The organism is Nocardia vinacea (genome assembly GCF_035920345.1).
Lineage (GTDB): Bacteria > Actinomycetota > Actinomycetes > Mycobacteriales > Mycobacteriaceae > Nocardia > Nocardia vinacea_A.
Map to the genome: position 1 here is coordinate 286,588 of NZ_CP109149.1, position 451,969 is coordinate 738,556.

Annotated in this window: 449 protein-coding genes and 10 pseudogenes (1 of these 459 cut by a window edge); 250 read left to right on the forward strand and 209 right to left on the reverse strand. The window is 64.9% G+C overall.

From position 1 onward, the window contains the following. Positions 1-842, forward strand: partial view of a zinc-dependent alcohol dehydrogenase family protein gene (locus OIE68_RS01270; RefSeq protein ID WP_327097536.1) — the 3' portion only. Its footprint begins 142 nt before the window's first position; 842 of the gene's 984 nt are visible here — the last part of the coding sequence; its start codon lies off the left edge, out of view; its stop codon occupies positions 840-842. A gap of 69 nt (positions 843-911) precedes the next feature. On the opposite strand, the gene OIE68_RS01275 is transcribed toward OIE68_RS01270, so the two are convergent. Continuing rightward, positions 912-1,724, reverse strand: coding sequence for an oxidoreductase (locus tag OIE68_RS01275; protein ID WP_327097537.1), 813 nt, complete (start codon positions 1,722-1,724; stop codon positions 912-914). Positions 1,725-1,807: 83 nt separating this feature from the next. On the opposite strand from OIE68_RS01275, the gene OIE68_RS01280 reads away from it, so the two are divergent. Beyond that, positions 1,808-2,494, forward strand: coding sequence for a TetR/AcrR family transcriptional regulator (locus OIE68_RS01280; protein WP_327097538.1), 687 nt, complete (start codon positions 1,808-1,810; stop codon positions 2,492-2,494). A gap of 54 nt (positions 2,495-2,548) precedes the next feature. On the opposite strand, the gene OIE68_RS01285 is transcribed toward OIE68_RS01280, so the two are convergent. Further along, positions 2,549-2,956 (reverse strand): SCP2 sterol-binding domain-containing protein, encoded by a 408-nt coding sequence (locus OIE68_RS01285; protein WP_327097539.1) that lies wholly within the window; start codon positions 2,954-2,956, stop codon positions 2,549-2,551. 442 nt (positions 2,957-3,398) lie between these two features. Next, positions 3,399-4,511, reverse strand: a complete 1,113-nt coding sequence (locus OIE68_RS01290; RefSeq protein WP_327097540.1) for a glycosyltransferase — start codon at positions 4,509-4,511, stop codon at positions 3,399-3,401. A 1,533-nt stretch (positions 4,512-6,044) separates the two neighbouring features. Here OIE68_RS01290 and OIE68_RS01295 point away from each other — a divergent pair. Then, positions 6,045-6,314 (forward strand): S-4TM family putative pore-forming effector, encoded by a 270-nt coding sequence (locus OIE68_RS01295; protein WP_327097541.1) that lies wholly within the window; start codon positions 6,045-6,047, stop codon positions 6,312-6,314. A gap of 1 nt (position 6,315) precedes the next feature. After that, positions 6,316-6,378: pseudogene (locus OIE68_RS46915) on the forward strand (hypothetical protein); the annotation flags it as partial. Positions 6,379-6,936: 558 nt separating this feature from the next. Here OIE68_RS46915 and OIE68_RS01300 read toward each other — a convergent pair. The 7 genes from OIE68_RS01300 to OIE68_RS01330 form a co-directional block, all read right to left on the reverse strand. Next, the gene (locus OIE68_RS01300) at positions 6,937-7,227 is read right to left on the reverse strand and encodes a hypothetical protein (RefSeq protein ID WP_327097542.1); all 291 of its coding nucleotides are present in this window, start codon (positions 7,225-7,227) and stop codon (positions 6,937-6,939) included. A 417-nt stretch (positions 7,228-7,644) separates the two neighbouring features. After that, complete coding sequence (gene aspA, locus OIE68_RS01305) at positions 7,645-9,186, reverse strand: aspartate ammonia-lyase (RefSeq protein WP_327097543.1); 1,542 nt, start codon at positions 9,184-9,186, stop codon at positions 7,645-7,647. Between the two features lie 57 nt (positions 9,187-9,243). Then, positions 9,244-10,227 carry a D-2-hydroxyacid dehydrogenase gene (locus tag OIE68_RS01310; protein ID WP_327097544.1) on the reverse strand — a complete coding sequence of 328 codons (984 nt, stop codon included), beginning with the start codon at positions 10,225-10,227 and terminating at the stop codon, positions 9,244-9,246. Further along, complete coding sequence (locus tag OIE68_RS01315; RefSeq protein ID WP_327097545.1) at positions 10,224-11,321, reverse strand: tartrate dehydrogenase; 1,098 nt, start codon at positions 11,319-11,321, stop codon at positions 10,224-10,226. Before OIE68_RS01315 ends, OIE68_RS01310 begins: the two co-directional genes overlap by 4 nt. Then, on the reverse strand, positions 11,318-12,856 hold the full coding sequence (locus tag OIE68_RS01320; protein ID WP_327097546.1) for an aldehyde dehydrogenase family protein: 1,539 nt from the start codon (positions 12,854-12,856) through the stop codon (positions 11,318-11,320). Before OIE68_RS01320 ends, OIE68_RS01315 begins: the two co-directional genes overlap by 4 nt. Before the next feature lie 17 nt (positions 12,857-12,873). Continuing rightward, positions 12,874-14,151 carry an FAD-binding oxidoreductase gene (locus OIE68_RS01325; protein ID WP_327097547.1) on the reverse strand — a complete coding sequence of 426 codons (1,278 nt, stop codon included), beginning with the start codon at positions 14,149-14,151 and terminating at the stop codon, positions 12,874-12,876. 26 nt (positions 14,152-14,177) lie between these two features. Continuing rightward, a complete protein-coding gene (locus tag OIE68_RS01330; protein ID WP_327097548.1) occupies positions 14,178-14,948 on the reverse strand; it encodes a haloacid dehalogenase type II in 771 nt (256 codons plus the stop codon). Between the two features lie 292 nt (positions 14,949-15,240). Between OIE68_RS01330 and OIE68_RS01335 the strand changes: the two genes are divergently transcribed. The 9 genes from OIE68_RS01335 to OIE68_RS01375 all read left to right on the forward strand — a co-directional run bounded on the left by OIE68_RS01335 (position 15,241) and on the right by OIE68_RS01375 (position 23,806). After that, a complete protein-coding gene (locus OIE68_RS01335; RefSeq protein ID WP_327097549.1) occupies positions 15,241-16,158 on the forward strand; it encodes an ABC transporter substrate-binding protein in 918 nt (305 codons plus the stop codon). A 9-nt stretch (positions 16,159-16,167) separates the two neighbouring features. Continuing rightward, on the forward strand, positions 16,168-17,082 hold the full coding sequence (locus OIE68_RS01340; RefSeq protein ID WP_327097551.1) for an amino acid ABC transporter permease: 915 nt from the start codon (positions 16,168-16,170) through the stop codon (positions 17,080-17,082). Beyond that, positions 17,079-17,846, forward strand: coding sequence for an amino acid ABC transporter ATP-binding protein (locus OIE68_RS01345; RefSeq protein ID WP_327097552.1), 768 nt, complete (start codon positions 17,079-17,081; stop codon positions 17,844-17,846). The genes OIE68_RS01340 and OIE68_RS01345 overlap by 4 nt, the downstream gene beginning before the upstream one ends. A gap of 5 nt (positions 17,847-17,851) precedes the next feature. Further along, on the forward strand, positions 17,852-19,045 hold the full coding sequence (locus tag OIE68_RS01350; RefSeq protein ID WP_327097553.1) for an FAD-dependent oxidoreductase: 1,194 nt from the start codon (positions 17,852-17,854) through the stop codon (positions 19,043-19,045). A gap of 125 nt (positions 19,046-19,170) precedes the next feature. Beyond that, entirely contained in the window at positions 19,171-20,427 is a 1,257-nt protein-coding gene (locus OIE68_RS01355; RefSeq protein WP_327097554.1) for an aspartate aminotransferase family protein, read from the forward strand. Positions 20,428-20,465: 38 nt separating this feature from the next. Continuing rightward, complete coding sequence (locus tag OIE68_RS01360) at positions 20,466-21,920, forward strand: NAD-dependent succinate-semialdehyde dehydrogenase (protein WP_327097555.1); 1,455 nt, start codon at positions 20,466-20,468, stop codon at positions 21,918-21,920. Between the two features lie 37 nt (positions 21,921-21,957). Continuing rightward, complete coding sequence (locus OIE68_RS01365) at positions 21,958-22,638, forward strand: GntR family transcriptional regulator (protein WP_327097556.1); 681 nt, start codon at positions 21,958-21,960, stop codon at positions 22,636-22,638. 125 nt (positions 22,639-22,763) lie between these two features. After that, positions 22,764-23,462 carry a GntR family transcriptional regulator gene (locus tag OIE68_RS01370; RefSeq protein WP_327097557.1) on the forward strand — a complete coding sequence of 233 codons (699 nt, stop codon included), beginning with the start codon at positions 22,764-22,766 and terminating at the stop codon, positions 23,460-23,462. Between the two features lie 167 nt (positions 23,463-23,629). Beyond that, complete coding sequence (locus OIE68_RS01375; RefSeq protein WP_327097558.1) at positions 23,630-23,806, forward strand: hypothetical protein; 177 nt, start codon at positions 23,630-23,632, stop codon at positions 23,804-23,806. A 13-nt stretch (positions 23,807-23,819) separates the two neighbouring features. Here the strand turns inward: OIE68_RS01375 and OIE68_RS01380 are convergent, their stop codons facing one another. Both OIE68_RS01380 and OIE68_RS01385 read right to left on the reverse strand, forming a co-directional pair. Then, positions 23,820-23,951 carry a hypothetical protein gene (locus OIE68_RS01380; RefSeq protein WP_327097559.1) on the reverse strand — a complete coding sequence of 44 codons (132 nt, stop codon included), beginning with the start codon at positions 23,949-23,951 and terminating at the stop codon, positions 23,820-23,822. Positions 23,952-24,424: 473 nt separating this feature from the next. Continuing rightward, the gene (locus OIE68_RS01385; RefSeq protein ID WP_327097560.1) at positions 24,425-24,991 is read right to left on the reverse strand and encodes a PadR family transcriptional regulator; all 567 of its coding nucleotides are present in this window, start codon (positions 24,989-24,991) and stop codon (positions 24,425-24,427) included. Between the two features lie 121 nt (positions 24,992-25,112). On the opposite strand from OIE68_RS01385, the gene OIE68_RS01390 reads away from it, so the two are divergent. The 4 genes and pseudogenes from OIE68_RS01390 (at position 25,113) to OIE68_RS01405 (ending at position 29,336) form a co-directional block, all read left to right on the forward strand. After that, entirely contained in the window at positions 25,113-25,529 is a 417-nt protein-coding gene (locus OIE68_RS01390; protein WP_327097561.1) for a nuclear transport factor 2 family protein, read from the forward strand. 140 nt (positions 25,530-25,669) lie between these two features. After that, positions 25,670-27,505, forward strand: coding sequence for an acyl-CoA dehydrogenase (locus OIE68_RS01395; RefSeq protein WP_327097562.1), 1,836 nt, complete (start codon positions 25,670-25,672; stop codon positions 27,503-27,505). Positions 27,506-27,700: 195 nt separating this feature from the next. Further along, positions 27,701-27,883 (forward strand): annotated as a pseudogene (locus OIE68_RS01400) (hypothetical protein); the annotation flags it as partial. Positions 27,884-27,995: 112 nt separating this feature from the next. Then, entirely contained in the window at positions 27,996-29,336 is a 1,341-nt protein-coding gene (locus OIE68_RS01405; RefSeq protein ID WP_327097563.1) for a lipase family protein, read from the forward strand. Positions 29,337-29,580: 244 nt separating this feature from the next. On the opposite strand, the gene OIE68_RS01410 is transcribed toward OIE68_RS01405, so the two are convergent. Next, positions 29,581-30,678 (reverse strand): tartrate dehydrogenase, encoded by a 1,098-nt coding sequence (locus OIE68_RS01410; RefSeq protein ID WP_327097564.1) that lies wholly within the window; start codon positions 30,676-30,678, stop codon positions 29,581-29,583. A 97-nt stretch (positions 30,679-30,775) separates the two neighbouring features. Then, the gene (locus OIE68_RS01415) at positions 30,776-31,477 is read right to left on the reverse strand and encodes a GntR family transcriptional regulator (protein ID WP_327097565.1); all 702 of its coding nucleotides are present in this window, start codon (positions 31,475-31,477) and stop codon (positions 30,776-30,778) included. Between the two features lie 191 nt (positions 31,478-31,668). Between OIE68_RS01415 and OIE68_RS01420 the strand changes: the two genes are divergently transcribed. The 3 genes from OIE68_RS01420 (at position 31,669) to OIE68_RS01430 (ending at position 35,260) form a co-directional block, all read left to right on the forward strand. Continuing rightward, positions 31,669-32,835, forward strand: coding sequence for a mandelate racemase/muconate lactonizing enzyme family protein (locus tag OIE68_RS01420; RefSeq protein ID WP_419150662.1), 1,167 nt, complete (start codon positions 31,669-31,671; stop codon positions 32,833-32,835). A gap of 67 nt (positions 32,836-32,902) precedes the next feature. Further along, positions 32,903-34,213, forward strand: a complete 1,311-nt coding sequence (locus tag OIE68_RS01425) for a cation:dicarboxylate symporter family transporter (protein ID WP_327097567.1) — start codon at positions 32,903-32,905, stop codon at positions 34,211-34,213. A 93-nt stretch (positions 34,214-34,306) separates the two neighbouring features. After that, entirely contained in the window at positions 34,307-35,260 is a 954-nt protein-coding gene (locus OIE68_RS01430; RefSeq protein ID WP_327097568.1) for a phosphoglycerate dehydrogenase, read from the forward strand. Between the two features lie 91 nt (positions 35,261-35,351). On the opposite strand, the gene OIE68_RS01435 is transcribed toward OIE68_RS01430, so the two are convergent. Together OIE68_RS01435 and OIE68_RS01440 are read right to left on the reverse strand one after the other, a co-directional pair. Next, entirely contained in the window at positions 35,352-35,804 is a 453-nt protein-coding gene (locus OIE68_RS01435) for a transposase domain-containing protein (protein ID WP_327097569.1), read from the reverse strand. Positions 35,805-36,132: 328 nt separating this feature from the next. Then, positions 36,133-36,747 (reverse strand): TetR family transcriptional regulator, encoded by a 615-nt coding sequence (locus OIE68_RS01440; RefSeq protein ID WP_327097570.1) that lies wholly within the window; start codon positions 36,745-36,747, stop codon positions 36,133-36,135. Positions 36,748-36,845: 98 nt separating this feature from the next. Here OIE68_RS01440 and OIE68_RS01445 point away from each other — a divergent pair, with 98 nt between their 5' ends. The 3 genes from OIE68_RS01445 to OIE68_RS01455 all read left to right on the forward strand — a co-directional run bounded on the left by OIE68_RS01445 (position 36,846) and on the right by OIE68_RS01455 (position 40,647). After that, a complete protein-coding gene (locus OIE68_RS01445) occupies positions 36,846-37,667 on the forward strand; it encodes an SDR family NAD(P)-dependent oxidoreductase (protein ID WP_327097571.1) in 822 nt (273 codons plus the stop codon). Between the two features lie 282 nt (positions 37,668-37,949). Next, the gene (locus tag OIE68_RS01450) at positions 37,950-38,705 is read left to right on the forward strand and encodes an NADPH-dependent F420 reductase (RefSeq protein ID WP_327097572.1); all 756 of its coding nucleotides are present in this window, start codon (positions 37,950-37,952) and stop codon (positions 38,703-38,705) included. A gap of 118 nt (positions 38,706-38,823) precedes the next feature. Next, a complete protein-coding gene (locus tag OIE68_RS01455; protein WP_327097573.1) occupies positions 38,824-40,647 on the forward strand; it encodes a CocE/NonD family hydrolase in 1,824 nt (607 codons plus the stop codon). A gap of 286 nt (positions 40,648-40,933) precedes the next feature. On the opposite strand, the gene OIE68_RS01460 is transcribed toward OIE68_RS01455, so the two are convergent. Together OIE68_RS01460 and OIE68_RS01465 are read right to left on the reverse strand one after the other, a co-directional pair. Further along, entirely contained in the window at positions 40,934-41,101 is a 168-nt protein-coding gene (locus OIE68_RS01460; protein WP_327097574.1) for a hypothetical protein, read from the reverse strand. Then, positions 41,101-41,397: a hypothetical protein gene (locus tag OIE68_RS01465; protein WP_327097575.1), complete on the reverse strand. Its 297-nt coding sequence runs from the start codon at positions 41,395-41,397 to the stop codon at positions 41,101-41,103. The genes OIE68_RS01460 and OIE68_RS01465 overlap by 1 nt, the downstream gene beginning before the upstream one ends. A gap of 211 nt (positions 41,398-41,608) precedes the next feature. Between OIE68_RS01465 and OIE68_RS01470 the strand changes: the two genes are divergently transcribed. From OIE68_RS01470 to OIE68_RS01480, 3 genes are read left to right on the forward strand one after another with little or no spacing between them, the layout of a single operon-like run. Then, positions 41,609-41,941, forward strand: a complete 333-nt coding sequence (locus tag OIE68_RS01470) for a hypothetical protein (protein WP_327097576.1) — start codon at positions 41,609-41,611, stop codon at positions 41,939-41,941. After that, the gene (locus tag OIE68_RS01475; RefSeq protein WP_327097577.1) at positions 41,919-42,446 is read left to right on the forward strand and encodes a DUF6879 family protein; all 528 of its coding nucleotides are present in this window, start codon (positions 41,919-41,921) and stop codon (positions 42,444-42,446) included. The genes OIE68_RS01470 and OIE68_RS01475 overlap by 23 nt, the downstream gene beginning before the upstream one ends. Continuing rightward, positions 42,443-43,294, forward strand: coding sequence for a helix-turn-helix transcriptional regulator (locus OIE68_RS01480; protein ID WP_327097578.1), 852 nt, complete (start codon positions 42,443-42,445; stop codon positions 43,292-43,294). The genes OIE68_RS01475 and OIE68_RS01480 overlap by 4 nt, the downstream gene beginning before the upstream one ends. 49 nt (positions 43,295-43,343) lie before the next feature. Here OIE68_RS01480 and OIE68_RS01485 read toward each other — a convergent pair whose 3' ends face one another. From OIE68_RS01485 to OIE68_RS01500, 4 genes are all read right to left on the reverse strand, one after another. Next, positions 43,344-43,958 carry a hypothetical protein gene (locus OIE68_RS01485; RefSeq protein ID WP_327097579.1) on the reverse strand — a complete coding sequence of 205 codons (615 nt, stop codon included), beginning with the start codon at positions 43,956-43,958 and terminating at the stop codon, positions 43,344-43,346. Between the two features lie 768 nt (positions 43,959-44,726). After that, positions 44,727-45,488 (reverse strand): SDR family NAD(P)-dependent oxidoreductase, encoded by a 762-nt coding sequence (locus tag OIE68_RS01490; protein WP_327101549.1) that lies wholly within the window; start codon positions 45,486-45,488, stop codon positions 44,727-44,729. Positions 45,489-45,504: 16 nt separating this feature from the next. Next, entirely contained in the window at positions 45,505-46,695 is a 1,191-nt protein-coding gene (locus tag OIE68_RS01495) for a thiolase family protein (protein WP_327097580.1), read from the reverse strand. A gap of 117 nt (positions 46,696-46,812) precedes the next feature. Further along, on the reverse strand, positions 46,813-48,444 hold the full coding sequence (locus tag OIE68_RS01500) for an AMP-binding protein (protein WP_327097581.1): 1,632 nt from the start codon (positions 48,442-48,444) through the stop codon (positions 46,813-46,815). Between the two features lie 604 nt (positions 48,445-49,048). Between OIE68_RS01500 and OIE68_RS01505 the strand changes: the two genes are divergently transcribed. The 3 genes from OIE68_RS01505 to OIE68_RS01515 all read left to right on the forward strand — a co-directional run bounded on the left by OIE68_RS01505 (position 49,049) and on the right by OIE68_RS01515 (position 50,751). Then, positions 49,049-49,228, forward strand: a complete 180-nt coding sequence (locus tag OIE68_RS01505; protein WP_327097582.1) for an SDR family NAD(P)-dependent oxidoreductase — start codon at positions 49,049-49,051, stop codon at positions 49,226-49,228. Between the two features lie 23 nt (positions 49,229-49,251). Beyond that, on the forward strand, positions 49,252-50,091 hold the full coding sequence (locus OIE68_RS01510; RefSeq protein WP_327097583.1) for a mycofactocin-coupled SDR family oxidoreductase: 840 nt from the start codon (positions 49,252-49,254) through the stop codon (positions 50,089-50,091). A gap of 120 nt (positions 50,092-50,211) precedes the next feature. Then, positions 50,212-50,751, forward strand: a complete 540-nt coding sequence (locus tag OIE68_RS01515; RefSeq protein WP_327097584.1) for a nuclear transport factor 2 family protein — start codon at positions 50,212-50,214, stop codon at positions 50,749-50,751. 126 nt (positions 50,752-50,877) lie between these two features. On the opposite strand, the gene OIE68_RS01520 is transcribed toward OIE68_RS01515, so the two are convergent. The 7 genes from OIE68_RS01520 to OIE68_RS01550 form a co-directional block, all read right to left on the reverse strand. Then, complete coding sequence (locus OIE68_RS01520; protein WP_327097585.1) at positions 50,878-51,627, reverse strand: NADPH-dependent F420 reductase; 750 nt, start codon at positions 51,625-51,627, stop codon at positions 50,878-50,880. Positions 51,628-51,792: 165 nt separating this feature from the next. Continuing rightward, positions 51,793-53,304: an MFS transporter gene (locus OIE68_RS01525; RefSeq protein WP_327097586.1), complete on the reverse strand. Its 1,512-nt coding sequence runs from the start codon at positions 53,302-53,304 to the stop codon at positions 51,793-51,795. A gap of 227 nt (positions 53,305-53,531) precedes the next feature. Further along, entirely contained in the window at positions 53,532-53,804 is a 273-nt protein-coding gene (locus OIE68_RS01530) for a hypothetical protein (RefSeq protein WP_327097587.1), read from the reverse strand. Between the two features lie 98 nt (positions 53,805-53,902). Then, entirely contained in the window at positions 53,903-55,495 is a 1,593-nt protein-coding gene (locus tag OIE68_RS01535; RefSeq protein WP_327097588.1) for an NAD(P)/FAD-dependent oxidoreductase, read from the reverse strand. A gap of 54 nt (positions 55,496-55,549) precedes the next feature. Next, entirely contained in the window at positions 55,550-57,280 is a 1,731-nt protein-coding gene (locus OIE68_RS01540; protein WP_327097589.1) for a CocE/NonD family hydrolase, read from the reverse strand. Positions 57,281-57,335: 55 nt separating this feature from the next. Beyond that, positions 57,336-58,154 carry a mycofactocin-coupled SDR family oxidoreductase gene (locus OIE68_RS01545; protein WP_327097590.1) on the reverse strand — a complete coding sequence of 273 codons (819 nt, stop codon included), beginning with the start codon at positions 58,152-58,154 and terminating at the stop codon, positions 57,336-57,338. 706 nt (positions 58,155-58,860) lie between these two features. After that, positions 58,861-59,610, reverse strand: a complete 750-nt coding sequence (locus tag OIE68_RS01550; protein ID WP_327097591.1) for a hypothetical protein — start codon at positions 59,608-59,610, stop codon at positions 58,861-58,863. 843 nt (positions 59,611-60,453) lie between these two features. Here OIE68_RS01550 and OIE68_RS01555 point away from each other — a divergent pair. Beyond that, on the forward strand, positions 60,454-61,353 hold the full coding sequence (locus OIE68_RS01555; RefSeq protein WP_327097592.1) for an LLM class F420-dependent oxidoreductase: 900 nt from the start codon (positions 60,454-60,456) through the stop codon (positions 61,351-61,353). Between the two features lie 248 nt (positions 61,354-61,601). On the opposite strand, the gene OIE68_RS01560 is transcribed toward OIE68_RS01555, so the two are convergent. After that, positions 61,602-62,651, reverse strand: coding sequence for an AraC family transcriptional regulator (locus OIE68_RS01560; RefSeq protein ID WP_327097593.1), 1,050 nt, complete (start codon positions 62,649-62,651; stop codon positions 61,602-61,604). A gap of 522 nt (positions 62,652-63,173) precedes the next feature. Between OIE68_RS01560 and OIE68_RS01565 the strand changes: the two genes are divergently transcribed. The 12 genes from OIE68_RS01565 (at position 63,174) to OIE68_RS01620 (ending at position 75,181) form a co-directional block, all read left to right on the forward strand. Beyond that, positions 63,174-64,379 (forward strand): LLM class flavin-dependent oxidoreductase, encoded by a 1,206-nt coding sequence (locus OIE68_RS01565; RefSeq protein WP_327097594.1) that lies wholly within the window; start codon positions 63,174-63,176, stop codon positions 64,377-64,379. Between the two features lie 83 nt (positions 64,380-64,462). Then, positions 64,463-64,987: a cupin domain-containing protein gene (locus tag OIE68_RS01570; RefSeq protein WP_327097595.1), complete on the forward strand. Its 525-nt coding sequence runs from the start codon at positions 64,463-64,465 to the stop codon at positions 64,985-64,987. Between the two features lie 51 nt (positions 64,988-65,038). Then, positions 65,039-65,989, forward strand: a complete 951-nt coding sequence (locus OIE68_RS01575; protein ID WP_327097596.1) for an isocitrate lyase/PEP mutase family protein — start codon at positions 65,039-65,041, stop codon at positions 65,987-65,989. Positions 65,990-66,021: 32 nt separating this feature from the next. Then, positions 66,022-66,993 (forward strand): SDR family NAD(P)-dependent oxidoreductase, encoded by a 972-nt coding sequence (locus OIE68_RS01580; protein ID WP_327097597.1) that lies wholly within the window; start codon positions 66,022-66,024, stop codon positions 66,991-66,993. Between the two features lie 128 nt (positions 66,994-67,121). After that, positions 67,122-67,646, forward strand: a complete 525-nt coding sequence (locus tag OIE68_RS01585) for a flavin reductase family protein (protein ID WP_327097598.1) — start codon at positions 67,122-67,124, stop codon at positions 67,644-67,646. 51 nt (positions 67,647-67,697) lie between these two features. Further along, positions 67,698-69,074, forward strand: coding sequence for a bifunctional 3,4-dihydroxy-2-butanone-4-phosphate synthase/GTP cyclohydrolase II (locus OIE68_RS01590; protein ID WP_327097599.1), 1,377 nt, complete (start codon positions 67,698-67,700; stop codon positions 69,072-69,074). Between the two features lie 212 nt (positions 69,075-69,286). Continuing rightward, complete coding sequence (locus OIE68_RS01595; RefSeq protein ID WP_327097600.1) at positions 69,287-70,087, forward strand: enoyl-CoA hydratase/isomerase family protein; 801 nt, start codon at positions 69,287-69,289, stop codon at positions 70,085-70,087. Further along, positions 70,084-71,721, forward strand: a complete 1,638-nt coding sequence (locus tag OIE68_RS01600) for a long-chain-fatty-acid--CoA ligase (protein ID WP_327097601.1) — start codon at positions 70,084-70,086, stop codon at positions 71,719-71,721. The genes OIE68_RS01595 and OIE68_RS01600 overlap by 4 nt, the downstream gene beginning before the upstream one ends. A 61-nt stretch (positions 71,722-71,782) precedes the next feature. After that, a complete protein-coding gene (locus tag OIE68_RS01605; protein ID WP_327097602.1) occupies positions 71,783-72,568 on the forward strand; it encodes an enoyl-CoA hydratase/isomerase family protein in 786 nt (261 codons plus the stop codon). Between the two features lie 279 nt (positions 72,569-72,847). Next, positions 72,848-73,636, forward strand: coding sequence for a glucose 1-dehydrogenase (locus OIE68_RS01610; protein WP_327097603.1), 789 nt, complete (start codon positions 72,848-72,850; stop codon positions 73,634-73,636). A 26-nt stretch (positions 73,637-73,662) separates the two neighbouring features. Further along, entirely contained in the window at positions 73,663-74,496 is an 834-nt protein-coding gene (locus OIE68_RS01615) for a mycofactocin-coupled SDR family oxidoreductase (protein WP_327097604.1), read from the forward strand. A 256-nt stretch (positions 74,497-74,752) separates the two neighbouring features. Continuing rightward, positions 74,753-75,181, forward strand: coding sequence for a hypothetical protein (locus OIE68_RS01620; RefSeq protein ID WP_327097605.1), 429 nt, complete (start codon positions 74,753-74,755; stop codon positions 75,179-75,181). 160 nt (positions 75,182-75,341) lie between these two features. Here OIE68_RS01620 and OIE68_RS01625 read toward each other — a convergent pair whose 3' ends face one another. From OIE68_RS01625 to OIE68_RS01635, 3 genes are all read right to left on the reverse strand, one after another. Continuing rightward, complete coding sequence (locus OIE68_RS01625; protein WP_327097606.1) at positions 75,342-75,782, reverse strand: nuclear transport factor 2 family protein; 441 nt, start codon at positions 75,780-75,782, stop codon at positions 75,342-75,344. A gap of 127 nt (positions 75,783-75,909) precedes the next feature. Then, the gene (locus tag OIE68_RS01630; protein ID WP_327097607.1) at positions 75,910-76,665 is read right to left on the reverse strand and encodes an SDR family NAD(P)-dependent oxidoreductase; all 756 of its coding nucleotides are present in this window, start codon (positions 76,663-76,665) and stop codon (positions 75,910-75,912) included. Positions 76,666-77,064: 399 nt separating this feature from the next. Next, positions 77,065-77,694 carry a TetR/AcrR family transcriptional regulator gene (locus OIE68_RS01635; protein ID WP_327097608.1) on the reverse strand — a complete coding sequence of 210 codons (630 nt, stop codon included), beginning with the start codon at positions 77,692-77,694 and terminating at the stop codon, positions 77,065-77,067. Between the two features lie 177 nt (positions 77,695-77,871). Between OIE68_RS01635 and OIE68_RS01640 the strand changes: the two genes are divergently transcribed. The 4 genes from OIE68_RS01640 (at position 77,872) to OIE68_RS01655 (ending at position 81,357) form a co-directional block, all read left to right on the forward strand. Further along, a complete protein-coding gene (locus OIE68_RS01640) occupies positions 77,872-78,672 on the forward strand; it encodes an enoyl-CoA hydratase/isomerase family protein (RefSeq protein ID WP_327097609.1) in 801 nt (266 codons plus the stop codon). Positions 78,673-78,917: 245 nt separating this feature from the next. Next, positions 78,918-79,736: a crotonase/enoyl-CoA hydratase family protein gene (locus tag OIE68_RS01645; protein ID WP_327097610.1), complete on the forward strand. Its 819-nt coding sequence runs from the start codon at positions 78,918-78,920 to the stop codon at positions 79,734-79,736. Positions 79,737-79,783: 47 nt separating this feature from the next. Further along, positions 79,784-80,905: a thiolase family protein gene (locus OIE68_RS01650; RefSeq protein WP_327097611.1), complete on the forward strand. Its 1,122-nt coding sequence runs from the start codon at positions 79,784-79,786 to the stop codon at positions 80,903-80,905. 143 nt (positions 80,906-81,048) lie between these two features. Then, complete coding sequence (locus OIE68_RS01655; protein ID WP_327097612.1) at positions 81,049-81,357, forward strand: OB-fold domain-containing protein; 309 nt, start codon at positions 81,049-81,051, stop codon at positions 81,355-81,357. A 257-nt stretch (positions 81,358-81,614) separates the two neighbouring features. Here the strand turns inward: OIE68_RS01655 and OIE68_RS01660 are convergent, their stop codons facing one another. Beyond that, positions 81,615-82,241 carry a TetR/AcrR family transcriptional regulator gene (locus OIE68_RS01660; RefSeq protein ID WP_327097613.1) on the reverse strand — a complete coding sequence of 209 codons (627 nt, stop codon included), beginning with the start codon at positions 82,239-82,241 and terminating at the stop codon, positions 81,615-81,617. Positions 82,242-82,363: 122 nt separating this feature from the next. Here OIE68_RS01660 and OIE68_RS01665 point away from each other — a divergent pair, with 122 nt between their 5' ends. From OIE68_RS01665 to OIE68_RS01680, 4 genes are read left to right on the forward strand one after another with little or no spacing between them, the layout of a single operon-like run. After that, positions 82,364-83,983 (forward strand): AMP-binding protein, encoded by a 1,620-nt coding sequence (locus OIE68_RS01665; RefSeq protein WP_327097614.1) that lies wholly within the window; start codon positions 82,364-82,366, stop codon positions 83,981-83,983. Then, a complete protein-coding gene (locus tag OIE68_RS01670) occupies positions 83,980-84,753 on the forward strand; it encodes an enoyl-CoA hydratase/isomerase family protein (RefSeq protein WP_327097615.1) in 774 nt (257 codons plus the stop codon). The genes OIE68_RS01665 and OIE68_RS01670 overlap by 4 nt, the downstream gene beginning before the upstream one ends. 37 nt (positions 84,754-84,790) lie before the next feature. Further along, on the forward strand, positions 84,791-85,549 hold the full coding sequence (locus OIE68_RS01675) for an SDR family NAD(P)-dependent oxidoreductase (protein WP_327097616.1): 759 nt from the start codon (positions 84,791-84,793) through the stop codon (positions 85,547-85,549). Between the two features lie 48 nt (positions 85,550-85,597). After that, positions 85,598-85,789 carry a nitroreductase family protein gene (locus tag OIE68_RS01680; protein ID WP_327097617.1) on the forward strand — a complete coding sequence of 64 codons (192 nt, stop codon included), beginning with the start codon at positions 85,598-85,600 and terminating at the stop codon, positions 85,787-85,789. Here OIE68_RS01680 and OIE68_RS01685 read toward each other — a convergent pair. Further along, entirely contained in the window at positions 85,741-86,343 is a 603-nt protein-coding gene (locus OIE68_RS01685; protein WP_327097618.1) for a TetR/AcrR family transcriptional regulator, read from the reverse strand. The genes OIE68_RS01680 and OIE68_RS01685 overlap by 49 nt on opposite strands. A gap of 213 nt (positions 86,344-86,556) precedes the next feature. On the opposite strand from OIE68_RS01685, the gene OIE68_RS01690 reads away from it, so the two are divergent. Genes OIE68_RS01690 through OIE68_RS01700 form a run of 3 tightly spaced genes read left to right on the forward strand, consistent with a single transcriptional unit; the run spans position 86,557 to position 90,231 of the window. After that, entirely contained in the window at positions 86,557-87,729 is a 1,173-nt protein-coding gene (locus OIE68_RS01690; protein ID WP_327101550.1) for a spirocyclase AveC family protein, read from the forward strand. Position 87,730: 1 nt separating this feature from the next. Next, on the forward strand, positions 87,731-88,549 hold the full coding sequence (locus tag OIE68_RS01695; RefSeq protein ID WP_327097619.1) for a CbbQ/NirQ/NorQ/GpvN family protein: 819 nt from the start codon (positions 87,731-87,733) through the stop codon (positions 88,547-88,549). Then, positions 88,546-90,231 (forward strand): nitric oxide reductase activation protein NorD, encoded by a 1,686-nt coding sequence (locus OIE68_RS01700; RefSeq protein ID WP_327097620.1) that lies wholly within the window; start codon positions 88,546-88,548, stop codon positions 90,229-90,231. The genes OIE68_RS01695 and OIE68_RS01700 overlap by 4 nt, the downstream gene beginning before the upstream one ends. A gap of 89 nt (positions 90,232-90,320) precedes the next feature. On the opposite strand, the gene OIE68_RS01705 is transcribed toward OIE68_RS01700, so the two are convergent. Beyond that, a complete protein-coding gene (locus OIE68_RS01705; protein ID WP_327097621.1) occupies positions 90,321-90,923 on the reverse strand; it encodes a helix-turn-helix domain-containing protein in 603 nt (200 codons plus the stop codon). A gap of 606 nt (positions 90,924-91,529) precedes the next feature. Here OIE68_RS01705 and OIE68_RS01710 point away from each other — a divergent pair. From OIE68_RS01710 to OIE68_RS01755, 10 genes are all read left to right on the forward strand, one after another. Beyond that, positions 91,530-92,330: an SDR family NAD(P)-dependent oxidoreductase gene (locus tag OIE68_RS01710; RefSeq protein WP_327097622.1), complete on the forward strand. Its 801-nt coding sequence runs from the start codon at positions 91,530-91,532 to the stop codon at positions 92,328-92,330. Then, positions 92,327-92,947 (forward strand): carboxymuconolactone decarboxylase family protein, encoded by a 621-nt coding sequence (locus tag OIE68_RS01715; protein WP_327097623.1) that lies wholly within the window; start codon positions 92,327-92,329, stop codon positions 92,945-92,947. Before OIE68_RS01710 ends, OIE68_RS01715 begins: the two co-directional genes overlap by 4 nt. Positions 92,948-93,023: 76 nt before the next feature. Beyond that, entirely contained in the window at positions 93,024-94,331 is a 1,308-nt protein-coding gene (locus OIE68_RS01720) for an aromatic ring-hydroxylating dioxygenase subunit alpha (protein ID WP_327097624.1), read from the forward strand. Further along, positions 94,328-94,663 carry a hypothetical protein gene (locus OIE68_RS01725; RefSeq protein ID WP_327097625.1) on the forward strand — a complete coding sequence of 112 codons (336 nt, stop codon included), beginning with the start codon at positions 94,328-94,330 and terminating at the stop codon, positions 94,661-94,663. Before OIE68_RS01720 ends, OIE68_RS01725 begins: the two co-directional genes overlap by 4 nt. 62 nt (positions 94,664-94,725) lie before the next feature. Then, positions 94,726-95,565 (forward strand): TauD/TfdA family dioxygenase, encoded by an 840-nt coding sequence (locus OIE68_RS01730; RefSeq protein ID WP_327097626.1) that lies wholly within the window; start codon positions 94,726-94,728, stop codon positions 95,563-95,565. A gap of 33 nt (positions 95,566-95,598) precedes the next feature. After that, positions 95,599-96,870 carry an aromatic ring-hydroxylating dioxygenase subunit alpha gene (locus OIE68_RS01735; RefSeq protein WP_327097627.1) on the forward strand — a complete coding sequence of 424 codons (1,272 nt, stop codon included), beginning with the start codon at positions 95,599-95,601 and terminating at the stop codon, positions 96,868-96,870. After that, a complete protein-coding gene (locus tag OIE68_RS01740; protein ID WP_327097628.1) occupies positions 96,867-97,202 on the forward strand; it encodes a hypothetical protein in 336 nt (111 codons plus the stop codon). Before OIE68_RS01735 ends, OIE68_RS01740 begins: the two co-directional genes overlap by 4 nt. After that, the gene (locus tag OIE68_RS01745; protein WP_327097629.1) at positions 97,199-98,443 is read left to right on the forward strand and encodes an amidohydrolase family protein; all 1,245 of its coding nucleotides are present in this window, start codon (positions 97,199-97,201) and stop codon (positions 98,441-98,443) included. Before OIE68_RS01740 ends, OIE68_RS01745 begins: the two co-directional genes overlap by 4 nt. Positions 98,444-98,469: 26 nt before the next feature. Then, on the forward strand, positions 98,470-98,787 hold the full coding sequence (locus OIE68_RS01750) for a hypothetical protein (protein ID WP_327097630.1): 318 nt from the start codon (positions 98,470-98,472) through the stop codon (positions 98,785-98,787). A 32-nt stretch (positions 98,788-98,819) separates the two neighbouring features. Then, positions 98,820-100,265: an aldehyde dehydrogenase gene (locus OIE68_RS01755; RefSeq protein WP_419150663.1), complete on the forward strand. Its 1,446-nt coding sequence runs from the start codon at positions 98,820-98,822 to the stop codon at positions 100,263-100,265. A gap of 261 nt (positions 100,266-100,526) precedes the next feature. Here OIE68_RS01755 and OIE68_RS01760 read toward each other — a convergent pair whose 3' ends face one another. The 3 genes from OIE68_RS01760 to OIE68_RS01770 form a co-directional block, all read right to left on the reverse strand. Beyond that, positions 100,527-101,363, reverse strand: a complete 837-nt coding sequence (locus tag OIE68_RS01760) for an alpha/beta hydrolase (RefSeq protein WP_327097631.1) — start codon at positions 101,361-101,363, stop codon at positions 100,527-100,529. Between the two features lie 77 nt (positions 101,364-101,440). Then, positions 101,441-101,629 carry an SDR family NAD(P)-dependent oxidoreductase gene (locus OIE68_RS01765; RefSeq protein WP_419150664.1) on the reverse strand — a complete coding sequence of 63 codons (189 nt, stop codon included), beginning with the start codon at positions 101,627-101,629 and terminating at the stop codon, positions 101,441-101,443. A gap of 32 nt (positions 101,630-101,661) precedes the next feature. Continuing rightward, positions 101,662-102,906 carry an NADH:flavin oxidoreductase/NADH oxidase family protein gene (locus tag OIE68_RS01770; RefSeq protein ID WP_327097632.1) on the reverse strand — a complete coding sequence of 415 codons (1,245 nt, stop codon included), beginning with the start codon at positions 102,904-102,906 and terminating at the stop codon, positions 101,662-101,664. A 212-nt stretch (positions 102,907-103,118) separates the two neighbouring features. Between OIE68_RS01770 and OIE68_RS01775 the strand changes: the two genes are divergently transcribed. Next, the gene (locus OIE68_RS01775) at positions 103,119-103,697 is read left to right on the forward strand and encodes a TetR/AcrR family transcriptional regulator (RefSeq protein WP_327097633.1); all 579 of its coding nucleotides are present in this window, start codon (positions 103,119-103,121) and stop codon (positions 103,695-103,697) included. A 52-nt stretch (positions 103,698-103,749) separates the two neighbouring features. Here the strand turns inward: OIE68_RS01775 and OIE68_RS01780 are convergent, their stop codons facing one another. Genes OIE68_RS01780 through OIE68_RS01790 form a run of 3 tightly spaced genes read right to left on the reverse strand, consistent with a single transcriptional unit; the run spans position 103,750 to position 107,200 of the window. After that, positions 103,750-105,267, reverse strand: coding sequence for a class I adenylate-forming enzyme family protein (locus OIE68_RS01780; protein WP_327097634.1), 1,518 nt, complete (start codon positions 105,265-105,267; stop codon positions 103,750-103,752). Positions 105,268-105,278: 11 nt separating this feature from the next. Continuing rightward, the gene (locus OIE68_RS01785) at positions 105,279-106,226 is read right to left on the reverse strand and encodes an alpha/beta hydrolase (RefSeq protein ID WP_327097635.1); all 948 of its coding nucleotides are present in this window, start codon (positions 106,224-106,226) and stop codon (positions 105,279-105,281) included. A gap of 8 nt (positions 106,227-106,234) precedes the next feature. Next, positions 106,235-107,200 carry an enoyl-CoA hydratase/isomerase family protein gene (locus tag OIE68_RS01790; protein WP_327097636.1) on the reverse strand — a complete coding sequence of 322 codons (966 nt, stop codon included), beginning with the start codon at positions 107,198-107,200 and terminating at the stop codon, positions 106,235-106,237. Between the two features lie 165 nt (positions 107,201-107,365). Between OIE68_RS01790 and OIE68_RS01795 the strand changes: the two genes are divergently transcribed. Further along, positions 107,366-108,070: a TetR/AcrR family transcriptional regulator gene (locus OIE68_RS01795; protein ID WP_327097637.1), complete on the forward strand. Its 705-nt coding sequence runs from the start codon at positions 107,366-107,368 to the stop codon at positions 108,068-108,070. Positions 108,071-108,140: 70 nt separating this feature from the next. Here OIE68_RS01795 and OIE68_RS01800 read toward each other — a convergent pair whose 3' ends face one another. Both OIE68_RS01800 and OIE68_RS01805 read right to left on the reverse strand, forming a co-directional pair. Then, positions 108,141-109,034 (reverse strand): SDR family oxidoreductase, encoded by an 894-nt coding sequence (locus OIE68_RS01800; RefSeq protein WP_327097638.1) that lies wholly within the window; start codon positions 109,032-109,034, stop codon positions 108,141-108,143. A 111-nt stretch (positions 109,035-109,145) separates the two neighbouring features. Continuing rightward, complete coding sequence (locus tag OIE68_RS01805) at positions 109,146-109,847, reverse strand: TetR/AcrR family transcriptional regulator (protein WP_327097639.1); 702 nt, start codon at positions 109,845-109,847, stop codon at positions 109,146-109,148. 234 nt (positions 109,848-110,081) lie between these two features. Here OIE68_RS01805 and OIE68_RS01810 point away from each other — a divergent pair, with 234 nt between their 5' ends. The 17 genes from OIE68_RS01810 to OIE68_RS01890 all read left to right on the forward strand — a co-directional run bounded on the left by OIE68_RS01810 (position 110,082) and on the right by OIE68_RS01890 (position 126,684). After that, on the forward strand, positions 110,082-111,056 hold the full coding sequence (locus tag OIE68_RS01810; RefSeq protein WP_327097640.1) for an enoyl-CoA hydratase/isomerase family protein: 975 nt from the start codon (positions 110,082-110,084) through the stop codon (positions 111,054-111,056). A gap of 5 nt (positions 111,057-111,061) precedes the next feature. Next, complete coding sequence (locus OIE68_RS01815; RefSeq protein ID WP_327097641.1) at positions 111,062-112,000, forward strand: alpha/beta hydrolase; 939 nt, start codon at positions 111,062-111,064, stop codon at positions 111,998-112,000. Between the two features lie 3 nt (positions 112,001-112,003). Further along, entirely contained in the window at positions 112,004-112,570 is a 567-nt protein-coding gene (locus tag OIE68_RS01820; RefSeq protein WP_327097642.1) for a hypothetical protein, read from the forward strand. A 1-nt stretch (position 112,571) separates the two neighbouring features. Beyond that, positions 112,572-114,137, forward strand: a complete 1,566-nt coding sequence (locus OIE68_RS01825; RefSeq protein WP_327097643.1) for a hypothetical protein — start codon at positions 112,572-112,574, stop codon at positions 114,135-114,137. Positions 114,138-114,170: 33 nt separating this feature from the next. Further along, positions 114,171-114,848 (forward strand): DUF169 domain-containing protein, encoded by a 678-nt coding sequence (locus OIE68_RS01830; RefSeq protein ID WP_327097644.1) that lies wholly within the window; start codon positions 114,171-114,173, stop codon positions 114,846-114,848. Between the two features lie 97 nt (positions 114,849-114,945). After that, positions 114,946-115,698 carry an ABC transporter permease gene (locus OIE68_RS01835; protein WP_327101552.1) on the forward strand — a complete coding sequence of 251 codons (753 nt, stop codon included), beginning with the start codon at positions 114,946-114,948 and terminating at the stop codon, positions 115,696-115,698. 10 nt (positions 115,699-115,708) lie between these two features. Next, positions 115,709-116,596: an ABC transporter permease gene (locus OIE68_RS01840; protein WP_327097645.1), complete on the forward strand. Its 888-nt coding sequence runs from the start codon at positions 115,709-115,711 to the stop codon at positions 116,594-116,596. Then, entirely contained in the window at positions 116,593-117,759 is a 1,167-nt protein-coding gene (locus OIE68_RS01845; RefSeq protein WP_327097646.1) for an MCE family protein, read from the forward strand. The genes OIE68_RS01840 and OIE68_RS01845 overlap by 4 nt, the downstream gene beginning before the upstream one ends. Next, complete coding sequence (locus tag OIE68_RS01850) at positions 117,756-118,775, forward strand: MCE family protein (protein WP_327097647.1); 1,020 nt, start codon at positions 117,756-117,758, stop codon at positions 118,773-118,775. The genes OIE68_RS01845 and OIE68_RS01850 overlap by 4 nt, the downstream gene beginning before the upstream one ends. A gap of 7 nt (positions 118,776-118,782) precedes the next feature. Next, complete coding sequence (locus tag OIE68_RS01855; protein WP_327097648.1) at positions 118,783-119,772, forward strand: MCE family protein; 990 nt, start codon at positions 118,783-118,785, stop codon at positions 119,770-119,772. Beyond that, on the forward strand, positions 119,772-120,977 hold the full coding sequence (locus OIE68_RS01860) for an MCE family protein (RefSeq protein ID WP_327097649.1): 1,206 nt from the start codon (positions 119,772-119,774) through the stop codon (positions 120,975-120,977). The genes OIE68_RS01855 and OIE68_RS01860 overlap by 1 nt, the downstream gene beginning before the upstream one ends. Further along, the gene (locus OIE68_RS01865; protein WP_327097650.1) at positions 120,974-122,098 is read left to right on the forward strand and encodes an MCE family protein; all 1,125 of its coding nucleotides are present in this window, start codon (positions 120,974-120,976) and stop codon (positions 122,096-122,098) included. Before OIE68_RS01860 ends, OIE68_RS01865 begins: the two co-directional genes overlap by 4 nt. Further along, on the forward strand, positions 122,095-123,561 hold the full coding sequence (locus OIE68_RS01870; RefSeq protein WP_327097651.1) for an MlaD family protein: 1,467 nt from the start codon (positions 122,095-122,097) through the stop codon (positions 123,559-123,561). Before OIE68_RS01865 ends, OIE68_RS01870 begins: the two co-directional genes overlap by 4 nt. Next, positions 123,537-124,103, forward strand: a complete 567-nt coding sequence (locus OIE68_RS01875; protein ID WP_327097652.1) for a hypothetical protein — start codon at positions 123,537-123,539, stop codon at positions 124,101-124,103. The genes OIE68_RS01870 and OIE68_RS01875 overlap by 25 nt, the downstream gene beginning before the upstream one ends. Beyond that, positions 124,100-124,630 (forward strand): hypothetical protein, encoded by a 531-nt coding sequence (locus tag OIE68_RS01880; RefSeq protein WP_327097653.1) that lies wholly within the window; start codon positions 124,100-124,102, stop codon positions 124,628-124,630. The genes OIE68_RS01875 and OIE68_RS01880 overlap by 4 nt, the downstream gene beginning before the upstream one ends. A gap of 60 nt (positions 124,631-124,690) precedes the next feature. After that, a complete protein-coding gene (locus tag OIE68_RS01885; protein ID WP_327101553.1) occupies positions 124,691-126,205 on the forward strand; it encodes a long-chain fatty acid--CoA ligase in 1,515 nt (504 codons plus the stop codon). A gap of 50 nt (positions 126,206-126,255) precedes the next feature. Then, a complete protein-coding gene (locus OIE68_RS01890) occupies positions 126,256-126,684 on the forward strand; it encodes a tautomerase family protein (protein WP_327097654.1) in 429 nt (142 codons plus the stop codon). A 304-nt stretch (positions 126,685-126,988) separates the two neighbouring features. Here the strand turns inward: OIE68_RS01890 and OIE68_RS46920 are convergent, their stop codons facing one another. The 4 genes from OIE68_RS46920 to OIE68_RS01905 all read right to left on the reverse strand — a co-directional run bounded on the left by OIE68_RS46920 (position 126,989) and on the right by OIE68_RS01905 (position 130,246). After that, on the reverse strand, positions 126,989-127,084 hold the full coding sequence (locus OIE68_RS46920; RefSeq protein ID WP_419150665.1) for a zinc-binding dehydrogenase: 96 nt from the start codon (positions 127,082-127,084) through the stop codon (positions 126,989-126,991). 21 nt (positions 127,085-127,105) lie between these two features. Next, the gene (locus OIE68_RS01895; protein WP_327097655.1) at positions 127,106-128,089 is read right to left on the reverse strand and encodes an NADP-dependent oxidoreductase; all 984 of its coding nucleotides are present in this window, start codon (positions 128,087-128,089) and stop codon (positions 127,106-127,108) included. A gap of 277 nt (positions 128,090-128,366) precedes the next feature. After that, complete coding sequence (locus OIE68_RS01900; RefSeq protein ID WP_327097656.1) at positions 128,367-129,191, reverse strand: SDR family oxidoreductase; 825 nt, start codon at positions 129,189-129,191, stop codon at positions 128,367-128,369. 98 nt (positions 129,192-129,289) lie between these two features. Next, complete coding sequence (locus tag OIE68_RS01905; protein ID WP_419150666.1) at positions 129,290-130,246, reverse strand: alpha/beta fold hydrolase; 957 nt, start codon at positions 130,244-130,246, stop codon at positions 129,290-129,292. A gap of 35 nt (positions 130,247-130,281) precedes the next feature. Between OIE68_RS01905 and OIE68_RS01910 the strand changes: the two genes are divergently transcribed. Both OIE68_RS01910 and OIE68_RS01915 read left to right on the forward strand, forming a co-directional pair. Then, on the forward strand, positions 130,282-130,875 hold the full coding sequence (locus OIE68_RS01910) for a helix-turn-helix domain-containing protein (protein WP_327097657.1): 594 nt from the start codon (positions 130,282-130,284) through the stop codon (positions 130,873-130,875). A gap of 65 nt (positions 130,876-130,940) precedes the next feature. Then, entirely contained in the window at positions 130,941-131,177 is a 237-nt protein-coding gene (locus OIE68_RS01915; protein ID WP_327097658.1) for a hypothetical protein, read from the forward strand. Positions 131,178-131,199: 22 nt separating this feature from the next. Here OIE68_RS01915 and OIE68_RS01920 read toward each other — a convergent pair whose 3' ends face one another. Then, the gene (locus OIE68_RS01920; RefSeq protein ID WP_327097659.1) at positions 131,200-132,141 is read right to left on the reverse strand and encodes an alpha/beta hydrolase; all 942 of its coding nucleotides are present in this window, start codon (positions 132,139-132,141) and stop codon (positions 131,200-131,202) included. A 6-nt stretch (positions 132,142-132,147) separates the two neighbouring features. Further along, a complete protein-coding gene (locus OIE68_RS01925) occupies positions 132,148-133,677 on the reverse strand; it encodes an NAD(P)/FAD-dependent oxidoreductase (protein WP_327097660.1) in 1,530 nt (509 codons plus the stop codon). A gap of 139 nt (positions 133,678-133,816) precedes the next feature. On the opposite strand from OIE68_RS01925, the gene OIE68_RS01930 reads away from it, so the two are divergent. Continuing rightward, complete coding sequence (locus OIE68_RS01930) at positions 133,817-135,091, forward strand: PucR family transcriptional regulator (protein WP_327097661.1); 1,275 nt, start codon at positions 133,817-133,819, stop codon at positions 135,089-135,091. Positions 135,092-135,120: 29 nt separating this feature from the next. Here the strand turns inward: OIE68_RS01930 and OIE68_RS01935 are convergent, their stop codons facing one another. Then, positions 135,121-136,698: a GMC family oxidoreductase gene (locus OIE68_RS01935; RefSeq protein WP_327097662.1), complete on the reverse strand. Its 1,578-nt coding sequence runs from the start codon at positions 136,696-136,698 to the stop codon at positions 135,121-135,123. Between the two features lie 18 nt (positions 136,699-136,716). Continuing rightward, positions 136,717-138,426 carry an aldehyde dehydrogenase family protein gene (locus OIE68_RS01940; protein ID WP_327097663.1) on the reverse strand — a complete coding sequence of 570 codons (1,710 nt, stop codon included), beginning with the start codon at positions 138,424-138,426 and terminating at the stop codon, positions 136,717-136,719. A 129-nt stretch (positions 138,427-138,555) separates the two neighbouring features. Between OIE68_RS01940 and OIE68_RS01945 the strand changes: the two genes are divergently transcribed. From OIE68_RS01945 to OIE68_RS01965, 5 genes are all read left to right on the forward strand, one after another. Next, on the forward strand, positions 138,556-139,737 hold the full coding sequence (locus tag OIE68_RS01945) for a helix-turn-helix domain-containing protein (protein ID WP_327097664.1): 1,182 nt from the start codon (positions 138,556-138,558) through the stop codon (positions 139,735-139,737). Positions 139,738-140,109: 372 nt separating this feature from the next. Further along, positions 140,110-140,361: a hypothetical protein gene (locus OIE68_RS01950; protein WP_327097665.1), complete on the forward strand. Its 252-nt coding sequence runs from the start codon at positions 140,110-140,112 to the stop codon at positions 140,359-140,361. A 313-nt stretch (positions 140,362-140,674) separates the two neighbouring features. Further along, positions 140,675-141,550, forward strand: coding sequence for an SDR family NAD(P)-dependent oxidoreductase (locus tag OIE68_RS01955; RefSeq protein ID WP_327097666.1), 876 nt, complete (start codon positions 140,675-140,677; stop codon positions 141,548-141,550). Next, positions 141,540-143,018, forward strand: coding sequence for an amidase (locus OIE68_RS01960; protein WP_327097667.1), 1,479 nt, complete (start codon positions 141,540-141,542; stop codon positions 143,016-143,018). Before OIE68_RS01955 ends, OIE68_RS01960 begins: the two co-directional genes overlap by 11 nt. 70 nt (positions 143,019-143,088) lie before the next feature. After that, positions 143,089-143,745 (forward strand): helix-turn-helix domain-containing protein, encoded by a 657-nt coding sequence (locus OIE68_RS01965; protein ID WP_327097668.1) that lies wholly within the window; start codon positions 143,089-143,091, stop codon positions 143,743-143,745. A gap of 46 nt (positions 143,746-143,791) precedes the next feature. On the opposite strand, the gene OIE68_RS01970 is transcribed toward OIE68_RS01965, so the two are convergent. Continuing rightward, the gene (locus tag OIE68_RS01970; protein WP_327097669.1) at positions 143,792-144,499 is read right to left on the reverse strand and encodes an SDR family oxidoreductase; all 708 of its coding nucleotides are present in this window, start codon (positions 144,497-144,499) and stop codon (positions 143,792-143,794) included. A gap of 242 nt (positions 144,500-144,741) precedes the next feature. On the opposite strand from OIE68_RS01970, the gene OIE68_RS01975 reads away from it, so the two are divergent. The 9 genes from OIE68_RS01975 to OIE68_RS02015 all read left to right on the forward strand — a co-directional run bounded on the left by OIE68_RS01975 (position 144,742) and on the right by OIE68_RS02015 (position 154,305). Beyond that, positions 144,742-145,833, forward strand: coding sequence for an alkene reductase (locus OIE68_RS01975; protein ID WP_327097670.1), 1,092 nt, complete (start codon positions 144,742-144,744; stop codon positions 145,831-145,833). Positions 145,834-145,903: 70 nt separating this feature from the next. Then, positions 145,904-146,755: an alpha/beta hydrolase gene (locus tag OIE68_RS01980; RefSeq protein WP_327097671.1), complete on the forward strand. Its 852-nt coding sequence runs from the start codon at positions 145,904-145,906 to the stop codon at positions 146,753-146,755. 211 nt (positions 146,756-146,966) lie between these two features. Beyond that, a complete protein-coding gene (locus OIE68_RS01985) occupies positions 146,967-147,623 on the forward strand; it encodes a helix-turn-helix domain-containing protein (protein ID WP_327097672.1) in 657 nt (218 codons plus the stop codon). A gap of 290 nt (positions 147,624-147,913) precedes the next feature. Next, complete coding sequence (locus tag OIE68_RS01990) at positions 147,914-148,408, forward strand: helix-turn-helix domain-containing protein (protein WP_327097673.1); 495 nt, start codon at positions 147,914-147,916, stop codon at positions 148,406-148,408. Positions 148,409-148,527: 119 nt separating this feature from the next. Further along, complete coding sequence (locus OIE68_RS01995; protein WP_327097674.1) at positions 148,528-149,403, forward strand: alpha/beta hydrolase; 876 nt, start codon at positions 148,528-148,530, stop codon at positions 149,401-149,403. Between the two features lie 54 nt (positions 149,404-149,457). After that, complete coding sequence (locus OIE68_RS02000; RefSeq protein WP_327097675.1) at positions 149,458-151,353, forward strand: AMP-binding protein; 1,896 nt, start codon at positions 149,458-149,460, stop codon at positions 151,351-151,353. A gap of 120 nt (positions 151,354-151,473) precedes the next feature. Beyond that, positions 151,474-152,292 (forward strand): mycofactocin-coupled SDR family oxidoreductase, encoded by an 819-nt coding sequence (locus OIE68_RS02005; RefSeq protein WP_327097676.1) that lies wholly within the window; start codon positions 151,474-151,476, stop codon positions 152,290-152,292. Positions 152,293-152,303: 11 nt separating this feature from the next. Next, the gene (locus OIE68_RS02010; protein ID WP_327097677.1) at positions 152,304-153,137 is read left to right on the forward strand and encodes a mycofactocin-coupled SDR family oxidoreductase; all 834 of its coding nucleotides are present in this window, start codon (positions 152,304-152,306) and stop codon (positions 153,135-153,137) included. A gap of 181 nt (positions 153,138-153,318) precedes the next feature. Next, entirely contained in the window at positions 153,319-154,305 is a 987-nt protein-coding gene (locus OIE68_RS02015) for an MDR family oxidoreductase (protein ID WP_327097678.1), read from the forward strand. Positions 154,306-154,557: 252 nt separating this feature from the next. Here OIE68_RS02015 and OIE68_RS02020 read toward each other — a convergent pair whose 3' ends face one another. After that, positions 154,558-155,436, reverse strand: a complete 879-nt coding sequence (locus OIE68_RS02020; protein WP_327097679.1) for an alpha/beta hydrolase — start codon at positions 155,434-155,436, stop codon at positions 154,558-154,560. A 32-nt stretch (positions 155,437-155,468) separates the two neighbouring features. Continuing rightward, on the reverse strand, positions 155,469-156,317 hold the full coding sequence (locus OIE68_RS02025; protein WP_327097680.1) for an alpha/beta hydrolase: 849 nt from the start codon (positions 156,315-156,317) through the stop codon (positions 155,469-155,471). A 92-nt stretch (positions 156,318-156,409) separates the two neighbouring features. On the opposite strand from OIE68_RS02025, the gene OIE68_RS02030 reads away from it, so the two are divergent. Further along, complete coding sequence (locus OIE68_RS02030; RefSeq protein WP_327097681.1) at positions 156,410-157,015, forward strand: helix-turn-helix domain-containing protein; 606 nt, start codon at positions 156,410-156,412, stop codon at positions 157,013-157,015. Between the two features lie 197 nt (positions 157,016-157,212). On the opposite strand, the gene OIE68_RS02035 is transcribed toward OIE68_RS02030, so the two are convergent. After that, positions 157,213-157,482, reverse strand: coding sequence for a metal-sensitive transcriptional regulator (locus OIE68_RS02035; protein WP_327097682.1), 270 nt, complete (start codon positions 157,480-157,482; stop codon positions 157,213-157,215). 89 nt (positions 157,483-157,571) lie between these two features. Continuing rightward, complete coding sequence (locus tag OIE68_RS02040) at positions 157,572-159,731, reverse strand: MMPL family transporter (RefSeq protein WP_327097683.1); 2,160 nt, start codon at positions 159,729-159,731, stop codon at positions 157,572-157,574. A 122-nt stretch (positions 159,732-159,853) separates the two neighbouring features. Between OIE68_RS02040 and OIE68_RS02045 the strand changes: the two genes are divergently transcribed. Continuing rightward, complete coding sequence (locus OIE68_RS02045; protein ID WP_327097684.1) at positions 159,854-161,482, forward strand: FAD-dependent oxidoreductase; 1,629 nt, start codon at positions 159,854-159,856, stop codon at positions 161,480-161,482. Positions 161,483-161,643: 161 nt separating this feature from the next. Here OIE68_RS02045 and OIE68_RS02050 read toward each other — a convergent pair whose 3' ends face one another. The 3 genes from OIE68_RS02050 to OIE68_RS02060 form a co-directional block, all read right to left on the reverse strand. Beyond that, on the reverse strand, positions 161,644-161,784 hold the full coding sequence (locus tag OIE68_RS02050; protein WP_327097685.1) for a hypothetical protein: 141 nt from the start codon (positions 161,782-161,784) through the stop codon (positions 161,644-161,646). A gap of 20 nt (positions 161,785-161,804) precedes the next feature. Further along, positions 161,805-162,965 carry a chlorophyllase/cutinase-like alpha/beta fold protein gene (locus OIE68_RS02055; protein ID WP_327097686.1) on the reverse strand — a complete coding sequence of 387 codons (1,161 nt, stop codon included), beginning with the start codon at positions 162,963-162,965 and terminating at the stop codon, positions 161,805-161,807. A gap of 167 nt (positions 162,966-163,132) precedes the next feature. Next, positions 163,133-163,741: a TetR/AcrR family transcriptional regulator gene (locus OIE68_RS02060; protein WP_327097687.1), complete on the reverse strand. Its 609-nt coding sequence runs from the start codon at positions 163,739-163,741 to the stop codon at positions 163,133-163,135. 129 nt (positions 163,742-163,870) lie between these two features. Between OIE68_RS02060 and OIE68_RS02065 the strand changes: the two genes are divergently transcribed. The 6 genes from OIE68_RS02065 to OIE68_RS02090 all read left to right on the forward strand — a co-directional run bounded on the left by OIE68_RS02065 (position 163,871) and on the right by OIE68_RS02090 (position 171,360). Beyond that, entirely contained in the window at positions 163,871-164,986 is a 1,116-nt protein-coding gene (locus tag OIE68_RS02065; protein WP_327097688.1) for a hypothetical protein, read from the forward strand. Between the two features lie 2 nt (positions 164,987-164,988). Then, complete coding sequence (locus OIE68_RS02070) at positions 164,989-166,014, forward strand: phosphotransferase family protein (RefSeq protein ID WP_327097689.1); 1,026 nt, start codon at positions 164,989-164,991, stop codon at positions 166,012-166,014. 212 nt (positions 166,015-166,226) lie between these two features. Beyond that, positions 166,227-167,432 carry a helix-turn-helix domain-containing protein gene (locus OIE68_RS02075; RefSeq protein WP_327097690.1) on the forward strand — a complete coding sequence of 402 codons (1,206 nt, stop codon included), beginning with the start codon at positions 166,227-166,229 and terminating at the stop codon, positions 167,430-167,432. A 76-nt stretch (positions 167,433-167,508) separates the two neighbouring features. After that, complete coding sequence (locus OIE68_RS02080) at positions 167,509-168,831, forward strand: family 1 glycosylhydrolase (protein ID WP_419150667.1); 1,323 nt, start codon at positions 167,509-167,511, stop codon at positions 168,829-168,831. Positions 168,832-169,135: 304 nt separating this feature from the next. Beyond that, positions 169,136-170,704 carry a hypothetical protein gene (locus OIE68_RS02085; RefSeq protein ID WP_327097691.1) on the forward strand — a complete coding sequence of 523 codons (1,569 nt, stop codon included), beginning with the start codon at positions 169,136-169,138 and terminating at the stop codon, positions 170,702-170,704. Beyond that, positions 170,701-171,360: a DUF305 domain-containing protein gene (locus OIE68_RS02090; protein ID WP_327097692.1), complete on the forward strand. Its 660-nt coding sequence runs from the start codon at positions 170,701-170,703 to the stop codon at positions 171,358-171,360. The genes OIE68_RS02085 and OIE68_RS02090 overlap by 4 nt, the downstream gene beginning before the upstream one ends. A 106-nt stretch (positions 171,361-171,466) precedes the next feature. On the opposite strand, the gene OIE68_RS02095 is transcribed toward OIE68_RS02090, so the two are convergent. From OIE68_RS02095 to OIE68_RS02110, 4 genes are all read right to left on the reverse strand, one after another. After that, entirely contained in the window at positions 171,467-171,625 is a 159-nt protein-coding gene (locus tag OIE68_RS02095; protein WP_327097693.1) for a hypothetical protein, read from the reverse strand. A gap of 18 nt (positions 171,626-171,643) precedes the next feature. Then, positions 171,644-171,955, reverse strand: a complete 312-nt coding sequence (locus tag OIE68_RS02100; protein ID WP_327097694.1) for a DUF3467 domain-containing protein — start codon at positions 171,953-171,955, stop codon at positions 171,644-171,646. 90 nt (positions 171,956-172,045) lie between these two features. Then, positions 172,046-172,558: a hypothetical protein gene (locus OIE68_RS02105; RefSeq protein ID WP_327097695.1), complete on the reverse strand. Its 513-nt coding sequence runs from the start codon at positions 172,556-172,558 to the stop codon at positions 172,046-172,048. A 492-nt stretch (positions 172,559-173,050) separates the two neighbouring features. After that, positions 173,051-174,484 carry a gamma-aminobutyraldehyde dehydrogenase gene (locus tag OIE68_RS02110; RefSeq protein ID WP_327097696.1) on the reverse strand — a complete coding sequence of 478 codons (1,434 nt, stop codon included), beginning with the start codon at positions 174,482-174,484 and terminating at the stop codon, positions 173,051-173,053. 151 nt (positions 174,485-174,635) lie between these two features. Here OIE68_RS02110 and OIE68_RS02115 point away from each other — a divergent pair, with 151 nt between their 5' ends. Beyond that, positions 174,636-174,779 carry a hypothetical protein gene (locus tag OIE68_RS02115; protein ID WP_327097697.1) on the forward strand — a complete coding sequence of 48 codons (144 nt, stop codon included), beginning with the start codon at positions 174,636-174,638 and terminating at the stop codon, positions 174,777-174,779. A 298-nt stretch (positions 174,780-175,077) separates the two neighbouring features. Here OIE68_RS02115 and OIE68_RS02120 read toward each other — a convergent pair whose 3' ends face one another. Then, positions 175,078-175,959, reverse strand: a complete 882-nt coding sequence (locus tag OIE68_RS02120; protein ID WP_327097698.1) for an aldo/keto reductase — start codon at positions 175,957-175,959, stop codon at positions 175,078-175,080. Positions 175,960-176,137: 178 nt separating this feature from the next. Between OIE68_RS02120 and OIE68_RS02125 the strand changes: the two genes are divergently transcribed. From OIE68_RS02125 to OIE68_RS02140, 4 genes are all read left to right on the forward strand, one after another. After that, the gene (locus OIE68_RS02125) at positions 176,138-177,052 is read left to right on the forward strand and encodes a helix-turn-helix transcriptional regulator (RefSeq protein WP_327097699.1); all 915 of its coding nucleotides are present in this window, start codon (positions 176,138-176,140) and stop codon (positions 177,050-177,052) included. A 213-nt stretch (positions 177,053-177,265) separates the two neighbouring features. Further along, a complete protein-coding gene (locus OIE68_RS02130; RefSeq protein WP_327097700.1) occupies positions 177,266-177,718 on the forward strand; it encodes a hypothetical protein in 453 nt (150 codons plus the stop codon). After that, the gene (locus OIE68_RS02135) at positions 177,694-177,945 is read left to right on the forward strand and encodes a flavodoxin (protein WP_419150743.1); all 252 of its coding nucleotides are present in this window, start codon (positions 177,694-177,696) and stop codon (positions 177,943-177,945) included. The genes OIE68_RS02130 and OIE68_RS02135 overlap by 25 nt, the downstream gene beginning before the upstream one ends. A 202-nt stretch (positions 177,946-178,147) precedes the next feature. After that, the gene (locus OIE68_RS02140) at positions 178,148-178,879 is read left to right on the forward strand and encodes an SDR family oxidoreductase (RefSeq protein ID WP_327097702.1); all 732 of its coding nucleotides are present in this window, start codon (positions 178,148-178,150) and stop codon (positions 178,877-178,879) included. Positions 178,880-179,214: 335 nt separating this feature from the next. On the opposite strand, the gene OIE68_RS02145 is transcribed toward OIE68_RS02140, so the two are convergent. The 3 genes from OIE68_RS02145 to OIE68_RS02155 form a co-directional block, all read right to left on the reverse strand. Beyond that, entirely contained in the window at positions 179,215-180,042 is an 828-nt protein-coding gene (locus tag OIE68_RS02145) for an alpha/beta fold hydrolase (protein ID WP_327101556.1), read from the reverse strand. 41 nt (positions 180,043-180,083) lie between these two features. Beyond that, positions 180,084-181,775 carry a PHA/PHB synthase family protein gene (locus OIE68_RS02150; protein WP_327097703.1) on the reverse strand — a complete coding sequence of 564 codons (1,692 nt, stop codon included), beginning with the start codon at positions 181,773-181,775 and terminating at the stop codon, positions 180,084-180,086. Positions 181,776-182,028: 253 nt separating this feature from the next. Next, on the reverse strand, positions 182,029-183,246 hold the full coding sequence (locus OIE68_RS02155; protein ID WP_419150744.1) for a PucR family transcriptional regulator: 1,218 nt from the start codon (positions 183,244-183,246) through the stop codon (positions 182,029-182,031). 250 nt (positions 183,247-183,496) lie between these two features. Here OIE68_RS02155 and OIE68_RS02160 point away from each other — a divergent pair. Continuing rightward, positions 183,497-183,823, forward strand: a pseudogene (locus OIE68_RS02160) (DUF3556 domain-containing protein); the annotation flags it as partial. A gap of 81 nt (positions 183,824-183,904) precedes the next feature. Here the strand turns inward: OIE68_RS02160 and OIE68_RS02165 are convergent. Then, positions 183,905-184,846 (reverse strand): class I adenylate-forming enzyme family protein, encoded by a 942-nt coding sequence (locus OIE68_RS02165; protein WP_327097705.1) that lies wholly within the window; start codon positions 184,844-184,846, stop codon positions 183,905-183,907. 533 nt (positions 184,847-185,379) lie between these two features. On the opposite strand from OIE68_RS02165, the gene OIE68_RS02170 reads away from it, so the two are divergent. Beyond that, positions 185,380-185,919, forward strand: coding sequence for a hypothetical protein (locus OIE68_RS02170; RefSeq protein ID WP_327097706.1), 540 nt, complete (start codon positions 185,380-185,382; stop codon positions 185,917-185,919). Between the two features lie 475 nt (positions 185,920-186,394). Here the strand turns inward: OIE68_RS02170 and OIE68_RS02175 are convergent, their stop codons facing one another. Next, positions 186,395-187,306 carry a cutinase family protein gene (locus OIE68_RS02175; RefSeq protein WP_327097707.1) on the reverse strand — a complete coding sequence of 304 codons (912 nt, stop codon included), beginning with the start codon at positions 187,304-187,306 and terminating at the stop codon, positions 186,395-186,397. 754 nt (positions 187,307-188,060) lie between these two features. Here OIE68_RS02175 and OIE68_RS02180 point away from each other — a divergent pair. Next, on the forward strand, positions 188,061-191,339 hold the full coding sequence (locus OIE68_RS02180) for a protein kinase domain-containing protein (RefSeq protein ID WP_327097708.1): 3,279 nt from the start codon (positions 188,061-188,063) through the stop codon (positions 191,337-191,339). Between the two features lie 443 nt (positions 191,340-191,782). Further along, positions 191,783-193,231 carry an aldehyde dehydrogenase family protein gene (locus tag OIE68_RS02185; protein ID WP_327097710.1) on the forward strand — a complete coding sequence of 483 codons (1,449 nt, stop codon included), beginning with the start codon at positions 191,783-191,785 and terminating at the stop codon, positions 193,229-193,231. 30 nt (positions 193,232-193,261) lie between these two features. On the opposite strand, the gene OIE68_RS02190 is transcribed toward OIE68_RS02185, so the two are convergent. From OIE68_RS02190 to OIE68_RS02200, 3 genes are all read right to left on the reverse strand, one after another. Continuing rightward, positions 193,262-193,741, reverse strand: coding sequence for a hypothetical protein (locus tag OIE68_RS02190; RefSeq protein WP_327097711.1), 480 nt, complete (start codon positions 193,739-193,741; stop codon positions 193,262-193,264). A 1,056-nt stretch (positions 193,742-194,797) separates the two neighbouring features. Continuing rightward, positions 194,798-196,084: an SMI1/KNR4 family protein gene (locus tag OIE68_RS02195; RefSeq protein ID WP_327097712.1), complete on the reverse strand. Its 1,287-nt coding sequence runs from the start codon at positions 196,082-196,084 to the stop codon at positions 194,798-194,800. Between the two features lie 330 nt (positions 196,085-196,414). Then, a complete protein-coding gene (locus OIE68_RS02200) occupies positions 196,415-196,801 on the reverse strand; it encodes a helix-turn-helix domain-containing protein (RefSeq protein ID WP_327097713.1) in 387 nt (128 codons plus the stop codon). A 101-nt stretch (positions 196,802-196,902) separates the two neighbouring features. On the opposite strand from OIE68_RS02200, the gene OIE68_RS02205 reads away from it, so the two are divergent. After that, on the forward strand, positions 196,903-197,751 hold the full coding sequence (locus OIE68_RS02205; protein WP_327097714.1) for an alpha/beta hydrolase: 849 nt from the start codon (positions 196,903-196,905) through the stop codon (positions 197,749-197,751). Positions 197,752-197,863: 112 nt separating this feature from the next. Here OIE68_RS02205 and OIE68_RS02210 read toward each other — a convergent pair whose 3' ends face one another. Then, on the reverse strand, positions 197,864-199,096 hold the full coding sequence (locus tag OIE68_RS02210; protein ID WP_327097715.1) for an alpha/beta hydrolase fold domain-containing protein: 1,233 nt from the start codon (positions 199,094-199,096) through the stop codon (positions 197,864-197,866). A gap of 108 nt (positions 199,097-199,204) precedes the next feature. Between OIE68_RS02210 and OIE68_RS02215 the strand changes: the two genes are divergently transcribed. From OIE68_RS02215 to OIE68_RS02225, 3 genes are all read left to right on the forward strand, one after another. Then, positions 199,205-199,633: an alpha/beta hydrolase gene (locus OIE68_RS02215; RefSeq protein ID WP_327097716.1), complete on the forward strand. Its 429-nt coding sequence runs from the start codon at positions 199,205-199,207 to the stop codon at positions 199,631-199,633. Between the two features lie 18 nt (positions 199,634-199,651). Further along, positions 199,652-200,875, forward strand: coding sequence for an FAD-dependent monooxygenase (locus OIE68_RS02220; protein ID WP_327097717.1), 1,224 nt, complete (start codon positions 199,652-199,654; stop codon positions 200,873-200,875). Positions 200,876-201,128: 253 nt separating this feature from the next. Further along, positions 201,129-201,971 carry an alpha/beta hydrolase gene (locus OIE68_RS02225; protein ID WP_327097718.1) on the forward strand — a complete coding sequence of 281 codons (843 nt, stop codon included), beginning with the start codon at positions 201,129-201,131 and terminating at the stop codon, positions 201,969-201,971. Positions 201,972-202,240: 269 nt separating this feature from the next. Here the strand turns inward: OIE68_RS02225 and OIE68_RS02230 are convergent, their stop codons facing one another. Then, entirely contained in the window at positions 202,241-202,813 is a 573-nt protein-coding gene (locus OIE68_RS02230) for a DUF6461 domain-containing protein (protein WP_327097719.1), read from the reverse strand. A gap of 351 nt (positions 202,814-203,164) precedes the next feature. Next, a complete protein-coding gene (locus OIE68_RS02235) occupies positions 203,165-204,214 on the reverse strand; it encodes a hypothetical protein (RefSeq protein ID WP_327097720.1) in 1,050 nt (349 codons plus the stop codon). Between the two features lie 238 nt (positions 204,215-204,452). Between OIE68_RS02235 and OIE68_RS02240 the strand changes: the two genes are divergently transcribed. Then, on the forward strand, positions 204,453-204,617 hold the full coding sequence (locus OIE68_RS02240) for a hypothetical protein (protein WP_327097721.1): 165 nt from the start codon (positions 204,453-204,455) through the stop codon (positions 204,615-204,617). Here OIE68_RS02240 and OIE68_RS46925 read toward each other — a convergent pair whose 3' ends face one another. From OIE68_RS46925 to OIE68_RS02260, 5 genes are all read right to left on the reverse strand, one after another. After that, a complete protein-coding gene (locus OIE68_RS46925; RefSeq protein ID WP_419150745.1) occupies positions 204,618-205,148 on the reverse strand; it encodes a hypothetical protein in 531 nt (176 codons plus the stop codon). It abuts the gene before it with no gap. Between the two features lie 64 nt (positions 205,149-205,212). Further along, positions 205,213-205,380 (reverse strand): hypothetical protein, encoded by a 168-nt coding sequence (locus OIE68_RS02245; RefSeq protein WP_327097722.1) that lies wholly within the window; start codon positions 205,378-205,380, stop codon positions 205,213-205,215. Further along, positions 205,377-206,507: a reverse transcriptase/maturase family protein gene (locus OIE68_RS02250; RefSeq protein ID WP_327097723.1), complete on the reverse strand. Its 1,131-nt coding sequence runs from the start codon at positions 206,505-206,507 to the stop codon at positions 205,377-205,379. The genes OIE68_RS02245 and OIE68_RS02250 overlap by 4 nt, the downstream gene beginning before the upstream one ends. 619 nt (positions 206,508-207,126) lie before the next feature. Then, the gene (locus OIE68_RS02255) at positions 207,127-208,080 is read right to left on the reverse strand and encodes an NAD(P)-dependent alcohol dehydrogenase (protein WP_327097724.1); all 954 of its coding nucleotides are present in this window, start codon (positions 208,078-208,080) and stop codon (positions 207,127-207,129) included. 297 nt (positions 208,081-208,377) lie between these two features. Further along, on the reverse strand, positions 208,378-208,845 hold the full coding sequence (locus OIE68_RS02260; protein ID WP_419150668.1) for an FAD-dependent oxidoreductase: 468 nt from the start codon (positions 208,843-208,845) through the stop codon (positions 208,378-208,380). Between the two features lie 44 nt (positions 208,846-208,889). On the opposite strand from OIE68_RS02260, the gene OIE68_RS02265 reads away from it, so the two are divergent. Together OIE68_RS02265 and OIE68_RS02270 are read left to right on the forward strand one after the other, a co-directional pair. Continuing rightward, a complete protein-coding gene (locus OIE68_RS02265; RefSeq protein ID WP_327097726.1) occupies positions 208,890-209,621 on the forward strand; it encodes a hypothetical protein in 732 nt (243 codons plus the stop codon). A gap of 300 nt (positions 209,622-209,921) precedes the next feature. Then, positions 209,922-210,488, forward strand: coding sequence for a nicotinamidase (locus OIE68_RS02270; RefSeq protein ID WP_327097727.1), 567 nt, complete (start codon positions 209,922-209,924; stop codon positions 210,486-210,488). 320 nt (positions 210,489-210,808) lie between these two features. Here OIE68_RS02270 and OIE68_RS02275 read toward each other — a convergent pair whose 3' ends face one another. Next, complete coding sequence (locus OIE68_RS02275; protein ID WP_327097728.1) at positions 210,809-211,270, reverse strand: IS110 family transposase; 462 nt, start codon at positions 211,268-211,270, stop codon at positions 210,809-210,811. Continuing rightward, positions 211,267-211,833: an IS110 family transposase gene (locus tag OIE68_RS02280; RefSeq protein WP_327097729.1), complete on the reverse strand. Its 567-nt coding sequence runs from the start codon at positions 211,831-211,833 to the stop codon at positions 211,267-211,269. The genes OIE68_RS02275 and OIE68_RS02280 overlap by 4 nt, the downstream gene beginning before the upstream one ends. A 475-nt stretch (positions 211,834-212,308) precedes the next feature. On the opposite strand from OIE68_RS02280, the gene OIE68_RS02285 reads away from it, so the two are divergent. The 7 genes from OIE68_RS02285 (at position 212,309) to OIE68_RS02315 (ending at position 216,130) form a co-directional block, all read left to right on the forward strand. Beyond that, positions 212,309-212,479 (forward strand): hypothetical protein, encoded by a 171-nt coding sequence (locus OIE68_RS02285; RefSeq protein WP_327097730.1) that lies wholly within the window; start codon positions 212,309-212,311, stop codon positions 212,477-212,479. A 35-nt stretch (positions 212,480-212,514) separates the two neighbouring features. After that, complete coding sequence (locus tag OIE68_RS02290; protein WP_327097731.1) at positions 212,515-213,222, forward strand: tyrosine-type recombinase/integrase; 708 nt, start codon at positions 212,515-212,517, stop codon at positions 213,220-213,222. A 336-nt stretch (positions 213,223-213,558) separates the two neighbouring features. After that, positions 213,559-213,873 carry a WXG100 family type VII secretion target gene (locus tag OIE68_RS02295; protein ID WP_327097732.1) on the forward strand — a complete coding sequence of 105 codons (315 nt, stop codon included), beginning with the start codon at positions 213,559-213,561 and terminating at the stop codon, positions 213,871-213,873. Positions 213,874-213,877: 4 nt separating this feature from the next. Then, positions 213,878-214,177, forward strand: a complete 300-nt coding sequence (locus OIE68_RS02300) for a WXG100 family type VII secretion target (protein WP_327097733.1) — start codon at positions 213,878-213,880, stop codon at positions 214,175-214,177. 1 nt (position 214,178) lies between these two features. Then, positions 214,179-215,402 carry a polymorphic toxin type 33 domain-containing protein gene (locus OIE68_RS02305; protein ID WP_327097734.1) on the forward strand — a complete coding sequence of 408 codons (1,224 nt, stop codon included), beginning with the start codon at positions 214,179-214,181 and terminating at the stop codon, positions 215,400-215,402. After that, complete coding sequence (locus OIE68_RS02310) at positions 215,399-215,797, forward strand: DUF4279 domain-containing protein (RefSeq protein WP_327097735.1); 399 nt, start codon at positions 215,399-215,401, stop codon at positions 215,795-215,797. Before OIE68_RS02305 ends, OIE68_RS02310 begins: the two co-directional genes overlap by 4 nt. Before the next feature lie 9 nt (positions 215,798-215,806). Next, positions 215,807-216,130 (forward strand): hypothetical protein, encoded by a 324-nt coding sequence (locus tag OIE68_RS02315; RefSeq protein WP_327097736.1) that lies wholly within the window; start codon positions 215,807-215,809, stop codon positions 216,128-216,130. Between the two features lie 397 nt (positions 216,131-216,527). Here the strand turns inward: OIE68_RS02315 and OIE68_RS02320 are convergent, their stop codons facing one another. Next, positions 216,528-217,421: an NmrA/HSCARG family protein gene (locus OIE68_RS02320; RefSeq protein WP_327097737.1), complete on the reverse strand. Its 894-nt coding sequence runs from the start codon at positions 217,419-217,421 to the stop codon at positions 216,528-216,530. Positions 217,422-217,533: 112 nt separating this feature from the next. Between OIE68_RS02320 and OIE68_RS02325 the strand changes: the two genes are divergently transcribed. Then, on the forward strand, positions 217,534-218,103 hold the full coding sequence (locus tag OIE68_RS02325; protein ID WP_327097738.1) for a TetR/AcrR family transcriptional regulator: 570 nt from the start codon (positions 217,534-217,536) through the stop codon (positions 218,101-218,103). Positions 218,104-218,648: 545 nt separating this feature from the next. On the opposite strand, the gene arfB is transcribed toward OIE68_RS02325, so the two are convergent. Continuing rightward, entirely contained in the window at positions 218,649-219,077 is a 429-nt protein-coding gene (gene arfB, locus OIE68_RS02330; RefSeq protein ID WP_327097739.1) for an alternative ribosome rescue aminoacyl-tRNA hydrolase ArfB, read from the reverse strand. A gap of 63 nt (positions 219,078-219,140) precedes the next feature. Between arfB and OIE68_RS02335 the strand changes: the two genes are divergently transcribed. Together OIE68_RS02335 and OIE68_RS02340 are read left to right on the forward strand one after the other, a co-directional pair. Continuing rightward, positions 219,141-219,386 carry a tyrosine-type recombinase/integrase gene (locus OIE68_RS02335; RefSeq protein WP_327097740.1) on the forward strand — a complete coding sequence of 82 codons (246 nt, stop codon included), beginning with the start codon at positions 219,141-219,143 and terminating at the stop codon, positions 219,384-219,386. Positions 219,387-219,509: 123 nt separating this feature from the next. Continuing rightward, a complete protein-coding gene (locus OIE68_RS02340; protein WP_327097741.1) occupies positions 219,510-219,686 on the forward strand; it encodes a hypothetical protein in 177 nt (58 codons plus the stop codon). A gap of 11 nt (positions 219,687-219,697) precedes the next feature. Here the strand turns inward: OIE68_RS02340 and OIE68_RS02345 are convergent, their stop codons facing one another. Both OIE68_RS02345 and OIE68_RS02350 read right to left on the reverse strand, forming a co-directional pair. After that, positions 219,698-219,886, reverse strand: coding sequence for a hypothetical protein (locus OIE68_RS02345; protein WP_327097742.1), 189 nt, complete (start codon positions 219,884-219,886; stop codon positions 219,698-219,700). A 33-nt stretch (positions 219,887-219,919) separates the two neighbouring features. Further along, positions 219,920-220,822: a LysR family transcriptional regulator gene (locus OIE68_RS02350; RefSeq protein WP_327097743.1), complete on the reverse strand. Its 903-nt coding sequence runs from the start codon at positions 220,820-220,822 to the stop codon at positions 219,920-219,922. Between the two features lie 131 nt (positions 220,823-220,953). Here OIE68_RS02350 and OIE68_RS02355 point away from each other — a divergent pair, with 131 nt between their 5' ends. From OIE68_RS02355 to OIE68_RS02365, 3 genes are all read left to right on the forward strand, one after another. Then, positions 220,954-221,265, forward strand: a complete 312-nt coding sequence (locus OIE68_RS02355) for an EthD family reductase (RefSeq protein ID WP_327097744.1) — start codon at positions 220,954-220,956, stop codon at positions 221,263-221,265. A gap of 603 nt (positions 221,266-221,868) precedes the next feature. Continuing rightward, entirely contained in the window at positions 221,869-222,510 is a 642-nt protein-coding gene (locus OIE68_RS02360; protein WP_327097745.1) for a LysE family translocator, read from the forward strand. A gap of 154 nt (positions 222,511-222,664) precedes the next feature. Beyond that, the gene (locus OIE68_RS02365; RefSeq protein ID WP_327097746.1) at positions 222,665-223,468 is read left to right on the forward strand and encodes an LLM class flavin-dependent oxidoreductase; all 804 of its coding nucleotides are present in this window, start codon (positions 222,665-222,667) and stop codon (positions 223,466-223,468) included. A 144-nt stretch (positions 223,469-223,612) separates the two neighbouring features. Here the strand turns inward: OIE68_RS02365 and OIE68_RS02370 are convergent, their stop codons facing one another. Both OIE68_RS02370 and OIE68_RS02375 read right to left on the reverse strand, forming a co-directional pair. Next, positions 223,613-224,128, reverse strand: a complete 516-nt coding sequence (locus tag OIE68_RS02370) for an HAD domain-containing protein (protein ID WP_327097747.1) — start codon at positions 224,126-224,128, stop codon at positions 223,613-223,615. A gap of 5 nt (positions 224,129-224,133) precedes the next feature. Continuing rightward, on the reverse strand, positions 224,134-224,823 hold the full coding sequence (locus OIE68_RS02375) for a hypothetical protein (protein ID WP_327097748.1): 690 nt from the start codon (positions 224,821-224,823) through the stop codon (positions 224,134-224,136). Between the two features lie 227 nt (positions 224,824-225,050). On the opposite strand from OIE68_RS02375, the pseudogene OIE68_RS02380 reads away from it, so the two are divergent. The 5 genes and pseudogenes from OIE68_RS02380 to OIE68_RS02400 form a co-directional block, all read left to right on the forward strand. Next, positions 225,051-225,155 (forward strand): annotated as a pseudogene (locus OIE68_RS02380) (hydroxyisourate hydrolase); the annotation flags it as partial. A 761-nt stretch (positions 225,156-225,916) separates the two neighbouring features. Beyond that, the gene (locus tag OIE68_RS02385) at positions 225,917-227,140 is read left to right on the forward strand and encodes an FAD-dependent monooxygenase (protein ID WP_327097749.1); all 1,224 of its coding nucleotides are present in this window, start codon (positions 225,917-225,919) and stop codon (positions 227,138-227,140) included. Between the two features lie 150 nt (positions 227,141-227,290). Then, complete coding sequence (locus OIE68_RS02390) at positions 227,291-227,593, forward strand: hypothetical protein (protein WP_327097750.1); 303 nt, start codon at positions 227,291-227,293, stop codon at positions 227,591-227,593. A 267-nt stretch (positions 227,594-227,860) separates the two neighbouring features. Continuing rightward, positions 227,861-228,178: a DUF222 domain-containing protein gene (locus OIE68_RS02395; protein WP_274750416.1), complete on the forward strand. Its 318-nt coding sequence runs from the start codon at positions 227,861-227,863 to the stop codon at positions 228,176-228,178. 266 nt (positions 228,179-228,444) lie between these two features. Continuing rightward, the gene (locus OIE68_RS02400; protein ID WP_327097751.1) at positions 228,445-229,197 is read left to right on the forward strand and encodes a HEAT repeat domain-containing protein; all 753 of its coding nucleotides are present in this window, start codon (positions 228,445-228,447) and stop codon (positions 229,195-229,197) included. Positions 229,198-229,735: 538 nt separating this feature from the next. On the opposite strand, the gene OIE68_RS02405 is transcribed toward OIE68_RS02400, so the two are convergent. The 3 genes from OIE68_RS02405 to OIE68_RS02415 form a co-directional block, all read right to left on the reverse strand. Next, positions 229,736-230,698 carry an NADP-dependent oxidoreductase gene (locus OIE68_RS02405; RefSeq protein ID WP_327097752.1) on the reverse strand — a complete coding sequence of 321 codons (963 nt, stop codon included), beginning with the start codon at positions 230,696-230,698 and terminating at the stop codon, positions 229,736-229,738. Positions 230,699-230,949: 251 nt separating this feature from the next. Continuing rightward, the gene (locus OIE68_RS02410; protein WP_327097753.1) at positions 230,950-231,636 is read right to left on the reverse strand and encodes an alpha/beta hydrolase; all 687 of its coding nucleotides are present in this window, start codon (positions 231,634-231,636) and stop codon (positions 230,950-230,952) included. A 276-nt stretch (positions 231,637-231,912) separates the two neighbouring features. Further along, positions 231,913-233,403: a wax ester/triacylglycerol synthase family O-acyltransferase gene (locus tag OIE68_RS02415; protein ID WP_327097754.1), complete on the reverse strand. Its 1,491-nt coding sequence runs from the start codon at positions 233,401-233,403 to the stop codon at positions 231,913-231,915. 822 nt (positions 233,404-234,225) lie between these two features. Here OIE68_RS02415 and OIE68_RS02420 point away from each other — a divergent pair. Further along, the gene (locus OIE68_RS02420) at positions 234,226-234,459 is read left to right on the forward strand and encodes a hypothetical protein (RefSeq protein ID WP_327097755.1); all 234 of its coding nucleotides are present in this window, start codon (positions 234,226-234,228) and stop codon (positions 234,457-234,459) included. 289 nt (positions 234,460-234,748) lie between these two features. Here the strand turns inward: OIE68_RS02420 and OIE68_RS02425 are convergent, their stop codons facing one another. Next, the gene (locus tag OIE68_RS02425) at positions 234,749-235,351 is read right to left on the reverse strand and encodes a hypothetical protein (protein ID WP_327097756.1); all 603 of its coding nucleotides are present in this window, start codon (positions 235,349-235,351) and stop codon (positions 234,749-234,751) included. Positions 235,352-235,793: 442 nt separating this feature from the next. Here OIE68_RS02425 and OIE68_RS02430 point away from each other — a divergent pair, with 442 nt between their 5' ends. Continuing rightward, complete coding sequence (locus OIE68_RS02430) at positions 235,794-237,035, forward strand: lipase family protein (RefSeq protein WP_327097757.1); 1,242 nt, start codon at positions 235,794-235,796, stop codon at positions 237,033-237,035. Positions 237,036-237,291: 256 nt separating this feature from the next. Here the strand turns inward: OIE68_RS02430 and OIE68_RS02435 are convergent, their stop codons facing one another. Then, complete coding sequence (locus OIE68_RS02435) at positions 237,292-238,041, reverse strand: hypothetical protein (protein ID WP_327097758.1); 750 nt, start codon at positions 238,039-238,041, stop codon at positions 237,292-237,294. A gap of 379 nt (positions 238,042-238,420) precedes the next feature. Here OIE68_RS02435 and OIE68_RS02440 point away from each other — a divergent pair, with 379 nt between their 5' ends. The 7 genes from OIE68_RS02440 (at position 238,421) to OIE68_RS02470 (ending at position 246,620) form a co-directional block, all read left to right on the forward strand. Beyond that, positions 238,421-240,289: a peroxidase family protein gene (locus tag OIE68_RS02440; protein ID WP_327097759.1), complete on the forward strand. Its 1,869-nt coding sequence runs from the start codon at positions 238,421-238,423 to the stop codon at positions 240,287-240,289. After that, complete coding sequence (locus tag OIE68_RS02445) at positions 240,286-241,410, forward strand: catalase family protein (protein ID WP_327097760.1); 1,125 nt, start codon at positions 240,286-240,288, stop codon at positions 241,408-241,410. The genes OIE68_RS02440 and OIE68_RS02445 overlap by 4 nt, the downstream gene beginning before the upstream one ends. A 113-nt stretch (positions 241,411-241,523) precedes the next feature. Beyond that, the gene (locus OIE68_RS02450) at positions 241,524-244,124 is read left to right on the forward strand and encodes a helix-turn-helix transcriptional regulator (protein WP_327097761.1); all 2,601 of its coding nucleotides are present in this window, start codon (positions 241,524-241,526) and stop codon (positions 244,122-244,124) included. 359 nt (positions 244,125-244,483) lie between these two features. After that, positions 244,484-245,674 (forward strand): anion permease, encoded by a 1,191-nt coding sequence (locus OIE68_RS02455; protein WP_327097762.1) that lies wholly within the window; start codon positions 244,484-244,486, stop codon positions 245,672-245,674. A 13-nt stretch (positions 245,675-245,687) separates the two neighbouring features. Next, complete coding sequence (locus OIE68_RS02460; RefSeq protein ID WP_327097763.1) at positions 245,688-245,978, forward strand: hypothetical protein; 291 nt, start codon at positions 245,688-245,690, stop codon at positions 245,976-245,978. Positions 245,979-245,982: 4 nt separating this feature from the next. After that, a complete protein-coding gene (locus OIE68_RS02465) occupies positions 245,983-246,291 on the forward strand; it encodes a DUF3349 domain-containing protein (RefSeq protein ID WP_040700866.1) in 309 nt (102 codons plus the stop codon). A gap of 8 nt (positions 246,292-246,299) precedes the next feature. Beyond that, positions 246,300-246,620, forward strand: coding sequence for a DUF3349 domain-containing protein (locus OIE68_RS02470; protein ID WP_327097764.1), 321 nt, complete (start codon positions 246,300-246,302; stop codon positions 246,618-246,620). 21 nt (positions 246,621-246,641) lie between these two features. On the opposite strand, the gene OIE68_RS02475 is transcribed toward OIE68_RS02470, so the two are convergent. Next, the gene (locus OIE68_RS02475; protein WP_327097765.1) at positions 246,642-248,282 is read right to left on the reverse strand and encodes a GMC oxidoreductase; all 1,641 of its coding nucleotides are present in this window, start codon (positions 248,280-248,282) and stop codon (positions 246,642-246,644) included. Positions 248,283-248,525: 243 nt separating this feature from the next. Then, positions 248,526-249,002 carry a GNAT family N-acetyltransferase gene (locus OIE68_RS02480; protein WP_327097766.1) on the reverse strand — a complete coding sequence of 159 codons (477 nt, stop codon included), beginning with the start codon at positions 249,000-249,002 and terminating at the stop codon, positions 248,526-248,528. Between the two features lie 274 nt (positions 249,003-249,276). Between OIE68_RS02480 and OIE68_RS02485 the strand changes: the two genes are divergently transcribed. Next, positions 249,277-250,659 (forward strand): lipase family protein, encoded by a 1,383-nt coding sequence (locus OIE68_RS02485; protein ID WP_327097767.1) that lies wholly within the window; start codon positions 249,277-249,279, stop codon positions 250,657-250,659. Between the two features lie 227 nt (positions 250,660-250,886). Here OIE68_RS02485 and OIE68_RS02490 read toward each other — a convergent pair whose 3' ends face one another. Then, complete coding sequence (locus OIE68_RS02490) at positions 250,887-252,029, reverse strand: LLM class flavin-dependent oxidoreductase (protein WP_327097768.1); 1,143 nt, start codon at positions 252,027-252,029, stop codon at positions 250,887-250,889. Positions 252,030-252,208: 179 nt separating this feature from the next. Between OIE68_RS02490 and OIE68_RS02495 the strand changes: the two genes are divergently transcribed. Further along, entirely contained in the window at positions 252,209-253,432 is a 1,224-nt protein-coding gene (locus OIE68_RS02495) for an acyl-CoA dehydrogenase family protein (RefSeq protein ID WP_327097769.1), read from the forward strand. Further along, positions 253,429-254,859 carry an LLM class flavin-dependent oxidoreductase gene (locus tag OIE68_RS02500; RefSeq protein ID WP_327097770.1) on the forward strand — a complete coding sequence of 477 codons (1,431 nt, stop codon included), beginning with the start codon at positions 253,429-253,431 and terminating at the stop codon, positions 254,857-254,859. Before OIE68_RS02495 ends, OIE68_RS02500 begins: the two co-directional genes overlap by 4 nt. On the opposite strand, the gene OIE68_RS02505 is transcribed toward OIE68_RS02500, so the two are convergent. Beyond that, positions 254,856-255,341 carry a GAF domain-containing protein gene (locus OIE68_RS02505; RefSeq protein WP_327097771.1) on the reverse strand — a complete coding sequence of 162 codons (486 nt, stop codon included), beginning with the start codon at positions 255,339-255,341 and terminating at the stop codon, positions 254,856-254,858. The genes OIE68_RS02500 and OIE68_RS02505 overlap by 4 nt on opposite strands. Positions 255,342-255,465: 124 nt before the next feature. Here OIE68_RS02505 and OIE68_RS02510 point away from each other — a divergent pair, with 124 nt between their 5' ends. The 5 genes from OIE68_RS02510 (at position 255,466) to OIE68_RS02530 (ending at position 260,338) form a co-directional block, all read left to right on the forward strand. Next, positions 255,466-256,839 carry a styrene monooxygenase/indole monooxygenase family protein gene (locus OIE68_RS02510; protein WP_327097772.1) on the forward strand — a complete coding sequence of 458 codons (1,374 nt, stop codon included), beginning with the start codon at positions 255,466-255,468 and terminating at the stop codon, positions 256,837-256,839. A 128-nt stretch (positions 256,840-256,967) separates the two neighbouring features. After that, positions 256,968-258,083, forward strand: a complete 1,116-nt coding sequence (sfnG, locus tag OIE68_RS02515; protein ID WP_327097773.1) for a dimethylsulfone monooxygenase SfnG — start codon at positions 256,968-256,970, stop codon at positions 258,081-258,083. Next, the gene (locus tag OIE68_RS02520; RefSeq protein WP_327097774.1) at positions 258,083-259,291 is read left to right on the forward strand and encodes an SfnB family sulfur acquisition oxidoreductase; all 1,209 of its coding nucleotides are present in this window, start codon (positions 258,083-258,085) and stop codon (positions 259,289-259,291) included. The genes sfnG and OIE68_RS02520 overlap by 1 nt, the downstream gene beginning before the upstream one ends. A 23-nt stretch (positions 259,292-259,314) precedes the next feature. Next, positions 259,315-259,824, forward strand: coding sequence for an NAD(P)H-dependent oxidoreductase (locus OIE68_RS02525; protein ID WP_327097775.1), 510 nt, complete (start codon positions 259,315-259,317; stop codon positions 259,822-259,824). After that, on the forward strand, positions 259,817-260,338 hold the full coding sequence (locus OIE68_RS02530) for a flavin reductase family protein (protein WP_327097776.1): 522 nt from the start codon (positions 259,817-259,819) through the stop codon (positions 260,336-260,338). Before OIE68_RS02525 ends, OIE68_RS02530 begins: the two co-directional genes overlap by 8 nt. Positions 260,339-260,517: 179 nt before the next feature. On the opposite strand, the gene OIE68_RS02535 is transcribed toward OIE68_RS02530, so the two are convergent. Next, the gene (locus tag OIE68_RS02535; protein WP_327097777.1) at positions 260,518-261,210 is read right to left on the reverse strand and encodes an NAD(P)H oxidoreductase; all 693 of its coding nucleotides are present in this window, start codon (positions 261,208-261,210) and stop codon (positions 260,518-260,520) included. 131 nt (positions 261,211-261,341) lie between these two features. Here OIE68_RS02535 and OIE68_RS02540 point away from each other — a divergent pair, with 131 nt between their 5' ends. Continuing rightward, complete coding sequence (locus OIE68_RS02540) at positions 261,342-262,289, forward strand: AraC family transcriptional regulator (protein WP_327097778.1); 948 nt, start codon at positions 261,342-261,344, stop codon at positions 262,287-262,289. Positions 262,290-262,370: 81 nt separating this feature from the next. Here OIE68_RS02540 and OIE68_RS02545 read toward each other — a convergent pair whose 3' ends face one another. Further along, on the reverse strand, positions 262,371-262,751 hold the full coding sequence (locus tag OIE68_RS02545) for a helix-turn-helix domain-containing protein (RefSeq protein ID WP_327097779.1): 381 nt from the start codon (positions 262,749-262,751) through the stop codon (positions 262,371-262,373). Between the two features lie 136 nt (positions 262,752-262,887). Here OIE68_RS02545 and OIE68_RS02550 point away from each other — a divergent pair, with 136 nt between their 5' ends. Continuing rightward, complete coding sequence (locus OIE68_RS02550) at positions 262,888-263,295, forward strand: RidA family protein (RefSeq protein WP_327097780.1); 408 nt, start codon at positions 262,888-262,890, stop codon at positions 263,293-263,295. 111 nt (positions 263,296-263,406) lie between these two features. On the opposite strand, the gene OIE68_RS02555 is transcribed toward OIE68_RS02550, so the two are convergent. Together OIE68_RS02555 and OIE68_RS02560 are read right to left on the reverse strand one after the other, a co-directional pair. After that, positions 263,407-265,587 (reverse strand): hypothetical protein, encoded by a 2,181-nt coding sequence (locus OIE68_RS02555; RefSeq protein WP_327097781.1) that lies wholly within the window; start codon positions 265,585-265,587, stop codon positions 263,407-263,409. Between the two features lie 178 nt (positions 265,588-265,765). Beyond that, complete coding sequence (locus tag OIE68_RS02560; RefSeq protein WP_327097782.1) at positions 265,766-266,653, reverse strand: aromatic prenyltransferase; 888 nt, start codon at positions 266,651-266,653, stop codon at positions 265,766-265,768. A gap of 133 nt (positions 266,654-266,786) precedes the next feature. On the opposite strand from OIE68_RS02560, the gene OIE68_RS02565 reads away from it, so the two are divergent. After that, positions 266,787-267,239: a VOC family protein gene (locus OIE68_RS02565; protein WP_327097783.1), complete on the forward strand. Its 453-nt coding sequence runs from the start codon at positions 266,787-266,789 to the stop codon at positions 267,237-267,239. Positions 267,240-267,404: 165 nt separating this feature from the next. On the opposite strand, the gene OIE68_RS02570 is transcribed toward OIE68_RS02565, so the two are convergent. Continuing rightward, on the reverse strand, positions 267,405-268,151 hold the full coding sequence (locus OIE68_RS02570; protein WP_327097784.1) for a MerR family transcriptional regulator: 747 nt from the start codon (positions 268,149-268,151) through the stop codon (positions 267,405-267,407). A gap of 34 nt (positions 268,152-268,185) precedes the next feature. On the opposite strand from OIE68_RS02570, the gene OIE68_RS02575 reads away from it, so the two are divergent. Both OIE68_RS02575 and OIE68_RS02580 read left to right on the forward strand, forming a co-directional pair. Then, positions 268,186-268,686 (forward strand): DUF6194 family protein, encoded by a 501-nt coding sequence (locus OIE68_RS02575; protein ID WP_327097785.1) that lies wholly within the window; start codon positions 268,186-268,188, stop codon positions 268,684-268,686. Positions 268,687-269,341: 655 nt separating this feature from the next. Continuing rightward, positions 269,342-269,752: a hypothetical protein gene (locus OIE68_RS02580; protein ID WP_327097786.1), complete on the forward strand. Its 411-nt coding sequence runs from the start codon at positions 269,342-269,344 to the stop codon at positions 269,750-269,752. A gap of 28 nt (positions 269,753-269,780) precedes the next feature. On the opposite strand, the gene OIE68_RS02585 is transcribed toward OIE68_RS02580, so the two are convergent. The 5 genes from OIE68_RS02585 to OIE68_RS02605 all read right to left on the reverse strand — a co-directional run bounded on the left by OIE68_RS02585 (position 269,781) and on the right by OIE68_RS02605 (position 274,572). Next, positions 269,781-270,170, reverse strand: coding sequence for a hypothetical protein (locus OIE68_RS02585; RefSeq protein WP_327102062.1), 390 nt, complete (start codon positions 270,168-270,170; stop codon positions 269,781-269,783). A 61-nt stretch (positions 270,171-270,231) separates the two neighbouring features. Beyond that, entirely contained in the window at positions 270,232-270,489 is a 258-nt protein-coding gene (locus tag OIE68_RS02590) for an HPr family phosphocarrier protein (protein ID WP_327097788.1), read from the reverse strand. A 29-nt stretch (positions 270,490-270,518) separates the two neighbouring features. Beyond that, complete coding sequence (locus OIE68_RS02595) at positions 270,519-272,846, reverse strand: fructose-specific PTS transporter subunit EIIC (protein WP_327097789.1); 2,328 nt, start codon at positions 272,844-272,846, stop codon at positions 270,519-270,521. An 11-nt stretch (positions 272,847-272,857) separates the two neighbouring features. Next, on the reverse strand, positions 272,858-273,808 hold the full coding sequence (locus tag OIE68_RS02600; protein ID WP_327097790.1) for a 1-phosphofructokinase family hexose kinase: 951 nt from the start codon (positions 273,806-273,808) through the stop codon (positions 272,858-272,860). Continuing rightward, positions 273,805-274,572 carry a DeoR/GlpR family DNA-binding transcription regulator gene (locus OIE68_RS02605; protein WP_063038130.1) on the reverse strand — a complete coding sequence of 256 codons (768 nt, stop codon included), beginning with the start codon at positions 274,570-274,572 and terminating at the stop codon, positions 273,805-273,807. Before OIE68_RS02605 ends, OIE68_RS02600 begins: the two co-directional genes overlap by 4 nt. 146 nt (positions 274,573-274,718) lie before the next feature. On the opposite strand from OIE68_RS02605, the gene OIE68_RS02610 reads away from it, so the two are divergent. Together OIE68_RS02610 and OIE68_RS02615 are read left to right on the forward strand one after the other, a co-directional pair. After that, on the forward strand, positions 274,719-276,431 hold the full coding sequence (locus tag OIE68_RS02610) for a phosphoenolpyruvate--protein phosphotransferase (RefSeq protein WP_327097791.1): 1,713 nt from the start codon (positions 274,719-274,721) through the stop codon (positions 276,429-276,431). 92 nt (positions 276,432-276,523) lie between these two features. Beyond that, positions 276,524-276,727 carry a hypothetical protein gene (locus OIE68_RS02615; protein ID WP_327097792.1) on the forward strand — a complete coding sequence of 68 codons (204 nt, stop codon included), beginning with the start codon at positions 276,524-276,526 and terminating at the stop codon, positions 276,725-276,727. Positions 276,728-276,762: 35 nt separating this feature from the next. On the opposite strand, the gene OIE68_RS02620 is transcribed toward OIE68_RS02615, so the two are convergent. The 3 genes from OIE68_RS02620 to OIE68_RS02630 all read right to left on the reverse strand — a co-directional run bounded on the left by OIE68_RS02620 (position 276,763) and on the right by OIE68_RS02630 (position 280,211). Then, positions 276,763-277,305 (reverse strand): DUF779 domain-containing protein, encoded by a 543-nt coding sequence (locus OIE68_RS02620; protein WP_327097793.1) that lies wholly within the window; start codon positions 277,303-277,305, stop codon positions 276,763-276,765. After that, on the reverse strand, positions 277,305-278,828 hold the full coding sequence (gene adh, locus OIE68_RS02625; protein WP_327097794.1) for an aldehyde dehydrogenase: 1,524 nt from the start codon (positions 278,826-278,828) through the stop codon (positions 277,305-277,307). The genes OIE68_RS02620 and adh overlap by 1 nt, the downstream gene beginning before the upstream one ends. 90 nt (positions 278,829-278,918) lie before the next feature. After that, on the reverse strand, positions 278,919-280,211 hold the full coding sequence (locus OIE68_RS02630; RefSeq protein ID WP_327097795.1) for a transcriptional regulator: 1,293 nt from the start codon (positions 280,209-280,211) through the stop codon (positions 278,919-278,921). A gap of 190 nt (positions 280,212-280,401) precedes the next feature. On the opposite strand from OIE68_RS02630, the gene OIE68_RS02635 reads away from it, so the two are divergent. Then, a complete protein-coding gene (locus OIE68_RS02635) occupies positions 280,402-281,664 on the forward strand; it encodes a cytochrome P450 (protein ID WP_327097796.1) in 1,263 nt (420 codons plus the stop codon). Positions 281,665-282,062: 398 nt separating this feature from the next. Beyond that, entirely contained in the window at positions 282,063-283,484 is a 1,422-nt protein-coding gene (locus OIE68_RS02640; RefSeq protein ID WP_327097797.1) for an amidase, read from the forward strand. 9 nt (positions 283,485-283,493) lie between these two features. Here OIE68_RS02640 and OIE68_RS02645 read toward each other — a convergent pair whose 3' ends face one another. Beyond that, positions 283,494-284,558 (reverse strand): cobalamin-independent methionine synthase II family protein, encoded by a 1,065-nt coding sequence (locus tag OIE68_RS02645; protein ID WP_327097798.1) that lies wholly within the window; start codon positions 284,556-284,558, stop codon positions 283,494-283,496. A 110-nt stretch (positions 284,559-284,668) separates the two neighbouring features. On the opposite strand from OIE68_RS02645, the gene OIE68_RS02650 reads away from it, so the two are divergent. The 3 genes from OIE68_RS02650 to OIE68_RS02660 all read left to right on the forward strand — a co-directional run bounded on the left by OIE68_RS02650 (position 284,669) and on the right by OIE68_RS02660 (position 289,023). Further along, positions 284,669-285,124, forward strand: coding sequence for an SRPBCC family protein (locus OIE68_RS02650; protein ID WP_327097799.1), 456 nt, complete (start codon positions 284,669-284,671; stop codon positions 285,122-285,124). Between the two features lie 26 nt (positions 285,125-285,150). Next, complete coding sequence (locus tag OIE68_RS02655) at positions 285,151-285,369, forward strand: hypothetical protein (RefSeq protein WP_327097800.1); 219 nt, start codon at positions 285,151-285,153, stop codon at positions 285,367-285,369. 183 nt (positions 285,370-285,552) lie between these two features. Further along, complete coding sequence (locus tag OIE68_RS02660) at positions 285,553-289,023, forward strand: protein kinase domain-containing protein (RefSeq protein WP_327097801.1); 3,471 nt, start codon at positions 285,553-285,555, stop codon at positions 289,021-289,023. A 5-nt stretch (positions 289,024-289,028) separates the two neighbouring features. Here OIE68_RS02660 and OIE68_RS02665 read toward each other — a convergent pair whose 3' ends face one another. Beyond that, positions 289,029-290,669 carry a putative bifunctional diguanylate cyclase/phosphodiesterase gene (locus OIE68_RS02665; protein WP_327097802.1) on the reverse strand — a complete coding sequence of 547 codons (1,641 nt, stop codon included), beginning with the start codon at positions 290,667-290,669 and terminating at the stop codon, positions 289,029-289,031. 295 nt (positions 290,670-290,964) lie between these two features. Here OIE68_RS02665 and OIE68_RS02670 point away from each other — a divergent pair, with 295 nt between their 5' ends. Beyond that, the gene (locus OIE68_RS02670; protein ID WP_327097803.1) at positions 290,965-291,681 is read left to right on the forward strand and encodes a DUF3592 domain-containing protein; all 717 of its coding nucleotides are present in this window, start codon (positions 290,965-290,967) and stop codon (positions 291,679-291,681) included. A gap of 284 nt (positions 291,682-291,965) precedes the next feature. Here the strand turns inward: OIE68_RS02670 and OIE68_RS02675 are convergent, their stop codons facing one another. Then, positions 291,966-292,247, reverse strand: coding sequence for a YggT family protein (locus OIE68_RS02675; protein WP_327097804.1), 282 nt, complete (start codon positions 292,245-292,247; stop codon positions 291,966-291,968). 111 nt (positions 292,248-292,358) lie between these two features. Here OIE68_RS02675 and OIE68_RS02680 point away from each other — a divergent pair, with 111 nt between their 5' ends. Further along, the gene (locus tag OIE68_RS02680; protein ID WP_327097805.1) at positions 292,359-293,150 is read left to right on the forward strand and encodes a transporter substrate-binding domain-containing protein; all 792 of its coding nucleotides are present in this window, start codon (positions 292,359-292,361) and stop codon (positions 293,148-293,150) included. A gap of 5 nt (positions 293,151-293,155) precedes the next feature. Continuing rightward, positions 293,156-293,863 carry a 2'-5' RNA ligase family protein gene (locus OIE68_RS02685; protein WP_327097806.1) on the forward strand — a complete coding sequence of 236 codons (708 nt, stop codon included), beginning with the start codon at positions 293,156-293,158 and terminating at the stop codon, positions 293,861-293,863. Here the strand turns inward: OIE68_RS02685 and OIE68_RS02690 are convergent. Continuing rightward, on the reverse strand, positions 293,860-295,140 hold the full coding sequence (locus OIE68_RS02690; protein ID WP_327097807.1) for a helix-turn-helix transcriptional regulator: 1,281 nt from the start codon (positions 295,138-295,140) through the stop codon (positions 293,860-293,862). The two genes, OIE68_RS02685 and OIE68_RS02690, sit on opposite strands and share 4 nt — an antisense overlap. A 354-nt stretch (positions 295,141-295,494) precedes the next feature. Here OIE68_RS02690 and OIE68_RS02695 point away from each other — a divergent pair, with 354 nt between their 5' ends. Beyond that, positions 295,495-295,794 carry a hypothetical protein gene (locus tag OIE68_RS02695; RefSeq protein WP_327097808.1) on the forward strand — a complete coding sequence of 100 codons (300 nt, stop codon included), beginning with the start codon at positions 295,495-295,497 and terminating at the stop codon, positions 295,792-295,794. Between the two features lie 169 nt (positions 295,795-295,963). Here OIE68_RS02695 and OIE68_RS02700 read toward each other — a convergent pair whose 3' ends face one another. Then, positions 295,964-296,398 carry a heme-binding protein gene (locus OIE68_RS02700; RefSeq protein ID WP_327097809.1) on the reverse strand — a complete coding sequence of 145 codons (435 nt, stop codon included), beginning with the start codon at positions 296,396-296,398 and terminating at the stop codon, positions 295,964-295,966. 184 nt (positions 296,399-296,582) lie between these two features. On the opposite strand from OIE68_RS02700, the pseudogene OIE68_RS02705 reads away from it, so the two are divergent. After that, positions 296,583-296,804 (forward strand): annotated as a pseudogene (locus OIE68_RS02705) (DUF3556 domain-containing protein); the annotation flags it as partial. Between the two features lie 48 nt (positions 296,805-296,852). On the opposite strand, the gene OIE68_RS02710 reads toward OIE68_RS02705, so the two are convergent. Continuing rightward, positions 296,853-298,061: an RNA-guided endonuclease TnpB family protein gene (locus tag OIE68_RS02710; RefSeq protein WP_327097810.1), complete on the reverse strand. Its 1,209-nt coding sequence runs from the start codon at positions 298,059-298,061 to the stop codon at positions 296,853-296,855. Between the two features lie 230 nt (positions 298,062-298,291). On the opposite strand from OIE68_RS02710, the pseudogene OIE68_RS02715 reads away from it, so the two are divergent. Next, positions 298,292-298,417: pseudogene (locus tag OIE68_RS02715) on the forward strand (DUF3556 domain-containing protein); the annotation flags it as partial. A gap of 23 nt (positions 298,418-298,440) precedes the next feature. Here OIE68_RS02715 and OIE68_RS02720 read toward each other — a convergent pair. Next, positions 298,441-298,956 carry a hypothetical protein gene (locus OIE68_RS02720; protein ID WP_327097811.1) on the reverse strand — a complete coding sequence of 172 codons (516 nt, stop codon included), beginning with the start codon at positions 298,954-298,956 and terminating at the stop codon, positions 298,441-298,443. A gap of 150 nt (positions 298,957-299,106) precedes the next feature. On the opposite strand from OIE68_RS02720, the gene OIE68_RS02725 reads away from it, so the two are divergent. The 3 genes from OIE68_RS02725 to OIE68_RS02735 all read left to right on the forward strand — a co-directional run bounded on the left by OIE68_RS02725 (position 299,107) and on the right by OIE68_RS02735 (position 300,964). After that, positions 299,107-299,427 carry a hypothetical protein gene (locus OIE68_RS02725; RefSeq protein WP_327097812.1) on the forward strand — a complete coding sequence of 107 codons (321 nt, stop codon included), beginning with the start codon at positions 299,107-299,109 and terminating at the stop codon, positions 299,425-299,427. Positions 299,428-299,537: 110 nt separating this feature from the next. Then, entirely contained in the window at positions 299,538-300,329 is a 792-nt protein-coding gene (locus tag OIE68_RS02730; protein WP_327097813.1) for an alpha/beta hydrolase, read from the forward strand. A 206-nt stretch (positions 300,330-300,535) separates the two neighbouring features. Continuing rightward, positions 300,536-300,964, forward strand: coding sequence for a DUF6636 domain-containing protein (locus OIE68_RS02735; protein WP_327097814.1), 429 nt, complete (start codon positions 300,536-300,538; stop codon positions 300,962-300,964). Positions 300,965-301,006: 42 nt separating this feature from the next. Here the strand turns inward: OIE68_RS02735 and OIE68_RS02740 are convergent, their stop codons facing one another. Continuing rightward, positions 301,007-301,900, reverse strand: a complete 894-nt coding sequence (locus OIE68_RS02740; protein ID WP_327097815.1) for an oxidoreductase — start codon at positions 301,898-301,900, stop codon at positions 301,007-301,009. 75 nt (positions 301,901-301,975) lie between these two features. Here OIE68_RS02740 and OIE68_RS02745 point away from each other — a divergent pair, with 75 nt between their 5' ends. After that, complete coding sequence (locus tag OIE68_RS02745; protein ID WP_327097816.1) at positions 301,976-302,545, forward strand: TetR/AcrR family transcriptional regulator; 570 nt, start codon at positions 301,976-301,978, stop codon at positions 302,543-302,545. A 40-nt stretch (positions 302,546-302,585) separates the two neighbouring features. Further along, entirely contained in the window at positions 302,586-303,143 is a 558-nt protein-coding gene (locus OIE68_RS02750) for a hypothetical protein (RefSeq protein WP_327097817.1), read from the forward strand. 104 nt (positions 303,144-303,247) lie between these two features. Here OIE68_RS02750 and msrA read toward each other — a convergent pair whose 3' ends face one another. The 4 genes from msrA to OIE68_RS02770 form a co-directional block, all read right to left on the reverse strand. Continuing rightward, positions 303,248-303,760 (reverse strand): peptide-methionine (S)-S-oxide reductase MsrA, encoded by a 513-nt coding sequence (msrA, locus tag OIE68_RS02755; protein ID WP_327097818.1) that lies wholly within the window; start codon positions 303,758-303,760, stop codon positions 303,248-303,250. A gap of 76 nt (positions 303,761-303,836) precedes the next feature. After that, entirely contained in the window at positions 303,837-304,292 is a 456-nt protein-coding gene (gene msrB / locus OIE68_RS02760; RefSeq protein WP_327097819.1) for a peptide-methionine (R)-S-oxide reductase MsrB, read from the reverse strand. Positions 304,293-304,375: 83 nt separating this feature from the next. Then, complete coding sequence (locus OIE68_RS02765; protein WP_327097820.1) at positions 304,376-305,242, reverse strand: alpha/beta hydrolase; 867 nt, start codon at positions 305,240-305,242, stop codon at positions 304,376-304,378. A gap of 30 nt (positions 305,243-305,272) precedes the next feature. Next, positions 305,273-306,937, reverse strand: a complete 1,665-nt coding sequence (locus tag OIE68_RS02770; RefSeq protein WP_327097821.1) for a bifunctional phosphatase PAP2/diacylglycerol kinase family protein — start codon at positions 306,935-306,937, stop codon at positions 305,273-305,275. 11 nt (positions 306,938-306,948) lie between these two features. Here OIE68_RS02770 and OIE68_RS02775 point away from each other — a divergent pair, with 11 nt between their 5' ends. After that, the gene (locus tag OIE68_RS02775) at positions 306,949-308,973 is read left to right on the forward strand and encodes a M3 family metallopeptidase (protein ID WP_327097822.1); all 2,025 of its coding nucleotides are present in this window, start codon (positions 306,949-306,951) and stop codon (positions 308,971-308,973) included. Positions 308,974-309,023: 50 nt separating this feature from the next. Here OIE68_RS02775 and OIE68_RS02780 read toward each other — a convergent pair whose 3' ends face one another. Both OIE68_RS02780 and OIE68_RS02785 read right to left on the reverse strand, forming a co-directional pair. Beyond that, positions 309,024-310,421, reverse strand: a complete 1,398-nt coding sequence (locus OIE68_RS02780) for an AIM24 family protein (protein WP_327097823.1) — start codon at positions 310,419-310,421, stop codon at positions 309,024-309,026. Positions 310,422-310,469: 48 nt separating this feature from the next. Further along, complete coding sequence (locus OIE68_RS02785) at positions 310,470-310,796, reverse strand: hypothetical protein (protein ID WP_327097824.1); 327 nt, start codon at positions 310,794-310,796, stop codon at positions 310,470-310,472. 137 nt (positions 310,797-310,933) lie between these two features. Between OIE68_RS02785 and OIE68_RS02790 the strand changes: the two genes are divergently transcribed. Further along, the gene (locus OIE68_RS02790) at positions 310,934-312,418 is read left to right on the forward strand and encodes an alpha/beta fold hydrolase (protein ID WP_327097825.1); all 1,485 of its coding nucleotides are present in this window, start codon (positions 310,934-310,936) and stop codon (positions 312,416-312,418) included. A gap of 3 nt (positions 312,419-312,421) precedes the next feature. On the opposite strand, the gene OIE68_RS02795 is transcribed toward OIE68_RS02790, so the two are convergent. Next, a complete protein-coding gene (locus tag OIE68_RS02795; RefSeq protein WP_327097826.1) occupies positions 312,422-313,936 on the reverse strand; it encodes a putative glycoside hydrolase in 1,515 nt (504 codons plus the stop codon). A gap of 319 nt (positions 313,937-314,255) precedes the next feature. On the opposite strand from OIE68_RS02795, the gene OIE68_RS02800 reads away from it, so the two are divergent. Then, positions 314,256-315,140, forward strand: a complete 885-nt coding sequence (locus OIE68_RS02800) for a polysaccharide deacetylase family protein (protein WP_327097827.1) — start codon at positions 314,256-314,258, stop codon at positions 315,138-315,140. A 306-nt stretch (positions 315,141-315,446) separates the two neighbouring features. Next, positions 315,447-317,999 carry an MFS transporter gene (locus tag OIE68_RS02805; protein ID WP_327097828.1) on the forward strand — a complete coding sequence of 851 codons (2,553 nt, stop codon included), beginning with the start codon at positions 315,447-315,449 and terminating at the stop codon, positions 317,997-317,999. A gap of 85 nt (positions 318,000-318,084) precedes the next feature. Here the strand turns inward: OIE68_RS02805 and OIE68_RS02810 are convergent, their stop codons facing one another. Beyond that, on the reverse strand, positions 318,085-318,531 hold the full coding sequence (locus OIE68_RS02810; RefSeq protein WP_327097829.1) for a DM13 domain-containing protein: 447 nt from the start codon (positions 318,529-318,531) through the stop codon (positions 318,085-318,087). 114 nt (positions 318,532-318,645) lie between these two features. Next, positions 318,646-319,566, reverse strand: coding sequence for an LLM class flavin-dependent oxidoreductase (locus OIE68_RS02815; protein WP_327097830.1), 921 nt, complete (start codon positions 319,564-319,566; stop codon positions 318,646-318,648). Positions 319,567-319,724: 158 nt separating this feature from the next. Here OIE68_RS02815 and OIE68_RS02820 point away from each other — a divergent pair, with 158 nt between their 5' ends. Next, on the forward strand, positions 319,725-320,198 hold the full coding sequence (locus tag OIE68_RS02820) for a hypothetical protein (RefSeq protein ID WP_327097831.1): 474 nt from the start codon (positions 319,725-319,727) through the stop codon (positions 320,196-320,198). 118 nt (positions 320,199-320,316) lie between these two features. Here the strand turns inward: OIE68_RS02820 and OIE68_RS02825 are convergent, their stop codons facing one another. From OIE68_RS02825 to OIE68_RS02845, 5 genes are all read right to left on the reverse strand, one after another. After that, on the reverse strand, positions 320,317-320,541 hold the full coding sequence (locus tag OIE68_RS02825; RefSeq protein ID WP_040700490.1) for a hypothetical protein: 225 nt from the start codon (positions 320,539-320,541) through the stop codon (positions 320,317-320,319). Between the two features lie 46 nt (positions 320,542-320,587). Next, positions 320,588-321,814, reverse strand: a complete 1,227-nt coding sequence (locus OIE68_RS02830) for a cytochrome P450 (RefSeq protein WP_327097832.1) — start codon at positions 321,812-321,814, stop codon at positions 320,588-320,590. 82 nt (positions 321,815-321,896) lie between these two features. Then, a complete protein-coding gene (locus tag OIE68_RS02835; RefSeq protein ID WP_327097833.1) occupies positions 321,897-322,316 on the reverse strand; it encodes a MarR family winged helix-turn-helix transcriptional regulator in 420 nt (139 codons plus the stop codon). Further along, positions 322,306-323,682, reverse strand: coding sequence for an MFS transporter (locus tag OIE68_RS02840; protein WP_327097834.1), 1,377 nt, complete (start codon positions 323,680-323,682; stop codon positions 322,306-322,308). The genes OIE68_RS02835 and OIE68_RS02840 overlap by 11 nt, the downstream gene beginning before the upstream one ends. A 93-nt stretch (positions 323,683-323,775) precedes the next feature. Further along, positions 323,776-324,660, reverse strand: coding sequence for a LysR family transcriptional regulator (locus OIE68_RS02845; protein WP_327097835.1), 885 nt, complete (start codon positions 324,658-324,660; stop codon positions 323,776-323,778). Positions 324,661-324,739: 79 nt separating this feature from the next. On the opposite strand from OIE68_RS02845, the gene OIE68_RS02850 reads away from it, so the two are divergent. Genes OIE68_RS02850 through OIE68_RS02860 form a run of 3 tightly spaced genes read left to right on the forward strand, consistent with a single transcriptional unit; the run spans position 324,740 to position 327,310 of the window. Further along, on the forward strand, positions 324,740-325,651 hold the full coding sequence (locus OIE68_RS02850; protein WP_327097836.1) for an EamA family transporter: 912 nt from the start codon (positions 324,740-324,742) through the stop codon (positions 325,649-325,651). Then, positions 325,648-326,271, forward strand: coding sequence for an NAD(P)-dependent oxidoreductase (locus OIE68_RS02855; protein WP_327097837.1), 624 nt, complete (start codon positions 325,648-325,650; stop codon positions 326,269-326,271). Before OIE68_RS02850 ends, OIE68_RS02855 begins: the two co-directional genes overlap by 4 nt. 1 nt (position 326,272) lies before the next feature. After that, positions 326,273-327,310 carry a superoxide dismutase gene (locus OIE68_RS02860; RefSeq protein WP_327097838.1) on the forward strand — a complete coding sequence of 346 codons (1,038 nt, stop codon included), beginning with the start codon at positions 326,273-326,275 and terminating at the stop codon, positions 327,308-327,310. Here OIE68_RS02860 and OIE68_RS02865 read toward each other — a convergent pair. Further along, the gene (locus OIE68_RS02865) at positions 327,299-328,045 is read right to left on the reverse strand and encodes an alpha/beta hydrolase (protein ID WP_327097839.1); all 747 of its coding nucleotides are present in this window, start codon (positions 328,043-328,045) and stop codon (positions 327,299-327,301) included. The two genes, OIE68_RS02860 and OIE68_RS02865, sit on opposite strands and share 12 nt — an antisense overlap. Before the next feature lie 249 nt (positions 328,046-328,294). Here OIE68_RS02865 and OIE68_RS02870 point away from each other — a divergent pair, with 249 nt between their 5' ends. Further along, positions 328,295-328,540 (forward strand): nitroreductase family deazaflavin-dependent oxidoreductase, encoded by a 246-nt coding sequence (locus OIE68_RS02870; RefSeq protein ID WP_327101557.1) that lies wholly within the window; start codon positions 328,295-328,297, stop codon positions 328,538-328,540. Positions 328,541-328,545: 5 nt separating this feature from the next. Here OIE68_RS02870 and OIE68_RS02875 read toward each other — a convergent pair whose 3' ends face one another. Both OIE68_RS02875 and OIE68_RS02880 read right to left on the reverse strand, forming a co-directional pair. Further along, positions 328,546-329,502: an alpha/beta hydrolase gene (locus tag OIE68_RS02875; RefSeq protein WP_327097840.1), complete on the reverse strand. Its 957-nt coding sequence runs from the start codon at positions 329,500-329,502 to the stop codon at positions 328,546-328,548. A gap of 118 nt (positions 329,503-329,620) precedes the next feature. Then, positions 329,621-330,991, reverse strand: coding sequence for an AarF/ABC1/UbiB kinase family protein (locus OIE68_RS02880; protein ID WP_327101558.1), 1,371 nt, complete (start codon positions 330,989-330,991; stop codon positions 329,621-329,623). 150 nt (positions 330,992-331,141) lie between these two features. Between OIE68_RS02880 and OIE68_RS46930 the strand changes: the two are divergent. The 3 genes and pseudogenes from OIE68_RS46930 to OIE68_RS02890 all read left to right on the forward strand — a co-directional run. After that, positions 331,142-331,291, forward strand: a pseudogene (locus tag OIE68_RS46930) (TetR family transcriptional regulator); the annotation flags it as partial. Next, complete coding sequence (locus OIE68_RS02885; protein ID WP_419150863.1) at positions 331,292-331,771, forward strand: TetR/AcrR family transcriptional regulator; 480 nt, start codon at positions 331,292-331,294, stop codon at positions 331,769-331,771. Between the two features lie 261 nt (positions 331,772-332,032). Next, the gene (locus OIE68_RS02890; RefSeq protein WP_327097842.1) at positions 332,033-333,280 is read left to right on the forward strand and encodes a helix-turn-helix domain-containing protein; all 1,248 of its coding nucleotides are present in this window, start codon (positions 332,033-332,035) and stop codon (positions 333,278-333,280) included. 199 nt (positions 333,281-333,479) lie between these two features. Here the strand turns inward: OIE68_RS02890 and OIE68_RS02895 are convergent, their stop codons facing one another. After that, positions 333,480-335,039 (reverse strand): MFS transporter, encoded by a 1,560-nt coding sequence (locus OIE68_RS02895; RefSeq protein WP_327097843.1) that lies wholly within the window; start codon positions 335,037-335,039, stop codon positions 333,480-333,482. A 75-nt stretch (positions 335,040-335,114) separates the two neighbouring features. Here OIE68_RS02895 and OIE68_RS02900 point away from each other — a divergent pair, with 75 nt between their 5' ends. From OIE68_RS02900 to OIE68_RS02910, 3 genes are all read left to right on the forward strand, one after another. Continuing rightward, the gene (locus OIE68_RS02900; RefSeq protein ID WP_327097844.1) at positions 335,115-336,035 is read left to right on the forward strand and encodes a LysR family transcriptional regulator; all 921 of its coding nucleotides are present in this window, start codon (positions 335,115-335,117) and stop codon (positions 336,033-336,035) included. Positions 336,036-336,117: 82 nt separating this feature from the next. Further along, the gene (locus tag OIE68_RS02905; RefSeq protein WP_327097845.1) at positions 336,118-336,594 is read left to right on the forward strand and encodes a DUF1801 domain-containing protein; all 477 of its coding nucleotides are present in this window, start codon (positions 336,118-336,120) and stop codon (positions 336,592-336,594) included. A 59-nt stretch (positions 336,595-336,653) separates the two neighbouring features. Beyond that, a complete protein-coding gene (locus OIE68_RS02910; protein WP_327097846.1) occupies positions 336,654-337,625 on the forward strand; it encodes an alpha/beta hydrolase family protein in 972 nt (323 codons plus the stop codon). 2 nt (positions 337,626-337,627) lie between these two features. Here the strand turns inward: OIE68_RS02910 and OIE68_RS02915 are convergent, their stop codons facing one another. From OIE68_RS02915 to OIE68_RS02925, 3 genes are all read right to left on the reverse strand, one after another. Continuing rightward, positions 337,628-338,089 carry a hypothetical protein gene (locus OIE68_RS02915; protein ID WP_327097847.1) on the reverse strand — a complete coding sequence of 154 codons (462 nt, stop codon included), beginning with the start codon at positions 338,087-338,089 and terminating at the stop codon, positions 337,628-337,630. 254 nt (positions 338,090-338,343) lie between these two features. Continuing rightward, the gene (locus OIE68_RS02920; protein WP_327097848.1) at positions 338,344-338,949 is read right to left on the reverse strand and encodes a hypothetical protein; all 606 of its coding nucleotides are present in this window, start codon (positions 338,947-338,949) and stop codon (positions 338,344-338,346) included. A 559-nt stretch (positions 338,950-339,508) separates the two neighbouring features. After that, a complete protein-coding gene (locus tag OIE68_RS02925; RefSeq protein WP_327097849.1) occupies positions 339,509-340,177 on the reverse strand; it encodes a hypothetical protein in 669 nt (222 codons plus the stop codon). Between the two features lie 174 nt (positions 340,178-340,351). On the opposite strand from OIE68_RS02925, the gene OIE68_RS02930 reads away from it, so the two are divergent. After that, positions 340,352-341,224, forward strand: a complete 873-nt coding sequence (locus OIE68_RS02930; RefSeq protein WP_327097850.1) for an alpha/beta hydrolase — start codon at positions 340,352-340,354, stop codon at positions 341,222-341,224. Between the two features lie 146 nt (positions 341,225-341,370). Further along, positions 341,371-341,655 (forward strand): phosphotransferase-like protein, encoded by a 285-nt coding sequence (locus tag OIE68_RS02935; RefSeq protein WP_327097851.1) that lies wholly within the window; start codon positions 341,371-341,373, stop codon positions 341,653-341,655. On the opposite strand, the gene OIE68_RS02940 is transcribed toward OIE68_RS02935, so the two are convergent. The 4 genes from OIE68_RS02940 to OIE68_RS02955 form a co-directional block, all read right to left on the reverse strand. Beyond that, positions 341,605-342,198, reverse strand: a complete 594-nt coding sequence (locus OIE68_RS02940; RefSeq protein WP_327097852.1) for a YdcF family protein — start codon at positions 342,196-342,198, stop codon at positions 341,605-341,607. The genes OIE68_RS02935 and OIE68_RS02940 overlap by 51 nt on opposite strands. Before the next feature lie 82 nt (positions 342,199-342,280). Further along, a complete protein-coding gene (locus OIE68_RS02945; RefSeq protein ID WP_327097853.1) occupies positions 342,281-342,505 on the reverse strand; it encodes a hypothetical protein in 225 nt (74 codons plus the stop codon). 239 nt (positions 342,506-342,744) lie between these two features. Further along, positions 342,745-343,149, reverse strand: coding sequence for a peptidase inhibitor family I36 protein (locus OIE68_RS02950; protein WP_327097854.1), 405 nt, complete (start codon positions 343,147-343,149; stop codon positions 342,745-342,747). 146 nt (positions 343,150-343,295) lie between these two features. Next, positions 343,296-343,757, reverse strand: a complete 462-nt coding sequence (locus OIE68_RS02955; RefSeq protein WP_327097855.1) for a nuclear transport factor 2 family protein — start codon at positions 343,755-343,757, stop codon at positions 343,296-343,298. Between the two features lie 121 nt (positions 343,758-343,878). On the opposite strand from OIE68_RS02955, the gene OIE68_RS02960 reads away from it, so the two are divergent. After that, positions 343,879-344,445 carry a hypothetical protein gene (locus OIE68_RS02960; protein WP_327097856.1) on the forward strand — a complete coding sequence of 189 codons (567 nt, stop codon included), beginning with the start codon at positions 343,879-343,881 and terminating at the stop codon, positions 344,443-344,445. Positions 344,446-344,559: 114 nt separating this feature from the next. Here OIE68_RS02960 and OIE68_RS02965 read toward each other — a convergent pair whose 3' ends face one another. Beyond that, on the reverse strand, positions 344,560-345,228 hold the full coding sequence (locus OIE68_RS02965) for an LppP/LprE family lipoprotein (protein WP_327097857.1): 669 nt from the start codon (positions 345,226-345,228) through the stop codon (positions 344,560-344,562). A 365-nt stretch (positions 345,229-345,593) separates the two neighbouring features. On the opposite strand from OIE68_RS02965, the gene OIE68_RS02970 reads away from it, so the two are divergent. Next, on the forward strand, positions 345,594-346,340 hold the full coding sequence (locus OIE68_RS02970; protein ID WP_327097858.1) for a hypothetical protein: 747 nt from the start codon (positions 345,594-345,596) through the stop codon (positions 346,338-346,340). 384 nt (positions 346,341-346,724) lie between these two features. After that, positions 346,725-348,935 carry an RNA polymerase recycling motor ATPase HelR gene (gene helR, locus OIE68_RS02975; RefSeq protein WP_327101559.1) on the forward strand — a complete coding sequence of 737 codons (2,211 nt, stop codon included), beginning with the start codon at positions 346,725-346,727 and terminating at the stop codon, positions 348,933-348,935. A gap of 107 nt (positions 348,936-349,042) precedes the next feature. Here helR and OIE68_RS02980 read toward each other — a convergent pair whose 3' ends face one another. Then, positions 349,043-349,573 (reverse strand): DUF1772 domain-containing protein, encoded by a 531-nt coding sequence (locus OIE68_RS02980; protein ID WP_327097859.1) that lies wholly within the window; start codon positions 349,571-349,573, stop codon positions 349,043-349,045. A gap of 85 nt (positions 349,574-349,658) precedes the next feature. Here OIE68_RS02980 and OIE68_RS02985 point away from each other — a divergent pair, with 85 nt between their 5' ends. Beyond that, a complete protein-coding gene (locus tag OIE68_RS02985) occupies positions 349,659-350,228 on the forward strand; it encodes a TetR/AcrR family transcriptional regulator (protein ID WP_327097860.1) in 570 nt (189 codons plus the stop codon). A gap of 177 nt (positions 350,229-350,405) precedes the next feature. Here OIE68_RS02985 and OIE68_RS02990 read toward each other — a convergent pair whose 3' ends face one another. Both OIE68_RS02990 and OIE68_RS02995 read right to left on the reverse strand, forming a co-directional pair. Next, positions 350,406-350,888: a hypothetical protein gene (locus OIE68_RS02990; RefSeq protein WP_327097861.1), complete on the reverse strand. Its 483-nt coding sequence runs from the start codon at positions 350,886-350,888 to the stop codon at positions 350,406-350,408. 120 nt (positions 350,889-351,008) lie between these two features. Further along, positions 351,009-351,575 carry a hypothetical protein gene (locus OIE68_RS02995; protein WP_327097862.1) on the reverse strand — a complete coding sequence of 189 codons (567 nt, stop codon included), beginning with the start codon at positions 351,573-351,575 and terminating at the stop codon, positions 351,009-351,011. A gap of 214 nt (positions 351,576-351,789) precedes the next feature. Between OIE68_RS02995 and OIE68_RS03000 the strand changes: the two genes are divergently transcribed. After that, the gene (locus OIE68_RS03000) at positions 351,790-352,554 is read left to right on the forward strand and encodes a helix-turn-helix transcriptional regulator (protein ID WP_327097863.1); all 765 of its coding nucleotides are present in this window, start codon (positions 351,790-351,792) and stop codon (positions 352,552-352,554) included. On the opposite strand, the gene OIE68_RS03005 is transcribed toward OIE68_RS03000, so the two are convergent. Continuing rightward, on the reverse strand, positions 352,551-352,715 hold the full coding sequence (locus OIE68_RS03005) for a hypothetical protein (protein WP_327097864.1): 165 nt from the start codon (positions 352,713-352,715) through the stop codon (positions 352,551-352,553). The genes OIE68_RS03000 and OIE68_RS03005 overlap by 4 nt on opposite strands. Before the next feature lie 173 nt (positions 352,716-352,888). After that, positions 352,889-353,605 carry an MBL fold metallo-hydrolase gene (locus OIE68_RS03010; RefSeq protein ID WP_327097865.1) on the reverse strand — a complete coding sequence of 239 codons (717 nt, stop codon included), beginning with the start codon at positions 353,603-353,605 and terminating at the stop codon, positions 352,889-352,891. A gap of 325 nt (positions 353,606-353,930) precedes the next feature. Here OIE68_RS03010 and OIE68_RS03015 point away from each other — a divergent pair, with 325 nt between their 5' ends. From OIE68_RS03015 to OIE68_RS03030, 4 genes are all read left to right on the forward strand, one after another. Next, positions 353,931-354,413, forward strand: coding sequence for a GNAT family N-acetyltransferase (locus OIE68_RS03015; RefSeq protein ID WP_327097866.1), 483 nt, complete (start codon positions 353,931-353,933; stop codon positions 354,411-354,413). A 157-nt stretch (positions 354,414-354,570) separates the two neighbouring features. After that, positions 354,571-355,329: a GtrA family protein gene (locus OIE68_RS46935; RefSeq protein WP_419150669.1), complete on the forward strand. Its 759-nt coding sequence runs from the start codon at positions 354,571-354,573 to the stop codon at positions 355,327-355,329. Next, complete coding sequence (locus tag OIE68_RS03025; protein WP_327097867.1) at positions 355,326-356,228, forward strand: alpha/beta hydrolase; 903 nt, start codon at positions 355,326-355,328, stop codon at positions 356,226-356,228. Before OIE68_RS46935 ends, OIE68_RS03025 begins: the two co-directional genes overlap by 4 nt. 65 nt (positions 356,229-356,293) lie before the next feature. Then, positions 356,294-357,055 carry a MerR family transcriptional regulator gene (locus OIE68_RS03030; RefSeq protein ID WP_327097868.1) on the forward strand — a complete coding sequence of 254 codons (762 nt, stop codon included), beginning with the start codon at positions 356,294-356,296 and terminating at the stop codon, positions 357,053-357,055. Positions 357,056-357,075: 20 nt separating this feature from the next. Here OIE68_RS03030 and OIE68_RS03035 read toward each other — a convergent pair whose 3' ends face one another. Further along, positions 357,076-357,684, reverse strand: coding sequence for a TetR/AcrR family transcriptional regulator (locus OIE68_RS03035; RefSeq protein WP_327097869.1), 609 nt, complete (start codon positions 357,682-357,684; stop codon positions 357,076-357,078). A gap of 72 nt (positions 357,685-357,756) precedes the next feature. On the opposite strand from OIE68_RS03035, the gene OIE68_RS03040 reads away from it, so the two are divergent. Further along, positions 357,757-358,338 carry a maleylpyruvate isomerase family mycothiol-dependent enzyme gene (locus tag OIE68_RS03040; RefSeq protein ID WP_327097870.1) on the forward strand — a complete coding sequence of 194 codons (582 nt, stop codon included), beginning with the start codon at positions 357,757-357,759 and terminating at the stop codon, positions 358,336-358,338. A gap of 242 nt (positions 358,339-358,580) precedes the next feature. Further along, the gene (locus OIE68_RS03045) at positions 358,581-360,101 is read left to right on the forward strand and encodes a serine hydrolase domain-containing protein (RefSeq protein ID WP_327097871.1); all 1,521 of its coding nucleotides are present in this window, start codon (positions 358,581-358,583) and stop codon (positions 360,099-360,101) included. Between the two features lie 196 nt (positions 360,102-360,297). Here the strand turns inward: OIE68_RS03045 and OIE68_RS03050 are convergent, their stop codons facing one another. Together OIE68_RS03050 and OIE68_RS03055 are read right to left on the reverse strand one after the other, a co-directional pair. Next, on the reverse strand, positions 360,298-361,689 hold the full coding sequence (locus tag OIE68_RS03050; protein WP_327097872.1) for a PQQ-binding-like beta-propeller repeat protein: 1,392 nt from the start codon (positions 361,687-361,689) through the stop codon (positions 360,298-360,300). Beyond that, positions 361,686-363,026 carry a hypothetical protein gene (locus OIE68_RS03055; protein ID WP_327097873.1) on the reverse strand — a complete coding sequence of 447 codons (1,341 nt, stop codon included), beginning with the start codon at positions 363,024-363,026 and terminating at the stop codon, positions 361,686-361,688. The genes OIE68_RS03050 and OIE68_RS03055 overlap by 4 nt, the downstream gene beginning before the upstream one ends. A gap of 286 nt (positions 363,027-363,312) precedes the next feature. Here OIE68_RS03055 and OIE68_RS03060 point away from each other — a divergent pair, with 286 nt between their 5' ends. After that, complete coding sequence (locus tag OIE68_RS03060) at positions 363,313-363,816, forward strand: MerR family transcriptional regulator (RefSeq protein ID WP_327097875.1); 504 nt, start codon at positions 363,313-363,315, stop codon at positions 363,814-363,816. A 161-nt stretch (positions 363,817-363,977) separates the two neighbouring features. Here the strand turns inward: OIE68_RS03060 and OIE68_RS03065 are convergent, their stop codons facing one another. From OIE68_RS03065 to OIE68_RS03090, 6 genes are all read right to left on the reverse strand, one after another. Then, on the reverse strand, positions 363,978-364,286 hold the full coding sequence (locus OIE68_RS03065) for an antibiotic biosynthesis monooxygenase family protein (RefSeq protein WP_327097876.1): 309 nt from the start codon (positions 364,284-364,286) through the stop codon (positions 363,978-363,980). Positions 364,287-364,325: 39 nt separating this feature from the next. Next, the gene (locus OIE68_RS03070) at positions 364,326-364,970 is read right to left on the reverse strand and encodes an HD domain-containing protein (protein ID WP_327097877.1); all 645 of its coding nucleotides are present in this window, start codon (positions 364,968-364,970) and stop codon (positions 364,326-364,328) included. Positions 364,971-365,085: 115 nt separating this feature from the next. After that, on the reverse strand, positions 365,086-366,036 hold the full coding sequence (locus OIE68_RS03075) for a GlxA family transcriptional regulator (RefSeq protein WP_327097878.1): 951 nt from the start codon (positions 366,034-366,036) through the stop codon (positions 365,086-365,088). Between the two features lie 779 nt (positions 366,037-366,815). Then, on the reverse strand, positions 366,816-367,970 hold the full coding sequence (locus OIE68_RS03080) for a hypothetical protein (RefSeq protein WP_327097879.1): 1,155 nt from the start codon (positions 367,968-367,970) through the stop codon (positions 366,816-366,818). Between the two features lie 402 nt (positions 367,971-368,372). Continuing rightward, entirely contained in the window at positions 368,373-368,957 is a 585-nt protein-coding gene (locus OIE68_RS03085; RefSeq protein WP_327097880.1) for a GNAT family N-acetyltransferase, read from the reverse strand. After that, positions 368,954-370,243, reverse strand: coding sequence for a hypothetical protein (locus OIE68_RS03090; RefSeq protein WP_327097881.1), 1,290 nt, complete (start codon positions 370,241-370,243; stop codon positions 368,954-368,956). Before OIE68_RS03090 ends, OIE68_RS03085 begins: the two co-directional genes overlap by 4 nt. A 423-nt stretch (positions 370,244-370,666) precedes the next feature. Between OIE68_RS03090 and OIE68_RS03095 the strand changes: the two genes are divergently transcribed. Continuing rightward, positions 370,667-370,885, forward strand: a complete 219-nt coding sequence (locus OIE68_RS03095; protein WP_327097882.1) for a hypothetical protein — start codon at positions 370,667-370,669, stop codon at positions 370,883-370,885. Positions 370,886-370,890: 5 nt separating this feature from the next. After that, a complete protein-coding gene (locus OIE68_RS03100; RefSeq protein WP_327097883.1) occupies positions 370,891-371,115 on the forward strand; it encodes a hypothetical protein in 225 nt (74 codons plus the stop codon). Between the two features lie 58 nt (positions 371,116-371,173). Here the strand turns inward: OIE68_RS03100 and OIE68_RS03105 are convergent, their stop codons facing one another. Next, the gene (locus OIE68_RS03105) at positions 371,174-371,704 is read right to left on the reverse strand and encodes a GNAT family N-acetyltransferase (protein ID WP_327097884.1); all 531 of its coding nucleotides are present in this window, start codon (positions 371,702-371,704) and stop codon (positions 371,174-371,176) included. Positions 371,705-371,996: 292 nt separating this feature from the next. Then, positions 371,997-372,497, reverse strand: coding sequence for a GNAT family N-acetyltransferase (locus OIE68_RS03110; protein ID WP_327097885.1), 501 nt, complete (start codon positions 372,495-372,497; stop codon positions 371,997-371,999). 60 nt (positions 372,498-372,557) lie between these two features. Between OIE68_RS03110 and OIE68_RS03115 the strand changes: the two genes are divergently transcribed. Then, entirely contained in the window at positions 372,558-373,193 is a 636-nt protein-coding gene (locus OIE68_RS03115) for a class I SAM-dependent methyltransferase (protein ID WP_327097886.1), read from the forward strand. A 90-nt stretch (positions 373,194-373,283) separates the two neighbouring features. Then, positions 373,284-373,676, forward strand: coding sequence for a hemophore-related protein (locus OIE68_RS03120; protein ID WP_327097887.1), 393 nt, complete (start codon positions 373,284-373,286; stop codon positions 373,674-373,676). Positions 373,677-373,693: 17 nt separating this feature from the next. Here OIE68_RS03120 and OIE68_RS03125 read toward each other — a convergent pair whose 3' ends face one another. From OIE68_RS03125 to OIE68_RS46940, 3 genes are all read right to left on the reverse strand, one after another. Further along, the gene (locus OIE68_RS03125) at positions 373,694-374,878 is read right to left on the reverse strand and encodes a sensor histidine kinase (protein WP_327097888.1); all 1,185 of its coding nucleotides are present in this window, start codon (positions 374,876-374,878) and stop codon (positions 373,694-373,696) included. After that, on the reverse strand, positions 374,875-375,531 hold the full coding sequence (locus OIE68_RS03130; RefSeq protein ID WP_327097889.1) for a response regulator transcription factor: 657 nt from the start codon (positions 375,529-375,531) through the stop codon (positions 374,875-374,877). The genes OIE68_RS03125 and OIE68_RS03130 overlap by 4 nt, the downstream gene beginning before the upstream one ends. Positions 375,532-375,779: 248 nt before the next feature. Next, positions 375,780-375,896: a helix-turn-helix domain-containing protein gene (locus OIE68_RS46940; RefSeq protein ID WP_329407422.1), complete on the reverse strand. Its 117-nt coding sequence runs from the start codon at positions 375,894-375,896 to the stop codon at positions 375,780-375,782. 186 nt (positions 375,897-376,082) lie between these two features. Between OIE68_RS46940 and cqsA the strand changes: the two genes are divergently transcribed. Beyond that, a complete protein-coding gene (gene cqsA / locus OIE68_RS03135; RefSeq protein ID WP_327097890.1) occupies positions 376,083-377,315 on the forward strand; it encodes an alpha-hydroxyketone-type quorum-sensing autoinducer synthase in 1,233 nt (410 codons plus the stop codon). A gap of 1 nt (position 377,316) precedes the next feature. Here the strand turns inward: cqsA and OIE68_RS03140 are convergent, their stop codons facing one another. The 8 genes from OIE68_RS03140 to OIE68_RS03175 all read right to left on the reverse strand — a co-directional run bounded on the left by OIE68_RS03140 (position 377,317) and on the right by OIE68_RS03175 (position 385,898). Continuing rightward, entirely contained in the window at positions 377,317-378,813 is a 1,497-nt protein-coding gene (locus OIE68_RS03140; RefSeq protein WP_327097891.1) for a HAMP domain-containing sensor histidine kinase, read from the reverse strand. Beyond that, on the reverse strand, positions 378,810-379,526 hold the full coding sequence (locus OIE68_RS03145; protein ID WP_327097892.1) for a response regulator transcription factor: 717 nt from the start codon (positions 379,524-379,526) through the stop codon (positions 378,810-378,812). Before OIE68_RS03145 ends, OIE68_RS03140 begins: the two co-directional genes overlap by 4 nt. 70 nt (positions 379,527-379,596) lie before the next feature. Further along, positions 379,597-381,225, reverse strand: a complete 1,629-nt coding sequence (locus tag OIE68_RS03150) for an NTF2-like N-terminal transpeptidase domain-containing protein (RefSeq protein WP_327097893.1) — start codon at positions 381,223-381,225, stop codon at positions 379,597-379,599. 223 nt (positions 381,226-381,448) lie between these two features. Further along, the gene (locus OIE68_RS03155) at positions 381,449-381,826 is read right to left on the reverse strand and encodes a VOC family protein (RefSeq protein WP_327097894.1); all 378 of its coding nucleotides are present in this window, start codon (positions 381,824-381,826) and stop codon (positions 381,449-381,451) included. Positions 381,827-381,923: 97 nt separating this feature from the next. Next, positions 381,924-382,622 carry a helix-turn-helix transcriptional regulator gene (locus OIE68_RS03160; protein WP_327097895.1) on the reverse strand — a complete coding sequence of 233 codons (699 nt, stop codon included), beginning with the start codon at positions 382,620-382,622 and terminating at the stop codon, positions 381,924-381,926. A 207-nt stretch (positions 382,623-382,829) separates the two neighbouring features. Beyond that, positions 382,830-383,438, reverse strand: a complete 609-nt coding sequence (locus OIE68_RS03165; protein WP_327097896.1) for a hypothetical protein — start codon at positions 383,436-383,438, stop codon at positions 382,830-382,832. A gap of 153 nt (positions 383,439-383,591) precedes the next feature. Further along, on the reverse strand, positions 383,592-384,416 hold the full coding sequence (locus OIE68_RS03170) for an alpha/beta fold hydrolase (protein ID WP_327097897.1): 825 nt from the start codon (positions 384,414-384,416) through the stop codon (positions 383,592-383,594). A gap of 12 nt (positions 384,417-384,428) precedes the next feature. Continuing rightward, entirely contained in the window at positions 384,429-385,898 is a 1,470-nt protein-coding gene (locus OIE68_RS03175) for a PucR family transcriptional regulator (protein ID WP_327097898.1), read from the reverse strand. A gap of 194 nt (positions 385,899-386,092) precedes the next feature. Between OIE68_RS03175 and uraD the strand changes: the two genes are divergently transcribed. From uraD to OIE68_RS03265, 18 genes and pseudogenes are all read left to right on the forward strand, one after another. Next, entirely contained in the window at positions 386,093-386,605 is a 513-nt protein-coding gene (gene uraD / locus OIE68_RS03180) for a 2-oxo-4-hydroxy-4-carboxy-5-ureidoimidazoline decarboxylase (RefSeq protein WP_327097899.1), read from the forward strand. Then, on the forward strand, positions 386,602-386,901 hold the full coding sequence (gene uraH, locus OIE68_RS03185) for a hydroxyisourate hydrolase (protein WP_327097900.1): 300 nt from the start codon (positions 386,602-386,604) through the stop codon (positions 386,899-386,901). The genes uraD and uraH overlap by 4 nt, the downstream gene beginning before the upstream one ends. A 3-nt stretch (positions 386,902-386,904) precedes the next feature. Continuing rightward, positions 386,905-387,780 carry a factor-independent urate hydroxylase gene (gene pucL, locus OIE68_RS03190; protein ID WP_327097901.1) on the forward strand — a complete coding sequence of 292 codons (876 nt, stop codon included), beginning with the start codon at positions 386,905-386,907 and terminating at the stop codon, positions 387,778-387,780. A 2-nt stretch (positions 387,781-387,782) separates the two neighbouring features. Further along, on the forward strand, positions 387,783-388,658 hold the full coding sequence (locus tag OIE68_RS03195; RefSeq protein WP_327097902.1) for an FAD binding domain-containing protein: 876 nt from the start codon (positions 387,783-387,785) through the stop codon (positions 388,656-388,658). After that, positions 388,658-389,128 carry a (2Fe-2S)-binding protein gene (locus OIE68_RS03200; RefSeq protein WP_327097903.1) on the forward strand — a complete coding sequence of 157 codons (471 nt, stop codon included), beginning with the start codon at positions 388,658-388,660 and terminating at the stop codon, positions 389,126-389,128. Before OIE68_RS03195 ends, OIE68_RS03200 begins: the two co-directional genes overlap by 1 nt. Positions 389,129-389,259: 131 nt before the next feature. Then, complete coding sequence (locus OIE68_RS03205) at positions 389,260-390,621, forward strand: 8-oxoguanine deaminase (RefSeq protein ID WP_327097904.1); 1,362 nt, start codon at positions 389,260-389,262, stop codon at positions 390,619-390,621. Beyond that, the gene (locus tag OIE68_RS03210; RefSeq protein ID WP_327097905.1) at positions 390,621-392,954 is read left to right on the forward strand and encodes a xanthine dehydrogenase family protein molybdopterin-binding subunit; all 2,334 of its coding nucleotides are present in this window, start codon (positions 390,621-390,623) and stop codon (positions 392,952-392,954) included. The genes OIE68_RS03205 and OIE68_RS03210 overlap by 1 nt, the downstream gene beginning before the upstream one ends. Before the next feature lie 133 nt (positions 392,955-393,087). Further along, positions 393,088-394,530 (forward strand): NCS2 family permease, encoded by a 1,443-nt coding sequence (locus OIE68_RS03215; protein ID WP_327097906.1) that lies wholly within the window; start codon positions 393,088-393,090, stop codon positions 394,528-394,530. 4 nt (positions 394,531-394,534) lie between these two features. After that, positions 394,535-395,602, forward strand: a complete 1,068-nt coding sequence (locus OIE68_RS03220) for an XdhC family protein (protein ID WP_327097907.1) — start codon at positions 394,535-394,537, stop codon at positions 395,600-395,602. A gap of 188 nt (positions 395,603-395,790) precedes the next feature. Next, the gene (locus OIE68_RS03225; RefSeq protein WP_040699294.1) at positions 395,791-396,171 is read left to right on the forward strand and encodes a gamma-glutamylcyclotransferase; all 381 of its coding nucleotides are present in this window, start codon (positions 395,791-395,793) and stop codon (positions 396,169-396,171) included. Continuing rightward, positions 396,168-396,971, forward strand: a complete 804-nt coding sequence (locus tag OIE68_RS03230; RefSeq protein WP_327097908.1) for a hydroxypyruvate isomerase family protein — start codon at positions 396,168-396,170, stop codon at positions 396,969-396,971. The genes OIE68_RS03225 and OIE68_RS03230 overlap by 4 nt, the downstream gene beginning before the upstream one ends. After that, positions 396,968-397,894: an NAD(P)-dependent oxidoreductase gene (locus OIE68_RS03235; RefSeq protein ID WP_327097909.1), complete on the forward strand. Its 927-nt coding sequence runs from the start codon at positions 396,968-396,970 to the stop codon at positions 397,892-397,894. Before OIE68_RS03230 ends, OIE68_RS03235 begins: the two co-directional genes overlap by 4 nt. Positions 397,895-397,896: 2 nt before the next feature. Continuing rightward, positions 397,897-399,672, forward strand: a complete 1,776-nt coding sequence (gene gcl / locus OIE68_RS03240; protein WP_327097910.1) for a glyoxylate carboligase — start codon at positions 397,897-397,899, stop codon at positions 399,670-399,672. 6 nt (positions 399,673-399,678) lie between these two features. Then, positions 399,679-400,794: pseudogene (locus OIE68_RS03245) on the forward strand (glycerate kinase); the annotation flags it as partial. Positions 400,795-401,302: 508 nt separating this feature from the next. Further along, positions 401,303-402,682 (forward strand): allantoinase AllB, encoded by a 1,380-nt coding sequence (gene allB, locus OIE68_RS03250; RefSeq protein ID WP_327097912.1) that lies wholly within the window; start codon positions 401,303-401,305, stop codon positions 402,680-402,682. Further along, positions 402,679-403,845 (forward strand): allantoicase, encoded by a 1,167-nt coding sequence (gene alc / locus OIE68_RS03255; protein ID WP_327097913.1) that lies wholly within the window; start codon positions 402,679-402,681, stop codon positions 403,843-403,845. The genes allB and alc overlap by 4 nt, the downstream gene beginning before the upstream one ends. 110 nt (positions 403,846-403,955) lie before the next feature. Beyond that, a complete protein-coding gene (locus tag OIE68_RS03260; protein WP_327097914.1) occupies positions 403,956-404,882 on the forward strand; it encodes a DMT family transporter in 927 nt (308 codons plus the stop codon). A gap of 67 nt (positions 404,883-404,949) precedes the next feature. Further along, the gene (locus tag OIE68_RS03265) at positions 404,950-405,552 is read left to right on the forward strand and encodes a TIGR03086 family metal-binding protein (RefSeq protein ID WP_327097915.1); all 603 of its coding nucleotides are present in this window, start codon (positions 404,950-404,952) and stop codon (positions 405,550-405,552) included. A 24-nt stretch (positions 405,553-405,576) separates the two neighbouring features. On the opposite strand, the gene OIE68_RS03270 is transcribed toward OIE68_RS03265, so the two are convergent. Next, complete coding sequence (locus tag OIE68_RS03270) at positions 405,577-406,086, reverse strand: cytochrome P450 (protein WP_327097916.1); 510 nt, start codon at positions 406,084-406,086, stop codon at positions 405,577-405,579. A gap of 234 nt (positions 406,087-406,320) precedes the next feature. Between OIE68_RS03270 and OIE68_RS03275 the strand changes: the two genes are divergently transcribed. Continuing rightward, on the forward strand, positions 406,321-407,856 hold the full coding sequence (locus OIE68_RS03275) for a DHA2 family efflux MFS transporter permease subunit (RefSeq protein WP_327097917.1): 1,536 nt from the start codon (positions 406,321-406,323) through the stop codon (positions 407,854-407,856). On the opposite strand, the gene OIE68_RS03280 is transcribed toward OIE68_RS03275, so the two are convergent. Together OIE68_RS03280 and OIE68_RS03285 are read right to left on the reverse strand one after the other, a co-directional pair. Continuing rightward, the gene (locus OIE68_RS03280; protein ID WP_327097918.1) at positions 407,765-408,682 is read right to left on the reverse strand and encodes an alpha/beta fold hydrolase; all 918 of its coding nucleotides are present in this window, start codon (positions 408,680-408,682) and stop codon (positions 407,765-407,767) included. The genes OIE68_RS03275 and OIE68_RS03280 overlap by 92 nt on opposite strands. A gap of 12 nt (positions 408,683-408,694) precedes the next feature. Next, the gene (locus tag OIE68_RS03285; protein WP_040689525.1) at positions 408,695-409,126 is read right to left on the reverse strand and encodes an SRPBCC family protein; all 432 of its coding nucleotides are present in this window, start codon (positions 409,124-409,126) and stop codon (positions 408,695-408,697) included. A gap of 355 nt (positions 409,127-409,481) precedes the next feature. Here OIE68_RS03285 and OIE68_RS03290 point away from each other — a divergent pair, with 355 nt between their 5' ends. Genes OIE68_RS03290 through OIE68_RS03315 form a run of 6 tightly spaced genes read left to right on the forward strand, consistent with a single transcriptional unit; the run spans position 409,482 to position 414,750 of the window. Further along, positions 409,482-410,912: an ATP-binding protein gene (locus OIE68_RS03290; RefSeq protein ID WP_327097919.1), complete on the forward strand. Its 1,431-nt coding sequence runs from the start codon at positions 409,482-409,484 to the stop codon at positions 410,910-410,912. Then, positions 410,912-411,340, forward strand: coding sequence for a roadblock/LC7 domain-containing protein (locus OIE68_RS03295; RefSeq protein ID WP_327097920.1), 429 nt, complete (start codon positions 410,912-410,914; stop codon positions 411,338-411,340). The genes OIE68_RS03290 and OIE68_RS03295 overlap by 1 nt, the downstream gene beginning before the upstream one ends. Then, positions 411,337-411,687: a DUF742 domain-containing protein gene (locus OIE68_RS03300; protein WP_040689530.1), complete on the forward strand. Its 351-nt coding sequence runs from the start codon at positions 411,337-411,339 to the stop codon at positions 411,685-411,687. Before OIE68_RS03295 ends, OIE68_RS03300 begins: the two co-directional genes overlap by 4 nt. Next, complete coding sequence (locus tag OIE68_RS03305; protein ID WP_327097921.1) at positions 411,662-412,267, forward strand: GTP-binding protein; 606 nt, start codon at positions 411,662-411,664, stop codon at positions 412,265-412,267. Before OIE68_RS03300 ends, OIE68_RS03305 begins: the two co-directional genes overlap by 26 nt. A 43-nt stretch (positions 412,268-412,310) precedes the next feature. Next, on the forward strand, positions 412,311-413,519 hold the full coding sequence (locus OIE68_RS03310) for a cytochrome P450 (protein WP_327097922.1): 1,209 nt from the start codon (positions 412,311-412,313) through the stop codon (positions 413,517-413,519). 13 nt (positions 413,520-413,532) lie between these two features. After that, complete coding sequence (locus OIE68_RS03315) at positions 413,533-414,750, forward strand: cytochrome P450 family protein (RefSeq protein ID WP_419150670.1); 1,218 nt, start codon at positions 413,533-413,535, stop codon at positions 414,748-414,750. Positions 414,751-414,813: 63 nt separating this feature from the next. Here the strand turns inward: OIE68_RS03315 and OIE68_RS03320 are convergent, their stop codons facing one another. The 4 genes from OIE68_RS03320 to sigJ form a co-directional block, all read right to left on the reverse strand. Further along, positions 414,814-415,116: a hypothetical protein gene (locus OIE68_RS03320; protein WP_327097923.1), complete on the reverse strand. Its 303-nt coding sequence runs from the start codon at positions 415,114-415,116 to the stop codon at positions 414,814-414,816. A 23-nt stretch (positions 415,117-415,139) separates the two neighbouring features. Beyond that, positions 415,140-415,493, reverse strand: coding sequence for an LppU/SCO3897 family protein (locus tag OIE68_RS03325; RefSeq protein WP_327097924.1), 354 nt, complete (start codon positions 415,491-415,493; stop codon positions 415,140-415,142). 369 nt (positions 415,494-415,862) lie between these two features. Then, positions 415,863-416,000, reverse strand: a complete 138-nt coding sequence (locus OIE68_RS03330; RefSeq protein WP_327097925.1) for a hypothetical protein — start codon at positions 415,998-416,000, stop codon at positions 415,863-415,865. A 37-nt stretch (positions 416,001-416,037) separates the two neighbouring features. Then, on the reverse strand, positions 416,038-416,928 hold the full coding sequence (sigJ, locus tag OIE68_RS03335) for an RNA polymerase sigma factor SigJ (protein ID WP_327097926.1): 891 nt from the start codon (positions 416,926-416,928) through the stop codon (positions 416,038-416,040). Between the two features lie 141 nt (positions 416,929-417,069). Between sigJ and OIE68_RS03340 the strand changes: the two are divergent. Beyond that, positions 417,070-417,156: pseudogene (locus OIE68_RS03340) on the forward strand (DUF4440 domain-containing protein); the annotation flags it as partial. Positions 417,157-417,343: 187 nt separating this feature from the next. On the opposite strand, the gene OIE68_RS03345 reads toward OIE68_RS03340, so the two are convergent. Further along, positions 417,344-418,111: a TetR family transcriptional regulator gene (locus tag OIE68_RS03345; protein ID WP_327097927.1), complete on the reverse strand. Its 768-nt coding sequence runs from the start codon at positions 418,109-418,111 to the stop codon at positions 417,344-417,346. A gap of 95 nt (positions 418,112-418,206) precedes the next feature. On the opposite strand from OIE68_RS03345, the gene OIE68_RS03350 reads away from it, so the two are divergent. Then, positions 418,207-419,418: an FAD-dependent monooxygenase gene (locus OIE68_RS03350; protein WP_327097928.1), complete on the forward strand. Its 1,212-nt coding sequence runs from the start codon at positions 418,207-418,209 to the stop codon at positions 419,416-419,418. Between the two features lie 90 nt (positions 419,419-419,508). Here OIE68_RS03350 and OIE68_RS03355 read toward each other — a convergent pair whose 3' ends face one another. Next, positions 419,509-420,360, reverse strand: a complete 852-nt coding sequence (locus OIE68_RS03355) for an alpha/beta fold hydrolase (RefSeq protein ID WP_327097929.1) — start codon at positions 420,358-420,360, stop codon at positions 419,509-419,511. Between the two features lie 178 nt (positions 420,361-420,538). Here OIE68_RS03355 and OIE68_RS03360 point away from each other — a divergent pair, with 178 nt between their 5' ends. Continuing rightward, positions 420,539-420,937 carry a hypothetical protein gene (locus OIE68_RS03360; protein ID WP_327097930.1) on the forward strand — a complete coding sequence of 133 codons (399 nt, stop codon included), beginning with the start codon at positions 420,539-420,541 and terminating at the stop codon, positions 420,935-420,937. Positions 420,938-420,964: 27 nt separating this feature from the next. On the opposite strand, the gene OIE68_RS03365 is transcribed toward OIE68_RS03360, so the two are convergent. Then, positions 420,965-421,156, reverse strand: a complete 192-nt coding sequence (locus OIE68_RS03365) for a hypothetical protein (RefSeq protein WP_327097931.1) — start codon at positions 421,154-421,156, stop codon at positions 420,965-420,967. 81 nt (positions 421,157-421,237) lie between these two features. After that, complete coding sequence (locus OIE68_RS03370; protein WP_327097932.1) at positions 421,238-422,062, reverse strand: class I SAM-dependent methyltransferase; 825 nt, start codon at positions 422,060-422,062, stop codon at positions 421,238-421,240. 168 nt (positions 422,063-422,230) lie between these two features. Between OIE68_RS03370 and OIE68_RS03375 the strand changes: the two genes are divergently transcribed. After that, positions 422,231-422,971 carry a serine/threonine protein phosphatase gene (locus tag OIE68_RS03375; RefSeq protein WP_327097933.1) on the forward strand — a complete coding sequence of 247 codons (741 nt, stop codon included), beginning with the start codon at positions 422,231-422,233 and terminating at the stop codon, positions 422,969-422,971. A 53-nt stretch (positions 422,972-423,024) separates the two neighbouring features. Next, a complete protein-coding gene (locus tag OIE68_RS03380) occupies positions 423,025-424,002 on the forward strand; it encodes a quinone oxidoreductase family protein (RefSeq protein WP_327097934.1) in 978 nt (325 codons plus the stop codon). A 2-nt stretch (positions 424,003-424,004) separates the two neighbouring features. On the opposite strand, the gene OIE68_RS03385 is transcribed toward OIE68_RS03380, so the two are convergent. Then, entirely contained in the window at positions 424,005-424,256 is a 252-nt protein-coding gene (locus OIE68_RS03385) for a carotenoid oxygenase family protein (protein ID WP_327097935.1), read from the reverse strand. 208 nt (positions 424,257-424,464) lie between these two features. On the opposite strand from OIE68_RS03385, the gene ald reads away from it, so the two are divergent. Further along, positions 424,465-425,574: an alanine dehydrogenase gene (gene ald / locus OIE68_RS03390; protein WP_327097936.1), complete on the forward strand. Its 1,110-nt coding sequence runs from the start codon at positions 424,465-424,467 to the stop codon at positions 425,572-425,574. 27 nt (positions 425,575-425,601) lie between these two features. Here ald and OIE68_RS03395 read toward each other — a convergent pair whose 3' ends face one another. After that, positions 425,602-426,105 carry an Lrp/AsnC family transcriptional regulator gene (locus OIE68_RS03395; RefSeq protein WP_327101561.1) on the reverse strand — a complete coding sequence of 168 codons (504 nt, stop codon included), beginning with the start codon at positions 426,103-426,105 and terminating at the stop codon, positions 425,602-425,604. 320 nt (positions 426,106-426,425) lie between these two features. On the opposite strand from OIE68_RS03395, the gene OIE68_RS03400 reads away from it, so the two are divergent. Further along, positions 426,426-427,316 carry an EamA family transporter gene (locus OIE68_RS03400; protein WP_327097937.1) on the forward strand — a complete coding sequence of 297 codons (891 nt, stop codon included), beginning with the start codon at positions 426,426-426,428 and terminating at the stop codon, positions 427,314-427,316. A gap of 18 nt (positions 427,317-427,334) precedes the next feature. On the opposite strand, the gene OIE68_RS03405 is transcribed toward OIE68_RS03400, so the two are convergent. From OIE68_RS03405 to OIE68_RS03440, 8 genes are all read right to left on the reverse strand, one after another. Continuing rightward, positions 427,335-427,787, reverse strand: coding sequence for an SRPBCC family protein (locus OIE68_RS03405; RefSeq protein ID WP_327097938.1), 453 nt, complete (start codon positions 427,785-427,787; stop codon positions 427,335-427,337). A gap of 63 nt (positions 427,788-427,850) precedes the next feature. Then, the gene (locus OIE68_RS03410; RefSeq protein WP_327097939.1) at positions 427,851-428,420 is read right to left on the reverse strand and encodes a DJ-1/PfpI family protein; all 570 of its coding nucleotides are present in this window, start codon (positions 428,418-428,420) and stop codon (positions 427,851-427,853) included. Positions 428,421-428,480: 60 nt separating this feature from the next. After that, positions 428,481-429,869 carry an amidase gene (locus OIE68_RS03415; RefSeq protein ID WP_327097940.1) on the reverse strand — a complete coding sequence of 463 codons (1,389 nt, stop codon included), beginning with the start codon at positions 429,867-429,869 and terminating at the stop codon, positions 428,481-428,483. Between the two features lie 192 nt (positions 429,870-430,061). Then, positions 430,062-430,451, reverse strand: coding sequence for a D-ribose pyranase (gene rbsD, locus OIE68_RS03420; protein WP_327097941.1), 390 nt, complete (start codon positions 430,449-430,451; stop codon positions 430,062-430,064). A 27-nt stretch (positions 430,452-430,478) separates the two neighbouring features. After that, positions 430,479-431,423 carry a ribokinase gene (locus tag OIE68_RS03425; RefSeq protein WP_327097942.1) on the reverse strand — a complete coding sequence of 315 codons (945 nt, stop codon included), beginning with the start codon at positions 431,421-431,423 and terminating at the stop codon, positions 430,479-430,481. After that, complete coding sequence (locus OIE68_RS03430) at positions 431,420-432,190, reverse strand: ATP-binding cassette domain-containing protein (RefSeq protein ID WP_327097943.1); 771 nt, start codon at positions 432,188-432,190, stop codon at positions 431,420-431,422. The genes OIE68_RS03425 and OIE68_RS03430 overlap by 4 nt, the downstream gene beginning before the upstream one ends. A 9-nt stretch (positions 432,191-432,199) precedes the next feature. Continuing rightward, positions 432,200-433,168, reverse strand: coding sequence for an ABC transporter permease (locus OIE68_RS03435; protein WP_327097944.1), 969 nt, complete (start codon positions 433,166-433,168; stop codon positions 432,200-432,202). Then, positions 433,165-434,160, reverse strand: a complete 996-nt coding sequence (locus OIE68_RS03440) for a substrate-binding domain-containing protein (RefSeq protein WP_327097945.1) — start codon at positions 434,158-434,160, stop codon at positions 433,165-433,167. The genes OIE68_RS03435 and OIE68_RS03440 overlap by 4 nt, the downstream gene beginning before the upstream one ends. A 165-nt stretch (positions 434,161-434,325) precedes the next feature. Between OIE68_RS03440 and OIE68_RS03445 the strand changes: the two genes are divergently transcribed. Next, positions 434,326-435,330, forward strand: coding sequence for a LacI family DNA-binding transcriptional regulator (locus OIE68_RS03445; RefSeq protein WP_327097946.1), 1,005 nt, complete (start codon positions 434,326-434,328; stop codon positions 435,328-435,330). 3 nt (positions 435,331-435,333) lie between these two features. Here the strand turns inward: OIE68_RS03445 and OIE68_RS03450 are convergent, their stop codons facing one another. The 8 genes from OIE68_RS03450 to OIE68_RS03485 are packed head-to-tail and all read right to left on the reverse strand — an operon-like array spanning position 435,334 to position 443,063. Continuing rightward, positions 435,334-436,005 carry a 4-carboxy-4-hydroxy-2-oxoadipate aldolase/oxaloacetate decarboxylase gene (locus OIE68_RS03450; RefSeq protein ID WP_327097947.1) on the reverse strand — a complete coding sequence of 224 codons (672 nt, stop codon included), beginning with the start codon at positions 436,003-436,005 and terminating at the stop codon, positions 435,334-435,336. A gap of 29 nt (positions 436,006-436,034) precedes the next feature. After that, a complete protein-coding gene (locus OIE68_RS03455) occupies positions 436,035-437,243 on the reverse strand; it encodes an aspartate transaminase (RefSeq protein WP_327097948.1) in 1,209 nt (402 codons plus the stop codon). A gap of 30 nt (positions 437,244-437,273) precedes the next feature. Further along, positions 437,274-438,314, reverse strand: coding sequence for an L-idonate 5-dehydrogenase (locus OIE68_RS03460; protein WP_327097949.1), 1,041 nt, complete (start codon positions 438,312-438,314; stop codon positions 437,274-437,276). Further along, positions 438,311-439,084 carry an SDR family oxidoreductase gene (locus OIE68_RS03465; protein ID WP_327097950.1) on the reverse strand — a complete coding sequence of 258 codons (774 nt, stop codon included), beginning with the start codon at positions 439,082-439,084 and terminating at the stop codon, positions 438,311-438,313. Before OIE68_RS03465 ends, OIE68_RS03460 begins: the two co-directional genes overlap by 4 nt. Positions 439,085-439,122: 38 nt before the next feature. Then, complete coding sequence (locus OIE68_RS03470; protein WP_327097952.1) at positions 439,123-440,481, reverse strand: MFS transporter; 1,359 nt, start codon at positions 440,479-440,481, stop codon at positions 439,123-439,125. Beyond that, on the reverse strand, positions 440,478-441,566 hold the full coding sequence (locus OIE68_RS03475; protein ID WP_327097953.1) for an allophanate hydrolase: 1,089 nt from the start codon (positions 441,564-441,566) through the stop codon (positions 440,478-440,480). The genes OIE68_RS03470 and OIE68_RS03475 overlap by 4 nt, the downstream gene beginning before the upstream one ends. After that, the gene (locus OIE68_RS03480; protein WP_327097954.1) at positions 441,559-442,269 is read right to left on the reverse strand and encodes a 5-oxoprolinase subunit B family protein; all 711 of its coding nucleotides are present in this window, start codon (positions 442,267-442,269) and stop codon (positions 441,559-441,561) included. Before OIE68_RS03480 ends, OIE68_RS03475 begins: the two co-directional genes overlap by 8 nt. Continuing rightward, positions 442,257-443,063 carry a 5-oxoprolinase subunit PxpA gene (locus tag OIE68_RS03485; protein ID WP_327097955.1) on the reverse strand — a complete coding sequence of 269 codons (807 nt, stop codon included), beginning with the start codon at positions 443,061-443,063 and terminating at the stop codon, positions 442,257-442,259. The genes OIE68_RS03480 and OIE68_RS03485 overlap by 13 nt, the downstream gene beginning before the upstream one ends. 276 nt (positions 443,064-443,339) lie before the next feature. Here OIE68_RS03485 and nac point away from each other — a divergent pair, with 276 nt between their 5' ends. Then, positions 443,340-444,251 (forward strand): nitrogen assimilation transcriptional regulator NAC, encoded by a 912-nt coding sequence (gene nac, locus OIE68_RS03490; protein WP_327101562.1) that lies wholly within the window; start codon positions 443,340-443,342, stop codon positions 444,249-444,251. Here nac and OIE68_RS03495 read toward each other — a convergent pair. The 7 genes and pseudogenes from OIE68_RS03495 to OIE68_RS03525 form a co-directional block, all read right to left on the reverse strand. Next, a complete protein-coding gene (locus OIE68_RS03495; RefSeq protein ID WP_327097956.1) occupies positions 444,245-445,171 on the reverse strand; it encodes a D-isomer specific 2-hydroxyacid dehydrogenase family protein in 927 nt (308 codons plus the stop codon). The two genes, nac and OIE68_RS03495, sit on opposite strands and share 7 nt — an antisense overlap. Before the next feature lie 25 nt (positions 445,172-445,196). Beyond that, positions 445,197-445,970, reverse strand: a complete 774-nt coding sequence (locus OIE68_RS03500) for a glucose 1-dehydrogenase (RefSeq protein WP_327097957.1) — start codon at positions 445,968-445,970, stop codon at positions 445,197-445,199. Next, positions 445,967-446,482: a gluconokinase gene (locus tag OIE68_RS03505; protein WP_419150746.1), complete on the reverse strand. Its 516-nt coding sequence runs from the start codon at positions 446,480-446,482 to the stop codon at positions 445,967-445,969. Before OIE68_RS03505 ends, OIE68_RS03500 begins: the two co-directional genes overlap by 4 nt. Before the next feature lie 331 nt (positions 446,483-446,813). Next, complete coding sequence (locus tag OIE68_RS03510) at positions 446,814-447,155, reverse strand: helix-turn-helix transcriptional regulator (protein ID WP_327097959.1); 342 nt, start codon at positions 447,153-447,155, stop codon at positions 446,814-446,816. After that, positions 447,152-447,535 carry a type II toxin-antitoxin system RelE/ParE family toxin gene (locus tag OIE68_RS03515; protein ID WP_327097960.1) on the reverse strand — a complete coding sequence of 128 codons (384 nt, stop codon included), beginning with the start codon at positions 447,533-447,535 and terminating at the stop codon, positions 447,152-447,154. Before OIE68_RS03515 ends, OIE68_RS03510 begins: the two co-directional genes overlap by 4 nt. 131 nt (positions 447,536-447,666) lie before the next feature. After that, complete coding sequence (locus tag OIE68_RS03520) at positions 447,667-448,071, reverse strand: hypothetical protein (protein ID WP_327097961.1); 405 nt, start codon at positions 448,069-448,071, stop codon at positions 447,667-447,669. 202 nt (positions 448,072-448,273) lie between these two features. Beyond that, a pseudogene (locus tag OIE68_RS03525) lies at positions 448,274-449,717 on the reverse strand (MFS transporter). A 188-nt stretch (positions 449,718-449,905) separates the two neighbouring features. Between OIE68_RS03525 and OIE68_RS03530 the strand changes: the two are divergent. Then, on the forward strand, positions 449,906-450,352 hold the full coding sequence (locus OIE68_RS03530) for a MarR family winged helix-turn-helix transcriptional regulator (protein WP_327097962.1): 447 nt from the start codon (positions 449,906-449,908) through the stop codon (positions 450,350-450,352). A gap of 3 nt (positions 450,353-450,355) precedes the next feature. Here OIE68_RS03530 and OIE68_RS03535 read toward each other — a convergent pair whose 3' ends face one another. Beyond that, positions 450,356-451,951: a GMC oxidoreductase gene (locus OIE68_RS03535; RefSeq protein ID WP_327097963.1), complete on the reverse strand. Its 1,596-nt coding sequence runs from the start codon at positions 451,949-451,951 to the stop codon at positions 450,356-450,358. Positions 451,952-451,969: the final 18 nt, after the last annotated feature.

A 451,969-nucleotide genomic window follows, 5' to 3' on the forward strand; every position in this document is an offset into this window, starting at 1 on the left:
TCAGGGGGCACTACGGGCATCGCCCGGCCCTGCCCGCCACTCTGGGCAGCGAGGGCGTCGGCCGGATCGTCGCCGTCGGCGCTGGCGGAGATCCCGCCCGCATCGGCGAACGCGTCATGATCGTTCCCACCCTGAAGCACGCCACGTGGCAGGACCAGATCGCGATCGACGAGGACGACGCCATCGTGGTCGATCCGGCGGCCGACGTCCTCCAGCTGGCGATGCTCGGAGTCAACCCGATGACGGCCGACCTCCTGCTCCGTAGCTTCGTCGATCTCGCGCCGGGCGCGTGGGTCGCACAGACCGGCGGCAATTCGGCGGTGGGCCGCGCCGTCATCACCCTGGCCGGGCTGGCCGGCTACCGCACCCTCAACGTGGTGCGCCGGCCCGAGGTCGCGGCGGAGCTGCTGGAATTGGGCGCCGACGCGGTAGTCGTCAGTGGGCCGGATCTCGGTGAGCAAGTGCAGAAGGCGCTCGGCGACGAGCGGATCTCGCTGCTGCTCGACGCGACCGCCGGGGACGTGGTCGCGGAACTCGCTCCCCGGCTCGTCCACGGGGGCACCCTCGTCAGCTATGGCGGAATGAGCGGCGCCCCGGTCGTCGTCCGGCCCGGCGACCTCATCTTCCGCGATCTCCACGTCCGGGGCTTCTGGCAGAAGGGCTGGCTGGACACAGCTCCCCGTGAGGAGGTCATCGCCATCTATACCCGCCTCGCCGCGCTCGTCACCGAAGGTGTCCTACGGGTCCCCATCGCGGCTACCTATCCGCTGGAGAAGTACCAGGATGCCCTGGTCCACGCGACCCAGCCCGACCGCGTCGGGAAAGTGCTCTTCACCTGGTGATGATGATGCCGCTCCGGTTGCGGGGCGAGGAGGTGGCGCCGGATGGCTCCACCTCCTCTGTGGATGGCGTCAGGCGGGCAGTCGGTTCAGCTTGCGGAGCTGCTTGTCGAAAATCCCAGCGGGGGCCAGCCGGCGCATGGTGCTCACCCGGCTGCTTCGACCCACGGTGTAGCGCAGTTTCGGTTTGGTGTCGGTAGCTGCCGCCACGATCGCCTTGGCGACGAGGGCGGGGTCGTCACCGGTCTTGAACGACTCGGCCATGTATTCATCGAACACCCGCCGCGGCTGGGCGTAGGCGGGTACGGGTCGGTCGGGGAGCATGCTGTTGGCCTCGAATGCGGTACTGGTCCAAGCGGGTTCGACGAGCAGGACCCGCACGCCGCATTCGCGGACCTCATGGTCGAGCGATTCGGAATAACCCTCGACGGCGTGCTTGGAGGCGGCGTATACGGCCATGTACGGCTGCGGAATGAGCCCGAGGATGGAGGACAGGTTGATGATGCGCCCGCTGCCCTGCGCCCGCATATGCGGCAAAGCCGCATTCGTCATCCGGATGACGCCGAAGACGTTGATATCGAAGACATTCTGCGCTTGCGCGATCGAGGTTTCCTCGGCCGCACCCGCCGAACCGATACCGGCGTTGTTGACCAGCACATCGAGCCGCCCAGACTGCGCGATCACCGCCGCGACAGCGGCAGCCGCCGAGGCGTCGTCGGTGACGTCGAGGTCGAGGAACGTCACCCCTTCGATCGGGGCGAGATGCGCGGTGACGCGGCCGGTTCCGATCACTCGGAAACCCTTCTGCGCCAGCGCGATGGCAGCGGACTCACCGATGCCGGAGGAAGCACCCGTTACCAGGGCTACGGGCTGTGTTGTTGTCATCATGGGCTCCTGAAGTCGAGGGATCGGCGAATAGTCGGTCGGTGCAGCGATCCGGTTGCTCGGATCGCCTACCGTCGAGCCAATTGGGAATACAACGCGGCGGGGTCAGCGGCGAGACCCGCTTTGACCTGTCGTGTCAGGTCGTCCGCGAGGACTTCGAGCGCATCAGTCTCGATCCGTCCAAGGCTTGTACCGCGACGCTGGTGTGTAGCGCTCCTCCACCAGCGTTGCCGATTCCGCGGCTGCCGCCGGTGACGAGTACTACCGAATCTCTGATCCTGGTCATGGACAACTTCCCTTCGGAAACCGATCTGTTTCCAAAGGGAAGAGTTGTAGGTAAAGTTGTGACTATGACCGAGCCGACACCGCCCGTGGCAGCGACCGCGTCGACGCGCGACCGGCTGCTCGACGCCGCCGCGCAACTGTTCTACGAACACGGCGTCCACGTTGGCGTCGATACGCTTTGCCGCGCAGCCGGGGTGTCCAAGCGATCCATGTACAAACTGTTCGCGAACAAGGACGAGCTGGTGGCCGCCAGTTTGGAACGCGCCGCGCCGGACCATGAGCTGGCCCTGCTGCCAGCGGCTGATGACTGCCGGTCACCGCGGGCTCTGGCGGCGTCGGGTTCCCGGCGCCGGAGAGCTGTGCCGCCCCCGTGTGAGGAGTTGGCCATGAGCACCGCGAGCACCACCCGCGGCGTAGGCGCGCGCTACCGCAGAACAGTGGCAATCATTTCGATCTATCGATTACCGCCGTCCGCGCAGCCCTGACTCGTCGAGACCCAGTCGTCTTTCACGATGTTGCGTTCCATCGTTCGGGCGGCATCATTTAACGAGCAGGTCCGTCCGTCCATCGTTCTTCAGCAGCTCGATGTAAGTCGGGAACAGCTTCGTTTGCGCCGCAACGGCTCTGGCCATAATTGCCATTTTCCCTTCCATGCCAATGTGGCCCTTCATCACAGCCATGGTCAGATTGAGGTCGCCCTGCCAGAAGCGGTTCGCAAATTCGCCGGTCATCCGTAAGATGGCATCTGCCTCGTCGTCCGCTGCGCCGGGAACGGCGCTCAGGTTCGGTATGTCGATGATCATGCAGCCGTCGGGTTCGGTGGTGAGCACCTTGAAGACACCCGGGGTGTTCGAGAGCTTCTCGAAGAGGATCGGGTCGCTCTTAGCCTGTTCGAATGCCATGCCGATGTACTTGTACAGGTCCTCGGCGGTCGGTGTTGCGGGCATTTGTTGGTTGTTCCTCTCGTGACGGCCGTGGCACGACCGGGGCGGCAACAAAGTTGCCCCTCCTTTGAAGCGGGCACTGTGACGAACCAGGTTCGTGGCCTGTATCGCAACTTAGGTTACGAACGGAACGCGGTGCTAAATAGGACCAGGACGACCGGTGCCGGTACTCTCACGCCCTTCTAGCCAGTTGGTTTGGCGACAACTTTCCCGCAAAAGATCTCCAGGGTAATCGCACTCCATCTCTACAAACTGGCGTGTGAATAACCCTCCGTGATTGACTGTGGCAGCCGGCATTCGAAACTCAGGCCCCGTCCGCGGCACCATCGACTGGTGGGATCCGCAGCTGCTGGACCATCTGACGCGACACCGCGACAATCCTCAGATCCGCGCCTTCGTCTTGTCGTTGTCGATCTGAATCGCCTCGAGGTCCCCCGGTCGTCGGTCAGGAGTGTCGGAGGGGCGGCCGGTTGTTGCCCAATGCGAGGACCTGGGCTGCGACCTCGTTGATGGCAGGCATGGTGGCCACCTCGGCCGCGACGGCGCGGGCAGCGTCGGCGAGGCGCGCGTCGGTGATCAAGGTGTGCAGGTGCGCCGCGGTGATCGTTCTTCCCCGCTCCGCGATACCCGCTCCGCGGCGCTGCACCGATACCGCGTTCCACCTGCGGTCGCCGGGGGCGGGGGTCGCCAGCTGAGGGATTCCGGCGCGCAGAGCCGCATACACCGAGCCGGCGCCGCCGTGGTTGACCATCGCGGTGCAGGTCGGGAGTACGGCGTGCAGCGCGATCCACCCGACTGTTCGGACGTTGCCGGGAAGGTTGGTGGCGCGCATGACTGTTCGGTTCGGGCGGACGATAACGATATCGGCGTCGACGTCGGGCGCGGCCCGTAGCACCGATCGGAGCATCGCGTCGGGGCCGTCGCCGAGCATGGTGCTTCGGGTTACGACGATGCGTGGTCGGCGGGGGGAGTCGAGGAGGAATCGTGGCGTGGATGCGCCCGGTGTCGAATACGGGATGTATTGCAGGGGCCAACCCGGGACAGAGACGATGCTGGGCGGCGCGATCGATAGGGTGGCCGTGCTCGCGGGAATGTCGGCACCGCCGAGCAGCCGCAACAGTTCCCGTCGAATTACGGTGCCGTCGTCCAGCGCGATATTGTGCAGCACTGTGGGGACGCCGAGGTGGGCCGCGGCGATGGCCGCGGCAGACGCGAAGGGTTCGTGCACCACGATGTCGGGTGTGAACCGGGCCGCCACTCGAATGAGCTTGTCGATCATGGGTTTGTTGGTGACGGCGAACACGTGGGCGCCGCCGCGGGCGTCGGCCATTCCCGCCGCGGATCGCAGTGCGAGGACGGGGTGCAAGCCCAATCCCTGTGCGACGGCACGGATGTGGCCGATGCGCGGTGCGACGTCGACAACCGGGACATCGGCGGAAACCGCCGTCGCGGCATCGCCGCCGGTTGCTACCAGCACCCGGTGCCCCTCCGCACGCAGATGCATAGCAAGAGGCATCATCGGGAACAGATGCCCGATCAGCGGTGTCGCTACGAACATCACCCGCATCGCAGTGCCGCCACTCCGGGGCCGACCGTGCCGGCGTTTGCCGGCGACGCCGCAGCTGCGACAACGCGTTGAAGTCCTTGTAGAAACTCCATCCTGTCGGCGGCCGCGTGATCGATCACCGCGTGCATCGCCACCACGGCGACCTCCACATGATCATGGTGGTTGCCTATTCCCAGCAGCGCGAGAACCGGCACCGCCGGTGCGCCGCAGCAGTTCCGACATGAGGCGCTGCAGGGCGACGCGTTCGACCCGAGCCGCCGACAACACCGCGTCGTCGAAATGCCGGAAATTACCACCAGTGCGCACGTGAGCAACATTTCTCTCCGGGCGTCAGCCGTGCCGCAAACACCTCGTTCAACGTCAACACGTTATCAGGTGTGACCACAACAATATTCACACCCACTGCCTCAGTGGTCCGCCGCAACTCGATGCTGCAGAACGTGTATCTGACGACCGGAAACGGCTCCCATCAGATCAAGCGCTGGAAAGACATCCGTGATGTGACGGTCCATGATTCGCTGGCGCGACACGCTGGTTTCTTAGGATTCTCTCAGCTGAACCCGAATTGAAACCCCCACAAGCCCCTACCGGCGGTTTTGCGTCGATTTTGCCCGACACGTCACCCGCTCTACGTACATAACCGCAGGTAGATCGGGTGACGTGACGTACTGTCTGTGTCCGGAGGGGGACACATGCGCACCTGCGGAAATAGGTCGACTACATGCATTCGGTGGGATCCGAGAGGTCGGCTGACGCGGAGGGCTCAAGAGCCTCGTCGGGAACGCGAATCGGCCTGCCGAGTGGCACTACGCGATGGAGCATCGGTGGTCGTGGAGGCCAACACCTCTGGCTGATGGACGAGTTCGTCGGCTGCGGGAAGCGGCGCGTACTGGTCAACACGGAGAAGATTTCGCAGAACGGGATCCGATACCTGCTGCCGCTGATCACCGGTCGCACGAAATGCAGTCGAACAGACGGCATCGCGCTAGGGCGTACTCGCCACACCGCGCGTGCAGACGCAAGTACAGGCTCGGCAGCTGGATCCCTACATCCTCGCTTGGCGATAACGATTCAAATGGGATCAGGATCACGACGCACGCCGACCATCTGCCATTCTTGCTGTCGCATTGCGAGCGAGTCGGAATCGCAACGGGCGAACCGCAACTGACTCACGGCGAGACGTATGGAGCCCGATCTGGCTGCGATGAGCGGAAGCTGTTCGGGGTGTTCAGAGGTCCGGTGATCGCGTCTACGGATCGATTGCCTTCTCTAGTATGGATGTGAACTGGCGACGGGGGGTTCGTGGCATGGGTGAAGCGGTGGGGGAGCAGTCGATTCCGCGTGGTGTACCGGCTCGTCCGATTCGCGTACGGCAGTTGAACGATGATGCCGTACGGCTACAGCGGGCAGCGGTCGGGAGCCAGCGCCGTGGCCAGTCGATCGAAATGATCCGTATCGGTGTGGCGGCGCTGTTGGCCGTTGGTGGGGTAGTTGTGACGGCGTGGGGCCACGGCACGGTGGGGGATGCTGATCCTGGGCGCGTCGTGCTTCCTGGTATCTGTATCCCTGCTCGAGGCCGCCGCGCGCGGCGCGTCACGGGAGCGTGCGCTCCTGCAGGAAATGTTCGACACCTTGGTCTTTCATCTCCCCTGGCGCTCGACGGTGGCGGGCGAACCGGTCGCACAACACGACGTCGCGCGGTTGGCCCGCGGTGTCGTGCCCGGCAGCCGTGCGGATCAGTGGGATCACGGAGGGTTGGTACGACTCGGTGGAAGGCGTTCACCACCCTTATGACGTGCTGATCGCGCAGGAACAGAATCTCGGCTGGGATGCCCGGTTGCGTATGCGCTACGCCGTACTGATCCTCGCGGTCGTGATCGGCTGGACGATGTTGGGTCTCGTGCTCGGACTCGTGACACCTGACACGACGGTCGTGGCGTGGGCGAGGCGGCATCGGGTTCTGTCGGTTGGTTCGGTTTCGGTTTGTTGTCTGGTTCAAATGTGTTGTGGCCGACGTGGAATCGTTGGTCGAGGGCTGCTCTGGATGGTGCCGGTCGCGGACCAAGTGGCAGTACCTCCTGTAGGCGCGTGCGAACCGGCACAAAGTACACACGACACAGGAGACGACCACACCCCACGGGAGACACTGCCTTTCACCGCCCCTGACCAACGCCCCTGGGAGATCAGCGTACGGCGAAGCGTGCCAGCGCCCGTTGACGGCCGCGCCGGCGCGGCGGAGTTCGGCACTGACCCCTGCAGATCTCGATCCCCCTCAGTGCCTCATTCGGCTACTGGAGAAGGGAAGCAAAGAGCGCTGGCGACCGGTGACCCCGTCGCTCAATGGACGCACTGGTGCAGCAATATCCGAGACAACACGGCTCGACCTGCCCAACACTTCTCCGACTATCGATCGGGATCACGGCGGACAGCCCGGCAGCGGCTCACCGTCAGAAGTCGAGGGAAAGTCGGAGTCCGAACCCGTAACCGCCCCCGCAGCCGGCGGGAAGGCCTGCCGCAGTTGGTCCACTTCAGCTCTGTCGCAGGGCATCTCGCTGAGAATGTGCCAGAGTTTTTCGAGGAACCGCCATGGACGCATGCCGAATTTGATGAAGGTCTCGTCCTCGGGGACACCACCGAACGGTGCCCAGATGCGGGCGAAAGCGAGGATGTCCTCTACATCTCTTGCCTGTTTGCTGAGCTGTTTCACACGACGGCGTTCGATGTCCTGTCGTCGTTCGACACCGTCGACGGTAGCGGCGGATATCGGACTCCACCGGATCGAATCCGCTCGGTACCGTGTGGCCCGGTTGACCCGGGGTTCCTCCCCGGTATGCCCCCTTGTTGGATATAGCCATTGATTTCTCTGTCCGGGAGTGCGGGTTTGCGTTCGAGGCCTGACCGGCGAGGTTGATCGGCTCACTAGCAGGCCGCAGGGTTGTTGTGACCAGTGTGTCCGCGGACGACCCGCGCTGGGAGTCGTGCGAGTTGCACTGGCAGCGCAATCGTTCATGGAATGCGGGTGGAAGGGTCGGCGGTCGGGGGTAGGCACCCGCCCGCCTGGACTGTGTGCGTTCAGGATCGGTGCCGGTCCTGAACGGGTTCGGGGGCATGATTGTGAGTCTGTTCAGTGCCGTCCATCGGTATTCGGCGGCGAAGTCACAACGTGGGGGCGCGCTTGTTGCTCGGCTGGCAGAGAGTCAGGGCCTGGCACCGCAGTAGGCGGCGGATGCGTGGCGTGGGCTTGTGGATTGGCCAGGCGCTCGGGGCGCAGGATCTCGTCGAGTTCAGCGGCGGTGAGCAGTCCGCTCTCGAGCACCAGGGAGGTGACGCTCCGGCCTTCGGCCAGGGCATGGCGGGCGATGGATGTTGCTGCGTCGTACCCGATCAGGGGGTTGAGGACGGTGACAACTCCGATGCTCGCTTCGACCTGGGAGCGCAGGAATTCCTTGTTCGCGGTGATCCCGTCGATGCAGTGGTCGGCCAGGCTGGTGCATGCCGCGGTAAGAGAGGCCAGGCTGGCGAACAATGAGCGCGCAATGATCGGTTCGAAGGCGTTCAGCTGCAGTTGCCCGGCCTCGGCCGCCATGGTGACGGTGAGGTCGTAGCCGATGACTTCGAACGCCACCTGGTTGACCACTTCCGGGATGACCGGGTTGACCTTTCCGGGCATGATGCTCGATCCCGCCTGTCGTGGCGGGAGGTTGATCTCGGCGAAGCCCGCCCGGGGTCCGGAGGACAGCAGCCGCAGGTCGTTGCAGATCTTCGACAGCTTCACCGCGACTCGTTTGAGCATCCCCGAGAACAGCACGAAGACTCCGCAGTCCTGGGTGGCTTCCACCAGGTTGCCGGCCGTCACCAGCGGCAGCCCGGTGATTCGTTGCAGGTGGATGCACGCTTGGGCGGCGTAGTCGGGATGGGTGTTGAGGCCGGTGCCGATGGCGGTCGCGCCCAGATTGATCTCGTGCAGGTGCACCAGGGCTTCGCGGATCCGGCGTTCGTCTTCATCGACCATCACCGCGTAGGTGCTGAATTCCTGGCCGAGGGTCATGGGCACGGCATCCTGCAGCTGGGTTCTGCCGACCTTCACCACGTCGTCGAACTCGATTGCCTTGCGCGCCAGGGCCAGGCGAAGATGACCCATCGCGGCCAACAACTGTTGGGTGCCCTGGATGGTCGCGATCCGAATCGCGGTGGGATAGACGTCGTTGGTGGATTGGCCCATGTTCACGTCGCCGTTGGGGTGAATCCGGGAGTACTCGCCCTTGTCGAACCCGAGGAGCTCTAGCGCGCGGTTGGCGATAACCTCGTTGGCGTTCATGTTCGTCGAGGTGCCGGCGCCACCCTGGATGACATCGACGACGAACTGGTCCAGCAGGCGGCCCTGTTCGATGTCCTGGCAGGCCTTTCCGATGGCGTCCTTCTTCACCATGTCTATCAGGCCCAGATCGAAGTTGGTCAGTACTGCTGCGTGCTTGATCTGTGCGAGTGCCTTGACGAGCAGTGGATACGAGCAGATCTGCGTACCGGTGATCGCGAAGTTCTCTACCGCGCGCAGCGTCTGGATTCCCCAGTAGGCGGCGGCCGGGACTTCGCGGGTACCCATGAAGTCTGTCTCGATCCTGCCTTTATCGGCTTCCAGCAGGAACGGTGCGGTCATGTCTGCCATGGCTCTCGGTTCTCGCGATAGTGGTCTCGAGTGAGTGGGATCAGCAAAGTGCAAAATTCAGGAAGCGGTGACGAATCCGAGCGTCTTGTCCACGATATTTTCCAGTGGTTCGCCGCGGCAGAACCGCCGCAAATTGTCGACGAAGAGTCGGCCGAGATCATCCAGGTAGTCCTCGGTGTCTCCGCTCATGTGCGGGGTGATGATGACGTTGTCCATGCCCCACAGACCGTGTTCGTCGGGCAACGGCTCGGGATCCACGACGTCGAGGGCGGCACCGGCAATCGAGCCCGATGCCAAGGCTTCCGTCAGGGCGCAGGTATCGACGAGTTCCCCACGCCCGACGTTGATCAGGCGGGCGGTCGGTGACATCGCAGCCAGCACGTTTGCGCTGACCAAACCCCTGGTCTCGGCGGTCAGCGGCGCTGCTGAGACGAGGTAGTCGTAGTCACCGACAATCCGGGTCAGGTCTTTCGAGGAGTGGATTCGATGGAAATCGTCGTCACCGGCCCGGCTGGAGCGGCCTGCGCCATTGACTTCCATACCCACGGCACGAAAGAGACGGGCGATTTCGCGTCCGATGGAGCCGGTACCGACCACCAGCGCGGACTGACCCCGGATCTTGCGGGTGACCCGGTGTTGCCAGCGGTGTTGCTGCTGCAGCCGGAACGAGGTCTGCGCATCCTTGGCCATGTCCAGGACGAATCCGAGCGCGAACTCGGCGATGGCCCGGCTCAGAACGCCTCGGGAGTTGGTGTAGACGATGTCGCTGCGGATCAGTTCGTCGAACAGGAGTTGACTCACCCCCGCCGCCGAGACATGGACCCACTGCACGGACTTCGCGGCAACCCAGTTCTCGTGGAGCGCCGGTGAGAACGAGTGCCACTGGTACAGCACGTCCGCGCCGTCGAGAGCCTCGGCGAGACCGTCTGCTGTGGTCAGCCGAACGTTGGCGATCTCCTCGATCTCCGCCAACCGGGGCGGCAAAGCCTCCCGGTAGAGGACGGCGACGACCGGCCGGATGCCCTCCGTAGCCGTGGTCATGGAACCGGTGATGGCGTGGGGTCCGCCTGGCTCGCGGCGAGGGTATCGATGGCGGACAGGACCGCGGACGTGAACTCGGCCGTCGACGACGTTCCACCGATATCGCGGGTGCCGAAGCCCTCGCGCAGGGCTGACTCGAACGCGGCCTGCAGATGGTCGGCGGCCTCGGTGTGGCCGAGGTGCTCGAGCATCATCGCTCCCGACCAGATCTGTCCCACGGGGTTGGCCAGGCCCTTGCCGGCGATGTCTGGTGCCGACCCGTGCACCGGCTCGAACAGGGACGGGAAGTCGCCCTCGGGATTCAGGTTGGCGCTGGGCGCCAACCCGATCGAGCCGGTGACGGAACTTCCGAGATCCGAAAGGATGTCACCGAACAGGTTCGATGCGACGATGACGTCGAAGGTCCATGGCCTGAGCACAAGATGTGCCGCCAGAGCGTCCACGAGCTCGCTGGTCAGGTTCACCTCGGGGTAGAAGAGCCGGGCCGTTTCCTCAACGACTTCGTCCCAGAACGGCATGGTGTGCACGATGCCGTTGCTCTTGGTGGCGGACGTCAGGTGCCCCCGGCGGGAGGCCGCCAGACCGGCGGCGTAGCGGGTGATCCGGGTAACCCCGAGTCGGGTGAAGATGGTTTCCTGCACGGCGCTTTCATGCGGCAGCCCTCGGTACATTCGGCCGCCGACCTCCGAATATTCTCCTTCGTTGTTTTCTCGCACGATGAGCAGATCGACGGGGTGCTTGGCCGCCAGCGGTGAGGTGACACCGTCCAGGGTTTTTACCGGCCGAAGGTTGATGTACTGCTGGAATTCCCGGCGGATGGGGATCAACAAGCCCCACAGCGACTCGGCGTCCGACACCTCGGGTGAACCCACCGCTCCCAGGAAGATCGCGTGGTGCGCGGAGAGCTGATCGAGGCCGTCGACGGGCATCATCCGGCCGTGCTGGAGGTAGTAATCCGATCCCCAGTCGAAGTACGTGAACTCCAGGTCGAGCGAGTGCACCTCCGCGATCCGGTCGAGACAGGCGATGGCAGCCGGGACCACCTCTTTCCCGATGCCGTCTCCGGCGATGACCGCGATCTTGTGTGTGCTCATGGTGTGGTCCGCTCCGGCAGGCCGCCCAACAGTTGCCAGGATGCCCCCGATTCTCCGAGGTTGACAATGGTGTTCTTGGGTTCGGTCATCGCGTGGACGGCGTACCGCACCCCTTCGCGGCCGATGCCGGACTTCTTGAAGCCGCCGAAGGGCATCGAATCGATGCGAACATCGCTGGTCTCGTTGATGACCACGGCGCCGACGTGCAGGTTCTCGGCCATGGCCAGGGCCAGATCCATCGACTGGGTGAAGATGCCCGCTTGCAGTCCGTACTCGGAGTCGTTGGCGGCGTGGACGGCGTCGGAAACCTCGACGAACGGCAGGATGGTCACGACCGGACCGAACACCTCGTCGCGGAGCACCCGGCACGCCGCTGGCACACCGGTCAGGACTGTCGGTTCATAGAAGGCGCCCCGCCGTTGCCCTCCCACGTGGAGCGACGCCCCCGCAGCGACGGCCTCGTCCACCCACTCCTCGACACGCCGGGCCTCGGCCTCGGAAATGAGCGGACCGACATCGGTGCCGCGGTCGAACTTCGGACCGGTCCGCAGCGCCCGCGTGCCCCGGGTCACCTCCGCGACGACCCGCTCGAACAGCGAGGTGTGCACGTACACCCGTTGCACCGACAGGCAGTTCTGCCCGGCGACTCCGAAAGCCCCGGCGACGATCGCGTCAGCGGCGGAGACCGCATCGGCATCGGCGCAGACGATCGTGGCATTGTTGCCGCCGAGTTCGGAGAGGATCTTCTTGGCCCCGGCGGTAGCGGCGATCCGTTCGGCTGTCCGGGGTCCGCCGGTGAAGGAGATCAGGTCGATCTGCTCGTCGGTCACGAGCGCTTCGGCCACACCGGGACCGCTGACGATGGCCGCAATCCGGCCCGATGGGACTCCCGCCTCGAGCAGCAATTGAACCAGCGCCAGCCCGCTCAGCGGGGTCCGCTCGGAGGGCTTGAGGACCACACCGTTGCCGGCGATCAAGGCCGGACCCAGCTTGTGCGCGACCAGGTTCAGGGGATCGTTGAACGGTGTGATCGCCGCGACGATGCCCACCGGTTTGCGGCTATACCAGCCGATCTTGTTCCCGGTCGCGGTGCTGTCGTCGAAGTCCAGGGTCGATCCGGACAGTTCATTCGACGCGGCTGCCGAGAGTCGCAGGGTCTCGATGCAGCGGAGGACCTCACGTTCCGCCTCGGTGATGGTCTTGCTGCTTTCGGCGGCAATGATGGCGGCGAACCGCGCGGACTGCTCGCCGAGCAGCCGGGTTGCCTTCTCGAGCGCCTGCCGGCGCGAACGCAGCGGCCACGGCTCGGCCCGCAGGTGACGGTGGATGTGGGCGATCGCGCGCCGCACGTCCTGCGCTGTCGAGGAGCACACCCGGCCGACCAGAGTCCCATCCTCGGGATCGCGCACGTCCAGCGTCAGGTCGGCGGACTGCCATTGGCCTTCGACGAACGCACCTCCGGGCAGAACCGGGGTCTCCGACCGACGGGCATCTGGCTCCGGGCGCGCGTCAACGACAATTGTGGATGCGAGCATGAGTGTGCCTACCCTGCCTATTTGATGCGGTCGATGATCTTCGCAGCGCCGCCGATGATCGGCAGGAACCACGGGGGCCCGAAATGCCCGGGAACCGGGGGATTCTTCAGGTCTTCCCAGACGTTCGCGGTCTTGTCGCCGCCCATGTAGGCGACCATCTTCTTGCCCATATGGGCAGCCATCTGGACACCGTGGCCGCTGTAGCAGAGCGAATAGAACACACCGTCGTGAACGCCGGCGTGGACCATCTGGTCCATGGACAGATCGACCAGTCCTCCCCAGGTGTAGTCCACCTTGGCGTTGGACAGGTACGGGAACAGCTCGATCATCGCCTTGCGAAGAATTCTGCCGCTCTTGACGTCCGAATCCGGGCTGGAGAGCGCGAAGCGGGCCCGACCGCCGAACAGCAGCCGGTTGTCCGGGGTGATGCGGAAGTAGTAGGTCAGCATCTTGCTGTCCGAGGACTGTCGCCGGTTCGGCAGAATTCGATCGACCACCTCCTCCGGCAGCGGCTCGGTGACGATGATGAAACTCCCGACCGGAATCACGCGCCGCTGCAGCCACGACGTCACGGCGCCTGTGTAGCCACTGGTGGCGACCAGCACCTGCTTCGCTCGCACGACGCCGCGGGTGGTGTGCACATCGTGCACGGTTCCCGAGACCTTGTGCAGTTCGGTAACCGCGGCGTTTTCACAGACGACTGCGCCCGCGGCAACGGCCGCCCCGGCCAGGCCGTGCACGAATTTCCCGACGTGCAGCCCGGCACCGAGCGGATCGAGCATCGCTCCGTGATAGAAATCGGAGCCGATTTCGCTGTGAATTTCGGACTTCGGGATGGTGACGACGTCGTAGTCGGCCAGGGCGGCCAGCTGCTCCTGTGATTTCAGCATTCCCTCGTAGTGGGAGGGGTGAAAGGCCAGCGAGAGTTTCCCGGACCGCTGGAAGTCGCAGTCGATGCCATAGTTGTGCACCAATTTCTCGATGGTGTCGATGGCATCGTTGTACTCTCGGAACATTTCCACGGCCCGGGTGCCCCCGTACCGCTTCACAGCGGTGTCGAAGCTGATCGCCAATCCCGTGGTCGCCATCCCTCCGTTGCGGCCGGATGCGCCCCAACCGACCGTATGCCGTTCGAGGACAGCAACACTCGCTCCTTGGTTGGCGAACTCGACCGCCGCGGAGAGCCCGGTGAATCCGGCGCCGATGATGGCGACGTCGACCGCGGCGGGCACCGGTGTGCGGCGGTAGTCGCCGGAGGGGTCGGAAGTGTCCAGCCAGTAGGGGATGAGTTTCACGATTGACCTTTCGCCTTACCCGTGGCTCAGAGCCCGAGGAGTTTGTTGAGCTCGTCGAGCGAATCGACGGTGGTGTAGTCGTAGCCCGTGGTGATGGGGTCGTAGCCACGGTCCAGCAGCACCAGGTTCCGGAAGCCCATGTCGTGCATTGGCATCAAGTCGTAGCGGGTGTGCGAGGAGACGTGCAGGAAGTCCTCCGGCTTGGCGTTCAGGGTGTCGAGCATGTACTCGAACGCCTGGTAGCGCGGCTTGTAGGCCTGGGCCTGCTCGGCGGTGTATACGGCGTGGAAGTCGGCACCAAGCTTCGGAACGCTGATGTCCAGGAAGCTGGTGTCGGCGTTGGACAGAATCACCAGCTTGTAGTTGTCGCCCATGGTCTTCAGCGGAGCCGGCACGTCCTCGTGGGCAACCCAGCCGCGTACGGCCTCAGCGAACTGTGCGCCGGCGCCTTCGGTCGGCCCAATGCCCCACCGCTTACACACCCGGTCAAAGGAATCCTGAAGGATCTGCTCGTAAGGCTTGTAGTCGCCGCAGACCTCGTCGTACCGGTATCCGCGGAATACCTTCTTGAACGCGGGCCACTGCTCTTCAGGAAGACGGCCCGCGAGCAGCCGGCGGGTGGTGGGATCGATGTCGAAGTTGATCAGCGTGCCGTAGCAGTCGAAGGAGACGTACTTCGGCCGGAAAGTCGTGTCTGCCATGGTCTTCCGTTTCATTGAAGAGGGGCGGCGAGAGTTCGGGAACCACTGCCGTTCCCGGGAGGATGCGGAGTTGCGGGCGGTGGTGGCCACCCTCACGCAGGACTTCCGTTGCCTGCTGAAACGACCCTAAGCCGCTGAATTGTCAATTGTCAACAGTTTGCTATCCGCGTACTGTGATTCAGTACACCACCCGGTCTGAAGGTGAACTACATCGCTGTTAACTGTCGACAATTCAGGGTCGAAGTGGTTGGATAAGCGCTATCCGGGAGTGCAGACGCCCCGCACACATGCCCGCCACCTGCGGCGACGAATACCGACCGGCCGGGAATCTGAGAACCCGCGACCCGTTCAGCGAACCCTCCTTCGCTGAAATCATTGAAGGAAACCCATGAAGACACGAACAAAAGCCCAGGCCTTCGCGGCAGGTTTCGCTCTCCTGCTCGCACTGACCGCGTGCGGCACCGCCGACAGGGATGGGGCCACCGGCTCGACATCGAATACGGCCGACATCTCCGAGGGCGTGCAGCCGGACCCCGCCGCGGTCGCCCTACTGCCCGCTTCCTACAAGGACAAGGGCGAACTGGAGGTGGCGATGGACCTCCACTACCCGCCGACCACCTTCCTCGCCGATGACAACACCACGCCGATCGGCCTCAACCCGGACGTGGCCCGCCTTGTAGCCAAGAAGCTCGGACTTGGGCTGAAGTTCGTCAACACCAGTTTCGACACCATCATTCCCGGCATCGATGGAGGGCGATACGACTTCACCGCCACCTCCATGGCGCCCACGCCCGAACGGCTCAAGGTTCTGGACATGATCGACTACTTCAATAGCGGAGTCTCCGTGGCCGTGGCCCCCGGAAACCCGCTCGGCCTGAGCAACGACAATCTGTGCGGCAAGAACATTGCCGTGACGAAGGGCTCGAACGCGCAGCTCAAGCACCTGCCCAACGTCTCCGAATGGACGTGTGTGTCTCAGGGCAAGCCAGCGATCAACGGCATCACCCTGCCCAACGTCCAGGAAGCGCTGACCCAGCTGGCCTCTAAGCGGGTCGACGGCGTCTTCTACGACACCGTCGCCCTGGTATGGGCACAAAAGCAGCAGCCCAAAGCGCTCAACGTCCTCACCCCGCAGGTCGACACGCGCTCGGAGCACAATGTCACCATCGCCCTCAAAAAGGGATCACCGCTGACTCCCGCGCTGCAAGCGGCTGTTCAGTCCGTCCTGAACAGTCCCGAATACCAGAAGTCGCTCTCCAACTGGGGTATCAGCTCTGGGGCCGTTTCCGACGCCAAGCTCAACTAGGGAGCAACCATGGTGCAATTGACCACCCACGGAAGTAACCCGACGATGAACGGAATGGATTCCGCCCTCAAGCCGAGGCTCCGGCGGCGAAGTGTGTTCGAGTACGCGGCTTGGACGGTGTGCATCCTGCTCGGTGTGGGCCTGATCGTGTCCGTCACGACTAATCCCAACTTTCAGTGGGACGTGGTCGCCAAATACTTCACCTATGAATCAATCCTGCGCGGGCTGGTCCTGACCATCGTTTTGACGGTGGTCAGCATGGTTCTCGGCACACTCCTGGGCCTGATCCTGGCGATCATGCGGTCCTCGAGCATCACACCGATTGCCGCAACAGCAGGGGTGTACATCACCTTCTTTCGTGGCACACCGGTGCTGGTTCAGCTGATCTTCTGGTTCAACATCGCCGCGTTGTACCCGAACCTGTCCATCGGCGGCATGGCCATCGACGTCAACGCCCTGATCACCCCGATCATGGCCGCGGTCATCGGCCTGACGCTCAATGAAGCGGCGTACATGGCCGAGATCATTCGCGGCGGGTTCTCCTCGGTGGGTAAAGGACAGATCGAGGCCGCCGACTCACTGGGGATGAGCGGCGCGATGAAGATGCGCAAGGTCATCATTCCCCAGGCGATGCCCTCGATCATTCCGGCAACCGGAAACCAGGTCATCGGCATGTTCAAGGAGACATCCCTGGTCAGCGTGTTGGGCGTCGCGGAGCTGCTCCAGAGCGCCCAGCTGATCTACGCGCGCACCTACGAGACCATCCCGCTCCTGATCGTTGCGAGCCTGTGGTACCTCGCGATGACGCTCCTGCTGAGCTACCCGCAATCCCAGCTCGAAAAGAAATACTCCCGTTCAAGCTCCCGCCTTCCCCGGAAAGCGAAAAAGGTTGTGCTGACAGACCCGGAAGGTATTGCCCGATGACTTGCGACGGTACGATCCACGGCCGAGGAATCCGTAAATCCTTCGGCACCAAGACAGTTCTGCAGAACATCGATCTCGACATCGCCAGCGGTGAGATCTGCTGCATCATCGGCCCCAGCGGGTCCGGAAAATCGACCCTGCTGCGGTGCGTCAACGGCCTCGAGACGGTTGATCTCGGCGTGTTGAAGGTCAACGGTGAGCACTTCGGCTACTACGAGACGGACACCGCTTTCCACGCCCTGAGCCGCAAACGCCTGGCCGAACAGCGCACCAAGGTCGGCATCGTTTTCCAGCAGTTCAACCTGTTCCCCAACATGACCGCGCAGGACAACATCATGGCAGGCCCCGTGCTGGTCAAGGGCGGCGACAAGAAGCAGGCATCCCAGCAGGCGCAGAAACTGTTGGCGAGCGTCGGACTGAGCGGGTTCGGCGGTCACTATCCCGCCCAGCTGTCCGGAGGTCAGCAGCAGCGCGTGGCCATCGCGCGGGCGTTGGCCATGGATCCGCAGATCATGCTGTTCGACGAGCCGACCAGCGCCCTCGACCCCGAAAAAGTCGGTGAAGTCCTCGCCGTCATGAAGGACCTGGCCCAGAAGGGTATGACCATGGTCGTGGTCACCCACGAGATGGGTTTCGCCCGGGAGGTGGCGGACACCTTGCTGTTCATGGACGAGGGCTGCATCGTCGAACGTGGTGATGCCCGCGAGGTCCTTGCCCATCCGAAGGAACGCCGCACGCAGGCCTTCCTGGAAAAGGTGCTGTGAATACGATGGACGGACAGCTTGCCGTCATCGGTCTGGGCAGCATCGGCAGCATGGCTTTGTGGCAGGCTTCCCGCTTGTCCAACTCGGTGGTCGGTTTCGAGGCACAATCTCCGGGCCATGCCCGCAGCGCCGTCGGTGGGGACACCCGCCTGTTCCGCATGCTGTATCGAGGTACGCCAAGCTACTACCCCATCCTCGAACGCTCCCGGCACCTGTGGAGCGAACTCGAGGTCGAAACGAGTCAGCACATCCTCACGCGCTGCGGCGGATTGTCGATCGGAACGGTGGACGGCCCCTATCTTCCGCACCTGCTCGACACCACCCGGCTCAACGGGGCGGACCACGAGATACTCAGCCGCGGGGCGATGGCCGAGCGGTACCCGCAACACCACCTCCGCCCCGACGACCAAGCCGTGTTCGACCCCCATGCCGGTGCCCTGCGGACCGACCGCGCCGTCACTGCGGCGGTGGCCGCGGCGCAGGCGAACGGGGCAACAGTCCTCACCGACACCCCGATCGACGACATCCGGGAAACCGGCGACGGCGTGGTCGTCACCTCCGGCACCAATTCCTGGACGTTCGAGAACGTCATCGTCTCCTCGGGCGGCTGGTCCCGGCGCCTGATGCCCGACTATCTGAAGGCGGTCACCGAAACACGGCGGATCTTCCTGTCGTGGTTCGTGGCCCGCGACGCGTCCGAGTTCTCGCCGGACCGATTCCCCATCTTCATCCGCATCTCCGGAGATCGCTCCATGTACGGGGCGCCCAGCGTCGATGGGGTGACCGTCAAGGCAACCCTGGACGGTCGCGGGGTCTTTACACCACAGGCCGATGCCGTGCCCCGAGACCTCACGGCAGATGAAATCGCGGAGACCACCGAGACGGTCACCGAGTTCCTACCCGGCCTTTTCCCCAGCATCGTCCGCTCCGACGCCTTCCCGGACCTCTATACCGCGGACCAGCACTCCCTTCTCGGCCCCCTGCGGGAGAACAGCAGAATTTACTGCGCCACCGGATTCTCCGGCGCCGGCTTCAAGATGGCATCCGGCTTCGGTGAGATCGCCGCCTCCGAGGCGCTGGGCGCCAAGTCCTTCCCGGAGCTCGATTTCGTGCGGCCCCAACGGTTCCGGCCACACCGCCAGCTGGACGGCCACGGCACGACCACCGAGCCGCCCGGTAACCGTCAGAACGTTCGCTAAGGCTTTACGTAAGTCACGCGCCGCGTGGCGAGGCCGGTGCCGCCTCGCGACGCGTCCCCCGCCACACGCCGATCTCCAATTGTCGATTGTTGACAATTGACAGCCCATCAGGAAAGTATCAAGCCATGGCAACTCTCAGCCCCGCCCTCAAGCAGGCCACCCCCGTCGTCGTCGACTACGCCGCCGGCAGCTGGGTGTACGCGACAGACGGCAAGAAATACCTCGACTTCACCACCGGAATCGGTGTCACCAGCACCGGGCACTGCCACCCGGACGTCGTCGCCGCTGCCCGCGAACAGGTCGGCAAGGTCGTGCATGCCCAGTACACGACGGTGATGCACAAGCCGCTGCTCGAGCTCACCGAGAAACTGGGTGACTTCCTACCCGCGGGACTCGACAGCGTCTTCTACGCCACCTCCGGCTCCGAAGCGGTCGAGGCCTCGATCCGCCTGGCCCGGATGGCGACCGGACGACCCAACATCATCTCGTTCCACGGCGGCTTCCACGGCAGGACGGTGGGCGCGGCCTCGCTGACCACCGCCGGCACCAAGTTCCGTTCCGGATTCTCCCCAATCATGGGCGGGGTGCACATCGCCCCCTTCCCTCACGCCTACCGATACGGCTGGGACGAAGACACCGCTGTCGCCTTCGCCCTGAAGGAACTCGACCACCTCCTGCAGACCATCAGCACCCCCGCCGATACGGCCGGGTTCATCATCGAACCCGTCCTCGGCGACGGTGGCTACATTCCCACCCCTCCCGCCTTCCTGCAGGGGTTGCGCGAACGCGCCGACCGGCACGGCATCGTGTTCATTCTGGACGAAGTCCAGGCAGGTGTGGGTCGCACCGGCAAGTTCTGGGGACACGACTGGGCCGGAATCCGGCCCGACATCGTCATCACCGCAAAAGGCTTGGCCAGCGGCTTCCCCATCTCCGCGATTGCCGCATCCACCGAGCTCATGGCCAAAGCCTGGCCGGGCTCCCAGGGCGGCACGTACGGTGGCAACGCCGTCGCGGCGGCCGCCGGTGTCGCCACGCTGGGTGTCATCGAGCGCGAGAACCTGGTGTGGAACGCTCATGTTAGGGGCGAGGAGCTGCGTGCGGGCCTGGAAAGCCTGCGAACCGACTTCGCCGGAATCGGGAATGTCCGCGGCCGCGGCCTGATGCAGGGCATCGAGTTCACCACCGCCGACGAGACCCCCGACGCAGCGACGGCCCTGGCCGTGCAACAGGCCGCCGTCGCCGAAGAACTGCTGCTGCTGACCTGCGGTCCGTACGGCAACGTCATCCGCATCATTCCGGCGCTCAATGTCACCAGCGACGAAATCCAAAGCGGCCTGACCAAATTCACTCAGGCACTGAAGACAGCCACCACCGCTTAGGCACTCACTCCCGTCCCTCTATCACCGAAAGTGGACCCATGAGCCCTTCCTTTGACGCCACCACCCTCCACACGGACCTGTTCATCGACGGCGTCTGGCGGCAGGCCGCCGGCGCCGCCACCTTCACCGTGGAAAACCCGGCGACCCAGGAAGTCATCGCCGAGGTGGCCGACGGCGGGCCCGACGATGCCCTCGATGCCATCGCGGCCGCCGGTCGCGCGCAGCCGGTATGGAGCACCTCCACTCCGCGCGAGCGGGCGGACATCCTCCGCCGTGCCTTCGACCTCGTCATTGCCAACACCGACCGGTTGGCAGCCATCATGACCGCCGAGATGGGAAAGCCCCTCGCCGAAGCACGGGGCGAAGTCGCCTACGGCGCCGAGTTCCTGCGCTGGTTCTCCGAGGAGGCCATTCGTATCGGCGGAGACCACACCACCTCCGTCGACGGCAACACCCGAATCCTGATCAGTAAGGAACCGGTTGGGCCATGCGTACTGGTGACGCCGTGGAACTTCCCGCTAGCAATGGGTGCCCGTAAGATCGCCCCGGCGATCGCGGCCGGGTGCACGATGGTATTCAAACCCGCGGAACTGACACCACTGACCTCTCTGGCCTTGGTCGACATCTTCCAACAGGCCGGCCTGCCCGACGGCGTCCTCAACGTCGTCACCACCTCTGGCGCCGCCAGCGTGGTGGAGCCGTGGATGAACAGCGGAATCGCACGCAAGGTCAGCTTCACCGGGTCCACCGAAGTCGGCAAGATCCTGCTGCGCCAAGCTGCGGAGAACGTCATGCGCAGCTCCATGGAGTTGGGAGGCAACGCCCCCTTCATCGTCCTGGCGGACGCAGACATCGAGCGGGCCGTCGAGGGCGCCATGAAGGCCAAGATGCGAAATATGGGCGAAGCCTGCACAGCCGCGAACCGCTTCTTCGTACACCGCTCCCTCGCAGCGGAATTCGGGGACAAACTGGCCAAGCGAATGAGCGAACTGCAGGTAGGCAACGGCGCGCTGGAGGGCACCGAGGTCGGTCCCCTCATCGAACAGAAGGGCCTGGACAAAGTCGAAGACCTGGTTGCCGACGCCGTCGCCAAGGGCGCCTGCATCCTGACCGGCGGCACCCGCCCCGAGGGCCCCGGGTACTTCTACACACCAACCGTCCTGACCAACGTTCCCCTCGACGCGCAACTGATGACAACCGAGATTTTCGGGCCGGTCGCGGCAATCACACCCTTCGACAGCGAGGACGAAGCGGTGCGCCTGGCGAACGACACCGACTGGGGGCTTGTTGGATATGTATTCACAGAAAATGTCGACAAGGCCATGCGGTTCTCTTCCGCACTGGAAGTGGGGATGGTCGGACTGAATACCGGCCTCGTCTCGAACCCGGCGGCACCGTTCGGCGGCGTCAAGCAATCCGGATTGGGACGCGAAGGCGGCAAGATCGGAATCGACGAGTTCCTCGAGTCCAAGTACACCGCAATAGCACGTTAGACCGCTTTGCGCCTATGAGTGAGGTAGGGGAATTTCCATGGCAGCACCGGAGGGGTTGCTTGTACTCGAGGGACGGCCCACTGCACAACTAATTGCCGATCACCTGCGGGAACAAATCATCCAAGGGGTCTTCCGGCCTGGTCAGCAAATCAACGAATCCGTCCTCGCAAGTCAGCTGCACACGTCAAGGGGACCAGTCCGCGAAGCACTGCAGCGGCTGGTCCAGGAGGGTATCCTTGTCAGTTTGCGGAACCGCGGGGTCTTTGTACCGGAGCTGTCGATCAGCGACATCAGAGAGATCTATGCCGTCCGAGAGGCGGTGGAATCAGCCTCCGCAAATATGCTCCTGGCCGCCGGGGAAAAACAAATCAATCTGACCTGCCAGTTGCTGAAAATAACCCTGACGGACATGGCAGAACAGGTTGATCTGTCAGACTGGCAAGCTCTCACCCGACTGGATATGCAATTCCACACGTTATTTGTAGAAGGGGCAGGGAATTCGCGTTTGATTCGGATTTACGACACCCTCGTCGCCGAATCGAGAATGTGCATCCGCAACCTCCGGGTGTCCTATCCGCGAGTGGACGTTCTGGTCCAGGAACACCAGAATCTCCTGGACCTGCTGGAAGCCGGGGACAACGACGGACTCCAGCAGGCCATCAGTCGTCACATGCGCACAGCCGTTGACGACCTCACCGCCACAACGCTTCAGGAGTAGTTGGCCCGACAGCGTCGGTCATGCCCGGGCTAGGGCCGCTGGGTATTGAGGTGTAGTCTTGCCAACTGTCAACAGGTCGACAGCAATGCTGTCAGTTTACGGTGCATCGGAAAGGCAGCAGCAAGATGACCGGCATCGACAACATGGTTCCCATGCCTCTTCGGGTCACCTCTGCAGTGATCGCGGAGCAGCTGCGGGAGCGCATCGTGGACGGCAGCTTCGCACCGGGTGAGCAGATCAGCGAAGTACAGCTGGCCGCCCGCCTGAAGATGAGCCGTGGTCCCGTCCGAGAGGCCGTGCAGCGCCTCGCCCAAGAGGGGCTTCTGGTCAGCCACCGTAATCGAGGCGTGTTCGTCGTCGAACTCGAAATCGGCGATATCGAGGACATCTACCGTGGTCGGCGCGCCATCGAGAAGGAAGCGGCGAGCACCGTGTACGAACGCGGGATTCAGGCCGGACTCGCGGCTCGTCTCGAAGAGATTCTGCGAAACATCGCGCAATACATGGACGCCGGCGACTGGCCGAAACTGGCCCGCGAGGACCTCTATTTCCACGAAACAATGGTGAAGGCCGCGCAGAGCCCCCGGCTGAGCCGTATGTTCTCCACACTGGCTGCCGAGACCATGCTATGTATGTCGGCTTTCGATGAGCGGTACATCCGGCCGCCTACAGCGGTCGAGGAACACCAGAGGTTGCTCGACAGGCTGCTGGGGGGTGACCTCGCGGAGCTGCTCGCGGAGATCGATCGGCACCTGTCCGACGCCGTCAAGTCGCTGGCTAGTGCACGCCGGGAACGGGACGGCGACGGGTCAACGAACGTGTAGCCGAGCTCGCCATACTGCGCCGCTGGTGGCACGGCGGCTACGCGTCAGACCAATGAGCCCAACTTGCCGACTGTATCCCTACAGATCATGACGTCGACAGGATCCACACCACGACAGCGAACCCAACGAACCGCCCGCTACCCCGCGGCAGCGTGATACTGCTCGCGATGCTCGATCCACGGACGCTGCCGCTGCTCCTCACTCATCGCCAACACAACTCACTCAACTTCACCCACGCCACCTCATCGACCGGGGTATGGATCTGCATCCACGCATGCGGCATTGCGGGCAAGCTCATGCTCGTCAAGAACATCTCCACGACCAAATCTGAAAGCTGTGGCTGAAAAGGGGAGATCACTACGGTTGTTCGGCGGGAACGGCGTAGATCAGATCGGTCGGCCACGGGTAGGTTCCCGGCGTGTCGGCGACAGCTTCGGCGATGGCTTTGGTCGGGTCACCATCCACACCGATCTCGACGATGCGAAACACACTCACCCCTTCCGGGGCTACGTGGATCAGGGACCTACTTCGAACTGCACGAGTGCGAGAGTATCGGACGGCACCGACAGGTCGGTATTTTCTTGAGATACGCTGACAATCGTGTCTGTACCAGCGCCGATGCTGGCGACCGCAGGTCGGCCGCCAGCTGACACCGGCCGCTGGGCGGTAGAGATGAAGTGGGACGGGATGCTTCTCTGAACTTGGCAAGTCGAAGCGCGCAGGAGACTCCTCAGTGTGACGGAGATGCGGTGCTCCGGGAGCCTTTAGGGCTTCTGTCGATGTCCAATCACTGAGGGCGTCAACAAATTCCACGCGATCGAGGGATGTGCGCTGTAGGTCAATCTGCAGAGGGGCTCCAACCGTAAGCGCATCAGCGGCAAGCGCTCTACCCGCGCCCGCCGCTCATCCCGGTTGTCTCTGCGCTGCGGGATCCAGGTGGAACATCGGGCCGGAGCGTGACCTCACTCGGCGTGGGCGGTGGTATGCCGGTCGATGGCCGAGAGTGCGAATTCGCTCCAACGCAGATTTTCCTGTTCGAAGGCAATTCCGCGGACGAGGGTGAGATACGGGCCGATCCGGTCCGACTCGGCCAGATATGCCTGTTCGCTTCGCCCGTCCAGTAGTCGCGTGCGCAGGCGTTCGTAGCGGGCCAGTTTCGCCTTCGACCATTCCATGCGCTCGGTGATGGCTGCGCGGACGGCGGGGGAATCGTCGCCGCTCATCCCCTGCACCTTCACCAACATCTCGTCGCGGATGGCGGTCGGCTTGACCGGCTCGGCCATGAACTCGTGTAGAGCTGCTCGCCCTGCCGCGGTGATCGCGTGCAGGCGCTTGTTGGGGCGGCGCTCCTGTTCGACGATCCGGGTCTCGATGAGCCTGTCCGCGGCCATCTTCTCGAGTTCCTTGTACAGCTGCTGTGGCGTGGACATCCAGAAGTTTGCGACCGAGGCGTCGAAGCCTTTGGCCAGGTCGTATCCGGACGCCTCTCCCTCGAGAAGTGCGGCCAGCACCGCGTTGCGTAGCGACATCGGGTCACGCTATCACGAAATTTGTCTAATCAATTAGTTGTCTACTAATGGTCTGGACATGGAGTCACTGCGGGGCTACGGTTCCTCTCGATAATCAACTAATTGTCTATGGGAGGTGTTCATGCATCCGTTCCGTGAAGCGGTCGAGGCACGCGATATCGCGGCCATCGAGGCGCTGCTGGCCGACGACGTCGTGTTCACGAGCCCGGTGGCTCACAGGCCGTATCCGGGTAAGGCGCTCACGGCGGCGATTCTGCGCGCGGTGATCGAAGTCTTCGAGGATTTCGGCTACGTGCGTCAGATCGAGTCCGAAGACGGCCGCGAGCATGCCTTGATCTTCGAGGCCACCGTCGATGGCAAACAAATCACCGGTTGCGACTTCTTGCATTTCGATGACGACGGCAAGATCGATGACTTCATGGTGATGGTGCGTCCGCTCTCGGCGGCGCAGGCGCTGGCAATGCGCATGGGGCAAAAGTTCGAACGCATCAAAGCCGAGGCCACCGCATCGCTCCTGCAGGAGACGGCCGACGTATGAGTCGAGGGCGGGCGTCGATCTCGCTCACCTGATCGCAGCCGCTCGGCACGGCCGTCGAGCTGCCAGGCTTCTCCTTCGCTCGCCGTCGGCAAGCAGTTTCACAAAGTTATCGGTGCCGCAGTGCACCACGAAAGGTTCCCATGGGTCACTACAGAAGCAATGTCCGCGACCTCGAGTTCAATCTGTTCGAGGTGCTCGGCCTCGACGCGATCCTGCGATCCGGTGACTTCGCGGGCTTGGACTCCGACACTGTTCGCGCCATGCTCGCCGAAGCGGCGCGCCAGGCCGAAGGGCCGGTGGCCGAATCGTTCTCGGACGCGGACCGCCATCCTCCGGTCTTCGACCCGGTGACCCATACGGTCGCTATACCGGACAGCTTCAAGAAGTCGGTGCGGGTCTGGCGGGACTCGGAGTGGTTCCTGCTCGGGATGCACAAAGACCTCGGGGGTTCTGCGGCGCCGCGGCCGGTGACCTGGGCGCTCAACGAGCTTCTGCTCGGGGCCAATCCCGGCGTGTTCTTCTACATGCTGGGGCCGGTGATGGCCGATGTACTGTACCGCGTCGGCAACGACGAGCAGAAGCGGTGGGCGAAGCTCGCGGTCGACCGCCGGTGGGGCGGGACGATGGTGCTGACCGAGCCGGACGCGGGCTCCGATGTCGGCGCCGGCCGCACGACGGCGTATAAGCAGGACGACGGCAGCTGGCACATCGACGGTGTCAAGCGTTTCATCACCGGTGCCGAGTCGGACGACTTGGCGGAGAACATCTTTCATCTGGTCCTCGCGCGTCCCGAGGGAGCCGGGCCGGGCACCAAGGGATTGAGTTTGTTCTTCGTGCCGAAGTTCCATTTCGACCCGGCAACCGGAGAACTCGGCGACCGCAACGGGGTGTTCGTCACCAATGTCGAGCACAAGATGGGCCTGAAGGTTTCGGCGACCTGCGAGCTGACCTTCGGCGGTCACGGTATACCCGCCAAAGGCTGGCTGGTCGGTGACGTGCACAGTGGAATCGCCCAGATGTTCAAGGTGATCGAGAACGCGCGCATGTCTGTCGGCACGAAAGCGATCTCGACACTGTCCACCGGATACCTCAATGCCCTCGATTACGCGAAGTTCCGCGTGCAGGGCCCGGATCTGACCCGGATGACCGACAAGACAGCGCCACGAGTGGCGATCATTCGACACCCCGATGTGCGCCGCAGCCTGATGACGCAGAAGGCCTACGCCGAGGGACTGCGCGCGCTGTACATGTACACCGCCGCGCACCAGGATCCGGTCAGCGCGGCACAGGTTTCCGGTGCGGACCCGGATATCGCCCGGCGCGTGAATGATCTGCTGCTCCCGGTGGTGAAGGGGGTCGGCTCCGAGCGCGCCTACCAGTACCTGACCGAATCGTTGCAGACTTTCGGTGGTTCCGGGTTCCTACAGGATTACCCGATCGAACAGTACATTCGTGACTCGAAGATCGATTCCCTCTACGAGGGCACCACTGCGATCCAGGCCATGGACTTCTTCTTCCGCAAGATCGCCCGCGACCAGGGCGTCGCCTTGGCCCATCTGCAGGCCGCGATCTCGGACTTCCTCGAATCCGACAGCGCGGACCCACGCCTGGCAGGCCTGCGCATCAGCTTGGCGACGGCACTCGGACATGTCCAGGCGATGACCGAAAGCCTTTTCGCTTACCTGATGGCTGCCCAGGAACGACCGGAGGAGCTCTACAAAATCGGCCTCGGATCGGTGCGATTCCTGATGGCGTTCGGCGACCTGTTGATCGGGTGGCGGTTGCTCGAGCAAGCCGAAATAGCCCTCACGGCCCTGGACGGCCGACCCTCCGACCTTGATCGCGAATTCTATGAGGGCAAGGTCGCCGTGGCCGACTTCTTCGCGACAACCGTCCTTCCAGACCTCGCCGCGGCCAGACAAGTGGTGGCGTCGGTGCAATCCAATCTGATGGAGCTTTCCGACGGGGCGTTCTGAGGCTCACCGCAGAGCACCTGCACCTGCGTGCGAACCGCGGATTCCGCAGGCGGGCAGCGAGATTCGACCACGCATTCCACGACCGAGACAGCTCCCCAGGAGGAACACGTGGCTTCAACAACCACAGCACAACGCAGTGTCGTCTTCGTAGACGGTCTACGCATGCCGTTCGGCAAAGCCGGCCCGAAAGGCGTCATCGGCATGCCGGGGGCCCGGATCACCCTGCACCTCGCGCTCGAACTAGCCCGGCGCGGTGGCGGCACCGGTGCCGCCGCGCTGTGTGGGGGAGGAGGTCAAGGCGACGCCTTGATCCTGCACGCCCCTACCGATCCCCAAGCCACACATGCGCGCAGTGGAGTGGAGTGGAGTGTCCGGTAACTATGTTACTGTCCCGTAGCGCGCAGCTGTGGCGGGTCTCATTCCGTCGAGTGTTATGCGGCCTAGGGCACTCTGGCGATGGCGCCAGGGTGGGAGTTGAAGAGGGTTATTGATGCAGCAGCAGGGTTGGCGGCGTCCCGCGCCGGGATTGCCGATATTCACCGGACGGATGGCGCTGGTGGCGGCGGTGGTCTGCGGGACTGTGGTGGCAGGGGCGGAAACGAGCGCGCCGCAGGCGGCGGCGGCGCCGGTGAGCGCGTTCTACGCTCCACCCGAGCAGTTCTCGTCGGAGCCCGGCGCGGTGATCAAGACCGAGCCGATGGCCGTGTTCGCGGCCCCTCCCAGTGTTACCGGGTGGCCGGTTCGGGCCGAGCGCGTCATGTACACCACGCGATACCAGGATGGTTCCCCGGCCGCGGTGACCGGCACCTATGTGGAGCCGACCAACCCGTGGCGGGGCTCGGGTCCGCGCCCGACCGTGGTTATCGGTCCCGGGACCGCCGGTCAGGCCGATCACTGCGCGATGTCGGTGGCGTTCTCGACCGGCGTGACCATTACCGCCGATCCGTCGGTGTCGCTGTCGGCGAATCAGGAAGCGCCGTCGGCCGCGGTGTGGAGTTCTCTCGGCGCCCGTGTCCTGGTGACCGACTACATCGGACTCGGGACACCGGGTATGCACACGTTCGCCAACCGGATCGAAGGCGCCCACGCCATCCTCGACGGCGCCCGCGCGGCGCAGCACCTGGGCGGTGTCGGACCGGAAACCCCCGTGGTGTTTTGGGGTTACTCCCAGGGCGGGGGCGCGACAGCGGGGGCGGCGGAGATGCAACCGGACTATGCGCCGGAGTTGAACCTCAAGGGCACCTGGGCCGGTGGGCCGGTCGCCGACCTGGCCGCGATCCTGCAGCGCATCGACGGCGCACTTATCGGTGGCGCCATCGGCTTCGCGATCAACGGACTGCTCGCTCGCTATCCCGACCTGCACAAAGCGGTCGACCGAGTGACCAGCCCCGCTGGACGCGCCATGCTCGAGACGCTGAGCACCGAATGCATCGGGGATGTCATCACCGGTCAGCCCTTCCTGAAAACGAGCACGCTGACTATCGATGGCCGTTCGCTCACAGAGCATCTCGACGCGATTCCGGAAGCGGCGCCCGCGTTGGCCGACATGCATGTCGGCAGCCTGACCCCGAGGACGCCGGTTCTGATCACCAGCGGCCTCAATGACGACACGGTGCCGTACGGGCAGGCTCGTCGGCTGGCCGAGGAATGGTGCGCGAAGGGGGCGGCGGTCACCTTCCGCACCAACGATCTGCCGCCGATCTTCTCCGGCGCGACAATCCCCAACCATTTCGGACCCGAGATCATCGACGGATTCGGACCCGATAACGCGATCACGTACCTGCTCGATCGGCTCGCCGACAAACCGGTCGCCGGCTGCACTATCGACTGATCCGGCAACTCGGTGTGTGCGTGTGCTCTGACTCGGCGGAGGAAACACCAGCGCCACCACACAGAACGCCGCCACCATGCGAACCGCCCACAAACGATCTATCACGATCGCCAGCGACCCTCGCGCATCATGCTGCCGGTAATCCCGCACACAAAGGGTGCTTTCCCGCAATGGTTTTGCGGGAAGGGCGTCGGCTCAGCTCGGATTTAGAAGACCTGCTGAATGTCTGCGAGCCACTGCAGGCTCAGTGGTGCGTGATCGCGGCGGCATTTTGTAGTCGGATGGTGATGGCCTTGCCGAGGGATCGTGTGGTGGCGTTGCCGCCCATGTCAGGGGTCAGGCGCTCGGTGCCGGAGGCCAGGACGTCTTCGATGGCGGTCATGATGGCGGCGGCGGCGTCGGGTTCGCCGAGGTGGTCGAGCATCATTGCGGCGCACCAGATTTGACCGATCGGGTTGGCGATACCCTTGCCGGCGATGTCGGGCGCTGAGCCGTGTACAGGTTCGAACAGGCTGGGGTAGCTGCGTTCGGGGTTGATATTGCCGCTGGGGGCGACGCCGATAGTGCCGGTGCACGCCGGGCCCAGGTCGGAAAGGATGTCGCCGAACAGGTTGCTGGCGACCACGACGTCGAACCAGTCGGGGTGCAGCACGAAATTCGCGGTGAGGATGTCGATGTGGTACTTGTCCACCGCCACGTCGGGATACCGCTGGGCAACCTCGGCGACGCGTTCGTCCCAGTAGGGCATGGTGATGGAGATGCCGTTGCTCTTGGTGGCCGATGTCAGGTGCTTGCGCGGGCGCGATTGGGCCAGGGTGAAAGCGTAGTCGAGGATCCGGTCGACCCCGACTCGGGTCATGACAGTTTCCTGGACGACTGTTTCGCGGTCGGTGCCTTCGAAGATCTTGCCGCCGATGCTGGAGTACTCGCCCTCGGTGTTCTCCCGCACGACGTAGAAGTCGACGTCGCCGGGGACGCGCCCGGCCAGTGGGCTGGCGATTCCCGGTAGCAGCTTGACCGGGCGCAAGCTGACGTACTGGTCGAAGTGGCGGCGGAACTGCAGCAAGCTGCCCCACAACGAGATGTGGTCGGGCACGACCTCGGGCCAGCCGACAGCGCCGAAGAAGATGGCGTCGAACCGGTTGAGCTGATCGAACCAGCCCTCGGGCAGCATGGCGCCGGTGCGGGTGTAGTAGTCGGCACAGGCGTAGTCGAACTGCTCGTAGTCGAGGGTGAAGTCGAAGGCCTTGGCGGCGGCTTCGAGCACGCGCAGCCCTTCAGGGACGACTTCTGGGCCGATGCCGTCGCCGGGGATGACGGCGATGCGGTGGGTGGAGCCCATGGGAAACACTCCTTCGTGCAGGCGAGAACGAGCCACCGGGCAGCGGTTGCCCGGTGCCCGGTGGCGGACCGGGTTGTGCTGGGTGCGGTTTCGGTTCCTACGCGGGTTCGCGTGCGGAGTTCTGTTCGCGTTCTTCGAGTTCGCGGATGGCGGCGGCGGTCAAGCTTTCGGTGATGTGGCGGCGCATGAGGTCGGCGGCGGCGGGGCCGTCGCCGGCGACTACGAGGTCGAACAGCTGGTGGTGTTCGTTCAGGTCCCGGGTGCGGGGCTCGTCGCCGGGCGGCAGTTCCAGGCCCATGCGGCGGTAGCGGTCGGACTTGTCCCACACATCGTCGAGCAGGCGGATCAGCACGTCGTTGTGGGAGGCGATGTAAAGGGCGCGGTGGAAGTCGCGGTGTGCCAGCAGGCCCTCCTCGCCCCACTGCCGGGTCACCGGTACCAGTCGTTTCAGCGCCTCGCACATTAGGAAGATGTCCTGATCGGTGCGCCTTTTCGCGGCCAGTTCGGCCGCAGTCGGGTCCAGTGACAAGCGGACCTCGAACAGCTGCTGGGCTTCCTCTGCGCTCATCGGCGCCACCCGCACGTCTCGGTGGGACTCCACGGCCACCAGCCCTTCGCTGCTGAGGCGGCGGATCGCCTCCCGCAGTGGCGTGATGCTCATGCTGAGCCGGTCGGCCAGCTCGTATTGGGGCAGCCGTGATCCGGCGGGCAGTTCGCCGCTGAGGATCAGTCGCCGGATCTCGGCGTAGGCCACGTCTCCCTTGCTGGAAAAGACGTTCGTCACGCCCGTCGGCGTCATGCGCTCTCCTTCATCCGATCCGGTTCTGTGGCCACCGTCACAACGAGTGCTTGTGTTCGGCGCCACCCACAGTCTAGCATCGGTCTTGCATCTTATAAGACTTACATCTTATAAGTAATGTCTGGGTGGTCCCAGCGCTTCCCCGAATGCCGTGGGCCCGTCTGTCCACCGGCTGTCTACAGGAGAACCAGATGAAGATCATTTCTGTGCACGAGGGCGTCGTCCCGATCAGCTCCTCGATCCGCAACGCCTGGATCGACTTCAGCAGCATGGACTGTTCGATCGTGGCGATCGTCAGCGATGTCATGCGTGATGGCGAGCCGGTCATCGGGTACGGCTTCAACTCCAACGGCCGCTACAGCGCCGGGGAGATCCTGCGTCGCCGGATGATCCCGCGGTTGCTCGACGCAGATCCCGAGGCCCTGCTGGACGAGGCCGGGGAGCTGGATCCTGCCAGGGCGTGGGATCTGATGATGACCAACGAGAAGCCCGGTGGTCACGGTGAGCGGTCGGTGGCGGTGGGCGTGATGGACATGGCGCTGTTCGACTTGGCGGCCAAGATCGCCGACAAGCCGCTGTACCGATATCTCTCGGAAAAATACGGCGACGGACAGCCCGACGACTCGGTCTTCGTCTACGCCGCCGGCGGCTACTACGCGCCCGGTAAGACGCTGCGCGACCTGCAGGACGAGATGCGCGGGTTCCTCGACCTCGGCTACACCGTGGTCAAGATGAAGATCGGCGGCGCGAACCTGGCCGAGGACCTGCGGCGCATCGAGGCGGTGCTAGAAGTCCTCGACGGCGACGGCTCGCGGCTGGCCGTGGACGTCAACGGCCGCTTCGATCTGCCGACCGCTCTGGAATACGGCAAGGCGATCGAGCCCTACGGCCTGTTCTGGTACGAGGAGGTGGGCGACCCGCTGGACTACCAGCTCAACGCCGTGCTGTCAGAGCACTACTCCGGCCGCATCGCCACCGGCGAGAACCTCTTCTCGCTGCAGGACGCCCGCAACCTGATCCGCTACGGCGGCATGCGCCCGGACCGCGACATCATCCAGGTCGACCCCGCCCTGAGCTACGGGCTCACCGAATACCTGCGCGTGCAGCAGATGCTCACCCAGCACGGATGGTCCTCGCGTCAGTGCATCCCGCACGGCGGGCACCAGTTCTCCCTGCACATCGCCGCGGCGCTCGAGCTCGGCGGCAACGAGTCCTACCCCGGTGAATTCCAGCCCACCGGCGGCTTTGCCGACGGCGCCGTGGTGGAGAACAGCCGGGTCGGGCTGACCGAGATCCCCGGGATCGGCTTCGAAGCCAAATCCGCCTTCTACGAGGTGCTCCGGGCACTGCATCACTGATCCCGGCCCGCGCGGGTCGAGGCCGATGAGGGGCCGCTACCCGCTCCGATGTGCAAAGGAGCACACGATGACCACCACCACATCATCGGATCCCACCCGGGGGCGCCGTTCCCGGCTGGCCCGGCTGATGACCGAGCTTTGGTTCCAGGTCCTGCTAGGAGCGGTCCTGGGCATCGCGGTCGGCGTACTGTGGCCGCACGCCGGCGCGGCGCTCAGCCCGCTCAACGACTGGTTTATCGCCATCGTGAAGATGATCGTGATCCCGGTCGTGTTCTGTGTTGTCACCACCAGCATCGCCTCGATGGACAGCCTGCGTAAAGCCGGCCGGATCGGGGCCAAGGCATTGGGCTACTTCATGGTCCTGTCACTGCTGTCGATGCTGATCGGGCTGGTCGTGGCCAACATCTTCAAGCCCGGCGCGGGCATGAAGATCAACCTCTCCGAACTTGACGCGAAGTCGATCCCCGGTGGAAACCAGCACGCCGGCGGGGTGGTCGAGTTCATCGACCGCATCATCCCCAGCTCACTGTTCGGCGCCATCACCGGCAACGAGATCCTGGCCGCGCTGCTGGTCTCGATCGTGTTCGGCTGCGCGCTCAATGTCTCCGGTGAGCGAGCCGCCCCGATCACCGAGGGCATCGCCGCGTTGTCGACGGTGGTGTTCAAGATCGTGGGCTGGGTCATGCGCCTGGCACCGTTCGGCACCTTCGGCGCCTTGGCCATGGTGGTGGCGAAATATGGCGCGGAAAGCCTGCAGCAGCTGGGATATCTGATCCTGCTGTTCACCGGCACCTGCATCGTCTACGTCGTCGTGATCCTGGGCGCGATCGCCCGGGTATGCGGGCTGGGGCTGTTCGCGGTGATGCGCTACCTCAAGGCAGAACTCCTGGTCGCGCTCAGCACGTGCTCGAGCGAGGCGGTGCTGCCGGCGCTGGTCCGCAAGCTCGAAGAGCTCGGTGTCGGCAAACCCGTCGTCGGCATCGTGATCCCATCCGGGTTCTCGTTCAACCTCGACGGCTCAGCGGTCTACCTGACCATGGCCTCACTGTTCCTGGCCCAAGCAGTCGGCATCGACCTGACCTGGCAACAGCAGCTGGTCATGGTCGGGGTGATGATGCTGACCAGCAAAGGCACAGCAGGCATCGCCGGAGGCGCCTTCATCGTCCTGGCCAGCACCGTCACCGCGGTCGGGCACATCCCCCTGGCCGCGCTGGCACTGATCGTCGGGATCGACCGCATCCTCAACGAAGGCCGAGTGTTCATCAACGTCCTCGGCAACGCCATGGCCGCGATCGTGATCGGCAAGTGGGAAAACGACTTCGACACCGACAAGGCACAAGCCGTTCTCGCCGGCAAACACCCCCGGCCGGCGGACTGATCCCCACCACGCGCTGCTCCTAGGGGCGGGAGTGCCGGCTCCCGGCCGGCCCCAGGAGCACCCCCGACCCCATCCCCGCTCGAAAGGAACCGCATGTCAAAGGTATTGGTGACCACCGACTACCTCGCACCGGGCGACGAGGTCGACCAGCTGCTGACCAGCCACGGACATACGATCATCTACTCACCCGCCACGGGCGCCCGAAGCCGCGACGAAGCCCTGGCTCTGTTCGAGGGTGTCGACGCCGCCATCATTGCCAGCGAGCCGGTCACCGCCGAAATGCTCGAGGCCGCATTACGTTTGAAGGTCATCGCCCGCAGCGGCGTGGGCTACGAATCGGTCGATCTCACCGCCGCGGCCCGCCACGGCATCCGCGTCTGCAACACCCCCGGCGTCAATCATCACGCCGTCGCCGAAATGACCATGGCCCTGATCCTGATGACCGCCCGGCAACTTCCGATGGTGCTCGCCGGTGTCCGCGCCGGAGACTGGCCCCGCCAGGCCGGACGCGAACTACGCGGCGCCCGCCTCGGCATCATCGGCTACGGCCCTAGCGGACGCGCCGTGGCGCGCCTCGCCCACGCCTTCGGCATGACGGTGGCGGTCACCACCGCCCACCCCGACCCGAACGAACCGCACATCGAATTCCTCGGCCTCGACACCGTCTGCGCCACCGCGGACTACCTGAGCCTGCACTGCCGCGCCGACGAGACCACCCACCATCTCATCGACATCGGAAGGCTGAAAGCGATGAAACCGACAGCCGTGCTGGTCAACACCGCGCGCGGCAGCCTCATCGACGAGCAAGCCCTCATCCACGCCCTGACCACCGGCGAAATCGCCGCCGCGGCTCTCGACGTCCTCGACCGCGAACCCCTCCCCGCCCATAGCTCCCTGCGCGAACTCGACAACGTGATCATCACCTCGCACCTTGCTGGGCAGACCGCCGAAGCCCGGATCCGAGCCGGGATGTCGGCCGCACAAGCCGTCGTAGACGTCCTCGCCGGCCGCGAACCCGCCCACCCCATCGATCAGCTGGACCGATGACCGCCCGGCACACCTCACGGCGAGGCGACGCCGCCATCGCCCGCTCCTGGCTGCTGGTCGACGCCGCCGACCCTGGCGCCTTCTACCGCGCCTAACCCGCCGGCGCCGACCAGATCGTGCTCGACATCGAAGACGCCGTCGACCCCGCCCGCAAACCCGCTGGCGGCGCAGACGTCGCCCACTGGCTCGAGCAAAACTCGGCCTGGGGGCGATAGCGTTCGGTGCGGCGCGGCCCGCCGTGCGGTGCGACCTCGATGTCGGCGTCGATCACCCGCACGACCAGGGGCCTTTCACCGCGAGCCACGTCTCGTCGGGCAGCCGCTCGATCACACGCAGCCTGGGCCAGGGCCGAGGAACCCGGGCGGTCCACCGCGATACCTCGCAGGCCCGCGGTCATCCGTGCCCATACCTGCGTGTAGCCGATCTCCGCGAACAACGCCCCGGCCAGCAGCAGATACACCACCACCCGCGAGGGCAGATCCCGCACCTGCGCCTGCACCGCCCACGCCGATTCCAGTGCGGTGTCGACCATTTCGAACGGCACGATCTAGGTCAACTTGCCCAGATGACCCGGTGCGTACACCCCCGGTGCCTGGGGATCCCCGGTAACGGATCTCGGGGATCGCGTCCTGAGCCCGCCGTCTCGGACTGAAACCGCAGGAAAAGGCTGGGAATCCGCCTCGAAGATCGGCTCGAGCACCAGCTTGGAACGCGGCCTGCACGACTGCCTGTCGAATTCCAGATCTGGGAGCGTGCGGCGGCCAGGCCGTCGCGGGTGTGGTCTTGGCGATTCCGCGGAACAGCCCACAGCCGCCCCTGGATTAAGCGACAACGCGCGGCATGCGGTCGGTCAAGGGGGCCTCGCCCTTTGGCTATGCTGTCGGCTCGACCAGTACGCCCATGGCTTGGTCGAGGAGTTCGGACAACGGAGTGGTTCCGCCTTCGGCCCGCCAGGCGTCGGTGGCGGCGTCGAGGCAGGAAATCGCCGACGCCACGAGCGCGTTGGCGCGAAGGTCGTTCCTGGATTCCGGGTCACCGCTGAGCCGGCGGGAGATCTCCGGCACCAGCAGGCTATGCCAGCCCTGCGTCTTCTCCCACTGACGGGTCATCAGGGCGCAGGCGTTGTCGAGCAATTGCATCACGTTCAGAAATGGCTGAGGCTCGTCGGTATTCGACTCGGTGATCACGTCGAACGAGCGGCGCAATGCTTCCCACGACCGCTCGTCGGCGGGCCGGGCGGCGAGCGCGGCGGCCATCTTATGGCCGAACCCACCCATCCTGCCGAGGACGAGCTCCTCCTTGGTGCCGAAGTACCGGAAGAAGGTGGTGCGCGACAAGCCCGCCTCGGCGGCGATCTGTTCGACCGTCGTGTTGTCGAAGCCCTGCTCGGAGAACAGTCGGAACGCGACCTCGCTGACCTCATCGCGCATCGCGGCTCGTGTCCGCTCCCGCAGCGTGGAGGACATGGTCCTGGATGTTTCGGCCATGCAATGAGTGTAGTACACAGGCCCTATGTGGTACTCCATCCCATATTGGTATATGGTCTCTTATGTTGCCTTCGTATCCCTTTTGAGGAGTGCTTCCCATGAGCAAGATCTGGTTCATCACCGGTTCCTCGCGCGGCCTGGGCCGCCGGTTCACCGAGGCCGCGCTATCGCGCGGCGACAAGGTCGCGGCGACCGCCCGCAACACCGACGCATTGGCCGACCTGGTCGCCGCCCATGGCGATGCGATCCTGCCGCTGCCCCTGGACGTCACGGACAAAACCGCCGTGACGGAGTCCGTCCAGCGTGCCCACGAGCACTTCGGACGCCTGGACGTCGTCGTCAACAACGCCGGCTACGGCCTGTTCGGCATGGTCGAAGAGCTGACCGAAGACGACGTCCGCGCCCAGTTCGAGACGAATATGTTCGGCACCCTGTGGGTCATCCAGGCGGCACTGCCCTACCTCCGCGCTCAGGGCAGCGGCCACATCATCAACGTGTCCAGCCTGCTCGGCCTCGCCGCCTTCCCCACAACGGGCGGCTACACCGCCACCAAGGCAGCCGTCGAGGGACTCTCGGACTCCCTGGCCCAGGAAGTGGCGGCCTTCGGCATCAAGGTCACTGTCGTCGAGCCCGGCCCCTTCGGCACCGAGTTCAACACGTCCTCCGCCTATTCCGCACCGTTGTCCGCCTACGACAGCTTCCGGGAGACGGTCAACGCCAGCTTCGCCACCCTCCCGAATCCCGACCCGGCGGGCGTCGGCCCCGCGCTGCTGAAGGTCGTCGACGCCGACGCCCCACCGTCCCGGATCTTCTTCGGCACCTTTCCTCTCCAGGTCGTCCCGCAGATCTACGCCGACCGGCTCAAGGGCTGGCAGGAGTGGGCCGAGGTATCCGCCGCGGCCGAGGCCGGCCCAGCCTGACCGGCCCCCGTCCGGCGTTTCCGGCGCCGGGCGGGCCGTCCACCTCACGCACTGCCCGCCAGACCTGCAACTCGACCGGCAACTCGCTGGTCCTATCGCCATTCTCGAGTAGCCGACGAGCGGATGTCGGTGTCGGATTCTGACCTCCGATCAGTCATCGCGACTGGTCGTCAGGCGGTCGACGAGTTCGTCTGCCTTGACGCACCTCACGCGTCAACGACTTGCCCCTGACACTGATGTCACGTCTTAGCATCTGCCCGGTGGCCTATCCGCCCACGGCGTATGGCTCTGGGCGACCCGCAACAAGGAAGAGGAACTGCGATGCCGACACTGGGAATTATCGGAAGCGGAAACATTGGGTCCGCGGTCGCGCGGTTGGCGGTAGCGGCGGACATCGATGTCGTGATCGCCAACTCGCGTGGGCCGCAGAGCCTGGCCGATCTCGTCGAGAAACTGGGGTCGCGAGCAACGGCAGGCACCGTGGAGCAGGCTGCCAGCGCCGGGGAGACAATCCTGCTCAGCATCCCGCTGTCCGGGTACAGTTCTCTGCCTGCTCAGCTACTGCGGGGCCGGACCGTGCTGGATACCGGCAACTACTATCCTCACCGCGACGGTCGGATCGGCGAACTCGATGCCGAAAAGATGACCACGGCTGAATTGGCCCAGCAGCTCTTGCCGGGCGCCCTGCTGGTCAAGGCATTCAACAACATCCTGGCCCACCATATCCCGCAGCTCGCCCGCCCAGCCGGGGCGCCGGACCGCAGCGCTCTGCCCATCGCGGGTGCGGACCAAGGGGCGAAGACTCGGGCGGCAGAGCTGATCGACCGGCTCGGATTCGATACCGTCGACGCCGGAACACCCGGTGAGACTTGGCGTTTCGAGCCTGAGGCCGGTGCATACACCCGGATTTACCTTGCCGACCCCAGCGTGCCGGTCGAGCGCATGCTCGAAGCTCCGGCCGCGTCGCTGTCGGCCGACAAACTGCGCGCCGCGTTGGAGGCGAGCGAACGGGTGAAGGTAGCCGAGCGCACCTTCTGAAGTTCGCAACGAGCCCTCCGCCGGAGAACCCGACGGAGGAGGCCATGTCACCCGAAACGCGCGATGACCCTCATGCGGACCGGTAGCCGAACCCTCGCACTCGTAGGCTCACGGCGCAATGACCACCCCCGCTACTCATGATGAGTTGCGTAAGGGTTGTGTGTCTGGTCACGATGGGTACTATATCGAATACGCTGGTACCCAGTTAAGTTTTCTTTCGGGCTGTCGTGATGGAGTTGTCCGAGTGATCAGTGAGGATCCAATGAGTCAAGTGGCTATCGAGTTCGACGTGTCCGTACCCATGCGTGACGGGGTGATTCTGCGGGCCGACGTCTACCGGCCCGTCGGTGCGGGGCCGTGGCCGGTTCTCGTGCAGCGCACCCCCTACGACAAGGCTTCGCCGCTCGGGACCGCCCAGCTCGACACGCTCAAAGCTGTTCGGCGCGGTTACATCGTGGTGCAACAGGACACGCGAGGAAGGTTCACATCCGACGGCGAGTGGCTGCCGTGGGCCTATGAGCAGCAAGACGGTTACGACACCATCGAGTGGGCCGCTGCGCTGCCCGGTAGCAACGGCAATGTGGGAATGTTCGGTGCAAGCTACTCCGGCAATACCCAATGGGCCGCGGCCATCGCGGGGGCGCCGCACCTACGCGCCATCGCGCCGCAGATCACCTGGTGCGAGCCCGCCGACGGAATCTTCTTCCGTGGCGGAGCGATCGAACACGGATTGAATCTGTGGTGGTCGCTGATGGTCTCGGCGAGCCAGTATCCGAAGGTGGCGGCGGATACCGAGGAGCTGTTCGCCAAGCTGGGTACCACGATTCGCGACTTCGACGGGCTTGCCGAGGTGACATATTGGGAATTGCCCTCCGGCGCGTCGCCGGCATTGGTGCGCACGAACCTGCCGGATATCGGTGTGCAGCGTGGCTTGCGTGATCCCGCCTCGACGGCCGAGGCCCGGGTCGCGGGCCGGCACGGGGAGGTCACTGTCCCGTCCTTGAACGTCGCGGGCTGGTACGACGTGTTCTCGCAGGGCTCGATCGACAATTACCTCGCCGCACGCGAACAGGGCCACACGACTCGACTGATCGTCGGGCCATGGGAGCATCTGAGTTTCCTCAGCCCCAGGCCAGAGCAGGTCGGCGTGGTGAACTACGGGCTGGCCTCGGTGGCGCCGCCGAGCTGTGACGGGACCATGACCGGTATTCAGCTGGACTGGTTCGACCAGTTCCTGGCCAGCGAACCGGTCGACGCCGAACCGGACCCGGGCGTGGACATCTTCGTCATGGGCGTGAATCAGTGGCGACACGAGCCGCAATGGCCCCTCGAACGCGCCCGCGACACCGAGTTCTTCCTCCATCCCGGCGGTCATCTGTCGACTTCCACCCCGGCAGAGAACGAGGCGCCTTCGTCCTACGTCTATGATCCCGCCGACCCTGTGCCGACCACGGGCGGCGCGCTCATCATGGCGAGTGGCTTCCTCCCCGGCGCCCTCGACCAGCAGGCAGTGGAGTCCCGTGCGGATGTGCTGGTGTTCACCAGCGATCCGCTCCCCGAGGACCTCGAGATCACCGGCCGGGTCACCGCGACCCTGTTCGCCGCCACCGACGGGCCCTCCACGGACTGGGTCGTGCGGCTGTGCGAGGTCGACGAACGAGGAATCTCGTTCAACATCGTCGACGGCATCACCCGCGTCACCACCGAGCCCGGACGCATCGACGAGCACGAGATCGACCTGTGGTCGACCAGCATCGTGATCAAGGCCGGGCATCGGCTCCGGGTCCAGGTCACCTCCAGCAACTTCCCGCGCTGGGACCGCAACCTCAACACCGGAGAGGATCCGACCGTGGCCATCGAGCACCGTATCGCCCGCCAGAAGATCTTCCACGACCCCGCGCGGCCCTCCCGGCTGATCCTGCCGGTGATCCCCGCCACCTAGAATGCCGCCGCGAAGGTCTGCGGTCAGCCCCAGACCTTCGCGGCACACGGGTTTGTGCCATAAGGTGTACATAGCTGGACGGTAGCCCATGCAGTCGAGAGGGGGACACGTCGCCGGGACGCACCCGGTTCGCCCTGTCATGGCGCGGTCGGCGGATTGCTGTCCTCGTCCTCGATGCGTTTCCGAATCGCTGCCACGCTCCGGTCTTTCGGAATGCGCTCTGGCCAGCAGACCACGCCGATCAGCACGGCCAGCGGCACACCACCGCTAGCACCAACCCGAACCGTCATGGCGCGGTCGGCGGGTTGCTCTCCGCCTCCACCCGCCGCCGGATGGTCTCCACCGTGCAGTCCTTCGGGATGCGCTCGGGCCACAGGATCGCCGCGACGAGCACCGCCAGGGGCAGCGCGAAGACCAGCACCCACCCGAGCGTTATCCATATGCCGCCGCTCATCAAATCTCGTTGTCCTGCATCGAGATTGGCGCTATGTCGATCACCGGCGACATGGACAGGAGGCCGCGACGGACATCGGCCAGAAGGTCTGTGTCGATCGGCGCGTACGTCACGGCTGCGATTGCCGCCGTGGCATCGGCGTGGAGTTCGCGGAGTTCTTCGAGATCGACCGGCCACCCGTCGTCACCGACCAGAGCCCATGACCCGTCGTCGTGCTGGAGGTAGCGCACGCCGCCCTCCGGGGCGAGCGCCAGCTTCCGGGCGTCTTCGTCGTTGCGTCGCGCGGGTAGATCCACTCCCGCCTCCTTCCGTCGTCCGGTTGGCTTGCACCCGCCGCCGGGGTGAGAACACCCGGAGGCGGGGCATGAAAAGCACGCTAAGCGTGTGAAGTTCGCCGCCGACACAAAAGTGCGTGTGAGTGCGCGAAACGTTGGCGCATCCATCTCCAAGCAGTGAGAATCGCAATACGAGGTGCACTCAGCCCGGACACCACGAGAGGACAAAACCATGCGAGTTCGACTGATCGGCGGCGAATCCGGCGAACACGGGTCACCCCGTGTGTACGTCACCGAGACCGAGCCACTGCGCTACGCGGTGCAGGGCTGGAAGACCGACGACCCCGGCACCGTCGAAATCCCCCACAAGTTGCTGTGGTTCACCGAGCCGGGCACTTGCATTTCGGGGCTGCGCGATACCGGGCACGGTTCGTTCCTGCTGTCGGGTGAGCCCGTGACCGATGCGGAAGCGCTGGAGATCATGCGGATTCCGGCCCACGAGACGGCTGTGTTGGTGTCGGTCGGTCAGGAGGTGCGCCCGGATGCGTCTGTTGCTCGGTGGTGATGCGTTCGGGCCGGTGTTCGACTCCGCGCGGCACCGCCTGTTCCATCTCGAAACCCGCGACGACTACTCGGCCGAGAACGAAACCGCCGCGCTGACGCGGTGGAAGGCCGACGAGACCGCCGACCCGCGCGCCGAGTCGTTCCCCGCCTGGGCCGCAACGGTATCGGGGATCGTCGGCCGGGGCGTGGCGGTGCAGCGTGCCCGGATCGTCACCGAGCCGCACTCGACCTACACGCGGTATCTGCTCGCGCTGGCCCGGCACAACGCCGATGCGGGCGAGGGCATCCGGTATCTCGCCCGGCATGACGCCGAGGCGTCCGACTCGGAGGCCGAGGACTTCTGGCTGGTCGATGACGATGCGGCGGCTTACAGCCTGTTCGATGATCGCGGGTTCTGGGTCGGCGCGGCGCTGACCCACGATCCGGCGATCGTCGGCCCGGCGGTGGCGATCCGGGATCGGGTATGGGCGGCGGCGACTCCGTTCGAGGAGTACACGGGCAGGTGACCGGACCCGCACGGGCGAAGGCGGCTCTCGGGGCACGGCTCCGGGAGTTGCGAAAGGACGCCGGGCTAGACGGTCGGCAGCTCAGCACCGCCGCCGGTTGGCACTGGAGCAAGACATCCCGGATCGAGCTGGGCAAGCAGATGCCGAGCGAATCCGACCTGGCGGTGTGGTGCCGAGTCAGTGAAGCCCCGTTGGCGCTGCCCGATCTGGTCGCAGCGCTGCGTAATGTCCAAGCTCAGTGGGCAGAGTGGAAGCGCGTCACCGCCGCCGGGCACGAGCGCCGACAGCGCAAGTCGGTGGACCTGATGAGCCGAACCTGCTTGCTGCGCACGTACACCACGGAGTTGATCCCCGGACTACTCCAGACGCGGGACTACGCCCGTGAGGTGCTGCGGACCTGCATCGGGTTCGTCGGCACACACAACGATCTCGACGCGGCGGTATCGGCGCGCATGGCCCGCCAGCGTGTCCTACACGAGGACACCTTGCAGATATACGCGCTGGTCCACGAAGCAGCCTTGTGGACGACGCTCGGAAACGATGCCGTGATGGCCGCACAGCTGCGGTATCTACTCCGCACAGCCTTCGGAAACGTGCGGCTGGTCTTCGGCATCGTCCCGCTCGGCGCACCGTTCGTCTACTCCACGACATCGTTCGATCTGTGGGACGGCCGGGCCGCGACCGTGGAGACGATCAGCGCTGAACTCAGCATTGCCACGCCGAGCGAACTCCAGCTCTACGAGAAGGCATGGGACGGGCTGCGCGCCAACGCCGTCTACGGAGACGCCGCCCGCTCGCGGATCACCGCCGCGCTCGAACGGCGCACAGGCCGAGACCCGACCAGGTAGCGAGACAACGCATGGAATCCGTTGCTAGGCCGGTCTGTAATGGGGAACGCTAGATCCAGCCGCCGTGTTTCGAGTGGGTCCCGGTTCCGGGGTCCGGCAGTTCCAAGGTGTAACCGAGTTGGCTGCTGCGCGTCTGCAACGCCCGGCGAATCTCCCGCTTCGACACGCCGTGTAGACGCCATTTCTGGCCGAGTTCGATGGTGTCGGTAAGTACCCGGTTCAGCAGCGGTATCCCGGAGAGAAGGTCCACTCCAGCCGCTTCCACCTCAGGCGGAATGTTCACCGAGCCGTCTTTGCCAACGTACTTTGTCGTACCGGACCCTGCCATGAAGCCCATCTCCATTGTTCGGACCAGCACCTCCGACGCTGACTCCCTGGGAGTGGGTCGTACCATCGAAAGTTTGAGCAGGTCCATCCAGATCTTGTTGACTTCGGTCTCCGCTGCGGCCTTGTCCGTCTCCGCCAACTCGCCCGTGTCTAGTACGCGGCGAAGGACGGCGCTGAGTTCGTTGACCCAGAAGTCCAATTCGTTCGCGTTGCTGTCATTACGGGTCTTCCTGAGGGCCAACCACGCACCGAGCCATACGGTTCCGAAGGTAACCAGTCCGCTTCCGACGACCTGCCCCAGAGTCATCCACAGTCTGAACCATTGATCGGGCGCCATGAACCGGCAGGCTACTACGGGCATGACGTGTGGATGCAGATTGAGCGAGGAAATACGTGTTGCTACCGGGCGCTGCCACACTGGGACAGGCGACGACCCCGGAACCGTGTCAGTGTTCTCGGGTCGTGGTGTGGAAGGGTGCGCCTACCGAGTTGCCTTCGCCCAGTTCAAGCGGTGAATCCAGTGTGCCGACAGTGCCCAGCCCCACGGAAACCCCACGGTTTGCATTCTGGTTTGTATCGGATTCTTCGGATGGCCGGTGGGTGTGGTGATCCTGGGTATCCGAATGCGCACAGCCGAGTTTCGGTGCGCACGATGTGCGGCATAGCCGTGCGTTCCGTCCGGGGCGGGGCCGGGACCGTGCTGGTTGTCGATAAGCGAACAGACCGGGCGTCAGAAAGGTATCAGCCGCCACGTCTCCAACCCCTTTGCTAATGCTCGGTTTTCGCTTTCACCGCACGTCGCTGCCGAACAGCTGCCAATCTTGTTGCGCCGGTAGGCCTCATCGGCTGAGCAATCGGTGAGCGTGAACGCCTCCTTCGAACCCGCTTCACCGTAGAAGAGCGATGCGTAGCCGAGCCGCTCGATCTCGCGGGCTCGCGCAATCACGTCGGTGATCGGCCAGGTATCGCTGGTCCGCCATACACCGACACGACTTCCGAAATTTATCTTGGTCAACGCGAACTTCTCTTTCTCGGACCGGCCTTCCGCGAATTCGTGCGGTGCGTGCCGAGTGCATGTGCATCTGTCGGTCGTCAGTCGTTGCGGTTATCGCGGTGCCATCCGGATGGCACCGTCCAGCCGAATGACCTCGCCGTTGAGCATTGGGTTTTCGACAATATGACGTACCAGTGCACCGAACTCGGCAGGATCTCCAAGCCGAGAAGGATGCGGAACCTGTGCGCCGAGAGATTGCCTGATGTCCGCGGGAAGCATTTTCAGCAGCGGTGTGTCGAAGGTGCCGGGAGCTATTGTCGCGACCCGTATCTGGTGCCGTGCGAGTTCTCGCGCGATGGGGAGCGCCATGGACACGATGCCGCCTTTGGCTGCGGAGTACGCGGGCTGGCCGATCTGTCCGTCGAAGGCCGCCACCGAGGAGGTGTTGACGATTACACCCCGTTCGCCCTCGACGCTGTCTATCGCCGAGATTCTCTCCGCGGCGAGTCTGATGACGTTGAACGTGCCGGTCAGATTGATTCTGACAATGCGCTCGAAGTCGTCGAGGGGAAGCGGCCCGTTCTTACCGAGGACCTTTCCGGGTGGGCCGACACCTGCGCAGTTGACGACGATGCGGAGGGGGCCACGCTCGGCCAGGATGTCCAGTGCGCGAGTGACGTCGTCGGTGGAGGTGACGTCGCCAGGCACGAAAGTCATCGCCCCGCTGTGTTTTTCCTGAATTGCCGCGCCGGGCGATGACGGTAGGTCCAGCACGCCGACATGGACGCCGGCTTTGATCAACACCTCGGTGGTGGCAAGTCCGAGGCCGGATGCACCGCCTGTGACGAGTGCAATCGTATTGTCCAGCTTCATGATTGACGCTTCGCTTTCAGAGTCGTTCGATAATGGTGGCGTTGGCCATGCCGCCGCCCTCGCACATCGTTTGCAGCCCGTAGCGCCCACCGGTGGCTTCGAGGTAGGCCAGCATCGAGCCCAGGAGCCGGCCGCCGGAGGCGCCGAGCGGATGGCCGAGGGCGATCGCGCCGCCAGCGGGGTTGAGGCGTTCCGGGTCGGAGTCGAAATGGCTCTGCCACATCAGTGGAACCGGCGCGAAGGCCTCGTTGACCTCGTAGGTGTCGATGTCGGACAGGGGTATTCCGCTGCGGTCGAGGACCTTCTCGGTGGCCGCGAGCGGGCCGGTCAGCATCAGCAGGGGATCGCTACCCACGACCGCGAAGCTATGGAACCTGGCTCGCGGGGTGAGCCCGAGTGCCAATGCCTTCTCTTCGCTCATGATCAGTGCGGCCGTAGCGCCGTCGGTGAGTGGTGACGAGTTGCCCGCCGTGATCGACCACTTGATGTCGGGAAACCGGGCTGTCGTCTCGTCGCTCTCGAAAACCGGCCGCAACGTCGACAGCGACTCGGGAGTGGTTCCGGCACGGACTGTTTCGTCGAAGTCGATGACGATCGGTGCACCCGACGCGTCAGTGGTGGAAACGCCGATGATCTGGTCGGCCTGCTGACCGAGGCCGACCTTGACGGCCAGACGGTGGGATCGAGCCGCGTACTCGTCGAGCTGCTCGCGATCGAATTTCCATTGAGCGGCAACAAGTTCGGCGCCGATGCCCTGTGCGACGAGTCCGTCCGGGTATCGGGCGGAGAGCGGCCCGGCCGAGGGGTCCTTGCCGCCGGCATTGGAAAACATCGGTGCCCGGCTCATCGATTCGACGCCGCAGGCGATCACGACGTCGTACGCGCCCGCGGATACACCCTGTGCCGCGAAAGCGGCTGCCTGTTGACTGGATCCGCACTGACGGTCGATCGTCGTGGCCGGTACGGATACGGGGAAGCCTGCGGCCAGGACGGCGGTTCGCCCAATGTTCAAGGCTTGTTCGCCCGATTGCGTGACGCAGCCGGTGATGACGTCATCGACCAGTGCGGGATCGAGATCATGTTTGCCGACGAGCGTCCGCAGGAGACCCGCGAGGAGGGTGGCCGGGTGAACGACTGACAATGTGCCGCCGGGTTTCCCTTTTGCGGACGGAGTGCGTAAGACATCGACGATGACTGCTGTGCTCACGTGAGCTCCTTGAAAGTTCGGTTTGTATGCCTGTGCAACCGATGTGACTCGACAGCTCAGCAAGGCCTGCTGTTGTCGACTCCGATCACGCTCGGAGCAGCGTTTTCTCCGGTTCGCTCAGGACGCGCCGCCGTCGGTCGTCGGCTTGGCCGTCGGCCTGACACGTTCGGGTCGGGCCCAGGTGTTGGGCCCTCGACCACGCTCACGAAGCTCGCCCTTGCGGACCCGCTCGGTGGCCGTCTTCGGCAGTCGGTCGACCACCTCGATGAAGCGCGGTCGCATGAACTCGGCCAGCCGGCCGGACAGGAACTCGTCCAACGCAACTTCATCGATGCGCTGCGATTGTTTCGGAACGACGAAGGCCATCACCTCTTGCTCGCCCCACTCGGAGTCCACGCCCACCACCGCGCACTCCATCACGTCGGGATGCTGCAGCACAGCCGTTTCGACCTCGACCGAGGAGATGTTCTCCCCGCGGCGGCGCAACGAGTCCTTGAGACGATCCACGAGGTAGTAGTTGCCCTGCTGATCACGACGGAACGCGTCTCCGGTGTGGAACCACAGATTGCGCCATGCGGCAACGGTTGCCTCGGCGTTTCCCCAGTACCCGGACGCGAAATGCCACGGTTCCCGCGGACGCATTACCAGCTCGCCCACCTCACCGTCCGGCACCTCGTGATCGAACTCGTCGACGATCCTGGCCTCGAACCCGTCGCGTAAGCGACCACAGCTCTGCGGGATGCTGACGTCACAGTCGACCGCGGCGATCGGCGCGCAGACCTCGGTCATCCCCCACTGTGTGGTCACCAGGACATCGTGCCGCTTCTTGAAGTCCTCCACCTCCGGGATCACCGGAATCATCTGCACCAGCCGCAGCGGCGTCGACTCGGGCTGGACGTCGTGGCGGTAGACGAAATTCGCCATCGCTGCGAGCAGCAGCGTGAGGGTGCACCGGTACTTCTCGATGTCCGCCCAGAAGGCATCGGTGGAGAACCGCTCGCGAAGCACAGCTCGCCCACGTACCCGGGCCGCAGTGATCAAGTTGGCGCGATACGTGATGTGAGACGGCGGAAACGGGAGGTAGACAGCGTCCTCATGACTGAGGGTGGATGGCGGGAAGACCCCGAGAGACGCCTCCTTCAACTGGGCGAAGGGCACGACGACCCCTTTGGACAACCCCGTCGTGCCCGAGGTGTAGAGGATGCAAGCGGGAGCGTGCCCCGGTATCAGGTCGCCGGACCATGTCCCCGAGGATTCCCTCGTCGACCCGAGGATGGTGTCTGCGTGGACTACCGAAGTCGGGCCGTCGGTGTGGAGATCGATGTCGCGGCCGCCGATAACGAGGACGTGCTCGATATTGGGCGCTTGGATCAACCCTTCTCGGACCGACGAAAAGTATCGGGCGTCGACCACGGCGACCCGAGCCCGGGTGTCGGTGACGATGTGCTCGAGGAGTGCGCCCCGGTACGCCGGGTTGGCCGAAGCCTCGATCGCGCCGAGGTAGGCAATTCCGCACCACAACTCGACCGAGGCCACCGACGACGCCACGAAAGTCAGGACCGTGTCGCCCGCAGCCACTCCGAGTTCGTCCAAGGCCTGTCGCCAGTCCAGAGCGTTCGCGTGGACTTCACCGTAGGTTCGGACAGGGCCATCGACTTCCTCGAGGCAGATCGCGGCCGGTGACTCCGCTGCGATCTCGGCGATCATGTCGGGATACGCCTCGGCGGTCTGCGCTCTTTCGGGGCTCACTAGCTCTCCTGGTGAATGTTCTCGGTGACCGAACGCCGCGCTGTCATTCCTATGTCGGGGTATCTGCCTCAGTGATGTGGGGCACGGGCGGAAGGATGTGACGGCCACAATACTGACAGATCTTGTCCAAATCAAGACTCGCAACAAGTAGGACAGTCGCTGCGAGGCGATCCTCTGACCACTGTAAAAGTCAGAATATGCCCCTGTGTGCCGTGTGGAACGGCCGGAACGACCTGGCCTCCGGTCGGGACGCCGAGGCGATGGATGCGTGTGTTGCCGAGTTCGGGTGGGGAGTGTTGAGTGACCGAGCTGCGGCATTCAGGGCGCAGGAAGCATCGTCTTCAATGGCGGGTGTGGCTCTTGCTGGAGGCTGATGTGGGGGTGGTTCGCGGGCTGTCGGGTGGGGTGCGATCGCATCTTTCAAATCTGGACGATCTATGTCAGTATGGTGGCGGTCACATCATCTGGGCGACGCCCGGGGCCCGAGTGAGCTGTTCGCGTGTGAAATCCCGTCGCCGACGAGTAGCGGCTCGAGGCCGAGCGTTTCCACGAGGCGGAGCTCGCACCACGCCGCCCTGGTTCTATCCGAGAACGGAGCTTCGCATTGGCTGGACGCATCGACGGCAAGGTCGTCTTTATCACTGGCGCCGCACGTGGTCAGGGCCGCGCCCACGCGATCCGACTCGCCGAGGAGGGAGCGGACATCATCGCCGTGGCCTCGGACGAGGCCCGATTCATCACCGGCGCGGCGATTCCGGTCGACGCCGGCTGCAACCTTCTCTGAACCCGACCAAGGAGCACACAGTCATGGGAAAACTCGACGGCAAAGTAGCCTTCATTACCGGCGCAGCGCGCGGTCAGGGTCGCAGCCACGCGATCCGGCTCGCGCAGGAGGGCGCGGATATCATCGCAGTGGACATCTGCGAAGACATTCCGGGCAGTCCCTATGCGGGAGCGACCGAATCCGACCTCGCAGAGACGGTAAAGCAGGTCGAGGCCCTGGATCGCCGCATCGTGGCGAGGAAAGCAGACGTCCGCGATAACGCAGGTCTGAAGACGGTGGTCGACGAGGGCGTCGAGCAGCTCGGCAGGCTCGACATCGTATGCGGCAATGCCGGAATCGCTGGAATCACCACTCAACCGCAGTCGGTCTGGGAGTTCGACGCCACCGCGTGGCAGACGATGATCGACATCAATCTGACCGGGGTGTGGCATACGGCCAAAGTGGCAGTTCCGCACCTGCTGGAGAACAAGGGCGGCTCTATTATTCTCACCAGCTCGGCGGCGGGTCTGAAGGCGTACGCGAACATTGGGCACTACGTCGCGGCCAAGCACGGCGTGATCGGACTGATGCGGACGCTCGCGTTGGAACTTGCCCCGCACAGCATCCGGGCCAACGCCGTGAATCCCACCCAGGTCGATACGCCCATGATCCAGAACCAGGCGATGCGCCGTCTGTTCCGCCCTGATCTCGAAAACCCGACGAAGGATGATTTCGCGCCGGCTTCCCAAACGCTGCATGCTCTTCCCACTCCCTGGGTGGATTCGGAAGATGTCAGCAATGCCGTCCTGTTCTTGGCCTCCGACGAGTCCAGATACATCACCGGTGTAGCTCTCCCGGTCGACGCGGGTTCCCTCATCAAATAACTCGCACGGGTCGCCGCCGATGCTCGACATCTCTGCGAGCCGGCCCCGCACGGCCGCAGTCCGCACATCGCTGACCGCGGCCGCACGAGGTCGGCTGCCTGCAGGAAGAATGGAATATACATGTCACTGACAGATGCTCAGCTGACCGAGCTGTACGACAAGCAGGCTCTTCACGACAACCTGATGATGTACGTGCGCGGCGCGGACCGGCACGATCGCGAATTGATGAGGTCGACGTACTGGCCGGACTCCTTCGACGACCACGGCGGCTACGTCGGTGACGGCCAAGGATGGGCCGACGCGGCCATGACCTGGCACGACAAGATCCACAGTTGCAACCACCACGTCTCCAACGTCTTGTCCGAGATCGACGGCAATCGGGCAAAACGCGAGAGCATGTTCATCTGTGTGGTCCCGTTCAAGGAACCCGAAGTGACCATGTTCCAAGCCGGCCGCTACCGCGACCTGTGTGAGAAGCGAGACGGGGTGTGGAAGATCCTGCACCGCACGTGTGTCTGGGACTGGATCGACGTCAGGCCGATCAACTCGGACTGGGATGTCGTCAACGTTCCTCGCGTATCCCACTGGGGAGCCTGGTATCCCGAGGACCCGATCTATCTGGACTGGATCGAGAGCCCGCCCACCGAATTTCCCCGGTAGCTTTTCCCCGGGTAGCTCGGTTCGTGCCCCGTGCCCAGGTGAGTGGAAATCCGTTGCGAAATAGGGGTTTCCACTCACCTGGCCGATTTGTCCTTATGGCTGGGTTGTGTTCGCGGCCGAAGAAAACTACATGTACAGCGCGCGGTTCAGACGGACAAGGTAATCGGCACCCGGATCGCGCGCGCCGCTCCCGCTCATCCGTTCCAGGACCGCCGCGAATCCCAAATCCCGGCGCTTGGGCGAGCGCGCTGCATCAGCGGCCGCGAGGGCGGCCGGCATCTCGTCGCGGGACAGGTCCGTGCAATAACAAGGCGTGCCGGGTTGCTGCCGCCACGATTCATCCAGTCCGCCCGCGTCGACCCCGTCGAACCCGGTCTCCTCGACCAGCGCCAGGGCCACTGTGCGATCCCGCTCGACATCGGCGGCGACGGGAATGGCAATGCGGTCCGGGCTGCTCACAGGCTTCGCCTTGTTCGCGAACGAATCCGAACCGATCGCGTTCCATGCCTTGGCGATCGGCCGCCCCAGCCTTTCGACGACCCAAAGGCTCTCGGTGAGGCCGGCATCGATGGCATCGATCCGACCATCGCGCTGCGGGTAGTAGTTCGATGTGTCGATGACAACCGTTTCGGATGGCAGTCGGGCGGTGAGCGGCGCAACTTCCGGCAGACGACTCAGCGGAATGGAGAGGATCGCGATATCGATGTCGGTCATCGCATCCGCCGCGGAAACCGCCCGTCCACCACAGGCGAGGACGTCAGGCTCAATCGTTTCCGGGCCGCGCGAATTCGCAACTTTCACCTCGTGTCCGGCAGCGCTCAACCGCGTGGCCAAGGTTTTTCCGATGTGCCCGGTTCCCAAAATGCCGATCTTCATCCGTATCTCCTTTATCGCTACGATTCATACTCGACCAGGAGATACGCGACGATTCGGGGGAAGGTGAAAGGTCATCGATCGCCTGGTTTCGCCAGTGCGCATGCCCTACCCGTTCCTGTACCCGCAAATCCGGGAACAAATACGGGTAGGGCATGCGCTCGGCCGTCAACTGGTTGCTACTATTTCTGCCGCGACTTCTTCGCCGGCGCGCATCTCGAGTACGTCGTGGCGTCGGCCGTGCGGAAGCGTGAGGGTAGCGATCAGTCCGAGCGCGGCGATGACCGCGGTGGCTCCGAAGGCGACGGTGTAACCCTGGGATTCGAAAAAGGTGCCGTTGCTTCCAGGTATAACGTGCGCGGCCAAAACTACGAATGACACCTGCGTGACAATTCCGGTGCCCAGATTTCCGATGACTGTCACGAACGTCGCGGAGATGCCCTGGCTCTCGGGCGGCGATGCCTGCAATACCAGATTCGGATAGCCGCCGTAGGCCACGCCCATGGCCAGACCGTATAGCGAAAGCCACAGCACTATTTCCCACAGATTGCTGTGCCGGTAGGCCAGACCGCAGGTAGACAGTGCCAGCATCGCGAAGGCGATGAGCATGGGAGTCCGGATTCCCCAGCGGCGTGCGCCGGCTCCTACTGTCAAACCGCCGATCACCAGACCCGCGCCCATCGGACCCAAGAAATATGCCACGCTGGACGCGTCGAGGCCGAAACCGACCTCCCCGCCGATCGCGCGCGGTGTCTGCAGCATCGTGGGGACGATTGCGGGCAGCGACGAGAAAACGGAGAAGACGAAGAAGCTGGTCAGCACGGTGGTCCGCATCGGCTTGCTGCGCAATAGACTCGAGCTGATCAGGGGATCGCTGAAGCGGTTATCCCACCAGAGCCACGCTGCGAAGCAGGCCACGCCACCCACGAACAATCCGAGGATCTTCGATGAACCCCAACCCCATTGCGAGCCCTGACTGAGGCCGTACAGCAGAGCGACACCGCCGAGGCCGATCAGCAGAGCGGCCGGCCAATCGAGCCGTGAGTGGAGACGGAGAGGGGATTCGGGAACGGTCACAAGCAGGGCAACGGTGCAGACCGCCTGATAGATGGTCATGAACCAGAAGACGGACGACACACCGTAAGAGTCGACCAACCAACCGGCGAGCAACGGAGCCAATCCGAAACCTACGCCAACGCCCGCGAAGGTGATCGCCGTGGCGAAAGCGACGATCCGCTTCGGGAAAACGTCTCGAATGAGCGAGTACGCGAGCGCCGGGACACCGTAGAGCAGGCCGGCCAGTGCTCGACCGACCAGTAACAACCCGAAGGTCGGCGCCACTGCGGCCAGGACCGAACCTACGGTTGCTAGAACGATCACGGCGATCAGGACGAGCCGCTTGCCTCGCATGTCGGCCAATTTCCCGAGAAAGCAGAGAGCTACTACCGCTGCTATTGAGGGGACCGTCAGCACCCATGAAGTCTGGCTTGTTTGGTAGCGGGAGGCGATTCCGGGAAGCGCGGTCGATACGAGCAGGTATGAAGCTGCGGTCAACTCACTGATCAAGACCACGGCCGCCAGCCCTGCATATTGGCGCGCGGTCACAGACGTCTCCGGTGGCCCGTCGTCGCTGCCGAGATCTGTTGGGTTATTCTTCGAGAGAATGGGTTCCGTTGTCATGGTGGAGCCTTCGGGATAGTTGTTGTAGTAGGTGGCGTGGCGTGACCGTTGCGAATGCCCTGACCACATGTGCCCCGACCAGACAGAGCGGCAACCAGCAGTTCGAAGAATGCAGGCGTCACCGAGTAACTGCATGAGAGTGATGTGGGTTCGGGATATACGGCTCGCTCTCCGGGGATCCCGTTATGCGCGACGTAACGAAACCCTCGGTACAGAGCCGATATCTTCTAGCGTTGCCGCGCCATTCCTCGGATCGGATATGGCTGGCATATTCCTGTTGCGTTGAACCGCCTCTCAGTTGTCGTAGACGGCGCGCCCGACGACCCGCCTTCGCGGAGACGCTCCAGACCCTGCGGGATCTGTTCCGGCGTGATCCGGTGGATCGGCGGGTCGAGCTCGCCTCCGCGCATGAGCTCGTACAGCTCGGCAAGGTCTTGTTGCGTGCTGGATAGGGAGCCGAGGATCCGCATCTGCTCGAAGACGATCGCTTGGGTATCCACGGTGGACTCCGGGCGACCGAGGCCGACCTGCACATGAAATCGCCACGATTGCATGGTTCTCACGCGTCCTTTCTGGCCGGATGGGGCGGCCACGAGATTCAGGAGAAGGCGAAACCGACGAAGTCGTCGGCAGCAACCTTCTCGCATTCGGCGACGTATCGATCGAGTCCCGCCACGTACGGCATGAAGACCCGGGTACCGTCGTCGCGGTTGACATGCACCATGTAGTTCTCGACATTGAGGCGGAGCAAGCTGGATGCGGCTTCGGCCACGTGCGCGGTCCACTCGTCCTGAGCCTGCTGCTCGGGTTCGACCCTGGTGTGGTCCCGTTCGCCCATGTGGCGGAGCAAGTCGGCGACGAAGTCGACGTGCTGGACGTTGTCCAAGATCATGTTGGCCAGTACCGAGGGGCTTCCGGGGCCGGTCAGCACGAACAGATTCGGAAAGCCCCGCGTCATCAGTCCGAGCAGGGTGCGCGGGCCGCGCGCCCACAGGTCGGTAGGACGCTGCCCGAATTCGTTGCGAATATTCGCTTGATCGAGAGCGCCGGTGAAGGCGTTGAATCCCAGCGCGAACACGATCAGATCGAACTCGAGGTCGTGATCCCGGGTTCGTATACCTTTCTCGGTGATCCGCTCGATGGGGTCGGCGTTCACGTCGATCAGATCCACATTGCTCTGATTGAACGCCTCGTAGTAGCCGGTATCCACGCACAGGCGTCGAGAACCGATGGGATAAGCGCGTGGTGTCAATATTTCGGCTTTTGCCGGATCCCGCACGGTGTCGTGCACACGTTGCCGGACGAAGTCGGCGACGATGGTGTTCGCGTGGATGTCGGTGCCCTGATCGGTGAAGACAGCGTTCATCGTGTGCCCGCCACGAGCCCAGCGCTCCCGCAGCAGCGCCTGCTGCTCTTCCGGTGAGTAGCTGTTTGCCGGACCGGCACCGAGAGGTATGTCCGAGCCGGTCGGATGATGCAGGATCGCCTCCCTCATCTCGCCGACGCGGCCGGCGAGATCCGAGTACTTCTGCTGATCGAGCGGGCCGTTCTGGGCGGGCACCGAGTAGTTCGCAGTGCGTTGGAAGACTGTGACATTGTCGGCGACACGTGCCAGCGCGGGCACCGCCTGGACACCGGAGGAACCGGTTCCGATGACAGCGATACGTTTACCTGCCGTCTCCACGTGGTCGGTTGGCCAGTGTGAGGTTTGGACCCATCGACCGCGGTAGTCCTCGAGTCCGGGAAAGGCCGGTGTGCGAGCCTTCGAGAGCTGGCCGGACGCCATGATCAAATAGCGTCCGGTGACGGACTCGCCGCTACTCGTGCTCACCCGGTAGCGGTGCGCGCCCGGCTCCCACTGCGCGCCGGTGACCCACGTCGAAAACCGGATGTGCGGGCGAATTCCCCAGCTGTCGGCGGCGAAGTTCAGATAGGCGAGAATCTCGGGCTGAGCCGGGTAGCGCTCTTTCCAGGACCACCGTGGATACAGTTCCTCGTCCGGAAAGCAGTAGAAGTAGCTTTCGATGTCGACGCGCGCTCCCGGGTAGCGATTGTGATACCAGACCCCGCCCACATCAGGCGCACCCTCGAATGCGATGACCCGCAAGCCTTCCTGGGTCAGCTTGTGGACCGCGTAGATACCGCCCGCACCGGCACCGACCACAACGGCGTCGTAATCCACCGAATTCATAAAACGTACCTTTCTCAGGTCGAAATTCATCACTACTCGAGGGTTCGACGAGACTCACGCCGGCCGCCGGATCACCGGAAGGACGAGCCGCGACGGCCGGGTGCTGTCGTGCCACACGGTGTTGGTGGCGACCACCAGGTCGGCGTGGCCGGCATCGGCAACGGGAACGGCGGCATTCGGGTTACGGTCGAACTTCGGAAAATTGCTGCTGGACACATCCAGTCGCAGCCGGTGCCCGGCAGCGAATACGTACGCGGTGGCGACGAGGTCGACCTCGATCTCGTAGACCCTGCCGGGCACCAAGAACTCCGCCCGTGTCGTCGAATGCCGGTAACGGCAGCGCAGGATGCCGTCGCACACGAGCTCGGATCGGCCGTCCGGATGAACGTCGACCAGTGTCGCTGTGAAGTCGGTGTCGACTGCGCTCGACGAGATGTGCAGTCGCGCCCGGACCGGGCCGGTAACCTCCAGCGGCCGCTCCAGCGGCTCGCTGGTGTAGCACAGCACGTCATGACGCGCCTCGGTCCGTGCCTGGTCCCGGGGACCCGCGTTGGCTCCGATGAACAGGCCGGGCAAAAATGTCGCGCCGCCACAGGTCATGACCGGGTCGGCCGGGTCGTAGACGAAGAAGTCGGAAACCGTATCCGATCCCGGCGAGGTCGACAGTGTGCCGTCACCGTCGCTGGTTCGCGCATCGCTCCTGCTGCCCAGGAAGTAGTCGACGTATTCGGTATCCGGCAGCGGCCAGTCCGGTTCGTCGCGCCAGATGTTGGGGCCCATGACGAAGATCCGCACCGGGCTCGACGATGTCGTCGCTGGTGAGTCGGTCAGATGCTCCTTGAACCAGGCCAATTGCACGCCGGTGATATCGACCGCGTCGGCCCCGGCCTGTACCCCGAACGCCCGTTCTGGGAATACCCCGCTGGTCGCTCCGTGAGCCCATGGGCCGATGATCAACCGCTGCTGCCGCGCGTCCGGTTGTGCGGTGCGATCCCGCAGCGCGAGATAGTTGTCGATGGTCCCGCCGAGGAACAGGTCGTGCCAGCCGCCGATATTCAGCACCGGTATATCCGTGGCGGCGGCGCCGCGAGCCGAAAGGCGTGCCCAGCAATCATCGCGCTCCGGGTGGTCCAGCCACTCGGTGAGGTACGGCGCGATCGCCGTCAGTAAGGGGTGGTCGCGCACCGGCAGGGTGCGGAACACGTCGTCCATGGCGTCGAGCATTCGCCGCACCTCGGCGAGACGCTCCGCCTCGGTTGAAGCATTGCGGAGCAGTTCACCGAGCCCGAGTGTCGATGTGACCCACTGCAAGGCGAACCCCAGGCGAAACGCGCCGCCCTGGTACAGCCAGTTGTCGTAGTAGTCACTGGATGTGACCGCCGCCGATATGGTGGCGAGGGCGGGTGGTCTCTCCGCTGCGGCCAGCCACTGTGTGGCGCCGGTGTATGAGCTGCCGAACATGCCCACCGAACCCGTGGACCACGGCTGAGCGGCGGCCCAAGCGATGGTGTCCGCGCCGTCGGCGCCCTCGTCGGCGAACGGACGGAATGTTCCGGCGCTCTGGGACCGCCCTCGTGTGTCCTGGACGACGACCGCGAAGCCCGCTCCGGCCGCGCGTAACACATCCACCCAGCCGCTGGCCATCCCGTAGATTTCCTTGTTGTACGGAATGCGCTCGACCAGGGTGGGGAAGGGGCCGCCGACTGTCGGCCGATAGACATCGGTGGCGAGTTCGACGCCGTCACGCATCGGCACCCGGAGGTTCTTCTCGACGACTACGTCCATGGCGCTGGTCGCGCTCCTTTCCTTCTCGTTCGTCCGAGGCAGCTGCGGCTCGATCTCAGAACGCCGTGACCCCACCGTCGACAGCCATCGAAAGGGCTGATGTCCAGGTGGACTCGTCGGAGAGGAGATAGAGGACGGCATGCGAGATCTCCGTCGGATCCATCACGCTGTCCGGGTGGAAGTGGGCGTAAGTGCTCAGCAGCGCCTCATTGCCGGCGGCGATCTCGCCGAAGCGGGGAGCGATATGCCGAGACATCTCGGTGTCAACCGGCCCTGGGTGCACCGTGTTGACCCGGATTCGGTGCTTGCCGAGTTCGGCGGCGAGGGTTTTTCCCATGCCGTTCACGCCAAATTTCGAGGCGGTATACGCGAGATTGAACGGACCGCCCTTGAGTCCGTTGCCCGACGAGATGAGCACAATCGACCCGCCGTTGCCCGTGTCGACCAGCACAGGTGCGGTGGCCATCACCGTGTTCCACACCCCGATCAAATTGACGTCGATGACGTCCCGGAACTCTTGCTCGGTGAATTCGTCCCAGGGCTTGAAAATCTCGATTCCCGCATTCGCGACCACGCCATCGAGTCGGCCCAGTTCGGCTACACCGGTGCTGACAACCTGCCGAAGTCGCACGAGGTCCCGTACATCGGCCTGCTCGGCGACGATCCGCCTACCGAGCGCCTCGACGAGACTCACCGTTTCTGCGAGATCCGCCGCGGTCGCACCGTCGTATTGCACGACCGTGGGGATTGACGCGCAGATATCGACAGCGATGATGTCCGCGCCTTCCTCGGCGAGGCGGACGGCATGGGCGCGACCCTGACCACGTGCGGCGCCGGTGATGAAGACGACTTTGCCTTCCATGCGTCCCGCCATTGTTCGAGCTCCGATCTTGGGTAGATGCAGGGCCGTTTTCGGGCGCCCCGACTGGTAGTAGTGCGCGGCCTCGGGCCGCTGCAGGGGGACCGGTGGCGGGAGTGCACCCGCGGAACACGGTCATCCACCGATGTGATGCTCACCATACTGACATATATCGTCCAAATTTGGAAGGTCGAGTATTCGCCGTGAAGTCGCCTTCGTGGCAGGTGAGTTTCGGGCAGGTAATCTGCAGGACTGTAGTAATGAATTCGAATGTGCACCAGAGGTTTCGGTGCCAATGAGGATGGGTTCCACGCCACTGCTCTGCGGCTCGGCAGTGGAGAGCGGTGCCGCCTCGCAGTCGGCACCGCCGAAAGGCACTCAGCGGATGGCGAATTCGATTACCCGCGCCGCGTCCGGATCGACCGATAGCGCGGAGCGGAGAAAGCCCAATTGGCTCGAGGATGAACGGACCCAAATCGAGCCCATGCTCTCATTCGGGTTTGTTTCCTCCGCTGGCTACTGCGGCTGGTTCGATGACATCGAATGCCCGGCATGCCGTTAATAGTTGCGGTGTCGGATCTGTGGCTTCATGCGGTTTCCTGGAGAAAGCTGATTTGATTTTGGGGGTGCGGGACGTGTACGCGGCCCCGGCCGTTTCGGGGGCCGCTCACGAGGTGGTGCAACAGTTTTCGCCTGAGTTGTGCCAAGGGAATCTCGGTGATCATTGTCCGGACTGCGGTTGCGCGGGTGGCACGATGGGGGCGTTCATAGTCTGGAAATACTGGAACACCGCGGCAACCGCGATCGGGCCGCCGACCACTAACGTGCCTCCGATGGCGCCCAAGGATCCGAACAACACGGCACCACCGAGACACGCCGCGATCGGCCCCGCGCCGAGTAGCCACGCCACCGGAGCGGTGGCCGCGGCTCCGACTACGAGCCCGCCGACACATCCGATGCCGGCACCGACGACTGTTCCGAACATCGCGCTCAGCATGGTCGCCACCGAAACTTGTTGGGTCAACGTCGCCAAAGCATCGGCGGAACGCGCGTCTGCGCTCGGATACGTCGCTGCGACCTGCTGCAATCCGTCGGCAACCGGCATCACCTCCGCACGCGGGAGGTCAGCTGCCGGCGTGGCGGCGGCCGGAGTCGTATCGGGAGTCAGTAAGACCGTCCGGTCGGAGACCTCGGCGTTTATCGGGTGGTCGATATTGTCCATCCGATAGACCAACGGGATCGTGGCGACCTTGTTTCCCAGGGCGTCGAGTACATCGAGGTACTTGCCGCTGACCGCCAGAGAACCAGCGTCGGTGGCCAGCACTACGGACTTGCCTGCCACCTTGGCGGTGTAGTGGATCTCCGTCGTCTTCGCCCCGTCGGCGGGCGACTGCGCGAAAGCGGTGCCACTCCACAGGCCCGTCGCCGCGATGGCCGCCACCGTGGTCGTGGCAAGCTTCTTGTGCTTCATTTCGACTTCCTTCATTGGTGCGAGTGGGAGGACTTCGATCCGGACAATCTGCATCGGAAAACGCCGGCGTATCCCGTGGCGGATCGTCGCGAATCGAAATTCATTTGTTCCCGGCCCGCTTCGAATTTCGGTGCCGAGGCGATTTCGTCGTTCGGTTGTCCCCAGTGGAACAAGAGATAACCGATCGAGCCGAAGCGGGCCGAGGAGGCAGCGGGTTGATCAGTCGACTATTTGGATAATGCGAGCCGGCGTGGCCGCCCCGCTGGCTGCCCTGTACGCGGCACGATCGAATATCAGGAGTGAGTCGCCCTGTTGTGTGATGTGCCGCTATCACGTGATGTGATCTCGAACATACTGACATATCTTGTCCAAATAGGGAAGGGTGTATTTGTCGCCGAAACGAGCAGCCCGAGCCACTACGACGGTCGCGATCCCGGCTCCCGCCCGAGTCAAGGAATGCTCGCCGAGGCGTTGGAGCGGGTCGTGGAGGCGTGAGTGCGGTGCTGGCCATAGGCGGTCTACGAAGCCGAGCTCGGTTCCGAAGTGCTGCGCACCACGTTGACCGGAGGCTGGCTCTGTTTAGGCGGAGGCTGCATCCGTTTCGTATGGCCCTGAGGTCGTGAGGATAGGAGCGCGGATGAGTGTTGAGCCGCCGCGGAGCCGTAAGCCGCGCGTCGATGTTCAACGCAACCGAGAGGCTCTCCTCGATGCGGCGCGGCGGCAATTCGTACGCTTCGGGGTTGGCACGCGCGAAGGTGACGTGAGCGGCGACGCGCCATGTTCACATGCCGGCGAGGCCGCGCCGGCTCCTGCACAGAGAGATCAACGACAAGGAGCACGGAAGTGACGAATAAACCTGCCCAAGCGACGTTTCCGTCCAGGATCGGCGTCTGGTGGAACAGTGAACCGTGGCCGATCCGCGAGGCGCAGAACATCGCCCGCGACATCGAGGCGATGGGTTTCGGATCGTTGTTCATGCCCGAGGGCAATGGCAAAGACGCGCTCGTGGAGTCCGCGGCCTTCCTGGCTGCCACCGACCGGCTGGTCGTCGGCACCGGCATCGCCAACATTCACGTCCGGATACCCACGGCCGCAGAGTCCGGCGGCCGCCTCCTCAGCGCCCTGTACCCGGGACGGTTCGTCCTCGGTCTGGGCGTCAGTCACGCCCCATTCGTCGATCAGTTGATCGGCGGCGCCTACCGCAAGCCTCTTGCGACGATGCGCACCTACTTGGAGCGCATGGACGGCTTGCCCGCGGAGATCGAGGCCGGTTCCAAGGCTCTGCGGCTGTTGGCTGCGTTGGGCCCGAAGATGATCGAGTTGTCCGGCGAGCACGCCGACGGCGCACACCCGTATCTGGTGACACCCGAACACACGAAACTCGCCCGCTCGATTCTCGGCGAGGACCGATGGGTCGTGCCCGAACAGGCCGTGGCAATCGGTGGGGACACGGACGATCAACTCCGGCGTGCGCACTCGCATCTTGAGTCGTACTCGACGCTACCCAATTACCGGAACTCGTGGCTGCGGCTCGGTTTCGACGAGTCCGATGTGGTCGTCGGCGGGTCCGACCGGTTGGCCCGTGCGCTGGTTGGCACCGGCTCCGCCGGCGACGCCGCCTCGAGGATCACCGCGCACCTCGACGCCGGTGCAGACCACGTCGTGGTGCAGGTCCTGGGCGACACACCCTCGACCGATCCGCGCGCCGCCTTGCGCGAACTCGCAGCAGCGCTTCAGCTCTGACAGCCGGAGCGCACGGTTCCGACGGCGTGTGCCCCACTCGGTTTCCAGCCGGGTCAGGAGGGTGCGCGCCGTGCGCGGGGTCGAGGTGGCGCGCACCGCGGGGACTGTCTGGGCGAACGTCGGCCCACGGAGCGGCGCCGACGAGATCGGCCGGAGTGATGCCCATCTGGTCCGGGGAGCAGCCGTGCCGCGGCGAACTGCGGTGTCGGCCGTAGCCCACTTACGAAGCCCGGCTCGGTCGGATCGAGCTACTCCGGGGACCTGCTGTCCGGTCTGTAGTGAGAGGCCTCACGGTACGCAGACGGCGGTATCCCCCTCCACCGCTTGAAGGCGATGGTGAAGCTGGCTGCGTCTTTGTAGCCCAGCGTCCGGGATATCCGCGATACGGAATGATCGGAATTCGAGAGCAGATCGCAGGCAAGGTCGCACAAGATCTTGTCTCGCAGCTCGGCGAAGTCGTGGCCTGCGAGTTCGAGCTTGCGCTGCAGGGTGCGTGGCGAGACCTGCAGCGCGGCGGCCACATTCGCGAGTTTGCGGTTGAGCGCCGGCGCGGCCCTGATGGCTTTGGCGACGGTGTCGGGCCAGTCGCCGGTCGCCCTGAACGAGTCGAGAACTTCGGTGTCCGCTTTGACCCATGCCGCATGCTGGAATGCGTTCCCGAAAGGGAGTTCCTCTGTCGATATCACGGGATCCCACCACAGCCGCAGCGTCTCGGAGCCACAGACGACAATGTCGCTGGAGACGTAGGTCAACGCTTCGGGCGAGACTTCCGGCAACGGGAAATCGATACGCGTGAACGGGAATCGGCCGCCGTACAGCCACTCGAACGAACGGCTGACGACATAGAGGTCGCGATAAGCGCTGAAAGGGATCAGCTCTTTCGGGGTGTCGGGGTAGGCGAACTGGACGCCCGTCACCGTGCCTTCGGATGTTCGAAGTGGCCCGATCTCGAGAAGTCCGGGCGAGTAGTCGACCGCGCTAGCGGCCTCTACCCAAGCCGCAATGGTCGGCGCGGTCGCGAGAGCCATTCCGCGGGCGCCGACCGTGGCAGTGGTGTAGGCACGCGCGGCGCGTAGCCAAAGATCGACGCGATCTCTCGTCAGCGCGATGAACTCGAGTTGAAAGGCCAGCTCCTTCTTCGCGGGAATGGTGCCGCCTGGGCGGTGCACCGCGTCGGGGTCGATTTCAGCGTTGGCGAGTGCCGTTCGCCAGTCGAGACCCGCGTCTTCTAGAAGCCGGCGCAGCGCGTGGACACTGAAGTTCGCGACACGCAGGTTTTGATACGAGTTCAGCTTCACTGCTGCCTCCTCGAGCCGGCGAAGTACGACGGATCGGGATGCACCGTCCTGCGAGGCATCTCTCTCCTCTCCATCGAGGTGACGGGCGGCCGGATATGAGCGCTGTGGCGGCTGAAGCCCGGTAGCACCACAAGTCCCGCCAGTAGCTTTGCATCCTGCGCCATCAGGTCGCGGCGGGAGGCACTTGACGTACTTTCCGGCCTTGTTGGCGTCGAATGTCATGCCATACCGGTCCGCACCCCTCTTAACCTGGCCGTAGCGAATGTGAGCAAGGCCACCGGCGCACTGGTACCGAGGAACATAAGCGAGGATCCCAGGCTACGGGCCTGTGCGTCTGAACCACCATCGCATGATCGGCTACGACCGATAGGCGAAGGATGCGCCGCCACCGATGGAGCGAGGAGCAATCGGGGCACTTTGCTGACTTTCAGCCCACTATCGCGACTGTGAATGCGGCTCGCGCAAATTGACATAGCGCAGGTGCTTTTCCGCACCCAAACCACGAGGATCGGGAGAAATTCGATGAGTGCCCCTGAACTGGTCAAGAGCGACATTGCCCGGGAATTTGTCGCCGACCATACCGTTGAACGCGACGAACGGGCCATGGTCGACGGGCCGAACAAATTCAAATTCGCGATTTTCGGAGCAAATGTATCAACCGGCCAGGGCGGTCTGACGCTCGCCGAGAACACAATCAAGCTCGGCAATTGGGACGAGGTTCGTGGCCTTGCCGAAAAGGCGGACAGGTACGGCGTCGAGGGGTTCATCCCGATCGCTCGGTGGCAGGGATTGTCCGGTCCGGACCGGCCCTGGGGGAGGCAGCACGAGACTTTCACCTGGGCGGCAGGCTTGGCGGCGGCGACGCGCAACATTCAGATTTTCGCCACCTGTCACGTCCCGTTCGTGCATCCGCTCATGGCGGCAAAGATGAGCGCGACGATCGATCACATCAGCGGCGGCCGAATGGGTTTGAACGCCGTTGCTGGCTATCACCAGCCGGAGTACAAGATGTTCGGTCTCGAACTCCCGGAGCACGACAAGCGCTATGAGCTGGCCGAAGAGTGGATGACGATCGTCGAGCGACTCTGGTCCGATGAGGGTGACGAATACGAGTTCGACTTCAAGGGCGACTTCTTCACACTGGAGGGTGCGCAGGCATACCCCAAGCCCGTGCAATCGCCGGGCCCGATGGTGATGAGTGCGGGCGCAAGTCCAGCGGGACAGAAATTCGCGTTCAAACACGCCAACATTCTGTTCATCGCGATCGCCGACGTGGACAGTAGTAAAGCGGTCGCCCAGAAGGTTCGCGCCAACGCCGACGAGGCAGGTAGGCCGGATCTCGGCCTGTGGGCGGGTGTCCACATCATATGTAAGGACACCGAGAAAGAAGCGCAGGACTACGTGAAGTACATCGTTGATGAAAAAGGCGACTGGGAAAGCGCCGTGCGCTACCAGCAAATCATCGCATCGGGTGACGCCCGCAGTATGCGCTGGGACGACTACAAGCGGGATGAAGACTTCAAGAAGGACGAATCTGTCCGTACCTTCCTGAGGGCTGGCCTTGTTCCGCTGGTAGGTACGCCCGAGATGATTGTCGAGGGCCTCCAGAAGTTGTCGGACGCAGGCATCGCGGGCGTCTGCACCGGGCTGGTCGACTACGACGAAGGCCTGGATCGCCTGAACGAGCAGATCTTCCCGCTGATGCGCAGCGCCGGGCTTCGTGCCTGACACCGGACGCCATGCTGTGCAGCCGTCGTCGCGGTGATCGGAAGCACGGCCCGAACCGATCCTTTACAAAGGAGTGAAGGTACATGACTTTTCCGGACCCGAAAAAATTCCGCCTGGTCGTTGCGGGAACCACCGACTCGGGTGAGGCGGATTTTCTAGAGGCGGGCGGCCCAGCGATAATCAATATGCCGGGCATCGCCGACGGCGCATTTTACTGGGCGGTCGAGGGTGGCCACAGCAGAGAGAATATCGGCGGCCCTCCCAGCCGCGTCCAATTGGCGGGCCCGAATGGTTCCACTTTTGGCGTGAGCAGTTTCCCGGCGCGTTCGGCCGGAAATGAACTGGATCCTGAACAGCTCGATCCCAGTATGGCCGGCACCGGCGACGGCGGCGATCCCAATATGCACGCGAGCGACACCATCGATTACGAGGTCGTGATCTCCGGAAAAGTGGATCTCGAACTTCCTGGCGGGAAGGTGCGAACTCTTGTTCCGGGCGATCTGCTTGTTCTGGCCGGCGTTCCCCATGCCTGGAAAAACCCGTACGACGAGGACTGTGTCTACATCGTTGTGACTATCGGCTACAACCACGGACTGTCCGCGCCGTAGCTGCCTGAACTCGAGAATTCACACCGGACTATTGGAAATAAAGGAGTAATCATGGGTCTGAGTTCGCCCGGTGCAGCGCTGCGCGAAATATTCCAGCGCCCCGAAACCGTTGTCATACCGTTCGGTTCCCTGCCGATCCACGCTCAAATGTCCCAGCACGCCGGTTTCGAGGCGTTCGAGCTTTCGGGCGGGATGTCGGCGTGGTGGGCCGAGGGTGCTTCCGATGTCGGCTGGCTGACCTTGACCGAGGTGGTGGCGCATGCGAAGCGGGTCGCGCGCAGCGTCGACATCCCCGTGTACTGCGACGCCGATACCGGTTTCGGTGCCCCCATCAACGTCCAGCGCACGGTCGAGGAGTTCATCGATGCCGGTGTTGCCGGCATTCACATCGAGGATCAGCGCGAGCCCAAGAAGTCCGGTGGGACGACCGGAATCGAACTGGTATCGGACGCGGAGGCGATCGGACGGCTGAACGCGGCAGTCGACGCTCGTGACCGCTTGGATGCCGACTTCGTGATCGTCGCGCGCACGGACGGCTTCGGTGCCGCCGGTGGAAGTGTCGATGAGGCCATTCGCCGTGCCCAGCTCTACCGTGCCGAGACCGGTGTCGATGCCATCTTCTTCGAGGGATTCCACACGTGGGAGCAGGCGGAGCTGGCGCTGAAGGAGACGCCCGGGCCGAGCTACGTGATGGGTGCCGATCTCATCGGACGACGGCCACTCGCCGAGTTGACCGCAGTTGGTCAGGCGATCGAGGCCGTGCCGTTCGTGCTGCCCGGCGTCCACGAGGTGTGGCGCTTGCTTCTGGATATCAAGGAAGCGGGCGACGCCACTCCCTTCGCGGCATATGTGGAGAAGATGAACGAAGCGAAGGGAACTGCTTACGACTTCGGTTGGGGCGCTCGGCTCGGTCGGCCTTCGGCAGAGTATGTGCGCGGCACGGAGGAAAAGTACCTGCTGGCTGAAGCGCAACGCGATTACGTCAATACCCCCAATGCCTAGCGTCGCGTATCAGTACGCAAACGGCTGAGCAGTTGTCCGCAAATCGAAAAAAGGTACATAAAATGACTGGGCAGAGCGAACTCGACTTCGGTGGACGAGTTGCGATTGTAACCGGAGCAGGTCAAGGAATGGGCCGCGAGCACGCCATTATGCTCGCATCCCGTGGCGCGCGGGTCGTGGTCAACGACATCGCCACAACCCGGGCCGAGGAGACGGTAAATTCGATTATCGGAGCCGGCGGGACAGCGGTACGTGATAGCCACGACATTGTCACCGAGTCGGCGGATCTGGTGCAGACGGCGATCGAGAACTTCGGGCGCCTGGACATCGTCGTCAACAATGCCGGGATCAACGCTTACGGCCGTTTCTGGGAGATGGACAGTGACGTGTGGTGGCGCGTCTTCGATACCAGCTTCCGGGGTGTGGTCGAGGTCGCCCGCCACGCCATGCCACACCTCATCGAGTCGGGTAGCGGACGTCTGATCAATATCTCTTCGAACGGTTTGATGGGCCTGCCCAACGACACGTCCTACGGCGCTGCCAAAGCTGCGATTTGGGGCCTCGGCAATTCCCTGGTGGCAGAGGCCCGCGAGGTCGGTGTCCAAGTAACCACGCTGCTGCCCGTCGCTTGGACACCGATGACCGAAGATGCGTTCGGCAACAGCAACGAGGTCATTCAGAAGCTCATGCGCGAACAGTTTCCCGCGAATGCCGTCGCGGCATTTGTCACGTGGCTTGCCCATCAGGACACGACCGTTCACGGTGAGTCCTTCGAAGTGGGCGGCGTGGGGGCCGCCAGGACCGTCTTCACCGCCATGCCGCGGACCAAGGTCGCCGAGCCCGCGCCGGAAGCCTGGGCGGACAACGCCACAAACCTGATGCAGGACGGCGATCTCACTCCGCTGTTCAACGCAAGTGAATCGCTCCGAGCGCAAATGGTTTTCCTGGCGCCGGAGATGGCGAACGAGATCCCCGCGGACGCGGCGGATGTGTCCAGCAATTAGGTAGTCGGCGGGGCAATACCCCTGGTTCGAAGCACATCGGCGTGCTTCGAACCAGGGGCCTCGAGGCTCTGCGGAGCCACGGGGCAGACAGTGGGGCCGCTCCTTGCCTCGCGAAAGGAACAGAACTGATGACGCAGACCAAGGTGCGTGTATTCGGCGGCGATCCGGCGGTCGTGCGAAAAGCGTTTGCCCAATTCCCTTCGGGTGTGGCCGTTCTCGCGGCCGATATCGACGGCGGTAAGCACGCGCTGGTCGCATCGTCGTTCATGGTCGGAGTATCACTCGAACCGTGTCTCGGCGCGGTCGCGGTGCAGAAAACGTCGGAGACATGGCCGCTGATCAAGGATGCCGACTCGCTCGGAGTGTCGATCTTGGGCAAGGGCCAGAGCGATGTGACCCGCAAGCTGGCAAGTAAGGATCGCGCTGCGCGGTTCGAGCAGGTTGCGATCGAGGTAGGCGACCGAGGCGCCATTTTCATCGAGGGCGCGTCGTTGTGGTTGGAGTGCTCGATCCACGAGGTTTCCGAGGCAGGCGACCACTGGATGGCATTGCTCGAGGTGAACAAGCTCGGCGTCGGTGACAACGAGCCGCTCATTTGGCACGGCGCAAAGTTCCGTGAGCTCGTCGACGCTCGGTCTATCGACGTCGAGTAGGCGAGACCACCGGGCGGACCGGACGCGGAACGAGAGTATGGAGCAGATGACGTGACGAGATTCGACGGTATCGAGCGTGCGGTCGCCGATATCGCCGCGGGCAAACCCGTGGTGGTGGTCGATGACGAGGATCGTGAGAACGAGGGCGATCTGATCTTCGCCGCTGAGAAAGCGACACCCGAACTTGTGGCGTTCATGGTTCGCCACACATCCGGATATCTGTGTGTGCCGATGGCCGGCGATGACTGCGACCGCCTCGGCCTGCCCCCGATGTATGCCATCAACCAGGACAAACACGGTACCGCGTATACGGTCACGGTCGATGCGCGCGAGGGAATCGGAACCGGGATCTCCGCAACCGACCGAGCCGCGACCATGCGCCTGCTCGCCGACCCCACCACTGGCGCCGGCGACTTCACCCGGCCTGGCCACGTAGTGCCCGTGCGCGCTCGAGAAGGGGGTGTACTGCGCCGTCCTGGCCACACGGAAGCCGCTGTCGATCTGGCCCGGATGGCTGATCTGCGGCCGGCGGGCGTCATCTGCGAGATCGTGAGTCAGAAGGAGCCCGGCGCGATGGCCCGCACCGACGAGCTCCGGGCCTTCGCCGACGACCACGGACTTGCGCTCATCTCGATCGCCGACCTCATCGCATGGCGCCGCAAGCACGAGAAGCTCGTGGTGCGCGTCGCTGACGCGCGTATTCCGACTGCTCACGGCCCGTTCCGGGCGGTGGGTTACCGAAGTATGTACGACGACGTCGAGCATGTCGCCTTGGTCTGCGGAGACCTCGCCTGCCCGGACCGCGAAGTAAGTGACGTGCTTGTCCGAGTCCATTCGGAATGTCTCACGGGTGACGTGTTCGGGTCGTTGCGCTGCGACTGTGGTCCTCAACTCGACGCCGCACTCGAGATGGTCGCGCGGGAAGGCCGAGGGGTTGTGCTGTATATGCGCGGCCACGAGGGCCGCGGGATCGGACTACTGCACAAGTTGCAGGCCTACCAGCTGCAGGACGCAGGAGCCGATACCGTCGACGCGAACCTGCAACTCGGGTTGCCTGCCGATTCCCGCGACTACGGCATCGGTGCGCAGATTCTCGTCGACCTGGGAATTTCGTCTATGCGGTTGCTGACGAACAATCCGGACAAGCGCGCCGGGCTCGAGGGTTACGGCCTCCACGTCACCAAGCGTGTGCCGATGCCGTTACGCGCCAACGCCGAGAACCTTACCTACCTGCGGACCAAACGCGACCGCATGGGCCACGAGCTGATCGGCCTCGACGACTACGAATCCGCGCACCGCGCTCCCACACCGTTGCACCGTCATGCAGAACCCGTTCCCCCCGTCGGCCCGGCGAGCCATAACGGCCAACGTCCGACTTTATCGAAGCCATACAGCGCCGTGGCAACGACGACGGAGCGTATCTGGTGATTGCGCCGAAGGGACATCGAAGCGAGGGCGTTGCCTACTTCTTATTTTGGACAAATTATGTCAGTATGACTGGGGTCACGTCTCTGGGATGGCTCTGCTGGAATGGCCGGCTTTCGCCGGGATGGTCCCGTGGCGACGCATCGCGTTCGTGTGGTCCGGCGTGGCGCCCGGTCGAGGTCGTTGTTGTTCGACGTTGTAAGGAGTGACTGGCGATGTATGAGAAATATCGGACTATGGCGTTCGATCTGTCGAGCACTGGCGTGCTCACGGTGACGTTCCTGCTTGCCGAGAAGTTGAATGCGATCGACGCCGAGTTTCATCGTGAATTGTCGACCGTTTTCGCCGATATCGGCATGGACCGTCGGGTGCGGGCGGTGGTGTTGACCGGTTCGGGACGTGCGTTCTGCGCCGGTGGCGATTTGGACTGGATCGCGGGGGAGACACCGGTGACGAGGGAAACCACGTTTTTCGAGGCAAAAAAGATTGTTGATGATCTGTTGAATGTGCCTCAGCCGGTGATCGCGGCGGTCAATGGTGCCGCGGCGGGTTATGGCTTCACGATGGCGTTGATGAGCGATTTCAGCATCGTGGCCGAGGAGGCCCGGTTGTCGGATCCGCATGTGGCGATCGGTCTTGTCGCCGGCGACGGCGGGGCGATGATGTGGCCGATTCTGGTCGGCATGGCACGTGCCAAGCGGTATCTGCTCACCGGCGACCCGGTGGTGGGCCGGGTGGCCGCGGAATGGGGGCTGATCACCGAGGCGTGTCCGGTGGACGAGGTTGTGCCGCGGGCAATGGAGTTGGCCGAGCGGATGGCCGGCTCGCCGTATGTTGCGGTGCAAGGCACGAAGAAGGCGCTCAACGCGATCTTGCACATGCTGTCGAGCGTGACGCTGGATCTGGGTTTTCAGGCCGAGCGCGTGTCCGCGGTGTCGCCCGACCACCAGCGTTTGCTCAACGAGGCGCTCGAGGCTCGGGCCCGCCGACGCGCGGCAGCTTCGGTCAAGCAATGAACGCACCAGAGCAGTTGCCGCTGCCCGGACTCATGATGGACGTCGACCTGAACGTCGCGCTGCTGCTGCGGCGTATGCGCACCATCCATCACGGGTCGAGAGTGATCTCGAGGTCGGCGAGGTGCCCTGGCGGGCCTGCACAGTCGAGCACCTTCTGCGAGGTGCTGGATCGTTCGGAGCGACTCGCGGCGGCGTTGGTGCAGTTGGGCGTGAAGCCAGGGGATCGGGTCGGCAGTCTGGCGTGGAACACGCGGGAGCACCTCGAGATCTACTACGCGGTGATGGGTATGGGGGCGGTATTGCACACGGCCAACCCGCGCTTGCATGAGGACCAGCTGGTGTACACGATCAACCACGCGCACGACGCCGTGCTGATCGTCGAGTCCACTTTCCGAGCGCAGATTGATCGTCTGCGACACCGGATGCCGCACCTGCGGTACGTCGTGGTCATCGGTGCGGCCGCCGATGACCTCGCTCCCGGCGAGGCCGGTTTCGAGGACCTGATCGCGCAGGTGGGCATTCCGATGTCGCCGGTTGACGTCGATGAGCGGGCCGCTGCGGCTCTCTGCTACACCTCCGGTACGACGGGGAACCCGAAGGGCGTCCTGTACTCCCATCGGTCGATCGTGCTGCATGCCTTGTCCATGGCAGGCCGTGATGTCTTCCGGATCGGTAACGGGGACGTCGTCCTCGGCCTGGTCCCGCTCTTCCATGCGCTGGGATGGGGCCTGCCCTTCATCTGTGGCCTCACCGGCGCCGACATGGTCTTGCCCGGGCCGAACCTCGCCCCCGAGGCGGTCGCCGAGCTGATCTCCGAGCATCGCGTGACCTGGGCCGGCGGGGTCCCCACGGTGTGGATGGACCTGCTGCGGGTCGTCCAGGAGCGCGCATCGGCAGGTGCACCGGTCGACCTGTCGAGTCTGCAGACAATCGTCGGCGGCGGGACCGCGGTTCCGGAAGCACTCATGCGCGCCTACGGCGCCCTCGGGATCGGCTTCGTTCAGGGGTGGGGTATGACCGAGGTCTTCCCGGGAGCCACCATGGTCGCGCCGGCTGCCATGGTCGACACCGACGCGGGGTGGCGGGCGCGCGCATCGGCGGGACGCATCTCGCCCCTGTACGAGATGCGTGCGGTCGCCGACGACGGCACGGAGCTGCCCCGAGATGGAATCACCATGGGCGAGTTGGAGATTCGTGGACCCATGGTCGCCGGCTCGTATCTCGGCCCGGATGTCGGCGCGGACAAGTTTCATGACGGCTGGTTGCGGACCGGGGACGTCGGGACCATCGATGCGAACGGGTGGGTACGGATCACCGATCGGCTCAAGGACGCGATCAAGTCCGGCGGCGAGTGGATCAGTTCGTTGGACCTGGAGTCGGAGCTGATGGCTCACCCGTCGGTTTACGAGGCCGCCGTCGTCGGACGGCCGGATGACCGTTGGGGCGAGCGCCCTGCCGCGTTTGTCGTGACCGACGGAGCGGTCGGCGCCGACGAGCTACGCGACTACCTGACGGATCGCGTTGCGAAGTGGTGGATCCCGGAAGAATTCCGTCTTGTCGAAAGCATTCCGCGGAACAGCACAGGAAAATTCGACAAGAAGATTCTGCGAGAAACGCTCGAGAATTTGGCGTAGCCCGCTGAAAACAAGCCCGTAGAAGTTGAAAACTCGGGAAACCCCACAGGAGATGGCCGGAATGACAGTACTCGATGACTACCGCGACAAGTACAAGAACTTCAAGTTCTCGCGCGATGAGAATGGCATCCTCGAGATGCAACTCCAAACCGACGGCGACTCGTTGCAGCTGTTGGTTCCCGCGCACCGTGAATTGACCCAAGCTTTCCGGGAGATCGCGCTCGATCGCGGAAACCGCGTCGTGATCATCACTGGAACCGGAGAAGAGTTCATCGGTCCGCGGCCGACGGCCGACAGTGGCCAAATCATGACGGTGATCCCTGATTTTTCTCAGGAGTATTCCGTCTGGGAGCAGGATGCATGGACGGACCACCGGGAACTGGTCAGCGCCCTGCTGGACATTCAGGTCCCAGTGATCGCGGCAGTGAACGGCCCTGCACGCCGACACTGCGAGATCCCGTTGTTCTCCGACATCATCATCGCCTCGGACACCGCTTCGTTCGAAGACTCGGGACATTTCGAGTTCGAGGATATGGCACCGGGCGACGGCTCCCACATCTGGACGACCATGCTGCTCGGAATCAACCGCGCGCGCTCCTACATGCTCTCCGGTGAGGCCATCACGGCCGAGGAAGCTCTTCGCTGGGGCCTCGTCAAAGAGGTTGTTCCCCAGGATCAGGTGCTCGATCGCGCACGCGAGATTGCGCGGGGCGTTGCCGCGAAATCGGATACGACGCTTCGCTTCACCCGTGCCCTCATGGTCCAGCCCCTCAAGAAGCAGGTTCTCGAACTTTTGGGACTGGGGCTTGCCTACGAGGCCTTCGGCGCACTCGGCAAGCGCGCCTGACAGCAGTCGATCGCCGCGACCCCGATTTCGGACCGAACTCGCCTGCGGTGCGCTTCGCGAAGTGGGCCCAAGGAGTCGGTGATCCCGATTCCGGAAGGTGAGCAGGTCCGTCTTGCGATGAGCACCTCCTGATCCGGTGAGTCAGTCACAAGTCGAATCCATTATCAGGAGGTGCTCATCGTGCAACGCATTCGAGCCTTCGAGAACTCTGTCGCGAGCAACCGGGAATCCCGTCGGTCCACGGAATGCGCGACCGACAAATCCAGGAGATATTTGCCAATGGAAAATTCCACACCAATTGAGCCTCGAATCGCCGACCCCCTGTTCGACATCAGCGACAAAGTAGCGATTGTCACCGGGGCAAGCTCGGGGCTCGGTCGGCAATTCGCCACCGCGATGGCCGAACGCGGTGCATACGTCGTCGTCGTGGCTCGTCGTACCGAGCAACTCCTTGCCCTGGTCGACAAATATCCCGAGCGCATACGCGCCGTATCGGCGGACGTAACGAAGGAAGACCAGGTCCAGGATGTCCTCGACCGCACCCTCGAATGGCGCGGCGCGATCGACATCGTTGTCAACAACGCCGGCATAACCTCGATTCAGCCGGCTGAAGACGAGGATGTCGAAACGTTCAGCAAAGTACTGGACGTCAATCTGGTCGCGCTCTACCGCCTGTGTCACCTTGCTGGCAGACACATGCTGGAACAGGGGCGGGGAACCATTATCAACATCGCTTCTATCAACAGCTTCGTGGCCAGCTGGTCGATTCCGCAGGCGGGATACTGTGCCAGCAAGGGAGCGGTGACCAGTCTGACTCGCGAACTCGCTGCTCAGTGGGCCGATCGCGGCATCCGGGTCAATGCCCTGGCGCCGGGGTACTTTCCGAGCGAGCTCACCGAAGAACTGTTCGCCAGCAGCGCCGGCGAACGCCGGTTCCGTCGCATGCCGATGCGGCGCGGGGGACGCGAAGACGAACTCAACGGCGCCCTGGTGTTCCTTGCCAGCGACGCGTCGTCCTACATGACCGGGCAAACGCTCGTCATCGATGGCGGTTGGACAGTGGTATGACCGCAAATCCGAGCAAGGAATCAGACATGGGAAAGCACCGTGGCAAGGTTGCTTTGGTTACCGGTGCCGCACGAGGACAAGGGCGAAGCCACGCACTCGCCCTGGCGGCGGAAGGCGCCGATATCATCGCGGTCGATATCTGTTCGGATATCGCCGTGGTTCCGTACCCGCTGTCGACCGAATCGGAACTCGACGAAACCGCACAACAAATCCGGAAATTCGGCCGGCGCGTGGTTGCGCGAAAGGTCGACGTTCGCGACATGTCCGCCCAGCAGAACGTGATCGACGCCGCGGTAGCTGAGCTGGGTCGCCTGGATATCGTGGTAGCCAACGCGGGCATTCAGACGATGGGCCCGATCGAAGATATCTCCGAAGATGCCTGGAATCAGGTGATCGCGGTCAACCTCAGTGGAGTGTTCTTCACGGCGCGTGCGGTTGTCCCGCATTTGAAGCGCAACGAGGACGGCGGGGCGATCGTGATCACCAGTTCCATCGGGGGCGAGGTGGGCTTGGCCAACCTCGCGCATTACGTGGCGTCCAAGCACGGGGTCATCGGTCTGATGAAGAGTATGGCGAATGAGTTGGGGCCGTTCAACATTCGCGTCAACGCGGTGCTACCCACTTCGGTCAGAACGCCCATGATCGACAACCCGGCCACAATTGCGTTGTTCGATCCCGCGGGCGCCACCGATGGCACCTTGGACGCCGTCGCCGGCGCCTACGCGGAGATGCAATCACTGCCGTTCCCTTGGTTGGAGCCGGAAGACGTGACGGGAATGGTCATGTTCTTGGTCTCCGACGCGGCGGCGCGCATTACCGGAAGCTCGATGCGCGTCGACGGCGGCGCGATCACGAAATAGACATGGGCTCCGACACCGGGCTGGATTATTTCTCGCGGACGCCAGCCTGTACGTCTCCCGGCCGCGCGTACGTCGTATTGATCTTGATTTGGGCTACTTCGTCGCAAGCATTCTCGTCGTCTCTGCCCGACAGCGACCTTGTCGTGGATCCGGTGCGGCGGTAGTTGGGTGAGTCACTCACCCGTGAAAGGGCGGGATTTGATGACCGGGCAAACGCTCGTGCACTATCCGAAGATCGCCACTGATCCCGAGGAAATTGCTCGAGAAGCTGGGCGTCAGCGTCAATGATTTTGATCGCATCGCTGAAGCGACGTACTGGGAGTTGCCATCGGGCGCGTCGCCGGCTGTGGCCCGCACAGGCTTGCCCGACACCGGACTGGAGCGCAGGTTGCGTGAACCCGCGACGATCGCCGAGGCCCGAGTCGCCGACCGGCACGGGGAAGTCCTGGTTCCATCGCTGAACATCGCCAGCTGGTACGACGCTTTCCAGCAGGGCACGATCGATAATTACATCGCCGCACGCGAACAAAGGACTCACTGCGCGCTTGATTGTCGGGGAGCTGGTCGATCGGTTTCCCCGACCACCTCGACTTTGATCCCTACGGCCGACTCCGCGAAGAACTGTTTCGTGGCCGGCACCACCGACTGTTCCTTGGTCGCGACGGTTTCAGGCGGTGGGTTGTGACGACGGCTCGAAACTCACCTGTTCGACGATGGCTGACCGGGCACGCGAACGAGCCGGTTCGGCTGTTCGTTCCGCCCGGTCGGCCTTGGTTCAACGGGTCCGCTTTCCGCGAGCCGAGTCCTATGGATCCCGTGGATCCAGGACCCGCCGAGCCTTCGGACTAGGCCGCGGATTCCGAGACCGGCTCGACCTGCTCCGGTTCGAAGGTCTTGACGAGCACCCTTCTGGAAATCAGCCACGCGGAGTCGACTTTCCGGTACTCATCTTCGTAAATGACATTGAAACGCAGCCGCGGACCGCCACCGGCGTGCTGTGCCTCGCAGATGCAGAACGCAACCCCTGTGGCGTCAGTCTCCGAGTGGACGGTGATCACATGGTTGGTCATGTGGTGAACGACGTGTTCCGCCGTTGCCATCAGTTCGTTCCCGTAGGACGCGATTTGCTGGCGGCCCTCATGGAGACCGAAGCCGAACTGGCGCTCATCGAAAAAGCAATCCTCGGTGAACACTTCGGCCGCCCAGCGGGCGGGTTCGCCGGTGTCGATGAGATAGGCGTAGCGATGGTTCAGCTCGATTATGGCGAGTTTGTCTTCCGCGGACATGAGTACGGACCTTTCCTCGTTTGCACCGCCCCCTATATGGACAATAGTCGTCAGTATTGACTTTTACCTTCGTTTCGCAGATGTCCACGCAAAACTTGTGCGCTTGCCGCCCGGCGTCGGGCGTGGGTCAGTCGACCATGGTCAAGCCGCCGTTGACGCTGAGTACCTGACCGGTGATATAGCTGGCTTGATCGGAGACGAGAAACGTGACCGCCGTGGCGATTTCGTCGGTCCGGCCGACTCGTTTGAGGGGGATGGTGGACAACAGCATGGACTTGATGCGGTCGGATGTGTCGTCGACCCACAGAGGCGTGTCGGTGGCGCCGGGGGATACGCAGTTCGCCGTGATGCCGCGCTTGGCCCACTCTCGGGCCAAGGATTTGGTGAAGGCGATGACTCCGCCCTTCGTCGCGGCGTAGACGGCCTGTCCGCCACTGCCGACCCGGCCGGCGTCGCTGGCGATGTTGATGATTCGGCCGGCGCCACGTTCGATCATGGTTGCGCCGACTTCGTGGCAGACGAATATTGTCGACATCAGATTCACATCGACCAGATTGCGGATCTGCTCCACGCTCAGTGAGACGAACGGATCGTCGCCTGCCCATCCCACGTTGTTCACCACGATGTCGATAGGACCGAGTTCGGCGGTGACGCTGCGCGTCAGTGCCGACACCGCCTCTGGTGAAGTCACATCGCAGGTGAACCCGTGCGCACCCAGCCCCTGCTCCGACAGGTTCTGCGCCACGGCATCCGCGCGGTCACTCTCCAGGTCGCAGACGGCCACTTCGGCACCGGAATGTGCCAGCTGAGCGGCAATGGCGGCTCCGATACCCCGTCCCGATCCGGTCACCAGCGCAACCTTCCCCTCGAGAGACACCTGCATGTTCATACCTCCGTGCTTGTCGAGTGAGGTCCTGCCGGGCAACGGCTCACCGTGGCTGGATAGATCGCAATATGGACAATATTAGTCAGTATTGTGGATATCGCATTTTCCCACAAGTGGGCAACGTCGACGCGGCAGCTCTCGAGATCTTCGAGCTTTGCCGCAGCTGAACAGGCCGCTCCGTCTATGGGGCGAGCGTGAACTCTTGCGACAACGCCCGGCAGTCACCGTCGCGACGCGATCGTGAGACGAGTCCATCGGCCATGTCGAACGCGTCGGTGGCACGGCCCAACCAAAACATCGCCCGATCCGTGGTGAGTCCGCAGTAACGTACGCTGAGCGGGACGAACTCCACTCCCACGTCGACGAGATGACGACCCTTGCGCTCACCTCGCGGGGTCAAGACGACGGGGTGTCTTCGGGGGAGGGACTTCGATAGTCCACGCCTCGTAACACGGTGTCCACGAGTTGTGTCAAATAACTCTCTGTGTGGGCGATCTTGGCCAGTCCCGCAGGTGTGCTGCGGACGTGGGTGGTGATCGCACCTGCGACGAGATCGGCGATGAGGGTGGGGGTGATGCCGGGGTCGATCTCGCCACGCTCGACCGCGCGCCGGACCAGGGCTCGGGTCGCGCGAATGTAGTCCGGATAGTCGAGTTCACCGATGACCTCCGCCAGCTCCTTGTTGGACTGCCGGTCCATCAAAAGGCGGCTGGTCATCAATCCTTCGATGCTCTGCGCGAACGCCATCCACTGCCTGGCGAACTCCCGGAGGTCCAGCTCGAGGTTGCCGAGGTTGATGTTTCCGACCGATGGGGCGGCCGAGCGAACCGCGTCGACCAGCAACGCCGCCTTGTTGGGCCAGCGTAGGTAAAGTGAACCCTTACCCACACCGGCTCGTTTTGCGACTTCGTCCACGGTGAAACCGCTCCATCCGCGGTCGCCGTACACCGTCCGAGCGGCATCCAGGACTCGCTCGTCCAAATTGGGTACCCGTGGTCGTCCGACGGCGCGCGACGATGACGTCATAGCTTGCACCATACCGTGATTCGCGGTGATGGCGAAGCCGTCCGCTCAGCCCCATGCGGCGATCGCAGGCGCGCGGGGTATATTTCCGATAAGTTTCGTCCAGAATAGGCTGATGTCGGGTTTTGGCCCTCCAGCCCCACCGACTTATGCGAAAGCCACCTATCGAGAGGCAGTCTTATGGCCCAGCCGAACAGTCCGACGTCGAGCCAACTGGAAGTCGAGCAGGTCGACGGAGTCCTCACTCTGACCATGAACAGGCCCGCAGTGCGGAACGCGCTCGATGCCGAGCAGTGGCGTCGTCTTGCTTCCGCGCTCGGGGACGCGAAGCACGATACGAGCGTGCGTGCGGTGGTTCTGACAGGTGCTGGCGGGGTGTTCTCCTCCGGCGGTCAGTTGGGAGCTGACGGTCCGGCGCATCCGCTGGACCGCATGCGGATAATCTCCGCCACGGCGGTGGCACTGCACGACTTTCCGAAGCCGACGATCGCGAAGGTGTCGGGCCCGGCGATCGGGGGCGGATGGAACCTCGCGTTGTGCTGCGATTTCGTCATCTGCTCGAGTAACGCTACGTTCGCGCAGGTCTTTCCGCGGCGGGGGTTGTCCGTCGACGTTGGCGGTTCGTGGCTTCTGCCGCGTCTGATCGGGATGCAGAAGGCGAAGTTGTTGATGATGACCGGCGATCTTCTCGGCGCGGCCGAGGTGGAACGATTGGGGCTGGCCACCCAGGTGGTCGAGCCCGAAGAGCTCGATTCTGTCGTCGAGTCGCTCGCCGCGCGCCTGGCGGCCGGTCCGCCGGTCGCGCTGTCGTTGACCAAGTCTCTCCTGCACCAGGCGGCGGGCGCGGATTTCGCAAGCAGTCTCGAGGCGGAGGCGATCGCGCAAGCAGTGAACTTCGCCGGCGAGGACATCGAGATCGGCATGAAAGCCTTCAAAGCCAGAACGGCGCCGTCTTTCACGGGGCGTTGGTACTCGGAGTAGAGCGCCGGGTGGCGGATTCCCAGCAGATGAGCCAATCACTTCCTAATTTGGACTAAATATGTCAGTATTGTGGGTAGTCCCATTGCAGGGCTGCGTCGAGGTGGTGTCACTTTCCCGGGCGCGGTAGGCGGACGAAGGGTTCGGCGGGTACTGGGAACGAACGGGTCAAGGTGGTCCGTGGTCTCGAAGTGGTTGTCGTGAGGACGCCTTGAAGGAGTAAACCGGCGATGCATGAGGGGTATCGAATGAATGCGAGCGGAGGCGGCCACGAACCGCACACCGGTGATGTCCTGACTAAACAGCGTGGCAATGTCCTCTTGATCACGATCAATCGACCACAAGCCCGCAACAGCGTCAACCGGGTCGTCGCCGAGTCCATCGGCGAGGCGCTCGACACCGCCGAGACCGATCCAGCGGTGCGGGCAATTGTTTTGACCGGTGCGGGCGACCGCGCGTTCTGCGCCGGAGCAGATCTCAAGGCGCTGGCGGCGGGGGAAGACATTCATCCTCAGGGCCACCGCGCTCGCTGGGGTTTCGCCGGGTATGTCAATCACCCCGTCAGTAAGCCGACCATCGCAGCGGTCAACGGATTCGCTCTCGGCGGCGGAACAGAACTAGCCCTTGCCAGCGACTTGGTCGTGGCGGCGGACACCGCCGAGTTCGGTCTTCCCGAGGTGCGCCGCGGTCTGGTGGCGGCCGCCGGCGGTGCGTTCCGATTGGCGCAGCAGATTCCACGCAAAGTCGCCTTGGAGATGGCGTTCACCGGCGCGCAGATCTCGGCCTCGCGGGCCTTCGAGCTAGGGCTGATAACGCGGGTCGTACCACAGGCCGAGGTGCTTGCGGTGGCACTCGAGCTGGCCGAAGTCATCGCGGCGAATGCTCCGCTGGCCGTGCAGGCCACCAAACGGATTGCTGGCGGAATCACCGACGGGAGTGTAAAGCGTGACGAGGCCGATTGGGCGCGCAACCGCGCCGAGGCAGCCCGAGTGAGGCGCTCGCAGGACGCGCAGGAGGGACTTCGAGCCTTTGTCGAAAAGCGGACACCGAACTGGGCAGGACGATGAAACAACGATCCCGCGCCTCGCGGTCGCCGGCCATTGCCGGCCTCGGAATGACCGAACTGGGAAAGGTGTACGGCAAAAGCAGTAGTCAATTCGCCGCGGAGGCTGCACGGCTGGCGGTAGCCGATGCCGGTTTGCGTCTTTCGGATGTCGACGGCATCCTTGTTTCGGCGGGCGTGGCCAACGATGTCGGCCTCGGGCTGCAGGTCGATCTCAACCTGCGGGATCTCAAATTGCTGAGCCAGATGCAGGCATTCGGATCGACGGCCGGGGCAATGGTTCAGGTCGCGTCGATGGCCGTGGAGGCCGGGATGGCCGAGGTCATCGTGTGCGTCTTCGGTGACGCTCCACTTCAGGAAGGAGTGGGCTCCGGCCATGCCTATTCCGACGGCCACCGAACCCACTCAGGTTGGGCGGGGCTCCAGCGATCGACGGGCGCCGTGACCCCGAATGTGCTCTACTCCCTAGCCGCTCGGCGCCACATGCTCGAATATGGAACAACCTCCGAGCAGCTCGGTGCGATCGCCGTTGCCCAGCGTGATTGGGCGGTGCTCAATCCACTGGCGCAGATGCGTTCGCCCATCACCATCGAAGACCATCAGCATTCGCGGATCGTCAGCGATCCGTTCCATCTCTTCGATTGCTGCCTGGTATCGAATGGCGGGATTGCCGTGGTGGTGACCACTGTCGAACGCGCCCGCGACCTGAAGCAGCCCCCGGTTCATGTTCTCGGGTGGGCACAAAGTCATCCCGGTACGAGGTTGCGACGCAACGATGACTTCGGGCTGGTCACCGGTGCGGCACAATCGGGACCGGCCGCTATGGCGATGGCAGGCGTCATCACCGATGACATCGATATCGTCGAGATCTACGACTGCTACACCTATACGGCTCTCGTGACCCTCGAGGACTACGGCTTCTGCGGCAAGGGCGAAGGCGGGGAGTTCGTGTCGACGCCGGGAAACATCGGCCCGGACGGCAAGCTGAAGTTGAATACCGGTGGGGGACAACTATCTTCGTACTACATGTGGGGTATGACTCCGTTGTCCGAGGCGATCCTTCAGGCGCGGGGCCATGCCGGTGCGCGGCAGCAAGAGCAGTATGAGCTGATCTTGGTCTCGGGCAATGGCGGAATCCTCGACCACCACTCGACCCTGATAGTGGGCTCGTGAATTCGGCGGGGTGGAAAGCGGTGGAGGGTTCTCAGACTATGCATATTCAGCCTGTTGTCCGCGATTCCGCTACAGCGGAATTCTTCGACGGAACCGCGCGAGGCGTCTTTCTATTGCGTAGATCCGTAGTATCCGGTGAGGTCGTGACACCGTCGGCAGTACAGGACAGTGCGGGTAACACTGATCTGGAGTGGTTCGAGGCTTCGGGGCGAGGGCGGGTCGTGTCGTGGGCGTTCGTTCCGCAACGGGTCGCCGGCTCGGATACTCCGCTCGAGCTCACGATCGGCTTGGTCGAACTGGACGAGGGACCGTGGTGGTGGACCCAACTCGTCGATATCGACCGAGACGCGGTCGCAGAGGGACTTCGAGTACGCGCAGTATTCCCGAAGTCCGGGCCGGCCGAATCCGATGAATATGTCCCGGTCTTCGCGCGCGTCGAGACGGGTGCATAGCCAACGCGGAGACTGCGTGCGGGCTCAGACGGGATCGGTGACGCCGATCGCCAGTGCGTGCTGCTGCGACTGTGCCCAGGTCATGGGGCGGTTTCCTGTCTCCGCGATCTTGCCGAGACCTTGCCGAGACGGGCACATACGGGATGGACGGAGCGGTACTGCCTGGACGTGACACCGCCCCTGACCTGGACTGCCTAGACGGGAGAACACCCCTTGGAAAGCCGTAGCGATACTGGCAGACAGTGCACGGCAACGGGTCAGTCAGGGCTGTGGAGCAACCCGTTCAACAGTAGGGACGCCAGTTCGTTGAAGGCGTCCGCGGCCGACAGGCCGGTGCGCTCGAGCAGGACGCCGGACTGGACTCCCTCGATGGCGAGTGCGACGAGTTGGGAGGCGAACCTGCCGTCGGTGGCGCGGAAACGACCTGTCCGTATCCCATCGTCGATCAGTTCATGGACGCGTTCGGCCGCGCGGGCGGTGTTGCGCGCGTAGATCTCGGCGGTGGGAGCGAAAGCGACCATGTCCTGGTAGAAGGCATTCGAGTTGCGCCGCATGGCATTCGCGATACCGCCGAGGTACGCGAGGATCTTGGCCTGCGGGTCGGTCTGGGTGGCCACATCGGCTTCGATGCGTTCGGCCGATTCGCCGAAGAACTGTTTGGTCGCCAGTACCACGAGCTGTTCCTTGGTCGCGGCGACGCTGTAGAGGGTGGCCTTGGAGCAATGCAGGCGCTCGGTGAGCTCGCCGATGGTGATGGTGGTGAAACCCTCGCTTAGAAAGATCTCCTGGACCTGACGCAGCAGGTCGTCACGCCGCGCCACATCAACGCGTCGCTTACGGGGAGTGTTGACCGTCGTTTGACGCGCCGAGGCCGTACGAGGCATGAGATCGAGTGTTTCACACCCATCGTCGGGCAGCTGCGAGCAGCGGGCTTTATCCGTCACCATTCCTACGGTACTCTCTTGGGTACCAATGAACTGTTTAACGTACCCACATTGGAGCGGTAGTGAGTCCTGACTATGCAATACGTGTCGGTGAGTTCCTCGAACAATTCGGGACGCCGGATGCGGATGTGGCCTGGTTGCTGTGCGACCGTCATCCGGCATCGGCTCGAGCCCTGATGATCGTCGACGAGCACTTGGCCGCGATCGACTACACCTACGGCGAGCTGGCCGAAGCGTCGCGACGAGCGGCCGCGGTTCTGTCCGCGGCCGGTGTGGGGCGCGGGGATCGGGTCGCGACCGTGATGGGCAAGAGCGCCGAATTGGTCGCGGTCGTGCTCGGTATTTGGCGCTTGGGCGCGGTCTATGTGCCGTTGTTCACCGCGTTCGCCGAGGATGCGATCCGGTCCCGCCTCACCGACGCCGAGGTCAGGCTCGTCGTGGCCGATGAGGATCAGCGGGCGAAAGTGCCCGCAGGTGACTGGAGGCTGATCGTCGCTGGTACCGATTCCCCCGACGGGTTGAGCGCCCGCCTTGTCGCGGCCTCGTGGCAAGGCATCGGCTCGACGCCGGTCGGTGGAGACGGGGCGCTGGTGCACATGTTCACCTCAGGTACTACCGGCAAACCCAAGGGTGTGGTGCATCCGGTGCGCTATGCCGCCGGGTGGCAGAGCTACCTCGAGTTCGGTCTGGGCGTCGCGCCCGACAGCGTTTTCTGGTGCGGCGCCGACCCGGGATGGGCTTACGGGCTCTACACCGCGATCGTGGCTCCCCTGGCGGCCGGTGTGCCGACGCTGCTGCTGCGCGGCGGATTCTCGGCCACCGACACCTGGACGGTGTTGAAGGATCGCGCGGTCACCGATTACACCGCTGCGCCCACGGTCTACCGCGGCCTGCGCGCCTCCGGCCTGCCAGTTCCCCAAGGGCTCGCGCTGCGCCGGCTGTCGAGCGCGGGGGAGCCGCTGACCCAGGAGGTCAACGACTGGGCTCGCGACGCGCTCGGGCTCGAGGTGCACGATCACTACGGCCAGACCGAACTCGGCATGCCGATCGGTTTCCCACACCACCCCAGCCTGCGACGGCCGGTGCTGGCCGGTGCGATGGGAACTTCGCTGCCCGGCTGGGAGATCACCGTCCTGGGCGAGGACGACGACGCACCGGTCGAGTCCGGTCAGACCGGGCGGCTGGCGATCGTGGTCGCGGGCAGTCCGTTGATGACCTTCCGCGGCTATGTCGGAGGGCGCGGCAGCGACCGATTCCGCGCCGGGGGCGCCTATTTCCTGACCGGTGACATCGCCTCGATCGACGCCGAGGGGCTCGTCCGGTTCTCCGCCCGCGACGACGACGTCATCATCATGGCCGGCTACCGCATCGGCCCGTTCGACATCGAATCCACGCTCCTGCAGCATCCCGCTATCAGCGAAGCCGCAGTGGTCGCTGGTCCCGATGAGGTGCGCGGCGAGGTCGTGGAGGCGTTCGTGGTCCTCGCGCCCGGCGCCGCCGTCTCCGACGATCTCGTCCAGCAGCTACAGCAATGGGTCAAGAAGAACTACGCCGCGCATGCCTACCCGCGGCGTATCCATTTCGTGCAGAGCCTGCCCAAGACGCCGAGCGGCAAGATCCAGCGCGCACAGCTGCGGCAGCGGCGCCGCGAGGACGCCGGCCTGGGCGTGGGTGCCCGATGAACCTGCCCGCATCGGTCCTGGTTACCCGTACCGGTCCGATCCGCACCCTGACACTCAACCGCCCCCACCGCCGCAACGCATTGGACCCCGAGCTGATCGATGCTCTGGCTGCCGCGGTGACCGAGGCCGAACAAGATCCGCACACCCGGTGCCTTGTCCTCGCCGGAGCGGGCAAGAGCTTCTGCGCTGGCGCCGACCTGCGGTACTTTCTGAGCCTGGCCGATACCCCAGGTGGGCCGACGCAGTTTCTGCGCCGGGTCTCGGCCGTGGTCACTCGGCTCGAGACCAGCCGCCTGCCGGTGGTGGCCGCCTTGCACGGCCACGCTGTGGCCGGTGGTCTGGAGCTGGCACTGGCCTGTGACGTGGTCGTCGCCGCCGACACGACACTGATCGGCGACGGGCACATCCGCAATAACCTGCTCCCGGCCGCGGGCTCGAGCGTGCGACTGCCACGCAAAATCGGCGACTCCGCGGCGCGGTGGCTGGCCCTGACCGGACAACTGGTCCCCGCCCAGCGGCTCGCCACCACCGGCTGGCTGCACGCGGTGGTGCCCGCCGAGGAACTGCACGCCTGCGCACGAGCCGCCGCGATCGAACTGGCCGAAGCCGGCGGCCCGGCCCAAACCGCGTTCAAGGCCCTCCTGCACACCCTGACCACCATGGACGAAAACCAAGGACTGGCCCGAGAACTCGCCGACTTCGAACAGCACTGGAACACCAACGACGTACCGGCCTCGCTGACCGCGTTCCTGCAACGCCGATCAGCCTGAAGGTATACCGTGCCGCTATCACATTCCTGGGAGTGCAATGAACCGCTACACCGATCAAGTCGTCCTCGTGACCGGCGGAGCCCAAGGGCTCGGCGCGGGCATGGCCGAGCGATTCGCGGCCGAAGGAGCAATCGTAGCCATCGGTGACGTCAACGACGTCGCCGCCCGTGACCTCGCTGACCGCCTGGAAAAGGAATTCGGACGCACCTGCCTGGCACATCCGGTCGACGTCACCTCCTCGGAAGATGTCAACGCCTGGATCGAAGCCGTCGTCCGTGCGCACGGCCGTATCGATGTCCTGGTCAACAACGCCGGAATCATCCGCGACAACCGGATCGAGGACATCGACGACACCGACTGGCACTCGGTATTGGATGTCTCCCTCTCGGGGGCCTTCTTCTGCGCCCGAGCGGTGTTGCCGCACATGCGATCACGCAACTACGGCCGGATCGTCTCGTTCTCCTCGATGAGCTGGCGCGGCAACTTCGGCCAAGCCAACTACGTCGCCGCCAAAGCGGGCATCGTCGGACTCACCCGCACCCTCGCACTCGAAACCGCCCGCCAGGGCATTACCGCCAATGCCATCGCCCCCGGCCTCATCGAAACACCCATGCTCGCTTCGATGAACACCGCGGCCCGCGAAAAGCTGATCGTCAAAGTGCCCCAACGCAAGACCGGACAGCCCCAAGACATCGCCGAGGCCGCCGCCTACCTGTGCTCACCGGCCGCCGGATACGTCAGCGGAGTAGTACTCGACGTCGACGGAGGCTTGGGTATCGGCTCATCGATCCGGTAGCGGAAACCGACCGCAGCGGCGGTTCACACTCCGATGGCCTAGCCGATGATGACCTTCACGACCCGGCTGCTGGCAGACCGGTGGAGCTGCCGCGGTTTCCTGCCGGAACCGGTATCACGCGAGACCATCACGCGGGTTCTCGATCTGGCTCGTCGGTCGCCGTCATGGTGTACGTCGGAGATGAACCGGCGTCAGGGCAGTTTGATTGCCGACATGTACATTTCGAGGGTTGGTCGGTAGAGGTCGACGTCATCGAGTTGGGTTCCCAGCGCGACCGAGTCGGTGGTGGCGATGAGCACGCGGGCGAACGTCAGTGGGGGAATCAGCAGGGTCGCGCCGATTCGATCGAGGCCCTCGACGATGAATCGTGCCAGGGCTTCGGCGACCTCGACTCGTTTGGTTGCGACTCGTTCCCGGGCCTCGGGGTTGCGCAACAGGTACAGAGTGAATTCGTAGCCCAGCGCGGCGGACTCGGCGCCGCGGTCTTCAGCGAGTTGGCGCCACCGCTGGGCGACTTGGTCGAGTTCGTGCGCTCCCACCTGGCTTGCTGCCGATAGCAGTTCGGTGAATGTATCGAAGTAGCGCTGCCAGTACCGGTCGCTCACCGCTAGGAAGAGTTCTTCCTTCGTGGGGAAGTGCTTGTATATGGCGCCTTTGGTGTAGCCCGCCGCATGAGCGATGTCATCGAGGGTTGCCGCCGTGAACCCTTTTTCGGCAAACACCTCTTGCGCGGCATCCAGCAGGAGCGACCGGGTGCGCTCGAGTCGTCGCTCCCTCGTCCATCGCTCAGCCATGTCAGCGAGTATGCCATGAATCTAAGAAACTATTCCGACGCTTAGATTCTTACTGGTATATTTTCGGACGACAGGCTACTGAAGGAGGGCGACGATGACTGCCTCATCGACGACAGACAGCTACGCCGACACCGAGGTGACAGCTGAAAGGTGTCCGCTCTTCGAGCGGATCCGTGTGGGTTGGACCACGACGATCCCGAAGCAGGCGGCGCGATGAGCGGGCCACTGGACAGGAAGAAGGCGGCCACCGTCACCGAGGAGATCGGCGGAGTCGCCTCATTGGGTGCCAAAGCTCAGTCCACGAGCAAGCCCGTCCGGATCTGGGCGATCGTCGGGGGCTTGATCCTGGCGTTCCAGGTGTACGTGTGGATCCGCTGGGTGTCGGGACCATTTTTCGTGCGGGTGCCCACAGGGCCCAGTGACCCGCCGACGTGGATGAAGACGATCCTCATCACGTGGACGGCCGTGATCCTGGTCGGCTGGCCGATCGGCGTCTACTACTTCATCATCAGGCCCTGGCGGCGTGAGCGGCGGATCACGCTCGACGGCATGCTCCTGGTCGCCTGCGGCCTGCTGTTCTTCCAGGATCCGCTCCTGAACTACTTCAACACGTGGAGTACCTACAACACCTGGATGTTCAATCGGGGATCATGGGTGGCCCACATTCCGGGTTGGCGCTCGTATGCCGAACCGGGCCAGATGATGGCCGAACCGTTGTTGATGAATGCGGCGGGTTATTCCTACGGAGTTCTGCTGTGCACGATCCTCGGATGTTGGATCATGCGCCGTGCGAAGTTGAAGTGGCCGAATATCAGCAACCTCGGATTGATCGGCGTTCTCATCGTGTGGACGTTCTTCTTCGATCTAGTCATCGAGGGCTTCTTCCTGATGCCGACGGGACTTTTCACTTACCCCGGCGCAATTCAATCCCTGTCGGTCAATGCCGGCACCTACTACCAATGGCCGATCTATGAAGGACTCATGTGGGGAGGTGTCCAGGCAGGTCTGTGCGCCCTGCGTTATTTCACCGACGATCGTGGCCGGAGCTTCGTCGAACGAGGACTGGAACGGATCCAGGGCGGGGCCGTGAAGCAGCAGGCTACGCGTTTCCTGGCCATTTTCGCGGCATGCAGTCTGTTCTTCTTCGTGTTCTACAACCTTCCCGCGCAGTGGTTCGCCATGCACGCCGATCCCTGGCCCGAGGACATCCAGAAGCGTTCGTACTTCGACATGGGCATCTGCGGTGAAGGGACAGGGCGCCTCTGTCCTGACCCTGTTCTGCCGATCCCCGGCAAGAACACCGGCTACATCAATCCGGAAGGCCGGCTCGTTCTCCCTGAGGGTGCAGAGCTTCCGGAAGTCGTTCCATTCGAGCGAGGAAATTAGTATGTCGACCAGTCAATCCACCGCTGTACTCCCGGTTTTGGAAGCACCGTTCTACCGGCCGGTCGGCGACGAGGTAGCAGTCTTTCGGGCCGCGGCCCGACGCGGTTCGCCAGTACTGTTGAAGGGCCCAACAGGATGCGGGAAGACACGCTTCGTGGAGGCCATGGCCCACGAACTCGGGCGCGAGCTGATTACCGCCGCGGGCCACGAGGACATGACCTCGGCGGACCTGGTTGGCCGTTTCCTGCTAAAGGGTGGGGAAACGGTCTGGGTGGACGGCCCGTTGACCCGGGCCGTGCGCGAGGGCGCCATCTTCTATCTGGACGAGGTGGTCGAGGCGCGCCAGGACACCACCGTGGTCATTCATCCGCTCGCCGATCACCGCCGTGAACTGCCGATCGATCGACTCGGCACGACACTGCGGGCGGCCCCCGACTTCCAGCTGGTCATCTCCTACAATCCCGGCTACCAGAGCGTCCTGAAGAGCCTCAAAGAGTCGACCCGCCAGCGTTTCGTTGCCATCGAACTCGACTTCCCGCCCGCCGAGGTCGAGACCGAAGTTGTCGCCGTCGAAGCCGGGATCGGATCGGAGACCGCGACAGCGCTGGTCGAACTCGGTCACGCCATTCGAAACTTGGATGGCTCACCGCTGCGTGAAGTGGCCTCCACCCGGTTGTTGATCCTCGCGGGCGGTCTGGTCGCTGAAGGGCTGAGCCTGCGCAGTGCGGTGCGGTCGGCCGTTGTCCAAGTGCTCTCGGACGATCAGGATGTCGTCCGTGCCCTCGGCGAACTCATCGACGCCGTCCTGCCGCGACCATGAACGTTTCCAATCCGAACCGCCACGACCGGTTTCGCCTCCTTGCCACCTTCATCGCCGGCCGCGCTGTCGAAGTTGCGGAGGCACCGGCTGGTCAGCCTGCTTACACCAACGGCCAGATCATCTTCGTCTCAGCGGGCCGCTCGGTCGCCGAGCAGCGCCGCGAGATGCTGCTCCAGACCGCGCTGCTCGGTGCGGGGAGTCTGGATCAGCGATTGGTGAATGCGCTTCGGGCCCGTCCGGCGGTGGCGCGGCGCTACCTGGCGCTGGAAGGTCGGCGAGTGATCGTCGACCTCGCCGAGCGGATTCCACTCGCAGCTGGGCTCGGTCCGCACGAGCCTCCGGCCACCTCGAGCGCCGAGGAGTCGCTCGAGGTGGCCGGAGGCCGAGTACCGGTGGCCGACCCACCGGAGTGGTTCGGTGCCATCAAGCCCTCCCGATTGCTGGCACGCCGTGCCGCACCGGGCGCGCGGGCCACGAACAAAGAGCTGCGCTTGGAATTCGATCCGATCGACTTACCCGAGGCCGACGACGATGGCAGTGAGCAGTCCGGGAGGAGCAAGATTCTCGCATTGTTCGAAAATCCGCTGTTCAACTCGCGGGCGCTGTCGGACAAACTCCGCAAGCTGTTCGGCAACTCCCGGGCACCCGGGGATGGCTCCGCTGGTGCGGAGATGCAGGTTCGTGCCGTTCGACGGGTGCACCAGGTGGGAGTCGATGCCCGGCCGCTGCCAACACGGATCCAGTTCACCGATGACGGCAAGCCCGGCGCCACGCTGGGCGTAGGTGGAGCGCTTTATCCGGAGTGGGATGTCCACAACCATCGGTATCGGCCCGAGTGGTGCCGGGTCATCGACTTCCCGCTGACAGTCGCCGCCGATATCTCCGCGGCCGGTGTTCCGCTCGACGACGTGCTCCGGCGACGCTTGTCGCGAATCGGCCTGGGCCCCAAGGTTCTGCGCGGCCGTCCCGATGGCGACGAGCTCGATATCGAGGCGCTCATCGATATGTTCGTCGATCTGCGTTCGGGCTACTCGTCGCCGGAAAACATCTATCTGGAACGCCGCAAACTCGGGCGTAATCTCGGCGTCCTCATTCTGCTCGATGCCTCCGGGTCGGCCACCGATACCGATACCGAAGGCCTTGCTGTACACGACCACCAGCGGCGGGCAGCCGCGACATTGGCCGTTACGCTCGAAGAGCTCGGCGACCGCGTCGCGGTCTACGCGTTTCGCTCACAGGGGCGCCACGCTGTTCATCTACCGGCGATCAAGACGTTCGGACAGCGTTTCGGCGCGGTCGGGCGAGCCCGGCTCAACCAGCTCCAACCATCGAACTACACGCGCCTGGGTGCAGGCATCCGCGGTGCGGGCGAAATCCTCAAAACTGAAGCAGGCACTGAAAACCGGCTGCTGGTGGTCCTTTCGGACGGCTTTCCCTATGACGATGGCTACGAGGGCCGCTACGCCGAAGCCGATGCCCACAAGGCACTCGAAGAACTCCGCGCCGACGGTGTCGCCTGCCTCTGCCTTTCGATCGGCGCCACCACCGGTACCGATGCCCTCGAACGCGTCTTCGGTTCCGTCAGCTATGCCAGCGCCGCGACCCTGAGCGATTTGAGCCCGCGGATGGATGAGTTCTTTTTGTCTTCCCTCAGGGAACTCGCCGCACCGAAACCGCGGTAGCGATGAGAGGAGTTCGAGTGCGGTAGCGGGTGCGGCTCTTGCCTCCGATGCGATGCGGCGTGGACTCAGCGCCGTGACGGTTGGCGGCCCTACGGCGATGTGGGTTGGCGTCGTTCGCCTTCGACATCACGCAGGAAGGATTCGATCAGCTCGATTGCCTCGTCGTGTGCGGTATCGACGTCGAACGCTTCTTCCATACGCAGGAAACGCGACACGCTGGACATGAGTAGGACCAGTGCTCCCGGGGTGTAGGTTTCGGCGGCGGGGCCGTAGTCGCCGAGAACCTTGGTGACGGCGTCGAGTTGCATGGCGCGGAAGCGTCGGGAGGAGTTGGCGATCTCGGTGCGGATGGCCTTGCGGTGGTTGGCCAGCGCGACGAATTCCATGGTCAACGCGGTGTGGGATTGGTCGTGGATGGCTTCCCACAAGGCCCACAGTGGCTGAGGTGAGGCCAGTGCCTCGAGTTGGCGTTGGTAGCTGCGGTCGGCTCCGCGGCGGAACAGTTCGATGAACAGATTGTCCATATTGCCGAAGTAGTAGTGATACAGGGCGGAATTCGCTTCCGCGCGTGCGGCCACGCGCCGGGTGCTGACCGCCGCGTAGCCCTCTTCCCGCATGATTTGCTCGGCGGCGTCGAGCAGGGCGCTTCGTGTCGGTGAGTCCTCGGCGTCGGATGCGCGAGCGGGCTTCATGGTGTTGGCCTCCCAGGTGTGTGAGGCACGAAGCCTGTGGTGTCGTCGCGATCGTGTGGTTCGTGGTTGCGCAAATAGAAGGTAACGCGCGCTCTTGCCCGTTCGGTCTCCGGCCGCGATCGAGGCGGCCGATGGGTCGGCGACCGTGCTTTCGCAAGTCGCTTGACAGCGGTGAACCAGGTCACGTATATCTTAATCACCTGATTGAATTAATCAGTCGCTTAAGGCCTCTGATGTGGGTCTTCGCGGTCATTCGATGTCCCCGGCGCAACCTCGATCGCTGTCGGGCCGAACGAAGAATGTGGTGTCGCGCGTGGCATATCTCCCTACTCTCATCTCGGCGGTACGACGGCCTCCGCTGTGGATCCGCACCGCCCGCGCTGGCGCGGGAGATGTTCGTGGCGTGCCAGCCGGAGGACTCGAGTACCACAACTTGATCGGCGAGAGGTGTGAACGAGGCACTGGCGAGACCCGCCTTTCGAGCGCGGTCGTTGCCTGCACCGAGCTGAGGTGTATCGCGCAGGAAAATGAAAGTCGTTGTGTTGCAGTAATCGACCGCCGTGATGCTGGCGTTCTCGCTGATCCTCGTATCCACGGTGATCCCCGATGACGGGCACCGTCGCGGTTACCGACCGCGAGGGTGTCGACCGGCGTCCGGCGAAGCGCCCGCGGGTCGCGGTGGTGACCGGCGGAGCCTCGGGGATGGGGTTATCGATCTGTGCGGCGTTCGCTGCCGGCGGGTACCGGGTCGCGGTTCTCGACATCGATGGTGGCGCCGCTCAGCGGGCCGCCGAACAGTTGCGTGCCGCCGACGGCGCGGCGATCGCCTGTGCGGTCGATGTCACCGATCGCGAGGCGGTCGGTGCGGCGATGCGCAAGGTGCGCGCCGAATTCGGTGCGATCGAAATCCTGGTCACCAGTGCGGGGTTGGTCGGTTTCTCGCCGTTCACCGAGATTTCGCCCGAGGCGTGGAACCGGGTCGTCGACGTGAATCTCAACGGCGTCTTCCACTGCACGCAAGCCGTCATTCCGGATATGGTCGCCGCGGGGTGGGGCAGGATCGTGACCATTTCCTCGTCGAGTGCGCAACGCGGATCGCCGGGGATGGTGCACTACACCGCAGCCAAAGGTGCTGTGGTGGCGATGACCAAGGGCCTTGCGCGCGAGTACGCCGCGAGTGGGATCACTGTCAACACCATCCCGCCGTCGGGAATCGACACGCCCATGCAACGGCAGTCGCAGGCAGCCGGAAACCTGCCGGATAACTCCGTGATGGCAAAAGCAATCCCGGTCGGACATCTGGGCACCGGAGACGATATCGCCGCTGCCTGCCTGTTCTTGTGCTCCGACCAGGCCGGCTACATCACCGGCCAGATACTCGGCGTGAACGGCGGGTCGGTGATATGACCGAAGCCACGGCCCCGCGTCTGGTGCCGCTACCGGTGCACGAATGGGACGAACGCACGATCGCGATGCTGTGCGGGCATGTCGGAGCGGCGGACCGGTATCTGTCGGGCGAACCGGACGCGCCACGGATGCCCAATATTCTGGGGGTTTTCGCACATCACACCGAATTGGCTTCGGCGTGGCTGGCCTTCAACGGTCTGCTGCTCGAGCGTCCCGCGCTGGATCCGTTGGACCGGGAACTGGTGATCCTGCGTGTGGCGTGGCGCAGCGGCTCGGACTACGAGTGGAGCCAGCACGCTCGGATGGCCGCCGGTCTGGGGCTCGACGAGCACCAGATCAGGGCAGTGCGTCACGGCCCGGCCGCACCGGGGTGGTCACCCGTGCAACGGCTGCTGCTGACCACGACCGACGAGCTGTTGGAACGCCACTGCGTCACCGACCGCACCTGGACCGAGCTGGCGCGCCATTTCGATGAACGTCAGCTGATCGAATTGCTGTTCGTCGCCGGCTCGTACCTGTGCCTGGCGATGGTGTTCAACAGCGTTGCCCTGCAACCGGACCCGGAAATCGACCGGCCACGACCGTCCGAACTCCCGGAAATGGAGGAACAACCGTGAGCGAGCGTCAGCGAGTGAACCATCAACACAGTGTGCTTTCGCGCACGACGGAGCCGAGCGCCAGCGAGGTGCAGTCGTGAGTGAACTCGTCAGCGAACCGGCGCCCCAGCGCCTTTGGCCCAAGCCTGCCGAAGGCAGCTGGACTCAGCACTATCCGGAGCTGGGGACCGGCATGATGTCGTTCGAGGACTCGGTCTCGCCCGAATTCTTCGAACTCGAGCGCGAGGCGATCTTCAAACGTGCCTGGCTCAATGTCGGCCGGATCGAGCAGTTGCCCCGTACCGGTAGCTATTTCACCAAGGAACTCGATGTTGCCCGCACGTCGATCATCGTTGTGCGTGACCGCGACGGGAGTATCCGTGCGCAGCACAATGTGTGCCGCCATCGCGGCAACAAACTCGTGTGGAACGAATTCCCCTGGGAAGAAACGTCGGGCACGTGTCGGCAGTTCACCTGTAAATACCACGGTTGGCGCTACGGACTCGACGGGTCGCTCGCCTTCGTGCAGCAGGAGGGTGAGTTCTTCGACCTGGACAAGAAGGATCTCGGGCTCGCGGCGGTGCATTGCGAGGTGTGGGCGGGGTTCATCTTCGTCAACCTCGATGCCGAACCGCGACAGACGCTGCGGGAATTCCTCGGCCCGATGATCACCGATCTGGATGGTTACCCGTTCGACAAGATGACCGAATGGTACGAATTCAAGGCGGACAATCAGAGTAACTGGAAACTGTTCGCCGACGCGTTCCAGGAGTACTACCACGTTCCCGGCCTGCATTCCCAGCAGGTGCCCAGTGCGGTGCGGACCCCGGGAAAGGGTTTCGAGTGCGCGCATTTCCAGGTCGACGGCCCGCACCGGATGGTGTCGACCGGCGGCGCGCGGCGCTGGACGATGCCCGCGGAGTTCATGTATCCGATCGAGCGGGTCACTCGAAGCGGCCTGGTGGGGCCGTGGGAATCCCCCGATCTGGGTCCGATGCCGAAGGGATTGAATCCCGGCCGGATCGATCCGTGGGGTATCGACAACTTCCAGATCTTCCCCAATATCGAGATTCTCATCTACCGCGGCTGGTATCTGCTGTACCGGTATTGGCCGACCTCCTACAACAGCCACCGCTTCGAGGGCGTGCTCTGCTTCCAGCCTGCACGCACGGTTCGCGAGCGGGTCGAGCACGAGGTCGCCTCGGTGGTGTTCAAGGAATTCGCGCTCCAGGACGCGGGCATGCTCACCGGCACGCAGACAGCTTTGGAATCGGCCTACCGAACCGTGGGGATGACGCATTTCCCCGTCAACGACCAGGAGATTCTCGTGCGCCATTTCCACAAGGCCGTCGCGGACTGGGTCGACGAATACCGCACCGACCTGGCGCAGGTGAGTGCGCGATGACAACCACACTGCTGCCACCGGCCTTCGCCGAACTCGAGCCCTTCGCGCGAATCTGGTGTCTGCCCGTCGAATCCGAACGATACAAGCAGCGTCTGAACAAGTCGATGGCCGAGATGCAGGCTTTCTACGACGCGTGTTTTCCCCGCGTGGACGACGCGATCACCTACTGCGACAAATTTCCGCTCGACGACCTGCCCGACGACGCGATCCAACTACTGCGGATGGTGTATTCGCTGGTGACCGTCGCGATGGCGATCGAGATCTTCAAGCAGCCCAAACCCGTCGACAGCGCAGACGCCCAACTCGAACGCGTCGCCGAACCCTGGCCCTGACTTGTTTCTCCAACTCGGCCACACCGCCGCGAGCGGGCAATGGCCGGAAGGACCACACCCTCATGACGATCACTATCGACGAACTCAGCCACGATGTCGGCGCCGAAGTCCACGGCGTCGATCCCCGGACGTTACTCACCGACCCGTCGCTGCCTGACACAATCCTCGATATCCTGGAGCAGCACGGTGTCCTGGTATTCCGCGACCTGCATCTGGATCCCGAGACGCAGGTGGCGTTCTGCCGCAAACTGGGCGAGGTCGATACCTCACCCGGGCATCATCCGGTCGAGGGCATATACCGGGTCAGCCTCGACACGACAAAGAATTCCTCGGCGAGCTATCTGCGTGCGACCTTCGACTGGCATATCGACGGCTGCACTCCAGAGGACGATGCCTACCCCCAGATGGCGACTATGCTCACCGCCAAGGCCGTCGCGGCGATCGGCGGAGAAACCGAATTCGCCAGCACCTATAAGGCTTTCGACAATCTGAGTGCCGCGGAACAGAAGTTTCTCGCGCCGTTGCGGGTTGTGCATTCGCTCGAGGCGTCGCAGCGGGGTGTGACCGCGGATCCGACACCGGAACAACTCGCCGTGTGGCGACGCCGACCGACCAAGCAACACCCGTTGATCTGGACCCACAAATCCGGACGTCGCTCACTGGTACTCGGGGCGTCGACCGACCACGTCATAGGCTTGCCCCAGAGCGAGAGTCGCGCGTTGCTGGACGATCTGCTGCGTCGCTGTACCGCACCCGAGCGCGTCTATCGGCACGAGTGGTCGGTCGGTGACACCGTGATCTGGGACAACCGGGGCGTCATCCACCGTGCGGCCCCGTATCCGCAGGACTCACCGCGAGAGATGCTGCGCACCACCGTACTTGGTGAAGAACCGATCGAATAACCCCTTCCGCAGACCATTTCAGGAGTCAAACCAATGCCTCGTTGGCCCAAGCCCGCCGAGGGCAGCTGGACGCAGCACTATCCCGAGCTCGGCATCGAACCGATGTCGTACGAGGACTCGATCTCGCCGGAGTTCTTCGAACTCGAACGCGAAGCGATCTTCAAACGCGCCTGGCTCAACGTCGGCCGCATAGAACAACTTCCGCGCACTGGAAGCTACTTCACCAAGGAGATCCACGCCGCGCACACCTCGGTGATCATCGTGCGCGACCGTGACGGCGGAATCAACGCCTTCCACAACATCTGCCGCCACCGCGGCAACAAACTCGTGTGGAACGAAATCCCGCGCGAGGAAACCTCCGGTACCTGTCGCCAGTTCACCTGCAAATACCACGGCTGGCGCTACGGACTCGACGGTGCACTGGCCTTCGTGCAGCAGGAAGAGGAGTTCTTCGACCTCGACAAGGCAAATCTGGGCCTAGCGAAAGTGCACTGCGAGGTCTGGTCGGGATTCATCTTCGTCAACCTCGCCGCCGAGCCGCGTCAGAGTTTGCGAGAATTCCTGGGCCCGATGGTGACCGGTCTGGAGGGCTACCCGTTCGATCGACTCACCGAGCGCTATTCGTACCGGTCCGAGGTCGGAGCGAACTGGAAGCTGTACATGGACGCTTTCCAGGAGTTTTATCACGCACCCGTTCTGCACGGAAAGCAGACTCCGGACAACTTCTCCGTCGCCGCGCAGCAGGCCGGTTTCGAGGCGCCGCACTACCAACTCGACGGACCGCACCGGCTCGTCAGCACCTCCGGCGTCGTCACCTGGGAACTCGATCCCACCATGCGTAAACCCATGGAGGACATCACCCGCAGCGGTCTGTTCGGGCCGTGGGACGTCCCCGATCTGGGCCCGATGCCCGAAGGGCTCAATCCGGCGGGCTGCGACCCGTGGGGCCTGGACTCCTTCCAGCTGTGGCCGAACTTCGTCATTCTCATCTGGTCCGGCGGCTGGTATCTGACCTATCACTACTGGCCGACCTCCTACAACGCCCACATTTTCGAAGGCAACCTGTACTTCCCGCCCGCCCGCACCCCACGCGATCGGGTCGCGCACGAAATGGCAGCGGTCACCTTCAAAGAGTATGGGCTGCAAGACTCTTCGACGCTGGAGGCGACGCAGCTCATGCTCGAATCCCGTGCGGTCACGACATTCCAACTCAACGATCAGGAGATCCTATTGCGGCACCTGCACAAGGTCGCCGCCGACTGGGTCGGCGATTACGAACGCGAGCGTGCGGAGGCCCGGCGATGAGCGAAACACTGTTGCCCGGCGAATTCGCCGACCTGGAACCGTATGCGGCACTGTGGTGCCTGCCCACCGAAACCGAACGCTACCACCGCCGCCTGGACAGTTCGATGGACGATATGCAGCGGTTCTACGACGCCATCACCCCGCGCGCCGAGGACGCGCTCGCCTACTGCGACAAATTCACGATCGACGAGATACCCGAAGACGCCAAAAACCTGATGTGCCTGCTGTATTCGATGATCCAGGTGTCCTTCCCGGTCGAAGTGTGGAGTCAACCACGCATACCCGACACCGGGTCGGCATCGCTGACCTGCGTGATCGAGCCCGGCCTGTGAACGATCAGGTGATCGTGCTGCGGGCCGCGGCCTGGGTCGACGTCGAGACCGGGCAGCGGCATACCTCGGCGGCGATCGTCGTCGAGGGCAACCGCATCGCCGCGATCGACCCGCCCGAGCTGCCCGCCCGTGCGCAGGTCATCGACCTGGGTGAGCTCACGCTGCTGCCCGGGTTGATGGATATGGAGGTCAACCTGCTCATCGGCGGCCCGGACAACCCCTCGGGGCTGCCGAACCCGATGCACGGCGTGCAGGACGATCCGGTGTATCGCACCTTGCGGGCCACGGTGAACGCAGGCACCACCTTGCACGCCGGATTCACCACGGTCCGCAACCTCGGTCTGATGGTCAAGACCGGTGGCTACCTGCTCGATGTGGACCTCGGCCGCGCCATCGAACAGGGCTGGGTCGAGGGGCCGCGCATCGTCGCCGCAGGACACGCGATCACCCCCACCGGAGGTCATCTCGACCCGACCATGTTCCAACGCCTCGCACCGCACATCATGCCGCTCAGTGTCGAGGAGGGTCGCGCCAACGGGGTTCCGCAGGTCCGCGAATCGGTCCGGTACCAGATCAAATACGGCGCAGAGGTCATCAAGATCTCCGCATCCGGCGGGGTGATGTCACACGGCACAGTGGCCGGGGCTCAGCAGTATTCGGATGAGGAACTGGTCGCGATCGTCGACGAAGCCCACCGTGCCGGGGTTCGGGTCGCCGCGCACGCGCACGGTGATGCCGGAATTCGTGCCTGCATCCGCGCCGGAGTCGACTGCATCGAACACGGCTCACTGGCCACCGACGACACCATCGCCATGATGGTCGAACACGGTACCTTCCTCGTACCGACGAGCTACCTGTCCGAAGGCCTCGATATCTCCAAAGCCGCACCGGCACTGCAGAAGAAAGCCGCCGAGGTCTTCCCCCGCGCTCGCGAAACCCTACGCAGGGCTATCCACGCCGGGGTCAAGATCGCCTGCGGCACGGACGCACCCGCTGTCCCGCACGGCCACAACGCCAAAGAACTGTGGGCGCTGGTCGACCGCGGCATGACACCGGCGCAGGCATTGCGCGCGGCGACGGTCACCAGCGCCGAACTCATCGGCGTCGAGGACCGTGGGCGTCTGGCACCGGGGCTGCTGGCCGACATCATCGCGGTACCCGGCGACCCCACCGCCGACATCTCCGTCATCGAAGACGTGCGGTTCGTCATGAAGGACGGCCACATCCACAAGAACAGCTGAGCGCTACACCTACCAGGAGGCAACACATGGTCAAGGGAATCCTCTACGTCGAATCCCGGCCCAACTCGCCCGAAGACGCTGCGGCATTCAACAGTTGGTACGACGAGATCCATATGAAGGAAATGCTGGGACTCGATGGGATCGTCTCCGCTCGACGGTTCGCCCCCGTCACCGAGGGCGCGTTCGTAGCGGTCTACGAGATCGAAGCCGACGACATCGCGGCCGTGCAGGAACGACTTGCCGAGACCACTAAAGCAGGAGGGTTCTCGCCGCCCGTTGGTTTGTGTGTCGACCCGCCCCCGATTGTCCGCTTCTACCGCGACATCACCGCACCCACACTGTGAGTAGCCGAGACGATCCAGCACGAGGCATACGCGTGGACACACACGAGCATTTGTTCATCGGCGGGCGGTGGGTGACGCCGGCCACCGCCGACAGAATAGACGTGATCTCACCGCATTCGGAGCGGGTGGTCGCCCGTGTCCCCGCCGCGACGCCGACGGATGTCGATCGGGCGGTGTCCGCGGCCCGCACGGCCTTCGACGAGGGCCCCTGGCCGCGCACCGATTCGAGCGAGCGGATCGCGCTGGTTCGGCGGCTGGCCGAGCGCTACACCACCCGTGAAGATGAACTCGCCCAGCTGATCACCACCGAAATGGGTGCGCCGATCACCTTCGCCCGATCGGCGCACGCCCGGCTTCCCGGCGTCATGATGCGCGCGTTCGCGGATATCGCCGAGAACTACCCGTGGCAGCAGACGCGATCCGGATTCCTCGGTGGCGATGTCCTCGTCGTCCACGAACCCGTCGGTGTGGTGGCCGCGATCATCCCCTGGAATATGCCGATGTTCCTCATCGTCGCCAAGTTGATCCCCGCCCTGCTCGCAGGCTGCACGATCGTGCTCAAACCTTCGCCGGAGACACCGCTGGACGCCTACCACATGGCCGAATTACTCGACGAACTCGGCCTGCCACCGGGTGTCGTCAGCATTCTGCCCGGCGACCAGGACACCGGCCGTCACCTCGTCGCGCACCCGGGTGTGGACAAGGTGTCCTTCACCGGCTCCACCGCCGCCGGACGACAGGTGGCCGAAACGTGCGGGGCCGCGCTGCGCCGGGTCAGCCTCGAACTCGGTGGCAAATCCGCCGCCGTGGTACTCGACGACGCCGATCCCGACGATGTCGCCGAAGGCATGCTCGTCGCCGGACTGATGAACAGCGGCCAGGCATGCGTGGCCCAGACCCGGGTACTGCTGCCACGGCACCGCAGCTCCGCATTTCTCGAAGCCCTGGTCGACAAGGTCGAAAACCTCACCGTCGGTGACCCTTTCGATCCCGCGACCCGGGTGGGCCCGATGGTCTCGCAACGGCAGCAACACCGTGTCCGCGGCTATATCGAAAACGCACAGCACCAGGGCGCGCGCCTGCTCACCGGCGGCACCGCGCTGCCGGATACGGTCGATCGCGGCTGGTATATCCGGCCGACCGTCTTCGCCGATGTCGACAGTTCGATGCGGATCGCCAGGGAGGAAGTCTTCGGACCGGTTCTGAGTGTGCTGACCTACACCGACGACGACCACGCCGTGGAGATCGCCGATGCCACCGAGTATGGGCTGTCCGGCTCCGTGTGGACCGCCGATATCGATCGCGGTTCGGCCGTCGCCCTGCGCATCCGTTCCGGTACCTTCGGCATCAACCAGCCCTACACCATGGACCCTGCCGCGCCCTTCGGCGGTGTCAAGAACAGCGGCATCGGCCGCGAATTCGGGCCGGAGGGTATCGGCGCCTACCTCGATACGAAGTCCATTTCCGTGCGGGCCTGAACCACAGACCGAAGCCTACTCTCCATTTTCATCCGAATCCGCCCGAGACCCACAGAATGCTAACGTATCCGGCGTCTTGTGGCTGACAGATATTCGTGCTGATAGACGTATGAAAATGTAGATACCCGAACCTGATCGAAGGCACTTGCCAGCCGTAGACTGCGAATCCATTGGTCGCGGGTTCGGGGATCGGCTCTTGTCGCCAGGTGACGTCGAACATCGGGCCAGTCCGCCCGGTCTTCCAGACTAGTCTAAGAGAATTCAGGACTCGAGGAAATTCAGCACCTCAACGACGAACTTGTCGTGGTATTGGAATATGCCACCGTGTCCGGCGTCGGAATAGATTCTGAGTTTGGCATTCGGCAGACGTTGAGCCAGGTCGAAGGAGTTACGGGTGGGTACCATCCTGTCGTCCTCGCCGTTGGCCACCAGGACTGGCTGTCGGATACCGGACAAGTTGGCAGGTTCCTGCTTCCCCCAAGAATTGATGGCCTTCAGTTGGGTGCGGAAGGCGCTGAGGGAAATCGCTTTGTCGCGATCATAGCTGCGTTCCTTCAGCCGTTTCACGAATTGTCGAGCTGCCGCCTTGCCGTTCGCGGTTCTGGTGAAGAAGAGATATTCTTTCGGATCTTTGAAGGTCAGCGTGGCCCTTGTCATGTCGCGGATTGTGATCGAAGTGACCTTGTCGATGCCTTCCCCGCCGGCTGGACCGGTGCCCGCGAGCACGATCTTTCGAACGAGCTGTGGTTGTTGTTGCACAATCACCTGCGAAACGAATCCGCCCAAAGAGAATCCGAGGAGATCGACCTGATCGAAGCGCAGTGCCCGGATAAAGGCAATGGCATCTTGCGCCATCGCGGCTATCGAATTCGGAGTCTTGCCTTCTGATGCGCCGACGCCGCGGTTGTCGAAGGTGATCACCGGATGTTCGGCGGCGATGCCATCGACGACGCGGGGATCCCAATTGTCCAATACCGCGCCTAAGTGATTGAGGAAGATCACTGGCACGCCGTTATTCGTACCGAGCTGCCGGTATGCGAATCTCGTTCCGCCGACATCGATAGTTTTGGTGGGCGCGTCCTTATATGTCGTGCTCATCGTCGCGGTCTCTCTTCACTGGTTGGCTACGGGATGAACTTTCGCGGCGTCATCTCGGCTTCGCGCTGATCAGGGCGTCAAGCGGTCCTGGCAGTGTCCGGTGTCAGCTCGCCAGCTGTGGATATTGCGCGGCGATGATTGCGCGGGTTGCGGGCCGTGGCATAAACCTTGCGGGCGCCGCGGGCGTACAACTGCTCGACCATCGCCTTGCCGATGCCACGGCTACCGCCGGTGACAAGGACGACGGCGTCTTTGATCGCAGTCATCGCGGACTCCTAACTTTTGTCGGTGTGTCGACTTACAGGCCGCGCTGGGGTCCGAGAGACGCCCGGCCGTTGCGGCGCAGCAGCGCGAGAGCGGTGGCGATGCGTCCCCGATCCAGATCCGGCGCCAGACCGGCGCCCACACGGTGTAGTTGGTCGGTGTGCCAGCCGAGGTCGAGGAATCCGTCGAGCCCTTTGAGGTCGGTGACCTTGCCCAGGATCCCGCGCATACCGGCTTGCACGCGGTGGGCGGTGAGGGCCGGTGCGCGTCCGGCGAGGATCACGTCGGCGGCGTCGGTCGTCGTCGCGGTCGGTCGTCCGATGCCGACGACATCGCACTCACCGGAGCGAACCGCATCGTCCATCGCGGTGCGGGACCGGAAACCGCCGGTGACCGCCAGCGGGATGTCGCCGACGAGGGCGCGGACCGTGCGGGCGTACTCCAGGAAGTAGGCCTCCCGAGCCCGCGTACTGGCCGCGGCCGTGCCCATCATGGCCGGTTCCTCGTAGCTTCCGCCGCTGACCTCGATCAGGTCGAGGCCCTCGCGCGCTAATGCCGCTACGACGTCGCGGGATTCTTCCTCGGTGAACCCTCCGCGCTGGAAGTCGGCCGAGTTGAGCTTGATGCCCACCGCGAAACCGGGTGACACTCGCGCGCGGATGCGGCGGACGACCTCGAGCGCGAAGCGCATGCGTCGTTCGGGGTCACCGCCCCAGTCGTCGTCGCGTTGGTTCGACAACGGCGAAAGGAACTGCGCCACAAGGTATCCGTGGGCGCCGTGCACCTGTACGCCGTCGAAACCCGCCGTCTCGCACACGGCCGCAGCGGCCGCGAAGCGTTCGATGATGTCCTCGATCTCGGTGGGTGTCAGCTCACGGGGTGTGGTTGCGCCGGGCATGTTGAGGGGGATCGGGCTGGGCGCGACGGGGGTGTGCCCGAGAGCGAGCGGGTTCGACTGCCGTCCCGGATGGTTGAGCTGCACCCAGATCGGGACGCCCGCGTCCTTGGTGGTCTTGGCCCACCGGGTGAGCGCGTCGAGGTCGCGCTCATCTTCGATGACGACGTTGCCCGGCTCGCCGAGTTGCGCGCGATCGACCATGACGTTGCCGGTGATGAGCAGGCCGTACCCGCCTTGGCTCCAGGTCCCGTAGAGCTGCTCCAGGCGGCCGTCGGGGGAGTTCTGCTTGTTGCCCAGCGCTTCGCTCAGCGCGGCCTTCATGATCCGGTTGGGGAGCACCTGGCCGCAGGGCAGGGTCAGCGGGTCGTGCAGGGAGGTCATTGAGGTGTTCCTTTCGGGTTGGTCGGCCTCGAGCCGGATTCCTTTGCGCGGTCTCGCTGACGGCCCCCGCGGGGTTTCGGGTCGAACCTGCTGAGCGCTGCCGGCCCGGCTATCGCCGACCGGGACCTATCCGGATAGAATTATGATCATAATATAATCGAGCGGGAGCGGCTAGAGGCAAAATGGCTGTGCTGGCGTCGAAGGAGTGTGGGATGCGTTACGGAAGTGAGCACAAGGAAGCGACGAGGCGTCGGATCATCGAGGCGGCCGGTCGTAGGTTCAAGCGCAGCGGCATCGATGGCTCGGGGGTCGCCACATTGATGAAGGATGCGGGGCTCACCAACGGCGCGTTCTATGCCCACTTCGCGTCCAAGGAGGATCTGGTCGCGAACGCGGTCGCCGATCAGCTGCGTGAGCAGAGTGTCGGTATCGGTGCACAGGTGCGAGACCGTGTCGGACTGGAACAATTCGTGCGTTGGTATCTTTCGGCGGAGCATCGTGACAGCCGCGAAGGCGGCTGTCCCTCGGCGGCGCTGCTCGACGAGATCGGGCGTTGTTCGGATGCGACCCGGCGGGTGTACACCGACGGTGTGTTGGCTGTCATCGATGACATCGCCGCCCTGCTGTCGCCGGATGATCCGCAATCGGTGCGCGTCCAGGTGCTCAGTGTTTTCGCCATGATGGCCGGGACCTTGCAGCTTTCCCGTGCGCTCGCCGACCGACAGCTCGCTGACGACGTGCTGGCGGAGGGCATCAGGAATGTCCTCACGCTGTTGGACATCGCACATTGAAAATGTCCCGCCGCAGGATCCTGCGGCGCGGCACCCCGTGAGCGTGACGACGTCACGACCCAGCGGCTCGAGCGTGGGCTGTCCGTAGTGAGACCTTGTCGATCTTGCCGACCGCGTTCTTGGGGATGGCATCGACCACCAGGAACGTGGTCGGGCGTTTGTAGTGGGTGAGTTGCCGGGCGCACAGCTCTTTCAGAGCGGCGGGATCGATCGTCGAGCCCGGGCGAGGTTGGACGTAGGCGATGACGATCTCGCCCCATTTTTCGTCCGGTGCGCCGATCACGGCCGCCTCGAGGACCGAGTGGTCGCCGACCAGGACGTCCTCGATCTCCTTGGGGTAGATATTCTCGCCGCCGCGAATGATCATGTCTTTCGATCGCCCGACCAGTGTCAGATAGCCCTCCGCGTCGACATGGCCGATGTCACCGGTGTGCAACCAGCCATCGGCGATGACGCGCGCGGTGTCGTCCGGACGGCCGAGATAGCCGCGCATGACGTTGGGCCCGCGCACGACGAGCTCGCCATCCACTCCCGGCGCGACCTCGGTGCCCGAGTCGTCGACGATCCGAATCTCCTGTCCCGGGAACGGAAGTCCCACTGTCCCGGCGCGGCGTGGACCCGCGAGCGGGTTGATCGTTGTGCCGCATGTTCCTTCGGACAGCCCGTAGCCCTCGATGAGGGGAAATCCGTATCGGGCCTCGAATCGGGTCAGTAGCTCGGCCGAGGCTGGTGCCGCGCCACAGACGGCGAAACGCAATGACGAGGTATCGGGCCGGACACCGTCCGGGAGCGCGGCAAGAATGCTGTAGATCGTCGGCACCCCGCTGAAGAAGGTGGGACGCTCGGATTCGACGAGATCGAAGAAGGTTCGGGGATCGAACCGGCCCGCGATGACAACACTCGCACCGGCGAGCAGCGGCGTGAGGATACTGACCACGATCCCATTGACATGGAACAGTGGCAGGATCAACAAGCACCGGTCGGTCGGTCCCACCTCCAGTGCCTCGACTCCCATGAGCGCCATGGCATCGATGTTGGCGTGGTCGAGCATCACGTTCTTCGGAACGCCAGTGGTGCCGCTCGTGTAGATGAGCAGGGCCAGCGCGGACGAGTCGACCTGCGGCTGCTGTACCCACTCCAGCGCCGTTCGATGCAGGAGATCCAGTGCCGACGTCGACTCAGGGATGTCCGCCACCTCGGTGTGCAGGTCACCCACCGCGAGTGTGGTGATGCCGCCGACCGGGGTTATGTCGTCCTCCAACACCAACAGGCGGGCATCGGAGTCGTCGAGCTGTCGAACGACCTCGTTATCGGTCAGGCTCGGATTGACCGGGGTGATAGTGGCGCCGAGCCGCCAGGCCGCGAACAGCAGCAGCACGAACTCGAGGCGGTTGCGCAACTGAAGGGCCACGACATCACCGGGGCCGATCCCGAGCTCTCGAAGGTGATGAGATGCCGCTTGAACGCGGTCCAGCAACTCGGCATTGGTGAGCGACTGGGACCCGTCGGCGACCGCGGGCCCATGCGGGTCCAGCTCGGCGCGGCGGTCGGGCAGAGAAGCAAAATTCATCGCGAGCGTACCTACCTTGATGTGACGCGATCCGGTTCGGGAATCGAAGGGGCGGGCGCCGGGGCGAACTGGCGGGTCAGGAACTCGACCTGGTCACGCACCAACGCCTCGAAGGCATCGCCGAGGTAGAAGTCGAAATGGCCCGCGTCATAGGTCTTGATCTCCCCTCGGGGCGCCGTGCGCGCGTATCGGAGGGTCTGCGCGGGCGGCGTGACACTGTCGGTGTTGCTGACGCAGAACAGGATCGGGATGGTTATGTTCTTTGCCGCACGTCCGGGTCGGTAGGCGGCGATGGTCGGAATGACCCGCGCGGCAGCCTCGTTCACGAACGTCGTCCCGTTGGGGATCAGCGCCTGGTAGCCGGGTAGCGCGTCCGGGGCGTTCATCAGGGCCGGGGAACCGGGGGGTGCGGCCAGGGGAATCGTCACCGGTGCGCGGCCGAGGACCATGGCCGTCAGATCTCGGAACAGCACCGGAGCAAGTTTGAGCGAGGCGACCGGGCCCAGCGCGAGCGCGGAGGCCAAACCGTCGGTGAACGGGCATTGGGCCACGGCCGCCCGCAGTTCGGGATGGCGGGACGCGACGGTGATGGCGTGGCCACCGCCGAAGGAGCTGCCCCAGACCGCAATTCGTGCGCCGTCGACGTCCCGGCGATTCCGAACGTAGTCGATGGCGGCATCCCAGTCGTCGAGCTGCCGCTGGATCGACAGCAGCTGGCGAGGTTGGCCGCCGCTGTCACCGAAGTGCCGATAGGTGAAGGCCAGGCAGGCGATCCCGGCCTTGGCGAAACGCTCGGCGAAGGCGTCCAGCCGCATCTCGCGGGTCGCGCCGAGGCCGTGACCGAGGACGACGACGGGTGGCGCGGTGACGCCGGTCGGCAGGTAGAGCCACGCGCTACAGGTGCTGGTACCGGAGGAGAAGTAGACGTCCTGACGAGTGAAGGGCTTTTTGGCGGCCATGGGTGGTCTCATCGTCCGTTCGTCGAGCGACGGCCGGGCACAGTGCCCAGTTCGAGCGCTTGCTTGTAGATGTCCGGGTTGTAGAGGGGGAGTTCACCGTTGGATTCAGTGCTCTGCATGTAGTCGAGCATCAGTTCTTGACCGTCTTTCGACAGCGCGGTGCCCAGGAACTCGGTGCGCTCGACGTGCAGGCCGTCCGTCAGCGACATCGACCCGCCGAAATACACCGCTCGCTTGATGGCTTCGACCGATCCCTTTGTCCGCGAGCCGAAGTGGGCTGCGAGTTCGACCGCCCGCGCGAGGACCTGGTCCTGTGGGACCACGTCGTCGACGGCCCCGTTGGCGAGTGCTTGCGCGGGCGTGAACGGCCTACCTTCGAGGATCGCGACCAAGGACTTGTGAGTGCCGATCAGGCGAGTCAGGCGCTGGCTGCCACCGCCGCCCGGCATGATGCCGAGGAGGACCTCCGGTTGGCCGATGAAGAAGTCGCCGTCGGCCATCACCCGAAGGTCGTTCGCCCAGGCGAACTCCGCCCCGAGGCCGAGAGCCGAACCGTTGAGAGCGGCGATGAAGATGACGCCGCTGCGGTTCATCCGCAGGAACGTCGTGTGCAGGCGCTCGAGTTCGACCGCGGGCCCCATCGGGGTGCGGTTCACCAAGGGGCCCAGGCGGGCCCGGTCCACATTCTTGGCGGTACGAGCGAGGACGGAGGCCCCGAGTCGGTTGACCGGGGGCACCGCAGCGCCTCCCTCCTGCAGCCAGCGGACATCGGCATGGCTGACGAACCGCTCGGGATGCGCCCCGGTGAAGACGACCGCGTGCACGCTCGGGTCGCCGTCGACGCGGTCCACCAACGCTTCCAGCTGGTTGGCGATCTCGAGGCCGAACAACCCGTGCGGGCCACCATCGACGCGCGCGATCAAAACGGAGCCGCGGTCCTCGATATCGAGGTGCCCCTTGCTGTGTTGTCTCATCGACTCTGCCTCCGTGGTGCAAGTTGATTGGGATCGGCTAGCCGAGCGGGTGCCTGGCCACGCTGCCAATAACGAAGTTACAAGGCTAATATAACGAAGTTACAGGATGCGTGGCAATAGTCGCACCGTCGCGGGGCGAGGCGGGCTGTGGAGTCAGGTGGAAATATGAGGAACGTGTCAGAAGATTCGTCCAGCGACAGCGTGCCGGAGCGGCTCGTCAAGGCGACCATCGGTCTGCTGGCCGAGCAGGGCCCTTCGGCCATCAAGGCGCGGACGGTGGCGTCGGCGACGGGGCTGTCGACGATGGTTGTCTACAGCCACTTCGGTGGGATTCCCGAACTTGTTCGAGCCGTCGTGGACCGGGGATTCAAGGACCTCGACCTGGCATTTTCCCGGATGCCGGTGACCGCGGATCCGATCGCGGATCTCTTCACGATGGCGTTGACATGCCGGCGGGTCGCCCGGGAGAACCCACACCTCTATGACCTGATGTTCGGTCTGTCCACGCGCGCGACATATCGGCCGATGGGGGATTCCGACATACGTTTCAGCGGGCGGTCGCCAGCCTTCCGGGACGCCTACGCGCACATGGTCGAAGCGTGCCAGCGGCTCCTGGACTCCGGCAGAATCGAGCAGCAGGAACCCGAAGTCGTCGCCGCCCAGTTGTGGAGCTTCGTGCACGGCTATATCACCCTCGAGCTGGCTGAGCACTTCGCCGATTTCAGCGATGCGGTTGTGCAGGTGATGCTGCCGATGGGCGTGAACCTTTCGGTCGGACTCGGCGATGAGCGGGAACGGGCACAGGCCTCGCATGCGGCGGCACTGCACTCTTACGACGCGCTCAATCCTCGGCCGATACATCCTCGATGAGCAAGGGCCGCCGGCGTGGCCTCGATCGCATAGTCCGTAGCCAGGCGGCAAGGGCGTCACTTTCTGATGGTTACGGGTGTTGTGCCGGACGGGTTTTGTCGGCTCCCGGCGTGAGTTGGTCATGACGCCCCAGTGCCGCGACCTCACGCTCCATGGTCGGAACCAGTTCGGCCGCGAAGCGCCTCGCCCAACGCCAGGTCAGCGGTGAGTTCACGGCGCCTTTCGCCCAGTTGGCCACAGCGACCGCGCGCGGTACGTAGACGCGGGCACGCCGGCGCGCGAGTCCATCGACGATCGCGGTGGCTGCCTCGTCGACGCTCGTGGTGACATTGCCCGGATAGGGCAGCTTTTCGCGTATTCCCTGGAAAGAGGGGAGGTCCGCTTCCGCACCTCGGACGAGATCGGTGTCGATCCACGAGGGGTGGACCACGCCGACCGTGATACCGAGGTGCGCCACCTCTTGGCGGTACGTCAGGGTGAGTATTTCGACTCCGGCTTTGCTCGCAGCGTAGGAGGCCATTCCTGCCAGGGGCATGAAGGACAGTGCGGACGCGATGACCAGCACGTGACCTCGGGTGCGCTCGAGATGCGGTGTCGCGTGCTTGAGGGTGCGGAAGACGCCGTTGAGGTTGATGTCCAGAACTCGATCGAACGACGCCTCGTCCATCTGCCGCACGGTCCCGTAGGCCGCTACTCCGGCATTGGCGACAAGGAAGTCGATGCCACCCATGATCTCCGCGCAGTCATCGATTGCTGATCGCAGCGCGGTGCCATCGCGCACGTCGGCCTCCCGCCAACATGCGGTGGGACCAAGGTCGGCAGCTAGTGCGCGCAATTTTTCGGGCTCGAGTCCGATCAAGGCCACGCGCGCGCCGCGGGCGGCGGCAAGACGTGCCACCTTTTCCCCGATGCCGCGTGCTGCTCCGGTAACTACCAGTCGTCGACCTGCCAAGCTTCGTTGCATCAGCCGAGAATAACTTCGTTATAGATCGAAGGCAATAGCGCCGCCGATTGCGGTGCCATGGTTCGATGCCGATGCCGATGCCGATGCCGATGCCGTTCGGTGGCTGTCCGCCTAGTTCGAGTCGATGCTCAGCGAGCGCGACGCGGTGGTCTCGGAGGCGTTCGCAGACGCGGCGGTGTCGCCCAACCCGACCAGCAGGTTCACTGTCATCGGTTGCAGTATCAAGCGGACGGGGTCGGGGACGTGGGTGAAGGAACCGCCCAATTCCAGCGTGATGAATCCGTGAACGCAACTCCAGAGTTGGGTGGCGATGGCGTCGGGGTCCTCGTCGCTGCGAACGCGGCCGCTGCGTACGAGTCGAGCGCATGTCTCGACCAGATGTGCGTAGTCCGACTGGAATTCCTTGGAGCGTCTGATGGCGCCGGAGTTCAAGGTTTCCAGTGCTCGATAGCTTCCACGTGTCGAGAGGCCGAACATCGCGTCGTAGAGGTGCGGATTGTCTTGGGCGAACCCGCGATAGGCCAGCGCCATCGCGAACAGATCGGTGACCGGATCTTCGCTCGGTGGAACTGCGACGAGGGTTCGGCCGAGGTCTCGGAATCCTTGCTCGACGACGGCTCGGAGTAGCTCGGGCACGCCACCGAGGTGGTAGTACACCGCCATTGTCGATACCTGCGCGGCCTCGGCCACCGACCGTGCCTTGATCTGCGACGGCCCCTTCTCGGCGAGCAGTCTCGTGGCCGCCTCGACCAGCCGTTCGACGATCTGATCTGGCGTCAATCGAGTGGCGGCTTCCTTGCTTGGTTTCGGCATCGGAGCCGCGCACCTCCCTGTTCGGACTGCCGTGGGTTTGTGAAACGAGGCTACCGGGCGTCCGTGCGGCTCGAATCGGCGAAGGATCGAGACGGCGAACACGGCGCTTGCCCAATGTGACCCAGTCCACTATCTTCCATAACCAAGTTCATAACGAAGTTCCAAACTTCGTTCTTGCGCCCGTTTCCCGGTGCGGTTTCCCCACATCGGAGTAGGTAAGGAGGAATCAGCGCTATGTCGCAGACACGCCCCGGGGCGCAACGCATCCAGATCGAGGAACTCGACGGCGGGGTTATCCTTGCGCGGTTCGTCGGCAATCAGCTGGGCCTGTTCGGCCGCGCTGATGCTCCCGAATTGTTCGAGCTCGTCGAGCGCGCCGACCGCGATCCCGACGTACGCGTGGTGGTGTTCACCGGGTCGCATCCGGGGCGGTTCATCAGCCATGCCGATCTGGCGTGGCTGCAGGAAGACGGTTCGGTCATACCGCCGGTGGGCCGCGGCATCACAAATGTGGTGGCGCGGATCGCCCATCTGTTCGGCCGCAACAAGCTCACCCGATGGGTGGCGCGGAAGACGCCGTTGACCGGGGCGGTCCAGCTCGATCTCATGCACGAGACCTTGCTCCGTATGGGCACCAGCTCCACGATCTTCGTGGCGGCCCTCAACGGATCGGTGCTCGGTGTCGGCGCCGAGATCTCGTGGGCCTGTGACCTGCGATTGATGGCCGACGGCGACTATTTCATCGGACATCCGGAAGTGCTGCTCGGTTTTGCGCCCGGCGCCGGTGGCACCCAGCGCCTGCCTCGGCTCATCGGTTCACACCGGGCGCTGGTCGCGATCTTGGAGGGCAAGCCTTTCCCGGCCGAGGAAGCACTGGCGATCGGAGCGATCGACGAGATCGTCCCCGCCGACCGGCTCATTTCCCGGGCCGTAGAACGAGGCACACATCTCGCGGCCCGGCCGACCGAGGCGATCGCCGCCATCAAGCGGGCGGTGAATGTCGGTGGATCGCTGTCGATGGCGCAGGGCCTGCACCTCGAACGCACCGAATTCCTGGCATCGCTGCCGCAGCGGCAGCCGCAGGAGATCATGCTGCGCTACCTGCGCGAGACCGCGGACAGCGGTGAGTTGCCGCTGTATCGGCCCGGCGGATACGACGCGGCCCTTCGGCATGGCAGTGCCGCGCTCGGCACCACAACCAGGAAGTGAAGAAAATGGCCCGAAAAGCAATACACAAATTCCGTCGCCGGACCGTGGATTTCCCCTCCGGCGACACCTTTTGCTCGGCCTGGCTGTATCTGCCGGACGTCGCCGTCGATAAGCCGGTGCCCGTGGTCGTGATGGGGCACGGTCTCGGTGCCACTCGGGAGATGGGACTGGCACCCTACGCCGAGCGATTCGCCGCGGCCGGGCTGGCGGTACTGGTGTTCACCTACCGCAATCTCGGCGACAGCGGCGGCGCGCCACGTCAGGTGCTGTCGATGCCCCAGCAGTTGGCCGACTGGGACGCCGCGCTCGAATACGCGGTCGGCCTGCCGGAAATCGACCGTGCCCGGGTCGCGGTGTGGGGCAGCTCCCTCGGTGGCGGACATGCCATTTCGGTCGCCGCCCGGCATCCGGAACTTCGCGCGGCGGTCGCCCAATGTCCATTCACCGACGGACTTGCTTCGGCGGGTGGGCTGGGGCTGCGGGAGACGCTGGTGCTGTTGCGCGTCGTGGCCCGCGACCTGCTGGCGGCGGCACGGGGTGAGGATCCAATCTCGGTTCCGGTCGCGGCGGCACCCGGCCAGATGGCCCTGATGAACGCACCCGATGCACTGCCCGGCATGCAGGCACTGCTGCCTCCCGGATACCAGTGGATCAACCATGCCGCGGCCCGCAGCGTCGCGAGCCTGATCCGGTATCGGCCGGGCCGATCGGCCAAGCGCATCGCCGCGCCGATCCTGATCTGTATCAGCGCAACCGATTCGGTCGCCCCGCCCAAGCAGACCGAGCGCTACGCGCGCCAGGCACCGCGCGGCGATGTTCGGCTCTACGACGCCGGACATTTCGGCTTCTACCTCGGGGAGGCGTTCGAGCAACTGGTCGCCGATCAAACGGAGTTCCTGGTCCGCCACCTGCAGCCGGCGTCGGTCATCGGGACGGTGCGGTAGCCGATGTCGAACGCGGCCATGCGCCTGTTGCTGTGGTTCCTCGGGCAGTGCATCGCCTGGGGATCCCGGTTCATGCCGTCTGTGCGGTCGCAGATAACCCGCACGCTGACCTTCGAGATGTCCGCTGGCGACAGGGTCGCCCGGCACTGGGTCTTCGATGGGCAATTGCGCCGCGCGACAACATATTCCGGGCATGCCGCCGTCGCGGACTGCGCGGTGCGTATCGGCTCGAGTGGTCAAGCGCTGCGCATCCTCAGCTCCCCGAAGGCGGTCGACAAGCTCGTCGACGCCCATCACCAGGGCACGGTCGATATTCACGGCAGTGCCTTCGTGCTGCTGTGGTTCTTCGGCCTGACCCGCAAGTTCATCAAGATCGGGCGCGCGAGTGGACCCCGCCACCGGATACCCGATGCCTACCTCGCCCATGACCCTGCCGCCAGTGGGGCCGAGACCATCGTCATCGAGCCCGCTGTCCTGCGCCTGGATCCCGCATGGCGGGCCGCATGGAACGCGCGCTCCAAGTTGTCGATGATCCGCGCCGCCACCGACGAACCCATGCCGGAGCCATGACATGACAGACACGACGATGCAGCATTCGATTCCGGCCGATGGCACGACAACCTCGGTGGCAGGGCTGAACGACCGATCACTGGGCTGGCTGCGGTTCATGTGGGACAAGGCCACCACCGAGGACGATTGGTCCGATCAGGGGGAGCCGCATCCGTGGTGGGACCGCTACAGCGAGCCCCCGATGTGCGCGTTCCCGCGCTTCGACCTGGCCGAGATGGGTTATGTGCTGCCCATGATGGTGGAGGCGACTCCGGCATGGCGCGAGGGCTACACCCGCATTCTCGACGAACTGGCCCGCCGCTACGTCACCTTCTGGGGCGGTATCGACTGGAACACCCTGATCGGACCTGACCCGAATGTCGACAGATATCCGCCCGAATGGCTGATGGTGGTGCCCGAGCACCTGCGTGGCCGGTACGCCCTTCCGGGCTGGACCGGCAACGGCATCGAGCCGTGGGGGCTGCAACCGGACCCGGTCGGCTGCGACGGCAATCTTTTCTACCGCGGGTGGCTGAACCTGCTGCTCGGCATGCGTCACTATGTGTCGGGGCAGCCGACTCAAACCACGCCGTTCGAGGTCTCCGGATACCAGAACCGCAGGTTCACCTGGACACATCAGCGGATGGCGCAGTTCATCTCCGATCAGATGGCTGCGCGCCCGCAGGGCCCGCACTGCGAGAACACCAAGATCTGGCCGTTCTGTGTGACCGCGGCCGGTCTCGGTCTCAAGATGTACGACTCACTGCTGCACACCTCGCTCAACGAACCGTTCCTGGATTGGATCGCCTTCGCCAAGAAGCACTACATGGGACGGGACCGGCAAGGCCGCATCGATTGGGTCGCGTTTTTCTACGACCCGATCGAAAACGCGACGATGACGTTCCCCGGGCCGGTGAACGGCTACAGTGCGCTCACCCTCGTGCACTACATCTATCCGCAGGACCCCCAACTCGGGATCGACCTCTACGAATCGGCGATGCGGCAGCTGGGCTGGAACAACCCGAAGGTGCCGGTCGTTCAGTTGGCCGACGACCCGCAGATGTTGTCCATCGGCCTGTGGATGGCTCGCGAAATCGGCGACACCACCACCTGGGACCGCCTGCGCACGGTGTCCGAAAGTCGGTTCGAGCCAAGGTATTTCGGCGAAGACGACAGCCGCTTCGCGTTCTGGCTCGGGCTGGACGAACAATGGCCGCGCGGCCAGATCAACGCCACCATGATGATGATCGAATGCGCCGAACCCGGTGCCTGGTCGCGGGTTTTCAACTCCCCGAACAACACGATGTACGACGAGCCGACAGTGCGCGGCCTCGACTATCCATCGATCGGTATCCGGCGCACCCACAACGATATTCGGCGCCGAGTGCTCGAGATCGACACTTTCGCCGCGACACCGTCACGTCGGGGGACCCCGACTTCTTTCACGGTCGACAACCTGCCGTACGACGCGATGATCTCGCTGGAAGTCGACGGCCGCCCCAGCGGCACCTGGCGCCGGTCACAACCCGGTGCGGTGGCGATCGACCTCGACATCGATACCCACCGGATCCGCCTCACCTACACGTGACCACTTTCCTGTCACCCCTGAAAGGCCTTACCCATGAGCACGTTTGCTGTATCGGCCCGTCGATTGTCCGAGCTTCTCGGGCTTGCCGAAACACCTGTTGCGGTGAGCTTCGACGTCACCACGAACGCGCCTGGTCCGGTGCCGGCCCAACCGGCCGGATGCTGCTTCTGGACACCGGCGCAGCAGCAACGCCTCGACACCGTCGCGGCCGATCACGCGCATTGCAGCGTCGGCAGCTACACGCACGGACTGATCCCGCTGGAACAGGCCGCCGCGGGCGCGGACACCGCCGCCCTGGTCGGTAGCGGCTGGGTCGGTGAGGCCGATCTGATGACCGCCGCGGCACTGCCCTTCCGCCCGTCCTCGATCACCTATCAACCGCTGGCCGAGGCCGAAAACCCAGCTGTGGTCCTGGTAAAACTCTCGCCGACCGCCCTGATGACTTTGCTCGGCGCCGTCCCAGATCTCACCCTGGCACGCAAGCCGCAGTGCGTGATCGTCCCCCTCGCCCACGCCGGCCAGGTCGCGGTGAGTCCCGGTTGCGCGGTCAGCCGGACCCGAACCAACCTCCCCGAGGATGAGTTGACCTGCGCGCTTCCGGCCGGTGAGCTCGCGTCGATCCTCGACCGGCTGGAAGCCTCCACTGCTGCGGACCGGGCCGTGAGCGAGTTCGCGGCCGCTGACATGGCCAGCAATTTCTCCCCGGCGTGACCGTCGGATTTCCCGGTCAGTGATTTTCGAATAATCGGAAGGTTCGACGATGGTGGACACCGGCAGCGAGATTTCCTCGCGCGGGCGATGGGACGGGATGCTGTCTGCGGCAGCGGTCGCCCCGCGCGCGGTGGGGGAGTTCTTCGCAACCGTCTTGGATACCGGGCGGATGCTGCCGCGGCGGCCCTTCCAATTCCGGGAGTACGTGCACCAGGCATGGTTCATCGCCAGTGTCTCGATCTTGCCGACCTTGCTGATCGCGATCCCGTTCTGCGTGATGGTGATCTTCCAGATCAACGTGCTGCTCAACGAGATCGGCGCCATCGATCTATCCGGCGCCGGCGCCGGTATCGCGGTGATCCGCGAGATCGGACCGGTCGCAACGGTTTTGGTTGTCGCCGGGGCCGGAGCCACCGCGATCTGCGCCGATCTCGGCGCCCGCACCATCCGCGAGGAGATCGACGCCATGCGGGTGCTCGGGATCGATCCGATTCAACGGCTGGTCGTGCCGCGGGTACTCGCCTCCACGACGGTCGCGCTATTTCTCAACGGGCTCGTGACGGCAGTCGGCTTGACCGGTGGCTACCTCTACGCGGTGTATCTGCAGGGCGCGACTCCCGGCCAGTTCATCACCGCAATTCCCTTGTTGACCGGGATACCGGATCTGTTGGTCAGTGAGCTCAAGGCTGGGGTGTTCGGGTTGCTGGCCGCGCTGGTCGCCTGCCATCTGGGTCTGCACGCCAAAGGCGGGCCGAAGGGAGTCGGTGACGCCGTCAATCAGACCGTCGTCTTCAGCTTCGTCCTGCTCTTCCTGGCCAACTCCATCATCACCACGCTGTGGCTGCAATGAACGGATCGATATGACCACCACCAGCAAAGAGCCGGGGGCGATCGAGCTGCTCCGGCAGAAGTCGTGGGGACGCCGGCTCACCGCGACCGCGACGCGTCCGGTCGACGCGGTAGGCGGCCTCGGCCACCAGCTGTCGTTCCATCTGCACGGAATCGGTTGGATTCCGCGCACGCTGCGCCGCTACCGCGGTGAGGTCGTCCGCCTCATCGCCGAGGTGAGCCTCGGTACCGGTGCGTTGGCGGTGATCGGCGGAACCGTCGTCATCGTCGGATTCCTCACCGCCGCAGCCGGTTACGAGGTGGGCCAGCAGGGCAGTAACTCGCTGGGGCGGGTCGGTGTCGAGGCGATGTCGGGGTTCATTTCCGCGTTCTTCAATACGCGCGAGGCGATTCCGGTGGTCGCGGGAGTCGCGTTGACCGCGACCGTCGGTGCCGGATTCACCGCGCAACTCGGTGCGATGCGGGTGAGCGAGGAGATCGACGCACTCGAGGTGATGTCGATTCCCGCGGTCCCCTATCTGGTCACGACCCGCATCCTGGCCGGACTGATCGCGATCATGCCGCTGTACGGCATCGCGCTGTTCATGGGTTACGCGTCGACGCAGTTCGTCAGCATTGTGCTGTCCGGGCAGTCGCCGGGCACCTACGAGCACTACTTCAACGTCTTTCTCGTACCGAGCGATGTGGTGTGGTCGCTGGTGAAAGTCATTGTGTTCTCAGTTGTCATCATGTCGGTGCACTGCTATCACGGCTACCACGCCTCCGGCGGCCCCGCCGGGGTGGGGGTGGCGGTCGGCCGGGCGGTGCGCACCTCGTTGATCGCGATCATGATCGTCGACCTGATCATCGGCGTCGCGGTCTACGGTGGTGTCCACTCGACGGTGCGGGTGTCCGGATGAACATCGAAGTCTCGCGTCGGCGCGCCTTGCTGCTCGGAATCAGTGCTCTTGTCGCATTCGCCCTCGCCTGGACCGGTGCCATCGCTTCCTGCAGTGGCGAATTCATCGCGAGCACACGCGTCTACCTGGTCGCGGATCGGGCCGGGTTGCTGATGGGTCCCGGATCCGACGTGAAGGTGCGCGGCGTCGTCATCGGGCGGGTGAGCGCCGTCGACTTCGACAACGACCGGGCGAAGCTGACGCTGGACCTGAATCCCGGCCAAGCGCACCGGATTCCAGCCAACGTCGGCGCCGAGATTGCGCCGACCACCTTGTTCGGACGCAAGTTCGTCACGCTGGTTTGGCCGGATCAACCGGCGAAGACGACCCTGACCGCAGGGTCGGTGATCGACGGCTCGAAGGTGCCCGTCGAGGTGAACGACGTCTTCGACGCATTGCTGACCATTCTGAAAACGGTTGAGCCGCAAAAGGTGAACGCCACGCTTACCGCGCTCGGGACGGCGCTGGGCGGGCACGGCACACGGTTCGGCGATCTGCTGGTGTCCACGGATCGCTATCTCGGGCAGTTCAATGAGGCCATTCCGACATTGCGGCGCGATGTCCCGTTGCTCGCCGACAATCTCGACACCTTTGCCGCCGCCACACCGGATTTCATGACCACCCTGCAGAACCTCTCGACCACCGGTAACACCATTGTCGAGAAACAGGCGAGCCTGAGTGCCTTCCTGCTGTCGTTCACCGAATTCGGCAATACCGGCAAGGCATTTATCGACGCGACGGCGACACCGCTGATCGGCGCCGTCGAGGCACTGGAACCGAGCGTTCGAGTGCTCGCCGAGCAGTCGCCGTCGTTTCCGTGTCTGCTCTCGGCTCTCAACCAGGACCGCAAGCTCCTCGAACGGGCGCTCGGCGGTGGTCGGCCGGGCCTGAACATCCTGAGCACCCTGCTCCTGGGCGACGCGCCCTACCGCTACGACAAGGATCTGCCTGTGAACGGTGCCGATAACGCACCCTCGTGCTACGGATACCCGTACACCCCCGACGGCCCGGCCGCCGGGCACGCCGACTTCAATACCGGCACAACGGTTTACGGCCCCATTCAGGGGCCGGAGGATCTGCTCGGCAACCCGTTCGCGTCCTTGATCTATGGACTGACCCGATGATCGCCCGCCACGCAGGTCTCAAATTGGTGGTCTTCCTGGCGATCACCTCGATCATTTCGGCCATGCTGGTCGTGCTCGTCGGCGAGCTGCGCTTCGTGCCGACCCGCACCTACCGCGCGCTGTTCACCTCCGTCTCCGGCATGAAAGCCGGTGACGACGTGAAGGTCGCCGGTGTTCCGGTGGGCAAGGTGAAGTCGGTCGAATTCGCCCGCGATCACCTCGTCGAGGTGGCCTTCACCGTCGACCGCGACATCGAGGTGCTGACCAGCTCCACCGCCGCGGTCCGATACAAGAATTTGGTCGGCGACCGGTATCTCGAGGTGGCCGTCAAACCCGACCGCTCCGGATTGCGCTCCGAAGACAACCCGATCCCGGTCACCCAGACCACACCGGCACTCGACATCGACAGCTTGGTCAACGGATTCAAGCCACTGTTGCAGGGGCTGGATCCGGACCAGACGAACAAGCTGTCGGCCTCGTTGATCGCGGTGCTCAACGGTCAGGAACAGAACATCGCCACCCTGGTGGAGCAGATCGGCGAGCTCGGCAACACGCTGGCCGACCGCGACCAGGTCATCGGCGATACAATCGACAGCCTTGCCGCCGCGCTCGGGGTAATCCAGCAGCGCGGTACGCAATTCGACCAGTTGGTGGTCGACCTGCAACAGATCGTCAGCGGTCTGGATGCGGACCGCACCACATTGACCACCGGCTTGGAGCGCATCGACGCCGGGACCGCCGAGCTCGCGCGAACCTTGCAGGACAACCGGCCCGCCATCGCCGCCGAAATCACCGAGCTGCAACGCTTGGCAGGCAACCTCAACACCGACTCCGACACGCTGTCGCTGCTTTTGGCGAAGCTGCCCACCACCTACAACCTGGTGGGGCGAGCCAGCAGTTACGGCAGCTTCGTCAACTTCTTCGTCTGCGGTCTCGCCATCCGATACCCGGCGATCGGCGGCACCGGTCACCAGGACACCGCCATGTTCACCGCTCCCGCCGAAAGGTGCAGGTGATTCCGCCATGAAATCGTTCGCCGAACGCAACCCCCTCCGCATGGGACTGGTCGGCACCGGCATCGTCGTCGCCTTGCTGGTCGGCCTGTTCAACTACGAGCGCATCCCCGGATGGCCGGGGCACCGGACGATCGTGGCCGAGTTCGCCGACGCCAGCGGACTGAACACCGGTGACGCCGTGCAGATTTCGGGCATCGAGGTGGGCAACGTCGATAGCGTCACACTCAGCGGCGACCACGTCGATATCGCGCTGCGGGTCGACACCCACGGACAGCGACTCGGCACCCGCACCACCGCGGCGATCAAGGTCGAAACGGCTCTCGGCCGCCGCTACGTCGAGCTGCGGCCCGACGGTGACGGCGTCATTGGTGACCGAATTCCCGTGGACCACACCACTTCCGGTTTCGACATCACCGAATCGCTGAACCAACTCACGACGCGGTTGGCAGGCACCGACAAAAAGCAACTGGCGGACGCCGTCGACAGCGTATCGAAGGTGCTCACCTCGTTACCGGACAATCTGCGCCCGTCGCTGGACGGTGTGTCGCGACTGTCGGAGACCATCGCCTCCCGCGACGGCGCTGTGCGAGATCTGCTGGACCGCACCCAATCGGTGACCGGCATTCTCGCGCAACGCAATCAGAATCTGACCGCACTGATGACCGACGGCGGTTCGCTGTTCGCCGCGCTCAACGACCGGGCCGCCACAATTCGCGCGCTGCTGGTCAATGTTCGGGCTGTCAGCACCGAGCTACACGGATTGGTCCAGGACAACAAGCAGACGCTGGCACCGATGCTGGCCGAACTCGACCGGGTTGTCGGCCTGCTCAACAGCAACTACGACAACATCAACGCCGCGATCACCGGCTTGAAACCATTCGTGACCCAGCTCGGTGAGGTCGTCGGCAGTGGACCGTTCTTCGGTGTACTGCTGCACAACATCGCCCCTGCCAACCTCAACGGGCAGCAGCCCGGCAGCCCCGGAGGAGGACGTTGATGGCATCGCCGCGCGCGGGCTGGTCCCGCATCCCTATCCCAGGACGGATTCTCGCCGCCCTGCTCGTCGCGGCGATCATCGTCACCGGTGCCACCTGGTGGATGACGCGCGATGCGACCGTCCGGGTCACCGCTTACTTCACCAATTCGGTCGGCCTGTATCGCGGCGACCGCGTCACGCTGCGCGGCGTGCCGATCGGCGACGTCGACGAGGTCACACCGGTCGGCGATCGCGTCCGCGTCACAATGCATTTCGATGCGTCGCATCCGGTCAGCGCCGACACCCACGCCGTGATCGTGGCGCCTACGTTGGTGTCGGGCCGCTACATCCAGCTCATCCCGAAACGAGGAGCGGAACCGGAACTGCGCGACGGGGCCGTCATCCCGCTCGAACGCACCGCCGTCCCGGTGGAGTACGACCAGATCAAGCAGCAGGTCACCGATCTCGCCACCCAGCTCGCGCCCAAGCCTGGCGATGATACGGGCACCCTGGCCCGATTCACCGACGCCACCGCGAAAGCACTCGGCGGCAACGGCGCAACACTGAACGACACGCTGGTCAACCTGTCCAAGGCGATGCGGACACTGGCCGATGGCGGACCCGACCTGTTCGCCACCGTGCGGAACCTGCAGACGGTGATCTCCGCGCTTGCGGCGAACGACGCTCAGGTCCGGAATTTCGTCGACCAGCTGGCCGGGGTGTCGAATCTGCTGAACGACAACCGGACTCAGCTCGACGCGGCCTTGAACGCGGTCCAGGCGATGCTGCCCGAGATCCGCGGCCTGGTCGCCGACAACCGAGATGCGCTGAAAGCCGATGTCACTTCACTGATTCGGATCACCTCGCTGCTGGTGAACCGGGAGGACGACCTTGCCCAGATCCTGCATATCGCGCCGACCGCGCTGGACGATCTCTACAACATCATTGATCCGTCGTCGAAGTCGGTGACCGCGAATCTGGTCATCCCGGATTTTCCGGATCCGATGTCGCTTATCTGTGCACTGCTCACCACCGTCGACGCACCGCAGGCCGAATGCTCCCGCGCCAGTACACAATTCGGTGACCTCTTCGGCGCAGCGGCGCGTGCCGCGACGGGTGCCGGCTCGGTACCGCAGCCGAAGCCCGTCGCGGGCGACCCCGGGTTGTCCGGCTTACCGCCCATCCCAGGACTGACCGACCTTCTCATCCCCGGAGCCCGACGATGAAACCCTCGATCCGACGGCAGACCGGTAGCGTGCTACTGCTGGGCGCGCTGCTCAGCGCTGGTTGCCGATTCGACGGAGCCAATTCGATCCCGCTGCCGGGCAACGCGATTCACCACGGTGCCTACACCGTACGGGTGCAGCTGCGCGACACCCAGAATCTGATCGCCAACTCGCTGGTCAAGGCCGACAACGTCACTGTCGGCACCATCACCGCGATCACCGTCCGCGACTACATCGGGGATATCACCGTCGAAATCGACAAGAGCGTCCAGGTTCCCGCGAACAGTACCGCCCGTCTCGCGCAGACCAGCGTGCTCGGTGCCCAGTATCTGGAGCTGATCACCCCCAAGGACGGCAAGACCGACCGGCCGCTGCGCGACGGCGACGTGATCCCGATCTCGGCGACCACCGAATACCCCGCGACCGAGGACGTGCTCGCCGCGCTATCGCTGGTTCTCAACGGCGGTGGTCTGGAACAGATCCGGACCATCATGACCGAACTGAACGACGCGTTCGGTGGCCGCGAGGACGCGATAAACCGATCCTTCGCCCGACTGGTCGCCTTCGTCGACGGCTTGGACACCCAACGCGACAACATTGTGCGTGCCATCGACAGCCTCGACGGATTCTCGAAAGAGCTTGCCGCACAGAAGGACACACTCGGCGTCGGAATCGAGCAGATACAACCGGCATTGGCCGTGCTCAACGACCAGAAGACCCAACTGACGACCATGCTCGACCGGGTCGGTGCCTTCGGCGCGCAAGCCGCGCAGGTGTTGCACAGCAGCCGCGACGACCTCACCGCCGACCTGCACAACCTGCAGCCCACGCTGACCCAGCTCGCCGCGGCGGGCTCCGATCTCGCCGGGTCGCTGCTCGTCGCCCTGAGTTTCCCGTTCCCGGTCACGGTCGCCGAACGCGCCGTCAAGGGCGACTACGTCAATTTGTTCCTCACTCTCGACCTCACCGTCGAAGGCATCCAGAACAAGGTCATCGGCAGCATCCCGTTCAACCGCCTCGTCCCGATGTCCAACCGCGCCGTCAACCCGCTCATCGCACCGACCCAACCGGCGTCCGGCGACCTGCCGGCGACCGCCGACCCGAACGGGGGACCCCGATGAAAACTCGTCTGGTCAAGGGCCAACTCGTCGTCTTCGCGATCCTGGCGGTGGTCAGCCTCGGCTACGGTTCGGTCCACTACATCGGTGCCGAGCGTCTCACGGGCCTTGGAACCTACACGGTTACAGCCGATTTCAGCGACTCCGGTGGTCTGTACGAATCCGCGTCGGTCACCTACCGCGGCGTCGAGGTCGGCCGCGTCACCGGCATCGATCTCAACGGTGAGACCATCCGGGTGCGCATGCAATTGCGCGACGACCACGACATCCCGGCGTCGGCCGGCGCCACGGTCAAGAGCATGTCCGCGATCGGCGAACAGTACGTGGACCTGATTCCATCGGATGACAAAGCGCCCTATCTGCGCGATGGCAGCTCGATTCCGCTGTTGAAGACGACCGTGCCGATCCCGACCGGCGACGTGCTCGACAAGACGCAGATGCTGCTGAAGAGCGTGTCCACCGACTCGCTGCGGACCGCGATCGACGAGACTTTCCACGCCGTCAATGGCACCGGCCCCGCCCTGGCGACGCTCATCGAATCCTCCGCCAAGCTACTCGACCTCGCCCAAGCCGATATCGGCCCCACCCTCACCTTGCTCGACGACGCCGAACCACTATTGCGCACCGGAAATTCGGTTCGCACCGAAATTCGTTCCGCGACAAACGATCTAGCATCGTTCACAACGCAGCTCACGTTGAACGACGCGCAACTGCGCGATGCGCTGGATCAGGGGCCGGCCGCAGCCGACACCGTGTCCGGCACCCTCGCCGATCTCACGACACCACTTCCGGTGCTGCTGGCCGATCTGCAAACCGTGGGACAGGTGCTCCGGGTCAACGTCGCGGGATTACGCCAGATCCTGGTCGTGTATCCAGCGCTTGCGACCGGCTTGAACTACACCGGGGTCGCCGCGGGCCTGCAGACCACCGACGACACCACGGGCCCGCAGCTGCCGCTGGACGTGAAATTCGGAAACACCGAAAACCCGCCACCGTGCACCGAGGGATACCAGAGCACACAGCGCCGCGACCCATCCGACACGGGACCGGCCGTGACGTCGACAGGCAACTACTGCCAGGTCGCACCGGACAACCCGAAGGTCATCCGCGGTGCCCGGAACATCCCCTGCGCCTCCGATCCCTCGCTGCGCACCGCCGACATCGCGAACTGCCCGGGTGGCCTGCCATCGACCTGGCCGGAAATGCTTGCGCACCCAGATGATCCCGGCCCAGCCGCGAACTCGCAAAGCTCGGAGCCCACCCCGGCCGCGCCGACCGGACGCGCACCCATCCCCAGCCCGACCTCGTCCCCGCCGGTCGTGCCCGCCGCCGTGACAGCTCCGTACGCCGAGCACGACGGGACCTTCCGGGGACCCGACGGTCTCACCTATGTCCTCGGGCAGCGAGCCCAAATGGCCGCCCAAGCAAAGGAGTACCAGGGATGGCAATCGCTACTGATCAAATAAATGCCGACGAGGCCTCATCCGAGGTCGACTCCACTTCTGACTCGGCGCACCGTCCAGGTTCACCATGGCGGGTGTGGGCGATCGCCATCGCCACCGGAGTCGTGGTGACGCTCGTCGGCGTGAGCTCGCAGCTCTGGCTCAATGTCCACCACAACCACCAAGACGACAGCCGCGATCGCGCCGTGCTCGATACCGCGCGCCGGATCGCCGTCCAATTGGTCACCCTCAATCATGATTCGGCCAAACAGAATCTCGACGCGATCGCCGCCGATTCGACCGGATCATTCCGTGACCAATGGGACAAGATCTCCGGCAACTTCGTCGCGGTGCTGCAGAACGGCAAGGTCGAATCCACCGGTGAGGTCAAAGAAGCCGGCATCGTCGCCGTCGACGACGCGCACGCCACCGTGCTGACCGCGGTCACCTCCACGGTCAAGAACACCGAAGCCCCCGAGGGGCAGCAGCGGGTCTACCGCATGAAGATGACCCTCGATCACACCGACGGCCGATGGCTCGTCTCGAACGTGGAGTTCGTCGCATGAAACTCCTTCCACGCCAATGGTTCCGGCATGTGTCCGCGCTCGGCAGACGGGCCACCATCGCCATATTCGTCGTGCTCGCGCTCATGCTGTGCGCGGCGACCACAACGACCGTCCTGTTCGGACACAGCACTTCGCAGCACAGCGCGGCCGAGGCCGCCGCGCGGGCAGCGCGGGATTCGGCGCAATCACGAATCCCCACCGTGCTGTCCTACGACTTCAACACCATCGACACTGAATTCCCCAAGGTCACCGACAATCTGACCGGCACCTTCCGGGACGACTTCAGCAAACTCAGCTCGACGGTGATCATCCCTGCGGCACATCGCGATTCGATCGTCACCACTGCGAAGGTCGTCGAAACCTCTGTAGTCACAGCAACAGTCGACAAAGTCGCAGTCCTGCTGTTCCTCGACCAGGAAACCACGAGCAGCAAATATCAGGGACCGCGGCTGGACGGCAGCCGCATCCGAGTGACCATGACTCATGCCGACGACCGATGGCTCATCTCCGACATCACACCCGTCTGATATCGCCGAAACCACAACACAATTCGCCGGTCCTTACCGCTGCACCGAAGAAAGCAACAGATAATGAATCTCGCCGAAAACCTCGTGATCTCTGCCCGCGACCATCCCCACAGCGTCGCGATTCGGCTCGACGAGACAGCCGTCTCCTACGCGCAATTGGACACGCTCAGTCAGCGCATCGCCGGTCTACTGGCCGCATATGGTGTGACGCCCGGTGACCGAGTCGCGATCATGCTCCCGAATGTCCCGCATTTCGCTGCTCTCTACTACGCCATCCTGCGGGTGGGAGCAGTCGTAGTGCCGATGAACCCCTTGCTCAAGGAACGTGAAGTCGCCTACTACCTGCGTGACTCCGGTGCCAAGCTGATCTTCGTCTGGCACGACTTCGCCGCCGCGGCCGTGGCCGGTGCCGAGCAGGTTGGTAGTACTGCGGTTCCGGTTGTTCCGGGCGAATTCCTCGACTGGGTGATGGCGGTCGACCCGCGCGCCGATGTGATCGATCGCCGACCCGATGACACCGCCGTGATCCTGTACACCTCCGGCACCACCGGCCTGCCGAAAGGTGCCGAGCTGACCCACGCCAACCTCTGCGGCAACGTCGACGTGGTCGCGCAGACCCTCCTGCACCTCAGCGCCGAGGATGTGATCTTCGGCGGGCTACCACTGTTCCATGTCTTCGGACAGACATGCGCACTCAACGCCGCCGTGCGCGTCGGCGCGACGCTGACGCTCCTGCCGCGATTCGACCCGGCCAAGGCCTTGGAGATCCTGGTCCGGGACCAAGTGACAATCTTCGAAGGGGTGCCGACGATGTACTCGGCGCTGCTGAATCATCCGGGTGCCGTCGACGCGGATCTCGGCGCGCTGCGGATCTGCGTCAGTGGTGGATCCGCCATGCCGGTCGAGGTGTTGCACGCGTTCGAGAAGCAATTCGGATGCGTGGTGCTCGAGGGGTACGGGCTGTCGGAGACCTCGCCCGCCGCCTGCTTCAATCACCCCGATCGGACCCGCGTGGCCGGTTCCATCGGTACCCCTGTCCGCGGCGTCGAGTTGCTGGTGGTCGACGACGAGGGCGGCGCGGTCTCCGACGGTGTCGTCGGTGAGATCGTGATTCGCGGCGACAACATCATGAAGGGCTACTGGAACAAGCCCGAGGAAACCGCCGAGGCCATCAGAGCGGGCTGGTTTCACACCGGCGATCTGGGCCGGATCGACGACAACGGCAACTACTTCATCGTCGACCGCAAGAAGGACATGATCATTCGCGGTGGCTACAATGTATATCCCCGCGAGATCGAAGAAGTGCTCTACGAATACCCAGATATCACCGAAGCGGCGGTCCTTGGTGTGGCGCATGACGAACTCGGCGAGGAAGTCGCCGCCGCCGTCGCCCTAAAACCCGGTGCCACGGCTACTTCCGATGAAATACGCGATTTCGTCAAGGAACGCGTCGCTGCCTACAAGTACCCACGGCATGTGCACATCTTCGACGCGTTGCCCAAGGGACCGACCGGGAAGATCCTCAAGCGCGAAATCGCCCTTCCGGTCGATCGAAGCCGATCGACCATTTTCTGACGGTCTTGCGAAATCCGCTCGGCCGCTTGTCGATTCGAAAGGAAAGCCCCATGCCGCTCTATCAATGTCTGGTCCCAGCCGGGTCACTCGATGCGGATCACCGCGCCGACCTGGCGGAGGCTATCACCGCCATTCATACCTCGGTCACCGGTGCGCCCCGCGGATTCGTCAACGTTGTTTTTGTCGAATACGAGCCGTCGGCATTCTTCACTGCCGGAAAGCCCAACACAGTGTCGGTGATCAGTGGGAATATCCGGGCTGGGCGGGATCGTGCATCGCGGGCCGAACTGCTGACGCGACTGTCGGAGGCGTGGGTCGCCATCACCGGCCAGGACACCCGCAGTCTGCTGCTCGGGCTTACCGAGCTCGATCCCACCTCCATCATGGAGGCCGGGCTGATCATGCCCGCTCCCGGAGAGGAAGCGGCGTGGTTGGAACGTCACAAGCAGGAACTCGGCGAACTGCTTTCGAGCCAATAGCCCTGCCTGCGTGGATCGCTCTGCACCGCAACTCGGTGCTCTATCGCGTGCGCCGAGCCGAAGACAAATTGTGCCGCCCACTCGAACCGCATCGACTGGACGTCGAAATCGCACTCGGTCCGGGCTATCGAACTGCTGGCACCGGTGCTGTCGGTTTGCGCGAAATTGGGACTGGTCAGGCTCGTCGCGGATAGTGGTCGTCAACTACAGCCGGTCCTCGAAGGACTCGCCAGCGCACCGACGGCAGCCGGGCTGCCGCGCTCGTTCATGCTGCAGGTGCTGGCCCAGTACGACGCACGTAGGTTTATTTCACCTTGACGACGACCTTGCCTTTCGCGCGTCCTTTTTCGACATATGCCATCGCCTCGTTGGTCGATTCGAAGGGAAAGACCCGGTCCATAAAGCTATCTCAGGCATTCACTCATCGCGTGACGACTATCTTGCCGTTGGCGCGGCCCTGTTCGACGTACGTCATGGCCTCGAGGGTTTGATCGAAGGGGAAGGTGCGGTCGAGCATCGGCCGCAGGGTGCCGTTGTCGTATAGCGTGGCCAGTTGGTTGAGTTGTGCGCCGTTGGCCTTCATGAAGAAGAACGAGTACCGCACTCCCTGCTTCTTCGCCTGCTTGCGGATCTTGCGGCTCAACAGCGCCATGACCGGCGCGAGGAGCGGTTGACCGACTTGTGCGGCGAAGGAGGGGTCGGGCGGGCCGACTACGCTGATGGCGAGCCCGCCCCGCCTGAGCACGGTCAAGGACTTCTCCAGATTGGGGCCCCCGAGTGAGTCCAGCGCGAGGTCGTATCCGGTGAGTACCTCGGAGAAGTCCTGCTTGGTGTAGTCGATAACTTCGTCGGCGCCCAAGGCGCGGACCTTCTCGACGTCTTTGGTGTGCGCTGTGGTGGCGACGTAGGCGCCCAGATGCTTGGCGACCTGGATGACGGTCGAGCCGAGGCCGCCCGCACCGGCGTGGATGAGGACCTTCTGGCCTGGCTTGACGTCGACGAGCGTCTGCCAGGCTGCCAGCGCGACGAGAGGCACGGCAGCGGCCTGGTCGAACGATAAGGACTGCGGCTTGAGTGCGACATCGTCTTCGTCGATCGCGATGGACTCGGCGAAGGTGCCGATCCGAAGGTCTCGCGGCCTGGCATACACCTCATCGCCGACCTTGAAGGCACGCACGTCCGCGCCGACCTCCGACACGACACCGGAGACGTCGTGGCCGAGAATGAACGGGCGCTTGTACTTCAGCAGCTGCTTGAACTCGCCGTTGCGAACCATCTTGTCCAGCGGGTTGATGCTGGCCGCGCGGACCTGGACCAGAACGTCACGACGGCCCACGCTGGGCTCGGGCACATCTGCGGCCCGTAGTCCGTCCTTGCCGTAGGACTCGACAATGAATGCCTTCATGTCACCTACCTTCTCTTCTCTCGGGTGATGCGCGGTGTGGTGGCCTCGGTTGTGTTTGGCTACTTGCCGATGGAATTGCGCGGAAGTGTGTCCACAACATGGATTGCGACCTGCAATCGGCGCGCCCCGGCATGGACGATAGACTTAGAATAACGAAGTTATCAGAGTGGGTCAACCGGTGCCGCGTCGAGGCCGTCGACTGGGGAGATCGCCGATCGCGTGAGTGATGGTGGGCTCGCCGCCCGTTGCGGAGCGGTGGGCCGCCCGCGGCAAGGATTCACTTCACCGTGGTGGCCGCTGACAGGACCGCGTCGTTGACGGCCGTAGGAGTCATCGCGACAACGAACTTCTGCGCCCGACTGACGTTGTCGCACAGGTATCGACGCTTCGGGCGCTTCGATGTCAGCGCGTGGTCGACGGCCTTCACGACCTTCTGGGGATCGCCCGCGAGTTTTTGCATGCGGCCCAACAGCTTCCGAGTCCCAGCAAGGTGTGATGCGTACAGTTCGCGATGCTCGTCGGTCAGTTGCGCGGTCATGCGGTCGTGCTCGTCGAGCATGCCACCCCACATGTCGGTACGGGTGGGCCCGGGCTCGATGAGCGAGACGGGGATCCGCCACGGGCGCAGCTCGATCCGGAGTGCATCGGCCAAGGACTCGACTGCATACTTCGATGCGCTGTAGGCGCCGGTGCCCGGCGTGGTGATCAACCCGCTGACCGATGACATGAACACCACCCGTCCACGTGTTTCACGTATTTTCGGCAGCACCGCCTGCGTCACTCCGATCTGGGCCGTCACGTTGACCTCGAGTTGCCGCGACAACTCATCGAGGGACAGCCCCTCCACCGGTCCGTTCACGATGATGCCGGCATTGTTCACAACACCGTTCAGTTCAGCGGGGAGTCGATCGGGAAGCGTAGCGATGGCGGACCTGTCGGTGATGTCGAGACCGATCGCGTGCACATTGGGTAAGCGATCGAGACTTTCGAGGGCGGCATCGGATCGAGCCGTGGCATACACGTCCCAACCTCGTCCGCTCATGTGCTCGGTGATCGCCAGACCGATCCCCCTGCTGGCGCCGGTAATCAATACGGAAGGCATGTGTTCTCTTCTCTTTGTCGTCGAATGTCAACTGGTCAGGCTGCTCGGGCTCGATGATCGATGCACCATCGATCGCTGATGCGTACCGATTGGGCTCATTACCCCAGGAATTCGAGCGCCTCTCCGACGAACCTGTCGTGGTATTGGAAGATCCCGCCATGTCCCGCGTCCACGTAGATGCGGAGCTTCGCGTTCGGCAGACGACGTTGCAAGTCGAAGGAATTGCTGGTCGGGACCATCCGATCGTTCTCACCGTTCGCTACGAGAACAGGGTGCTGGATACGGCTCAGGTCGGATGGCTCCTGCGCGCCCCACGCGTGGATGGCCTTCAGCTGAGTGCGGAATGCGCGCAGTGCGATTGCCTTGTCGCGGTCGACGCTGCGTTCCTTCAGCCGTTTCACGAACGCGCGAGCCTCCGACTTGCCGTGTGCGGTTTTGGTGAAGAACAGATTCTCTTTCGGATCCTTGAAAGTGGCCACCGCCTTGAATGTGTCGCGGTAGGTCAACGAGGTCACGTTGACGATGCCTTCACCGCCCGCTGGACCCGTCCCCGCAAGGATCAGCTTTCGCACGAGCTCCGGCTCTTCGCGGGCGATCACCTGCGCGACGAAGCCTCCCAGTGAGAATCCCAAAATGTCGACCTGTTCGAAGCCGAGCGCGTGGATGAAGGCGACAGCATCGCGTGCCATCGCCTCGACCGAGTCCGGTGTCTCGCCTTCGGACGCGCCGACGCCGCGGTTGTCGAAGGTGATCACGCGATGCTTCGCTGCGATGCCGTCGACCACTCGGGGATCCCAGTTGTCCAGGTTTGCACCCAAGTGATTCAAGAAGATCACTGGTACGCCGGTATCGAGGCCCAGCTCGCGATATGCGAACCGCGTTGCGCCGACCTGCACGGATTTCGTTGGCGCATCTGCATACGACGTGCCGCCCACACGAACACTCTGCCCCTGCTGATGACGGTCGGGAACAGGTTGAGTGGATCGCTGGTCTGTCATGACTTCCTCCTGATGTAAACCGATTGGTGTACCTTTAGGGATGACGGTAGTCGGCATCGCCTCACTTGTAAACAGATCGGTATACTTGCTTCATGACTTCGCTCACCGATACTCAGGAACCGACCCGTCGGGGAGGGCGTGGCGCGCGTCAACGCATCCTGAACGCAGCTGCGGAGCTGTTCTACAACGAGGGCATCAACGCCACTGGTGTCGAACTGATCGCGACCAAAGCATCTGTGTCGAAAAGAACTCTCTACCAACACTTTCCGAGCAAGACCGCGTTGGTGGAGGAGTATCTGCGCATGCTACGGCAAGCGGCGGGTGACATCACGCCGTCGCCGGAGTCCGATTCGGATCCGCGTTCGCGGCTGCTCGCGTTGTTCGACAGCCCGGATGCCGCCGATGCGCCGATGCGCGGCTGCCCGTTTCACAACGCGGCGGTCGAGGCAGCCGAGGCCATGCCTGGTGTTCAAGCCATCGTCCACGCACACAAGCGGAACTACATCGACGGTCTCACCGAGTTGGCCCGACAAGCTGGCGCGGCAGACCCCCAGCTGCTGGGCGACCAGCTCGCTGTCCTGTACGAGGGTGCAGCCGCATTGTCCACCTCCCTCGACGATCCGGCGCCCTGGGCAAATGCCCGGGGCGCAGCGGAAGCTCTCATCAGCCAAGCAACAAACCGCTGAGCTCACCTGATCCGTTCCGGATCCTGATAGCGCCACGATCCGTGTCCGCTGCCCGGAGTCGAGGCATGCTGGGCGGACGCAGCCCGGCCACCTCTCGATGGGCGCACGTCACGTTGTGGATCGCCGCCCACGACGGCGACGGCAGCCGCAAGCGCTGCTCGCAGCGTTTGTTGCTGACCTGCGGCCTCAGCAACCAGCCCGAGGATCCGCCCGCCTCCTCCGAAAACCCGGCCCCATTCGTGCCGACCGCACGAAACGCGCGTGTCGGCAATCACCTACGCCGCCAATCGCCCGCAGCGTAGGTGGCGGGATCGGCGACGTGTGTCAGCGGGGGGCGATTGCCTCCACCTGATCGGGGATGCGCCGCAGCTCGCGCGCGATGAAGTCGACCTGGTCGGCGAGCAGGCGCGCCTGCCAGGGGCCGTCGTACACGTCGAAGTGGTCCACCGGGTAGCGCCGCAATTCAGCACCGCCGCCGGCGCGCGCCGCCACGTCGAGCGCGGGCGCGGCGGGGACCACCGTGTCCTTATCGCCCACCTGCACCAGCAGTGGTGCCCGCAGGCGGGGTGCGAACCCACGTGGTCGATTCAGCACGAGCTCGAGTGCTACCCGGGCGCAGACTTCGTTGCGCCAGGTCGGCCCGGCCACACCGGCCATCGCCTCCTGAGCGCCGTCCTTGGCCAGCACCGCGCCGGAACCGGACGGCCCGATCGCCGGCACAAGTCGAGGCGGACGTCGGGCTGCGGCGGCCATGACATCGCGAAATCCCTGCGCAGTGAGCCGCAGCAGGGGTGCCGGCCCTCCGGTCCGGGCCAGGTGCGCCACTGTGGCCAGGCCATCGACCGATGGCGTCATTGCTACGACTGCCGCGATGGCAGGGTCGGTGGCTGCGACATGCAAGACATGACCACCCGAGTACGACGTCCCCCACAGAACGATTCGACCGGGGTCCACACCGTCGATACATCGTGCGGCTCGGACCGCGGCGCGGTAGTCGGCGCGTTGCCGACGGTAGGACACAAGCTGACGTGGGTTCCCTGCCGAGGTACCGAAACCACGGTAGTCGAAGAGCACCACGTCGATGCCTGCGGCGGCGAAGCCCTCCGCGAACCCGAGCAGACCTGCGTCGCGGGTGCCGCCGAAGCCGTGGGCCATCACAACGCACGGCCGCCCGTTCTTCCCGTGCAAGGTGTCGCCGTCGGCGTGCAGATGCCATGCCGCACACGTAGTTCCAGCGCTGGGAAAGGTGATCTCTTGCCTTCTCATCGTGGTTCAGCCGACTCGCAACGCGACGTCGGAATCGGCAGGGATGCGGGAGAATCGCAGTGCGGGATCCGTCACGGGCCCCCGGACGAGCCGGTGCCGATCTGCGCTGTAGCTCATCTCCATCGACCAGGGGCCATGCGAACCTTGCCGGGGAAGTGTGTCCGCCGCTCGTTGGACATATCCGGCGTGGAAGTCGACCATCGGCGTGAGTTGAAGCGTGGGGTCGTTGGCGACAGCCACCGCGATGTGCTCGTCGTGGCTGTCCAGGCGAGCAATGAGGCGGCAGAGATGTTCGCAGACGAGGTCGACCTTCAAGGTCCAAGCCGCATTGGTGTAGCCGAAGGCGAAGGCGAAGTTCGGTACCCCGGAGAGCATCATGCCCTTGTAAACCACCGTGTCCGATACGTCGATCGGCAGGCCATCGATACTGAAAGTCATCGCCCGAAGCGGAATCATCTGAAGGCCGGTCGCGGTCACGACGATGTCGGCGTCCACACTGGCGCCGCTGGCAAGCTCGATTCCCCGCTCGGTGAATCGGGCGATCCGGTCGGTGACAACGGAAGCCTTGCCGGTGCTGATCGCCGTGAACAAGTCGCCGTCGCGGGCGAAGCACATGCGCTCGTGCCATGGGTCGTAGCTCGGCTTGAAGTGCTGGTCGACCGGATAGCCTTTCGGCAACGCCCGTTTGTTGACCCAGCGGACCAGCCGACGCGTAAACCGGGGATAGCGGCGGCTGACTCCGTAGATGACGGCTAGCCGAGTCCTGTTGATAGTCCGGCTCATCCGATATGCCATGCGTTCCGGCAGGATCTTGCGGAGGCCGTCGGTGACCGGGTCCCGGCTCGGGATCGGGAGAATGTAGGTGGGCGAGCGCTGCAGTAGCGTGACGTGAGCGGCGGCCTCCGCCATGGCGGGGACCAGTGTGATCGCAGTGGCACCGCTGCCGATGACCACCACCTTTCGACCGCGATAGTCCAGATCCTGGGGCCAATGTTGGGGATGGACGATCTCGCCGGTGAAGCGCTCTTCGTCATCGAAGTGGGGGCGGTATCCGCGGTCGTAGCTGTAGTAACCCGTGGCCCCGAATAGCCACCGGCATTCCACGGTCGCGCTTTGGCCGGCGACGACGTCGGATAGCTGCACTGCCCAGAGACCTCGCTGGGAGGACCAGTCGGCCGAGACGACCTTCCAGCCGAGTCGCAGATGGGATGTCAGGTCGTACTCATCCACCGTCTCATGGAGATAGCTCAGGATCTCCCCGCCGTCGGCGATCGCGTTGTCGTGCCTCCACGGCTTGAACTCGTAGGAAAACGTCTGCGCGTCGGTGTCGGCACGAATACCCGGGTAGCGGAACAGATCCCAGGTACCGCCGATATTCTCGCGGGCGTCCACGATCAGGAACGTCTTCTCCGGCAGCTTGCTCTTCAGATGGCTGCCCGCGCCGATCCCCGAGATCCCCGCCCCCGCGATCAGGACGTCGACGTACTCCGGCGGCCCATCGCAAGTCTCGCTGTCGACCTTGCCTTTCGTTGCCACGGCCTGGTCCTCTCTCCGGTATCGCTGTGTCGTGCGTTACAAGTTTCCGATGCAGTGACCTGCCTCTCAAGAGCATTTCGCCCAAGAAGTCTCCGATGAATGGGCATTCTGCCTAGCCAGCGGTGGTTATATTCGAACCATGACTACGAGCTCGTCGCCGGATGCCGACGGGGTAATCCAACGCGTCTGCGAACTGCTGCTCGCCGAACCTGCCGAGGTCATGGCCGACTTTCATGACGCGGTATTCGACGCGGCAGTCGAACCCTTTCGCACCGAACCTTCGCTAGCTGCCGAGATCACGGCCAGCTCCCGCGCCAATCTGTTGCACTGGGCCGCATCCTTGCTGAAGGCTCCGCGGGAACCGGTCACGGCGAACCTGAGCACGGAAGTGGTCGGTGTAGCCCGTGACGCATTCCGCCGAGGCGTCGAACAGATTCTGGTCCCGGCCTATCACTCGGGACACAATGCGCTGTGGAGGCATTGGATGCGGCTCGCATTCACGGTCTCATCCGACCCGGTCGCACTCCAGGAAGCCCTCGACGTGGCAGCTCGCTCTCTGGCCGACTTCGTCGATGTCACGCTCGCCGCGCTGGCTGAGCAGCTCGAATCCGAACGTGCCGAACTCACTCGGGACAGTCACGCGCGGCGGTTCGAGTTGGTGAGCCTCGTCCTCGAAGGGGCGCCGATGGCCAACGATCGCGCCAGCGACCGCCTCGGCTACCGATTCGACTGCCGCCACACCGCGGTCGTTCTGTGGACGGACCCCGGTGCGCCCGATCGACCCGGCTTGCAGCGCGCGGCGGAGGCTCTGGGGATAGCCACCCATGCGCAGCAGACATTGCATGTCATTGCCAGTTCCACCTCGCTGTGGACCTGGTTGGCAAACGCGACGGTCGACGACGCGCAACCCCTCGCCGCGGCGACGTCACATATCGAGGGCGTCCGCATAGCCATGGGACCAGCCGACACCGGGGTAGAGGGCTTTCGACGCAGCCACCTGGATGCGGTCGAGACACAGCGATTGATGCAACAGTTGCCGGCCTTGCGTTTCGCCAGGTTCGCCGACGTCCAGCTCGTGACGCTCGCAACCTATAACGAGCAGCGGGCCAACGAGTTCGTCGCCCGCACGCTGGGGAAGGTGGCGAGTGCGGATCTCGAGCTCCGTGAGACCTTGCGGGTCTATATCCGTGAGCAGTTCAGCACCTCCCGTGCCGCACGAACACTCTTCGCGCATCGCAACACTGTCCTCAACCGCATCCAGCGCGCGGAGGAACTCCTGCCGATCACTCTCGAGCACAATGGTCTCGAGATCGGGGTCGCCTTGGAGATCACGCACTGGCTGGGTCATCGGTCCGCCAACGGCGACAATCCCGCAGAGCTGAGGAACGAGGTTCACCCGACGGGCGCCAGCTGACGGCCAACGCCCGGCGGGATGTCGCTGCACTATGAGCCGCGGATCAGCTCGGCTGCTTTCTCACCGATCAGCACACTCGGGGCGTGGGTGTGTCCGCGAATGATGCTCGGCATCACCGAGGCGTCCGCGACGCGCAGACCTTCGACACCTCGAACCCGCAATTCCGGTGTCACCACGCTGGTTTCGTCGCTACCCATCCGGCAGGTGCCCACTGGGTGATACAGCGTGTGCGAACAGGTAGTGAGCGCCAGTTCGAGCGTTTCCGGACCGGTATCCGCCGCGCCCGCGGGCCGAGCGACCTTGCCGAGCAGGGCTTTCAAAGCGGGTGCTTCGGCGATCTCCGCGCACATGCGCAGGCCCGTCAGGATGGCCGCGCGGTCCACTCCGCCACTGTCGGACAGGTAGCGGGGATCGATGACCGGCTTTGCCAGCGGATCGGCGGAGCGCAGCGAGATCCGGCCTCTGCTCTCGGGTTTGAGCAGGATAGATCCCATTACCACCGCGTGGCCGTATGGTTCGCCGATCCCCTCGTCGAAAAACGGTGCTGGTCCGAAGATGAGCTCCAGGTCGGGCAGATCCAGGTCCGGGCGGCTACGCACGAATCCGTATGCCTCACCGACATTGGAGGTGAGCATGCCGCGGTGTCTGGCAAGGTAATTGATGAGCTCCAGGGGCTTTTCCGCGGCGAACAAGCTGTCATTGTCGACGTCGAAACCGAGCATCGCGACCAGATGGTCCATCAGGTTCTCGCCGACCTCGGGTGCGTGGTGCACGGTGGCGATGCCGTGCTCGGCGAGATGTTCGCGATCGCCGATGCCCGACAGCATCAGCAGTTGCGGACTGTTGATCGCGCCGCCGCACAGCACCACCTCACGGCGGGCGCGCACCACCGCACGCTTGCCGCCGGACTCGAATTCGACTGCCACAGCACGCGTGCCATCGAAGATGATGCGCGTCGCGACGGCCTCGGTGCGTAAGGTCAGGTTCTTTCGGCCGAGCACCGGCCGCAGGTAGGCGTCCGCCGTGCTCCAGCGAGCGCCGCCCTTCTGCGTCACGACGGTCTCGCAGAACCCCTTCGGCTCGGGCAGATTCGGGCGCTCCACCGTATGCCCGGACTCGACTGCCGCCGCCAGCCATGCCGCGGTGGCCCGGCGCGGGCTGCGCTGTCGCGATACATGCAGCGGACCGGCGACACCCTCGTCGGGTTCGCATGCCCCCTCGACTGCTTCGATCTTGCGGAAGTACCTTACGACCTCGGCGAAGGACCATTTGCTTCCGGCCCGCTCGGCCCATTCGTCGTAGTCCGCTGCGAATCCGCGCACCCACATCATCGCGTTGAGGGAGGACGACCCGCCCAGCGTTTTGCCTCGGGGCCAATAGATTTCGCGGCCGCCGAGGCCGAGCTGGGGTTCGGTGCGGTAATCCCAATCCACGGCGCTGCGGAACAATTTCGCGAATGCGGCGGGGATATGGATGTACTTGCCTTTGTCCTCCGGCCCGGCCTCCAGCACAAAGACGCTGTTAGCGGGGTCGGTACTGAGTCGGTTGGCGACGACCGCGCCCGCCGATCCGGAACCGATGACGACGTAATCGGCGTAGGTATCCACGTGTGTGCTCCTGATCGGTCAGCCGCGCAGCGCGGATGCGAAGATTCCCGGCAGTTTTCCCCACCCGGGTGCTCCGGCGAACGCGGCGAGCCGTCGACCGGTTGTCGCCGCGGTCGTATTGTTCACAAACCACGGCGGCTTCGGTGTCAGGGACCACTCGCCGTGCAACACCGACCGTGGCGCCGGGCGGAACGGACCGCGCACGATCGTCCGTTCGGGCCGATCGATCAGGAATGCGTTGTGCACCACACCGATTCCGCTCTGTACATCGTCGATCGTATGGCCTGGATAAGCGCCCCAGGTTGCCGCGGCGGTGAGGAACCCGGCGCCGGTCCACGCATTGATCGCGATCGTGCCGTAGTGCAACTGCTCGACCAGTTCGTCGAATGCCGCGGCCAGCGCACGGATGGTCGCCGGATGTGCGATGACGTTCACCCCGAGCGTGCCGACGAATTCATCGTTCGCCGTAGCCGCCGCCGCACGCGCGAAATCGGCTCCGAGGCCGGACAATTCGACAACTCCGAGGACGGGTGCGAAATATTCGGTCTGCAACAGTGTTTCGCTGCGGTCGCCGCGCAGGCCGGACAGCAGTAAGCGACCGCCGAAATGTTCGGCACTCGGATAGGTCGATTCGGCTGACGCGACGCGATCGTCGCTGCCCGGGTAGTACGCGGGCCGGCTCGGTGCGGCGTCGTAGGCGGTGCGCAACTCTCGAAGGAAGTCGTCCTTCTGATCCCAGTCGGACGAAATAACAACAGCCTGTGTCGCGACACAATTGTATCCGCCGTTGTGCAAGCGCTGAGTGGCGATGTGTTCGGCCTGGAACCGCAGATCGGCCTTGCTCCACCGGCCGGGCAGCACGATGGTCGGCGAGACGCCGCCGAGTTCGCTGGTGATCGGCTTGTCGAGTCGAGGTCGACCGGCGGCCCTGTGCGCCGCGGCATCCTCGCCGCGGCCCCAGACGATCGCGTCGTGTGTCGCTGCGCTGCCCGTCATATGCACGTGTGCGACGTCCGGATGCTGTACCAGGTATTCGCCGACATCGGCTGCGCCGGTGAGGATCCGGACCGCGCCGATCGCAATGAACGGCTCCAGCACCTTGGTCAACGGCTCCAATAGCGGATCGGTGATCGGATTCAGTTTCAAGGCGACGACACGGTTGTGCGCGATCAGTTCATAGAGCACGTCCAACGGGGCGATCGAGGTGATGTTGCCCGCGCCGAGCACCACGCCTATCCCATGGGTGCGAACCGGGTCGAGTTGTGCCAGCCCCGCCGCTCGGATGGCTTCGGCCCGGCCGATGCCCGGCTGGAGCCACACCTCGGCACTGAATCCGCTCAACAGCAACGAGTCGAAGACCGACGTGGGCAGCACGCGGACCGTCGTGCGTCCGCCGGTTGTACCGAAGTGTGCCTTCTCGAGTGGGCTGCGCCCGTCGGCAAGGGTGAGCAGGCTGCGCTCCAGTGCTCCGGCCCCGGCGGCCATCGCATAGGGCCCGGATATCCATTCCTCGCCGACCAGCGCCGTCTGCGGATCCAGCCGCTTGTAGCTGATCGCCGCATCGACCCACTCTCGGGCGTATTTCGCGGTGAGCTCCCGCACGCGTCCGAGCAGCTCGGCGCGTGCGGCCAAGGAAATCGCGGCCCAAGCCTTTTCGCCCTCGGCAAGGTCCGACAGCGCGGCGTCGACTGTGCCCCGGAGGTCGGTCGGCGAATCGTTGATGGTCATAGCCCGAATTGTCCGCACCAACGCCGCCGCGCACTATGGGCGACGGTCGCGGGAGTGGGTGATCGACTTTGTGCGGCGGCACAATCGAGGTGTGGCGTGGCGCACACTCCTGAGTGGTACGCTGCGCTGGTGGCCAGGCCGTTGCATTCGATCGCGGCCACCGAACTCGCGAGGCAATTGCTGGAATCGGTGGATTCGCTGGCCGACGAGCTCGCAGACCGGATCGTCGCATCCGAACGTTCGTACCTGGACTCCCAACTACTGACCCGTGCGCAACTGCGCGGCGCCTGCCTGGACAACCTGACCGCACTGCTCGGCTACCTCGCGGGCCGCGATCCGGTCCGCCTCGAATCCGCGCGTGCGGCAGGCAGATTGAAGGCCGAGCAGGGCCTGCCGATAGCGGCGATGCTGCACGCGTATCGGCTCGGTGGTCGGCTGATCTGGGAAGAGTTGCTGGTCCGTGCGGGTGGTGTCGCCGACGGCGAGCTGCTGAAGATTCCGGCCGAGTTGTGGGCCATCGTCGACCGGTACTCCGACGCCGCGGCCGAGACCTACCGCGAGACCGCAACCCTGCTCGCCCTGGCCGATATCGAGTCGCGAGCCCGGGTGATTCGGACCCTGTTCGACGACCATGCGGAGAACCCCGCCGTGGTATTGGACGCGGCGCGCACTCTCGGCCTACCAGAGACCGGAGTGTTCGTGGTGGTCGCCGCCGAGGCCGGTCCGACCCGGACGACGATGTCGGCCGCGATCGCGAAGCTCAACGACCGTGGCATCGTCTCGATCTGGGATAGCTACGCCGATACCCAGAACGGGGTGATCTGCGCACACTCGGCCACCGAAATCGACACTGCCATAGCCTTACTCGGTGCGGTGATCGAAGCTCGTGCCGGTGTCAGCCGCACATTCATCGGCCCCCAAGGCATCGCTGCCGGGCTCGACGAGGCGCGACTCGCACTGAAGTGCACACCGAGCGGCACGACCGCGATTACCCGCTACGAAGCGGCCCCATTGGCACTACTGCTGGTCCGGCTACCCGACGCCGCGCACAGTGCGGCCGCACAAATTCTCGGACCGGTCATACACCTGCCGGAGGCGGAGCGGACGGCTTTGTTGCAGACCCTGAACGTGTGGTTCGAATGCAAAGGGTCGACCGTGGCGGCCGCGCAGCAGATGCACTACCACCGCAATACCGTGCTCTACCGGCTGCGCAAGATTCGCGACCTCACCGGCCGCGACTGCGATGACCCGGCACAGGCCGCCGAACTCTATGTTGCGCTGCAGGCGATCCGGCTGCTGCGCCCGATGTAATGCGCGGCGGCTGTCCGATCAGCGGAGTTCGACGATCACCTTGCCCCTTGGTGCGCCCCTATTCGACGTAAGCCGCAGCGTCCGCGGTCGTGTGAAAAGAAAGGCGCGATCCACGACGGCATGGATTGCACCGGAAACGATGAAGACCGGCCTGGCCCAATTGCTGTCCAGTTGGTGGAGCGACACAGCTGAGCCTGCGCGTGCTACATCCAAGCTGTTCGGTGGATGGTTTTGATGCGATTGCCGCCGCTTTCGCAAGCGGCGATTATTGCTGCGACCGGGCGAGAGTTCTGCTGCGTGGAAGGGCTTCGATGATAGTGAGATCTCGTCCGCCAGCAGGTTCAGCTTGCGTTCGTCGTCTACCTCGAAGATATGGGCCGCGAGGACTCGCAAATTCCGAGCCCGGTGCATTTCTCGGGCCGGTTCGTCGATATCGCGCGGGAGCGACTCCGGGTCGAGGGGTTCGGCGAGTCCGAAGCCGCGGCTACTGCCACCTCACTGATCTGGATGACCGAGCGCATGTGCTATCAGCAGGTCGTCCGCGGAACAACGGGTCTTGACGACCCGTCGGCCATCGCCGGAATCACCGAGGTGTGGTGGAGCGTGCTGCGCGCCGCACGTTGACGGCGGCATTGCGGTGTGGCAGTCGAGCCACCATTGCGTGTGCCGAGGAATAGCCAGTGTGTGTCGCCTCGTGACGCGAGGAGTGTCGCGCGGTCAGAGAGCTACTATACATTTCGTATAGTGACCTGTAGCGTGCGTCACATGCAACAGTCATCGACGTATCGTCACCACGCATCGCTTGCGGATCGAGTCCTGCTTTCTCGCGCACCGCACCAGACCGGGGATCGACGCGAAAAATGTTGCGAAGAAACACCTTTGGCGGCTCCCCTGGCGATGCTGTCCCTTGCGTCGCAAATCATCGAGGAGTGGTGACATGACACGCTATTCACTTTCCGACAAGGTCGTCCTGATTACCGGAGCCGGTCGTGGGTTGGGTGCGGCCACCGCCGCCGCCCTGGTTCAGCGTGGAGCACGGGTGTTGCTGGCGGACATCGATCTGTCAGCAGCGCAACAAGTTGCGGCCACACTGCCGAAGGGGCAAGCGTTGGCGCTGAAATGCGATGTCACCCAACTCGATTCCGTCCAGGAAGCTGTGCGCCGAGCGCATGAGGAGTTCGGGCGCATCGACGTCGTGATCGCCAACGCCGGCATTCTGGGGCGTGGTGCCACCTTCCGCGCACTCACACCCGGACAAGTGGGAAATGTTCTGTCGGTCAACGTCGATGGCGTCGTCAACACTGTGTCGGCCACGCTGGAATCCGTGATCGAGAACCGGGGACAGATCGTCCTGGTGAGTTCGGTATACGCCTACATCAACGGCGCGGGCGCCATCCCTTACGCGATGAGCAAGGCTGCCGTCGAGCAACTCGGCCGGGGCCTCGGCGTCGAGTTGGCCAGGCACGGCGCGTCTGCCATGACGGCCTATTTCTCACTTATCCAGACCGACATGATTCGTCAGGGCGTGGACGCGGATCCGCACGTACTCGCCCTGCTCGCCGCGATGCCCAAGTTCATCCTCAAACGAATTCAGCCGCAAACCGCGGCCGCCGCGATCGCCGACGGACTGGAACGTCGGCAACGCGCCATCACTATCCCCGGACGCTGGCGGCCCGTCGCAGCCCTTCGTGGTCTGGCCGGACCGATCGTCGACGGAAAACTTGCGCGCGATGCCTCCGTGCAGCGAGCCCTTGCCCAACTCGAGAATCTTGCCGCTGTCGACGAGCTCCCTCGGAGGAACCATGTCGGATGATCTTGCCTTCGCACCCGCCCACGAGCTGCTGGCACATCTGCGCAGCGGTGAGGTGTCCAGTCGCGAACTCGTCGACCTCTACTTGCAGCGAATCGAGCAGCACGACCGTCGCCTGAACTCGGTGATCACGTTGGATGCCGAGCGTGCGCGCGCCGAGGCCGCCAAGGCGGACCAAGAGCGGGTCAGCGGTAATGACTCGTTGGGACCTCTGCACGGATTGCCCATCACCGCGAAAGACAGTTACGAGACGGCAGGCATGAGGTCCGCGTGCGGTCGGCGCGACCTCGTAAACCATGTGCCGACCCGGGACGCGGAACCGATTGCGCGGCTTCGCCGAGCCGGGGCAATCATCATGGGCAAGACCAATATGCCGCCCGGAAATCAGGACGTGCAGGCGGACAATCCTGTTTTCGGTCCGACAAACAATCCGTGGGACCTCTCACGCACATCGGGTGGTTCTGCCGGGGGAGGTGCGGTGGCGACCGCTGCCGGGCTCACCGCTTTCGACTTCGGCTCGGAAATCGGTGGCTCGACTCGGATCCCGTCGCATTTTGTCGGGCTGTACGGGCACAAGGCGACTTGGCGGTCGATCCCCTTGGTGGGCCACCTCCCACCAGGACCTGGGACCGGTCGGTGGGCTGAGCCCGACCTCGCCTGCGCCGGCGCTCAGGTGCGCGACGCACGCGACCTGATTCCTGTCCTGGAGGCGACCACCGGCGCGTTGGCGCGTGACGGCGGCTTTACGTATTCCCTCGCGGACCCCCGAGCCACCACTCTGAGCGACTTCCGCGTCGCGGTCTGGTTCGACGACCCGGACTGCCCCATCGACTCCGAGGTAAACGCCGCCATGGCCAACGCGATCGCCGTCTTGGAGCAGGCGGGCGCAAAGGTCGAGATCCAGCCTGCCGCGCTGCCGGTCAGTATCGGCGAGTCGCATCGAGTCTTCGAGCCACTGGTGTACGGACAGCTCTCGGGTGATCGCACAGGTATCACCCCAGCCTCTGGTGCCGCAATGGCGATGCGCATGGTGCAGAACCCGCGAGGGGCTGCCACGCACGCTTTTCGAGGCACGTTCCAGTCGCACTATGCCTGGATGCAGGCAGATGCCAAGCGTCAGGAAATACGGGAGGGGTGGTACGAGTTCTTCCGCCAGTTCGACATCGTGCTCATGCCGGTTACGCCCACGGCGGCACCTGTGCACCACAACAAGTTGATCGACAGATTCGGTCGGCGATTCGAAGTCGACGGCAAGGCCCGCTCCTACTGGGACCAGGTCAAATGGTGTGCCATCGCCAACATCGCCGGAGCACCTGCCACGACGATTCCCAGCGGTCTCGGCAGATCCGGGCTGCCGGTGGGTCTGCAAGCGATGGGGCCTGCCGGCGGCGATCTCACCACAATCGAGTTCGCGGCATTGTTGGGCAAGCAACTCGGCGGGTATCTCCGCCCTGATGGCTATGGTGCGTGACTGTGATGTCACCGGCCCGAGCGTCACGGCGGTGCAGAGTCGACTCCTGACCGTCCCTACACTCAGTCCTGTGGAGACGGGTCGCCTGTACGGACAAGGGTGTCCGCTCGCGACCGCTTTGGACGTGCTGGGCGAACGATGGACCCTGCTGATCATTCGGGAATTGCTCCTCGGACCCAAGCGGTTCAACGAACTCGGCGCGAAGCTGCCGGCCGCCGGACCGAACCGCTTGACGAGCCGGCTCCGTCGGCTCCAAGGGGTCGGCGTCGTGGCGAAGGCGTCCAGCGGTGCCTACGCGTTGACGGAGTTCGGTGAAGGACTGCGGACGCCCGTCATCGGCTTCGGTCTCTGGGGGCTCGGTCTGATGTCAGAAGGAATCGAGCCGGAAACGGCGCGTCCCGATATGGTGGCGCTCTGTATGACGGGAGCGGTCTCCCCGAATCTGCTGTCGGGCCTGAACTTCGTGTGCGTTGTACACACTCCCGAGGTGTTCACGATGAGGGTTCGCGAGTCTGCGCTGTCGGTGGCGTCCGGGGAATCAGAGTCGGAGTCGCCGATCAGGCTCCACTGTTCGTCCGCGACCTTCATCGCGTTGACGATGGGCGCGCTCACCTTGGCGGAGGCTCGCCGCGTCGGTGCGGCCCGCGTGCTGGGCAAGGGCACAGGTCTTCCGAAGTTGTTCACGGCGTTCGCGGCCACCACTCGGGAGTTCCAAGCAGCTCTGTGAGCGGATGAGAAATGCTCATCCGCGACACATGCCGCTTCGGCGTCCATCAGCTGCTCATCAGCTGCGCGACCCGTTCCTGCACGGGGTCGCTCAACCAGGTGCGCGCCTGGCGGCTGAGCTCGTCGGCCAGTACCTCCGCATCGCCGGACTCGATGCCATCGAGTACCTGGCGAACCACGTCTGCGGGATCGGACTTCGGCGAATCCGAGAACTTGCCCATGTCGGTGTCGACGAGCCCCATGTAGACGCCCACCACCTGGACTCCGCGTGGGGCGAGTTCGGTGCGCATCGAGTCCGTGGCGCTCCACATCGCCGCCTTCGATACGCCATAGCTCGCGCCGACGGGAAGCCATGCGAGAACCGACGAGACGTTGACGATGGCACCGGAACGCTCGGCGATTCGATCGGCGAACGCGGAAGCCAGCGCAAGTGGACCGAACAGGTTCGTCTCTAGCTCCGCGCGAAGCATGGCCGTGGACCGGTCGAGCACCGAGGTCCCGCGGGCGATGCCGGCGTTGTTGATCAGAACGCTGACATCGGTTGCGGTCTCGGCCGCTTCGGCGACCGACATCGCATTCGTGACATCGAGCTGCAGCGGAACGATGCGTGGGTCCGCCACGTGGATTGTCTGTGGGTCGCGGGCGGCGGCGTAGACCTTCGCCACCCCACGGCCGAGTAGTTGCTCGACGTACTCGCGGCCCATGCCGCGGTTGGCTCCGGTGACGAGCACCGTTTGATCGGCGAGCGAAGTCATGCCATCCTCCTGGAGTAAGTAAACCGTTCGGTGTACTTTAGTGAAGCTACCCCAGATGGCGTGTCTCTCGCAATGGGCGTCCATGTGATCGCCCGACTTACGTAAACGTCGCTGGGCGTTGAAGGATTTGCCACCTGCGGCGTTGCTAAATTAGGTATTAAAGACTATATTTTTTTAAAGTGACGATCAGCTGCAGTGCTGTCGTCGTTCGTCATCCCCGCCCCTATCAGGAGGATCACCGCATGTCTGTTGCTTTCAAACCCGTCCGGATCGGACCGTGGGACCTGCCGCAGTCGTTCGTTATGGCGCCACTGACTCGTAGCCGCGCGGGGGAAGGCAACGTGCCCACGGCGATGAACGCCGAGTACTACAGCCAGCGCGCCGGAGCCGGGCTCATCGTCACGGAGGGCACTGCACCCAGTGCCGTCGGCCAGGGCTACCCCACTGTGCCCGGGCTCTACACCGACGAACAGGTCGCCGGATGGTGCCTCGTCGCCGATGGTGTGCACGGCGCCGGCGGCACGATCGTGGCTCAGTTGATGCACGTCGGGCGGGTCGCTCATGCCAGCAATAAGGACGGTGTCGACACGATCTCGCCCAGCGCTGTCCAGGCTCCAGGCCAGATGTTCACGCTGGCCGGCATGGTCGATCACGATGTGCCCCGGGCCATCGAGACCGGTGAAATCGCCGGAATCATCGCCGAATTCGTCGAGGCCGCCCGCAACGCGATCCGTGCTGGTCTCGATGGCGTCGAGATCCACGGTGCGAACGGCTATCTGCTGCACCAGTTCCTCGATCCGACGGTCAACCTCCGCGACGACGAATTCGGCGGCACGCCGGCGAAGCGGGCTCGTTTCGTCATCGACGTGGTTGGGGCAGTCGCCGACGCTATCGGCGCTGACCGTGTCGGCCTGCGGCTCTCGCCCGGCCATCAGTTGAACGGCATCGGCGAGGTGCCCGGTGCCGACCTCGACCAGACCTATCAGACGGTCGTGGATGGGATCGCGCCGTTAGGTCTGGCGTACCTGAGCATTTTGGCCAGTCCGTTCGAGTCTCTCGAACCGCTCGTCCGCGACCTCCGCACGCGATTCGGCGGCTCGGTGCTGTTGAACCTCGGTGCCACACCCGTGGCGACGTCGCTGGAGACGGTCGAGGAGCTGCTGGACAAGGGGGTGGCTGACGCCGTTGTCGTCGGGCGTGCCTTCCTCGCCAATCCCGATCTCGTAGAGCGTTGGCGCACCGGCGCGGAGCTGAACGCGGTGGACTTCACCACCCTGTACGGCGGCGGCTCGCGCGGGTACACCGACTATCCGAGTCTCGTGGAGATCGCCTGAGCCGCAAGATTTTTCATCTCACAGCTGGTTGTCGCGCAACCGATTACCCGCACCACACCCGAGGAGAACGATGAGTACCTACACACCTGTCAACACCGCCGAGAACCTGCATGTCGATGCGGCGTCGGGTCGTTTCACCTACCGCCGCATGGGCCCGCGCGGCGGAGTTCCACTCGTGCTCGTGCACCGCTTCCGTGCCACCGTCGACTGGTGGGATCCGGAGTTTCTCGACATCCTCGCCGCCGAGCGCGACGTCATCCTGTTCGACAACATCGGTATCGGATACACCGGCGGTGAAGCCCTCACCACCGTCGAGGGATTCACCGCGGGCACGATCGAATTCATCGAAGCGCTGGGGCTGACCGAGGTCGACCTTCTCGGGTGGTCCTTCGGTGGTGTCGTCGCGCAGGCGGTCACGCTCACCCGACCCGATCTCGTCCGCAAGTTGATCGTCGCGGGCAGTGGATCGGGCCTCGCCCCCAACATGCCGACCATGAGCGAGCGGGTCCTTGGAATCATGGCCAAGCCGGATGCCGACCTCGATGACATGTTGTACCTGTTCTATCCCGAAACCGAAGGCGCTCGGAAGCTGGGGCTCGAACACTTCGACAAGGTCTCGGCCGCGATGCCGGCCGACGCCCCGGTAGTCAGCGAGGCGGCCGCGATGGGGCAGCTCCAAGCAATCGTCGCGGCGTTGGCGACCCCGTGGGAGCAGGTTGTCGCGGGGCTCGCGACCATCCGGCAACCTGTGCTCTACGCCAACGGTATGCACGACGTCATGATCCACGCCTTCGCGTCGTACTCCGCGGTTGAACACCTGCCGTCGGCCAAGTTGGTGCTGTACAGCGACGCCGGCCACGCATTCCTGTTCCAGTACCTCGAGGAGTTCACGGCCGAAATCAAATCTTTCCTCGCGGACTGAGCCGCTATTCGGCGTTGCCTGTGAGTCGATCTGCGTGACAACACGTTTCGTCAGCGACGGCGGTTCACGACATTCGACCAAAACGTCCGCCACTCCCGATTCGGTTTCAGTCGGGAGCGGCGGCCAGGCTTCGTTGGGTGCGGTGCGAACGTTCGGTCGGCTGCCAAGCAGCCGTAATACATGAAAATGAAGTATTTACTATACTATGGTTATGCAACCTCGCACGTACGGCCAGAACTGCGGTCTAGCTCGTGCGCTCGACATCCTGGGTGATCGATGGACTCTTCTCATCCTGCGTGACCTGGGTATGGGGCCACGGAGATACAGGGATCTGGCCGAGGGACTGCCGGGCATCGGCACCAACCTGCTGGCCAGTCGTCTCAAGAGCCTCGAAGGGGCGGGCTTGATCGAGCGCACGGTGCTTGCGCCGCCGGCGCCGGTCGCGGCTTATGCCCTCACCGGCGTCGGCGAAGAGTTGCGCCCGGCGCTCGGTCAGCTCGCGGCATGGGGGTTCAGACATGGTGCACCATTCGACGCCGCGGATATGACGCGCGCGGAATGGGTGGTCCAGGGGATATTGGCGTGTGCCGACCCCGATGCCGTCGATCGGTTCGGTGGCGTCGTGCAGTTCAACGTCGGCGACGAGTCCGCGTGGATAGGCCCCTCGGCGGATGGAGTCATTTTGCGACCGGGAACGGCGCCGACGTTGCCCAAAGTCTGTCTGAATACCGATATCTCGACACTTATCGCGCTGATGAACGATGAGATCGATGCAGCCGACGCCATAGAATCCGGCGCACTCACGGTCGAGGGCGACGACGAGCTGCAATCCTTCCTGCACGCCTACAACCTGATGGGCTCCCGCTAGTTCGCCAGGAAATCGCGCACGCGGCACTCGGTGCCGAGCGCACCCGCATGATTTCCACCGCTTGATCGACGCACTCGCGCCTCGCGGTCGGACTCCAAGACTTCGGCCGCCCCAGCGGGTTCGCAGTCGTGCGCGGGTTTCATCCGCGCGTGAGCGTCTTCGGTATCGAGTCTCCAACCTGCCGTCGGTGCGCAGGTCAGCGGCCAGTTCAGGTGTGCGGGGGATGAGACGGTGTTGCGTGTTGCCGTCTGCTTTGGGGCCCGCGAGCAGGGGTGGCATAAACTTCCATTATGGAACACAAGAGCTTCGAGGGTATGAGTTGTCCGGTTGCGCTGGCACTGGAGCACGTCGGGGAGTGGTGGAGCATCCTGATCCTCCGTGACGCCACGCATGGCCTCACTCGGTTCGAACAGTTTCAGAAGAGCCTCGGTATCTCGCCGAACTCCCTGTCCCGTCGGCTCGGCGCACTCGTCGAGGCGGGTCTCCTGGAACGGCGTCGATACAACGAGCGCCCCCCGAGGGACGAGTACGTTCTGACAGAGGCCGGCCACGCGTTCCGTCCGGTGCTGATTGCCCTGTATGCCTGGGGTAACCACTACTTCCCCCCAGAGGCTCCCAATGTTCGTCTCGTAGACAGTGAGTCCGGACAAGATGTCGATCCGCTGTTGATCGACCGCTTGACGGGGCATCCGCTCGATGACGAGCACTCGATGTTCTTGCCGGGGCCGGCCGCCGACGATCGGCTCCGTGCGGCCCTCGAGGAACGAAGTCGGCGTGTTTCCTGACCCTTCGCTGAGCTGACAAAGCAACCGTGTCACTCTCATGAGTGTAGTCACTTGCATAATGGTAGTGACGCGGGTTACATTCTGTGTGCTACCAGCCGTCAAGCGATGAGGTGAACACAGTGAGCTCTCCGGTAACCGACCGAGCCGTTCAGCAGTACCGCTCCGTGGAGATCGAAACCAAGTATGCCGAGGTCGGCGACGTCCGCTACGCGTACCGGGAGCTGGGTCCGGACCAGCCGGTGGATGCGACCCCGCTCGTTTTCCTGCACCGCTTCCGGGGAACCCTCGACGACTGGGACCCCGCCTTCGTCGACGCCGTGGCCGAGCACCGGCATGTGATTCTGTTCAGTGACGCAGCGGTCGGCTCGTCGACCGGATCACCGGCGACCAGCGTGGACGAGAAGGCCCGCAATGCAGCTTCGTTCGTGCGGGCTCTGGGCCACGACGTAGTGGATGTGTTGGGATTCTCGATGGGGGGCTTCGTCGCGCAGGCCATCGCGATCCAGGAACCGGTATTGGTGCGCAAGGTTGTCGTGATCGGGACGGGCCCGGGCGGCAATCCGGAGACCGACCCGCACACCGACATCGTCTTCGGCATCGCGCTCACTCCCGAGTACTCCTTCGACGACGTCCGCTATCTCTTCTTCGCGGAGGGTCGTGACATCGAGACCCAGGCCTACATCGATCGCAACGCATTGCGGGCCGACCGTGAACCAGTCGTCACGCCGGAAGTCATTCAGGTGATGGCTGGTTTGATCATGGAATTCATGGGCGGCAAGACCGGCCACTACGCCAGGCTGGGGGAGCTTCGCCAGCCGACACTCGTCATCGACGGGGACACCGACCCGTTCTTCCCGGTCAAGAACCAGTGGTTGCTCTATCGGGAGCTGCCCGACGTACAGCTGGCCGTTTATCCGCAGGCCGGCCACGCGCCGCATCAACAGCACCCGGAAGCCGTGGCCGCCCAGGTCGAGCGGTTCCTCGCCCACTCGTGATCTGCCCAGACGGGCGCGGCTGTCCGCGCCCCGGGTGTCTCTGGAAGGAACACGATGACGAGCTACGAGGGCCTCTACAGCGCCTGGCGTGACGATGCGATGGGCTATTGGGCAAGGCAGGCGTCCCGCATCGATTGGGAAGCGCCTTGGACCGCGGTATTCGACGAGAACATCGGCCCCTACGGCCGCTGGTTTCCCGATGCCCGGCTGAACACGAGCTACAACTGTCTCGATCGGCACGTCGACGCTGGTGCGGGCGATCGGCCCGCACTGGTCTGGGATAGTGCGATGACCGGTGAGGTCGTCACACACACCTACCGTGAGCTGCGCGATCGTGTCGCGAAGGTATCCGGAGCCCTCGCCTCTGTGGGCGTGCGCCGCGGCGATCGGGTCGTCATCTACATGCCGATGATTCCCGAGGCCGCGATCGCGATGCTGGCTTGCGCAAGGTTGGGAGCGATCCACTCCGTGGTGTTCGGCGGCTTCGCGGCCGCCGAGCTCGCGGGACGAATCGATGCCACCGAGCCACGGGCGATCATCGCGGCATCGTGCGGGCTGGAACCGGGCCGAGTGGTGGAGTACAAGCCGGTACTGGACGCCGCACTGGCGCAGTCTCGACACCGTCCCGAGGCTTGCTTTGTGCTGCAACGCCCCCAGGCGCTCGCCGAGCTCGAGCCCGGCCGCGACCATGACCTGCTGGCGGCGGAAAAGGCAGCGAGCCCGCACGATTCGGTGCCGGTCGAGGCCTCGGACCCGCTCTATATCCTGCACACCTCGGGCACAACAGGACGACCGAAGGGCATCGTCCGCGACAACGGCGGCCACGCGGTGGCACTTTCCGCATCCATCCCGGCGATCTTCGGGCTGGCCGCCGGTGATGTGTTGTGGGCGGCGTCGGATGTGGGCTGGGTCGTCGGACATTCCTACATCGTCTACGCGCCGCTGCTGGCCGGTCTGACATCGGTGATGTACGAGGGCAAGCCGGTCGCGACCCCGGATGCGGGCGCCTTCTGGCGCGTGATCGCCCGGCACCGTGTCAATGTCCTGTTCACCGCCCCCACCGCTATACGGGCGATCAGGCGACTGGACCCGGAGCTCGACATGCTGGGTCGACACGACATCTCGTCGCTGCGGGCGGTGTTCCTGGCGGGCGAGCGGTGCGACCCGGCGACGGCAACGTGGCTGCAATCGCGGATCGACCGGCCGGTCATCGACAACTGGTGGCAAACGGAAACCGGCTGGCCCATAACGGCGCGGTTCCGAGGGGCGGAGCTGACGCCCTTCAAGCCAGGTTCGGGCGGCAGGCCCAGTCCGGGATTCGAGGTGGCTGCGCTGGGCGACGATGGTGTCGCACTGCCAGTCGGCGAGACGGGCAATCTCGCCCTCCGTTTGCCGCTACCGCCCGGCGCCGCGCCGACGCTGTGGGGCGACGACGCGGGTTTCCGCGCGTCGTACCTGGACAAATTTCCTGGTTGGTACCGCACGGGCGATGCGGGACACATCGACGAGGACGGCGACGTATGGGTCCTCGGCCGCGTCGACGACATCATCAATGTAGCCGGACACCGGCTCTCCACCGGTGCGATGGAGGAGGTGCTGGCTGCGCATCCAGACGTCGCGGAATGTGCGGTGATCGGCGTGACCGACCCCTTGAAGGGGGAGTCGCCGATGGGCTTGGTGGTGCTGAAGGCTGGGGTGAGCCGCGACGTGGACACCGTGCGGCGCGAACTGGTCGAAATGGTTCGCGATCGGATCGGCGCTGTCGCGTCCTTCCGCCGCGCGTTCGTTGTGGACCAGCTCCCCAAGACTCGCTCCGGAAAGATCCTCCGCCGCAGTTTGCGCGACCTGGCGAATGGTGTGCCGGTGCAGATCCCGCCGACGATCGAGGATCCGAGCGTGCTGGAACACCTTCGTGGTGCTTTTGCCACTGCGGTGCGCGCGTTCGACTGATAACGCGCAGCCATCCGATCCGGCGCCGAATAGGCGCCGATCCGAAAACGAAAGGCATCGACGCGCTATCGGTCGACGCCAATATCAAAAATCAGGAACCAGTACAAAGGGGTACTCATCATGTCTGGACGCGTTGCGGGCAAAGTCGCCTTCATCACCGGAGCCGCTCGGGGGCAGGGCCGCAGCCATGCGCTGCGGCTCGCCGAGGAAGGCGCGGACATCATCGCCCTCGACATCTGCAAGCAGCTTGCGTCGGCGCGCTACGACTTGGCGACGTCGGAGGACCTCGCCGAAACCAGGAAGGCGGTGGAAGCCCTCGGCAGGCGTGTCGTGACCGTCGAGGCCGATGTGCGAGACGAGCAACAACTCGCGGAGGCGTTCCACGCGGGTGTCGCGGAGATCGGCCCGGTGGACATCGTGATCGCAAACGCCGGTGTCGCTCTCTTCGCCACCGACGAACCGCACGAGGCCTGGCAGGACACGATCGACACCAACCTCACCGGCGTTCTCAACACGCTCGAGACCGCCGTGCCTTCGATGATCGAGCGCGGTCAGGGCGGCGCCATCGTATTGACCAGCTCCACCGCGGGTTTGCGCGGGATACTTGGCCCGTCCCGAGGAGCGTTGGCGTACGTCGCCTCCAAACACGGCATGGTCGGGCTGATGCGCTCGTATGCCAACAACCTTGCAGCCCACTCGATCCGGGTGAACACGGTAAATCCGACGGGCGTGGAAACGCCCATGATCGCGACCCCCTCGATCGAGGCATTCCTCGAGCAGAACCCGCAGCTCGTTCCACATGTCACGAACGCAATGCCGGTCGGTCTCATCTCGGTGCAGGACGTCAGCAACGCGGTGCTCTACCTGGTATCCGACGACGGCCGCTACGTCACCGGCACGACGTTGTCGGTCGACGCCGGCTTCAACAACAAGAACTGAGGAAATTGATCATGACTGGACGAGTTGAGGGCAAAGTTGCCTTCGTCACCGGGGCTGGGCGGGGACAAGGCCGGGCGCACGCGGTGCGGTTGGCATCGGAAGGGGCCGACATCATCGCCGTCGACCTGTGTGCGCCGATCGACTCGGTGCCATATGCGCTCGCGAGCGAGGAAGACCTGAAGGAGACGGTCAGACAGGTCGAGGGTCTGGGGCGGAGGATCGTGGCGCGCCGAGCGGATGTCCGGGACTTCTCGGCTCTCGATGCCGCCGTGTCGGACGGGGTCGCCGAGTTCGGGCGCCTCGATATCGCTGTGGCAAACGCCGGGATCCTGTCGGCTGCCCCGACCGAGGCGATGCCCGAGCAGAGCTGGCAGGACATGATCGATGTGAACCTCACCGGCGTATTCCATGCCGCCAAGGCCTCGATCCCGCACATCCGGGCGGGCGGCGTAGGTGGGGCGATTGTGCTGACCAGCTCCGCGGTCGGCATTCGGGCCATGCCGAATCTGCCGCACTACGTCGCCGCGAAGTCAGGGGTCATCGGGCTCATGAGGTCCATGTCTCTCGAGCTCGCCGCGGACAAGATTCGGGTCAACACCGTCAACCCCAGCATCGCTGACACGCTCATGGTGCAGAACGACGCCATGTACAAGCTCTTCGTACCCGATATCGAGAGCCCGGCTCGTGAGCAGGCCGCAGAGGTCTTCGCAACTCTCAATCCGATGCCGACACCCTGGGTCGATGCCGAGGATGTCGCCAATGCGGTGCTGTTCCTCGTATCGGACGAAGCTCGTTTCGTCACGGGGCTCGAGTTCAAGATCGACGCGGGATTCTGCCTGGCCTGATCCGGTGTAGCGGAGTCGTAACACCCTGCCACACAACCAGGTTCGCTCGAACGCCCTGGTGTCCGGATAGCTGGTTCGGTGCGCTACTGAGGCCCGTCGCTGTGCGGGTCGGCAGTGGCCGGAGACCTCAGCGGGCGTTCGTAAGAACAGTTGGAATTGACGACAATTCGTAGGAGACAAGATGAGGGCAGTACAAATCCTGAAGGACGACGCCGGACAGCGCGCGGAGCTCACCGAGATTCCCGACGGTGAGATCGGTGCGGGTGATGTGACGATCGCGGTCGACTACTCGGCAGTGAACTTCAAGGACGGCCTGGGTGTGACCGGCGCCGTGCCGGTTGTCGAACGATTCCCGATCGTCGCGGGCATCGACCTGGCGGGCACCGTTGTCGAGGCGACGGTTGAGTCAGGCTTCACCCCGGGCGATTCTGTCGCTGTCAACGGATGGGGACTTGCGGTCGACCACAATGGCGGGTTCGCCACCCGCGCACGGGTGCCGGCGGCATGGATCACCAGAATTCCGCCGCGATTCACGACCTGGCAGGCGATGGCGATTGGGACAGCCGGCTACACGGCGGCCCTCAGCGTCATGGCGCTGCAACGCCACGGATTGACGCCGAATGCTGGGCCCGTCGTGGTCACCGGAGCTGCTGGCGGTGTGGGTTCTGTGGCGATCGCGCTGCTTGCCGCGCTCGGGTTCGAGGTTCACGCGTCCACCGGGCGCCTGGGCGAGAAGGACTACCTGCAGAACCTGGGCGCCGCAGAGATCATCCCGCGCGAGGATCTTGCCGAACCTGTCCAGGCGGCACTCGGATCCGAGCGATGGGCCGGCGGCGTCGACGTTGTCGGCAGCCATACGCTGGTGAACGTCCTCAGTCAGATCCGTTACGGCGGGGCCGTGGCGAATTGTGGCCTCGCCCAAGGGCTCGATCTTCCGGGCTCGGTCGCGCCGTTCATCCTTCGAGGCGTGACCCTGGCCGGGATCGACTCTGTCAACGCCCCCAGTAGCAGCCGAAACGCCGCATGGGAGTTGCTCGCCGAGCATCTCGACGTGCGTCTGCTCGAGGAGATGACGACCACGGTTCCGCTCGATCAGGCAGCGACGGTGGCCCAACAGGTCCTGACCGGCGCTGTGCGCGGAAGGACGGTCGTAGACGTCAACGCCTGAGTGTGGCGGAAACAAACCCGCGACTTCGGCGAGCGTAGAACGCCGAGCCGCCGCTCCGCGATCCTTGTGGGGTGCGGATGGTGCCCAGCGGTTCTTCGTGCGGATGGATTGTCATCGAACGCTCGTCGTGCCTTGGGCAACACCAGGATCGGACCGTGACCTTCGGCGACACCGCCGAAGGTCACGGTCGGTTTCGCGCTCGTTATCCAGATGTGCCCGCGTGGCGGGGACGGCACCGGTGACGGGCTCCCGCTAGTTCGCCAGGAAATCGCGCAATGCGCCGATGGTCTGCTCGGGGGCTTCCTCCGGGACGAAATGCCCGCAGTCCAAACCGTGGCCGCGGATGTCGTCGGCGTATCGACGCCATACTTCGAGCACGTCATAGTGAGTTCCGACAAAGCCGTGTGCGCCCCATAGGACCAGCAGTGCGCAGGTGATGCGACGGCCTGCCGCGGCGTCGACTTCGTCGTGTTCGAGATCGATGGAGGCCGCAGCGCGGTAGTCCTCGCAGCTCGCCCGGATCGCCTCGGGATCGCTGAAGCAGCGCACGTACTCCGATATCGCCTGTCCGTCGAATACCGCACCCGGGCCGGACCATTGATCGAGCTTTCGGCGCACGAAATACTCGGGTGCGCCGCCGATGAGGACTTCGGGCAGGTCGGGTTCCTCGGCGAGGAAGAACCAGTGGTCGTAGACGGTGGCCAAGGCTCGGTCCACGTTTGCGAAAACATGTCGGGTGGGGGCGATGTCGAGGACCGCGGCTCGATCGACGCGTTCGGGGTGGTCGAGGCAGAGTCGGTGGGCGACTCGGGCGCCGCGGTCGTGACCGACGATCGCGAATCGGTTGTGCCCTAAGGCTGTCATCAACCCGACCTGGTCCGCGGCCATCGCGCGTTTGCTGTACGACGAATGATCGGTTTCGGAGGCAGGCTTTCCCGAGTCGCCGTACCCACGTAGGTCGGAGACGACGACGGTGTGCGACTCGGTCAACGCCGCTGCCACGTCACGCCACATCACATGGGTCTGGGGGTAGCCGTGCAGCAGCAGCACCGGTGGCCCCTCACCGCCCACCCGTGCGTGGATGCGGACACCCTCGACCTCGATGTCGTGGGTGGTGAATTCGGTGAACATACAGGCGATCTCCTATTCGGCGTGCGCCGGTCTCAGGAAGCCAGGAATTCGAGTGCCTCTCCGACGAACCTGTCGTGGTATTGGAAGATGCCGCCATGTCCAGCGTCCTGGTAGATCCGCAGCGTCGCATTCGGGATGCGTTGTGCCAAGTCGAATGAGTTACTGGTGGGCACCATTCGATCGTCGTCACCGTTGGCCACCAGGACGGGGTGTTGGATGCGGCTCAGGTCGGATGGCTCCTGAACGCCCCACGCATGGATGGCCTTCAGCTGAGTGCGGAATGCGCGCAGTGCGATCGCCTTGTCGCGGTCGACGCTGCGTTCCTTCAGCCGTTTCACGAACGCGCGAGCCTCCGACTTGCCGTGTGCGGTTTTGGTGAAGAACAGATTCTCTTTCGGATCCTTGAAAGTGGCCACCGCCTTGAATGTGTCGCGGTAGGTCACTGAGGTCACGTTGACGATGCCTGCACCTCCCGCCGGACCCGTCCCCGCGAGGATGAACTTCCGAATCAGTTGCGGCTCTTCGCGAGCGATCACCTGCGCTATGAAGCCTCCCATCGACAGCCCCAAAAGGTCGACCTGATCGAAGCCCAATGCGCGGATAAACGCGACGGCATCTCGTGCCATCGCTTCGATCGAGTCCGGTGTCGTGCCTTCTGACGCGCCGACGCCGCGGTTGTCGAAGGTGATCACGCGGTGCTTCGCCGCAATACCGTCGACCACTCGGGGATCCCAGTTGTCCAAGTTTGCCGCTAGATGATTCAAGAAGATCACCGGTACGCCGGTATCGAGACCCAGCTCCCGATAGGCGAACCGCGTGGTACCGACCTGCACGGATTTCGTCGGCGCATCTTTGTACAAGGTGCCGCTCACACCAGCCATGTCTTCCTCCGGTTGTAAACCGATTGGTGTACTTTCGAGTATGACCGTACCCGTGATCGTCCAACTTGTAAACAGATCGGTATACTTAGCGCATGGCTTCGCTCACCAGTACCCAGGCGTCACCCCGTCGAGGAGGGCGCGGTGCGCGTCAACGCATCTTGAACGCAGCTGCGGAGCTGTTCTACAACGAGGGCATCAACGCCACCGGCGTCGAACTGATTTCGGCCAAGGCATCGGTGTCGAAAAGAACTCTCTACCAACACTTCCCGAGTAAGGCCGCGTTGGTCGAGGAGTATCTGCGCATGCTCCGGCAAGCGGCGGGCAACCTCGCGGACGCGCCACCCGAAGGCTCCGACGCGAATCCTCGGGCGCGGCTGCTCGCTTTGTTCGACAGCCCTAACGCCGCAGACTCGCTGATGCGCGGCTGCCCGTTCCACAACGCGGCAGTCGAGGCTGCCGAGGCCATGCCCGGTGTTCAAGACATCGTCCACGCGCACAAGCGGAACTACATCGACGGACTCACCGAACTCGCCCGACAAGCCGGCGCCGCGGACCCTCAGCTACTGGGCAACCAGCTCGCTGTCCTTTACGAGGGTGCGGCCGCACGGTCCACCTCCCTCAATGATCCGGCGCCCTGGGCGCACGCACGAGCAACAGCCGAAGTGCTCATAACCGAAGCAGCGCGAAACGTCGCCTGACCGGCAGACGCCGCCATAGAGCCTGACCCCTGACCTAGCCCGGGTCGCTAGCGGTTTCAGTGTGCCAAGGCCGTCGTGTACGGACCGGGAATCGCGGCGCTGGCGGGCATTCGAGGCCTCTGCCCCTGGAAGGGGCGGTCTTGGCGGGGCACCGGACCGCGTCGTCCATGGGCTCTGAATCCTGTGCTTTCTGGTGTTCAGGCGAGAGCGAGGAAGAGTTTCTCGAGTTCGGCCTCGGTCATGGGTTCGGAGCCGTCGGCTGTGTCGCCGGTGAGGCATTCGCGCAGGCCGGTAGCGACGATCTTGAAGCCTGCGCGGTCTAGGGCGCGGGAGACAGCGGCGAGCTGAGTTACGACGTCCTTGCAGTCGCGGCCTTGTTCGATCATGGAGATCACGCCGGCGAGCTGGCCATGAGCGCGGCGCAGGCGGTTGAGTACCTGGGCGATAGTCTCTTCGTTGCCGACCATGGTGGATTTCCTTCCTTGATGACCTCATTAGAGTATACCCCTGGGGGTATACTGCTGGTCCGGCTCGCGCTGTGCCCACAGCTGTGATTTCAGTGGTGGGCGAAGCTGATCGTCGGCAGTACCTTGCGTAGCCAGCCCGGTGACCACCAGGCCCCGTGTCCGGTCAGGCGCAGCAGTACCGGCAGCAGTACCAGCCGGACAGCGAAGGCGTCGAGCAGGACCGCCACGCCGAGGATGATGCCCATTTCCTTGGGTGGCAGCGGATCGGCGAGAGCGAAAGTGAAGAACACCGCCACCATGACCGCGGCCGCGGCGAAGATAACCCGTCCGGAGCGGGCCATTCCGTCGATCTGTGCGGTCTTGGGGTCGCCGGAATGTTCGTAGTGTTCCTTGGCAGTGGCCAGCAGGAACACGGTGTAGTCCATGGCGATGGCGAAGATCATGGCGAAGAAGAACACCGGGCCCCAGCCATCGAGGAAGCCCTGCGGGGTGAAGCCGAGCAGATTTGCGCCGTGGCCGTCTTGGAAGATCAGCTTCGCCACACCGAAGGCCGCTGCGGTGGACAGCAGGCTGACCATGGTGCCCAAGGCGGCGATCAGCGGGGCTTGCAGGGCGAGCAGTAGCAGCACGAAACCCAATACCAGAATGATTCCTACGATGATCGGCAGGTAGTCGTCGAGCGCCTGCTGCAGGTCCAGATTCTCCGCGGGCGCGCCGCCGACCAGTGCGGCAGACGGCAACGCCTGGCGCAGGTCGTCGAGGATTTCGCCCATTCGCGCGTCGGAGGGATCGACGTTCGGTACCGCCTGCATCATCACCAAACCGCTACTGTCGATTGCGGTTCGGGCCGGGGTGACCATGCTGATCCCGTCCACCGTATTGGCGGTCGCGGCGACCTGTTCGGCTTCACCGGCGGGGGCGATGATCTGCAGCATGCCGGGCGCGCCCTCGCCCATCTGAGCCTGCACGAGTTCATAGCCTTGGCGCACCGGCGCGTCGGTAGGGACGACCTGGATCGAGGGCATCGCGACCTTCAGCCCGAACACCGGGATCGACAGACCGATCAATGCGATCAGCGCGGCGATCGCGAACGGCCACGGATGTGCGTGTAGCAATCGGCCCCAGGCCGCGAAGCGGGGGGAGTGGTGCTGCTGGCGTTTGGCGTGCGGCAGCGCGCCGGCGTTCACCTTGCCGCCCAGCGCTCCCAGCGCGGCCGGAAGCAGGGTCATGGTGGCGGCCAGGACGAAGGCGACCGCGAACATGATGCCGACGGCCATGGTCCGCACCGCGGGCGCGGGCACGATCAGCACTGCGGACAGGCTGACCAGGACGGTAAGCCCGGACAGCACAACGGCTTTGCCCGCGGTGTCCATGGTTTCTGCTACTGCCGCCTTGGCGTTGGTCGAGGTGATGAGTGCGTCGCGGAAGCGGGCGACGATGAACAGTGCGTAGTCGATGCCCAATGCCAGGGCGAACATCATCGCAAAGTTCATTGCCCACACCGAGATCGGCGTGATCTGGTTGAGTAGCACCAGCCCGCCGGCCGAAGCGACCAGTCCTGCCAGGGTGAGCAGCAACGGCAGCCCGGCGGCGACCAGCGACCCGAACGCCAGCACCATAATGGCCAAAGTGACCGGCCAGGAGAACATTTCGGCCTTGATCATGGCGTCGTGATCGGCCTTGTTGAAGTCGCTCCACAGCGCCGACGCGCCGGTGGGATAGACCTCGACACCGTTGCCGGACAAGGCGGTCAGCGCGCCCTTGTGCTCGTCGACGGCCTTGACCATGTCATCGGTGGAGGCGTTCGCGCCCGCTGTGAGAATCCCGGTATGCCCGTCCGCGCTGACCGACATTCCTGGTTGCGGCGCAAGCACTTCGCCGAAACGTGAGTCACCGGCGAAGACGTCGGCGATCTCACCGAGCACGCGCTGTACCTGCGGGCTGTCGATCGGTGCGGTGTCGGAATGTACGACCACCTGCACCGCTGCCGAGGAGTTACCGCCGAAGTGCTGCTGTGCCAGCTCGCGCACGCGCACCGATTCCGAGCCGTTGGCCTGCCATCCGGCCCCTGCGAGTGAGTTGAACACACTCGGCGCGGCGGCGCCGAGCACGATCAATACCAGCAGCCACGCACCGAACACGATGCGGGCGCGCCCCGCCATCACTGCCCCGAGCTGGCCCAATACCCCACCGGATCCAGTCGGTGGTGAGACGTCGTGAGCCGGGGAAGCCGCCAAAGAGTCGGTCATCACAATTCTCCTTCATATACCCCCAGGGGTATATAGTCGTTTGAATCGAACATACCCCCAGGGGTATCTGAATGTGAAGAGTGGCATCCGGCACAAAGGCCGTGGCCGCTGAGAGGTGCGAGATGAAAGTTGTGATCGTCGGTGGAGTGGCCGGTGGCATGTCGGCGGCGACCCGTTTGCGGCGGCTGATGGAATCGGCGGAGATCATCGTGGTCGAGCGCGGTGATCATGTGTCGTTCGCGAACTGCGGTCTGCCCTACTATGTCGGCGGCGTGATCCCGAAACGTGAATCGCTGCTGTTGCAGACGCCCGAGTCGCTCGCGGCACGGTTCCGGCTGGACGTGCGAGTGCGGCACGAGGTCCTCGCCCTCGACCCTGAAGGCCGGACCGTCACTGTGCGTGAGCTGGACTCAGGTCGCGAATATGTCGAGTCTTTCGACGAACTGGTGCTGAGCACGGGTGCGGTGGTGATCGCGCCGCCGATGCCGGGAGTCGAACGCGCCTTGGTGCTGCGGGATGTCGCGGATGTGGACCGTCTGACCGCAGCCGTGGCCGACGTGCGATCCGCAGTGGTCGTCGGCGCGGGGTTCATCGGCGTTGAAATGGCCGATAATCTTGTGCGACGCGGGATTTCGACCACCGTGGTCGAACGCGCTCTGCAGGTGCTGTCACCGCTGGATGTCGAGATGGCGGGACCCGTCGCCGCCGAGATGCGCCAGCACGGTGTCCAGGTGGAGTTGGATGCGGAGGTGACTCGCATCGACGCCCACACAGTGACCCTGTCCGATCAGCGCGTCGTCCCAGCCGAGCTGGTGATCATGGCAATCGGCGTGCGCCCCGAAAGCGCGCTCGCTCGCGATGCCGGTCTCGAAATCGGTTCCGGCAGTGGCATAGTGGTCGATGGTCGGCTGCGCACCTCGGCGCCCCACATCTACGCCGTCGGTGACGTGGTGGAGAAGAGGGATGCGGTGACCGGGCATGCGACCCTGGTCCCGCTGGCCAATGCGGCCAACCGTCAGGGGAGATTGGTTGCGGACGTGATCGCCGGTCTGCCGGTCACCGACCCGCCAGCGCGGGGCACCGCGATCGTTGGAGTCTTCGACCTGACGGCGGCGATGACCGGATGGAGTGAAAAGCGGCTGCGCGCCGCCGGTCGTCCATTCCGCGTTCTACATTCGCATCCGCTCGCTCACGCCGGTTACTACCCGGGTGCCCATGCCATATCGGTGAAACTGCTCGTCGATCCGGACACCGACCTGATCCTGGGTGCGCAGGCGGTGGGCGGAGACGGTGTCGACAAACGCATCGACGTGCTGGCCACCGCCATGGCCGGCGGTCTCCCGGCCTCCCGGTTGATCGACCTGGAACTGGCCTACGCGCCGCAGTTCGGCTCGGCCAAGGACCCGGTGAACATGCTCGGCTACATGGCCGACAACCTACGCACCGGCGCGATCCGTACGGTGCAGTGGCATGAAATCGACGAGGCGATCGCGATGGGATCACACCTGGTCGACGTGCGTTCGCCCGAGGAGTTCGCCGCCGGCTCCATCCCCGGCGCATGCAACATTCCCCTGGACGAACTGCGTGATCGAGCGTCCGAGATCGTGGACGGTCCGATCCTGGTCTTCTGCCAGGTGGGGCAGCGCGGCAACACCGCAACCCGGTTGCTCACCCAGCTCGGGCGCGACGCGGTCAACCTCGACGGCGGATACCGAACCTTGCGCGATGCAACCGCGGACCAAGCGCGGTAGGTCGGCCACAGCTTCACCGAACGGAGAAAGGAAACAACACAATGTGTCAACGAATCGTCTGCCGGAAGTGTGGCAAGCCGGGCTACTCGGGGTGCGGCAGGCACGTCGAGCAGGTACTCGGCGATGTGCCGAATGCTGAGCGGTGTTCATGCGCCGACCAGTCACCGCCCCGCAGGCGCTGGTTCTTCGGTGAGTCCGATGGCGGGATCACCCGCCAGTCGGAACAAGCTCGCTCCGGAGATCAATCGTAGTTTCCGCGGCAGGTCGAGCTTTGCCAGCAGTTCCTCGATGCGGTCGCCCATGTGAAAGTCCTTGTCGTCGTTCAGTTCGTGATGTTGCTGGCCTGATCGGCCCAGTGCGCGTTGTGCAGCAGTTCGCCGGTCCCGGCGACGAATGCGCTGTGGGCGTGGGAGTCACCGCGCAGTCGATCCATGAACCACGCGGTGAGGTAGCCGAGGTAGCCGCCCACACCGGCGGTGCACCCGTAGTTCGTGCATCCGGGCTGGCCCTGAATGTCGTTGTGGTTGGCGTCTTTCAAAGCCGCCTTGGCCTTGGGCAGTGACGCGGGCAGCGCATCGTAGTAGCCCTGCATGGACTGCTGGCCGATCTGCTGCTGCGGCGCAATCTGATACGACGGGGCGATGGGGTCCGCGGTGCCACTGACGATCAGCACCGAGCCCGAGGCCAGGGTGGAGGTGTCGACACAGCTGCCGTCGGGCACCACCGGCAGGGTGTTGCAGAGAGCCTGGAACGGCATCTCGATGGGGACCGCGGTCTCTATGGCGCCCCCGGAACGGGCGAGCGCGTTGAGTGCACCCAATCCGCCTTGGGAATGACCCATGGCGCCGACCGACTCGGTATTCACCTTGCCGTAGAAGACGCTGGCCGGATCCCGGTTCTGCTCGGTCAGATAGGTCACCGCGTCGAGCATCTGGGTACCGGTGCCGGTACTGGTCAGATTCGGGGCGATCACCACGAAACCCCAGGAGGCCAGGTGCGAGAGCAGGTAGGCATACTGAACCGGATGCGCGTCCGTGCCGTCTCCCCAAGTGATGATCGGGTAGCGGGTCGCGCTCGCGCCGAGGTCCGCCGGGTACCAGATGTCGTAGGCATCGCCGGTCGAGGTGCAGCAGTCGGTACTGGTCCGCGCGGCCACCGGATGCGGACCCGCCTGGTAGTACGTGGCTTCGACCGCTCGGGCGGGTTGAAAGTCGGGGGCCGCCGCGGCCGGCGTCGCAATGGAAATTGCGGCGCAGGACAGCGCGACTGCTGCGGCGACGGCGTGGACACGGCTGCGCTGCCGTGCGGATCGTTGACTGCGGTCATTCACGGTCGCGGACGTTACGGCGGTCTGATCCGATCCAGGGCGGCGTGGATTGTTCTGCAGACAGTTGCAGACGAGCAGGAGCAGCGCCGATGAGCCGAGCGCCGCGGCGATGGCGAGGGGATCGCCGGGAGTCAACCAGGCCGCCGACCACACCACCGATCCGGATAACGGCGAATTGCGTTGTGGAAATGTCCACCCAGCTGACCGTCCCGCGACGACGAAATTGTCTCCGGCACATGTCAATTCATATTTCGTGCCGAGGGGCTGACCCGGGCGTAACGGAAGTCTTCGTGGTCAGACAGCGATGGCCGGGCGGGCGGGCCTCAGGAGCGCGACGTCGTAGTCGTGGCCACCGCGAGCAGGGCGTCGGCGATCTGCGCGCAGAATGCGTCGGCATCATCGGTGCCGTGTGTGAGCGCCCGGAACAGGGTCGCACCGCGCAGTAGTTCGAACACCGCGTCGGCATCACAGTCGGGCGCGGCCTGGCCCGAGTCCGCGGCGATGGTCAGCAACTCTTGCAGTGCTGCGCGGGTGGGCAGCTCGCCGCGGTCGAGCAGGCGGCGGTAGCTGTCGTGGTCGTTGTGATACTCCGAGAGCAGGCCCGGTATGGCCGAGCGGGCCGCCGGATGAGCGGAAGCGGCCAGGAAAAGGCGGGTCCAGGCCAGCAGGTCCGCGCGCAGATCGCCGCTCGGATCGGGGTGGTTGAACTCGTCCAGGGCGAAGATGGCGTCCTCCACCAGCGCCCGCTTGCTCGGCCAGCGGCGGTAGATCGAGGTGGTGACCACGCCCGCCCGGCGTGCGACCGCGGCAATGGTGGTGGCCTGATAACCCGCACTGACCAGCAGTTCCTGTGTGGCGCTGAGCACCTGCGCGTCCAGTTGCGGGTCGCGCGGGCGACCCGGGCCGGAGCGGGGCCGCGGGGGTGCGCTCACCGGAACTCTCCCATCGGGTCGAAAAAGAAAATCTGCGAATGAGGTTACATCTAGAACCTGTTTCAAATACGCTACGACCCGTATTCTAATTATGTGGCCGCGGCCACACGCACCGAGAGGTACCCGTCGATGTTGACGCCACAGGACGAACTGCTCTGCCACCAGCTGCCCACCACCTTCGACCACGTCCAGCAGAGCGATCTGCGTTGGACCGAGCGCGTGGTGATGTACGGCTTCGACACCACCGGCCGGGTGAGTGTGATGACCGGTATGGCGCGCTATCCCAACCGCAATCTCATCGACGCCTACGCGATGATCACCATCGGCGACAAGGCGCACGTGATGCGCATGTCCCGGCAGATCGACGGCCGTTACGACGGGCTCGGCTCCTGGCAGGTCGGGCCGTTCACCTACGAGATCGTCGAGCCGCTGCACAAGGTACGCGCCACCCTGGCGGACAATGAGCACGGCATCGAGCTGCAGCTCGAGTTCGACGCGCAGTTCCCGGCTTACGAGCAGGAGCCGGCCTTCTTCCGCACCCGCGGCCGCGTGCGTGAGGACGCCCGTCGCTACTACCAGAACGGCCGCATTTCCGGCTGGTTGGTGGTCGAGGGCGAGCGCATCGAGATCGATCCCGAGACCTGGTGGTTCGGTCGCGATCACTCGTGGGGCACCCGGCACGGCGGTGGCGGCGGAGCCATCAATGAGGGCGGCGGGATGCTGCAGCCCAGTGAGATTCCGGACGGTGTCCTCTACTACATGGGCATCTTCCAATTCGAGGACGAGCTGGTGCATTTCGCGCAGCGCGAGACACCCGAGGGGCACCGCTGGCACTTCGAGGGCACCGTGCTCGCGCTGCTCGGTTCCGATGCGCAGCCGCAGCCGGTGCGCGACGCCGGGCACGATCTGACCTTCCGCGACGACTTCCGCATTGTCAGTGGCGGCAAATTCACCATCGTGGACGCCGCGGGCAAGACTCGGGAATTCACCATCACCCCCGTCTCCGACTTCTGGCCGGGCATCGCGGGATACGACTTCTATCGTGGCTACGCGTCCGGCATCTGGAAGGGCGAGGACTGGAGCGACAGCTTCGTCGCAGACCTCACCGATACCAAGGACCTGAAGCAAGCGAGCATGCTCAGCGAGACCTTCTGCCGAATCGAGACCGAGGGCAAGGTCGGCTACGGCTTGGTCGAGATGGTCTTCATGGGGCGCAACGAGCGCTACGGGTACGAAGGGTACTGAACTTGAGCACTACTCGACTGCCGGCAGAGCAGCTGGCGGCGGCGCTGGAACCTGCTGCGCGCCGGAATATCCCGCTGTCCGGCGTCGCCCAGGTCCGCAATTTCGATCGCACCGATCGTGGATTCGCCACCGAAACCTACACTTTCGATCTCGAGGACGAAAGCGGCTCGCTGCCAATGGTTTTCCGGCGTCCACCGGAAATGGCGCTGTTTCCCGACTATGATCTGCTGCGGCAGGTGCTGGTCATGCGGCGGCTGGCCGATACCGATATCCCTGTCGCCACGCCGATCTGGCTGGACCGGGACGGCTGCGATCTCGGCAGCCCGTACTTCGTGATGAACCGGCTCACTGGCGAAGCACCCAGTGACTATCCCTCGTATCATGTGGCGGGAAACTACTTCGAGGCCACGCCGGAGCAGCGCGAGCGCATGTGGTGGGGGTGCGTCGACACCATCGCCGATATCCACCGATTGGATTGGCGGGCACTGCGCCTCGACTTCCTGGCGCTGCCACGGCATGGCAGCAGCCCGGTCGAGCAGATCGTCAACTACCTGGATTCGGCGCTGGCCTGGGCTACTACGGGCGATCAACCCGAGACCTATCGGCGGGCCATCACCTATCTGCGAGCCAACCTCTACGAGCCCGAGCACATCACGCTCTGTTGGGGTGACGCCCGCATGTCGAACATTCTGTACGACAAAGACTTCCGGGTCAGCGGCGTATTGGACTGGGAGATCGCCTACCTCGGCGATCACGAGGCCGACCTGGCCTGGCTGCTGTTCCTGGACTGGGCCAGTAGCGAATTCGAGGGTCATGCGCCGCTACCCGGCACGCCGACCCGCGAGGAGACCATCGCCTACTACGAGAAGCGCAGCGGAATGCCGGTCCGCAATCTCCGGTACAACGAGATCCTGGCGGCAGTGCTGCTGTCGGTTCCCCTGCTGCGCATGGCCAATCGCATACAGCTACCGCCGGAGATGAATATCACCGGCTTCTGCACCACCCGAATCGCGCAGTTGCTGTCCTGATCCGCGGACCGGCTCTCGTGGAGAATTAGGCGACGACGAAAGGACTCGGCCTCGGGACCGGCACCGGGGCGGAGGTTTTCTCTCGTGAGTGCATTGGCGGTTGAAGACCCATGCAGAAGCGCACATCAGCGGAACACCCTCGCCCACCCATCCTCGGACTGACAACCTCCCGGGTCGACACCAGTAGGCGACCCGCTCGGTACGATCCAGCGGTGCAATCCGATCCAACTGGCGACGTCGGCGCGGTGCTACGCGCCGCCCGCCTGGCGGCCGGGGTCACCCTGGCCGGGATGGCGGCACGCACCTGCTATTCCAAACCGTATCTGGGGCAGCTGGAAACCGGGGTCCGCACCGTACGCGAAGAGCATGTCGCCGCCTACCAGACCGCGCTCGGTGTGCGTATCGGCACGACCACTGCGGCGAGTGTGCTCGATGAGCTTGCCCCCCTGTTGCAGGCGGTGTTCGTCAATTCCGCGGACGCTTCGCCTGCTCCCGACAATGCGGAGGCGCTCGTCCGGTGGGCCCGTGCGCACCAATGGGACGACGCGACCACTGTCCGCGAGGTGGTGACGGCCTGGTTGGCTCGCCATCGTGGTCGCCTCGACACCGCGTCGGCGCGGGTTTACCTCGCCGCTGCCGAACTGGCCGATATCGCATCCGCGATGGCCTGGGACGTCGAGGACACCGCCGCGGCACAGCACTACGGGATCCTGGCCGCACGCTGGGCGCACGCCGCGGGTGACGATGCCTTGGCGGCCGCCGTCCTGGCCTCGCTCGCCTACCAATACTTGGACCGCAATCGTGCGGCCGAGGCCCTGGAATTGACCCGGTTCGCGCAATACGCGGCCCGGCACTCGCTGGGTCCGGCGTTGCGCGCGGCGTTGGCTACCCGGGAGGCGTGGGCGCAATTGATATTGGGCGAGGAGAAGGCATTCCGGCGGCTGACCGCATTCGCCGAGGACTGCCGACAAGAACCGGATCCGATCGATGCGATCCATGCCCCGGCCGGTCGCAGTCTGCGCGCCGCGGAGCTGGCGTGTCTGATCGGCCCTCGCCGTCGTGTGCCAGGACCTGCCGACTTACACCGGGTCTTCGGTGCGGGCTACCGTGGCCTCGACTGCGGTCGCCCGCAGGTGCTGAGCTGGGCGCAGGACCATGTAGGCCGCTCGGTGCACGCACCTACGGCTGGGCGTGACCAGGTGTTCGAGATGGTTATCCTGGCCAGGGTCCAACTGCTGCTCGATGAGCCCGAGCAGGCCGCGGGGCTGATCACAACGGCGTTGCCACAGGCCGAGCCTTGGGTGGCCGGTCGAGTTGGCTCGCGATTGCGCGACTTTCGTCATGAATCCACCCGGTTCGCCGCGGTTCCCGCGATCCGCGAAGCCAACGATGCGATCGGCACGCTCATGCACCGATGACCGGTGCCACCGGAGAGGTCTGCAAAGGTCTGCTGTTAGGGCGGAATGGCCGAAATGCTCCGTAACGTAGGGCCTCATGATCAGACGGTCCATTCAGCTAGCGTTCCGGTGCGCGGCAGTCGCTGTGCTATCAGCGGTGACCGTATCCGGTACTGTCGCGGGCGCGACGCCAGGGGACGGGTTGTCGCCGCTGGGATCGGACTTCATGTGGGGCGTGGCGTCGGCGGGATTTCAGAACGAGGGGCACGCTCCGGACAGCAACTGGAGTCGGTACGCGGCCAGCGGCGCCGTCGAGCCGTACGGCGATTCGGTCGACTTCTACCATCGCTATCGCGAGGACATCGCGCTCGCCAAAAGCCTAGGCGTGCAGGTTTATCGGCTCAGCATCGAATGGGCGCGTATCCAGCCGCAACCCAGCACCTGGGATAACGATGCTCTCACCTTCTACGACAATGTCGTCGCCGAGATCCGCGCCGCGGGCATGCGCCCGATGCTCACCCTCGACCACTGGGTCTATCCCGGATGGGAGGTGGATCGGGGTGGGTGGAACTCGCCGCAGATGCTGGATGACTGGCTGGCCAACGCGCGGGTGGTCGTCGACCGGTATGCCGATGACAACCCGATGTGGGTCACTCTCAACGAACCCGTCTTCTACCCGTTGCAGGAGATGCGCGCCTCCGGACTGAGCCCGGCAGCGATGCCCGCGATGGTGGACCGGTTGGTGGCTGCGCACAACACCATCTACGACTACATCCACGCCCGCCAACCCGGCGCGATGGTGACCAGCAACGTCGCCTACTTCGTCGGTGCGGAGGCACAGCTCGATACCGTTATCGAAGACCGGATCGGACCGAAGCTGGACTACATCGGTATCGATTACTACTACGGTGCGACACCCGCGACCGCGGGGACCATCCTGAGTGCGCTGCAGAATGAGCCCTGGAAATCCCAGATCACTCCGGAGGGCATCTATTACGCACTGCGTTTCTATGCCCGGAAATTCCCTGGCCGCCCGCTCTACATCATCGAGAACGGAATGCCGACCGAGAACGCGAACCCGCGCGCTGATGGCTGGACCCGCGCCGACGTTCTGCGCGACACCGTCTACTGGTTGCAGCGCGCCAAGGCCGACGGCATGAACCTGATCGGCTACAACTACTGGAGCCTCACCGACAACTACGAATGGGGCAGCTACACACCGCGTTTCGGTCTCTACACGATAGATGTGAAGACCGATCCCACCCTGGCCCGCCGGCCCACCGATGCCGTGCCGGCCTACCACGACATCGTCACCGCGAACGGTGTGCCGAGCGGCTATCTTCCCACCCGCCCACCAGTCGTGTGCTCGATCGTGGACCCACCGTCGAGCTGCACTGATCCAGTGACACTTCCACGCTGATACCTGGAGTTCTTGACCGAGGGCTCGGGACGATAGCTGTGGTTCCGGCCGTCGTCATCAGTACGTTTTGGCGTCGGGCGACCAGATCGGCCGTCGCCCGTAGTCATCGAGCTAGTCGCTCAGAGGCGGCGGGGAAGTGGGCGAACCTGCGGTTGCCCGAATCCGCCTTGGCTGAGGTCGAGCCCTACGAGGGCGCAGCCCCGACGACCGAGCCCTTCCCGCGCATCTGGCGATGAGCGGTCCTGCCATCGAGCTTTGTCGAAAACATCACCAGGAAGGTGCCCTCATAGCCGAGGGCGGAATTATGAGATCACTCCCGGTTCGCCGCGTCAGGCGGTTCATTGCCCTAGTCGCCGCCGCGACGCTGCTCCCGGTGGCTCCCGGTGCGGCGCAACCGCCCGAAGGCAGTATCGGTTCCGTACAGGAAGTGCACGGCATCGCGAATACCTCCGCCGGACGCGCTGACTGTCGTGGCGACGCTATGCCCGAACCCGGCCTGCAGGGCGATGTTTCGGCGGCCGACCGCGACAGCGGTCGTAGCACTCAGGGGTATCGATGCAACATCACTCGTGTGGGCGGGTACGCGGGACGTGGCGGCGGCATCACCTCGACGAGTTTCGATCATTGCGTCTACCTGGGCAGTTTCTTCCCCGGCGATCTGCTCGGCCCCGCGACCGGAGTACAGGTGATCGATGTTTCCGACCCGACGAACCCGGTGCCGACGGCAACGCTGACCGAGCCCGCGATGCTGGCCGGGACGTGGGAGAGCCTAAAGGTCAACCCGGTCCGAAAACTGTTGGTGGGCACCGGAGCTCCGGCATTCACCGGCGCCGGACTGATCTCGGTATACGACGTCTCCGACTGTGCGCACCCGCGCCTGCTCAACCCTGGGCCGGGCACCGATCTGACGTTGCCCGTCCCGATCACAGCGCACGAGGGCGGGTTCTCCCCGGATGGCAACACGTACTGGGCATCGGGTGTTTTGCCCGGCATCGTCAGCGCCGTCGATCTGACCGACCCGGCCACCCCGCGCGTTATCTGGCAGGGCATGCCCGGCACGTCGATGCACGGGATGGGTTTACGTGCCGACGGCAACCGCCTGTACCTGGCGAACAATATGGGCGGACTGACCATCCTCGACACTAGCGCCGTACAGCGGCGCGATCCGGACCCGCAGGTTCCGGTGGTCGCCGAGATGACATGGACCGACGGCTGGGCAACCCAGCAAGCGATCCCCATCGAGTACGGCGGCAGACCCTATCTTTTCGTCGCCGATGAAGCAGGCTCCGGTGGGGTCAAACTCATCGATATCTTCGACGACACCCAACCTCGGGTGGTGAACTCGATAAAACTCGAGATCAACCTGTCCCAACACCGGGACAACGCCATCGCGTCCAGTATGGGCGGCTCGATATTCGCCTACGACGCACACTACTGTGCCGCCGATCGTCCCTCGAATCCGACAGCACTCGCGTGCGGCTGGATCTCTTCTGGGATAAGGGTTTTCGACGTGCGCGATCCATTCCATGTCCGGGAGATCGCCTACTACAATCCGCCGGCCCAGACCGGGCACAACATCGAGCGGTGGAATTCGCCGCACGCACTCGCCTCGGTCGTCGGCGCTCCTTTGCTGAGCGGCCCCTCCGTGATGCAGGCACTGAATGACGGCATCTTTGATCCGGCCACGGCAATGAGCACCCGCACAGGCGATCTGGCGTTCGGCGACCTGTCCACCGACTGGTGCTTCTCCGGCCCCGAATGGCACGGCACTCAACTCTGGGCCGCTTGCGCCGACAACGGTTTCTCGACTCTGCAACTCGCGCCCGATGTGTATACCCCGCCTGCCGACCAGCACTCGACGGGAGGGGCATGAAACGACGCAGCTGGGTCACGGTGGCCGTATTCGGTTCGCTCGCACTGCTCCTCCTGGTGCTCGGCGCGGCGAGCCGCCCACTCGTAATCCCTGATACCCCTTCTCCCACAGTGATTCTCAGCGCGACCGAGATCGGGTTCGTGCAGGATATGACCGCCCATCACCAGCAAGCGCTGGTCATGGTGCAACGCCTGCGGCAGGCCGACGATCCGACGGTGCTGAGGCTCGCGCAACAGATCGCCGACGGTCAACGTCTCGAGATCGGCATGATGCTGGGCTGGCTGCGCCTGGCCGGTACCACCTCCACCAACCCGCATCCGATGGCTTGGATGCACAATGCCGATCAGCGGGCGCAATCCAGCCATCACCAATCGACCGCAACCACGATGGCATCCACTACCGCTTCCATGCCGGGAATGGCCTCCAGAGCCGAACTCGACGCATTGTCCTCGGCTACCGGCCGAGAAGCGGACACCCTGTTCCTCGAGTTGATGCAACGCCACCACTACGGCGGTATCGCTATGGCTCAGGCGGTCGACGAACAGCTCGACGGTGGCCCCGTCGAACAGATCGCCCGGGACATGATCAGCACACAAGGTCAGGAAGCCGGCCTGATCGGACTACTGCTCTCGCAACGCAGCGCGGACCCCGAGTAGGTCGATCAGACCTGATCGGTGAGCGCGCCTTTCGAAGCGGAGTCGACGAATGGCCCATGAGTGCCTGGCGGTGCCGGAGCCGACAGGGCCGCTCATACGGCAGCGCTCATTCGAGGGCGGGTTGGTCTGCCCGTTCCGGCGTGGTGGCGGTGATGTGGTAGCGGCGGCCCTCGATCTTGTCGGGCCGGTAGCAGATGGCGGAATCGATCACGACTGCCCGGTCGCGCGGGCTCGCGAGGATAAAGATGGGACTGGATAAGAGCATCGTGTTTCTCCTGTCCGGTTATTCTCCGAGGTGGGTAATCGGGCCGAACTGCTGTTCATAGTTGCTCATGCTGTCGTTCAAGATCTGCATCAGCCGGAAGATCATCGCCGGTGGGAACTTCACCCTTGACACCACTCGAGCCGGTTGACGCATCACCGGCTGACCAGCGTCGTCGACACCCTGATCGGTCGGCAGATATACGAGGAAGTCGAGGGTGAAGTCGGTCCGGTTGTACCAGCAGGTGAACCCGTTGGAGTAGGCACCGGCGCTCATTACCTCCGGCACGATCACCTCGACGTCGTTCGGGGGCGGCAGAGTCGGTTCGTTCATCCGCGGTCACCTTTCACCGGTCGACGAAAAGAGCACATCGCTGGGCGGTGGCCCCTTTCGTCGACACGTCGTTCGACAGCAGATCGGTGGCTAGCGGAACTGTGCCTGGCGTGCCTGGTCGCGAAGGTGATGCAGCTGCATTTCCCACTGCCCGGACCGGTCCTGGGTACGGGTGGCCTGATCCTCGGCCTGCTGGGCCAACTGGCTGGCCTGCTCGGCCTGATCCTGTGCCGACTGAGCCCGTTGGTTGGACTGGTTGGCCTCGCCTTGGGCCTGCTGGGCCTGGTTCTGCGCCCGATCGGCCTCGCCTTGGGCCTGCTGAGCCTGGTTCTGCGCCTGCTGGGCTTGTTGGCGGGCCTGCTGGGCCTGCTGGTTGGCCTGGTTGGCCTCGTGCTGGGCGATCTGCGCCTGGTGCTGGACTTGACGGGTCTGGTTCTGCGCCTGCCGGGCAAGGTTCTGCGCCTGCTGGGCGTACTGACGAGCGCTTTGAGCTTCCTGCCGCGCCTCATCGATCTGAAGCCGCAACGCCATCTCGATGTCCCGAAGGTTCTGGACGTCCAGGATGTCGCCACGCTTGGTGTCAGTGCTGGTTTCCTGAGCCATATGAGCTTCCCTCCAAGAGTTGGTTGAGTGGACAGACTCGATTGACCGAACTCATTCTGACCGAAGATTAGCAACCTGTCAGCAACTTCGCCGTAACATCAGAAATCGAGGTGAACGCACCGGGGCGATCCAGCCCCCAGTTGCGTTCGTTGCTCCGCAACTCGGCCACGGTCGCCGATCCAGGTATGACTTCACTGCTGATCGACGCGACCAGCCAGCATGATTGGTGCCATGCCGATCTACCGGCGCCCCCGCTCAGCCACGACGTGGTTATCCGCCGGTTGTGTCGATGCGTCGCATCGCCGAACCGTATTCGGGACAGTCGGTCGCTGGCACGGCGATAGCAAACAGGATTTGTTGATGCGGGCCAGTGCACTCCAGAACGTGACATCGCACCCCGAGGCCGCAGTGTTCGGGGTGCCTGACGAAAAGATCGTGGTCTCGGATTCCGGCCCACGCAAGCGAGTTCGGAAGTGGGGCGCGGTAGCTGAGCTAGTCGATCTTGGCCATCACATGCTTGACGCGGGTGTAGTCCTCCAGCCCGTACATCGAGAGGTCCTTGCCGTGCCCGGACGACTTGAACCCGCCGTGCGGCATCTCGGCGATCAGCGCGGTGTGGGTGTTGATCCACACGCAGCCGAAGTCGAGCGCGGCCGACACGCGGAGCGCCCTCGACACATCCTTGGTCCACACCGAGGACGCCAGCCCGTATTCGACGCCGTTGGCCCACCGGATCGCCTCGTCTTCGTCGGTGAACGACTGCACGGTGATCACCGGGCCGAATATCTCGTTCTGGCTCAGCCGGTCGGTTTGCCGCAGCCCGCCGATGACCGTCGGCTCGACGTAAAACCCGCGGTCGCCCTGCCGGTGCCCACCGGCCACGACCGAAGCGTGATCGGGCACCTCATCGAGGAAGCCGAGCACCCGCTGTAGTTGGTTGGCGTTATTGACCGGTGGCACCCAGGCGTTCTTGTCCTCGGTGGCCTTGCCGAACGTCGTTGTGGCACTGTCGGCCTGCTCGGCCAGCGCCGCGGTCAGATCTTCGGCCACCGACGCGTGGCCGAGCACGCGGGTGGCCGCCGTGCAATCCTGCCCGGCGTTGAAATAGCCCGAGGCCGTGATGCCCACGGCGGCAGCAGCGATATCGGCGTCGGGGAAAACGATTACCGGCGCTTTGCCGCCCAACTCCAGATGCGTGCGCTTGAGGTGGGATCCGGCCGACTCGGCGACCGCACGACCTGCGGCCAACGAACCAGTGATCGATACCATCTGCGGGGTCGGATGCGCGACCACCGCCGCACCGGTCACCCGGTCACCGGTTACCACGTTGAGCACGCCTGGCGGCAGGTGCTCAGCGGCCAGTTCGGCCAGCATCACCGTCGTCACCGGGGTGGTGTCGCTCGGCTTGATCACCACGGTGTTTCCCGCCGCGATCGCGGGAACAAACTTCCAGATTGCCATCATCATCGGGTAATTCCACGGCGTCACCTGTCCGATGACGCCGATCGGCTCCCGGCGGATCCACGATGTATAGCCCGCCAGGTACTCGCAGGCCGACTTGCCCTCGAGTACCCGTGCCGCCCCCGCGAAGAATCGGATCTGGTCCAGCATCTGCGGGATCTCTGCGGCCAAAGTGAGGTGGTTCGGCTTGCCGGTGTTGCGGCCCTCGGCCGCAACGAGCGCGGCGGCGGCGTTCTCCACCTCGTCGGCGAAATTCAACAGCGCCTTCTGGCGGTCCGACGGCGTTGTGCGCTTCCAATCGCAGAACGCCCTGGCCGCCGCCGCGTACGCGTTGTCGATGTCGTGTTCGGTGGACACCGGGGCGGTGCCGTACTGATCGCCGGTGGCAGGGTCGACGAGAGCCATCGTCGCACCGCCCACCGAGTCGACGAGCTTGCCGTCGATGAAGTTCTGGACCGCTACCATGACATCTCCTCGATTGCTCTGTTCAGTCGACAACTTTCTGACGTGGAACGTTTCATCCGCCTTGTCTATGTTGGCGTAGCGTCTCGACAAGATCCGCTCGTTCGATCACGATGCGGCCGCTATTTAGCTCGGGCTCTTCGCGCGAGGTGACATGAGCGCGCAGCCGGCTTCCGGAACGACGCCAAGCACGCGGTTGCCCGCACTGGTCTATGCGCTGGCTACCGGCACCTTCTGGGCTACCGGTGCTGTCGTCGCGGCGGCAGTCGCCGGGCGCGAGCGCGAGCGCTGGCGGTGATGTCAGGCGGGTTGAGACTGGCCGTGGTCGCCGGGGTGCAGATCGGCACCTTCGCGGGGCAGTTCGCCGGTTGGAGTGGCCCGTTCTGGATGCTGGCCTGGCGGTCACGACGATCGCGGCGGTGTTGCGATACGCCCCTGTCACTGCCGGTGACGTGCCGAACCATATGTCGGAGTGGCCGCTGCTCGGCCGTGGTGTATGTGGGCCTCATCGCGCCGGGCTCACGGGTCGACCGCGCGGGCCTGCCACAGCGCCCGGGTGCTCGACTGGCACCGTCGTGGCAGGACTGCCGGGTTGGTCAGGCTTCGGGGATGGGTCGGCCGTAGGTTTCCAGGGTGATCGAGTCGGGGTCGGGGCCGCCGCGGACGCCGGTGTCGAGGGCATCGATGGCGGCGAGTTGGTCGTGGGTGAGTTCCAAGTCGAATACGGCGAAGTTTTCGGCGATGCGGGCGGGTTTGGTCGACTTGGGGATGGCGGAGCGGCCTTGCTGCAGGTGCCAGCGCAGCATCACCTGGGCGGCGGTCTTGCCGTGGCGGGCGGCGATGTCGAGCAGGGTGGGGTCGTCGAAACTGCGTTTGGCGGCGCCGCCGTAGGCGGTAATGCCGCCGATGGGCGACCAGGCTTGGGTGAGGATGCCGTGCTCATGGTGCAGTTTCTGCAGGGCGGGCTGCTGGAAGTAGGGGTGGACCTCGATCTGGTTGACCGCGGGCACGACGCTGGCTTCGGACAGTAGCCGGTCGAGGTGCTCGGGCATGAAGTTGCTGACGCCGATGGCGCGTACCCGTCCGTCGTTCAGCAGTTTCTCCAGTGCCCGGTAGGCGTCGAGGGTCAGGTCGAAGCGGCTGGGCAGGGGCTGATGCAGGATCAGCAGGTCCAGCTGGTCGACGCCTAGTTTGGCTGCGCTCTTCTCGTAGGCGTGCAGGGTGGGTTCGTAGCCGTAGTCGCTGATCCAAACCTTGGTCTCGATGAACACCTGCTCGCGGGACAGGCCCGAGCGGCGGATGCCTTTTCCGACTTCGCGTTCGTTGGCGTAGGCGGCGGCGGTGTCGATGTGGCGGTAGCCCACGCGCAGCGCTTCGGTGACCGCGGCGGTGGTCTCCTCGGGGGCGGACTGGAACACGCCGAGCCCCAGGCTCGGCATTGTGACGCCGTTGTTCAGGGTGATCTCGTTTGCGGTCATACCCCCACGGTAGGGAGGCCCCGGATCCGGTGACAGTCACCACCGGTGCCCCCTTTGCAGCACCCCGGCGTGCTCTCTCGTGTATACCCGGTACGCCTTTGCGACAGGCCTGTCACCTGCGTTGACAGGTACTGGCAGGAACTCCCGAGCGGGTGACGGTCGGGGTTACGGTCGGGTCATGGACCTTCGAGGTGAGGTGGCGCAGTTCCTGACCGGGCTGCGGGCACGGCTGAGTCCCGAGCAGGCCGGGGTGCCGGTGCTGGGCGGGCAGCGACGCGTTCCCGGGCTGCGCCGCGAGGAGGTCGCGCAGCTGGCCGGGGTGAGCACCACCTACTACACGCGCATCGAGCGTGGGAACCTGCGCGGGGTTTCCGACAGCGTGCTGCGGTCGCTGGCGCGGACCCTGCGCATGACTGAGGCCGAGACCCAGCATCTGTTCGATCTCGCCCGCGCCGCCACTGGCACCCGCTCCACGGGGCGGGTGCGTCCGGCGCCGCGGGTGCCGCAGCGTGCGGTGCAGCTGATGGATGCGATGACCGACGTGCCGGTGGTGATCCTGGGCCGCCTCGGTGAGGTGCTGGGTGCCAATACCTTGGGCCAGGCGTTGTTTCCCGATCTGTTCCCCGAGCAGGGGCCGCCGTTGAACCACACTCGTTACCTGTTTCTGGACGAGCGGGCCCGCCGGTTCTACCCGGACTGGGAACACAGCGCCCGCCAGGTCGTGTCGGCGCTGCGTCTGCTGGCCGGTCAGGATCCGGGCGACCGGGCGCTGACCGCGCTGGTCGGGGAGCTGGCCACCCACAGCCCCGAATTCCGCACCTGGTGGGCTGGGCACACCGTGACCGTGCATGCCGGCGGCACCAAGACCCTGCACCACCCCGTCGTCGGCGAGCTGACCGTCGCCTTCGAAACGCTGACCCTGGCCTCGGCGCCGGGAATCCGCATCATCACCTACCTCACCGACCCCGCAACCCCCTCGGCCGACGCCCTGGACATGCTGCGCAGCTGGGTCGCCACCGAGCACACCCCCTCTGCCTCCGATGCCCCGGCGGCAAACGCGCTCGACCGGCAGCAGTACCCACCCCACCCATAACAGCGGGCCGGCAACTCGAACTCGGGGACGACGGTCGCCGGGGCCCGGATGGCGCCCACGGCGACAACCGCGCCGGGCCTCGCGGCCGGCTCGACTCTGTCGCGACTTCGACAGGTCGCGCCCGCAGCGAGCAGCTGGGCCGCCGAGTGCCTTCGGGTGCGCTGGCTCGTACTCCGCGCCTGTCCCGTCCTCCGCACGGCAGAAAGGACTCCGATGTCTGGACCGCTCGATCAACCGATCGCCCGGCGGGCCGTGCTGGCCGGTGGGCTGGCAGCGGCGCTGGCAGTGAGTAGCGCGTGCGCTTCCGACACTGCCGGGCCCGTGGCTTCTCCGGCACCACCGAAGCCGCTCCCGGCTCGGGGCGGACGGGTGCTGCTGGCCTACTTCTCCCGGGCGGGGATGAACTACCACTACGGCGGGCGCCTGCGCCTGGAGGTGGGCAACACCCAGGTCTTGGCCGGGCTCATCAGCGCGCGGATCGGCTGTGATGTGCATCGGATCGACCCCGTCGAGCCTTACCCCGACGATTACGAGGCCACCGTTGCCCGCAACGTGGATGAACAGGACAGCAACGCCCGTCCCGGCATGCGAACTCGCTGGACTCGATCGCCGGCTACGACACGATCATCCTGGCCAGCGGTATCTGGAACGTGCGGGCGCCGATGATCATGACCACCTTCACCGAGCGCTACGACTTCACCGGAAAGACCGTCCTGCCGGTGACCACCTACGCCGTCAGCGGACTGGGACGCACCGAAACCGACTACGCCGCCTTCTGTCGCGGCGCGGTCCTGGGCGAAGGGCTGGCCGTGCGCGGGGAAGAAGTCGACACACCCGCCACCGCCACCGCCACGACCCGCTGGCTGCAGCAGGTCGGTCTCACCCCCGCCTGAAGCTCGAGAACATCGCCGCCGGCGAGGTCGAACTGACCGCCGACGACCTCGCCGAGCTGACCGCGGCCGCCGAGAAAGTCGAGATCCAGGGCGAGCGCTACCCCGAACACATGCAGCGCTGGATCAACCGCTGACCACCCCGACCCACCCGGCGGCCTGTTACCCACCAGCCCGTCCCCAAACATCGACAAGGAGCACCCCCATGACCACACCCATGACGGGCCGCACCGCCGTCATCACCGGCGCCTCCTCCGGTATCGGTGAAGCCGTCGCCCGCGCCCTGCACGCCGCCGGCTACCAGGTCGCGCTACTGGCCCGCCGCACCGACCGCATCCAGGCCATCGCCACCGAACTCGGCCACGGCGCGATCGCCATCCCTGCCGACGTCACCGACCGCGCCGCGCTCACCGCCGCGGCCGAACGCGTCGGCGACGAGCTCGGCGGCGCCGACATTCTGATCAACAACGCCGGGGTGATGCTGCTGGGCCCGTTCTCCCCCGACCAGCGCGAGGACTACCGCCGCATGATCGAGATCAACCTGCTCGGCGCCATCACCACCACCGAGGTCTTCCTCGACCAGATCCGCGACGGTGGCGGCGACATCGTCAACATCTCCTCGGTCGCCGGCCGCACTGCCCGCCCCGGCAACGGCGTCTACGCTGCCACCAAATGGGGCCTCAACGGCTGGTCGGAATCCCTGCGCCAGGAACTGCTGCCCGACGTGCGCGTCACCCTGATCGAACCCGGCGCAGTCGCCACCGAACTGCCCACCCACATCACCCACACCGCAACCAAAACCGATGTCGAACAGCTGTACAGCCAGGTACCCGTCACCGCTGCCGACATCGCCGAAGTCATCGCCTTCGCCGTGCAACGACCCAGGCACCTGGTCATCAACGAAATCCTGCTCCGCCCCGCCGCACAATCCCTTTGACGAGAGCACATCCGCCGCACCACTCGACACAACCGGGCAGTGGCAGGACTCGGAATGTCTACTGCCCTGGTTGAGTGGCAGCAACAACCCGTCGCCTCATCGGACCGTCGAGTAGGAAAGATCTTCCGGCACAGCCATATCTGCGATGCGACGGCCCGGCAAGACCGAGTTCCCTGAAGCCGGGCACGATTTCGAACGGGAAGCTGCCCCCTGCCGGTGCTGATTGATGGTTGGCGCCACCTAATTCGCGTATCGGGTGCAACCTCAGGCCTGTACGTCGTCGAGCAGCCTTTCGAGCGCGTAGAAGTCGGCGCTAGCGACGCAGACCGATGTGCTCATGACTGCTCTTTCCTGAATCTCTCTATGACGGGCACTAATTCGGTGGCGTTGGTGATGAGGTCGACGTGGCCGCCACCGTGCAGATGGACTGTCGAATGCGGGAGCAGTCGGCGCATGATGCGGACGTTGGCGATCGGGATGATCGGATCGTCGGTGCCCGCGATGATCAGCGTGGGCTGCCGGATGAGCGGCAGCGCGAAGATGCTCGTCCACACCGATCCGGCCAGCAGTTGGTGCAGATAGCCGACCCGGGACCCGGCCATCAGCTGTCGATCGAACAGTTGCTCGACGATCGACGGATCGGTGCGGACGGAACCGCCGTAGAGCTCACCGGCGATGGAGGCGGCATAGTGAGGGGCCAGGAATCGCCGTGGTGTCAGCATTTTCAGCAGTGCGGTCGGTCGCCCCGGCACCATGACCACGCCGGTGCCGGTGGACACCAGGACCAGCGTGCGGCAACGCCGCGGATGCTGGAAGGCGAACTGCTGGGCCAGCGCACCACCCCAGGACAGTCCGAGGATATCGACGCGCTCACGGATACCGAGTTTGTGCAGTAGCTGCCCGAGCACGGCGGCCAGATACGGAAATCCGTACGGCAGTGGCGAATCCGGTGATGCGCCGGTACCCGGCGCGTCGAACCGGACCACAGTGGTCGCCGGATCCAGCTGTGCGACAAGTGGATCGAGTACTTCGAGGCTCGCGCCGATACCGTTGCACAGCACCAGCGGCACCCCCGTTCCCCAGCGCACATGCACCCGGATCTGCTGGCCGAGCACGGCGATGAGGCGCTGTTCGACATAGGTGACCTGCTCCGGCGCACTCATCGCGGTCCGCAGTTCGAAATGCTCTGTCATGCCCGGCCTTTTCAGTGTTCGAGTACGTAACTTCCCGGCGCGGAATCCATTGGTGGCAGATCGGGCGTTCCCAGTAATTGCGGCGCGTCCCGCTCCGGACCGCTACGTTCGGCCAGCCATTCGACGAAATTCGGCCACCAAGAGCCCGAATTCTTGGCGGTGCCGTCCAGCCATGCCCCCGGATCGGCCTCGTCGACCGCACCGATCCGGTAGGAGGCCTTGGGATTTCCCGGCGGGTTGACCAGCGCGGCGATATGTCCGCTGGTGGAGAGCGCGAACTGCAGATCCTTGCTGCCGAGCAGCCGGGCGCTGCGGTAGCAAGCCTGCCAGGGCGAGATGTGGTCGGCGATCCCGGCGACCATATAGGTATCGACAGTGATCTGGGACAGGTCGACCGGAGTGCCGAGCATGCTCACTTGATCCGGCGTGGTCAGCGAATTGTGCACGCCCATCAAGACCATCTCGCGGTGCAGCGTGGCCGTCATCCGGGTGGTGTCGGCATTCCAGAACAGCACGTCGAAGGGTGCGGGCGCGCGTCCCTGCAGATAATTGTTGACCCAGTACCGCCAGACCAGATCGTTCGGCCGCAGCCAGGCGAACACCTCGGCCAGCACACGCCCGTCGAGGTAGCCCTTCTTGGCCGACAGTGCGATCGCGATATTCGCGGCCTCCTCGTCGATTGCGGCCGCCGCGAAGCCCGCATGACTCTGATCGAGCACGGTCACCATGAGTGTCAGACCGGCCAGCCGATCGCCCTGGTCGATCGCGGTCAGATGGGCCGCGGTCATCGCGGCGATGATGCCGCCCGAACACGAGGCCTGCAAATGGGTGCGATCGGAGCCGGTGATCCGCTCAACCGCGTCGAGCGCGTCGATGATCGCCTGCCCGTACTCGTCGAAGCCCCAATCTCGCTGGCGGGCAGTCGGATTGCGCCAGGATATGGCGAATACCTGTTGGCCCTGGCGGACGAAGTACTCGATCATGCTGCGGTCCGGGGCGATATCTATGATGTAGAACTTGTTGATCACCGGCGGCACCATCAGCAGCGGTACCGTGCGCACCTGCTCGGTCTGCGGCGCGTACTGGATCAGCTCGAACATCTCGGTGCGCAGCACCACCGACCCCGGTGTGGTCGCGACGGATTCGCCGATGGTGAAGGCATCAGCATCGACCATCGACGGCACCCGCGGCGCGGCGGACATATCGGAGACGAAGTGCCGTAATCCGCGCACCGCGCTCGCACCGCCGCTGTCCACCAACGCTTTCCATGCGACCGGGCTCAGCAGCGGGTTATTGCTCGGCGAGACGCCATCCATCACGTTATCCAGGACGAAGCGCATCCATTCGGCATCGCGCCAATCCAGGTGCGCGTCGGCGAACAGGGCGTCGACGGTGTCGGTGGCGGCCAGATATGCCTGCATGGATCGCTTGAACAGCGGATTGCCCCGCCATGCCGGATCGTCGAAGCGCCGGTCGCCCTTCGCCGGTACTCGATCCGAGTGTCCGCGGGCGATCGTCACCAACTCCTGGCCCAACGTGCCGACCCGACCCGCGACCGTCTGCGGCTGTTTGGCCAGGCTCAACGCCAGCCTGGTCCAGGATGTATTCGGCAGCATGCGTCGGCCGACGCCGATGGCCGAACCGGTCAGCAGCAGCTCCAGCGGAGCCGCGAGTTCGTCGGCGGCGTCAACGGTCGTTGTCATGGTGGAACTCCTTGAAATAGGGTCGGCTGGCCTCGATAGCGGGCCGGTGTGCCGAGGTATGCGGCGTCGTCGACGCGCGGTACGACCTTCGATGCCGCTGACCACGCTGTCCGTCGGCATCGGATCGTCGGTGTAGCGCCTGCTTCGTTGCTGATGCGCCGCATCGTCATGTGATGTGAGAACGGTAGATCCGATCGGCGGGCGCGCCATTGCCCCGAAGCAACGAAGTCTGCGCGCGGGTTTGTCGCCGCGGTCAGTCCGTATTCGGCCGCAGCACCGCCGCGCCATACCAGTGGCAGATGAGCAGCGCCAGCTCAACGTCCAACCGGTCGTCGGTGATCGGCCGCCCACGCCGCGAAACCGCCCGCCCGACCCGGTATTTCACCGAGTTGAAATGTAGATCGAGCTCCGCGGCAGCCGCCTTGTAGCTGGATCCGGTGCGCAGGAACACCCGCAGCGTCTCGCGCAGCCGGGCATCGTTCTCGTTGTCGGCGGCCAATTCGCCGAGCACCTCGGCCACCCATTCGCCGACCTCCGCGCCGCCGCCGAGCAGCGCTGCGGCCGACAGCCCCGGATCGCTCGCCGCGATGATCCTCGGTTCGACGCCACCGCGGGCGAGCGCGACCGAGCGTGCGCGTAGCGCATCCCGATGGGACCGGCGGAAGCCGGATACACCCTGTCCCATGATGCCGATCGCCAACTGCGGTGCGTCCGGCCGCTTGCTCGCGAAATCACGCACCTTGGCCACCGCATCGGACTGCTCGGACCGATATGGCAGCCAGGCCCATGCGGTCATCCGGTCGGCGGCCCCGATCAGTGGCGCGGCCGCGGTGCCGACCGCCTCGGCAAGCTCACGGACGAAGCGTTGCAGCCGGGTCAGCTCGTCACCGCTCGCGTCGGTGTCGGGATACCAGAGGATCAGCGCCAAGTGATGCCAGTGCAGCGGGTAGCGGATGGATTCGGTCGCGGCATCGATATCGACCGGCTTCTTCCCGGCCAACACCTCACGTACGCGCAGTGCGCGGGCGCTGTTGCGGCTCTCCAACCATTGCTCGCGCTCGGTCTCGTACACCGCGACGACCTGCTGGGTGATCCAGTCGATGTACTCGAACAGCGTCGTGGTGATCGCCTCCACCACGGTCATCCGATCCGCTGGCGCGATATCGGCCGCCCGCAATTCGGCGAAGACGAGCTCGGTCATCCGCCGCTGGCCGACCCGATAGGCGCGCACCAGGGCATTGACCGGAACTCCGTGCTGGGCAAGGCGTCTGGCGTATTCGATGGCGGCCGTGGGAGCGTTGGCCCGAGCCACGGGAATATCGTGCTGCAGCGCGTGCAGGACTGTGTCGACATTGCCTTCCACGCTGGCGCCGAGCAGTTCTATGGTGCGGGCGTCGCCGCGTAATTCGGGGATATCGTCCTCGAGGCCGCGCCGGAGGATCGCGCTGATATCCGTCACCCGCTCGTTCATGCGGGCGGCGATCCCCGCGACATAGCGGCTCACATCGGCATCACCGTCGCGACGAAAAGTCGTCACTCCCCAACGGTAGTACTCGGCGATTGCCGCGCGGGAAATTGCCGGGTTGTCCTCCGGGGACAACGCCGGCGGTGAACTTCGTCGATGCACGAGGGTTTCACGGGGCCGCCCGATTTCTACCGTTATCGGCATCCCGCACACCCATTCACCAGGACCGCTCATGAACCTCCGGACACGGCTTCGGTCACCGCGGATGGTGCATACCATCTACATTCTCAAATTGCTCGTCCTTTATGCGCTCGCCGGCATCGTCGTCGCCACGGGGACCTCCGATCTCCCGGCCTTCTGGCATGTCTCGCAATGGTGGGACCAGCCGATCGTTTATCAGAAGTTCGTGTTGTGGATGGTGCTGCTGGAGACCATCGGCATCGCTGGTTCATGGGGGCCGTTGGCGGGCAAAGTAAAGCCCATGACCGGCGGCATCCTGTTCTGGGCCCGGCCGGGCACCATCCGGCTACTGCCGTGGAAGTGGGGCCCCGGCACCGCGGGCGACCGGCGCACCTGGTTCGATGCCGCGGGGTCTACACAATGCATCTGGGCGAACAGTCCGAATCCGATGATGCTGGAGCAAGCGTCGGTTGATCGGTCCGAATCAGCTGGCCCGGCAAGAGTATTCCGACGGTGTCCATCTTGCGGGCGTCGGTGACCAGTATGAGCGTGCGCGCACGGGAACTTCGGAGACGTAGCCATCGATGATCGGTATTCCGTAGCGGCGTTCGAATTTGGTCAGCAGTTCGATGTCGGCCGGAGCAGCGCCGCAGATGGCGAATCGTACCGATGAGGTGTTCGGCCGGATTTGGGCGGGCAGATCCGATAGCAGTGCATACATGGTCGGGACTGCGGAGATGTATGTGGCACGGCTGCGCTCGATCCGGTCGAAGAACCTCTTCGGGCTGAAGGCCACAGTTGCGCGGCCACCGGCGAGCAGCGGTGACACGATGCCGACCACGATGCTGTTGACGTGGAACAGCGGCAGGTTCAGCAGGCTGTGGTCGGCTTCGGTGAGTTCGAACGCCTCGATCACTATCGAGCACATGGCGTTGAGGTTGGCGTGGTCGACGGTCACGCTGTTGGGTTTGCCTGTGGTGCCGTTGGTACAGATGAGCAGCGCCAGTGTGTCGTTGCGAGGTCGCGCGGGTTCGGCGACATCGGGATCTGCGGTGGTGAGATCGTCGGCGGATATAACGGCGCGGACCGGAGCGTCTGAGGCGGATGGCTGCGCGGTGATCAGGACCTTGGCACCCGTGTCGGTTAACTGGCAGTCGGCGTCTGCGGCGGTCAGCGACGGGTCGATAGGGGTGGCCGTAGCACCCACACGCCAGGTAGCGAACAGGGATACGACAAAGGCGGCCGTGTTGGGCAACATGATCGCAACCACGTCGCCGCCTGAGACTCCGGCGGCGCGCAGGGTAGCTGCGGCACGCCGCACAGAGTCGAGGAATCTTGTGTTGTTCAGGTCGGTGCTGTCGTCGGCCACGGCGGGTGCGTCCGGCGCGGCGGCGGCACGACGGTCCGGAAGAGTCGAAAGGTTCATAAGCGGTCCTTATCAGGGGTACGGGGATTGACGACAACGGTAGAAAGCACGCCGCCGCTCGGCACCGTCGCGCATGAACGAAATTCACCGCGGGCATTGTCACCGGAGGACAATTCCGACTCGCAATGCGCCGCCGTAGTAACCGGGATTTAACGAGCGTTCCTGCGTTGGCCGAAGAATCTCTCCGAATAGACCGGTTCACCGAAACCGAGATCCGCACGCGTCCATGCCCCACGGAGCCGAATGAAGCCTGCCCAGACGCTGATCAGGCCGCAGGTACTCCTGCGCTTTCTGACCACATGCCGGGCATTCTGCGATGCCGCCTTGGCCGCGGCAAGCACGGACGAACTCGATGCAAATCAGCCGCGAAGAGGCAGTCTCGACTACCTGAGGTATTGTTGGCTCGTCTCATGCACTTCCGGCATGGCGCTTAGCGTGGGCCGGTTCGAGCAGCGACGAGGCCCGGGTTTGCCACACAACTGAAACACACCAGTTCAGCACCCGAACCCTGCTCCTCGAGCGACAAACAGGACATGTCGTACTTCGATATCGCGGGCTACCAACCGCAGTGGCTCAGCAGCTGCCGCGCGATCGCCGCCGCTCATGGTCGGCGACTCCAGACGCTGGTCGGGCGCAACCTCCACCACGGGTGGCTCATCTGGGACCGCGACGACGACGAGTGGTTCGCCGACGGCCCGGTTCTGTTGGACTTCGACGGCGAGCAGGTGGAGCTCAATCACCAGAAGTTCGCCGATCTTTCCATCACCTGGAACACCATCGACCCCATCGGGCAGGCCACCTGGTCGAACGGCGATGACGACGACCCGGATGTCCATACCTTCCATTTGGGCTGGCGGCATGACACCCGCCCCGAGTTGGCGGCCCTTGAAGGCCGGCAACTACGGGCGATCGAGTTGCTCGAGTGGACCGGGAGCGACGTTGCCAACGGCATGGTCGCGGTCAGTTTCATCTTCGCCGATGACCGGGTGACGATCAGCAACGGATTGGACGAAAACCTGCTGGAATTCGGCGCGCCACCAGCCGGATATCGCAGCCATCAGTTGCACAACTGACACCGGCAGCCACGACATCGAACTCCAAGACGAACCGAGCCTCTACATGCCTCTCCAGCCACGGAGACTTGCCTCAGATAAATGAGACACGCTGCAGGACTGCGAGTCTCATACCTGAGGCGCTACAGGTCAACGCCCACACACTGAACCGTCGGGTTCGGGGCCGCTTGCTTTCTTGGGGAAGACGGTTTCCATCATGGCGGAGGTACACGGGCTGTAGTCGTTGGCCACTTTTGCTTCCCTGTTGCTACCCCCGTGGGATCGCCGTCCCCATGCAGGGCGGCTGTTCGCTTGCCGCTCAGGTCGACCTGAACGCGATCCTGAAGCCGATACGCATGACACAGACAGAAATGAACAAGCTCATCGACTCGGTAGGAGCATCCGAGCCGTACTCGCCGCCGACAACCCGCCAGACAAGGCGATGCTGTACAAGGCGCAATTGCGGGATGTACGGGAAACCTTGCGGTGCAAGCGATTAGTTGCGTGCGGCGTTGATCAGCTGATGGCGAAGCCAGGTCAGGGGGGTGGCGCCGTCGGGGCCGATCGCGTAGTGAGGGTAGCTCTGGTGGATCCCTGACTTCAGGAAATCGTCGATTTGTTGTTTGCGTTGTTCGTAGGCGGAGTTGTTGAGCTGGTCGTGGAGCAGGCCGAGACCGCCTGCGGCGAGGGCGTCGTCGATGAGGTTGCCCGCCTGCTGCTGATAGGTACCGATCTGGGTGGGGTCGGGATTGGAGATCTGGGCGAAGAATCCGGCGATGCGAGCGGCGAAGTCGCCATCGGGGGTTGCGCAGTACAGATCTCCTGCGGCGCAGAAGGTGTAGGTCTTGGGGGTGAGCCAGCCGAAACCGCCCAGGCGTGGACCACCGGCGCCGGCGCCCACGACGGGCGGGCCGATCAGGTTGTCGGTGGGGGAGCGGCGGGGGTCGGATATCAGCCCGACCAATGCCACGCGGTCCGGTGTTACGACACCGAGCCCGGTGCCGATCTCGGCAGCGAGATCACCGGCGGCGTCGGCGCCCTGGCTGTAGCCCAGTAGCGCGAATCGTGTTGCGCCACAGCGCTGTGCCATCGCGCTGACCAGGCCGCGGGCGTTGTCGAGGGCTTCGCGTTTGGAGCGGCCGTACACCTCGCCTTCCCAAGGGAACGCGGTCGCGGTGTAAGCGACGTAGTCGGTCTGGACGTCGCCTGGCAAGCCGGCGGCGACGGCGGCGAGCATCCCTTGGCCCGGGTCGGACTTCGAGGTTTCCCATGTGCCCGGCACGGCCACGACATACATGTCGGGGCACTGCTGCGGGGCTGCTTGTGCGGTTGAGGCCACGCCGACCGGAAGGGCGGCGGTCACTAGTGCAGCCGCGCACGCGGCGATGTTCTTCCATCGAGAAAACATCGTGTACTCCCGGGGTTTCACGGTGGAGCGCATTGTCCGATCGGCGAAGGTTACTTCGAGAGTGTAAATGGCGTGTGGGGATAGCGCTGGGGTAGTTGGGCAGCGCACTGGTAATGGGCCGGCGGTGCTCGCGACGGGCGCAGGCAGAGCGGTGACCTGTTGTCCGCCGAGCGCAATATGCCCGCTGGTCGGGCCGGTTGTACACAGTGCCAGGGACCAGCACGGCGGTTCAGCGCGGGCAACCCCGACCTGGCAGGGCCGGCGACCGTGGGCCCGGCGAGGAGATCGTTGTGGTGCGCGTAGCCAGCGCAGCCGCAGCGCTACGCCGGTGGGTGCGGATGCGGTTGCCTCGTCCGAATCTTTTCGAAAAGCTGAACCGATCGGCCGCGACTGCCGAGACGGTGCGCCGAGGGCCGGCTCACGTCGAATCCTGGTGGGCCGGAGCCGATTCAGCATTGTGACGGGCTCGCCTGACTGTGGCGTCGGATGTCGTGGACCCGAGCACCCCCGGGGTTGTTGTCGATTCCACACCTCGGCCATCTCGGTGATCTGGGTCGTGAGCGCTGGCACGCCGAGCATTCTGGACCCGCGCGAGTAACCCGTGCTCGATGGCCACCGCTCAACAATGCGGTGACCACCCTGGTTACATCACGACCCGGGATTCGACTCTGTCGGCGATACGCTGAGCATTAGCGAAAGGTAAGCGCATGTTGCCTAGTGACCGAAGACGCGTCGGTGGGACAGTGCTCGGCCGATGACCGACGACGATCCGCTGCGCACACGCCGTGAGGTGGCAACGCCCGCCACGGCGGACTTGGCTGCGGTCGGTTTCGAGGATGCGGTTGAGATCGGCCGCGGTGGTTTCGGGGTGGTGTATCGCTGCCGGCAGGTCGCCCTGGACCGGACGGTGGCGGTGAAGGTGTTGACCGCGGAATTGGACGAAGACAATCGGGCACGGTTTGTCCGGGAGCAGCGGGCGATGGGCCGCTTGACCGGGCACCCGAATATCGTCACCGTGCTGGAGGCCGGCGCTACCGCCGGCGGACGTCCCTATCTCGTGATGCCTTATCACCGGCTGGATTCCCTGGAGGTGTGGATCCGCCGACGCGGTCCGCTTCCGCTGGAGAAGGTGTTGCGGATGGGGGTGAAGATCGCCGGCGCACTGGAGCTCGCGCATGGTCTCGGCATCGTGCATCGGGATGTGAAACCGGGAAATATCCTGCTCACCGACTTCGGTGAGCCGGCTTTGACCGATTTCGGGATTGCCCACGTCGCCGGCGGATTTCGAACGGCCGAAGGCATCGTCACCGGATCACCGGCATTCACTGCCCCAGAGGTGCTGGATGGGGACGGGCCGACGGCGGCCGCGGATGTGTACGGGCTCGGCGCGACCCTGTTCTGCGCGTTGACCGGCCATGCCGCGTTCCAGCGTCGCAGTGGTGAGAACGTGGTGGCACAGTTTCTGCGGATCACCAGCCAACCGATGCCGGACCTCCGGGACAGTGGCATCCCCGACGACGTGTCGGCGTTGGTGGAAACCGCGATGAGCCGCGATCCTCACGAACGCCCTTCTGCGGCGGGGCTGGGTGAGAGCATTCGACAGGCGCAGCAGCGCCACGGCTTCTCGGTCGGTGAGACGGGCCGACAGGACGATTCGATTCTCGAGCGTCGGCACCGGGATCCACCAACGCGGGGACGGCGCCCGCTGCCGGCGGCGGGCACCGTGGACAGTGGTGGCAATCTGCCGCTCGAGCTGACCAGTTTTGTCGGCCGACGCACCGAGCTGTCGGCGGTAAAGAATCTGCTGTCCACGTCCCGGCTGGTCACGTTTACCGGAGTCGGGGGTGTCGGCAAGACGCGGCTGGCGCTGCGGGCCGCGTCGCAAGCGCAGCGGGATTTCGCCGACGGGGTGTGGTTGGTCGAACTGGCCGAAGTATCCGATGCCGCGCTCCTGGTCGATGTCGTGGCGGCCACCCTGGGGTTGCGGGACGAGGCGCCCGGTCGTTTGCGCGATGTTCTGGTCAAGTTTCTGGGCTCGCGGCAAATATTGCTCGTTCTGGACAACTGTGAGCACATGGTGGAAGCCGTGGCGAAGTTGAGCGAGGCGTTGCTGCGGACCTGCCCGGAGCTGCGGATTCTCGCCACCAGCCGGGAAGCGTTGAATATCGAGGGGGAGGCGGTGCTGCGGGTGTCACCGTTGACGGTCCCGGATCAGGACCGGGATCCGACGCTGACGGGGCTGCCCCGTTTCGACGCGGTGACGCTGTTCGCCGACCGTGCCGCAGCAGCAGTGCCGGGCTTCGAACTCGACGAGAACAACAAGGCCGCCGTGACCCGGATTTGCGCCCGGCTGGATGGGTTGCCGCTGGCGATCGAACTGGCGGCGGCTCGGATGCGCGCGATGTCACCCGAGCAGGTTCTGCAACGCCTCGATGATCGGTTCGCGCTGCTAACCCGTGGCAGTCGTACCGCGCCGACCCGGCAGCAGACGCTGCGATGGTGTGTCGACTGGGGCTACGAGTTGTGTACCCCGGCCGAACAGCGGCTGTGGGCCCGGTTGTCGGTGTTCGCCGTGAGTTGCGAACTCGACGCCGTAGAACAGGTATGCGGTGTCGGCCTGGCACCGCACAGTCCGCTCGATGTGCTGTCCTCCCTGGTGGACAAGTCGATTCTGATCCGGGAGGAATCGCACACCATCGTGCGTTTCCGAATGCTCGAGACAATGCGTGACTACGGTCGGCAAAGGCTGCGGGAGTCCGGCGAAGACACCGAGCTGCGCCGACGGCACCGCGACTGGTACCAAAAACTGGCGCTGGACGCCCAAGCCGGGTGGATCAGCGACCGGCAGTCCTACTGGATCACCCGCCTCGAGCGCGAGCTACCCAACCTGCGTGACGCGCTCGAATCCTGCCTTTCCGAGGACACCGATGAGGCGGCCGAAGCTGGGCTGCGAACCGCCGCCGCGCTGCACGAATTCTGGGTCCTTCGCGGAATGTACGGGGAAGGCCGAACCTGGCTCGACCGCGTTCTCGCCCACCCCGGCGCGCAATCGATACCCGACCGCATCAGTGCGCTACGCGCCGCATGCGAGGTTGCCGCGCCACATGGGGATTTCCAAGCTGCCGCCGCCCTTCTCGAGGAGGGGCGACTGCTCGCCCAACAGGCATCTACCCCCGCCATCCAAGGACAGCTCGCCTACGCTGCCGGCCTCATTGCACTCGCCAGCGGCGCAGCGGCTGACGCCTCCCCCGCCCTGGAACGATCTGTCGAGCTGCTCGGCTCGAACCAGACCGGAGAGCTCTACATCAGTTCTCTGACGATCCTCGCCTGGTCATACGAACTGCGCGGCCAGATGACCCGAGCGACCGAGCACTACCGCCGATTACTTTCCATCACCGAAGCGCAGGGCGAATTGCTCTATCGTTCTGCCGCGTTGCGTGGCTTGGGCGTTTCCGCATGGCTGCAAGGCGAACGAGACCGTGCCCAACGGTTGCTCGAGGCGGCATTGCGAATCAACCGACGGCCGAATAGTCCGGTGTTCACCGCGTTCAGCCTCGAGGCGCTGGCCTGGACTACCGTCGACAAGGGCGACGCCCAGCGCGCGGCCGTGCTGATGGGGGCAGCCCAGGGAAAATGGCTGGTGGGTAGCAGTGTGCGGGCCGTCCTGCGGAACATGTCGCGCTTTCACGAGGAATGCGAGCGGACGACGCGTCAAACCCTCGGCACTCGCAGATTCGATGCGGCCGTTAAGCAAGGGCGGGATATGGGTATGGATGCCGCTATCGCATACGCGCTCGGGGAACAACCCACCGATGCGGCCCCCGCGTCGGGTGCCTCCGCGAAATTGACCAAACGTGAGCGGCAGGTCGCCGAGCTCGTCGCCCAAGGACTCAGCAACAAGCAGATCGCCGCCGAGTTGGTGATCGCACAACGAACGGCCGAAGGTCACGTCGAACACATCCTGACCAAGCTCGGATTCAACTCCCGCGCTCAGATCGCGGCCTGGACAGCGGACCAAACCAAACAACACTGATCGGCTGACGTGGGCCATCCACGGTCCCGCTTCTGTCCGGACCAGGGATCGTCCAGTGGAAACGGTCAGTGCGGACCACGGCAACCCGTCGCCCTCCGAGCATGCACCGGATATCCAGTCCAGCGCCCCCAGGACGTGACGGTCGCTGACGCGCCCGCGAGTCCCCCGTCAGACCCACCTGCGACACCGTCCACACGAACGAACGATCAGCGGCTACCGTGCTGGACGCCATCTGGTTAAGCGCGTAACCTTGCGCGCATACAACGACCACGAGACCTTCACCTCGGAGACGCAGGGCCCATGTCGAACCAACTGTCGGCGCTGGCCCAAGTCCTGCGGCACGCGGCCAGATTCTTCCTGTGCTTGCACAACAACGGGTTCTCAACAACTGAAGGCATCGCGCTTCTCCGTGTCGGAGCGGCTCGGCGAAAGGATTAGGAACATTGAGTAGCACGATCGACGTCGATCCTGCGGTCGAAAGCCCTAGCTCGGGGATCATCCCGGTCTTCGACCCGTCCACCGAGCAGCTGATCGCGGAGGTCGTCGATTCCGACCAGGCGACCGTCGACGCTGCGGTGGCCCGGGCACGCGAAACATTCGAGTCGGGTGTCTGGCGCAAGCTGCCCGCCGCGCACCGCGCGGAGGTGCTCTTCCGCGCTGCGGACATCATCAGGGCCCGCACCGACGAGCTCGCTGAGATCGAGGCCCGTGACAATGGCATGAACGCGATGGCCGCGCGTCAGATCATCAAGGTGTCGCTCGAGATGCTGGTGTACTACGCCGGCTGGGTCGGCAAGATCCACGGCGAGTCGAGCAATCTCGTGTCCGACGGACTACTCGGCCACTTCGAGAACTACCACACCTTCACTCAGCTCGAGCCGGTCGGCGTCGTCGGCCTCATCATCCCCTGGAACGGGCCGTTCTTCATCGCGATGCTCAAGGTCGCGCCCGCCCTCGCGGCGGGCTGCAGCGCTGTCCTCAAGCCCGCCGAGGAGACGCCGCTCACCGCGCTGAAGCTGGAGGGGATCTTTCGCGAGGCCGGTCTGCCCGACGGCGTCCTGAATGTCATCACCGGCTACGGCGAGACCACAGGTGCGGCGCTCACCGCGCACCCGGACGTCGACAAGATCGCGTTCACCGGGTCGACGGAGGTCGGACGGCTGATCGTCAAGGCGGCCGCCGGCAACCTCAAGCGCCTGACGCTCGAGCTCGGCGGCAAGTCACCGCTGATCATGTTCGACGACGCCGATCTCGACAAGGCGATCATGGGGGCCGGCATGGGCCTGCTCGCCGGCTCGGGCCAGAACTGCTCCTGCACCTCGCGCATCTACGTTCAGCGCGGCATCTACGAACAGGTCGTGGACGGTCTCGCCGCCTTCGCCAAGATGCTGCCGATGGGCGGCAGCGATGATCCCAACTCGGTCCTCGGACCGCTGATCAGCGAGAAGCAGCGCCAGCGCGTGGAAGGCATCGTGAACGACGGCGTGGCCGGCGGCGCGCAGGTGGTGACCGGCGGCCAGGTGATGGACCGTCGCGGCTACTTCTATGAGGCGACGATCGTCACCGGCACCACGCCCGACATGCGTCTCATCCGCGAGGAGATTTTCGGGCCGGTCGGCTCGGTGATCCCGTTCGACGACGAGGACGAGGTGATTGCCGCCGCGAACGACACGGAGTACGGGCTCGCCGGCTCCATCTGGACCGAAAACCTCGGCCGCGCCCATCGCGTCGTGAACGAGCTCCGCGCCGGCCAGATCTGGGTGAACTCCGCGCTCGCGGCGGACCCCTCGATGCCGATCTGCGGCCATAAGCAGTCGGGTTGGGGCGGCGAGCGTGGCAAGAAGGGCATCGAGTCCTACTTCAACACCAAGTCGGTCTACATCGGCCACTGAGCGGTGCAGTGCCACAGCCTGGTGGCGACGTCATGGTCGTGAGGGGCGAAAAGAGCTGTGGGACAACGCTCTTCGAGTACTTCGAAGGGCTCGCCGCCCCGGTTCGGGTCGTACCCGGACCGGGGTGGCGGCATCGAGCCGCTGAATCGGCGTCGTCATGAACGGCGCTGTCGTTGCCGTCACATCACGCCATTCGATGAGCTGACCGGGACTCAATGTGTCGAGGTTGTCGGGCCAGGCGTCGAAGGTCGGATCCCCGGACGGTAGCGGTAACACCGCATGCCACAACGACGACTGCGCCTCACCGGCGGGCTGCTGCGGTGCCGGGTCGAGCGCCGGCGCCGGGATGGTGTTGTCGATCCATCCTTGCAGTGGGGAGGGGGCCGAAATCCCGGGTATCGGCGATACCGGGGGACCGCCGGCTGGACCCTCGTCGGCTCGGGCGGGCTGCTCGCCCAGCAACACGCAGCCGACCAACACTGTGACGACAACTGCTGAAAGCGATCTCACAAAATCTCATCCTCGATTCGAGCGATCTTGTGAGAAGTATCAACCGCCAACCCGCCTGCTTTGCACCTCGTTTCCAAGGTCTAGGACAGCGCATAGTTTAAGGTTCACTCGAATTGTGGTGGACACCAATCCTGTTGCATTCCAATGGATTACATCGTCCGCATGGGTCGCTGGAGTAGTGTGCTCGTCACTGTATCGGCGGCCGGTACACGGTCGGCTTCCAATCCAACGGCAGTGCGGCCCCGAAGCCGAAGCGGCACGCGTCACCGGCGCCGGATCTTACGATGACGACCGAGACCGCCTGGGGTGCAACCAAATCGGTTTGCAGCGCTTGTAGGCCGCGAACTTGCGTTCGTTCCCAGTGGGTCCTCCCATGAGAACGACGTCGCGATCGCGCAAGCCGGTCTGAACGCCTTGACCGCATAGCACGACGCTTACAAGTGCTGATCGGCGGTTTGCGGAGGAGCCGAGTGGCGCGGTAGCTGCTGATCTCCTTCGCCAGGGTTTCGGTAAGCGGCTGCTCACCGAAACCCTGGCGGCCCAACCGGACGGAAAGGCGTACGCACGGATGACACCGCGGAGGCAATGGTGACCGCCGTACCGGTTCCCGTCGCACGCCTCCAGGCCACTTGGGTGGATCTGGTCCGGCGGGTGACCCAACCGAATGCGACGGTTGATGCTCGGAGCGACCGGCCAGGGCTTCGGTGATCGTGCCATCTCCTGATGGGGACGGACCGGGCTCGGTCTGGCTACCGCGTGGATATGCTCCAATTCCGCTGCGGTTCTGGAGATTTCATCGGCTACTCCTCATGCCGCATATCGCTTGTCCACCAGCTCATTTGGGGCGGGCTATCGGGAACGTCCGCTCATGCCGATGAGCGTGCTATCCGGCGTGGCCGCAAGTGATCTGGGGCCGGTGCGGCTGTGCGGTGAAGGCTGAGTTGTCGCCAGGTGGTGCGCAACCAGTGACAGAACCGATTCGGTCTGCTCGGGATGCCGACACCACCGGCTACCGTTTCCGATGCTGCGGGATGTCGGGGCGGTTTGCTCGCGGGGTCAGCGGCCACTGCGCGGTTTACTCAACAACGCGCGGCCGCGTTCCGGGGTGAGGCTGCACGCCAGAACGGGGTCGGCGAGCAGCGCGATCGGGGCGATGTGATCTGGAGTGCGGGGCTGCCAATGCGTCATCGCGGTCTCGAGCGCATGCCACAGTGCCGTTGGGTCGGAGTGGTGTTGCGCGAGCGCGTTTCGCACCGCGGTGTCGAATGCCTGGTTTCCGTAGGTGAGCCGGTAGCCGGGCTGCTGTACCCGCGCTCGGTGCTCGTCGATGGCACGTCCGATCTCGAGTCCGGGGTCGTTTTGTGTGATTTCGAGGATCTGGGCAACTTCGAGCGCGGAGTACTGCGAGTGCTCATCGTCGGCGTGTTGCTGGGCGCGTTCGAGTGCTACGCGGTGCCCGGTACGTGCGCGGTCTGCCAGGTACTGGGCATTTTCGAGCGCGGAGCCATACCAGGGTTCTTTATGTGCGTGTTGCAGGAACATGCACGGCAGGAACTCTTCGGTGAACAGTGAACCGGTGAAGAATCCGTCCGGGACGGGCGCCGGAGGTAGCAGATGTGAAAGAAGCCGGGAGGCCTCGTACGGGGAGGAGGTGGCGAGGAACATCTGGAGCTGGACTCGTAAGACTGTGGCGCGTGGCTGGCCGAAATGTTGGGCTTTTTCCAGGGCCACCATGGCTGTGTCGATGTCCCCGGAAAGAGCCTCGCCCCGAGCCTGTTCCACCGCCAGATCCCAGCTGTCACGAGTCTTGCCCGCCGGCTGACGTATTTGATGAAAGCCTTGGTATAGCGATTCTATGAGGGCAGTGAACGACGGATATCGCCGCGGAAACTCAGCCCAGGAAAACACGCTGTAGGCGGCCCACTCGCCGTTCTCGTCACGGTCGGCCGGGTCGAGGAACAGGACCCCGGCGTCGGCGTGAAGCGAGATCAGTAGCCCGCGACTGAACGGGTTACCCGGCGCGTCGACCGGAGCCTCGGTGACCAGTTCGGCCCACGACTCCCAGGCCGGTTCGAGGTCACGCAGCCATCCCAGATTGGTGGTGTCACGCATCTTCCACACGAATTCCCCGGCATGGCGCCATCCATCGGTGGTCAGCAGGAAGCTGCGATACGAGGGCGGCAACCTCAGACCGAGGCGCTGTTCGACCGCTGCGACGTCGGCCTCGGCGGCCGGGGCGTAGCCGAGCCAGCGCTGCTGCACCACCTCGGGCTCCAGGTCACCGGGATCACTGGCGGTGATCCGTTCCTCGCTCCACAGCTCCAGCCACGGTCTCCAGTTCATTCCATGAACGCTACGAATAGCCTCCGACAAGTTCGGCATGCGTGCAGGCCGAGATCGTGGTGAGAGGAGCTACTGGTCCTGCTTCGACATGTCCGCACATGCCGCATGGCGCGTGGTTCGAAACGGCCGCGCAGCACGTCCGAAGACCAACGGGCCGAGACCATCTCGGCATCAGCGGCGCACTGACATGCCGATTAGCGGATCATTCGCCTAATCGACCCGAGCGACGGCCGCTAGGTGCGCCGTCTCGTCTTCGACCCGCTGACGGCCACGTAACGCCGCCACACACCGGGGGAATCTTCGTGGCTATCGCCGGGATCGACCTGAGGGTCATGCGTGGTCCTCAGGTTTTGGGGCGGCGTCGATCTCGGCCATGTGCTCCTCCGCCCACGCCCGCAGCGCGGCCAGCGGATTTTCCAGGGAGAGCCCGAGATCGGTAAGGCGATAGTGAACGCGCGGGGGAACGGTGGGTTCGACGCGGCGGGCGACCAGCCCGTCGCGGGACAGGCTTTGCAGCGTCACCGACAGCATCTTCTGCGATACGCCGGGCATCCGACGCTGCAGTTCGGCGAAGCGCACCTCGCCGGGCGCGGCCTCGGCGAGCAGTTTCACCACCATGGACACCCATTTGGTGCCGAGCCGATCCAGAAGCCGACGGGTCGGGCAGCCCTGAGCGAACAGATCCCCGCGCTGGCCTGTGCTGGTTCGGGTAGTCACCTGGAGCTCACCACCTGTATCAAAAGTGCCGTCTTGGCAGGCTACCTCAGGTTACCTACGGTCAGCTAGTAACTATCGGTAACCGGCTAGCGGAGGATCGAATGTCTCACGAACTGCCAGATCTCACAGTGCGGATGGTGGCAACCAACGGGATCAAAGCGAACGTGGCGATCGCCGGCACCGGACCGGCAGTCCTGCTGCTGCACGGCTTTCCGCACACCTGGCAGCTATGGCGCGAGGTGATGGGCCCACTCGTCCGACGACACCGGGTGATCGCGCCGGACCTGCGCGGCCTCGGCGCCAGCACACGAACACAGGACGGCTACGACGCGGGCACGCTTGCCACCGACGCCGAGGGGCTGCTCGACGCCCTGGGTGAAACCAGCGCCTCCGTCGTCGCGATCGATGCCGGTGCTCCGCCGGCGTTCCTACTGGCGATGCGGCGGCCCGGACGAGTCAACCGGCTGGTGCTCATGGAATCGCTGCTGGGCACGCTGCCCGGTGCCGAAACCTTCCTAGCCGGTGGGCCGCCCTGGTGGTTCGGTTTTCACGCGGTGCCGGGTCTTGCCGAAAAAGTCCTTGCCGGAAACGAATCCGATTACCTCGACTGGTTTCTTACGACCGGAACCCAGGGCCGCGGCATCCCCGCACAAACCCGCGATGCCTTCGTCGCCGCCTACACCGGCACTGATTCCCTGCGGTGCGCTTTCTCCTACTATCGGGCGATGCCCACCAGCGCTGAGCAGATCCGGCGGGCTGTCGACACCGCCCGGCTCACCGTGCCGACGATGGCCATCGGATCCCACCCGGTCGGAACCACACTCGAAAACCAACTCCGTCCGGTCGCCGACACCTTGACCGGGCACTTGATCGAGGACTGTGGTCACATCATCCCCCTCGACCGTCCGGCGACGCTGGTGCCGCTGCTCGTCGACTTTCTCGATTCCTGAAGGGCCAGAACCTGATCTGGCCGTAAGCGAAGTCCCGATATTACGTCCCTACAGCAACGCACGATAATGCCGCTGGTCGCGCGGTTGATGCCCGGCCTCGGGTTCGCTCAACCTAAGCGCTGTGCCGAACACGAGGGTGGGCGTGAATATCGGCAGTGTGGTCTTGGATGAAGCGGCCCGCGGCGCGCAGCGCGTCAGCGGCTTCGGGCAGAAAGGACCAGAAGATGTGGAAGTTGTGGGTATCCACGGGGTAGAGCTCCAAACTGATGGCCACATCGTGGGCGCGGGCGTGATCTGTGAGCCGGTGCGCGTCGGTCAGATGGTTATCGCCAGTACTGGCCTGGATGAGCATGGGCGGTAGGCCGGTCAAGTCGGCGAGCAGTGGGGCCACGAAGGGGTTGTCGTCGGAATGCCCGGCCAGGTAGTCGCCGATGATGCGCTGATGGAATCGGGCCTGCGTAGGTTCGGGTGCGGGCTCGGACTCTGAGTGCTCGGGACAATGCAGATCGATACCGGGGCAGAGCAGTACCGCCGCGGCGGGCATCGGAAGCTGCTCTTCCCTGATCCGGAGCAAGGTGCACAGGATCAGGTGCGCGCCGATCGAATCGCCGGTCAAGGTGATCCGGCCGGGATCGGTGCCGGTTTCCAGCAGCCAGCGGTAGCCGCGCAGGGCATCCTCGACCGCAGCCGGGTAGGGGTGCTCGGGTGCGAGGCGGTAGTCCAGCACGAGGGTGGTGGTGTTGGCGGCAGCTGTCAGCGCACCCGCGAGCGCGCGGTATCCGAAGGCCGATCCGGCGATGTAGCCGCCACCGTGCAGATAGAGCACGGTCCCGGCATCGGGGCGAGCGGGTGTCAGCAGCAGACTCGATACCCCGCCGGCGGTGATCGGCCGGATCGAGATCTCCGGCGGTGCCGGGAACTGCGCGTGTAGATCCTCGTATGCCGTACGCATCGCGTGCAGTTCGGCGTCGGCCGCACCTAAGAGCTCCCAGTAGCGGGTGATGTGAGCCAGCAGTTCTCCACCGACCGCTCGCGTCGCCACCACCGCCTCGTCGACCCCCTCGAGGATGCGGCGGGCTCGGTCCAGCAGCGCCTCGCCCGCCAGCGTGAGTTCCACCTGATGGGTGGTGCGGCGCAGTAGGTCACAGCCGATGAGTCGTTCCAGCGCGCGAATCTGCCTACTCAAGGCCGGCTGCGAAACGTAGAGCCGGGCGGCGGCCCGGCCGAAGTTGAGCTCCTCGGCCACCGTGACGAACGCCCGGAGGTGGCGCAGTTCGATCGCGTCCGGCGTGGTCGGCAGCGTGGTCGGCGCAACGGACATACTCTCATCCGACTGGGAACTCATCTCAGCAGTATTGCCGATTCACCGCCGCCGCGGTCATGCCGTACTCGCAAGACTGCCATGCGCATTCGGACCTTCCCTGCCGTACTCCCGGGGTGCCAACGTTGGCCTATGCCTTCCGCACCAGCACCGTGCCGGGTCGCCGAGTTGCACCTGCGCACCACCGTCGAAGACCGGAGCGTCAAGGTCTATTGGCCCGGTCCCACCGGCCCGCCGCGGCCCCTACTGCTGCAATTCGAGATCGGCGGCCCGGAACCAGCAGACGATTTCGACGCATTGTGCCGAAGACTCTGCCGCAGCCACGATTTCGTCGTGCTGTCGGTGCGCTACGGGCCGCGTTCCGGACAGGATCCGGCGATCGTCTCCGATGCGATGCACACCCTGGAGTGGGCCGCCGACCACGCATCCGCACTCGATGCCGACCCGACCCGGTTGCTCGTCGAAGGCCGCGGCTCGGGCGGCGCTCTCGCCGAATCGGTCCGCCGCCGTACTCAGGAGTTCGGCTGGCCACCCCTACTACCTCCACTGCCCTTTCCCTGACTTCAGGAGATTCACAACATGATTCATCGCAGCATTCTGATCTCCGGCGCGAGCATCGCCGGGCTGACGTTCGCCCACTGGCTGGGCCGGTACGGATTCCAGGTGACCGTCGTGGAACGAGCGCCCGCTCCTCGTCCCGGCGGCCAGGCCGTCGATCTGCGCGGCGTGGCCAAGGAGGTGGCCGAGCGGATGGGTGTACTGCCTGCCATCGAACGAGCGCGCGTGCACGAGCGCGGACTGGCCTATGTCGATGCCGACGGTAAATGGAAGGCGAGCATGCCTGCGGAACTGTTCGACGGTGCGGGCGCGGTCGCCGAGATCGAGATCCTGCGCGGCGATCTCACCGATATCCTGTACGCGTCCAGTCGCAACGGCGTCGAGTACCTGTTCGGTGATTCCATCACCGAACTGCGGGAAACACCCGACGGCGTCGTGGTCGACTTCCAGCGCCACGCATCACGCGCCTTCGACCTGGTCATGGGTGCCGACGGCCTGCACTCGAACGTGCGCAAGCTGGCTTTCGGACCTGAGTCCGAATTCGTCCACCACCTGGGTGCGTACCTGGCGTACTTCACCGTGCAGGTCGAGGGGCTGCAGCTCGAAGACTGGTTTGTCATGCACAACGCCCCCGGCGGCCTACTCGCCGCGATCCGGCCCGAGGGGCCGAACAGCGCCAAGGCCATGTTCGGCTTCACCGCGACCGATCTGGTCTACGACCGCAACGACCGGGTGGGCCAGCAGCGGATTCTGCGCGAGCGGTTCGCTGAAATGGGTTGGCACACATCGCAATTGCTGAGTTCGATGGGTCAGGCGCCGGATTTCTTCTTCGACAGCATCAGTCAGACCCGCATCGATCGATGGTCACGCGGACGCGTCGCGCTGATCGGGGACGCTGGGTATTGCGGCTCACCGCTGTCCGGCAACGGCACGGCAATGGCGATGGTCGGAGCGTATGTCCTGGCCGGGGAGCTGGCTCGAAGCCGCGACGACTATTCAACCGCGTTCACCCGTTATCAGGAAGTACTGCGCCCCTACGTCACCGAATGCCAAAAGCTGCCGCCCGGCGGTGTCAACGGCTTCCTGCCCGCCAGTCGCGCTGCCATCGCCATGCGTAACCTGTCGGTCCGGGCGATGACCTCCGCACCGTTGCGCGCACTGATGGCCAAGTCGCTTCAGAAGGCCGACGCCATCAGCTTGACGGACTACCGCGAATTCGAATCGGTCGCCGCCGGACATCATTGAACAGCCGAATGCGTCTCGGGTGCTGAGCATGCCGGGTGCGGCTCAGAATATCGAACGGCCGCGGCACACCGAACGGTCGCGGTCGCCGCGCCCTGCTCCGCCGTCGACAACGAGCTCGGCAATCGCCGCGCGGCTCGTCGGTGGGTAGCCCCCGGCCCGAATTACCTACAGACGACAGATTCCCCGCCGCCCGGGCGTACCTACTGTCGAAATCCATTGTCACCGCATAACACTGAGCCGACACGGAGTAGCAATGCCTTACTTCACCGCCGCTGACGGAACCGAACTCGCCTACGAGGACTACGGCACCGGCACGCCGCTGGTGTTCCTGGCGAGCTGGGCGCTCAACGCCGACATGTGGGAATACCAGGTCCCCTACTTCCTCGAGCAGGGGTACCGGTGCGTACTGCTCGATCGGCGCGGGCACGGCCGTTCCGATCGACCGTCGGGCGGATACGATGCCGACACTCGCGCCGACGACGTGGCCGCTTTGATCGATCACCTCGACCTGCGTGACATCATGCTGGTCGCGCACTCGGCAGGCGGCGGCGAAGCCGTTCGCTACCTGGCCCGGCACGGCCACGACCGGGTCGCCGGACTGGTGCTGCTCGCCACCACCCTGCCGTATCTCGAACTGACCGAAGACAATCCCGAGGGTGTGCCCGCCGCGCTGTGCGATGCCACCGTCGCCGAGCTGCGCCGCGACCGCCCCAACTGGTTCGCCCGCCGCGCCCAAGCCTATTTCGCTACCCAGTTCAACACGGTGTCTCCGGCGGTGGTCGACAACGAGGTCCGCCGCTGCCTGTCGGCGGCCCCGTTTTCCCTGACCGCGGTGTGGCAGGCCACCTTCGCCACCGACTTCCGTCCCGACCTGCGCGAGCTGAGCGTGCCCACGCTCATCGTGCACGGCGGTGTCGACCAGTCGGCGCCGGTCGATCGCACCAGTCGGCGGGTCGCGAAACTGTTGCCCCACGCCGACTTCCGCGAATACCCGACCGCCGGGCACGGCCTCTACATCACCCACGCCGAGCAGCTGAACAACGATATCCACGAATTCCTTGTCGACCAGGCGACGGTCGCACCCGACCGCGGCTGACGTCTGATGGCCGCTGATGCGGGTCCAGACTGCCCGATAGACCTGCGCCGACTTCGCCAAGAAGTTCGCTCCGGTCGTCGCCGAGCTCGCCGGCCATTAGATCGGAAGGCTCTCCCGGGCGGCGGCGGTGCCAGGAGTGTCCTGCGAGTGGACGGCGACGGGGATCTGCTGGATCGCTCCGGGTCTCGCCGACGCACGAAAATGCCGATTATGCGATGGTTCGTCTGCATCACACGAAACGTCGGCGCGCGTGTTGGGTGACTCGGCAACTACCGCGAGGCTGGGGGGAGGAGCCGGCCGCTGAGGACGGGACGGTTGTTGAGGTCATCCAGAGGCACCCCGACGCCGAGGTTCTCTGCAAGCCTGTAGAACATCCCGAGGGACCCCAAGGGGCCGTATTCGTCTTCTTCGGGTCGGGCGCCGAGGACCCGCATCTCGGTGTCGAAGCGGTGCGGGTCGCCGCCTGTCCGTGCGAAGCTGTCCGTGGTGTCGAGTCTGGTGATGAGGCGGCCGTCCTCGGCGTACTGGAACACCTCTCCCGGTTTCTCGCTGGCGTGCAGCTCCAGTGCCGCGGTTCCGATCGAGGCGCGCAGCACCAGTCCTCGGTCTTGGATGCCTTTCCAACTGCCGTGCTCCCACGCCCAGGCCCAGCTTCGGTAATGCCCTGCGCTGACCACATATCCGTCGGATGCGTAGAGAAGGCCGCCCAGCTCGTAGTGGAAGTCATCCGGCCCGCGCACCGCCACGGTGTTTTGGTCGACGCCCATCCGCTCCAATTGCTCCCGGGCGCTGATCTGACGCGCGAAGGTGAGGTTGACCAGCGGCAGATCCGTGTCGTACATCCACCCAAGGCCACCGGTGGTGGTATTCACGATGCCCCCGGTTCGTTGATCGCGGTCAAGGTCGGGAAACACAGTCCATGATCATGAAACCAGGCGTCGTCATCAGCTGAAGCAGTCACAGCGGCTGACACTGCCATGAGCCACCGACATCCATGGCCGGGCCCGCCAGTCGTACTGCCGAGTTCCGAATAGTTGGCTCAGTCCCGCACTATTCACCGCCGTACGGCGTTAGAAGGCCAATATCAGCGCAGTAATGCGAGATCAGGCCGGATGATCTCGCCGCGATGTCTTGTGCCGGCCTTCGACGTCGGCGCTACCGATCATCTCGACACGGTGGTTGTGGGACGCGGATCAGCAGTGTTCGTATTGACGTACGTAGGGCTGCGACTCCGGTAAGACGTTGTGCCCGGGTGTCTGGCAGCCGCCGACCACGACCTCGAACAAGGGGCGGCCGTAGGAGTAGCCGGGGCCGTTGGGTGTGTGGATCGTGTAGTCGACCGCCGTGCCGGAGCCTGCCAGGTAGGGGAGATGGAGATCGGCGAGTTGTGTGGTCTGTGCGGCGCTGAATTCCGTACCTACGGGAGGGAATACGGTGACGCCCAGTGCGCGGCCTTCAAAAAGCGGGTCGTAGACCGACACTTGAGCGAAAAACGGGATGGGTTGATCGGTCAGGAACCACTGCCACAGGTCGAGTTCGTCATTGGACGGGAAGCGAGGGGTGGGCTCTTGGTGGGGGGTGACGCGATCATGGGGCCATGGATACGACCCGGGGCTCCGTTCCGAATGATTGGTGAACCCGCGCTCCCGCTCATGAACGGTGGATACGATCCACTGGTTGGATGCCAGTTCGGGGAAGTCCCGGATGATTCGGCGCATCGCCGCGGTGGCGCGGTGAGGTTCGCTCTCGGAGCCCGCCCGGACGTCGATGGTGTTGGTGATGCGGTCCGCGTCGCCGCCGCTCGAGGACCAGTGCACTTCGGTACCGGCGGCCCATAGTCGCGCCCAGGTGTTTGCGGCGTTCGCTTCCGTGCTCACGTCACGTCCGAAAAGCCAATACGCGTAATAGGAGTCCGCCATCCGGTCGATGGTGACCGTTATCGGGTCGCCATGGAAACGGCGCGGAAGCTGTTGAGTGCCCATGGCACTCACCACAGACGCGGCCTCGGCCGGTGTGGCGTCGTCCCTGAGCCGCACGTCGAGTTTGGCGTTGAAGTGCCTGCCCTTGTAGTGCTCGAACCGGTGTGACGCGTCGGTCACCCCCGGAAGGACCCGGATGGCCGTCTCGATCTTGCGTGACCAGCTGTCATGCTCGGCCTGGTCGCGTCCTCGATCGAAATAGCCACATCCGGTCAGCAGAACAGCCGCCATCAGCAACACGAGGGTGGGCACGGTAGAGCGCATTGCGTTGATCTTGCCAGCAATTGGCGTCACAGCGCTGCCGCCGACGCGCCCCCAGTTCTGTGGCCGGATTGCGAGAGTTTCGACGCAGCTGGGGAATTGCGGTGGCGTAACGGACGGGGGCGAGCGACGGAATGGACGGCCCGATCCGACGATCGCCACACCTTGCCCGCCCTCCCGCCCCAGCTATCTGCAGACTGCCATCGCTCGGTCCAATTTCCTTGGGGAGATACTGATTTGAGTGTTCATCCGCCTCTTCGCAGCCGCACTAGGGTTCCTCGTCTTCGCGGGAACGGCTTGGACCTTCCTCCGCACATCGGGTTCCCTCGTCGATGAGTTCGTCCTGATGCTGGGCGTCCCGGCTGGTATCTGGCTGTTGGTGCGCTTCGTCGATCAGAAGAAATGATCAAGGCCGACGGTTGGGTAGGCCGTGCGGCGAGGTGCCGCTGGTGGCGGGTCCTTTTCCGCACGGCCTCCCGCCGAACCGGACGTGCCAGCTTTCCCGGCATCCGGCTCTCCGGTGACCTATGTTGTGAGGGGTGTGGCCTGGACCGGGCCGGTGTGGATAAGGTCGTGGCAGGGCGGGCAGACGACGAGGGTCTTTGCGTCGCCGGGTTGCCATGAGTTCTGCCCATTCCGGTTGGTGCAGACCTGTTTTCGCGAGCTCGGATAGTTTCGCGACGTGGTGCACGTGCACTTCGCCACGGATTCCGCAGAGTTCGCAAGTGCTCCGCTGGAGGCGCGTGATGATCTCCTTGCGGGGCAGGGGATTTCGGCCGGGAACGCGATCGTGGAGGATCGCGGTCTTTCGCCGGGAGAGGGGAATGCCTCCGAACCTCGCGACCTGGGGTTTGCGGTTGCCGCGGTGCCGAGCCGCTTCGAAGCAGGTGCGCGTCCCGTCCGGGGTTTCGATGGTGGCCCGGTAGCGGACCGCCATCTTGGTCACCGACGATTTGTGCTTGCCTGCAAGCGTTTCAGCATCGAGGTTTGCATCGTCCACCTCACCCGTTCCAGACGGTAGACGTCTGCGGCGAGCAGGTAGTAGTTGACGATGCCCCGGTATCGCGTCCCGACGCGGCGACGATGTCGTGATCGTGCAGGTTCTGCAGGGCGCGCTGCGCGGCGGGTTTGCCGCCGCGTAGGTAGGTCGCGCACGAGTATTTGATCACCGGGAGCGGCACCCGCAGTCGTATGGCGCCCTCGGCGGTTTTGCGGCCGCCGGTGCCGGTCTGGGTAGTGATCTCGTATCCGAGGAAACGCCGCGCTGGTGCGCGCGTGGGTGATCAGCGTCTTCTCCTGTGACAGGTCCAGGCGGAGTTTGTCGCGCATGAATCTGGTCAGTCGCTTTTTTGATTTCCTCGGCCTCGTGTTTCGGTCCGGCGAATCCGAGTAGCACGTTGTCGGCGTAGCGGAGGTATCGCAGTCGGCGGTAGCCGGGATCTCGGCAGTCGACGCTGGGCAGGCGAGCCTGCTGTGCGCGTAACTGCCGCACTGTGTCTCGGTCACCACGTTTGCGGGCCCGCGCCAGCCGATGACGGATCCGCTCGTATTCGGCGTTGCGCATTCGCCTTGTCCCCCTTGTGTATTCAGGGATGAGCGTGCGCTCGACGAATTCGTCGAGTTTATGCAGATAGATGTTGCACAAGATCGGCGAAACCACGCCCCCTTGCGGTGCACCCGACAAGGTGGCGTTCCATGTCCATTCCTCGAGGTATCCGGCCTCGAGCATGTTTCGCATCAGCCGCAGGAACCGGTTGTCGTGGATCTTTTCCGCCAGAATCGCCAGGAGCACTTGATGATCCAGCGATCCGAAGCAGTCGGCGACATCGCCTTCGACGAACCAGGTTGTCCCGGTCCAGGTGTCGGCCACCTCGCTCAAAGCGGTGTGGCAGCCCCGGCCAGGCCGGAACCCGTGGGAACGGCCGGAAAATTGCGGCTCGTAATAGGTTTCCAGCAGCAGCCGGATCACCTCACCGAGCAGCTTGTCCGACCAGGTCGGCAGTCCCAGAGGGCGCAGCTTCCCATTGCGTTTGGGAATCCAGACCCGCCGCGCGGGGCTGAACCGGTAGCGCTCATGGCGCACCGCATCGATGATGCGGTCGATCCGGTTCAGCGACATGCCGTCCACGGTCTCTGCGGTGACCCCGGGCGTCATCGCTCCCTTGTTGGCATAGATGCGTCCGTAGGCCAGCAGATACAACTGCGGATTGAACAGTTGCCGATACAACTCATCCAGCGGCAGCCCCTTGCTGCCGCGCTCACTCAGGACACCCAACACCGTTTCGGCGCTCTGCATTTCGCATACCTTCCAGTCCTTGGAATGTCCCAGTCACCTGTTGTCCTTCGCCCTGCAGACGGCTTTCCCGTCCTCCCTGGCCGGGCGTGACTCCGGCGACTACTACGACAACTCCGTCGCCCTAGGACTCGCGTCCCGTAGGCGATCCCGCGTTCGTCTTCGTCATACGTATCGAGCGCGACGTAGGCGGCCCACTCATCTCCTTGAACGTCCTCACTGGACATCGCTCCGCATCCGGAGGGCGAGCTGGCCAAAGCGCGGGACCAGCTCGGGACACGGCGTCGGTAATCAGGCATCTTCTTCCGACGGGCGGGCATTTGCACCGTCTGGAGATTGGGCTTCAGGCAATCCAGCAATTTCGCCGTATCGCGCGGGTCTCCCGATACCTGGACCCGGCCGTCGGTTTGCTGACATGCTCTTGTCCCCGTTAACCTTTCGGCGCCGGGTAAGTCATCAGACCCAAGGACCTCCCTCCAATCCATCCCGGCTGCGCCAGGGATATGACGAAGCGCCTCGCGGCGCACCCCTGTAATGCCGCCTACCGCGCTGAGCGAAGCGGCCACGTCGTGGTAGCTGGCGGGCCAGACCGGTTGCGGCTCACAATATCCGGTGGTGCCGATCAGCGGATCTCGACCACCACTTTGCCCAGGGCGCGTCCCGCACCGACGTGGGCCAGCGCGTTCGCGGTCTCGTCGAGGGGGAAACTGCGGTCGATGTGGATACCGATCCGTCCCGCGACACACGACTCCGCGAGGGGTGTGAAGTACGCAGGCCCTTCCTTCACCGCGAGGACCCCGAGCCCGCGACCGGTCACCATTCCGGCGACCACTCCGACCGTCGTCAACCGCAGCAACGCGCGCGTGGTGCCGCCGACGCAGCGGTACCGGCCGCCACGCGCGACCGACCTGCGATAGGCGAAGACCGACCGGTGGGCAACGAGGTCGAGCACCCGGTCGTACGGTCCGGTTCGGGTGAAGTCCTCAGCTCGATAGTCGATGACCTCGTCAGCGCCGAGCGTGCGCATGAACGCCAGTTTGGCGGCGTTGTCCACCCCGGTCACATGAGCCCCGGCACTCTTGGCCAACTGGATCGCAAACGCTCCGGACCCGCCGCCCGCTCCGTTGATCAACACCGACATACCGGCTGCGATGCCGGCCGTGCCCTGCAGTGCTATCGCCCCCGCCTGTGGCAGCGTCGACGCCTCGGCGAAGCTCAGCGACGCCGGTTTGTGAGCCAGCGCCGATTCAGGAACCACGGCATATTCCGCGAACCCACCCTTGAGCATGAGATTGTCGCCGTAGACCTCGTCACCCGGTGCGAACAGTGTGACCTCGGAGCCGACGACTTCGACCCGTCCGGCGATATCGGATCCGAGAACCGGGCGCCTAGGTGCCCGGAGCCCGCCGATGCGTGAATACAGCGGCGTCCCCCGCAGTGTCTCCCAGTCGGAGAGGTTGATCGACGTCGCGTGTACCTGGACGAGCACCTGTTTCGGCCCTGGAGAAGGCGCTGGGACCTCCGCGATCGACAGCACCTCGGGGCCGCCGTAGCGGTCGTACACGACGGCCCTCATGCGATTCCAGCACCGAGGATCGAGCGACAGCCTGACACATGACAAACTCTAGTCGGCGGGCCGCCCCGCGACCGGCGAACTGTGCGTCGGCATTCGGCGCGACTCGCCGAACCCTCTCCCGCAAACCAGCAACGTCGTGTATTATCGCGTGACGCGCGGGTCCGACAGGCCACGCGAAATACCCCAAAGATTAACGGGCCGAGACTATCTCGACATCCACCAACACTGACATGCCGATTTCAGTGCGGACTGCGGCGCGCGTGCCAGACGGATCGTGAGGCTTCAAACAATGATCTTTCATGGAAGTGATTCACCAGACTGCCAAGTGATCGGAGAGGGCACCCTCGATTCTGCCGTGATCCGCGCCTCATCAACCGAACGGTGCGGTCCGGAATCAGGCCAGAATGACGCATCGGTCCCGGGCACATCGATGCTGCGAGCCTTGCCACCGACCGACACTGGCTCGTATACCGTCACGTCGTATCCACGCTCGACCAGCTCGTGCGCCACGGTCAACCCGGCGACCCCTCCACCGAACACCGCGACCGTGCGCCCCACCGACCGCGCCGCCGCGTGCGGAGCACCTGACATCACTGCTGCTGCTCCACTTGCTGCCAGTCCGCACAGCAAGTGGCGCCTACCAAACCCACTCCAAACCTGTTGGTTCACAGGAGATTCCAGATCCGCACGGCCACCACCGCAGCACAGTACTACGACGCCCAGCCCGATTATCGAGTGGTAGGCGCTGATCAGCTCTGGGATCATCGGGGTCGGCGTTCGACATTGGTGCCGGTGGGAGGAAATCGCGGATGACCACGGTGCGGCGGTTCTGGATCGAATTCGACCCGCAGGAGTGCTCCGACGCCCGGTTCCGGCAGGGCGTCGGTGTGACCGGCTTCGATGTGCGGGATTGCTTGTCGATGGTTGCGGATCTGGTCCCCGACGGAATGTTGCCACCCGTGCGCCGAATTACCGTCGACATCTCGCTGGCCGAGCCACTGCCGGTGAGTCCCCGCCATCTCGGAGTCCCGGTGTGGCGCGGCGTGTGGTATCCACCCGTGAACCTCGGAACCGGGCCGACCCGCGACATCGACCGAAGAGGTGCGCCCTGCGACTACCCGACGCCTGTCACAGCATCACACCGCCGAGTGCGGGCCGGCGAGACCCTGCTCACGAAAACCACGTGGTGGGACGAAATCCCGCATATCGATGGCTTGCTGTGGCCGTTGGTGGACATGCACCGCGCCGAGCGCGGCCGTGGAATGCGGCATTACGCCGCGGCGCTGCGCGCCGCCTGCGCCACGGATCCGACCTATGGGGGCCTGGTGCGCGAAGCCCTCGACTACATGATCGCGTGGTGCCCGACACCGGACGAATGGTTCGATCCGACCGAAACCAGGTTCGCCGATCAGCGGGAACTCGACGAGTACCTGCGAGCCTTCCGCGCCTACTTGTTCGGAACTCGCCCGGAGTCGATCTCCCCTCCCGGCGGGGTACGGCTTTCACCCGACGCGCAACCACGACTTCGCGAGGACGCGTGAAATCCTCTGTGGTCCAGGACGTCCCGCGATTGCCGCTGGGTGCGCGACTGAGCAGTGCGGAACGCGCCGCGGCTCGAGACATCCGGTAGCCGCCTATCGCGCGGTCGACCGTTGAGATCTTGATGTCGGCAGACTTCGATCTCCCACAAGTGGATGAGCCCGGTGGCTGGGAGCGAGGAGCCTCACAAGAGATCCCGGGCGCGGATGTCCTATGGCGCGTTCGGCGATGTGCACTGGTGATAGCCATCTACAATAAGTGCTGGCCGAAAATCGTTGCGGGACCGATCTCGTGGAGGCGTCATGAGCACAGCTCTGATCATCGTCGACGTACAGAACGACTTCTGCGAGGGCGGTTCGGTGCCCGTCACGGGTGGAGCCGCGCTGGCCGAACGGATCAGCCGATATCTACACGCCAGCGATTATGCCGCGATCACCGCCACCCGCGACTACCACATCGACCCCGGTGCACACTTCTCCGACAACCCGGACTTCGTCGACTCGTGGCCGCCGCATTGCCGGATCGACACTCCTGGCGCCGAGTTCCATCCGAACTTGGACACCGCGCCGATCGACGAGGTCTTTTTCAAAGGCGCCTACGCCGCCGCCTACTCCGGATTCCAGGGCGCCACCAAGGACGGTACGGCCCTCGCGGACTGGTTGCGCACCAAGGGCATCGACACGGTCGACGTCTGCGGCATCGCCACCGACCACTGCGTTCGCGCCACGGCCCTGGATGCCCGCACCGCCGGGTTCGACACCCGAGTACTCGTGAACCTGTCCGCAGGCGTTTCCCCCGCAAGCATCGAACGGGCCCTGGGCGAACTCCAGGCCGCGGGCGTGGAAATCGTCGCAAACACCGACAGTTGACCGACCGCTCATCGGGCCATCCCATAGTCGCCCCTGGTCTGGAGGATGGTCGTAGCGGGTGTCGAGAGGTGCGACGCTTCGGCGGCGTCCCGCCCAGGTGACGTCCGGTAATCAGCGTAAGTCGTTTTGTGTCAAGCGGTTCGGTCGGTGCCCCGTGTGTCGTCGTCCCGGCATAGCGGTAGTGGGGTTGATTCCCGGCAGCGTGTAATCGGGTTGTGTGACGACGGGCCGGGGCTGCCCGTGATTACCGGCGAGATCACCGGGAGGTGTCTCGATGCCGCGTGGGGCTCGCCCCGACCTCTCCGCTCGACCGGCCGCTGTCAGGCGGCTGTCGAGATCGTGGATGCCTTGATCGTGCCGTGGGTGGCGATGTGCGGGTTCCAGGGTTGCCCAGTGGTGACGACTGCATGTAGCTGGCGCAGGATCGCCGCGGCGATCACGGCCTGAGCCTGGGTGGGAGTGAGCGGGTTGGTTTCTCGGGTGGTCAGATGCTGGTAGCGGGCGGCATAGACCGGGTTGGCGCGTTGGGTGCCCCACACGCCTCGCCAGGCGGCCAGCCGCAGCCCGGGACGGCCTTGGCCGGTGAGCCGGGCGCGGCCGGTGAAGGCACCGGACTTCTTCTCCCGGGGTGCGAGACCGGCGTGTTTGACCACGGCGCGGGCGGACGGGAACCGGGCCGGGTCACCAGTTTCGGCCAGGATCGCCGCGGCACCGACAGCGGACAGTCCGGTGATGGAGGTGACCAGCTCGGTGAGCTGGAGTTCATCGAGGATGCTGGTCATGCGGGTCTCGGTGTCGGCCAAGCGCCGCTTGCTCTCTCCCAGTCCTCCAGCAGCAGGTGCACCCGTTCCAGCGCGCCGCGCCGGTGCGCGAACACTCCGGCCGGATCATCCAGTGCCGCATAGAGTTTCCCGGTAATCCGAAAGCACGGTCGCTTCGCACCGCCGCGGGTGACCTCGCCACGGACGAGACGCTCGAGCCGGTCTCGGCCCAACCGGCGAGTGCGGGCGAAATCGCCGCCGTCGCGACCGCAGATCACCCGCAACGCCGCCATCCAGGTCCGGGATTTGAATGGCTGCTGGGCGGCATCGAGCGCGGCCGGCCACACGCACTCGAGCAGGGCTCGGATCTGCTGGACCTGGGCGACCATGTCCACCAGCAGTTGCTCGCGGCGGGCACCCAGATGCCGCAACCGGCCCCAGGTTTCATCCACGGGTTCGGGTGCATAGCAGCGCAGCTGTGCGGTCAGTCGGGCGATCAGCACCGCGTCTTTCTCGTCGGTCTTGTCCGTGGTGAGGTCCTCGGCCCGGCGTGACCAGGCGGTCATCACCGGTTGCACGCACACGAACAACATGTTCCGGTCGCCGGCCAACTCCTCCGAGCACCCGCCACCGATGCCCGGTCGGCTCACACGCCACCGTGACCCCGGTGAACCCCGCCGCGGCCGCACGGGCTCCGGCCCAGTCCAAAGCGATGCCCATGTCCCAGGCCCGGCAGTGGAACGTCCTGCGGGCCAGCACTTTCGAGTCATGATCGCAGACCGCGACCATCTGTTTGCGGTCGGCCAGATCGATCCCGACGATCGCGTTGGCTACTGGCACCAACGCCCGCAACCGGGTCAGCCGCACGTTGCGGTTGCGATCACCCCGGGACACACCGCTACCGTTACTCATGGAACGTCCTCCTGCTCCTGCGATGGGACACCAAGCCCGACAAGCGCATCAGGAGGACGTTCCCCGCGTCCATACAACCGACGCACTAAACGTCTTTCTATGCCGCGACCCGAGCGAATTCGGGTGGTGTTCTGGGCATCGTGGAGCATGAGTACTTCATCGGATATCGACGTCACCTTCGCCGGTGACGATCTCGTACTGCGGCTGGCCAGTGCGGCCTACCTGGCCCGGTTCACCGGCAGCTCCCGTATCCATTGCGGATCTGATCTGCGCCTGTACTTCACCTGGTGCACCGAACGTCACTCCTGCCGCTGTTAGCGGTGCGCGCCGAGATCGAACGGTACGTACGGTGGATGCAGGAAACCCGCCGATTCAAACCCTCCACCGTTGCCCGCCGCACCGCGGTAGTGACCGGGTTCTACCGCACCTGCGTCATCGACGGCGTCACGGACCACTCACCGGCCGAGTACGTCCGCCGACCCCGAGTCTCGAACGAATCACCGACACTGGGGCTTTCGCACCTACAGTTCGAAGCACTGCTCACCGCGGCGCGCGATTCCGCCAACCAATTCGACTTCGCACTCGTCGCGATGCTCGGACTGCTCGGGTTGCGGATCTTCGAGACCTGCAAGTCCGACGCCGAGGACATCGGCGAGGAACACGGCCACCGTGTACTGCGCGTAGTCGGTAAGGGTTCGAAGCTCGTTCTGATCCCGTTGCCGCCAGCGGTCGGACGAGCGATCGACCGCGCCACCGGTGACCGCGACCACGGACCGATCCTGCTCAATACTCGAGGAAGGCGCATGGATCGGCATTGCGCCACACGACGACTGCGCCGCCTGGCCCAGGATTCGGCGATGCGGCTACCCCGCATGCACCCGCACATGCTGCGCCACACCTTCGTCACCACCATGCTCGATGCCGGAGTCGACCTACGAGACGTCCAGATCGCTGCCCGCCACGCTGACCCTCGCACTACCATGCGCTATGACCGTGCCCGAACCAATCTCGACCGCCACCCGAATTACATCCTCGCCGCCTACATGGCCTCGGGCACATAACGACTCAACACACGCACATGCCGATTTGCGTGTGGTGCCGGAGTCTCCGAGCCGGCGGTGACCGGCTCGGATCGCCGGATCAGACGCGGATCCGAGTTCAATGCTGCCCTGCCGAACACAGCAACCCGGTCTTACTCGAGGATGGGACACCAACGCTTCTCGGCGCGATTGCGCTATTCGTGGCGCCGCTTCCCTACCTGGATAGATCATTTCGCTGAAGGTATCGAACCCGGCGATCCTTGCAACCTCGATCGCGACGCCCGGTGATGAAATTGTCGACCTTCGAGGTTGTCAGTATGCTCGCAGGTGCTGGCCATCGAGTGGGGAGGAGGGGGCATGACCACAGGTGATCCGTCGCTGAACGTGGTGCCGGACGAAGTCAAGGCCATCGGCAAGTTCGCGTATAACATTGCAGAGCAACTGAAGTCGGGCTCCACGTCGTTGGACCGGGAGGTTCAGGCGCTGTTCGGTACTTGGAGGGGCAGTGCGGCCGATGCCTATCGCACCGGCTGGGACGAGATGCAGGACGGCGCGCTGAAGATGTGGGACTCGCTCACCGACCTGGCGGAGAAGCTCGGCGTCACCGCGGCGACGTACCAGGACCGGGACAGCACGAACGCATCGTCGTACAACTCGCTGCAGTTGGACTGACGTCATGTCCTCGGAATTCGAGTTCGACCTCGACCACCTCGACAATGTGACGGCGCGTGCCCGTGGCTTCAAGGAGTTCGTTTCCGACAATCTGGATCAACTCGAAAGCAAAGTGCAGGGCCTAATACAGAGCGGGCAGTGGACAGGTACAGCTGCGACAGCCTACGCCGAGGAACACCAGGAATGGATGACGGCAGCACGCGAACTGGTCGAAGGGCTGGAGCAGATGCAGCGGGCGGCGCAGACGGCACATTCTTCGTATTCCGAAGCGTCAGAATTGAATCTGCGAATGGCAAGGGGATGACGTGGTAGGCGTCGCGCCGCAAACCTACTACAGTGCCGCCGACGAATGTTATGCCATATCCAAGGCATTCCAGGATGTGTACAACCCCCTGCAAAAGGTCCTGCTTACCACGGGCGGGATGGCGGGTGGTTATCAAGCGATCAAGGCCTGGGCGTCAGGATACGATGAGCGGGTCGGTGCGTTCACCCTGTTTGCAACGAATTTTGCCCGCGCTTTGCAGCGACTCGGGGACGTGCTGACGGCCGCTGGTTACAATTGGGCCTGCGGCGAGTATAAGGCAAATCGGAGCCCAAACAAGGATGACAGGCCGACGCTTCCGAGGGCGCTTCCCACGGAGTTGCCATACGGCGCTGGCTCGGTGATCGGCGTCGCCTCGGCACACGCGAATAGTCGCGGGCTCGAATCAGAGTTTCCCGGCTTGTACGAAAAAGTGGTTGCTCAGGTCGCAAGTGGCGAGATCCCCGACAGCGACACTGACAAGTTCGACAGGGTAGCGAAGGCGTGGAAAACCTTTGCCTCTCACACCAGCGTATTCGGCGCGCAGACCCGCTTGCGATTGGTAGCCGAAGGCCTGGAACAAACATATTCTTCCGACGCTCCGGAGGATATCCCATATCTGGTAGACCACCTGCGCACTCTCGCGACCAGTGCAGGCGATATCGAGTTGGCCTCCTCTGATTTCGCCGCATCGACCGAGAAACTATCTGCTGCATTATCGACGATGCGGACGGATATCAATACCCAGTTTACGGCTGTCGTTGTAAGTGCATCTGTAGTCATCGCGGTCTCAGCAGTGGTAATCCGCAATCCCCAGTCGGTGACGTTGGAAGGAGTGGCTCTCGAAACGGCCGCCGCCGCGATCGCCAGGGCAGTCGGAACTTTTTTGGGAGGGTTGTCAGGAATCGGTTTTTCGACTGGGGTGCTCGCGACCGGTGGATTGCTTACCATCGCAGGTCTTGGAGTCCTGATAACATCGATCGATGACTCCGCCGAAGGCGAGCCGGAATGGGATCAAACCGAGGAACGGACGCGAAACCCTGCGCAGGACAAACCCCTGACCAATAGGGACATAAGGGAACTCAAGGCTCGCGGTCATGACCCACACGATATAAAGCCAGACCCTCCGTCCCGATACGATCTATACAAAGATGGAAAGGGAAATGTGTATTATAAGCGAAAAGGCGGGGCGGGTGCAGGAGAATCGACGGGGATCAGATTGCGATGACTGCTGAGGAGCTTTCCGAAGTGACCGTGTCGCTGAAATTGACCGGCACATTCGATCCAGACGAGGTGACCGCGGCGCTAGGACTGGCGCCGTTCAATTACTGGCGGGCGGGGCAACAAGGGGCGGCTCCCAAACTGCGTAGGAGTTCCGATGGCTGGGTTGTCCGACTGGAGGTGTCCTTCGGAGAGGTCGGCGAGCAGGTAGACCGTGCCGTTGAGAAACTTGCGCAAGTTTCCACGCGGTTGGGTCACGTTCTCTCGAATCAGGGAGTAACCGGGTGCCTGACCGTTGCTGTGGATGCCGGCGAGGAGATTTGGCCAACCATCACGTTATCGGCAGCGACGCTGGCGTTTCTGGCGTCATTAGGGTTGTCACTCGATATCGATGTCATCTAGGAGTCGACCGTGATCGATGATTCAGACCGCGAAATTCCGGTAATTCGTACCGAGGTGGCCAGGCATCCCGAAAATGGGCTGAGAGAAAATCGTTTCCACCGGGTCGGCGCGAGTTGGAGCCTGGAAGACGAGGTCAATGCGTTCCTGGATGAAATGAGTGCTGGCGGTAGGTCGGTGGCGATGCACAGCGAGCCCGGCGGCGAGCTTCGGGTGGAGGCCGCGTTGGCTGGCAGAAGTTTTCCGTCTATGTATTTCGATCCTCGGCTTCTGAGGCGCCTTGCCTCAGCAGGCATGTCACTGAGGATCACGACTGGGCCGCGCACAGAAACGTAGGTCCGGTTCTGTCGGTCCTCTGGAGTGTGGAGGCCGCATTATGCGGCCTCGTGGACCACCCCGGCCCATCCGCCACTCAAGCTGCCGGATCTGGCGAACTGAGCGGCTTTGCAGCGCCTGAGCCGTCCGCTCGATTTCAGTGCGTTCGTCCAGTACATCCTGTTGCCGCACATGGGCATTCGCCGATCGCTACGCTGCTTCGTTGGTCCAGGGCGAATCTCCAAGATCAAGTAAACCAAGCTCGCCACCCCACCGGACCGGATTCCGCATAGCCGGAAAGATCACCATCCGCGTGCACAAATGCCGATGAGCGTGCATATCTCGGGCGGCGCGTGCGGACCCGGCACTACGCAGTACTGCCGATCGAGTTGCCCGCGTATGTCTTCGGCAATGTTCATCAGGGTCGGGCGGTGTGAGCGGAGTACTGCCATGCACCTTCACGCTCTAGCCAGGTGGTGAAATCCAGGAGTTCCGGATGGCATCGCCGCAGCGACACGATGTCGGCATTCCAGCCTCCGCCGTGGTTGGCGAACCGGTAGCCGGCGAGGGCGTCGGGGTCCTTGTCCGACAATGCTTCTCGTGGGATTGCTCGGTATTCGATCGGTTGTCCGAGGGACCGGCTCATGGCCTCGGTGATCTCGGTCATGGTCAGCTCGTCGCCCGCCAGTTCCACTGCGGCTCCGATGTATTCGTCCGGGTGAGTGAAAGCCCGTGCAGCGAAGACACCGATGTCGGTACCCGCGATCAGCTGCACGGGAACGTCCGGATGGATGACATCGGTGAGTACTCCCTCGCGCAAGCCGAAGCGGGGGTCGAGCTGGTTCTCCATGAAGCGCACCGGGCGTAATGCGGTGGTCGGCAGGCCGAGCCGAGTCGAGTATCTCTCCAACTCCGCCTTGCTCTGCCAGCGGCGAATGCCGTGATCGGCGTCCGCAGCGCCGACCGAGGCGTAAACGAAGTGAGCAACACCCGCTGCCGCGGCTGCATCCGCGACATTGCGGCCGAGCCTCAGTTCATCGGCGACGGTGAAGCCGGGAGGTGTGCCAGGGTATCCCACGGTCGGTTGCACGCTGAACACCCCGTGAACACCCGCCGCCGCCGTATCCAGCGTGGTTCGGTCGCCCATATCGCCAGGCGCCAGTTCCGCACCCGCCTCTGCCAACACCCGAGCACCGGCCGTGTCCGGGTCACGCACCAGCGCACGCACCCGCCAACCCGCCGCCAGCAGTGCACGAGCCGTTGCGCCGCCCTGGGTGCCCGTCGCTCCGGTAACCAACACGATGTCCGACATCGCAGCCTCCTCGAGTAGCGCTGTTCGCCTGTATCGGCAATAAGTGGGGATTGTCCCCGTTTAACCGTCGGCTACGATACGGGGACTATCCCCGTTTTGCAATCGGAGTGTAATGACACCAGCCCCGAGTAGACCGGCTCGCGCCGACGCGCTGCGCAATTACGAGCGGCTCATCACCGCCGCCACCAATGCCTTCGCCGAACACGGCCCGCAGGTGCCGCTGGACGACATCGCACGCGCCGCCGGGGTCGGCAATGCCACGCTCTACCGCCATTTCCCGACCAGACAGGCACTACTGGAAGCGGTCCACCACGACCACATAGAGGCACTGGTCCACCGAGCCGGCGACTTGGCCACGGCACACGCCCCCGCCGAGGCGCTCAGGTTGTGGCTCGACACCGTTGTCGCACAGGGCAGCGCCACCCGCGGCCTGGCGGCCTCGCTGCTCGCAGTCATAGGCACATCGACCGAATCTTGGTGCCGGAAAGAAATATTCGCCACGGCAACCGGCCTTTTGCAGCGCGCTCAGGATGCGGGCGAGATCCGTTCCGGGCTGACCGCACCCCAGTTACTGAAGCTCGTCAACGCGATAGCCCTTGCCACTGAAGGAGATCCGGACCGAACCCAGCAAGCCCATACGCTGCTGGACTTCCTCTTCGACGGCCTTCGCATCCAAGCGTGACACTGTGCACGCGACAGACCTGTGCGCAACTCGAACGGACTGGCCGAACGTTCGCCGATGCCGCTGATCGCGCTGTTCGGAATGGCACATACGGCGCGGCCCGGCCCGGGATAGAACGGTCCTGGCCGGGCGGGGATTGGTGTGCCGGTCAGTTCGCCACGTTGTCGAATGTGCCGGCCTGGTAGGAGCCGCCTGTGGTCTTGGTGATCACCAGCAGCCGGTTGCGGCGTTGGTCATGGCGACCAGGTAGACCAGTGCGGCGATCTGGTCATCGTCGTAGTGCTTGCGCACCAGGAACTCCCGCCGACTCACAGCAAAGATCTCACCGTGACGGACATCGCCTTCGACTCAGCAATTGGGCGGGAAACATCCTCTTCTAGCCGCATACCGCGCTGTTCTGGTCTGGGCTGGCCGAATAGCGTGTGTCGGTGTGCCTGCTTAGGTCGCTGCCAGCGACGAGAAGATGCAGGCGGGTACTTGCGAGCACGGGCCCGTTCGACAACGACTGTGCCGCCGATACCCCGACCTGTGGCGCTGCCCGTCGGCTAGTCGTCGGGGGAGGCACGGCGGTTGCGCTTGGTGACGCCGCGCCGTTTCTTCGCGGCGATGCGACGTTCCTTTGCTCCGCGCGAGGGCTTGGTGGCGCGGCGGACGGGTGGCGGTGCGGCAGCGGCGTCAGCCAGTAACGAGGCCAGGCGTTCGCGGGCGGCCGCGCGGTTCTGCAGCTGTGCGCGTTGCTCCGATGCGGCGATCGTGAGCACCCCGTTGACCAGGCGGGTGGCCAGGCGGTCGAGCATCCGGGTGCGCAGCCACTCCGGCACGGAGGGCGAGTTGGCGAGGTCGAACGACAGCTCTACCCGGCTGTCGGTGGTGTTGACGTGCTGCCCTCCGGGACCGGACGACCGTGAGAACCGCTCGCGTAACTCGGACGCGGGTATCACCAGCACCCGAGTCACGGTCAGGTCCTCTGCCATGATCCGATGCCGCTCTTTCCGATCCGCGAGTCGACAAGGCCACGTCGGTCTAGTTGCGACTGAATGGTGACCTTCTCGTTCACGATAGCGACGACCTTGTCGACGTGTAACAAGCAGGCCGTCCGTCCGTCTATGCTGCGCCACACCTTCGTCACCACCATGCTCGATGCCGGAGTCGACCTCCGCGATGTTCAGATAGCTGCCCGCCACGCCGACCCGCGTACCACGATGCGCTATGACCGTGCTCGGACCAATCTCGACCAGCATCCGAATTACATCCTCGCCGCCTACATGGCCTCGGGCACATGACAGCTCGACACACGCACATGCCGAATGTCGGATGACCTTCCGTAGCAATCCGTCACCGAAATTGGGCATTTGTCCAGCGATGTCGTTCAGTGTGGAGCTATTCGACAAGGAGGGAGGCAGGCGATGGCCGAGAAGCCCACATTCGACAGGGTCGATAATCTGAGCGGCTTGCAGGCACCAAAGGTAAACGACCTGGGGTCGAGTGTCAGCGTGTTGGGGGTGAATAACCTGGCCGATCGACCCGGTCTGCTGGCACCGAGCGACGCCAGCACCAAGACGGGTGACGAAGAGAAGAAGTAGCGGCGGCTCGTCTAGTCGAGTTCGCGGATCTCCGAAGCGCGTTGCCCGGCGCTCTGATTGGCTAGCCGGGCAACGTCCTGGACCTGGCCGGCTTCACCATCGATGACGCCGGGCGGCCGTCGCTCGAGCAGTTCCGGGCGGCGCCACCCCCCGCTGTCGGCGCAGGCCCTGGCTCTGGTGGTGCGGGTCGGCCTCGCCACCGCCGACGTCCGTCTCGTGTGAGCTGCTGCGCGTCAGTCCGGCAGCCAGTGCAGCTCGTGTGCCAGGGTTTTGGCGACGGTACGGATGCGGCGGTGTAGTGGTGACTGCACGCGCGGGAGGACCAGGTGGATGGTCAAGGTGGGTGCGCCCTGCAGCGGTCGCCACGTGAGACCGGCCGTTTGTGTCGTGACCGCGGCTTCACCGGCCGGGGCGAGGGTGAGCCCGTCGCGTAGGTCACGCTGAGACATGTCGAAAGAGACTGCGGGCGTGTGGAATCGGGGGTTCGGCCGGGTGCCGCGGAACAGGGCGGACAGCTGATCGTGGACCACGGGGTTGGCCGTACGGTCGGGGAGTCGCAGCGGATACGCGGCCGCATCGGCGATCTCGATCTCCGGGTGTTCGGCCAGCGGATGATGCTGTGCCAATTGGACCCCGACGCGCACACGCCGCAGCAGGAACCGGCGCACGCCACGACCCGGCTGTTCACCGCGGGTGATCCCCGCATCGATGCGGCCGTCGGCGACCGCGGGGGAGATCTCCGGTGTCGCCATCGGGACCGCGCCGACCTCGAGTCCCGGGCTGCTGCGAATGAGCCTGTCCACCAGGGCCGGTGCCGTCTCGGCCCCCGTGCTGAGGCTGTATCCGATGCGCAGCGTGCCCAGTTCACCGGCCCCCGCATTCCGGGCGGTGTCCCATGCCCGGTCCAGCGCCGCCAACGCGGGCGGCGCGGACTCCGCCAAAGCCGCACCGGCCGTGGTCAATACGACGCTACGCGTGTTACGAACCAGCAGGGCAGTACCGAGGTCCGCCTCCAATCGGCGCATCCGGGCACTGAGCGCGGGCTGCGCGATACCGATCCGTGCGGCCGCGCGGGTGAAGTTCAACTCCTGCGCCAGCACCAGAAAGTACCGCAGGCTCACCGTATCCGGCGCCACATGCCCTCCCTGCCGATTGATAACGATCCGTTCTGAGTCTATCGCGTACCGGTCTTTCCCTCGACCGCACATCAAGCCCTAACCTGCGCATATGACGATTCAACCGACCGCGGTAGATGCAGGAGGCAGTCATGCATAAGACACTGGTCCTATATCCCGAGCCCGCCGACCCTGACCACTTCCGCGACTACTACGTGAACAACCACCTTCCGCTGGTCATGAAGTGGCCCGGCGTGCTTGCGTGGCGCTACAGCTTCGACGTGGCGGCGACCAACGGAGAAGCGCCGTATTTCGCGGTCTTCGAAGCCGACTTCGCTGACGCCGCCGCCTTGGCTGCGGCGCGGGCGTCGCCGCAAGGCCAGCGGCTGGCCGCCGATGTCGTCAACTACGCCACCGGCGGTGTGGTCGTCATCGACTATCCGGTGCAGGACGGCATCGACTGAGGCAGGACGGCACGCTCCGGGACGCGTTCGGAGCGTGCCGTTGCGGCCAGGTCCCGGCTATCGGCGGAACGCCGTTCCCGGTTGCCGGTTCGTTGAGCGTCAAACGTGGGCCGATGTCCTGGCCGGATGTCCCGGTGGTTGATGCGCGCGTGCGGCGCGACGGCCGGGGCGGCAGCCCCACGTCCGTCACCGACGACGACCCGGCGGCGACGGACCGGACTGGCGTGCGGTCGCTGCCGCGGTTGGCCGCTTGTCATTCCCCGCGCCGGGCACTACTTCCCACTCGCGCGGCCAGCGGAGTTCTCCGTGCTGATCCTGGACGCAGCTGCTGCCTGCCAGAACCGATCGAATACCTGACCACCAGGGCCGTAAACGTGAGCGCCTCCCCTGATCCCGGAAACAGGATTGCAGGCTAGCGGCTCCTCGCGAGAAGCATTGCAGCGCGAAGCATCCTGTCATGCCGCTGGGCGCGTGGTCGTGAACGTCCGCATCTGCCGATTCCGCGATGTTTCAACGGCGGGTTCTCCCGACAGCAACGGTTACGGTTCCAGTGCGTCGGAACTGGCTCGCGACAAATAGCCAGCTGCACCCCAGGATGAGAGCATGATCGAAACCACGGCGGTGTTGGGAGTGGCCGCGACCGAGTTGGGAATGGTGCTGACGCCGGGCCCGAACATGATGTATCTGGTGTCGCGCACCATATCGCAGGGACGACGAGCGGGTCTGGTATCGCTATCGGGTGTGGCCGTCGGATTCATCGTGTATCTCGTGGCCGCCACCGTCGGGATTACCGCGATCTTCGCGGTGGTGCCGGGGTTGTATCTGAGCATGAAGCTGGCCGGCGCAGCTTATCTGGCGTACTTGGCGTGGAAGACGTTGCGCGGCGGCATCTCTGTGTTCGAGCCCTCCGATCTGCCCGCCGACTCCGCGCGCAGGCTCTTCAGCATGGGGCTGGTCACCAACCTGCTCAATCCCAAGATCGCGATCATCTACATGGCGTTGATCCCGCAGTTCGTGACCCCAGAACAGGGGCGAGTCTGGTTGCAGAGCCTGCTGCTGGGCGCAGTGCAGATCGGTATCGCGCTGACGGTCAACGGCTTGATCGTGCTGGGAGCCGCCACAATCGCGGCGTTCCTGACCGGCCGCCCGCTCTGGATGCGGGCACAACGTTGGGTGACCGGCACAATGCTCGGCGTCGTCGCCGTTCTACTAGCTACCGACCGGACCCGCCCGGTTCCGGCCTAGGCTGACCGACGCGAATAACACGCTGCTGGCAAGTGCGCGGTAATGCCGAGTTCAGGGCGTTCGCAGGAGCGTGTACACGATCTCGGCTGCACCGATGAATTCCGGGTGGATCCGTCGTCTATACCGCTGGATACCAACAGACAGGAGTCCAGACATGACGAAACCGTTTCGATTCGGGGTCGTTGCCCCGCTCAGAACTGACCTGCCGACGTGGCGAGATCGCGTGCGCCGCATCGCCGATAGCGGCTACTCGACGCTGCTGGTGCCCGACTTCCCTCAGATGCAACCGGCGCCCGGCCCCATGCTGGCCACCGTCGCGGCCCTTACCGACCTGCGTGTGGGTACCTGGGTATATGCCTCCCCGCTACGCCCGGCCTGGATGATGGCGTGGGAAGCGCACTCGCTGTCGCTACTGACTGACGGTCGTTTCGAGTTGGGAATCGGCACCGGCAGGCCCGGAATCGAGGACGAGCTGCGCGAACTGGGACTGCCCGTGGTCCCGCCGAGCGAGCGGCTGGCCCAGGTGCGTGAGACCATCAGAATGCTGCGAGATCTCGATGGCCCCGACCGTCGCACGCCTGTGGTGATGGCCGTGCGCGGGCCCAAGGCCCGGGTGCTGGCGGCCGAGGTCGCAGACACGGTCACCTTCGCGCTGATGCCAAATGAGTCTCGGGCCGAAGTCATACAGCTGGCACGCGACGTCCGCGCGCTCGGGGATGTCGAGCTCGCGCTGCATGTGCCGATTATCGGCGACACGGTCGCGCCGTTCATGGCGCCTCCCGATACCGACCCTGCTGCGCTTGCGGCGGACTCGCTGGCGATACTTCCGGATGACCCGGCGGCCGCCGCCGAGGAAATCCAGCGGCGGCGGGAGGAGATCGGCTTCTCCTATTTCGTGTTCGGCGCCGACTTCGCCGACAAGTTCGCTCCGGTCGTCGCCGAGCTCGCCGGACGCTAGTTGGCCTGGCGGGGTGTGCAACATCCGCTCGTAGCCGATTATCGAGTGGTAGGCACTGATCAGCGCTGGGATCATAGGGCAAGCGTTTGGTAGTAGGTGTCCACGGGAGGGAATCGCGTATGCCCACGGCGGGGGAGCTGAGCGTCACGGCTGCTGATTCCGGACCGTTCGCAGCCAGTCCCCGATCATGACGAGATCCGTGTCATCGAGACCGCGGGCGGCGTCGACGAGGTGGAGCAGGGCATGCCCGGGATGGTTCGCGCTCACCCAGTGCCGGTCGGCATCGGTGATCTCGTCATCGATCCAGGCGAATGGGCGTCCGGCCGCCCAGTCCACCAGATTTCGTGTCTTCCAGTGCAAGCCGATCCGCCGGTCTTCTCGATATTGACGTTCGTCGGTGGACCGCGACCACGCGACCCGGGGCAGCGGCGGTAGTCCGATCCGCGTCGCGATCTCCGTATTCGCCTCCTCTTCCCACGCAGTCGCCCAGACGAGCACACACGGCAGCGCCGAAAGCGCAAGCCCGGCCGCGCGTTTCAGCCGCGCGAAGTGCCACTCCGGATCCGGAATCGGGGGTCGCGGGCGCGGATCCCCGCCGATCGGCAGCAGCGGTCCGTCGATATCCAGGAAAAGTAGTGGGAGGGCCGTGCGGTCGCTCACCCGCATCACCTGCCGTCGAGCGAGCCGATCAGTATCCAACCGGCGACGCCGATGCACAAGGCGCTTATCGCGATCTCTATGCCGAGACCGACCCCGGGCCGCAGGCCGTAGGCCAAGGCATCCGTCGTCATGCCTACCGGCACGACGCCGATGAACATCCAGGCGAACGTACGGAAGGCGAGCATGAACAACCCGTCCCACCAGCCGAACAACAGTCCCCACAGCAGAACACCGAGGCCGAAAAAGGCCAGGTACAGCCAGCAGCCGAGCGTCTCGCCGGACTTCGGCAGGAACCACTCGCTCCCGTCCGTCACCTCCACGCCGACGACCTCCCCGCGCCAGAGTCGCAGTTCGGCCGGTTGCCCCTCCCGTGCCTTACCGTAGAAGCTCGACGACACCTCGCGGGTCTGCCGGGACCCGTCGGTCCGCTGCCAGGTGACCTGGTAGTGGGTGGTCGTGGTCGTGCTCATGTGGCCGTCGGAGTCGGTCTGCGTCGTCGTCGTGGTGTAGGTGCGCCGCCCCGCGATGGAACCCCGCTCGCTGGCCAAACAGTCGCCCGCACTCGCCCCGCACCCCACGGCCGCCCGGAACTCCCGGGTCTGCCGGTATGGGCCAGCGGCGGAGGCGAGCGCTATGACAAGCACACCCAGACCGAGCGCGACGATGATCCACTGCCGAAGGGAACGCTCACACAAGGATCCTCCGTACGGCAGTCGACGGAGCCTCACAACCCACCCCCACGCGATCCCGCGCAACGTCGCGACCATGTCCGCCCCTGCTCGGTCCGGCCACTGTTCATCGGTGCACCTCCAGTGAAAGTCATTGGCGTCGACCTCCTTACAGGAAACAACCACCACGCATGCCGAAAGGTTGGGTCACCCGTTCCGCCCCGCGCAGCCCATCCGTCGAGCGGGTCGCGACCTTCTACCCGGAGGTCACCATTGCCTTCACCGTCGCCGACGAACGGCACCGTCACGTGCCGCTGCTGTTGTCGCCGTTCTCGTACTCGACGTACCGGGGGAGCTGAGCCTCGTCGGCCGCATCCTGCTCGAATCACCCCGCCAGCTGCGACCCCGCACCACCACTACCGCACAACATCACCCACCGATCCCGGGACCTGCGCCCACCGATATACACCGGACCCCGGACGCCACCGGTCCATGATCGGTCGCACCCTGGCGCGCATCGGCGCCGGTGACCACCGGGATGTGGTGGCCCGCAAGTGTTTCCGATGCGGACACCAACGTCACCCGACTGCCACCAGCACCGCAGAAAGGCATCGGGCCATGCTGACCAGCTGGAAGCTGATGTCCATCACAACAGGTTGGGTCTTATCGCCACACGACCTGCGATCACCGTCGCGAACCCCCGGACCGAGAATCGCCCCCGTCAAACGCAACACGAACCCGACCGCACACGGCCACTGCGGAGACAAGCCACACCTTCGTGACCATCGTGCTCGACGCGGGAGTCGGCTTGGAGACGTACAGATCGCCGCCCGTCATGCCGACCCGCGCACGCCCATGCGCTACGACCGAGCCCGAACGAAGCTCGACCGGCACCCGAACTACATTTCGGCCGCCTACATGGCCTCCGGCACATGACATTTCAACCGTGCACTACCTTGCCGAGTTCAGGGCGTTCGCAGGAGCGTGGACACGATTTCGGCTGCACCGATGACTTTTGCGTGGATCCGTCGTCGATACCTCTGGATACACCGACAGCGGTGAGTCAGGGCAGGAACAAACGATCCGGGACAGTGATCCGGACGGGCGAGCAGGAGGCGCAATGAGCGGTACCAGGGTGTTGGTGGCGGGGGCGAGCATCGCGGGGCCCGCGCTGGCCCACTGGCTGCGCCGGCGGGGGGCCGAGGTGACCGTGGTGGAGCGGGCGCCCGAGCTGCGTCCCGGTGGGCAGGCAGTGGATGCGCGTGGGGTGGCCAAGGAGGTCATCCGGCGGATGGGGCTGGACGCGGCGATACGCGCGGCCCGCACCGAGACCGCCGGCGCGTACACCGTGGACGCGGACGGGAACGTGCTGGAGACCTACCGCGCGGACGACGACGGCGGCGACGGGTTCATCGCGGAGATCGAGATCCTGCGCGGGGACCTGTCCCAGGTGCTCCACGACGACACCCGGGACGGTGTCGAGTACATCTTCGGCGACCGCATCGCCGAACTCACCCAGGACGCGGACGGGGTCGACGTGACCTTCGCGGGCGGGGATCGGCGGCGCTTCGACCTGGTGGTCGGGGCGGACGGGCTGCACTCGGCGCTGCGAGCGATGGTCTTCGGGCCGCGGGAGCGGTTCGTCCGCCACCTCGGGCACGTGCTGGCCTTCTACAGTGTGCCCAACGAGTTCGAGCTGGACCGCTGGCTGATCGACTACCAGGAGTCCGGGCGCTCCGCCGGGCTGCGTCCCATCCAGGACGCCACCCGGGCGATGGCTATGTTCTCCTTCCCCTCGGCCGACCTCGACGTCGACTACCGCGACGTCGCGGCCCAGAAGCGCCTGCTGCGCGAGCGAATGGCCGGCCTGGGCTGGTTGACCCCGGACATCCTCGCGCACTTGGACGACACCCCGGACTTCTACCTCGACCAGGTCGCCCAGGTGGTGATGGACCGCTGGTCGAGCGGACGGGTGGGGCTGCTCGGGGACGCGGCGTTCAGCTCGTCGCCGATGTCTGGGCAGGGCACCGGGCTGGCCCTGGTCGGCGCCTACCTGCTGGCTGGAGAGCTGGCTGCCGCCGGGTGGGACCCGGAGGCCGGGTTCGCCGGCTACGAGAGGCGGATGCGCTCGTTCGTCGAGGCCAACCAGGAGATCGGCCGGTTGAACGCGCGCAGCCGCGACGTCCCCGGGCCGGACGCCGAGCCGAGCATCGATTTCGACAGCGAATGGTTCACCGAACTGGTCGAGCGTGCGATCAACGGCGTCGAGCTGCCCGACTACGCAGGGGTGCCGGACTCCGGGGCCCCGGCCGGACCGCCGATCACCTCGTCGACCAAGTCGTAGGCGTCACATAACGTCCCGAGCAGGACTGTTGACTGGCAGACGACTTCACGAACATCCGCATCTGCCGAATTGAGTATGGTGCCGGGTCTTGAGCCTGTTGTATCACCCGGTCCATCAGTGCTCGGAGCGGACAATCGAGCGAAGAGAAGAGTGATGACTGATCCCAGTTGGCAGCTCGTGCGGGCAGATGAAGTCATCGGCGTCCTGGCTCAGGACGACGTGGACATGTACTGGACAGACTGTGTGTTCGAGCCTGGACCTGGATGGGCGGATCTGCAGCCGTTGTTCGCTGTTTCGCGTGACGCTTGGCAACGTGGCGACTCGAATGCGGCCGTCGAAGCCGATGAGGCGATACAGGCACTGGGACTTGTCCTCGTGCCGATCGGTGGCGGGCCGCCGCTGAGAGAATTTCTCATCCGTATCGACGGAGACAAGGCCCGCTTTCGATACTGATCGCGCTGCGACGACGCGCAGGCAGATGAGGCTGCCGATGTCCGCTCATGCCGCTGTGCGCGCTGAGCGGAGCGGCCTGCGGTACCTCAGAAGATCAACGGGCAGAGCGTCGTACGACCGCCCGCAGTGCGCGCTCATGCCGAATGCCGTGCGAATGCGCCGCGCCGCCAGGTCGCCAACAGCGCACCGACAGTGTCGCCAGGCTCGGGCATATCCAGCAAGCCGAATTGTCGAACATATGTTCGATGATGGGGTAGGCTGGTTCGGGTGAACATACATTCGATCGCGGCGGCGCCGGATGCTCCAGCACCGGGATGGCCGGAACTGGCCGATGTCGATTTGCTGCGCACCCTCGTCGAAACCGAACGCCGTCGGAGGCGACTGGATGCTGCCATGCGCGCGGCCGTCGCCGAAGCCGAGCGTCGTGGCCTCGCCGCAGACACCGGCTATCGGGACACCGTGGAGCTATTGACTGATCTGCTGCGGATCAGTGCCCACGAAGCGCGCCAGCGAATCGAATACGCGGCTCCGCAGGCCCGCTCGCGTTCCAGAAAGGTATGGAGGGTGCTGGCGGCAGCAAGCTGAGGCCGAGCCCGCTGCCTCGACCTCTATTCGGAGGGCCGCGAGGACCGACTGCACGTTCACCGTGTAAGCGCCAGCACGGGCCGCGTCCACTATGGCTCGTTCCGAAAGGCGCTGTATCACCGGAGGCGGGCGGTTCGAAGCGGCCATGCGGCAGGACTGAAAGATCAACGAGCCGAGCTCATCTCGACCGGACGAACGCACTGATCTGCCGATATGCGCGCACGATATCGTCGTTCTACCGGCAGGGGATCGCTATGGTTTGCGCTGTGGCCCTGCTAGTGCACCTGACACCGGAGAAGGACGCTCGGCGAATCCGCCGTGCGGGCATCACAGCGCGTGGCTTTGGGCGCGGAGTGTTCTGTATGCCGGTGATGCCGTCCTATGTGCTGTCGCATCAATGGTTGCGCGAGCTGCGCCGCGGCGGGCAGCGGCTGATCATCGCGGTGAATTTCCGGGTACCCGACGACGAACCCGTCCTCGTTGGACACTACTCGGCCGCCAGCACGGAAATGACTGTGGCCGAGGCCGTTTCGGTGATTCTTCACGCCGAGGACGCGCGCGGATACCAGATCGTCGTACCTCGTTCGATCGCCCCCGCCGAGCTGCATCGAGTTCGGCATGTACGACAGGTGACGGGGTGGCGGTATCACCCGAACGCGCACGGTCGCCCACCCTGTGCCTGTCCTGCGTGCCTGGGACCTGGAGAATTCAAGGCCGCCGACCTTCGCCGCCGGTTCCCCACCGAACCCCCGGAGCTCACGAAACCTCAACTGCTGGACCAATTACGTAACGCGGGCAACGATGACGAGCTGATCGACGCCCTCTACGGCTTGGGCCGTCGTAGTCGTGGTGATGTCGCCGACATCGCGCACCTGCTCGACCATGCCAACCCCGAGGTCCGTCACGCTCTCGCGTTGGCATTGCACAGTTACCGTGGCAGCGAGGCCCGCCGACTGGTGGCCCTCTTGGCCGCCGATCCCGATGCCGAAGTACGTGACGCGGCGACGACGCGACCATAGCCATCCGCGGACCTTGCTACGACCAAAGATCAGCGACTCAACCACGGCGGGAGTTCGCAACAATCGCATCGTCGGATCGAAGAAGAACACGGCCTGAACGTGCCAGCGGTCCCGACGCGCGGTAATGCCGCATACCGCGCTGACCAAACCGGCCACGCCGCGCTGCAAGCCAGACCTGTTGCGAGAGTTTCAGACGACCGCAGTTCACCTTTTCCGGGCAAGAACTGTTGCGGCACAACATGTCCTGCGCAAGGTGCATATTGCAGGTTTGAATACTGTTCATCCACCACCGACGGCGCCAGAGTCCGGGGCCAGGTAGTGATCGCCGAAAATCCAACCCGGGTCAGGCGGCGCCGGGGTCGACCTCGCGGTGGTGCACGCCGAGGTGAAGACCGCGGAGCTGGGCCACGTCCCACATGTCCACCAGCCGCATGACCCGCACGTTCCGGTTCCGGCGTTCGGTCTCGCCGGAACAGTGCCCACGGTAGCGGCAGTCCGGAGACCACGGATCTTTCCGTCCGGGTGATGGATGTGCCGGTCAGGGAATCAGCACGAGCTTGCCGGGTGCGTGTCCGGCGATGCCGACCTCGTGGGCTTTCGCGGCCTGGGCGAGCGGGAAGGTGGTATCGACGATGACGCGCAGCGCGCCGGACCCGGCCCGCTCGACGAGTTCACCGCGGGCGGTGCCGCGGACTTCGGTGCCCGCGTCCTGTCCCGGCCCGTAGCCGAGCAGCTTGATGCCGGTCGCGGCGCGGCGTGGCGACCCGGCGATCGAGGCGATCCGGGTGCGGTCGGCCACCAGCTCCAGCGAGACGTCGAGCGCCTCGTCGGTACCGGCGAAGTCGACTGCGGCGGTGATGCCCTGCGGCGCGGCGGAGTTCACCCGGTCGGCGAGCCCAGGGCCGTAGACGACGGGGATGGCGCCGAGCTCGCGCAACAGTGCGTGGTTGCGCTCGGCGGCGGTGGCGATCACCGTCGCACCCCGAGCGGTGGCCAGCTGCACTCCCATCAGGCCAACCCCGCCGGCCCCGCCGTGGACGAGCACCGTGTCGCCGGCATCCACGCCGGCGGCGTGCAGCGCGTGGACGGCGGTGGTGCCGGTCAGCATCAGCGACCCTGCCTGGGCCCACCCGATCCCCGCGGGCTTGGTGAAGATCGACGTGGCCGGGGCCGTGACGTAGTCGGCGTAGGCGGCCGTCACGGGGTACACGATGACCTCGTCCCCGACCTGCACACCGGTTACATCCGCACCAACCTCGGTGACGACGCCCGCGCACTCCAGACCGATCGATGGCATCGAGGCGGCGACCCCGGCGGCGTCCTTATGGTCGTCGTCCACGGCGTGGAAAGCCCCGCTGTAGAGCTTCCAGTCGATCGGGTTGACCCCTGCGGCCCGGACCTCGACGACCACGCCGTCGGCGGCCGCGCGCGGAGTCGGCACCTCGGTTATGGCGAGCACATCGGGTGTGCCGTAGGCGATCGGACGCACGATTCTGGGCATGACTGGGCTCCTGTCCTGGTGGGGTGACAGTCGGCACTGCCCGGCGAGGGGTGGCGCGACCGATTGGATGTCTCGTCGAGAGCGGCACATCCGCTGTCGAGAACTCCTGAGGATCAGTATTGACCCACCAAGGCATGATCTGCAGCGCAACATTGGCAAGGAATACTTGCGTGGCATGCAAGAAGTGGGCATTGGAACAACGACCAACGAGGTGTGGGGGATGACTTTGGGCATCGAGCGCCCGCGATGGTTCAGTCCTGGGACTTGAATTCCTCGACGATCTTGGTGAGTAATGCCGGATCCTCGAGCATCGGGAGGTGGCCCGTGAGCATCTCGCGGTGAAACTTCGAACCCAGCTCGGCGGCGTGCTTCTGTTGTTCTGCGGCGAGGATCACGCGGTCCGACGTAGTCACGACATATCCGCTTCGTGCCGGGAAGGTGCGGGCCGACACGCGATCTCGATAGAGGCGCGGTGACTCCGGCGCGAACTCCTCGACGATGCGCGCGGTGTCGGCGTCGCCGAGCCCGGAGCACAATCCAGAACGAATTGCCTTTTCGGGAGGCTTGGTTCCGGCGAACCGCATGATGAGGCCCATGACAAGTCGTGGTGGTAGCGGCATCGCGTCGAGGTATGAGGTTCCGGTGGTCGGCACGGATACTGCGATGCCGAGCAGTCCGTCGATGCGCTCAGGTGCGCTTGCCGCGATCTCACTTGCGACGACCCCACCGATCGAGTGAGCCACGATTGTGAATACCGGGCCGGGTGCCTGCGCCAACGCAGCGTCGACGTAGTCGCGCAAGGTCGCGTCGGCCTGTCGTGGGGAGGTCGCGACGACCGATTCGACAGGTAGTGAATCTCGAACGTCATCCCAGATCCAGGCCGGAAGCCCGGCGCCACTGAGGAATAGGATCGGCGTGGTCTGCGGGTTCGTGATCATATGCGCTCCTTGGCGGCTGCGGGGTGCGTTCGCAACAGTAGCCAGAGGGGCCGACAACGCCCTATCGCTCTCGACGGCGCAGAATATGGGTCAGACGGCTGTCTTTCATCGATCATGGGTGCTGGCGCGGGCCTGACGTAGCTGTTCGTGGGCCAACGTGAGTGACTCACAAAGTGGCTGGTTCTCCTTGCGCAGCTGGGTGATTCGTTCGTGGGCCAGGGAGGGGGTGCTGACCACAGAGGTCGACCTGCGGAGACGGTAGCTGCGGGTGAGCGGCTATTGAACTAGTTCGGCGAGTGCGTCTCGCAGGTAGGAGGCGATGTTCCAGACGTCGGGGATGGAGTCGGTGCACGCGAGGATGCCGAAGTCGAGGTGGCCGTTGTAGGACATGACGGTGATATTGAGTGGGCCCGATAGGTCGGTGAGTACGGAGATGGGGTAGGTCCCGGCCACCTGAATTCCTCCGGCGTACAAGGGCATCTGCGGTCCGGGCACGTTGGAGACGATCATGTTGGCCAGTGGGAGTGCGGGGGCGGCGACGCGCAGGAGTAGGCGGGTGGCCAGGCCGTGCAGGATCTGAGGTAGGGCCGCGGTGGCGTAGTGCAGCAGGGCTGGTGGGGTGGTTTGGAAGCGGTCCTTGGCGGCGAGCATTGCGGCGTGGGTGAGTTTCATGCGGTGTTGTGGATCGGGTTCGCCGATGGGAAGTTCGCACAGCATGATGGAGAACTGGTTGCCCGCGGTGCCGAGTTGCTCCTGGGTGCGCACCGATACCGGGATGGCGGCCACGGCCGGGTCGTCGGCCGGTGCGTCGTGGTCGAGTAGCCAGCGGCGAAATGCGGTGGTGCACAATGTCATCACCACGTCGTTGACAGTGCCGCCGAAGCTGTTCTTGACCTGTTTGACTGTGTCGAGCGGTAGCGAGACGAACGCGAAGGACCGGTCGGTGCCATTGGGGCCGTTGCCCGGCAGCGTGGAAGTCACTTTGGGCATGTCGGCGAGTGCGTTCGGCAGCATCGGTCCAAGGCGCATCGGCAGGCGCACCCGATCGGCTTGGCGGGTCACCGTGTGTGCGATGCCGCGGCCGACTATTTCGGCGGGCTTGGGCGTTCGTGCCAATCGGAGGCCGTCGGGCGGTGGCGGCACCGGCTGGGACTCGGGCACGATGTCGAAGAGTGCGGCCATGACCTCCGCTCCGGACACGCCATCGATCAATGCATGGTGCACCTTGGTGTAGATGGCTTGGCGGCCTTCGGCCAACCCCGAGATCAGGTGGCATTCCCACAGTGGTCGACTTCGGTCGAGTGGCTGCGCGTGCAGGCGGGCGGCGAGTTCGGCGAGCGCCTGGTCGGTGGAATCTTCGGGCAGGCGCGTATCGCGCACGTGATATCCGAGGTCGATTGTGTCGCTGTCTTCCCAATAGGGGAGGTCCAAACCGAACGGGACGGTGCGCAATCGCCACCTCAGGGGTGCGGTCAGATGGAGTCGGCTCGCGATCAATCGCCGCAGTACCGTGACGTCCAGTGCGCTACCTGCGGTGGGTGGTTCCAGCAGCGTGACCGACCCGACGTGGAGCAGCATGGTGGGTGATTCGGCATTGAGCAGTAGGACGTCGAGCGAGCTGAGTTGCCGGGACGGCCCGTTCTCACCCGATAACGGAATTCTTTGCGACGGTTTCGCTGGTTCAGCGGGTGTGCCGGAGGCGAGTTGGCCCGGTGTCATGATGCGGACGTCCAGGTGGCGGGCGGGTTTCAGGTCGGCGTGGGACATGGGGTCTCCGCGTTTCGCTGGGTTCAGGACAGAATTCCGATTCAGCTCGATGGGCGGTGATGGTGCCGCGCCGCACTTATGGTCTGTCGGTATCTGTGGGCGCTGAGAACCGTTCGAGCCGCTCCGCTCTTGCGGTGACGCCGACGTCCGTGTCGAAGACGTGTCATTGAGCTTAGTGGCCGGCGGGGCGCTGTCGGTCGCGATCGTGTGCTAACTACGTTAATTCTGTGCAAACCTGCGACTCCCGCTTTTACTCGCGGGTGTGTCGGTACTGCGTCAGTTTTGGCGAACCAGCGCAGAGCATCAGGGACGGCACACAATTCTGCTCGGTGAGGTCGGTGTGCCGATGCGGGAGGCGAATCTGCGTGCCTGGTGGAAATTGGCTCGCCTGACAGTTGACGCGCGTGAGCGCCGGGCAACTCCCGCGCCGGATTGCCAGCGGGCAATGCCGAACCCGTAACTGTATCAACGGATTCGGCGCACAGCGTGTGCGATACGACCGCCGTTGACGATCTATCCGCGTTGCACGGCCAGATCGCAACTGGTGCCGGAATTGGTAGTCCGGACCGCGGCCGATGGGGCACTACGGCCGGTTTGCTCGCGCGTGCGGTTCTCAACTTGCCAATCGTTAAGGTTCCTGCAAGGCCGACTGGCGAGGATAGTGTCCCAAACTGGCGATCGATTAATGGATTTCATTGCGCTCAGACTCTGATGAGGGCAACCACGATTCCTTCATCGACGTGCGCGACCTGGCCGGCTGTCGCCGAGATCGCCGGCGAGGACTAGTACCTGCACGTAACCACCGAAATCGGAGAAACCCCAATGCATAACACCAGATTCCGCGTCACTGGGATCAGCGTAGCAATCGCAGTAGCCGCCGGATTGGGCCTCACCGCGTGCGGTAAGACGGAACGCTGGTGCGAACGAGACCAAGGCGATGTCGTAGTCGAAAACTGGCACTGTGAGCAGAATCTGGCGGGCTACGAGTGGGAGCCCGACCATGACAAGCCGAAGACAAAGAAGAAGCCGATCAAGTCGAAGAAGCAGAACAGATGACCGACTGCGGCTCGGATGAGTGACTGTCTGACCGGCTGGCCTCATTCGACGGACACTGGGTGGACAGCGCAATCCCGAACCAGCGAATCCGCGCGGCGGCTCGATCCCTGGAAGTTATTGAACGAGTGGAGCGTTCGCGTGCGCGAAGGTGTGAGCGTCGTACGCTGGCGCGTCAGCTAGGTCGCGTACTACGGCAATCGCTGAGGGTGTGCGAGCACTCGGCGTGTTGGTGAATCTCGTTATCGGAACCGATTCCGGAGGCGGGCACCGAATCGGCGTCCGGGAAGGACTACCGCGGCGGCCAGGAGGTGTGCGGTGGGTACTGGTGTTGGGGGTATTGGCCGGGTGGTTGTTGGGCGGGTGGTTGCTGCCACTGCGGCGGGGTGGGGGTGCGCGGCGCGGACGACCGGGACGACGCGATGATCGCGGTCACCGAAGCGACCAGGGCGAGTAGTGCGGCCGGAATGCCGAGGGCGAAATCTTTGACCTCGGCGTATTCCGAGTGCCGCGCCATACCGATCACGAATGAGAGACCCGGGGCGAACAGCGCACCCGCGGCGACGGCGGCGAGTGCACGGAAAGCGCCGTTCTTGGCACCGGCGCCGGTCACCAAGGTAATGGCCGCCAGCATGGCGATCGCGGCGATGAGCAGGAACGGGATCTGGTCCCCGAAATCGAGATATTCGTTGGTGAATCGCCAGATTCCCGTCAGAAGCGCGGACAGTACGAGCAGCCCTGCGGTTACCCAGTCCAGTGGTGAGGCGCCCGCCCGCGGCGGTGCACCGAACCCGGGCGGCGGATACTCCGGACGCTGCTGCGGGTACGGGTACCCCTGCGGATTAGGGTAATTCCCTTGCGGCGGAAACGATTCGGGTTGATGTGGCGTAACCACGGCGAACTCCTTGCTGACCCCCGGGGCCGACGTGCAATCGATCAGGTCGGTCCGGCAACCATACCGAACAGGGACTCAGTTCTACGACCCGACATAAAACTCCTCGTTGGGCAGCCGCGCTAGGCCGTGTCCGTCGCCCGGGATTACAAGTCCTCGACCACGATCACACCCGAGCCGTCAGCCCGGCGATGCCCCAACTTCCGTCGTGTGTCGGCAGCGATGGACCGATCGCAAAGGTCCCCGCTGTCCGAATGGCTGTCGCGGGCACACGATCTCGACGAGCTCGCCGCACCGACGCTGAAGTTTGCCTACATCCAGTACGTAATGCTATTTTCCCAGCGCATCGGCTATTTCCCGCGTATCGCTGAAAGTTTGCCGATAAGGTCGCACGTGAGCTCGGACTTGCTGGTCAAACGAATGCCGTGAACTACCCATGGAGGTCATGGTCGTGACTCGTCGGTTTCTTCGCTTTCTCCGCAGCAGGCGCAGTGGTTCAGTACGGGTCCTGAGTGCGCTCGGTAGTGTGGCACTCGGGCTGCTGCTGGCGACGACGGCAACCGCAGAACCGTTGTATCCGCAGCCCGATCCGGACCCGTTCTTCGCCGCCCCGGCGGATCTGGCGGCGCACCGGCCTGGTGATGTGCTCGACGTGCGGGCGCTGCCGCCCGCGGTCCTCTTCCCCGGCGCCACCGTCACGCAGGTCGCATTCCGGTCCACCAACTCGCAGGGCGCGCCGATCGCGGCGACCACCACGATCCTTACCCCCATCGGCCATCAGCCCGACGGGCCGCTGCTGTCGTATCAGCACTTCATCAATGCGCTCGGCACCGCCTGCTCGGTATCGCACCAGCTGTACACCGGCGATCCGAATCTGGTTACCACGGCGTCGATTTTGAACATGGCGCTGGCGCAGGGCTGGAGTGTCGCGCTGCCGGATCATCTCGGCCCGAACTTCGCTTTCGGCGCTGCGCGTTTGGGCGGCCAGATCGTTTTGGACGGCGTCCGCGCGGTGAAACGGCTGCCCGAACTCGCCGTGCAGGACAGCCGGGTGGTGCTGGCCGGTTACTCCGGCGGCGGCATGGCTACCGGATGGGCAGCTGCGCTGCAGCCGTCGTACGCGCCGGAACTGGAGCTTGCGGGCGCGGCCATCGGCGGCGCTCCGATGAACATGGAGATAATGGCGGAGGCGGTGGGCATGGAGACGCATCCGGCCTTCGGGCTGGCCATGGCGGCGGCGATCGGCCTGGAGCGGGAGTATCCGCAGCGGATGCCGGTCAGCGCGTATCTCAACAAGCGCGGCTTGGCAGTCCGGGACGCCATGGCCAACAGCTGCACCAACCAGATTCTCGTCACCGGTGTCGGCGGCAGCGCCCGCGAATACCTCGCCAGCACCCCGACTGCTGCACTCCCGGAAGCTCGGACGGTGTTGAGGGAGAACAGTCTGGAATTCTACGGTGGGGTGCCGGAAATACCGGTGTTCGAATGGCATTCGCCGACCGACCCCCTGATTCCGATCGAAGCGATCGACCATGTCGACAGCCGCTGGTGTGCGGCCGGGGTGCAGCTGCAGACGCTGCAAGTGCCCGCGTTCGAGCATCTGTCGGCCGCGGTGATCGGTGCCCCCGGGGTGCTGCCCTGGCTGAACGCCCGGATTCTCGGCGAGCCGGCACCCGCCACCTGCTGACGGAACCGAAGCAGCGCGATACTCGACGGACGGCCCTTATTCCAGTTCGCAGAGCGGAAATCGACTTCGACTGACACACGGGCGAGAGTGTTGGTCGGGCCGAGGACTACTTCGACATCGACCCCGTCTATCGACTCTTCATTTGGCCGGTCGACGTGCGTGATGTCGTCAGCGGACTGAACTCGACGCCGTCACCAAGGCTGGTCGGCATCCGATAGCTGGGGGAGTGGCTCCAATAGGTTTGCCCGACTAAGGATCACCGGCGGATCGATCGTGCTGTCAACGCGGCGAGCACCTGCTGGGTCTTGGTATCGCCGGTCGCGATGCGCAGACCACGCCGACGCACCGCGGCCTCGAATTTGCGTTGTCGGTGGAGGGCGCGGTTTCGCACCTCGGTGTGTGACTGACCGTGTTCGGGAGTGACTCTCAGGGACAGCTCGAGCAGGTCGAGGCCGGCGATGGTCCAGCGTTCGGCGTCGACGTGCAGGTCCCCCACGCGCACCTTTGTCCACTTCGTCGACGCGATGGGGCCCATGGCCACGAGGCGGTCGACTGCTACCCCCGGAGGTGTGCAGCTCACCAGGAGTTGGCGCTGGGCGGTGTCCAGGACGGTGGTGACGTCGGCGCCGTGCACTGTCGCGTCGCGTAGGGATCCGGCCGGTCGGTCACTGACTGCCGAGGCGGACAGGACGCGGCGTTGCGCGTTCCAGTCTTCTTCGATGCGGTACCGCAGTGCATTGTCGGTGAAGGAGGTGGTCCATCTGCCGACCAATTGCGATGGCAGGCAGGGGCGCAGTTTGACGGTCAGGTCGTCGTTCTCACCGCTGCGTAACCGGATGACGATTCGGCTCGACAGCAGTGTCGGCGCTGTGTGGAGGCCGGTGGGACGGGGCTCCGCGAACCAGATGCGACGGTCGATCGCCGGCCGGCCCGTGCACTCCAGCCGGGTCAGTGCCGCCGCGACGTCGCCGTCGAGGTTGACCTTGATTTCAATCGGAGTGATCACCCGAGCGCCCCTTTCTCGCAGTTGCCGGGATCCTCCCGCTGTCCGGCAGCAAGCACCATCGAAGACAGCGTTGTCCAGCCGCGGCCGGTCGGCGCGCGTACCGCGCTACCCGATTGGGAGGCGTTGGCACCCGCTGCCGCGCGATGTCGGCGGCATACGGGGAGTAAGAGTCCGGATTGCTCGGAGCCGAACGGCTCGCCCGGGCGGGGGGTCGTCGCTGCAGAACAGTGTCGCGGTCCCGAGGGATCGGCACTCCTGCCGCGACGATCGGGTTTGGCGTAGTCGACTACTCGCGACTGGTGTCCGGTCGCCCCGGAGACTGGCATTCGAATTCGATCTTGGCGCGTCGCAGCTCGCGCCAGCCACGTGGAGGTTCGTCATGGTCAGCGAAAAGTCGGCAATTCCACCGCCGGTGACCAATCCGCCGCCGTCGCGTCGCCTGCCGCCCGTCACCCGGCTGTTGGTCGCGGTCGCCGAGGCGCTCGATCGCGGTGTCGGCTGGTTCAGGTTGCCCTCGCCGCTGGGGTTGGCCGTCCTCGTCGGCTTGCGCAGCCGCCTGCGCGCCGAGAATCTCTTCGACACCGGTCCTCATCCGGACGGTCCGTTGCCTACCGACGGGTCTGCTGTCGGCGAACATCTGCGCGCACGAACCGTCGACGGGACCTACACCACTCTCGCCGAGCCCCGCGCGGGTTCGGTCGGCTGCCGGTTCGGTCGCAACATCCCGCTGAAATACACCTACCCGGAAGATTCCGACCGGATAATGGAACCCAACCCGCGGCTGATCAGCCGGGATCTGTTGACTCGCGACCGATTTCAGCCGGCTACCACGTTGAATCTACTGGCGGCGGCCTGGATTCAGTTCGAGGTCCACGATTGGGTCAGCCACGGTGATAGCGATACGGAGCCCTGGACGATTCCGCTGACCGATCTCGATCCGTGGCCGGTGCCGCCCATGACGCTCCCGCGCACCCCCACGGTCCCCAGCCCCGAACCCGACGGCCCCCCGACTTACACGACCCAGGAATCCCATTGGTGGGATGCCTCCCAGATCTATGGCAGCACACCGAAATTCGCCGCAGCGCTACGGACCGGGGAGAAAGGGCGACTCCAGATCGATGAATCGGGACTACCGCCGCTGGATGTGGAAGGCCTGCTGGACCTGTCCGGCACAGCCGCCAACGCCTGGGTCGGACTCGCTCTGTTGCATTCGCTGTTCATGCGCGAACACAACGCGATCTGCGAGCGCCTGGCCCGCCGCTACCCCGATATGAGCGACGAGCAGCTCTACAACACCGCCCGTCTGGTCAACTCGGCATTGATCGCCAAGATCCACACCATCGACTGGACACCGGCCATCATCGCCCACCCCACCACCGTCGCCGCCATGCGCGCCAACTGGTTCGGCGTCCTCGGGGAGCGGATCGCTCGCCGGTTCGGTCGCCTCAGCGGCAACGAAGTGTTGTGCGGCATACCCGGATCCGCCACCGATGACCACGGCGTCCCGTATTCGCTGACCGAGGAATTCGTCGCCGTGTACCGGATGCATCCCCTCATCCCCGACGAATTCGTGGTCCGCAGCCTGGCCGACGACAGTGTCGTCGCCGAGCATCAGTTACCCGATCTGGGGGTCGCCCACATCCGCGAGCGTCTGGCCGAGACATCGATGGACGCATTGTTCTACTCGTTCGGCCGCGCCAACCCCGGTGCGCTGGCCCTGCACAATTATCCGGTCCACTTGCAGAACCTCGCCCGCCCCGGCCACCCGCTGATGGATCTCGCGACCGTCGACATCCTTCGGGTCCGCGAACGAGGAGTACCGCGCTACAACGAGTTCCGCCGCCAACTGCGCATGCCACCTGTCACCTCATTCGACGAGTTGACCGACAACGCGGTGTGGGCGCGTGAACTCGAGCGGGTCTACGGCGATGTGGAAGATGTCGATCTCATGGTCGGGCTCTACGCCGAGCCCAAACCACCCGGATTCGGTTTCAGCGACACCGCATTTCGCGTGTTCGTACTGATGGCCTCGCGACGGTTGTCGGGTGACCGGTTCTTCACCACCGACTTCCGTCCCGAGATCTACACCGAGGCCGGCATGGCGTGGGTACGCGACAACACCATGCGCAGCGTCCTGCTGCGTCACTTTCCCACTTTGGCGCCCGCGCTCGACGGTGTCGCCAACCCGTTCGCTCCGTGGCGCAGCGTCGGCCCGCTGCGTGAGCCGGAAAGGAAACGACCGCGATGACCGACCTGACTGCACCGCGCACGACCACCCGCTCCTATCTTCGCTACCGCGATGACCTCGAACGGCCGCGGCCCGACGAAGACCGCGACATCGATAAAATCATCGCGGTGCTGCGCAGCAACAACGAACGCGCCTATCGCAAGCACAAGCACGGGCTGCGCGACGCGCACGCCAAGAGTCACGGCATACTGCGCGGCGAACTCACCGTTCATCCCGGCCTGCCACCCGAACTGGCCCAGGGCTTGTTCGCCACCCCGGCCTCCTATCCGGTCGTCGCCCGGTTGTCGAGTACCTCCGGTGTAATCCGCAGCGACCAGCTGCGCGGCGTGCGTGGGCTGGGAATCAAGGTGCTCGGCGTGGACGGGCCACGCGCACTGCCCGGCGACGAGGCCACCACCCAGGACTTCATCATGGTCACCCACCGTGAATTCCTGTTCGCCGACGCCCACGCCTACTACACCAAGGGAATGCCCACCGCGTGGGTGCTGGCCCGGTTGCCCGATCCCGTCCTGCGCGCGGGCAGTACCGTCCTTTCCGCGCTCGACGCGCACGTGTTGCGGCGTATCGGACGTCCCCTGCCCCCCAACCTGGGCGTGTTCGTACGGCCCAACGCCCACATCCTGGGCGAAACGTTCTATTCCTCGGCACCCCTGCGCTATGGCGACTACATCGCCAAGATCCTGTACACGCCGGTTTCGCCGGAAGTCAGCGCCCTGACGGGTCAACCGGTGGGCCACGACGCCGGCATCAACGCCCACCAGGACATGGTCGTCGACTTCTTCGCCTGCCACAGCGCCGAATACGAGCTGCGCGTGCAGCTGTGCACCGACCTCGACACCATGCCGATCGAGGACGCCACCGTCGACTGGCCGGAAGCCGAATCACCGCACCGGACGGTGGCGACCATCCGCTTCGACCGCCAGGACCCCTTCACCCCGCAACGGCGCGCCTTCGGTGACGACGTGTTGTCGTTCAATTCCTGGCGTGGTCTGGATGTCCACCGGCCACTGGGATCGATCAACCGGCTCAAGCAGCGCGTGTACGAAGCGTCCAGCAACTATCGTCACAACGTCAACAACGCCCCCCGTCTCGAACCCACCCCCGACCAACTTCCACAATGACCACCGCGCCGCCCGCGCGATCGGCGGCAGGAGGCCAGGCCGGTACCAAGTCAGCGCGCTCGCCAGCGAAAACACGTCGCAGCACCGGCGGGCAAGATCTAGAATCATTGCTCATGGGGGAGCGCTGGCAACTGCTCGATCGTCCCGTCGAATACGAGGCCGTTCGCACAGCGTTGACGAGCGGAGATTTCGGCGGTGTCGTACTCGTCGGTGCCGCCGGGGTCGGCAAGACCACCCTCGCCCGACTCGTGACCTCGGCACTGGGCACCCCCGTCCGGTGGGCGGCTTGTACCGAGTCGTCCCAGGCCATTCCCTTGGGTGTATTCGCGCCGTGGATCGCCCCGACCGCGTCTCGCGATCCCATCGCACTACTCTGCTCGGCCAGGGAAAATCTACTCATCCACCAAGACACGGTGATCGGCGTCGACGACGCGTACCTGCTCGACCAGCTCTCCGCGACCCTGCTGCACCAGATCGCCGTCGACCGCGCCGCTCCTATCGTGGCCACCGTCCGCACCGGCGAACCAGTCCCCGATGCGGTCACGTCGCTGTGGAAGGACGGCTACCTCGAACGCATCGAACTGGAACCACTGACGAAACGGCAGTGCGTCGCACTCGTCGAGACCGTCCTGAGCGGCACCCTGGAAGGCCTCAGCGCCGACGTCATGTGGGAGTCATCGGGCGGAAATCCGCTGTTCCTGCGCAATATGGTCGAAGGCGCCGTCGAGGCGGGCACCCTGACCGAAGTCAACGGGGTCTGGCAACTACGAGGACCCGCCGCGGTGCCGTCCGGGCTGGTGGCCCTGCTCGACGGCCGGCTCGCCCGGGTGGGTGAGCCGGTCCTGGAAACCCTGAAGATGCTGGCACTCTATGCGCCACTCGACCTCGACGTCCTCACCGATCTCGTCGGCGAGGACGCCGTGGACGCCGCCGAGATCTCGGGTCTGATACGCACCAGCCGCGACGGCGGGTTTGTCAGCGCCAGCTTCAGCCACCCGCTGCTCGGTGACGTGGTGCGCCGCCGAATCGGCACCGCCGCTGCACGCAAGCGGCGGGGCCGCATCGTCGAGCGGCTGCGCGAGCAGGATCTGAGTACCGCCGCCCACCGCATCAGACTGGCACAACTGTGCGTCGACAGCGCCCAGCCCATCGACAACGACCTGTTGATCACCGCCGCCAAAGATGCTGTCGCCCTGTCCAACCTGTCGCTGGGCGAACGCCTCGCGCGCGCAGCATGCGAGCTCGGCGGCGGGCTGCCCGCGGCCGAAGTACTTTCCCGCGCCCTGCTGTGGCAGGGCCGACCGCAGGAAGCCGACAAGATTCTCGCCGACTTCGATCCGGACCGCCTCGATCAACTTCAACTCGTCCAATGGGGTGTTCCGCGCGCGAGCCTGCTGTTCTGGTGTGTGGGCGATGTCGAACGCGGCCATGAAATAATGGACCTGCTGGGCGACCGCGTCGAGCATCCCGCGCTGCGCCTCATCATCGATGCCGTGAACGCGACCATGGCGATACACGAGAACAGAATCGCTGTCGGCATCCAGGGCGCCGAATCTGTACTCGCCGAGGCGAACTCCCCGAAACAAGCTGTCGACTGGGCCGCGTTCGCCCTCGGCCTGGCGATGCCGGTCGCCGGGCGCGGCGCCGACTTCGCACCGATCGCGGCCCGCAGCCGGGCGCAGCAGAAGAACACCGACGGCATGATCCGGGTCATGGTGCGCTACGGCGACGTGCTGTCACTGACAATCATCGGCGAACTCGACCTCGCCGAGCAGCGGGCCACCGAATACAGCGAGTTCTCCTCCGCCGCACAGTTTCTCGGCTGGGCAATCGCTAAAATCGCGGGCGGTGTCGTAGCCACCTACCGTGGCCGCTTCCGCGAGGCGATCACCTCATTCGAACAAGCTCTGGCCGCACTCAACGCTGAAACCTCACTGCCCTGGAAACTGCCTGCGCAGTTGATTCTGGCCCGCGCCTATGCGGCGCTGGGCGACTCCCAACAAGCCGAACGGGTCCTCGGCGAGGCCGAGGAATACACCGGACCGCACCTGGCCCTGCACGAACCGCAACGCATGATCGCCCGCGCATGGCTGGCGGCGGGCTCCGGCAGTCAGCATTCCGCGGTCGAACTCGCCCGTCAGGCCGCAGCCATCGCCCACACCGCGGGCCAGTACGCATTGGAAGCCGAAGCCCTGCATCACGCCACCCGATTCGGCGACCGAACCCTCGCTGCACAGCTGGCCGCACTGGTCGGCCGCGTGCAAGGGTCCGTGGTGACGATCTACGCCCGCCACGCCGCCGCCGTCGAACACTCCGACACACGCGCGCTTTCCGCGGTCAGTGTCGAATTCGAAAGCGCCGGACTACTACTGGCAGCCGCCGACGCCGCCGCGCAAGCAGTACCGATCCATGACCATGCAGGCCAACGCCGACTCAGCGCCCAAGCCGCGGCCCGCGCCCTGGCCCTCGCCGCCCGGTGCGACGGAGCGACCACCCCCGCCATCGCATCCGCGGCCCGCCCCTTGCCGATCACCGACCGCGAACGCGAGATCACCGCCCTCATCACGCGTGGGCTGTCCAACCGCGAGATCGCCGAGCGGCTGTTCGTCTCGGTACGCACCGTCGAAGGCCACATCTACCGGGCCTGCACCAAACTCGACGCCGCCGACCGCGACCAACTCGCCAAACTGATCTGGGGCGACGTCACACGATAGCCACATGTGCGCGCACGCGGAGAACCTGACCGGAAAGTCGGACGACGAGACCTTCGAAAAGCCTCTTCGACTCCGCTGTGCAAAAGGTCCGCGACGCAACGTGACCCACGTCGTATCCGACAGCCGCGCCGCCGCCGCGAAGTTTTGTTCGGACAGCGGCGGAACGGTGGCTTCGAGGATGGCGCATGGCACCTGTCGTCCGGCACGCCGAGGACGGTAAACCCGTCGTCGTGATCGCGGCACCCGCTGATGGCCCGATGGGTGGTCCCACCTGTCCGGCTTCTTGTGGTCGGCTAAATAGTGGGTGAACAGATCGCTCCGCTGTAGCAGCCGGGATGCGCGCGCATGAAAATGGTTGGGTGAGCGCTGAACTGATCGTGCTTTTGATCGTGATAGTGACCGCGTTGGCGTTCGATTTCACCAACGGTTTTCACGATACCGCCAATGCCATGGCGACTTCGATCGCTACCGGTGCGCTCAGTCCGCGGGTAGCGGTTGGTATGTCGGCCGTACTCAATCTGATCGGAGCCTTCCTATCGGTCGAGGTTGCCAAGACGGTGTCGGGTGGGCTGCTGAATATCAACAATGTGCACCATATGGAGTTGCTGCACATCGTGTTCGCGGGTCTGGTCGGTGGGATTCTATGGAATCTGTTCACCTGGCTGTTCGGCATTCCGTCGAGTTCCTCGCATGCGCTGTTCGGTGGTCTCATCGGTGCGGCGGTGGCTGCGCTGGGGACCAGTGGGGTGATCTGGACCGGGAATGAGAAGACGGGTCTGATCAGCAAGATCCTGGTGCCCGCGCTGTTGGCGCCGTTCGTTGCCGCACTCGTGGCCGGGCTCGGCACGTTCCTGGTCTATCGGCTTACGCGTCGATCGGTCGAGAAGAAGGTGAACGACGGGTTCCGTTGGGGGCAGATCGGATCCGCCGCGCTCGTCTCGCTCGCGCACGGAACGAATGATGCGCAGAAGACGATGGGCGTCATCTTCATGGCGCTCGTCGCGCACGGCACATTCACCAATAGCGACGCGATTCCATTGTGGGTCAAGATCTGTTGTGCGGTGGCGATCGCTGCGGGCACCTACCTCGGCGGTTGGCGCATTATCCGCACCCTCGGCAAGGGTTTGGTCGAGCTCGATCCGCCGCAGGGGTTCGCGGCCGAATCATCCTCGGCTGCAATTATTCTCACGTCCGCGCAGTTCGGACTTCCGCTCTCGACGACGCAGACCGCGACCGGTTCGATCCTCGGTACCGGGCTCGGTAAGCCGGGCGCGGAGGTGCGCTGGGGCGTTATGGGCCGGATGGTTGTCGCGTGGCTGTTCACGCTCCCGCTCGCGGGTCTGGTCGGCGCGGTGTGCTGGTGGATCGCCGATCTGGCCGGCGGCCTGGGCGGCGTGCTCATCGACTTCGCGATTCTGATCGCGATGTCGGCCTACATGTACCTGCGGTCGCGGCGCAATCCGGTCGACACCAGCAATGTCAATGACGAATGGGAGGGTGGGCGTACGCCTGCGTCCAACGTCGAGGCCAAGGCCGGCGCGTCGGTCTGAGGAGGTTGGACTCATGGATACGTTCACCGCTATCGCCAAATCGCTGGGCGAGGTGACTCTGATCGCCGTCCTGCTTGGGACCGGGTTACCGGTGATCTTCGCGACCGGGATTCGGCTCTGGTCCATGGAGCCCGCCACCGCTAATGGTGCCGGTGCGCGCAACCAAGCCGCGCAAGTCGTCGCGTACCTCTGCTTCGCGGTTGTCATCGTCGCGGTGGTTTTTGGAATCCTTTATATCGCAAAGGATTTCATCAGCCACACCTTCGACATCCAGCTGTTCGGCGCCAAACCTCCCAAGAAATGAACCCATGACATCCAAAGCATCCATACTCGGATCGGTTCTGAACTGGCTGCGTGCCGGGTATCCGCACGGCGTCCCACCCGAGGACTACGTCGCGTTGTTCGCCGTGCTGCACCGCAAGCTGACCGAGGACGAGGTCGGTGAGGTTGTCGAACAGTTGATCGCAGCGGATACCGATGGCGTGATCGACCGGGGGCAGGTCCAGGACGCAATCGGCAAGCTCGCGCACGAGAAGCCGGGCGAGGATGATGTGAATCGGGTCGCGGCCCGGCTCGCCGCCGTGGGGTGGCCGCTGGCACACCCCTCCGACGCCTGATACCTCCTATGGCCCTATCCGATCTCCTCACCAGAATCGTCGCGTGGCTGCGGGCTGGATATCCGCACGGCGTGCCGGATCCGGACTATGTGCCGCTGCTGGCCCTGCTCTCGCGGCGACTGCCCGAAGCGGATGTGCGGCAGGTGGCGGACGCGCTGATCGAGCAGGGCGCCATACCGGCCGACCGGGTCGATATCGGCGTGCTCATCACCAAACTGACCAATGAGATGCCACTCGAATCCGATATCGCCCGCGTCCGAGCACATTTGCAGGCCGCGGGCTGGCCGATCGATGACGCCTGGCCCGACCCGGACGGGGACGAAAACTGACCCGCACGGACCGGCCGAGTGTCATGCCAGGTCGGTGGCGATGATCTTTTCGATATTGCGCTCCGCGAGGCCGGTAATCGTCAGGAATGGGTTGACGCCGGTGTTGCCCGGAATCAGCGACCCGTCGATGACGTAGAGCCCGGAGTATCCGTTGAGGCGGCCGTAGTTATCGGTGGCCTGTCCGAGCAGGCAGCCGCCGAGGGGGTGGTAGACGAAGTCGTCGCCCCAGACCTTGTAGACGCCGAACAGATCGGACCGATAAATCGTGCCCGCCTTGGAATTGATGGCATCGAATACGCGTTTCGCCGCATCGATCGAGGGTTGGGTGTACGACGCCTGCCAGGACAGATCTACCCCGCCGGTGGACGAGTTGTAGGTGAACTTGGCGCGGTTGGGGTTCTTGGTGATCGCCAGATAGAGGTTCACGCCGTTCTCGGTACTCGTTGGGAACGGGGCGATTTCGGCGAATACCGGACCGTTCGCATCGGCCCAGTTGTCGATGCCCATGCAGGGAATCGCGGATTGGAGAGCGCCGGTCAAATCCAGTCCGGCCCGGCCGACCATCACATTGCCGTTATTGCCCCAGCCCGCGCCGACCGAATCAGCCAGGTTGGGCAGCTTGCCCAGCGCCTTCATGGTGACGAGCAGCTTGCTTGTGCCGACGCTGCCCGCCGCGAAGAAGACCTTGTCCGCGGTCACCGTCTTGGTCGCCACCGTATTGCCGAGCACGTCGATCTGCGTGATGACCACCGTGTAACCGCTCGCGGCCGGTGCCACGCTGGTGACCTTGTGCAGCGGGGAGATGCTCAGTTTGCCGGTCGCGGCGGCCACCGCCAGATAGGTCTTGTCGAGTGAGCGCTTTCCGTAGTTGTTGCCATAGATGACCTCACCGGCCAGCGCCGAGCGAGTGACGGTATTCGCCTGCTCCTTCTGCATGTAGCTGAAGTCGTAGACATTGGGCACAAATGTTGTTGTGTAGCCTGCGTTATTGGCGGTTGTGCGACTGACCCGCGCGTATTTGTAGCATTCGGCGGATTCGAACCAGGCCGAGTCGACATTGTTGACGCCGAGCGCGGCCTGCGCGCGCGGAAAGTAGGTGGAGTACATCGTCGTCGCGTCGACCGATGGCAGGATCTGTTGGAAATAGTCCTGTTTCGGCAGCGGAGCCATACCGCCGTTGACCAGCGAGCCGCCGCCCACGCCACGGCCCTGATACACCCGCGTCGCCGCGAAATGCTCAGAATCGAGCACACCGGCGTCGCTCGGGCTGATGTCCCGGTTGATATCCGCCCCGACGAAATAGCCGACCGGCTGCTCGGTTCTGGTCCGGAACCAATACGAGCGCTCGTCCGGATCGAGCATGGTGCAGAAGACTTTTCCGTCCGAACCGGGTGTGGTCCAGTTCTGGCCCATCTCGATCATCGCCACCTGCTTGCCCGCCTGACACAAGCGCAGCGCGGCGACCGCGCCGCCGTAGCCGCTGCCGATGATCAGATTCGGCACGTGATCCCCGTTGCCGATGGGTGCCGCCGACGCCTTGGCGGTCCACGCGGCCGGGCTGAGCGCCATCGCCCCGGTCGCAATTGCAGTGCCCGCCAAGAATTTCCGGCGATTCATCCCTTGGCGAACGCCGGTGTTGGCCGAGGGGCGTCGGTCGTGCATGAGCGAAACCTTCCGATGTGAGGCGTAGGAGAGTGCCTCGAATCGGCAGACTGTAACAGGTTCTAGTTGAGATTTGAGCAAATTCTGATGTTGATGTGTCAAACCTGGACGGAGTACTTTCGAGGCGGCATCGACGCCTCAATGACATTGGGTCGCAACAAATGTCGATCACTGCATCGATGACTGTCCCGCGATGGCGTCGGAGGCGCCGCCGAACAATGGCTCGACAGCTGATTCCGCGGCTCACGAGTCCAGGTGTCGGCTCCGCAATCGGTATTCGAATATGCCTCGCGGTTCACCTGGCCCGAAATACTGGTCGTCATGTTCGACGAATTCGAACCCGGCCTGCTTGAACAAGGCCGCCGCAGGCTGGTTGTCGGGGCGCACCGTCAGGTAAACCACGTCGGCCCCATCTGTCCGACACTGCTGCAGCATGTGGTCGAGCAGGGCACGACCGTAGCCTTTGCCCTGGTACTGCTCGACCACCGCGAACGTGAACAGGAGGGCGCGGCCCGCCTTGTGGAGCGTCAGCGCATAACCGATCACCCTGCCGTCCAGCTCGGCCACCAGCCAGTCGGATCCGTGCAGGTCGTACAGTTGTCGCAGCATCAGATACAGGTACGGCTCGGCGAACACCTCGGCCTCGATGGCCGCGATATCTTCGATGTCGGCGAAGCGTGCCTGCCGGTATTGCGGCTGCGGCGCTCTTACGATGTCCATGAGCTTCCTAGTGCCAGGGCATAGGTCATCGCGGACCACTGCACCAAGAACGATACGCGGCTGACCCGTGTCTGTGAGAACGGCAGGGGATCGGATGCGGCGGCAGCGCCGTCGTTCGTCGAGGTTGCTTGTGCGCCAGTGATTTTCGGAAATTTGGGTCCGGCAGGCGTGTCGGGCCGGCTCAGTCGTGACAAGTCCGAACAGATCCGAGTTGTCGTTCCGCTGCTACATAGTCTGGCCTTCGTCGGGCGGTGTCGATTTCGAGAGGTGGCAGATGTCGAGTCTCCGAGCTGTCGTCGTCGCGAGCATGGTGGGTTGCTCGCTGCTGGTGGGGCCGGTGCCCGCGCATGCCGGCCCGACCGAAGGCCCGGTCGCGCCGGTGTCGCCCGGCCCGTCCGACCTGCAGCGGTGGATCGATGCCCACATCCCGGCGCCATCGTTGTCGCCCGCCGCATCACCGCCATCCGGTGCGTTGCCCGCGGACTTGGCGGCGTTGTGGCAAGCGGTGCGGTCCGCGCCGTCGGGGGATCGGATATTCGACGAGTGGCCGGGTGGGCTCGATCGGCTCGCGCCCGGCGATATCGTCGAGTGGCGAGATGTGACGGCGACTTCTGCGCTGCTGGCGATCGTGCCGATTCAGCGTGCGATCCTGCTGAAGTTCCGGACGACGGACGCCTCCGGCGTGCCATCCTTCGGCACCGCGACCTTGGTGATTCCCGCCGCCGCATGGACGGGTCCGGGGGATCGGCCGGTATTGGTGAACGCAGTGCCGATCAATTCGCTCGGGCTCAGCTGCACGCCGAGCTACGCAATGGCGCACGGATTGCACGGCAAGTTCAATGCGGGGGATCTGTTTCCGCCGAACACGGCTTGGGGCCTCAGCCGCGGCTATGCGGTACTGATTCCCGATCACGAGGGGCCATGGATGGCCTACGCCGAACCGAAGGTCGCCGGGCATGTGGTGCTGGATTCCATTCGCGCGGTGCGCAATGTGCTGCCGACGGAATTCAGGGGCAGCCGTTTCGCGATAACTGGGTATTCCGGTGGCGCGATCGCATCGTATGCGGCCGCAATGCTGCTCGACGAGTACGCGCCGGAATTGTCGGGTGTGCTGGTCGGGGCGGCCATGGGTGGGCTCGTGACCGACTATCGAATGGTCGCCGGCCGCTTCAACGGCAACTCCGCATCCGGCATTCTGCTGGTAGTCGCGCTGGCGATGGGCCGGGAGCATCCGGCGATTCTCGGCTATATGAATAATCTGACGCAGTGGGTGGCGACCTCACCCATCAAGGACACCTGCGGGGACAGCAATGGCCCGCTCGGCGTGGTCGGCGTTCCCATCGATGCCGCTGCCAATATCAGTAGCCCGCTGACCAGGGAAATCGCCGATCGGATCTTCGGGCAGCTCAGCCTGACCGACCGTAAGTCGGGCGCGCCGCTCTACATCTATCACGCCGCGAGCGACATCTGGATCCCGCAGCAAAACGGCGACGATCTCTACCGTGCCCAATGCGCGCGCGGCGTCCCCGCGGTGCACCGCACCGAGCCCGGCGAGCACGTCATCGCCCTGGTCACCGGTTTTCCCGGAGAGATCGGCTGGATCGATGGACGTTTGCGCGGCGAACCCGCCCCGAGCGAATGCGCTCCGCGCCGGTGAGTTGATACCCGAAAGTCCCACAATCGGCGCGGTCACCTCGCAGGATCGGTTGGAACCCACGCCGCTCGCCGCGACGGTGCGCCGACCAGCCCGCCGGGGTCGCAGCCGAGACCGATGTCGACCTGCCCTGGTCGGGCCGCCAGTTCTTCGCCCAACTGGGCCTCGTCCTCGGCGTCACCTACCGCTCCGCCGCGGTAATCACCGACGGCAGCGCCGACCCGGGGCTACTAGTGCGTTGCGGTTGCGAAAGGCGTTGCTACAGGGGCGGACTCGGTGCGGTGGGGGTGCGTCCACCGGCCGCGACGTTCCAGGATGGGCAGCACGCCCTCGCCGAACCAGTAGGCCTCTTCGATGTGTGGGTAGCCGGAGAGGATGAAGTGGGTGATGCCGAGGTCGGCGTACTCGATCAGGCGGTCGGCGACCTCTTCGTGTGAGCCGACCAGTGCGGTGCCGGCCCCGCCGCGGACCAAACCGACGCCTGCCCACAGGTTCGGCGCGATCTCCAGACGATCGGTGCGGCCACCGTGCAGATCCAGCATTCGGCGCTGGCCTTCGGATTCGCTGCGCGCGAGGCTGGCTTGTACGCGGGCTATTTCGGCCGGATCGAGGCCGGACAGCAGTCGATCGGCCACGGCCCAGGCCGCTTCGGAGGTGTCGCGGCTGATGACGTGAATGCGTAGGCCGTAGCTGAGCTCTCGGCCTTCGGCGGCGGCGAGTCCGCGGATCCAATCGAGTTTCTTGCCCACCGCGGCGGGCGTTTCGCCCCAGGTGAGGTAGGTGTCGGCATAGCGGGCCGCGACGGGTCCGGCGGGTCCGGAGGAACCACCGAAGAAGACCGGTGGGATCGGGTCCGGATGGTTGTTGAGCAGGGCGTCGCGGATCTGAATGTGGGTGCCCTCGAAGCTGATCGGCTCGCGAGACTCCCACAGTTCGCGCACCACGTGCAGGAATTCGGCGGTGCGGGCGTAGCGCTGTTCTTTATCGAGGAAGTCGCCGTAGGCCTGTTGTTCGTGTGGTTCGCCGCCGGTCACCACATTCAGCAGCAGGCGGCCGCGGGAGTGACGCTGGTAGGTCCCGGCCATCTGCGCGGCCAGCGTCGGGCTGACCAGTCCGGGCCGAAACGCCACCAGGAACTTCAGCGTTTCGGTGGTTTCGACGAGCATGGCGGTGGTCAGCCAGGCATCCTCGCACCACGCTCCGGTCGGGGTGAGGACCGCTTCGAAACCGTTGTCCTCGGCTGCCGCGCCGATTTGGTTGAGGTAGCGCAGCGATGCCGGCCGGTCACCGGACATCGAAGTGCCGTGACCACCGGCGATCAGGCCACGCGAATCGCCGTAGGTGGGCAGAAACCAATGGAACGACAGTGACATCGACAACTGCTCCTCGCCGGTTCGGATGCCGTTTTCCGGCATGGACAATCGCGATGCTGCCAGCGTCGCCGAGCCATGTCATCGGTTGGAATCTGCGTGGTTCTTACCCCTACCAGCGTGTTTCGATCGCGGTGCGTCTAACTGGTGAGCTGACGGTCGGACCGCGCGATCGTGGGGTGATGACATCCATCGACGCGAAATCCACCACAGACTCCGACCTGGATGCGATCTTCGGGCCGATCTTCGATCGGATCGCGCAGGGCGCGGTCGAGCGCGAGATCGATCGTCGGCTGCCCTTCGAGGAGGTGGCCTGGCTGCGCGAGGCCAAATTCGGTGCGTTGCGGGTGCCAGTCGAATTCGGCGGCTACGGCGTCACGGTGCGACAGCTGTTCCGGTTGCTCATCGAATTGGCCGCCGCCGAATCGAATCTGCCGCAGGCGCTGCGGGTGCACTTCTCCTTTGTCGAGGACCAGTTGCTCGGCGAACCGGGGGAGCACCGTGCGCATTGGCTGCGCGCCGCGGCCGGGGGCACGCTCGTCGGCAATGCGATCACCGAGCCGGGCGTCGGCGCGGTCGACCACTATCACACGCGGCTGACGAAGGATGGCGATCGGTGGCTGCTCAACGGCACCAAGTACTACAGCACCGGTTCGCTCTATGCGGACTACATCCTCGCGGCGGCCGATCGCGACGGTGAGCGGGTGGGCGTACTCGTCGACGCGAATGCCGAAGGAGTCCGCCAGCACGACGACTGGGACGGCTTCGGCCAGCGGCTGACCGCGAGCGGCACAACGGAATTCGCCGACGTCATTGTCGAGTCCGAGCGCATTCTCGGACCCGGCTACGGCGCGCCGGGACCGACCTATGCGACCTCTTACCTGCAGCTGGTCCAGCTGTCGGTACTTGCCGGAATCGCCAAGCGAGCGGAGCGCGATGCCCGCGAGTGGGTAGCGGCGCGCACCCGCGGCTACACCCATTCGGCCGCCGATCTGCCACGCCAGGATCCGTTGGTGCAGCAGGTGATCGGGCGACTCTCCGCCGCCGCATTCGCCGCCGAGGCCTCCGTGCTCGCCGTCGCCGATGTGCTAGACAAGGTGCTCGTGGGCGGTGCGCAGGACGAAGACTCCATCGTGGCAGCGGAACTCGCCGCCGCACAGGCACAGCTCGCGGTGATCGATCTCGTATTGCCGGCCACCACACTGCTGTTCGAGGTCGGCGGCGCATCGGTTGTCTCCGAGCAGCTGCGGCTGGACCGGCACTGGCGCAATGCCCGCACCATCTCGGTGCACAATCCGGCCATCCAAAAGGCCAGGGCGATCGGTGATTATTTGCTGAACGGCACCCAACTGCCGTTCGCCTGGAGTGCGGGCGAACGCAAGCCGGCGACGGGAGACCAGCAGTGACGCGCCGCATTCGCTTCAACGCGTTCGATATGAACTGCGTCGCCCATCAATCACCCGGTCTGTGGCGACATCCCGACGACCAATCGCATCGGTACAAGGAACTGAGCTATTGGACCGAATTGGCAAAGCTGTTGGAGCAGGGACGTTTCGACGGCATCTTCATTGCCGACGTGCTCGGCACCTATGACGTATACGGCGGCAACGATATTGCCGCGCTGCGTCAGGGCGCTCAGATCCCGGTGGCCGATCCGCTGCTGCTGGCCTCTGCAATGGCCGCGGTCACCGAACATCTCGGCTTCGGCATCACCACCGGCACCGGCTTCGAGCACCCCTATCCATTCGCGCGTCGGCTCTCCACACTCGATCACCTCACCAACGGGCGCATCGGCTGGAATGTGGTGACCGGCTATTTGCCTTCGGCCGCACGTAATTTCGGGTCCGATGACCAGCTCGACCACGATGAGCGCTACAACCAGGCCGACGAATACCTCGAGGTCCTGTACAAGCTGTGGGAGGGCTCCTGGGAGGACGACGCGGTGGTTCGCGATGCCGCGCAAGGCATCTACGTCGACCCGGCGAAGGTGCATCACATCGGCCATCGGGGTACGCACTATCAGGTGCCCGGCATCCATCTCTCGGAGCCGTCGCCGCAGCGGACGCCAGTGATCTACCAGGCGGGCGCGTCGCCGCGCGGTGTGCGCTTCGCCGCCGAGAACGCGGAGGCGATCTTCGTCGCCGGGCCTTCGAAACGGATTCTGGCACAGACTGTTTCCCGCATCCGTGACGCACTCGAGGCAGCGGGCCGGGATCGGTATTCAGCCCGCATATACGCACTGGCCACGATCATCACCGACACCACCGACGAGGCGGCGCACGCCAAACACGAGGAGTACCTGTCCTACGCCAGTGTCGAGGGCGGGCTGGTCTTCATGTCCGGCTGGATGGGCATCGATCTGTCGAACTACGAACTGGACGAGCCCATCGGCCAAGTGCAGAGCAATGCCATTCAGTCCGCCGTGGCCGCCTTTCAGGAATACGACGACGACGGCCGGGAATGGACCGTCCGCGATATCGGCCGCTGGGCCGGGATCGGCGGTATGGGCCCGGTATTCGTCGGCTCCGGTGTCACTGTCGCCGACCAACTACAGGACTGGGTTGCCGAAACCGACCTGGACGGCTTCAATCTGGCCTACGCCATAACCCCCGGTAGCTTCGAAGACATTGTGCGCCATGTGGTTCCGGTGCTGACCGAACGCGGCGCCTACGCCACGGAATACGCACCGGGCACCCTGCGAAACGCCTTGTTCGACAAGGGAGATCGGCTGCCGCTGGAGCACCGCGGTGCACGGTATCGCCTCGGCGGGTCATTGTCGACGGCTTTGCCCGATGACGTATCGCGGCCGGGCGCCACCGTGACAGTCACTTAATCGAGCGAATTCAGGAAGGCCTGGGCGATCGACTCCAGGCCTTTCCTGTCGATATCGTCGAAGCGGTTCGGTTGCGGGCTGTCGAGATCGAAGACGCCGACGAGGATATCCTCACGCACCAGCGGAACTACGATTTCCGAGCGGGTGTCGGCATCGCAGGCGATATGGCCGGGGAATGCGTGCACGTCGGGCACCAGTTGCGTTTCCCGGGTCTCGGCGGCGGTACCGCAGACACCCTTACCGATGGCGATGCGTACGCAGGCCGGTTTGCCCTGGAACGGGCCGACCACCAATTCCTGTCCGTCGTAGAAATAGAATCCGACCCAATTCACCTCGGTGAGAGCGTGGAAGACGAGCGCGGCCAGATTCGCGGCATTCGCGATCCGGTCGGTCTCGCCCGCGACCAGCGCCTCGGCCTGCGCGACGAGTTGACGGTACTGTTCGGACCGGTCACCGGTCAGTTGGGAAACAGTGAACGACATGGCTGGATACTAGGACAGCCGCGATCGGTCGCGTTCGGCGCGATCGTGAATTCCTGGTCACCCCATTGATTCTCGATGATCGCAACACTGCAATCATCGCGTCCGTGGACGGACCATGATTGGCATGACATCGCAGAATTCCCGCTCCACACGTTCGGCCGCGGTAATCGGCGCCGGTCAAACCGGCGTCACTGCGGCACTAGGATTACTCGACGCCGGATTCGACGTCACGCTCTACAGCGACCGCGATCAGCGATCGTTGCGCGACGACGTACCGGCCACCGGTACCGCACTCGAATTCGGGGAGACCCAACAAGCCGAATCCGCACTCGGTCTGGATACCTACACCGGCCGCGCACCCCGGCACACCGGGCTCAGCGTGCGCATCGCCGGACCCGAGCGCGAGGAATTGATCCAATTCGACGGTCATTTCGACGGATATGTCGGGGTTGCGGTCGATACCCGTTTGAAGGCCGACGAACGGCTGACCGCATTTCTGGAACGCGGCGGACGTTTCGTCGTCGAGCAGGTGACGCCCGACAAACTCGACGCCATTGCCGCGGCCGCCGATCTCACCCTGGTCGCCACCGGACGCGGCGGCCTGTCCGACCTGTTCGCGGTCGATCAGGCGCGCACCCCGTATGACGCACCGCAACGGTCGCTGCTCACCGTCACCGTGACCGGAATCGGCCACGACGAAAGCGTTTTCGCGCACCGCAGCCGGGCCGGTGGCGCGCACAGCGGCTTCTCCATCTTCGCCGAACAGGGCGAGGGCTGGTGGGGACCGTACCTGCACAAGGATGCGGGCCCGAGCTGGGCGTTCCTCGGCTGGGCGCGGCCGGGCAGCGAATGGGAAAGCCGGTTCGCCGCAGCGGATTCGGCCGAATCGGCGCATCGGATCGTGCAGGATTTGTACCGCGATTTCATCGATTGGGATCTGCCCGAGGTGCTCGAAACCCGGGTGATCGCCGAGGATCCGCATTCCTGGCTCAAGGGCGCGGTCCGGCCGGTGGTTCGGTCCGGTGTCGGGCGCACCGCCGGTCGCCATCTGGTTGTCTCGCTCGGCGACACCTCGGCTGCCTACGACCCGATCGCGGGCCAGGGTGCGCAGAGCGGGCTGATCCAGGCGCAGCGCCTGGTCGCGGCGGCTGCCGTGCACGACGGTCCGTTCGACGAGGGCTGGATCAACGCGCAGTACGCGGCGTTCCTGGCCGCGCGCGGTGATGCGGCGAATAGGGTCACCCGATTGTTCCTCGGCGATCCGGAATTGGCGGATATCGGCAATCAGCTCTTCGCCGCCGCCGCGGTCGATGCGCGCTTCGCGAGTGCGCTCGTCGGGCTGCTGCACCGCCCGCAGCCGTTCCTCGGTGTCGATTCGCTCGACGCGGCCGCGGAATTCATCACCCAGGTCACCGGCGAGGATGCGGCGGCACTGCTCGGACGGTTCGCGCCGGCCGGTCAGTTCAGTCGATCCGGCTACAGCCTCGCCAACGTCTGATCGCTACACCCATCCGATCGCACAGATTCAAACCCTCCTGCCGGTGGGCTTGCGGTGCTGGAGTGGAAGGGGCGCATGGTGCGCCCCTTCCTGGCGATAGACGGTTCCCCGACACCAATGGAGTAAGCATGACCACAGAGCACATCGCCGATCAGATCCGGTTCGCCTACTGGGTGCCGAATGTCAGCGGGGGGCTGGTCACCAGCGATATCGAACAGCGCACCAGTTGGGACTTCGAATACAACAAGAAGTTGGCGCAAACCGCGGAGAACAATGGTTTCGATTACGCGCTGTCCCAGGTCCGCTACACCGCCTCCTACGGTGCGGAATACCAGCACGAGTCGACTTCGTTCAGCCTCGCGCTGCTCGGTGCCACCGAGCGGCTGAAGGTGATCGCCGCGATCCATCCGGGACTCTGGCATCCGGCCGTGCTGGCCAAATTCGGCGCCACCGCCGACCACCTCTCCAATGGCCGCTTCGCCATCAACGTCGTATCCGGTTGGTTCGCAGGTGAATTCACCGCACTCGGCGAGCCGTGGCTCGAGCACGACGAACGGTACCGGCGCAGCGCCGAATTCCTCGAGGTGATCCGCAAGATCTGGACAGAGGATGATGTCAACTACGGCGGCGATTTCTACCGTATCCGCGATTTCACGCTGAAGCCCAAGCCGCTGAATACCCCCGAGCGTCCCAATCCCGAACTGTTCCAGGGCGGGAACTCGACGGCGGCGCGCCGCAATGGTGGTCGCTACGCCGACTGGTACTTCTCCAACGGCAAGGATTTCGACGGTGTCACCGAACAATTGGATGAGCTGCGCACCATCGCCCAGGCGAATCAGCGTGAGGTCGAATTCGGTTTGAACGGCTTCATCATTGCCCGCGACACCGAGAAGGAAGCGCACGATACCCTGCGCGAAATCATCGAGAAGGCGAATAAGCCCGCGGTGGAAGGTTTCCGGGACGCGGTGCAACAGGCCGGTGCGTCAACGAAGGACCGCAGGGGGATGTGGGCGGATTCGACGTTCGAAGATCTCGTGCAGTACAACGACGGATTCCGCACCAAGCTGATCGGCACGCCCGAACAGGTCGCTGAGCGCATCGTCGCCTACAAGGAACTCGGTGTCGACCTGATTCTGGCCGGTTTCCTGCACTTCCAGGAGGAGGTCGAGTACTTCGGCGCGAAGGTGCTGCCGCTGGTCCGCGAACTGGAGGCCGCACGCACACCCGCCGCTGTGGGGAACTGATGACCGCCGTCGTCGCCGACCGGATCGAATCCACCGCACACGCGTATTCGATTGCGGCACAGCTTGCTGCGGAGTTCGCCGTCGGGGCGGCGGCGCGTGATCTCGGCCGCGAACTGCCCTTCGCCGAGGTGGATCGACTCGCGGCGAGTGGATTGCTCGCGATCACCGTGCCCGCGGAATTCGGGGGCGCGGATCTGCCGCCGAGTGCGGTGGCGGAGGTGGTGCGGATTCTGGCGGCCGCCGATCCGAATATCGCGCAGATTCCACACAGCCACTTCGTGTACCTGAACCTATTGCGGTTGGCGGGTGCCGCTGATCAGCAAGCGCGTTACTTCGGGCAGGTGCTGGCGGGTGCGCGGATTGCAAATGCGCAGTCCGAACGTGGCACTGCGACTGTCGCCGATATCGCGACGACGGTGCGGCCGGTGGGCGATCGTTTCCGCATCGATGGCGTCAAGTTCTACTGTACGGGTTCACTTTTCGCGGATCTGCTCGCGGTGCTCACCCGGCTCGACGATCCGGAGGGACACAGTGGACTGTCCGCGGGGGAGTACATCGCGTATCTACCGGCTGATACTCCGGGCGTGCGAATCATCGACGACTGGAACGGCATCGGCCAGCGCACCACCGGCAGCGGGACCATCGAATTCGCTGAGGCCGTCGTCGAACCAGATCAATTGATCGCCCGCGCGGCGGCGGTGCACGCGCCCACCGGATACGGCGCCTTCGCGCAACTGCTGCATGCCGCGATCGACACCGGGATCGCGCGTGGTGCACTCAGTGCGGCAACGGAATTCGTGCGCACCTCGAGTCGGCCGTGGTTCGAAGCCGGTGTCGACAGGGCGATCGATGATCCGCTGCTGATCCAGCGTTTCGGTGAGCTGTCGGTAGCGGTGACTTCCGCCGAGGCCACACTCACCGCCGCCGGTGTGGCCGTCGACGCCGCGATCCGTGACGCCGAATCCGTCGCTCCCGCATCGCTTGCCGTGGCCACCGCCAAGGTGCTCGCCGATCGCGCGGCCAACGAGGTCTCGGCCGCATTGTTCGAGGTCGGCGGAACACGCAGTGCCGCAGTGGATCTGAACCTGCACCACTTCTGGCGCAATGCCCGAACCCACACGTTGCACGACCCGGTCCGGTGGAAATATCAGCACATCGGCCGGGCGTTACTGCACGACACCGCGCCACCGTTGCACGGCGTGATCTGATCGAGCGAGAAGAGGATACGGAAGTGACAGTTACGGTCGTCGTCGGGAATCCGAAGCCCGCCTCTCGTACCCTGACCGCGGCGCGGTTGGTCGCCGCGGGGTTACGTCCGGACGTGGAACCGGAGGTGATCGATCTGGTCTCCTTCGGCGCGAGCCTGCTGTCCTGGGGTGATCCCGAGGTCGCGGCCGCCGTTCGCGCAGTGGCTGATTCGGAGCTGGTGGTCTTCGCAAGTCCCACCTTCAAAGCCACCTACACCGGTCTGTTGAAGCTGTTCCTCGAACAGTTCGAGGGCGGCACCGGACTGGCCGATGTGGTGGCCGTCCCGCTCATGCTCGGCGCGGGCCCGGCCCATGCACTCGCCCCGGATCTGCTGCTCAAGCCGGTGCTCGTCGAACTCGGCGCGACGGCGGCGCTGCCCGGTCTCTACCTGTCGGACAGCACATTTTCCGAAGACGGCGCCATCGAGCGCTACACCGAACGCTGGCGCCCGGTCGCCGCGGCTCTCGCCTCGAAAGCGGCCGATCATGCATGAGCTCTTCGAATTTCCGTCCGACGGCTCCGGCCTACGTCGTGTCTTCGCCAGCTTTCCCAGCGGTGTCGTCGCGGTATGTGCCGAAATCGAAGGTACGCCACACGGTTTGGCGGTGAGCACCTTCGTTCCGGTCTCGCTGGACCCGCCGCTGGTGTCGTTCTGCGTGCAGAACAGCTCGGCGACCTGGCCGAAACTGGATACCGCAACACACCTCGGTCTGAGCCTGCTCGGCACCGATCAGGAGCCCGCGGCTCGAGCACTGAGCAACCGCAACGGCAACCGCTTCCACAATGTGGATGTGCACCGCGGCGCGGCCGACGCGATCTTCATCGATGGTGCGACGGCGTGGATCGAGGGCGCGGTCGAAGCCCGCGTCCCCGCGGGCGACCATACGGTGGTTATCCTGCGTATCAACCGCCTCGCCGCCCGCGCCGACGCCGAACCACTGATCTTCCACGGCAGCAAGTTCCGCAGCCTGCACCCGCACCGCGAGATCACCGAGATCGCCAGCTGAGGTGCCTGTCCCACTGCATACGCGGGTCTTCATTGGGGACGTCGTTGCGGATGGTGGCGTAGGCACCGCAGCCATGCGAACCGCGGAAACGGTTGTGCCCGAACGTTTCATGTGTGTCCGCGGTTGCGGCGGGGCCGGGTTTGGTCTGCGCCCAGCGCCGGGAGGTCGGCCTTCAGTGGTCAGGCCGGAACCCTATCGGCGGCGAGGAAATCGTCGACGAAGCCCAGCGCCCGGTCTTCCAAGCCCGCATAGTGGGCTTCGCGGACCGCGCCGGTGAGGGCTTCGTCGAGCAGCAGATTGCCCGCGGCATCCACGCGCTGCCGCTTTTCTTCCGCGCCAGGCAACAGCCCTACCAGCGACTGTGTGAGGCCGCAGTAGTAGGCGATGCCGTCGTTGAGTTGCGCGCTCAGCGCATCCTGCATGAGCTCGACGACCGCGTCGTCGTCTGCCACGCCCGCCAGGCCCAGCCACAGCATCCGCTTGCCCGCGAGCCGGGGTTTGCTACGGCCGTAGGCGAATCCGTAATTCCACACCCGATCGATCCAGCCCTTCAGAATCGCCGGGGCCTGCATCCAGTACACCGGGAACACCGCGACGATCACGTCGGCGGCAAGGATGCGCCGCATATGGTTCTCGACTTCGGGGGAGTATGCCTTCTCCCGGTTGCCCCATTCCGGGAGGTCGGCGGCGGTCATCCGGGGATCGAAGTTCTCGGCGTGCAGGTCCAGCAGGTCGATCCGGTAGCCGAGCCCGGCGAGCCGCCGGGTGGCCAGTTCCGCGATATGGGCGGTCAGCGAATCGGGCCGGGGATGAGCGACGACGACCAGCGCGGTGCGGGTGGTCGCGGTGTCCACGGTCGGGTTGTGCTGCACGGGCGCCTCCTATGTGGGTCCGGAGTTCCGGACGATCGGTTGTGCGGTCTGGGTCTATTCCACACCCCGGGCAATGGACGATCTATGGGTAAGGATCTACATTCGATAGGAGTTCGTCTACCCTCGATGGTGTGGATCCATTGAGCAAACTGCTGAGCGGTATCCGTGCCGAGGGTGCTGTGCTCACCAACGCGATCTTGGAAGCACCGTGGAGCATCCGGTTCGCCGACGAAGCACCGCTGACCATGGTCACCGTGCTGCGCGGTGGGGGAACACTGCTGCTGCCCGGCGGTCTCGAGCGTCGGATCACGGTAGGGGACACCGCGATCGTGCGCGGCCCGGAAACGTTCGTCCTCGTCGACCGCGCGGATACTGTCGGCCTGCCGCACGAGGAATACGAGGTCGCCTGCTTCGCGCCGGACGCGAAATGCGATCCCGCGCTGGACGGCGGTCGCTGGGGGAACGACCGCGCCGGTGAGACCGCTCTGATTGTCGGCGCCTATCGGGCGTCCGGCCGGCGCCATGAACGGCTGCTGCGTGCTGTGCCCCCCGTCCTGGTCGTGACCGACGATGTGGAGGTGTGCGCCTGGATGGAGTCGATCGCCGCGGATGCTGCCCGGCGTCCGGCCGGAGCACAGGCGATGATGGACCGGCTGCTCGACTGGGCGTTGGTGTGCACGCTGCGCAATTGGTTCGACGAGCTGGACGCTGACGCGCCGGGTTGGTATCGCGGGCCGGCCGATCCGGTGGTCGGGCCGGCGTTGGAGGCCATGCACGGAAGGCCGGCTGCCGGTTGGACGGTCGCGTCGCTGGCCTCCGAGGCGGGGGTATCGCGGGCGCTGTTCGCGCGGCGGTTCTCCGAGGTCATGGCGCAGTCGCCCCTGGCGTATCTCACCGAATGCCGGATGGATGAGGCGGAGGAACTACTGGCCGACCGGAGTCTCACCGTGGCGCAGGTGGCGAAGGCCGTCGGTTATGCGGACGCTTTCGGTTTCAGTGCGGCGTTCAAGCGACATCGGGGTATCCGCCCCAGCGAGTTCCGCGCCACCGCCGATCTCGGAGCGAGAACCGGTGCCTAGCCATCGGGGCCGCCTGGATGCTGTCACCGGCTCCGGCACTGAAGCCCGTTGTGATGCCCCGCGCTCCGCATTCACCGACCGTCAGGCTTCGAAGCGCTGCCGGGCGGCCTCGATGTGCTGGAAGTACCGGTAGGTCCAATTGCACATTCCGTCGACCGTCGCCCGAAGTCCGTGGCCCGCTTCGGTGAGGGTGTATTCGACACGGGGCGGGACGGTGGGGTGGACGGTCCGCTCGGCCAGGCCATTGCGCTCCAACATACGCAGGTTCTGGGTGAGCATCTTGTGGCTGATGCCCTCGACCCGGCTGCGAAGCTCGCTGAAGCGCAGAGTGCCCTCCCCAAGTGCCTCGATGATCAACAGCGCCCACTTGTTGGCAACGTCGGAGAAGATCTCCCGCGCCAGGGAGTCGGCGCGTCGCAGGTCGGCATCCTCGGCCGAGCCGCTGAGCTGCTTGGTCACCATTAGGTTCCCCAGTCACTGAAAAGTGCGTTCTTCCATGTCAACTCACACTCTCCTACGGTATCTGAGTAACTACAAGAGACCAAAGGTCGTTTGACGAACACGGGCTTACAGGAGCCCGGACAAGGAGGCGGACAGCATGGCCATCACCCTGAAGAATCCCGATGGACTGCCGAAAATCGATGTCTACCGGCAGGTGGCGATCGCCTCGGGCTCGAAGTTGATCTTCATCGCCGGGCAGGTCGCCTGGGACGCGGAAGGGGTCACGGTCGGCGAAGGTGACCTCGCCGCACAGGTTGAACAGTGCTACCTCAACATCGCCACCGCGCTGGGCGAGGCCGGCGGTTCCTTTGGCGACGTAGCGAAACTGACCTTCTACGTCGTCGACTGGACTGCTGACAAGATGCCCGCGCTCCTGGAGGGAATCTCCCGGGCGACCGCGAAACTAGGGGTCACTCCGGTGCCACCGACCACGCTGATCGGCGTCGCGGCGCTGGACGTCCCCGAGCATCTGGTCGAGATCGAAGCAACCGCAGTCCTCGACTGAATATGTACCGCCTTATCCAGGTCACTGTCAGGGGCGCAAGTCCAACCGTCCTCGTCGACCCGGCTCAGCCTCGGGAGCAGTGCTGTGTTCGTGGATGCCGATGACGGAAGTTCACACGCTGGCCGTGACCAGTTGTCGGTCCTCGGCCGCGGACCGGTCGGTCGCGGTGATCGCGTCGCGGCGGCGCAGGCGCTGATGGGTCAACTGGAGCAGACCGATTCCGGCGAGGCCGCCCGCCGTGGTCGCGGTGCTGATTTCCCAACCCGGCGGGCGCCAGCTGACGGTGAGGTCGGCGGCTGTAGTGCCCGCGGGGATGTCGGCGGCAAGGAAGCTGCCCGCGACCTCGCGCGCCGGTATTTCGCTGCCGTTCAGCGTGATTCGATAACCGGGCCAGGCGAGGCGGGCGAAGACTACTCGGCCGCCCTCGACCGAGGTGACCCGGATATGGTTTGTCAGATCGTCGCTCGTTGCGGACGAGGCAAAGACGCCCCTGGCATCGGCGACCACGCCATTGCGCGTGGACAGCAGACCGTTTTCCCGCTCGAGCACCCAGATGAAGCGTTCGTGGCCCGGGTAGTCGACCCACTTCCAGCCGGACGGCGTGGGCCGGTCGCGCTCGTCGGGATACTGAGCGCGTTGCAGCACAACCCGATCCACCTTCATCAGGTCGACAATCGTTCTGCCCGTTGATGGTTCGATGGCGAAGGCGCGGCGGTAGGCGTCCGGGCAGGTGCTTCCGTCCCAGGCGAGGCACAGCAGCGCGCTGAATGCGGCGTGGCCGACAGGGGTGTAGCCGGTGACATAGTCGAGGCCGACGTTCTTGGCGTAGCTGCCGATGGCTAGCGATCCATACGCGCCGGACAGGCTCCGGTCATCCGCCCGCACCAGCACCCGATCGGCGAGTTGCAGTGTGACGCCGTCGAAGTCGGGGAAGGCGGCGGCCATCGCCGAACGCCGCTCCGGGAAGTCGTAGGACATCGGGGTCGGCGGCGCGCCACGCACCTGGGCGTAGGCGATCGGGAACATCGCCGCGATGGACAGCCCGCAGGCCAGCGCGGTGCGCCTGGTGTAGGCAAGCCACACCACCACCGCGCCGATCGCGGCGACTACTACGACGGCGAGCAGATGCCGCACCACCAGCGCGGGCGCGGCCGAGACGGACCGCGCGAACAGCAGCCCGAGCAAGACGGCGGCGGCGGTGCCACGGCGCTGCCACGACGCGAAACTGCCGTAGCGACTGAGCAATACACACACCAGCACGAGCAGCGCGATGGCGAGCATCGGCAGCACCCTGGCGGGCCAGCGCAGCGGGCCGATCGCGCCGGGTCCCGCGGTCCACATCAGCACCGCGGTCGCGAACAACGCGACGCCGCTGAGTTCCCGTGCCGCCTGCGCGGCCGCCTTCCAGTCGATGAAGGCCAGCGCCGGAATCAGGAACCACGCGATGTAGACCATCGGCAACGGCTGGACGTGCCCCCACCACGCGGTGAATGCCGGTGTGGTGCTGGGCAGGCTGGCGTTCAACGACTCGGACCACGGCACCGTCAGGAACGGATCATTGTGGATGTGTGCGCTGCCACGCCAGGTCGCCTGCGAGGACAGAATTCCGGGCAGGTTGGCCGCCGCGGCGGCGAGTACAGCGCAACCGGCCGCCAGCGCGAGTCGCGCCGAGGGCGCCCAGCGTCGTTGATAGATGATCTCGCCGATTGCGACCATCGCGATCATCAACCCGGATTCGACTGCGGGAAAGGCATATTGGATGGTCAGTGCCAGGTAAAGGAAGATGAAGACCGGTATCGGTCCGCGGCGGCCGCGTGCGTAGTGCACCGCCGATGCCCACGCGTGCACCAGCCATGCGGTGCCGGTATGCGAGGTCATCCAGCTGGCTTGGTCGAAGAACAGGAACCAGCCGCTCAATGGAAACGCGACACCGGCGACCGCCGCCCACCGGGACCTCGCGCCGTAGGCCAGACAGATACGGAATACGCCGAGGGCCGCGATTATCGAGAAGACCAGCTTGACCGCCGTTGCGTACACCGCGAGGTTATCCATCGATGGGGCGAGCAGATAGATCAGCAACTGCGGCGGGTTGTACAGCCCGGCTTCTTCCAGGGAGTAGTTGCCCGACATCCATTCCGTGGGCACGAGCGCGGGAAAACGCCCCTCCCGCAGCCGTGTTCCGAGTTCGACCCACATGGGCGCGTACTGCGCTTCGGTGTCGTCGGTGTAGTAATGCCTGGCGTCCGCCAGCAATACCGCCAGATATCCGGCGATCACCCCGATCGCGGTCACCGCCCCCCAAATAAATCTGTCTCTTCGTGAATCGGTTACCGCGCTTGCTCCCACGAGCGCGGGACCGTAGTCGAACAGGGTTAACAGCGCAAGACGATCCGCCGTCCGATGAAGTTCCTGTCGAGTTGTAGCTCATATCGGGCTGGGCGGTTCTCCCACAACACACCCGCGACGGTCGTCAGGTGGGGCGGGGTGCGGTTCCGCCGGGGAAGGTGGCGACGCGGACTCCGGCGTATTCGGCCTGGACCTTGTAGTAGCGGTCGGTCGGGCCGTAGGCGGCGTAGAAGACGAAGCCGCGAGTGTCGGGGTCGGCGAACGGTGCTTCGGCGACGAAACGGGCCAGGACCGGGTCGAGGTGGGTCGGGAAGCTCGACGGTTCGCAGCGTACCGGGAAGCAGATGCGTTGCATGTGGGGTGAGGTCCAGGAGAAGGTGCGGTAGAGGTTGAAGGTGCGGGCGAGTAAAGGCAATTCGGTGTCGGTGGGCGCGGTGAAGTCGAGTTCGGCCAGGATCCCAGCGATATCCGTCGGTGCGAGGTGGCCGGGCTCGAAGACATTCGAGTACAGGTTCATTGTGCGGGCGTCGAAATCTACTGCGAGTATTCCGATTCTGCCGCCGTAGCGGGATAGGTGGTCGGCGTGTGCGCATGCCGACTCGGGAATTCCGGCGAATCCGAGAATCCGCTCCACGCTGAGCAATTCGGGAAAGACCAGCCAGATCTTCTGCACCCCACCAGCGAGTGCGAGGTCGACACCCGAGCTGACCGGCACCTCGGCCGAGATCTCGGCGAGCAACTGTTCCATCGGATGGCCGGTATAGGTGAGAAGTCCTGCGCCACGCAGTTTCTCGATGAGCTCAGTCGGCTCGCCCGGGTGCATCACCCGAGCGTTGACCTCGCGCTCGGGCGCCGGATGCGTGGTGGTGCGCACGCCCACGACGGAGTTGGTCCACAGCTCAGCCAGCGTTTCCAGCACCGGATCCGCGATCGCGGGGTCGTAGCGAACCTCGGCCAGGCGCGCATACTCTTGCAGGTCCTTCCGAAGTTGATCGAGTGTCCTTGCGCTCATGACGTTCATCGTCCCGGAAGCGTCCGCCCGATCGCAGCGCTTCGCATGATCTCGCGAGCGATGTCATGGTGTGCTGAGCTGCGCTTTCAACGGCCTCTCACGGGGCCAGGCTCGGGTGCGGTAGGTTCCGCCCGTGGCTTTGAACTGGAAACTGGTCATCGACACCAGAAACGCCCCCGCGCTGGCCGACTTCTGGGCCGCGGCGCTGGAGTACGAGGTAGAGGACCCGAGCGTCCTCGTCGAGCAACTACTGTCCGCCGGTCAGCTCACCGCTGACGCGGTCGTCGAACATCACGGCCGCAAGACCTTTCGCGGCTACGCCGCCATCCGCCACCCCGACGACCCGTTCGACCCGACCAGCGGCGTCGGCCAAGGCAGGCGACTGCTCTTCCAAGACGTCCCAGAAGATAAATCCGGCAAGAACCGCCTACACATCGATATACACAGTGAGCCTGGCACTCTCGACACCCTCGTCGCCCGGCTGGAAGCGCTGGGAGCCACCCGCGTCCGCGAATTCGACAAGGGACCCGCCGGTCACTGGTGGATCATGCGCGATCCGGAAGGCAACGAATTCTGCGCCGCATAGGGCAGAACTATTCCCTCGTCGGAGCTGGACGAGGGGCTGGTACCGCAACGGCACTGGTCCGAGGTGATCGGAACAGTGCCGTTGTCGTGGGCTTACTAGCTGTTCCGGCCAGGACGTTGCTGACGGCGCCTGGGGCCACGAGAAGCCGACGGCTGGTGTGGTGTTTTAGGTTTGCGAGGTTGGTTGGATGATCTCGGACAGTGTCGCTGCTGCGCGCAGGAGGGCTAGTTGTCGTTGAGCGATGGTGTTCAGTCGGTCACCGAGTGCCTCGAGCGAGTGACTCACGTCGTGGAGGTCCCGGATCGCCGTGATGGCCTTCTGGACGTCGGTGATGCGGTAGCCGGCGGCTCGCAGGGCCGTCGTGATGCGGGCGTCTCGGATTGCTGCAAGGTGGTAGCGCCGGGCTGATCCCGCTCGGGTGACGATCCGTTCGGGTGCTACCAGACCTACCTGCTCCCAGAAGCGGAGCGTCGAAGCTCGCAGCCCGAGCGCCCTTGACAGTTCGGTGATGGTCATAGCGTCTGCTTCAACGAGGTCGGCGTCGGTTGTCGCTTCGTCATGTATCGCCTTCAACGCCCCACGGGCAGCCAGCGCCTGTTCTCGTTCCTGGTTGAGCCGTGCGTGAAAGGAGCACACCAGGGCTGCGGACTGGTCGGGCGGCAGCAAGCGGATCGCGCACATCGCGCGACGAGCCTCGACCGGTCCCACGGCGTAGGCGAGACCGCGGTAGGCGTGCAGGTCGCGGACGTGGTCTGCGGAGAACTGCCGGTATCCGTTACCCGCCCGGATTGCGGCGGGGATAACACCGAGCCTCTCCAGGTCACGGATCTGCTGGGCCGAGTAGCCGGTCGCTGCCGCCACCGCGGCGACGGTCAGCAACTCCGCCGCCAGGTGTTCTCGACCATGAATCAACCCTCCATAAGCACTTCAAGTTCACGCTTGAACCATGAGTATGGACCAGATTCTCGCGACGATCCGAGGGTTCGACGGGGTGCTAGAGCTTGCTCCGGCCGATGGCGGCCCGTTCCCGAAGATCGCCTGGGGAGACCACTTCTTCTACTACGCGCCCGATGGCCAACTGCCGCAACGCGAGCAGCCGTACGCCACCATCGTGACGAAGAACTACCCCGATGACAGTTCGTGTGACCTCGATCGTCCCGACCGTTGGCGGCTGAACATCCACGTCGGCAGGAGCGCCTTCACCGAACTCGTCGGTGAGGCTCCGCAGGCCAGTTCGGCGGCGGTCGACTTCACTGCGGTCGACGCCGTTCTCCCCCATCCTGTTTATCGCAGACAGGGCTGGATCTCGATCATCAACCCGGACATGCAAACCCACGAGCTGGCAGTCAGCCTCCTTCACGAGGCACATGACGCGGCGCGTCGACGAGCGGCCAGCCGGAAGTCCACCGCGTCCGCCGATGACACAACGTCAGGCAACGACCGGTGACTCATCGCAACGCCCCGGTTATCGATCCTCAGTTCCAGAATTCATGCCTTCGGCGGACCTCCGTCAGGACATTCCTGTGTCGCAAACGCTGATCGGCGTGACAGTGATCGCGTCACCCTTATCCAGGTCTGCGTCCGAGTCGCAGATCCAACCGTCTTCGTCGACGCTGCTCAGCCAGCCATCGGACGCACACTGATAGATCGGAGCGCTATCGACCGGGGCGAGGGCGAGCTTGTGGCGGGTGTCCGCAAACGATCTCGGTGCATCACACCCCCTCCTTGTGGGTGGCGCGCCCGATGCCGGGGGACTCGACACCCGGCACCGGGGCGACTGCGTGGGCACAGGCCGATCTGCCCACTCGCGGACGGCATCCGCGAACCGCTCGGCCACCTCAGCTGACACACCGCTGTAGGTGGCGGGCGGCCCGATGAACGGATCACGTTGCGGCAGTTTTGAATTGGCGCTGCGGTCTATCTGTATCGACAAGGTGCCTCCCCTGATGGTGGTCGTGAGCACCCGAAGCCGAGGGCTCACGCCACCGACCAGCGACTCACGCCGGTCGGTGTGCTGAACGCTGGGATCGACAGCGGGTGCTGGTTCAACGGTGTCGTGACGTGGACGACAGATCGATGGCGCACGTTGGGGCCGACACCCCGTGACCGGACGGAATGATCTGCTCATCGAAGCGCGGTTGCGGGTGGAATCGCCCGGATCGCCTGGCCATTCGATGACTCGCCAAGAGCTGGCGATTGCCACGCGGACAGCCATCTCCGGACATCGGGGATTGCCGCCCGAAACGCCTGCCGTGGTAGCTGCCGAGATCCGCGCGCGGGTAGCGCAGCGCGCGGATGGCGACCTGGTCGGCGTGAGCTGTCTCGCCGATGGCCCGGACACCCTGTTCGCGCAAGCCGTACCGAGGCTCGGTGGCTCACTCGTCGTGGTCGTGCCCGCCCGAAAATACCGCGAGGGTCTGCCCGCCGAGCACCACTCCGTCTACGACGAATTACTCACCGCCGCTTCAGAAGTGATCGCACTCGACCGGGAAGACTCCGACTCAGGCGGGTAGCGTCCGAATGTTCGACAACGCAGATGAACTACTGGCGGTATGGGATGGCAAGCCGGCCAGAGGGTACGGCGGCACCGCTGATGTCGTTGCCGCCGCCCGTCAACGCGGAATGCCGGTAACGGTGGTGTGGCCAGCCGAGGCTTCGCGCGAATAGGGATTGTCGATGAATCGGGGCGATCAAGATCAGGTGGAACTGAGGTAACTTGCTACTCGGGCGATGCCGCCACAGCTTCCACCTGATCTTGATCCGATCAGCGTGGGCCAGCGGGATTTCGGGGACGCCCTGATCTTGGCGGATGTGGCCGACGAGGGAATCGTCCTTGCCCGCGGCGACCAAGGGGGTTGGCACGTCGGTGAGCTGGACGTCGGGCACCTTGGCGAGGATTTCCTGCATGGTCTGCTCGTTGGGGCGTGTCACCCATCTGATCTCGATCGCGGGTTCGCTGGGGCGATGGGATCGGCACGACCGCCCCGTCCGCTCAGGCGTCGAGGTCGGTGGCGACGAGTTTCGCGACGAGCTCGAGGGCGTTGGGGTCGTCGCTGGTGACGACTACGTCGGTGCCGAAGGCCGCGCCCAGGGTCATGATCATGAGGGCCGAACCGGCGTCCACCGGCTCGCCGTCGACAAGCGCCAGGGTGACTTCGGCGCCGGAGTCGGTGACTGTTTCGGCGATGATGTTGGCGGGGCGGGCGTGCAGGCCGATGGTGGAGGCGACGGTGACGGTGGTGCTGGCCATGGGGGATTCTCCTTGGGTGAGCGGGGATTTCAGGCGGTGGCGAGGGCGGGGGTGCGTGGCTTGATGAATTCTTTGGCGGCGGTGACGCAGAGGGCGGCGACGGCGGTGCCCGCGACGAGGGCGGCGAGGAACCAGACGATGTGGCCGACGGCGAAGAAGACGAAGATGCCGCCGTGCGGTGCGCTGAGGGTGGTTCCGGTGGCCATGATCAGCGCACCGGTGACCGCGCCACCGGCCATCATCGAGGGAATCACCCGCAGCGGGTCGGCGGCGGCGAATGGGATCGCGCCTTCGGAGATGAAGGAGGCACCGAGAAGCCATGCGGCCTTACCGTTTTCGCGTTCGGCCGTGGTGAACAGCCGGGGCCGCAGGACTGTGGCCAATGCCATGGCCAGCGGCGGGACCATGCCCGCGGCCATGACGGCGGCCATGATGCGCAGCGAGGCCGGATCGGTGACCGACAGTCCGGCTACGGCAAAGGAATACGCGGCCTTGTTGACCGGACCGCCGAGGTCGAAGCACATCATGAGGCCGAGGATGGCGCCAAGGGCGAGGGCGGAGGTTCCGGTCAGGCTGTTGAGCCAGTTGGTGAGTCCGCTGGTGATCGCGGCGAGCGGCTTGCCGAGGAAGATGAACATCAACGCGCCGACTAACAGTGACGCGAACAGCGGGATGACCACGACCGGCATGAGTCCACGCGCCCATTGTGGGGTAGGCAGTTTCGCGACCCAGAGCGCGGCGAATCCGGCGATCAGGCCACCGACGAGGCCGCCTAGGAATCCGGCACCGACGAATACGGCCACGGCACCGGCGGTGAATCCCGGTGCGAGACCTGGTCGGTCGGCAATGGCGAAGGCGATATATCCGGCGAGGGCCGGTACCAGGAAGCTGAATGCGAGCGAACCCAATTGGAACAGCACTGCGCCGAGATAGGTCGGTAGGCCGCCGTCGGGTAGTGCCGTCAGCGAGTTGTCGAGCACGATCTTCTTGGCATGGTCGGCGATCTCGTAGCCGCCGAACAGGAATCCGAGCGCGATGAGCAGGCCGCCCGCGGCGACGAACGGGATCATATAGCTGACGCCGGTGAGCAGAATCTGGCGTAGCCGGGTGCCCCAGCCGAGCGCCGCCGATGCCGAAACACCCTCGGAGGGCGCGGATCCCGCGACGGTCGCCGCGGTGGGATCGAGGGCGGCGCGCAGGGCGTCGGCGACCATGGTGTCGGGCTCGTTGATCGCGCGCTTGACCCCGGACTCGATAACCGGCTTGCCCGCGAACCGTTCCCGGCCGCGCACCCCGACATCGGTGGCGAAGATGACCGCGCTCGCGGCGGCGATGGTTTCGGAGCTCAGCGGGGTGCTACCGCTGGAACCTTGGGTCTCGACGTGCACCGCGACGCCCGCACGGTCACCGGCGGCGACGAGCGAGTCGGCGGCCATGTAGGTGTGGGCGATGCCGGTCGGACAAGCCGTGATCGCGACGATTGTTTGCCCGGCCAGTGCGTCGGCCGAAACGCCGTCGGGCGCAGGTGTTGCCGCGCTGTCCGAGCTGCCGAGTCCGGCCGCTGCCGAAGGTGCGCTGTTCGAATTCGGTTCGCGTGCGGGTGTGGTGCCTTTTGAAGCCGCTCGGGACGCGGATGCGCCGTTCGAAACGGCTGCGTCTGTGGGAGTACGGTTCGAACCGGGATCCTGTGCGGGTGCGCCGATCGAAGCGGCTGCTGTCGGGGGAGTGCCATTCGGAGTTGTCTGGGGCGTTGATGCACTGTCCGGAGCTGCCTCGGGCGTTGGTGCGCTGCCGGAAGGGGCCTGCGTAATGGCGCCGTTCGCGGCGGTACCGTTCGAAGCGGCGTCACTCGAAACAGAGTCCACTGCACGGGTTTTGGGCGTCATCGCAGGCTTCTGCGTAAGCACATCCGTAACCAGCGAAACCACCTCATCAGCGCTCGCGGCACCCCGCAACGAACTTACGAACTCCGGCCGAACAAGCGCCCGAGCCAAACTCGACAACAACTTCATATGCTCGGCCCCGGCACCTTCCGGCGCGGCAATGAGGAATACGAGATCGGCGGGCCCATCAGCAGCACCGAAATCCACCGCAGGTTCCAACCGAGCGAACCCGAGCGACGCACTGGTCACCGCTGCATTCCGGCAATGCGGAATGGCGATCCCACCGGGAAGCCCTGTCGCGGACTGTGATTCGCGCGCCAGCGCCGCGTCACGCAATGTCTCGGCAGAGGTAGCCCGCCCATTGTCGGTGAGTCGCTGCGCGAGCGTCGCGATCACCGTTTCCTTGGCACTGCCGAGGTCGGTATCGAGGCTGATCAGCTCGGTGGTGATGATCGAATCAGGGGAATGGGCCATCGCAATGTCCTTCAGCGACTGTGCAGGGATTCCAACGTCGTGACGGCCACGGCGCGGGGGTCGGTGTGGTGTGGTCCGGGCAACCCGGTTCCCGGCAGCGCGGCGGCGGCGCTGCCGTAGGCGACGGCGCGGCGCAGCCGATCGGGTGCGTCCAGTCCGTCGAGATCGGCGAGCAGGTATCCGGCCAGCGCGGAATCGCCAGCTCCCACGGTGCTGCGCGGGGTAATGGCGGGTGCGGCGGCATGCCACGCACCGTCCGCGGTGACGAGTACGGCTCCGGCCGCGCCGAGCGTCGCGAGCACGGCACCGACGCCGCGAGCGATCAGTGTGCTCGCCGCACGCGCGGCGGCGATCGGATCCTCCAACTCGGCGGGGTCGCCGTGGGTGAGCTGGGCCAGCTCCTCGGCATTCGGCTTGAGTAGTTGCGGCGCAGCTGATTCCAGTTCGGCGGCCAGTGCGAGCAGAGGAGCGTCGGAGGTATCGACCGCGATCCGCACGCCGCGCAGCCGGTGCAGCAGATACGCGTACCAGTCGGTGGGGACGGCGGGTGGGAGGGATCCGGACAGCACGACCCAGCTCGCCGTATCGGCGAGTGCATCGAGCTGATTCGACAGTGCGGCAAGGCATTCGGCGGTCAGCGGTGATCCGGGCTCATTGATCTTCGTGGTAGTGCCGTCGCGTTCGGCGACGGTGAGGTTGGTGCGCGCCGGGGTGGCGCACGGCACCGCGCGGTGTTCGATATCGGCATCGGTGAGCATGCGCAGCAACGGATCACCGGCATTGCCGGGCAGCACCGCAATGGTTTCGACCCCGGCGGCGGCGATCACCCGGGAAACGTTGACTCCCTTGCCACCGGGCTGCGACAGCACGGTCTCGGCACGGAGTACGGCACCGCGCCGCAACGATTCCCGCAGGCTGACGGTGCGGTCGATACTGGGATTCGCGGTGAGCGTGACGATCATGCCGTGACCACCTCGATGCCGTACTCGGTGAGTTCGTTGTGTACCGAAGGCAGTAGCCCGGTATCGGTGACCAGCACATCGAATTCCTCGACCGAACCGAAGCTCAGCAGATCCTCGCGCCCGACCTTCGTGGCATCGGCGACCACCACGACCCGGTGGGCGCTGGCGATCATGGCGCGCTTCACCGCCGCCTCGTCGGGATCGGGGGTGGACAGTCCGTGGCCGATGGTCAGGGCATTGGTGCCGATGAACGCCACATCGACCCGCAGTTCGCCGAGCACCCGCAAGGCCTCCGCGCCGACCGCGGCCTGCGTGACACCCCGCACCCGGCCGCCGATCAGATGCAGCCGCACTCCGGCGAATCCACTGAGCCGAGCCGCGATGGGCACCGAGTTCGTCACGGCGACGAGCTCCCGGTCGGCGGGCAGGGCGGCGGCCACCCGCGCGGTGGTGGTCCCGGCATCGAACAGCACGCTGCCGCCGGTCGGTGGCAGATAGTCGAGGGCCGCCTTGGCGATGCGGTCCTTTTCGGCGGCGTGCGTGTGTTCGCGCTCGGTGGTGCCGAGTTCGATCGCGGTGAGCGCCGCCGCGGGCACCGCACCCCCGTGCACCCTGCGGATCAGCCCCATCCGATCGAGGACCGCCAAATCGCGGCGCACAGTTTCGGTGGTGACCCCGTACTGCTCGGACAGATCGGCGACCGATACGCGCCCGCGTTGCCCGACCAGGGCGGCGATGGCCTGCTGGCGCTCCTCTGCGTACATCCGATCCTCCGATTGGCAATGTGTGTTTATGTTGTTTTATGCCCGTCTATGTTGCTTTGTCAAGAGATGTGAGTAGTCTGGATCACAACGAGCCGAGCTGAGTAATCGGTCGCACTCACTCGACATCGACGTGGAGGAGGAATCGAATGTCCGGATCACCGCAGGCCACAGGCACCGCGAAGGTTGCGCGCAGCGCCATGACATTGCGTGGTACCCCGGCGGTGCCCGGAATCGCCGCCGCGCCGACCGTGCGGCCGGCGCCGCGGATTCGCGCGGACCTTCGTGCCGAACCGGTCGCCGAGTCCGATCGGGCATCGCAATACGAAGCCTTCCTTGCCGCGACATCGGTGGTTGCACGGCGCTTGCGCGAGCGCGCCACCCGCGCAAGTGGGGCGGCCGCGGAGGTGCTCGTCGCGAATGCCGCGATGGCGGCCGATCGTGGCTGGCTCGGCGCCGCCGAGAAATTGATCGCTGCGGGTAGTCCCGCCGCCGTCGCGGCGACCGCGGCCACCGATCAGTTCGCCGAGGTGTTCACCAAACTCGGTGGGCTGATGGCCGAACGCGTCACCGACCTTCGCGATGTCTGCGATCGGGTGGTCGCCGAGCTGGCCGGTGTGCCCGAACCGGGCATTCCCACGCCCGCCCGGCCATCGATCCTGCTCGCCGACGACCTGGCCCCGGCCGATACCGCCGGACTGGATCCGAATCTCATTGTCGGCCTTGCCACTTCGCGGGGCGGTCCGACCAGCCACACCGCGATCATCGCCCGCCAGCTCGGTATCCCGTGCGTGGTCGCGATCGCCGGACTCGACGATGTGCCCGCCGGAGTGGACGTGCTGATCGATGGGGCGGCCGGACAGGTCGCCATCGGTCCGGATCCGGAAACCGCCGCCCGCGCCGTGGCCGAATACCGCACGCAGGAATCGCGCACGGCGGCCTGGGCCGGTCCGGGCGCGACCGCCGACGGACACCGGGTCGAGATTCTCGCCAACGTCCAGGACGCGGCCGGAGCCCGCGCGACGCGCTCGCAACCGGCCGAGGGCATCGGCCTGTTCCGCACCGAATTATGTTTCCTGGACCGCGAATCCGAGCCGAGCATCGCCGAACAGGCGGGCATCTATCGCGAGGTCCTCGACGCCTATGCCGGGGCGAAGGTGGTGATACGCACTCTCGACGCCGGTTCGGACAAACCACTGCGTTTCGCCGACCATGCCGACGAAGCGAACCCGGCGCTCGGCGTGCGCGGCATCCGCATCGCCGCCCACAACAGCGGAATCCTGGACCGCCAACTCGACGCGATCGCCCAGGCCGCCGCCGACCGCACGCCCACACCGTGGGTCATGGCCCCGATGATTTCCACTGCGGCCGAAGCGAAATCGTTCGCCGCCCAGGTGCGAGCGCGTGGATTGGTTCCCGGCGTCATGATCGAGGTCCCCGCGGCCGCCCTCCTGGCCGAGGCCATTCTGGAGCATGTCGAGTTCCTCTCGATCGGCACCAACGACCTCGCTCAATACACTATGGCCGCCGATCGCATGTCCGCCGACCTCGCCGCACTCACCGACCCCTGGCAACCCGCCGTCCTGGCACTGGTTGCCCGCACCGCGGCTGCCGGCGCGACCGCGCACAAGCCCGTCGGCGTCTGCGGCGAGGCCGCCGCCGACCCCCTATTAGCCTGTGTCCTAACCGGATTCGGCATCAGTTCGCTCTCCGCCGCCGGTGTCGCGGTAGCCGGCGTCGGAGCCGCCCTCTCCGCCGTCACCCTCGAAGACTGCCGTCGCGCCGCGGCCGCCGTCCTGTCGACCTCCGACCCGGACAGCGCCCGCACCGCCGCCCGTGCCGCCCTCCAGTCCGCCGAATGATCGACGGTTGCGTCACGATTGCCGGAAGTGCGACTTCATGATCCAGCAAACTCGGGCGAAACGGTCAGGGGTGTTGCGGCGATCTGGTGAATATGGCCACCGACACCATGAATCTCGCCGAGCGACGTCAAGCGATCCGCCGACTCGTTGCGGTCTGCCATGTAGTCAACAAGCTGGTAGAGCTAGCCGAGACGGAATCATCCGAGCCGTTGATCGCGCAGGCGCACACCACGCGCCGGGTGCTCCAGGATCTGGTGCTCGACCTGGTGGCGATCGGGCCGCGAACCGGAGTCTGAGCCGGAAACGACAGGGCCGCAGTAAAAGTCAGCTGTCAAGCCGAGGGCCGCGCTCCGCTACCGGGAACCGGGCAGGCATCGGCTGCCTCGGCGACTACCTGTGGTTCGCTCGACACCGCAGGACGTTCCCCTCGCTCCCAGCCCGCGCCCGTCACCGATTCGGTTTCAGCCAGAACGGCCAGCTCACCGTTATCGAAAACCCTTCCACGACTGAGGAATCTAAACCCTTCCGGCGATTCCAGACTGAAGCCCGACCCGCGACCCGGCACGACATCGAGAACGAGCTGGGTGTGCTGCCAGGCAGCGAACTGTGGTCCCGAGATCCACACCGGTGCAATATCGTCCGGCTCCGGCGCAGTAGCCGGCAACTCGTCGACCCGCATTCGCAGATCGAGCAATCCGAGCAGCACATCGTGATCGCCGATAACGAATTCGCCTGCGGGATAGCACATCGGAGCCGATCCGTCGCAGCAACCACCGGACTGGTGCAGCATCAGCGGGCCGTGCTGCCCGCGAAGGCGACGGAGCAGATCCATCGCCGCCGCGGTGGCGCGCACGCGCCGAGGGACTGCGGCCATCAGAAGAAGCCTTGCGCCTTCGATGCGTAGCCGACCAGCAGGTTCTTCGTCTGCTGATAGTGGTCGAGCATCATGCGGTGGTTCTCGCGGCCGATGCCGGACTGCTTGTAGCCGCCGAAGGCCGCGTGCGCCGGGTACTGGTGGTAGGTGTTGGTCCACACCCGTCCGGCCTGGATATCGCGTCCGGCCCGGTATGCCACCGAACCGTCGCGTGACCATACGCCTGCGCCGAGTCCGTAAAGGGTGTCGTTGGCGATTTTGATGGCTTCGTCGTAATCCGCGAACGGTGTCACCGAGACAACAGGTCCGAAGATCTCCTCCTGGAAGATCCGCATCGAATTGCTGCCCGCGAAAACCGTTGGCTGCACGTAGTATCCGCCGGACAGGTCGCCGCCGAGGTCGGCGCGCTCGCCACCGGTCAGCAGCGTCGCGCCCTCGCCCTTGCCGATTTCGAGGTAGGACAGGATCTTTTCGAGCTGATCGTTGCTGGCCTGCGCGCCGATCATGGTCTCGGTATCGAGCGGATCGCCCTGCCGCACCGCCTTGGTGCGCACCACGGCCGCGGCCAGGAATTCGTCGTAGATATCGGCCTGGATGAGCGCCCGCGACGGGCAGGTGCAGACCTCGCCCTGGTTCAGCGCGAACATGGTGAAGCCCTCGAGCGCCTTGTCCTGGAAGTCGTCATTGGCGGCGAGGACATCGCTGAAGAAGATATTCGGGCTCTTACCACCGAGTTCCAGCGTGACCGGGATCAGGTTCTGCGATGCGTATTGCATGATCAGGCGGCCTGTGGTGGTCTCACCGGTGAAGGCGATCTTCTTGATCCGCGGGCTGGAGGCCAGCGGCTTACCCGCCTCGACACCGAAACCGTTGACAATGTTGACCACACCGGGCGGCAGCAGATCACCGATGAGACCGATCAGGAACATGATCGAGGCCGGGGTCTGCTCGGCGGGCTTGAGCACTACCGCATTACCGGCGGCGAGCGCGGGCGCGAGCTTCCAGGTGGCCATCAGAATCGGGAAGTTCCACGGAATGATCTGGCCGACCACACCGAGCGGCTCGTGGAAGTGGTAGGCGACGGTGTCGGCGTCGATCTGCGACAGCGAACCCTCTTGTGCGCGAATGGCACCGGCGAAGTAACGGAAGTGGTCGATGGCCAGCGGGATATCGGCGGCCAGGGTTTCCCGGATCGGCTTGCCGTTGTCCCAGGCCTCCGCGAGGGCGAGCGCGTCGAGGTTCTCCTCGATGCGGTCGGCGATCTTGTTGAGGATGATGGCGCGCTCGGCGACCGAGGTCTTGCCCCAAGCAGGTGCGGCGGCGTGCGCGGCATCGAGGGCGAGTTCGATATCTTCGGCGGTGCCGCGCGCGACCTCGCAGAACGGCTGACCCGTTACGGGAGTTGGGTTTTCGAAGTACTGCCCCTTGACGGGCGCGACCCATTCGCCGCCGATCCAGTTGTCGTATCGGGTCTGGAACGACATGGCGGCGCTGGGTGTGCCTGGGCGGGCGAAGACGGTCATCGAATGCTCCTCGATCTGCTGACTTTTCACGTCAGGTGTGATCCGGAACACTAGAAGTGCCCATGTTGCACGACAGTTGCAAGAAACCGGTCAGATGCCCAATCTGCGGTCGAGTAGTCGTAATTGTGTCTTTACCTGGGCATACAGCGAGGACTGACGGTCCAGCGAGGAGAGGTAGGCGGTCCACGCCGCAACGTCCTCGCGCCCGTCGGCCGAACCGGTCCAGCGGGCGAGCAGGCGGCGATCACCGGCCGTCAACAGGGCCGCACGCAGGCGCCCACGCAATTCGACGCGCAATTCTGCGATGCCCGGTGCGAGCGAGCGGGGCAGGATCGGGCCGGGATAGGCGCGCAACGCCGCCGAGGTATCGCCGCGCGCGAGTGCACGCCGAACCTCGTCGACATCGGTATCCAGATCCATCAGCAGCCGATACGGACGGGAGCCGAGGCCATTGGCGCCCAACATCTTTCGCACCCGCGACATCTCTGCGCGCACCGTGACCGGATCCAGCTCGGATTCGTCGAGCAGCATGGCGAGGTGGTCGGCGCTCAGTCCCTCCGGGTAATTGGCCAGCAGCAACAGGATTTCGGCATGGCGCTGCGATAGACGGATGCGCTCACCGCCGCGGATCAGGGTCGGCCGGGCAGGGCCGAGCGCCTCGAGGCGTGCCGTCGTCGACGCGAGCGCTTTCGGCGCATCGAGCATGAGCAGTCGCAGTTCGGATTCCGCGGCCGATACCGTCGCGCGGATCAGTGACAACACCTCCGGCGCCGCGACGCGGGGTCCGCCGGTGATATCGATGGCGCCGATGATCCGGCCGCTGCGCGGATCATGCACGGGCGCAGCGGAACAACTCCATTCGTGTACCACGCGACTGAAGTGTTCGGCCCCGAAGATCTGCACATGGTGATCGAGCGCGAGTGCGGTGCCGGGTGCATTGGTGCCGACACGGTCCTCACTCCAGTCCGCACCCTCGACGAAATTCATGGCCAGCGCGCGGTCCTTGACCTTCGAATCGCCCTCCACCCACAGCAATCGGCCCTCGGCATCGCTGATCGCGACGAGCAGTCCGGCCTCGGCGGCATCCTCGACCAGCAGTTTGCGCACCACCGGTCGGATCAGCGCGGTCGGATGCGTGGCCCGATACCGTTGCAGTTCAAGACCATCGAGGTCGACACCGGCGCCGAAGCGGTCCGGATCGACGCCGTTGCTGCGGCTGCGCCGCCAGGAATCCAGCACCACCGGGCGCACCGGATCGATCGGCAGCTGCTCGTCGCCTTCGATGAAGCAGCGATGCGCACAGGACACCTGTCGCGCCAATTGCGCGAGGTCGTCCTCCGGTCGAACGGCCACCCAGGGGTTGCCGTGCGCTGCTGTGCTCAATCGGTGTCCTTCGTGTCGCCCCTACCTACTGTAATGCCGGTCACATGTCGTATAGCCAAGGGTGGGGCGCTCGGTACGCGCGGACCGGGCAGTCAACGTAGTCTGACTCTGCTCTGCGCAGGCGGCACGGATGCGCCTGCGGTCGCGCACCATGCTCATCGCTTCTGCACAACGACTGGAGTCACGTCTCTTGACCACGCCAGAGTCGGCAACCACCACCACCCGCCCGTCCGCTGTCGCGCACGGATCGCCGATCGATACCAACGGCCCCCGAATCTCGCTCTACTCAGCGGAATTCGCCGCGAACCCGCACGAGGCGTACCGCGAGATGCGGAAGAGATACGGTTCGCTGGTGCCGGTGGAGTTGGCTCCCGGCGTACCGGCGACCCTGGTGATCGGCTACTACACCGCGCTGCAGATCCTCAATGATCCCGACCATTTTCCGCACGATTCGCGAAACTGGCAGCAAGGCGTTCCCGAGGACTGCCCGGTGCGGCCGATGCTCGAATGGCGTCCGGCGGCGATTCGCTCCGCCGGCCTCGAGCACACCCGCTACCGGGAGGCGACCGTGGCCGGCCTCGGTGTCGTCGACCTGTTCGCGTTGCATTCCACCGTGGAGAAGATCGCCACTCCGCTGATCAACACCTTCTGTCAGGAAGGCGTGGCGGATCTGGTCGGGCAGTACGCATTGCCGCTGGCATTCACGGTGATCAACGCAATACTCGGTTGCCCGCAGGAGATCAGCCAGCGTGCCGCGGCCGGCATGGCCGCATTGATGGAAGGCGGGGAGGCCGCCGTCGAGGGCAACAAGATGGTCATGGATGCGATGTTCGAGCTGATCCAGCTCAAGCGCGACCAGCCGGGCGACGATATCGTCTCCGGATTGCTCGCCCATTCGGCGAAGCTCGACGACCCGGAGATGATCCACCAGGTGCTGAGCCTGTTCGGCGCGGGTATGGAACCGACCCAGAATCTGATCGTCAATACGCTGCGGCTGATGTTGACCGACACCCGGTTCGGCGGCGGGATACTCGGCGGCACCATGTCCACGCGCGATGCATTGGACGAGGTGCTGTTCACCGACCCGCCACTATCGAACTACTGCATCACCTTCCCGAGGCAGCCGATCCTGATCGAGGGCTCGTGGTTGCCCGCGCACCAGCCGGTCGTCGTCAGCATGACCGGCTCCAATAACGATCCCGCGATCACCACCGGCGAGTACACCGACAACAGCTCCCACCTGGCGTGGAGTGTCGGCCCGCACGCCTGCCCCGCCCGCTCGATCGCGAGCCTGATCGCACAGGACGCGATCGATCAACTGCTGGATGCCCTACCGGAAATGCGGCTGGCCGTCTCCGTCGAAGAACTGGAATGGCGACCGGGACCGTTCCACCGTGCCCTGGTCGCCCTGCCCATTACCTTCCCTAAATCCCCTCCGCTGCAAGTCTTCTGATGCGCACTCGGGTGCAATGGAGATCGCATCGGCGCGTCGGGTTGTGCTGCTGAGGCCAGATCGTCTGTCTGACACGGGCATTCGGGTGTGCCAGGGTGGTGTTCAACGACACGTCCCAATCCGCTGATCGCGGGAATTGCCATCGGCCTCGTCGTCGGTCACGGTGATGAAGGACGCGGCGGAACGGTATTTCTCGCCCATGACCGGGACCGCAACGCCGCCAACAATATTCTCGTCGTGGGACGTGCGGGGAAAATAATCACCCGTACAATCCTGTTGCGGACGTCAATATTTCTGATTCGGAGACCGGGCGCGTATCATTTCCCCTATCCGGACGAACGTCCACCAGGCAGGGTTCAACGCGCCCGGACCCGCGATTCGCAGCTGTGGGCAGTGTTATGGCCGATCGAATACACGCATTCTCCGATGACGTCCTGGCCGACCATGATGCCGTCGCTTTGGCGGCCATGGTCCGGTCGGGGGCGGTGAGTCCGAAGGAATTGGCCCGCGCGGCGATCGACCGGGCGGCGCTGGTGGAGCCGCAGCTCAATGCCATCGCGTACTCGAGTGTCGAGCGGCCGCGATACGCGTCGGAGCGCACCGGCGCGTGGTATGGCGTTCCGACGTTCGTCAAGGACAATGCCGATGTCGCCGGCATGCCGACCAACCAGGGCAGCGCCGCATTCGTGGCCCGTCCGGCCGCTCGCGACGACGCCTACACCGCGCAGTTCCTCAGCACCGGGGTGACGGTACTCGGCAAATCACGGATGCCGGAGTTCGGCCTGAGCCCGACGACCGAATTCCAAGCCGCCGAGCCGACCAGGAATCCGTGGAATCCGGAGTATTCGATCGGGGGATCCTCCGGCGGTTCGGCCGCCATGGTCGCGGCCGGTGTCGTGCCGGTCGCCCATGGCAATGACGGCGGGGGATCGTTGCGGATTCCGGCAGCATGCGCCGGATTGGTCGCACTGAAGCCGAGCCGATATCGACACCTGGACAACGCCTTGGACAAGCACCTGCCGATAAAACTCATCTCCGAGGGCGTGTTGACCAGGACGGTGCGCGATACCGCCGCATATACCGCTGCCGCCGAACGGTATTGGCGGAATCCGGATCTCGTGCCGATCGGCGAAGTGCACGGCCCGGCCCACCGCAGCCTGCGTATAGGGCTGCTGACCATCGCGGGAACCGGTGCCGAACCCGATGCCGAAACACGCGGTACGGTCGAATTCGCGGCCAAGCTGCTCGAACGCTTCGGACATCACATCGAGCCGATGGCCGTACCCTTCCCGCCGCACCTCGCCGACGACTTCCTGTTGTACTGGGCGTTCCTTGCCGATATGTCGGCCATCGGCGGCAAGATCCTGCACGGCAGGTCATTCGATCGCCATGCGCTCGACGATCTCACGCGCGGTCTCGGCCGCTATCACCGGCAGCGCATCCTGCGCACACCGGCCGCGCTGCACCGGCTGCGCCGGGCCTACCGGATCTATGCCGAGGTATTCACGCGGTACGAGCTCGTGCTTTCGCCGGTGGTCACCCATGTGGTTCCGCCGCTGGGTTATCTCGATCCGAAGGTGCCGTCCGAAGAGTTGATCGAGCGGCTGCGGATATATGTGGGCTACACCCCGATCGGCAATGTGACCGGGACGCCCGCCCTATCGATGCCGATGCGCGTAGGGTCCAGCGGTGTCCCGATCGGCGTCATGTGCAGCGCGGCCTACGGCGACGAGCGCACATTGCTGGAGATCGGGTACCTGCTGGAAGCGGAGAATCCGCTCCCGCGGATCGACGCGGGGCCCACTACACCGCAGGTCTGATTCCGGCGATCAGACGCCCAGTTCCGCGGCCGCCAGAGCGGTCCCTTCGATGCGGGCGCGGACCTTGGCGAAGGCGATATCGCGGGAGGTGGACGTGTCGTCGGCGAACGGCGAAAAGCCGCAGTCGTCGCAGGTGCCGAGGCGGTCGACGGGCAGGTAGCGGGCAGCGTTGAGGACGCGGTCCCGGACCTGCTCCCGGGTTTCGACCTGCGGGTCGATGGGGTCGGTGACACCGACGAAGATATGGGCGTCGGCGGGCAGGAATTCGGCGATGACGGCCAGGATCTTGTCGGGATCCGGCTCGCTCGCCAGCTGTACATAGAACGCACCGACCCTGAGCTGCAACAGTTTCGGTAGCAGCGCGGTGTATTCGACATCGAGGCTGTGCGTGGAGTCCTGATCGCCGCCTGGGCAGGTGTGCACGCCGATACGGGCGCGCTCGGCATCCGAAAAGCGTTCCAGCACCGAGTTGTTCAGCTCGATGAAACTATCGAGGACGCCTCCGCTCGGATCCAGCTTGAGCGAGAGTCGGCCCTCGGTGAAATCCAACTGCACCGAGTGCGCGCCCGCGTCGAGGCAGCCGCGGATATCTTTTTCGGCTTCGTCGGCCAGGTCGGCCAGGAACGCTTCGCGGTCGTAGCCCTCGATGCCGTCGGCCGGATAGAGCAGACTCAGCGCGGACGGCGCGATCACCGCCTGCTTCACCGGAACCTGCGAATATTGTTGTGCCGCACGCAGATACTGCTCCGCGTAGGTCTGGTAGCGAAATGGTCCCGCGGTGAGCCTCGGTAACTGTCGCTGATGTCCGTCGGCGAAGGGGATCACCGCGCCGTCGGGTGCCAGTCCGGGCAGTCCGGTGATGGGATAGGTGGCGAAACTCGGTTTGGTCTGCTCACCGTCGGTGACAACCGGAGAGCCGAGGGCGGCCAGTTCGTCGATGGTTTCGGCGACCGCGCGGGCCTGGAGTTCGGCGAGCGCGGGCGCGTCGAGCTCGCCGGAGTCGTGGGCCGCCATGGCGGCCAGCAGGTCGGAGGAACGAGGAATGCTGCCGATCGGCTCGGTGGGGATGCTCACGGCGCGAGTGTAGGTGGATCGGCGGTTTGAAAGACCCGAATTGATTGCCCCGATTGGAAATCGCCACACAAGACCTGGCGAGAGTCGGGCTCGGATGCTTCGATCATGGTATGACCGACGACAGCGAGGTGCCACGCATTGTTTCCGCCAGCCGGGAGATCGCGGCCGGTGCGGATGAAATCTTCGAATTGATCGCCGATCCCGCGCAACAGCCGCGCTGGGACGGCAACGACAACCTGGCCGAAGCCCCGGCGGGCCAACGCGTCAAGGAAGTCGGCGATATCTTCGCCATGACCACCACCAAGGGCCATATCCGCGAGAACCACATCGTGGAATTCGAAGAGGGTCGCCGGATCGCCTGGCTGCCTGCGGAACCGGCGAGCGAACCACCGGGCCACCTGTGGCGCTGGGAACTCGAGCCGGTGGACGCGGCACACACGCGGGTCACACACACCTACGACTGGTCGCGATTGACCGACGAGAACCGGCTCCCACGCGCCCGCGCCACCACGTCCGACAAACTCCAAGCGTCCATCAACCGACTCGCGGCCATCGCCGAAGGGTAGGCGCTTGCTGAACTTCACCCGGCTCTGTGCCGAAATCCCAAGGCGGACCGGCACGCTCGCATCGCTCGTCGAAAATGCGCGCCGACGAACCGGCATCCGTGATCGTCCGCGGTACCGTCGCCGATCTGCTGCGGTTCGTCTACCACCGCCGAGCGCTCGGCACGCTCGAAATCAGCGGCAACCGGGACCTGCTCGACCTGTGGCGCGAGCGAACCGGCTTCTGGCTCACCGAAGACGGATCGTGACACTGTTCGCCAACCGGTAGCCCCCGGAGTGCGCGGCGCGAATAGTTTCGGCGGCCGGATATTCGGCGACCAGGATCGCCTGCACCGCAGGCAAATGCGGCGGCATCTTACCGAGCCCGCGCGGAATCGTCGCGACGGGAATATGCTCGAAGTAGCTGGCTGGTAGTTGTAATCGGGGTCGTCGTGTCGCATATCGATCCGCTTTCCACGCAACGCGACCTCACCTCAGGGTTCGCGGCAGAGCTGGCCGCCGCCGGGTTCACCGATGCCGCTGAGATCGGACGTGGCGGATTCGGCGTTGTCTATCGGTGTGCCCAGCCCGCACTCGAGCGCATGGTGGCGATCAAGGTACTCACCGCCGACCTGGAATCGGAGAACCTCGAACGTTTCGTCCGTGAACAGCTCGCCATGGGCAAGCTGTCGGGTCATCCCAATATCGTCAGCGTTTTCGAGGTTGGCTCCACCGCGACCGGACGGCCCTACATCGTGATGCCGTACCACCCGCACGGCTCACTGGACACCCGCGTCCAGGAGCACGGTCCGATCGGCTGGCAGGACGCACTACACATCGGGGTGAAAATCGCGGGCGCACTGGAGACCGCGCACCGACGCGGCCTGCTGCACCGCGATGTGAAACCCGGCAATATCCTGCTCACCGAATACGGTGAACCGCAGCTGGCCGATTTCGGCATCGCCCGGCTGGTCGGCGGCTTCGAGACGACCGCGGGCACGATCACCGGTTCACCCGCCTTCACCGCGCCCGAGGTGCTGCAGGGTCATGTCCCGGACGTGACCTCCGATATCTACAGTCTGGCCTCGACCCTGTTCTGCGCCAGCACCGGTCACGCGGTCTTCGAGCGACGCAATGGCGAGCAGTTGGTCGCCCAGTTCCTGCGCATCACCAAACAGCCGATACCAGATCTCGGCGAGGCGGGCCTGCCCCCGGACGTGACCGCCGCGATCGAAGGCGCAATGTCCCGAGAGCGCGCGGACCGACCTTCCAGCGCAGCCGAATTCGGTGCGCAACTGCGCGAGATCCAGGAGCGGCACGGCCTGCCGCCCGACGATATGCCGGTCCCGCTACCTGCCGCCGAACGCGTCGGACATCGGCCGTCACCGACACCAACCTCCGGCCGCCGCCGCACCTCGGCGACGTCATCGACCATCACCCCACCCGTACCCGCCACCCGCTTGCGGCCGCCGGTGGCCAACCGTCCGCTGGTCGATCGTCAGCGCCTGATCGCACTGCTGCGCGACGGACGCAACCGAAGACTCGCGGTCATCCACGGCCCCACCGGATTCGGCAAAACCACCCTCGCTGCCCAATGGTGCGAGGCGCTGACCGCCGAGGGCCTTGCGGTGGCCTGGCTGACCGTCGATCACGACGACAACAACGTCGTCTGGTTCCTTTCGCACCTGATCGAAGCCATTCGCGCCGCACGACCTTCGCTCGCGCGCGAGCTCGGTGAACTACTCGAGGAGCACGGCGACGAATCCGAACGCTATGTGCTGACCTCGCTGATCAACGATATCGACCGGCGCGGTGAGGAACTCGTGGTCGTCATCGACGACTGGCACTGCGCCACCGATCCCGCCACCACCCGCGCATTGCGCTTCCTGCTCGAAGGTTGCAGTCCCACACTGCATCTGGTGATCACCAGCCGCAATCAGACCGGACTGCCGATGAGTTCGATGCGGGCCCGCGACGAACTGGTCGAAATCGGTTCCACCGCATTGCGTTTCGACATCGCGGAGGCGTATACGTTCCTGGTCGAGCTGGGCGGACTGGATCTGGATCGCGCCGATATCGAAGATCTCACCGAATCCACCGAAGGCTGGGTAGCGGCACTGCAACTGGCGGCACTGTCATTGCGCGGCAGCGACGATCCCGGCGAGCTGATCAGCCATCTGACCGGTCGACACCACGCCATCAGCGAGTTCCTGGTCGAGAACGTCCTGGACACCCTCGAGCCCGGAACCCTCGACTTCATGGTGGTGACCTCGATCACGCCGCGGATCTGCGGTGAACTCGCCTCGGCGCTCACCGGCGTACCGGACGGGCAGGCCATGCTGGAGCAGATCGAACTGCAGGATCTGTTCCTGCGCAAGCTCGATGACGGCAATTGGTTCCGCTATCACCACCTGTTCCAGGATTTCCTGCAGCAGCGGCTGGAACGCGATCGGCCCGAACGGATCACCGAACTGCACCGGGTGGCCTCGCGGTGGTTGGCCGAGCATCGGCATGTCAGCGAGGCGGTCGATCACGCCCTGCTGGCCGGGGACGAGCAGCGGGCCATCGAGATCGTCGAGCGGGACGGTATGTCGTTGCTCGAATACGGGCAGTTCGCCAGTCTCATCGGTCTGGTCAACAAGCTGCCCGCCACCATCATCGAAACCCATCCACGGCTGCAACTGGATCTGGCGTGGGCGAATATCCTGCTGCACCGGGCCGCACCGGCCGAACGTGCACTGCGCCTTGCGGAATCGACGCTGGACCTCGGTGAACTCGATGAAGGCGGCACCGCGCGACTGCGGGCCGAAGCCGGTGTGGTGCATGCGGTGGTCGCGGTGCGCGCGGATGAGCTGGCCGGAGTCGACGACATGCTCGCACCCTGCTTTTTCCGGGCCGAGGAACTGTCACCGTATGTGGTTGCGATCGGCGCGAATGTCGCTACCTTCACTGCAGGCTATCGCTACGACTTCGACGAGGCGCTGCGCATCCAGGAGTGGTCCGCACCGTATATGCGCCAGAACAAGGGCTTCTACAACAACATTCACGGCCTGTGCTTTCTCGGGCTGGCCGCGAGCCTGCAACTCGACATCGCCAGTGCCGAACAGTACTTCCGCAAGGCGATGAAGGTGGCCAAGCAATCCGGTGGCAGCCATTCCTACGGCGCCCGGTTGGCCGGATCCCTGCTCGGCGAATTGCTGTATGAGCGTGGGGAAGTCGCGGATGCGGAGCGACTGCTCGACGAGGGCTACAAGCTGGGTCCCGAGGCGGGGGTCGTCGATTTCAAATTGGCGCGCTATGTCGTCGGGGCCCGTATCAAAGCATTGCGCGGTGATCGCGCGGCCGCGATTCGCCGATTGAACGAGGGCGCGCGAGTCGCGCGTTCGATGTCATTGCCGCGGCTGGGCGCCGAGGTCGAGAACGAGCGGCTGCGACTGGGATTGCCGCCGCATCCGGAATTCGGTCCGCTGCCCGTCGTCGAATACGGAAACCGCCGCGAGCCGGTCGACCCGATCGACGAATTCACCGTACTGTACGAGGAATTCACCGCGATCCGGCTGCTGCTCGTCGCGGAAACACCGGAGAAGACCGAACTCGCCTGCGCATGGGCCCAGGAATGGGTTGATCTGCTCGAATCCGTACAGCGGCCGAGGGAATTGCTGAAAGCACGCCGAATGTTGATCGCCTGCCTCGCCGCCGCAGGCCGCACCGATGCGGCAAAGACCTTGCTGGCCACGGTAACAGCCCAGTGCGCCGAACTCGGATCGGTCCGCTATCTGCTGGACGGGGGACCACACGTCGTCGCCACACTCGCAGCCGTGTACGAAGATCAGCTCGCCGGACGCTGGCATCCCGAATGGCCGGACGTGCCAACGGAATTCCTGCTCGCATTGGTGAATGCCCATGCGACGCAACGAATCTGATGTGGTCAGCCGGACAGTAGTTCGGTGATCTGCTCGACGGGCATGGGGCGGTGGAAAAGCCAGCCCTGCGCGCTATCGCAGCCGAGCGATTCCAGCCGATCGGCCTGATATTGCGTTTCGACGCATTCGGCGGTGAGGGTGAATCCGAGGGCATGGGTGAGTTCGATAATGGATTCGAGCACCAGCAGATCGGTGGCACCGGGGGATTCCGGGGTCCGGATGCAGCGGATGAACGGTCCCGCGAGTTTGACGACATCGAGCGGCAACTGGCCCAGGTAGGCGAGATTGGAGTATCCCGTACCGAAATCGTCGATGGCGATGTGGACCCCCGCCTCGGATAACGTGCGCAATGCCTGGAGCGGGCGACCGGTGGTGTGCATGAACGCCCGCTCGGTCAGTTCGAGTTGTAGCCGATCCGGTGGGATACCGGTCTCGGCGATGACGTCCTGAACCCGATCCAGCCAGGTCGGGTCGGCGACCTCGGCGGCGGAAACATTGACGCTCACGATCGGCGCCCGGCCCGGAAACCGGTCGTGCCAGTCCCGGCTGTCGCGGCACGCCCGTTCGAGCACCTGCGCGCCCAATGCGCCGATATGGCCGTTGTCCTCGGCGAGATCCACGAATTGCGCGGGGGCGAGTACGCCGAGGTGCGGATGCCGCCAGCGCACGAGGGCCTCCACCGCGACGATCCGCTGGTCGGTGAGCGCGACAATGGGCTGGTAGTCCAGGAACAGTTCGTCGCGGAGCAGGGCGGCGGGCATGGCCGCCGAGAGTTCGGCGCGGGTGTGTTCGCGCCGGCCGCGATCGGCGTCGAAGACCGCGTAGCGGCCGCGACCCGCGGCCTTGGCCCAGTACATGGTGGTGTCGGCGGCCTGCAGGAGTTCATCGGCGGTGGTGTGTTCGGTGCGTCCCTCCATGACGCCGATGCTCGCGGTGACGGTGAGGTGGTGGCCGTCGATGTCGAACGGTTTGGTGAATGCCTCGAGTATCAGCTTCGCGACCGCGGCCACGGTTTCCCCGGATTGCGGGACCAGGATGACGAATTCGTCGCCGCCCATGCGCGCCACCAATTGGCCGGGTTGGGCGCAGGCGCGCAGGCGGGTGGCGGCCTGGATGAGCAGTTGGTCGCCGAATGCGTGGCCGAAGGTGTCGTTGACGAGCTTGAAATGGTCGAGGTCGACATAGCAAAGGCCGAAGTCGGCGCTCGGATCGGCGAAGGCGGCGGCGAGCGTGTCGATGAATTTCGTCCGATTCGGCAGGCCGGTCAGATGATCGTGGTTGGCGCGGTATCGCAGCCGCGCCTCACTCGCGCGCAACTGTTCGGCGACGGCGCGTCGGGCGGCGATTTCGGCGGCGCGGACACTCTCCTGCTCGGCCAGTAGCCACGCCCGGAATGCGCGGATATACCCATTTGTGAAGGCGGCCAGCAATTCGGGCAGCCGATCCGCCGCGATGGTGCCCGCTTCGGTGAAATGCGCGCTGAGCGCCGCTATGCTGCGCCCGAGCACCTCGTCGCCGACGAAATGCGACCGCGCCAACTCCGCACCCAACTCGGTCACCCGATCAGCGGATTCGGTTGTCTGCGTTGCTGTTTCGAACTCCATAGCCAGTCGCGTCAGCAGCATGCGCGCCTCACTCGCAGTCATCGGTACCACATGATCACGCGCCCCACCTGTCAGCGCGGCAGTCCAGCGTCCGGTCAGGTCACCGCGCGAGCCGTCTCCTGAACCGGGCCCGGCTTCCCAACCCATGAGACCCGATCTTACAGCGCATCTCCCGACCGATGTTGTTGGGAGACACCGCCGTAACGCCGGTTTCGGTGTCACTCGTACGACGCGGAACATGCGCGATCGGGCAGTGGATTTTGCTGCTGTGCTACGCCGGGCGGGTCAGGGGCGATAACCGTCTAGGTGATCGACGGCGACCGGACACGAGGACACGATGGATCTTGGAACCACCAGCCCCAGGACGTTTCACCCGACGCGCGGTGCGCTCATCGCCGACGCGATCGGGATCGCGATTATGTTGGCGGCAGTGGTGTGGGGCGTGCTGAGCATGCGAGCGCTCGAGGGCGCCGCGCGTACCGACGGAACTGTGTCGTTCGCAGGCTCGGGCGACGGTCGGGTGGTCGAATTCGTCGTCGACGGAAAGCGATACACGACCAGAACTACGACACACAGCGTGCTGCACACCTACTCGACCGGTGAGCGGGTGCCCGTCGCCTATGACCCGAAGGATCCCGCCGATGCGGAGGTGGCGGATCTGCACTCGACCTACGGTGGACCGCTGGTCGCGGGCGGATTCGGCGTCCTGGTCGGCGTCGTCGGCGTCGTCGGATACGGCTACGGGCGACGAAAGCTGAAACTGCGGGAATGGCTCGATCAGCGTGGTCGGGAAATCTGGGTTCCAGCCGAACACACCCGGGTGCGAGTGACACACCATGACTCCGACAGCAACCGGCCACTGGTTTTCGTGCTGCAGGCTGGGTGGGTCGACCCGATATCGCGGCGAACCTTTCACGCGGACAGCGATATGTTGCGCGAGGATCCGAGTGAACTCGTGCGGTTGAGCGGGCGAGTCCGCGTGCTCTATGACCCGGCGGATCCGACCCGCAACCGCGTCGATTTCGACCACGAGCCGCTGCCGGAGGAGTTCTGACCCACGGTCTCGGCGGCAGATCCAGTACCTTCGGCGTCGCGCACAGTCGCGCCATCCTCGACGACGATCCGCGCACGGCGGTCGTCCAGGCTCTACTTCGCGACGCGTCCGCGCACTGCCCAGGCACGCTGTGCGGCGCGCACCGGGTTAACGGAGGCACCGATGCAGCGCCTGCACGACGAAAGGCCATGCGGTGGAATCGGGATCGATGAGTTCGAAATGTCCGATGCCGGGCAACTCGACGAGTTCTGCGCCGGATTTCGTGCAGTACTCTCGCGCCTCGGTTACAGGCTGAAGAAGATCTGACGCAGGACCAGGGCGACGATGAAGACCACGGTGAACGCCAGGTCGATGGAAAGTCCGCCCAACCGGACCGGTTGTAGGTACCGGCGCACCGGGGCGATCACCGGTTCGGTCGCGGAATGGCTCAGGTCGCGGGCGCGGTTCACCCACTGGGGGTGCCTGCCATCGGCGAGCACGCCTACCCAATCGAGTACCAGCCGGGCGAGTAGCAGCAGGATGAATACCGTCAGGGCTAACCCGAGCAAGGTGCCGATAAGGGTCATGTCGAACTCCTTCGTGGGTGGCCAGCTACCAGTATCAACGGTCGGCACCGGCTGAGAAGTGTCCCGTTCGTCGGGTTCTCAGCCGACTATCAGGTCGGTTAGCCTGTCCCGATGCGCCGACCGCTCCGATACCTGCCGATAGCCGTCATATCGACCCTGAGCTGGCTACTCGCCACCGGGCCCGTCGCGACCGCACAGGATGCCTCGCACCTGATTACCGTGCAGCAGTCGGGCGTGCTGCGCGTCTGCACCACCGGCGACTACCCGCCCTACACCCTGCGCGAAGACGACGGCACCTACCGCGGCGTCGACATCACCCTCGCTACCGACCTCGCCGCCACTTTGCATGTTGTCCCGCAATGGATTCCGACCACCTGGTCCACCCTGACCGACGACTTCCTCGCACGCTGCGATATCGCCGTCGGCGGCATCTCCGACACCCCGGCCCGCCGCGTCGTCGCCGATTTCTCCATCCCCACCTCCATCGACGGCAAGACTCCCGTCGTCCGCCGCACCGACGCCGCCGACTACGCCACCGTCGACCAGATCAACCGCCCCGAGGTTCGGGTAATCGTCAACCGCGGCGGTACCAACGAAGCCTTCGCCCGCACCAACTTCCCCGAAGCCCAACTCACCATCTGGCCCGATAACCTCACCATCTACGACCAGCTCGAGCAACACAATGCCGACGTCTTCGTCACCGACTCGGTCGAGGGCCGCTACCGCCAACGCACCCACCCCACCCTCCAGGTCCTACACCCCGACACCCCCTTCGACTCCGCCCCCAAGGCCTACTTGCTGCCCAAGGGCGACACCCTCTTCAACACCGTCGTCAACACCTGGCTCGAATCCGAAATCCGCACCGGCAGAAGCAATCAGCTACTTGCCGACTGGATCGGCTGACAGGCATGACCGTCACGTCGAAACTCCCGTTTCCCCCGTTGCGTCCGACCTCGACATCAGAGCCTGGCATCATCCGAAGCAACGACTGGTCGGCGTTTCGTGAGCTGACCGAACTCCATGACCACTGGACGTTGAAGGGGTGGGCACCTGGCCGCTCCGGCTTCTACTGGTATCTGACGTTCAGTGATCCGACACTGGCCGATCTGGCCTCGAAGTGCCAGGTTCAACTCGGAACCGACACCCTCGACCACGTGCCTCTGGACAGCTTGCACCTCACAGTGCTGAGCATCGGCAACACCGATCAGGTATCCAATACCGAACTCACGCGATTGACCGAACTCACTCGTCAGCGGCTTGCCGGGATCAACTCATTCGACCTGAGCATCGGGCCTCTCGTCGGATCTCGCAGTGCCATCAGGTTTTCGGTTGCACCATGGGATCCCTTGCTCGAGCTCCACCGGTCACTCAGGGAATGCACCGCCGCGGTTCGTCCGAGCAGCCAATTGACTGAAACATCAGAATTCCGACCACATCTCGGAATCGCCTATATCAACGTACAACAGGTGGCCAACGGTCTGGTCGCCGCCGTCGAACAGCTGCGGGACCTCGCACCGGTGACGGTTCGGGTCGAGGATGTGCACCTTGTCGAACTGCGGCGCGATGGCAGACAGTACGTCTGGCGCGACCACGCGGTCATCCCGTTGGCCCGCTAGCCGCCCTCGGGCGCGGCGAATGATCGCGCCGACGAAGACCAATCGTGCAGGGCTCGCAGGTAGTCCCTCGACGCCGAAGTTGATACCGCCCCGATTACTTCGCCCAATTCGTGCGCACGCTGCCACACCGAACGGATCGGCCGGTCACTCGATGCAGCCAGCGCCTCCATCCCTAACTGCACAGCATGCTCGACCTCTGCGGACTGTCGCTGAATGAGCGCGGTCGCAACATCCAGACGGACCAGTGACCGACTCCAGACCGAGTCAGATTCGTCGACTCGATCTTCGACATATTGGCCGAACTGCAATGCCTGCTCGTAATCGCCGGCCGACAGATACGCAGTCGCAGCGTTTGCCATCAGTCGAGCCTCGCCATATGGGGCAAAAGTCAGTGCCGGTGTCAGGCCCGGCCCGCTTTTGTGCCCGGTCGCTATCTCGGTCGCGCGGTCGATCGCCTCTGCGACTCCAGCCGCGTCGCCCAGCTTGCCGAGCGCACGGGCAAGACCATTCGAGTACAGACGAATTGATTGAGGTCTCTGGCCCGACAGGCGGATCCCTTCGCGCGCTAGCGCAACCGACTCTGTGAAGCGACCTTCGTAATAGGCGCAGAAGCTCTCGGTGCCGAGAACCCAAGCCTGCAGATCGCGGTCCTCTGTACGTATCGCGATGGCTGATGCCTCTCGGCAATACATCTTGGCGCAGCCGAACATCCCTCGGTTGACCGCCATATACCCGAGGACACCGGACAACTGTCCCGCAAGCCGGTAGAGGTGCGCGATCTGCGCTGGATGGCGCCGCTGCTGCAGCAACTCCTCAACTCGTCGGCGCGCCGCGACCGCCTCCGGCGCCAGAACACGCGGGCCTTCGAGCTCGTAACGGTCGACCAGATCATCGATAGTGAGCGCCAAAACCGCAGCTATGTCGTCATCGGCGTGGAGGTCCCCGAGTCGCTGCATTCGCGCAGCAATCTCGAGGCCGGTCTCGAAGCCGTCGGCGTCGACTGATCGAAGCGGGGTTGGGGGAGCCGTCGACGTGTCGGGTATATCCGTCATGCTCGCCTTGAACCGCTGACGCTGGTGTTCATCGAGGCGCCCCAAGAGCGTATCCATCGCTGCTGCATACTCTCCGGCCAGAGTGATGGTCACACCCCTGCTTTCCCATTTGCGTATGACCGCTTCGGAGCACCCGATTTTCTCGGCGAACTCCTTTTGCGTCACACGCAGGGCAGCCAGGCGCATGACTTTAACCTCGACCCCTGTCCATCTGGTCACGATCATCGCGATTCGCCCACCCGTAATCGTCGGTCCCTAATCGCAGCGTAGAGGTTCCGTAGCGGTCGTGTGGCTTCAATCTCCCGGGAACCGGAGAGATGGTTTGTATACATCCCGGGAGCGAGTGTCTCGGCTACACCACGACGGGAGGAACGATGACCGATTCGAAACTGCCGCAACGTGATCCGTTCGTCGGACCGCCATCAATCTACACCGGCGCCCCGGCCGATGTGATCGGACGGTTCGCATGTGCGGTCCGCGAATGGGCGGACCAGCCCAGCAGTCGTCCCGGTGCCGGGGTGTCGCGTCCCCCGGCATCGGGCGCACCAACTAGGAGGGAGAATGATGCGTGGAGATAGGTTGCGTACCACGCGAACCCAGGATGGCCGCAAGACCGCGGTGTGGCAAATGGTGGACCGCGCTCCGCGGATCCTGCGCGCGCAATTCATCTTCGAATCGTTCACCGCATATCGCCTGCCCGCACAGACGCCACTTCCGGAAGCACAAGCCGGAACGATCATGTTCGAGCCGTATCCCGATCTGGTTACCGCTCGCGAGTTACTCCCCAAGCACGCCGATCTGTGGGACGCGCTTCGCGATGACTACTGGGCAGCGCTGACCAACACGGAGGACCTGCCGAAGAGCGACAAGACTTCGTGAGCGCTTGCTCACGCCCGAACGCTGTCCGGCAATCCGGACCACACGCATCCGACGACACGCGATATAAGCATGTGGCATGGAGATCTATTGCCCTGCAACGTAATTCAGGATGGAGTAAGTGGACATCCGTTTGTCTACTGACACCCGAGTGTGAGCCGCGGGCGCCCGGCTATTCAGCGGAACGGTTATCCTGCCACCGCTGCACCGCTGTTTGCACGGCTGCTTCGTCTTCGAGAGCGTGGGCTCCGGATGCGCCTGCGGCGCCGAGGATCAAGTCACCGTCGGTGATCAGAACACCGCCTGCCCATGGGACGAAGTCGCCGCCGTAGAGGTGCTGGATGCTGTCGACGATTCCGCCGGGCAGTTCGATCTGGCCGGAGGGGCGCAGTGCAAGCAGCGCGGTGCGCGCCTTGGCCATCGCGATTCGACTGGTCATAGGCATACCGCCGTCGCCTCGCCGCAGGGCGATCACCTCGCCCGCAAGGTCGACAACTGCCACCGCCAGCGGCGGAAACCCTCGCTCCGCACCGACCGCTAATGCGGTTTGCACCAGCCAATCCGCATCGGCCGACTTCAGTCCCGGAAAGCGCGGAGTACCAGACACGAACACGAAACTAACGCCGATAGCCCCGGCCGTCAAAGCAGCTACCCGCCGACCGTCCACGCCATCATCTCGTTCGTCGGGACCCGTTATTGACAGCAAATGGTCGAGCTGTCAACGTATCGGAGCACATCGGGGTACGTGATTCGGCTTGGTGCTCCGGTGTCGGCGAATCGGAGAGTGCTTGATGGGGTTTCTCGAACCCGACCTGCCTGTGGTCGATATGGCGGAGTGGAGTAAAGGCACTCGCAGTGAGCGGCTCCGGCCGATGGCGCGGCACTGGGCCGAGGTGGGATTCGGGACGCCGGTCGCGCTGCATTTGTTCTATGTCGGCAAGGTCTGTCTTTATATTCTCGGTGGCTGGCTGATCGCGTTGGCCACCAAGGGGATCGATGGATTCGCGAATGTCGATGTGCGTGCGTTGGAATGGAATGTCTTCTTGGCTTTCTCTCCGCGCCTAGAGGCGGGGGATTCCGACCTTCACAGGTCGGGTTTCCTGCTTCACCGGCGACTGCCGCGCCGACGACTGCCGGGTTGGTCTTACACCGCCTCCACAGGCAGCGACCACCAGCCCGGCGGCCAAAATATTCCTCGCGGCGTTGATGTCGCGATCGTGGGTCACACCGCACCGGCACACCCATTCCCGCACATCCAACGCCATAGCGTCGTTCACGGACCCACACGCCGAGCAGGTCTTGCTCGACGGGAACCACCGGTCCACGGCGATCACCTCACGCCTGTACCAGGCGGCCTTGTATTCCAGCATGGAACGCAACTGCGACCACGAGGCATCGGAGATCGCACGCGCCAGACTGTGATTGCCTAGCATCCCGGCCACGTTCAGATCCTCGATCACGATCGTTTGGTTCTCACGAACGAGGCGAGTACTGAGTTTGTGCAGATAGTCTCTGCGGCGGTCGGTGATACGAGCGTGGAGACGCGCCACCTTCCGGCGAGCCTTCTCGCGGTTCAACGAACCCTTGGCCTTGCGGGCAAGGGCGCGTTGAGCTTTCACCAGCCGCGCCTGTTCTCGCCGCTGATGTCTGGGATTGGTGATCTTCTCACCGGTCGACAACGCCAGCAGCGAGGTGATCCCGGCATCCACACCAACGACGCTGTCGGTGTGCGGATGGTCGGTGACCGCAGTCTCGGTGAGCACCGACACGAACCATCGGCCCGCGCCGTCACAAGACACCGTGACCGTGGACGGTTGCGCACCCTCGGGCAACGGCCGAGACCACACGATATTCAATGGGTCGGCCATCTTCGCGAGGGTGAGTTGCCCGTCACGGAATGTGAATGCCGACCGCGTGTACTCCGCCGAGGAGCGAGACTTCTTCCTCGACTTGAAACGCGGGTAACGCCCCCGCTTGTCGAAGAAACTCGCGAACGCGCCCTGCAGATGCCGCAATGCCTGCTGCAACGGCACCGACGACACCTCACCCAAGAACTTCAGATCATCGGTTTTCTTCCACGCAGTCAGCATCGCCGAGGTTTCGTTGTAGTTGACGCGACGCTGCTCGGTGTACCAAGCGGCAGTCCTGGCTTCCAGGGCCTTGTTGTAGACCAGGCGGACACATCCGAACGTGCGCACAAGCTCCCGCTCCTGCTGTTCGGTCGGATAGAAGCGGTACTTGAACGCCCGCTTCACCAACGTCTCCCCCATGCCTCACACGTTAACAGTTGGGTTGTGAAACGGTGAAATCCCTGCGTCAGAATTGTTTTCGGCACCGGACACGCTGGCGATGAACTCGACCCACCTCCTCTTCACAACTGAAGCCGGACGTCATCGCGCTACGGACATCGGATGATCTTCGGTGTGCTCGTATTGTTCGTCGCATCCGTATCGCCGGAAACCGTTTACCGTACGAGATTTCGTTCCTACCGGGAATGCGCTACTGCCTTGTCGACGCCGCCACCGGCGAATTCGAACGCGGCACAGTAAATGTCGCCGACATGGTGACCCGCCAACCCTGGGCCGATGACGTCCCGGTCCAGGTCATCCACACCGACCGCGACTGATCGGACGCAGCGTCTGCGGATCGTCACTCGAGCTCGTTGAACGGGCGCACGCCCGCTACCCCCAGTTCGACGCGAGTGGCGGCGATGAACTCGTCCTGCGCGGTCCATAACTGCTGGAACAGCTTCGGCGGAATTTCGCTCGCACTGTGGTTTGCGCGGGCCGCCGCGACTTGACGTGCCGCTGTGAGTATTTGCAGTCCGGTCGCAACTGTCTGTTCCGACTTGCACACGATCCTCAATGCGACCCACGCGGACTCGAGTCTCTCCTTATACGGTCGCCCGGCTTCGTCGAAAAACGGCATCAGCTCATCGGGTGCCTGAGGATGCGGAACGGCCGAGATCAGCGCGGTCGGCTCGAGCGCGAAGGCGACATACTGCCGGTAAGCCGATGCGAACTCGTTGTAGGTCGACAGCCTGATATCTCGCCACTCGCGCTGGTGATCACGGTGCCATTGCCGTTCTTGATTCCGGATCGTCAGCCACCCGCCGAGCACGACTCCCAACAGCACGGCCAGCGCGGATATTGCAGGTCCCAACACGCCTACGCGTCCCTCCCACGAACTACGGCAAGCATGAAACACGGAGTGCCCCAAGGGAAAGCAACAATAGCTCGTCGCGACCCTCGGGTGTCCGTATTCTGGCTTCATAGCGGCAGATCGGCCGGGGGGGCAAGCGTGGAGGGCCACGAAATGCGCAGTCTGGAAATGCGGTATCGCGATCTCGTTGCAGAAGTCGAGCGAGTCGACCATGCGAAGGTCAATGCCGATCAGCTCACCGAGCTGTATCGCCGTTTGGACCAGCTCGACTACGAACTACGGACTACGGTCGCGCATGGGTTGCGTCGCGAGCAGCTCACCCGGCTGAGCGAGGTGGCAGCGGACAAGCTGAGCGCCAGGGAGGCGCATGCCAAGGTTGCTCGTGACGTGGCGCAGGCGGCTGTGGCGCGACAAGCCCAGGCTGCCCAGTCCTCGATCGCAACCAGATCGCAGGCCAGGAGCTATCGGATGTAATCCGCGATTCCGCGCGGCCGTTCGGCCCACGCAGGCCCGTTGATGTAGACATGTACCGAGGCGACATCGACGAGGAGACAGGCCATGGACGTCAATGTGGGACGTGTCCGATGAGCGGTGACCCGCTTGTGCTGTTGCATGGTGTGGCGATGTCGGCGCGGGTGTGGGATCCGTTGATTCCGCAGCTGTCCGCCCGGTACCAGGTGCTCGCGCCGACTGCGCTGGGGCATCGGGGTGGGGCGGCGGTGTCGCGGCGCCCGGCGCGGATTACCGACTTTGTCGACGAGGTCGAACGGCTGCTCGATGAAAATGGTTGGGCAACAGCGCATCTGGTCGGGAACTCGCTCGGCGGGTGGACCGCTATCGAGTTGGCACGTCGGGGTCGTGCACGTACTGTCTGCGCGCTCTCACCCGCCGGATTCTGGGATGCGGGCGGTACCGGGCATGCCGATTCCTCCGCCACCATCGCGCGCAACGTCACCTTCGCGCGCCTGACCCGGCCGCTCGCACCGCTGACGCTACGGTCATCGCTGGTGCGGCGGTTGGCCTTGCGGGTCATCGCCGAACACGGCGATCGCCTCGAATCATCGGCCGCCGAGGGCATCGTCGCGGATCTGCTCGGTTGCACGGTCACCGATGATCTGCTCAATACCAAAGATGCGATTGCGGAGTTCGAGCGGCTACCTTGCCCGATTACCGTGGCCTGGTCGCAGGCCGACCGTATCTTTCCGGTAGCGGTCAATGGCGCGATCGCCCAGCAGCGCCTACCAGGCGTCACGTTCGAGGTTCTGCCCGGTGCCGGGCACGTCCCCATGATCGATGACCCGGAGTTGGTCCTGCGCACCATCCTGACCCGCACCAGCGAGGCTCCGTCTCCGGAGGATTCTCCACCGGAGCGGTGAGGTAACCACCGTTTCGGCGGTAGCCACATCTTGGGGCGAGTGTCGATTTCGTGGAGGATCGGTGCCGTGAGGAAGGCCGCCCAGAGAAGCTTGGGGCCCTTCCCACTGATGCACTTCTCGAGCAATCCGCGAACTTCTCTGTGTGGTCCGGTGTCGATCGGCGGGCGTAGCCTGCCGCATCGGATCGTGAATTGGGGGCAGTTCGGATGACGAATCGGGTGGGTATTGCGGCATTGGCGGCAGTGTCCGGGTCGATGCTGGCCTTCGGGGTGGCGGGGGCGCAGCAGCCGGATCTGTCGAACGGGTTTCGGTCGCCGTCCGGAAATATGACCTGTGTGGTTGCCGATAAGGGTGCGGTCTGTGAGATCGGCGACTATTCGTATGCGGCGCCGGCCAAGCCGAGCAACTGCTATCAGGCGTATGGCGACCGCATCGTGCTGTTCCAGGGGGATCCGGCGCGGTTCACCTGCCACGGTGACACGATCCGGGACAGCAGTCTGCCGATCCTCGACTACGGTCAGTCGTTCCGGTCCGGCGAAGTGGTCTGCGAGAGCCAGACGTCCGGTATGAAGTGCGCGAATACCCGTACCGGACACTGGTTCTCGCTCGCGCGGGAGGGCTATCAGCTGGGTTGATCGGATGGTGACGGGACCGGATCGCGCACCCGGTCCCGTCTCTCATCGGAATCTGTAGCGGACGCCGGTCAGTTCCTCGGACACGTCCCAGAGCCGCCCCTGCCGCCGGACATCGCGCGACCGTGCGCTGGATTCGACCCGCACGGGATTGCCCTGAATCTCGAATAGCCCTGAGGGGCCGTAATATTCGCCGCCTTTGACGTCCGGGTCCGTGGCGGCGCGGAGGGTGGGCAGCGCACCCATGGCGGGAGTGCGGCCGAACAAGCGGGCGATAGCGAGATTCGGCAACCGGAAGCCTGCGGGGGAGTAGCGGAAGATCTCGGTGCTCGCGCCACCGGGATGCGCGGCTGCGGCGATGGCCGGTGTGTCGGTGAGGCGGCGGTCGAGTTCATAGGTGAAGAGCAGGTTGGCGAGTTTCGATTTGGCGTAGGCATTTCCGGTCGGTGCGGCCGGGTCGTCGGCGTCGATGCAGCCGAACCGATGGCCGATGCTGCTGACCGTGACGATACGTCCGGCCGGCGCTGCGACGATCCTGTCGAGCAGCAGTCCGGTCAACGCGAAGTGGCCGAGATGATTTATGCCCCATTGGATTTCGAATCCATCGGCCGTGGTGCCGGTCAAGCCGGTCACGCCGGCATTATTGATCAAGAGGTCGATGCGATCGTAGCGATCGCGGATCGCCGCGCCCGCGTCACGGACCGACTCCAGCGCACCCAAGTCGAGTTCGGCGACGTCGATAGTTGCCTCGGGTACCAGCCTGCGGATCCGATCGGCCGCATCCTTGGCTTTGTCGGTGTTGCGGCAGGCCAGGACTACGACGGCGCCGTGTTCGGCCAGCGCCCGAGCCGTCTCGTAGCCGAGTCCGGTATTGGCCCCGGTGACCACGGCGATGCGTCCGCTCTGGTCAGGAATTTCGGTGTCGGTCCATCTGCTCATCAGCGTTGCTCCTAACATGAACGATGCGTTCACATTAAAGTGAACCAGTAGTTCATGTTCTGGGCAAGGAGAACCATGACCGAACGTCCTACGAGACGCGCCGATGCGCTGCGCAATCGGGAAGCAATCCGCACGGCCGCCCGCGATCTCGTGATCGACCGAGGCCCCGGCATCGGGATGGACGAGATCGCGGCGGCGGCGGGCGTTGCGGTCGGGACGCTCTACCGGCACTTCCCGACCAAAAAGGACCTCATCGACGCCATCGTCGCCGACCTGGCGGCCGTGATCGGCCGATCGCTGGACGCGGCGCTGGCCCGCGTCACCGACGGCACCGGTTCGGCGATCGACGAGATCGTCGCCCTGCTGCAGGCCGTCGTGCTCGATATGCGCCAGGAACGACTGCTCAGATTCGCCGTCGCCGGACTCGCCGAGGACGCACTGCAGGAAATCCAGCAGCGTGGCCGCGCCGCGGTCGAACAACTCGTCACCGCCGCCCACCGTGACGGTTCGCTCTATCCGGATATCACCGTCGACGATGTAATCCTGCTGCTGACCACCGCGCCCGACGACGCCGTAGCCCGAGCCGGACAACTCCGATGGCTGACCCTGGCGCGCCGCGCCCTCACACCCGTGGCCGAGCGGTGAAACTGTCGATAGTCAGAACGCGAGACAGGGAGGAGGCGCCATGCACTGGGATCAGATGTCCGCAACGCCCGATGAGCTCCGCGAGCGGGTGACGCGGGGGCGGCGCACTGCCGGGCAACTCGGGGTGCTCGGGTCGATCATCGATGCGGCGGAAGGTCCGTGGCTCGGTGCGATCGATACCGATGGCCGGGGTGCTGCGGAGTTGCGGATGCACCTCGCCGGGCGCTTCCGCCTCACCGCGGTGGTGACGAGTGCCGGAAAGTTCGACCTCGTACAGCTGACGGGACCGAGCGTCGATCGGGTGCTGTCGTCGAAGCCGTCGGTGCGGCGGGGGTGGGATGCGGACCAGCGCATGCCCAAACAGCCGGAGTGGCTGGATTACGTTGTGGGCTGGGTGATGTACGCCAGCGCGGAGATCGACCGTCGCGCGGTCGTCGAGTGGCGGCTGGCCGGGGCCGATCGGAAATTGGAGGCGATGAACGACACGGTGGACAACCTGCGCGCCGGCCTCCGAGAACGCGAACAGCTGCGGGACGAGCTGGCCGCCGAGGTCGCGGAGTTGCGCAATGAACTCGAATCCTTCACCGGGAGTACATAATCGTTCCCAGCGGTGGCAGATGGTCGCCCGCCGGGCACCCCCTGGTGTCAAGGGGTGCCCGGCGCATCGAATACCTTGTGCCGCAATCAATTGCGGCACACAACCTACTGTGCGTTCTGCCGCTTCGGCAGCTTCCAGCCCGGTCGCGGGAAGTGGCAGGTGTAGCCGTCCGGGTAGCGCAGCAGGTAGTCCTGGTGGTCGGGCTCGGCCTCCCAGAACTCACTCGCCGCGGTCACCTCGGTGACCACCTTGCCCGGCCACAGGCCCGAGTCATCGACATCGACGATGGTTTCCAGCGCGACGCGCTTCTGCTCGTCGTCGAGATAGAAGATCGCCGAACGGTAGCTGGAGCCGATGTCGTTGCCCTGGCGGTCCTTCGTCGTCGGATCGTGGATCTGGAAGAAGAACTCCAGCAGCGCCCGGTAGTCGGTCTGCGCCGGGTCGTAGATGATCTCCACGGCCTCGGCATGGCCCGGGTGGTTGCGGTAGGTGGGGTGATCGTTTTGCCCGCCGGAGTAGCCGACTCGCGTCGAAATAACCCCCGGCTGCTTACGAATCAAGTCCTGCATGCCCCAGAAGCATCCGCCGGCCAGAATCGCCTTTCGCGTGTCACTCATGACTTCGCCTCGCTGGCGCTCGGCTCCGTCACGACCAACAGGTCGGCTGTGTTGATTGTTCGCTCGCTGCGCTCGCTCACGCGTCCTCCTTCGTAAACAGGGTCCTGTACCGACCGTAGCCTTCCGTCTCGAGGTCATCGAGGTGGATGAACCGCAGGGCCGCCGAGTTGATGCAATACCGCAGGCCGCCCGCCGCGCGCGGTCCGTCGGTGAACACATGCCCGAGATGGCTGTCACCGTGCGTCGAACGCACCTCGGTGCGGATCATCAGATGACTGAAATCCCGCTTCTCGACGACGTTCTCGCTATCGATCGGCTTGGTGAAACTCGGCCATCCCGAACCGCTTTCGAACTTGTCGACCGAGGCGAACAACGGTTCACCGGAAACCACATCCACGTAGATACCCGGCTCGTGATTGTCCCAATACTCGCCCGTGAACGCCCGCTCGGTCCCGTCCTGCTGGGTGACGTGGTACTGCTCGGGCGACAGCGCCTCCACCGCGGCGGGGTTCCGGTTGTATTCCTGTGCCACCTGACCTCCTCATATCGGCCCCTCGTATAACCCGTGGTCCGATCCGGAAAGTCCCCGCCGAGCAGCGCGTCACACTTCTGTCATTATTGCCCGGCCAACACAGCGCGCAGTGTGCGTGCGAAGGCTTCGGGCTGGCCCGGGTATCCGTATTCGCCACCGAGGAAGCCGCCGTGATGGCTCGGGAATACGGTTGCCTGCCGGCCTAGCAGCGCGGCGGCGGCCGCCGATGTGCGTGCGGTGAAGGTGCCCGCGGACTCCTCGCCGACGGCGATCACGACCCGGGTCGGTGCGGCGGACAGCGCGGCGACATCGAGGTGATAGCTGCTGATCGCCCAGGACCGGTCGGACAGCAGCGGATCTTCCCGGGAACCGTCGTCCTCGCTCGGCATTCCGAACATGGCGGGATCGGCGGTGGGCTGGGCGAAGTAGTCGTCGGTGTACTCGCCTTGCCAGGAGGTCATCGCGATGAAGGTCGCCATGCCCGCCCCGAAGCCCTTGGCCTCGTATGCGTCGCGAACTCCCGCACGGGCGCGCTCGGCGGCGGCCGCGTCGGGCAGCACCGGAATCAGCGGCGGCTCATGGGCCACCACCGTGCTGACATCGTTCGGATAGGCCGCCACCAGCGCGAGCGCGGTGACCGCGCCGCCGCTGCTCCCGAACAACTCGACCGGGCCCGCGCCGAGCGCCTCGATCACGGCGTGTACGTCCTCGGCCTGGACCATCGGCGTGTTGTCGACCCGACCGTCCTTCCGTGTGCTGCGGCCGAGCCCGCGCGGATCGTAGGTGACCACCGTGCGATCCGGAAAGTACGAGGCCAGCGTGCTGAACCCGCCGGCATCCATGGGCTGCCCGATCATGACCAACGGTGGGCGTCCCCCATCAGTGGGCAGTGGCCCGTGCACGTCGTACACGATCTCGGCTCCGGCGGTTTCCAGCGTGTGTGTCGTCATACCGATATCGACGTCGCTCCCGTCGAAAATTCATCGGTTCGTGCGGAAGGCATCGCGGAGCCAGGGCGCCCGGCGGTGGTGCGGGCGGAACCGGTCGGCCCAGCGGGGGTTCGATTCGTCGCGGCGGTAGGCAGCGAGCTGGCCCGCCATCGTGAAGTGCAGGTGGGTGGCCTTGCCGATCACCTCGCCATCGGTGGCCAGCGCCTCCGGCCTGGGCAATTGCACATACAGTTCGGGTAGGCGGCGCTCGCCGTAGACCTTGCTGTGGCCGATCGCGGCCAGCAGCAGCGCCACCAATGCGCGGGTGCGTGACCAGCGCAGATCGGCGCGCAGCCAGCGGACGTCGAGTAGTCCGGCGTCGAGCCGGTCACGGAAGGCGGGTACGGCGCCGTGCGGGTGGTAGGGGCCGTTGCCGATGAACAGGAACCACACTCGCTGCCACCGATCGTCGAGATAGATCTCGATCGGTTCGGCCCGGCGCAGAGTGACCACCAGCGCGGCCGCGAAGGCGGGCCATTTGCCCCAGCGCGCCTGCCACTGCTCGCGCAGCCGCACCAGGTCCGGATAGGCGCCGATGCTGGCGGTATTGATCAAATGCCTGGTGTGCGAACCGGTTTCGTCACCGTACTCGACGCGTGCGATATCGACCGCGACCGCCTCGCCGGTCCCGGTCGCATCGATCACCTCGCGCAAATCGTAGACGCCGAGATCACGCGCGAAATGGTTGAGCGTGCCGGTGGGGATGACGGCCAGCGGCAACTCGTGCCGCAGCGCCACCGCGGCCGCGGCCGCCACGGTGCCGTCGCCACCGGCGATGCCCAACGCCAGTACCGGCCCGGCGTGTTCGGCGAGTGCCCGCTCGAGTTGTTCGGCGGCATCGAGGTCGGGTTCGGTGCGCAGGACGGTGGCGGCGGGCAGGGCCGCGATGATATCGGCGGTGGGATCGTAGTTCGGATCGCCGGAAACCGGATTCACCAACACCAAAAGACCCTTGCCCGCCTCCAGTGCGGGCGCCGCCCGGACCAGCCTGGCCTGTGCCTCGTCCGATTCACGCACCGGCCACCAGCGTCGGGTGGCCAATGCGATACCGGAACCAACGGCCGCCCCGACGAGCACATCGGAGCTCCAGTGCACGCCGGTGTGCACCCGCGAGTAGGCGACGGTGGCCGCCAGCGGGGCGACAACCAGTGCGGTGCGCGGACTTTCGAGTGCGACCGCCGTGGCGAATGCCGCCGCGCAGGCGCTGTGTCCGGAGGGGAAGGAGGAGGACTTCGGGGCCGGCGTCAGCCGCCGGTATGCGGGCAAAAGTTCGGCGGCCGGTCGGCGCCGCGCAATAAGCGTCTTGAGTCCGAGGTTGACGGCCAGGCTCGCGCTCCCGACGGAGACGACCCCACGCAGCGCGGCCCGCCGTGGTGTGCCCTGGCGGGTGGCGAGTAGCGCCGCGCAGACCAGCCACAGCGTGCTGAAATCGGCGCTCTTCGTGAGCCGCAGCAGGCCACTGTCGACCAAGGAGGCCGGTAATTCGGCGACCGCGCTGCCGACCGCCCGATCGAATCGCCCGACTCTGTAGAACTTTCGCCGCACCCAGCTACTCACCCGCTCGACATTACCGATCGCGGCGCACGGCGTGGTGCCGCCGTCGTCAGCGCTGTGCTCGCCGGCGATTTCGCTGCCAGGGGAGCGCGATCGGAGCATAGGGTTCACCTATGACGAGCAATCCGTTCTTCGAGCCAAGCGCGCTGCCGTATGAGCTTCCTCCGTTCGCCGAGATCGGTACCGAGCACTATTTGCCTGCGTTCGAGCGAGGGATGGCGCAACAACTGGCAGAGGTGGCCGCCATCACCTCGAGCGGGGAGGAGCCGAGTTTTGCGAATACCATTGCGGCCTTGGAGCGTTCGGGGGCGGTGCTGACTCGGGTCGCGAATGTGTTCTTCAATATCACGAGCTCCGATTCCAGCGAGACCACCGATGCGATCGAGGCCGAGGTATCGCCGAAGCTGGCGGCGCATCGGGACGCGATCTACTTGGATCCTGAGCTCTTTGCGCGGGTCGAGACGCTCTACGGCCGCCGAAACGAACTGGGCTCGGATCCCGAGGAAACGCGACTGCTGGAGCAATATCATATTCGGTTCGTGCGGGCCGGGGCTCGGCTGGATGCGGCCGGGCAGGCGCGGTTGCGTGAGTTGAATGCGGAACTCGCGACGGCGGCAACGGAATTCGGGCAGAATATTTTGGCGGCGACCAATGGTGCGACGGTGGTCGTCGAGTCGGCGGCGGAATTGGCGGGGCTGGGGCAGGCGGCCGTGGCGGCGGCCGCGGAGAACGCTCGGGAGTTGGGGCGTGACGGTGCGTGGGCGCTTCGGCTGCAGAACGTTTCGAATCAGCCCGTACTGGCGGAACTGGCCGACCGGGACGTGCGGCAGCGGGTGATGGCGGCCTCGCTTGGGCGCGGGTTGGGTGACAACGGCGCGCTCGCCGTGCGGATCGCCGGATTGCGAGCGGAACGGGCCGCGCTGCTGGGCTATTCCGATCATGCGGCGTATGCGGTCGAGGATCAGACTGCGAAAACCGCTGCGGCGGTGGAGGAAATGCTCGGGCGATTGGTCGCACCCGCGGTGGCCAATGCGGAACGCGAGGCGGCCGAGTTGGCACAGGCCATGGGTGGGCAGGAGCTGCGCTCATGGGATTGGCAGTTCTGGTCGGAAAAGGTTCGAGCCGAACGGTTTTCGGTTGACGCGGAAGCGTTGCGTCCCTATTTCGAGCTCGAACGGGTGTTGCGCGACGGTGTCTTCTTCGCCGCTGAGCAGGTGTACGGGATCACCTTCCAGGAGCGGAAGGATCTGGTCGGATACCACCCGGAGGTGCGGATCTTCGAGGTATTCGACGCGCAAGGCAGTGCGCTCGGACTGTTCCTCGGTGACTTCTTCGCGCGACCGTCGAAGCGTGGCGGGGCATGGATGAACGAATTGGTCAGCCAGTCAAGGCTTTTGGGGAAGCGGCCGGTGGTGGTCAACAACCTCAATATCGTGAAGCCGCCCGCGGGCGAACCCGCACTGCTCACCTGGGACAACGTGCGCACGCTCTTCCACGAGTTCGGGCACGCGCTGCACGGACTGTTCTCGGATGTGATGTACCCGTTCTTCTCCGGGACCGAAGTGCCGCGGGATTTCGTCGAATTCCCGTCCCAGGTGAACGAGATGTGGATGTCGCGTCCGGAGGTACTCGCCAACTACGCAAGGCATATCGAGACCGGTGCGCCGATGCCCACCGAACTGGTCGAGCGGATGGCGGAGGCCGAGCGTTTCGGTACGGGCTTCAAAACCGTCGAATATCTGGGCGCGACACTGCTGGACTGGGCGTGGCATCGCGTGCCAGCACCCGAGGCGCTGGCCGACACCGATGCCGAGGCGTTCGAGGAGGAAGCTCTGCGCAAAGCGGGTCTGGCCATCGACGCGATTCCGCCGCGCTACCGGTCCGGCTACTTCGCCCACATCTTCTCCGGCGGCTACGCGGCGGGCTACTACTCCTACATCTGGAGTGAGGTGCTGGACGCGGACACCGTCGAGTGGTTCGACGAGGGCGACGCGTCCATCCGGGAAAAGGGCGAGGCCTTCCGCCGCGAACTGCTCTCGCGCGGTGGCTCGGTCGACCCGCTCGAGGCCTTCGAATCCTTCCGCGGCCGCGCCCCCGAAATCGAACCGCTCCTGGTCCGGCGCGGTCTGTTGAACTGATTCGGGGCGCTGGAACCGGCTGTGGCCCATCCGGTTCCAGCGCGGGACGGTTATCCGAACAAGCCGCCGAGCACGCCGCCGCTTTGTCCGGCCTCCTGACCACCACCGGTGCCGCCGATGAAACCGCCCGGCGGCAGTTCCGACGGCTGCACGATGACGAAGCCACGCCCGGAGAACGACAGCGTCAGACCCTCGCCGGTGCTGCGGCCGATGAGGCGGCCGAGGCCGAAGGAGTCGTTGCGCTTGATGCCGGTGGACAGACTCGACGACCAGGCCACCGCGGCCTGTGGGTCGGCGTAGGTGGGCTGGTCGACATTGAGGACGACGGGCGAGCCGTGGGTGGTGATGGCGATGCGACCGCGTCCGGTGAACACGCAGTTGAAGAAGCCGGCGTTACTGGCGAAACCGGCTGCGCCCTGGACCCTTTGGATGTTGTAGGACAGCGAGGTATCGAAAGCCAGCACATTCGAGCCGTTGATGGTGAGCCCGTCGGTGCCGTCGAGATCGACGGTGTGTACGTCGGCGGCGGCATCGGCGAGGAAAAGATCGCCGCGACCGGACACCTGCATCAGCGGCACCCCCTCACCGGTGAGCCGCTGCTGGATCGCACGGCCGATACCGCCCGAACCGAGCGCCTTGAAATGCAGGTCACCCTGGTAGGCGACCATCGAGCCGGCCCGCGCCATGGTCTCGCCATTGACGGCGACCTTGATCATCTTGCCGCCCTGCTTCTGGATGCCGATGCCGTTGACCTCGGCGTGGCTCGGATCGAACAGTTCGCTCTGCATCGGCAGCGCTCCTTGCTGTGGTGCAATCGGTGGGGGCGGCGGCACGGCGCCGGACGGGGGATAGGCGGGCGGAACGGGAGCCTGCGGCTGGGCTGGGTATTGCGGCGGCACCGGAGCCTGTTGGTATTGCGGCTGGGCCGCAGCGGGCGGTGCTGCTTCGGGTTCGTCGTCGATATTCACACCGAACGCCGTCGCGATTCCGGCCAGCCCGTTGTCAAAGCCCTGCCCGACCGCGCGCACCTTCCACGCACCGCCGCGCCGGTAGATCTCCACGCACACCACGGCTGTCTCGGTACTGAGCCCGGTCATCGGGAAGGTCAGCGTTCCGGAATCGGATCCGATCGTCGCGGTCAGCGAACTCGCGCCCGCGAAGGTCGGCGGCCCGCTGCCGTCGAGGCTGGCCGTGACCACGACCTTGTCGACATCGGCGGGCAGTGCGGAGGTCTGCACATCGACCATATCGCCGGCACCGCGGCCGTGCCGATAGGTGACGCCGGGACCGGCCGGCTGATTGAAGAAGACGAAGTCGGCATCGGAGCGGACCCGCCCGTCGGCGCCGAGTAGCAGCGCCGACACATCGACCGGCGCTGCGCAGGTGACGGTCACGATCATCCGGTCGCCGGGTGCGGGTCGATTTTCCCCGCGTGCGAGTGCGGTCACGGCGGACCGCCCCGGTCGATATGTCCGAGTGGCATGCGATTCACGGGATCAAGTGTGTCGCGAGTCCCGTCCGATTGCCACCACCCGTGATAGATCCGGCCACGGCGGCCTGCGCAGCACCGCGAGCGTGGCGATGACCGCGGCCAGCAGACCGATCAATTCGCCCATCAGCGCGATCCGGGTCGCATCGACCGCGGGTGTCCAGCTGACCACTCCGTCATGGACCACGAACGCACCCACCGGACGAGTGGTGCGCAGCAGACCGCCCGTCCTGGTGACGGTGATGATCGTGGTGCCGTCGGAAGTTTCGTACGGCTGCCCGTAGGCGAGCGAATCCTCCACTGTCCGTAGTGAATTCAATTGGCTTCGAAGCATTGATTCCTCCCCTCGATGCGGAACCAGCGGTGGCGCGGCCCCCTTGGAGTATCGGTGGCACCACCAAATGTGGCAAGGGTGCCCTGCTACGGGGTGTGGTACGAAGTTGCGGGATTTGGCGGTGAGAGGCGTGTGGGTTGTCGGCGAGGCTTTTGCGGTGGTTGGTGCTGGTAGCGGTCGGGGCGGCGCTGATCACCGTGCCCGGGGCGCAGGTCGATCCGACGTACCGGTTCTATCACCAGCGACTGCATTGGCATGCCTGCGGTATCGATGATTTGGACAAGGCTGGGGCCGAATGCGCGGATGTGCTGGTGCCGCTCGATTATCTGCGGCCCTACGATCGCACGCTGAAGATCGCGATATCCCGGGTCCGGGCCACCGATCCGGATCAGCGCCATGGCGTCCTGCTGGCCAATCCGGGTGGTCCCGGCGCATCGGGTCTGGACACCGTGGATCTGCTCGGTGACGTGCTCACCCCGCCGGCGCGGGCCCGTTTCGATCTGATCGGTATGGATCCGCGTGGTGTCGGTGGCTCCGGGCGCACGCCGCGCTGCGGATGGCCGGTGGGCGAAATGATCCATTCGGCGGGTCTGACTTCGCAGGGCTTCGCGCGGGAAACCGCGCTGGCGTCGGATATGGCCGAGGGCTGTCTGGCCGATGACCCGGTGAAGGTGCGCCAGCTCACCACCCGCAATACCGCTCGCGATATGGATGTCATCCGAGTAGCGCTGGGCGAGCCGAAGCTCAGCTATTACGGCGTTTCCTACGGCACCTACCTCGGTGCGGTATTCACCCAGATGTTTCCGGAACGCAGCGACCGGATGGTGTTCGACAGCGCTATCGATCCGGATCGGTATTGGACCGGGCTCGTCCAGGATTGGGGTCCGTCGGATGAGCGGGCGATCGACGAATGGTCGAATTGGGCTGCGGGACAGGATGATACGTATCACTTCGGTTCGACCCCGACCGAAGTTCGTGCATCGCTGACGGAGCTGCTCGCCGCGGCGGCACGGCAACCGATCGTGATCGACGACTTCCCGATCGACGATCACTGGCTGCCATTTCTATTGCACAACATGGTGACCGATTTCCGGCGTAACCAAGCGCTGGCCGAAACCTTGCGTGAGATCGCCGATGCGGCGGGCGGCCCGCCCGTGGTGGCGCGGGCGCCACGTCTGCAAATCGTCTTGCAGGCCTTGCGATCCGAGGAGAACTCCGTCTTGGCCCAGATCGCCTGCGGTGATGCCGCGGCACCGACAGATCCGGCGTGGTACGCGAGCAATATCGAAGCCAGCCGTGCCACGCAGCCGATATTCGGTCCGCTGGCCAACAATATCCAGCCCTGCGCATTCTGGCCCCGACCCGTCGAACCCGCAACCACCGTGCGGAATTCGGTTCCCGCCCTCATCCTGCAGGCGACCGGTGACGCCCGAACCCCGTATACCCACGGTGCCCGACTGCATCAGCACCTATCCGAATCCCGCATGGTCACACTGCAGGACATCCGCATCCACATGACCTTCCGCCCCGACCTGAGCGCCTGCGTCAACAATGCGATCAATACCTACTACGCCGACGGCGCCCTGCCCGCCGCCGACGTCACCTGCCACGCAGACCAGTAGGGATCAACCGGGCACGACGGCCCAGGAGTGATACCGCGACGCCGCATTCCAGAGGAAGAAGCTGTTCGTCCCCGCCGCCGCCGCGGCATCGATCTGCGCCTTGACCTCGGCATCGCCGTAGTTCACCCCCAGGCTGAAATCCTGTAGCCACGGAATGACTTTCGCGCCGGTACCGTCGGTCTGCTCGAAGAAGTCGGCCAGCGATCGGAGAATAATGTCGTACGGCTGGGCATTGGGGTTCGCGACACCGTATTCACCGGCATTCCAATGCGACGGGTAGAGCATCGGAGCCACATAGTCGACATACCGAGCGATCGCCGGAATATCCTGCGCGATCTCATCCGGGCGCGTCGCCGCGATGCCGAACACGGCGGCACCGAGATTAGCGCCTTTGTCGCGTACCGGATCCCGGCTCTCGTGCAGGAACTCGGCGATGGATGCACTGGGCGTGACGGTCAGCCCCGGAAACTGCATCTGCGACAGTGCACCATCCGGCCGCCGGACATAGTCGTACATTATTCCGTCGAAGCCGAGCTCGGCCGCCTCGGTCGCGAGATCGATGTTGTACTTGCGGATTTCGGGATTGGCGAAGTTGGTGAAAGCGATCGCACCGTACTGGCTGGCATACGGCTGACCGGAGGGATTCTGGATGACCCAGTCCGGATGTCCGCCGTGCCATGCCCATTCGGCCATGGTCGGATCGCGGAAGGCCACGATCCGCCCGACCACCCGCACATTCATCTCGTGCAGTTGTCGCAGTGCGGCGCGCACATCGTAGATATTGGTGGCCGCACCCGCCTGCTGTGCCAGCGGTACCTGCGAGTCGTAGCCGATGACCCCGTCCTCATCCTTGATATCGAGCTGAACGGTGTCGATGCGCCCCTCGCGGGCCATATCCAGAATGGGCTCGCGTAAACCCTCGTATGCCCATCCGTACGCCGTGATATGCACGGCCTTGACCCGGGGCATATCGACCGAGGTCGTAATCGCCTGCGTCGCCTTGTTTCCCGCCGCATCGACCGCGGTCACCGCACCGCCCACCGGTGTGCGCGGCAGTGTGATCTCGAAGGTGCCGTCCGCGGCGGGGGTGACCGACTGCGCGCCGACGGAAACGTGCACCGCACCGGATTCCTTGCCGCGCAACGTGATCGGCTGACGATACGATCCGGCCGTACCCGGCTGGGTCACCTCGAGTTTCGGCGCCTCGGTATCCACGGTGAAGGTCGCCGTGACCCCCGGACCGGCGCTGAACAGGCCGAGTATGCCCCCGCGTGGTATCTCGGCGGTGAACTTGTGGTCGCCATCGGTGAGCGGTCCGGGCCGGTACACCATCGAATCGCCTTCGACCGTGCCGTTCACCGCCTTGCCGTCGAGTTCGAGCCGCATATCGTTCGGGTTGTGGCCGTGGGCGTCCACACGCAATACCAGACCGGTCAGCGTGCCGGCACCGACGACTCCGTCCGGTAATCCGGCCAGCGCCAAACCCGCGGGCTCGGACCGATTGGCGCCGATGATCACGGATGCGATGAGGATTGATAAAACTCCGATAACCGCTATTGCCGCGAGCCGCCATCGCCCGGTAACTCGGACCAATTTGTCCAACGCGCACACCAACTTTCATCCATCGCTATTGCCTAACTATCTACCTCGGACAGCTCCATCGGGCGTGGTTATGCCGATTCGCAACCGAGATTCCATGCGACCGCGTACCGTTCGATCGGTGGTGCGGTGCTCGGCTATCGGAACTCGGGTTGTCCTGTCGGCCTTGATATTCGCAACGGCCACCGCATGTGGTGCAGCGCCGGCTCCGGTCCCGGCGGCCATCGAAAAGGTTCCGGTGGCCACATCGACGCCCGATCCGATTGCGGTGGGAGCCAACGAACTCGGACTCGTCCCCATCCTGATGTACCACCAGGTGACACCGACTCCAGTCGGCGAATACGACCAGACTCCGGAGAAGTTCCGCGCCGAACTCGAGCGGTTGTACCGCGAGAACTACCGACCGGTGACTGTCGCCGATTACATCTCCGGCCATATCGACATCCCCGCGGGCACCCACCCGGTGGTGCTCACCTTCGACGACTCCACCATCACCCAACTTCGGTTCACCGAGGACGCAAAGGTGGCCCCGGACACCGCGATCGGGATTCTCGAGGAGTTCGGTGTGCGCAATCCGGACTTCCGGCCCACCGCAACGTTCTACGTCAATAACGAGCCGTTCGCCGGTGATGCGCGTGCACTGCCCTGGCTGGCCGCCCACGGATACGAAATCGGCGCGCACACCGCGAGCCACGCCAACCTCGGTCGCCTGGACAGCACCGGAGTGCAGCGCGAGCTGGTCGAGAACCTGCGCGCGATCACCGCCGCGGCCCCCGGCAATCGCGTGCGCACGATGGCCTTACCGCTCGGCATCTTCCCCACCGATCGTGCACTCGCCACAGCGGGAAGCTGGGACGGCACTCCTTACACCTTCGAGGCCGTGCTGCTGGTCGGCGCCGAGCCCGCACCCTCTCCATTCGGCCAGGTCGATCCCGCCGGCGTGCCGCGCATCCGATCGGGGAAGGCTGAGGTCGACTTCGCCTCCGCCTACTGGCTCGACCGCCTCGACCAGCATCCGGACCAGCGCTACACCTCCGACGGCAACCCGAACAAGATCTCGGCCCCCGAACTCCTTGCCGACGAGGTGAATCCGCGCTGGCGCAGCCAGTTCAACCCCTATTGACATGTATGCGCAGAGTTTGCGCGACTGTCTGCGGGCGATGATGGTCAACTCACGGCCATTGGCTGTCGGCGATCCGGTGCCGAGCGACACGGATCCGCTCGGCCGCTGAGGCATTGGATATCGGATGATCCCACCAGGCCGTTTCGCCTTGGGTGGCCGTATGTATATTAGCGAGCGCAACTAGTTACAGGGGATCGGCGTGGGGGCAGATCGCTTGTGGCGCAGTGTGCCAACTGCTCGACCGGCTCGACTCAGGTTTCGAGACACTTCCACCACGGATAGCCGACCAGAACTAGGGCTCATATTATGACGAATTCGACCACCCAGGCCCCGGCAAAGTCGCCGGACCTGGATGCCGGTGAGGGTACGTCACTGTCGCACCGGCAGATCCTGACCATCCTGTCGGGACTGCTGCTCGGCATGTTCCTCGCCGCGCTGGATCAGAACATCGTGAGCGTCGCGATCGTGCGGATCGCCAACAGCCTGGACGGATTCGACGAACAGGCCTGGGCGACCACGGCATATCTGATCACCGCGACGATCACCACCCCGCTGTACGGCAAACTGGCCGATATCTACGGCCGAAAGCCGTTCTACCTCACCGCGATCGGACTGTTCGTCATCGGTTCGGTGGCCTGCACCTTCGCCACCTCGATGTACGAACTCGCCGGATTCCGCGCCTTCCAGGGTCTGGGCGCGGGTGGGTTGATGTCATTGGCGTTCACCATCATCGGCGATATCGTGCCCGCCCGGGAGCGGGTGCGCTACCAGGGCTATTTCATGATGGTCTTCGGTACCTCGACGGTGCTCGGGCCGGTGCTCGGCGGTTTTTTCTCGAACTACGACCAGCTCTGGGGTCTCGAGGGTTGGCGTTGGGTGTTCCTGGTCAACGTGCCGATCGGCGTGCTCGCGCTCGGCGTGGTCGCCAAGGTGCTCAACGCCCCGCATCAGCGCCAGGATCACCGCATCGACTGGTTCGGCGCGGTCGCATTGACGACCTGCGTGGTGCCGCTGCTGATCGTCGCCGAACAGGGCCGGGATTGGGGGTGGAGCTCGCAGCGCGCGCTCATCTGCTACGGGATCGGTGCGGGCGGGCTGCTGCTGTTCGTGCTCGTCGAATTCCTGATGAAGGATGCGGCGCTGATTCCCCTGCGGCTGTTCAAGAATTCGACCTTCAGCGTGACCATCGCGGGCGGATTCATTGTCGGGATCGCGATGTTCGGCGCGATCGTCATGGTGCCGCAGTACTTCCAAGTGGTGCGCGGATATTCGCCGACCAGATCGGGTCTGCTGATGCTCCCGCTGGTGCTCGGGATCATGTTCGGCTCGCAGCTGGCCGGATTGACCACCAAATTGACCGGGCGCTACAAGATCCTGCCGGTGATCGGGACATTCATCATCGCGGTCGGCGCGGCGCTCTACGGGCAAGTGCATTACGACAGTCCGCTATGGCAGCCGCTGGTCTACGGCGGCGTCATCGGATTCGGGCTCGGTTGCTGCATGCAGACCCTGATCATCGCGGCGCAGAATGCCGGTCCGCGTTCGGATATGGGTGTGTCGACGGCGTCGGCGACCTTCTTCCGGCAGATGGGCGGCACCCTCGGTGTCGCGGTATTCCTGACCATCCTGTTCAACCTGTTGCCGCACCGGATCATCGACGCATTCGGTGGTGCGCTGCCCGCTGGCTTCGATGCCGCGCAGTTGAGCACCATGCAGAGCAATACCAGCGGGATCGCGGCGCTGCCGGACGAGCTGAGGGTGCCCATTCTGATCGGGTTCACCGATGCGATGCACGGCGTCTTCTATGCCGCCGCGGGGGTGGCGCTGCTGGCCTGCCTGGTGCTGATGTTCATGAAAGAGATTCCGCTGCAGGATAATCCGGCCCCCGCTGTGGAGTCGGTAACCCTGGAGGCCGAATCCAGTTGGGACGAGGCACAGGTTTGGGAGGGTGCCGCCGAGGTGCTCTCCGAACCCGAACCGGTGCTGGCGGGTGCGGGCGGCCGAATTTCGGTGGATCACGACGGCAATGGTGTGTATGTGGCCGCCGTTGTGCCGCAGTCGCATTCGAGCCTCGAATACGAAGGTGCATCGATCGGCGGCCGGGTCGGACGCGAGGACGGCAGACCGGTGCCCGGCACCGTGCTGACCCTGATCGACCAACGGGGACACCAGGTTTCGCGCGCGACCGGGGATGCCGACGGCGGCTACCGGATCGAGGCGCCCGCCGCGGGCAACTACGTCTTGATCGCATCGGCGACCGGACATCGGCCGGAGGCGGTCAGCGTGGCCATCGGACAGCGCTCACAGCTGCTCGACCTGACCCTCACCGGCTCCGGCGAATTGTCCGGTGTGGTCCGTTCGGCCGGTCGCGGTACTCCGCTGCCGGGTGCCACTGTCACACTGACCGATATCCACGGTGACGTCGTCGGCGCGGCGATCACCGCGGGCGACGGCGCGTATGTCTGCCATGGCGTCGTCTCGGGCACCTACACCCTGGTGGCGGTCGCCGAACACATGCGCCCCAGCGCCACCACCCTCACCATTCCCGACAGCGGTCTCCTACATCACGACATCGATATGGCATCGATGGCCGTGCTGGCCGGATCCGCCTGGGCCGACGGCGACCGAGCCGTCCCGGACATCCAGATCACCGTCCTGGACGCATCCGGTGACCTCACCGCCAGTGCCCGCACCGACGCCAACGGCCGCTACCTGGTAACCGACCTCCCCGAAGGCCACTACACCGTAATAGCCCGCGGCTACCCACCGGTCACTACCCGAGTAACAGTCTCCGGCGGCGAGGTAGCCCACGACGTCCGCCTCGGCTACGAGCCCGCCGAAGCCCCGGACCCGCGCTGACACCAGCTCAGAATTTCGCCGCCAACCGGCAGACGCTCTCGAGCAGCGGAAATGTTCGCGACCGATCTCCCCGGATATCCACCGTCTACTCGAGCCGCATCGATGCGTAGGCGAATGCGTCAGGCGAGTCGTTGTCGCGGATATCTACGCCGTTGAAACGGTCGAAGTGAGTGTCGGCGGAGATAGGGTAGTTCTGGTTTCCTTTGTTGGCCTTTAGATTTCCGAGATCTGCATAGTAGGGCTTGTCGAGTTCGGGCCAGGGGTGGAGTTGTTCGGTGAGCCATACGTGCAGGTTCGGGGCGTTGGTGAGGTCGAGGTTTTCCAGGCGGAGGAGCTTTGTGCCGTCGGATAGTTCGAGGAGTACGGCTGTTCCGCTCGTGACGTGTTGTTGCGGGGCGAAGGTGCCTTTTGCGAGGGTTCGCACCACGTTCGTCGGTATCGGGTCGTTCACCGTGCTCTGGTCGTCACCTTTGGAATCGACGGACCGCTGGCACGACACCAGCACGACTCCGATGGCGATCAGCACTGCCACCGCCATCCGCGTCTTCGATGTGGACATGACTTTCCTCCCCGGAATCCTCGTCGCGTGACCGGCCCCCCTTGCTCTGTTCATTGCCAAGAGGCGCTCTGGCGTTACCGCACCCGCTCAGTCGACGTGCGGCAGCACCTCCGCGGCTATGCGCTCCATTTGAGCGGCCTCGTCGAACAGCGGGTTGATCAGGATCATTTCGGCCCCGGCGCCGGCCACCTCGCGTAGGCCCTGGATGCAGTCCTCAGGCGTGCCGTGTACGGCGACGGGCAGCAGGGTTTTTCCGAATTCGCCGTAGAAGTCGGAAAGGGCGGTTGCCATGCGCTGTTCGGCCCGCGCCGGGTCGTCGTCGACCGCGATGTAGACACGTTTGGCGATGCGGAAATCCGATGGGTCGCCAGAGTTTTCGGCCAGGGTCTCGCGCACGTACCGGACCTGTTCGGCGAATTTGGCCGTCGTACTCGAACCAGCGCCGAAGAATCCGTTGCCGTGCCGAACCGCCCGCCGCAATGCCGCGGGTGTGCTGCCGCCGAACCACAGTGGCGGATAAGGCTTCTGGAACGGTTTCGGCTCCATGGTGGCATCGGTCAGCTGCCAGAACTCGCCGTCGATGTCGATCCGCGGCTGGGTCCACAGTGCCTTCATGACGCGCAGGCCCTCGTTGAAGCGGGTCACCAGATTGTCGGCGGGGTCGACATCGAAGGCGGAGAACATCCGGTTGCGTCCGCCGATCCCGACGCCGATCTCGAGCCGGCCGCGCGTGAGCTGGTCCAGCGTGCTGATGCGTTTGGCGAGGTGCACTGGATTGTGGAGCGGTGTCACGAACACCGCGCATCCGAAGCGCAACCGCTCATTGCATGCGGCCGCGAAGGTCAACAACTCGATCGGACTCAGATTGGGCGCGGATCCGAGCAGTTGCTCGGTCGTCCATGCGCTCTCGAAGCCGAGCGCTTCGGCTCGATCGAGGTAGGCCCGCAGATTTTCCGGTTGGAACGATCCGTCGGGAATGAGCTGCGGAACCGAAATGGCGTATCGCACCGTCGGAGCCTAACTCGCGCATCGAAGCAGCCGTTGCGGGTGATCTCGAGCCAGACCTGAACATGCCGGTAACTCGACTGTAACCACCCGCCGAGCCGCAACCGTGCTCGCAGGCTAGATTATCCGAAAGCCGTTATCCCAGAGAGGAAATCACCCCCGTGGGGCAGTTCTGCAGAGCCGTCTTCCTGGACGCCGACCACAAGCTGATCGGGTATCTGGAACCCAAGATCCGATTCCTGAGACGCGCCTGGATCGGCGACGACTTCGTCCAGGGTGTGGAGCGCCTCCTGACGGTGCCGACGCGGGTGGTGTGGGCCGGACCGCAGGTGGGGGAGCAGACCGGCCTCTACGACAAGGCCGCCTCCGTCGCCCCGCTGGTCGCACCGCAAAACGGCTTCATCGGCCGCTACATCCTCAATCATGACAAACGCACCTATGTGGACAAGGCGACGGTCCGGCACGGCGACGACCGCCACCGCATCCACCCGCTGCCGATGCTCACTGCGGAAGGCGCGGATTGCGCCGACGGCGATGCCGCACTGGTCGGTACCTGGTCCGGGGATCGCATCTCGATGAGCGCCACCGTGCCCACCGGCTTCGCGCTGCTGAAGTACGACCTCGTGCCGAATTAGCCCATGGTCGACTACGGTCGACCATGTCAGCTCGACACAACCGTGGATTCGCCTCGCTGCCAACGCAAGTCATCGCGCGCTGATGTCTGCAACTCTCACGCATATCCTCCGATGCGTATCAGAGCCGTGGGTCGAAGACCAGCCGAAAACCGGTCAGCCCGTGCTCATCACCGGAGGCCCAGAACTCCCGTCCTGGTAATTCGTTCTGTGGCAGCCCGGCCTGCTCGGCGATATCGGCAGCCGGTATCCACATGGGCGAATGTGTCGGATGCCATGGTGTCTGCACCTGCGCCCGATCGCCGAACAACAGGATCACCCGCACCCGCACTGGTTCAGGTTCCATAGTTACATGATGCGCGCTCGCAACGGCTTTGCCGAGTTCGCGTGCATCAATCGAAACGTACTTCCCACCGTTTGATGCCATTGAGCCATCCGGAGCGCAGGTGCTCGGGTTCGGCGACCTGACTCAATTCGGGCATGGTGTCGGCAATGGCATTGAACATCAGATCGATCTCCAGCCGGGCCAGGTTCGCGCCGAGGCAGTAGTGCGTGCCCGCGCCGCCGAATCCGACGTGTGGATTGGGGTCGCGCAGGATATCGAACCGGAACGGATCCTCGAAGGCGTCCTCGTCGAAATTGGCCGAGCTGTAGAACAATCCGACGCGCTGGCCCTTGCGGATCAACTGCCCGCCGAGCTCTACATCGCGGGTCGCGGTGCGCTGGAATACCGAGACGGGGGTGGCCCAGCGCACGATCTCATCCGGCGCGGTGCGCGGCCGCTGCTCCTTATAGAGCTGCCATTGGTCCGGGTGGTCGACGAAGGCCTTCATACCATGGGTGATCGAGTTGCGGGTGGTCTCATTGCCCGCCACCGATAGCAGGATCATGAAGAACGCGAACTCGTCCGAACCCAGATGCTCACCGTCGATATCGGCATTGACCAGCTGCGTCACGATATCGTCCGCCGGGCAGGCGCGCCGCTCCTCGGCCATGGTCCAGGCATAGCCGGTCAATTCCAGCTGTGCGGTCGGCGCATCGGTGGCGTACTCCGGATCATCGGCGCCGATCATCTGATTGGACCAGTGGAACAGCTTCTTGCGATCCTGCTGCGGCACCCCGAGCAGTTCGGCGATGGCCTGCAGCGGCAATTCGCAGGCGACCTGCTCCACGAAATCACCGTTGCCGGACTTCTTGGCCTCGTGCACAATTCGGGCCGCCCGCTCGGTGAGCGCCGCCCGCAGGCCCTCCACCGCGCGCGGGGTGAAGCCCTTGGACACAATGCGCCGATTCTTGGTGTGGGCCGGCGGATCCATATTGAGCAGAATCAGCCGCTGCATATCGATCTGTTCGCGGGTGATGGTCGACTGATAGCGGATGATCGCGCTGTTCGCGGTGGAGGAGAAGATCTCCGGATGTTTCGAGATCTCCTTGATGTGTTCGAGTTTCGTGACCGCCCAGTAGCCGCCGTCATCGAAGCCGCTGGAGCGATCGGGCTGCGCGCACCACCAGACCGGCGCGGTTCGGCGCAGCTCCGCGAATTCCGCGGTGGGTCTGCGTTTCGCCCACAGGTCCGGGTCGGTGAAATCGAATCCGGCGGGAATCGACGGCGTGGCCATGGCCACCTCCCAGAGCTGGAACACGTTCTACATACGATTGAAGCATAGTGTGCCGCTCCGAATTGGTGAAATGCGTCGGCGGTCAGTGCTCGAGCTTGCGTAAGAGCTGATGCAGCGAGCGCAGGTCGTCGGAGGAGAGGGCAACGACGGCGGGCGGGGCGGGGTCGGGGGTGGCCATGGCCTGTGCGAGTATGGCGCGACCGGCGCTGGTGATGGAGACCTGTTTGCGGCGGCGGTTGGTCGGGTCGATCTCGCGCACGACGAGGCCGAGTTCGTCTAGATTATTGACCGCGACCGTGGTCGCGGGCGCGTCCATGCCGGTTGCCTGCGCGATCTGGTTGAGCGTGAGCGGGCCGGGGCGCAGGCGGCGCAGAATGCGAATTCGACTGAACGGCAAGCCGGTTCGTTCGCTGACCGCCCGCTTCCACGAGTCACGGGTATCCATCACCAGGTGGGTGAGCTGGGCCCACACATCGTCGGCGGTGGGTACGTCATCCGGCATGTGCGGGGACCTTCTCTTCCAATATCGGGGCGACGCGATCGCGGGACCGCGCGGCCCACCGGGTGTTCGCGACTATGCTGAGTATGGCGATTCCGGCGGTGAAAACCGTAATCAGCCACCACAGACCGGCACCGGTCAGCGCACCGCACAGCGCGACACCCATGCTCACGCCGACCTGTCTGCTGGTCGAGGCGACCGCCGCCGCGGCGCCCGCGCGATCCAGTGGCATCCCGCTGACCGCCGCCGTCGTAATCGGTGCATTGACCATGCCGAATCCGATTCCGAAGATCGCGAAGATGATGAGCAGATGCCAGACCGGAGTTGCCACATCGAGTCGAGTGAGTAGCACGGCGGCGATGGTCATCGCGACGCCCGCCGCGAGCAAAGAGGGTTTAGTCCCGTAGCGCCCGACCAGACGCCCCGACAGCGGTGAGAAGATGAGCGTCGCGACCGCCATGGCCAGATACAGCGCCCCCGTGTGCACCGCCGAATAACCGCGCAGCTCTTGCAGATACAGCGAGCAGGTGAACAGGAACGCGCCGAGCGCCGCGAAGGCGAAGATCGCGGTCACCGTCGCCGATGTGAACGGCACACTGCGGAAGAAGCGCAGATCGATGAACGGATCCGAGCGCCGCGATTCCTGCCACAGGAAGGCGGCGAGGGCCACCGCCGACACCACGAAGACCACCGGCAACCGCTCGATCAACCCGAATACCACCGTGAACAGCAATGCGATCGCCAGCAACTGCCCGATCGGATCGAGTCCGCGCACCGTGGACGACTTCGATTCCGGCACAAATAGAGTCGTCAGAACCAGGGCGAGCGCGCAGATGGGCAGATTGATCCAGAAGACCGACTGCCACCCCAGCGCATCGATCAGCACACCGCCGACCATCGGCCCCAGCGCCATCGAAATGCCGACCACTGCACCCCAAATGCCCACTGCGCGAGCGCGTTCCACCTTCCCGGTGAAGACCTGCGTAATGATCGACATCGCAACCGGATTCAGCATCGACCCACCGATCGCCTGCAAAAATCTTGCTCCGATGAGGGTTTCGATATTCGGCGCGAGGCTGCAGGCCAGCGACCCGAGTGCGAAGACCGCCAATCCGATCCGGAACACTCGCCGCCGCCCGAACCGATCCGCGGTCGCCCCCGCGAGCATCAGCAGACTCGCGAGCGTGAGTGCGTAGATATCGATGATCCACTGCAGCCGAGCCAGCGGCGCATCCAGATCCGCTCGAATTGCAGGCACTGCGACATTCACGATCGTCGAATCCATCGACACGATCAGCAGACTCAGGCAACACGTCGCCAACACCACCAACTTGCGACGCGGAGTCAGCTCTCCAACGGTTGTATTCACACAATGATTGTGTAATTACAACTGTTCCGAATGCAAGGGCATGTCCCGGGATGTGAGCCGTGGAACATCCCGCTTGTATGTGGGGCTGATGTTTCAGTCGCCGGTGTGTGCCGGGATGCCGAGAACGGCGAGGAAGGCGGTCGCCGCGGGCGTGCGGCCGGTGCGGCTCCAGATGACGTACTCGACGCGGGCCGGTGCGTCGGTGACCTCGATGGTGACAACGCCGGTGAGCTGGGGCGCGTAGGCGGCGGGGAGCATGGCCACGGCGAGGCCCGGCCCGACGAGTCGGGCGATGTAGTCGGCGCTGGTCACTTCGAAGGCGACGTCACGGTCGAGACGGGCGGCTGCGAAGGCCTGGTCGGATTGGATTCGTCCGGCTGTCCCGGCTGGGAGGTCCACGAAAACCTCGGATGAAAGTCTGTGCAGGTCGACCATTGTTTCGTCGGCGAGGGGATGGTCCGGGGCGACCACGGCGACGAGACGATCACGGGCGAGCTCGTGAACGGCGACGCCCTGGGGTCGCGCCGTGGTCGGCAGCCCGAGGAAGGCCACATCGATGGCGCCGTCCCTGACCTGTTCGACGAGGTCGTCGCTCGCGCCCACCCGCAGGTCGATGCGCACCTGCGGGTACTGCCGACGGAAATCGCGCAACGCACCCGGGATATCGACCGCGGCGACGGTCGGGATCAGGCCGACGGCGAGCCGCCCGCGTACCTCGCCGATTGCCGCGGCGACCTCGGCGGCCGCCCGCTCGGCGGCGTCGAGACACTGACGGGCGGCGGGGAGGAATGCCACACCAGCAGGTGTCAGCCGCACCCGGCGGCTGGTGCGCTCGAAAAGTCGCGCGCCGAGTTCGCGTTCCAGGCGCGCGATCTGGTGACTGAGGGCGGACTGGACGACCAGGCATCGTTCGGCAGCCCTGGTGAAGCTGTTCGTCTCGGCGACCGCGACGACGTAGCGCATCTGCTGGAGCTCCATGGATCAATCTTGAATCAAGATTGATCCGGTGACAAACATGTGTTGGACTCATTGATCGCGGCCGGGTGAGACTGCGAGTGTGAAAAGTTCAGTAGCACAGCGGGTTTCCGGTGCTTCGAAGGGAAACCTGTCGCGCGCCGCCCTGACGGCGCTCGCGCCTTTGGCGTGGGGCACCACCTATGTCGTCACCACCGAACTCCTCCCGCAGGGACATCCACTCTTCGCAGGACTCTTGCGTGCGCTGCCCGCCGGTCTGATCGCGTTGGCGGTCACCCGGACGGTGCCGCGCGGGACGTGGTGGGGGAAGGCCGCGGTGCTCGGTGTACTGAATATCGGGCTGTTTTTTCCGCTGCTGTTCGTCGCGGCCGAACGCCTGCCCGGCGGCGTTGCCGCGACCTTGGCGGCAGCTCAGCCGCTCATCGTGGCGATCCTGGCCGTGACAGTTCTGCACGAGAGCCCATCGGCATGGCGGATCGGCTGGGGTGCAATGGGGGTGGTCGGCGTCGGCCTGGTGGTGATCGGACCGAATGCGGCACTCGACGTCATCGGGATCGTCGCGGGTCTGGCCTGCGCGGCCACGATGGCGCTCGGCGTGACGCTCACCAAACGCTGGGGCCGGCCCGCTGAGGTGCGCCCCACTGCCTTCGCCGGTTGGCAACTCACCGCGGGCGGTCTGTTCCTGGTGCCTGTCACCTTCGTCTTCGAGGGCGCACCTCCCGCGATCGACCCGGACGCCGTCCTCGGCTACCTCTGGCTGGGACTGATCGGCGGCCTGATCGCCTACGTCCTGTGGTTCCGTGGCATCACCGCATTGCCGGTCAACTCCGTCTCGATTCTCTCCCTGCTCTCGCCACTGGTGGCCGCCGTGCTCGGTGCTGTCCTGCTCGGCCAGACACTCGGCCCGATCCAACTCGTGGGGTTCGGGTTCTCGCTTGCCGCCATCGTCGCGGGACAACTTCCCGTTCCCTCCCTGGAAAGGACAGCTCGGTGAAGATTGCCGTCATCGGAGCCGCAGGCATGGTCGGTTCGCGCGTCGTCAGCGAAGCCGCGAGCCGAGGCCATGAACTCGTCGCGGTATTCCGGAAAGAGCGCCCGGCCACGCTGCCCGCCGGAGTGGTTGCCGTCGCGCACGACGCCGACCAGATGAGCAGACTGTTCGAGGGCACCGACGCGATCGTGATGGCGACTCGTCCGGCTCCAGGGCAGGAAAACACCGTCGCCGCAACCACGACGGCGCTGCTCGACGCGGCCGCGGCCGTTCGAGCGCGCATCCTCGTTGTCGGCGGCGCCGCACCGCTGCAGATCCCGGGACACGCAGACCGGCTCGTCATCGACAGCCCGGAGTATGTGCCGCTCGCGATCCGCCCCATCGCCGCCGCCAGCGTCGCGCAACTGGAAGCCTGCCGAACACACCCGGCCAACTGGATATATCTCAGTCCGCCCGCCCTCCTCGAACCCGGACATCGCACGGGAAAATACCGACGCGGCACCACTACCCTCATCACCGATGCCGATGGCGCATCCCGAATCTCGGCCGAAGACCTCGCCGTGGCAGTCCTCGACGAACTCGAAATCCCATGCGATACCCAACATTTCACCGTCGGTTACTGAGATGAGCCGAATCCTCGGTCTCGCCGCCGCGCTCGCCTGCCTCGGTGTCGCCGTGCTGCAACCCGCGGATCGGGCGGCGGCGGATGGTGCATTCCCCACCGCGATCGACCTGCCCGCCGGATTCCGGCCAGAGGGTATCGCGATCGGGGAGCTGCCGGTGGCCTATCTCGGCTCGCAGGCAGACGGCTCCATCTACCGCGTCAGCCTGATGACCGGGCAGCGCGTCCTGCTGAGCCCCGGGCCGGGTACACCGTCGCTCGGGCTCCAGCTCGACCATCGTGGTCGGCTGTTCGTCGCTGGTGGCAGTTCCGGCGATGCGCGTGTCGTGGATACCCGGACCGGCGCGGTGTCGGCGAGCTACCGACTCGGCACGCCGCCGGACACATTCGTCAACGATGTGGTGCTCACCTCCGCGGGCGCGTGGTTCACCGACTCCCGCACGCCCGTGCTGTACCACCTACCGGTCGGCCGCGACGGTGTATTGCCACCGCCCGAGGCAGTGGTGCGTCTCCCGCTGATCGGCGACATCGCTTATGTACCAAAAACTTTCAACGCCAACGGAATCGTGCGCACCCCCGACGGCACGGGGCTGATCATCGTGCAGTCGGTGACCGGCCACCTGTTCCGTGTCGACCCGGCGACGGGCACGACGCGCCGGATCGACATCGGCACCGAGACCGTGCCCGACGGTGACGGACTGCTCTTGTACGGCAGCACGCTGTTCGTAGTCCAGAACCGGCGCAATGCGGTCGCCGTCATCGCGCTCGAGGCGGCGGGCGCGACCGGCACGCTCGAGCTGCGCCTGACCGATCCGCGCTTCGACACACCGACAACCATCGCTGCGTTCGGCGATCGCCTGTACCTGCCGAACGCTCGCCTCACCACACCGCAGTCACCGACCACGCCGTACAACGCCGTCGCGGTCGACCGACCTCTTCAGAGCCTGCGCTCGATCCGGCCTGGTACGACGAAATTTGCTACAGGGTATCGGCAACCGGCACGAAGCCGGTCGCCGAAACCTGTTGAGTCAGGCCGGTGATGTGCCGAGATGCCGGGCGAAGAAGCGGGCCGCGCTGTCGACTTCGAACCTCGGTACTCCGGCGTGTGCACCTGCGTTGGCGTGCAACGACTTTTCCTTCGATGCGAAGGCGTCGAAGAGGGTGAGTCCGGATTGGCGGTCGACGAGTTCGTCGTCCCACTGGAGCAGGAATTCGATCGGGGCGGTGATCTGTGCTGCCGCCTCGGTCAGGGTTTCATGTCCGAGGCAACCGAAGACCGCGGCGGTGATCCTGGATTCGACCGCCGTCAACGGGACGCCGATTCCGGTGCCCTGCATGATGCCCCAGAAGCCGATCGGCGCGTCGGTGCCGATCTCTGGAAGTTTCTGGAGGGCGTCGATGGTTGCCTGCCATTCCGGTACGGCACGTGCCGCCAGGTCGAGGTGGATCCCGACGACGATCGGGCCGATGGATTCGCCCGCTGCCTGAGCCTGCCGTAAGGCGGCCACCTGCTGTTCGTCGGTCGCCGTGCGCGGTCGGTCGCCGTGTCCTGGCGCGTCGATGGCGGCGACATGGAAACCGCAGGCCGTCACGAAGTGGTGGGCGCGGCCCAGGATTCCCGGTGCTCTCTTGTGCTGGCCGCCGCCGTGCGCCATCAGGATCAGGGGTGCGTGGTCGGAGCCGGACTCGGGTGAGAAGAGCACACCGGGGACCTCACCCAGGATGAAGTCGCGTTCGATGACACCGCTCGACGATGTCTGCGAGGTGAAATGCATTTGGTTGTTGCCTTTCGGGCTTGCCTTGTAGAGGCACTCCCGGCGACACCTACCTCAATCGCCCGACCGTGAACCCGAAGGGGAGCACCCACATGGATACAGCGTTCATGGGTCTCACCTCCTCGCTCGATGTCACGGCCTCCGGTACGCTACCAGCCCGGATACCGTCGCGCCCAACTGGTTTCCTATCGGTGACTCGGACCGATCAGGAATCGAGAAGCGCCGGGCAGCGGACCGGAGCTCGCCTGGCTGGTCGTCGCATCGGGCGGCGGGGACCGTCACCCGGGCTGGTACGTCAACTTGATGGCGCATCCGGATCTGGCATCGATCGAAATGCACGGCCGCGTCGCCGTCCCGGTGACACCACATCGGCTCGACGGCGCCGACCGCGAACAGGCCTGGCAGCGCATCACTGCCGCCCAACCCCGTTACGAGAAATATCAGCGCAAAGCCGACGAGGAATACCCGGTGGTCCGACTCAGCTCGCGACCCTGAGCGGACTACGCCACGAGTGCGAGGTGCGTGCCCGCGGCCTTGCCGGTAGCCCCGGCGCGTGTCATCAGGCGGCTGATGGCCTGGGTGACCTCCGTCGGCCGCTCGAGGATCACCGAGTGGCCGGCGCCGTCGACCAGGACGAAATCCGAGTACTCGACGGCGGCGGCCATCGCGATGGAATGCGACGGCGGCGTCATCAGGTCGGCGCTACCGCACAGCACCAACGTCGGGATCTTCGACAGGACCGCGAGGGTGTCGGTCTGGTCGAAGACCATGAAGGCGCTCAGGAAGCTGGCCATCGTCACGATCGGTGTCTCGTTGTGCATCGCGTTGGCGAGGGCGAGCACCCGCAGGCTCACCTTGCGATCGCCGAACTCGGCGGTGCGGATGATCGGGGCGAAAACCTTGCAGGCCATGAGCTTCGCGTGGTGCATCAGGCCCGGAGCGCGTCGGACGGCCGCCTGGAATGCGGATACGGCCGGGTTGCGCAGCAGACGGCCGAAACCGGCGTCGGCGAGTCCGCTCGCGGCGGTCGCGATGAGTGCGACGCCGGTAATGCGCGTGCCGATCTCGTGTGGATTCTGGCTGGCGTAGGTGAGCACCGTCATGCCGCCCATCGAGTGGCCGACCAGGACGACCGGCCCAGTGGGGGCGACGGCGTCGAGAACGTCGCGCAGGTCCTTGCCGAGCTGCTCGAGGTGGTAGGTCCGCCGGGAGGCCGCGGCGGAATCGCCGTGGCCGCGGTGGTCGTAGCAGACGATCCGGGCGCCGGGGTACCGGCGCTGCAGCGCGTGGCGGACGTAGGTCCACGACGCGGTGCGCAGGCAGTGTCCGTGCAGCAGGACGACGGTGAGGTCGGCATCTCGCGGGCCGTATTCGCGAACCGCGAGTTCCACCCCGTCCTCGGTCGAGACCGTGGCACGACGTTGCGCCGAGGTGGCGATGGTGCTGGTGATCGACATCGAGGGCTCCGGTTCGGTTGCGGTGACTTGATTAACTGTCCGCCCCATCGCCCGCCGATATCAGGTCCCCGAGTGCTGAGCTCGTGCCCCCAAGGTGGACCGGATCACCACCAAGGTGTTACCGGTCGGCGCGCCACCGCGCTGTCGCCCGTCCGATCTCGGTTGCCGGAGGTTCGTGGTAGAGCCATTCCCTGGCGATTCGGTGCCAGTTGTTCGTGGTCCCCAATTGGCCCAATACGGCGAAGGTGAACAGGTCTGCTCGCCGCGAGAAGACATGCTCCGGCGGGAGCCACTGTTGTCGCATACCGCGAAACTCGGCGACCCTGGGGTCGACCGCGAGAACCACTGCGCCGGTGGCGAGTTCGGGCGTGACCGTGATTTCCTCGTCGGTCAGATGCCAGCCCGCGGCAGCCCACACATACTCCAGGCATTCCTCTGCCGTGACGTCCGAGTCCGGGTCGATAATGCCGCGGCCCACCCATGCCTCATAAAGGTCCTGGGCCCGATTTTCACCGGCGGCCTGCAGACATGCACGCTCGAGTTCGATATGCACCGGATCCATATTGTGATAGAGCCCGAAATCCACGAAGCCGACGCGACCGTCCGCGGCGAGCATGATATTGCCCGGATGCGGGTCACCACAGAATTCGAAATCCGAAAACAGGGAACTGACATAGAAGCGATAGACCAGCTCGCCGATCCCATCGCGTTCGGCCGCGGGCAAGTCCTGGATCTGCGGAAACGACTTCCCGTCGACGAAGTCCGTCACCAAAACGTGGTGTCCGCAGAGTTCCTCGACGCTGTCGGGGACCGTAATGAACGGATGGTCCTGATAGCGTGCCGCGACTCGATGCTGTGTCTGTGCTTCGCGCACGTAATCGAGCTCGCTGCCGATATTGCGGGCGATTTCGTCGAGCACATCGGTATCCGCGGCGCTCGGCAGAATGGATTTCCAGAGTCTGCTGATCATCGCCAGATTGCGCATATCCGCCTCGACGGCCTCGTCCACGCCCGGATATTTGACCTTGACCGCGACGGTGCGTCCATCGTGCAACTTCGCGCGATATACCTGGCCGATCGAGGCTGCGGCAATCGCCGTCTCATCGAAGTCGGCGAAGGTCCGCGCCAATGGCCCGAGATCGTCCTCGATCACCTGTCGCATTGCCGGAAACGGAAATGCGGGCGCTTGATCGCGTAGCTCGGCGACCTTGTCACGGAACATCTCACGATGCGATTCCGGCAGCAGATCGACATCGAGCACCGACAGCATCTGCCCGAGTTTCATTGCCGCGCCCTTCATGGCGCCGAGCACGGTGACGAGTTGCTGTGCGGTACGCAGCGTGGACCGTTCGGCGAGCAGCTGCCGGGCCTGTTCGGTTCGCCCGATCATCGACAGGCGGGTGCCGACTTCACGGATGGCCTGTCCCGCAACCAATCGGCCCACCTTGCCGCCCCGCGCGAGACGACTCTTCGGCACTCGACCGACCACCATCACACCTCCATCGGCCACGCTTGTGACTGCACCACATTCCACCCCATGGCGGCGTCATCGGATCAGGAATTCGTGGCATGAAAACCGATGCCGCCGTTAAACTGAGCGACGCTCATCTTCTCAGGACAGTTCGGCAGGAGGGGTGCGATGCCGCCGAAAACCGTTGGGCAGCGCCGTCGTCCGACACAGGAACGCGCCAGGGCGACCCGAGAACACATACTCGACGCCGCCGCACAGCTTTTCGGGGAGCGCGGTATCGCCAACACCTCGACGAACCGGATCGCGGCCGAGGCCGGGGTGAGCATTGGCACCGTCTATCGCTACTTCGCCGACCGCTCGGTCATCGTCGAAGAGCTGCTCAGGCGCCTGCTCGAAAACGTCGAAAGGCGCTTTACCGAGCGGATATTCGGGCTGTCGGACAAGCCGATGCTGGAAATGATCACCGGCATTCTGGAAGTCATCACCGACGAACTGGTGGCCAACGCCCGGTTGGTGCGCGCGCTGGTGGCCGGAGTGCAGTTCTATAGCAGCGGTATCCCCGAATTCGAGCCGAGGCTGCGGCTGCTGGTCAAGCTGCTGGTGATCCAGCTGCTCGGCCCCGGTGACGATCACGAGTACGACGTGATGACCTTCGTGCTGATCAACACCGGTTTTGCCGCGGTGCTTCGCGCATCGGCGCTGGAGGTCGACAGCGGGGAGCGCAAAGAGGCGATCGAGATGACCGCGCGAATGATGACGGCGATGGCCGAGGCCGAAATCAAGGCCAAGGCGACCTGACGTCGCGGCTCCAAAAGTGAGCACCTCCCCATCTATTGGTAGGTGAGCGCTGCTCGACGTCGCTCGAGAAGCAGCATTATGCCTGGTAGCCGACTGTGTTTGCGACCGTTGCGGATTCCTCAAAGAGGAGTAGAAGGTGAGTTACCGCTCGGTTTAACGTATCTGACACAGCAGACAGCCGGTAACAGCGAAGTTCTCGGCGCGGCAGTTGTTCACCCAGGTCGTAGTGACTGAGTGACTACGGTGACAAGGAGGTCATACGTGACGATCGAGACTCTCGTCCGGCCCGAACGCAATGGGCTGGATCGGCCGATTCCGCTGTCCGCGCGCGATATCGACAGGTTGACCCGCGAGGTGATGGCACATCTCGCGGAGTCGGACGAACAGTGCGGCGCGCTGCCGGGACAAACGCTGGTTCGCGATGTGAAGGCCGTGGTCCGGATCTGCCTGGGATGGCTGATCCACTGCGTGAACGGTCACGCGCTGCCGACGAGGACCGACCGGCTCGCGATTGCGGCCGCCGGATGTACCCGTGAAGGGATCCCCGTCGATACCGTTCTGCATGCGGTTCACGAGGGCTTCAAAGTGGGGCTGGATCTGATATTCGCTCGTACGGGTCCGGCGGATGTACTCGGCGTCGTCCGGGGCACCGCTACGGTGCTGGAGCTGTCGAAACTGACAACCGCCACCGTCAGTAAGGCCTACGTCCTCGAGCACAAGGCCGTTGCCGCCGAGCATCAGACCGCGGCGCACAGCCTGACCTCGGCGTTGCTCGCCGGTCATCTCGATTCCGCGGCGGCGCGGGAATGCGGCCTACCGATCGCCGACGAGTACTCGGTGCTTGCCGTCGCGATTCCGGCGCATCCGGATGAGAGCCATCCGCAGCTCGACGGACAGGTTGTCGCACGCCGTAAGCTCCGCCGCCTCCAAGCCGCACTCGCGACCATATTCGGAGGGACGGCGCTGTCGCTGTTATCCGTCGACGGCGGAACGATTCTCGTCCCGTCCACCATGCGGACCGATCCCGAACTCGACGGACTGGTGCAACGCATGTCCTCGGCCACGCAGGTGCCGCTCACCGTCGCCGTTGTCACCGCCCGCCCCGACGAGGTGCCCATCGCCGCGCGCCATGCCCACGAACTCCTCGACACCGTGCAACAGCTCGAATTGGAGCCCGGCGTATACAGATTCACCGAACTGGCGCTGCAGTATCAACTGACCCGCCCTGGGCTGGGCCGCGACGCCCTCGCCAACCGGCTCACCCCACTGCACGAACACCCGGACCTGTCGGAAACCCTCCAGATCTACATCGACACCGGCCTGAGCCGAACGCGCGCCGCTCGCAAACTGTGCGTCCACCCGAACACCGTCGACTACCGACTCCGCCGAATAGCCCATCTCACCGGCTTCGACCCCGCCGACCCCAGCGGACTGTGGTATCTCCGCTCCGCCCTCGTCGCCCGCAAGGGCAACACCGCATACGGTCCGCCACCACCCACGGCCTGTTAGCCTTCGGCCTATGAAGTGGGGTCGGGAGACGACAAGGCTCGACGAGCATTGGGATCAGATTCGGGAAACCGTCACTCGGGGGCGACGCTCGACCCAGCCGAAGTACGCGTCGGACCGGTCGGTTAGGTGACGGGCGAGTCCGCGGCCGATTGCCTCGGCGATATCGCGCGTCGGGATGCCGACTTCGGCCGTCTCGGAATCACGGCATGTGATCGGCGGGGGAGAGGGACGGCTTCGTAGCCCTCGCCACCGAGACGTGCGCCTGTCGAGCGGATCCACGTCGAGACAGTAGCGACTGCAGCACGACGAACCCACCCGCGACGAGCACGATCAGGCCGATCGCCCGGAATCCGCCGTCTGCACCCGAAATAAACGCTGCGACAACGTCATTGGTGCGGTCGGAGATGGCGAGTGCCTGGGCTACGGTGTGCGGATCGTGCTCGGCGCGGATCTCCGACGGTAGAGCGGCGACGAATCGTGCGGTGAGCACTGTGCCGATGACCGCGACGCCGAGGGCGCTGCCGAACTCGCGGGTGGTGGCCTGCAAGCCGGCTGCGACCCCGGCCTGCTCCGGCGGCAGCGCCCCGGCGATCGCACCGGACAATGTCGGAAGTGCCAGCGCCACACCGATTCCCATCACGACGAGCCACGCGGCGTATGCGACATAGGGTGTCTGTACGTCGCTCTTGGACAATCCGAGCAGTCCGCCGCCGACGAATACGAATGCGAGCGCGGTGGTGGCGTCGAGTCCGATACGCTGTGACAGTCGTCCGACATGCTTCGCGCCGAGGATGATCGGGACGGTGAGCGGGATTATCCCGAGACCGGTTTGCAGTACGCCGAATCCCTTGCCGTACTGCAGGAATGACGCGTTGACGTAGAACAGCGCGAACATGCCGAAGAAGACCGCCGTCATGCCGAGGCAGGCGCCGCGCAGGGCCGGGAGGCGGAACAACCGCGGATCCAGCAACGGGTGTTCGACTTTCAGCTCGACAATCGTCCACGCGGTGAACAACACTGCGGCACAGGCGAATCCGGCGATGACGATCGCACTGTCCCAGCCCGACTCCGGCCCCTGGACGATCCCGAGCAGCAGCGCGACCGACGCACCGACGAGCAATGCCGCGCCGAGCGGGTCGAGCCGGCGGTCATGGCGCGGCGACACCGGCGCGATCCGTCCCACCAGAGCGGCGAGCACCAGCGCGATCGGCACGACACCGGCGAACAGCCAACGCCATGAACCACCCGAAAGGATCGCCCCGCCACCGACATTGCCGACGATTCCACCGATACCCGTCATCGATGCCCAGACCGCGATAGTCGCGCTCTTGCGCTCAGCGGGAACAGCGTGCAGCAGGACGGCAAGCGTATTGGGCAGTACGGCAGCAGCGCCGACTCCCGTAACCGCCCGACCGGCGAGCAGGAACGTCACGTTCGGTGCCGCTGCCGACACCAGCGCGCCCAGCGCGAACAGCCCCAGTCCGAATAGCAGAATCCCCTTGCGCCCGAAGCGATCTCCCGCCGCCCCGCCGGGAATCACCAGACAGGCGAAGACGATCACATAGGTATCGACGATCCAGACAAGCGCCGACGCGGATGGATGCAGTGCGCTGGCGGCGAGCATCGGGACGGCGAGATTGATCGCGGCGACCATGCCGACGACGAGCACGACGCATGCGCAGATGACCGCGAGCAGGCCGCGCTGCGAGGCCGGGCGCGCCGACAGGTCCGGAGCGTGATTCAGGGCATCGAATTGCATGGCCACGACGTTATGGACCTGGGCAGTCTCCGTGCCACGCAACTTTCATAACTACTCCTTGCATATGATGCAACTGTGCCAGAGCAGCTCGATCTGAACCTCCTGCGCGTATTCGATGCCCTGCTCCAGGACGGCAGCGTCACGGCGGCGTCCGAGCGCCTACATCTGTCCATCCCGGCTACCAGCCGGGCCCTGGGTCGGTTACGGCGGGCGATGGGCGATCCGATTTTGGTGCGCGCCGGTCGTGGGATGGCTCCGACACCGTTCGCGCTGCGCACCGCGCCGCGGGTGCGGTCCCTGCTGGACGAAGCGTCGGCGCTGATCAGCGCCGATCGCGAGGTCACGGTCGCAGAATTGCAGCGCACCTTCACAATTCGCATCAATGACGGTGTTGCTGCGACCCTGGCGGCGGTGGCGGTCGATGCCACGGCCGCGGTCGCTCCCGGCGTGACGCTGCGCTTCGTCGCGGAGGGCAGTGAGAGCATCGAGGCTCTGCGCGACGGCTCGGTCGATCTGGATATCGGCGCGGGCGACATCGTCGCTTCCGATATGCGGTCAGCTGTGCTGTATCGCGAACGAATAGTGGGCATCGTCCGGGCCGACAGCCCACTGGGCCGGCGCCCGACATTGCGGCAACTGTGCCGACATCCCCACGTCTCGGCCTCCCGCCGTGGTCGCGCTCGGGGGCCACTCGACGACGCACTCGACGACGCGGGCTTGCAGCGCCACGTCGCCGCCGTCGTGCCCACTTCCGCCGTCGCCGCACTCCTGGTCGCGTCGAGTCAGTACATCGGGCTCGTCCCGCAACGCCTCGCCGAACAGTACGGCCAGTCCCTCGGCCTTCGCTGGTTTCCGATCCCCGCACCCCTCCCGGAAGTCGAAGTGCGACTGCTCTGGCACGCCCGCCTCGACGCCGACCCGGCGCAGCGCTGGCTCCGCGACACCATCCGCGACGCGCTGCGTCCGCCGCGCGAATCTTCGGATCGCATCGATTGATCAGTTTCGAAGAAGCCCGGCGCGGGGTCGGCTCCATAGCATTGGAACCGTCCCCAGCGAGACGATCACGGAGGAAAAGACAATGAACCAAGCGCAGAAGTCCACCAAGGCAACCACCGCGAAGAGCCGGGCCGCCGTCGGATTCTCCGAAGAAGAGCGGGCCGCGATGAAGGAGCACGCCCAGGAGTTGAAGACCGCCGCGCGCCGCGGCTCGCGGGCGGCCAAGTCGGATGGGGAAGCCGACGTGGTCGCCAAGATCGCCGAGATGGCAGAATCGGATCGCATCATGGCCGAACGGATCCATGCCATCGTCAAGGCCAACGCACCAGCTCTTACGCCGAAACTCTGGTACGGTATGCCCGCGTATGCCATGGGCGGCAAGGTCGTCTGCTTCTTCCAAACCGCCGAGAAATTCAAGTCGCGGTACGCGACGTTCGGCTTCAACGACATCGCGACCCTTGATGAAGGCACCATGTGGCCGACCGCCTTCGCGCTGACGAAGTTGACGGCCGCCGATGAGGAACGGCTCGGCGCGCTCGTGAAGAAGGCGGTCAGCTGAGGCGAGAGCGATTGTCGCGCAAACTATGATGATCTTTCCGATCGGTAGGAGGTGTGCGGGTGGGTACAGCACGGTCTGGAAATCATTGGGGTTGGCTGCGCAAGGCAGGCGCTGTGTTGGTCGCAGCTGTTCTGCTGTCGTCGATCGGTGCGGCGGTTGCCACCGCCACACCAAGATTGCGCACCCCCGCGGGCGGTTACGAGGACCTGTTCGTGCCGTCGAGCATGGGGCCGATCAAGGTCCAGGTGCAGTGGGCGGCCCGGGGCGGGAGCGCGGCCGTCTATGTGCTCGACGGTCTCCGCGCGCCCGCCGATCACAGTCAGTGGATCAGCGATACCGACGCGCTGCGCCAATTCGCAGGCGACAACGTCACTTTGGTGTTCCCGGTCGGCGGTCGCTCGAGCTTCTACACCGACTGGTACCGACCCAGTAGTACCAATGGTCAGCAGACGACGTACAAATGGGAAACCTTCCTCACCGAGGAGTTGCCCGCATACCTGGCGCGGTTCGGCGTTTCGCCGACCAACAACGCGATCGTCGGTGCCTCTATGGGCGGCAATGCCGCACTGACGCTGGCCGGCCACCATCGCGACCAATTCAAGTTCGCCGGATCATTTTCCGGCTTCGTACACCCGACTTTTCCGCTCTGGAACGAAGCGATGCGCGCTGCCATGTGGGACGAGGGCAACTTCAATGTGGACGATATGTGGGGTCCGGCCGGCGACCCCGCCTGGAGCCGCAACGATGCCACCAACGAGGCAGAATTGCTGCGCGGGCTGCCGGTCTACGTCTCCACCGGCAATGGCCAGCCCGGACCGCTCGACCTGCCCTACGGACTCGGCAATACGGTGAATGCGATGGCCCTCGAAGCGATGACGTTGACGTCCGCCCAGATGCTGCGTGATCGAATGACGGAACTCGGCCTCCCCGCCCGCTTCGACATCATCAACGGAACGCACACCTGGCCCTATTGGCAGCAAGCGCTCGCGGCGGCGCGTCCGATGCTGCTCGATGCGCTCGGCGCGCACTGAACTCAGGATTGGAAGATCGCCGATGTGACGGCCACATCGGCGAAGCTGTAATACCAGCCGTTCCACGTATCGGCGACGATCACCTGGATCGCATGGCCACGCGCCGGACCGTCGGTGATCAACCACAAGCCATTGCCGTACCCGGTCGCCGGACTGATGCTGCCATCCGACCATGCGAACTGGGCCGAACTGGGCGTACCAGGTGCGTTCCACGGAATGGTCACATCGAACTGTCCGGAGCCGATACCCGGAAGCAACGAGCTGACGCACTCCCGCAGCGTGGCCGTACGCCGGATATTCTGTTCCGCGCTACCGGTGCCGGGCACCAACCGGCCGGTCATCAGACCGCCCTGGCGGCAACCGCCGCTGCCCTCGCTCGGTGGATAGGCCTGCACCTGCGGCGCACCCAGCACCGGCACGGCGCACAGCACCGCCGCTATCAGCACGCTCCGACGAACAGACACCGCACCACCTCCCTACGACGGGACAGCAATCCACGAAGGCCGGCCGCCGATGAACACGCAACGCGAACCACTGCTGACGCGATCAGCAGTTTAGCGGTCTCCGGCGTGTACTCGATCAGCTTCGAGAACTACACGGCCCGCTTCTACGCCCGGCATCTGGGTGCGGTCGGTATGTCACCGGCCTGATGCGACTGGTATCGGCGTCCGGCTTCGTACCGGTCGCCGATACCAGTCGCACCGGCCCAGTCGGCCCCTTAGTCCAGGACGTAAGGCGTCGTCGCTCGCGGATCGTTGCGTTGCGCGAAGAATTCGCCGTAACTGCCGAACCAGTCGCGGAATACGTTCTCGAAGGTGAGCTGCGGTAGCTCCGCCTCGTCCACGTGTCCGGCCGAGGCCAGTTCCGGAACCATTTCGCCGCTGTCGATGCGCAGGGCGAGGTCCAGCCCGTGCGCCACGAACAGCAGCCATGCTGCGAGGTTCTCGGCAACCCAGGTGATGCTGTGGTCCTCCCAGTAGTAGAAGATGCGCCCCCACGCTCCGGTTTCGGGATCGACTTCGGCACAATAGGTTTCGGCCGCGGAATTCGTATGCAGAATCCGATAACGCTGCGGAGCTTGCGCGGGGCGGGGCTCGGGATCGTCATTGCGTGGGTGGTCGAATTCGATAGCGTCGTACTCGTCGAACCAGATCGCCCCCACCTCCCCGGCGATCAGCCGAACATCCGGGGGCACCGGCACCTGCCAACTGTCCATCACCTTGTCCGCGATGCCGGGCCCCAGCCTGACCCGCCCATCCGATTCCGCCGCCACCACCTGCAGCCGCGCGACCGCAGCCCGCGCCTGCTCCACCATGTCGATCAAGTAATCCGCCCCTCCCGCAACTAGTAGAGGTGGCGGTGCGATCCACTCGCACCGCCACCCAACCCCGTTCTCCGACACCGGTTCACGGTCACGTCCAAGTTGAAGCGCCACGGCCCAACGGACCGGAGCGCCGACTCTGCCCCCATCTTGGAGACCTGAAAGTAGGTCGGCTAACCGTTACACCGACCCGGCAACCCCGGGTGGTCATTCGGCTCATCTCTCGGCACACCCCCTGGCGGAGGTGGGACGCCCGTCACTGTAGTCGAACATACTGTCGAATGCATCCCGGCAATCGGAACCGCCAAGCGGCCGCTGACCGCCGGATCGTGCCGAAATCGCTTGTGGTCCAGGTTCTTATCGCGAATCGGTTGCTGCCCAAACGCGCGGCGAAGCTGGTGCGTTTCAACCATGCGGTAAACCGCCTGGGCGCGGGTGCGGACCGGGGCGCTGCGGAGAGTGGCTACGCGGACCAGTCGCACCGGCATCGCAATGTCGTGGCGGAGTGCCCCGGCGACCGCGGCCCGCGAGCCATGCCGGCAGTTGCCGACATCGCATGACTTCAGTGAACCAGGGCGGCTCGGGTTTGTGCGTACGCGATGACATCTTCCGCGTAGGCCGACGCGTCTCGCTGCGCGAAACATGCTCGGATCTGGTCGAATGCGTCGTCGAGTTGTGGTCCCGGTCCGCGATCGGCGAGCAGGACGACGATCGCCTCCCAGGTACCGATGTGCGGGTCGGGATGGGTGAGCAGTTCGTCGAGGTACCGGTCCGGTTCCACCAGCCGTAATGCGCGGCGCGCGTAAGCGTGTACGCGCCGGGGCAGTTCCGTGCGGATGGTGTCGATATCGGTTTGCAGCACGTGCTGGCCGGATTGTTCCGGATCGAGCCGTAAGGACCACAAGGCGGTCAGTTCGTCGGGCAGGGTTTGAGTTTTGATCAGGTCGGGGCCGGTCGCCTCTTCCAGCGGTGTGGACGGTAGGCCCAGCTGTGTGTTGCGCCAGTTGCGGAATTCCCACCAGGCCGTTGGGGTGGCGCTCAACTCCAGGCCGAATCCGAGCACCTGCTGTCCGCTGGTCCACGTGCGGGAAACTCGCGTGCGACCGACGGAGGCGACACCGCCCGGCTCGACCCGTATCCACCTGGGGTCGGAGCCGTCAAACCCATACGGTTGCAACAGTTTTTCTGTTTCACGCAGCAGGCGGCGCAGTGCCGACTCAGGTCTGACCATGTCCGCAGGTTAACGATGTGCCCCGACAGATTTGTCGCCATGGGGTAATAGGCCGACTTCCACGAGGCGGTCCCGGCAGAGCCTGCCTGCGTCGGCGATGCGCGCGAACGACTTTCCCCTGCCCCAATATCCCGGTCGTGGCCGATCTCCTGAACAGACGGCCACCATGTCGATGTGAGTAACGTGGCGGCCGAAGACCTCACCATCGGGACGACGTACCACCCGGTAGCGACGGGCGGCTGGCAGGAGACAGGGGCAATGCGGCACTTCACAATTCACCACGACGGTGTCACGATTCCGGTGTCTCGGGGTGGCGAGGGAAGACCGCTGGTCCTGTGCCCTGGGCTGAGCTCCACACAGGCCGACCTGCACGAACTGGCCGAGCTGCTGCGGCGCGACCACGACGTGGTGACCTTCGACCTCAGAGGCCACGGCCTCGCCTCGGCCGCCGACCGCTACTCCTTCGAGGCATTCCTCAGTGATCTCGCCGCCGTCATGGTGGAGGTGGGACGCCTCGACCTGCCCTCGGCGCCGGTGCTGGTGGGCTATTCACTGGGCGCGGATCTGGCCGTGCACTATGCCTCCGAGCATCCTGACACCATCGCCGAGCTCGTTCTCATCGATGGCGCGAACCCGGTGCCAGATCCGTTCATCACCGAGGCCGACCTGCCGGAGTTCCGCGCGATGTTCGACGACCCGGCGATGCGACACGAGGCCGAGCAGGCCGAGGGCACTCCACGTCAGGTGTTGCTCACCGCGCAGGACATCCTCGACCTGAATCTCGAGATCGATGCCGTTCGGTCCGAAATCCTCGACCGATACCGCAGGATCGACCGTCCGATCAGCATGATCATGTCGACCTCGATGGCCGGTGCCGGCAGCGAAGGCCGTACACCGTGGCGCAATCAGAACTGGCGTGCCGGCATCGAGCGTCTGGTCCGCGATCGTCCGCACATCGCCACAACCTGGCTCGACGCCGATCACGGGCTGGTCTTCACCCACACCACGGAAATTGCCCGGATCATCCGGAATACCGAGGCGCAGTAGCCGAGCCGACTGCCGATAGATGGTGCCCGGGGTCGCAGTTGCCACCACGGTCCGAATGAGAAAGGCCCGATGCCAGGTCCGTTCGCCGAGTCCGGCTCGGCGCAGCAGTTCGGCACGAGGAGTGGTATGGCCATGTCGGACTGCGGATGCTGTGGTCCGCATGCGCCGCGGCTGCCGAATTCGCCCATGGCGGTGATCATCTGGTCATCGACGAAATGCTGCTGACCCCGGATCTGCTGCCGATGTGGCTGGATGCGCTGGCCGGACTGGACGTCCAGCTGGTCTCCGTCACCTGTCCGCTGGCCGTCGCGGAACAGCGAGAACTGGCTCGCGGCAACGAAATCGGGTTGGCGCGGGGCTACCTTCGGCCAGCACGTCGGTCACCGTGTACGGTCGCGAGCTTCCTTCCACAGGCCGTAGAGGGCCAGTAGTGGCTTTGCCGCCATCCACTCACCGAACCGATAATCCGCTCCCCGCACCAGACGCGACGCGAGCTCCGGGCACTGCTGGGCGAGGTATTGTCGCCCCTTCTCGGCGTGCAGGGGAATCGAAATGATCTTGATCCGGTCGATGTCCTGCAGATATGGGATCGCGAAACTGATGTTTTCCCACGTGGACCGGCTCTGATCTTCGAGGACGAGCTCGCCGCGGTACCCGCAGGTCTCTGTGGCGTAGCGGGCCATCAGGGCTGCCTCGGATTGCGGACCCGCGCATGCACCTCCGCAGAGCACGAGACGACTGCTGACCATAGTCGGGTCGATGGACCGCAGACCGGCTCGCACGCGCCACCGGTTCATGATGTTCGCGCGTGTGCCCGTGTTGCGATAGCCGAGAACCACGATGGCCTCGGAGGTGCCCGTGGCCGATCCCACGCGCCTGTGAGAAGCGCGCCAGTTCTTCCACTCGCCCCACAGCAGCACGAGCACGAGACCGGTCGTTGAAAGCCAAGTCCGTTTCCGCACGAATTCAGCCAAGCACAAGCTCCTCGAAAAGCCGGTCCGCGACATGGCTTTTCACCGGTATCTATTGCTGCATCCCGACGTCGTTCGCCGACAATCAACGTCGCAATTCACCGGCATAGCGACCAGGGCAGGTTTCCGGGAACCTGCGGTGCAGCCGGTCGATGAATCGCTGTATAGCGCGCAGTTCCACCACCAGTTCTGCGCGGGATGCCGGATGCAGGCGGTGGGCGAGTCCGAGTTCACGGGTCAGCGCCTCGGCCCGATTCGTCAGTAGTTCCAAGAAGACCTGTGCTTGGGCAAGGTCGGGATCTTCGTGCATCTATGAGGCCGTCCTGTGGGCGTCGCATGGTTTCCAGGTGCGTCCCGGCGGTCGCGGCCCTCGACAGCGTGGGAATCGGACTGATGCTATCCCGCTACAGCACACTCCGTGATGACTTCGTACCCCTTGATCGTGAGTCTTTATACAGCCGATGGGAAGTCGTGAGAATGCCACCTCTGAAATGAGTATGTGAGTGCGAGGTTTCCCGGGGGCACTTCGCACTCACATACCGGCGAGGTTCAGTGGCACATCTCCACCGCGTCGGCCTTGTTGTCCGCGCTGGATGGCAGGGTGCCCCGAGCGTTGTCCGCGACGGAGGCGAGCAGCTGCCAGCGTTCGCCCGTCCAGTTGTACACCGCGACGGTTACGCCGGTGCGGTTCCAGTACGAGGTCAAACGGTCGCCGACGCCGCCGTTGCCGATGTCGTGCAGAAAACAGCCCGCGTCGTACTGCAGGATCATGCTGCCCGTGCCATTGGCACCGTCCCAGCCGCAGAACATTCCGCCCGGGCAGTCGTAGCTCGGTGACGCGGATGCCGGGGCGGCCGAGATCATCGCGCCACCCGAGACCGTGCCGAGTGTCAGCACGGCCGCGGCGAGCGGGACCAGACGGCGAACGGTGTTGGCGCGGTAGTTGATTTTCATGGTGATGTCCTTCGTGAGAATCGGTGTCGGCCTTCCGACGGCTTGACACCAACTCTGTGCGGACTCACCAACGGCCGACCAACGATCGACTAATCGGGCAGCTCAGCGCCCAGCGCGAGGTCTGGCTATTCCGTTGCTGTTGCGTTCTAGCCGCTTTGATCGTGCTCAGGTACCTGTGGTTCGAATGCCTGGGCAACGGCGAGGCTGTCCTCGTAGACGTGATGGCGGGTGATGAGGCCGTTTTCGACGGTGAGGTGCAGTGCGAATCGGGATCGGTAGGCGCGTCCGGTGGGGCGGGCAGTCTGACGAATTTCGCCGAGCACCACCGCATCCGGGCCGTCGACCAGGATGCGTTCGATCACGGTGCCGACCTTTTCGGGCACGTGGTGGCGAGCGATCTCGCGAAAATGCTCGGCCGCGTCGGCACGTGTGGCGCGGTGCCGAATCCATGGGGTGGCGGGTCGGTTGTGCTCGTTCTCCGGCCAATTCAGTTTCCAGTCGCTGACCGGGGCGTAGAGCGCGGCGGTGGCGTCCGGATCGCCCGCACCGATTCGGCGCAGCAAGTCCTCGACGACGGTGCGGGTGGTGATCGTCCCGAGATCGTTCATACCTGCCACCATGCCCGCACCGATGTGCCCCGTCGATTACCTCCGACGTAATACCGTTGGCCTATTGCGCCGCACAGGCTTTCGTGTATCGACAGCGCGGAGGTACTTCTACAATCCGTGCGTGACGCTTGCACTCGCCGACCTGGTCGGCTACACCGACCGCGATCTCGACACCGACCTGGCGCGTTGGTTCCCCGATACCGAAGCCGTCCAGCTTCCCGAGCAGACCCGACCGGTGGAACCGTTTCTCACGCGCCTGGCTCCCACGGACGCGGCGGCGCTGGCCGCGTTCGACCGCCGGGTGCGGTCAGGCCTGCTGCCGCAGTTTTTGGACATCTTCGACTGGTCCTACGGGTTCGATTTCGCCGGAAACGACTGCGGCATCATCGATTCGGACTACACGACCGAGCTGACCGGCGACGATGTCTACTCGATCGGTGCGGACGGCGGCGGCAATCTGTATGTCGTACTCACCAACGGCCAAGTGGCCGTGTGGTTCCACGAGGAGCAGGTGCTCGAGGGCGGCACCCGCTTCGACAACCTCGACGTCTTCCTCTGGTCGTTCGTGCGCTATCGCGCGGTACGCGCTGGGAAACTCGACCGCTCTTCGGTTGCGGCAGACTTTCTGGTGCTCGGCCAGGACGGCGCACTCGAACCGGAACTCGGCCTGCTGAGCCTCATGAAGTAGGGCTATCGAAAAGGCTCGGCGGGACGTGTATTCGGGGTGGTCGCGGATGTCGAAGCGATGGGTGAAGCCGCGGTCCGGCCAGATGTCCGTTACTCGGACGTGGTTGAACGGCGGCTAGCGGTTAGCGCCGGGATCGGCAACCTCGTCCGGGATCGACGGGTTCGGGGTGACCTTGCCGCCGTCCGAGCCGAGGGTGTAGGTGATGACCACCGGACCGCCCGAGGGGCAGCAGTTGGCATCGTTGCCGGTCAGCCAGCGATAGCGCACCTGGACACCGCGGTCGGAGGAGCCGACCACGCTCGTGTACGACGTCGCCTTCAGCGTCGCGGTGCCGAGATACCCGTCGTGGTTGAAGAACAGCACATGGTAGGGCGAGCTGGCCGTGCCGCGTGGCGTTGCCGCAAGCACCCAGAGCAGCTGCGGGCAGGAGCCGACCGGCGCGTCGGTGGCGCTGTCGATGATGTACGGGGCACCGCCCACCGAGGGGCCGATCGATGTGATCGCGCTGTTGACCACGCCCGAGTTCAGATCGACGCACCTGCCTTTACCCGCGGTGGCGGGGGCGTCATCGGCCTGCGTGCGCGTCGTCACCGGCGGCTGCTGCACCGGTGTGTCCTGCGTCGAGTCCGAACCAGTCGGTGCGGCGGTGGCGGACGCGGTGGCCGGGCCCGATGCGCCGGGCGTCGGCTGTCCGGTCGCCGATGGCGTCGCGGTGCTCTGGCATCCCGCGACCGCTCCGGTCACCACGATCGCCGCGAAAACCGTGCCGATGATCCTTCTCATTCGAATTCCCTCCCGAATTGGCTCTGCTGGGAAGGTCGGATCCGGGAGGGTTGCTGTTACGCCCCGAATTCCATGGTCTTGCTCCGGCATCGCGCGAAAGGCCGCCTCTGCCATGGAAATTGCCGACACCGAGCCATTCGCTGCCCGAGTGCCCACGCCAGGATGTCGTGCCGGGCCGTATCCCCGGGCTCGGTTCTCCAGCACCAGTGGCAGTTCCGCCATCACCGTTGAAACACTGCTCGAGCCGTTTCTGGAAATGCTATGCCGCGCATGGTGTCTCACCGCTTACCGCACTGTTGACTCCCGCGGATGTTCGGTACCTTCCCCGACCCGGCGAAGCCGTACTGGTGAGCGATGATCACGCAGTGACCATTCCATCAGCACTACGTGAGTCATTGCGTGACCCGGTGTTCTGGGCGCGGTATACCTTCGCGCACGAGGGCTGCCCCGGAGCCGATCGGCTCGGCGACATCAAGGACCTGCTCGACGATGATGCCGACGAGGACTGGGATGCCGACGAGGACTGGGATGCGGACGATACGGCGTTGGACGTCGAGTTCGATGTCGGCGGCGGCTACCGCGTACTGCTGACCGTCGACAGCTCGACCGACAGCTACAACCTGGGGATCGTCGTCCCGGACTCGACCGATGCGGCCGAGCTGGGTTGGGACGACCTGGCGGCCTGGCACCCGTACGCGCTGCGCTGGTTCGAACTCGACCTGATCTGTCGGGCAATCGCAGCCCTCGACCCACAATTGGCGCACCCCGGGGCACCACTGGCGCTGCTCTGCCGGTTCGCCGCAGTCTTCGAGGACGACGATGTGGACGAGGCAGTCGCCGCTGTGGACGCGGCGTACGTCTCACTACGTCCGCGACCGTCGGACGGCTACTGGCCGCGCGGCACCGACTGGCTCGAGCGTGCGGACTTCCGCGGCCAAGGCGTGGTCTGGCAACGCGACCAGGACGGCAACCTGTGGGCCTATCAGGGAGACGACGAAAAGGTGGACTTCTACAGCACACGTTCGGAACCGGTAGCCGGTACGGAATACTTTCCGCACGCCCAGCTGAAGGCTCTGCTGGCCGCCGCAGCCGCCACGCGGTCGGCGAGATAGACCTGAAAACGACCAGCGGCCCGCGAACAACTGCACAACATCTACACCGGCCGCATCCAGCCGCTCGAAGCGCGAATCAACCGCTGGGGCCAGGAAACCGGAATACGCCCTTCGCAATAGGCGCGGCCTGAATATGGAAGGAACTCCCTTCCATATTCAATCTATAGCGCACCCGGGGGCTTGCGGCAAGACCCCGGTCGTACCGCAGAATCACTGGCCGAAGCCAGAACGTGCGGAAATAGGAGTCGCGAATTGCGTGAGTTGCTGTCGACGTATGGATCGCGCGGGGATGTCCGCGACCACGCCATCGGCGACCAGCCGTACCCGGCGACGGATCCGGTCCTGGACCCGGGGCAGGAGACGAGCCGAGAAAGGGAGGGACATATGACGACTCAGGGGTACGAAGACGAATTGCAGTCCGAGCGAAGCTACGTGGCCGGGCTCTATACGCGGCTCGATGCCGAACGCGCGCGCGTGAAGGGAAATTACACCGCGGCGTTGCGGGGAACCGGGGGGACACCCATGGAACGGGATGTCGAGGTGCGCACGCTGGCCAGGGAGGCGAAGCGGCTGGACGTGGCTGACAACGGGCTGTGTTTCGGCAGGTTGGACACCGTTTCGGGCGAACATTCCTATATCGGCCGGATCGGCATCTTCGACGAGGAGAACGAGTACGAGCCGCTGTTGCTCGATTGGCGGGCACCGGCGTCGCGGGCATTCTATGTCGCCACTGCCGCGACCCCCGAGAACATGCGTAGACGCCGCCAGTTTCACACGCATGGACGTCGAGTTGTCGATTTCACCGACGAGGTGCTCGGCCGTCCGAATGATGGCGAGCGCGGGGACGCGGCCTTGCTCGCGGCGGTCAATGCACCGCGCGGTGCGGGGATGCGCGACATCGTGGCGACGATCCAGGCCGAACAGGACCGGATCATCCGGCTCGATCACCCGGGTGTGCTGGTGATCGAGGGTGGCCCGGGCACCGGGAAGACCGTGGTGGCGCTGCACCGCGTCGCGTACCTGCTCTACACCCAGCGGGAGCGGATGGAGCGCCACGGTGTGCTCGTAGTCGGGCCGAATCCGGCGTTCCTCAACCACATCGGCCGCGTGCTGCCGTCGCTGGGCGAGACGAATGTCGTGTTCATGACCACCGGCGATCTGCTGCCCGGTTTGCGCGTCACCGCCGAGGACGCCGCGGATGCCGCGCGGCTCAAGGGCTCGCTGAAGATTCTGGACGTGCTCGCGGCGGCCATCGCCGATCGGCAGCGGGTGCCGGAGCATCCGGTGCCTATCGAACTGCAAGACGTCACGGTGCGAATCGACACCGAGACCGCGGAGTGGGCGAGGGAGGAGGCACGGGCGAGCGGACTGCCGCACAACGAGGCCCGCGCGGTGTTCAGCGAGATCGTCACCTACGTGCTCACCGAACGGGCGATAGCCCGGATCGGCCGAGGCTGGCTGACCAGGAAGGACCGCAAAGCATGGGAGAATCTGCGGACCGACCTGCTCGCCGAGCTCGCCTGCAACGACCGGTTCACCGCCGCGCTCGATGAACTCTGGCCGATCATGACGCCGGAAACATTTCTGGCACAGTTGTATTCGTCCTCTGAACGGTTGCGCGCGTCTGGCGCCGACCAGTCCCTGTGGCGCGTCGATGGCGAAGCCTGGACGGTGTCGGACGTGCCGCTGCTCGACGAACTGGTCGACCTGCTGGGCCGCGACAAGGCAGCCGACGAGGCCGCCGCGCGCGCCGCCGAGCGGGAACGCAAGGCCGAGGCCGAGTACGCCGCAGGCGTGTTCGACACTCTGATCAAGCGCGAGGACCTGAACGACGACATCGGCCTGCTCGCCCAGGACATGCTCTACGCCGAGGACCTCGCCGAGCGCTTCCTCGAACGCGACACCCGTGAACTCGTCGAACGCGCTGCCGCGGACCGGGATTGGACTTATCGACACGTCGTGGTCGACGAAGCCCAGGAGCTGTCCGAAATGGACTGGCGGGTCCTGATGCGGCGCTGCCCGGGCCGATCCTTCACGGTGGTAGGTGATCTCGCGCAACGCAGGTCGGTGGCCGGAGCGACATCGTGGGACACGATGTTCGAACCGTACGTGCCCGGTCGCTGGGTCTATCGGTCGCTGTCGGTGAACTACCGCACCCCGGCGGAGATCATGACCGTTGCCGCCGCGGTGCTCGCCGAGTTCGCACCGGGAGTCCAGCCACCGGAGTCGGTCCGCGCATGTGGCGTCCAGCCCTGGTCCAGGCAGGTCACCGAGGACGAATTGCCCAATGCCATAGCGGAATTCGTACGTGACGAAGCGGGTCGCGAAGGCACCGGCATCGTGATCGGGCCACCGGGTGTGCCGGGCACGGTGCCTGCCTCGGAGACGAAGGGCCTGGAATTCGACGCCGTCCTGGTCGTGGAACCGGAACGAATCCTCGCCGAGGGCCCACGCGGCGCAGCCGAACTCTACGTCGCTTTGACCCGCGCCACCCAGCGCCTCGGTGTCTTGCATCATGGCCCCCTACCGCAGGCCCTAACCGGACTCGCCGAAATCGGCGCTCGCGCCGAGGCCGGTAATCGCGGGTCGGCTTGACGATTCGTGTGCGGCCCCGGACGCGATACCGGGGCCGCCGTCGACGGCGTAGATGATCTCGCCCGGGTCGTCGGAGTGCAGGCGGACGGACGGCTCGGCCGGTGTCGTCATCGGGTTGTCGAGGCGACCTCGGCCGGAAGTTCGTCGTCGGCGGAGCGGGGGCGTGGGGCGTTGTCGTGGGGCGGGATGGATCCGACGACGACTGTGATCACGAGGAGGAACGCGATCAATGCGCAACCGGTTCGGGTGAAATGGAACAGTTCCCAACGTCGCAGGATGTCGGCGTAGTCGCTGGGTGGCGTCCCTATGGCCCAGCGTTTGATCTGCTGGTTGATCGGTACGTTTCCGAAGCGGGTCACCAGGAATGAGATGAACGTCAGCGCTGAGGCACCCGCCGCGATCCACCGCGGCCATGACTTCGACCGTATTGCCAGGATCAGCGTGCTCAGGACGGCGAGACCCATCAGTGACTGCATCACCGGGCCGTTGACGCGCATCAGCGCGGTATGAAAAGTGAACCGAACATCAAGGGGCACTTCGCGAAACGCGTACAGCACGTTCACCGCGCCGTAGCCGAACGCACCGGCGAGCAGGCCGGGGAACAGCAGCGCCGCGGCCCGGACGGATTTCGACAACATCGGAACTCCCATCTCATATCGCAACATCAAGTTGCGATATCGTCAGCATGCCTGCCGTACGCCGATATCGCAACAAGGAGTTGCAATGACCGCACCCCTCGGACGCGGACCGAAGGTTCGCGCCGCCGTGCTCGCCGCGACCGTCGACGAGTTGAGCGAGCACGGGTACGCCGCGTTCACCGTCGAGAACGTCGCCCAGCGCGTCGGTGTGCACAAGACCACCGTCTACCGGCGCTGGGCCGACCGGGACGAACTGATCGCCGATGCGCTGGCCGACAGCGTCGAAGCGGAAATCCCCATCCCCGATTCGGGTTCGGTCGAGGACGACCTGCGCGCGCTGGCGCGCAGTCTGGTCGCGTGGATCAGCAGCCCGTCCGGCCGGGCGGTCCTCGCTGTCATGCTGTCCAACGCCGCACCGCCCGATCAGACCCGCCATGCGTTCCGTGACCGCATCCGCAAGGCGCTGCCGGTCGTGACGCGCGCGGTCGAACGCGGTGAACTCCCCGCTGGCACAAACCCCGCCGAGCTGATCAAAACTCTTGTGGCGCCGATCTATTTCCGCGTACTGATCACCCGTGAGCCGGTGGACGACAGCACCGCCGACGCGGCCGCGGCAGTGGCTTTGACCGCGGCGCGCGCCGGTCTGTTCGGCTGAGCCTGGTGAAACAAATCGGTTGTCGGAATCGTGGCGGCCGAGCAGTATGCCCCGAAAAATCGGTAGCCCACACCATCGCATGGGTAAACGCCGAACTGATGAAGAACGCCACCGAGATCGGCCAGTTGCGGCTCCTGCGGTCAGCTCGAAACACCGAATGAGGCAGACGGATTCAAGTCACCCTCGCTCGGCTCCGTCCGGCCAAACGATCTCCACCGGCAGGCCACGGGCTCGCGCCAGCGCGACCACCGTGCCGGTCCCGCCTTGGCCGCCGGCCTCGCCATCCCATACCGCGACGAGCCGATCGCAGGATGACAGCATGGCTTCGTTGGCGGCCTCGTAGGCTTCCCGCCCGGCGTCGTCGAAGTCCATGATGCGCACAGTTTCGGCGCGTGCGATCAGCTCGTCGAACAGCTCCGCGTGGTCGGGTTTCACCTTCCGCTGTCGATAATTCGTCGACGGCAGCACCACTTCCAGCCGCCCACCGGCATCGAGCACGGCCCGGGCGAATACCGAGTCAGCACCGCGCGCAATGCAGCTGACACCCACGAGATCCTCGGGGTCTCCTTGTCTGGCAAGGACTTTCCTGATCGCGTCGTACACGAACGGGACTGTGTCGGCCGTGATATTCATATGTCCGGTGACGCCGATGCGAGCCATGGGAACTTTCTATACCGCCACCGGAGGTCGCATCCGGGCGCGGTCAGGCAATAACGTCGATTGGTGACGTAGACCTCGACCGACACGGACTGGGCTGCCCGGTCAAAGCCCCACGGCGGGTCAGTAGTGCGGCGCGTAGCCCTCGACGCGGATGAGCACATAACCTGCGCTGTAAGCGGAGTCGATGGTGGTCTGATCGACTGCGATGATGTTGTCCTGGCGCGCTTCGCTCCAGAACTGGTACAGCGGGCTCGTACCGGGCTCCTGGCTGGAGTTGATATATCCCTGAATGCCGATGTAGGTGTATCCGGCGCTGTAGGCGGAATCGATACCTACCTGTGTCGCTGTGCTGAAGTTGTCCTGGCGGCTGTTGCTCCAGAACAGGTGCAGCGGTACGGTTTCCGGCTGCTGGGTCTCGTAGACGAATGCTTCCTTGCGGATGGGCAGGTAGTCGGCGGCGGTGGCGCTGTTTTCGTCGTTGCGGTTGCCGGTGGTGAAGTTGTCGCCGCGTTCCGGATTCCACCATGTGTAAAGCGGGTACAGCGACGGTACGTCCGCGTGCGCGGGGGGTGCAGCAGCGAGAGTAGTCCCGGCGATGCCCGCCGCAGCCAATAGCGTAGCTGCCGAGATCATGAGGCGCTGATGACGGAAACGTGCATTTTCGCGCGCCGCCGACACCGGTCCCATCGATTCCATGATCCGTCGCATCATGATTGTCCCCTGTTCGAGTCTTCCGACACCACTGCTGCCGAGCCCATTGACTCGAAAGCGTCTGTCGGCCAAGTGATTACGTGCAGTACAACGGTAATTTCCGTGCCGCGCCTGCTGCTATACGCAGACCTGCGTATAGCGGTCCGGCTTTTCGGCTGATATGCGAGATCTGTTGGTGCACAATGCAGGAGTGAGCGATCGGCCGGGTGGGGACGCCAAGAAGATTCACGATCTAGCGCTGGAGATCATCACCGAGAAACAGCCGGTGCGGGTCTGGCCGCTATTGATGCAGAGGTTGACCGCTGACCTACCGTGTGATTTGGCTGTCCTGGTCGACCTGAACTGGGACGCCGGCACAGGTCACGCGCTCACCGGTTCCCCGGACTGGTTGTACGAGGCCCCGCTGGACGCACTCATCCACGCGCACATGCGATCTCATCCCTTGCTGCGGCACTACGCACACACTCGGGACATGACACCGCTGAGCATGGACGAGGTCGCCGATGACCGCTGGTGGAAAGGGGAGGGGTATCGAGCGGGTAAGGACGCGATCGGCATCGACCGCCAGCTCGCTTTGCCGCTGTCCGCGGGGCCGGGCAAAATCCGCAGTGTCATCATGAGCCGCAGCGGTCTCGGATTCAGCGATCGCGACCTCGAATACGCCGTGCTCGCCAGATCATTGCTCGATACCGTCGAAGCCCACGAGGCGGCGGTCATCGCCGGCACGGGACCGGGGGACCCCGCCGAACACAAGATCACTCCACGTGAGCTCGCGGTCCTGACTCTGCTATGCGATGGGCTGACCGCTCGCGCCATCGGCACCAGACTCGCGATTACCCAAGCGACCGTGTCCAAGCACACCGAAAACATCTACCGCAAGCTCGGTGTGCGCGACCGCATCTCGGCACTGCGCAAAGCGCAGAGTCTCGGCCTCGTCCCACCCCGCCGAGGTTAGCCCGCGGCCCGCACCGCGGCGGTGCTGAGATCGTCGACGTTGGCGCAGGCATCGGATGGAAGCGGTGGCCAACTGCCGTCGGTCGGGTGATCGGGATCGCCGTACTGGGCGAGCGGGACCGCGCTCCAAGCGATCGCAAGGCTGATGAGATGACCGTTCAATCGGCCGTCGCTACAGCGCATCTCGCCGGCAGAGTCAGAGTCCGTGCGCTGCGGTAAGACAGGGTGAGTCAGACCATCGTCATTCGCTTGCGAAGTAGGTCGGATTCGACGCGGCCGGACCGATGCGCAGCGCGACTGCACGGAAACATCTGCGGCCGTTAGCTTCCGGGCGATCAGGAGTCCAAGCGATCCTGGTAGACCGTGGCGAGATTGCGCAGCGCACTGGCCCCGTCTCCGATGAAGCTGGAACCGTGCATGATCGCCAGCGTGGTGGGTTCCAACTCCGCCAACCGATTCAGCGTGGCCGGCACGGCGGGCCCCAACGAGGTGGCGTGGAAAACATCCTCCGCGACGGCTGCCTGCTCGACCAGATCGGAATCGGTCAGTGCCGGGCCATTTCCCAGCTGGGTCATCAGGTCACCGCAGAACAGCACGCCAGTGGTCTCCTCGTACAGTACGCGCGCCTCCCAGTTGTGCGGTGCGTGCGGAGTATCCAGATGCCGTACTCGACGGTCACCGAGATCGATGACCTCACCGTCGGCCAACCGGCGCGGCAGCCGATCCGCCATATCGTCGATCGAGACGAGGCAGCCGAGCTCACCGTGCGCCACCTGCGCATGCGGTGCGGCAGCGAGGAAGAGGTTCATCGCTCCGCATTCGTCCGCTTCCACATGACCGAAGGTGATCCAACGTAACCTTTCCACCGGCATGATCCGCGCGATTTCCGCGGACACCAGTGGGAACAACGCACGCATACCGGCGTGGAACAACAATGGTTCCTCGGCATCGATGAGGAACTGGTTGAAGGTGAAGCCGGTCGGCCCCACCTCGGGAATGAAGGTAGAGATGCGGTAGATATCTTCGGCGATCTCGTCGGTATGGGTTTCCATGAAACCTCCCTACTTGTGCCGTCCCCGCCATTTTCCTCGCCGACACGCTCCCGCACACCGAATTCGCAGGCTCCTACCGATCTTGTCTCGGATGAGAATGGATCAGACAACGGCGTCATAGGTCAGGTGGGTCGCCGTCGATGTCGGGGTCACGCTGCGCTGCACCAGCGTGCGCGGCGCGCCGCCGGTGAACAGCGGTGTCCCGGCGCCCAGCACGACGCGACGTCGATGCGACCAGATAATTCGGTAGGCCCACTACTTGTCTGCTGGATATGGTCGGCAGACCCGCGGCATTTGCGGCAGCACAAGCGGACATGGGGGTGACGTGATCGACGTGCAGGTGCTCAGGCCCGACGACTGGCCGATATGGCGTCAGCTCCGCCGGCAGGCGCTGAGGGACGCACCGGAGGCGTTCGGCTCGACGCTCGCCGACTGGAGTGGTCCCGGCGACGACGAAGCGCGGTGGCGTGCGCGGCTAGCCGACGTTGCGTTCAACGTGATCATCCGGTGGCGCGGGGTTGCGGCGGGCATGGTCAGTGCAGACACGGCGGACACCGGCAGGATCGAACTCATGTCGATGTGGGTCGCGCCGTTCGCCCGCGGCCGAGGTGTCGGCGACGCAGCGATCCGTGCAGTGCTGCACTGGGCAAACGGTCGAGAGGTCGGCCTGTCGGTCAAAGTCGACAACCAGGCCGCAATCCGCCTGTATCGACGTCACGGATTCGCAGACGCGGGTTGTTCACCTGGCGAGACCGCCTGCGGGCGCATGCTGAAGCCGGCAAGTATGAACCCGCCCGATACATGGTGACGGGTCCGTTCCTGGCCGGGAACTAGTGCGCGTTGATGGTCGTAGTCGAACTCTGCCAACGATTTCCGTGACGGGAAGCGGGCGCGCGGATGCGGCATCAGTGGGCGTGTCAGGTTGGCGTCAGGTTGGTATCAGTCGGCCTGGCGACAGTATCCATGTGAACAGCGCAGCAATTGCAGTTTCCGGGTTGTGGAAGCCTTACGGGGACAAGACGATCCTCGATGGCATCGATCCGACTATCGGTGCTGTCCCCTACCCGATGCCGCGCACGGAATGGCTCGACCGACTCGCCCGCGTGATGCGGTATCTGCGCGGTGATCACGCCTTCGCCCAGCTGATCCGCTTCGCCCTGGTCGGCGGCTTCAGCAACATTGCCTACATCCTGCTGTTCATGGCCATGAACGGGTTCGGCCCGCTGGTCGCCAATATCGCCGGCTCGATCGTCAGCACGGTGATCGCCAACGAACTGCACCGGCAGCTCACCTTCTACGCGGCCGGCCGGGTCGGCTGGTTCACCGCACAGTGGGAAGGCGGCGGGCTGGCGCTGATCGGCCTGTTGATCAGCACGGCAGCGCTGGCCGGTCTCGAATTCTGGGCACCCGGCCTCGGCGAGATCGCGCAGGCGGGCGCCGTCATCGCCGTCATGGCGGCGGTCGGCGTTATGCGCTTTCTGGCACTGCGCGGATTCGTCTTCGAGCGCAGGACGGATGAACGGGTGACTCCAGAAGCAGCCACGGTCCAGCTCTCTCCCCGCGTGGGATCCGTTGGCTCACAACCGATCAGCGGGACCCTGACCGATTTTCCGGACGCAGCCATCCGATCAGTCGCGGGCAGCGCGTTGATCAGCACGTTTCGGGTACCGCGGCGGAAGGGATTGACCCTGACCCTGCGTCAGGGTTGGAGTCTTGTCACATGACGAATGACATCACTTCCGCGACTCGGCTCGCTCCGCCGATCGGCGGATTCCAGGAAATCGACGGCCGCCGTGTTTTCGTGCATCGGTCGGGCAGCGGCGGACCGGCCGTCGTGTTCCTGCCCGGCGCGAGCGCGGTCGGGCTGGACTACTTCGGTGTCCAGCAACAGGTTTCGCAATTCACCACCGCTGTGGTCTACGACCGTGGCGGCACGGGCTACAGCGATACCCTGGCCCTACCGCGCACTGCCGCCGCGGTCGCCTCGGAACTGCGCGAGCTGCTGCGCGCCCAGAACATCACCGCTCCCTACGTTCTCGCGGCACACTCCCTCGGCGGCTTCTACGCGCATCGGTTCGCGCAGTTGTACCCGCAGGACGTGGCGGGACTGGTCTGCTTGGACGTCCTGCACCGGGACTGGGACGACTCCATGCCTCCCACAGCGAGTCTGGCCGCCTTCGAGCAGATGGGACCTGATCCGGAGCAGCTCCGAAAGATGCGTCCGGCCCTCCGCGAGATACACGCCGAGTTGCTCGCGGACTACCCGGAGCACATACGGCAACCACTGATCGATGCCAAGGTGAGCGACGAATGGATGCGGGTCGGCATCGCCGAGCGTGCCACCTTGGCCGACCTCGCCACCGAACTGCGAGCGGGGCCGAGCATCCCTGACGTCCCGGTGGTCGCGCTCACCGTGGTGGGCAACGACCCTACCCAGCAGGCGCTGACCTCGCAGGAGATGAACGATGCCAAGACGAGAATGGACGCGGCCCTGGTGAGCGGGGTCTCGCACGGGCAACAACGAATCCTCTCCGACACCCTCCACCACCGGCTCTGCTTCGACCGCCCCGATGCCGTGGTCCAAGCGATCCGCGAGGTCGTGGACCGGGCAGCGCGCCTCTGAGTTGACCCACCCCGCCGGCTCCGCAAGCTCCGCCGACGTGCCATCCCCCTAGACTCGGCACGACCATGCCCGACGACGACAGGGGAACGGTGCTGACCATCGGCCGGCTCGCGGCGACCGCGGGCGTGACGGTGCGCGCCGTTCGCCACTACCACCACGTCGGCCTGTTGCCCGAGCCCGAGCGCGATGCCTCGGGTTACCGCCGCTACAGCGCGCAAGCCGCGGTGGACCTCATCCGGATCAGGACCCTCGCCGACGCCGGTGTTCCGCTGGCCCGTATCGATGCGCTGCTCCATGCACAGCCGACCGAATTCGCCGCGGCCATCATCGACATCGACGTTGAATTGCAGCGCAAGATCGACCAGCTCACCGAATACCGCAGCCGCATCGCCGATTTGGCAAGTGGTGAAAGCCTTGTCCTGCCCCCCGAGGTGGTCGCCATCCTGAACCGGATGCGTAGTCTCGGCGTCAGCGAACAGCGGGTACGACTCGAGCGCGACTCGTGGATCCTGCTGCAGGCGCTGGACCCGCAGGCCATGCCGCAGCGGATACGGGACAAGACCGCGGGCCTCGACGACCCCGAGACGACGCGCCTCTACCTGGCCTGCGATCGAGCAGTCGACTGGGATCCGCGCGATCCACGCCTGGACCGGCTCATCGACGACCTGGACGCATGGGAGATCGAACACGAACGAGACAGCAGCCGACCAGAGAGCCTGCAGCTGATCTCTTCCCGGATCTCCGAGGCGTCACCGGCATGGCAACGCATCATCGATGCGCTCGCCCACCGCGCCGAGCGTCGCCGAACTGCCGGGCACCACAGCTGAAGTCGGCACCGTGGTCGAAGCTATGGTGACGTAGGCAGTCCGGCCGCGTTGCGCATGGCCGCGCGACCACGTTGGGCGGCGGATTCGTCGTCGAGCAGCTGGATTTCCTGGTTGACCGCCATGGAGATGCCGATGAGTACGGTGGCGATCTCGTCGGGTGGGCGATGCGAAGTGGACGTTTCGTCTTGTGCCGCAGCGATTTCGGCGGTCAGGAAGGCGCGCCAGTCGGCGACGACGTCACGCAGCCGGTCCCGCAATATCCCGGGCCGCCCATCGAGTTCGGTCGATGCCGCGGTGACGAAACACCCTCCGGGAAAAGGGCATTCGGCCAGGTAATCGATCCAGGCATCGATCAGTCGTGCCAGGCGGGCCGCGCCGGGAGGCATCGCCGTCAATGGAGTGAGGACTGCTGTCCGAAAGACTTGGCCGGCCTGTTCGAGTGCGGCGTTCTGCAGTTTTTCGCGAGATCCGAAGGGGCCGATGACACCTGCCTTGCTCATTGCGAGCCGGTCGGCGAGTGACCCGATCGTGAGACCTTCCAAACCGATGCACGACGCCTCCTCGACCGCGGTCTGCACGATTCGATCCCGGGTGCGGGCCGCTTCGGCGAATGAGCTGCGTGGAGACACCAACCCATCATAGCGTCCGATCGTTCGCTATATTTATAGCGAACGATCGGACGCTAATAAGAGAGTGTGCTGATGAGTGATCTGCTACGACTCGACGCGACGGCCTTGGCGCTGATCGCACACGATGTGGCCACTGTTTCCGATGCAGACCTGGACGCGCCGACTCCGTGTGCGGGCTGGACCGTCGCGGACCTTATGAGTCACATGAACGAACGCCATGAGGCTGTCATCGCGTCTATATTGGCGCCGATCGACGACCACGCCGACAATCCCCGCGACGATTTCGCGCGTACAGCCGCACGGTGGGTGGTCGCGATGGAACAGACCGGCGATGTCGTGAACCTGCCGCAGCGCGGCCCGCTGGCGACTGACACAGTGCTGTCGGTCCATTTCGTCGACATGCTCGTGCACCGCTGGGACCTGTCCCGTGCGTTGTGCCGTCCCTGCCCGGTCCCCGACCGTCTCACCGCCCTCGCATTGCCGATTGCTCAGTCGATCACCGCGCCGGGCAGTGCGCTCAACGGCCCGAATGGCGTCTATCGGCCGCCGGTGGAGCCGGACCGACCGCTGCCCGCACTGGACGTCATCGCAGCCCTTCTCGGCCGCGATCCGCACTGGGAGCCCCAACGGAATACCGCCGACGGCCAGAAATAGCGCGCTCCACGGTGCAGCTGAGCGGGTGGATGCTGCTCGAAGCGGACTACCAGCTCACCGCCGCGGGGCGCTGAGCCCACGGCAGCCGGGCAGGATGCCATGCCCTGCCGATCAACCGATCGCTAGTGCGGTCGACGGCTGACTGGAGGCCCGCGCAGCGTCGAGCGCCGCCGCTCCGCGACCACCGCTGCTAACCTCGGCAACGGGTGCCGGTACTGACTCGGCAGGGAGGGGAGTCCGCAATGTCTGGGTCGCATCACCACGTCCTATCGCGACGAATCCGGGCGGTGCTCGCATTACCCCTGGTCGCCGTGTTACTCACCGCCGGCTGCGGTACCACCACCGATTCGGACCGGGCACAGGCGTTTCCCGCCGACCTGGCCGGCCAGATCGACCAGATCATGAAATCCCATATCGACGCCGGGCTGATTCCGGGCGCAGCGGTATCGATCATCGACCCCGAACACGGCACCTACAGCCAGGCGTACGGGTTGGCGGACACCGCCACCGGCCGTCGAGCCGAAGTGAGCGACCACTACCGAGTCGGCAGCATCACCAAGACGTTCGTCGCGACCGCCGTTCTCCGCCTAGCTGATGCGCAGAAACTCTCACTCGACGACCCCCTCCGGAAGTACGTCGACGCTATCCCCAATGGCGACACCATCTCCGTGCGCGACCTGCTCGGTATGCGAGGTGGCGTCTACGATTTCGCCGCGAATCCCGAGTTTTTTCCCCAATTACGCACCGCGACACCGGATCGCGCGTGGTCCATTGGCGACGCCGTGCGCGTCATCAGGGACAACCCTGACAAGGCGCAGCCACCCAATTCCCGTACCGCGTACTCGAATTCCGAGTACCTCCTGCTCGGCCTGATCCTGGAAAAGGTGACAGGCCGCCCGGTGCGCGACGTTGTCAACGACCTCGTCCGCGACTACGGGCTCCACGACACCGGATACCCTCCCGGCGCCACTTTGCCCACACCCGATAGCCGGGGCTACGCCTACGACAAAGACGTCCGCACGGACGTCACAGCACGCACACCACCAACCCTGTGGGAAGCCGCGGGCTCGCTGGTGGCCTCGGTGCCCGACCTCGCCACCTACGCCGCCGCACTGGGTGAGGGACGATTCCTCGAACCTCGAACCGCCACGGCGCGAACAACTTTCACCGACGGTTACGGCCTCGGTCTGATGCATGACGGCTCCTGGATCGGCCACGGCGGCGCGGTCCTCGGCTACACCTCGATGACGATGTACCTCCCTGAACGCAAAGTCAGCGTCGCTGTCGCCGTGAACCAGTACACCCCCGCCTACCGCTCCCTGCTCCCCATCGACGCGACCTATATCTGGACCGACCTGGTGGCCCAGCTCTATCCCGGCACCATTTCAGGCCTCGACAACCTGCCAACCGCTCAACCGCCGATTCCCGCTCCAGCCGACCTCACCGCCGAGCTCGCGCAGGCCTTGAACCCGTCGATCCCCGCGTCCGCCAAGAACTTACGGATCGAGGGTGACGACAAAGACCCGGATCTGGTCACGAAACTGGCCCGGGCCTACGCCCATTCCGGCGTCGAGGTGACAGTCGACAAAACCACCGATATGGGCCGCAATCGCCTGATCGCCACCACCAGCACCACCACCTCGGATGGCAACGTCCCCATGCTCATCCCACTCGTCCCCATAGACAACGCGTGGCGGCTGGACGATGGCTGGGTGTGCATACAGCTCGTCGCCGACGGACAGCAATCGCCGGCCTGCCCCTAGCCGAGCTATCGCTCATCGGCAGAAGCGGACGCTCCGATTTGCGACCGCTCAGCGGCATGAGCGGTGCGTCCGACATTCGGGACCGTCCCATGTCATCCGCGGGTTCGTGCCGGTATTCGTTGTGATGGTGCCGCGATATGGGCCGTTGTCCGGTACAAGAGCAGTGACGAACGCGGGATCTCGAGGCAGTCCGGTTTCAGCGTTCGAGAGGACGGAGCCCGATCATTGTCCGGGCACTGGCGTAGGTGTAGCGCCCCTTCCCGTGTGCGGCGAGTTGACCGGGTTCGGTGAGGGCATCGAGATCGGCGTTCACGGCGAGAAACGGAATGTCCCACGCAATGGCGCCGGTTCGCGGGTCGACCGCCCAGAGTCCGGTGTGGTCGGAAAGGACAACGGTGTGTCCGTCCCATCCCTGGATCGTGCCGAAGCGGGTGGTCTCGGTCCGCCACAGCCGGTGTCCGGTGCGTAAGTCCAGGCCGGTTGTGGTGTGCGCGTAGATGTCTCGCAGTAGTGCGATGTCGCCGAAAATTGCCGCCGCGGTGCCGGTCGTGGCATTGATGTTGTATTCGTTGGTCTCCCGGGGTGCGGAAATGAGGTCGGGGCTGCGCCATATCGGGCTGCCGGTGCGGCGGTCATGGGCGCTGTCGCCGAGCAGGACGGGGATGGTTTCGTCGGTGGGAAGGTCGATCGAAAGGGTTTGGGCGACTTCGCTATCGGTGGCGGCAATGGTGCGGCCCGTGCGGTCGAGGATGGTGCTGCCGGTGATCCTGTGGCCGCGGCATTCGGTTCGGGTGTGCACGACCAATGCGCCGCTGGTTGCGCCGGCGTCGGAGCATCCGTCCTGGGTCGCGCTCCAGGTCGGCTTCCCGCTGGTGAGGTCGAACCCGGCGAGATCGATGCCGAGGGTGAATACACCCTGGCCGTGGGACACGTCCAAGGCGTCGGCGGGCAGATCTTCCCACGCGGTACCCATGCTGAACGCCTGGGACCAGTACGCATCCGGATCTGCGAGCGTTCCGGCATGGACGCGCACGTCATCGGATTCGACGTCACCCTCGGCGACATACACGCGATCGTCGAGTGTCGCGATGGCGAAGGGAAGCCAATCCGTCGGCGTGCGCGTGACCTCGCCGGTGGCAACGTCGTATCCGATCATTGCTTGGTCGGAAGTGAAGCATACGACCTGGTCGTCGACGGGGGTTGGCCCGCAACCGCGCAGGTCCGCGGCGGGGGTCCGCCAGCGCTGTGCACCGGTGCCGGCGTCGATGCCGACCAGCACAGGATCCCGCAGGTACATGCCATCGTCCGGCACACCGGCCACCGTCACCAGCGTGTCCCCCGCGTCAACAAATCCTGGTCCGCCGGTATCGAATTCGGTGCCCGCCCTAGGGTCGCGGAACTCCGCGCCTGCTCGCCCGTAGGCGGCAGCGCTTGTCGACCACGCGAGGCCCGGAGCGGAGTCCGCGGTGCCGGTGATCTTGCGCGTGCTGTCCTCGGGTTGTGAGAGGACCACCACCGCACCGGCGCTGGTGATTACGGCCGCCGTGGCGGCGAGCACGAGGTTGCGAAGCCCGGGGATCGTTCTCATCGCGACACCTCGAGGCCCGGATTCAGGGCGATCTCCTCGAGTAGCGCGAACGGCAGAGGCTCGGCGGGGGCGTCGGCGGAGGTGACCCGGATCTGTGTCCCGGACTGACGAGTGACGCTGACAGTGCGGGTCGTTCGCGGCGAGGGCGACGGCTCCATCAGCGTGCTTCGCCATTCGCGGGTCTCGACCACCGCCCCGTCCGGCAGCCGCCGTGACTCCACATGAGTCGCGCCGTCGTTCGATGAAGTATCAGGCTGCTGTGGGAGGGGCTGCCCGGTGCTGATCGCGACGCTCAACTGCGATTGCCGGCCGGGTGTGGTTACTCGAACCGCCTGGCACACCCCGCCCGTGCCCGCTGGTAGCAGCGCCCCCAGCGGGCGGTCGAGGGTCAAGCCGTCGAGCGGAATCTGTGCCAGCACCGCGTCCCATCGGCGGGCCTGGGCCTGATCGATCACAGCGGAGGATTCCGAGCCGATATGGCAGGACTCGGGCGGGCTCGGCGTTCCGGGTGGAACAGGCGCGCTGACGCGGAGTCCGGGGGCGGTGACGAGCGCGACGAGATCATCGTTGGTCAAGGGGACGGCTCGGGCACGGCCGGTTCCGTCCGTGGCATCATCGGTGGCGTTCGCGTGGGCGACGGATCCGTCGGGCAGATAACCGGTGGCGGTGCGCGAAAGGGTACGAACCCCATTCGTCTCGTACCAGGTGTCATCGGTATCGACGATCGTGCCGTCGGGGAGGTGTCGCCTTTCGTCGAGGTTGCCGGCGACGCACGGCGGGATCGGCGTGGTGGACTTCCGAACGGTCACCGACAGCGTGCCCGCTCGGTCGCCGCGCAGCAGCGTGGCGTGCGCAGTGGTCCAACCGCCGAGTCCCTTATCCTCCGTGGGATCGCCGAGGATCGGCTGGAACACCAGTGAGCGGTCCACCGATGCGAAGGCGATCTCGACATCACCGGGGAGCGAATCCCGCAGCGCCTGCGTCATCGCGACGGCCTTGGGGCCGGAGAACCACGGATAGGACGGATTGTCGTATCCGTACGTGTCGAAGTAAGCCATCCCGATCGATTGCCCTTGCTGTGGGGGCTCGACGACATCACAACCCGGGATCTGCACCGGAAACGTAACCGGCGGAGTGACATAGGAGTATTCGGCCGGATCCGGCGGCTCTGACGTGGTGGGGGTGACCGGTGCGGTCGTCAACTCCGGCTCCGGCTCGTGCAGCAGCCCGGCGATGAGAAAACCGGTCGCCACGATCGCTACGCAGGTCAGACCCACCGTCCATCGGGTGACAGCGGGGGAAGGCGCGGTCGGGTCCTTCTCATCACCGGTTTCCATGTCCTGCATTGTGTCTGCCCTTACCGACATGCCCCACTCGCAGAGGGGTATCGGATGACAGCGATCCCAACCGCCGACCGCGCGCTCCGCGGGGTGATGGTGCGTTCGGCCGGGGCCCAGATGACCACAGCCCGTTGACCTTCGGACGCGGCCCGTGGCCGGTTCTCTCAGCGCTCAACGCGGCAATGCAGCATGTTTCCGTAGCGCTGTTGTCGCGAGAAGTTTCGGCTTGCTCCTGACGTAACGTCAGGTCCTAGCGTCGGCGGTACCAGTGCGAGGTGCGTCGGTGGAAGTGAGATGGAAGCGGATGGACGAGACGGGAATCGAGCAGGTGTGGAAGGTCGGTGAGCTCGCGACCGAGGCCGGATTGACGGTTCGGACGTTGCATCATTACGACCGCATCGGGTTGGTGCGCCCGGCCGGGCGCACCAATACCGGTCACCGGCTCTACACCGAAGCCGATGTCCAGCGCCTGTATCAGGTTTTGGCATTGCGTCAGCTGGGTCTGGGATTGGACCAGATCGCGAATGTGCTCGCGGGCACCGTGGCAATGGCGCGGGTGTTGGCCGTGCATCGCGATTGTCTGGCTGCTCAGGTGGTTGCGATGCAGGACCTGCACGCCCTGGTGGCGACGCTGGCGACAACGGCGGAGAACCGGCCCGACATCTCCGCGAATCACTTCCTGGAATTGATCAGGAGGACTGTCATGGTCGACGACATCCCGTTCGAGACATCATTCACGCTGAACAGCTCCTCGATGATCGCCGACCAGACCTTCCAAGGCATCTAGATCGCGATTGGACGATCCCAGACCTTCGTGTCACGCGATGCCACGAATTGGCTTCAGCTGAAGCGTGCGTTCTCAGGTCGCGCGCTTCTCGGCAGATGCGGACATTCGCGGACCGCGCGATAGGCGGCATTACCGCGCATGGCGGATGGGCGCTTCGAGGTTCAGCTGTATTCGGCGACGACGCGGTAGAGGGCGGGATTCGCACTCGCTGCTTTCTGGGCTTCCGCGACGGAGGCAGTGACCGCAGCGTGTCTACCGGCGGCTTCGCAGGCTTCGGCGCTGTCCCAGTGCGCGATGTTGACGAGTTGGAACCGCGCGTTCGGCAGCAGCGCGCGGTGTAGCCGCACATCGCGGAAACCGGGCGCGGTGGCCATGATGGCCACCCGTGCATGCCATTGTTCGATGAAGCCATCGACTTCTTCGGCGGGGAGTTCGATGGCGTTGATGAAGGTGACACCCTGGTCGGTCATAGCGACTCCTGTTTCATTGTGGCTGTTGGACAGTTCGGTTCAGTCGTTCCAGCCGGTTGCGGCGATGATGTCTGCCCAGGTGGGGACCAGTTCCGGATGACTGAGCCGTACGACTTCGCCGGTCAGCGACCCCGGCAGGACCTTGCGTGGGTTCGCCACGGCTTGTTCCTCGACGCGGCGGGTGAACGCGCGGATACCGCCCAGCCGCGGGTAAGCCATGTGCACCCGGTCGGCGTAACCGGCGGGGAGCATCTGCGCGCTGCCGCCGATATCGATGCCGACTCCGTCCACTGCGATCCAGATGGCTGGCGGACGCCGCCGTCGGTAGACGGGTGAGCTGCTCAGGCCGGTGGTATGAGCGGCGATGGCATCCCAGACGATGTCCACTCGTTCGTCGGTGATTCCTTGTGATTCAAGGAATTCGGCGGCATAGTCAGCTCCGTCGACCTCGAACCGCTGATCGCCGTCGGCGACCTCTGCCAGGCCGATGTCGTGCAGTGCGCAGATGAGATACATGACCTCTTCGTCGTAGTCCGCACCGGCGTGCAGGCCCTGGGAATCTGCGAGGGCGCGCGCGAACAGGAACGAGCGCAGGCTGTGATTGCGCAACGGCGCGCTCAGCTCGGTATCGATCAGCGCACTGGCCGCTCGTGCCAGCTGGGTATCGGGTAGGCCCGGTGACATCGTGAATCTCCTTGCGGCGAGGGTGAACAGGGGTTCGGTGCACGTCGTTGGTTACGGCGTGAGGGTGGGAAAGCGGTGCCGGTGTCGGCTGTGTGTGGGTTCGCGGGTCGCGGATCTACGCCGGGGCGGTGGAGGCGGAGGTGGATCGGAACCGGTCTCGGTAATCGGAGGGGGCGAGTCCGAGTCGGCGATGGAATGCGCGGCGCAGCGATTCAGCGGTTCCGAAACCACACCGGCGCGCGATCATGTCGATCGAGTCACCGTCGGCCAGTGCATGTTGAGCTGCTTCGATACGTACCTGCTCGACGTAGGCAGCCGGCGGGGTGCCGAGTTCGGCGGTGAAACGACGCTGCAGATGGCGCGGGCTCAGCCCCGACCGGGCGGCGAGATCCCCGATGCTGTGCCGGGCACCCGGGTCGGCGTGGATCGCCGCGACTGCGGTGCGGATCGGATCGGTGGACGGCTGTGCCCGCCACAACGCGGTGCTGAACTGCGACTGCCCGCCCGGCCGACGCAGGAACATCACGAGGTAGCGGGCGCAGGTAAGGGCGGCCTCCCGCCCCCGGTCCTCCTCCACCAGCGCCAGCGCCAGGTCGATGCCGGCGGTCACGCCGGCGGAAGACCAAACGTGGCCGTCGCGGATGAAGATCGGTTCACGATCCACGGTGACATCGGGGTACTCGTTCGCCAATTGGTCGACGTGCGCCCAGTGGGTGGCGACTCGGCGTCCGTCCAATACGCCCGCCGCGGCCAGGAGAAACGCGCCGGTGCACACCGAGGTGACCCGCCGGGCGTGCGCCGCCGCGGCGGCGAGCCACTCCATGAGCCGCTCATCCGACCTGGCATCGTCGACGCCAGGACCACCGACGACCACCAGGGTGTCCACAGCGGCCGGATCGAGTGCGTCCACGTCGGATTCGGCAACGATCGCCAGGCCGCTGTCGCAGCGCACCACTCCCGACCGCGTTGCCACGACCTGGCACTGATAGCCCCCGGCACCCTGGAAGACCTCGTGCGGTCCGAGGAGATCGAGGGCTTGGAAGCCGTCGAAAATCACGAATGCCACGCGTCGTTGATGCACAAGTCAAGTCTCCGGCAGGTCACCGAGCGGCGTCAACGACACACACCCCACAGATCACGCCACGCTCACCGTCGATCCGACCGTGGTTAACGGCATTCGGGCCTGGGGCGCACCGGATTCAAAAACGTCGACCAACGCCAAGAGGGATGTGAGCTGCGATACTCACGGTGGGATCTGAGGCTCTGGCCCGGCCTTCAGGTCGAATTGATGGAAGTCCCACACGCCAAACGCGTATTCAGGCAGTTCATTCGAAGTCCCAGAGCATCGGCGCTTCGGCTCGAGTCCCTGGCCGACCTGACACATTGGTCCTGCACTTTCGGCGAGCTCGCACGTAGCAGCTTCGGCCCGCTTGAGAATGTCGACGGTCTCAGAGCCATCGGAGACGTTTCCGCCTTCACCACAACCGATCCCGACTCCGGACGCGACCGCACCTACTGGGGATTCTTTGACTGGAGCCTGTTGCAGTCGGTTGATCCGGCTCCTGATGACTAGGTGTCGAAGCCATGCTGCGAGATTCACGGGCATGCCCGATAGGGCACGATCAAACGCACTCAACTCGGCTATGAGGGTGCGTTCGGCGTCAGCGTGGGGAGTGCCGGTGCCTGGTGTCGCGTCGCAGTCCAACCTCTGGCGAGTTCTGTGGTGTTCCCGCTGCAGGCGACGCCGACAGCTTGTCATTCGTTGATCTAGTGAGTTCCGCAGCAGCGCTGGCCTTTTCGGAAGGAACGGGCTGCATACGAGTTCACGCCAGGGCGCGGGGCCACTTAGCGGTGCCCGCCGGTGTGATCGTGGGAGCAGGTGTCGGTGCGGCGGCCGTTCACGGTGGTGGCTGCCTGCCCTGCGCCGTGGCCTTCCAGGGCCGCGAACGGTCCGCACTGGTTGGCGGTTATCCAGACATGGACCATCGGATTGCCCGCGCCGGGGTTGATCGAGTTGGGCGGGCAGGTGCCCTGGGCGTCGGTGACACCGGCGACCTGAGGACCGTCGGCGCTGTTCTTCCAGCAGAGGTTGTCGTGGACGTGCCACTGCATCAGTGGCCCGCCGTAGTCCACCAGATCGGTGTCGTCGATCTTCTTGCCCTTGGCGATGTACATCGCCGAGACCAGGGTCCGATCGGCGCCATCGACCCGGTAAACCAGTGACTCCGGGTGGGTGGCGTCGAGGAATCGGTCGTCGCGGATGTAGCCGGTGTTGATGTAATGCTCGTAACCGGTGGCCGAGTCGCCGATGGAGCGAAAGCCCAGTGCACCGATGGAACTGACGTCGGCGAACGCGGGCAACTGGTCGAGAGTGCTGCGAATCAGGGCGGTCGCGCGCTGCTCCTGCGCGGCGGTCACGCCCGGCACGCCGGACACATCGACCGGGGTCGCCGGATCCCACGGCCGCGGCCATGCGGTGCCGGTCCCGTGGTCGGGGTGGTCGCCGCCGGCATGGGTATGGTCGCCGGCGTCGTGGCTGTGCACGTGTCCGGCGCCGCCGAGCATCGCCGCGACGGCGAGGGCGCCGGCCAGACCGGCGGCGGTCGCGGTCGGTGCCGTGGGCAGTGTCGCCCTCGGGCGCGCCAGGGTGAGGGTTGCACCGGCGATCGCGAGCAGCCCCAGCGCCCCGCACGTGCTGTCGAGGAACTGCGGCGCCTCCGCCGTGTCGAGGCCGTCGGGCCACGGCAGCCCCGCGAACCGGGTGTACCCCCAGATCACCACCGCCACGACGTTCACCCCGATCACCGTGACCGGCATGGCCTTTCGCGTGCTCACCGACGCCAGCAACCCGGCCGCGCATTGTGCCGCCGCGAGCACGACCATCAGCCGGGCGAGGGTGGCGTGCTCGGTATGCAGTCCCGCGGCGAACAGGTGCAACGCACCCGCCCCGACCGACGCCGCACCACCGAGCAACAGGAATCCGTTGCGCCCACCAGTCATATTCGATCTCCTTCGTTCGCTCTGGACGCTACTGGGCCGGGTCGGGCCTCGCTCCCTTGACCTGTGAGAGATCTCTGTGGTTTTCGCGCCCTGTCACGGCGCCGGGCCGCGTTACACCGATCCCGAGACGGCGGCCCTTCTGCGTGCGCGGTCATCGGCATTCCCGGACGGTCGAGAGCCAGCGCAGATGCCGCATTGCGCAACGACGTCGGTGCGAAGCACTGGGCATCACGAGGCCGGGGGCATTCGTTGGATTCTGCTCGTCAAGGGTATCGACTTGATCGACCGCGGTGAGATCGTCGGCGCTGCAACGGTTGTGGTGGTTTATCGGGCCTTTTAGCCTGCCAATTGCGTGATCGCTCGCACCTGTCAGTTGCAATAGTTCATGTCGGGCGTTTCCGATCAGGTGGCCAGATCGCGCATCAGCACGTCGAATGTCGGAGCGTCGGGCCAGCTCGGCGTAAGGGTGCCTACGCGATACCAGCCCCAATTGCGGTAGGTGGTGTAGGCGCGGGTGTTGTCAGGGCGGACGAGCAGTGTCGCGCGTTGTTCCGGTCGGTTACCGAGGAGTTCGTCGTGTAGGGCGTGGGCGATGCCTCGGCCGGTGAGTTCGGACCGCACCATGATTTCGCTGAGTGCGAATGTGCGGGAACCATTCTCGGCGATGAAATCGGCTGCGTCGCCCTCGTCCAGTTGGAGACCACCCCACCATGCGGTGTTCACGTGCAGCGGCCAGCCCCAGGCTTGGCCGCACGCGCGCCCGTCGAGGTCCACGATCACCAGCTCGAACCCGGCGGGGCGACTGGGGTCGGTGTATGCGTCGAAGCGGTGCATGAATGCCTCCGGCGCCTCGAATTTCTCGCCAGCTTCGATCGCATGAACGTAAGAAGCGCGGAATATGTCCTCGACCTCCGTGCGCCGCTCACGGGCCTGTTCGGCCGAAAGATGATGGAACTCCAGGGTTGTCGCCTTCTGGTCTGGATTCATGCCGTGGTGACCCTTCTCGCCAGATCGTCGAATCGTTGCCGGAATTCGTCGGAATTTCCCTGCACCGCATCACGGATTGGCGCAAGGAGCTTGAGGGTGCGGGTGGAGGAAATCTCTCGCTCGAGGTCGGTGATGACCGAAAGTCCTTGATCGGCAGCACCTTCGATGTCTCCCGCATTCGCCAAGGCCGCCGCCCAGCCTGCTCGATAGTTCGCGGCGTTGCGGGCACCGGCCTGCTCCAGCGCGAGTCCAGCCGATAAGGTTGCAGCCTTTGCCAAGTCGCCGAGGTCTCCGATACCGCGGGCTTCGTGGCATCGGATCTCGGTGGTCGTGACGAACCGGAGCCACCGTGGGCACTCCCCGGACGACTCGTGCTCGAACGCGAAATCCAGTTCACGCCAAGCTGTGGCAACGGCTTTGCCGAATCCGGTGCGGTCACCGAGGACGCCGTATGCCTGGGCTTCACGGATGGCCATCAATGCATGGACGCGGCCTGGTGAGCGACCACGGCTCAGGTCCCGCGCACGTCCGATGAGCCCGAGCGCGCGGTGCGGGTTCGCTTGGCCGGAGCGTGACAGAGTGGTCGCCTGATGTGCGGCGTTCAAACATACGTGGACGGTCAGTTCTTCGTCGCCGGCCTGGTTGGCCAATGCGAACGCGTCGGCATAACAGCGGCGCGCGAGCGGGTGCATCTCGGAGTCGTAGGCCAACCAACCGGCGATTGTTGCGAGCTCGCCCGCCGCGCGCATGAAAGCCTTGCCCGCTTGTTCTTCGAAGGCACATGTCTCCAGGACGGCCTTCGCCCGTTCGAGGTCGTCCACGGCTGTCTGCACCAGCGCTGTGCCACCGACGATCTGCTCGCGCCGGGCAATGTCCTCGACGTTTGCCGCGAGTCGGTGCGCGTCGGCAATTCCGATCCGACTCGGGAACGGGGCGGAATTCACGGCAGGAAGTGCAATCGCGGTCCCGAGCAGGACTCCGAACTCCCGGCGCTTCACTTCGTCGCCCTCGACTTCCCGTGCAATGTGCGGTGCACCCATCGCCAGGCTATCGTCGGCAACCGCTGCTCGAAACCGTTGCGCCTGCTGATCATTTAGACGGGCAAGTTCGGAGTCCAGATCCTGGGCAGACTTCCCTCGTACCGGGCGGGATACTGTCGCCTTCTCCCACTTCCTGATCGTCGGTGGCTCGTAGCCGACCTGCGCGGCGAACTCGTCCTGCGTCATCCGCAGCGCCGCCACGCGAAGGGCTTTCACCTCCACACCTGTCCACCTGCTGACGATCATGGCCACCCCTGTTTCGCGTCAACAACGCTCGGTATCAGAAGCGTATTACTTGCGTGCGGTTTCGTGGCTGGGATCGAAGTGGCTGGTCGGCGACGCTTTATGGGCATCCGAGGTCTCGGGTGTGTCGAGCGCAGTCAAGGGGAGGATCATGACGAATTCGAAACTGCCGCAGCGATATCCGATTGTCGGGCCGCCAGTCGCATACAGCGGTGCTACGGCCGATGTGGTGAAGCGGTTCGCAGATGCCGTTCGCGAGTGGGCCGGACACCCTGGGAGTGCGGAGCGCCGAGGTATCGAGTCCACGGCAGCTGCGAATCGTGAGGCGGTGTGATGCGACGAGATCGGTTGCGTACCACGCAAACTCAGAACGGTCGCAAGGTTGCTGTGTGGCAGTTGGTCGGGTGCTCCGCGCGGGTGTTGCGCGTGCAGTTCACTTCGGAATCGTTCGCTGCGTATTGCTTGCCGTCGTACGCGCCGCTGACGGAAGTGCAACCCGGAACGGTCAAGTTCGATCCGTATCCCGATTTGGCTGCCGCTCGGGAGTTGCTGCCCAAGCACAGTGATCTGTGGGACGCGCTTCGAGACGACTACTGGGCGGCGCTCATGAATTCGGAGGCCCTGCCGAACTCATCGGAGGCATAGGGCAGATGTCCGAGATCGCTCCGTCTGTGCGCGCATTGCTCGCCGCCTTTCACGAAGAAACCCATTTCAAGCTCGACCTCGCCCCTGTCGACAGCGCTCCGATCTACGAGCGCACGGCCGATGGCTGGTTGTGTCGAGTCGGCGAAGACGGCTGGCTCCTGGACGCCGACTTGGACGAGAGCGACGCCATCAGGGACGACTCGGTCAGCGTGCACGACACAGATACCTGAGCGCGCGTTCAGCTGTTGTCCACGCCGCCGGGCTGCGTTCGTGCCGAACTGGTCTCCCTCAGCCATGCTCAGAACGCGCGGCTGGGCGGCTGGCCGGAAAGTTGTCTTTGATCCAGAACATGCCGCGGCCCGACTCCGCGGGGGCGCGCACCTCGCGTGGTGCGACCCGGTCGAGCCGGTATCCGAGGCGGCGGGGGACCGCGGCGGCGGAGCGGGTGATTATTCCTCGGCCGGTATGCGCGACATGGCACCAGTAGCCGATTTCCAGCGTGCGCGGGCCGACGCGGTCGTGGATTCCGATCGCACCGAATAGGGCCCCGTCGACGTCGAAGATGCCGTAGTTGCAACTTCCGTCGGGGCTCGGCCAGCTCGTCGCCATCGCGTCGCCGAAGGCACGGTGCTGTCCGAGTGTCATGGGTTCGGCCAGCCAGTCCATCCATGGATGGAGGTGGTCGAAGGAGGCGGTGACCGCGTCGAACCGTGGCACCAGGTCCTCGGGCTGCCAACTGCGCAGCAGCAGGTCACCTAGGTGGATCTGCTGAGGCGGCGCAATTCCGGGCGCGAGCGCGGCTGGTTGCTCGGTGTTCATCCTGGGATGTTGGCAGCCGATCCGATGTGGGGCAACGCAATATCGTCGGCACCACGTGGCAGCCAGCCCACGGAAGCCGCCAGCTATATCTGGACAGCCGGACCCCGATGCGCCCGGACCGACCTGGCGAACCACAGTTCGCCACGGACGGTCTCGCCCAGATGTTGTCTCGAAGTGGCGGGGCGTCCATCGAGCCGAGTCGAATGGTGGTACTGCCCAAGACTGTCGGGAACCGTCTTTCGACTCGGCTCGATGCCGGATGGTGGCCTCGGAGAGTGACTTCGAGACACGGCTAGTTCTTCGGCGAGAGACCGAGCTGCTTGACGTAGCGGTGGGCGGGAACCGGCACCGGGCCATCGGGTCCAGGGGCCTGGTGGCTGAACAGGCCCTCATCGATCCACCCGTTGCGGGCATAGAAGGCGCGGGCTCGGGTGTTCCCTGGTACGACGGCCAACCAAGCGCGGGAGTGTCCGTCAGCATGAATGCGCTGCTCGGCGGCACCGAGCAGGGTTGCGGCGACTCCGGTGCCGCGGTGGTGGTGGGACAGGTAGACTTGGTCGACTTCGTCGTCGAGGGTCATGACGAAACCGGCTACCTGGTCAGCGATGATCGCGACGACAGTGTCGTCGATTCGCTGTGCGGCGCGTAAGTCGAACGATTCCGGTGGGCGGACGGCGATGAGTTCGTCGGGGACATTGCCGAGGTGGGCGTCGCGCCAGCCTTCGTACCAGATGGCCGTGATGGATTCGGCGTCCTCGAGGCGGGCGGGGCGCAGGTGTGGGGAATCGGTCATCAACGCAATCTAGCCCGGTGGGGTTGACATGAACCCGGGTTGAGGTTGAAGGCTGGGGATATGAATCGACCGCCTGAATTCTGGAATGCCGTCTATGACAACGGGTCCGCGCCGTGGGTGATCGGGGAGCCGCAGCCCGCGGTGCTCGAACTGATCGAGCAGGGGTGGATTCGGGGTGCGGTGCTCGATGTGGGGTGCGGTGCCGGTGAGCACACCATTCGGCTGACCGAGCTCGGCCATGATGTGCTCGGGGTGGATCTCGCGTCGAGTGCGATCGCATATGCCAGGGCCAATGCGCGGGAGCACGGTGTATCCGCGCGGTTCGAGGTGGCCGATGCGCTGAATCTGGGGGAGGAGCCGCGCTACGACACCATTCTCGACAGTGCGCTGTTCCACGTCTTCGCCCACGACAACGGCGATCCGACCGATTATCTGCGCAGCCTGCACCGGGTCCTGAAGCCCGGCGGGTACCTGCACATCCTCGCGCTCTCGGATGCCGAACCCGGCTTCGGCCCGCGCATCAGCCGCTCCGCGATCTCCGACGCGTTCGGCACGGGCTGGGATTTGGAAGAACTGAAGCCCGCACGGTATCGCGGACGCGTCAGTGAGGCGGTCGTCGAGGCACAGGAACTCGGCCTTACCCCGGGCAGCATTGTCGATGAGGCAGCTTGGCTTGCCCGCGTGCGCCGTTCCTAGCGCTGTGCAAACACCCTGCCTGGTGGACTGTGCATCGGGTCGCGGCACTACCTGCCGTGATCCGATCGCCAATGGAAAGGGTCATTCGTCATGACATACACCCGTACCGGATTCGTGCGACCCGCTGTTGCACTCGGCGGTCTGCTCGCGGCGGGGGCGCTACTGGTTCCTGGAACCGCTTCGGCGCAACCGGGCATCGGCGGCGGACTGATCGAGACGACATGCAGCTTCGCGCAGGTGGATGCGGCCATTCACGCCGAGGCGCCCAAGCTCGCCGAACGCCTGGACAGTCATCCCGATCGCAAGGCGAAGCTGCAGGAATTCCTCGGGCTGCCGGTCGAGCAGCGCAAGCAGCGCGCCCAGCAGTGGATCGATAACCACCCGAATGCGCGGACCAAGATCGAGGAGAAGCGCAATTCGCCCGAGGGGCAGCAGAAGATCGACAAGCTGCGCCAGATCGCGAACACCTGCCACAACTACTGAGTCGAACGCGGGCGGCGCTATCCGGCGTCGCCCGTTCGGTTTTCGATGGTGACCGTGACGGTGAGTCCGCCGTCGGGCCGCGCGGTCGCCCGGACCTCGCCGCCGTGTGCGTGCGCGACCGATCGCACGATCGACAGCCCCAGCCCCGCGCCCCGGCTGTTCGGTGCATGCGCCGATTCGGCGACTCGTTCGCCGGAGGCAAGTCTGCGGAACGGTTCGAAGAGTCCGTCGACCTCGAAGGCAGGCACGACTGGGCCGGTATTCTCGACCGCGAGCTGGGCATTGCCCCCGGTGCTCACCGATCTGATCGAGACCCAACCTTTTTCGCTGACGTTGTAGCGAATCGCGTTGTCCACCAGGTTCTGTGCGAGACGTTCCAGCAATACCGGATCACCGGAGACCGGAGCCGCCTCGACATCGGTGCGGATCTCGATACCGGCCCGGTCGGCGGCAGCACCCGCGACAGTGACCACCCGACGGACCACCTCGGCCAGATCGACCCGGCTGCGCTCGATGAGCCGCTGCTCACTGCTCGCGAGCACCAGCAATCCGTCGATCAGCCGCTCGTGCCGACTATTGACCTCTAAAAGCGTTGCCCCGAGCCGATGCGTCGATTCGGGTGCTTCGGGATCGTCCAGCGCCACTTCGATCAACGTGCGGTTGATAGTCAACGGTGTGCGCAGTTCATGTGAGGCATTGGCGACGAAGCGCCGCTGACCGTCGAAGGCGCGATCCAACCGTTCCAGCATGGCGTCGAAAGTGTCTGCCAGATCCTTGATTTCGTCATCGGGTCCGGTCAGCGCGATCCGCTCGTGCAGGCTGCGATCGGCCACCCGGCGCGCGGTCGCTGTGATCTGCTGGAGCGGATGCAGGGCCCGCCCGGCCAGCAGCCAACCCAGTCCACCCGCGACGATCCCGATCGCGCCCAGACAGACCAGGGACCAAACAAGCATCGCCTCCAACGTATCGCGGCGCTCCTTGGCGGCCTGCGCGGTGAGCGCCGCGTACAACTCCTCGGTGACGATCGGGCGATTCCGCTTGGCCAGGTACTCGCGCACGAGGATCTGGGCACCCATCCCGTGTCGCCGATCCAGCGACCGATCGAGGTAGAAATACATGAGCGCAACCAGAATCGCCCCGGCGATGAAGAACGCGCCCGCGTACAGCAGGGTGAGCCGGAGCCGAATGGTGCGGCCCCTCATCGGACGCGGTACCCCACGCCCGCCTCGGTTTCGATCACCGGTGGATCGCCCAACTTCCGGCGCACCATCATGATCGTGTACCGCACCACCCCCGTGAACGGATCGATGTTCTCGTCCCATGCCTTCTCCAATAACTGCTCCGCCGACACCACCCCGCCGTCGGCACGCAATAATTCGGCCAGTACCGCGAACTCCTTGCGCGACAACGAAACCGGCTCGCCGTCGCGGGTGACAGCAAGCCGATGCGGGTCGAGCCGAATCCCGGCTCGCTCGAGCACCACCGGTGTCGCGGGCCGCGCGCGCCGCCCCAGCGCCTGAATGCGGGCCACCAATTCTGCGAATGCGAACGGTTTGGTCAGGTAGTCGTCGGCGCCGAGGCCGAGCCCCGCGACTCGCTCGGCCACCGCCGCAGCGGCCGTCAGCATCAGAATCCTGGCGTCGCTGCCTACCCCGGTGAGCGAGGTGCAGACGATATCCCCGGACACCGTCGGTAGATCGCGATCCAACACGATCACGTCATAGTCGTTCACGCCGACCCGCTCCAGCGCATCCGCGCCGTCGTACACCACATCGACCGCCATCGCATGCCGCCGCAGCCCATCGGCTATCGCGTCGGCCAGCAACTGCTCGTCCTCGACCACCAGTACCCGCACCCGACCATCGTGCCTGTTGTCGCTGTTAGGGCGCTGTTAGTGCGACAGACTCCGGGGCGAGCCGCCGATTTCGGCACATGTGGCGAGGAGTGATTTGCGACGACCGACTCGGTGTGTGCTCTGTATTGACATCCGCCCCGCCATCAGAGGTGAGGATTCCTACCACAGCCGTGGAGCTGTCTTGGTGGGTTCCTGCTTCAACGGCCGGTGCCAGCCCGGGGCTGGTCCTACCTGGCCTTCACAGGCGTTTAACCTCTCGGTCTGCCCAGCCGCGAGGATGCGACACGAGCGCACCCGAATGCCTTCGCCAATTTCGTCTGCTGACCCGATGTCGGGTAGAGGCGGTAGCTGTATCGAAGCTGCACACTTTCACGATAACATCATGGCGGCGCACCGATTACGATTCTGCGCCAGTACATCGAGCAGCGCTAGTGTCCGGTCCAGGGAACACTCGGTTCTCGGCGCCCCGGCCACGTTCGCATTCACCTCCGCTGTAAGCGACTGTGCACTAACGAACATCCAGGTAGCTGATAGCAGTGAAAGGAGTTCAGATGACAATGTCGGTCGCCGACCGCATATTCCTTCGCGTCAACCGATTCCATAGGGAACGGGTCGCGATCGCATGGGGCGGACGGCATATTCTGCACGGCCGTAAGCCGAGGCCGGGTGACGTCGTGCTGACCAGCAATGACTATCTCGCGGTTGCCCGCGAGCCGCATATCGTCGGCGCGATGTGCGCGGCATTGCAGTATGCGAGCGGGGGAGCGCCCCCGTCGGGCGTCTTCCTACACGGTCCCGACGATCCGCAGATCACGCTGGAAACGACGCTTGCCGAACATATGCGGGTGGCGGGCGGAATTTTGTGTCAGTCGGGCTGGGATGCGAATGCCGGATTGATGCAGTCGATCGCCGACGCGCATACGCCGGTCTATGTCGATCACATTGCGCATATGTCGCTGTGGCACGGCGCGAAAACTGCTGGTGCGCCGGTATATTCGTTCCGGCACAATTTTCCGGGCCATCTGCGCGACGAGATCCGCAAGCACGGCCCCGGCATCATCGCGGTGGATTCGATCTACAGCAGCAACGGGAGTCGCTGTCCGCTGACTCAGATCTGCGATGTCGCCGACGAAACCGGCAGTGTGCTGGTGGTCGACGAATCGCATTCGCTCGGCACCGACGGGCCGTACGGTGCGGGCATGGTGGTCGCGCTCGGCCTCACGGACCGGGTGCCATTCCGGATCACAAGCCTTGCAACGGCTTTCGCGGGGCGAGCCGGATTCGTTGCCGCGAACAATATCGATTTCGTCGACTACTTCAAGATGGAATCCGATCCCGCGGTCTTCTCCGCGACACTGCTGCCGCACGATATCGCCGGCCTGGCCGCGACTCTCGACGTGATTCGCACCGACGAATGGCGGCGGGTCCGGCTACGCGAGATCTCCGCTATCGTGCGCCGTGCCCTGATGGCGTTGGAATTCGATCTGGAGGGTTCGGCCAGCCATATCGTCGCGCTGCAGACCGGTTCGGATGAGCGCACCATCGCGATCCGCGACTTCCTGGAAGCCCGTGGCATTTTCGGTTCGGTCCTGTGCTGGCCCGCTACCGCGCCCGACCGCGCGCGCATCCGTTTCTCGCTGCATGCGGGGCTCACCGATATGCAGGTGGATCGACTCATCCAAGTGTGCACCGAGGTTCGCAACCATTTCGGCGCGATGGCGCCGGTGCGTTACGAAAGGCCGAGGCCCGCACCGACTCCAGCGCAGCTCGTGCCGACTCAGTGAGCTATAAGGCGGCCGTCGCACGCGGCAGGATCATCGTGAAGGTCGCGCCGTTGCCCGGCTCGCTGTCCACGCTCACCCGACCGCCGTGCGCCGCCACCAGGGCCTGCACGATCGATAGCCCCAAACCCGTTCCGCCACTGGCCCGGGTGCGCGAGTCGTCGGTGCGATAGAACCGTTCGAAGACGCGGGCGGCGGCCTCCGGCGTCAGGCCGGGGCCGGTGTCGATGACATCGATGCGCACGTCATCCACGGACGGGGTGAGCCGCACGGTGATCGCGGCGGTGGCCGGAGTGTGGGCCAGGGCATTGCCGAGCAGGTTGGCCAGCACCTGCCGCAATCGCGTTTCGTCGCCGGTCACGTCCATGGTGCCGGCGCCGGGACGGACCTCCAGGGTGATCGGGCGTTGAGGTTGCTGCCGCGCCGCCATGGCCTGCGCGTTGTGCACCGCATCGCCGGCGAGCGCCAGCAGATCCACTTGACTGCGGTCGAGCGGGCGTTTGGCATCCAGCCGCGCGAGCATGAGCAGGTCCTCGACCAGCAGGCCCATGCGCTCGGCCTCGGCCTCGATGCGGCCGACCACCATGGACGCATCCGTGCTCGCGCCTTGGCGGTAGAGCTCGGCAAAACCGCGAATCGTGGTGAGCGGAGTGCGCAATTCGTGGCTGGCGTCGGCGATGAACTGGCGCATCCGGCGTTCCGAGCGCCGGGCGTCTTCCTCGGAGGCCTCGGTGGCTGCGACGCCGTGCTGGATCTGCGCGAGCATCGCATTCAACGACCGCGCCAACCGATCGACCTCGGTATCGACACCACGCACCGGAACGCGCCGGTGCAGATCGCCGCCCGCGATCGCCGCCGCGGTCTTCTCGACGTTGCGCAGCGGCCGCAGGCTGCGTCGCACGACGAAATACCCGACCACACCGAGCGCGATCAGTGCGGCCGCTCCGGTGCCGAGTTCGAAGTAGATCAAGCGCGATACCGTCTCCTGGTTATCGGTGAGCGGTAGCGCGATGGTCGTCGAGCCATACTGGTTGCTGGTGGTCAGAGCGCGCCACCGCACCTCGGATCCGTCGGTCGAGCCGACGGTCGTGGGGACCGATGCCGTATTTCCGTCGATATCCGGAGTGGTGCCGATGCCGGCGACCGTGACCGAGGTGCCCGGATAGGTCTGTCCCTCAGGGCCTTTGTGCAACTCGTAGAAGCGGCGGGGTTGATCGGTGAACAGCCGAGGGGTCGGCGCCTGCGGCAGGTCGGCCGGAACCCACACCGTCGCACCGGCATTCGTGATGACTTGCTTCATCTCGCGTGGTTCGGCCCATGAGCGAGCGGCATCGTAGAGCTGCTCGTCGGTGCGCGCGGTCAGCGATCGACTCAAGGCGGAGGTCACCGCGAAGCCCGTGGACAGCAGCACCATGGCGGCCAGGAAGACCAGGGCGACAACAAGTCCCACCCGCAGCGGGATGGCCGACACCCGCCGGGCGAGTGATTCGCGCAGGCTCATATCCGACTCGGCTGCGGTGCGCGCAGCACATAGCCGACGCTGCGCAGCGTGTGGATGAGCTTCGGTTCGGTGGTATCGACCTTGCGCCGCAGATACGACACATACGACTCGACCACGCCCGCGTCACCGCCGAAGTCGTAGCGCCACACGTGATCCAGGATCTTCGCCTTGCTGAGCACCTTGCCCGAATTCACCATGAAATACCGCAGCAGCGTGAACTCGGTGGGCGACAATGCCACCGGCACACCGGCTTTCCAGACTTCGTGACTGTCCTCGTCGAGTTCGATATCGCCCACCGTGATGCGGGAGGACAGGTCCAACACGGCATCTCTGCCCGACCGCCGCAGGATGGCCCGCAGCCGGGCGATTACCTCCTCGAGGCTGAACGGTTTGGTGACGTAGTCGTCGGCGCCGAGGGTCAGTCCGGTGAGTTTGTCGTCGACCTCGTCGCGCGCGGACAGGAACAGCACCGGCGCATCGACTCCGTCCGCGCGCAGCCGCCGCAACAGCCCGAACCCGTCCATGCCCGGCATCATCACATCCACGATCAGCGCGTCCGGCCGGAACCGGCGTACCTTGTCCAGCCCGTCCGTCCCGCTGATCGCGGTGACCACCTCGAACCCCTGAAATCGCAGACTCACCGCAAGGAGCTCGACAATCATCGGCTCATCGTCGATGACGAGAATGCGTGCCTCCGGCTCTGCTCTGCTCATTCCACTAGCGTGACGGGCCGAGCAAGGTCGGAGCTCAGGACAAGCTGGGGGTTGGCTGTGAGCTGTCGACCTATCCGAGGTCCGGATGGAAAATGCGTTCGGCCGCGTTCCGAAGGGTGGTGCTACTGTCCGGATCCTCTACATGGAGTGCGAAGGTCAACTCGCCGGTATTGGCGAGCAGCCAGCCCTGCCCGCCCGCGGTGGTGACATATCCGCCGCCGCTGATCAGGCCCCGGAGTTGGTCGACCACTGCGGCGGGCAGTGGACTCGATTCGGCGGAAGCCGTTGCCGGGCAGCCAATTTGGATCATGGGTGGGGTGATGCGTCCACTGGCGATGGCAGCGGTGAGGATCGCCATACCGTAGGGGCTGGCCTGGATTTCGCTCGCCCGGCCGCCACGTCGGACCTCGTCGGTGCCCGGGGCCGGGATTCGCGAACTCACCTTGTCCAGACCCGTCAGCTCGAAATCGATGCCGAGACCGAGCATGCGGGCGGCCTGGGTGATCTCGTCGAGGGATACGTTCTGCGGCGGTTTGTGCGCGATGGTGGCCGCGGCCGTCCGCAGTAGTTCGGAAGTGCCGCCGATCGGGGCAAGCCCGGCGAAGGCCACCGGTTCGTTCGTGTTGGCCGCATTGTTCTCGGCGGCGGCGACAATGGCTCCGGTCGCGGGGCGGATTGCGACGACGGCTGCCGGATTTCCGATGTAGTTGACCGCATCCTGGGCGGCGCGCTGCCAGTACGGATCCAGGGTCGCGGACACATCCGGCGCCGGTGTGCCCTGCTGTCCGGCGATATTCGCGACCGGAAGCCCGTCGAGTCCGGATAGCTGCACCGCCCAGCCCGCAGTCCTGTCCCGATTCTCCTGCCACACCGTGCGCAGCGCGTCGAGCATCGGTGATTGGATGCGCCGGTCGGCGGAGATCAGCCGTGGCTGCGGCTGCGCCACCACCCCGGGAATCGGCGTGATGTCCGGTTCGAGAACCGCGAAGTCGTCCTGCCGCAGATTCACCGCGACGACCGGTTGACCTTTGGCGGCGGCGAGTTGCGCGCGCAAGGACGCCCCGGTGATCAGCGGGGCTACCGGTTCGATGGCCTTCGCCAGCGCGTCGGTGGTGGCGACCGGATCGGTGATGCGGGCGGGATCGAGCCGGACCACGGCGAGGATCTGCTCGGTCATCAACGTTTGTCCGAGACTGTCCTTCACCACAGGCGGTGGCGTTGGGTAGGCCTTTACCAGGTGGACCTTGCGGGTGTTGTCCAGTTGTGGCATAGCGATGGTTGGCTCCCAGGAGATTCGCCAGCCGGTCGCCAACTTTCGAACCGTGCCCTGCGCGTCATATATCCAGTTTCGATCGCGTCCGAATGCCCACGCGCCCCGTAGGGCGAAGATTCCCTCCGTGGAATCCAATGCGATGAATTGCGACAAACGGAAGTCCGGAGCACTGGGGCCCAATCCTTCGAACACCTGTCGCAGCGATGTGGCGGCATTGCTCGGTTGGGAGGTCAATTTCGCGGCGTTATCCGCATCTCGCTTGTTCAGTAGCTCGGTGAACTGTTCAACCGCCACCCTCGCGGCATCCGGATACTCACCGAACGAACAGGCACACCCGCTGAGTGCCACCGCGAGGATCACTGCGCCGAGGGTCGCCGACCAACGTGTGCGGCTCATGTGCGGTCCGATGCCCGGGGAATTGCTCATCGGGATCCTCGATTCTCGAGTTCAACCGCGATTGATGGTCGTCAGCATCCGATAACGCAGCGCACGGACTTCGAGGCTAGCCTGCGCGTTCGGCAGCCATCCATCCGATAAATCGGATAGCCGCCGAATTGCGATGGACTCGAGATATGGCCTTATGTTGGCTCCCCGCAACAAAGTTCGAGCCGACCAGGGGACCCCGGCCGATGGCCGGGGTCCCGTCGGATCACGACTGCGGCGGTGGGCTGAAGATGCCGAAGTCGTTGCCGGAGGTGTCGAGGATGTGCGCGAAGACAAGGCCGTCCTTGCCGGTGACCGGTGGGACCGACACCTTTCCGCCCAGCTTTTCGGCGGCGGCGACCGTAGCCGGCACATCCTGAACGAGTACGAAGAAGGTCGCGTGATTGGCCGAGGTGTCGGGGGTGTGCGAGATGCCGCCGCTGGGTGCCTCGCTCGCGGGGTAGCTGACCAAGTCGTAGCCGTCGGCATTCGGATCGGCGGCGAAGCTCCAGCCGAACAGGTCGCCGTAGAACTTCTCGACCTCCTGCGGCTTATCGCTGCCGACCTGGAACCAGGCAACCGTGTTGAAAGGCGGAGTGCTCACCGTGTCGTCTCCTCGCGATCGGGTATCAGTGTCTTGCCTGATCACGATCACCCGGCGCGGCGACAACCCCCTGTCGGTGTTTCTCGCCGATTTCGTCTCACAGCGCGACGGTGCGGAGTTCGAGGTCCTTCGGAATATCCGAAGGGGTGAGCGGGCGCGGCGGGATCGGTGTATCCGTCATGATTACCGCGCGGATTCGGTCCAGACGGAAACAGCGGGACTCCGCACGCAACCGGCACCACGCGATGAGATACCAGCCGTGCGATCCGTTGAGGAATGCCGTCGGCTCGACCTCCCGGTCACTGGCCGCGCCGAAGCGATCCGAATAGCTGATCCGCAGCACCCGCCGCGCTTCGATCGACTGCCCGATGACCGACGGAATGGCCTGGACAGGCGGCGCATCCACCGGATCCAGCAACCGAACCCGCGCGGCGAGGTCGCGTGCGGCGGCCGCATTGCGTTCCGACATGACCCCGAGAATCTTGCGCAACGCGCTGCGCCCCGCCTGGTCGAAGGGTGTCGCCTCGCTGCGCGCCAAAGCCACGGCGAGTGCGACCGCTTCCGCCGCCGTGAAGTTGAGCGGTGGCAGCGACATGCTCTTCTCCAACGCGTAGCCACCGCGCCTGCCGACATCCGCGTAGATCGGAATACTTGCCTGCTGCAAGGCCGCGATATCGCGTTCGATCGTCCGAACGCTCACCTCATAACGCTGCGCCAACTCCCGCGCGGTCCGCATCCGCGGCGCCACCGCCCGCAACTCCTCGACGATCGCATACAGCCGATCCGTACGGTTCACGCCGCCACGCTAGCGCCGACCACCGACATCAAACGCTATGGTTCACGTCGCTGGATCGTGCCCAGCCGATCATCTGTCCCCACAACTCGAGTTTGCGCCCGACGCAACACATTTGGGTACCGGTGGACGGTGTCGCACACGTATTGACGCCGTCGCACAGGCCACACAACCTGTGCGAGGGTGTCACGGGATATGCGACGGCTCGGGTCAGCGGCGGGGGGAGACCAGCATCGGTTCGTGTAGGTCGAAGTACTCGACTTCGCCCATGAGATCGCTTTCCTCCTCGAACAGGGTGCGCAGATCGTCTGGAATCTCCAGCTTTTCGTGGGCGCGGGCTTCGGCCTCGGAGGTGAAGTAGACGGCCTCGACGTAACCGTCGCTGCCATATGTCGCCAAGGTGCCGCCGAGAATTTCGGGGCGCAGTTCGTGGATGCGCTCGGTGCCCTCGGCGAGCAGTTCGCGCATGCGGCGCGGATTGCGCGTGTGTCCCTCCATGACCTGGACGAACCCGGCCTGATCCGAGCCACCGCCCAGCCACTGCGTCACCTCGGGGCAATCCATGAACTGCACCGGTCCGTCGAAGCACTGCTCGGTCTCGGCCCACCACGCGCCCTGCTCCGGACGATTGCTATTGCGCCGCGCCGCTTCTTCGGATTCGAACCTCGCCATTGCGATGAACGTTCCGTCATTGCACAACCCGCTGGTCGTCCCGAGATAGCCGACGGCTCCCGGCTGCAATTCCTCGGTCCACCGATCCATACACCGACGCAGCCGATCGGCGTCGGAAACCTTTCCTTGAATAACTTGGATGAACATCGAGTCCTCCTAGTGCGGAGGGATCACTCCGCTCTGTAGCGAGGCTGACGCGTCGTGGTCCACCGAGGGTGCTCGGACCGCACGGCCCGCGAACACGGCCACCGCACAGCTAATCGTTCGCCGTGGCGCGGCCGTACGCAAGACCGGCGCGAGTCAGTGCGCTGCGGCGCTGTTCGTCAGGAAGGTTTCGACGAGTTGATTGACGACCTCGGGAACCTCAGCGGCGGCGAGGTGCGCGGCATCCTCGATAACCGCCAGCTCTGCGCCGGGAATGGACCGAGCCATGGTCTCCAGTTCGGGTACCGGAAAGGTGCGATCCTCGCGGCCGCCGACGACCAGCGTGGGGCAGGCGATGGAGGCGAAGCGGTCGCGTTGATCCGGGCGTTCGATCACCACGGATCGGACGGCATGAGCGACCGATTTCGGATCATTGCGACGCGCGGTATCGAGGACCCGGCGCACGACATCGGGGCGCGTTGCTTCGGTGGTCGGTCCGAGGAAGGCGCTCACCACCGAGCGAGTGAGCGGCGGGCGGATGCCGCGCAGGATACGGATGATGACCAACAGCGCCCTGTACTGCAGTTTCTGACCACTCGGGGCCGGTGAGGCCGTGCCGTTCATCAAGATGGCGGATCGGACGCGGTCCGGAAATTCGGCGGCCAAGGTGCCGCCGATCATGGCGCCCCATGAGTTCCCGATGAAGTGGGTCCGCGAGAGTTCGAGGTGGTCGAGTATGTCGACCACACAGCCCGCGCACTCCTCGAAGGTGAAGCCGCGGGTGAGCGGACCGGATTTTCCGTGGCCGGGTGGGTCCACCGCAATGGTCAGGTAGTTCTCGGCGAAGTGGGCGACCTGAGCGTCCCAGAGACCGGCATCCATGAGCAGGCTCGGCCACATCACGAGCGGATCGCCGTGCCCGGTTGTGACGATGTGCAAGGTTCCGAGCCGAGTCGGGATGTATAGATCCGTGCTGTCCATGGGTTGTTTCCTTCAGCGGAGGGCGAGGGCGAGGAAGAAGTCGACACGGTCTTCGAGGCGGGACAGGTCGCGGCCCGTCAGTTCCTCGATGCGTTGGATACGGTAGCGCAAGGTATTCACGTGAACGTGAAGTAGCTCAGCGCATTTGGTCCACGAGCCGGACACCTGGAGGAAGGTTTCCAAGGTGTGCACCAAGTCGGCGCGGTTTTCCTGGTCGTAGCTGCTCAACGGGTCGAGCAGACGCAGGCGGAACATGCGGCGGACTTCGTCGGGGACGCTGGCCAGCAGGAGCATATGGGTGGCGAGTTCGTCGTGGCCGACGACGGTGGTGGGGGTGGGGCGGTCGGCGGCCAGGCGGCGGGCGTAGCGGGCTTCTTCGACAGCGCCGCGTAGGCCTTCGCCGTCGACGATGCCGCTGACACCGATCGAGAGGTGAGCCCCCTGTAGTCCGGGCTCCAAAGCGGCTACGGCGCGGTGGATTTCGCTGATGACGGAGCCGTCCGCAGGGATGAGGGCGATGACTTCACCGTCGACCACACCTGCGGCCGGCCTTTTGCCGTAGAGGATTTCGCGCAGTAGGACGCGTAATTCGCCGGGGCGCAAGGCATCTGCTCCAGCTGCCACCGCGATATAGGTTTCGGCGGGACCGAGGCCGGTCAGTTCCAGGCGGGAAATGATTTCGGCGGGTTTGGCATCGGAGACGATCAGTTCGATGAGTTCCTGGGCGAGGCGGCCCTCGGCGCTCTGGCGGTCGTCGAGTCGGGCGCGTTCGAGCGAGACGACGGCGGCTAGTTCGCCGGTCAGGGCACGACGTTCTTCCGGCCAGTCTTTGAAGTCGCCTTCGAAGACCAGGAACCAGTCGGCGGCGCGGGACGTGCTGTGCTCGTCGACGGCGAACAGCGAGTAGCGCGCCTTGTCTCGGACCAGCACGTGGGGGAGACGGCGAGCGTTCAGGAAGGCGGCCGTGACCTCGACCGGCGGCGGCGCGGCGGGTCCGGCCACCACACGTCCGGTGGACGCGACGACCCAGCAGCGCATCCCGAGATCGCGTTCGATCAGCTCGAGCACCGAGCCCAGCCCGGTACCCGAGACGAGCTGACGGTGGCGGTCGAGGATGGCGGTCAGGTCAGCCGCGCGCCCGGTCGACAGATTGCGGGTCAATATCTCGGTGACCTGGGCGAATGCGACATCCTCACGGACACGGAACAGCGGTATCCGATGCCGTTGACAGGCCTCGACGACGTCGGGCGGAGCGCCGCCATAGCGGGCGTCACCGGCGGCGAGTCCGGCGACTCCGGCCCGGGCCAGCGCGCGCACGAAGGTCTCGCTGTCCTCCGGCTCGAGCCGCCATTGCAGCCCGGTCAGGACCAGCTCACCGCCGGAAAGATAGCGACTCGGATCGAGCATGTCGGTGGTCACTACCCAGCGCACGAAGCGGTCGAGCTCTTCTTCGCCGGTGACGAGCTCGAGACCGAGGTTCATGGTCAGAAGTGATCTAAGTCGCACAGTTGCCGAGGCTAACAGCCCAGCTCACGCCCTCCCGGCGACGCTTTGGATATTCACACAAACGAGCCCGTGTGAACTGGCGCACACTTCGGATTTCTGGGTCCTAGCAGCGCAGATGAACGGCGGGTGTACTTACTCCCAGCACCAGAACAAGCTCGATGGGAGATCGGATGTCCGGTGAGATCGGATGGCTCAACTCGCTGCCTCCGGACCAGGCCGAGGCGGAACTGCTGACCTGCTGCGCCTCGCACGTCTGGGCGCAGAAGGTGGCGGCGCACCGGCCCTACGTGGACAGCACGAGCCTGATGGCCGCCGCGGTCGCCGGGGTACGGGAACTGAGTTGGCCCGATATCGCGGAGGCGCTGTCCGCGCATCCGCGCATCGGCGATCGCGCGAAGGCGGGTACGCACGAGCGCGAGGCCAAGTGGTCCGCCGGTGAGCAGTCCGGCACGGCGAGCGCCGACCAGCAGACACTCGATGACATCGCCGCCGGCAACCTGGCCTACGAGCAGCGGTTCGGACACGTCTTCCTGATCCGCGCCGCCGGCCGCTCCGCCGATCAGATCCGCGCCGAACTGCGCCGGCGCTTGGCGAATACCGCCGAGGGCGAGCGCATCGCGACCCAACGCGAACTCGCCGATATCACCCGGCTGCGGATCCGAAAGCTGTTGGAGGACAGGTGAGTCTGTCCACCCACGTGCTCGACGCGGCATCCGGTCGCCCGGCGGCGGGGCTGCCGGTGCGGCTGGAAAATGTCGATGGCACCGTGCTCGCCGAGTGCCGCACCGACGACGACGGGCGCGTCAAGGATCTGCCCGCGCCCGAAATCGGTATCCACCGGCTGATTTTCGAAACCGGTGACCTCAGTCCGTTCTACCCGTCGGTGACCATCGACTTCCGCGTCACCGACCCAGCCGAGCACTACCACGTGCCGCTGCTGCTCAGTCCCTATTCCTACTCGACCTATCGAGGTAGCTGAACCATGTCGATCAAGCTCGGGCCGAATAGATACGGCAAGGCGGAAAACCGGGTCGTCCGGGTGACGAAAACCGGTGGCGTCCATGAGATCCGGGATCTGAACGTCGGTGTGGCGTTATCCGGTGATATGGACGAGGTCCACCTGACCGGTGACAATGCGACGGTCCTGCCGACCGACACCCAGAAGAACACCGTATTCGCCTTCGCCAAAGAACACGGCATCACCTCGCCGGAAGCGTTCGGTCTTTTGCTGGCACGGCATTTCGTCGATTCCCAGCCGCCCATCCACCACGCACGGGTCTCCCTGGAGGAGTACGCCTGGGAGCGCGTCGTGGTCGGCCCCGGCGACAAGCAGTATTCGTTCGTGCGCTCCGGCCAGGAGACCCGTACCTCGCGGGTGCACTACGACGGCGAAAACGCCTGGGTGGTCTCGGGTTTGACGGGTCTGGTGGTGCTCAACTCCACCGGCTCGGAATTCCACGGCTATATCAAGGACAAGTACACGACGCTGCAGGAGGCCTACGACCGCGTACTGGCCACCGAGGTCAATGCGGAGTGGCGTTTCGCGAGCGAGCCGGGTGACTGGGACAAGGCCTACCGCGAGGTCCGCGGTGCGCTGCTCGAGGCATTCGCCGATACCTACAGCTACTCGCTGCAGCAGACCCTCTACGCCATGGGCGACCGGGTGATCGGCGCGGTCCCGGAGGTCTGCGAGGTCCGGCTGTCGCTGCCCAATAAGCACCACTTCGTCGTGGATCTGTCCGGCTTCGGACTGCAGAACGACAACGAGGTGTTCTTCGCCGCTGACCGCCCATACGGCCTGATCGAGGGCACCGTACTCACCGAGGACGCCCCCGCGCCCGGACCGGCTTGGGAGTGATGATGGATTTCCTACGACCCGATACCTGGGCCGAGGCACTCGAGCTCAAGGCTGCCGATCCGGAGGCCAAACCCATCCAGGGCGGCACCGATGTCATGGTCGAGATGAACTTCGACCACGGCCGTCCGGCGGCACTGCTCGATCTCAACCGCTGTCGCGACCTGTTCGATTACTCGACCGAGCTCGACGGCCGGATCCGGATCGGTGCGGGCGTCCCGTATGTGCGCATCATCAACCGGCTCAACCACCAGCTGCCCGGTTTGGCGCAGGCCTCGCGCACGGTCGGTTCGCCGCAGATCCGCAATCGCGGCACGGTCGGCGGCAATCTCGGCGGTGCGTCCCCCGCCGGTGACGCCCACCCCGCGCTGCTGGCGGGCAATGCGGTGATCGAGGTGGAGTCGGCCGCGCGTGGCACCCGCCTGATCCCGATCGATGACTTCTACGTGTGGGTGAAGAAGAACGCCCTGGAGCCCGACGAGTTGATCCGCGCCATCCGGATCGAGCCCGCGACCGGGCCACAGTACTTCGCCAAGGTCGGCACCCGCAATGCCATGGTGATCGCGGTCTGCGCGTTCGCTATCGCATTGCACCCCGACACCCGCACCATCGGCACCGGCATCGGATCCGCCGGACCGACGCCGCTGCGCGCGACGCCGGCCGAGCAGTTCCTCGCCGATGCGCTGGACTGGGATGACCCGGCCCCGTTGCCGTTCGATGTCGTCCGCGAATTCGGTGAGCTGGTCTCGGCCGCCGCCAAACCGATCGATGACGTCCGCGGCACCGCGGAATACCGCAGACACGCCCTGACGGTGCTGGCCCGCCGCACCCTGTCCTGGGCCTGGACGGACTACCTAGCAGAAAGAAGGAGGGCAGCCTGATGCGTGTGACCTTCGACGTGAACGGCTCGCAAGAGACCGTCGACGATGTGTGGGAGGGCGAGAGCCTCCTCTATATGCTGCGCGAGCGCATGGGCCTGCCCGGCTCCAAGAACGCCTGTGAGCAAGGCGAATGTGGTTCGTGCACAGTCTATTTGGATGGCACGCCGGTGTGTTCCTGTCTCGTGGCCGCGGGGCAGGTGCAGGATCGCTCGGTGCGCACCGTCGAGGGCCTGGCCAACGGCGCGAAACTCGATCCGATGCAGGAGGCCTTCGTCGAGGCCGGTGCGGTTCAATGCGGTTTCTGCACACCGGGTCTCATAGTGCAGGCGCACGACCTCATAGAACGCAATCCCGATCCCTCCGATGTGGAGATCCGCGAGGCGCTCGCCGGAAATCTCTGCCGCTGCACGGGATACGAGAAGATCCTCGACGCGGTGCGACTGGTCGCAGCACGTAAGGCGGGCCAATGAGTACAGCATCAGGTAGCGATTCGGTCAGGGGGAGCGGTTGGGTGACGGGTGGGCGTACAGCATCGCGGAGTGATTCGGTGAGGGGCGGGGGTCCGGTGACGGGAGGGCGTACTGCCTCGCGAATTGATTCCGTGGGCGGTGGCGGCAGGGCGACAACGGTAATCGAGAACGCGTACATCGCGCCGGTCGTCGGCGACGAGATCGCGTCCGGCTACGTCGTCATCTCCGACGGCCGTATCGAAGCCCTCGGCGCGGGACCGGCACCGATCGTCGCGGGTGCCGAAAAGATCGACGGCACAGGCTGTTTGGTGACACCTGGCCTGGTCAACACCCACCACCATCTCTACCAGTGGGCTAGCCAGGGCCTGTTCCAGGATTCCACCCTGTTCGAATGGCTGACCGGTCTCTACCGCACCTGGGCGCGCATGGACGCCGATGTCGTCTACGGCGCGGCCGCCGCCGGGCTGGGCTGGCTGGCGTTGACCGGCTGCACCACCAGCAGCGACCACCACTACATCTTCCCGAAGGGACGTGGCGATCTGTTCGAGGCCGAGGTGCGCGCGGCGAGCGAGATCGGCCTGCGCTTCCACCCGTGCCGCGGTTCCATGGACCGTGGGCAGAAGGACGGCGGTCTGCCGCCGGACGAGGTGGTCGAGAGTCGCGACGAAATTCTCACTCACACTGCTGAAGTCATCGATAAGTACCACGATCCGTCGTTCGATTCGATGCTCCGGGTCGCGGTCGCGCCCTGCTCGCCGTTCTCGGTGAGCGAGGGGCTGATGATCGATTCCGCGACAATGGCGCGCGCTAAAGGTGTTCGGCTGCATACCCATCTCGCCGAAACGCTCGACGAGGAAGAGCACTGCATCGAGCAGATGGGCTGCACCCCGGTCGAATACATGGAAAAGCTGGGCTGGCTCGGGGAGGACGTCTGGTTCGCGCACGCGGTGCACCTGCACGATGCCGATATCCGGCGTTTCGCCGAAACCGGCAGCGGCTCGGCACATTGTCCCAGCTCCAACGCCCGACTCGGTGCGGGTATCGCCCGCGTCAGCGATCTGGTGGCCGCCGGTGCGCCGGTCGGTCTCGGCGTGGACGGCGCGGCGTCGAGCGAGCTGACCTCCATGGCGGGCGAAATGCGTCAGGCCATGCTGTTCCAGCGCGCGGTCAACGGCCCGACCGCCTTCACCGCGCGCCAAGCGCTCGAGATCGGCACCTTGGGCGGCGCCCGTAATCTGGGTCGCCACCACGAGATCGGCAGTATCGAACCCGGCAAGCTCGCCGACCTCGCCATCTGGCGGGTCGACGGTTTCCGCTCGGCGATCGAGGATCCGGTCTGCTCCTTGGTTTTCGGACCGACGCCGCCACTGTCCCGGCTGCTCGTCGGCGGGCGCACCGTCGTGGAAAACGACGAATTGCGCACCGTCGCACAGGATGTCGTCGGTCGCGCAGGTGTCGCGGCCCGCAAACGGTTGATGCGACAGGAGGCATGATGACTGTCCCACGGACCACCCGCTTCCCCGAAGAGGTTGCCGCACCGGGTAAGGGCGGCATCGGGGAGAGCCCGCTGCGCCCAGACGGCACGTTGAAGGTCAAGGGCGAGTTCGCCTACGCCTCCGATCTCTGGATGGATGGCATGCTCTGGGGTGCGACCCTGCGCAGCCCGCATCCGCGCGCGATCATCCGCGGTATCGATATCGCGCCCGCACTGGCCATGACCGGTGTGCACGCCGTACTCACCCATGAGGATGTGCCCGGCCGCAAGATGTACGGCCTCGACCACACCTGGGACCAGCCGGTCCTGGCCATCGGCGAGGTGCGACACCACGGTGAGCCCATCGCCCTGGTCGCCGCCGACCACCCCGAGATCGCCCGGCGCGCCCTCGACGCCATCGAAATCGATTGGGAGGTACTGGAACCCATTACCGACCCGATGGCGGTGCTCTCGGCCCCGAAGCGGCTCGCGGTGCAGGAGCGCGGCGGTATCGCCCGGCATCAGCCGGTGCGCGTCGGCGATATCACCGTGGGCCGCGCGCTGGCCACCGTGGTGATCACCGAGGAATTCGAGGTCGGCATTCAGGACCAGGCATTCCTCGGCCCCGAATCCGGCCTGGTGATTCCGGCTGAAGACGGCGGGCTCGACTTCTACGTCGCCACCCAGTGGATGCACAATGATCTGTCCCAGATCGGGCCTTGCCTGGGCCTCGCCGACGGCCAGATCCGCATGACCATGGCCGGTGTCGGCGGAGCCTTCGGTGGCCGCGAGGACCTGTCCATGCAGATCCACGCGGGCATGCTGGCCATGCACACCGGCAAGCCCGTCAAGATGATGTACAACCGCGAGGAGTCGTTCTTCGGGCACGTGCACCGGCACCCGGCGAAGATGCTCTACGAATACGGTGCCAATAATGACGGAAAGCTCACCTACGCAAAGGTTCTCATCGTCCTCGACGGTGGCGCGTACACCTCGGCGACGCTGAATGTCACCGGTAACGCGTCCTCGCTCGCGGTGGGGCCGTATGAGATTCCGCATATCGAGATCGACGCGTACGGCATCTACACCAATAACCCGCCGTGCGGTGCGATGCGCGGATTCGGCGCGGTGCAGGCCTGTTTCGCACACGAGTCGATGATGGACAAGGTCGCCGAGGCGCTGGATCTCGATCCGGTGCACGTGCGCCAGATCAATGCGGTGTCGCAGGGTTCCAAGCTGGCGACCGGTCAAGTGCTGCACGCGCCGACGCCGATGGCCGAAATGCTCGGGCAGCTGCGGGATATGCCGATGCCCCCGGAGCTGGACGCCTCGGATATCCGGAACCTGCCCGGCGGCGCATCGCAGACGACGCACGGCGAAGGCGTGGTGCGTGGTGTCGGTTACGGCGTCGGTATCAAGAACATCTGCTTCTCCGAGGCCTTCGACGACTACTCGACGGCTCGGGTGCGGCTGGAAGTCATTGCCGGAGAACCGGTTGCGCTGGTGCACACCGCGGCCGCCGAGGTCGGTCAGGGATTGGTGACGGTCGAGGCGCAGATCGCGCGCACCGAACTCGGTATCGAGCGGGTCACCATTCACCCGGCCGACAACCAGGTCGGCGACTCGGGTTCGTCGTCCGCCTCCCGGCAGACCTATATGACCGGTGGCGCGGTGAAGGCGGCTTGTGAAGCCGTGCGCCAGCGCGTACTCGCCTTGGCCCAGGCCGAGTTCGGCGCCTCGTCGGGACTGCGACTGGTCGGCGGCAAGGTGGTTTCGCGCACGGGGGAGGTGCTCGCGGCGATCGTCGATGTCCTGGATGAGGGGGTTATCGAAGAGACCCGCGAGTACCACCACCGGCCGACGACGGGCATGGATCCCGTTACGGGACAAGGCAATAGCCACACCCAGCTGGCTCTCTGCGTACACCGCGCGGTGGTGGACGTGGACACAGACCTCGGCCTGGTCAAGGTCGTCTCCCTGGACGCGGTCCAGGACGTGGGCAAGATCATGAACCGCCTGTCCCTGGAGGGCCAGATCCACGGCGGCTCCGTACAGGGGCTCGGCCTGGCGGTCATGGAGGAAATCCAGGTAAAAGACGGTAAGGTGCGCAATCCGTCCTTCACCGACTATCTGATCCCGACGATTCTCGATACGCCGTCACAGCGGCTGGAGATTCTCGAAAATGCCGATCCGCACGCCCCATACGGGCTGCGCGGCGCCGGAGAGCCGCCCACGCTCTCCTCTACCCCCGCGATCGCCGCGGCGATCCGTGACGCCTGCCGATCACGGGGTGGAAACGTGCACATCAACCGAGTGCCGGTGCGACCGGAAGACATCATCCGGAGCAGTTGATCAACGGGGGCAGCCGGTTCCAGCGGACCGGAGAGACTCCACAACAGCAGTACCCGAACCGTGCGGTCCGGCCACAGTCCAAAAGGACAGCCGCCGGACCGTAGGTCGGCTACGCCCCGAGGAGGGCACGCCAATGACCCAGATTCAGACCAAGCCCAGCACGCCAGAGCCGGTAGCAGGTAGGTCTGCGCTCGACCGGTTCTTCCGGCTGAGCGAACGCCGAACCACCGCTTCCCACGAAATCCGTGGCGGTATCACCACTTTCGTCGCCATGGCCTACGTCATCCTCTTGGTGCCGCTGATTCTCGGCGGCGTCGCGGATGTCAATGGTGACAAGCTGAGCATCGCTCAACTCACCACGGCTACCGCGTTTTCCGCGGGACTCAGCACGATCCTGATGGGCGTGGCGGGCAATGTGCCATTGGCGCTCGCCGCCGGACTCGGTGTGGTTCCGGTGGTCGCCTTCCAGGCGGCACCGCATATGACCTGGCCGCAGACCATGGGTCTGGTCGTCCTGATGGGCGTGATCATCGTGATCCTGGCCGCGACCGGCCTGCGGACCATGATCATCAACGCCATCCCGCTCGGTCTCAAGAATGCTATCGGCGTCGGGATCGGCATGTTCATCGCGATGATCGGACTGGTCTCGGCCGGGGTGGTCGGACACGGCGCGCAGACCGGTCCGCCGGTCACCCTCGGAGTCGGTGGTCACCTATCGGGTTGGCCCGTAGTGATTTTCGCGGTCGGCCTGCTGGTGATGCTGGCACTGTTCATCCGCAAAGTGCCCGGTGCGATTCTGATCAGCATCGTCATCTCGACGGTGCTCGCCATTATCGTCAACGCGCTGGCGAAGATCGAGCCGCAGGCTTGGGGGCCGGTGGTGCCGGAGAAGCCGAAGGGATTCTTCGCGGCACCCGATTTCGGGTTGGCCTTGAATATCGACCTCTTCGGCGGTTTCGCCGAGGCGGGTGGGTTGGTGGCGGGAGTCGTGCTGTTCACCCTGGTGCTGACCGGGTTCTTCGATGCCATGGGAACGGTTTTCGGCGTCTGTGACGAGGCCGGACTGCTCGATGAGAAGGGCACCATGCCGGGTATCGGCAAGGTGCTGACCATCGACGGTATCTCCCAGGTCATCGGTGGTGTCAGCGGCGGCGCCGGAAATACCGTGTACGTCGAATCCGCGACGGGTGTCGGTGAGGGCGCCCGCACCGGACTGACCAGCGTGGTAACGGGTGGATTGTTCTGCCTCGCAGTATTTTTCACCCCACTCGCCGCCGTGGTGCCGATCCAGGCCGCCGCGCCGGCGCTGGTGATCGTCGGTGCGCTGATGATGACCCAGGCCCGCAAGATCGATTGGAACGATCTCGAGGTGGCGGTGCCCGCCTTCCTCACGATCGTGCTGATGCCGTTCACCTACTCCATCACCAACGGGGTCGGCGCGGGCCTGATCGCATACGTGGTTATCAAGCTGGCGCGCGGCAAATTCCGTGAAATCCATTGGCTGATCGGCGTGGTGAGCCTCGTCTTCGCCGGTTACTTCGGCATCTCGGCCATCGAACTACTCCTGGGCGGATAGCAGCATGCGCGACTTCGCGGCAGAACTGCGGAAATGGCATGCGGCGGACAAGGATTACGCCGTGGCCACCGTCATCGACGTCACCGGAAGTGCCCCTCGGCCGCCCGGTGCGGCGCTGGCGGTCGACGCCGACGGCATTGTTATCGGAAGCATCTCCGGTGGCTGTGTCGAGGGCGCGGTGTACGAACTCTGCCGTGAGGTCCTGCGCACCGGGCAGCCGGTGCGCGAAACCTTCGGATACAGCGATGACGACGCCTTCGCGGTCGGCCTGACCTGCGGCGGCAAGCTCGAGGTATTCGTCCAGCGGATCACCGCGGTCGAGCGCGTCTCCATCGAGGCGATCCTGCGCACCGACGAGGCGGTCGCGCTGCTACGGGATCTGAAAACCGGTGCGGCCATGGCGATCGGATCCTGGTGGACCGTCGGTGCCGCCTTCGACGAGGTGGTTGTGGCGGAGGCCAGGGCAATGCTCGATACCGGCGCGACCGGTGTGCGCGAGATCGGTTGTGGTGCAGGTGAAGTCACGGTCTTCGTGGAGTCGTATGTACCACCGCCGCGCATGATCGTGTTCGGCGCAATAGATTTCGCTGCCGCCGTCACCAGGATCGGCCGCTTCCTCGGATACCACGTCACCGTCTGCGATGCCCGCCCGGTGTTCGCCACGCGTGCGCGTTTCCCGGATGCCGACGAGATCGTCGTGCAGTGGCCGGACCGCTATCTCGCACGCACACAGGTCGATTCGCGCACCGTGCTGTGTGTGCTCACCCATGACGCGAAATTCGATATCCCGCTGCTCGAGGTGGCGCTGCGCCTGCCGGTGGCCTATGTGGGTGCGATGGGTTCCCGTCGCACCCACGAGGACCGCATGGCCGGGCTGCGCGCCGTCGGTGTGACGGAATCGGAACTGGCCCAATTGCATTCACCGATCGGGTTGGATCTCGGCGCGCGGACCGCGGAGGAGACGGCGGTATCCATCGCCGCCGAGATCGTCGCGGTGCGCCGCGGCGGCTCGGCCCAACCGCTGACCGCCATCGGCGGACCGATCCACCGGGACCTGCTCCCGGTCTGGTGAGCCGCGCACCCCGCCGTGCATCCGTACACCCGGTACGCGGGGCGCGCGGCTTCGGCACCGATGCTGCGGCTGGAGCATCCTACGAAATCGACTTCGGGATATCCGATCGGCTTCGGGGTAATCGCCGCTATTCCGACACTGCGGTCGGCCCACATAATTGACGAAATTGCGAACAAAGGATTCACCGAATGCCGTTGATATTTCTGAACGGTTCCGCCATGCGCGGCGAACCGCTCAATCATCTGCTCGACGGCGCGCCTTTCGCCGGCGAAGCGAAAACCGCGCCGCGCTACCGTTTCTATTCGGTCGGCGATAGGTTCCCGGGGCTGGATCCCGTCGCGGACGGCGGCGATTCGATCTCCGGTGAACTCTTCGATATCCCGATGGAAGTGCTGCGACAGCGGCTGCTGCCCGCCGAACCACCGGAACTCGAACTCGGCGCGATCGAACTCGAAGACGGCCGTTCGGTCCTATCGATGCTGCTGCGCCGCGCGCCCACCTCGTATCCGGAGCTGATCGATATCACCGCCATCGGCAGCTGGAAGAAATACCGTCAAGGAGCTGAATGAGTAAGCAGGCCGGAGGCGTCGCCTTCCCGAAATTCGATGTCAATTGCTCGATCCTGTTCACCGATCTCCCGCTGCTGGAACGCCCCGCCGCGGCAAAGCAGGCTGGATTCGACGCGGTCGAATTCTGGTGGCCGTTCGGCGAGAATCCGACGCCGGGCGATAAGGAGATCGACGCGTTCGTACGCGCGATCCGCGATGCCGGTGTGGAATTGGTCGGCCTGAACTTCATCGACCTGATCCCGGCGGGCGGGCGCGGCCTGGTCTCGGTTCCGAGTGAGGTCACCCGGTTCCGCGACAATATCGATGTCGCCGTCGGTATCGCGGAGGAGATCGGCTGCCGTGCGCTGAATGCCCTCTACGGCAACCGCGTCGAGGGTGAGAGTCCGGAGAAGCAGGACGAACTCGCGCTGGAGAACCTGAGTCTCGCCGCGCAGGCGGCCGGTGCCATCGGTGCCACCGTCTTGCTGGAGGCGCTCAATTCCTTCGAGTCGCCGGACTATCCGATCGTGAGCGCCGCGCGCGCCGTGCAGGTCATCGAGCAGACCGGTGAACCCAACGTGCGGTTCCTCTGCGACCTGTACCACCTGGCCCGCATGGGCGAGGGCCTGCAGTCGGTGATCCGCACGCACGCGGCGCATCTCGGCCACGTCCAGATCGCCGACAGTCCGGGCCGTGGCCGTCCCGGCACCGGCGAACTCGACTTCGCCGCGCTCTTCGAAACCCTGGCCGAGAGCGGCTACGACGGCTGGATCGGCCTCGAATACAAAGACCCTGAGCTGGATTGGAAGTGGATGAAATGACTGCAGCATCGCGTAGCGATTCCGTGAGGGGGCGCGGTCAGGCGACGGGTGGGCGCAGGATCGGTTTTATCGGCCTGGGGATCATGGGCAGCCCGATGGCGGGCCACCTTGTGGCCGCCGGGCACGAGGTGACCGGTTACGACATCGGCCCCACCGGACTCGAGAAGCTGAAGGCGGCGGGTGGTTCGGCCGCTTCCGGTGTCGCGGAAGCGGTGCGGGACAAGGACATCGTCATCACGATGCTGCCGCAGGACGAGCACGTCGAGGCGGTCTTCGCCGATGTGCTGGTGCATGCGGCGCCCGGCACGCTGTACATCGACTTCTCCACCATCACACCCAAGACCGCGCGCTCGACCGCGGCGCGGGGCATCGAAAAGGGCCTGCGGGTGCTCGACGCCCCGGTGTCCGGCGGCGAGCCGGGCGCGATCAATGCCGTGCTGTCGATCATGGTCGGCGGTAACGAGGCCGACTTCGCCGAGGCCACACCGATTTTCGAGGCGGTCGGCAAGACTATCGCGCTAGTGGGACCGAACGGTGCCGGTCAGGTGGTCAAGGCCGCCAACCAACTTGTCGTCGGCGGCACTTATGCCCTGGTGGCCGAGGCGATCCTGCTGATGGAGAACCTAGGCGCGGATGCCGAGAAGGGCCTCGATGTGCTGGCGGGTGGGCTCGCGGGCAGCAAGATCCTCGAACTCAAGCGCGGGTCCATGCTGAAGCGCGATTTCAAACCAGGCTTTCGAATCGACCTGCACCACAAGGATATGGGCATCATCCTGCAGGCCGCCCGCGACGCCGAGGTGTCGATCCCGATGGGCGCGCTGACCGCGCAACTGATCGCGGCCGCCCGCGCGATGGGGCACGGCTCATTGGACCACTCGGGGCTGTTGAAGGTGACCGAGGCGCTGTCGGGTCGGGAGAGCTGACCATGGCACGCATGCGCACCGTGGATGCCGCGGTTCTGATTCTCGAAAAGGAAGGCGCGACACAGGCATTCGGCTTGCCGGGTGCCGCGATCAACCCCTTCTACAGCGCGATGCGCGCGCACGGCGGTATCAAGCATGTGCTGGCCCGCCACGTCGAGGCCGCTTCGCATATGGCCGAGGGATACACCCGGGCGGCGGCGGGCAATATCGGCGTCTGCATCGGCACCTCGGGGCCCGCGGGCACCGATATGATCACCGGCCTGTATTCCGCCGGCGCGGATTCGATTCCGATCCTGTGCATCACCGGTCAGGCGCCGGTGGCCAAGCTGCACAAGGAGGACTTCCAGGCCGTCGATATCGCTTCGATCGCCGCACCGGTGAGCAAGTGGGCGGTGACGGTGCTCGAGCCCGCCCAGGTACCGGGGACCTTCCAGAAGGCCTTCCGGTTGATGCGCGAGGGCCGGCCGGGTCCGGTCCTGATCGATCTGCCAATCGATGTGCAGCTCGCCGAGATCGAGTTCGACATCGAAACTTACGAGCCGCTCGAGGTACACCGTCCGGCCGCGACGCGGGCGCAGGCGGTCAAGGCCATCGAGATGTTGAATGCGGCGCAGCGGCCGCTGATCGTCGCGGGTGGCGGCATCGTGAATGCCGATGCCGCGGCGCTGCTGGTCGAATTCGCCGAACTCACCGGTGTGCCGGTGGTGCCGACGCTGATGGGCTGGGGCACGATTCCCGACGATCACGCGCTGCACGCGGGCATGGTCGGACTGCAGACCTCGCACCGGTACGGCAATGCCACCCTGCTCGAATCCGATTTCGTGCTCGGTATCGGAAACCGTTGGGCCAACCGGCATACCGGCGGTGTGGACACCTACACCAAGGACCGCACCTTCGTACACGTCGATATCGAGCCGACCCAGATCGGTCGGGTGTTCGCACCGGATTACGGCATCACCTCTGACGCGGGTGCCGCGCTGCGTGTCTTCGTCGAGGTCGCGCGTGAACTCGACGCGGCCGGACAACTGCCCGATCGCAGTGTGTGGGCCGAGCAGCGCCGCAACCGGAAACAAGTGGGGCTGCGCAAGACGCACTTCGACGATATGCCGATCAAGCCGCAGCGTGTCTACGAGGAGATGAACAAAGCATTCGGGCCTGATGTGCGCTACGTCAGCACCATCGGTCTTTCACAAATCCAGGCGGCGCAGCTGTTGCACGTCTACCGGCCGCGGCACTGGATCAATGCGGGCCAGGCCGGGCCGCTCGGCTGGACCGTACCCGCGGCCATCGGTGTCGCGACGGCTGATCCCGATGCCACCGTGGTAGCGCTCTCGGGTGACTACGACTTCCAGTTCCTCATCGAGGAGTTGGCCGTCGGCGCGCAGTTCAACATCCCGTACATCCATGTCGTGGTGAACAATTCGTATCTGGGCCTGATCCGTCAGGCGCAGCGCGCGTTCGACATGGATTACTACGTGCAGCTCGCCTTCGACAATATCAACAGCCCAGAGCTCGCCGGGTACGGCGTCGACCACGTCAAGGTCGCGGAAGGCTTGGGCTGCAAGGCGATTCGGGTATTCGATCCGGCCTGGATCGGTTCGGCCCTCGATGAGGCGAAGAAGCTGGTGACCGAGTTCCGGGTTCCGGTGATCGTCGAGGTCATCCTCGAACGGGTGACGAATGTGTCGATGGGACTCGAGATCGACAATATCGTCGAATTCGAGGAACTGGCGCAGTCCGCAGCCGACGTCCCGACCGCGACCGCACAGCTGGACTGAGCCGCCATGACTCGAGTCCTGATCGCGTCCGACAAGTTCAAGGGGTCGTTGACTGCCGCGCAGGTCGGTGCCGCTGTCCGCGCCGGCATCCACCGCACCCGGCCCGGTGCCGAGGTGTCGGTGGTGCCGATCGCGGACGGCGGGGACGGCACCGTCGCCGCCGCATCGGCCGCGGGTTTCGAGGTGGTCCTGGTGACCGCATCCGGACCCACCGGCGAGGCGGTGTGCACGGCGTATGCCCGCCGCGACGATATCGCCGTCGTGGAACTGGCGGACGTATCCGGGCTCGTGCGGCTACCGGGCGGGAAGTTCGCACCGATGACGGCCACCAGCCGGGGCACCGGCGAGGTCATCGCCGCGGCCATCGACGCGGGTTGCCGTCGGGTGGTGCTCGGCATCGGCGGCAGTGCGGGTACCGATGGCGGTGCCGGGCTGCTCGCGGCGCTCGGTGCGCGTCTGCTCGATATCGACGGGGCCGAAATCGGTGACGGCGGTGCGGCATTGGCGCGGCTGCACACGATCGACCTCGCGTCTGTGCGGGAACGACTGGCCGGGGTCGAGCTCACCGTCGCGTGCGATGTCGATAATCCGCTCACCGGTCCGCGCGGTGCAGCCGCCGTCTATGGTCCGCAAAAGGGTGCCGACGGTAACCAAGTGGAAGTGCTCGATGCGGCGCTCACGCATTGGGCGGACTGTGTCGCGGTCGCCACCGGCACTGATCTGCGTGATCGTGCGGGTGCCGGTGCGGCGGGCGGGGTCGGGTTCGCGGCCGTCGCGGTGCTCGGTGCTCGGCTGCGTCCCGGAATCGAATTGGTTTTGGAGCTGGTCGGTTTCGCCGGGCGCGTGGCCGATGCGGATCTGGTGGTGACTGGAGAGGGCATGCTCGACGAGCAGACCCTGTATGGCAAGGCACCGGCCGGTGTCGCTACTGCCGCTGGGTTTGCGGGTGTGCCGGTCATCGCTGTCTGTGGCCGGAATACGCTGCCCGTCAAGCGATTGCATGAAGCGGGGTTTTCGGCCGCATATGCCCTGGCCGATATCGAACCCGATATCGCGCGCTGCTTCGCGGAGGGGGAGCTGCTGCTCGAGCGGCTGGGTGTGCGGATCGCCGCCGAATACCTGCCGCCGGATCCCACGGCGGAGCGGCTGTCTGCCGAACACCTGCCCTCAGATCTCTCGACCGAGCAGCCCTCTGTTGGGCACCAGTCGCCGGAGGTCGCTACGGATCAGGTGTCTCCAGACCAAGCCGCCGGGGCGGCCAGGGCGGAGCGGTCGTCTGCCGTGCACCTGTCGTCGGAGGCCGCTGTAGACCAAGTGTCTGCAGGCCCCGCTGCTGGGGCGGCCAGGGCGGAGCGGTCGTCTGCTGTGCACCAGTTGCCGGAGGCCGCTGTAGACCAAGTGTCTGCAGGCCCCGCTGCTGGGGCGGCCAGGGCGGAGCGGCCCTCTGCTGTGCACCAGTTGCCGGAGGCCGCTACGGACCAGGTGTCTGCGGGCCACGCCGCCGGGATGGCCTCTGCGGAGCGCAGCGTCGCGGACCTGGCCGATGACATTGTCGCGGCCACCTACCGAAATAGCGGCGGCGCAAGGACATTCGACGGGAGATTCCGATGATTTCCGATGGAGTTGTGTGATGCGGAAGAACTCCGAAATCCAGGCGATCGCACCGATCCCCACACACCTGGACCTGGTGATCCGGGCGGAGCGGATCATCGGGACGACGGGGGAGACCGGCGGCTCGATCGGCGTGCGCGACGGCCGGATCGTGGCGATCGAGCCGCCGGACTCCATCCTGACCGCGAAAACCGTCGTCGAACTGGCCGCCGACGAGGTACTGCTGCCCGGCGTTGTGGATGCGCATGTGCACGTCAACGATCCCGGCCGTACCGAATGGGAGGGCTTCCCGAGCGCGACGAAGGCGGCCGCAGCGGGCGGTGTCACCACCATTATCGATATGCCGCTCAACAGCATTCCGCCGACCTGCGATCTCGCGGCACTCGAAGTGAAGCGCAAGACCGCGCAGGATCGGGTGCATGTCGACGTCGGATTCTGGGGCGGAGCGATCCCCGGAAATTTGGCGGATCTGCGGCAGCTGCAAGACGCGGGTGTATTCGGCTTCAAATGCTTTCTGCTGCACTCCGGTGTCGACGAATTTCCGGCATTGGACGCCACCCAGCTGGAACTGGCCATGCGGGAGATCCGCTTGTTCGACGGTCTGCTCATCGTGCACGCCGAGGACGCGCAGGCCATCGAACACGCACCGAATTCGCAGGGGGACAAGTACTCCGGCTTCCTGCGCTCGCGCCCGCGCGGTGCGGAGAACCTGGCCGTCGCGCAGGTGATCGAACTGGCCAGGTGGACCGGCTGTCGCGTGCACATTCTGCACGTGTCGAGTTCGGATGCGCTGCCGATGATCGCCTCGGCCCGCCGCGACGGCGTCCGGATCACTGCCGAGACCTGTCCGCACTATCTGTCGTTCGCAGCGGAGGAAATTCCGGACGGTGCGACGCAATTCAAATGCTGTCCGCCTATTCGTGAGAGCGGCAATCGTGAATTGCTCTGGGACGGGTTGCGTGAGGGCACCATCGATATGGTGGTCTCGGACCACTCACCATCGACGGCCGACCTGAAGTGCTTCGACACCGGCGATTTCGCCCGCGCCTGGGGTGGAATTTCCTCACTGCAGCTCGGACTTTCGGCCGTTTGGACCGAAGCGCGACTGCGCGGTTTCAGCCTGGTGGATGTCTCTCGATGGATGAGCCGAGCGCCCGCCGAACACGCGGGCCTGCGGCGAAAGGGCGCAATCGAGGTGGGCTACGACGCGGATTTCTGTGTCTTCGCACCCGATGACGCCTTCGTCGTCGACGTGCATCGCCTGCACCACAAGAACGCCGTCACACCGTACGCGGCCCGCCCACTCGCGGGCGCGGTCCGCAGTACCTGGTTGCGCGGCAACCGAATCGATATCGACAACGAGCCGCAGGGGCGGCTCCTGGCCCGAGGAGAAGTATGACCGATCAATCCGCCCCCGGCTTCACCCGACTGCCCGATCTCGCCTCCCGCGCGCTCGCGGGCAGTGTGGTCTACGCCAATGACGAGTTGTTCGCCGAGCGGGAGAACCTGATCCGGCCCGGCCGTGCGATTTTCAGCACCGAGGACTTCGGCCACAAGGGTAAGACCTACGACGGCTGGGAAACGCGGCGTCGTCGCGAAACCGGCAATGACTATGCGGTTGTCCGGCTGGGTGTGCCGGGGCGGGTACACGGTGTCGTCATCGACACCTCGTGGTTCATCGGCAATTACCCGCCCTTCGCCTCGGTCGAGGCGACGAGTGTGGAGGGGCAGCCGTCGCCTGCCGAACTCCAGCAGGCCGAATGGGTGACACTGGTCGCGAAGTCGGATATCGCGGGCAATAGCGACAACTTCTTCGAGGTCACCGACGAGCGCCGCTTCACCCACATCCGGCTCTCGATCTACCCGGACGGTGGCGTGGCTCGCTTCCGCGTCCACGGCACTCCGCTGCCGGACCCCCGTTTCCTCAGTGGCACAGTCGATCTCGCGGCCCTGGAATACGGCGGCGATGTGGTCGACTGCTCCGATATGTTCTTCTCCGCGCCGACCAATATCCTGCTGCCCGGCCGGTCGCGGCAGATGGACGAGGGCTGGGAGGGTGCGCGTCGCCGCGATGCGGGCAATGATCACGTCACGGTGCGGCTGGGTGCGCGCGGGGCGATTCGGCGCGTGGAAATCGACACCTCGAATTATGTCGGCAATGCGCCGGGTTGGGCGGTGCTGCGCGGCGCCGATGCCGAGTCCGGTGCGGATCTGGATGATCCGTCGACATGGACCGAATTGCTGCCGCGCACGCGGCTGCAGCCGGATGCCCGTCACTTCTTCCGGATCGCGGCGGGTGCGCCGGTCACCCATGTCCGGCTCGATGTTTACCCCGACGGCGGCGTGGCCCGGTTGCGGGTCCACGGCGAGATCGATCCGGAGACCTTGGTCGGCAACACCGTCGCTTGGCTCGATGCCCTGCCCGAAGCGCACGCGCTGCAGGTGCTCACCACCGATGGCGGGTTGTCCCGTGACGAAGCACGGAAGTTGCTCGCGGAACGGCCCTTTGCGAGCCCCGACGCGGTGCCGTCGGCCGTGATCGACGCGCTGCTCGCGTTGTAGTCGCTGGTCGGCCGGGCAATCGGCGCCCCCACCGATTGTCCGGCCGACCGGCTCGGCCCTGCGTCCGAAAACTGCTGGCACTTGTCGACCGGCTGATCTACGTTCGGCCCATGATGCGTACGGATGGGTCGGTCGAGCGGCAAGCCATCGGCGCCGCCGCCGTGACGGTGGTCCTATGGGCTTCGGCTTTCGTCTTCATCCGCAGTGCGGGGCACGACTTTTCGCCGGGTGCGCTGGCACTCGGGCGATTGCTCGCCGCGTCGATCACGCTGGTGACGGTGCTGGTCATCCGTGGTGAGGGCCTGCCGCCGCGGGCCGCGTGGCCGGGCATCATCATCTCCGGTGTGCTGTGGTTCGGCGTCTACATGGTGGCGTTGAACTGGGGTGAGCGGAATGTCGACGCCGGGACCGCGGCGATGGTCGTCGGCATCGGTCCGGTGCTGATCGCGGTGCTCGGCGGACTGGTCCTGCGGGAAGGGTTTCCGGCCCGGCTGATGGTCGGGCTGGTCGTGTCGTTCGCCGGAACCATCGTTGTCGGACTGTCGACCTCCGATGGCGGCGGCGCGGCGGTGCTCGGTGTCGTGCTGTGCCTGCTCGCGGCCATCGTCTGGGCAGCGTCGACCATCGCGCAGAAACCGGCGCTGGCGAGCGCATCCGCATTGCAGGCGGTCACCTTCGGCTCGGTCATCGGAACCGTCGCGTGTCTGCCGTTCTCCTGGCAACTGGTCACCGAGGCGGCCGACGCGCCGCTGTCGTCGACGCTGAGTCTGGTGTACTTGGGCGTCTTCCCCACGGCTTTGGCTTTCACCACATGGGCCTACGCACTGGCCCGCACGACGGCCGGGAAAATGGGCGTGACAACCTACGCGGTCCCGGCGCTCGTCGTGTTCATGTCGTGGATTGCGCTCGACGAGGTGCCCGGCGCGCTGACCATCGTCGGCGGTTTCCTGTGCCTGGCCGGTGTGGCTGTCACGCGGTCCCGGCCGCGCGTCACTCCATCTGTCGATCCGGAAACCGTCGAACCTGCTCCACGCTGATCGCGATAGTCGGCCGAGTTGCGCGTTCCGCGGTGTGTGCGTTGGACGCGGGGCAAAATCGACAGGCGTGAACACCGTTGACCCCACTGTGGACCTATTGGACCGCGCATTGACCCAGATGGGCGAGGTCATCGCGGCGATTCGGCCGGAACAGGCGACCCTGCCGACACCCTGTGTCGGCTGGGATGTGCAGGCGCTCGTGCGACATGTCATCGGGCAGAGCCTGCGGAATTTCCTGGATTCGGCGCGTGGCGAGATGGCCGATTGGGCGGCGCCGCCCGCCGAGCTGAGCCCGAACTGGGCGGCGGAGTACCGCGCGGCCGCCGCCCCCATCCTCGACGTCTGGCACCACGCCGACCTCGAACGCCCGGTTCCGGTACCCGGCGGCGCACAGGCGCCGCTGCGCAGCCGAGCCGACCAGCAGATCACCGAATTGGCCATGCACACCTGGGATCTCGCCCGCGCGACCGACCAGCCCATCGACTTCGACCCGGAAATCGCGGAGTACGGACTGGCCTGGTCGCACAAGATGCTGCGCCCGGAATTCCGCGGCCCGGACAAGGCTTTCGACCTCGAGGTGCCCGTGCCCGCCGACGCTCCCGCATACGACCGGCTCGCGGGGTGGTTCGGCCGCGATCCTTCCTGGAAGTCGCTGGGGCCGCAGAACTGATCGGTGCCCACCCCGAGCGTCGAGCTACCGCGACAACACGACCGGCAACTCGAGCGGCCCTCGATGCCGAAACCCGGAGCGCCACTGGATATCTCCCGGATCGCAGGCGAGTGTCGGAGTGCGGCCGTCCAGCAGCAGCGTCTCCAGCACAGCCCCGGCGATAGTCCGAACCAACGCGGTGCCGAGGCATGCGTGGCCGCCGTGCCCAAGAGCCAAGTGCGGATTATTCGTGCGCGCGAGGTCGAGCTCGGCCGGATTGTCGAAGATCTCCGAATCATGGTTGGCCGCCGCCAGACAGAGCAGCACGGTGTCACCGGAACGGATGGTGTGCCCCGCGATACCGAGTTCGGTGGTGGCGAATCTGGGCCCCGAAACCACTTGCGGCGACAGGTAGCGCAGCAGTTCGTCCACCACCGGTCGGGTATCGGACATGGCGCGCAGCACCGCCAGCTGATCCGAACCCGCGATAGTCCGTCTCCCCGGCATAGCGCGGCCGGGTGGAGAGCCGACTGTCGAGCAGTCCGGCCCGAACATCGGCGAACCGGGTTACCAACCAGGCGGGTGGGCCGTCCGGTGTACGGACCCGATGCACCTCACCGTCCTCGCGCAATCGCCGCAGCGTAGGCCATGGATTCGCGGCGAACTCGGCATCGAAGATCTGCAATGTCACGCCGCCATCATCCGGGGCGAGATGTCGGCAAGTCCGAGGTGTGTCGAAGGTCGCAGAATTTGCTGGTCATTTGGTCGAGGAGGTGCGAGGCTTAAGCGGTGACACATCCTCCGGATACCACGTCGGTCGCAGCGGATCCCGCGACCGACAAGCTCGACATCGCGGTTTTCAAGGTGGCAGGGGTGGTCGTGCTCGGCGCGATCATGTCGATCCTGGACATCACCGTCGTAACCGTCGCGATCCCGAAATTCCAGAACGAGTTCCACACCACCACCGCGATCGCGGCCTGGTCGATGACCGGCTACACCCTCGCGCTGGCCAGCGTCATCCCGCTGACCGGATGGGCGGCGGACCGGTTCGGCACCAAACGGCTGTACATGCTCGCGCTGACGCTGTTCGTGCTCGGATCGGTGCTGTGCAGCCAGGCCTGGAGCATGGAGACGCTCATCGCCTTCCGCGTCATCCAGGGTCTCGGCGGCGGCATGCTGATGCCGCTGGGCATGACGATCATGACCCACGCGGCCGGTCCGCAACGCGTCGGCCGGGTGATGGCGGTGCTCGGGGTGCCGATGCTGCTCGGCCCGATCTGCGGTCCGATCCTGGGCGGTTGGCTGATCGACAGTTACGGCTGGAAGTGGATCTTCCTGATCAATGTTCCGGTCGGGATCGTCGCCCTCGCCCTTGCCTTCATCGTGTTCCCCTCGGATAGGCCGGAGCCGTCGGAATCCTTCGACTTCCTCGGCATGCTGCTGGCCTCGCCGGGTCTGGCGCTGTTCCTGTTCGGCGTCTCCTCGATTCCGGGTGAGGGCACGGTCATGGCGGCCAAGGTGCTCATACCCGCCGCCATCGGCCTGGTGCTCATCGTGCTGTTCGTCTTGCACGCGCTGCGCACCGAACATCCGCTGATCGATCTGCATCTGTTCCGCAACCGATCGCTGACCTTCGCGGTGCTGACCATGGTGCTGTTCGCGACCGCGTTCTTCGGTGCGGGCCTGCTGCTGCCGACCTACCTGCAGCAGGTGCGCGGCGAGACGGCCATGGCGGCCGGTCTGCTGATGGTGCCGCAGGGTCTCGGCGCGATGGTGACGATGCCGATCGCGGGCCGACTCGTCGACAAGATCGGTCCGGGCAAGATCGTGCTGTTCGGTATCTCGCTGATCTCGCTCGGCACGGTGTTCTTCGTGCAGTTGAAGTCGGATACGTCGTATCCGTTCATGTTGGGCGCGCTGTTCGTGATGGGTCTCGGCATGGGCTGCACCATGATGCCGACCATGACCGCGGCGATCCAGACGCTGACCCACCAGCAGGTCGCGCGCGGCACGACGCTGATGAACATCATCAACCAGTCCGCCGGGTCCATCGGCACCGCGACGATGTCGGTCGTGCTCAGCAGCCTGCTGAACCGGCATCCGTTCGCCAAGCCCGCGATCGCGTCGAACTACGATCCCTCGATCGCGGCGCAGCTACCGCCCGGTGCGGTCGAGACCGGCTTGAGCCAGGCCGCGACGGCATTCAGCCACACCTACATCGTGGCGGTGGTGCTCATGGTGCTGACCTTGGTGCCCGCGGCGTTCCTGCCGCGCACCAAGCCGCAGCTGCCCGCGGTCGCGGAAGCACCGGCGCTGGTGCATTAGCCGTGGGGTCCGAGTTCGCCTGTGCACTGGGCGAACTCGGACTACGGCGGTTCGCGTCCAAAAATTCCAGGACAAGCGGACCTGCGGTGCTTCGGAATTCGTCGAAATAGGCATGCCGAGCGCCGGGGATCCACGCCAGCCGCGCACCGGGAATCCGTTCCGCGAGCAACGGTGCGTTCGCCGCAGGATTGAATCGGTCCTCGCTCCCGTGCACGATCAGCGTCGGAACCGCGATATCTCCGAGCACATCCCAAGCGTCGTGTCTATTGCTCGCGTAGAGATGTCTACGCTTCGCGTAGGCGGGCATGCTCGGATCGCCGAGGGTATGGAACCGGCCGGGCGTGCGCGCCAGATATCCCGGGGTGTACATCAGCTCCAGCAGCGCCTGCCGCGCCGCCACCGGATCGGCCTGGGCCAGCGACTTCCGTACTTCGGCGTCGCGTTCGACAGCGTGGCGACCACCCGGTGACGTGCAGCCGAGCACCAGCGCATGCACCCGATCCGGGAACCGCGCGGCCAGCCACTGCGCGACCCGGCCACCCATGGACGTGCCGTACACCGCGGTCTTCTCGATGCCGAGTTCGTCGAGCACCGCAATGGCGTCCTCGGCGAATCCGAGGGTGCTGTACGGGATATCCGGCTTATCGCTGTCACCGGTCCCGCGATAGTCCAGTGAGACGGTGCGATACGCGGTCTCGAAGTCGGCGCGGACTCCATCCCACCAGTGGTGATTATTGGCCTGCCCGGTGAGCAGCAGCAGCGGCGGACCGTCACCGCCGGTCTGATACGCGATCCGGGCGCCGTCCGCGGCCTTGGCATGCGGCACGTTCGGACTCTCTCAGCTGTAGAGCGCGACGAAACGCTCCAACGAGCGCTCGATATCGCCCTTCAGCGCCCGCGCGACACCGGAACCGATCGGACCGAACAGGGGCGCGCCGCCCAGATCGATATCGACGGTGACCTCCGAGCCCGCACCCTTCGCGGCGACGAGCAGTTCGAGCTTGAATTTGGTACCGCCCTTGCCCGTGCCGCTCAAGGCCAGTCGCCGCGGCGGTTCAGCGGCCTTGACCGTCCAGGTGACCCGATTGCGCAGTCCCTTGACCGATGCGACACCGACCAGTTGGGTGCCGACGGTCAGCTCGGCGGGCACCTCGTTGCGCCACGCCTCGTGCATGAGGAGCCATTTGTCGAGTTCGGTGAGGTTGGAGGTATGCGACCAGGCCTCTTGCGGGGGAATCGGCACGTCGACGGACACCTTCAGCTTTGCCATTCGCGCATAGTATCCGGTACCCACGGTTCGCTATTTATGGCATTCGGTCGTACCGATCGGGCGGTACGCGAAATGCAATGGGGGCGCTGGCGGTTCGAGGAATCGGAATGTGGTCCTCGGATCGAGAGAGACTTCCCGGCGATGCTGCTACTGTGGGCGGGTCGTCGGGTGCCGAGCTACTGATCGGCTCGATCCGCGCGGTCGGTGATTCTTCGAATCACTTGCCGTGCGGGCACTCTGGGGTTGGTGCCGGTGTCGATGTGGCCGCATTCGACGAATGTTGATCCTGGTCGGCGTCGCGAGGAAGGCAAGACAACGCGCAGTGACACCGGCTGTCGCAACGACGAGAGAGCTGATGAATCAAGATATCGCCGTGGTGCTTTCATGGATCCTCGCCCCCGCTCTCATTATTGCCGTGGCGGCGGCGTTGTATGTAGCGCAATACGCGAAACAACAGAAGATCCGCGCCGACACACTCAATAGAGCGAATCGGGCGCAGGAGGAAACCCTCGAGCACTTCGCCGGGCAGACACTGCCGGCGATGACCGAGGCGGTGCGCCGCTTCGAGGCACCGGTTTCGGCCATCGAGGTGCCGACGGGGCAGGAGAATTCCCGGTTCACCCAGTGCCTGCAATGGATTTCCGAGCGGTACGCCGACGACCTGCGCATGGTGCAGTCGGAGGCGCACGAGCAGGCCGTGCGTGAAGCCGAGGAAAAGGCGCAGCAGGCGATCAAGGCGACCGAGGAGGGCACTCGCGCCGAGATCGAATCCGCCTCGCGGGCCGCGACCAGTGCGGCGGTGCGTTCCTTCGGCACCTCCGTGGTCAGCCTCGGCGCGGATGTCAGTCAGGTGGTGAGCTCCGCGCTGCGCGAGCACCGCGACGACGAGGTCTACGCCACCCTCACCCGCATCGACCACACCGTGCAGCAGATGCTGCGGCAGGCCCAGTCGTATGTGATCGTCTGTGGTGGTCTGCCGGGTCGGCGCTGGCCCGCGCAGTCGCTCACCGATGTGGTCGGCGGCGCGATCGGGCGCGTCCGTGACTACCTGCGAGTGCGGGCCAACCAGCTCGACCGCATCGTCATCAGCCGCGCGGTGGAACCGCTCGTGCACACCCTGGCCACGCTGCTCGACAATGCGCTGCGCTATTCCCCGCCGACGTCTTATGTGGACGTGACCTTCCAGGAGGGCCACCACGGCGTCACCGTCATCATCGACGATGCCGGTGTGCGGATGAACGCGGAGCAGATGGAAGAGGCCAGGCAGGTGCTCGCCAACGAGCGCCCGATCGACATCCATCAGCTCGGCCCGTCCCCGCGCGTCGGTTTCCCCGGTATCGCGGCACTGGCCCGGCGCTACGGCTTCACCGTCTACATCGATGGCCCGAACGTCTACGGCGGTATGCGGGCGATGGTCTACATCCCCGAGGCGCTGCTCGTCACCGCTGTGACAAATGCCGAACCGGCCGTTCCCGCCGTCACCCCGGCCCCGGAACCCGTGCCGACCGCTGCCGCCGAGGATAAGCCCTTCGAATTATCCCCGGTTCCGGTCTTGGCCGGGGTGGGCGAACAACCCGCCGAGAACGAGGAGTTCGCTGTGCACGAGATCACCAGTGGCGGCCTACCCAAGCGACGCCGTCGGGCAGTGTCTTCGGTACCCGCTCAGACCGGCACCGAATCCGAAGCGGGACAGGCTCGTCCCGAAATCGCCTCCGCCTGGCAGATGGGTTCCAAGAGCGGCCGTGAGGCTGCTGCCTCCGATAACAGCGAAGGGATGTCATCCTGATGAGCACACCGGTGACCGACAGCAGCAATAGGCTGGGTTGGCTACTCGAGGATCTCAGCAACGTTCCTGGCGTCCGGTTCGCGGTGCTGCTGTCCGACGACGGACTGCGGATCGCGCACTCCGACGGTGTCAACAAGGATGATGCCGAGCGTTTCGCCGCGGCCGCTTCGGGTCTGCGCTCACTAGGTAAAGCGCTCGGCGAATTCTGTGGTGGTCTCGAAAATGGTGTGCGCCAGAACATGACCGAATACGACCAGGGCATGATCCTCATCACCGCGGCGGGTGAGGGTGCGCTGCTAGGTGTTTCGACGACGCCCGAGACCGATATCGGTCTGGTCGCGCATCGAATGAACGAACTCGCCGGGCGGGTCGGGCACGAGTTAGGCGCCCAGCCGCGAGGAAGGGTTGAGGGCGGCTTGACGTCATGACGAGGTCCCGGCGAGACCCCGACTTGGTCCGGGCCTATGTGCGCACCGGGGGGCGGATCCGTCCCAGTCGTGATTTGGACCTGGTCACCCTGGTCGTCGCCGCCAAAGATCCGGCACCTGGTGCGACACCCGATGCGCGCCAGGTGCTGAACCTGTGCAGCCGTCGCAGTGCGCTGTCCATCGCCGAGATCGCCGCCTATCTCGACCTGCCGCCGTCCGTGGTGAAGATCGTCGTCGCCGATCTGCTGGACAGCGAACATCTGGCCACTCCGACCCCGGCCGAAGTCATGCCGGAGATCACCCTGCTCGAGGAGGTACTCAATGGGCTCCGCGCTCTCCCGGCCTGAGCGCACTGTCGACTATGTGCCGGAGACCGTGACCCGGTCGGTAAAGCTCCTGGTGGCAGGCAATTTCGGTGTCGGCAAAACGACATTCGTGAACAGTGTTTCGGAGATCCGGCCGCTGCGCACGGAGGAGACGATCACCGAGGCCAGTGTCGGCGTCGACGATATGGCCGGGCTACCCGGCAAATCGCAGACGACCGTGGCGATGGATTTCGGCCGTATCACGCTGAATCCCACGCTCGCACTCTACCTTTTCGGGACGCCGGGACAGCGGCGCTTCGTCCCACTGTGGGAGGAGTTGGCGCGCGGCGCGCTCGGCGCCCTGGTCCTGGTGGACACCCGGCGCATCGAGAAGGCCGACGAGGTGCTGTCCGTGCTCGAGGAGCGCGGAGTGCAGTATTCGGTCGCCGTCAACCAGTTCGAAGGCGCGCAGCGCTATCCGCTCGAAGAGATCCGGGACGCACTGGATCTCGCTCCGGATACTCCGCTGACCTCGCTCGACGCGCGGCAGCGCAGCACTTGTCTGCGGTCGCTGATCACGCTCGTCGAGTTCCTATTCCTTCGTCAGGAGTCCCGGAAGTAACGACGCATTGCACACTGATTCAACAAAGCCCGGCCCTATCGCGTTGGGGTCGCCGATCGATACCGACGGCCCGCGCGTACCGCTCTATTCCGAGGAATTCGCAGCAGATCCGCACCGCGCGTACCGTGACATGCGCCGCCAGTTCGGATCTCTGGTACCGGTGGACCTATCGCCTGGTGTGCCGGCCACTTTGGTGGTCGGCTATCACACCGCCGTACGAATCCTCAACGATCCCGACCACTTTCCAGCGGACCCGCGCACCTGGCAGAAGAAGATTCCCGGCGAATGCCCGGTCCTGCCGATGCTGGAATGGCGGCCTAATGCCTTACGCAGTGCCGGAAACGAGCATTTGCGCTATCGACAGGCAAATGCGGCAAGCTTGGCCGAGGTCGATCTGCACGCACTGCATACCGTCGTCGAAAATGCCGCCATTCCACTGATCAATGCCTTCTGCGGTGACGGTGCGGCCGATCTGATCAGCCAGTACGCATTTCCGCTTACCTTCCAGGTGTTGAACGAGATGCTCGGCTGCCCGGCGGAGATCGGCCAGCAGGTCGCCACCGGGATGGCGGCCATCTTCGAAGGTGTGAACGCCGACAAGGGCAATGCGATGCTCACCGACGCGCTGTTCGAGCTCGTCACACTGAAGCGCAGCGTCCCCGGCGACGACATCACCTCGCGGTTGATCGCGCATTCGGCCGTGCTCTCGGACGAGGAGATGATCCACCAGCTCGTCACCGTCTACGGTGCGGGCATCGAACCGCAGCAGAATCTGATCACCAATACGCTGCTGCTGATGATGACCGACGACCGGTTCGCGGGCAACGTGCACGGCGGAAGTCTTTCGACCCGTGACGCACTCGACGAAGTGCTGTTCACCGATCCGCCGATGGCGAACTATTGCGTCTCGTATCCGAAACAACCGATCCTGATCGACGGCGTTTGGCTGCCTGCACATCAACCGGTCGTCATCAGTATGTCCGGATGCAATAACGACCCCGCCGTCGGGGTTAACGAATTCGGGCCCAACCGTTCGCATCTGGCGTGGAGCGTGGGCCCACACGCCTGCCCGGCGCGGTCGGTCGCTTATCTCATCGTCCAGGACGCCATCGACCAACTGCTCGATGCCCTTCCCGAAATGCGTTTGGCGACAACACCCGAACAACTCGCCTGGCGGCCGGGACCGTTCCATCGGGCGCTGGTATCCCTGCCCGTCGCCTTCCCCAAATCCCCTCCGCTAGCCATGCTTTAAGGAGATTTCCGTAGTGCAACAACCCATTACCCTGGATTTGACGGGAACCGATATCCAGGGCGAATCCGCACGCTTGCGCGAGCGCGGGCCGGTGGCGCTGGTGGAACTGCCCGGCGGTGTGCGGGCCTGGTCGGTAACCGATGCCGGGCTGCTCAAGAAGTTGCTCGTCGATGCGCGAGTGTCCAAGGATGCGAGCCAGCACTGGCCCGCGTTCATCAATGGCGAGATTCCGCAGGACTGGCCGCTTTTCCTGTGGGTCGCGGTGAACAATATGTTCACCGCCTACGGTGTGGACCACAAGCGGCTGCGCAAGTTGGTCGCGCCCGCATTCACCCATCGGCGCACCGAGGCGATGCGCGGCCAGATCGAGCGGATCACCCAGGAACTGCTCGCCGAACTCGCGAAGACGCCCGCGGGCGAATCGGTCGATCTGCGTGAGAGTTTCGCGTATCCGCTGCCGATCCAGGTCATCTCCGAATTGATGGGTGTGCCCGAGGAACTCAATCCGGGCTTACGCAAATGCGTCGACGGTATTTTCGACACCTCGCTCGGTCCGGAGGAGTCGCAGGCGAACTACATGGAGATGTATCGGATCCTCGGTGAATTGGTGGCGTATCGGCGCGACCATCCCGGCGACGATATGACCAGTCTGCTGATTTCGCACCGCGATGAGGACGACGGGTCTCAGCTAACCGAGCAGGAATTGATCGATACGCTGCTGCTTGTCATCAGCGCCGGGCACGAGACCACGGTCAATCTGCTCGACCAGGCGATCTTCGCGCTGCTGACCAATCCGGAGCAGCGCGCCGCACTGGTCGCGGAGCGGGCGACCTGGGCCGATCTGGTCGAGGAGGCGTTGCGGTTCGAGGCGCCGGTCGCGCATCTGCCCCTGCGGTTCGCGGTCGACGATATCGAGATCGACGGGGTGCATATCGCCAAGGGCGAGCCGATTCTCGCCTCGTACGCGGCCGCCAACCGTGATCCGAAAGTTCACGGTGACACCGCCGATCAATTCGATGTTGTCCGAGACAGTAAGGACCACTTGGCTTTCGGGTACGGGGTGCACCATTGCCTGGGGGCGCCGTTGGCTCGGCTCGAGGCATTGGTGTCGTTGCCCGCGATCTTCGCGCGCTTTCCGAATATGCGGTTGGCGGCGGATCCGTCCGAGTTGGGGACGGTGGTCAGTTTCATCTCGAATGGGCATGCCAGGCTGCCGGTTATCCTGGAGTAGTCCACCTGAAAAGCCGGGCCCCCTTCCGATTTCGATCGGGAGGGGGTTCGTGCCTTTCCGGGGTCAGCTCGAGGCGTCGATGCGGCCCTGTTTTCGGGCTCGGGCCAGTCCGCGGCGGGCCATCAATCCGTTGGCCAGCAACAGCAGTGTCTTGTTCGGCGGCGCGAGGAAGCCCGACTCGGTGTGGGGGTAGGTCGCATCGGTGCTGTCGATTTCGATCCAGCCGGTGTGCTGGCGGCACTCGAGACCGACGAGCTGTGGGCGGTAGGTGTGGGCGAGCTTCGGTTGCTCCGAACGGCGATTCGCGCGCCGAGGGCGCCGCCACCCGAGATTTCCGCACAGGCCGATTGTTCGCCCGAGTTCCACAGGCGGCGCTTGCAGGCGTGAGGCTACTTGCGACCCAGGCACAGCGTGTAGCTGCCGATTCGGCTGTCGGTACGCGAGTAGTACTTGACAGTGCCGGGGAACTCCTTGCATGCAGACATTCTGGCAAACTCCGTAGAACCGGTGGAGTGTTCCAGTTTGCCGAGGACGCGGTACTGCGCGTTGGCCCCGAAGCAGTCGACCTTGGCGATCGAGTCTTCGCCCCGCTCCATCACGCACTCCCCGACATCGGCGACATTATGCTCGCGAACTTCTTTGTTCTCGCACGCCTTGAGACCGAGCCCATACGCGAGCATGACGCCGCCGACGGCGGCTATCCCCAGCACGTTCTTCACGAGTGTCCGATTCGTGTCGGTCATGATGTCTCTCTTCACAGTCGTTCGTTAACTCTGATGAAAACAACAGACACGACGTGCAAAAGGTTGGGTTGGACCAGCGGCGTGACTTGCCGCGCCGCGGGGGTGATGGGGCGCATGACCAGAACCATTCTGTTCGGCGCAGTCGCCCGCAAGATCGCAGTGGCTCGGGCACAGACCGGAGTTGCGGCCCGTGGTCTTCCAGCGGCTACGCCGCATACTCCGCCTGCGCGGATCTAGGTAGCCCGGCTGGTGATCGAGCAGGCCGCGGTCGATGAGGTCGTGCACGCGGCCGACCGCGAACTGGACGGCGGCCGGATCGGTGGGCAGGGGTCCGTCGATCAGCGGACAGGCCAGGCCGTGGACCGTCGATCAGGCGGCAATCTCGGCGCCGGGCTTCCGTTTGGGGTCCAGTAGTCCGGCCGACTGCGCCTGATCGAGTACGTGGCCGCGGATCTCGTAGGGGTTGGTGCCGCCGGTGTGCGGTTCGGGTTCGGCGGTGATGAACATCGCACCTGATCGCCCGCACGCGGTCGGACGAAGCAGGTCAGCGTGCTGCCCAAGGCCGCAGTTTCTCCGGGTTCCGGATGGCCCAGATGCGGGTGATCCGGCCGTCGGCGATATCGAAGGCGTAGACCGACACGACGGTGTCGGCGAGCTGGGCCACCAGGCCGGGTTGGCCGTTCACCGTGCGCTCGACCAGCGCGATCTCGGGACCTCGGGCGGCGATGTCGATCCAGGCGCGGGCGATCTGCTCGCCGCCGGTGATCGGGCGGAGGAAGGCCGGAGCGAGGCCGCCACTGTCGGCCGTCGCGGTCGCCTGTGGATCGAGCAGGCCGATCAGAGCCTCGATATCTCTCGTCTCCCAGGCCCGTTTGAAGTCCCGGACCACCTCGGCGCGCTGGGTACTCGGCGGGCTCTGCGCGGTGCGGATGCGGCGGCGGGCGGAGGAGGCGAGCTGGCGGCAAGCGCCGGGGCTGCGCCCGACGATGTCGGAGACCTCGGCGAAGGAGTAGCGGAAGACATCGTGCAAGACAAACGCCACCCGCTCGGCCGGCGTCATGGAGTCCAGCACGACCAGGAAGGCCATACTGATCGACTCGTCGAGGGTGACACGGTCGGCGGGATCGGCGGGGGCGGGACCACCGAACCATTCGGAACGGTCGGGTACCGGCTCCGGAATCCATTCGCCCACATAGCGTTCCCGCCTGGCGCGCGCCGAGCCGAGTAGATCGAGGCAGATCCGGCTGGCCACCGTCGTCAACCACCCGCCGGGCGCCCTCACATCCTGTCGCTGCCGCTCGGACAGCGCGTACCAACGCATGTAGGTCTCCTGCACCACATCCTCGGCTTCGGCCAGCGAGCCGAGCAGCCGGTAGGCGAGATTGATCAGCTGACGGCGTTCGCTGATCACCGAGCGCAGGTGCGGATCGGTCATAGTGTCGGCTCCTTCGGTCGATATTGCTTCACTGAATCGACGAAATAGCGCCTCGAACTGTGAGACGGCCTGACATTCCGGCGTGTTCTTCGAAGATGTGACTTATGAGTTCGCGACGTGACATTCACCGTGGGCGATGATGTGGCATTAGGGCACGGCTTCGGTCGGCTCAGCGGCACGCTGAAGAACGGATCGGCGACGAGCGGTATGTGGGTCCGGGTCACTTTCGGCTTCCGGAAGATCGACGGCGATTGGTTGATCACGCACGACCAGGCTTCTGTGCCGTTCGATTTCGACCGGCAAAGGAGTGACCGACCTCGAGCCCTGATTCGGGACATCGCGGGCGGTGATGCGGGGTCGCGCATCGGCCGTTCGGATCTCGGCGGCATCTGCTCGAACCATCTCGAAAATAGTCTCATAATTCGATCGCCCGCTTGCTCAAGTGCCGGTAGAGCGTGGCGCGTGAGATGTCGAATTCGGCGGCGATCTCATCGATGGGGCGGCCGGAATCTCGCATGTGGCGGGCGGATTCGATCATTTCCGAGGTCATTGCGCCGGGGCGGCCGCGGCGGTTCGGGCGGGTGGTGGGGACCTTGGCGGCAGGTAGGGGGGCTGGGTCGCTTCGGGCGGCTGACGGCTGTAGATCGGCAGCGGTGCCGAGTAGCCGCCGGGCACCATCGAGAATCGCCTCGCGCAATTCGTCGGCGGGCCGGTCGGCGAAGATGACCACCGGATCGCTCAGTGCCGCATAGACCTGGGCGGCACGCACGCGGGTAGTGAAATCGGCGCGAGGCCCGGCAATCAGTTCCTGGGCCGACAGCGCGATGGTGCGCAATCGCGCGAAGGTCGCCTCGTCGGCGGATAATGCCTGGTCCTGCATTTGCATCCGCAATAGCTGACCGTGCGAAAGCCACACCTCGAGTAAACCGGCCACCACCGCCCAGCGGCGTGCCTGCGCGTTCCGCCCGCGTGCCGCCGCCTCGAGCACCGCTTCGCTGTCGACCAGCAGCGGTTCCACGAGCGCCGCGACGATATCACTCTTGCTCGGGAAGTGGTACAGCACAGCGGTTTTCGTCAGCCCGACCCGTTCGGCGATCTCGCGCACGGAAACCGTGTGGTATCCGCTCTCGGCGAACAGGTCGAGCGCGGTCTGCAGGATGCGGGCACGCGAATCATCGGCCATGGTGCCCGATCCTACCGCTTGACTGACCGTTGGTCAGCGTCATACAGTCATCTCACTGACCAGTGGTCAGACTATTTCGAGACAAGGAGCGGGCAATGCGGATTCTGATCTCCGGTGCGAGCATCGCCGGACAGACCTTGGCGTATTGGCTTGTGCGGCACGGCTTCCAGCCGACCATCGTCGAGCGCGCGGCCGGTCTGCGAGTCGGCGGCCAAGGGGTGGATGTGCGGGATCAAGCGATCGAGGTTGCCGAGCGCATGGGCATCATGTCGCAGATCCGGTCGGCGGCCGCCGATGTCGCCGGGATGCGGTTCGTGAATACCACCGGCGACTCCATCGCCCAAGTGGATATGCAGAAGATCAAGGACAAGTACGCCAGCGCCGAGGTGGAGATCATGCGCGGCGATCTCGTCCGGATCCTGCACGGCAGCAACGGCGACGTGGAATACCTGTTCGGCGATTCGATCCGGGCCCTCGACGAGGATGATGACGGCGTCACCGTCACCTTCGAACACGCCCCGCAACGGCGGTTCGACCTGGTCATCGGCGCGGACGGCCTGCACTCCGCCGTGCGGCGGCTGGCCTTCGGTCCGGAATCGAATTTCGTCCGGCACCTGGACCACTACTTCGCCTTCGGCAACGCCGATGCGGCGCTCGGGCCCAACCGCTGGGTCAGCGTCTACAACACCCCGGGCGCGATGGCAGGCATCTACCGTTCCGGCAATCACGCACAGGCCAAGGCCTACTTCATGTTCCGCAGCCCACTGCTCGACCTCGATCCGCGCGATACCGCCGCGGCCCGCGCCCTGCTGACCGAACGGTTCGGCACCGAATCCGCATGGCACGTGGCACAGCTGCTCGACGGCGCACTCGCCGATCCGGACTTGTACTTCGACTCCCTGGGCCAGGTCCACATGGATTCCTGGTCGACCGGCCGCATCGCCCTCGTCGGCGACGCTGCCTATTGCGCCTCGCCCGCATCCGGAGCCGGTGCCGAACTCGCCCTCGTCGGTGCCTACCGGCTCGCCGGTGCACTCGCCGCCGCGCACGGCGACCACTGCGCCGGTTTTCGCCGCTACGAGCAGAGCCACCGCGCACTGGTCGACCGCAAACAGCAAATCGGACCGAACCTGCGGCTGATGGTGCCGAAAACCCGCTCGGGCATGGCAATTCGGAACACCCTCACGCGGCTGCCCGTGCTGGAGTCCATGGCAGGTATGGAACGCATCATGGCGTCGAAGACGAACGAGTCCTTGCCGGAATATCCGGAGATTCCGGTCACTGCCAAGGCGTGCCGTCCGGCGTAGGGTGCCGACCATGGGGTTCATCTCGCACTACTGCCGCGACCTGGATGGCAATTCGGTGGAGATCGCGGTATATCCGGACCAGGTCTGAGCTCAGCGGCGCAGGAATTCCAGGGTGGCGCGTTCGAAGGCCGCCTTGGCCTCGATCATGACCCAGTGCCCGCTGTTCGGGAACACATGCAGTTCCGCATTGGGAATCTGCCGCATCGGCACCAGCGCCATATCGGGCGGGCTGACCCGGTCGTCCAGCCCCCAGGTGAGCAGGGTCGGGCATTGCACCTTGTGCAGCATCGACCAATAGGGCGGCGTATTCGAATTCGCCAGGAATTTCTGCTGCATGGCCCACGCGGCCGAGCTGTACATCATGGCGGCGGTCTGCTGAGTATCCGGATGCTGCGCGGCCGCCCAGCGTTCCTCGATGATCTCATCGGTGATCACCGCGGGGTCGTAGACCATGGCCCGCAACCAGCGCAGCAACTTGTCCCGCTCGGGTTTGTCGGCGAATTCCTGCAGCAGCCGAATCCCCTCGCTCGGACTGGAGCTGAAGATATTCGGACCGATCCCGCCGATGGTGACCAGCTTGCGCACCCGCTGTGGATGCTGGATCGCCAGATTCGCCGCGACGACACCGCCCATCGAATTGCCGACCATGGCCGCGGATTCGATGCCGAGCCCGTCCATGAATCGCAACACCGCCGCGCCCGCGGTCAGCACGGGATGTCCGTCCACCGGGTCACTCACGCCGAATCCGGGAAATTCGAGGATGTAGCAGTGGAAGTGCTCGGCGAAGACCGCGAGATTCCCGCGATAGTTACGCCACCCGTTCACGCCGATCCCGGAGCCGTGCAGCAGCAACAGCGGCGGCCCGTCGCCCGCCTCGTGATAGCGCAGCACGCCCTGATCGGTGATGAGCTCCCGTTTCGTGCCTTCGTATGTCACGTCCATACCCGACACGTTAGAACACGTTCTAGCTCGGATCGTGCACGACCGCTGATATCGACCCCCGCAAAACGAACCGTCAGGTACATAATGGCGAAACGCTGGGCGATTCGGGGGTGTGCGCCCGGGCGACTATCTATGATCTCCGCTTGGCAACTCGGCACCGCACGATGAGGACCGAATCATGAGCTATCGAACGATCACGACCGCGACCGTGCTCGGCACCGCGATCGCCGCGCTGGCCTGCACCGCGCCGACGGCGAATGCCACGGTGACCCGGGTGGGTGTGATGCCGGATTCGAACTACGGCCTGGCGACCAACTACGGCACCGACTGCCCGGCCACCGCCGAGGCCTATGTCAGCAATGCTGCCGAACCGGTCTCCTTCTACGACAACGGCGTCCTGTTCGGAGTGGTCCGACCGCTGGGCGGTATCGCCCTGCTGCCCTGGATCCCGAAGACCACCGGCCCGCATACGCTCAGCGCCGTCCAGGCCCCGGATGTCACGCCCATCGGAACGGTCGACGTCCGGGTCGGCACCGGCGTGCACGTCGGTTTCGCCTGCGTCGTCTTCGGCAGCTGAACTGAGGGTATTCGGCCTCGGGGGCGGTCAGAGCACTCCGATGGCCTTGAGTAGTAGCAGGGTCAGACCGGCCGTACCCGCGAAGGCGACGCCGCTGTCGCGGATCACGATGCCCGCGGGCGAGCCGCTGACCTTGGAGAGAATTCCGGAAATCACCGCGACGATGATGCCGACGAGCACGGCGACGACAACGAACAAGACCTGAACGGTAGTGGACACTCGACGCTCCCTCGATGTGGATCGTCGCAGTGTAAAGAGTGCAGTGGCTATCGCGTAGCAAAGTTGCGGGATGTGCTGCGGCTAGGTCGGTTTGGTTGCCGCCAATCCATACAGCAACGGGATGATGGGGTCCGTCGGCGGGAGCCGGAACCAGCCGTTGTCGGTGCGGATCATGTGGGACCAGCGCGGCCACGGCAACATCTCGGTTTCGGTGAGATCGGTAATGCGCAGCCCCGCGCCGATCAGGGCATTGATCACCTCGCCGAGCCCGTGGCGCCATTCGTATACCGTGGTGTCGCTGGTCAAGCCCGGGCCGTCGGTGTAGGTGTGGTCGCTGTCGCGACGCTGAGCACCCCGGCCCTCGAGGTAATCATCGTGCAGGACAAGCGAATCCGGATCGGCTTCGGCCGGTGGCGTGGGTCCGAGGGAGTGCAGCAGCGGGTGGAATTCGACGATGTACACGAGGCCGCCCGGACGCAGCAGTTCGGCAAGCACCGCCGCCCAGCGCGGCAGGTCGGGCAGATAGCAGAGCGCACGCTTGCCGGTGTAGACGATGTCGAATTGCCTGTGCCCCACCGCATTCGGAGCATCGTAGACATCAGCGCACACATACTCGACGGTATCGGTGGCGAGTTCTCGGGCGTGCCTTATGGAGGCGGGGGAGAAGTCGAGACCGACCGCCGTTGCCCCGCGCTTGGCGAATTCGATTGTCTCGGTACCGAGATGGCACTGCAGATGCAGCACATCGCGGTCGCGCACGTCGCCGAGGGCATCCCATTCGAAGGGCGCGAACCAATACGACGAATCGTGATTGCTATAGAATTCGCTGGCCGCGTGAATCGGGGCACGGGCATCCCAGTTACCGCGGTTCGCCAGCAGCTGATCGAGGCCGTCGTCGCTGTCCACGGAGCCATCGTATTTCGGGAGCCGGCTGCCCACCGCGGGTGCGCCGACGATTCAAAGGATTCTCTCACGTAATTTTGGGACGGTACACGGAAAACCGAGGTTCACTGGAGTTACAGAGTTGTGCGGATCGGCAGTGTTGGGGCAGGTCCAGCCCAAGGAGGTCAGACCTTGCAGACAACCGCTTCGATCGCCATCGTCCGCCCGGAGCCGGTAAGGCTCGGCGGTATCACGCCCGGTGTGGTGAGCACCCGTGGGCGGCGTTCGCTCAATGCCGACGCCTTCGCCACCTACACCGACCCCACCGTCGGGCGGACCGCATTCGTTGTCGCCGACGGGGTCGGCGACAACCTGCCTGCGGCCAGGGCAGCGAGGACCGCGGCCTCGGTCGCCGCGCGGATCGGTGCGGGCAACGGCGCGCTGGCCGGCGTGGTCGCGGCCCAGCAGGAGTTGCTGCGTGAATTCCCGGAAGAGCAGGCCGACAGTGTGCTCGTGATCGCCGTGCTGCCCGCCGCCGATCAGCCCGACGGGCCCTGCGATATCGCCTGGGTCGGGGACTGTCGCGCCTACCGCTGGAACGGCCGGGTGCTGCACCAGATCACCACCGACCACACCGTCGCGGAGTTCATGCGCGCCAGGGGGGTTCGCCCGGCGAACCGCATGGACCACCTCGTCACCACCTCCATCCGCACCGCGAGTCCGGATGTCATCGGTCGCGCCGCCACCGGATCGAGCCGGGGCCGACTGCTGCTGAGCACCGACGGCGTGCACAAGCGGCTCGATATGGTCGAGATCAAGTCGATACTCGTCGCGGGGAAAACCGCGGCCAACACCGCGGAAACCTTGGTGGACAACGCGTTACAGGCCGGTAGCACCGATAATGCGACGGCACTCGTCGTGGACTGCCGCTAACCTCATTTCCTGCTAAAACTGACTCGTCGGTGTGTCGAGTGGAGTGTGGGGCTATGCGGGCGATTCAGATCGGTGAACTGGGCGGACCCGAGGTGTTGCAGGAGGTGGAGCTCGATGCTCCGGAGCCGGGGCCAGGTGAGGTCGCGATCGATGTCGAATATGTCGGGGTGAACTTCGCCGACCTGCAGGCGCGTTCGGTGGGGTATCGGGTCCGGGATCTGCCGTTCGTGCCGGGACTCGAGCTGTCGGGCCGGGTGCGCTCGATCGGCGCCGATGTCGACGGATTCACGGTAGGACAGTCGGTGGCGGCGATTACCGATGGCGGCGCCTACGCCGAGGTCGCCGTGGTGACTGCCGCGACGGTATTCGCGGTGCCCGATGGTGTCGATTTGCGAACGGCCGCAACGCTTCCCACGGTTCTGCCGACCGCTTATGCACTGATCAACACCGTCGGCAAGCTGCAGCCGGGGGAGACCGTGCTGGTGCAGGCCGCGGCGGGCGGGGTGGGCACCGTGGTGGGGCAGGTGGCCAAGTTGGCGGGGGCCAGCGCGGTGTACGGCGTGGTCTCCAGCGAGGGCAAGGCGGAGTACGCGCGCAAACTCGGTTATGACGACGCCTTCCTCGCCGAGACCTTCGAGACCGATGTCCGGGAGGCGACCGGTGGTCGCGGCGTCGATATCGTGCTGGACCCGGTCGGCGGGCAGACCTTGCGGCGCGGTCTCGAATCGCTGGCGCTGTTCGGCCGGTTGATCTCCTACGGCAATGCCAGTGGTGAGCCGGGCTGGCAAATCGGCCAGCCCGAGCTCTACCCGAGGGGTCTGTCGATCTCCGGATTCTCGATTCTCGGTCTCACCGCCGATGCGTCGCAGGTACTGCGCGAGATTGCCGATCGGGCATTCCGGTTGGTCACCACGAGGCAGGTGGAGTTGCCGATCACCGCGGAGTTCCCGCTGTCCGAGGTCGCCGAGGCACACCGGTTGATGGCGAGTCGCGCCTCGACCGGCAAACTGGTGCTCGTGGTCAACGGCTGAAATCATTTGTCGGCCAGCCAGTTTCCGTGAAATCCGTAGGGCACCCGAGCGGGTAGATGGATGGTCGCCACGGGTGGCGCGGCCAGCTCGGACGCGTCGACGATGACGAGGTCGCTCCGGTCGGTGTCGGCGTTGTAGACGTAGGTCATGAGATAGCCGTCGCCGCCGTGGCGGTCGCCCGCGGGTGCGAATGCGGCCTCGGCCGGAATGCGGCCCGGCCCGAACTCGTGTGCCGTGAGCCAGGAGGGGGCCATCGGTCAGATCCCGGAGCGATAGTCCGAATATGTTTCGAACGGGGACTACTGCCGGTCCCTGAATATGAATATTAGGATGCAATACTCGTGAGATAGAGAACTATCTTCACCGATATGGACCTGATCTTGAATGATCTTCATACTCACACTGAGGTGATCGAACGGATCACATGTCGCCAATCCGCCGGATCGACGTACAGGAGTGTTGATGAAGATCGGAATTCCCCGCGAGGTCAAAAACCACGAGTACCGGGTCGCATGCACACCCGCCGGTGCGCATGAGCTGGTTTCGCGCGGACACGAGGTGTACATCGAGACCGGTGCCGGGCTGGGGTCGGCGTTCGAGGATATGGCGTACGCGGCCGTCGGGGCGCGGGTGCTGGACACCGCCGATCAGGTATGGGGCACCGCGGAAATGGTGCTCAAGGTGAAAGAGCCGGTGGCCGAGGAGTATTCGCGCATGCGTGCGGGGCAGCTGCTGTTCACCTACCTGCATCTAGCGGCATCCAAGGCGTGTACTGACGCGCTGCTGAACTCCGGGATCACCTCGATCGCCTACGAGACCGTCACTGGCAAGGACGGATCGCTGCCGCTGCTGGCGCCGATGAGCGAGGTCGCGGGCCGGCTCGCGCCACAGGCCGGTGCTTATCATCTGATGCGCAGCGGCGGCGGTCGCGGCGTGCTGATGGGCGGCGTGCCGGGTGCTCGTCCGGCGAAGGTGGTCGTGCTGGGCGGCGGTGTCTCGGGGAGCAATGCGATCGCCGTCGCGGTCGGCATGCACGCGGATGTGACCGTGCTGGATCTGAATATCGCGCGCCTGCGTGCGCTGGACGAACAGTATCGCGGCCAAGTGCGGACCATCATCTCCAACACCTTCGAGGTGGAGAGTCTGGTCCGGGAGGCGGATTTGGTGATCGGTGCGGTGCTGGTCCCCGGTGCGAAGGCGCCGACGCTGGTGTCCAATGACCTTGTCGCACAGATGAAGCCGGGTTCGGTGCTGGTCGATATCGCCATCGATCAGGGCGGTTGCTTCGCGGATTCACGGCCGACCACCCATGCCGAGCCGACCTACCAGGTGCACAATTCGGTCTTCTACTGCGTCGCCAATATGCCCGGTGCGGTGCCGTACACCTCGACGGTCGCACTCGCCAATGCCACACTGCCATACGCGATTTCGCTCGCCGAGCGTGGCTGGCGCGATGCGGTCGACGCGGATCCGGGCCTGGCCGCCGGTCTGAGCACGTACCGCGGCCACCTGCTGTCCGAATCCGTTGCGGCGGCACACAATTACGCCGCCGAGACGTTGGCCGCCGCGTAAGGGGATGGCAGCCGGCGGGTGGGTGAGCTAAGCCATCGGGCTGGTTCGCGGGCGCACGTGCTCGAAGATGAGGATCGTCTCGGTGGAGGCGACCGCGCGATGCGCGCTCAGATGTTCCAGTACGAAGACCCGAAGTCCCTCGGTGTCGGCCGTGGCGACATGGATCAGATAGTCGTCGGCGCCCGCGATGAAATAGACGTTCAGCACCTCGTCGAGTTCGGCCAATTGCTCCCCGAACTCGGCCAGGTGCGGACGTGCATTGGCCTGCACCCGAACGGCGATCATGGCCTGTAGATTCCGGCCGAGCGCTGCCGGATCGATATCGGCGTGGAATCCGCGAATCACGCCGCGCTCCACCAGCGACCGCACCCGCCCCAGGCATGTCGACGGCGCGATCCCCGCGACATCGGCGAGCGCACTATTGGTCATCCGCCCGTCCCGTGCGAGCTGATCGAGCAGAATCCGGTCGATATCGTCCAACTGCACCGTCGGACGAGGCGCTGTCCGCACAGCACCGACCGCCGGCCCGATCGGTGAATCAATCTTCCTCACCAGGCCAACTCTATCGAAGATCATTCGATGCCGATCCGGTCCGAAGACTTTTGTTCAGCGCACCTGATCTGCCGAGGTAACTCCGATCCAGGCATTGCGCTAGCATCGTCGCGTGGGTATCTATTGGCATGCTGTTACGCCGCCGCCGTGCGCCTGATCGGGCGCACCTGCTGAATTTCTGATTCGCGGTCCGGGCTGTTCTGCGAGGGCAGTCTCGGTGATGTCGTGCGCCCGTTTCGAATCCCTGTCGAATTCGATGACGGAAGTGCATGGCCTTGTCTGATATCAAATCTGTTGTTGTGGTTGGACATTCGGGTGTTCGGGCGTTCAGTGGTCCGGTTCCCATCCTGAGCGCAGCGGTGCTGTGGGGGACCACCGGGACCACGAGTTCATTGGCTCCCGCGGGTGCGCCCGCTGCGGCGATCGGATCTGCCGGGTTGGTGCTCGGTGGGCTGTTGTTGTTCTTGTCCAATGGTCAGCGGTTGCGGTGCACGCGCGGCGAGTGGTGGTTGGTCATTGTCGGGGCGTTGGCGGTGGCGGGGTATCCGGTGACCTTCTATCCGGCCGTGGCGCGGACGGGTGTGGCCGTTGCCACCGTGATCGCCCTCGGTAGTGCGCCGGTTTTCGCCGGGCTATTGGCCTGGGTTGCCGGGCAGGGTAAACCGACCCGGCGGTGGGTCGGTGCCACCGCGGCGGCGGTACTCGGCTGTGCTGTCCTCGTGCTCGGGCCCGAAATGACCGGCGGGACCGCACCGGTCGACCTGTTCGGCATCGTGCTCGCCGCATTCGGTGGGCTCACCTATTCCGTCTATTCGCTGATCGGCGGCAGGCTCATCGCGTACGGCCATTCGTCGAATGCGGTGATGGGCGCGATGTTCGGCATTGCCGGATTGCTGGTGCTGCCGGTTGTGTTGTGCACCAACACATCCTGGCTGCACACCGGTCGCGGCGTCGCGGTGGCGCTGCACCTCGCGGTATTCACCACCTTCGTCGCCTACCGCCTGTTCGGTTACGGGCTGCGGCATACGACCGCACAGGTGGCGACGACATTGACGCTCGCCGAACCCGCCGTGGCGGCGGTGCTCGGTGTGGTCGTAGTGGGTGAGCGGTTGCCGATCGTGTCGTGGTGCGGGTTGGCCGTGCTGGCGTTCGGTCTCGCATTTCTGACACTCGGCGCGCGCGACCGCTGACAGCGGGGTCCTCGACGCCTACCGATTCGCTTGGGTCAGTGCGGATTCGGCGGCGTCGAGCACCTTGCCGAAGGAGTAGAGGATCACCGGTGCGGCGAGCACGCGGGTGAACCAGGCGGCGGCGAAGGGCAGGCGCGCTTCGGCGGTGGTGGTCCAGGTGACCCGTGTGCCGCCGTCGACCTCGGTGAAGCTCAGTCGGCCGCCCTCATGCCGGGACGCCGGAACGCTGCGCTCGACGAGGTAGCTGAATTCGTGCGGTGCGTCGTAGCCGGTGATGCGTTCGCGGAACCAGCCGATGCCCCATGTCAGGATCCGTACGGCGCCGAGTCCGTACGGCGCCTGTTCGCCCTGGCGTATCAAGCGCTCGCGCAGCACAATTCGTGCCTTCGTGTAGTTGCTCGCATTGGTCAGCCAGTCGAAGACATCATCGATCGGCGCCGCAATGACGCGTTCGATTGTCATGGTTTCCATAGCGTCCCTCCCACTTGTCTACTACACACGATAGTAGTGCGGCGCGAGGCGGGACGCCAGGCCCTACTGACCCGGGGCGGGCGCTTTGGCGCGCAACACCTCCAAGAATGCGCGCATCCACTGCGGATGGTCCGGCCAAGCGCGACCCGTCACGATATTGCCGTCGATATGGGCCGGACTGTCTTCCCAATTTGCGCCAACGGCATTCAGGTCCGGCGCCAACGCTGGATAGGCGCTCGACGAACGACCGTTCAGCGCGCCGACGGCAAGGAGAATCAGCGGACCATGGCACAGCGCCGCGATCGGTTTGTCCTCGTCTACGAAATGTTTGACGACCCTGCGGCACTCCGCATCGCCGCGCAGATACTCCGGCGCCCGTCCGCCGGGCAGTACCAACGCCGCGTACCGACTCGGATCGACATCGGCCAGCGCGATATCGGCGGACCAGGTGTGTCCGGGTTTCTCGGTATAGGTATCGAAACCGTCGACGAAGTCGTGCACGACGAACTGCAGCTTCTTGACGGTGGGGGCGGCCACATGAACCTCGTACCCCTCCTCGAGCAGCCGCTGGTACGGGTACATGACTTCCAGGTCTTCGGCCGCGTCTCCGGTGATCAGCAATACGCTTGTCACGGCACATCACCTCCGGTGCGAATTTTATCGACAATCGCAGCGGAGACAGGCGCTTTCGGGCTACGCGGGACGGGGGTGCGGGCGAATCTGTTCGAGTTGGGCGGCGACGGAAAGAATGGTGGTCTCGCCATTCGCCGGTCCGACCAGTTGGACCGCCAGCGGGAGCCCATCGCTCGCCATGCCCGCGGGTAGTGAGGCGGCGGGATGCCCGGTCACATTCCAGAATCCGGTGAAGGCGACCATGGGGACCGAGGCGAGTTGTGCGCGGACAGGGTTCGCATTGTCGAGGATGCCGACCCGCGGCGGACGGTGCGCGATGGTGGGGGTCAGCAGCAGGTCGCACTTGTCGAAAATGCGATCGGCCTTGCGCGCCAAGGCTTCGCCGCGACGCATGGCCCATTCGACGACCGGCCGACGAGCCCAGGAACCGAGCATCAGGTTTTGGCGAGTACGGCGTTCGAGCCGTTCCGGATGATCGACGAGTGGGATCTCCGCGCGCACGCCCCCGTAGAACTGCGGATAGAAGGCGAACGTGAAATCGGGATAGTGCGGATCGATCTCGATGACCGTATGGCCCAGTTGGACAAGAAGTTCGGCGGTGTCGTGCACCGCGCGCACATGTTCGGGAACCGCCTTCGCGAGCATCGTCTGTGATTTCGTGGTGTAGCCGATGCGCAGGCTGGTCGGTGTGCGCCGGGCGGCCTCCTCGAACGACAGCTCCGGATCGGGGGCGTGGAAGCGGTCGGTCGGTGTGGCGCCGCGGATGACGTCGTAGACGATCGCCGAATCCAGCACGCTCCGGGTGAGCGGGCCGAGGACGCCCAACGCCCACCACAAATGTTCGTTCGGTGCCGTCGGCACCCGTCCGCGCTGGGTCTTCAGGCCGAAGAGTCCGCAGCAGGCCGCGGGAATCCGGATCGAGCCGCCGCCGTCACCACCGAGTGCGGCGGGCACCAGCCCCGCCGCGACCGCCGCGGCGGAACCACCGCTGGAACCGCCGGTCGAGCGGGTCCTGTCCCACGGATTGCGGGTCAGCCCGTAGGTGGTGGATTCGGTGTAGGGCCACTGTCCGAACTCCGGCATGGTGGTCTTGCCGACGATGACCGCACCCGCCGCCCGGAGCCGCCGCACCACCTCGGCATCGGCGACCGCCGGGGTGAGGTTCGCGCGGGTGCCGAAGGTGGTCGGGACGCCCGCCACGTCGATCTCGTCCTTCACCGCGATCGGGATGCCATGCAGCGGTCCGCGCGCCGCGACGTCCTGCTGATCGCGTTCGATGGCTTCGGTGATGGCTTGCTCGTGCAGGACGCGAGTGAAGGCATTGAGCTCGCCCGCCTGGTCGATCCCGTCGAGGGTCGCCTCGATCAGTTCACGGGCCGTCAGCACCCCTTGATCCAGCAGCTGTCGCTGCTCCCACACACCCGCGGACACGACCTCGCGAAGATCCATCTCTACCGCTCCTCCCGACCCACATGCCGTGTTGTTTCGCGCGAGCTGCGAGCAGTCGCCAAGCTGGCGTGACCTGTGGAATCAGTCATTGATCCGAGCATCCGACAGTAGTTAGTCGACTGACCATTCCGCAATCGATACGGGCCGCACGTGCGCTGGGTTCAATGTGGCAAGTAACAATATTTCTGAACGCTACAGCCACGGCACCCCGGCCCGCAGCAACACATTGGCATACGGCCGGGCCTCACCGGTGCGCACCACGAACCGACAGGCCCCGATGCGCTGTTTGAAGTCGTCGTGGTCGATCAACTCCGCGTTCAGGCGGCCGCTGAGCAGGGCCGCGGCCTCCGGATTCTGGTCCGCGACGTCGCGGCTGCCCCAGGCGGCTTCGACAGTCACCTCATCGAGAATCAGGTCGAGGATGGGCTCGAACCGGGGGAATCCGTAGCTGATGCCAAGGTCGATGACCGGCACGCCGACGGGTGTCGGCAGACCGGAGTCGCTGACGGCGAAGAGGTCGGTATGGCGCAGCGCCGTGAGCGCGGCGAGCAATCCGGCGTGAATGAGTCCGCTGGTGCGCAAAGTTCGATTCCTTCTCGAAGAGGGGTATCAGACGAGTGGCTGGGCCACGGGTATGGCCGCGAGCGCGGTGACGATCTGGTCCCCGGTGGGGTAGGACGCGTGGGTTCCCGGCGTCTGGACGGCGAGCGCACCGGCCGCGGTGGCGTAGGCCACGGCGCCGCCGAGCGGCATACCATCGGCGAGTGCGGTGGCCAGCGCGCCGACGAAGGCATCGCCGGCGCCGGTGGAATCGACCGAATTCACCTGTGGCGCGGCCTGATATCCGCCCGCAACCGGTGCCGGCACATCGCAGCGGTGCGCCCAGACCGACCCGGCGGCGCCCAAGGTGGCGACGACGGACTCCACCCCGCGCAGGCAGAGTGAACGGGCCAGGTGGAATGCCTGTTCGGGGGTCCGCGCTGTGGTCCCGGTCAATGCCGACAGTTCGGATTCGTTGACGATCAGCGGATGGCAGCGGCGCAGCAGCTCATCCGGCAGCGCCGTCGCCGGCGCGGCATTGAGAACGAACCGGCGCGCCCGCCGCGCGGCCCATTCGACCACATTCGGCGGCACTTCCAACTGTGCGACAACAACTTCCGCCGACCGCAGCAAATCGGCCTCGGCCATCGTGTCGAGTTCGGGCTCGGATTCCCAGCGGAAGTTGGCGCCGGGATCGACCACGATCTGGTTCTCGCCATCGGCGACGGTGATATAGGCGGTGCCGGTCCGCGCGTCCCGCACCTCACGCAGTGCGGTGAGCTCGACACCATACTCGCGCAACGATTTCCGCAGTCCGGGATCGGCGTCACGACCGATTCTGGCGATGAATTCGACCCGGCCGCCCGCTCGTGCCGCCGCGACGGCCTGATTGGAACCCTTGCCGCCCAGGTTGGTTCGCGAGCGTAGTGCCAGCACGGTTTCGCCGGGCCGTGGCAGCTGTTCCACCTCACAGACGATGTCCTGGTTGACCGAGCCGAGGACGACAACCGTCACGACTCGGCTCCGTTCGCGGTGATCTCCAGATTGCCGGGTGCCGCACCGGTGATCAGGGCGACCAGCCGATCGCCGTCCACCTCATTGATCCTATGTGCCGCAACGGATCTACCGCGCCGCAGCACCACCACGTTGTCACAGATCCGCATCACCTGTGCCAGATCGTGGCTGATGATCAATACGGTGATCCCGCGTTCGCGCAGGCCGCGCACCAGCTTCTCGACCGCCGCGGTCTCCCGCACGCCGAGCGCGGCGGTCGGCTCGTCCATGATCACCATGGATTTGCCCCAGGCCACCGCACGGGCGATGGCGATGCTCTGACGTTGACCGCCGCTCATCCGGCGCACGGTGGTGCGCACCGAAGGCACATCGACATCCAGATCGCGCAGGATCTCGCCGCTGCGGGCGATCATCGCCCTGCGGTTGACGATGCCGAGCGGATATACCAACTCGCGGTTGAGAAACAGGTTCTGCCACACGGCCAGATCGTCGATGAGGGCGAGATCCTGATATACGGTCTCGATGCCCATCTTGCGCGCGTCCTCCGGCGAGCGCAGGCGCACCGGTTCGCCGTTGAACAGGATCTGTCCGGTATCCGGTGCCTGCACGCCGGTCAGGCAGCGCACCAATGTCGACTTGCCCGCGCCGTTATCGCCGACCAGCGCGGTGACCTCGCCCTCGGGAATCGTCAGCGAGACCCCGGCCAGCGCGCGCACCGAGTCGAAGGACTTGGTGAGCTCGCGCGCCTCCAGCAATGGAATCGTCATGTCGTAGGCCTACTTTCGGAAGCGGGCGATACCGGCGGCCAGCAGCAGCACCGCGCCGACGGCGACCGGCTGGTAGTACTGCGAGATGCCGAGAATGGTGAACCCGTTGATCAGCGAGGTGAACAGCACCGCACCGCAGACGGTGCCGAGCACCGACGCCTTGCCGCCGGACAATGACGAACCGCCGAGCACCACCGCGGCGATCGAGCTCAGCAGGTAGGTGGTCTGCAGCGACGGATCCGCGCCGCCGTTGCGGGCGACCAGCATGACACCGGCTATGCCGCACAGCAATCCGGACATGGCATAGGCGAACAGCCGGATGCGGTTCACCGAGATACCGGTGTCGCGCGCGGCCTCGAGTCGTCCGCCGGTGGCGAGCAGATGGGTGCCGATCCGGGTGCGGAAGATGATGCCCGCCACGACCAGTGCGGCGAGCAGTGCCAGCAGCCAGAACCAGCGCACCGGTCCGATGCCGTCGAGCGCGAGCCGTTGCAGGAAGCGGGAACTCACGGCCTCGGTATTGCCGTGCGTCAACAGCAGGGTGATGCCGTTGAGCACGCTCAGCATGCCGAGCGTGACCACGAAATCGGTCATATGCAGTCGGCCGATCAGCACACCGTTGACGACGCCGACCGCCAACCCGCTGAGGACTGCGGCCCCGATGGCGACTGCCATCGGGTAGCCGTGGCTGGCGAGATAGCCGAGAACTGCTGCCGCCCATGGCAGATTCGCGCCGACCGACAGGTCGATGCCGCCGACGGTGATCGCGAACTGCTGACCGAGCGCGAGCACGGTGAGGATGGTCGAGGCGACCAGCAGATCGCCGATATTGTCCGCCGTCAGGAAGTTCGGGGTGGCGATGAAGAACGCCACCCACAAAACGACCAGGGCGAGCGGTGCCGCGAATTCGGCGACCTTGGCGAGGATCTCCGTGCGCCCCTCACGCGCGCGGAGTTCTTCGGTTGCCTCTGCGGTCACTTGTTCAACAGCCCTTCCACGGGGTTATCGAAGGCGACGATCGGACGCGGGAACGCCGCGATCTGCTGGTCGACATTGTCCTTGCCGATGAAGGCGATGGGGGATACCACGCGCTCGGGCAGCTTCTTGCCCTGGTGCTGGGCCAGGCAGCTCTGCACCGCGAGTTGTCCTTCGGCATACGGGTATTGGGTCACCGTGCCGGTCAGGGTGCCCGCCTTGACGGCATCGAGGGCGGCCTGGATGCCGTCGACGGAGATCACCTTGATCTGGCCGGTCCGGCCCGCGTTCTTGATCGCCTGTGCGGCGCCGAGGCCCATGGTGTCGTTGGCGGCGAAGATGCCGGTGATATCCGGATGCGCCTTCAGGATCGCCTCGGTGACCTGCAGGCCCTTGTCCTGTTCGTAGTCGGCGGGCGCCTTCTGGAGGATCTCGAGCTTGCCCGTGACCGCATCGGTGAAGCCCTGATCACGGTTGATGCCGTTCTGCTCGCCCGCGATGCCCTGCAGGATGACCACCTTGCCGGTGCCGCCGAGCGCCTCGAGCATCTTCTGCCCGGCGATCCGGCCCGCATCGAGATTGTCCGAACCGATGAAGCTCGCATACGACACCCCGGCCTGCTCGGAGGCCTTCGCGTCGATCTGGGTGTCGAGATCGAGGATCGGAATGTTCTTGCGCGCCACCGGCGTCAGCGGGGTGATGACATTCGTGGCATTGACCGGCACCACGCCGAAGCAGTCGTAGCCCTGCGCGGCCAGGGTGGAGATCTGGGCGTTCTCGCCATCGGCATCGGTCTCGGATTGTCCGGCCTGCACGGTGACCTTCACGCCGAGCTTCTGGCCCTCCGCGAGGGCGCCGTCGCGCAATGCCGCCCAGTAGGGGTTGGTGAAGTTCCGGGTGACGATCGCGATCTTGAAATCGCCGTCGCTCCCGTCTTGTCCACCGCGACCGCAGGCAGCGGCGGCAAGCGCGCCGATGAGGACAAGCGGCGCCATTGCACGCCTGAATCGAGCATTCATCGTGAGTTCGACCTATCCATCTCAGGTATCAACTCGTGTTGATCAACGCGAGTTGATGAGTAGTGTGTGACCCGAGTCACCGGCTGTCAAGTACTTGCGCAGAGTGCTTGGATGGACGGTCGGAGCAAGGAGAGATTTCGGATGGTAGTCACACGAGCCGACGTGGCGCGGCTGGCCGGCACGTCACCGGCGCTGGTGAGCTATGTGCTCAATGGCGGACCGCGGCAGGTCGCGCCCGCGACCAAGGCCCGCATCGAGGCCGCCATCGCCGAACTCGGCTACCGGCCCAATATGTCCGCGCGCAGCCTGCGCATGAACCGCGGACATGCACTCGGCATGGTGATTCCGGACGGTGCGAACCCGTTCTTCGCCGAACTCTCGGCGGTGATCGAGGCGGCCGCCTTCGCGCGGGGGTACCCGCTGTTCGTCGGCAATGCCGCCGGTGACGAAGAACGCGAACGCGCCTATGTGCGCACCTTCATCGACCGCAGAGTCGAAGGGCTGCTTGCAATTTCGTCGTCCTGGGAGACCGGCATCGCCGACGCCTGCGAGGAGGCGGGCATGGTGCTGGTGGCACTGGACCGCGTCATCGATCCGGCACGTTGCGCGCACGTCATGTGTGATTCGGTCGCGGGCGCGGAACAGGCCGTCGCCCATCTCATCGGACACGGTCACCGCGAAATCGCCTGCCTGAGCGGCCCGCACGTGTCCACCGCCGAGGACCGTGTCCAGGGCTACCGAAATGCGCTGGCGGCCGCCGGACTTGCCGAAGGACGCATCGTGCGAACGGATTTCGGCGGGGCCGCGGGCTACCGCGCACTGACCGACCTGATGGCCGACTCACGCCGCCCCACAGCGATTTTCGTAACCAGCGATTTGCAGGCGATGGGTATGCTCCGCGCCGCCTACGACGCCGGACTGCGCGTACCCGACGACCTCGCGGTGGTCGCCTTCGACGGAATCGAATACTCCCGCTACACCCGCCCCGGTCTGACCACCATGGTCCAGCCCACCCGTCTCATGGGCGAGACCGCCATCGACCTGCTGCTACAACAACTCGACGACCACACGCCCCGCCCCGGAGTGGTGAATCTCGAAGCGGTACTGCACACCAGAGGTTCGTGCGGCTGTCCCGACGAGTTCTGAGGGCTACTGGTCGACGGTGAGGCCTTTGGCCTCCAGGATCGCGGCCAGGTTCGAGACCTGGATGGGGGTCTCACCGGTTTTGTAGCGTTCGATGTAGGTGGCCTCTGCGGAGTCGCGCTCGCGGGAGGCGGAGATCGCGGATCGGATTTCTTCGCGTCGGATGACGACGACGCCGTCGCAGTCGCCCTTGACGATATCGCCCGGATAGATGACTTGGCCGCCGAAGACGAGGGGCTGATTGATGGGGCCGAGGGTTTCCTTGACGGTGCCCTCGATGCAGACATGCTTGGCGAAGACCGGGAATCCGAGTTCGCGGATTTCTCGGGTATCGCGTACGCCGCCGTCGGTGACGAGGGCGGAAATGCCACGGGCGGCACACGCATTGGCGAGGACGTCGCCGAATTGCCCGGCGGGCTGGTCGCCGGATGCTACGACGAGCACGTCGCCGGGTTGGGCGTAGCTGATCGCGACCTGCAGCATGATGTTGTCGCGGGGGTGGCAGACGACGGTGAATGCGGATCCGCAGAAGGACATGTCGCGGTCGATGGGTTTGATGTCCGAGTCGAGTGCGCCCTTGCGGCCCTGGGCCTCGTGGATGGTGGCCGCCGAGAAGGTGCCGAGTTCGTCGATGAGTGCGCGGTCGGCGCGATCGATCTTGGTGGTGACGTGAACCATGGTTTCTCCGTGATGGAATCGGGCTGTGGTCAGCTCAGTGCGGCAACGGCTTTCGCGATTTCGGCGGCGGCGGTGCGCAGCACGTCCGCTGAGGTGGCGAAGGAGATGCGCAGGTATGACGGCGCACCGTAGGCGGAGCCCTGGATCGTCGCGACCGAGGCGGCCTCGAGTAGATACAGCGCGACGTCCTGGTCGTCGTGCAGCACTCGTCCGTCCGGTGTCCGCTTGCCGAGGAGTCCGGCGCATCCGATGAACAGGTAGAACGCGCCCTGCGGCCGCACCGGTGCGAGTCCGTCCACGTCGGCGAGCAGGTCGAACATGAGGTCGCGGCGCGCGCGGTAGCGCACGATCGACTCGGCGACGAAGCTCTGGTCGCCGGAAATCGCCGCGGCCGCGGCCGCCTGGCTGATCGAGGACGGGCAGGACGAGCTCTGCGACTGCAGTTTGTTGATCGCCGCTATGAGCTGTGGGTGCCCCACTCCGTACCCGAGTCGCCAGCCGGTCATCGCATAGGACTTGGAAACTCCGTTGACGACGAAGATCTGATCGCGCAGTTGCGGCGCCACGGACAGCAGGCTCGGGGTGCGCTGATCGGTGAAGACGATCTCGTCGTAGATCTCGTCGCACAAGATGTTCACGTGCGGGTGGCGCTCCAGCACGGTGGCGAGTGCCGCGAGTTCTTCCGCGTTGTACACCGCGCCGGTCGGGTTGGACGGTCCGTTGAGGATCACCCATTTCGTGGCGGGCGTGATCGCCGCCTCCAATCCTGCTGCGGTGAGCAGGAATCGGTCCGATTCGGGGCAGTCCACGACAATGGGCGTGCCACCGTGCAGGGTGACCATATCCGGATAGGACACCCAGTACGGCGACGGCACGATGACCTGGTCGCCTTCTTCGACCGTCGCCATCAGCGCCATGAAAATAACCTGCTTGGCACCGCCGCCGACGGTGATCTCGTTGTCGCCGACTGTGCTTCCGGTCCGGTCGAGTGTCCGCGCCGCAATCGCCTGACGCAGCTCCGGAATACCGTTCACCGCAGTGTATTTGGTGAGCCCGGAGTCCATGGCTGTGATCGCCGCGGCTTTCACATGATCGGGGGTGTCGAAATCCGGTTCGCCGACGGTCAGGTCGAGGATCACCCGACCCGACGCGCGCAGCTCACGAACCCGTTGTGCGGCAGCGGAACTCGGGGATTCTCGCATCCGCTCGACGCGGGCGGCGAGGGCGACGGGGGACATGCTTTCCTCCTGGGTAGATCGACATAGGGTTCAGAAAGCCAGCAGCACTTTGGCGGAGGCCGCGGCATCCTTGGCGACGGCGAAGGCCGCCAAGGCATCTCGAACGGGGTACTCGTGGCTGATGACCGGCTCGACGACCAGGCTCCCATCGGCGAGTGCGTCGAGAACCGCGTCGATCTCGTCGTTGAACCGGAACGATCCGACGACCTCGAGTTCACGAGTGATGACCAGCGACAGCGGCGCGGGCTGAAGTCCGGTGGGCAGTAGCCCGAGCAGGACCACCCGGCCACCTCGGGTGGCCCCGCGAATGGCGGATTCGAGTCCGAAGCGGTTGCCGGAGCATTCGATGACGATGTCGGCGTCCACCGCGGCGATCGTGTCGGTGTCGTCGGCCTTCAATGTTGTGGTCGCGCCGAGTTCGCGAGCAATAGCCAGTGGATAGTCGTGGATGTCGACTGCCGTGATCGCGGCGGCACCGGCGCGGCGCAGCACCGATACCACCAGCGCGCCGATCGGACCGCAACCGATCACCAGCGCGATCTTTCCCGCGACGTCCCCCGCGCGCGAAACCGCATGCCAGGCAACCGAAGCCGGTTCCGCTACGGCCGCCGTTCGCAGCGGAAGACCATCGGGCAGCGGTCGGAGCATCCGGGACGGCAGCACCGCATAACGCGTGAATGCTCCGTGCGTATGAGGGAATTGGGCCGCGCTGCCGAGATAGGTGCACCCGGGCGACAGGTTGGGACGATCGGTGGGATAGCGCGGGCTGTTGCCGCCCGGTGTCGCCGGGTGTACCGCCACCCGCGTACCCGGTCCGGGCCCGCCACCGTCTGCGGCCTGCTGCACCACCGTCCCGACCACCTCGTGTCCGAGCAGCATGGGTACCTTCAGGATCGATTCGCCTGCGGCTCCATGGGTCCAGTAGTGCAGGTCGGATCCGCAGATGCCGCCGTACGCGATTTCCACGACCGTATCGGACGGTCCCTGCGGTGTAAGAGCAATGGCTTCGACGCGAAGATCGCCCGCCGCATACGCCACGACTCCCAATGTGCAAGAAGACAATTCGGTCATCGGTAGTGGCGACCTCCATCCTGGCGCCGGACGAACTCGAGCCCACCTGGCACCTGGAACGTCGGCGTGATCTCGATCAGGCCCAGGTTCACATGCCGCGGCGCGTCGATCGCGAACTCGATGGTGTCGGCGATGTCTTTCGTCGTAATGGATTCGTAGCCTTCGTAATAGGTCTCCCAGGCCTCCCGCATCGCCTCGGGTGTGCCGCCGAGATTGCGTCCGAAGATTTCGGTCTCCACCCGGCCGGGGCAGATCTCGGTGACTCGGACACGCTTGCCGATGACATCATTGCGGAGCTGGCGCGAGATCTGGTGGATCGCGGCCTTTGTCGCGTGATAGGCCGTGTGGCCGTAGAAGTTGTACAGACCCGCGATGGAGCTGATATTGACGACATGGCCGAGGTCTCGTTCGACCATGCCCGGCATCAGCAGCCGACACAGATGCAGCACGGCACGGAGATTGACATCGACCATGGCATCGACCGATTCCGGTGCTGCGTCGAGGATATTCCCGGTGGCCGATACCCCGGCATTGTTGACCAGGATGTCGATTTCGAGGTGGCCGACCGCACTGGTGAGTGCGGCGGTATCGGTGACATCGACAGCGAGCGGGATCATCCCGGTCCGTGCGGCCACCTCGTCGAGCCGTGCGGCGTCGCGGGCGACGCCATACACGGTGAGGCCACGCTTGGCGAGCGTCTCGGTGATCGCGGCTCCCATACCGGTATTGGCTCCGGTGACGAGGGCGGTTCGGTAGTCGTCGAAAGGCATGACACTCCTTGTCTCGGGTGAGGCCGTTCTGCTTGTGGTCAGAGCGTGTCGCGCAGCGGCAGGTGGGCACGGTCGGTGACGGTGCTGACCGCCGCGAGCGTGCCGAGTGCGGTGGCGACGGCATAGACGGCCGGGACGTAGATGCCGAAATGCGGGATGAGCCAGGTCATCAGCAGCGGTGCGGTGCCGCCGAACAGCGCCGAGGAGATGTTGTAGCCGAGCCCGTAGGCGGAGTACCGGACCCGGGTCGGGAACAGTTCGACGATGAGGATGTGGATGACCGCGGTGTGCCCGGCGAAGATGACGGCCATGATGCAGGCGCCGAGCACCGCGAGTGCGAAACTGCCGGTCGCGATGAGGGCGTAGCAGGGGATAGCGCCGACGGCCATCGCGATCGCGGCACCGGCGATCACCTTCTTTCGGCCGAGCTTGTCCGACAGTGCACCCATGAACGGAATCGCGATGCTGATCGCGACCAGACTGGCGGCGGTGACGATAAGTGCTGTGCCGGTGGAGAATCCGATCTTGTCGCCCTTGAGGAAAGTCGGCATGTAGGAGAACAGAACGTAATAGCCGGAGCCGTTCATCAACGGGATGAACAGGGCGAGGAGCATCGCCCTGCGGTGTTCGGGCGACGCGAACGCTTCTTTCAGCGGGTTGCGTGACAGGCCGCCGGATTCCTTGAGCTTGCCGAAATTCGGGGTGTCGCTGATGGCGCGGCGGATGTACCAGCCGATCAGGCCCATCGGGATCGCGATGAGGAATGGAATCCGCCAGGCCCAGCTGCCGAATCCGCCGCCGTGGATGGCACTCGCGTTCAACCACGGGGACATCGTGAAGGCGACCAGGGTGCCGGTCAGCAGGGCGAGGAAGGAGGCGATCTGGGCGTAGCTGGTGATCAGTCCGCGTTTGCCCTCGGGCGAATGTTCGGCGAGGAAGGTCATCGCACCGGCGGCCTCACCGCCGACCGAGAATCCCTGTGCCAACCGCAAAGCGATCAACAACACGGGTGCCGCGACGCCGATGGCCGCATAGGTCGGCAGCACGCCGATACCCGCCGTCGCGACGCTGATCAGCATGATGACGAAGACGAGCATCTTCTGGCGGCCGATCTTGTCGCCGAGGATGCCGCAGATCACCGCGCCCAGCGGACGCACGAAGAAGGAAATCGCATATCCGGCGAAGACCAGCAGCAATGCGTCACTCGACTTGGATACATCGAAGAACACGATGGCAAGGGCGGTTGCCATGAAGGCGAAGATGCCGTTGTCGTAGAGCTCGACAAAGATGCCGACGCAGCCGGCCAGTACGACCTTGCGGATCGAGCCGGACGGCGCCGCATGCGTTTGGTCGGTGGGCACGGACCCGGCCGGGGCCGGAGAGATCGTGTCGGTCATGGGTACTCCAGGTGACTGTGTCGGATGTGGTCTGCACGGGGCCCCTGCGTGGTTACGCAAGCTGCGGCCTTCGGGGTCTGAGCAGGCCGGTGGCAAGTGTTGGTGTGGACGGGAATTCGGAGGCAGTCGTAGGCATTTGCCACACGGGTGCGTAGTCGGTCGATCGCGGCCTGCTGCGCGCGGTAGCGGCGCACCGCGTCGGGAATGCCGATGTGCCGGAATCGGACTCGCTGACCGGGCCGGGCCTGTCCCAGATGCGACAAGCCGGTTGCGGTGACGACTGCGAGCACCGGATAGCCCGCTGTCACGCCGCGGCCACGGTGCAGCACGAGCACTTCTTTTCCGGCGGGCACTTCGACGGCTCCGATCGGTACGCCCCGGGATAAGATCTCGGTCCGGCTCTCTCGTAGTGGGACGGCACCATCGGGACTGAGCCGGAGTCCGATGTGATTGCTGTTGTCGCCGACGACGAACGAGGTCTCGAACAGTCGCGTGGCGGTGCTGCCGAATTCGGCGATATCGGGTCCATCGGTGACATCGATGGTCCAACTTCCGGTGAGCGCGGGGCGTGCAATGCCAAAGTGGAACAACGGAATTCGAAAATGTGGGTGGTCGAGTAGCGGCCCGTCGGTCTCGACGTCGACATTCGCACCCGCCGTCAGTTGTCGACCGAAACCCAGTACCGGATCCGGAGCGCAGCTGTCGAGCAAATAGTTCGCCGAAATCGTCCCGTGCACCGCGATGTAGACCCGAAGACCGTCGCGGATGTCGCGAACGGTGAGCTCGGTGCCTGCGGCCCAGATGAACGGTTCCCACTGGGCGCGGGTGACACCGTCGACGCATACGTCGGCGGGTGCACCGGTGATCGCGACGAGCAGATCGGTGCTCGCGACGGCACCGAAATCCAGCGCGACCAGTTCGAGCAGCGGTGCCGTGCGCTCACTGCCGACCAGGGCGTTGGCGACCTCGGCGCTGTACTGGTCGAGGGCACCGCCGGTCAGCTGGCCGATCCGTGAGGCTCGGTGGCGACCCAGATCCTGGACAGTGGTGATCCCCGGGGTCGTCACGGTGATGGTCTCAGCCATGCAGGACCCCCTCGAACCGGGACCATTCGTGGGCCGCGATGGCACGGAACCGAAACGTGTCGCCGGGCCGGAAGGCGGACAGCGGCTCGGTCGTCGGGTCGACCATGGTGCGTGGGGTTCGACCTATGACGGGCCATCCGCCGGGCGCGGGCCGTGCCGAAACGACAGCCTGTCGACCGGCCACTGCCACGGCTCCGGCGGGTACATGCGGGCGCGGGACGACACGTCGGGGTACCGGCCGCGGAAAGGCGGGACCGTCGAGCATCGGCGCGCCGCCCGGAGATCCGAAGCAGCGCATGGTGAGTGGTGACGATCCGTGCACGTGGATCACCTCGGCCGGGGACAGCCCGAGCTGGTCGGCCACGTCTTCGAGATCCGGACCGTACTCGCCGCCGTAGACCACGGGGATATCGAAGTGCCGGGCCGGGCGTGGTGTCGGTGCTACCGATTCTCGTACGAGATTCGCGATCAGCTGTCGAATGCCGTCGTGAGTGCTTGCCGCGCAGTCGAATTCGATGAGCACGGCGTCGTAGGTCGGAATGACGCCGGTTATCGCGAAGCGGTCCGCATCGGTGTCGATCGCGGCCGCGATCGCATGCACAGCTCGCCAGCATCCTTCTCGGTCGGCACCCTGCGCGGTGACGCGTACGGCGGAATCACCGCAGGCCGCGACCTGGAAGGCGACTCCCGCTAGGCCGGACATGGTTCGTTTTCCTTACCGGCACGATCCGCGAGTACCTCGGGCAGCGGGACGATGTGCACATCCGCCGCAATGAGCGCGGTCCGGATCGCCCGTGCATTGCGCACTGCGTCTGCGTTGTCGCCGTGCAAAAGCAGTGTGTTCGGACGGACGGAAAGGCTTGTGCCGCCGATGGATTCGATGATCTCCTCGGTCACCATGCGCACCGCTCGGCCGGCGAGGACCTCGGGGTCGTGAATGACCGCACCCGGCTCGGATCGCGGGACGAGGGTGCCGTCTGCGCGATAAGCGCGATCCACGATGCCGACGATGCCGACGCGAATCCCCTGTGCGCGAGCGTGGTCGGCGAGTTCGCCGTCCTGGGCGAGCACGATCAGGTTCGGATCGAACGACCCGACGGCATCGACCACGGCGGCGGCGTAGTCGGCGCGGGTCGCCACCAGGTTGCCCAGGCGGCCGTGCGGTGCCACATGCGACACCGTGGTGCCGTGCGCGACGGCGAAGGCGTGCAACGCGCCGAGTTGGTACAGGACATCGGTGCGCACCTCGTCGGCGGAGAGGTCCATGGCCCGCCGACCGAAGCCGACCAGATCCGGGAAGCTGGGATGCGCGCCTACACCGATGCCGCGGGCAACGCACTGACGGACCGTCCGGTCCATGGTCTGCGGATCGCCCGCGTGGAAGCCGCAGGCGATATTGGCGGAGGTGAGGACGTCGAGCAGTGCGTTGTCATCGCCCATCGTCCACGCCCCGAAACTCTCACCGATATCGGCGACGAGATCGATATTCCAAGCCATGGATGCCTCCGCGGGGTGGGAAACTGCGAGCACCGTATGAGTGAACTTGCGGTGTGAAAAGGACGCTACGCAGGTTCGCCCTGGCGCGGGTAATACCGGTTTCGGGTGAGGCGATAACGAACCTCTATGGTGTCTGAGCAGCGACTATGCGGCGGGCTCGCAATGTCGGCCGTGAATTCGGTACCGCCGCGTTTCCGGAGAGCAACAATACGGAAATCATCGCGTGCGATGACGTTGCTGCGAGAAAGGTGGATCGACGACGTGGATACCCGACGCTTGTTTTCGTTCGTGCGCATCGTGGATGCCGGCAGCATCACCCGTGCCGCGGATATCCTGCACATCGCCCAGCCCGCGCTGAGTCAGCAGATGACGGCCCTGGAGGCCCAGTTCGGTCAACAGCTGCTGATCCGGCACAAACAAGGCGTGGAGCCCACCGATGCGGGCCGGGCGCTGTACCGGCACGCGCAGATCATCCTGCGTCAGGTGCAGAGCGCACAGGCCGAGGTGAGTGTGGTCGGCCGCGAACTGGCGGGCGGTGTTTCCGTCGGGCTGGCGCCCTACAGCACCGTCAACGCGATCGCTCTGCCATTGCTGACCGCGGTGCGTGAGCGGTATCCGAGCATCCTGCTGCACATCAACGAGAACTTCGGCGGCGTGCTCAGCGAGGCGATGATGACCGGCCGGATGGATATGGCGCTGCTGTACGACGCCGGGCCGATCAAGGGGGTGACCTTCGAGCGACTGCTCACCGAAGAACTGATGGTCGTCGCACCGACGGGGACCGGGCTACCCGGTACGACCGGTTCCGTGGTCTCGATCGCGCAGTTGAAGGGCCTGCCGCTGCTGTTGCCCGGCCCGATGCACACGATCCGGAAGGTCGTGGAGCAGGCATACGATCACGCGCTCGAACATGCGCATGTCGTGGGGGAGGTCGAGTCGGTGGCGCTGATGGCGCAGGCAGTGCGAAATGGCTTGGGCGCCACTATTTTACCGTTGTCGGTGGCCCGTCGGATCATGACCGTCGACAATCTGGAATTGCGCCGTATCGAACCGGCGATCACGGTCCAGGTGTCGCTGGGCACCCCGACCAATCAGCCGCTGTCCAAACCAGCGGAGGCCGTGCGCGAGATATTGCGCGCCGTCGTCGCCAACTACGTCAGGAACAGTGCGGGGCGCACGGCTCAATAACCCCGTCGGATGTCGATGGTCGCGAGCAGCGGCTGTCCGGTGGCGAACCGTTCGACGTTCGCCGCGACATGATCGGCGAGCACCGCGGTGAGGCCCGTCGCGGGATTGGCGACATGCGGGGTGACGATGGCGTTGGGCAGCGTCCAGAGGGGATGGCCCGCCGGAAGTGGTTCGGGTTCGGTCACATCCAGGGCGGCGCCGCCGATCGCTCCGTCCTCGAGTGCGCGTACCAGTGCAGCGGTGTCGATGAGCGAGCCACGAGCCACATTCACGATCCAAGCGGTCGACTTCATTCTGGCGAGCGCGTCCGCATCCACGAGGTGTGCGGTGTCCGGTGTCGCCGGTGCGGCGAGCACGAAATGATTTGCCCGCGACCAGATTTCGGTTGTCCGATTCGCGGCGACCGTCTCGGCGGCGCCGGCAACCGGAGCGCCCGATCGGGTGACTGCCAGTGCCTGTGCACCGAATCCGGTGAGCAAGGGGATCATGGCGCGGCCGATGCCGCCACAGCCGACGATTGCCACGGTCGAGCCGTACAGCGTCCCGACCCGTGGGTCGAAATCCGTCTTACGCCAGGATGTCGCGCGTACCTGCTCGGCAAGGACCCGCACACCGGCGAGCAGCAGCAGGACGCCGTGCTCGGCGACGTTGCGCGCGTACGCGCCGGCCGCTGAGGTCCAGACGCGAGTCTCATCGATGATCCCGGCGGAGATCCAGGGTTCGACGCCGGCGGAGGGTAACTGCACCCAGCGCACTGCGTCGGGCAGCCGGTCGGGAAAGGTGGCCGGTCCCCGCGTCCATACCACCGCGTCCGCGTCGGCGAGTGGAACGAGAATGCCGCCGCCTTGCTCGATGCCCTTGGCGAGGGCGGAGTCGGAATCGGGACCGAGATGGATTCGGGGACGGCTGATATTCGGCACGGTTGCCTTTCGAGCTGGAAGTGGATCAGACGACGGCGGTCAAACCGCCATCGACATACAGGATCTGGCCGTTGACGAAATCCGATGCGGGCGAGACGAGAAACAGCAGAGCACCGACCAATTCCTCGGTACGTCCCCAGCGTCCGGCCGGTGTGCGCCTGGTGAGCCAGGCACTGAAATCGGCGTCGTTCACCAGCGCGGACGTCAACTCGGTATCGAAGTAGCCGGGCGCGATCGCATTGACCTGCAGTCCCAGTGGGGCCCAATCCGCGCACATGCCGCGGGTCAGCATCTTCAGCCCGCCCTTGCTCGCCGCATACGGTGCGATACCCGCCCGGCCCAATTCGCTTTGCACCGAACAGATATTGACGATCTTGCCGCGTCCACGTTCGACCATCGCGCGGGCGAATTCGCGCCCTACGCAGAAGGCGCTGAAGAGATTGGTATCGAGCACGCGACGGAAATCTGCGTCGGAGAATTCGAGCAGCGGGCTGCGGTGCTGGACTCCGGTGTTGTTCACGACGATATCCACCGGACCGATCTCGTTTTCGACCTGCTGCGCCGCGGCGGTCACCTGCGCGGAGTCCGTCGCATCGAATGCGCGAATGTGGACTGCCGCGCCGGTCTTGTCTGCGATCTCGTCCCGGCTGCGGGCGAGCGCCGCCGCGTCACGGCCATTGAGGACTACCGTTGCTCCCGCCTCGGCGAGCCCGGTTGCCAGCGCATATCCGATACCGCGGCTCGAGCCGGTGACGAGGGCGACCTTGCCCTCGATATCGAAACTCCGATGCGCACTCACCGCGCCACCGCCCGGTCCCGCACAAAATCGACCACCGCCCGCGCGATCTGGTCCGGCCCCGCGCCGACATCCAGGACGACCCCGAACTCATCCGGCTCGAGGGGCTCGAGCAATGCGAGTTGAGAATCGAGTAGGACGGGCCGCATGAAATGCCCGCGGCGTGCCGCCATCCGCGATCGAATAGTAGTAGGCGCGCCGTCGAGGTGCACGAAAGCGACTGGCGCAGTTACATTTCGGAGCACATCCCGATACCGCCGACGCAGCGCGGAACACGCCACCACGCCGGCACTTCGTGTGCCCATCCAGTCGTGTACAGCCTCGAGCCATGGTGCCCGGTCCGCGTCGGTAAGTGGGGTACCCGCGGCCATCTTCGCGACATTCGATGGGGAATGCAGATCATCGGCATCCAGGAACTCGCCGCCCGTCATTCCGGCAACCTGCCGCGCGATCGTCGATTTCCCGCAACCCGTCACGCCCATCACCACAATGTGGGGTCGCCGATCGCCGCCCATGAATATTCCCGTCCGCCGGTGTCCAGATACGCAGATCGACCATGCCCGAACCCACCGCATCAGGGCAATGATCAGGCGATACCGGTTCTGGAGGACGTCATAACGAAAGGCGAGGGCTGAACGCTGCGGCTGGTTGTCGAAGGTGACGACGCCCATGCGGCAACCTGTTGGTCGGTCCCGCATGATCGACTACTGCCGCGTCGCTGACGGTTTGGCCTTTTCGGTCTACGGCTGGTAGTGAGTGGGTTTCATGAAACAGCGGGTCGGCACCGCCATTTGGTCGCCAAGCAGTACCTGACCGGTCGAGGCTCCGAAAGCGGCTTTATCCTTTTCAGGCTGGGTCGGTGTGGTGGCTGGTGAAGTTCACTCGGGTGTCATCGGCGTCGAGAGCGATGTTCAGTGTGGCATCGAGGGCGTCGGCGAGTTTGGCGAGTAGAGGGAGGGTCGGCACGGTGTCAGAGCCTTCGATCCGCGAGATTTTGGCTTGGGTGAGGCCAGCACGTTCGGCCAGGTCGGCCTGGGTGAGTCCGAGTTCGGTCCGGCGGTCGTAGACGGCTTGGGCCAGGGCCATGGAGAGCTGGATTTCACGGCGTGCCTCGGTGACATCGTCGGGTTCGGAGTCGCCCTCGGCAAGTTTGCGTTCCCGGAGGGTCTTCCAGCGTGCGTGGCTCATCGGTCCAGTTCTCCCTTCTCGATCATGCGGACGAATTCTTCGTGGGCGGGTTCGTGTTCGGCCTGGCAGGTCTGTTGCGCGAGCTTCGCACGTTTAACCTCGGCGTCTTCGCGCATCTTGGTTTTGCGAAACACTGTCAGTAGGACTGCGCGCCGTCCCGGTGCCAGCCAGTAGGTGATGCGAATCGCGGCACCGTCCAATGTCGGGCGCAACTCGCGAACTCCATCGCCGAGATATCGAGCGAAGGGCTCTCCGAGAGTCTCTGCGCGCTCGGCGAGTAGGCCGACATACTCGTCGATTTTGAGGAAGTGCTTAGCGGGCAGCGACTGGAGCCAGGCTCGCACCTCTGGCTCGATCTCAATGGTGAACAGTTCACCCACGGCGACAACTGTATATGTCGTTGACGACATGCAGCAAGCGGCCGTTCGGGCTGGCCGGGACATCCGATGGTTTGGAGGGGACCTTCCCGTTCACACCGACGGTCCTAAGGCCGTCGGTGGATCGAGGCTCGTTATCCGCAGTGGACTCCGAATTCTTCCCAGAGGTCGTCCTTGATGCGCCCGCCCCAGTCGATGCACTTGCCTTCGGCTTCGACCTTCGCATACGCGAAGTCGCTGAAGACGCGGTCGTCGTTTATGACCACCTGGGAGTGGTCCTTCGACTGCCGGACGGCGGCGCCCATCGAGATCGGGTCGCCCGGCTTGTCCCGCACGGTGACCACGCAGTTGGTCCGGCCGTCGTAGGTGAGAAAGACTGTGCCGCCCTTCAACTCGTGTGAGTCGATCACCTTGAAGCCTCCACCGCACTGGCCGTCGTATGTTGCCGCGGACGCAGTGGCCGGGAGGAATACTGCCATCCCGGCAGTGATCCCGATTGCGGACGCACAGACAGCGATCAGCTTTTTGGTGTTGATCAAGGTTGAACCCTTCCCTCTTTCATGTGACATCTAGCGTTCGGCTTTTACCCCGCACGCTCGGCACCCAAACTCGGGCACCAGCCACGCCGAACCTACGGCAGCAGTTGATGACTGGGTATTTGCGGCCTTCCAGATCTGGGAACCTCGCACCGCATCGGGCGGGTCGTGCCAGGTGGAGATCCTTTTCTCGAATGGTCGGGTCTCACACCCTGACGGCAACGGGTTCCGCGGTGATGGCGGGTTCGGACAAGTCCGGGATCCGCCGGGTAGGGATGGTCGCCGAGATCGCGGCACCGAGGACGGCTACACCACAGCCGATCAGCAGGGCGACGCGGAATCCGTTTTCGGTCGGGATGGCGTGCCCGCCCATCGAGGCGGTCATCTGGGCGAGTACCGCGCCGATCGCAGCGGCTGCGGCGGAGGTGCCGACCGAGCGCATCAGGGTGTTGAAGCTGTTGGCGGCGGCGGTTTCCGATACCGGGACCGCACCCATGATCAGGGCGGGCATGGCGCCGTAGGCGAAACCGGTTCCCGCACTGATGATCACGGTCACGGCCAACATGCCCCAGGTGGAACCCATCAGTGCCATGGAGGAGGCATAGCCGAGCGCGATGATCAGGCATCCGGTGACCAGGGTGAACTTGGGACCGCGGGCGGCGGAGAGCTTGGCGCCCACCGGCGAGATCAGCATCATGACGACACCCGCCGGCGCCATCCACAGACCCATCGCCATCATCGACTGGCCGAGGCCGTAACCGGTGGCAGTGGGCAGTTGCAGCAGTTGCGGCATGACCAGCGACTGGGAGTACATGGCGATACCGACGACGACCGAGGCGGCATTGGTCAGCAGCACCTGCGGCCGTGCGGTCACACGCAGATCGACCAGCGGCGCACCGATGCGCAGCTCCCACCAACCCCAGACCAACAGCAAGACCACCGCGGCGCCGAACAACCCGAGGATGCCGGCACTGGTCCAGCCCCAGGCGGCGCCCTTGGAGATGGCGAGCAAGTGATACGAGTCCGGCGCCGAGGCCGATCGCCCCGAGTGCGTCGAAACGTCCGGCGGCGCCGCTGTTCGGGGTATCCGGGATGATCGCGAAGATCAGCACGCCGACCAGCGCGGCAAGCGCGGCCGAGCCCCAGAACAGCATCCGCCAATTGCTGTATTCGACAATGGCCGCGGACAGCGGCAGGCCCATGGCGGCGCCGATACCCAGCGACGAACTGATCAGTGCGATGGCCGCGCCCAATCGCTCCGGCGGCAGCAGATCACGCAGCGCGCTGATGCCCAGCGGAATGATGCCGACGCCGGCGCCCTGCAGGCCGCGGCCGATGATCATCGGCACGATCGAGGTCGCGACAGCGCAGACGAGTGAACCGGCGACCAGCGGCACGACCGAGGCGAGCAGGATCTTCCGCTTGCCATAGAGGTCGCCGAGTCGTCCGGCGACCGGAGTGATCACGGCGCCGACGAGCAGGGTGATCGTGACCACCCAGGTGGCGTTGGACGAGGTTGTGTGCAGCAGCTGCGGCAGCTCACCGAGCAGCGGCATAACGAGTGTCGCCATGAGCGAGGCGACGATGCCTGCGGTGGCCAGCACGGCGAGGACGCCGCCTGGCTGAGTAGCGGGGCCTGGAGTATTCACGCGCGTCTCCAAATCGGTCGAAATCAGGGGAAGTGTGTCGAGCGCATGCGATGTGCGCTGTGCACACTGTATGGCATATACATGCTATGTGCTAGCTGCACATGATGTGTGTGACGCACATCGCGTGGTATACCTGGTGCTACGGAAATCCAGGCGCAGGTCGGCGCGGATCGGCAGAAGGACCCGAAATGGACAAAATCCTCGACAAGATCGAGTTCGAGACCATGCTGTTCGGCCGGTACAGCCTCGCCTCCCGGCAACTCGGCGGGCGTCGACTCGATCGCAACACGTATACGTTGCTCAATCGGCTGCGGGTGGAGGGCCCGATGACGCTCGGGCAGCTGAGCGAGGCGGTGGGTCAGGATGTGTCGACGCTGAACCGGCGGACCGCGGGCATGGTGCGCGACGGTTTGGTGGAACGCATCCCGGATCCGGATGGCGGCATGGCCCGCAAATTCCGCATTACCGCCGAAGGTGAACGGCAACTCGACCGCGACCGCGACGAATCGCTGCAAACCTTGGCGACGATCCTCGCGGACTGGTCACCACAGGATGCGGCCGACTTCGCCGATTATCTGCAGCGTTTCAATATCGATATCGAGCGCTATCTCGGCCGCCCCTGGCCGCGCCCGTAGTCGTCAGATCGCGGTGCCGATGTCCTGGGAGACCAGGTGGTCGAGGGCTCGCTCCGCGACGGCGGCGATCGTCATCGACGGATTGCAGGCCGCGGCATTACCCGGCAGGAGCGCGCCGTCGACCACATAGAGACCACGCTGACCCAGGACCCGGCCGTCGAGATCGCAGACCGATCCCATGCTCGCGCCGCCGAGGGCATGCCAGGTGGACGGGAACAGCGCGTTGGTGTCGACCAAAATGCTTGTCGGGCCGGCGATTCGGCGCACGGCCGGATCGATGTGATTGTTCTGGATGCTCGCGTCGCCGTTCTTCGGCCACTGCAGGATCGCGTCGTCGGTCGCGGAATCGTAGACGAACCGGCCGCGGTCCGCGCTGACGCCGTAGCCGACCAGCATGGTGCTCTTGGGGTCCATCTGCATCGGCGGAATGGAGGCCTGGATGACGGTGAACGCGGCCTGCGGATCGTCCCAGTTCTTACTTCCGTAGACCACGGGACCGCCCTGTGCCGCACCGAAATCGGAGATGGGGTCGGTCCAGACGTAGATCCGGTCGGCATTGGTGCCCCACTGCTGACCCAGCCCGTCGGGCAGGTCCGGAATCTTCCCCTTCGCACCGGCGCGCACCAGCAGCTTGGTGGTGTTCAGACTGCCTGCCGACAGGACAAGGGCATTGGCTGTGATGATCTTGTTTTCCAGGACATTGCCGGAGGTATCGAGCCGTTCGACGTACACGACCCAGCGGCCGTCGGGGCCGCGTTCGACGTCGGTGACCTGGTGCAGCGTCTGCACCTCTACCTGTCCGGTCGCCTCGGCCGCGGCGATGTAGGTGACATCGACCGAATGCTTGCCGCCGTTGTTCACGCCCATCGCGCCGTCGCCGTTGGTGTACGACGGTTTCATCTCACCCCGCAGTTCGGCGAGTGCGTAGTTCCAGTCGATGGGCATCGGGATCTTCGACAGCGGCAGTCCGGCCTGGCGCACGTGGTCACCGAATGCGCGTGCGGCCGTGTAGTTCCGGTTCGCGATCAACTCGTCGGGCGCCACCGCGAGGCCGAGCATGCGCGCCACCCTCGGGTAGTGCACCCGATCCATGGTCGCCCAGTCGAGTTCCTCGGGCAGATTCGCATCGAAAACCGGCTGCGTGGGCTGTAGCGACATGCCCTGGTAGATCAGCGAGCCGCCGCCGAGGCCCGCGGCGCACAGGGCGGTCATATTCGTTCCGGACACCGCCTCGACCAGGCCGGTATACGGTTCGAAAAGCAGTGGTGCACCGAATAATGTCGGGCTGGACCGGTACCAGAGCACCCGCCTGTCGAGCGCCGAGGCGCGCGGAAAGGTCTCCGAATTCGGCCCGGTCGGCCAGCGCATCCCCCGCTCGAGCAGCAGCACCGGGACGCCGGCCTGGGCCAAGCGCAACGCGGTCACCCCGCCGCCGAATCCGGATCCGACCACCACGACCCGGCGCTCCTCCCGGGTGAGCGGGACGCTGTTGACCCGTGCGGCGATGCCGTGCGTCGGGTTGGTGGTTCGTGAGCCGAGTATGGCGACACCGGCCGCCGCGGTCGCGGTCAACAGGGTCCGGCGGGTGATCACCGACATGCTCTTCCTCACTAACAT

What these genes read in the sequence shown, in the direction of transcription:
- OIE68_RS01275 (WP_327097537.1), bottom strand. Translation starts at nt 1,724, where the DNA reads ATGACAACAACACAGCCCGTAGCCCTGGTAACGGGTGCTTCCTCCGGC.
- OIE68_RS01285 (WP_327097539.1), bottom strand. Translation starts at nt 2,956, where the DNA reads ATGCCCGCAACACCGACCGCCGAGGACCTGTACAAGTACATCGGCATG.
- OIE68_RS01290 (WP_327097540.1), bottom strand. Translation starts at nt 4,511, where the DNA reads ATGTTCGTAGCGACACCGCTGATCGGGCATCTGTTCCCGATGATGCCT.
- OIE68_RS01295 (WP_327097541.1), top strand. Translation starts at nt 6,045, where the DNA reads ATGCTGATCCTGGGCGCGTCGTGCTTCCTGGTATCTGTATCCCTGCTC.
- aspA (WP_327097543.1), bottom strand. Translation starts at nt 9,186, where the DNA reads ATGGCAGACATGACCGCACCGTTCCTGCTGGAAGCCGATAAAGGCAGG.
- OIE68_RS01310 (WP_327097544.1), bottom strand. Translation starts at nt 10,227, where the DNA reads ATGACCACGGCTACGGAGGGCATCCGGCCGGTCGTCGCCGTCCTCTAC.
- OIE68_RS01315 (WP_327097545.1), bottom strand. Translation starts at nt 11,321, where the DNA reads ATGAGCACACACAAGATCGCGGTCATCGCCGGAGACGGCATCGGGAAA.
- OIE68_RS01320 (WP_327097546.1), bottom strand. Translation starts at nt 12,856, where the DNA reads ATGCTCGCATCCACAATTGTCGTTGACGCGCGCCCGGAGCCAGATGCC.
- OIE68_RS01335 (WP_327097549.1), top strand. Translation starts at nt 15,241, where the DNA reads ATGAAGACACGAACAAAAGCCCAGGCCTTCGCGGCAGGTTTCGCTCTC.
- OIE68_RS01340 (WP_327097551.1), top strand. Translation starts at nt 16,168, where the DNA reads ATGGTGCAATTGACCACCCACGGAAGTAACCCGACGATGAACGGAATG.
- OIE68_RS01345 (WP_327097552.1), top strand. Translation starts at nt 17,079, where the DNA reads ATGACTTGCGACGGTACGATCCACGGCCGAGGAATCCGTAAATCCTTC.
- OIE68_RS01350 (WP_327097553.1), top strand. Translation starts at nt 17,852, where the DNA reads ATGGACGGACAGCTTGCCGTCATCGGTCTGGGCAGCATCGGCAGCATG.
- OIE68_RS01355 (WP_327097554.1), top strand. Translation starts at nt 19,171, where the DNA reads ATGGCAACTCTCAGCCCCGCCCTCAAGCAGGCCACCCCCGTCGTCGTC.
- OIE68_RS01360 (WP_327097555.1), top strand. Translation starts at nt 20,466, where the DNA reads ATGAGCCCTTCCTTTGACGCCACCACCCTCCACACGGACCTGTTCATC.
- OIE68_RS01365 (WP_327097556.1), top strand. Translation starts at nt 21,958, where the DNA reads ATGGCAGCACCGGAGGGGTTGCTTGTACTCGAGGGACGGCCCACTGCA.
- OIE68_RS01370 (WP_327097557.1), top strand. Translation starts at nt 22,764, where the DNA reads ATGACCGGCATCGACAACATGGTTCCCATGCCTCTTCGGGTCACCTCT.
- OIE68_RS01375 (WP_327097558.1), top strand. Translation starts at nt 23,630, where the DNA reads ATGCTCGATCCACGGACGCTGCCGCTGCTCCTCACTCATCGCCAACAC.
- OIE68_RS01385 (WP_327097560.1), bottom strand. Translation starts at nt 24,991, where the DNA reads ATGTCGCTACGCAACGCGGTGCTGGCCGCACTTCTCGAGGGAGAGGCG.
- OIE68_RS01390 (WP_327097561.1), top strand. Translation starts at nt 25,113, where the DNA reads ATGCATCCGTTCCGTGAAGCGGTCGAGGCACGCGATATCGCGGCCATC.
- OIE68_RS01395 (WP_327097562.1), top strand. Translation starts at nt 25,670, where the DNA reads ATGGGTCACTACAGAAGCAATGTCCGCGACCTCGAGTTCAATCTGTTC.
- OIE68_RS01405 (WP_327097563.1), top strand. Translation starts at nt 27,996, where the DNA reads ATGCAGCAGCAGGGTTGGCGGCGTCCCGCGCCGGGATTGCCGATATTC.
- OIE68_RS01410 (WP_327097564.1), bottom strand. Translation starts at nt 30,678, where the DNA reads ATGGGCTCCACCCACCGCATCGCCGTCATCCCCGGCGACGGCATCGGC.
- OIE68_RS01415 (WP_327097565.1), bottom strand. Translation starts at nt 31,477, where the DNA reads ATGACGCCGACGGGCGTGACGAACGTCTTTTCCAGCAAGGGAGACGTG.
- OIE68_RS01420 (WP_419150662.1), top strand. Translation starts at nt 31,669, where the DNA reads ATGAAGATCATTTCTGTGCACGAGGGCGTCGTCCCGATCAGCTCCTCG.
- OIE68_RS01425 (WP_327097567.1), top strand. Translation starts at nt 32,903, where the DNA reads ATGACCACCACCACATCATCGGATCCCACCCGGGGGCGCCGTTCCCGG.
- OIE68_RS01430 (WP_327097568.1), top strand. Translation starts at nt 34,307, where the DNA reads ATGTCAAAGGTATTGGTGACCACCGACTACCTCGCACCGGGCGACGAG.
- OIE68_RS01440 (WP_327097570.1), bottom strand. Translation starts at nt 36,747, where the DNA reads ATGGCCGAAACATCCAGGACCATGTCCTCCACGCTGCGGGAGCGGACA.
- OIE68_RS01445 (WP_327097571.1), top strand. Translation starts at nt 36,846, where the DNA reads ATGAGCAAGATCTGGTTCATCACCGGTTCCTCGCGCGGCCTGGGCCGC.
- OIE68_RS01450 (WP_327097572.1), top strand. Translation starts at nt 37,950, where the DNA reads ATGGCTCTGGGCGACCCGCAACAAGGAAGAGGAACTGCGATGCCGACA.
- OIE68_RS01455 (WP_327097573.1), top strand. Translation starts at nt 38,824, where the DNA reads ATGACCACCCCCGCTACTCATGATGAGTTGCGTAAGGGTTGTGTGTCT.
- OIE68_RS01460 (WP_327097574.1), bottom strand. Translation starts at nt 41,101, where the DNA reads ATGAGCGGCGGCATATGGATAACGCTCGGGTGGGTGCTGGTCTTCGCG.
- OIE68_RS01470 (WP_327097576.1), top strand. Translation starts at nt 41,609, where the DNA reads ATGCGAGTTCGACTGATCGGCGGCGAATCCGGCGAACACGGGTCACCC.
- OIE68_RS01475 (WP_327097577.1), top strand. Translation starts at nt 41,919, where the DNA reads ATGCGTCTGTTGCTCGGTGGTGATGCGTTCGGGCCGGTGTTCGACTCC.
- OIE68_RS01485 (WP_327097579.1), bottom strand. Translation starts at nt 43,958, where the DNA reads ATGGCGCCCGATCAATGGTTCAGACTGTGGATGACTCTGGGGCAGGTC.
- OIE68_RS01490 (WP_327101549.1), bottom strand. Translation starts at nt 45,488, where the DNA reads ATGAAGCTGGACAATACGATTGCACTCGTCACAGGCGGTGCATCCGGC.
- OIE68_RS01510 (WP_327097583.1), top strand. Translation starts at nt 49,252, where the DNA reads ATGGGAAAACTCGACGGCAAAGTAGCCTTCATTACCGGCGCAGCGCGC.
- OIE68_RS01515 (WP_327097584.1), top strand. Translation starts at nt 50,212, where the DNA reads ATGTCACTGACAGATGCTCAGCTGACCGAGCTGTACGACAAGCAGGCT.
- OIE68_RS01520 (WP_327097585.1), bottom strand. Translation starts at nt 51,627, where the DNA reads ATGAAGATCGGCATTTTGGGAACCGGGCACATCGGAAAAACCTTGGCC.
- OIE68_RS01525 (WP_327097586.1), bottom strand. Translation starts at nt 53,304, where the DNA reads ATGACAACGGAACCCATTCTCTCGAAGAATAACCCAACAGATCTCGGC.
- OIE68_RS01535 (WP_327097588.1), bottom strand. Translation starts at nt 55,495, where the DNA reads ATGAATTCGGTGGATTACGACGCCGTTGTGGTCGGTGCCGGTGCGGGC.
- OIE68_RS01540 (WP_327097589.1), bottom strand. Translation starts at nt 57,280, where the DNA reads ATGGACGTAGTCGTCGAGAAGAACCTCCGGGTGCCGATGCGTGACGGC.
- OIE68_RS01545 (WP_327097590.1), bottom strand. Translation starts at nt 58,154, where the DNA reads ATGGCGGGACGCATGGAAGGCAAAGTCGTCTTCATCACCGGCGCCGCA.
- OIE68_RS01550 (WP_327097591.1), bottom strand. Translation starts at nt 59,610, where the DNA reads ATGAAGCACAAGAAGCTTGCCACGACCACGGTGGCGGCCATCGCGGCG.
- OIE68_RS01565 (WP_327097594.1), top strand. Translation starts at nt 63,174, where the DNA reads ATGAGTGCCCCTGAACTGGTCAAGAGCGACATTGCCCGGGAATTTGTC.
- OIE68_RS01570 (WP_327097595.1), top strand. Translation starts at nt 64,463, where the DNA reads ATGACTTTTCCGGACCCGAAAAAATTCCGCCTGGTCGTTGCGGGAACC.
- OIE68_RS01575 (WP_327097596.1), top strand. Translation starts at nt 65,039, where the DNA reads ATGGGTCTGAGTTCGCCCGGTGCAGCGCTGCGCGAAATATTCCAGCGC.
- OIE68_RS01585 (WP_327097598.1), top strand. Translation starts at nt 67,122, where the DNA reads ATGACGCAGACCAAGGTGCGTGTATTCGGCGGCGATCCGGCGGTCGTG.
- OIE68_RS01595 (WP_327097600.1), top strand. Translation starts at nt 69,287, where the DNA reads ATGTATGAGAAATATCGGACTATGGCGTTCGATCTGTCGAGCACTGGC.
- OIE68_RS01600 (WP_327097601.1), top strand. Translation starts at nt 70,084, where the DNA reads ATGAACGCACCAGAGCAGTTGCCGCTGCCCGGACTCATGATGGACGTC.
- OIE68_RS01605 (WP_327097602.1), top strand. Translation starts at nt 71,783, where the DNA reads ATGACAGTACTCGATGACTACCGCGACAAGTACAAGAACTTCAAGTTC.
- OIE68_RS01610 (WP_327097603.1), top strand. Translation starts at nt 72,848, where the DNA reads ATGGAAAATTCCACACCAATTGAGCCTCGAATCGCCGACCCCCTGTTC.
- OIE68_RS01615 (WP_327097604.1), top strand. Translation starts at nt 73,663, where the DNA reads ATGGGAAAGCACCGTGGCAAGGTTGCTTTGGTTACCGGTGCCGCACGA.
- OIE68_RS01625 (WP_327097606.1), bottom strand. Translation starts at nt 75,782, where the DNA reads ATGTCCGCGGAAGACAAACTCGCCATAATCGAGCTGAACCATCGCTAC.
- OIE68_RS01630 (WP_327097607.1), bottom strand. Translation starts at nt 76,665, where the DNA reads ATGCAGGTGTCTCTCGAGGGGAAGGTTGCGCTGGTGACCGGATCGGGA.
- OIE68_RS01635 (WP_327097608.1), bottom strand. Translation starts at nt 77,694, where the DNA reads ATGACGTCATCGTCGCGCGCCGTCGGACGACCACGGGTACCCAATTTG.
- OIE68_RS01640 (WP_327097609.1), top strand. Translation starts at nt 77,872, where the DNA reads ATGGCCCAGCCGAACAGTCCGACGTCGAGCCAACTGGAAGTCGAGCAG.
- OIE68_RS01645 (WP_327097610.1), top strand. Translation starts at nt 78,918, where the DNA reads ATGAATGCGAGCGGAGGCGGCCACGAACCGCACACCGGTGATGTCCTG.
- OIE68_RS01650 (WP_327097611.1), top strand. Translation starts at nt 79,784, where the DNA reads ATGACCGAACTGGGAAAGGTGTACGGCAAAAGCAGTAGTCAATTCGCC.
- OIE68_RS01660 (WP_327097613.1), bottom strand. Translation starts at nt 82,241, where the DNA reads ATGCCTCGTACGGCCTCGGCGCGTCAAACGACGGTCAACACTCCCCGT.
- OIE68_RS01670 (WP_327097615.1), top strand. Translation starts at nt 83,980, where the DNA reads ATGAACCTGCCCGCATCGGTCCTGGTTACCCGTACCGGTCCGATCCGC.
- OIE68_RS01675 (WP_327097616.1), top strand. Translation starts at nt 84,791, where the DNA reads ATGAACCGCTACACCGATCAAGTCGTCCTCGTGACCGGCGGAGCCCAA.
- OIE68_RS01680 (WP_327097617.1), top strand. Translation starts at nt 85,598, where the DNA reads ATGACCTTCACGACCCGGCTGCTGGCAGACCGGTGGAGCTGCCGCGGT.
- OIE68_RS01685 (WP_327097618.1), bottom strand. Translation starts at nt 86,343, where the DNA reads ATGGCTGAGCGATGGACGAGGGAGCGACGACTCGAGCGCACCCGGTCG.
- OIE68_RS01690 (WP_327101550.1), top strand. Translation starts at nt 86,557, where the DNA reads ATGAGCGGGCCACTGGACAGGAAGAAGGCGGCCACCGTCACCGAGGAG.
- OIE68_RS01695 (WP_327097619.1), top strand. Translation starts at nt 87,731, where the DNA reads ATGTCGACCAGTCAATCCACCGCTGTACTCCCGGTTTTGGAAGCACCG.
- OIE68_RS01700 (WP_327097620.1), top strand. Translation starts at nt 88,546, where the DNA reads ATGAACGTTTCCAATCCGAACCGCCACGACCGGTTTCGCCTCCTTGCC.
- OIE68_RS01705 (WP_327097621.1), bottom strand. Translation starts at nt 90,923, where the DNA reads ATGAAGCCCGCTCGCGCATCCGACGCCGAGGACTCACCGACACGAAGC.
- OIE68_RS01710 (WP_327097622.1), top strand. Translation starts at nt 91,530, where the DNA reads ATGACGGGCACCGTCGCGGTTACCGACCGCGAGGGTGTCGACCGGCGT.
- OIE68_RS01715 (WP_327097623.1), top strand. Translation starts at nt 92,327, where the DNA reads ATGACCGAAGCCACGGCCCCGCGTCTGGTGCCGCTACCGGTGCACGAA.
- OIE68_RS01725 (WP_327097625.1), top strand. Translation starts at nt 94,328, where the DNA reads ATGACAACCACACTGCTGCCACCGGCCTTCGCCGAACTCGAGCCCTTC.
- OIE68_RS01730 (WP_327097626.1), top strand. Translation starts at nt 94,726, where the DNA reads ATGACGATCACTATCGACGAACTCAGCCACGATGTCGGCGCCGAAGTC.
- OIE68_RS01735 (WP_327097627.1), top strand. Translation starts at nt 95,599, where the DNA reads ATGCCTCGTTGGCCCAAGCCCGCCGAGGGCAGCTGGACGCAGCACTAT.
- OIE68_RS01740 (WP_327097628.1), top strand. Translation starts at nt 96,867, where the DNA reads ATGAGCGAAACACTGTTGCCCGGCGAATTCGCCGACCTGGAACCGTAT.
- OIE68_RS01750 (WP_327097630.1), top strand. Translation starts at nt 98,470, where the DNA reads ATGGTCAAGGGAATCCTCTACGTCGAATCCCGGCCCAACTCGCCCGAA.
- OIE68_RS01760 (WP_327097631.1), bottom strand. Translation starts at nt 101,363, where the DNA reads ATGAGCACGACATATAAGGACGCGCCCACCAAAACTATCGATGTCGGC.
- OIE68_RS01765 (WP_419150664.1), bottom strand. Translation starts at nt 101,629, where the DNA reads ATGACTGCGATCAAAGACGCCGTCGTCCTTGTCACCGGCGGTAGCCGT.
- OIE68_RS01770 (WP_327097632.1), bottom strand. Translation starts at nt 102,906, where the DNA reads ATGACCTCCCTGCACGACCCGCTGACCCTGCCCTGCGGCCAGGTGCTC.
- OIE68_RS01775 (WP_327097633.1), top strand. Translation starts at nt 103,119, where the DNA reads ATGCGTTACGGAAGTGAGCACAAGGAAGCGACGAGGCGTCGGATCATC.
- OIE68_RS01780 (WP_327097634.1), bottom strand. Translation starts at nt 105,267, where the DNA reads ATGAATTTTGCTTCTCTGCCCGACCGCCGCGCCGAGCTGGACCCGCAT.
- OIE68_RS01785 (WP_327097635.1), bottom strand. Translation starts at nt 106,226, where the DNA reads ATGGCCGCCAAAAAGCCCTTCACTCGTCAGGACGTCTACTTCTCCTCC.
- OIE68_RS01790 (WP_327097636.1), bottom strand. Translation starts at nt 107,200, where the DNA reads ATGAGACAACACAGCAAGGGGCACCTCGATATCGAGGACCGCGGCTCC.
- OIE68_RS01795 (WP_327097637.1), top strand. Translation starts at nt 107,366, where the DNA reads ATGAGGAACGTGTCAGAAGATTCGTCCAGCGACAGCGTGCCGGAGCGG.
- OIE68_RS01800 (WP_327097638.1), bottom strand. Translation starts at nt 109,034, where the DNA reads ATGCAACGAAGCTTGGCAGGTCGACGACTGGTAGTTACCGGAGCAGCA.
- OIE68_RS01805 (WP_327097639.1), bottom strand. Translation starts at nt 109,847, where the DNA reads ATGCCGAAACCAAGCAAGGAAGCCGCCACTCGATTGACGCCAGATCAG.
- OIE68_RS01810 (WP_327097640.1), top strand. Translation starts at nt 110,082, where the DNA reads ATGTCGCAGACACGCCCCGGGGCGCAACGCATCCAGATCGAGGAACTC.
- OIE68_RS01815 (WP_327097641.1), top strand. Translation starts at nt 111,062, where the DNA reads ATGGCCCGAAAAGCAATACACAAATTCCGTCGCCGGACCGTGGATTTC.
- OIE68_RS01820 (WP_327097642.1), top strand. Translation starts at nt 112,004, where the DNA reads ATGTCGAACGCGGCCATGCGCCTGTTGCTGTGGTTCCTCGGGCAGTGC.
- OIE68_RS01825 (WP_327097643.1), top strand. Translation starts at nt 112,572, where the DNA reads ATGACAGACACGACGATGCAGCATTCGATTCCGGCCGATGGCACGACA.
- OIE68_RS01830 (WP_327097644.1), top strand. Translation starts at nt 114,171, where the DNA reads ATGAGCACGTTTGCTGTATCGGCCCGTCGATTGTCCGAGCTTCTCGGG.
- OIE68_RS01835 (WP_327101552.1), top strand. Translation starts at nt 114,946, where the DNA reads ATGCTGTCTGCGGCAGCGGTCGCCCCGCGCGCGGTGGGGGAGTTCTTC.
- OIE68_RS01840 (WP_327097645.1), top strand. Translation starts at nt 115,709, where the DNA reads ATGACCACCACCAGCAAAGAGCCGGGGGCGATCGAGCTGCTCCGGCAG.
- OIE68_RS01845 (WP_327097646.1), top strand. Translation starts at nt 116,593, where the DNA reads ATGAACATCGAAGTCTCGCGTCGGCGCGCCTTGCTGCTCGGAATCAGT.
- OIE68_RS01850 (WP_327097647.1), top strand. Translation starts at nt 117,756, where the DNA reads ATGATCGCCCGCCACGCAGGTCTCAAATTGGTGGTCTTCCTGGCGATC.
- OIE68_RS01855 (WP_327097648.1), top strand. Translation starts at nt 118,783, where the DNA reads ATGAAATCGTTCGCCGAACGCAACCCCCTCCGCATGGGACTGGTCGGC.
- OIE68_RS01860 (WP_327097649.1), top strand. Translation starts at nt 119,772, where the DNA reads ATGGCATCGCCGCGCGCGGGCTGGTCCCGCATCCCTATCCCAGGACGG.
- OIE68_RS01865 (WP_327097650.1), top strand. Translation starts at nt 120,974, where the DNA reads ATGAAACCCTCGATCCGACGGCAGACCGGTAGCGTGCTACTGCTGGGC.
- OIE68_RS01870 (WP_327097651.1), top strand. Translation starts at nt 122,095, where the DNA reads ATGAAAACTCGTCTGGTCAAGGGCCAACTCGTCGTCTTCGCGATCCTG.
- OIE68_RS01875 (WP_327097652.1), top strand. Translation starts at nt 123,537, where the DNA reads ATGGCAATCGCTACTGATCAAATAAATGCCGACGAGGCCTCATCCGAG.
- OIE68_RS01880 (WP_327097653.1), top strand. Translation starts at nt 124,100, where the DNA reads ATGAAACTCCTTCCACGCCAATGGTTCCGGCATGTGTCCGCGCTCGGC.
- OIE68_RS01890 (WP_327097654.1), top strand. Translation starts at nt 126,256, where the DNA reads ATGCCGCTCTATCAATGTCTGGTCCCAGCCGGGTCACTCGATGCGGAT.
- OIE68_RS46920 (WP_419150665.1), bottom strand. Translation starts at nt 127,084, where the DNA reads ATGGACCGGGTCTTTCCCTTCGAATCGACCAACGAGGCGATGGCATAT.
- OIE68_RS01895 (WP_327097655.1), bottom strand. Translation starts at nt 128,089, where the DNA reads ATGAAGGCATTCATTGTCGAGTCCTACGGCAAGGACGGACTACGGGCC.
- OIE68_RS01900 (WP_327097656.1), bottom strand. Translation starts at nt 129,191, where the DNA reads ATGCCTTCCGTATTGATTACCGGCGCCAGCAGGGGGATCGGTCTGGCG.
- OIE68_RS01905 (WP_419150666.1), bottom strand. Translation starts at nt 130,246, where the DNA reads ATGCCGACTACCGTCATCCCTAAAGGTACACCAATCGGTTTACATCAG.
- OIE68_RS01910 (WP_327097657.1), top strand. Translation starts at nt 130,282, where the DNA reads ATGACTTCGCTCACCGATACTCAGGAACCGACCCGTCGGGGAGGGCGT.
- OIE68_RS01915 (WP_327097658.1), top strand. Translation starts at nt 130,941, where the DNA reads ATGCTGGGCGGACGCAGCCCGGCCACCTCTCGATGGGCGCACGTCACG.
- OIE68_RS01920 (WP_327097659.1), bottom strand. Translation starts at nt 132,141, where the DNA reads ATGAGAAGGCAAGAGATCACCTTTCCCAGCGCTGGAACTACGTGTGCG.
- OIE68_RS01930 (WP_327097661.1), top strand. Translation starts at nt 133,817, where the DNA reads ATGACTACGAGCTCGTCGCCGGATGCCGACGGGGTAATCCAACGCGTC.
- OIE68_RS01940 (WP_327097663.1), bottom strand. Translation starts at nt 138,426, where the DNA reads ATGACCATCAACGATTCGCCGACCGACCTCCGGGGCACAGTCGACGCC.
- OIE68_RS01950 (WP_327097665.1), top strand. Translation starts at nt 140,110, where the DNA reads ATGGGCCGCGAGGACTCGCAAATTCCGAGCCCGGTGCATTTCTCGGGC.
- OIE68_RS01955 (WP_327097666.1), top strand. Translation starts at nt 140,675, where the DNA reads ATGACACGCTATTCACTTTCCGACAAGGTCGTCCTGATTACCGGAGCC.
- OIE68_RS01960 (WP_327097667.1), top strand. Translation starts at nt 141,540, where the DNA reads ATGTCGGATGATCTTGCCTTCGCACCCGCCCACGAGCTGCTGGCACAT.
- OIE68_RS01970 (WP_327097669.1), bottom strand. Translation starts at nt 144,499, where the DNA reads ATGACTTCGCTCGCCGATCAAACGGTGCTCGTCACCGGAGCCAACCGC.
- OIE68_RS01975 (WP_327097670.1), top strand. Translation starts at nt 144,742, where the DNA reads ATGTCTGTTGCTTTCAAACCCGTCCGGATCGGACCGTGGGACCTGCCG.
- OIE68_RS01980 (WP_327097671.1), top strand. Translation starts at nt 145,904, where the DNA reads ATGAGTACCTACACACCTGTCAACACCGCCGAGAACCTGCATGTCGAT.
- OIE68_RS01985 (WP_327097672.1), top strand. Translation starts at nt 146,967, where the DNA reads ATGCAACCTCGCACGTACGGCCAGAACTGCGGTCTAGCTCGTGCGCTC.
- OIE68_RS01990 (WP_327097673.1), top strand. Translation starts at nt 147,914, where the DNA reads ATGGAACACAAGAGCTTCGAGGGTATGAGTTGTCCGGTTGCGCTGGCA.
- OIE68_RS02000 (WP_327097675.1), top strand. Translation starts at nt 149,458, where the DNA reads ATGACGAGCTACGAGGGCCTCTACAGCGCCTGGCGTGACGATGCGATG.
- OIE68_RS02005 (WP_327097676.1), top strand. Translation starts at nt 151,474, where the DNA reads ATGTCTGGACGCGTTGCGGGCAAAGTCGCCTTCATCACCGGAGCCGCT.
- OIE68_RS02010 (WP_327097677.1), top strand. Translation starts at nt 152,304, where the DNA reads ATGACTGGACGAGTTGAGGGCAAAGTTGCCTTCGTCACCGGGGCTGGG.
- OIE68_RS02015 (WP_327097678.1), top strand. Translation starts at nt 153,319, where the DNA reads ATGAGGGCAGTACAAATCCTGAAGGACGACGCCGGACAGCGCGCGGAG.
- OIE68_RS02020 (WP_327097679.1), bottom strand. Translation starts at nt 155,436, where the DNA reads ATGTTCACCGAATTCACCACCCACGACATCGAGGTCGAGGGTGTCCGC.
- OIE68_RS02025 (WP_327097680.1), bottom strand. Translation starts at nt 156,317, where the DNA reads ATGGCTGGTGTGAGCGGCACCTTGTACAAAGATGCGCCGACGAAATCC.
- OIE68_RS02030 (WP_327097681.1), top strand. Translation starts at nt 156,410, where the DNA reads ATGGCTTCGCTCACCAGTACCCAGGCGTCACCCCGTCGAGGAGGGCGC.
- OIE68_RS02035 (WP_327097682.1), bottom strand. Translation starts at nt 157,482, where the DNA reads ATGGTCGGCAACGAAGAGACTATCGCCCAGGTACTCAACCGCCTGCGC.
- OIE68_RS02040 (WP_327097683.1), bottom strand. Translation starts at nt 159,731, where the DNA reads ATGACCGACTCTTTGGCGGCTTCCCCGGCTCACGACGTCTCACCACCG.
- OIE68_RS02045 (WP_327097684.1), top strand. Translation starts at nt 159,854, where the DNA reads ATGAAAGTTGTGATCGTCGGTGGAGTGGCCGGTGGCATGTCGGCGGCG.
- OIE68_RS02050 (WP_327097685.1), bottom strand. Translation starts at nt 161,784, where the DNA reads ATGGGCGACCGCATCGAGGAACTGCTGGCAAAGCTCGACCTGCCGCGG.
- OIE68_RS02065 (WP_327097688.1), top strand. Translation starts at nt 163,871, where the DNA reads ATGTTGACGCCACAGGACGAACTGCTCTGCCACCAGCTGCCCACCACC.
- OIE68_RS02080 (WP_419150667.1), top strand. Translation starts at nt 167,509, where the DNA reads ATGATCAGACGGTCCATTCAGCTAGCGTTCCGGTGCGCGGCAGTCGCT.
- OIE68_RS02085 (WP_327097691.1), top strand. Translation starts at nt 169,136, where the DNA reads ATGAGATCACTCCCGGTTCGCCGCGTCAGGCGGTTCATTGCCCTAGTC.
- OIE68_RS02090 (WP_327097692.1), top strand. Translation starts at nt 170,701, where the DNA reads ATGAAACGACGCAGCTGGGTCACGGTGGCCGTATTCGGTTCGCTCGCA.
- OIE68_RS02095 (WP_327097693.1), bottom strand. Translation starts at nt 171,625, where the DNA reads ATGCTCTTATCCAGTCCCATCTTTATCCTCGCGAGCCCGCGCGACCGG.
- OIE68_RS02100 (WP_327097694.1), bottom strand. Translation starts at nt 171,955, where the DNA reads ATGAACGAACCGACTCTGCCGCCCCCGAACGACGTCGAGGTGATCGTG.
- OIE68_RS02105 (WP_327097695.1), bottom strand. Translation starts at nt 172,558, where the DNA reads ATGGCTCAGGAAACCAGCACTGACACCAAGCGTGGCGACATCCTGGAC.
- OIE68_RS02110 (WP_327097696.1), bottom strand. Translation starts at nt 174,484, where the DNA reads ATGGTAGCGGTCCAGAACTTCATCGACGGCAAGCTCGTCGACTCGGTG.
- OIE68_RS02115 (WP_327097697.1), top strand. Translation starts at nt 174,636, where the DNA reads ATGAGCGCGCAGCCGGCTTCCGGAACGACGCCAAGCACGCGGTTGCCC.
- OIE68_RS02120 (WP_327097698.1), bottom strand. Translation starts at nt 175,959, where the DNA reads ATGACCGCAAACGAGATCACCCTGAACAACGGCGTCACAATGCCGAGC.
- OIE68_RS02125 (WP_327097699.1), top strand. Translation starts at nt 176,138, where the DNA reads ATGGACCTTCGAGGTGAGGTGGCGCAGTTCCTGACCGGGCTGCGGGCA.
- OIE68_RS02130 (WP_327097700.1), top strand. Translation starts at nt 177,266, where the DNA reads ATGTCTGGACCGCTCGATCAACCGATCGCCCGGCGGGCCGTGCTGGCC.
- OIE68_RS02140 (WP_327097702.1), top strand. Translation starts at nt 178,148, where the DNA reads ATGACCACACCCATGACGGGCCGCACCGCCGTCATCACCGGCGCCTCC.
- OIE68_RS02145 (WP_327101556.1), bottom strand. Translation starts at nt 180,042, where the DNA reads ATGAGTGCGCCGGAGCAGGTCACCTATGTCGAACAGCGCCTCATCGCC.
- OIE68_RS02150 (WP_327097703.1), bottom strand. Translation starts at nt 181,775, where the DNA reads ATGACAACGACCGTTGACGCCGCCGACGAACTCGCGGCTCCGCTGGAG.
- OIE68_RS02155 (WP_419150744.1), bottom strand. Translation starts at nt 183,246, where the DNA reads ATGAACGAGCGGGTGACGGATATCAGCGCGATCCTCCGGCGCGGCCTC.
- OIE68_RS02165 (WP_327097705.1), bottom strand. Translation starts at nt 184,846, where the DNA reads ATGAACCTTTCGACTCTTCCGGACCGTCGTGCCGCCGCCGCGCCGGAC.
- OIE68_RS02170 (WP_327097706.1), top strand. Translation starts at nt 185,380, where the DNA reads ATGTCGTACTTCGATATCGCGGGCTACCAACCGCAGTGGCTCAGCAGC.
- OIE68_RS02175 (WP_327097707.1), bottom strand. Translation starts at nt 187,306, where the DNA reads ATGTTTTCTCGATGGAAGAACATCGCCGCGTGCGCGGCTGCACTAGTG.
- OIE68_RS02180 (WP_327097708.1), top strand. Translation starts at nt 188,061, where the DNA reads ATGACCGACGACGATCCGCTGCGCACACGCCGTGAGGTGGCAACGCCC.
- OIE68_RS02195 (WP_327097712.1), bottom strand. Translation starts at nt 196,084, where the DNA reads ATGAACTGGAGACCGTGGCTGGAGCTGTGGAGCGAGGAACGGATCACC.
- OIE68_RS02205 (WP_327097714.1), top strand. Translation starts at nt 196,903, where the DNA reads ATGTCTCACGAACTGCCAGATCTCACAGTGCGGATGGTGGCAACCAAC.
- OIE68_RS02210 (WP_327097715.1), bottom strand. Translation starts at nt 199,096, where the DNA reads ATGAGTTCCCAGTCGGATGAGAGTATGTCCGTTGCGCCGACCACGCTG.
- OIE68_RS02215 (WP_327097716.1), top strand. Translation starts at nt 199,205, where the DNA reads ATGCCTTCCGCACCAGCACCGTGCCGGGTCGCCGAGTTGCACCTGCGC.
- OIE68_RS02220 (WP_327097717.1), top strand. Translation starts at nt 199,652, where the DNA reads ATGATTCATCGCAGCATTCTGATCTCCGGCGCGAGCATCGCCGGGCTG.
- OIE68_RS02225 (WP_327097718.1), top strand. Translation starts at nt 201,129, where the DNA reads ATGCCTTACTTCACCGCCGCTGACGGAACCGAACTCGCCTACGAGGAC.
- OIE68_RS02230 (WP_327097719.1), bottom strand. Translation starts at nt 202,813, where the DNA reads ATGTACGACACGGATCTGCCGCTGGTCAACCTCACCTTCGCGCGTCAG.
- OIE68_RS02235 (WP_327097720.1), bottom strand. Translation starts at nt 204,214, where the DNA reads ATGCGCTCTACCGTGCCCACCCTCGTGTTGCTGATGGCGGCTGTTCTG.
- OIE68_RS46925 (WP_419150745.1), bottom strand. Translation starts at nt 205,148, where the DNA reads ATGGCGGTCCGCTACCGGGCCACCATCGAAACCCCGGACGGGACGCGC.
- OIE68_RS02250 (WP_327097723.1), bottom strand. Translation starts at nt 206,507, where the DNA reads ATGCAGAGCGCCGAAACGGTGTTGGGTGTCCTGAGTGAGCGCGGCAGC.
- OIE68_RS02255 (WP_327097724.1), bottom strand. Translation starts at nt 208,080, where the DNA reads ATGAGGGCCGTCGTGTACGACCGCTACGGCGGCCCCGAGGTGCTGTCG.
- OIE68_RS02260 (WP_419150668.1), bottom strand. Translation starts at nt 208,845, where the DNA reads ATGATCCCAGAGCTGATCAGCGCCTACCACTCGATAATCGGGCTGGGC.
- OIE68_RS02265 (WP_327097726.1), top strand. Translation starts at nt 208,890, where the DNA reads ATGACCACGGTGCGGCGGTTCTGGATCGAATTCGACCCGCAGGAGTGC.
- OIE68_RS02270 (WP_327097727.1), top strand. Translation starts at nt 209,922, where the DNA reads ATGAGCACAGCTCTGATCATCGTCGACGTACAGAACGACTTCTGCGAG.
- OIE68_RS02275 (WP_327097728.1), bottom strand. Translation starts at nt 211,270, where the DNA reads ATGACCAGCATCCTCGATGAACTCCAGCTCACCGAGCTGGTCACCTCC.
- OIE68_RS02285 (WP_327097730.1), top strand. Translation starts at nt 212,309, where the DNA reads ATGAGTACTTCATCGGATATCGACGTCACCTTCGCCGGTGACGATCTC.
- OIE68_RS02290 (WP_327097731.1), top strand. Translation starts at nt 212,515, where the DNA reads ATGCAGGAAACCCGCCGATTCAAACCCTCCACCGTTGCCCGCCGCACC.
- OIE68_RS02295 (WP_327097732.1), top strand. Translation starts at nt 213,559, where the DNA reads ATGACCACAGGTGATCCGTCGCTGAACGTGGTGCCGGACGAAGTCAAG.
- OIE68_RS02300 (WP_327097733.1), top strand. Translation starts at nt 213,878, where the DNA reads ATGTCCTCGGAATTCGAGTTCGACCTCGACCACCTCGACAATGTGACG.
- OIE68_RS02310 (WP_327097735.1), top strand. Translation starts at nt 215,399, where the DNA reads ATGACTGCTGAGGAGCTTTCCGAAGTGACCGTGTCGCTGAAATTGACC.
- OIE68_RS02320 (WP_327097737.1), bottom strand. Translation starts at nt 217,421, where the DNA reads ATGTCGGACATCGTGTTGGTTACCGGAGCGACGGGCACCCAGGGCGGC.
- OIE68_RS02325 (WP_327097738.1), top strand. Translation starts at nt 217,534, where the DNA reads ATGACACCAGCCCCGAGTAGACCGGCTCGCGCCGACGCGCTGCGCAAT.
- arfB (WP_327097739.1), bottom strand. Translation starts at nt 219,077, where the DNA reads ATGGCAGAGGACCTGACCGTGACTCGGGTGCTGGTGATACCCGCGTCC.
- OIE68_RS02335 (WP_327097740.1), top strand. Translation starts at nt 219,141, where the DNA reads ATGGTGACCTTCTCGTTCACGATAGCGACGACCTTGTCGACGTGTAAC.
- OIE68_RS02340 (WP_327097741.1), top strand. Translation starts at nt 219,510, where the DNA reads ATGGCCGAGAAGCCCACATTCGACAGGGTCGATAATCTGAGCGGCTTG.
- OIE68_RS02355 (WP_327097744.1), top strand. Translation starts at nt 220,954, where the DNA reads ATGCATAAGACACTGGTCCTATATCCCGAGCCCGCCGACCCTGACCAC.
- OIE68_RS02360 (WP_327097745.1), top strand. Translation starts at nt 221,869, where the DNA reads ATGATCGAAACCACGGCGGTGTTGGGAGTGGCCGCGACCGAGTTGGGA.
- OIE68_RS02365 (WP_327097746.1), top strand. Translation starts at nt 222,665, where the DNA reads ATGACGAAACCGTTTCGATTCGGGGTCGTTGCCCCGCTCAGAACTGAC.
- OIE68_RS02385 (WP_327097749.1), top strand. Translation starts at nt 225,917, where the DNA reads ATGAGCGGTACCAGGGTGTTGGTGGCGGGGGCGAGCATCGCGGGGCCC.
- OIE68_RS02405 (WP_327097752.1), bottom strand. Translation starts at nt 230,698, where the DNA reads ATGCCCAGAATCGTGCGTCCGATCGCCTACGGCACACCCGATGTGCTC.
- OIE68_RS02410 (WP_327097753.1), bottom strand. Translation starts at nt 231,636, where the DNA reads ATGATCACGAACCCGCAGACCACGCCGATCCTATTCCTCAGTGGCGCC.
- OIE68_RS02415 (WP_327097754.1), bottom strand. Translation starts at nt 233,403, where the DNA reads ATGTCCCACGCCGACCTGAAACCCGCCCGCCACCTGGACGTCCGCATC.
- OIE68_RS02420 (WP_327097755.1), top strand. Translation starts at nt 234,226, where the DNA reads ATGCATAACACCAGATTCCGCGTCACTGGGATCAGCGTAGCAATCGCA.
- OIE68_RS02430 (WP_327097757.1), top strand. Translation starts at nt 235,794, where the DNA reads ATGGTCGTGACTCGTCGGTTTCTTCGCTTTCTCCGCAGCAGGCGCAGT.
- OIE68_RS02440 (WP_327097759.1), top strand. Translation starts at nt 238,421, where the DNA reads ATGGTCAGCGAAAAGTCGGCAATTCCACCGCCGGTGACCAATCCGCCG.
- OIE68_RS02445 (WP_327097760.1), top strand. Translation starts at nt 240,286, where the DNA reads ATGACCGACCTGACTGCACCGCGCACGACCACCCGCTCCTATCTTCGC.
- OIE68_RS02450 (WP_327097761.1), top strand. Translation starts at nt 241,524, where the DNA reads ATGGGGGAGCGCTGGCAACTGCTCGATCGTCCCGTCGAATACGAGGCC.
- OIE68_RS02460 (WP_327097763.1), top strand. Translation starts at nt 245,688, where the DNA reads ATGGATACGTTCACCGCTATCGCCAAATCGCTGGGCGAGGTGACTCTG.
- OIE68_RS02465 (WP_040700866.1), top strand. Translation starts at nt 245,983, where the DNA reads ATGACATCCAAAGCATCCATACTCGGATCGGTTCTGAACTGGCTGCGT.
- OIE68_RS02470 (WP_327097764.1), top strand. Translation starts at nt 246,300, where the DNA reads ATGGCCCTATCCGATCTCCTCACCAGAATCGTCGCGTGGCTGCGGGCT.
- OIE68_RS02475 (WP_327097765.1), bottom strand. Translation starts at nt 248,282, where the DNA reads ATGCACGACCGACGCCCCTCGGCCAACACCGGCGTTCGCCAAGGGATG.
- OIE68_RS02480 (WP_327097766.1), bottom strand. Translation starts at nt 249,002, where the DNA reads ATGGACATCGTAAGAGCGCCGCAGCCGCAATACCGGCAGGCACGCTTC.
- OIE68_RS02485 (WP_327097767.1), top strand. Translation starts at nt 249,277, where the DNA reads ATGTCGAGTCTCCGAGCTGTCGTCGTCGCGAGCATGGTGGGTTGCTCG.
- OIE68_RS02490 (WP_327097768.1), bottom strand. Translation starts at nt 252,029, where the DNA reads ATGTCACTGTCGTTCCATTGGTTTCTGCCCACCTACGGCGATTCGCGT.
- OIE68_RS02495 (WP_327097769.1), top strand. Translation starts at nt 252,209, where the DNA reads ATGACATCCATCGACGCGAAATCCACCACAGACTCCGACCTGGATGCG.
- OIE68_RS02505 (WP_327097771.1), bottom strand. Translation starts at nt 255,341, where the DNA reads ATGTCGTTCACTGTTTCCCAACTGACCGGTGACCGGTCCGAACAGTAC.
- OIE68_RS02510 (WP_327097772.1), top strand. Translation starts at nt 255,466, where the DNA reads ATGACATCGCAGAATTCCCGCTCCACACGTTCGGCCGCGGTAATCGGC.
- sfnG (WP_327097773.1), top strand. Translation starts at nt 256,968, where the DNA reads ATGACCACAGAGCACATCGCCGATCAGATCCGGTTCGCCTACTGGGTG.
- OIE68_RS02520 (WP_327097774.1), top strand. Translation starts at nt 258,083, where the DNA reads ATGACCGCCGTCGTCGCCGACCGGATCGAATCCACCGCACACGCGTAT.
- OIE68_RS02530 (WP_327097776.1), top strand. Translation starts at nt 259,817, where the DNA reads ATGCATGAGCTCTTCGAATTTCCGTCCGACGGCTCCGGCCTACGTCGT.
- OIE68_RS02545 (WP_327097779.1), bottom strand. Translation starts at nt 262,751, where the DNA reads ATGGTGACCAAGCAGCTCAGCGGCTCGGCCGAGGATGCCGACCTGCGA.
- OIE68_RS02550 (WP_327097780.1), top strand. Translation starts at nt 262,888, where the DNA reads ATGGCCATCACCCTGAAGAATCCCGATGGACTGCCGAAAATCGATGTC.
- OIE68_RS02560 (WP_327097782.1), bottom strand. Translation starts at nt 266,653, where the DNA reads ATGAGCGCAAGGACACTCGATCAACTTCGGAAGGACCTGCAAGAGTAT.
- OIE68_RS02575 (WP_327097785.1), top strand. Translation starts at nt 268,186, where the DNA reads ATGAGTATGGACCAGATTCTCGCGACGATCCGAGGGTTCGACGGGGTG.
- OIE68_RS02590 (WP_327097788.1), bottom strand. Translation starts at nt 270,489, where the DNA reads ATGGCCAGCACCACCGTCACCGTCGCCTCCACCATCGGCCTGCACGCC.
- OIE68_RS02595 (WP_327097789.1), bottom strand. Translation starts at nt 272,846, where the DNA reads ATGGCCCATTCCCCTGATTCGATCATCACCACCGAGCTGATCAGCCTC.
- OIE68_RS02600 (WP_327097790.1), bottom strand. Translation starts at nt 273,808, where the DNA reads ATGATCGTCACGCTCACCGCGAATCCCAGTATCGACCGCACCGTCAGC.
- OIE68_RS02605 (WP_063038130.1), bottom strand. Translation starts at nt 274,572, where the DNA reads ATGTACGCAGAGGAGCGCCAGCAGGCCATCGCCGCCCTGGTCGGGCAA.
- OIE68_RS02610 (WP_327097791.1), top strand. Translation starts at nt 274,719, where the DNA reads ATGTCCGGATCACCGCAGGCCACAGGCACCGCGAAGGTTGCGCGCAGC.
- OIE68_RS02615 (WP_327097792.1), top strand. Translation starts at nt 276,524, where the DNA reads ATGGCCACCGACACCATGAATCTCGCCGAGCGACGTCAAGCGATCCGC.
- OIE68_RS02620 (WP_327097793.1), bottom strand. Translation starts at nt 277,305, where the DNA reads ATGGCCGCAGTCCCTCGGCGCGTGCGCGCCACCGCGGCGGCGATGGAT.
- adh (WP_327097794.1), bottom strand. Translation starts at nt 278,828, where the DNA reads ATGACCGTCTTCGCCCGCCCAGGCACACCCAGCGCCGCCATGTCGTTC.
- OIE68_RS02640 (WP_327097797.1), top strand. Translation starts at nt 282,063, where the DNA reads ATGGCCGATCGAATACACGCATTCTCCGATGACGTCCTGGCCGACCAT.
- OIE68_RS02650 (WP_327097799.1), top strand. Translation starts at nt 284,669, where the DNA reads ATGACCGACGACAGCGAGGTGCCACGCATTGTTTCCGCCAGCCGGGAG.
- OIE68_RS02665 (WP_327097802.1), bottom strand. Translation starts at nt 290,669, where the DNA reads ATGACTGCGAGTGAGGCGCGCATGCTGCTGACGCGACTGGCTATGGAG.
- OIE68_RS02670 (WP_327097803.1), top strand. Translation starts at nt 290,965, where the DNA reads ATGGATCTTGGAACCACCAGCCCCAGGACGTTTCACCCGACGCGCGGT.
- OIE68_RS02675 (WP_327097804.1), bottom strand. Translation starts at nt 292,247, where the DNA reads ATGACCCTTATCGGCACCTTGCTCGGGTTAGCCCTGACGGTATTCATC.
- OIE68_RS02680 (WP_327097805.1), top strand. Translation starts at nt 292,359, where the DNA reads ATGCGCCGACCGCTCCGATACCTGCCGATAGCCGTCATATCGACCCTG.
- OIE68_RS02685 (WP_327097806.1), top strand. Translation starts at nt 293,156, where the DNA reads ATGACCGTCACGTCGAAACTCCCGTTTCCCCCGTTGCGTCCGACCTCG.
- OIE68_RS02690 (WP_327097807.1), bottom strand. Translation starts at nt 295,140, where the DNA reads ATGATCGTGACCAGATGGACAGGGGTCGAGGTTAAAGTCATGCGCCTG.
- OIE68_RS02710 (WP_327097810.1), bottom strand. Translation starts at nt 298,061, where the DNA reads ATGGGGGAGACGTTGGTGAAGCGGGCGTTCAAGTACCGCTTCTATCCG.
- OIE68_RS02725 (WP_327097812.1), top strand. Translation starts at nt 299,107, where the DNA reads ATGCGCAGTCTGGAAATGCGGTATCGCGATCTCGTTGCAGAAGTCGAG.
- OIE68_RS02730 (WP_327097813.1), top strand. Translation starts at nt 299,538, where the DNA reads ATGAGCGGTGACCCGCTTGTGCTGTTGCATGGTGTGGCGATGTCGGCG.
- OIE68_RS02735 (WP_327097814.1), top strand. Translation starts at nt 300,536, where the DNA reads ATGACGAATCGGGTGGGTATTGCGGCATTGGCGGCAGTGTCCGGGTCG.
- OIE68_RS02740 (WP_327097815.1), bottom strand. Translation starts at nt 301,900, where the DNA reads ATGAGCAGATGGACCGACACCGAAATTCCTGACCAGAGCGGACGCATC.
- OIE68_RS02745 (WP_327097816.1), top strand. Translation starts at nt 301,976, where the DNA reads ATGACCGAACGTCCTACGAGACGCGCCGATGCGCTGCGCAATCGGGAA.
- OIE68_RS02750 (WP_327097817.1), top strand. Translation starts at nt 302,586, where the DNA reads ATGCACTGGGATCAGATGTCCGCAACGCCCGATGAGCTCCGCGAGCGG.
- msrA (WP_327097818.1), bottom strand. Translation starts at nt 303,760, where the DNA reads ATGAGTGACACGCGAAAGGCGATTCTGGCCGGCGGATGCTTCTGGGGC.
- OIE68_RS02765 (WP_327097820.1), bottom strand. Translation starts at nt 305,242, where the DNA reads ATGACGACACACACGCTGGAAACCGCCGGAGCCGAGATCGTGTACGAC.
- OIE68_RS02770 (WP_327097821.1), bottom strand. Translation starts at nt 306,937, where the DNA reads ATGCTCCGATCGCGCTCCCCTGGCAGCGAAATCGCCGGCGAGCACAGC.
- OIE68_RS02775 (WP_327097822.1), top strand. Translation starts at nt 306,949, where the DNA reads ATGACGAGCAATCCGTTCTTCGAGCCAAGCGCGCTGCCGTATGAGCTT.
- OIE68_RS02785 (WP_327097824.1), bottom strand. Translation starts at nt 310,796, where the DNA reads ATGCTTCGAAGCCAATTGAATTCACTACGGACAGTGGAGGATTCGCTC.
- OIE68_RS02805 (WP_327097828.1), top strand. Translation starts at nt 315,447, where the DNA reads ATGACGAATTCGACCACCCAGGCCCCGGCAAAGTCGCCGGACCTGGAT.
- OIE68_RS02825 (WP_040700490.1), bottom strand. Translation starts at nt 320,541, where the DNA reads ATGGAACCTGAACCAGTGCGGGTGCGGGTGATCCTGTTGTTCGGCGAT.
- OIE68_RS02830 (WP_327097832.1), bottom strand. Translation starts at nt 321,814, where the DNA reads ATGGCCACGCCGTCGATTCCCGCCGGATTCGATTTCACCGACCCGGAC.
- OIE68_RS02835 (WP_327097833.1), bottom strand. Translation starts at nt 322,316, where the DNA reads ATGCCGGATGACGTACCCACCGCCGACGATGTGTGGGCCCAGCTCACC.
- OIE68_RS02845 (WP_327097835.1), bottom strand. Translation starts at nt 324,660, where the DNA reads ATGGAGCTCCAGCAGATGCGCTACGTCGTCGCGGTCGCCGAGACGAAC.
- OIE68_RS02860 (WP_327097838.1), top strand. Translation starts at nt 326,273, where the DNA reads ATGAGCCGAATCCTCGGTCTCGCCGCCGCGCTCGCCTGCCTCGGTGTC.
- OIE68_RS02865 (WP_327097839.1), bottom strand. Translation starts at nt 328,045, where the DNA reads ATGCATTTCACCTCGCAGACATCGTCGAGCGGTGTCATCGAACGCGAC.
- OIE68_RS02875 (WP_327097840.1), bottom strand. Translation starts at nt 329,502, where the DNA reads ATGTCGATCACCAGCACCATCGCCACCTCGGCGCAACGTCGTGCCACG.
- OIE68_RS02895 (WP_327097843.1), bottom strand. Translation starts at nt 335,039, where the DNA reads ATGCAATTCGATGCCCTGAATCACGCTCCGGACCTGTCGGCGCGCCCG.
- OIE68_RS02905 (WP_327097845.1), top strand. Translation starts at nt 336,118, where the DNA reads ATGAACCAAGCGCAGAAGTCCACCAAGGCAACCACCGCGAAGAGCCGG.
- OIE68_RS02925 (WP_327097849.1), bottom strand. Translation starts at nt 340,177, where the DNA reads ATGGTCAGACCTGAGTCGGCACTGCGCCGCCTGCTGCGTGAAACAGAA.
- OIE68_RS02935 (WP_327097851.1), top strand. Translation starts at nt 341,371, where the DNA reads ATGCTGTGGTCCGCATGCGCCGCGGCTGCCGAATTCGCCCATGGCGGT.
- OIE68_RS02945 (WP_327097853.1), bottom strand. Translation starts at nt 342,505, where the DNA reads ATGCACGAAGATCCCGACCTTGCCCAAGCACAGGTCTTCTTGGAACTA.
- OIE68_RS02950 (WP_327097854.1), bottom strand. Translation starts at nt 343,149, where the DNA reads ATGAAAATCAACTACCGCGCCAACACCGTTCGCCGTCTGGTCCCGCTC.
- OIE68_RS02955 (WP_327097855.1), bottom strand. Translation starts at nt 343,757, where the DNA reads ATGAACGATCTCGGGACGATCACCACCCGCACCGTCGTCGAGGACTTG.
- OIE68_RS02965 (WP_327097857.1), bottom strand. Translation starts at nt 345,228, where the DNA reads ATGAGAAGGATCATCGGCACGGTTTTCGCGGCGATCGTGGTGACCGGA.
- helR (WP_327101559.1), top strand. Translation starts at nt 346,725, where the DNA reads ATGACGACTCAGGGGTACGAAGACGAATTGCAGTCCGAGCGAAGCTAC.
- OIE68_RS02980 (WP_327097859.1), bottom strand. Translation starts at nt 349,573, where the DNA reads ATGTTGTCGAAATCCGTCCGGGCCGCGGCGCTGCTGTTCCCCGGCCTG.
- OIE68_RS02985 (WP_327097860.1), top strand. Translation starts at nt 349,659, where the DNA reads ATGACCGCACCCCTCGGACGCGGACCGAAGGTTCGCGCCGCCGTGCTC.
- OIE68_RS02990 (WP_327097861.1), bottom strand. Translation starts at nt 350,888, where the DNA reads ATGGCTCGCATCGGCGTCACCGGACATATGAATATCACGGCCGACACA.
- OIE68_RS02995 (WP_327097862.1), bottom strand. Translation starts at nt 351,575, where the DNA reads ATGGGACCGGTGTCGGCGGCGCGCGAAAATGCACGTTTCCGTCATCAG.
- OIE68_RS03010 (WP_327097865.1), bottom strand. Translation starts at nt 353,605, where the DNA reads ATGGAAACCCATACCGACGAGATCGCCGAAGATATCTACCGCATCTCT.
- OIE68_RS03025 (WP_327097867.1), top strand. Translation starts at nt 355,326, where the DNA reads ATGACGAATGACATCACTTCCGCGACTCGGCTCGCTCCGCCGATCGGC.
- OIE68_RS03030 (WP_327097868.1), top strand. Translation starts at nt 356,294, where the DNA reads ATGCCCGACGACGACAGGGGAACGGTGCTGACCATCGGCCGGCTCGCG.
- OIE68_RS03040 (WP_327097870.1), top strand. Translation starts at nt 357,757, where the DNA reads ATGAGTGATCTGCTACGACTCGACGCGACGGCCTTGGCGCTGATCGCA.
- OIE68_RS03045 (WP_327097871.1), top strand. Translation starts at nt 358,581, where the DNA reads ATGTCTGGGTCGCATCACCACGTCCTATCGCGACGAATCCGGGCGGTG.
- OIE68_RS03050 (WP_327097872.1), bottom strand. Translation starts at nt 361,689, where the DNA reads ATGAGAACGATCCCCGGGCTTCGCAACCTCGTGCTCGCCGCCACGGCG.
- OIE68_RS03055 (WP_327097873.1), bottom strand. Translation starts at nt 363,026, where the DNA reads ATGGAAACCGGTGATGAGAAGGACCCGACCGCGCCTTCCCCCGCTGTC.
- OIE68_RS03065 (WP_327097876.1), bottom strand. Translation starts at nt 364,286, where the DNA reads ATGACCGACCAGGGTGTCACCTTCATCAACGCCATCGAACTCCCCGCC.
- OIE68_RS03070 (WP_327097877.1), bottom strand. Translation starts at nt 364,970, where the DNA reads ATGTCACCGGGCCTACCCGATACCCAGCTGGCACGAGCGGCCAGTGCG.
- OIE68_RS03080 (WP_327097879.1), bottom strand. Translation starts at nt 367,970, where the DNA reads ATGACTGGTGGGCGCAACGGATTCCTGTTGCTCGGTGGTGCGGCGTCG.
- OIE68_RS03085 (WP_327097880.1), bottom strand. Translation starts at nt 368,957, where the DNA reads ATGAATCCAGACCAGAAGGCGACAACCCTGGAGTTCCATCATCTTTCG.
- OIE68_RS03090 (WP_327097881.1), bottom strand. Translation starts at nt 370,243, where the DNA reads ATGATCGTCAGCAGGTGGACAGGTGTGGAGGTGAAAGCCCTTCGCGTG.
- OIE68_RS03100 (WP_327097883.1), top strand. Translation starts at nt 370,891, where the DNA reads ATGTCCGAGATCGCTCCGTCTGTGCGCGCATTGCTCGCCGCCTTTCAC.
- OIE68_RS03105 (WP_327097884.1), bottom strand. Translation starts at nt 371,704, where the DNA reads ATGAACACCGAGCAACCAGCCGCGCTCGCGCCCGGAATTGCGCCGCCT.
- OIE68_RS03110 (WP_327097885.1), bottom strand. Translation starts at nt 372,497, where the DNA reads ATGACCGATTCCCCACACCTGCGCCCCGCCCGCCTCGAGGACGCCGAA.
- OIE68_RS03115 (WP_327097886.1), top strand. Translation starts at nt 372,558, where the DNA reads ATGAATCGACCGCCTGAATTCTGGAATGCCGTCTATGACAACGGGTCC.
- OIE68_RS03120 (WP_327097887.1), top strand. Translation starts at nt 373,284, where the DNA reads ATGACATACACCCGTACCGGATTCGTGCGACCCGCTGTTGCACTCGGC.
- OIE68_RS03125 (WP_327097888.1), bottom strand. Translation starts at nt 374,878, where the DNA reads ATGAGGGGCCGCACCATTCGGCTCCGGCTCACCCTGCTGTACGCGGGC.
- cqsA (WP_327097890.1), top strand. Translation starts at nt 376,083, where the DNA reads ATGACAATGTCGGTCGCCGACCGCATATTCCTTCGCGTCAACCGATTC.
- OIE68_RS03140 (WP_327097891.1), bottom strand. Translation starts at nt 378,813, where the DNA reads ATGAGCCTGCGCGAATCACTCGCCCGGCGGGTGTCGGCCATCCCGCTG.
- OIE68_RS03145 (WP_327097892.1), bottom strand. Translation starts at nt 379,526, where the DNA reads ATGAGCAGAGCAGAGCCGGAGGCACGCATTCTCGTCATCGACGATGAG.
- OIE68_RS03150 (WP_327097893.1), bottom strand. Translation starts at nt 381,225, where the DNA reads ATGAGCAATTCCCCGGGCATCGGACCGCACATGAGCCGCACACGTTGG.
- OIE68_RS03165 (WP_327097896.1), bottom strand. Translation starts at nt 383,438, where the DNA reads ATGTTCATCCAAGTTATTCAAGGAAAGGTTTCCGACGCCGATCGGCTG.
- OIE68_RS03170 (WP_327097897.1), bottom strand. Translation starts at nt 384,416, where the DNA reads ATGGACAGCACGGATCTATACATCCCGACTCGGCTCGGAACCTTGCAC.
- OIE68_RS03175 (WP_327097898.1), bottom strand. Translation starts at nt 385,898, where the DNA reads ATGAACCTCGGTCTCGAGCTCGTCACCGGCGAAGAAGAGCTCGACCGC.
- uraD (WP_327097899.1), top strand. Translation starts at nt 386,093, where the DNA reads ATGTCCGGTGAGATCGGATGGCTCAACTCGCTGCCTCCGGACCAGGCC.
- pucL (WP_327097901.1), top strand. Translation starts at nt 386,905, where the DNA reads ATGTCGATCAAGCTCGGGCCGAATAGATACGGCAAGGCGGAAAACCGG.
- OIE68_RS03195 (WP_327097902.1), top strand. Translation starts at nt 387,783, where the DNA reads ATGGATTTCCTACGACCCGATACCTGGGCCGAGGCACTCGAGCTCAAG.
- OIE68_RS03200 (WP_327097903.1), top strand. Translation starts at nt 388,658, where the DNA reads ATGCGTGTGACCTTCGACGTGAACGGCTCGCAAGAGACCGTCGACGAT.
- OIE68_RS03210 (WP_327097905.1), top strand. Translation starts at nt 390,621, where the DNA reads ATGACTGTCCCACGGACCACCCGCTTCCCCGAAGAGGTTGCCGCACCG.
- OIE68_RS03215 (WP_327097906.1), top strand. Translation starts at nt 393,088, where the DNA reads ATGACCCAGATTCAGACCAAGCCCAGCACGCCAGAGCCGGTAGCAGGT.
- OIE68_RS03220 (WP_327097907.1), top strand. Translation starts at nt 394,535, where the DNA reads ATGCGCGACTTCGCGGCAGAACTGCGGAAATGGCATGCGGCGGACAAG.
- OIE68_RS03225 (WP_040699294.1), top strand. Translation starts at nt 395,791, where the DNA reads ATGCCGTTGATATTTCTGAACGGTTCCGCCATGCGCGGCGAACCGCTC.
- OIE68_RS03230 (WP_327097908.1), top strand. Translation starts at nt 396,168, where the DNA reads ATGAGTAAGCAGGCCGGAGGCGTCGCCTTCCCGAAATTCGATGTCAAT.
- OIE68_RS03235 (WP_327097909.1), top strand. Translation starts at nt 396,968, where the DNA reads ATGACTGCAGCATCGCGTAGCGATTCCGTGAGGGGGCGCGGTCAGGCG.
- gcl (WP_327097910.1), top strand. Translation starts at nt 397,897, where the DNA reads ATGGCACGCATGCGCACCGTGGATGCCGCGGTTCTGATTCTCGAAAAG.
- allB (WP_327097912.1), top strand. Translation starts at nt 401,303, where the DNA reads ATGCGGAAGAACTCCGAAATCCAGGCGATCGCACCGATCCCCACACAC.
- alc (WP_327097913.1), top strand. Translation starts at nt 402,679, where the DNA reads ATGACCGATCAATCCGCCCCCGGCTTCACCCGACTGCCCGATCTCGCC.
- OIE68_RS03260 (WP_327097914.1), top strand. Translation starts at nt 403,956, where the DNA reads ATGATGCGTACGGATGGGTCGGTCGAGCGGCAAGCCATCGGCGCCGCC.
- OIE68_RS03270 (WP_327097916.1), bottom strand. Translation starts at nt 406,086, where the DNA reads ATGTTCGGGCCGGACTGCTCGACAGTCGGCTCTCCACCCGGCCGCGCT.
- OIE68_RS03285 (WP_040689525.1), bottom strand. Translation starts at nt 409,126, where the DNA reads ATGGCAAAGCTGAAGGTGTCCGTCGACGTGCCGATTCCCCCGCAAGAG.
- OIE68_RS03290 (WP_327097919.1), top strand. Translation starts at nt 409,482, where the DNA reads ATGAATCAAGATATCGCCGTGGTGCTTTCATGGATCCTCGCCCCCGCT.
- OIE68_RS03295 (WP_327097920.1), top strand. Translation starts at nt 410,912, where the DNA reads ATGAGCACACCGGTGACCGACAGCAGCAATAGGCTGGGTTGGCTACTC.
- OIE68_RS03300 (WP_040689530.1), top strand. Translation starts at nt 411,337, where the DNA reads ATGACGAGGTCCCGGCGAGACCCCGACTTGGTCCGGGCCTATGTGCGC.
- OIE68_RS03305 (WP_327097921.1), top strand. Translation starts at nt 411,662, where the DNA reads ATGGGCTCCGCGCTCTCCCGGCCTGAGCGCACTGTCGACTATGTGCCG.
- OIE68_RS03325 (WP_327097924.1), bottom strand. Translation starts at nt 415,493, where the DNA reads ATGACCGACACGAATCGGACACTCGTGAAGAACGTGCTGGGGATAGCC.
- OIE68_RS03330 (WP_327097925.1), bottom strand. Translation starts at nt 416,000, where the DNA reads ATGTTCATCACCGCCGAACCCGAACCGCACACCGGCGGCACCAACCCC.
- sigJ (WP_327097926.1), bottom strand. Translation starts at nt 416,928, where the DNA reads ATGACCGATCCGCACCTGCGCTCGGTGATCAGCGAACGCCGTCAGCTG.
- OIE68_RS03345 (WP_327097927.1), bottom strand. Translation starts at nt 418,111, where the DNA reads ATGGCCGATGATTCGCGTGCCCGCATCCTGCAGACCGCGCTCGACCTG.
- OIE68_RS03350 (WP_327097928.1), top strand. Translation starts at nt 418,207, where the DNA reads ATGCGGATTCTGATCTCCGGTGCGAGCATCGCCGGACAGACCTTGGCG.
- OIE68_RS03355 (WP_327097929.1), bottom strand. Translation starts at nt 420,360, where the DNA reads ATGGACGTGACATACGAAGGCACGAAACGGGAGCTCATCACCGATCAG.
- OIE68_RS03360 (WP_327097930.1), top strand. Translation starts at nt 420,539, where the DNA reads ATGAGCTATCGAACGATCACGACCGCGACCGTGCTCGGCACCGCGATC.
- OIE68_RS03380 (WP_327097934.1), top strand. Translation starts at nt 423,025, where the DNA reads ATGCGGGCGATTCAGATCGGTGAACTGGGCGGACCCGAGGTGTTGCAG.
- OIE68_RS03385 (WP_327097935.1), bottom strand. Translation starts at nt 424,256, where the DNA reads ATGGCCCCCTCCTGGCTCACGGCACACGAGTTCGGGCCGGGCCGCATT.
- ald (WP_327097936.1), top strand. Translation starts at nt 424,465, where the DNA reads ATGAAGATCGGAATTCCCCGCGAGGTCAAAAACCACGAGTACCGGGTC.
- OIE68_RS03405 (WP_327097938.1), bottom strand. Translation starts at nt 427,787, where the DNA reads ATGGAAACCATGACAATCGAACGCGTCATTGCGGCGCCGATCGATGAT.
- OIE68_RS03415 (WP_327097940.1), bottom strand. Translation starts at nt 429,869, where the DNA reads ATGGATCTTCGCGAGGTCGTGTCCGCGGGTGTGTGGGAGCAGCGACAG.
- OIE68_RS03430 (WP_327097943.1), bottom strand. Translation starts at nt 432,190, where the DNA reads ATGACGATTCCATTGCTGGAGGCGCGCGAGCTCACCAAGTCCTTCGAC.
- OIE68_RS03440 (WP_327097945.1), bottom strand. Translation starts at nt 434,160, where the DNA reads ATGGCGCCGCTTGTCCTCATCGGCGCGCTTGCCGCCGCTGCCTGCGGT.
- OIE68_RS03445 (WP_327097946.1), top strand. Translation starts at nt 434,326, where the DNA reads ATGGTAGTCACACGAGCCGACGTGGCGCGGCTGGCCGGCACGTCACCG.
- OIE68_RS03450 (WP_327097947.1), bottom strand. Translation starts at nt 436,005, where the DNA reads ATGGTTCACGTCACCACCAAGATCGATCGCGCCGACCGCGCACTCATC.
- OIE68_RS03455 (WP_327097948.1), bottom strand. Translation starts at nt 437,243, where the DNA reads ATGTCCCCCGTCGCCCTCGCCGCCCGCGTCGAGCGGATGCGAGAATCC.
- OIE68_RS03460 (WP_327097949.1), bottom strand. Translation starts at nt 438,314, where the DNA reads ATGACCGAATTGTCTTCTTGCACATTGGGAGTCGTGGCGTATGCGGCG.
- OIE68_RS03465 (WP_327097950.1), bottom strand. Translation starts at nt 439,084, where the DNA reads ATGCCTTTCGACGACTACCGAACCGCCCTCGTCACCGGAGCCAATACC.
- OIE68_RS03470 (WP_327097952.1), bottom strand. Translation starts at nt 440,481, where the DNA reads ATGACCGACACGATCTCTCCGGCCCCGGCCGGGTCCGTGCCCACCGAC.
- OIE68_RS03475 (WP_327097953.1), bottom strand. Translation starts at nt 441,566, where the DNA reads ATGGCTGAGACCATCACCGTGACGACCCCGGGGATCACCACTGTCCAG.
- OIE68_RS03480 (WP_327097954.1), bottom strand. Translation starts at nt 442,269, where the DNA reads ATGTCCGGCCTAGCGGGAGTCGCCTTCCAGGTCGCGGCCTGCGGTGAT.
- OIE68_RS03485 (WP_327097955.1), bottom strand. Translation starts at nt 443,063, where the DNA reads ATGGCTTGGAATATCGATCTCGTCGCCGATATCGGTGAGAGTTTCGGG.
- OIE68_RS03505 (WP_419150746.1), bottom strand. Translation starts at nt 446,482, where the DNA reads ATGGGCGGCGATCGGCGACCCCACATTGTGGTGATGGGCGTGACGGGT.
- OIE68_RS03510 (WP_327097959.1), bottom strand. Translation starts at nt 447,155, where the DNA reads ATGAGCCACGCACGCTGGAAGACCCTCCGGGAACGCAAACTTGCCGAG.
- OIE68_RS03530 (WP_327097962.1), top strand. Translation starts at nt 449,906, where the DNA reads ATGGACAAAATCCTCGACAAGATCGAGTTCGAGACCATGCTGTTCGGC.
- OIE68_RS03535 (WP_327097963.1), bottom strand. Translation starts at nt 451,951, where the DNA reads ATGTCGGTGATCACCCGCCGGACCCTGTTGACCGCGACCGCGGCGGCC.